Origin of the sequence: Bradyrhizobium sp. AZCC 1588 (genome assembly GCF_036924735.1) — a bacterium.
GTDB lineage: Bacteria > Pseudomonadota > Alphaproteobacteria > Rhizobiales > Xanthobacteraceae > Bradyrhizobium.
Genome location: NZ_JAZHSC010000001.1, coordinates 1,485,646 through 1,940,818, shown reverse-complemented (window position 1 = coordinate 1,940,818; position 455,173 = coordinate 1,485,646). Strand labels below are relative to the sequence as shown.

Sequence of the window (455,173 nt, the reverse complement as noted above, 5' to 3'; positions counted from 1 at the left end):
CATGGCGCTGATCAAATCATCCGGCGTAAGAATCGGGATCGATCCGCTGGGCGGCGCCGCCGTTCACTACTGGCAGCCGCTGATCGAGCATTACGGAATCAACGCAACTGTCGTGAACGACGCCGTCGACCCGACGTTTCGTTTCATGACGGCGGACTGGGATGGAAAGATCCGGATGGATTGTTCCTCTCCGTTCGCGATGGCAAGCCTGATCCAGATGCGCGACAGGTTTGACGTCGCCTTCGCCAACGACACCGACGCCGATCGGCACGGCATCGTGACCCGCACCGGCGGACTGATGAATCCGAACCATTTTCTCGCGGCGGCGATCGCGTACCTGTTCGCGCATCGGCCGCAATGGGGCAGCAAGGCCGCGATCGGCAAGACCGTCGTCTCCAGTTCGATCATCGACCGTGTCGCGAAAAAGCTGAATCGCAAGCTGGTCGAAACCCCGGTCGGTTTCAAATGGTTCGTTGAAGGCCTTGGCACCGGCGGCTTCGGATTCGCGGGCGAGGAAAGCGCCGGCGCATCGTTCCTCAAGCGCGACGGCTCGGTCTGGACGACCGACAAGGACGGCATGGTGATGGGGCTGCTCGCCGCCGAAATCCTCGGTCGCACCGGCCGCGATCCGAGCCAGCAGTTTGCGGCCCTGACCGCCGAACTCGGCGTGCCCTTCTATGAGCGGATCGACGTGCCGGCGACGCCCAAACAGAAGAGCGCGCTAAAGGCACTCGGGCCGGAGCAGCTCAACATGCACCAGCTTGCCGGTGAACCGGTCAGCGCGATTCGGACCCGGGCTCCGGGTAACGATCAATCGTTCGGTGGTATCAAGGTGGAGTCCGAGGCGGGATGGTTCGCCGCGCGGCCATCGGGCACCGAAGATGTCTACAAGATCTATGCCGAGAGTTTTCGGGACCAGAATCACCTGAAGACGATTCAGCAGGATGCCCAGCGGGCCATCGCAAAGGCTTTCTGACTGCCGCACCGTGAGGCGGTTGGGAGATGTGTAACGGGCAAATGCCGGACCGCCGCCGAACGGCCGCAGAATATTGCATATTGCGCCCGGCTGCCCAAGGCTGCACCAGTTCGGCACAGCCTGGAACCTGGCAATGGAATTCACCGTTGCGCTTGCGATCACGCTGAAATCACGAGAGCCCACGCAGTGTTAAGCTCGGGAGTTAGCTGCCAGAAAGCCGTACCGAACGGGCGGCCTGTAAGCTATCGCGAGGTACCGGGGGATGAAATGAGTGCGGAATCGGTTGTCTACTATCTGAATCGCGTGCCGGAGAGCGATCCGAACGACCAAACCGAATGGCTTGTAACGGCGTTGGGCCAGTATACCGGCGCGGAATTGCGCGAACTGCTCTATGTAGCGGAAGAACCTGGCTTCTTTGAATTGATGCGCGGGCTATTTGCGCTCTCGGATGAGAGCCGTGCCGCCCTGCAGCATTTCCTCGAAACCGGTCACCCGTCGGCCATGAAGGCGGCGATCGACCCGAAGGGCCGGTTGACCATCGAGCACGTCACCGAGGAGAAGCGGATAAAATTGCTTCCCAGGATCGCAAATTAGCACCTGCGTCTCCCTGAGGTTGTGCTAGAATCTCCCAGCGTGAATAGCTGGGAGCCTGCCGATGGCGACGAGGAAGTCTGGCCCGCTCGATGCGATGGTGGGCGCCAGGATTTGCCTGTTTCGCGTCAACCGCGGCATCAGCCAAACCATGCTTGCGGAACGCATCGGCGTGACTCTTCAACAGATGCAGAAATACGAGCGGGGCGCCACCCGGGTTGGTGCCAGCCGGTTGGCGCAAATCACTTCCGTGCTCGGCGTTTCGGTCGGTGAGTTGTTCGAATCTTCCCGGCCCGGATCTCCGGCTTGAATTCACCGGTTCATTTGCTCGCAGAGCCAGGCGCCTTGCGCGTTCTCAAGGCCTATGCGCGAATGACCAGCCCGCGCGTGCGGCGTTGCGTCGCCAGGCTGGTTGAAAGCATCGGCGATCGAACGGCGGGGGCGAAGGCCACGGTTGCGCGGCTGAATACTGTCGATCGCAGTGATCGGCGGAGGTTTCCCTCGCAGGGATAGTCTTCCGTAGAAGACGTGCGGCAACCTCGTGCCGTCCCGTTTCTGCCGCTAGAGCGTTTTCCAGCGAAGTGGATACCGGTTCGCGTTAAGAAAACGCGTCAAAACAAGAATCTAGAGCCCGGTTCTGATTCAATCAGAACCGAAGAGGCTCTAGTCCGATCGCGGCTTCAGCCGGTCGCGCGAATCGCAAACCGCTCCGGCGGTCTGCTGCCGGGAATGAACTCGCCGATCCAGTCACGGCGCGTTGCTTCGATATGCCAGGACATCGCCTCAGCCGAATAGGGTGCCGGATCGGGAATGTCCTTACGGATCTCCTTGCCGTCGAGCCAGCCGCAGCTATGCGAATAGCGCGTCTTGCAGACGAGATGGACATCGCCGTGATCCTGCAGCAGCACGTATCCGTCGGCCGGAAAAAACGTGCCGGCAAGCTCGATCGCAGCAGGCAACTGGCGCACCAGCAGGAATGTGCTGGAGGATTGCGTCTCCGATTCGGAAACCAGCACGCCGACCAGACTGTGGATTGGCGCGATCGCCTGCGGTGCAACCAGTGCGAGAGGCTCTGTGATCGGGCCGGCTGTCGCAATCGAAAGATATTCACCCTCCGGTCCCCAACGGCAGGCGATCAACCACTCGCGGCTGCGGCTACGAATCAAGGTCGGCTTGGCGTAATCCGATCGAGCAATATCTGCTGCCATGGCTATGACGAAGGCTTTCGCGAGCATAAGTTCCTCCAGGGTGAGGGCGGACTGGCCTCACGTCCGGAGTCTGCACGTCAAGTCGTGAGGTCACCGTGAGCGGTACCGAAAATTCGATGCAGGAATTGTTTGTGCGCGCTGCATCGTTGCTTCTTGGCAACGATGTGGACGCGGCCGGCGATCACGATGCCAGACTCATCCTTCAGGCGCTGGAATATGCCGAAGAATCCAGCAACGGGATTGATTCGCAGCTCGCGAATCGCGCTCATTTGCTGATCGCTGCTTCCCGATTTGCGCGCGTGTTCGAACTGGCCTCGCCCGATGCGCCCGGCCTGATCAGCTTTGGCGCGCAATTCGATCCAGCGCTTGCCGATCCCTTGCACGAGGAAAGCCCGATGGTCAGCGTTTCCGGCGTCGGTCTGACGTTGCGGGAAGCGTTTCAGGGCTGCATCGGCGAGGGCATCGAGTACCTCTCTCAATTGCAGACCGGAACCGACCTGTTGCTCAAACCCGGCGTCGACGATTGGGCCGGAAAACTCGGTCCGAAGGCGCTGGAGTTGGTCGCTGCCCTTTCGGAACGCCGCATGCAACCGGAGCGGGTGCTTTCCTGGCGTCGCGCAACGCGACTGACCGACGGCGGCGAGGTGTTGCTTCCGGCGGACATCTGCCTGCGGCGGCTGCCAGCGCAACGCGAGTTTGTGCCGCCGTTCCCGCTGAGCATCGGATCGGCCGCTGGTCCGTCACGAGACGCCGCAGCGCTGCATGGTCTCTTGGAACTGATCGAGCGCGATGCAGCCAGCCTGTGGTGGAGAGGCGGTCAGTTGCCGCGATCGATTCCGGTGCAGCATGCAGCGGGTATCGCAGCGGAGGGCTTGTTGCGGCAGCTTCGGCATGGCGCACCGGTGCTGCGTCGGACTTGGCTGCTCGATATTACGACGGATATCGGCGTGCCCTGCGTCGCGGCAGTCTCCTGCCGGGCGGACGGTTCCGGTTTCGCCTTCGGCCTCGCCGCGCGGCCATCCCTCGAGGCCGCGGTCCGCTCGGCGATTCTGGAAATGTGCCAGCTCGAGCTGGCCGACATCGTCGTCGCAACCAAACGCAGTGAACGCGGCGACGACGCGCTCAACGCACAGGATCGCATCCACCTGCAGCGCGCAGCGATCGACGCCGACGAGTGCAGATTGCTGCAGCCGGTCGCAGAGTGCGCAGCCCATCTGCCCTTTCCCGCAACTGAAGCGAGCGTCATATTTGGGTTGATCGTACAGCGTTTGGAAAAGCTCGGAATCGAGACGTTCTACCTCGAACTCACACGCCCGCGTTTCGCCATTCCAGTGGTCCGCGTGATCGCCCCAGGCCTGCAACTCGAGCCATCCGAAATCGTCACGGCCAGGCTGCAGGATGCGATGGCGCGGAGTGGAGGTGGCGCAACCTATACCGGGGGTGTTCCTTTGATGTAGAGTGGCAGAATTAACCAACCGGTTCCGGAAACCGTTTCATGCCGGCCAGTGCCAAGGCCATGACATCAGACAATGCCGCGGCGGCGCCCGAAAGCGCTCCGCGCCTGTCGGTATCGCTGGTCGGGCGGCTCGGCGTGCGGTTCAACGGCCGGCCGATCGAACTGCGAACCCGCAAGGCCGGCGCCGTCCTGAGTTATCTCGCGCTGTCGGAGACCAAGCAGGAGAGCCGCGAGCGGCTGGTCGGCCTGCTGTGGAGCCGTTCCGACGAGGAAAAGGCGCGAGCCTCGCTGCGGCAGGTCGTGCGCGAACTGCGGGCGATGTTCGAGGAGGCCGGCTATGACGGCTTTGTCGCGGAGCGGCTCCTGATCGGCCTCGACGTTGGACGAATCGAAGTCGATATCGAAAGCGTGATCCAACTCGCCGAAGTCGGACGCGTTCATCCGTTGCTGCTCGACATCCCGCAGCTCGACGGGCGCTTGCTCGAAGGAATGGACGATCTCGACCCGTCGTTCCGGGTCTGGGTGCTGGCCAAGCGGCAGACCATCCATGAACGGCTGATGCGAAATCTCGACGAAGGCTTGACCTCCGCAAGCGTAGCTGCCGAGTCCAAAAAGAGGATTGCGGCCGCGATCGTCAATCTCGATCCGACCCACGAATACGCCTGCCGCTATCTGATGCGGGCGCATGCGGAAGAAGGCGATATTGCCGGCGCGCTGCGCATCTACAAGGCGCTGTGGGACCTGCTCGATCGCGACTACGCCATGGAGCCGTCGTCGGCCACCGAAGAACTCGTCGCGAACATCAAGCTCGGCATTCTGGAGCCCGCGCCGGTCGATCGGGCTGCCTCGGCAGCGAATGACGAATTCGCTGTCAGGATGGTCAGAGGGACCACTCTCCAGCCGGTAGTCCCGATGCCACCGGTCAATGCACCCGTCAAGACGCGCCTGGTGCTGCGGCCCTTTGCGATGCACGGTGTCGACGAGGACCACAGCCATCTGGTGCAGGGGTTCTCCCAGCATCTCGCGGCCTGTCTCGTGCGCTTCCGGGAATGGAGCGTCGTCGATCGTCCTCCGGCGGCCCTCGTGCTTCCGGCGGGTACGTCTCCGCAATACTGCATCGAGACCACCGCCTATCAGGCGGGTGCCGAAATCAACATCGTGATGGTGCTTCGGGACGATACCACCGGGATTTACGTCTGGAGCGAAAGCTTCCGACTTGGTCTCGGCAACTGGTTCGAAACACAGCAGCGCATCATCCGCCGGATCGCCACCTCGCTGAACGTGCAGCTCTCGACCGAACGGTTGATGCGGTTGGCCGGCGAGCCTGACGTATCGCTTGACCTACATGACCGCTGGCTGCGCGGACAGAACCTCATGTCGAAGTTCGATCCTGAAAGCTGGCGGCGGGCGGTCGCCATCTTTCGCGATGCGATCCGCGACAATCCGGGTTTCTCGCCCTGCTACAGCAGCCTCGTGCAGATGAACAACATCGAGCATCTGGTGCACCCCGGGATCTTTCGCGATCTCGAAAAGGCCAAGGCCACTCTTGAACTGGCGAAGACCGCCGTTCAACTGGACCCGGTCGATTCCAGGGCGCATCTGTGCTGCGGCTGGTCCTATGTGATGGCGCTTCGGGAAGCCGAAGCTGCGCCGCACATGGCGCTTGCCTGCGAGCTCAATGACAACGACCCGTGGACGTTGCTGTCGAGCGCTCACTATGAGGTCTTTTGCGGATCAATCGAACAGGCCCGGCTCAGGGCCGACCAAGCACTGACGCTCTCGCCTGCGCCTTCCTACCTTGAATGGGCTTATCATTGCACCATTCGCTTTCTGTGCGGCGACTACGCAGGCGCCGTCGAGGCCTGCGATCGCGCCAATGGCGTCGGGCGGACATTGCCCGCATGGCGGACCGCTGCGCTGTTCTATCTTGGGGAGTTGGGGAAGGCGCGCGAAGAAGCGCAGCGCTTCGTGAATGGACTACGTTCGTTTTGGGTCGGTACATTGACCCCGACCGACGAGGCTGTCGTGCGGTGGGTCATGCAGGCCCACCCGATTAGCGTGAGCGAGCGACAGGAAACCCTTCGTCGAGGTTTGCTCGGCGCAGGGCTTCCTGTCGGGATATCGTCCAGCTCTGACTAGGCGCAGAAGCTGATCGTGTAATCGCCGATACGCTCGGCATGCACCTTGAACTTGTCGGCTTCCGGAATCACCGGATCCATCCCGTTGAACAGCCGCTTGTAGAACGGCGGAAGCGGGTAGGTTGCGCCTGGCTTGCTGAGCTTCTCTTCGGAATCCGCGATCGCCACGGCGGGCGGCAAGCGCACCACGATCGTGTCCATCTGCTGCTCAACGAACTTCACCTTCGTATAGCGATCCGGCACCGTCATGAACACCTGCGCCTTGGCGAGTTGCTCCTTGAATTCCTCGACGGTGGTCGGGATCGGATACTCGTTGTCGTCGTCAAGATAGTTCTTGCCCGTCGACCAGGTCTTTACGAGGTTGCCCCAGCGCTCATGGTTGGTCACTTGCATTCTTTCGAGGGCCATAATTTCTACTCCTCCGGGTTGCGCGAGACGGAACAATTCCGCTCACAGAAATGCAGGCACGGCCTGCTGCAGTTCGGCAATTTCGGTGGTGAATTTCACCAACCGCGCCATGTTTGAAATCTCTCGAATGTCCTGAAATACGTTCGTCAGGTAAAATTCGCGGGAAACGAGGCCCAGTTGATCGGTGAGCGAGCCGCCGCCGGCCGTTTGCGGGACGCTCGCGAGCGCCCCGAATATCACTTCCGATACGATGATCGAACCGAGCAGCCCGAGTTGCAGGCCCTCCGTCTGCTGCATCGCCTCGAACAGGATGAAAAACGGCAGCGGCGGATCGTTCGAAAGGGTTTCAATGTCCTCGTCCGTCAGCGCGCCGTAGGCTGGTGTCGAGACGAGCCATTCGCGAAGCTGATTGACACGGTAGGCGCGGTCGGCAAGCAGGCGCGACGTGGCGATGAAATGCGGCCGCCTGCAGCCGATCTCGGCAATCAGTGCATCTACCGACCACATGCCGGCGAGGCCGGCGCCGAGCAGGTCGCGATAGAGCAGGCCGACCCGTTCCGTCTCGTCGAACGCCGGAAAGATCTGGTCATTGCCGAGCCCATCGCTGAGATGTGGTCCGATGCGGCGGCTGAAATTCGGCGTCGAGCCGTTGATCTCGAAAAAGCGCGACCATTGCACCATCCAGGTCTCGTCGAGCGGCATGTTTGCCGGATCGTTTACCGAGCTCTTTTCAAGCGTATTGTTGAGGTCATGGAGCGACAGGTCGTTGATCTGGTATTCGGGTCGCACCATGGCGTGACCGAAGCGGAATGCGCCGTGCGAAAACTCGAACGGAATTTCCCAATCTCCGATCGCAGGACCGTCGGCTGATGCGGGACGGTCGATGAAGTGTGGGGCAGGCCCGCAGTAGCTCGCGTAGATCGCCGGATGAGTCACCCTTCGCATCAGGTCGTTGCGGATGATGTTGTGATAGATGGCCGTCAATGCGCCGCGGGCGCACAGGAAGCGCTTGTAGGCGGCGCCGAACTGGCCGTTTGGCCCCGCATTGCCTTCGCGGCGGCGAATGATATCGACGAGGCCGTTGTGCAGCAGCGCAAACAGCGCGGTGAGCTGGGACATCACGGCGTGATCGTCATTGCGTGGATCGGCAACCAGCGCTTCGGTGAGGGCAACGCGGACACCCGCAATGCTGCGATCGATGCCCGTCACGTTCTCGGCGGGGGTCCGTGCGATGTCGCGAAATGGGCAGCCCGTCGCCGACTGCTTTTCCTTCCAGCGCATTCGCCCGAGCCGCAGCTTGGTGCGCCGGTCGTCGCTCGGTGCGTCGAGCGCATAGATGTGCGGCGATCCGACCGGGCCGCTGCCGTACAGCGTTTCCAGTCGAAGCGGAGTACGGCGGGCGTTGGTCGTCCCTCGGCCGAGCCCTCCCGCAACCGAAAGCGGAATCGCCGAGTGAACCAGATCATGCGCAATGAACTGCAGCAGATAGGTGTAGCCCGAGGGGATGAAGGGATTTTCCCAGTATTCCGCCGATCGAGCCTGGTGTGGCGGCCATTTTATGGCGGCGTCCATTCGCCGTGACAGGCGATGCATCAATCCGCGAAGCTTTGCATGGTGCGACGTCGACTCGAGCGGATCGATACCGAAGGCGCGGAAACGCTGCGAAGGAGCCGGTGTGCCGAGGAAGTGACGAAAGCCGGGAACTGTCGCCGGCGGTATAGAGCCGCGCGTATTGAGCTCGGAAGTTCGGAAAGAGGATGCGTCAGCGACCTTCTGCACAGCCATCAAGACTATTCTCGCGATTGGTCAAGGCGGCGAGAGTGCGGAGAAAGTCGTGAAATTATCGTGAGTTAAATCGTTAGAACCTGTGAACATCTGTGGACATCTTTTAGCCTTGTGGTGCAGCGCGCATACGCGTGACGCGGCCTCCCGGGCCTGCTTTCCGGCAGGCGGTGCGACGGCATAATACGGAACCTGCAGGGGCTTATTGGCGCGTGTGAAGCACATCGAGGCGGCATCCTTGGCACGATATTTCGGCGCAATGCTCGCGATGATGATTGTTGTTTCAGGCGCTGCGCAAGCCGAGCCGGCCGTCGACGACGGTCGGTCCGATCAACTGTTCAATCGAGCTGAGATGCCGATGTCGGAGTCGGCAGCCACGCGCGCGGCTGCCGCTCAACGCAGCCAGCATAGCATTGCTCCGGTGTATGGGATCAGGTCATCACGTTTGCGAAATGTTGTCTTGCAGCGGTATTCCGGATAGCCATGGCGGTCCGGACTCTCCTGCCAAAGGCAAATTCCTTCCATGGCTGATTTTCACGGCGTCTTTCCCTACCTGGTCTCACCAGTCGATGGATCAGGCCAAATTCGTACCGAAGTGCTGAGCCGGCTCTGCGACGACCTCATCAAGGCGGGCGTGCATGGGCTGACGTCGCTGGGATCAACCGGCGAGTTCGCCTATCTCAACCAGGCGCAGCGTGCCAGCGTCGTGCAGACCACGATCGAAGCCGCTGATGGCCGCGTGCCGGTGATCGCCGGCGTCGCCTCGACATCGACGGCGGATGCGGTGGCGCAGGCGAAGGCGTATCAGAAGCTCGGCGCCGACGGCATTCTCGCGATCATGGAGGCTTACTTCCCGGTGGCCGACGCGCAGGTCGAATCCTATTTCCGCGCCATTGCCGACGCGGTCGACATTCCAGTCGTGATCTACACCAATCCGCAATTCCAGCGCTCCGATCTCACGCTCGACGTGATCGCGCGGCTCGCGACCCATCCGCGCATCGGCTACATCAAGGACGCCTCCACCAATACCGGCCGGCTGCTGTCGATCATGAATCGCTGTGGGGAGGCGATCCGCGTGTTCTCCGCATCCGCCCACATCCCAGCGGCGGTGATGCTGATCGGTGGGGTGGGCTGGATGGCCGGTCCTGCCTGCATCATCCCGCGGCAGAGCGTCGAACTCTACAATCTCTGCAAGGCGGCGCGCTGGGATGAGGCGATGGCGTTGCAGCGCAAGCTGTGGCGCATCAACGAGGCTTTTGCGCGGTTCAACCTGGCCGCCTGCATCAAGGCCGGGCTCGACATCCAGGATTACGCGGTCGGCGATCCCATCCCGCCGCAGGTGGCCCTGACGGCCGAGCAGCGCAAGGTGGTCGAGGCGGCGCTGCGCGACCTCGGATAAGGCTAGATCGCGCGCAGCGCCTCCTTCGGCGTTTCGCGCATCAGCGCTTCGAGGTCGCTCTGCTCCAGGGTTTCCTTCTCCAGCAATTTTTTCGCTGCGCGATCCAGGATCGCACGGCGCGCCTTCAGGATGCCCTGCGCGCGGTCGAACACCCGATCGACGATCGCGCGAACCTCCTCGTCGACTGCTGCAGCAGTTTCGTCGGCATAATCGCGCTCGCGCATGGGGAAGGGCCGATCGGCGCCGGCCAGGAAATTGCCGGGATCGCGCTCGTAGGCGACGCCGCCGAGTTTTTCGGACATGCCGTAGCGCGTCACCATGCTGCGGGCGATGTCGGTGACGCGGCGAAGATCGTCGGCGGCGCCGGTGGACAGGTGGCTGAACACGATCAACTCCGCCGCCCGGCCGCCGAGCAGCACCGCCATCTTGTTCTCCAGTTCCTCCTTGGTCATCAGGAAGCGATCCTCGATCGGGCGCTGGATGGTATAGCCGAGCGCGCCGACGCCGCGCGGGATGATCGACACCTTGTGCACGGGATCGACGCCGGGCAGCGACAACGCGATCAAGGCGTGACCCATCTCGTGATAGGCAACGATCTCGCGCTCCTTCGGATTGAGCAGCCGGTTTCGCTTCTCCAGCCCGGCGACCATGCGCTCGACCGCGTTGTTGAAATCGGTCATTGCGACGGCAGTGGCGCCGCGCCGTGTCGCCAGCAGCGCGGCTTCGTTGACCAGATTGGCAAGGTCGGCGCCGGTGAAACCGGGCGTCAGCGCAGCGACCGCCTCGGCATCAACGCCGGAGTCGAGCTGCACCTTCTTCATATGAACTTTGAGAATTTCGGTGCGGCCCTTCTTGTCGGGGCGATCGACCAGCACCTGGCGGTCGAAGCGACCGGCGCGCAGAAGTGCCGGATCGAGGATTTCCGGCCGGTTGGTGGCGGCAAGGATGACGAGGCCGGAGCGCGAGTCAAAACCGTCGAGTTCGACCAGAAGCTGATTGAGCGTTTGCTCCTTCTCGTCGTGACCGCCCGCAAACGGCCCGATGCCGCGGGCGCGGCCGAGCGCATCGAGTTCGTCGATGAAGATGATGGCAGGCGCTTTCTGATGTGCCTGCTGAAACAGGTCGCGCACCCGCGCCGCGCCGACGCCGACGAACATCTCGACGAATTCCGAACCTGAGATCGAGAAGAACGGCACCTTGGCCTCGCCGGCCACCGCCTTGGCCAGCAGCGTCTTGCCGGTGCCGGGCGGACCGACCAGTAGCACGCCCTTGGGCATACGCCCTCCAAGCCGTCCGTAGTCGGTCGGATTCTTCAGGAAGTCGACGACCTCGCGCAGTTCGTCCTTGGCTTCGTCGACACCGGCGACATCGGAAAAATTCACGCCGGTATTGGACTCGACATAGATCTTGGCCTTGCTCTTGCCGATCGCCATCAGCCCGCCGCCAAGGCCGCCGCCTTCAGCAGCGCGTCTGGCGATGTACCACCACAGGCCGAAGAACAGGAGCACCGGCATGACCCAAGACAGCAGGTCACGCAGGAAAGTGCTCTCGATCTGGCCGGTGAATTTTACGTTGTATTTCTCGAGCTCTTGTGCGGTCTCCTGATCGACGCGCGTGGTGACGAACTGCTTTTGTCCGCCGGACAGCGGCTCCTTCAAGGTGCCCTGCACGGTGCGGTCGGAGATGCCGACGGTCGCGACCTTTCCCTGCTTCAGCAATTGCTGATATTCGCTGTAGGGAATGATGGCGATCTGGCTCGCCGTGGAAACGAAATATTGGATGATGAAGACAGCAAAGATGGCGGCGATCGCATATCCGATATTGAAACGTGTCTTGTTGTTCATCTCGCAACTCCGGACGCAGATCCTCACGGGAAGCCGGGTCGGGGCATTCGCCTGATCCAAAGGGACCTGCGGCGAGCATGGATTGCGCCTCCATGACAATGGGAACGGGGAGGTTTGGTTTCAATGGACGCGGCTTGCGGGACAAATCACACTACCTAAATCATTGGTAGAAAGCCGATTTCAGCGCGCCAGCAAGTCTCTGAAAACCGGAAACTTTCGGCCGGTGTGGGCGTTTGATGTGCTGACACTTTAAATGGCTGAACAGCCCGTTGCTTCCCATTGCCGTTCGCACGCGAGCGGCATTGCCAGGTGAGTGATCGATGAACCGTCGCTTCGTGCTTTTCGCAGCCATTATCGCAGGCGTGTTGGTGGCGCTGACCGTCTCCAATATCCGCTACAGCCCGTGGACCAATACCACCGCCCGAACCGTCGACCAGCGTGGGCCGCTGTCTGATGCCGAGCGCGCGAACATCGAGTTGTTCGAACGTGTCTCGCCGTCGGTCGTGCAAGTCGCGGCGCGCTCTGCGGCTGCCAATCCCCTCGCCGAGGAGGAAGGCGGCGAAGCCGGCACGGCCGCAGCCTCGGGCACCGGCTTTGTCTGGGATAATGATGGCCACGTTGTCACCAACAACCATGTCGTCCAAAATGGCAGAGAGGTCGCAGTTCGCTTCGCCTCGGGCGAGGTAGCCCGGGCCGAGGTCGTCGGCGTCGCGCCGAATTATGACCTCGCGGTATTGCGGATCAGGAGTGCACGTAAATTGCCGCCGCCGGTGGCGCTGGGCAGCTCAAGCGAGCTCAAGGTCGGTCAATCGGCGTTTGCGATCGGCAATCCGTTCGGGCTCGATCAATCGTTGACGAGCGGAATCATCAGCGCGCTCAAGCGCCGGTTGCCGACCAGCAGCGGCCGCGAAATCGCCAATGTGATTCAGACCGACACTGCGATCAATCCCGGCAATTCAGGAGGCCCACTGTTGGATTCGGCGGGACGATTGATCGGCGTCAACACGGCGATTATCTCGCCTTCCGGCTCCAGCGCCGGCATTGGCTTCGCGATTCCCGTCGACGTCGTCAATCGCATTGTCCCTCAACTCATCAGGAACGGTCGCGTGCCGACGCCCGGGATCGGCATCGTTGCCGCCAGCGAGGCTGTTTCGACCAGACTTGGCGTCGAGGGGGTGATCGTCGTGCGCACCGCGCCTGGAAGTCCAGCCGAGCGTGCCGGCATCCGTGGCGTCGATTTCGGCTCGGGTGCACTCGGCGACGTCATTGTCCAGGCCGACGGCAAGCCGGTGCATCGGCTTTCCGACCTGACCGACCAGATTGAGCAGGTCGGCGCCGGCAAGGACATCCGCATCACCCTGAAACGGGGGGCGGAGACGCGCGATATCAACATTAACATCGTGGACATCGGCCGGAGCTGATACCCCTTTTTTCCACGGCAGGATCGTACCCGTCCGCGGCCGGCTACGCTGGCGCATTTATTGCAGGCATTTATTGCAATGAATTGAATGAGTTGTCTCACGCGGAAAAGCCGCTAAAACCTCGCGCAATCCGACAAGAAGCTCAAAGGACGAACTGATGAACATTCTTCCCGGCAATATGCGTTTTGGTGCGGGCCAGCCGGTCAAGCGTTTGGAAGACCAGAGACTGCTCACCGGGAAGGGGCAGTTCATCGACGACAAGCCCGACGAGGGCGCGCTGTGGCTTTACGTGCTGCGCTCGCCCCATGCCCACGCCAAAATCGTCTCGATCGATACGACTGATGCCGCCGGGATGCCGGGCGTCCACGCGATCTATACCGGCGCCGAGCTGATCAAGGACGATATCGGCACCATCCCGACGCTTGCGATCTTCAAGCGGCCGGATGGATCGCCGATGACGGTGCCGCCGCGGCGGCTGCTTGCGCATGAAATCGTGCGGTATGCCGGCGAAGCTGTGGCCGCCGTGGTGGCGACTTCGCACGTGCTAGCCCAGACCGCGGCCGAAGCGATCGCGGTCGATTACGAGGTGCTGCCCTCGGTGGTCGACCCTGTCGAGGCGGTGAAGCCCGGCGCACCCGTCGTATGGCCCGAGGCGACCGACAATATCGTCGCTGCCATGAGCTACGGCGATGCCGCCAAGGTCGAGGAAGCCTTTGCCAAGGCTGCGCATGTGGTCTCGCTCGACCTGGTCAGCCAGCGGCTGGTGCCCTCCGCCATGGAGCCTCGCTCGACGATTGCCGAGATCGAGAAGAAGACCGGCCGTTTAATCCTGCACGTGCAGTCGCAAACGCCCGGCTCGACCCGGGACCTGCTCGCGGAATCCATTCTGAAGCGGCCGAAGGACAGCGTCCGCGTGCTGGTCGGCGACATCGGCGGCGGCTTCGGCCAGAAGACCAGCCTTTATCCCGAGGACGGCATCGTTGCTTACGCCGCGACCAAGCTGAACAAGAAGATCCGCTGGCGCGGCGACCGCACCGACGAGTTCGTCGGCGGCACCCATGGCCGCGATCTTACCTCGACCGGCGAATTCGCGCTCGACGCCAAGGGCCGCGTGCTCGCTTACCGCGTGCGTTCGATCGGAGGCACCGGCGCGTACTCGTCGGGGACCGCGAATATCATTCCGCTGGTGCTCGGGCCCTTCGTGCAGACCGGCGTCTACGATCTGCCGCTGGTGCATTTCGAGGTGAAATCGGTGATGACCCACACCGCGCCGGTCGGCGCCTATCGCGGCGCCGGGCGGCCCGAAGCCGTGTTCATCGTCGAGCGGCTGATGGATGCTGCCGCGCGTCAGATCGGAATCGATCCGCGTACCATCCGCGAGCTGAACTACATCAAGCCGGCGCAACTGCCCTACACCAATGCCGTCGGACAGGTGTACGATTCCGGCGCCTTCGCGCACATGCTGTCGCGCGCCTCCGAGCTTTCTGACTGGGATGGTTTTAACGCGCGCAAGAAGGCGGCGAAGAAGAAGGGCCTGCTCTACGGTCGCGGCCTCACCAGCTATATCGAATGGACCGGCGGGCGCGCGCATACCGAAAAGGTCAGCCTGCACGCGACCGCGGAAGGCCGCATTATCCTGCATTCCGGCACCATGGCGATGGGGCAGGGCCTGCAGACCACTTACACGCAGATGGTATCCGATACGCTCGGAATTCCCATGGACAAGATCGACGTCGTGCAGGGCGATACCGATCTCGCCACCGGCTTCGGCAGCGTCGGTTCGCGCTCGCTGTTTGTCGGCGGCACGGCGGTTGCGGTTTCGAGCAACGACATGATTCAGAGGGCGCGCGAGAAGGCCTCGAACGTGCTGGAAACGTCCATCGAGGATATCGAATACCGCGACGGCTGGCTGACGGTGGTCGGCACCGACAAGCGCATCAGCCTGTTCGAGATCGCGAAGAACGAAGATGGCGCGCGGCTCTCCGTCGATTCCGAAGGCGAAGTCGACGGCCCGAGCTGGCCGAACGGCACGCACATTTGCGAGGTCGAGATCGATCCGGAAACCGGGGTCAGCAAGGTGGTGCGTTACACCACGGTCGACGACGTCGGCATTGCGGTCAACCCGATGCTGGTGACCGGCCAGGTGCACGGCGGCGTCGCCCAAGGCATCGGGCAGGCGCTCTATGAGGGCGTCGCCTACAGCGAGGAAGGGCAGCTATTGACCGCGAGTTACCAGGACTACTGCGTGCCGCGCGCCGACGACATCCCGCCGATCGCGGTGACGCTGGACGATTCCGCGCCGTGCCGCACCAATCCGCTCGGCGCCAAAGGCTGCGGCGAGTCCGGCGCCATCGGCGGCCCGCCTTGCGTCACCAACGGCGTGATGGATGCGTTGAGCGAGCTCGGCATCAAGCAGCTCAACACGCCGCTGACGCCGGCGAAGGTCTGGCAGGCGATAAGGGATGCGAGGGCGGGCGTATAACGTTCGGAGCCATTCACCCTCCCCTGGAGGGGCAGGGCTATCGCATGTGAGCAATGAGTTCGAAGAGGAAGGCATCGTTCCAGCCAGCCCGCTTGAGCTTGAGGCGCAAGGAGCTGGTTGTGTCGGGATGGGCTCTGGCAACATTGAGGGCAAGGCGCCTGAGTACGGCAAGGTTGGCCGGGCCGTTGTCCTTGCGATTGCGGGCCAGATCCTCGTCGAGGATGACATCGAGCGGCCAGTGCAGGCCGTTTTCGATGGTCCAATGGGTGCGAACGATGCGCAGAACCTGCGTGCGGCTGTAGTTTTGGCTCATCAGGAAGTAGCGCTCGACGGTTTTGTCCTTGCCGCGCTTGCTGCTGATCCGTGCGACGGCTTTGAGGCCCGGAAAGTTGTGCTTCCGCTCCATATCCTTGACGGGCACGACAAGCACACTGCGCTTTTCCTTTCGGCCATGATCTGCCTCGGTGGTGGAAACCGGCTTCTTGCCCTTGCGCACCGCTGCGGCAATCGCCGCCCTGGCGTCGGCCTACAGCGCTGGCTGGTTCTCCTTCACCGCCAGCACGTAATCGCCGCCCCGCGCCACGATCTCCTTGGCCATGCCGCGATGGCAGTGCAGCGCATCGGCCGTCACCACGCAGCCTTTGAGCTGCAGAAGTTCGATCAACTGCAACGCGCCAGCAGCTTCGTTGTTGTTCGGCGCCTGCACGTTGGCCAGCGCCATGCGGGTCTGCGCCGCCCAAGCGGTCACCATGACCGGCGGCATGTGGCTCCTGCCGCGCTCGTAGCCGCGCCGCAGCGCCTTGCCGTCGAGCGCGATCACGCCTTTTGGCCGTTCGATCTTCGCGCCTTCGGCAAAGGCTTTCATGAAGCGCTGGAAGGCTTTCTCGAACGCTTTCGGATCGAGCATGCGGAACACGCGGCTGAACGTGTCGTGGCTCGGCAGACCATGCTCGAGCACCAGCACGCCCTCCCAAAGATAGGCCTTCATTCGCGCAAACAAGGCCATGTCGGTGCAACTCGTTGCCCCGCACAGCGTCGCCATCAAGGCGATGAACAAAATCTCCGTCAGATCGTGCAGCGCATTGTCCGCGCGCGGGTCCGGCAGTTCCTCGAAGCACTCCGCAAATCGATTCATCGGCCGCTCCATCCGAATCAGGAGCTACCTTCAGAATCAATTTCTCGCCGCTTCGCAATAACTTACGGAATTGAACATGCGATTCCCCTGCCTGGAGGGGGAGGGTCGACGCGAAGCGGCGGGGTGGGGTGACGGTCTCTCCTCTCGGAAGGTGCCCGTGTTGAGAGATCACCCCGCCCCGTCACGCATCTTGCGATGCGTGCCGACCCTCCCCCTCCAGGGCCCTCCAGGGGAGGGTTGGGGACGCGCACGGATCTACAGCCCCAACACCATCTTCGCGACGATATCGCGCTGGATCTCCGACGAGCCGCCGAAAATCGTATAGGCCCGGCCGTTGAGATATTCCGGCACGACGGGAAGCAACTCCTCGGGGATTCCCGGCGCCTCGTTGAGCCGGTAGAGCGGCCGCATTGGCTCGACATAGAGCCCGTCATTGCCGATCACGTCGACGCCGAGCCGCGTCACCGCCTGGCGGATTTCGCTGACGCGCAGTTTTAGGAGCGACGACACCGCGCCGGGATTTTGCCCGGTCTGCAGCGCCGATAGCACGCGCAGCTCGGTCATCTCGAGCGCGTCAATATCGACCTCGATCTCCGACATCCGTACCACGATATCGGGATCGTCGATGGCGCGGCCGGTCGCGTCAGATTCGGCAAGCTCCGAAATCGTCTTCAGCGCATCGCGCAGCTTGGCCGAGGCGATGCCGGAGCCGCGCTCGAACTCGAGCAGATATTTGCCGTAGGTCCAGCCCTTGCCTTCCTCGCCGACCCGGTTGGCGACGGGGACGCGTACGTCGTCGAAGAACACCTGGTTTACCTCGTGGTCGCCGCCGATGGTCAGGATCGGCCGCGTCGTGATCCCGGGCGTCTTCATGTCGATCAGGATGAAGGAGATGCCGTCCTGCTGCCGCTCGGTCTCGTTGGTGCGCACCAGCGCGAACATCCGGTTGGCGTGGTGGGCGTGCGTGGTCCAGATCTTGGTGCCGTTGATGACGTAGTCGTCGCCGTCGCGCACGGCGCGGGTCTTCAGCGAGGCGAGGTCGGAGCCGGAGCCCGGCTCGGAATAGCCCTGGCACCAGTAATCCTCGCCCGAGAGAATCCGCGGCAGATAAAAATTCTTCTGCTCGGGCGAGCCGAAGCCGATGATGACCGGGCCGACCATCTTGACGCCCATCACGTTCACATTGGGCACGCCGGCGCGGGCGCATTCGGCCTCAAAAATCCAGCGTTGCGCCGGGGTCCAGTCCGGCCCGCCATATTCCACCGGCCAGCCCGGCGCGCCCCAGCCCTTCTTATGCAGCGCGCGCTGCCAGGCCATGCCGATATCAGGATCGGAGAACACCGAAGGCGTCAGCGCGGTGGCACGCTTCATCTCCGGCGTGAGGTTGGCCGCGATGAAGTCGCGCACTTCCTTTTCGAAGGCGCGCTCTTCAGCGTTGAAGGCGAGATCCATGGGTATCCTCCCTTTTCAGGTCTGAACGGCACGTCCGCCTAGGGCGGCGTGACGGCGATAATGATGGGCGCTGCCGCCGAACAGCGTCTCGAAGGCGAGCAGCCGCTTGAAGTAGGAGCCGACGTCCAGCTCTTCGGTAACGCCCATCGCGCCGTGAAGCTGCACCGATTGTTCGGCGACGAAGCGCGCGCATTTACCGATCTTGGCTTTGGCGCCCGAGGCGGCGCGGCTGCGCGCGACCGGTTCGGCATCGGCCATCAGTGCCGCGCGCAGAGCCATCGAACGAGCCTCGTCGCATTGCATGGCCATGTCGGCCAGGCGATGACGGATCACCTGGTTGGCAGAGAGCGGCCGACCGAACTGCTTTCGGATTTTGGTATATTCCAGCGTCTGGTCGAGCAGCGTTTGCATGATGCCGACGGCTTCGGCACCGAGCGCAGCTATGGCGCGGTCGACCGCGACTTCGATCGCGGGCAGCACGTCGCTGCCGTCGCCGAGCAGGGCGTCGGCGGGCAGTTGCACGCCGTTGAGTTCGAGATTGCAGGCGCGGCCGCCGCCAAGCCGCAGGTAATCGCGTAACGTGAGACTGCGCGTGCCTTGCGCCACCAGGAACAGGCCGAGCCTGCCGTCGCTATCGTTGACGCGGGCCGAGACGATGATATGTCCCGCAGCGTTGCCATCAAGCACCGTGGTCTTCTGGCCATCGAGGCGCCAGCCGTCGGACGTCTTCTTGGCGATCGTCCGAACGTTGGCGAGATCGAAGCGCGCCTGACGTTCCGAATGCGCGAAGGCCAAGTACAGCGAGCCATCGGTGATCTTTGGCAACAGCGCCTGCTTCTGCGCTTCCGTGCCGCACTTCGCGATCAGCGACGCGCCGATCACGACGGTGGAGAGATAGGGCTCAGCGACGAGGCCGCGCCCGAACGCTTCCATCAGGATGCCGATCTCGATTGCACCGCCGCCGAGTCCGCCGTGAGCCTCGGGAATCGGCAGCGCCAGCCAGCCGAGATCGGCGAACTGCTTCCAGATGTCGGCGCTGAAGCCGAGCGGATCGTTCGCAACCCGGCGGCGGTGATCGGCGGTATAGGTCTCGCTGACGAAGCGGTCGGCACTTTCGCGCAGCAATCGCTGCTCGTCGCTCAAGGTGAGGTCCATTTGATCTTCTTTGCTTGTTCTATTTTGCTTGTGCCGGCTTCCGAACCGAGGGATGCAAGCCTGCAGGATCGACGATCATCCCGAATTCCTGAAGATTGTGTGCGTGGCAGAGCTGATGCAGCGCGAATGCCTGCTCGATCGCCGCGGGCTGTCCCATCACGTCGACCGAGCGATTGACCGCTTCCTTGGTCAATTTCAGCGCAAAGGATGGTTTGGCCGCGATCCGTTCGGCGAGCTTCATCACGAAGGGTGATAGTTCGTCGCGCGGCACCACGTGATTGACCATGCCGAGTCGGTGCGCTTCCTGCGCGTTCCAGACGTCCGCAGTGAACAATAATTCCTTCGCTTTACGTGGTCCCAATTCCCAGGGATGCACGAACCATTCGACACCGCAGACACCCATCGTGACGACAGGATCGCAGAATTCTGCATCATGGCTCGCTACGATGAGGTCACAGGCCCACGCCAGCATCAGGCCGCCGGCGATGCACTTGCCGTGCACTTCGGCGATCGTCGGCTTTGCCAGATTGCGCCAGCGCCTTGTGATCTGCAGATAGATTTCCTGCTCGCGCGCAAAGCGGCCGTGGGCGTTGGGTTCGGCGAACCCGCCCCAATTTCCGACCGGCGGAAAATCCGCGCCGGCGGCATTCTTAGCCCCGGGACGCAGATCATGCCCTGACGAAAAATGCGGGCCGTTGCCGGCGAGAATGATGACCTTGACCGCGTCGTCCTGCACCGCCTGATCGAAGGCGGCGTTGAGGTCGTAGGTCATCTGCAGGTTCTGCGCGTTGCGCGCCTCGGGCCGGTTCATCACGATCCGCGCGATGCGCGGCTCCGGCCGCTCCACGACGATGGTTTCGAAAGCGGTCAATCGGCCCTCCCTTTATTATTATCGGGCCATGTTGTTATTTCGGCGATTGATAGGCAAGGGCCATCGGGCTGCAAAATGAACCTGAGCAGGCTCGCGCCTTGCATGCCAGACGCAACCAATCAAACAGGTTGGCGTTGAACTTTCCTTTAGGAGAGTTCGATGCGCAGAGTTTGGACCGTACTGGCGGCGCTGGCGACGCTGAGTCTGACCAATTGCGGCTACAACGCCATCCAGACCAATGACGAGCGGGTCAAGTCGGGGTGGTCAGAAGTGGTCAACCAGTACCAGCGTCGCGCCGATCTGGTGCCCAACCTCGTCAATTCCGTAAAAGGCTTTGCGCAGCAGGAAAAGGACGTGCTGCTCGGCGTCACCAATGCCCGCGCCAAGGTCGGCAGCGTCCAGGCGACGCCAGAGGTGCTGAACGATCCCGCCGCGTTCCAGAAATTCCAGTCCGCCCAAAGTGAACTCACGAGCGCGCTGTCGCGGCTGTTGGTCGTCACCGAAAATTATCCGCAGCTCAAATCGGATGCGCTGTTTCGCGACCTGATGGCGCAGCTCGAAGGCACCGAGAACCGCATCACGGTGGCGCGCAACCGCTACATCAAGGCGGTGCAGGACTACAACGTCGGCATCCGCACCTTCCCGAACAATCTGACGGCGATGGCGTTCGGCTACAAGGAAAAGCCGGCTTTCGCGGTCGAGAACGAGAAGGCGATCTCGACGGCGCCGAAGGTGGACTTCAACCCGACACCGGCGCCCGCCAAGTAGCGGCTGAAAAGGCCACTGCGATGAACGCTGCGAGAGCGTCCCTTCTTGCGCTACTGCTGTGCTGGGCCGCGTCAGCCCTGGCGCTCGTCGCTGTGCCGCCCTTGAGCGGGCGGGTTGTTGACCAGACCGGCACGCTCGCTGCTGGCGACATTGCCGCGCTGACGCAGCAGCTTGGGGATCTCGAGGCGCGCAAGGGCAGCCAGATCGCGGTGCTGATCGTGCCGACGACGGACGGCGAGGCCATCGAGCAATTCGCGCTCCGCGTCGCGGAAGCCTGGAAGATCGGCCGCAAGAAGATCGACGACGGCGCGCTTCTCGTGATCGCCAAGAACGATCGCCGCTTGCGGATCGAGGTCGGCTATGGTCTTGAGGGCGCGCTGACCGACGCCACCACCAAGCGCATCATCGACGAGGACATCACGCCAAAATTCAAGAGCGGTGATTTCGCCGGCGGTGTTTCGGCAGGCGTCAACCGGATGATCGCAGTCGCCAATGGCGAGAAACTGCCAGAGCCGGAGCCGCCACACTGGCAAAGTCACGGCTTGTCCGACTACGTCGATCCGTTCAATCCATTTATCCTCGTCCTCGTTTTCGTTGTCGGCGGGGTACTGAGGGCGGTGCTCGGCCGATTCATCGGCGCGGCGGCAACCGGCGGCATCGCAGGCGTCTTGGGCTGGTTCGTTGCGGGATCGCTCGCAGCGGCGATCCTCATTGGCTTTATCGCGTTCGTCGTAAGTTTCCTCATCCAGAACATGGGCTCGAGCGTGGGGCGCCGCGGCAGAGACAGTGGATGGGTCGGTGGCAGCGGCGGCTCCTGGTCCGGCGGTAGCAGCTCCAGCGACAGCGGGTTCCGCGGTGGCGGCGGCAGCTTTGGCGGCGGCGGTGCATCGGGGAGCTGGTAGACATGAGCATCGGACGTATCACGAGGCATCTTCTCCAGCATCACTGGCGCCGCCGCCGCGATTTCCCGCCAGCCGTCTTGGCGAGGATCGAACAGGCGATCAAAGCGGGCGAGGCAACTCATTCCGGGCAGGTCCGTTTCGTGGTCGAAGGCGCGCTCGACGGCGCGCCGCTGTTTCGCAACCAGCCCGCGCGTGAGCGGGCGCTGGATGTCTTCTCGCATTTGCGGATATGGGACACCGCCGACAATAACGGCGTGCTGATCTATCTCTTGCTAGCCGATCACGACGTCGAGATCGTCGCTGACCGCGGTATCAACGCCAAGGTCGGCTCTGAGGGGTGGGAGAAAATCTGCCGGCAGATGGAAACCGATTTCCGCGCCGGGCATTTCGAGCGGGGCGTGATCACTGGCGTCCAGGCTGTGTCGCGCGAATTGGCGACGCATTTTCCGAAGGCGGGCGGCGGCGCGAATGAACTCCCGGATGCGCCGGTGGTGATTTAGAACACCGAACCATCCTCGTCATTGCGAGGAGCAAAGCGACGAAGCAATCCATCTGTCCCCGTGTGGTGAAATGGATTGCTTCGCTTCGCTCGCAATGACGAGGAGAGAGTCTACGCCGTCACTGAAGGCCGCTCTCCCACGCGCGCCATCCAGGCCACGATATTGGTGTTTGCCGTATCGAGCGGCTGGCCGACCTGGCCGCCGAAATCGAGCCAGCCATAGAGCAGGATATCCGCCAGCGTGAAGCGCTTGCCGCAAATATGTTGGCGACCGTCGGCCATCTGGCCGTTGAGCCATTGCAGGCGGTTGGCGGCGATCATCTTCAGGCCGGGCGAGGCCTCGGGCGCACAGAGGATGCGCTTCTCGAAGAACTTCAGACCCTCTCCGAAACGAAAGCCGTTGGCGAGCGGCTCGCAGATGTTGAGATCGACGCGGCGCGTCCACATCCGGCATTCGGCGCGCTCTTCCGGCGTGGTGCCGATCAGCGGCGGGTTGGGATGCTTCTCTTCGAAATATTCGCAGATCGCGGTGATCTCCGACAGATAGCTGCCGTCGTCGAGTTCGAGCGTCGGCATTTGCCCATGCGGATTGCGCTTCAGATGCTCGGCCTCGCGGTTCTCGCCCTTGCGCAGATCGACCGTCTGCTTCGGTATCTCGATGCCCTTTTCTGCCATGAACATGCGGACGATGCGCGGGTTCGGCCCGACCGAGTCGTAAAATTTCATGTTGCCGTCTCTCCCGATATTTTTTGCAGGCTTGGTTGCTGAGAGCTGTTCAACAGGCCGCCGTTCCAATTGTCAAATGGGCAGACCACATTCGACGCTGCGGAATATCTTGCGGGCCGGCAGGCCTAGCTGTCGTCGAGCTTGTTGAGGTCGCGCACCGACTGCATGATAGGCTCGAAATTCGCTCGCGCATCCAGCGCGTCGAATAATTGCGCGGTGTCCGACAACAATCCATGCGAGCGCTGGATTGCAATCCGCACATCCTCCTGCGGCGTGTCGGACAGCCGTCCGTGGCCCGACAGTAGAATTTTCGAGTTCAGCCCCTTCAGCCGCTCCAGCGACTGGATGTAGTCGGCAATGCTGCCGGAGCCGAACACGCCGCCCATCACGCCGCCGGGCATCAGCGTATCGGAGGCGAACAACAGTCCCTTGTCTTGGTCGAACAGCGTGATGCAGGCCGAGGTATGGCCTGGCGTGTGCATCACGTTGAGGCGGAAATTGCCGAGGTCGATCAAATTGCCTTCTTCCAGCCAGAGATCGATGTTGATCGGCACGTTCGGCTCGTTGAACATCTTGCGCAGCATTGAGAAGTCGTCGCGCAGCATGATCTTGTTGGCGGCGAGTCTGTGCGCGGCGATGAAGGCGCGGCCGTGGAAATGATAGGCCGCGCCGATGTGGTCGAGATGCTCGTGGCTTAGCACCACCATATCGATATCGTCGGGCTTCACCCCGATGTGATTGAGAGACGTCAGCAGGTGCGGATAGTTCGAAGACAGCCCGACATCGATCAGGATGGTGCGCGAGCTCCCGCGCACCAGATAGGCGTTCGCCCCACGGTTCTTGAAGCGGACCTGATAGACGTCTTCGGCGGCCTGGATCAGCGTACAGACGTCGCTCTCGAGCAGCGTCTTGAACGGGCTTGGTCTGCGCTCGCTCATGAACCGCCCGCGGCTCTGAAGGCGACCGTGTTGGAGGCCCGCAAGCGCTTGCTGAGCGCATCCATGATCATCAGCGCAAAGGCAGGCTGCTGGCTCACCAGGTAGACGAAGCGGGCGTGATTGATGCGCATCACGCGGGTGTGTGGGGTGGCTGCAATGGCCGTTGCCGAACGCGACGAACCGTCGATGACCGCCATCTCGCCGAAGAATTCACCTTTGCCGAGCGTGACAATGACGGACTTGCTGGCGCCGTTCATCTTGGCGATCTCGACCTTGCCGTCGAGCACGACGAACAGTTCCCGCCCGGTCGAGCCTTCCTCAAAAATGACGTCATCTACATCAAACTCGTTGATGCATTTCTCGATGGTCATGGTGGCCCCCTGCCTTTCTGGCTGGTCGGTTGCGTCCATGTTAGTCGGGAAACGAGCCGGCGCAAACGGAACCACGGATGCCGCAGGGCTGCATTAGGAGACTTGGACCGGGATGGCTGACGTGTATCGGGCCAAAACCGGACCGGATGAGTTCCTAAAATTTCGGTAAGGCCCGGGCCGGTAACGATTTGGCAAGCAATAAAAGTTACCAAATGGTCAATCAATTCTGGAGAATCCAACTGTGAGCGATCAGCAATCCCAGCCCACCAGCGGTGAAACCGGAACCCTTGGTGCCGGGCCAGCCGCACCGGACAAGCCGGCGCCGAGCGAGCCGGTAACCGCTGCGGCTGAGGTCGAGCCCGTGAGACTGGCGCCCGAGCAGGAAGAGACCTCACCGAAGCCTGACGCGCCCAAGGTGGAAGCTGCCGGCGCGGAAGCGCCAAAGGTCGAGACGCCAAATATCGAGGCGCCAAAGGCTGATGCTCCTAAGGTTGATGCCCCCAAAATCGACGCCGTAAAGCCGGAAGCGCCGCGCTTCCCCGGCAATGTGACGATCATGTCGCCTGGCGACCGCGTCGGCAGTGAGACGAAGGCTGCGCCGGCGGAGGCATCGTCCGGCAAGCGCAGGATCGGGGCCATGGCCGCCGTTGTGGCGCTGGCGACCGTGGCCGGTGCGCTCGGTGGTGCGTTGGCGACCGCGGGCATTGGAAAATTGATGGCCGGAGATTCGGCCGTGGCGTCGGCGAAGGACAGCGCCCTCGAAGCCTCGGTGGCGCGGCTCGATGCCGAGATCGGTGCACTGAAAGCCAGCCTGGAGCAGACGTCCAAGACGACGACAGGCCAGCTCAACAAGGCCAGCGACCGCCTCGACAAGGTCGAGAAGGCCCAGGCCGAGCCCGCCGCCAAACTCGCCAAGCTCAGCGAGACCGTCGACAAGCTCCGCGCTGCCCAGGCCTCCGCAACGACCGCTGCCGCTGCGCCGGCCCCTGCGAAGGAAGTGACCGGCTCGGTGCCGCAACAGGTTGCCGCCGCAGCGCCTGCGCCAGCACCCGCGGCTCCGCCCAAGCCTGAAGTCGCCCGGCTGCCGACCGTCGAAGGCTGGGTATTGCGCGATGTCGCCAATGGCAGCGCGCTGATCGAGGGCCGCCGCGGCATGTATGAGGTCTATGCCGGCGATCCCGTGCCCGGTCTCGGTCGGGTCGACGCCATTCGCAAGCAGGACGGCCGTTGGGTGGTCGTGACCAGCAAGGGCCTGATCGTCGCGCGATAACGGCACAACAAACCAACAGGAAGGCGCTTCACGGCCATGTGAAGCGCCTTTTTTCTTGAATAGACCTCTTTGCGCGGTGTTAGTTGCGACATGAGCCGCGCGCCACGATTTCTCGTCATTTTGTTTGCTCTGCTGTGCGGTGCTTTGCCCGCGCGTGCGGCACAAGATGCGCCGCTTGAGCGCGGTGCCGCCATCACCGATCCTGCGACGTTGCGCGGGCTCGATGGCGGAAAACTTCGCCTCGACCGCTTGCTGGTGCCTGGGCGGTCGGCGGACATCCCGCTTGCCAACAGCGAGCTATTCGCCTTGCCATCGATGGCAACGGTCCGGCAGGCGATCGACGGTGAGTTCGATCGCTACATCGCGCGGCATCACGCGAGCCTTTCAAAGGAAACGATCGGCGTCGGCGAGGGCTTTGATTTCCAACTGTTCGACCGCACGCCGCTCTATTCGGCAGAGACGCGGTTCGTGCTGGCCGGCATCGTCAATCGCATGGACCGCACTTTCGTTTCCGAAGCAAGCTGCGGCGAGATCCGCCTGATTTACCGCCTGACGCGGATCAACAAGGCGGCGGGTGACGATGCGGCGCCGCCGCGGCTGCCGATGACGCTGAACCTCGTGCTGAAGGCGAAAGGCGAGGGGGCGGCGATCGCATGTTCCGAAATTGCCAGGCGCTGGCTCGGCGCAGAGCCGTCGGCGAGCGGCGGCCCGCTCGATCTGATCGACTATCAGAATATCGATCGCATCGAGACCAATCTCCAGATCGCACACGCGCCGAAATCCTCGGTTCGCAGCTTCCGAACCGATTATCTCCTGAAGGTGTTTCGCTACGACCGGCAAACGCGCGCATTCGTGGAATCGCCGATGGAGAACCAGATCGACCGCGCGCGCCTTCTGGCGGACGATGGCCTCAAGCGCGAGTTCAGGACATGGCTGCTCGATCCGGTCAATCTCATTGCGTTCGATCGCGGCACCGTGCTGATCCCGGAAAAATTCCTCGCGAGCGGCGCGATTGCGCCAACGCCGGTCGGATTCGATCCATCGGACCTGGAGCCGGAATTCGGGCTGGTGCATGGAGAGGGTGCCGTGTTTAACGAGGCTGACGTGGTGGCGGCGTTAAGGAGGGTCACGGAAGGCGGCGCGAAGCTGCAGAGTATCCGCTCGCTTGCCGGGTTCGAACGGCGGCTCAATGACGTGACCTGTTCCGGCTGCCACCAGACGCGCGGCATCGGCGGCTTTCATTTTCCCGGCGTCGACTGGATGGCGGCTCAGCCTTCCAATTCAACCGTCGTGCCGGCGTCGCCGCATTTCTTCGGCGACCAGATCCGCCGCCGCGATATTCTCACGGCGCTGCGCGACGGCAAGCCGCCGGATTATTCGCGCGGATTTGCCAACCGTCCGCAGTTGCGGGGCAGCACCGAACTCGCCGGCAGCAACTATTACGATGGCTGGGGCGCGCATTGCTATGTTCAGGGCAAGCCAGCCGCCAACAATGACGGAAGTTTTCGCGACTGGACCTGCGCGGAGGGCCTGACCTGTCAAGCCGCCGGCAAGATCTCGCGCATCGGCATGTGCTTCGTCAAAAGTCGGTAGGCGTGCTGAGCATCGAGGATCACTTGGCGTAATGCGTCAAGCGCTTGCCCGGCAACAGATCATAGGCCGACTTCCAGCCAGGCAGTTGCGCCATCCGCCCCAGCCACGCGTTGATCGCGGGATGGCTCACAGCCCAATCATATCCGGTCTCGTCAGCGGGATAATGCAGATAGGCCATCATGGAAATGTCGGCCACCGTCGGCCGTTCGCCGATGGCGAATGCATTCTTCCGCATGTGTTTCGAGAATTGACAGGAAATCATCGAGGCGCCTGCGGAAATGTTTCAGCACGTGCTCGTCCGGCGACGGCGTGAAGGTGCGGAAGTAGCGGTAGGTCGCCATGTAGCCGGTGAGCTTGTGGTTGTCCCAGAACAGCCAGCGCAGCAATTCGAACTGTTCCTGCTCGGTCTCGCCGTCGAACCGGCCGAATTGCTTTGCCAGCTTGAGCAGGATCGGCGCTGTCTGGGTGAGGCGCTCGCCGTCGACCTCGAGCACGGGAATTTCGCCCATCGGATTGACGTCGCGCCGCCATTCCGGCGTGCGCGTGATGCCGCCGCCGAAATCGGTCCATACCGGCTCGAACTTCTGCCCACACAGAGTGAGCATCAGCGCGAGCTTGTAGCTGTTTCCCGACTCCGGGAAGTAATGCAGTCGATATCTGGGCATGGCTTTTCGACCTACGCCACTGCGCCGGCCGAGCGCAGCGCTTTGATTGCTGCCTCATCATAGCCGGCGTTACGCAAAATTTCATCGCTGTGTTCGCCGATGCCCGGCGGCTTGCGCGGCCGGACCTTGCGGCTGCCGTCGATCCAGATCGGGCTGTTGACGGTCAGCATGGTGTCGTTCTCGAACGGCACCAGCACCTCGTTTTCGATCATCTGCTTGTCATTCGGAATGTCATCGAGAATGCCGACCACGCCGAATACGAGACCATTGCCGTCGAGAATCTTGCGCCATTCGGCAAGGTCCTTGGTCGCAAACGTCTCGTCGAAAATCTTGATCAACTCGACCGACCGCGCATGGCGGTCCTTCTTGGTCTCGAAACGGGGATCGGTGACGAGATCCTCGCGGCCAAGGCAGCGCGCCAGCGTCGGCCATTGCCGGTCCTCGTTGAGCAGGGAGAGAATTAGCCAGCGTCCGTCCTTGCACTGATAGTGGTTGGTGACCGCGTTCAGCGCGCGCTCGCGCGGGCGGCGTTCGCCGAATTTTGCGCCGACCAGTTTTGCCTGCGCCAGCACTGAAGCGGCCCAGACGCCGTTGGCCATCAGGTTGGAGCTGACATGCGATCCCTTGCCGGTGCGCTCGCGCTTGTAGAGCGCTGTGACGATCGCGCCGTAAAATGCCATCGCACAAGGGTGGTCGCCCATGCCGGCGATCGATCGTGCCGGCGTGGTGTGTTCATCCGCGCGGACCAAGTCCATCAGGCCGGAGCGCGCCCAATAGGCGTTGGAGTCGAAGCCGGGCTTGTTGGCTTCCTCGCCCTTCTCGCCATAGCCGGTGAACGAAGCGTAGATCAGGCGCTCGTTGTGGGGCGCCAGATGGTCATGGGTGATGCCGAGCCGCTGGCGCACCTGCGGCGGATAGTTGGTGATGAAGACGTCAGCCTGGGCGGCGAGGCGATGCAGCACCGCCTGTCCCTTGGGCTTGGAGAGATCGAGCGCAAGGCTCTTCTTGTTGCGGGCTTCCAGCATCCACGCGAAATTATGCTCGCTATGCGGGTAGCCCGGCAAATTCGGCAGATTGCGGTAGGGATCGCCGGAGCCGGGCGGCTCGATCTTGATCACGTCGGCGCCGAAATCCGACAGCACGGTGGCGGCCGCCGGCGCGGCGATGAAGCTCGCGCAATCCAGAACCTTGAGGCCGTCGAAGATACCCTTTTCCATAGTGCCGCCGCTCCGTGTGGCTTGTTGATTTTTTCGTGGGTCGGAATTACCGCCAGCGAAAGCTGAAATTTGGATGCCATTTGGCCCATGTGGGGTGGGCCATGCAACTACTCGCCACCAGACATCAGTGCTGCATTTCCGCCGGCAGCCGCCGTATTGATGGTCACCGTCTGCTCGGTTGCAAAACGCGCCAGATAGTGCGGCCCGCCAGCCTTGGGTCCGGTGCCGGATAGTCCGTGGCCGCCAAACGGCTGCACACCGACGACGGCTCCGATCATGTTGCGGTTGACATAGATGTTGCCGACCTGCAGGCGCTCGATCGTGTCTTCCACCGTATCGTCGATCCGGGAATGGATGCCGAGCGTCAGTCCGTAGCCGGAGCGCTCGACCGATTGCAGCACCTCGTCAAATCGGTCGGCGCGATAGCGCGCCACGTGCAGCACCGGGCCGAAGACTTCTTCCGTGAGCTGGCCAGCATCGGACAGTTCAAAAATGTGCGGCGCGACGTAATTGCCTTGTGGTGCGTGACCCGCAAAGTGCACCCGGGCTTCCTTCTTCATCCTTTCGATATGCGCGTCCAGCCGTTGCTTGGCCTCGGCATCGATCACCGGTCCGATATGCGTGGCTGGATCGCAGGGGTCGCTGATGACGAGTTCGCGCGCCGCGCCCGCTATCATCTCGATCACGCGGTCGGCGACGTCGTCCTGCAGGAACAACAGCCGCAGTGCCGAGCAGCGCTGGCCGGCGGAGCGGAAGGCCGAGGTCACGACGTCGTCGGCGACCTGTTCGGGCAGCGCGGTGGCATCGACAATCATCGCATTGATGCCGCCGGTCTCGGCGATCAGCGGCACAATCGGTCCATCTTTGGCAGCGAGCGCGCGGTTGATCTTGCGCGCCACTTCTGTCGAGCCGGTGAAGACGACACCGGCGATCTCGGGATGCGCTACCAACGCGCCGCCGATCCGGCCGTCGCCGGCGATCAGATGCAGCGCTGATGCCGGCACGCCGGCTTCGTGCAGCAGCCTGATGGCTTCAGCCGCAATCAGCGGCGTCTGCTCGGCCGGCTTCGCAACGACCGCGTTGCCCGCCATCAATGCCGCCGTGACCTGCCCGAGGAAGATCGCGAGCGGAAAATTCCACGGCGAGATCGCGACGAAGACGCCGCGGCCCCGCAGACGGAGCATATTGCTCTCGCCGGTCGGCCCCGGCAGCGGCTTGCCATCGCCAAACATCTCGCGTCCCTGCGCCGCATAGTAGCGGCAGAAGTCCACGGCTTCGCGGACTTCTGATACCGAATCGTCCAGCGTCTTGCGGCCCTCTCGTTGCAGCAGTGCGATGAAATGCGCCGCGCGGGCTTCCAGCAGGTCGGCGGCCCTTTTCAGCACGGCTGCGCGTGTCTTGGCCGGCGTTCTGCTCCAATTCGTGAAGCCGGCGCGTGCGGCCGATACTGCCGCATTCGCCTCCATCTCCGTCGCATCCGCAATGCTTCCGGATGCGGGCAGTCGTTCCGCCGCGATGGCCGAGACGAGTTTGCTCAACGCCGCGCGTTCACCGAATTCGATTCCGCGGGAGTTTTTTCGCTGCGGCCCATAGAGATCGCGCGGCAGCGGGATATTCGGATGTCTGGCATGGTCGGCGCTGCCGACGATATCAGCGGGGCGCCGCAGCAATTGCGAGACCGGCACCGCCTCGTCGGCGGCGAGCGCGACAAAGGATGAATTGGCGCCGTTCTCCAGCAATCGCCGCACCAGATAGGCGAGGAGGTCGCGGTGGCTGCCGACCGGCGCGTAGGTGCGATGAGCGATATCGGGACGGTCTTCGCCGAGCTTAGCGTAGAGGGCCTCGCCCATGCCGTGCAGTCGCTGGAATTCGAATCCGCTCTGCTCCGTTGCCAGTTCGAGGATGGTTGCGACCGTGAGCGCGTTGTGGGTGGCGAACTGCGGAAATATCCGTGGCCGCAGCGCCAGCAATTGTTTTGCGCAGGCGACGTAGTTCAGGTCCGTCATCGCCTTGCGGGTGAATACGGGATAGCCGTCGAGCCCGCGTTCCTGCGCGCGCTTGATCTCGGTGTCCCAATAGGCGCCCTTGACCAGCCGCACCATCATGTTGCGGTCGAGGCTGCGTGCGAGGCGATCGACGTAATCGATCACGTCACTGGCCCGTTTCTGATAGGCCTGGATCGCGAGGCCAAATCCGTCCCAGCCCGCAAGTGAGGGATCAGCGAAGGCTGCCGCGATCACGTCGAGTGACAATTCCAGCCGGTCCGCTTCCTCGGCATCAACAGTGAAATTGAGATCATAGGCTTTGGCTTGCCGGGCGAGGTCGATCAGCCGCGGGACCAGTTCGTCCATCACCCGCGCTTGGCTCACCGCTTCGAAGCGGGGATGTAGTGCCGAGAGCTTGACCGAGATGCCGGGCCGGTCGGGCAGGGGACGGTCATCCGCCGTGCGACCGATCGCCTCGATGGCGCTGGCATAGGAAGTGAAATAGCGCGCGGCGTCGTCGGCGGTGCGGGCGCCTTCGCCGAGCATGTCGAAGGAGTAGCGTTGCTGGCGCGCGGAATGCGGTTGCGCCCGCGACAGCGCCGCCTCGATGGTCTCGCCAAGCACGAAATGATTGCCCATCAGCCGCATCGCCTGCCGCGTTGCCGCCCGCACCGCGGGTGCGCCCAGCCGCTTGGTCAGCCGCCCGATGGTGCCCTGCGGGGTCTCGCCGGGCTGGATCACGCGGGCCGACATGCCGAGCGCCCACGCCGAGGCGTTGACCAGGAAGGCGCTCGACCTGGTTTCATGATGGACGAAATCGCCCTGGCCCAGCTTGTCCTCGATGAACTGGTCGGCGGTGCGGGCGTCCGGGACCCGCAACAGTGCTTCCGCAAGCACCATCAGCGCCAGCCCCTCCTTGGTCGACAGCGCGAACTCGCGCAACATGTCCTCGACCCCGCCGAGTGGATCGTCATTGGCCCTGATGGCCTTGATCAGCGCAGTCGCTGCGCGATCGATGCGCCGCTCCTGCGCCGCGTCCAGCCGCGCGGCCTGGAGCAGGCGGGCGGCCATCGCGCGGTCATCGGGCGCGTAGGGCGCGCTGAAGGGTGGAAGCGGCGACGGAGGAATCAGCATGGGATTTCTCTTGGCTTCGGCCAGTCTAACGGGGCCGGGATGGGCGGAACAGGCCCGCAAGTCCCCTCAATTGCGCCAGCGATGGCGGCGCCGGCGGAACCGACTGGCGCATGGAAAACACAGCGGCCGGAATTTCCGCGGCCTGATCCACAGATCGCGGGCTTGCTGGTTGGCAGCGTGCAGGAGCCGCGCTAATCGTCAGGCACGCCGTCGCTTGGGAACAGCAGGGATCATGAGAGGCGCCGCTCCGCCGATACAGGGAAGCCGAACGCGGACCAGCTTCGCGGCCGTGCTTGGCGTGCTTCTGGCTGCGCTGTTCGGGGCGCTGCCGGCGAGAGCGATCGAGATGAGTGCCGAGGTCGCCAATCTCTACAGCTCGGTTTCGATCTATCCGCCTTCAGCCAAATCCATGACGGTGTGCTACGGCTTCGTCTGCCGGCGTCGCGAGATCCTCGATTTCACAGCCGCCGACCGCAGCGCGTTGACACAGATCATGCAAGCGGGCCGCGCCTCGGCCGCGGCCGAACGTGCCGCGGTGCAGAAGGCGGTGGTGTGGTTCGACCGCCGCATGGGGCCGATCATCGGCACTAGCAAGCGCGTTGCGAAAGCTGACTTCCGCTACTTCGACGACAAGCACAATTACGATTGCTGGGACACGACGCGCAACACCACCAGCCTTTTGCTGGTGCTGCAGGAGTGGGGCCTGTTGAAGCATCACGGGATCGGCGATCCGCGCTATCGCGGCAATACGCTGGTATTGCAGACGCCGCACAACACCGCGGTGCTGGTCGATCGCGCCACCAAGGTCGAATGGGTCGTCGATCTCTGGCCGCGCGGCTACCTGCAGCCACCCGACGTGATGACGGTTCAGAAGTGGGTCACGGAAGATTGAGCGGCCGGTTTTTCGCGCAACGATCTAGCCATCGTGCGTGCAGAGGCGGTGCCCGCTCCGCCGAACGCTCACAGTTTTCGAGAAGTTTCTTAAGCCCTACTCCCGGATTTAACTCCGAGAGTGCACCGTTGCCGATTGCGTGGTCGCGCTAAACCTTGAGGTTCTCGGCCGAAGTCTTGCCGCGGTTGGCGATCTCTTCGTACTCGACGGTCTGCCCTTCATTGAGCGTCGAAAGCCCAGCTTTCTCAACTGCCGAAATATGAACGAACACGTCCTTGCCGCCGCTTGAGGGCTGGATGAATCCGTAACCCTTGGTCGGATTGAACCACTTCACCGTACCTTTAGCCATTCACGTCGTCTCCGCGGAATCAAAAAAATAAACGAGCCGCCGGTCCCCGCACTAACCGGCATGCCCGTACCATCAGGATACGCGGGTTGGGGCAGGCTGGGTAGCGTAAACGGACCGGCCGTTTTGGCCAAAATGCCCCCATTCCCAGCCGATTCCCGCCGTTTTTCCGGTTTTGCGCCCATTTGATCCGGCCGGGCGGCCGGCAACTCCGATTTTTGGCGAGTGGATCGATCCGCTGGGTTGACGCCATTCTTCCGCCTGGAGGGAGGCGGCGGCGAGCCTTCGGCATGGCTGCGCCGCGTTCGCCGACAATTTTCTGAACGATTATTCATGCGCCTCGAACCACCATTGCCGGCGCGATTTCACGCCGCGGCGCTTTGCTCTTCGTTAACCAGCGCCGGCAGCATCCGCGCATCTGTCACGCTGCGTACGATCATCGGCTCGTTACGTCCGCGGATCTCGACTTCATGCTGCGGCAATGCATCGGCGGCGAGGCCTGCGGTCGCGCGAACTTCATCCGAGATGACGACTTCGCATGCAAGGCTCTTGGTCATGTCCTGCAGGCGCGCCGCGACGTTGACGGCGTCGCCGAGCGCGGTGAACACCATGTGATCGCGGTAGCCGATATCGCCGACGATCACTTCGCCGCCGTTGATGCCGATGCCGAAGCGGATCGGTTCGCGCAAATCATGTTCGAGAAATTTATTCAATTCGTCGATGTTGGCGGCGATCATCGCCGCCGCGTGCAACGCCTGGCGGCAGGCTTCCTGCCGGCTGGTCGATAGCCCGAACAGCGCCAGCATGCCGTCGCCGACGAACTGGTTCGGCATGCCGCCGCTCGCGAGCACCGCCTGCGATACCGCACCCAGAAACCGGTTGACGATGAAGACGGTGTCGAACGGCAGGCGCTTTTCCGCAAGCTTGGTCGAGCCGCGCATGTCCACGAACAGGCTGACGAGATAGCGCTCCTGACCGATCCGCGTCGGATTCGACTCGTGACCGTCGGCGGAGGTGTGCGGCAGGAAGAGTTGAAAGAATGAAAGATCGATCGGCGGCCGTAACTGACAGGCGAGGCGGATGGATGGATCCGACGTGCCGACCCGGCTAAGCACGAACGCCTCGCGCTGCGAAGGCTCTGGCAGCGCAGAGCAGTCGCCGATGATGCGGATGCGGCAGGTCGAGCAGCGGGCGCGGCCGCCGCAGACGCTGGCGTGCGGCACGTTGTTGCGCAGGCTCGCCTCGAGTACGCTCAGGCCCTTGGGAACGCGCACCGTGCGCCCGTTGCCGTAGGACAGGCTGATCATGCCGCGGCGGCGCTCGTTGATGGCGCGCACGCCTCTCGCCGCCAGCGCGATGCCGATCAGGCCGAAATAGCCGAACAGGAAATAGTCGGTGATGCGTTCGAGCGCTTGCGCCTCGGCCCGCGTGCCGAGCTGGCGCTGCGATTGGGTTTCCGCCCGCCATTCCACGCTGTCATTGTCGATCACAATGCGCCCGCTCTGATAGAAGCCGAGCATGGAAAGCGTTGGAATAAGTACCACTGCGGCGAGCAGGAACGGCGCGGCGCGCTTGTAGAACGCCCGCATCCGCAGCCACAGATACAGTCCGATGCAGCCATGCACCCAGGCGATGGTCATGACCGCGAGCATCATCCAGATCCGCCACGGCGCCCAGATCCAATACAGGAACAGCACCTGCGGATAGAGTTTTTCATGCCCATAAAGCGTCTGGCCGAGCCGGACGCCGATGATATGGGCGATGATCAGCATCGGCACGCTGAGGCCGAGCGCAAGCTGCAGCGGCTCGATCGCCTTCCAGCGGAATTGCCGGCGTTCATACAATGCCCAGATGCCGAGCCCGGTGTGCACCAGGCATGCCGCGTAGAACAGGATCGTGACCGGCAGGAACTGCCAGAACGACGTGTGGAGATAGACGCCGGTCGCCAGCGCCTCGAGCGAGATGTTGCCGAGCGCGTGGTTGAGGAAATGGCTGACCAGATAAGCGAACAGGGTCACGCCGGTGATAAGGCGGACCTGCCGCAGGCTGATGCCGCGTAGGAAGGTCGTGATCTGGTCTCGGGAGAGGGCGGCCATGCGATCCATAGGGTCAATATTGGGCGATACTAATGCGTAATTCGGGCGGTGAATACTCTGGCCGTCCCGGCCTTACCACTCTGTCATTCCGGGATGCGCCCCCTTGGGCGCAGGCCCGGAATCCATTGGGCAGCATTACCCGGCGTCACGATGGATTCCGGGTTCTCGCTTCGCGAGCCCCGGAATGACGAGGCGGGTGTGCGGGACAGTTTTTGCTTAGGGCTCGTTGACACTCCGGGCGCAGTCGAAGAGAAAGCGCCGTGACCATAGCCCCACCCAATAACAGCCAAGCCAAATCGGACAGTTCCGCCACGCCGCCGTGGCTTGCCGTGGCGCTGCTGATCGCCGCAATGACGGCGATGCGGCTGGTCTATGCCAGCGTGCTCGATCTGCGTACCGACGAGGCCTATTACTGGACCTGGTCGAAGGAGAGCGCGCTCGCTTTTCTCGATCACCCGCCCGGCATCGCCTGGCTGATCCGGTTCGGCACCGCGATCTTCGGCGACACCCATCTCGGCGTGCGTTTCGGCGGCATCGTCGCGATGCTGATCACGCAGCTCCTGCTCGCCGACATCGTCCGGAGCGTGACGCATGATGTTCGCGCCGTGATCTTCGCCATGCTGTTGCCGGAAGCGGCGCTGTATTACGGGCTGTTGATGGCGAAGGTCGCGCCCGACACCGCGATGATCCCGTTTGCGGTCGCGATGCTGTGGTCGCTGGTGCGGCTCAACCAGAGCGGCAACCCGCGCTGGTGGCTTGCCGCGGGGCTGTTCGCAGGTCTCGCGCTGCTGTCGAAATTCACCGCGATCATGCTGCTGCCAGCGGTTGCGGCATTCGCGCTGGTGCCGGACTGGCGCCGCCGCTGGCTGCTCAGCCCGTATCCTTGGGCAGCGGCATTGATCGCGGTGGTGATCTTCATGCCGGTCCTGATCTGGAATGCGCAGCACGATTGGGCCTCGTTCCGTTTCCAGTTCGTGCGCGCGGTGGCGACCCATCAATTGTCGCTCCGCACCGTCGGCGAATTCATCGGCCTGCAGTTCGGTCTTGTCGGCTTTGTGCTGCTGCCGGTGGCGCTGTCCGGCGTCGCGCTGACGGCCTGGCGCGGCTACCGCACGCGCGAGCCGGTCGCGATCCTGCTGTCGACCGCCGTGCTGGTGCCGTTCCTCTATTTCCTCTGGAAGTCGCTGACGCTCCGCGTCGGTGACACCTGGCCGATGTTCCTGTGGCCCGCCGCCTTTGCCGCGACCGCCATCAATCTCGTCATGCTGCCGCGCGAAGGTTTTTCGGAATGGATGGTCCAATCGACGTTCCGGTGGGCGAGGGTGGCCGTCATCTCCGGCATCGCTTTTGTGGTCGGCGTGTTCTTTTATTACGTTGCGGCGCCCTGGAATTTTATCGGCAGGACCGATCCGGTCGGCGGCGAGGCCGGCTATGAGCAGGTCGCGGCCCGCGCGCGGGAGCAGTTGCGAGAGACCGGCGCGACCTGGATCGCGACGTCGGATTACCGCACCTACGCAATGCTGCGCTGGCATTTCAAAGGGCAGGTGCCGGTCATCCAGATCAACGAGCGCGGACGGTTTCAAGGTTTTCGCGATCCCGGCATGAACCTGATCAAGGATCATCCCGGCCTCTACGTCGCCCGCGAGCCGGACCATCGCCTGCCGCTGTGGGATCTCACCACCGCAGAACGCGAGCCGCTGGAGCGGGTCGAGCGCGTCTGGCGCGGGACGGTGATGGATACCTACGCGCTGGAAAAACTCACCGGCTGGACACCCGAACTCTCGCCGCCGCCAGATTCGCCGCTGTTTCGCTGGCGCGTGCTGGCGGGGCGTGAGGCGCATGACAATCGCCTTTCGTGAGGTCGTCATCACCCGCGATGCGGGGGATCCAGTACGCCGCTGTCTTTCCACGTCATTGCGAGCGAAGCGAAGCAATCCTTTCCTCGTATGAGGTGACAATGGATTGCTTCGCTTCGCTCGCAATGACGTGTGGTTACAGTTTCGCATTCTCGCGACACGTTTTGCCCGAGGTTTGCATCTTCTTTTCCCGCCCTCTCATTCAGAGGGCGCAGGGAAGACCGGGTGCTTGCTGCACCCGCGGTCTCGTGTGCGATTTGCGCTAAAGAAAATGCACACGAGCATACAGGTACAGCGGGAGCATCCCGGCCTTCCCTGCGCAATGGCTTTACGGCTTACTTCGTGCTCTTCCCGGAGAACGGCTCTTTTGCCTCCGTCGCCCCCAAGAAACATCGCTTCTCGCGGACTTAACGCCAGCACCGCGGCGCCCGAACCACACGACTTCGCCGTACGCTTCCGGCGCGCAACGTCTATCGCGCCTTCCGCGTCCACCGCATCTCACCGCACGTTCGTGACGTTCGCGAGCGCCCCTCAATGGGTGAGACGGGCGGAGTTATGCGGCTGATTTGCCCCTCGTGTTAAGCGGAATATTTTTGATTCCCGGGCTTGACACGATTTCTGAAAATCAGAAGTGATTTGCCCGTCGGGTTGTCTTGTAGCAGGCCGCTGCATGAAATTGCACTTGCGCGCGGCCGCAAATCAGCCTGCTGTCCGTAGCGTGGGCAAAGCCAACGGGTCGCGCGAATGCGCGCCCGATGACAGGCTTCGCGTGCCACCATCCGCAAGCGTGTTTGATGATCGATGGTAGGCACGGCGCGAACATCCAATCAGCGCGGCCGGGATGTCCACCAAGGGGCCAACAACGGAAGTCGCGCTTATTCGATCACCTCGTCGCGAACGGTCGAGCCTGGCTGCTTTGGTCATTCGGGCAGCCCGGCTCGCCGCAATCCTTCTTCGTATCGCGAGAAGTCTTCATGTCGATAGGGGCCCAGCACGCTTTTGACACTGGAAATACGTAGCGCGGGATTCAGCTGCCGCAGCCGGGCCATTGCCTTGTGTGCTTGCTCCGCCCGTCCGGCCATAGCGTTGCTTGCAGCGTCGATACGCAACCCAGGTTGAAAGTCCGGATTGTCCTGCAATGCCCTATCCGCCCACGATGCCGCTTCGTCATAGCGGCCCAGGAAGAAATGTGCATGCGCGGTCCCGACCCGCATTCCTGCTACCCGCGGACCAATCGGGCTCAGGCGCATGGCACGCGCGAAGCGCTCGATTGCAGATTCCGGCTCGCCGAGCCAGGTCTTGGCCCAGCCGCCGTAAAGAAATGCCTCGGCTAAATTGGAATTGAGCACAAGCGCGCGATCGATTAAGCCGGCGCCCACCCCGAGGTCGCGAACAACAAGAGCTAGTGCCCACCCGCTGTCGGCGAGCGCGATCGCGTCATCCTTGCCCAACTCAACCGCCCGGTAAGCCAGCCTCGTCACTTCGGCAATCTCGTTCGCTGTGTCTGAGATCCAGCCACTGGCCTTGGCTTGGGCGTAGCAACAGGCGGCACGACCGTAGGCGGACGCAAAATCTGGGTCGAGCTTGATTGCTCTGTTGAACAGGCGCAATGCCTCCTTGTTCGCCTGCCGGTTAGCAAACTGATAAAGCCTGGCCAAACCGCGTAAATAGAGGGCGTAGGCATCAAGGCTCTCGGTCGGCTTGCGCTTGGCACGCTCGATCTCGGCTTTCTCCAACGCTGGCGCAATCGCCCCGACAACGCTTTCGGTCACCTGATCCTGCAGATCGAAGATGTCGCCCAGCCCACCATCAAACCGGTCTGCCCAAAGATGTCCCCCAGTGGCGGTATCGACAAGTTGTCCCGTGATGCGCACTCGGTTTGTCGCCTTGCGAACGCTCCCTTCCAACAGGTAACGCACGCCAAGCTCGCGCCCCACCTGCGTTACGTCGACTGCACGCCCCTTATATGTGAAGCTTGAGTTGCGGGCGATGACGAACAGCGCCTTGAAATGCGACAGCGCCGTGATGATGTCATCTACCATCCCGTCCGCGAAATATTCCTGTTCCGGATCGGAGCTCAGGTTGGTGAAGGGGAGAACGGCGATCGAGGGTTTATTGGGCAGAGCAAGGGTCTCATCAACAGGCCAGCGGTTCGGCACGGCTGGCACGGCGCGACCGTATGGGACGCGCCAGACCCGCATCGGTTCGGCGATATTCTTCAAGGATTGCGAACCCAAATCCTCAAACGTTACATCTACCTTGCCACGAATTTGCCGACGAGCGTCGTCCGAGATGCTGATACCGCCCGGCTCTGCAATCCCTTCGAGACGCACTGCAATATTGACCCCGTCACCAAAGATATCGTTCTCTTCGATAATGATATCACCGACGTGAATGCCAATGCGGAGCTCGATCCGCTTGTCCTGCGGCACGTCGATATTTTGTTCGGCCATGCCGCGTTGAATTTCGTCGGCACATCGTACCGCGTCGACCACGCTGGCGAACTCAGCGATAGCGCCGTCCCCGGTATTCTTGACGACACGACCGTGATGCTGCGCGATTTTGGGATCGAAAAGCGTCCTTCTAAGCGCTTTCAGTCGCGCCAGCGTGCCTTCTTCGTCTATCCCTATTAAGCGGCAAGAGCCTGCGACATCCGCCGCCAGAATAGCTGCAAGTCGTCGCTCTACGTGCTCGCTGCTCAAGATGGTCCCCCGTGCTGGGGAAATCGAATGGTTATATAGCACGATTGTGGGTCGATGTCCGGCTATGCTCATGTCCGAAACGGGGTCACTTGCGGATATCGACGCGCGCAGCAACAGGTCTGTTTGCCTAAGTACGAACTCGCCAGGCTAGCCGGTCATGTCCGATAGGTACCAAAACCGGAACGGTTATTCCGGCATGGGCGGAAGCCCAGGGCCTGGAAAGCCGACGGGGAACCTTCACCTGACCGTCTTGTGGCGTTGGGCGAACGATAGTGATTTAGAGATGACTCAACGCAACTGACTCGCTAGGATTTCGCGACGACAATCTCGCCCATACCAAAGCACCGGAGTAGCAATTTTGGCGTCGTGAGGAGCAGTGCAAATGAGTTTCATCCGTTCGGACGAACATTCCGCGTCCCATAGTCCAGACGATCCTCTGTACTACGCGCCACGCGCGGTGCGCAGTGAAGCGGCCCATCGATCAAACGCGACGCAGACGAGATCGGACCATTTGCCTCCCACTTCCTCTCGGTCTCGTTTTGATGAGATGCGTGAGGAAGCCTTCGCCAAATCCAACCGGCATCCGCTGGAGTTGCAACTCGCTCAGGAACGCCGTCCACGACGCGCGCTGTTTGCCATTGCGGGTGGAGTTGCCGCAGCAATCGGTGTCGCTGTGGTCGTGGCGCTCATCTTTGTTAACGTAGTTCCAAAGTTAGAACGCGATCCCTCGGAGCTCGCTGTTTCCATTTCCACTCCCGCATTGGCCACACCGGCTCAAACGACACCCAAGGACTCCCAAGAGCTGCTGCACGGATTCATGCAGTTTCAACAATCACAAGAAAGCAATAGCCCGGAACGTGCTGTTTCCGAGCCCGCCTCCGCTGGAACGGCTAAGGCGCCCGAAAAATCCGAAGCTCTGCTTGAGAAGTTCATCCAGTGGGAGCAACGAAAATAGTGTCAAGGAACAAGACGCACGACCAAGCCACTTCCGAAAATTGCGACTCTCGATAGTTCGTAGGGTGGGCAAAGCGTAAGCGTGCCCACCATCACGAAGCGTGCTCGACGATCGATGGTGGGCACGGCGCTATCGCGCCTTTGCCCACCCTACGAGCTCACGCCTCATCGTCCCGCTTGCTCAGCAAATCCTTCGCGAGATCGGAGAGCGCGGGCCGCGGCAATGCCGTGAACGGCAAGGGGCGCGTTACGTCGATGGCGGCAAGGCCGAGCCTTGCGGTGAGCAGGCCGTTGAGCACGCCTTCGCCGAGCCGTTGCGAGAGTTTTGCCGCGATGCCGTGGCCGAGCATCTGTTGCACCAGGCTGTCGCCGACGGCCATGCCGCCGGTGATGGCGAGATGGCCGATGATTTGGCGCAACAGGCTGATCATGCCGAGCGTGCCCGGACGGCCGCCATAGAGCCGCGCCAGTTGACGGATCAAGCGCATCGCGGCGACGAACACGAACAGCACGTCGATCAGCGCGCGTGGGCTTACCGCGGTCACGACCGAGACGCGCTGCGCGGCCGTTGAAACCAGCCGGCGCGCCTCTTCATCGAGCGGCGCCATCAGTTCGCGCTCGGCCAGCTTGATCATGTCGGCGCCATCGATGATGTCGTGGGCATGACCTTTCAGCGTGGCGCGGGCGCGCGCGAGTTGGGGGTTTTGATGCGCGAGCTTGAGGAGCTCGTTGACGACGGCGCGGCTCTCGGCGCGGTCGTCGCTGCGCAGCACCTCAGTGGCGCGCTGATGCAGCTTTTCGATCGCCGCCAGCCGCGCCAGCCCGAACGCTTCGCGGCCGATGACGACGGTCAGCGCCAACCCGGCCGCCACCGCAAATGCCAGCGCGACGTAGCCCAATGTCTGGCTGCGCGCGAACAGATCCTCGATCAGATTGACGACGCCGAGTCCTGTGCCGAGCAGCACCAGCCCGCCGATAGCCGACCAGAACAGCGCGCCCCAGCGAAAGCCGCGGCGCAGCGGGACCCTCGGCGCATCGAGCGGAACGGGCAGCAGCGCGGGATCCGCCTCCGGCGTGATCTGCACCGTGCCGCGGGCAGGGCGGCCGGTCTCCTCTGGGTCTATCACGATGACGCCGGGGTCGCCGAGCTTGAACGTCGCCGGCCGCCGATGCGGCGTTTTCTCGCTCATTGCAGTCGGTCTCCAATCAGGAACTGAAGGGCGCGGTCGAGGCGGATGTGAGGCAGCGCGGGCTCGTCCTTGCCGGTGCGCTCCAGCAGCGGCGGCCGGAAGCGCAGGAAGCGGAAATCGGCGCTGTCGGACGGCATGCTGGAAAGGCCGCGAAAGCCGCCCTTGAACAGCTCGTCGGGATCGGCGGGGAGATCACCCGGAAAAGTCGCCACTTCGGTCTCGCCATCGAAGGCTTCACCATTGGCGGTCTCGCCCGGCGCGGGCGTGCCGAGGATCGACGGCAGCTTCTCCCGGCCGCGCGCGACCATCGCCTCGCGCGTGGCGCGTACGGCGGCGAGTGCGACCACGTCGATGGCGGCGCCGGCATATTCGGCACGGTCAGCCGCCTTGGCGGCGGTTCGCCGTAGCACGGCTTCGAGCCGGTCGTGGCTGGAATGGTGCAGGTGATCGGCCTTGGTGGCGGCAAACAGAATCCGGTCGATCCGCGGACGAAAAAGGCTGCTCAGGATCGTGCTGCGGCCGATCCGGAAGCAATCGAGAATGCCGGCAAGCGCGGCTTCAAGATCGTGCAGCGCTTCGGGCCCGGCATTGAAGGCCGCGAGCGCATCGACCAGCACGATCTGGCGGTCGAGCCGCGCAAAATGATCGCGGAAGAACGGACGCACCACGACGTCCTTATAGGCCTCATAGCGCCGCCGCATCATCGCCCACAGCGAACCGTCGGGCGCGGCGCCATCAATGGGCACGTCGAGCGGGGCGAAGGTCAGCGCCGGCGAGCCTGCGAGGTTGCCCGGCATCAGGAAACGCCCGGGCGGCAGCAGGCTCATGGCGAAACGTTCGTCGCGGCAGGCGCGCAGATAATCGGTGAACAGTCTTGCGGCGGCGAGCGTCGCCTGCTCGTTCTCGCGCTTTTCGGGATGAAGCGTCTTCAGATGCTCGTGCCAGGGCACGGCGAGTGTTGCGCGCGGGCCTTCGCGCGACAGCGCAAGACTCTCGGCCGACCATTGCTCGAAACTCCTGTTGAGCAGCGGCAGGTCGAGCAGCCATTCGCCGGGGTAATCGACGATGTCGATGGTGAGCGTGCGGTCCGCGCCATTCTGCCGCTGGTAATCGATGACGAGGCGCAATTCAGAGATGTCAGTGGTCGAGTTCGGCCAGCGCCGTTCCTCGATCAGGGTGCGGACATGGTTTTCATAATCGAAGCGCGGCACCGCGTCGTCCGGCTGCGGCTCGAGCCGGGCGGCCGCGATCCGGCCCGAGGCGTAGGGTTCGAACACCGGAAACCGGCCGCCGCGGGTCAGGCCGTGGATCAGCGCCGTGATGAACACGGTCTTGCCGGCGCGCGACAGGCCGGTGACGCCGAGCCGCACGGTGGGATTGAAAAAGCTGTCGCCGTAGTCCAGCAGCGCTCGCGCCGACAGGCGCGCTTCCTCGACGATATCTGAAAAGCTGGGGGCCATGCGGGGCGGAAAGCTCGAGAGAGGCGTTGGTGTGCAATTACCGGAGAAGTGGCGATTGGCGGGCCGAAATCAAGCGCTTGTGATCATCTGACGAGGGAATCCCCTCGGGATATCCGGCGGTTACCGGCTGCACGAAAATGCCACGGCGACGGGATACTGGCATCGTTCGCGAACCGCATACGACGGCCTTGGGGCCAGCGGCATGAACGGTTCGTTGACCTCGGAAGACCCATATCCTAATCGCTCCCTCGCCACTTACTGCGGACCTGCATGACCATCTTCAGACTGAAACAAATCGCCTCGACATCCATCCATGCAGCGGCTGGCGCCATGCACTGGAATTACGACCGCGCCGAGCTGATCGCCGATGGCGTCGTGCATATCGTCGGCGTCTGTTTCGGGCTCATCGCCGCCACCGCCCTGATCGTGCTGACGGCGGTATATGCCGGTGCGTTCGAGATTACCGTGGTGTCCGTCTACGTCACAGGCCTGCTCGCGATGCTGACATTGTCGGCGGTCTACAATCTCTGGCCGGTGTCGCACGCCAAATGGGTGCTGCGCCGCTTCGATCATTCGGCGATCTATCTCTTGATCGCCGCGACCTATACCCCGTTCATCGTGGAGCTGAGGGACAGCTATCTCGCGATCGCGCTGCTGACCGGCGTGTGGTGCATCGCGATCGCCGGTGTGGTGTTGAAGCTGGCGCTGCCGGGGCGATACGATCGTTTGGCGGTCGGCCTTTATCTCGCCTTGGGCTGGAGCGGCGTCACGCTTTACGACGCCGTGGTGAAGGCGGTGCCGCCGCTGGCGCTGGGCTTTTTGGTGGCGGGCGGCGTGCTCTATAGCCTTGGGGTGATCTTCCATTCCTGGCAGCGGTTGCGCTTCCAGAACGCGATCTGGCACGGCTTCGTCTTGCTCGGCGCCGCCTGCCATTATACGGCTATTCTCGATATGATGATCCTGACGTAGGATCATCATGAACGGAGAGCGGCCATGCAGGTGACGGGCAAAGTCGTGGTTGTCACCGGCGGCGGCAACGGCATCGGGAAGGCGATGTGCGAGGCCTTTCATCGTGCAGGCGCCGCCAAGGTCGTTGTCGCCGATATCGATCCCGATGGCGCGCGAGCGGTCGCCACTCCGATCGGTGGGGCGGCCTTCAAATGCGATGTCGGAAAAGAGAAGGACGTCCATCACGTCATCGAGGAGACCGAGCATCAATTCGGCCCGATTGCGTTGTTCTGCTCCAATGCCGGCATCGGCGGCGGTTTTGATCCACTATCGGTGAATGCCGGCGGAAACTCCGACGAACCGTGGCAGCGAAGCTGGGCCGTTCATGTGATGGCCCATGTCTATGCGGCGCGCCATTTGATTCCGCGCATGAAAGCGCGCGGCGGCGGCTATTTCCTCAACACGATCTCGGCGGCAGGCCTCTTGTCGCAGGTCGGCAGCCCGGCCTATTCGACCACCAAGCATGCCGCCGTCGGCTTTGCCGAGAATCTCGCGATCTCGCACAAGGCCGACAACATCAAGGTTTCGATCCTGTGCCCGCAGGGCGTCGACACCAACATGCTGCGCTCGATTCCGAAGGGCCCGCAATCCGGCGACGGCGATCTCTCGCCGGAGCAGGTAGCGCAGGACGTGTTGAAAGGACTGGAAGAGGAAACCTTCGTGATCCTGCCGCACCCGCAGGTGCTCGGCTACATGCGCAAGAAGACCGAGAACTACGACCGCTGGATCGCGGGCATGGCGAAGATCCAGGCCAGGATGCGGGAAGCTTACGGGAAATAGCGTCGCGAGAAGGGCGGCCGTTCGGCCGCCTTCCCGATTGCGCCGCTTACTGGCACCTGTGCATCCGGCCGTCCTCCAGGCGGACCATTGTTCCGGGCTGGCAGATTATGCCGTTGCGCGCCGCGTAGTCCTGGCTCCATACGCCCGGCCCGCCGTAATAGCCGTAGGGACTGCCGCCGCCTTGGTAGGCATAGGAACCGTTACCGCCGTAGTAGGCATAGGGGCCGCCGCTGCCGTAATAGGCGGCAGTCGCTCCGGCTGCAGCAGCACCGGCGCCCACGGCAGCCGCGCCGGCCGCGGCCCGCCGCGCCTGCCGCCGGGTAACGCCCGGCGCCGGGGTCAACGGATCAACTGTCTGTGCTTGCGCGCGCTCGATCGATAGCGAAGCGCCCCTTTGCTCGCTCCAATCAAACGAGAGCATGGTCGCGCATGTGAAGACGGAGACCGCGAGGGCAGCTTTTCTGAGGCTTGGTTGTTTCATGGCGTTCACTCCATGGTTGCCCCATGCCGAACCCTCGTGCGAACGTAGAACAACGTCAAGTAAACGTCGCGTGTGGAACTCGCGGGCGAATTGTCGAGCCTTATGAGGGGATGAGCTGGTATGCCAGGAGTAGCCCCGTCATTGCGAGCGAAGCGAAGCAATCCATCTCACCGCAGGCGGAGAGATGGATTGCTTCGTCGCTTCGCTCCTCGCAATGACGGGGAGAGAGCTTCGCTCACCCCTTCTGCGCGTAGAGCAGGGGCACGGCGGAATCGACCATCACTTCGATCAGGCTGGTGCCGGCATGCGAGAGGCCGTAGCTGAGCGCGCCCGCGAGTTCGGATGATTTCGTCACCCGCACGGCGTGGCAGCCCATGCCTTCCGCGAGCTTCACGAAATCGATGCCGGGCAGCTCGAGCCCCGGCACATTGCGCACCTGCATGACCTGGCTGAACGAGCGCATCGCGCCGTAGCCGGCGTTGTTGATGACCACGACGGTGAGCGGCAACCTGCGCTGCGCCGCGGTCCACAGCGCCTGGATCGAATACATCGCCGAGCCGTCGCCGATCAGGCAGACGGTACGGACACCGGGGCGTCCGAGCGCGATGCCGACCGCGGCAGGCAGGCTGTAGCCGAGGCCGCCGCTCGCCATGGTGTAAAAACTGTCCTGGCCGCGCATCGGCATGAACTTTTGCATCGCCGGGCGGTGCGAGGGCGCTTCCTCCACCAGTGCTGCATTGTCGGGCATGGCTTGCGAGAGCTGATACAGCAGGAATTCGACCGGAAGCGGATCGGCCGCCGCTGGCGCCGGCGGCAACACGCGGCCCGCCGGCATCGCGCGCGCAGTTTCGGGCAGCAGGTCGAGCAACATCGAAAGCGCCGGCTTCATGGTCGCGACGATGCTGGCGCCCGCCGGCGTGACCGCGGCGGCATCCGGATCGTCGGTGATCTGGAAGATCGTGGTGGCGCCGTCGAAGATCGGGGCATGGCCTTCGACATGGAAGGTGAACACCGGCGCACCGATGACGACCACGAGATCATGCTCGCGCAGCGCGTCCGATAGCTGTCCCGGTGAGGCGTGCAGGAAGCCCGCAAATTGCGGATGACGTTCCGGAAAGGAACAGCGCGCCGAGAACGGGCTGACCCAGACGGCGGCCTTCGCCTTCTCCGCGACCTTCACCATGAGATCGACGGCTTCGGCGCGGTCGACGGCGGGGCCGACCACGAGGGCAGGGCGCTTGCTGGCTGCGAGCGCTGTGGCCAGGGCTCTCATCGCTTGCGGATCGGGCCCGAGCTCGCGGCTGACGTGGCGGGCCTCGACCGGTTGGGTCGGGCGTGTCCAGTCGTCGATCGGGATCGAAACGAAGGTCGGTCCGCAGGGCGGTTGCATCGCGACGTAATAGGCGCGCGCGATCGCGGCCGGCACATCTTCGGCGCGCGCCGGCTCGACGCTGTATTTGACGTAGGGGCGCGGAAATTCTGAGGCGCGCTCGGCATAGAGGAAAGCCTGCAGCGGCAGGATCGAGCGCGCCTGCTGGCCGGCGGTGATGACGAGCGGCGTCTGGTTGCGATGGGCGGTGTAGATATTGCCGAGCGCATTGCCGACGCCGGCGCCGGAATGCAGATTGACGAAGCCGGCATTGCGAGTCGCCTGCGCGTAACCATCGGCCATGCCGACGACGGAAGCCTCCTGCAGGCCGAGCACGTAGTCGATGTCGTCGGGCCAGTCGCTGAGGAAGGGCAGTTCGGTGGAGCCGGGATTGCCGAACACGCGCTTGATGCCGAACGCGCGCAGCAGGCCGAAGGTGGCATCCTTGACGGTGACGGCAGCGGTGGCGGGTTTGGCTGGTTTGCGGGACGACATTTTTGATTCCCTGAGGTGATCCCGTCATTCCGGGATGGTGCGTTAGCACCAGACCCGGAATCTCGAGATTCCGGGTTCGATGCTTTCGCATCGCCCCGGAATGACGTTCAAGCTACGACCACGTCGCCGTGCCCTTCATTGTCGGCTGTCCCTCCGCATTTGCTATCCACAGCTCCATGCCGGCGCTGGTTTCATTGGCGTTGATCGAGAACTCGCCGCCTTCGAACAGCGGCTGCACGCCGCGATAGCTGAACTTCTTCGGCGCGCTGTCGCCGTGAAGTTTTGCCGCGAACTCGACGATCAGCGCGGCCTGCAAGGGGCCGTGGAAGATCAGGCCCGGATAGCCCTCGACCTTGGTGACGTAGTCGCGATCGTAATGGATGCGGTGGCCGTTGAAGGTCAGCGCCGAATAGCGAAACAGCAGCACGGGATCGCTGACATGGGTTTCACGATGCCGTGCGACCGGTGGCGGAGGGGCTTTCGGCGGCGAAGCGGGGGCAGCGCTCCCCATGTCGCGATAGACGATGTCCTGCCGTTCGCGGATGGCAACCCCGCGCGGCGTCGTGATGGTGTGTTCGACGGAAACGAAGCACAGCACGCCCGTCGAGCCCGTCTTCATCGTCACGTCTGAAATGCGCGACGTGCGCGTCGATTCATCGCCGACGCGCAAGGGCTCGAGAAATTCGATTTCGCCGCCGGCCCACATCCGGCGCGGCAGCGGCACCGGCGGCAGGAAGCCGCCGCGGGTCGGATGGCCGTCGGGGCCGAGCTGCGACATCGGAAATACCGGCTGCGCCAGGCACCAATGCGTGGTCCACGGCGCGGCATCGCCGGGCTTCGGGTCGCCGATGTCCTGGAACAGGGTTGCGCGCAGGCCCTTCACGAGTTGCGCGGTGACGATGTCTGACGCTTCCGCACTGCGGCCGATCCATTGGCGCAAATGATCGAGGTTGAGAGCTTCGGTCATGACTGGCGGCTCCTGATACGGGGAGCTTTGGGAAGCTCGACGTGGTCGCCGATGGCCGGCACCGCGCCATAGTGCCTGGGCTCGTCGACGAAGATCGCTGCGGGGGCGGCGTAACTCACCTTGCCGTTCGGCGTGTCGACCTCGATGCGGCGCAGATGCGGATGCACCGAGAGGTCGGCCATGGTGTTGACCTCTGCGAAGGCGATGTCGGCGGCGTCGAGGCGCTTCAGCAGATCGAGGCGCATCATCGTCGCAAAACTGTCGGCGACCACCTTGTCGGTGAGCTGGCGGTTACGCACGCGCTCGACCATGTTGGCAAAGCGCGGATCATTGGGCAGGTCGGGCTGATCCAGGACTTCCGCGCAGAGCTTCTTCCATTCGCGCTCGCTCTGGATCGAAATCAGAATGCCCTTGCCATCCCTGGAATTGAACACGCCATAGGGCGCGATCGAGGGATGGGCCAGCGCCATCCGCTTAGGCGGATTGCCGGCTTCCGAATTGATCAGCGGCACCGCCATCCAGTCCGCCATCACGTCGAACATCGAGATCCGGATATCGGCGCCCCGGCCCGTGCGTCCCCGCGCGATCAGCGCCTCGAGGATCGCGGCATGCGCGGTCGCGCCGGTCGCGATATCGACGACGGAAATGCCGACGCGCGACGGGCCCTCGGGGCCGCCGGTGATCGAAGCAAGTCCGCTTTCGGCCTGGATCAGCAGATCGTAGGCCTTGCGGTCCGCGTAGGGGCCCTCGTCGCCATAGCCGGAGATGGTGCAGCAGATCAGCGCCGGATAATCCTTCTTCAGGCGATCCAGCGAGAAGCCGAGCTTGTCCATCGATCCAGGCTTGAGGTTCTGCAGCAGCACGTCGGCGCTCGCGATCAGCTCCTCGAGTTGAGCGCGGCCTTCCTTGGTGGCGAGGTCGATCACTTGCGAATTCTTGCCGCGGTTGAGCCAGACGAAATAGCTGCTCTGGCCCTTGGCGGCGGCGTCATAGCCGCGGGCGAAATCGCCCTCGGGCCGTTCGACCTTGACGACATGCGCGCCGGCGTCCGCAAGCCGCGAGCTGCAGAACGGGGCTGCAACCGCCTGTTCGACGGAGACGACGATCAATCCTTCCAATGGCAGCATCTGACGTTCTCAGTAGGAGCGGGGCATGCCGAGCACGTGCTCGGCGACGTAGGACAGGATCAGATTGGTCGAGATCGGCGCGACTTGATAGAGCCGCGTTTCGCGGAACTTGCGCTCGACGTCGTATTCTTCCGCAAAGCCGAACCCGCCATGGGTCTGCACGCAGGCGTTCGCTGCTTCCCACGACGCATCCGCCGCCAGCATCTTGGCCATGTTGGCCTCGGCGCCGCAGTCGAGCCCGGCTTCATATTTGCGGGTGGCTTCCTTCACCATCAATTCAGCCGCGCGCATCGCGGCGTAGGCTTTTGCAATCGGAAACTGAATGCCCTGGTTCTGCCCGATCGGACGGCCGAACACGGCGCGCTCCTTGGCATAGGCAGTGGCTTTTGCAATGAACCATTTGGCGTCGCCGATGCATTCGGCGGCGATCAAAATGCGCTCGGCGTTCATGCCGGAGAGGATGTAGCGAAAACCCTTGCCCTCGTCGCCGATCAGGTTTTCGGCCGGCACCCGCATATCCGTGAAGAACACCTCCGTCGTGGCGTGGTTCATCATGGTGCGGATCGGGCGGATCTCCAGCCCCTTGCCCTTGACCTCGCGCATGTCGACGATGAACACCGAAAGCCCGTCGGTGCGCTTCTTCGCCTGCTCCTTCGGCGTGGTGCGCGCAAGCAGGATCATCAGGTCGGAATGTTCGGCGCGGCTGGTCCAGATCTTCTGGCCGTTGACCACGTAGTGGTCGCCGTCGCGCTTAGCTACGGTCTTCAGCGAGGAGGTGTCGGTGCCGCTGGTCGGCTCGGTGACGCCGAACGCCTGCAGCCGCAATTTGCCGCTGGCGATCCCGGGCAGGTATTTCGCCTTCTGCGCGTCGTTGCCGTGCCGCAGCACGGTTCCCATCGTGTACATCTGGGCGTGGCAGCCGCCGCCGTTGCAGCCGGCGCGCTGGATCTCTTCCAGGATCGCGGCCGCGGCCGAGAGTTTCAGCCCCGAGCCGCCATACTCCTCGGGGATCAGCACCGAGAGATAGCCGGCCTCGGTCAGCGCATCGACGAACTCCTTCGGATACGCCATCTGGCGATCCAGCTTGCGCCAATATTCGCCGGGGAACTGGGCGCAGAGCTTTGCGACGGCGTCGCGGATATCGTGGAATTCGTCTTGTTGTTCTTGTGCGGTCATTGGGTTTTCTGGCGATGGATGCGGGTTGATGTCAATTGCCTTGGGATGCGGAACGTTGTGAAACGACGGCTAGGCACCTATGCTGAATCGTTATAGCCTATGAACCTGCCTTCGAAGATTGGCAAGCAATGGATATCCGGCAGCTCAGAACGTTCAGTTGCGTGGCGGAGCTCGGCAGCCTCAGCAAGGCCTCCGATACGCTGCGGGTCGCCCAGCCGGCGCTGAGCCGCCAGATCAAGCTGCTCGAGCATGAATTGCGGGCCGAGCTGTTCACGCGGAACGGCCGCGGCATGGTGCTGACGGACGCCGGCCGGCTGCTGCTGGCGCGCACCGCCGGGATCGTCCGGCAGATCGACCAGGTGCGCGACGAGATCCAGTCCGCCGGCGGCCCGCCGTCGGGCCGCGTGGTGCTCGGGCTGGTGCCGACCGTGAGCTGCGTGATTTCGGCGCGGCTCGCGCGGCGCACCGTCGACAAATATCCCGGCATCTCGCTCTGCATCGTCGAAAGCTACAGCGGCCATCTGACGGAATGGCTGCACCGCGGCGAGATGGACCTGGCGCTGATCTACGGGCCGTCGAGCGACCTGCATCTTTCCGCGCAAAGCCTCGGCCGCGATCCCATCGTCGCCGTCGGGCCGCGCGGCAGCGGATTGTCCGAGAAGAAGCAGGTCGATATCGGCTGGCTGCTGAAGCAGCGCCTCGTGCTGCCCAGTCATTCGCATGGGCTCCGCGCGCTGATCGAGCAGGCGGCGGCGAAGAAGAAGCTGAAGCTCGAGGTCAAACTGGAAGCCGATTCCTTCCGCGTGCTGACCAGCCTTGTCGAGGAAGGGCTGGGGTACACGCTGCTGCCGCCGTCCTCGGTGCGCCAGGAAGTAGCCGGCGGCCGGCTGGAAACCGCGGCGATATCAAAACCGTCGCCGATGCGCGAACTGACGCTTGCCTCTCCCATCGATCATCCCGGCTCGACTGCGATTGCGCTAGTCACCGAATTGCTCCGCGACGAACTGATCGCCTGCCGCGAAGAGGGCCGCTGGGACATCAAGCTCGCCTGAGCCGATGTAAGGGCCTTAAGCGCTGGCTTAGAACAAAACGGCCGGGTGCGGCATTCTCATCTGGCTACTTCTGTCATGCCGCAATTGTATAGGGCGGGCCAGCCTGCTGGCACTAACCGGACATTCCCCGAACGGGATGCGCGAGCGGCCGACAGTCGGTCCGGACTGAAATGTGCAAAAGTGTACCAATCAGCAGTAAAACTACGGGACCGACAATCAGCGAAGTTTTAAACGATAATTAGCTGGTCGCTGCTACCTTGAGCCCATGAAGACAATCGTCGCCGCATCAGTTTGTTGCATTGTTTTCTCGTTGGCAGACCGCGTTCTCTTCGGTGGTCGGCTCGTCGAAGCTTTGCCTCTGTTTGTGAAAGCTGTCGCGAAGGGCTTTTTCGGCTGATACATCGCAACCACACACGTCAGTCCGTTGCCTCCACGATGTTGGACGACTGCGAGGCATAGTAGGCCGCCGCCTGCTCGGTCGCGAAGGCAGTCAATGGCAAGGGCTGGATCGGCGCACACTCGCACCCTTTGGCAGAAAATCGCTATTGTGGCCGGTACCCCACCTTCGCTATCTTAGCGTGTTTTTCGCAGACTAAAGTCGGATCGGTTTTCGCATTGGAGACCGCCGTGACAAGTAGTTCTGATTTTCTGCAAAGTCTTCGAGCTGGAACTGGTGTGGCGCCACTGCGCGCAATCATCGCCGGAATCGCCGAGCTCATCGACGCCTTACAAATCAACGCGCGGGATCCGTTCTTCTTCCGGGCGTTGTCTGGCGTGCTCTACACCTGGAGAGCCGCGTGACACCAGAGACGACAAATGAGACGGCGCGGGAGCCGGTCCAGATCGACCTCGCGTTGCAGGGCGGCGGTTCGCACGGCGCGTTCACCTGGGGCGTCCTCGACCGCCTGCTGGAGGAGCCGTGGCTGAAAATCGAGGGGATCTCCGGCACCTCGGCCGGTGCCATGAATGCCGCCGTGCTGGCTTGTGGATGGACAAATGGCGGCGCCACCAGCGCAAGGGAAGCGCTTGACGCCTATTGGGAGCGCGTGTCGCGCGCGGCGGCGTTCAGTCCATTGCAACGCTCGCCACTGGATCGTCTCATGGGCCGCTGGACCCTTGACACCTCACCCGCCTACATCGCGTTCGATCTGATGTCGCGGATGCTCTCTCCCTATGATCTGAACCCGCTCGGCCTCAATCCGCTACGCGCCATCCTTGCAGAAAGCATCGACTTCGATCGTCTGAAGCAAGCTCCCATGAAGCTGTTCGTTACCGCAACGAGTGTGCGCACCGGCCGCGGCCGGATCTTCCGCAATGGCGAAATCACCCCCGACGTGTTGCTCGCCTCGGCCTGCCTGCCAACGATGTTTCAGGCGATCGAGATCGATGGCGAGCTTTACTGGGATGGGGGCTATGTCGGCAATCCCACCATCACGCCGCTGGTTCGAGAGACCGACGGACAAGACACGATCCTGGTGCAAATTAATCCGCGCGAGCGGACCGACCAGTTGCGCTCCGCAGCCGAGATACTTAATCGCCTCAACGAAATTTCCTTCAATTCACCGCTCATGAAGGAGCTGCGCATGATTGCGCTGCTGCGCCAGGTTGCCGATGCCGGCAGTGGCGAAGGCGCGCGTTGGGCCCGGATGCGGACGCACCGCATCAAGAGCGATCGGCTCGCGGAGTATGGCGCCTCATCGAAGCTGAACGCAGAGAAGAGGTTCATCGCGCTGCTCAAGGAGGAGGGACGCCGCTGCGCCGACGAGTTCCTTTCACGGCATGGCGATGATCTTGGCCAGCGTTCCACCGCCGACCTGGATGTGCTGTTGGCGGAGTGCTGAGCCGATGACGCTGATCGGACTTGTCGGCATTCTTTGCGGGCTCGCTGTTTTGATCGCATTCGCGTTCCGCGGCTGGAGCGTGCTGCTGCTGGCGCCAATCGCCGCACTTGTTGCCGCCCTGTTTTCCCGCGAGCCCCTTCTTGCGCACTGGACCCTGACCTTCATGGGCAGCGCTGCTGAATTTCTCGCGCGCTTCTTCCCATTGTTTCTGCTTGGCGCGGTGTTTGGCAAGCTGATGGAAGACAGCGGTTCCGTTACATCAATTGCGACCTTCGTCACGCAGCGCCTGGGACCGCAGCGGGCGATGCTGGCCGTCGTGCTCGCCGGCGCGCTCGTCACCTATGGGGGCGTCAGCCTGTTCGTCGCTTTTTTCGTCCTGGCGCCCATGGCGCAAGAGCTGTTTCGCACCGCAAATATTCCGCGGCGACTGATGCCTGCGGCCATCGTGCTGGGCACCTCGACCTTCACCATGTCGGCGCTGCCCGGCACGCCGTCGATCCAGAATGCGATCCCGATGCCGTTCTTCGGCACGACGCCGTTTGCCGCACCAGGGCTCGGCATCCTGGCGTCGCTGATCATGCTTGGCTTCGGCCTGTGGTGGCTCGGTCGGGAGGAGAGGGCGGCAAAGAGGACCGGCGAAGGCTTTGGCGGCGGCGCACCGCCGTCGGCTGAGCGTCTTGCAAGCGACGAGAAACTGCGGGAGCGGGCCGCCACGGCGCGCGAGTTCGATCCGGCGGAAATCTTGCATGGCAAGCAAACCGACATACCACCGCCAATCACACTTGCCGCCTTGCCGCTTGTCGTGGTTGTCGCGGTCAACTTTGCGATGTCGCTGTTCATCCTCCCCGCACTCGACACGCGCTATTTGGCGGAGCCTCGGTTCGGCGGCGCCTCGCTAGCCGACCTGGGCGGCGTATGGGCTGTTATCACCGCCCTCACTTGCGCCATCGTCACAGTGATCGCAGTTACGCACCGACGCGTGCCGGATCTGCGCGCAACCATCGACGCGGGTGCCAATGCCGCCGTGCTGCCGGTGATGAGCGTTGCGAGCCTGGTCGGATTCGGAGCGGTGGTGGCGGCAATGCCTGCGTTCTCAGTGGTACGCGATGCGGTTCTCGGTATCGGCGGCGGCCCCTTGGTGTCGCTGGCGGTGGCCACCAACCTGCTTGCCGCTCTGACCGGGTCGGCATCCGGCGGGCTGACGATCGCACTGGACGCGCTTGGCGCGACCTACCTGGAACGCGCGACTTCGATCGGGCTCGATCCAGGTCTCTTGCATCGCGTGGCCGTGATCGGATCGGGCACCCTCGATAGTTTGCCGCATAATGGCGCAGTGGTTACGCTGCTCGCGGTCTGCGGCTCGACACACCGCGAGAGCTATCGTGACATCGTCATTGTCGGAATCGTTGGCGCCGTGATTGCGCTTGTTGCGGTGATCGCAGTCGGTTCAATGGTGGGATCGTTCTGAGCGAGCTTGAATGTGCCGGCGGCCAAAAATTGGAAGCGCCCGATGCGCAAATTTAGCAAATGAGACGTGCTGATCTTCGTCGTATGCCTCCTGAGAGGGAACCGCGCTCACTGGACCAGGAATGGCCTATATGATTCAACTCAAACAACGGATTTTGCCGAGCAGTCCGCCCAGCGCCGCTGTTCCTGTCATCGCTTTGTTCGCAGGCAAGTGATTGAAATGACCGCTTATGGCAATTGCGACCCTCGCGGAGCCTCATAAGATGTCCGAGCAGCCGGTCCCTCACCGGGAGCTGGCTGGTAGATCAAGCTATTAATTCAGCAGACTCGAAATCTGACGCCCTGTCTCAGGTGGAGTTCCTGCCATGAACACGTTCCTCCGGACTCTGCTGGCGATTGTTGTAGCCGTTGCCTCGCTGGGCGCAATTTCCGAACGCCTGCGCCCGGAGGGGGTGACCGATGACGAAATCCGCATCGGCAATCTCATGCCCTATAGCGGGAGCCTCGAGATCTTCGGGGCGATAGGCAGGGCGGAAGCGGCCTATTTCGAGATGCTCAACCAGCGCGGTGGCATCAACGGACGCAAGGTGCGCTTCATCTCCTACGACGATAAATCCGATCCTGCTTCCGCCCTTAGCCTCACGCGCAATCTCGTCGAAGAGGACAAGGTGCTTTTGATGTTCGGCTCGTTCGGAACGCCGGGCAATTTTGCGGTCCGCAAATATCTCAACGAACGGCAAATTCCCCAACTGTTCGTTGCTTCCGGTGACGATCATCTCAGCGATCCTTCGCTGTTTCCATGGACCATGGGCTGGCAGCCCTCGTTCCGGGAGGAGGGACGCATCTATGCCAACTACATTCAGGCGTTCTATCCGGGCAAGCGGATCGTCGTTCTCTGGCAGAACGATCATTTCGGCCGGGAGGTTATCAAGGGTATGGAGGACGGCCTCGGTCCCGTCGCGCGGATGATCAGGGTCGGTATCGCCTATGATCTCAGGGATGAACTTCTGGATACGCATGTATCGATCCTGAAGCGATCGGGCGCCGAAATTCTCGTGTTCGCAGGGGTGCCCGAAAACGCCGCGAAAGTCATCCGCCTGGCGGCGAGCCTCGATTGGCGTCCGGTGTTCATCATGAATCAGATGGCCTCCTCAATCGGGACCGGGCTGAAACCCGCAGGTCTCGAGAACGCGGTGGGCGTGACGACCGCTGCCTATCTGAAGGACGCCAACGACCCGGCCTGGAAGGACGAACAGTCTGGCGCCGACTGGCAGTCGTTCCTGGAAAACTATCGTCGCGCCGGCGGCCAGGACGAAAGCGCCGCCATGTTCGGCTACGCAGCCGCCGAGACTCTGGCGCAGGTGCTCAGGCAGTGCGGCGATGATCTGTCGCGCGAGAACGTCATGAAACAGGCCGCGGCGCTGAAGAATTATCAGGGCTCCGTTCTGCTGCCCGGCATCAAGATCAGCACCGGCCCCTGGAATTTCCGGCCGATCAAGCACATGCGGCTCGTTCAGTTCGACGGCCGCACGTGGCAGCCGATCGGTGACGTCCTCGAAACTGCGTTTGCCAGCACGGACAATTAGCAAGCGCTCACAATCCTCGGCGCCTCTCTCGAGTCAGAAATGGTTCAACTGGGTGCGCGCTCTACGGCGTGACGCAGCCAGACCATTCCGCCTTCAAGCTTTTCGCAGTGTGTCAGCCGGAGCGACTGCCCGGCACCAGGCCGGTCACCCTCTGGGCCGTGATAGTCGATAATGCCCTGTGTTCCGGCGACGCCGTCGACGGCGGGAAAAATCAATGTGCTGAATTCGTCGATCAGCTTGTGCTTGAGGAACGCGCCATTGATGCTGCCGCCGCCTTCAAGAAGCAGCTTCTTCACGCCGAAGATCGAGCCGATGCGCTCCATTGCGCCGGCCAGATCATTGCCCTTCGGGCCGGAAAATACATAAGACACGCCGTCCATGCGCAGTTCTGCAAGATGGCTGTCAGAGACCTGCTCGCCGAGAACGGCCACGGCGTGATCGCCGCCCACATTATCTTTGCCGTAATGTACGCACCCCAATGGATCGATACCGATAGCGAGCTTTCGGCCATTGCGATTGCCGAGATAGGCCTCCCGCGCAACCCTCGGCGCGTTGGCGATGGCCCGTTCGGATCCTTTAGCCATTTCGCTCATGGTTTTGCGGCCAACGATCCATCCATCGGCCTCAAAGCTCTCGTGAACCTTTTCATAGTGTCCGCGCAGGACAGTGGACGAGATGCCCGCTGCGGCCGATGTAAAGCGGCTGGGATGAAGGCGGCCGTCGATGGACGTGCCCATGTGGCAGATAATGAAGGGTCGCATGAACAGGTACTCGCAAGGTTGTCTAATCGCGCGTTAGATGTGAGATACTCCTTCGAATATGTGTCGCCAAGCCGGCTCTCTTAACTTGGTGAAAGACGCTCGATGCGCAGGCGGAACTTGCCTCGCTTGAGCAGCGGCTGCGGACCGTCATCGAGACGGCCGAGCCGGACGCCAGCGGCCCTGAGCGAGTTGCGCGAAGCCAGCCGGCACGATCCGGATCACCGCGACGGAATACGTAGCGCAGCTTCGTAGTTGGAACGCGAGGTGCCGCCAGCCGTTAACGCGCAAGCTCCCGGACGGTCCGTGTCGGCGGCGGCCGACAGAAGGTCTGCCGGTCACCAGCGGCTGTTTGCCAAGGAGGCCGTCATGCAAACCATCATGCCAAGGAAGCGTGACTTGCTTCTGTATGGAAGCGCCGTGGCCGCGGCACTGGCGGCTCCTGCCGTGCTCACGGGACGGGCTTTGGCGGAAGAGAAGGGCGTCGGCGAGAAGCTGAAGAAGATCGTAACAGGCAAGAAAGAAGCGGAGGTCACGCCTCCCGAGGATTTGATGCGGGAGCATGGGGTGCTGGATCGGGTGCTTCTGCTGTACGAAGCCGGGATCCGGAAGTTCTCTTCAAACGAGGATTTCGATCCGGCCCTGATCACCCAATCGGCCGAGATCATCCGGGACTTCATCAATAACTATCATGAGAAGTCCGAAGAGGAGTATGTTTTCCCGCGCTTCAGGGAAGCCGGGAAGCTGGTCAACCTGGTCGATTCCTTGCTGCGCCAGCACGAGGCCGGCCGGCGCGTCACCCAGACGATCATCAGACTGGCGCCGTCCAGCCGCGCCAATGCCGACGACCGCAAGCAGCTCATTGCATCGATACAGTCCTTCATCACAATGTATCGCCCGCATGCCGCACGCGAGGATACTGATCTCTTCCCGAAGCTGAAATACGTGGTCTCCTCGAACGAGTACGACGCGATGGCCGAGGCGTTCGAGAAGAAGGAGCACGAACTGTTCGGAGCGGACGGTTTCGAGAAGACGGCGGCCCGGGTTGCTCAACTGGAACAACAGATGGGCATCCACGATCTCAACCAGTTCACGCCGCGATGAGTTGGAAGGAAGCACGCGCCGATCTCACGATGCTGCTGGGCTCGACCTACCTCCTCATCGTGGGTGCAGGGCGACGGCTGTCGAGCGCCGGAATGACCGTCAGTCGCTACGTCTGTGGTGGAAATTGACGGTCAAGCCAGCGCCGCCAATCGGCCTCGACGTGATTGGCCACGGCGCGGCCTGCGTCGCCATAGAAGTAGAGACGGACCGTCAGCAAGGTGGCCGCTCCCATCGGCATGGCGAAGAGATGCGCGAGGGCGGGTGCCGGGTGATCTAGCAGCAATTGCACCAGCGGCCATTGCGGAGGACCGACGGCTTCCACGATACCGCGCAGCTCCGGCGTCCCGGCCGGTGTCGCAAAGCGTGCACCGGCGCTTGCGTCGGCCAGGCCGAGCGGACCGACCAGTCGGCCCCAGGCGTCGTTGTCGTTCGACATCGCGGAAAGCGCCACGATTGTCGACGCCTGGCCGCGAAACTTCTCCAAATAGCGCCGCAGGTTCCGGAAGAAGGCGATCCAGCCATAGGTGTGTCCTTCGAACTGGCCATCCCAATCGTCACTATCTGCGAACCAGCTATGCACGACCCGGACCACACAGGTGCCGCCGTCCTTGGCTTCGACGGTCCACTCGGTGGCCACCATGAGCGGTCCTCCCTCCGATTCGGCGACGAAACGTCGTGCCGGCTCCCAAGCGGTGATCTTGGCCTCGGAATCCATTCCCGGGCCAAAGCTCGATTTGGTATTGCCGCCGACTTTCTCGTCCAACGTCGTCGGCACAAACCACGAGGAGATGCCGGGACCTGTCGCGATCGCCTGCCACACCTCTTCGGGTGTGCCGGGGACCTCAACCTTGGCTTCGACGCTGCGACGGCCAGACGGTTCCTTCTTTACGGGCATGGTCTGTCCTTTCAGTGAGACGTTTGAGGCAAGGGATGAGACACGATCACCAATCGATGGTTACGGCCGCCCAAAGCGCTGGCATCGTGGTAGCGGCCGACGAGTTCGGTGATGGCTTGTGTCAGCTCGCGCGTGAACGCGGCGCGGGCGGCGGGGGAGGCGAAGCGTATTTCTGTATCGATCGACAGGGTCGCAAGCTGCTTGTCGGCTTTCCGTGCACGTTTCCAGAGATCGCCGACCTCGCGAACGATCCGGGCGCCGAGTGCGATCAGATAGCTGGCAGCGAGCTGATCCTTGCTGCGCTTCGGATCGGCCGCGACCGCGCCTAACGCCTCCGGCGAAACAACGAACGACTTGGCCGACAACACCAGCAGCCGCTCGGTCAATCCGCCCCACTGCCGTTCATCCGCGACCTCGACCAACCTGCAGGCTTCGAGTGCGCGCAAATGATAGTTCACCTTCTGACGAGGCAGTCCCAGGCGCGTTGCCAGGATCGCCGCCGACGCGGGCTCTGCGAGTTCGGCCAGCAACGCGCTTCGGATAGGGTCAAGCGCGGCAACCGCAACCGCCGGATCGCTGATCACTTCGATATCGATCATGGCGGGTAGCGTACATTGACAAATTTTTTTGTCAAGGAGCCGCGGCAGTTGCGTTCGGCCGCAGTTCTATCCGACACGACGGTGAACTCTCACCCGAATGGAGTTGTCGAACCCGCGCAGGCGAGATGGCGATGCTCTTCCTCATCACGCACTATCAGTGGTGAAAATGGCGCGATCCATCGTGTTCGTTTCGCCACACTCTTCCGAAAATCGATCGTGAATCGGCTGTGACTCCTGGATTGGGTCAGGGTCGAGATGGCTATCGATTTTGGATTGGGCAATTGTCGATCGCGAATGGCGTGAAGCGCCGTCACAACGACAGGTTGAGGTCGGCGGTGCCTTTTGGTCAAAGTCGGTTGAGAGGCTTGCAGATGATCAGGTTGGCGGCAGTCATCCTGGTGGCGCTGATCGTGATGGTGTCCGCGGCCAATGCGAACTGTACGCCAGCCGCGGCCAATAACGTGACGGCAACCTGCACCGGCACGACGACCAATCAGGGCGGCGGTGCGCCCGGCACCAGCGCCGGCACCAGCGGCTACGGCGCTGGACTCGAGACCGGCGTCACCGTCAACGTCGAGAGCGGCGCCACCACCACGCTCACCGGCAGCATCTATGGCATCAGTCTTGGCGACGCGACGGTGACCAACAACACCGAGGCCAGCATCACCGCCGTCCAGATCGGGATTCTCGCCAGCAGCGGCTTTAGCAATGTCACCAATTCCGGCCATATTATCGGCGCCTCCACCAGCGGAATTTACGTGCAGACCAATGCGACGGTGACCAACAATATCGGCGCCACCATCAGCGGCGGTCTGTACGGAATTTATGCCAGCAATGGCCTCGCCAATGTCACCAATTCCGGCGTCATCACCGGCACCGCCAACTATGGCATTTTCGCCAACACCAATGCGACCGTGACAAACAGCGCTGGCGCCAGCATCACGAGCGGCCAGGACGGCATTTTCGCCTCCACAGGCTCTGCCAATGTCATCAATTCAGGCACGATCAGCGGCGCCTCTCGCTATGGCATCGCTGGAGCCAGTGCGATGGTGACCAACAATGCTGCTGGCAGCATTACGGGTGGCCAGTACGGGATTTTTGCCAGCAGCGGCTTCGCCAATGTCACCAATTCCGGCAGGATCAGCGGCGCCTCCACCATCGGCATTTTTGCGATCACCGATGCGAGCGTGATCAACAACGCGGGTGCCACCATCATCGGCGATTTCTATGGAGTTTACGCCAGCACTGGCTTTGCCAATGTCAGCAATTCCGGCAACATCATCGGCACCACCTTCTATGGCATCGCCGGCACCAACGCGACGGTGATCAACAACGCCGGCGCCACCATCGGAGGCAGCAACGGGATTTACACCAGCGGCGGCTCCGCCAATGTCGTCAATTCCGGCAGCATCACTGCCAGCGGCGACTTCGGCATTTACGCTGGAACCAATGCGACGGTGACCAACAACGCCGGCGCCAGCATCACGAGCGGCACCTACGGAATTTACGCCAACGCCGGCAGCTCTTCGGTCTTCAATGCCGGCACCATCAGCGGCGGCACCGCGGCGATCCGCTTCGCTGGAATCGGCAACACGCTGACGATCGGTGCAGGCTCGATCATTTCAGGCAACGTGCTGGGCACCGGCAGCGATACGTTCCAGCTCGGCGGCACCGACGCGGCAACGTTCGATGCCAGCACGCTCGGCGCCGCCGCCCAGTACCGGGGCTTTGGCACCTTCAACAAGAGCGGCAGTTCGGTGTGGACACTGACCGGCACCAGCACCTTCGCAGGTGATGTCAACGTCAACGCCGGCACGCTGCTCGTCAACGGCTCGCTCGCTTCGGCCAGCGTCGTGCTCGTCGATCCCGGCGCAACGCTGGGCGGCAGCGGCATCCTGGCGGCGACGTTTCTCGACAATGGCGCGACACTGGCGCCGGGCACAGCGACCAGCATCGGCACGCTGACGGTGAACAGCCAATTGCTTTTCTGTGCCTGCAGCCTCTACGCGGTCAAGATATCCGGCCTGAGCGCCGACAAGACCCAGGTGAACGGCGATGCGTTTCTCACCGACGCACCGGTCACCGTAACCGTCACGGGTTCGTCGATTGCGAAGCGCTACACCATTCTGACCGCGACCAACGGCCTCACCGATACGTTCGGCGCGGTGACGGGTGCGCCGGTCGGCTTCACGCCCAGTCTTAGCTACGATGCGAACAATGTTTATCTGAACTATCAGTTCATGCCGGTCCTGCCTTCCAACCTCAACCGCAACCAGCAGAACGTTGCCGTCGCCCTCACGGCGGCGGCAAGCAATGTCTTCAATGCTGGCGGTGCCATTCCGGTGGCATTCGGTGCGCCAACCCGTGCAGGGCTGACGCAGATGTCAGGCGAGACCGCGACCGGATCGCAGCAGACCACTTTCGATGCGATGAACCTGTTCATGGGGGTGCTGACCGATCCGTTTATCGCGGGACGCAGCAGCGACGTACCGGGTGCGGTGGCGTTTGCGGGGCAGGGCGATGCGACCAACGCTTTCGCCTCGACCGGCCGCAAGCGCACGGGCTCCGAGCGTGACGCTTTCGGCATGATGACTAAAGCGGTGCCGCGCGCGCCGGCGTTCGAGGCGCGCTGGAATGTGTGGGCGGCCGGCTTCGGCGGTTCGCAGACGACGGACGGCAACGTAGCAACGGGATCGAACACGGCGACCAGCCGAGTCTATGGTGTCGCGGCCGGCGCGGATTACTGGCTGTCGCCACAGACCGTCGCCGGCTTCGCACTCGCTGGTGGCGGCACGAATTTCAGCGTTGCCAACGGCGGCTCGGGGCGTTCCGACCTGTTCCAAGCCGGTGCCTTCGTCCGCCACACCATCGGCTCGGCCTACATCACTGCTGCGCTCGCCTATGGCGGACAGGACATCACCACCGATCGCACCGTCACGATTGCCGGCATCGATCAACTGCACGCAAACTTCAACGCCAACGCGTATTCCGGTCGTGTCGAAGGTGGCAGCAATCGCTACGTGATCCCTTGGACAGGCGGCGTAGCCCTCACGCCCTATGCCGCAGTACAAGTCACTGCGTTCGATCTGCCGGCCTATGCCGAAAGCGTTGTCTCCGGCGCCAACACCTTTGCGTTGAGCTACGGCGCAAAGACCTCCACTGCGACCCGCAGCGAGCTTGGTTTGCGCACCCATAAATCGTTTGTCGTGCCCGATGCGATCCTAACGCTGCGCGGCCGCGCCGCCTGGGCGCATGATTACAACACCGACCGTGCTGCATCGGCGATCTTCCAGTCGCTTCCCGGCGCGAGCTTCGTCGTCAACGGCGCGGCGCAAGCGTACGATGCTGCACTCGCCACCGCATCGGCCGAAATGAAGTTCATCAACGGCGTTTCACTCGCTGCCACCTTCGAGGGCGAGTTCTCCAACGTCACCCGCAGCTACGCCGGCAAGGGCGTCGTACGCTACGCTTGGTAACTTACGAATTTGGCCCTAAGCCGACGTTGCGGGCGAGCCAGACGATGTCAGCTTTCGATTCAGGGCCGGACATGGGCGGGCCAGCCCGGCGATCAGCGAGAGGCCGCGGCAAAACCTATGCAGCTACGCTGCGGCAGGCGGTCCGAACCAGGTCGTTAGCGCCTCAGCGAGCCCGAGCTCGGTTTGCTCCCCAACCCAGGCGACATATCCGTCCGGCCTGATCAACACGGCGGTGGGCGCAGCGACCACGCCGATTGCCGGCAGCTCCCACGCGCCAGCATATTCAGCGCTGATCAGCCGTACCCGATCCGCCCACGGCGTGATGTCGATACCGCGCTCACCGAAGTCGAGCAGCACCGGCCGCGCATCGTGCAGCAGCGTGAACACCCGCAGCGGACCGTTGGCGGTGATCAGGTCGAGGTCGGGCATGCGGCGTCCGAGCAGCGGATGTCCCTCGCCGAGATCGTAGTGGACGTCCAGACCGGACATCATCGCGGCGAACCGTTTGCGCGGCTCGTCCATGCCGAGGAGTTCGGACATGGTGTCCTGCAACGCCTTCACGCGGTCGTCCGGGCGACGCATCAGCGCGACTTGCGCCATCGTGTTGCGCAGCACGCGGGCACCGACCGGGTGGCGCTCGGCGTGATAAGTATCCAGCAGGCTTTCCGGCGACGTCTGCTTGACCACCTGCGCCAGCTTCCATCCCAAATTCACGGCATCCTGCACGCCGATGTTGAGGCCCTGTCCTCCCGCGGGATAGTGCACATGCGCGGCATCGCCGGCCAGCAGCACGCGCCCCTTGCGGTAGGACGCCGCTTGCCGGGTCATATCGGTGAATCGGGAGATTGAGGTCGGACTGTGGATGTCATAGTCGGTCCCGAAGACGGCGATGAGCGCTTCGCTGAGATCGCGCAGTGTGGGTTCGCTGGTGGATCCCACGTGCTGCTCGGTCACCATGACCCGCACTGGCCCGCCATCCTCCAACCTGCTCAGGCCATGGATGCCGAGGGCGTCGTGGCGGATGCCCCATTCCGGCTCCTTGGCAATCTCGACCTCGGCGATCAGGTGGCTGGTCGTCGGATCCCAGCCGGGGAAGTCGATGCCGGCTAATTTACGGATCAGACTGCGTCCGCCGTCGCACCCGACGAGATACTTCGCTCGCAGCGACTGGCCGTCGGACAGCGCGATCTCGACGCCGGTGTCGTCCTGCGCAAAACCTATCACCTCACGTCCGCGATAGATCGGCACCGCCAGCTCGTCGACCCAGCCGGCGAGGATGCGCTCGATATGGTTCTGCCACAGCGCGAGCCCGTAATTGTGCCGGGTGGGGAAGTCGCTGATGTCCAAACGGATCAAGGCGAAGCCTGCGACCTGGGCCACCTGTCCTTGCGAGAGAAACCGGTCGGCGATCCCGCGCTGATCGAGTACCTCGATGGTGCGTGAGTGCAGACCGCCCGCGCGCGAGCCGACGAGCTCCTGGTTAGGGCGCCGCTCGACGATCGCGACGTCGATATCAGCCAACGCCAACTCGCCGGCCAGCATCAGCCCTGTCGGGCCTCCGCCGACGATGACCACTGCATGCTCGGTCATCGCGACGCTCGGTCGTTTCCGCGACTGCGGTCAACCCGGCCCTGCCCGATCGGCACGTCGACAGCAAATGCACTCATTTGGTGACCCCCGTAGGTTGTGGCTTCGGTCGGCGGTTCTACGGGATGACCGGGGTCTTGAAGCAAGCCCCTTGCGCGCTACATATTGAAGTGGGGAAGGTTGGTGTTCTGCTTTCCGGATATTTCCGGAAGACACAGCCGGCAGTGCCTGATCCACGATCATCAGGTTCGAACGTGAAGCCGCCTTTGGGCGGCTTTTTTGCGGCCTGTAGTGATCAGGCGGGGTTGCGCTCGCCGCTCACCCTGGAATACGAACCGGCAACTGCTCGATGCCGCGCACGAAGCTCGAATAGACGCGCTTCGGCCCGCCGACGACCTCGATGCGGTCGAAACGCCTCAGCATTTCTTCCCATACGATCTTGAGCTGCAGCTCGGCAAGCCGCATGCCGACGCAGCGGTGGATGCCGAAACCGAACGACAGATGGGTGCGGGGGCGGGCGCGGTCGATGATGAATTCGTCGGGCCGCTCGATGCCTTCCTCGTCGCGGTTGCCGGAGACGTACCACATCACCACGCGGTCGCCCTTCTTGATCTTCTTGCCGCTGATTTCGGTGTCGACCAAGGCTGTGCGGCGCATATGGGCGAGCGGCGTCTGCCAGCGGATCACTTCCGGCACCATGGAATCGATCAGCGCCGGATTGTCGCGCAGCTTCTGATACTGCTCCGGGTGCTCGTTCAGCGCCAGCACCGAGCCGCTCATGGTGTTGCGGGTGGTGTCGTTGCCGCCGACAATCAAGAGGATGATGTTGCCCATCAGATTATCGGGATCCATGTGCCGCGTCGCGTCGCTGTGCGCCATCATCGACAGCAAGTCGTTCTTCGGCGGCGCGTTGACGCGCTCGTTCCACAGCTTCGAGAAATAGGCGTAGCATTCGTCCATCTCGCGGCGCCGCTGCTCGGGCGATTCCACGACGCCGCTCTTGGGCAGCGCGGTCGAGACGTCGGACCAGCGCGTCAGCTTGCGCCGCTCCTCCCAGGGGAAATCGAACAGCGTCGCCAGCATCTGCGTCGTCAGTTCGATCGAGACGCGCTCGACGAAATTGAAGGTCTCGTTGCGCGGCAAATTGTCCAGCACCTTTTGCGAGCGCTCGCGGATCAATTTCGCCAGCTCGTCCAGATGCGTCGGCGTGAACATCGGCGACACCGTCTTGCGCTGCGCCGAGTGCCTGGGCTGGTCCATCGCGATGAAGCTCGGGTAGTCGTAGCCTGGCGGCACGTCACGGATCGAGATGCCGCCGAGCGTGGAGTCGGAGGAGAAGATGCCGTGATTGGTGTCGACATGCATGATGTCGTTGTACTTGGTCACCGACCAATAGGGCTCGATCGGCGAATTCTCGCAGTAGTGCACCGGCTCTTCCTTGCGCAGCCGCTCGAACCACGGCCACAACGTGTCGTTCTGGAAAAGCTTTGGCGCACCGGGATGAAAATCCTTCAGCGGCGTCGAATAGGCCTCCTCGCGCGCGGCGCGCAGCAGCTCCTGTCTGTCGGCTCTGATGGCAGTTTGAACGTTCATGATTCGATCATCCCGGATGAGCGTGAGCGCGGCTAGGCGGCGATGCGGACCGGCAGGGTCTCGTAGCCGTTGACGAAACTCGAATATACCCGCTTCGGTTCACCGATCACTTCAATATTATCGTACCGCTTGAGGATTTCTTCCCAGATAATCTTCAGTTGCAATTCCGCCAGCCTGATCCCGACGCAACGGTGGATACCGAAACCAAAGGAAAGGTGGGTACGGGGGCGGGCGCGGTCGATGATGAACTCGTAGGGACGCTCGATCACCTCCTCGTCGCGGTTGCCCGAGACGTACCACATCACGACCTTGTCGCCCTTCCTGATCTGACGCCCGCGGAACTCGATGTCTTCGAGCGCGGTGCGGCGCATATGCGCCAGCGGCGTCTGCCAGCGGATCACTTCGGGGACGAAACTGTCGATCATATCAGGGTTGTCGCGGAGCTTCCGATACTGATCCGGATTCTTGTTCAGCGCATAGACGCTGCCGGACAGCGTGTTGCGGGTGGTGTCGTTGCCGCCGACGATCAGCAGGATCAGATTGCCGAGGAAATTCTTCGGGTCCATGTCGCGCGTGGCATCGCTATGCGCCATCATCGACAACAGGTCGCTCTTCGGCGGCTGGTTGATGCGCTCCTTCCACAGTCTTGCGAAATAGGTCGCGCATTCCAACAGCTCGGCCTGCCGCTGGTCCTCGGTCTCGACCAGGCCGCCCGGATGGGGAATGGTGGTCGCGATGTCGGACCATCGCGTCAGCTTGCGGCGGTCTTCCCAGGGGAAGTCGAACAGCACGGCGAGCATCTGCGTGGTGAGCTCGATCGAGACCTGATCGACCCAGTCGAACGTTTCGTTCTTCGGAAGGTTGTCGAGGCATTCGGCCGAGCGCTTGCGGATGTTGATCGCGAGCTGGTCGAGATGCGTCGGCGTGAACATCGGCGCCACCGTCTTGCGCTGCGCGCTGTGGCGCGGCTGGTCCATCGCGATGAAACTTTCGCGGCGCAGGTCCGGCGCGACGTCGCGAATGGTGATGCCGCCAAGCGACGACGCCGACGAGAACACCGCGTGATTTGTTTCGACGTCCATGATGTCGTTGTACCTGGTTATCGACCAGTACGGCCCGAACATGCTGTCCCTGCAGTAATGCACCGGGTCTTCCCGGCGCAGCCGGTCGAAATACGGCCAGAATGAATCGTTCTGGAACAGCTCGGGATTGCCGACATCGAAATCGGCCAGCGGCATCGACTGTGCCGTGTCGCGCGCGGCGCGCAGATGAGAATCTCCGGCGAGATCGATGGTTCCGTGCATGAGCCGCTCTCCCTGATTCCCCGTGCGAAGCGTGCCGAACGGGCGATGTTTTACCCTATTACATCCCGAGCCGTGCCCCGGCGCAAGGGCGAGTTGGGCGCATTTGGCCGCAGCGCAATGCCGGTTCGATCTTGGGCGGCGCGCGCGTATTTCGCCGCGTGACAAGTGTAGGCCCGGGTACTAAGTCTGTTTGAAACAACGTTTAATTCGCCGGGAGGCGGCCATGATTCCCAACGCCCATCGGATGTTCAACTTCGATCTTGGCGAGACTGCGGACGCAATTCGCGAGACCGTGCATGCATTTTCGCAGAACGAGATCGCCCCGCGCGCCGCCGAGATCGACCGCAGCAATCAGTTCCCGCGCGACCTCTGGCCCAGGATCGGCACGCTCGGGCTGCACGGTATCACGGTGGAAGAGGAATATGGCGGCGCGGGTCTCGGTTATCTCGAGCATTGCATCGCGCTGGAAGAGATGTCGCGAGCGTCAGCTTCCGTCGGCCTGTCCTATGGCGCCCATTCCAACCTCTGCGTCAACCAGATCCGCCGCAACGGCAGTGATGCACAGAAGCGGAAATACCTGCCGAAACTGATCTCGGGCGAGCATGTCGGCTCGCTCGCGATGTCCGAACCGGGTGCCGGCAGCGACGTGGTCTCGATGAAGACCCGGGCTGAAAGGAAGGGCGACCGCTTTGTGCTGAACGGCAACAAGATGTGGATCACCAACGGCCCCGAGGCGGACACGCTGGTGGTCTACGCCAAGACCGACGCCAACGCCGGTCCGCGCGGCATCACCGCCTTCCTCATCGAAAAGGGCATGAAGGGATTTTCCACCGCGCAAAAACTCGACAAGCTCGGCATGCGCGGCTCCGACACCTGCGAACTGCTGTTTGAGGATTGCGAAGTCCCGGAGGAGAACGTGCTGAGCGAGGTCGGCCGTGGCGTCAACGTGTTGATGTCTGGCCTCGACTATGAGCGCGCGGTGCTGGCGGCGGGGCCGATCGGCATCATGCAGGCCTGCATGGACGTGGTGCTGCCCTACGTGCACGAGCGCAAGCAGTTCGGCGAGCCGATCGGCAGCTTCCAACTGGTGCAGGGCAAGATCGCCGACATGTACACCACGATGAACGCCTCGCGCGCCTATGTGTATGCGGTGGCCAAGGCCTGCGACCGCGGCGAGACTACGCGGGAGGACGCCGCCGGCGCGATCCTCTACGCCGCGGAGAAGGCGACGCAATGCGCGCTCGACGCCATCCAGCTCCTCGGCGGCAACGGCTACATCAACGACTATCCCACGGGACGGCTGCTGCGCGACGCCAAACTCTACGAGATCGGCGCCGGCACCAGCGAAATCCGCCGCATGCTGATCGGGCGGGAGCTGTTCGAAAAGACGGCTTGAACTTCACACCGAGGCAAAGATGATACAGGCTGTCATATCGTCCTCGAACGTTACATTCCGGCCGTCCTGAAGCCATTCCAACGGCTCCCTCGCATCCAAAGAAACGCCGATTCCGAAAATGGACCCTAACCGGACATGACGCGGACGGTTGGCCCTGCGGGACGGGTGTTGCTGAACTATCACCTGAGTCAACTATGAAGTCGGCTCGCGTGCCATGCCTTAAGAACGGCCTTCTCTTCATCAGCTGTGAGACCGGTAACCGGTCCGCCGGCGGCGCGCGCCCAAAACAACGTGTCGCGGGCGGTCTCCGCAAGGGCTCGCACGGTCAAGCCGGACTCACGCGCCGGCGACGTGTCGCGCGTGTTGAAGCCCGCAAACTCCGGTAGCGGCAGCCACAGCGGCAGCGAACGCGGGCCAGACCATCGCTTGATGTCGTGGCTCTCCAGAAACGCGCGATCAACCCAGGTGAACGTGCAGGACGAGCCAAGGGCGTCCGCGCATCCTGCTAAGAACTGGCCGCGCGTGACCGATGGCCCAATGCCATCAAAAATCCCGGTCAGACGGGTTTGCGCGGCATGCACGATCCATTGGGCAAGATCGCGTACGTCGATGAGTTGGACCGCATCATCCGGCGTTCCAGGCACGAGCACCTCGCCGCCTCGATCAAGCCGTGTGGGCCAATAGGTGAACCGACCCGTTGGGTCCTCTGGACCTACAATCAGTCCGGCCCTGCAAATAAATGCGTTCTCGCCGATCGCCTGCTCGCACGCGACCTTGGCGGCACCATAGATCTCCTCGCTGCTGTGCTCGATCTCCGGTGCTGTGGGCGCCCGGAGGGGAGCGGCATCAGCACGCTGCCCGATCGTGCAGTTGTCGGCATATACGCTGACTGTCGAGACAAAGGTCCAATGCGCGACGCGATGCTTGAGCGCCGCGACTCCGCGACGCACCTGGCCGGGATGACGCGACACATCAACGACGGCATCGAACTCCTCGTGGGCAAGCGGCGCGAGGCCGTCCGGTTCGTCGCGGTCCACACGGATAAAGCGAGCCCGGCTCGGAACTGCACCAGCGACGCCTCGAGCGGCGCATGTCACGTTATGCCCCATCGCACAGGCGTGGACGGCGATTGCGCGCCCGAGAAACTGCGTGCCGCCAAGAATCAAGAGGCGCATTGGTACACCCAGAGAAAGCAGCTGATCGGACGAAGTCTCAGAAGTGACAAGGAATAGTCGCGCAACCGTAAGTAATCCAGAGGTAACGCGCCCAAACGCGAGATTGGGATGACCGCTATTCGCTCTTGTCGGACTTCAGGTGATGTTCGGCTTCCGTGCCCAAACCACTGCAAAGCGGACTTGGATCAAGCGATCTCCGCCAATCTCGATTGATGAGCTCACCACTATAGCAAGCGATTGTGGGACCTGGGTCACACAACAACCGGCAAATCTGTGGTTTGATCCGCTACCGTTCGCGCTGGAGTTGAACCATGAACCAGATGAGCTGGCCGCCGCAGGTGCCGCCACCGCAGCCTTTGCCCGTGCCGCCGCCAATGCCGGTGGCATTTTCGGGCAGTCGCGGCGAATTCTTCGATCTGGTCAAGCGCGGCGCGGGGCTGGAATTCGTCACCCTCGGGTTCTACCGGTTTTGGCTGCTCACCGACATCCGCCGCCATCTCTGGGCCAACACCCATGTCGACGGCGACGCCGCGGAATATACCGGCCGCGGCAAGGAATTGCTGATCGGATTTTTGGTCGCGCTCGCGATCCTGGTGCCGGTCTATCTCGGCTACTTTCTGGTCGGCCTCGAGGCCGAGCATATCCAGGCGTTTGCCAGTATTCCGCTGGTCGCGTTCTTCTATGTGTTCGGGCAGTTCGCGATCTACCGCGCGCGCCGTTACCGGCTGACGCGCACGGTGTGGCGCGGCCTGCGGTTCTGGATGACCGGATCGGGCTGGGCCTACGCGGCGCGGGCGACACTGTGGGGCCTGTTGTCGGCGGTGACGCTCGGGCTGGCGCTGCCGTGGCGCTCGGCCGCGCTCGAACGCTACAAGATGCGCCACACCTTCTACGGCGACCTGCAGGGTAGTTTTGAGGGGCGCGGCTGGGAGTTTTTCAAGCGTGGCTGGTGGCTGTGGCTGCTGGCGCCCGTCGCCATGATGGTGTATCCGCTCGCGCCGTTCATCTACGGGGCCTTCAAGGCGATCGAATGGCGCTGGTGGCTCTCGGGCATCCGGTTTGGCGGCGTGCGTGTGGAATCGTCCTTGCCCAAGAGCGCGCTGATCGGCCTGTACTGGAAAGTCATCGGCTGGATCGTGGTGCTCGGATTGGTGTTCTCGGCCTATCTGGCGCTGTCGGCGGCATTGGTCGCCAGCATGAGCGGCGATTCATTCAGCGAATTTTTCAAGTCGCAGGAATTTGCGAAGAGCATCCCGCTTCTGGTGCTCGCCGGTATCGGCTATCTTGCCTTCGCGCTGGCGATGAATATCGTGATCCGGGTCTATCTGTTGCGTGACCTCTGGGTCAGGGTGCTCGGATCGGTCAATGTCAGCGGTATCGAGGCAGCCGCCAACGTTTCGGCGCGCGGCGGAATGGCCAGCGCGCTTGGCGAAGGATTTGCCGACGGCCTCGATGTCGGCGGCTTCTAAGGCATCAGAGTCCTGATAGTCATGGATAGCGATACACCAACGCCTGCAAAATCGACCACGCTCGGTTCGGTGGCCTATTTCGACGGAACGTCGAGCCGGCGACGCATGGTGACGCTCCGCCTTGCCGACCGGCTCGAAATCGACGAGGGCGAACAAGCACTGGCGGCGTGGGCCTACGCCGACATCCGCCGCGCCGACAGTCCGGCCGATGTGCTGCGCCTGAGCTGCCTGACCGCTCCTGCGCTGGCACGACTGGAGGTTCGCGACAAGGAGCTTGCCAACGAGCTGGTCTCGCGCTGCACTGACATCGATGACCACATGATCGGCCGCCGCGGCGTTGCCGCTATCGTCGGCTGGTCGCTCGCGGCCGCGGTGTCGATCGTCGCCGTGGTGCTGTTCGGACTTCCGCTCGCGGCTGATCGCCTCACGCCGCTGGTGCCCGAAGCGTTCGAACGGCGGCTCGGCGATGTCGCAGACAGTCAGGTCAAGACGATGTTCGATGCCAAGGTGTGCGACAATGCCGCCGGACAAAAGGCCTTCACCAAACTCATGACAGCACTTCGGGAATCCGCGGGCCTCGACACGTCGGTGCAGTCGGGCGTGTTGTCGAGTTCGGTGCCGAATGCCTTCGCGCTGCCGGGCGGCAAGGTCTATCTGTTCAACGGATTATTGGCGAAGGCCGAGAACGCCGACGAGATTGCGGGCGTGCTGGCCCATGAGCTCGGCCATCTCAAGCATCGCGACAGCATGCGCGCAATGATTCACAACGGCGGCACCTCGTTCCTGATCGGATTGCTGTTCGGCGATATCACGGGCTCGAGCGCGCTGATCTTCGGCTCGCGCACGCTGGTGACGTCGTCGCATTCGCGCGAAGCCGAGAACGACGCCGACAGTTTTGCGATCGACGTCATGCACCGGCTCGGCCGGCCGGCGAAGCCGACCGGGGAATTGCTGCTTCGGGTCACTGGAAAGGAGGGCAAGGGCCTCTCCATCATCTCCACCCATCCCTTGAGCGAGGACCGGCTGGCACGGATGAGCCGGCAAGACCCGCCGGCCAGCGGGCCGCCGCTGCTTTCGGCTGAGGAATGGAAGGCGCTGAAATCGATCTGCAGCGCCAAGATTTGAAGTCTACTACCTACGGGCGCTCTTCCGTGATCTCGCCGCTTCGATTGGCGCAGGCGCCGCGCCGGCCGGCTTCAAGTCCCATACCGCCTGCATGGCCGAGAAGGCTTGTGCAATCATCGGCTCGTGGCGCCGCGACGTCAGGCAGGCGAAACCGAGATCACAGGTCAGCGCCACCTTGTCGGCAATCACGAAATTCCGTTTGCTCGTGACGCGGTCGAGCACGCTGTCGCGGGCGAGGCCGAGGCCATTGCCGCCTTCGACAAGATCGATCATGGCTTCTTCCTGATCGGCGAAAGCGACGCGCTTCGGCGATGAGCCCATCGACCGGAACACGTCGTCGAGCAGCCTCCGCTGCGCCGAGTCATGCGGCGTTCCGATCCAGGGCAGGTCGGCAAGGTCGGCCCAGTCCTTGCCCACCACCTTGCCGCTCCATTCGCGTGGAGCGATCACGCGGTAGTCGAAGCGCGTCAGCGCCATGAGCTGGAACTTGCCATCGTCGACGGTGCGTTCGGACAGCATCCCTGACGTAAGCAATCCGGCGGGCGTGGCATCGATGTAGTATCCCACGTCGAGCTCGCCTCTGCCGATCTGCGCCAGTACGTCCTCGGTCATGCCGTAGCGGAGGAAGACTTCGGTCTTTTTCGAGGAGGTGGCGAGGCTTCGCACGAACGGACCGAGCCGGATCGACTCGGGATCAAGGATCGTGCCGACGCGCAACGTGCCGCGCAGCGATTCGCGCAAGGAATCCGCCGCTGTCCTGAAATCGGCCGACGCCGAGACCGTCCGATGCGCAAGCGGCAGCAGGGCGGCACCCGCTTCTGTCAGGGTAAAGCCGCCCGGCGTCCGGTTGAAAAGCTGCAAGCCGGTGCTCTCCTCCAGGCCCTTCAATTGCAGGCTGACGGCAGGCTGGGTCAGGTGCAGCAAGGTGGCCGCGCGCGAAACTGTGCCTTCGCGGGCCACGGTGATGAAGCAGCGCAAGGCCTGGATCCGCGGCAGGTCGTTCATTTGAAGGACTTATAGGAGGCACCCATGACCCCCATTAGACAGGATTTGCTCTTGGAAGTCACAACCTTTCATCGATAAAACTTGGCGTTGTCATTGGAAAAAGGTGGATAGCCCCGATTTGGGGGCCGAGACGGAATCGCCCCGCGGCCAGTCACTGCGGCAGGTTGTTGACCTTTCGCACCCAGGTGCGCACGTCGGCCAGCACATCCGGCAGCAGCGCCTTGACCTCCTGAACGGTCATGCCGGGCTTGATCCGGGGATCGTAGAGCAGGTTGAGGAGATATTGGTCGTAGATATCGAAATAGCCCCTCGACACATTGTCGTTGAACATGGTCCAGGGCACGGTCGAGGTATCGTTGATCGGCCCGAGCGACTGCAGCAGTTCCTCATAGGCGCAATCGAAGAAGACGAAGTCGCCATTGTCGACGGTGAGAATCACGTCGGAATGCTCGATTTCGAATTTCTCGTTCTTGCGAAAGCCGGACAGGCATTGCGGGTCGAGCGAAGAGCGGATCTGGCGCGCCCGCTCGCTGCCGTAGAAGGCCGCAATCGTACGCTGGAGATCGCGGTCGCGCACCAGCTTGACCTGCACATTGGCGTCTTCGCTGGTTTCGACCATCGCGATGTCGAGGTGCTGAACGCGCGCGGCGATGTCGGCGACGATTTTCGCAAGCTGCGCCTTGCGGTCGGCGCGCGTGCCGTCGGCAAATACCCGCACCGGTCCGTCATATTTGCGGATACGGTCGACGCGGCCGGCGAGATGATACTCGGCGCCGAAGGCGATCTTCAGAAAGCCTTCGACGATCTCGCTGTCGGTGAAGATCTTTTTCTCAGTGCGCTGACGCTGTGCGATGGCGGGAATATCGGCGAAGGCCATGTACGGCGTGGAGATTTCGCCGAGTGCCGCGGCGCATAGAGCAGCCGCTAGCGTCCGTACATACAGCAATCGGCGGGGCGTGCGCATTCAAACAACGCTGCAGCAATTGGCGCGTGCGTGCAAGGCTCGAAAGGCTCGATCACGCGCTTGCGCGCATGACACCCAATTCCGGGATGGCTATAGCCTAATTCCTAACGATAACCGGCGTGCCGATGCGGACGCGGCTATAGAGATCGGTTACGTCCTCATTGGTCATGCGGAAACAGCCGGACGAGACCGCCTGTCCGATCGTCTCGGGCTCGTTGGAGCCGTGGATGCGGTACAGCGTCGATCCCAGATACATCGCCCGCGCGCCGAGCGGGTTGTCGATGCCGCCTGCCATGTGGCGCGGCAGGTCGGGCCGGCGCCGGAGCATCTGAGCCGGCGGCGTCCAGCTCGGCCATTCCTTCTTCGCGGTGACGCGGTGGGTTCCGCTCCAGCGGAAGCCGTCCCGGCCGACACCAATGCCGTAGCGGATCGCCTGGCCGTTGCCGAGCACGAGATAGAGCCGGCGTTCGGCGGTGTTGATGAGAATTGTGCCGGGGGCAAGATTGCCGGCAAAGTTCACCGTCGTACGCGGGATCGGACTCGCTCCGCTGGGCATGCCGGGCCGAAAGAAGCCGGGGCCGCCGCCCATGATGTCGCGCGAGTCTTCAAAGAAGAAACCTTGAAATAAACCTTGGGCCTGCGCGTTGCCGGCCCCCGCCAGCACAGTGAGTGCCGCAAACAGCAAAGCAAAAGCCCGGATCATTGTTCTCCCTCGCGAAAAAATCTGAATATGCAGGTCGAGACAGGCCATAATTGCGGCGATCGTGCAAGCAACGAGCCCGTGACCACAGCCATTTTCAAACACCGCGGTTAAAAAAGACAACATGCCGGAAACGATGGCTGCATTGTTCCGCTAAACCTTTGACGAAACGTGCGAACAATGTTTGATCGTTAGCCACTCTTAAGAACAAAGCGCGAAGGGGAATGAGACCATGAACGGTGCGGAAAGTCTGGTGCGGACATTGGTCGCGGGCGGGGTGGACGTCTGCTTCAGCAATCCCGGCACCTCGGAGATGCATTTCGTCGCCGCACTGGATCGGGTCGAGGGAATGCGCTGCGTGCTCGGCCTGTTCGAGGGCGTGGTGACGGGGGCTGCCGACGGCTATTACCGCATGAAGGGCACGCCGGCCTCGACGCTGTTGCATCTCGGGCCCGGCCTCGCCAATGGTCTTGCCAACCTGCACAACGCCAAGAAGGCCAATTCCGGCATCGTCAACATCGTCGGCCAGCACGCGACCTACCATATCGGCTACAACGCCCCGCTGACATCAGACATCGAAGGGCTGGCACGGCCGATGTCGTCCTGGGTGCGGACCTCGCCGGATGCCAAATCCGTTGCCGCCGATGGCGCTGCCGCGATCGCCGCCGCCAAGAGTTCGCCGCCGCAGATTGCCACGCTGATCCTGCCCGCCGACACTGCCTGGAACGAGGCCGACGGCATCGCGCCAGCGCCGGCGGAAAGCCAGCGCGCCAATTATTCCGCGCAGGCCGTCGACAATGCCGCCAAGGTTTTGCGCAACGGCGGCGCGTCGACGCTGTTGCTGATGACCGGCAGCGCGCTGACCGAGCAGGGGCTGGCGCTGGCTGCCCAGATCGCAGGCAAGACCGGCTGCAAGGTGATGGGCCAGACCTACAATCCACGCATGGCGCGCGGCAGGGGCCGGTTCGCGATCGACCGCATTCCTTACGTGATCGAGCAGGCGCTGCCGATCCTGAAGGATTTTAAGAATATCGTATTGGTTGAGGCCAACGACCCCGTGGCGTTCTTCGCCTATCCGAACAAGCCGAGCATGCTGAAGCCGCAGGGGTGCGAAGTGCACCGGATGACCGCGGGCGCCGAAAATTCCGTTGCTGCGCTGGAAGCGCTGGCTGGCGCACTGCACGCGCAGCCGCAGGACCGGCAGCCGCAAAAGATGGTCGAAATCGCCAAACCGACCGGCGCGCTGACGCACGTCTCGATCGCGCAGGCGATTGCGATGGCGATCCCGGAAAACGCCATCGTGGTCGATGAATCCATCACCACCGGGCGCGGCTTCTTTCCGCCGACGGCCGCTGCCGCCCCGCACGACTGGCTACAGAACATGGGCGGCTCGATCGGCTTCTCCACCCCGGTCGCAACGGGTGCCGCGGTCGCGTGCCCGGACCGCAAGGTGATCTGCATGGTCGGCGACGGCAGCGCGATGTACACGCTGCAATCGCTGTGGACGCAGGCGCGCGAAGGCCTAAACGTCGTCACGATCGTATTCGCCAATAAGATCTACCAGATTCTGCGCGGCGAATTCGACGGCGTCGGCGCCGGCGAGCCGGGGCAGCGCGCGCAGGATATGCTCAAGATCGACCGTCCCGACCTCGACTTCGTGGCGCTTGCCAAGGGCATGGGCGTGCCGGGCCGCGCGGTCGCCAATGCCGACGACTTCAACAAGGCCCTGGCGGAAGCCGTCGCCGAACCGGGGCCGCGGCTAATCGAAGTGCAGATGTAAGGCGGCGGATACCGCTCGCCTTCTGGGGAGGCGCCATGCAGACCGAACTGGACAAGGTCGTCACCGCACTTCACGAGTTTTATGCACGCGAAACTTTCCTGCTCGAACGGGATGTCGGCGAGCGCGCGCTGACGCACCGGCTGGCGGTGCAGTTCGAAACGCAATTCCCGGGCTGGGAGGTCGACTGCGAATACGACCGGCTCGGCGACCGCACGCTGCGGCTGCCGCACGGATCCACCGTCTCGACCGACGATCACCTCGCAAAATCGATCTATCCCGACATCGTGGTGCACCAGCGCGCCATTCCCAACAACCTGCTCGCGGTCGAGGTGCGCAAATCGGTCAATCATCAGCCGCTCGAACATGACAGGCACAAGCTGCGGGCCCTGACCGATCCGCATTTGTGGTTCGCCTACTGGATCGGCGTGCTGCTGACGCTGGGCAAGACCCACGTCGCGATGTCGGAGGTCTATACTAGCGGCGTTCTCGACCAGGCCATGTCCGGCTGGTTCGCGCAGCGACTGAAGGATGCAGGGCTAAGCGCCGGATAAAGCCTGCAAACGGAGAACTTTGATGACGCTCGGTCGATCGATCCTGGCCATCGCATTTGTCGCCGTCGTACAGCACGCTCTGGTGCAGCAGGCCGCCGCGCAAGCTTCCGCGCCCGATCTGGAAGCCATTCTGGCCCATCCCAAGATAGCCAAGACGCTCGACGACATCACGGCCGACGACGAGCGGACATTTGCCGAGCAGAAGCGCATCACCGAAATCCCGGCGCCGCCGTTCAAGGAAAAAGTCCGTGCCGAATATTTTCAGAAGCGGATGCAGGAGCTCGGCTTCAAGGATGCGTCGATCGATGCCGAAGGCAATGTGCTCGCGCTACGCAAGGGCAGTGGCAGCGGCCGGCCCAAGCTCGTGGTTTCCGCGCATCTCGACACGGTGTTTCCCGAAGGCACCGACGTCACGGTGAAGGAAAAAGACGGCGCGATCGTAGCGCCAGGTATCGGCGACGATTCACGCGGCCTTGCGGCGCTGCTGTCGCTGATCAAAGTGATGAACGAAAATGGGATCGCGACCGTCGGCGATATCCTGTTCGTCGGCACCGTCGGCGAGGAAGAGCTCGGCAATCTCCGCGGTGTGAAGGCGCTGTTCCGCGATCACACCGATATCGACGGCTTCATCTCGATCGACGGGCTCGGCATCACCCGCGTCGTCAACCAGGCGACCGGCAGCCATCGCTACGAGTTCACCTTCAAGGGCCCGGGCGGGCACTCGTTCCAGGAATTCGGACTGCCGAGCGCGACGCACGCGATGGGCCGGGCGATCGCGAAAATTTCCGAGCTGCAGCCGCCGTCCGATCCGAAGACCACGTTTACCGTCGGCACCGTGACCGGCGGCACCTCGGTCAACGCCATCGCCGCGGAAGCGCGAATGGCCGTCGACATGCGCTCGAATTCGACCGAGGAACTGCTCAAGCTCGAGGCGCGGCTGCTCGAACTCGTGAAGGAAGCGGTGGCGGATGAGAACGTGCGCTGGAAGTCCGACAAGATGACGGTCGAGGCAAAACTGATCGGCGACCGGCCGGCCGGCATTGTCGCGATGGATTCGCCGATCGTGCAGGCGACCCAGCGCGCGGTCTCTGCCGTTACCAAGGGGCCGCGGCCGACCTTTGCCGGCTCCTCCACCGATTCCAACATCGCGATGTCGCTCGGCATCCCGGCCGTCACCATTGGCGGCGGCGGCGAGGGCGGCAACTGGCACTCGCGCAACGAATGGTACAAGCCAACCAACGCCTGGTACGGCCCGCAGAACGCTCTGTTAACTGTCCTGATCCTGACCGGGCTGGATGGCGTGACCAAACCGGCGCTTGTGGTGAGAAACGCCGCGAAATAGGGGCTGAACTGTCCCCAGCGCCGTTAACCATGCCCCCGATTGGACAAATTGTCGGCCAATTGCGGCCAAAACGCTAACCGAACATCGTTCCCCAGTAGTTCTACGTGCGTAGGGGATGTGGCATGGCGTACAGGATCGTGGCGGAGCGCAAGGACGAGACCGTCAGGATGGACCGAAGCAGCATGCTGGTGGCGGTCGCCAAAGCGAGGGTCTGGGCCAGCGAAGGATGGAAGGTCACCATCATCGTCGGCGACGAAAACGAGATCGCACCGGCCGACGCGCGCCGGCTTTCCTTAGTCTGAATCGAAGAGTAGTGCGCCGTCTCTCCGACGGCCTCCAAATAGAGTGGAACCGGGAACCCGGAGCGACGTTACACTTGCGGGCAGGCTTTTTGGAGCAATGCCATGCAGTGGCGGTCTGCAACCACAGGCGCCGACGAAATGCGCGGCACCGGCGACGACGACATCTCCTATGCAACCGGATGGACCATCAGCGGGCTAGCGACGCTCGGCACCATCGTGGCGATCTGGGTGTTCGGGATCTGATGTAGCTCCATCTCTGCGCGACCCACGCCGCCGGTCACGAGCAGGCCTGCCTTGTCCGGTCAACAGGACGCACTATCGTCGGCGCTGCAGCATCATGTAGTTTGATCTCCTGAACCAGAACAAAAAGGCCGCCCCTTGGGCGGTCTTTTTTTCGTTGTTTTGGTCCTCCCGCGGATTACTAACGGCAAAGCGAATGAACACGTTGTGAACCAAGCGTTCAGGCGCGGTTACGTGGGGTTCCAAATATGGAACTACCGGCTGCCCCAAACGCATTTTCGCCAAACTGATATTGGCTTCTGATTGCGGGGCAGGACCGTTTAAATCGGAGTCCTGCATGCTCAAACAAATCCTTGTTGCGTTTGTCCTTGTTGTAACCGGATCTATCGCTTCGGAAGCCCGTCCTTCCCGCACCGCTCAAATACCCGAATGCAATGTGACCATGCCCTGCGACTTCTCGTTTTCGCAGCCCCGTCGTGAGCGGATTAGTTCTTACGCACATCAAGCGACCGCACAGAGTTACCGTCGCGAATTGGCGGACGTGAGTGTCGATCGCGGTCAAACTGTCGGCGGTCGTCCGGCCGGTTGTCCCCGTTCGTTCTGCGGCTGCGGCGCGTCTATACGTGTTTTCGGCCGGATCGTGCCTGGTCTAAATCTCGCATCCAACTGGCTGCGCTTTCCACGGACATCGCCAGCACCCGGAATGGTCGCTGCGCGGCGTGGGCACGTTTTCGTTCTGGAGCGACATGTCGAAGGCGATACGTGGATAGCATACGATGCGAACTCGGGCGGCCGCGCAACGAGAATTCATGCACGCTCGTTACGCGGATACACGGTTGTTAACCCGCATGCTGCTTGACCATTAGTTCAGCCGCCAATGTAAATTCGACGGCGCGGTTGTGCCAGAATTGGCGCAGCCGCGTTGGCTAAAAAGAAAAGGCCGCCGTTGCGCGACCTGTTTCCTGAAACAGGGTATAAGTGAATTTAATTCAGATGATAATCTCGATCGAGGAAGATATTTAATTCATCAGGGTTGGCATTTGGCCGAATTTGATATCGACGCGATCGTCACCGCGCTATGCGGCTGCACTTGATCCCGCGGCGCCATCGCGCGATAGGAACGAAAATCTGCGAGCTGCATTGGACCGTGTGTCGCACATCCCCGATGCGACATTGACTGAAAGGGACCTCAGCGCCGCCGCTGGGGCCCTTTCTGCTGATGGCCTGCAACGAAGGCTCTGCTGCGAACGCGGGACGCGCGTTTAGAACGCCCGGCGCCGCGGCGGCGGACCGGCTTGCGGGTGGCGCACACGGGTGAGTTCGGAAATAGCGATCAGCGCGGCGCCCGCGATGATGGTGATGGCCGCCATCACAAGAAGGGTTGTAAGCATGGTTTGCTCCCGGAAAGTGCCGCTACCACGACACGCCGGGAATCGTGTTCCGGCAAGACGGGCAAACTACGGGCCGGGACTTATTGGCCAAAGGAAGCAGCCTGCCCGATGAGTCTGGTGCCGGACAGACGGCGATCCGGCACGGGATTTCAATGGCCCTCGTGAACGAGGATCACGGGCATGCCAACACGACGGCACATCAAGCATGAGAAGACCTTCGAAGAGCGGCTGGCCGAAGAGGCCAAGCGCTTTAGAGAGGCGGCAAGGGAGGCGCAGCCCGGCATGGCCCGGGAACTGCTCTTGCGGCGGGCGCGACAGATGGAAGCCGCATCTCGGCTAAACGAATGGCTCCGCTCGCCCGGCATGAGGGCGCCGGAGTAAGGCCGCTCGGCTTCGCCTCTCTCTTTGGCGATCACAACGGACTCCTCAAGGGGAACAGGACGTTCTTGACACGGTTGCCCCGTCAGAGGAGGTGCCCATGACCGAAAAGCCTACGCATCAACAGCTTGAGGAATTGAAGAGGCTCAGCCGGGAGGCCCGCGTCCCCGATCAGTCCGAAATCGTGACCTCGAAGGAAGAGGCCGAAATTCGCATCCGCGACCTGAAGGAAAAAGCCCGCATCGAATAGGTGGCCGATTTCGATGCGCGTACACGCGTCACGCTGGCGACGCGGCTATCTGCCGAATAGGCGGGTACCAAAAGACAAAAGCCCCGGCACTGCGGGGCTTTGGAATGGTGGACGCACAAGGGATCGAACCTTGGACCTCTCCCGTGTGAAGGGAACGCTCTCCCGCTGAGCTATGCGTCCGGGAAGTGTGGGCGAACAATGAGCCCCGTCAGAGCCCGCGATTTACGAAGGACGAGCCCATAGTGTCAAGCGATCAGTCAGGCCGTAACGTCGCGTTTTCGCGTGGGGGCGGGGGAGTTATGCGCCCTGCTGACGGGCTCGCGAAGCGTGCGACTGTAACGCGCGGATGCGTTCGGCCAGCGTCCCGCCGCCTTCCGACATGGCGGGGGCGGCACCGGCGACGTCGTTGGCGGGCTTGGCTGGCACTTTCGCCGGTTCCGCCGCCAGCATAGCCTCGATCGCCGAATTCGGTCCCTCGAGCTGCATCGCGAGTTTTGCAACTTCGGCCGCGATGTCGTTGATGCGCTCGCGAAGCAGTGCGTTTTCCATGCGCTCGGTCGCCCAGGAGCTTTCGGCCTGCTGCTGGATCGCGTTGATGTCGCGCTGCAGTTTGGCGCGCTCGTCGCGGGCGATGCGGAGCTGTTCTTCCACCGCCGCCTTCTCGGTGCGCAATTTTTCCACGATCGACGACTTGCCGCCGCTCATGCCTGCGATCTCCTCGCGCAGTTCGCGCGCGGCGCGTTCGGCGTTTTCGTTCGCCTGCCGGAGCTGATTGTTCTCGTATTCGCGCTCAGCCAGGATCTTGCCTTGCGTCGCCAGCCGCGCTTCGAGGTCGTTGACGCGGTTGCCGAGCATCTCGGCTTCCTTGACCTGGACGATCAATTGCCGGTCGAGATCGGTGACGCGCTGGCTCAAATTTTCGACACGGCTGCGCGCTTCCGTCAATTCGCGCGTCGCATGCTCGGACTCGGCGCGCTCCTGCGCGAGGCGGGTCTGGGTTGCTGAAAATTCCTTCTCGGCGTCGCCGACGCGGCCCTTCAATTCCTCGATCTGCGTGCGCACCGCGACCAGCTCGACCTGGCGGCTGTCCGCCATCATCGAACGATCGTTCAATTCGTGATTGATCCTGGCGAGGTCGGCCTGCTTGTCGGTCAGCGCCTGCTCGGCGTTGCGCAACAGTTCGGTCTTGGCCGCGAATTCCTCTTCGGTGGCGCGTAGCTGCTCTCTTTCATCGCCTTCTCGCGCGCTTCGAGCGCAAAGATCGTGGCGTTCTTCTCGCCGAGCTCGATCTTCATGCGATTGATCGCATCGCTCTTCTTGCCGAGTTCGGCGAGTTGGCTGGTGGTCTTGTTCTTGAGCTGCTCGACGCTCATTTCGAGCCGCCGCGCCGACATGGCGAATTCCGCGCGCAACTGATCCTTGTCGGCCTGGATTTCGGCCATCGACAGCGGCGTCGCCGCCTCCAGCCGCCGGGTCGTCAGCCGCACCGCGCGGTTATGCACCAGCGGCACGATCATCAGGCCGAACAACATCGAGACCAGAAAACCGATCGCCAGATACATGATCGGCTCGATCATGGATGGTTACTCCACACAGACAAGGAATCGTTAATCACATTGCCACGCCAGCCCGACCCTGCGCCAGCCCGATGCCGCGTTAACCTGAATCCGTCCGGGGAGACTTGGCGCCTATGCTTGAAGCTGCGCTTAGAACGGGTTCCAGGTCGCCCGCGGGGTATATTTGAGATACCCGACATTGGCGCCGAGCCTTAAGCCGATGCCGGAACGGATCGGCACCAGCACGATGTTGTTGGCGGTCAGCGCGGTCATGCCGAAGCCACCGACGATATAGGCGGAGCCGTCGATGCCGACGAAGCGCTGATAGATCGCGTTGGTGGCGGGCAGGTTGTAGACCAGCGTCATGGTGCGCGCGCCGTCGCCGCCCCAGTCGAAGCCGACCGACGGCCCCTGCCAGTAGACACGCAAGTCGCCTGCATTCTTGGTGTAGAGCGTGCCTTCGCCGTACCGCAGGCCCGCCACAAAAGCGCCGGAGCCTTCCTCGCCGAGCACATAGCCATTGGGCAAGCCCCATTGGCTCACCGCCCGTTCGATGACCGAAGCGAGGCCGCGCGAGACGTTGCCGAAGAACTTGTGCCCGGCCGACACCAACTCCTCGGGTCCGAATGTCTCGGGACCCGGCTGCCGCTGTGGTGGCGGGTAAGGCCCGCCCGGTGGGGGCGGATAAGGCCCTCCCGGCTGCTGCGCAGAAGCTGGCACGGTCCAGCACATCAGCGCGGCGAACGTCACCGCGGCAAGGCGTGAAGCAAACGTCATGAAAGAACCCCTGGCATCGAAATCTGGCCGCCGCCTTAACCTGACGCCAACAAGCATGGCTCTAGGTTGCGCCCAGTGTCCCCTCGACTCGCATGTTATCGGCACCAACTATGACGGCACAACGGCAGGAAAGATACGGTTCGCGCCCCCAAAGGGCCCTTTTTGCCTTATTGGCAGGGTTTTTTTGCGTTGCTAGCCTTGATTTCGCCGCGCGCGCCGCGACCACCGAGCGGGTGGTGGTGAACCGCTATTCCGGACTCGCCATCGGAGGCTTTGATCCCGTCGCCTATTTTACGGAATCCATGGCCGTCGAGGGTTTACCCGATTTCGAGGCTCGCGAAGCCGGCGCCGTCTGGCGCTTCCGCAACGAGGGCAATCGCGCCTCTTTCGTCGCGCATCCGGAAATCTACGGGCCTCAGTTCGGCGGCTATGATCCGGTCGATCTGGGGCGAGGGGTAACCTATGCAGGCAACCCGCGCTTTTGGGTGGTTGCGGGCCAGCGGCTCTATTTGTTCGGCCGCGAGGACAACCGCGATGCGTTCGCCGCCGAGCCGGCGCGTTTCCTCGAGGAAGCCACCGCACGTTGGCCGGCGCTCGAGCGAGGGCTGGCGCAGTAGCTCGCCCGGGCTACGATTGCACGGCCTTCGGATCACCCCAGGCGATGAATTCCGGAACGATGAAGCCCGTCCGTCCCGTGCCAAATTGCAGGGCGGCGCCGCTTGAATCCGTGATCTTGCCGCCGGCGGCCGCGACGACCGCATGGCCCGCGGCCACGTCCCATTCCGAGGTCGGCGACAGCCGGGGATAGATATCGACGGAACCTTCGGCCACCCGGCCCAATTTGACCGCCGAGCCAAGCTCGCACCGTACGGCCCCCGGTCTTGCGGCAATAAAGGCTTCGGTCCTGGCGTCGCCATGCGAGCGGCTGACCGCCACGGTCCATGGCTGGCCGCGCGGCGGGCAAGGGCGGGTACGTATAGGCTCGACGAGCAGCTTGCCCTTGCCGAGCGTCAGCCGTTCCGCGGCGCGTCCGACAATGCCGCGCCAGATCAGTCCGAGCGCAGGTGCGCTGATAATGCCAAGCAGTGGCGTCCCCTGGGTCACCAGCGCCAGGTTGACGGTGAATTCGTTGCGGCCGGCGACGAATTCCTTGGTGCCGTCAAGCGGGTCGATCAGGAAGAAGCTTTCCATGTAGGGCAGCGCGGACGTTTGGACGCGCTCCTCCGAGAGCGCAGGTATTTCGGGCACTACCTGGGCAAGGCCCTCGGCGATGATTCGGTCGGCCGCCAGATCGGCCTCCGTTACCGGCGAGCCGTCGGTCTTGCCGTCGACCTTCATGGCGGAACGGTTGACGGCAAGGATGGCGGCGCCGGCCCGGATCACGATCTCGGTCAGCGGTTCGATCAGCACTGCTGCGGCCTCACGATCGAGCGTGGGCGGACGTGCCTCATTCATGAGCTCGGCCCATTTGCTGTTCGTCCTGCCTTACCATTGCCGCCCCCTGCTGGCAGCACGGGGCTGCGCAGTGTATCAAACCGATAAGCACGCGTGATTCGTAACGGTCCGCCAGCAATTTGCGACCCCGGCGGCTTTCCAGGAACCCATGATGTCTGGCACTTCATCTCCCGGTCCGGCTCCCGATACCCTCGAACTTGCGGCGCTGTTGTGTTCGCGAGTCTGTCACGATCTCATCAGCCCGGTCGGCGCGATCGTCAATGGGCTTGAGGTGCTTGACGACAACCCGAAGCCCGAAGACCGCGATTTCGCGCTCGATCTGATCCGCAAGAGCGCCAAGACCGCCTCCGCACGGTTGCAGTTCTGCCGCCTGGCGTTTGGCGCCGCGGGATCGGCGGGCGCGCAGATCGATCTCGGCGATGCCCAGACCATGGCACGCGGCCACATCGAGGACGGCAAGATCACCATCACCTGGAATCTGCCGCGCCTGTTGCTGCCGAAGAACCGCGTCAAGCTGCTGTTGAACATGCTGATCATCGCGCAGCAAACGATCCCGCGCGGCGGCACGCTGACGATCGATCCGATCGGCGATGGCGAGACGATGGGTTTTCGCGTCACGTCTTCGGGCCTCAACGCCCGCGTGCCGCAGAACATCGCCAATCTCGTGAGCGCGAGTTCGACCGCGACCGTCGACGCGCATGCGGTGCAGCCTTACTATACGCGGCTGTTGGCGCAGGCCTGCGGGCTGAGCGTGACGCTTGAGCCCGACGGGGAAAAGGTGCTCGTTACTGCTTCCTGAGCGCGCCACCGCGCCGACATGGTTAACCAACAGTTGAAAACAGGCGGCAGAATTCATTTCTGCCGTCTTATCTCTTTGTTGATCCCGTTCTTTTCCATTTGCTCAACCAATATTAAACGCTTTGCATAGAAGCTGGCCCTGTTCCGTAAGGCGCGTCGATGTCGCGTGCCGGTGCGTACGAAGGCCAGTTTCATGGATGATTTGTTGCGGGAGTTCCTGACCGAAACCAGCGAGAGCCTGGATACGGTCGACAATCAGTTGGTGCGGTTCGAGCAGGATCCGAGCGACGCGAAGATCCTGGATAACATCTTCCGCCTGGTCCACACCATCAAGGGCACCTGCGGCTTCCTAGGGCTGCCGCGGCTGGAAGCGCTCGCCCATGCCGGCGAAACCTTGATGGGCAAGTTCCGCGACGGCATGCCGGTCAAGGCCGAAGCCGTGACGCTGATCCTGTCGAGCATCGACCGCATCAAGGAAATCCTCGCAGGTCTGGAAGCCACCGAGACCGAGCCCGAGGGCACCGACGAAGACCTGATCGAGAAGCTGCATGCGATGGCCGAAGGCGGTCACCATGCGGCGGAAGCGCAGCCTGAACCCGCGCCCGCGCCCGTCGTGGCGGCGCCGCCGGTCGCGCCCGCGATGACCAAGGGCACGCTGGTCGAGCAGGTGCTGGAGCGTCCGTTGCGTCCGGGCGAGGTCTCGCTCGACGACCTCGAGCGCGCCTTCCGCGAGACCGCGACCGAAGCCGCGCCGGCACCCGTCGCCAAGGCTGCGCCGGCGCCGGAAGCCAAGGAAACTGCCAAGGAAACGGCGAAGGCAAAGCCGGCCAAGCGCGCCGCCGCCGTCGAGGTCGACGGCGAGGTCGCCGACAAGATCGCCAACCAGTCGATCCGCGTCAACGTCGACACCCTCGAACATCTGATGACGATGGTCTCCGAGCTGGTCTTGACCCGCAACCAGCTTTTGGAAATCTCCCGCCGCAACGAGGACACCGAGTTCAAGGTGCCGCTGCAGCGGCTCTCCAACGTCACCGCCGAGCTGCAGGAAGGCGTCATGAAGACGCGGATGCAGCCGATCGGCAACGCCTGGCAGAAGCTGCCGCGCATCGTGCGCGACCTCTCGGGCGAACTCGGCAAGCAAATTGAATTGGAAATGCACGGCGCCGACACCGAGCTCGACCGCCAGGTGCTCGATCTGATCAAGGATCCGTTGACGCACATGGTGCGCAACTCCGCCGACCACGGCCTGGAGACCCCGGCCGAGCGGCTCGCGGCCGGCAAGGGCGAGCAGGGCACCATCCGGCTCTCCGCCTATCACGAGGGCGGCCATATCATCATCTGCATTGCCGATAACGGCAGAGGTCTCAACACCGAGCGGATCAAGGCCAAGGCGCTGCAGAACGGCCTCGTCACCGAGGCCGAACTGGAGAAGATGACCGAGGCCCAGATCCACAAGTTCATCTTCGCGCCGGGCTTCTCCACCGCCGCCACCGTCACCTCGGTGTCCGGCCGCGGCGTCGGCATGGACGTGGTGCGCACCAATATCGACCAGATCGGCGGCACCATCGACATCAAGAGCGTGGCCGGCGAAGGTTCTTCCGTCACCATCAAGATCCCGCTGACGCTCGCGATCGTTTCGGCCCTGATCGTGGAAGCCGCCGGCGACCGCTTTGCGATCCCGCAATTGTCTGTGGTCGAGCTGGTGCGCGCCCGCGCCAACTCCGAGCACCGCATCGAGCGCATCAAGGACACCGCGGTCTTGCGGTTGCGCAACAAGCTGTTGCCGCTGATGCACCTGAAGAAGCTGTTGAAGATCGACGACGGCTCGTCCTCAGACCCCGAGAACGGCTTCATCGTGGTCACCCAGGTCGGCAGCCAGACCTTTGGCATCGTGGTCGACGGCGTGTTCCACACCGAAGAAATCGTGGTCAAGCCGATGTCGACCAAGCTGCGGCACATCGACATGTTCTCCGGCAACACCATTTTGGGCGATGGCGCCGTGATCATGATCATCGACCCCAACGGCATTGCCAAAGCGCTCGGCGCCTCCGGCGCCTCGGCCCATGAGATGGCCGATGAGGCCGCCGCGGCGCATGCGATGTCCGGCGAACAGCTCACCTCGCTGCTCGTGTTCCGCGCCGGCTCAAGCCAGCCCAAGGCGGTGCCGCTCGGCCTCGTCACCCGGCTGGAAGAGATCGCCACCGACAAGATCGAGCTCTCTAACGGCCGCTACATGGTGCAGTACCGCGACCAGCTCATGCCGCTGGTGCAGATGGCCGGGGTCACTGTCCAGACTACCGGCTCGCAGCCGATCCTGGTGTTTGCCGACGACGGCCGCTCGATGGGGCTCGTGGTCGACGAGATCATCGACATCGTCGAGGAGCGGCTGCACATCGAGGTCGCCGGCCAGCAGGACGGCATTCTGGGTTCCGCCGTGATCAAGGGCCAGGCCACCGAGGTGATCGACGTCGGCCACTTCCTGCCGATGGCGTTTGCCGACTGGTTCTCGCGCAAGGAGATGCGGGCCTCCTCGACCGCGCAATCGGTGCTCTTGGTCGACGACTCCGCCTTCTTCCGCAACATGCTGGCGCCGGTCTTGAAAGCCGCCGGCTACAAGGTGCGGGTCGCCGTCAACGCGCAGGAGGGGCTCTCGGCGCTGCGCTCGGGCCAGACCTTCGACGTGGTGCTGACCGACATCGAGATGCCCGACATGAACGGCTTCGAATTCGCCGAGACGATCCGCGCCGACAACAATCTGGGCCAGTTGCCGATCATCGCGCTGTCCTCGCTGGTGTCGCCGGCGGCGATCGAGCGCGGGCGGCAGGCCGGCTTCCACGACTACGTCGCCAAGTTCGACCGCCCCGGCCTGATCGCGGCGCTGAAGGAACAGACCGCCGACACCCGGCGCGCGGCTTAAGGAAGCAAGACCATGACAACCAAGACCGAGACCATCGAGGGCACCGTGGCCGAATACGTCACCGCCGTGATCGGCGGGCAATTGTTCGGCCTGCCGATCTCGCGGGTGCAGGACGTGTTCATGCCGGAACGGCTGACCCGGGTGCCGCTGTCCTCCGCCGAGATCGCCGGCGTGCTCAATCTGCGCGGCCGCATCGTCACCGTGGTCGACATGCGCGCCCGGCTCGGACTGCCGAAGAACGACGACGGCAAGCCGCCGATGGCGGTCGGCGTCGACCTCAGAGGCGAGTCCTACGGCCTTTTGATCGACCAGATCGGCGAGGTGCTGCGGTTGCCCGACAATGGCCGCGAGGAAAACCCCGTCAACCTCGACCCCCGCTTCGCCAAGCTCGCCGGCGGCGTGCACCGCCTCGACGGCCAGCTCATGGTCGTCCTCGACGTCGATCGCGTTCTCGAAATCATACCTGACCTGATGGCGGCATGAAAATCCAACCCGGTACGGAAACATCCCTTTTGGGAATTGATGTAAGTGGAGGCCTAAAATGAAAACATGTCTGGTCGTTGATGACTCGAGCGTCATCCGAAAGGTCGCGCGGCGCATCCTCGAAGGTCTCGACTTTCAGATCGTCGAAGCCGAGGACGGCGAGAAGGCGCTTGAAGTCTGCAAGCGCGCGATGCCCGAGGCGGTTCTGCTCGACTGGAACATGCCTGTCATGGACGGCTACGAATTCCTCGGCAATCTGCGCCGCATGCCCGGTGGCGACGCGCCCAAGGTGGTGTTCTGCACCACCGAAAACGACGTCGCGCACATCGCGCGTGCGCTGCATGCCGGTGCCAACGAATACATCATGAAGCCGTTCGACAAGGACATCGTCACCGCGAAGTTCCAGGAAGTCGGCCTGATCTGATCTCTATGTGATCCCGGCGGCTCAACGGCCATCGGCGTTGGTTTTGCAAGTGTGCCGCTTGAGTTGGGTCGGGTGAAGTAATGAGTGTTGCGTTAACGAAGTCTCCGCCGCCAGTCTCGACAAGGCAAGACAAGCTGCGCGTGATGGTGGTCGACGACTCCGTGGTGATCCGCGGGATGATCTCGCGCTGGATCGGCGCCGAGCCGGACATGGAGGTCTCCGCCTCCCTGCGCACCGGCCTCGACGCCGTCAACCAGATCGAACGCATCAAACCCGATGTCGCCGTGCTCGATATCGAAATGCCGGAGCTCGACGGCATTTCGGCGCTGCCCCAGTTGCTTGCGAAAAAGCGCGACCTCGTCATCATCATGGCGTCGACGCTGACCCGCCGCAACGCGGAGATCAGCTTCAAGGCGCTCTCGCTCGGCGCCGCCGACTACATTCCAAAGCCGGAGAGCACGCGCGAGGCCACCGCTGCCGAGACGTTCCACCACGATCTGATCCAGAAGATTCGCCATCTGGGCGCCAGGGCCCGCCGCCGTGCGTCGCCTGGCGCGAGCCCGGCTCCGGCACCAGCCGAGCGGGTGCGCGAGGTATCCGTTCATCCGGTCGCTGCACCGGTTGCGCAACTGCCACTGGCGCGCCGGCCCTTCAGCATGCTGGCGCCGCGTGTGCTTCTGATCGGCTCGTCGACCGGCGGCCCGCAGGCCCTGATGGCGCTGGTCGCCGATATCGGTCCGGTGATCGATCGTTTTCCGGTGCTGATCACCCAGCACATGCCGCCAACCTTCACCACGATTCTTGCCGAGCATCTGGCACGCGCGAGCCGCCGGACGGCGCATGAGGCCGTTGACGGCGAGATCGTCAAGCCCGGTCGGATCTATCTTGCGCCGGGCGGCCGCCACATGCGCGTCGTGCGCCATGGCGCGGACGCCACGATCGCGCTCGACGACGGGCCGCCGGTGAATTTCTGCAAGCCTGCGGTGGACCCGCTGTTCAACTCCGCCATCGACGTCTGGCAGGGCGGCATCATGTCGGTGATTCTGACCGGCATGGGCTCCGACGGGATGCGCGGCGGCAAGGAGATCGTCGCCGCCGGCGGCAGCGTGATTGCCCAGGACGAAGCGACCAGCGTGGTGTGGGGCATGCCGGGCGCGGCCGCCAATGCAGGTATTTGCGCGGCGGTTCTGCCGCTCAATCAGATCGCGCCAAAACTGGTTCGGTTGTTTTCGGGAGATCGTTCGTGACGCCTTCAGACTATGAGTATCTGCGTAAGCTTCTGAAAGAGCGCTCCGGGCTCGATCTTTCGGCCGACAAGCAATATCTGGTCGAAAGCCGGCTGCTGCCGTTGGCCCGCAAGTCCAGCCTGCCGGGCATTTCCCAACTCGTCGAGAAGATGAAGGGCGGGGCCAGCGCGCTGACGGCGGAGGTGGTCGAGGCGATGACCACCAACGAGACGTTTTTCTTCCGCGACAAGATTCCGTTCGATCATTTGCGGGAAGCGGTCATTCCGGCACTGGTACAGGCGCGCGCGGCCCGCCGGTCGTTGCGCATCTGGTGCGCGGCTTCCTCCACCGGGCAGGAACCGTATTCGATCGCGATGTGCCTGAAGGAGGCGGGACCCCTGCTGTCCGGCTGGCGCACCGAAATCGTCGCGACCGACCTGTCGCAGGCGGTGCTGGAAAAATCGAAGGCCGGCATCTTCAGCCAGTTCGAGGTGCAGCGCGGATTGCCGATTGGGTTGCTGGTGAAATATTTCAGCCAGAACGGCGAGCTCTGGCAGATCAATGCCGAGATCCGCAGCATGGTGCAGCATCGTCAGCTCAACCTGCTGCAGGATTTCTCCCATCTCGGCGTGTTCGACGTCATCTTCTGCCGCAACGTGCTGATCTATTTCGATCAGAATACCAAGGCCAACATCTTCGAGCGACTCTCCCGGATGCTGGAGCCCGATGGCGTGCTGGCGCTGGGCGCTGCCGAATCAGTGGTCGGCATCACCAACAGCTTCAAGCCCTATCCGGAGCGACGCGGACTTTATCGTCCGAACATCGCACCGGTGATACGGGTGGGGGCGTCGACCCTGGTGCCGCAAACCCTGCGGGCGGTTGCCGCGGCGCGCTGATCTTCTTTACCTCGCCCCGCTCTTCGCGGGGAGAGGTCGGCGCGTAGCGCCGGGTGAGGGGTCGCTCGGCGCGCTCCGGTTGTCATTGGATTTCGCGGGTAGAGCCTCCGTAGGGGCCTCTCAGCCTCAGCCGGTCGAGGCGGAGGATGCACTTCAGGTATGCAAACAGTACTTCGATCTTCTCAACGCGAGTGACGGCGTACTCGCCAGTTCGACAGGGGGGGCCGCGGCATCAAGCTGCGACGCCCTTTACGGGTTTGATCCGCCGCAGCTCATCGAGTTCCAGTTCCGCTTCCGCCTTTGCAATGGCCAGTATTCGCACAGCGGTGGCGATGTTTTCCGCGGAGTGATTGGCCATCACCTGCATGCGAATTCGGGCCGCGCCCTTGGGAACGGCGGGAAATTCCACTAGGTTGGCGACCAATCCGAGTTCGATAAGGCGTCTTGAAACAAGACGTGCAAGGCCTTCCGAACCCATTTTGACGCAAACGATCGCGGATGGGTCGCCATAATAGTCGAGGCCGGCCTGCTTCAACTCGCGACGAAGCGACAGGACGTTGGCGAGCATCTTGCGCCGTAGCGCGTGCCCTTCGGCGGAAGCGACGATCTCGAATGCCTTCAGGATCGTCGCGGCCTGCGCCGGCGAAAGGGCATTGGAGAAAGTGGCAGGGGCGCTGTAAAAGCGTAGATATTCCTGCACCGCTCGGCTCTTGCAGGCGACGAACCCGCCGTTTGACGCAAACGTCTTGGAAAAGCTCCCCATCACAAGGTCCACCTTGCCGAGCATGTTCTGCAAGCCGATGTGGCCGCGGCCGCCCTCGCCCAAGCAGCCAAGATCATGTGCGACGTCGACGACAAGAGTCGCGTTGAATTCGTGGCAGAGCGCTTGCAGGGCAGCGAGATCGGGGGTGTCCGAGTCCATCGAGAACAATCCCTCGGTGATCACGAGGATTCCGTTCTCTTTGTCCTTGGCTCGGATTTTGGCGAGGATGTTCCGGCAATAGTCGTTATCCAGATGCCGGAACAGATGAAGGTTTGGGGTTGCGGCGTGAGCGCCCTCCTGCAGGCAGGAGTGTGCCAGCATGTCCATCACGATATGGTCGGCCGACCTGACGAGGCCCTTCACGACGCCGAAGCCCGCGGCCCAACCGGTCGGGTACAACACGACGTGGTCCATCGCCAGGAATTCGGCGATCTTGCGCTCGAGCGCTACCGAGTACGAAGTGTTGCCGACAAGCGCAGGAGAGCCAGCGCTATGTACCCCACAGCGCTCGATAGTCTCGATCGCCGTTGCCTTGATGGCCGGATGCGATGCCAGGCTGAGATAGTCCTGCGAAGCAAAGTTTACGCCGAGCATCCTGTTGCCCCGGTCGTCCTGAGCAGAGCAAACGGTCTTGGGACCGTCCTCCGTGGCACGAGAGAAGGGCCAGAGGCCGTGATGCCGGCGCAGATCCTGCCAGCGGAAGAAACCTTCGGTGCGTCCCAAAAGGTCTGCCCCACCGGGGACGCGGAAGTCCCTCATGCTGCCCGTCAAGGCGGCCGGCGCAATACCGGTGTATGAATCGTTTGAAGCCATCCCGAACTCGTATTTTTGGTTATTCTGTTGAGCGTGCAGGATGCCCGGGACGAGATTAATTCCTGGTTGGATATTGGGAAGTTTTCCGGCCTTTTCCGGCGAAATTTGTGTTTGGTTTTCTGTACCTTAAGAGCTGCACAGAAAGTCATGGCGGACGCTAGGAAGGGCCGCGGGGGCCTTGGGCGCCCGCGCGCGTAAAGGCGGCGTTAACCATAGATGGCGCAATGTGTCTTTCACGTTTCAAGGCCATCCGGAGCAAGCGAGGAATTCATGATCGGCGTCCTGAAAGGCCAGCCATTCCGCAAAATTTCAAGCCGGGTCGCGGCGGCAGTGATGGTTGTGAATGCGCTCTCCGCGCCCGCATTCGCTGCGGATTTACGACTGCCTTTGAAGGCGGCCCCGCCCATCCCGCCTGTTCCGGTATTCTCATGGACCGGCTTTTATATCGGCGCGAACGGCGGCTGGGGCTCAAGTCGCAACTGCTGGGATCTTGTTCCGCCCACGCCGGTACCCCCTGCGCTGCTCGGCCCCGAAGGCTGCCACGATGCGACAGGCGCCGTAGCCGGTGGCCAGATCGGCTATCGCTGGCAGGCAGGCGCCGCAGTCTTTGGTCTGGAAGCGCAGGGTAACTGGGCTGACCTCAACGGCAGCAAGATCAGCCCGCCGTTCCCTGCCACGACCAACCGGTCACGGATCGAAGCGTTCGGCCTGTTCACCGGCCAGATCGGCTGGGCCGTCGAAAATACACTGTTTTACGTCAAGGGCGGCGGCGCCGTCACCGATAGCCGCTTCCGCTACACCGACAATGCGACCGGCATCGTTCTCGGCGCTGCGAACGACACGCGATGGGGAGCCGCGGTAGGCGTCGGCCTCGAATTCGGCTTCGCTTCGAACTGGTCGGTCGGTGTGGAGTACGATCATCTGTTCATGCAGGATCGTACGTTTGACTTTACCAGCCCGGCTGGTGCTTACGCCGGCACGGTTGCCACCCGTCAGGATGTTGATCTCGTCACGGCCCGCGTGAACTACAGGTTTGGTGGCCCCGTGGTCGCGAAATACTGACCGCGCTGAAGTTCGACGGCGTGGGCCTAGGCGGCCGGACTCTCGCGAGCGACCGAAGGCAGATGCGACCGCATCTTGCCGAGCAGCCGCTGCATGTCGACAGGCTTCGTATCAAAATCGGAGCAGCCGACTTCGACGCTCTTGTCGCGATCGCTGGCGAGCGCATGGGCGGTCAGCGCAATGATCGGAATGGCGGATGTCGCGGGATTGGCCTTGATCCGCTGTGTTGCTTCCCAACCGTCCATTTCGCCGAGCGCCACATCCATCAGGATCAGATCGGGCAATTCGCTCGCTGCCATGTTCACGCCCGTTGGACCGTCACAGGCACAGCAGACAGAGAAGCCGTTGCGCTCGAGACGGCGCGTAAGCATGTCCCGGTTCATCTCGTTGTCTTCGACCAGCAGAATCCTATGCATTGGCAATCCCGGCTGACGCAGGCAGAGCCGTGTCGGTGAGGTCGGGGACGAGCGTCGCCGTGGCGTAACGATCGGTCTTTCGCCGGCCTTCGACGAGCGGTATGCTGACCGTGAAGCGGCTGCCTTTCCCGGGCTCACTTTCCACGGTGACTTCGCCGCTCATCAACTTGCAGAGCCTTTGGCTGAGCGCCAGCCCAAGCCCCGTACCGCCATACTTGCTGGTGCTGGAGTCGTCGGCGACGGTGAATTTCTCGAACAGTTTCGCCATTTGATCCGGCGCGATGCCGATTCCCGTGTCCACAACGTCAACGACGAGTTGATCTCCCGCCGCGCTCTTCAGGCGTCGTGCGGCAATCTCCACCTTCCCGTTGTGGGTGAATTTCGTGGCGTTATCGGTCAATTGTCCGACGATGTTGCGAAACTTGCCGGCATCGCAGAGCGCGGTCCCGAGATCGGGGGAGATCGAGCAGGCGAACTCGTTCCCGCTTGCCTCGACCGAGGTCATCGCCTTCTCAGCGATCTCGCGGAACAAGGCGCAGAAATCCGTCTCTTCCAAGTGCAGCTCCATCTTGCCGGCTTCGATCTTCGAAAGATCGAGCACCTCGTTGACGAGCTTCAAGAGGTGTTGCCCAGCCATGTGGATCTTGGTCAGGTCAGCAATGCCCTCGCGATCGCCGTCGAGTTCGGCGTCTTCGAGCAGCATCTGGCTGTAACCGATCACCGCGTTGAGCGGTGTGCGCAACTCGTGACTCATCTTGGCCAGAAATTCCGATTTCGCGGCTCCCGCGCGCTCGGCTTCCTCGGTAGCCGCGCGCAGCGCCGACGCCGTTGCCATGTGCTGGCGCATCTCGCTTTCAAGCTCGCTCTGCGATGCCTGGATCTTCGCGTAGTAGAGCGCCATCATCGCCACATAGATCGACGCTGCCGTCGTCGAGACGAGCCCGAGCCCCTGCATCGCAGCAACCGGCAGTTTGCTGTTGACTTCGAATGCATGGAAATAGAAGAAGCTAAAGATCGCGACGTTGACTGCGAACATGATCATGACGATCAGTCGTAGCTTGCTCGAGGAGCCCAGATAGAAGAAAGCGAGCAACGGTATGACGAGCACCCAGGCGAGCGTGGGAGACGTCACGCCGCCATAGAAGAAGCAGCTCCAGAGGATACAGAAGATCAGGTTTTCGATCGAGACCAGCGCGAGCGTGTCGTAGGTCGCGCCGGCGCGCAGGATGAACGGAAATACCCAGAACAACGTGATCGACGCCGCGAGCACTGCCACGTCATATCCGGGCGCGGGGTCAAGCAGATAGATCGAAATCGGAACGACGTTTCCGATGAAGGGACCCAGGATGTGACTGACGAGAAACACGTGAGCACGGTTTCGCGTATCGCGATCGGCGGCGATGCTGGGCGGAATGAAGTAGTTGACCAGCTTGTCGAGGGCAGCAATCGCCCTTGCAAATTTTTCTTTCATGAAACTGAGCCAGCTTCTGCGAGTTGGTTTTCCGATATTCCGGTCCGTCGTGCTTGCGCTCGTGCAAGCAGAAAATATGCAATTTCCGGCAGCTAACCTTTTCAGAGCTCAATTAAAACCCCGTTAATCGGCCAGACTTCCTGACTAAACCGAATTTTAAAGGGCCGAGGGCTAGCCTGCGCCCAATTTGAATTGACGGGTGGCGACATGCCCTTTTTGCAAGAAGTCGTTAGGCTTATCGATTGGTTTATTCCGACACGGTCAAAGCTCGAGCGCTCCGAGCGGGGACTCGCGCAGAACTTCATATTCACACACCTGTTCGGGCCGCTGCTTTCACAGTCCATCAGTCTGTTTCTCTATCTCAGCGACCCGCACCGGGGCGCTGCCTGCTGGACCGTAATCGTCTGCATCTGGCTGTTCTGGACGCTTCCGTTCGTCTACAGGGCGAGCGGCAATCTGCAGCTCTCGGCGCTGATTTCCGTCGAGCTGCTTGCTTTCACCTCGCTGTTCGGCGCCTATTTTTACGGCGGAGTCAGTTCGCCATTTCTCCCGTGGTTGCTCGTCAGCCTGCTGCTCGGCTTCTTCTATATTTCGCAACGCCCGATCCTCATCGTTGGCCTGTTCACCTTCAACATTCTTGGCTTCGTTCTCGCCTACCTGCTGTGGGACTTTCCGACGCTTCTGTCGCACGAGCAGCTTTCGATGGTCGGGTGGATCTCGATCCTGTCGGCCACGATCTACATGTCGTGGATGGCGATCTATTACGCCAACATGATCACGGTCGGGTCCGAGCTCGAGCGCGAGGCCGTAAGGCATCGGGAGACGGCGGTGCGCCTGCGCGAAGCCAAGGACATGGCCGATGAGGCGAACCGCGCGAAGTCGATCTTCCTGGCGAAGATGAGCCACGAGCTTCGTACGCCGCTGAATGCGGTGATCGGCTTCAGCGAGATCTTGCTCGAGGGCGTGGAATTCGAGGGCAAGAACAACCGAAGGAAGCCAGACCTCGAACGGATCAATTCCGCAGGAAAACATCTGCTGTCGCTGGTGACCGATGTCCTTGATCTGTCCAAGATCGAGTCAAACCATATCGAACTTAAGATCGAACAGTTCAATCTGAATGACATGGTTCGCGAGGTTGTCGCCACGGTTCAACCCGCGGTAGCCGAAAAGAAGAACAAGCTCGTCGTCAGGTGTCCGTCCAACCTGGGCATCGTGTCCACGGACCAGACGAAGCTGCGGCAAGCCGCGCTCAATCTGTTGAGCAATGCGGCGAAGTTCACGGAAGGGGGCACGATCATCCTGTCCGCGCAGCGCCGCAAGCATCAGGCGGGCGACTGGATCGAGATCCAGGTGCAGGATACCGGAATAGGCATCAGCGAGTCCGAAATCGGACGACTCTTCCAGAATTTTGGTCAGGCCAACCAGGCGACATCTAGCAAGTATGGCGGAACGGGCCTCGGTCTTGCGCTGAGCCAGAAGCTCTGCGCCTTGATGGGCGGAGGCATCTCGGCAACCAGCGAGCCGGGGCGGGGATCCTGCTTCACGATACGCGTGCTGGCCTGGATGACCGAGCAGCGGCCGGCCGACGAACCATCCATCATGCCCGCGTTTGCGGCTGTCAGTCCATCGGCGGTGTAACGATGTCCATCCAGAACACGAATGTGACGCGTCTCGAGGATTTTGCGTCACAGGAGTCGAGCACCGCCGACAGTAATGCTGAGGTGCGTCCACACTTGCTGATCGTCGACGACATCAGCGACAATCGCGCGATCCTTTCGCGGCGCTTCGAACGGCGCGGCTTTGCCGTCACGGAGGCGGAATCCGGGCTGGCCGCCATTGAACTCATCGAGAAGGAAGCGTTCGACCTCGTCCTTCTCGATGTCATGATGCCTGGAATTGACGGAATAGAAACCCTGAAACGGATTCGTGGTCGAAAATCGTCGTCTACACTTCCCGTCATCATGGTTACCGCCAAGTCGGAAAGCGCCAACATCGTCGATGCCCTCGAGTGCGGCGCCAATGACTACGTCACGAAGCCGGTGGATTTTGCGGTCGCATTGGCGCGGGTGAATACGCAGATCAGCCGCAGACGCGCGGAGCAGCAGGTGGAGGTTGCGAATGACCAGCTTCGCCGGACGAACGAGGCATTGGAGGCGCGCGTGGAAGAGCGCACAAAGCGCCTCGCCGACGCCAATCAAAGGCTCAAGGAAGAGATCGCGGATCGTGAGGAACTGCAGGCGAGATCCCAATATCTAGCTTATCATGATTCGCTGACGGGGCTCGGCAATCGGATGCTGTTCAAGGAACAACTCGAGCAGGCGCTTACAGACGAAACGGTGACACCGCATCCGCTTGCGGTCCTGTTCGTAGATCTCGATGGATTCAAGGCGGTCAACGACACCGGGGGCCACTCGGTCGGCGATCTGCTTCTGAAGTCCCTTGCCGCCAAGCTTCGCGATCTGCTGCCGCCAACGGACCGCATTGCGCGGCTTGGCGGCGACGAGTTCGCGATCCTGCAGATATCGGGTATCCAACCATCAGCGTCGCTCGCTCTTGCAGAGCGAATCATCGAGGTCGCGGCTCATCCGCAGACTATCGAGGGAAACGACGTGACTGTGGGCGCGAGCGTCGGAATCGCGATTGTGCATCCTGGTGAAATGAATGCGGAAACCGTCCTTAAATGCGCGGATCTCGCGATGTACAGCGCGAAGTCCGGCGGTCGCGGCACATTTCGCATGTTCGATCCGCAGATGGATGCCATCGTCCAGACCAGGCGGTCGCTGGAGCGGGATATGCGCAACGCGTTGGCCCAGGGCGACTTCAGCCTGTTCTATCAACCGCTGGTTAACCTGCAGACCAAGAAGGTAACCGCCTTTGAAGCGTTGATGCGCTGGCATCATCCCGAGCGCGGCTCGGTGGCGCCGTCGGAATTCATTCCGGTCGCCGAGGAGATGGGCCTGATCCTGCCGCTGGGCGAATGGGCGTTGAGACAAGCATGCATGGAGGCGGTTCACTGGCCGGACGAAATCAACCTCTCGGTCAATCTGTCTCCTTTGCAGTTCGCCAAGGGGAACCTTGTTTCAACCGTCATGAGCGCGCTCGCTTCATCGGGACTGCCAGCGAACCGCCTCGAGCTGGAGATCACGGAGTCGGTCTTGCTCGAGAAATCCGACAGAAACATCGGGATCTTGAACCATCTGCGCTCGCTGGGCGTGCGGATCTCGATGGATGATTTTGGCACGGGCTATTCCAGCATCGGGTATCTGCGCAGTTTCCCTTTCGACAAGATCAAGATCGATCAATCCTTCGTCCGGGACGTGCTCGTCGACGAGGGAAGCCTAGCCATCGTTCGGGCGATCGCCGGGCTCGGTGTGAGCTTCGGCATGACGACAACCGCAGAGGGAGTCGAGACGGAAGAGCAAATGCATTGCCTGAGCCGGGAGGGCTGTATCGAAGTTCAGGGATACCTGCTCAGTAAACCGGTGCCACCGGCTGAAGTGCCAGGATTGCTGGAGCAGCTTAAAGCCGGTGGTGCGCCAGGTTCCGGTTCCTGAAGTGTGTGCTACCCAAATGCCGGTGGGAGTGTTTTTCCGCGTCGGGCACGCTCTTAGGTTCAACCCGATTGATTGGTCCGAGAGCCGGTGATGGAAACCGGACTCGATGTACCGACAGAACTTCGCCTCCTGGTCGCCACTGGCCTCGATAACGCTGAAAAGGCTTTTGCGTTCTTTTTCGACGCCGGGACAAAGTCGGCTGCACCAGCTTCCAAGGAAACAATCGCTCTTCTAAAGCGGGTTGTGGCCGTGAAGTTAGATTACGCTCGAAAGCTTGCGCTCGCGAGTGAGCTATCAGAAATGACCGCGTTGCAATTCGTATATTGCCAAGCACAAGTTGAAATCACGGCTGATCTAATTCGCATTGTTTCGGATTCGATCCCCCAGCGAGCGCTGACTCAATAACGGCATCATTTAGTGATGTCTGTTAGTCTAAAGGGTAAAAATCGAACCCCATTAGGCGTGCCCCCTTCAACGAGGGACGCGACCTCACCCTCACCCCACCAACCCTCTAAGAGCTTCGGTCGTCTCAACCCCGCGAAGAGCGGGGCGAGGGAGCGCGACACACCGCCTCTGCTGCCGCGCTACAAGATCGCGTGCGGCAGAAAACGCGACGCGTTGCCGGTGATCGGGTTCTCGTCCTCGCGGATCGACAGGCCGCATGGCGTGTGATCGACCAGCCAGCTTCCGAGCACCGGGTATAGGTCGGTGAAGCTCGGCAGCGGCGCGAAAGCCTGCCGGATGAATCCTTCCGCGCCATAGGGGCCCTGCTGCTCCGCCAGCGTAGTGCCGGAACTGACGAGCGCGACGTTGGCGCCTTCGCGCGAGTAGAGCGGCTTGCGCACGAACGAGGAGCCGAGCATGGCCGCCTTCGGATCGTCCTCGAAATAGGCCGGCAGCAAATTGGGATGCTTCGGAAACATCTCCCACAGCAGGGGAAGGATGCCCTTGTTGGAGAGGATCGCCTTCCACGGCGGTTCGATCCAGCGGGTCGGCGCTGTTGCGAGTTTTTCGCCGAACGTGTCGCGGAACATCCATTCCCAGGGATAGAGCTTGAAGGCGAGCTCGATTGCGCGGTCGTCGAGATCGACGAAGCGGCCATCGCCATCCAACCCGACTTCCTTGATGTCCATCAATGTCGTCTTCAATCCGGCCTGGCTCGCAGTGTCCTGCAGATAGGCCAGCGTACCGGCATCCTCGGCATTGTCGGTCATTCCTGTGAGATGAAGATGCTTGGCGCCGCCATGTTTCTTCCAGGCGTCGATCAGGCGCTCGTGGATTGAATTGAACTGGTCGGCGCGTTTCGGGATGATGTTGCGCTCCATCGCCTGTTCCAGCCAGGTCCACTGAAAAACCGCCGCTTCGAAAATCGAGGTCGGCGTATCGGCATTGTATTCCAGCAGTTTCGCCGGGCTCCAGCCGTCGTAGCTCAGGTCGAGCCGGCCGTAGAGGCTGGCGTCACGGCGGCGCCAGCTTTCGGAAATCAGCGGCCAGAAGGGTTCGGGGATTTTCAAACGGCGCAGATATTTTTCGTCGTTGATCACGCGGCCGACCAGTTCGAGGCACATCGCATCGATCTCGGCGGTGGGCGCCTCGATCCGCCGTTCGATTTCCTGCAGCGTGAACGCGTAATAGGCCCGTTCGTCCCAATAGCGTTCGCCGTCGATGGTGTGAAAAGTAAACCCGACGCCTTCGGCCGTGGCAGGCCAGTCGTCACGTTCGGGGCAGACGATCCGCTGCATGAAATTCAACCGCCTGAAAAGCCGATGGCACGCCCGAACGAGCCGAAGCCGCCGCGCTGCGCCAAATGCAAGCCGGAATCAGAGGAGGAATGGCTCGAGGAGGAGGAGTTGCTGCTATAGTAACCGCTGCGCGACGAGCCGCCACCGGAGCCGCCGCCATGGCCCGAGGAAGAGCTGTGGGAGGAGCACTCGGCAGTGTTTTGCGTCGGCGATGCCAAGTGCGGGTTCGGTTGCTCGCAAGTGCGGCTCGGCATCAGCGTGTAGGCGGTGGCGCCGACGGCAAACGTGCCCATGAGCAGGAGTGCGACATGGCCCGAACGCTTGGCCGGCGGCGGAACGGGACGCGGCGCCGCCGGCACCGAGACCGGTTTGCGCTTGCCGAATTCAGGCTCTGAATTGTTCGCCATGGTCAGTAGGTCATGCAAGCGGCGTTGATCGCGCCGGCGGCCAGCGAGGACAGCCCGAGCCAGATCGCGGCGGCGAGTTCGCCCGATGCGATCCGCTTCGACAGGTTCGGCACCGGAACCCTGACGAGGTAATAGACGATGATCTGCACGATCAGCGCGATCGCCGCCCAGATCAGGCAATCCCAGACATTGGCGGAATGGGTGATAGCGCTGACCAGCGGCAGCACGAAGCCGAGCAGGCTCAGGCCCAGCGCAATCGCGGCGGCCGGCTCATTGGCGCGGATCAGATCGAACTCGTTGTGCGCCGTGACGCGGGTGTAGACGAAGAGGTAGGCCACCACGGCAACGATTGCCGTGCAGAAATAGACCAGGAACGCCGGCAGCCCGGCGAGGGATTGCAGGATCATTGAATTCGCCCCGACTCGTACGTTCCGGAAGGTTCGCACGATCTGTCAGTCGGCGCATCCGAGCGGCGGGTTCAATCCAACAATTTCTGCCCAAACAAAAACCCCGCCATTTCGGGCGGGGTTCGCAAAATTTCCATGGTGGCCTTGATGCGGCCGACTATTCCTTGACCTCGATCTTGCCTTTCATCGCCGGGTGCAGGCCGCAGATATAATCGTAGATTCCGGCATCGGCGAGGGTGAGCTGGGTGGTCTGGCCTTTCAGCGCGATCGGCGAGCGCTGCGGCTTCGGGCCGGTGATCGTCACCTGGTGCGGCGAGGAATCAGCATTGTGCCAGGTGATGGTCTGGCCCTTGCTGACGATCACGGTCTCCGGCCCGAACTTGAAGTCGGAGATCGAGACCACGCCGGGCCCCGGCGCCGGCTTTGCCATGGCGCCTTCGGGCGTGCCCTTCAGGCCCGCCAGCGAGATAACGAAATCCTGCCCGGCATGCGGCTTGTGGCAGGTGAAGCAGGCCGTCAAATTGGCCTTGTCGTTGACTTTCTTGTCCGGGCCAAACGCCTGATACTCCCATTCGCCGTTGCGAATGTCGTCCTTGTACTCGGTGCCCCAGCCATCGCGCTTTTCCATCACCGTGTAGGCGACGAGGTCGCCCTTCTGGAAACGACCGTTGGCATCCTTGAGCGGCTCGCCGGCCGCATCGAGCTGCGCCTTGTACTGCACCAGCGTCAGCACCGTGCCGCTCGGGATCGGCTGCCCCTTGCGTACCGCATCGACCGCCGCCGGCGTCGCATAGAGCTCGCGATACTGCTTGTTGTCGTAACGATCGACCGTGGCGTAGAGCGTGCCCTTGTCGAAATTCTCCGGGAAGGCGACCTTGTCGCCGCCGGCGAGCGCCGAATAGCCGATGAGCGCGCCCGATGCCGATCCGAGCGCGACAGCGGCAGCCAGCCTGACGTTTTTCATGACCTCCCCCTCGTTTGCGGACAACTCCGTCAAGTACGAGACACCGCGAAGCGGGTTTCAATCCGGGGAAGCGAATTTGTCGCGTGGTAGCGGTCCAAACAAAAACCCCGCCATTTCGGGCGGGGTCCAGCCGGGGAGGAGTGAGCCTTGCGGCTCGCCGTAAGCCCTGATCAGGCGGGGATGCGCTCGTCCGCCTCGTGCGGCTCGCGCAGCACGTAGCCGCGGCCCCACACGGTTTCGATGAAGTTGCGGCCTTCGGAGGCGTTCGCCAGCTTCTTGCGCAGCTTGCAGATGAAGACGTCGATGATCTTCAGCTCGGGCTCGTCCATGCCGCCATAGAGGTGGTTGAGGAACATTTCCTTGGTGAGGGTGGTGCCCTTGCGGAGCGAGAGCAGCTCCAGCATCTGGTATTCCTTGCCGGTCAGGTGCACGCGCTGGCCACCGACCTCGACCGTCTTGGTATCGAGATTAACCACGAGATCGCCGGTCTGGATGACCGACTGGGCGTGACCCTTGGAACGGCGCACGATCGCGTGGATGCGGGCAACCAGCTCGTCCTTGTGGAACGGTTTGGTCATGTAGTCGTCGGCGCCGACGCCGAGACCTTTGACCTTGTCCTCGATGCCGGCGAGGCCGGAGAGGATCAGAATGGGAGTCTTGATTTTCGACACCCGGAGCTGCTTGAGCACGTCGTAGCCGGACATGTCGGGCAGGTTCAGGTCGAGAAGGATAATATCGTAGTCGTAAAGCTTACCTAGATCGACGCCTTCTTCTCCGAGATCCGTCGTGTAGACGTTGAAACTCTCGGATTTCAGCATCAATTCGATCGACTGCGCGACGGCGCTGTCATCTTCTATCAGCAAAACGCGCATGCCAGTCCCCTTTAGTCCGCCGCTCCGGGCGTCAGGTCGGCCGCACTTGCGGCACTCAAAACGCCTTTAACAACTGATTCGGATCCTGACAGACACATGGTTAACAAAATCTGATTCCGGTTCGCAAGCTCTTTAAGTGCAATTTCTAACGAATCGCCCTAAGATATTGCGTAGAAGCAGCTTTTCTCCATAGTGCCCACTCAGGTTCCAGATTAAGAGGCGGGCCTAACCGACTCCCGCGTTTAGCCCTTCTTCTGATGGGCAAGCGCTCTCAGTCACCAAAGACAGTGACGCAATGATTAATGATGCGGGTAAACACGAGGTTAAGCGCGGTTTCTTAAAGTGCGGAAACTTAAGGTTTTCGCAATGAAGGCGCTCGCGGAGCAGATCGGCGATATCGACGGCGTCAATATATATGGCCGCGTCGTGGGCGTGCGCGGGCTGATGGTCGAGATCGCGGGGCCTATCCATGCGATGTCGGTCGGTGCCCGCATCGTCATCGAGACCGGCGGAAGCCGCTTCATCCCAGCCGAAGTGATCGGCTTTTCCGGCAGTAATGCTGTCGTGATGCCGTTCGGCGGACTCGACGGCGTCCGGCGTGGCTGCCGCGCCGCGATCGCGACCGCTGCGAGCCAGGTGCGGCCGTCGCCGGCCTGGCTCGGCCGCGTCATCAACGCCATGGGGGAGCCGATCGACGGCAAGGGGCCGCTGGTGCAGGGCCCGTCGCCGATGCCCTATCGCAACGCGCCGCCGCCGGCGCATTCGCGCAAGCGCGTCGGGGCCCCGCTCGATCTCGGCGTGCGGGCGCTTAATACCTTCCTGACCTGCTGCCGCGGCCAGCGGCTCGGCATCTTCGCCGGTTCCGGTGTCGGTAAATCGGTGCTGTTGTCGATGCTGGCGCGCAATGTCGATGCCGATATCACCATCATCGGCCTGATCGGCGAACGCGGCCGCGAGGTGCAGGAATTTCTGCAGGAGGATCTTGGCGACGAAGGTCTGGCGCGCTCGGTCGTGGTGGTGGCGACATCCGATGAGCCCGCCTTGATGCGGCGGCAGGCCGCCTACCTGACGCTGGCGATATCAGAATATTTCCGCGACGAGGACAAGGACGTGCTGTGCCTGATGGATTCGGTCACGCGCTTTGCGATGGCGCAGCGCGAGATCGGGCTGTCGGCCGGCGAGCCGCCGACCGCGAAAGGCTATACGCCGACCGTGTTCACGGAATTGCCGAAGCTTCTGGAGCGGGCAGGGCCGGGCACCGGAGTTGGAACCATCACCGGCATTTTCACAGTGCTTGTCGACGGCGACGACCACAACGAGCCGATCGCGGATGCGGTGCGCGGCATTCTGGACGGTCACGTCGTGATGCAACGCTCGATTGCAGAACGCGGCCGATTTCCCGCGATCAATATTCTTAAATCGGTCTCGCGCACCATGCCGAGGTCGGCCAATCCCGACTATCTCCCCATAATCATGCGGGGCCGCCAGGTGATGGCAACCTACGCCGACATGGAGGAACTTATCCGGCTCGGCGCCTATCGGGCAGGCTCGAGCCCGGAGGTCGACGAGGCGATCCGGTTGCACGAGCCGCTAGAAGCCTTCCTGCGCCAGGCCAAGGACGAAAAATCAAGCCTCGATGACGGCTACCGCCAATTGGCGCAGATCCTCGCCAATTTGGAAACGGAACGCTAACTTTGTCAGGCCATCATCCCCGGCACATGATTAATGAAGCCGGTGGGGTCCCCCGAGGGAGCCGGCTCCGTCCCGCGTTCAGATTGGGACTTCTGGGGAGTATGAGTCGATGAAGTCACGAGAAACGCTGATCCGCCTGAAGAAATTTCAGGTCGACGAGAAGCGCCGAAGGGTTACCCAGATCGAAGGCATGATCGCCGACTTCCAGCGCATGTCGGTCGATCTCGAGCGCGAAATCCAGACCGAGCAGGAGCGGGCCGGAATCAACGACCCCTCCCACTTCGCCTATCCGACCTACGCCAAGGCCGCGATCCAGCGCCGGGAAAACCTGACCCGCTCCGCCGACGAACTGCGCATCCAGCTCGAGGATGCCAAGAGCCTGTTGAGCGAAGCCTTCGAGGAATTGAAAAAGGTCGAACTGCTCGACGAGCGCGACCAGGCGCGCGAGCGCGCCGAGGAAAGCGCCCGCGAGCAGGCCGACATGGATAGTATCGGCCTGATGCGCGCCCGGCTTGGCGTCGCCTGACGCTTCTCACACCATCGGTTGAACGATCGAAAACCCGGGCCTCACGGCCCGGGTTTTTTCTTGATCTTTCTTTGGCCAATCTTCCGGAATCGGCGACTTGGTGGCCCCTCTGACGCAAGGTATGCTACGAAACTTCTCGTCGGCTCCGGCGTAGCACGCATTGGAGGAGCGGGATTGTGGGGGACGCTGAATGCTGACGCCAGCGGAGCTGGTCTGGCTGATTGCCGCGGTGGCGAAGGGGGATGAGGCCGCTTTTGAGCGCCTTTACGCCGCCACGCGCGCGAAACTCTTCGGCGTCGTGCTCCGTATCTTGCGGCGTCAGGACCTCGCGGAGGAGGTCATTCAGGAGGCTTACGTCAAGATCTGGAACAGCGCCGGACAGTTCAACCCTGCGCTCGCTTCGCCGATCACGTGGATGGCGTCGATCGCGCGCAACCGGGCGATCGACGTGGTGCGCAAGAAGAGCGAAAGCTCGATCGAGGAGGAGCCGGCCGCGATGGAAGTGGCGGCCGAGTCGCCCGATCCGCTGGCGCGGCGCGAGATGACGGAAGAGTTGAAGCGGTTGCTGGAATGCGTCGGCCGCCTGGAGCCGGATCGGCAGAAGCTCGTGCTGCTCGCTTATTACAACGGCTGGAGCCGCGAACAGCTCGCCTCCAAGTTCGAGACGCCGGTGAATACGGTGAAGACGTGGCTGCGCCGCAGCATGATGGAAATAAGGGAGTGTCTCGGACTGGGGTCCGGATCTTGAACGATGGCCTATAGCGAAGACCATATCGCGCTCGCCGCGGAATATGCGCTCGGCACCCTCGATGCCGACGAGCGCGCGCAGGTCGAGACCATGATGGCCGTCGATGCCGAATACAGTGCGCTCGTTCAGGCCTGGGAATACCGGCTCGGCGTGCTGAACCAGATGGTCGGTTCGGTCGAGCCGCGTCCGGTCGTGTGGGAAAACATCAAGGCCGCGATCGGACGTTCCACGGAAGCGCAGGCGCCGCTGACGCTGCCTGAGGCGCCGCAGACTGCGCCTCCGCCTGAACCCACGGCTGAGCCGGTGGCTCCCGCGGTAGCTGAGGCACCGCCAGCCGTCACGGACGGTCCGGTTGCGGCCAATGTCATCCAGTTGTCCAGTCGCGCGAAGCGCTGGCGCAACGTGGCTTCCTTTGCCACCGCAATTGCCGCAGCGCTTATCGCGATGCTGGCGGTGCAGGTCTATCGGCCGGAGCTCTTACCGGAGGCGCTGCGGCCGCAGCCGCGCATCCAGACGGTCGAGGTCAAGACGCCAGCGCCACAGCCGACACCCTCGGCGCAATATGTCGCGCTGCTGCAGCGTGACGGCGGCGCGCCCGCGTTCATTTTGACGGTCGACGCCGCGACCAAAAACTTCACCGTCCGCAAGGTCGGCGCCGATGCCGAGCCCGGCAAGAGCTTTGAGCTCTGGCTGATTTCCGACCGCCTGCCGCAACCGCGCTCGCTCGGCGTGATCGGCGGCAGCGATTTCACCGCGCGCCCGGTGCTCGCCGCCTACGACGCCAGTACGATCAACGCTGCTCTCTTTGCGGTGACGGTCGAGCAGGCCGGCGGCTCGCCGAGCGGCCAGCCGACCTCGGCGCCGATCTTTACCGGCAAGCTGATCGAGACGGTGCCGGCTGCTCGCTAGCGCCTGCCGCGGGGCGGACGGGGTTGGCAACAGCAGCACGCCAACAAAAAGAAAACGCCCGTGGGGAGCGGGCGTTTTCGCAGTCAACTTGGGGGTAGTTGGGGTCTTATATATCCACGTGGCGACTTTGGGGGGCTGTAAAGAGCCGCGTGAATTCCGTGAATTCCTGTGTTTCCGGATTCCTCCGTTAGCGTACGATTGAGTTACCGGAGCTGGTGATTGCCACCGGCTTGCCGGCCTTCATCACGCGCGTGCTCGCGGTCTGGGTGAGACCTTCATCCGAGGTGTTGCGCGCGGAGATGCTGAACCCGGCGACCACGACACCTGCCACGAGGGCCACGGCCACGATCTTGAGATGGGTCGTGCGATCTGCGCTGTAGATCGAATGGTTCATGGAAGTCTCCTGCCGCCTTCCGGCCTAACGGATTGGTTGGATGCGTCCGCAGGCTGGTTCAACGTCTCGCGTCAGGAAACGTAGGACTCCGGCATCTGTTTCCAAAGGAGCGATCACAAGGCGGTGAAAAGACTTGAACGGCCGCGATTGGAACGTCCGCGGCGATCACCAGAAATGAACAAATATTCAGTCTCTGTAACAGCTTATGCGGAGATCACCGCTTCTCAAGGCCGAATGGCGCGGTATGGGCCATTTTCGACAAACCATTTGCCTGTGGCGAAAAGGCTTCGCCATTTTCGCCGGTGATTTGCGCCGCGCCCGCCGCCAAACTAGACGCTGCCGACCGTCTTCAGCCGCGCGCGCGGGTGAATTTCCGCCTGTGACAACACAGTGGTTTGCGAGCGGAACCGCTCGATCAGCGAGCGCACGAACGGGCGGATTGCAGCGGAGGTGACCAGCACCGGCGCCTCGCCCTCGCGCGCCGCCTGTTCGAAGGCGTTGCGAACGCTGGTCATGAACTCCGACAGTTTTGAGGGCTGCATGGCGAGGCTGCGCTCTTCGCCCTGGCCCACGATCGATTCCGCAAACGCCTGTTCCCACCGCGCCGACAGCGCGATCAGCGGCAGATAACCGTTGTATGTGGTATTCTGTGCGCAAATCTGACGCGCGAGGCGAGCGCGGACGTGCTCGACCATGGTGGCGGGGTTGCGCGAGAAGGCGAGCGCGTCGGCGATGCCTTCGAGGATGGTGGAGAGGTCGCGGATCGAGATCCGCTCGGCCAGCAGGAGCTGCAGCACGCGCTGGATGCCCGAGACCGTGACCTGGCTCGGCACGATGTCCTTGACCAGCTCGCCCTGTTCCTTCGGCAGATCCTTCAAGAGCTTCTGCACCTCGCCATAGGACAGCAAGTCGCTCATGTTGTTCTTGAGTAGCTCGGTGAGGTGCGTCGACAGCACGGTGGCGGCATCGACCACGGTGTAGCCCTTCAGCGAGGCCTCTTCCTTCAGTGCGGCATCGACCCAGGTGGCCGGCAGGCCGAACGTCGGCTCGACGGTGTGGATACCGGGCACGCCGACTTGGTTGCCGGCGGGATCCATCACCATGAACTGGTTCGGCCAGATCTTGCCGGTTCCGGCGTCCACTTCCTTGATCTTGATGACGTAGGTGTTGGCCTCGAGCTGGACGTTGTCGAGGATGCGTACCGCCGGCATCACAAAGCCCATTTCGATGGCAAGCGAGCGGCGCAACGCCTTGATCTGCTCGGTCAGGCGGTCGGTGCCGTCAGGGCCGTTGACCAGCGGCAGCAGCGCATAGCCGAGCTCGATCTTGAGATCGTCGATCTTGAGCGCGGTGGCGATCGGCTCTTCGGCCGCGGCGTTGGCGGCAGCCGCCGCAAGCTCGGGCGCAGCGGCCGCGGCGGCTTCGGCAGCCTTGGTGACGTTGTTGTGGTTTCGCGCTTTCCAGGCCAGCGCCGCGGCGCCGCCGCCGAGCGCCAGGAACGGCAGCATCGGGATACCCGGCAACAGCGCCAGCACCAGCATCACGCCGGCGGACATTCCGAGCGCCTGCGGATAACCCGAGAGCTGCTTCATCAGCGCCTTGTCGGCCGCACCCGTGATGCCGGCCTTCGACACCAAAAGGCCCGCCGCGGTCGAGACGATCAGCGCCGGCACCTGCGTCACCAGGCCGTCGCCGACCGTCAGAATGGTGTAGGTGCGGGCGGCGTCGCCAAAGCTCATGCCCTGCTGGGCGACGCCGATGATGATGCCGCCAATGACGTTGATGAAGACGATCAGGAGGCCCGCGATCGCGTCGCCGCGGACGAATTTCGAGGCGCCGTCCATGGCGCCGAAGAAGCCGCTTTCGTCTTCTAGCGCCTTGCGGCGAGCCTTGGCGGTCTGCTCGTCGATCAGGCCGGCGGAGAGATCGGCGTCGATCGCCATCTGCTTGCCCGGCATCGAATCCAGTTGGAAGCGGGCGGCGACTTCGGCGATGCGGCCCGAACCCTTGGTGATGACGACGAAGTTCACGATCACGAGAATCGCGAACACGATAATTCCGATCACGAAATTACCGCTCATCACGAAATTGCCGAAGGCTTCGATGACGTGGCCGGCGGCGGCCGTGCCCTCATGGCCGTGCGACAGGATCAGCCGGGTCGAGGCCATGTTCAGCGACAGCCGCAGCATGGTCGAGATCAGAAGCACGGTCGGAAATGACGAGAATTCCAGCGGCGCCTGGATGAACAGCGACGTCATCAGGATCAGGATCGATACCGTGATCGAGATCGCCAGGAACAGGTCGAGCACGATCGCCGGCAGCGGCAGGATCAGCACCACGAGGATGACGAGGACGCCGAGCGCCAGCGCCAGATCGCCGCGCTTCAGGATATCGCCGATTTCGCTCAAGGACGGCAACTTGCCGCCCGTACCTGCGCCGCCCTGACCCGCCGTGACATCGACCATGGTAGCCGCTTCCCCCCGCGTCTGCCGCCATCGGGCGCCAGACGTCTTGGCGGCGGCCGAAGGGCCGCCGTTCCGAAAGTGAGGCACCGCACTGGCGTCCACGGGGTTCCTCCCGTTCTACGCGGCCGACGACACTCGACTTCACCCGGCAATTTTTGCCCGGTGTATGGTTAGCAAAGGGTTAACGAGGGAGGGCTTAGCCCGTCATTCCGGGGCGATGCGCCAGCATCGAACCCGGAATCTCGTGCCGCATCGGCTGCCAGAGCCGTCATTGCTGCTGCCGTTCACGCGGCGAGATAGGTGCGATAGCGGACTGCATACCAATCAGTGGTTCGCGTGTGTTGCCGAACGGCCCTGCGCTCGCCCACGGCGTGGCGCCACTCGGAGAGCCCGCAGCAGTCGGGGGGCAGGCGAAATTCGCTGAGCTGTTCGAGGACGCCCGACTGCTCGAACCATGGGTACAACGCAATGTCTGCGAGGGTGAACCGATCGCCGAACAGATAGGGGCCGCTGCGAGGGCGTCGTGCCGTGATCTCGTTCTAGAGGAACTGAACATGCTCACGCAATTGCGTGATCAGCTCGCGTCTGGCCTCCGCTTCGCGCGTAAAGATGAATCTATGCGTAGTCGAATAGAGCTGTTCATCCGCGAGCTTGATCCAATTGCGCGCGAGCGCGCGATCCGCCGGCGCGGCGGGCATCAATGGCGGATCGGGCATGACCTCATCGATATACTCGTTGATGATCACCGAGCCCCAGATTTTCGTACCCCCGTGCAGCAACAGGGGCACCCTGCCGTCCGGCGAGATGTGCACGAAATCAGAAGGCTTCTTCTTGAGATCGATCTCGATCAGCTCGGGGTCAATCTCCTTCTCGGCGAGCGTCAGGCGGACGCGGTGCGCGTAGGGGCAGAGCTGGTTCGTATAGAGCTTCAGGTGGCTCATGGTTCGGTGCTCCCAGATCGCGCCCGCCGATTGAAGTCATTCCTTCACGCCGGTGCCGCGCGCGAGTGCCGCCGATTGCTGCAGGCTGATGCCATGGGCGAGCGGGTCGGCGTGGCGATGCACCAGGCACCACTGGGCCCCGTCCCGCCGATAGACCAGCGTAACGCGCAGCGCCCATTCCTGTGCGGGCAGTCCTCCGACCTCGGCATGGTGCCGTTCGATCAGCGCGAGAACCACCATGTCGGCCGAGCCATAGGATTGGACGACCTCCTGCTTGTGGGTGCCGTTCTTGAAGAACCGTCCGATCCTGTCCCACGTCTCTGACGTGTACTGCGAACCGTGCGAGGGGGGCCCGCCGAACGGAGACATCAATGTGAAATCGTCGGTGATGGCGATCATCGCCCGGTAAGTCTCTGCGTCTCCCCGCATCAGTGCCGCGTTCGACACCTCGGAATGCTTGATCAGCTTGGCGATCGCATCTTCTGCCGCGGCCGGCTGCGCTGCTACGAGCGGCAGGCCCGCCATCGCCGGGATGGCGCGACGCCGGGATAACGCTGGAGGCGAGCCGGCGCCGGGCGTCATCGGTGATTTCTTCGACATGTAAGCACCCCAGTGTTGAACGAACCTGTGTGATGAAAGAGGCGATAGATGACCCTTTGGTATCGTGAATCCAGTGATAAAGTTTCAGCACCATGCTGAAGCCGGCTCAGCTCCTGCGCATCGATCTCAGTCTCCTGGTGTTGTTCAGCACCGTGCTCGAGGAGGGGCATGTCGCGCGCGCGGCGGAAAGACTCAATCTCACACCCTCGGCCGTCAGCCATGGGCTGCGCCGGCTGCGGCATCTGCTGCATGATCCGCTGTTCCTCAAGACGCCCGGTGGCGTGAAGCCTACGGACCGTGCCCTCGCACTTGCCGGTCCAGTTGCTGAGGCTCTCGCGCGTGTCGATGGAATCATATCGATGGCCGGGCCGTTCGACCCCGGAAGCACGCGGCGATGCTTTACGATCGGTGCGCCTGATGCATTGGCGGCCGTCTTCCTCGGCCCTCTCGTTTCCCGCTTGGCCCGCGAGGCGCCGGGTGTCGACATCCGCTTGCTGCAGCTCATGCCGCAACATCACGGCAAGCCGACGAGCCAAGTGTGGCAAACCACACTCACGGAGCTCGACTCCCACCGGCTCGATCTTGCAATACTCCCGATCGGCCCGCTGCCGCCCCGTTTCGCCGAGCGGTTGCTGTTTGAGGAAGACTTCGTCGTCGCCATGCGAAAAGGTCATCCGCTGGCGCGCGCACCAAACCTGGCAGCATACCTGAAGGCACGGCACATGCTGGTTTCGGCCATCGGCGATGCGCAGGGAGTCGTCGATGCCATGCTCGCCGAGCGGGGGCATTCGCGGCGCGTGGCGCTGACGGTACCGAATTTCATGATGGCGCTGGTTCAGCTCGCCGAAAGCGATCTGGTTGCGACATTGCCGCGAAGGCTGGTCGCGTACCACGCCGCGCGGTTCAACCTGGTGGTGCGCCCGGTGCCGCTGCCCTGGAGGCCCGATCCGATACGCCTCGTCGCATCGCAGGCCGCGATGGCCGACGCCGGCATCGCTTGGCTGTTCGAGACGTTGGCGAACTCCATAGGTACGAGCACCGGTTCGCGCTCAAGGCAAGAACGGAAGCGTCGCAAGCCGTGTTGACCTGGAAGCTGCGAATTTGCGGTGACACTGATTGAACCGTTGAGGCCAAGCTACCTTTCAAACTACCCATTAAGTGCACATCACCGTAACCCCGAACTGGTTGAAGCACGCGGACATCGCCAACGATCCGATTGTCATTGACGCTCAGAGACCCAGCCTCAATGAAAGGCGCAAGCGATCCTGTTCCGCCATTCCACGTTCGTGCATCGGGAACATCCACGCCAGCGTTAACCCTGTCGGCAAATAGACTGTACGTGGGGCGGGTTGTTACCTGAGCCGCCGCCAAGTTGCCGCATTAGACCGGAGAATTTTTACTGCCACTAAACAAGTGGAGGAACATCATGCTGAGAATGGTGTTGTTGGGCCTCCTCATCCCATTGGGGGTAGGAGTGCTGGCGGCAATGGAGCTCAGAACTCCAGCGCGCAATGCAGTAGCGGACTTCCAGCCCCTTGCCGAGTCAACCGTGAGCATATCCGATTCACATGTTGCGCTGGCGAAGGGTGATCGACTTGAAATTGCCGCCGCGAGCAGCGAGACACCAGCGCAGCCCGCGCCAGTCGACGAACGCGTTTCTCCGTCGGAAGACATCAGTGTCGGTCCTTCGGAGCCCCCGAGGGTGATCAACCGCCATCGACACGATCCCAAATCAAAGAAGGTTACCACCGCCGTCCGTCAGAAGGTCGTCACCGCCGCCCGTCCCAAGCCGAAGCCAAAGACAACCGCTATCGCGCGAACGATCATTTCCGAGCGGCGAAAGGTCGCCAGCGACACCGAGTCCTGTCGGCTGAGCGCGTTTGGTGGCTTGCGCAAGGCCTTGAATTCAGTCGACTGCGAAATCTGATTCATTGGAACGGCCCTCAGTGACTCTGACCTGATGCTGTCTCCAGAACTTGGGAATGAGAGCTCAGGCCCAACTCCACCCGGTGCGGCCGCTATCCGCTTCGGGTCCGACAGCGCCCCAAAAGATGCGCGTGCAAGGCCGGCAAGGCTCAACGTTCGCGCGCAGATTCGCCTTAAAAAATAAGCCTTTGAAGGTGAACGAGCTCACAGCCGGAGCCCCAGCGGCAGGTCCATTTTGCCGGCTTGGGACGATCCAGATGCACGACCGAATGACCATACCCAAGTTCATGCCGGAAGTGAGAGGCCAAGGCCGCGACCTGCGAATAGATGCCTGCCGAGGCATCGCGCTGTGGTTCATCTTTCTTGACCATGTTCCCAACAACATCGGAACTTGGCTGACACTGCGGAACTACGGCTTCAGCGATGCCGCTGAAGTGTTCATGTTCGTGTCGGGCGTAACCTGCGCGCTGGCTTACGGCAAGGCATGGCGCTGCGAGGGCTGGACCGGAGTGATCAGCCGAACGCTGCGGCGAAGCTGGGACATTTATGTCGCATTTCTGCTGCTCACACTCGCCTGCGCCATCTTGGTTCACCTCGCAGGCACGGGCCGTGTTGCTGATGAGAGCAATACGCGCATCTTGTTGGACCATCCAGGCGCAACGCTCGCGCGCGCGGCGATCCTGCAATACCGTCCCGTCAATACCGACGTGTTGTCGGTCTTCGTGCTTCTTCACCTCCTGTTCGCGCCGCTGCTGTGGCTGCTGCTGCGAGCGCCGAATGCGACGCTTGGCGCCTCGCTGGCGCTTTATGTGCTGGTGCATGCCTTTGGCTGGACCGTTCCGGCCTGGCCGAACGGCCACTGGGCCTTCAATCCGCTGGCCTGGCAGTTGCTGTTCGTGCTCGGCGCGTGGTGGATGATCGAGGACAAGAGGCTCCCACCGTGGGTGACGTCACGCACGACGCTTGTACTTGCCATCCTGTATCTGCTCTTCAGCCTGGTCGTCGTGTTGAGCTGGCGCATCAAACCGCTGGAAGTACTGATCCCGCAGGCGCTGGCGAAACCGCTTTATCCATTGGACAAATCGAATCTCGATCCATTGCGGCTGCTGCATTTTTTGGCCATAGCGGTTTTGGTGGCATGGCTCGTGCCTCGCAATTGGCGAGGGCTGACGACGCCGGTAATGCGCGGCGCGATCCGCTGTGGTCAGAACTCGCTGCCAATCTATTGCCTCGGCGTTCTCTTGACGTTTGCCAGCCACGTGGCGCTGCTCAAGATTTCAGACGGACTTGCGATGCAGATAGCGTTGAGTTTCGCTGGCATCGCAGCGATGATCGCGACCGCAACGCTGCTGAACTCGATCAGCATCAAACCCGGGCTGCGATCATAATATTTGGACACTGCGATCAGCGAGAGTGTCTAAGATGAAGAATGCCGTCATTGCGGAGATCGCTGCCGGCGAGGGCCATGCCTCCGACGGAACTAGGCTTGTTCGCTCGCAACCACAACCGCCCGATGACAAAGCGGAAGGACGCTGCAGTAACGCCCATCGTTGCGCATGCGATCCATGTGGCGCTATACATTACCCATGCCCCGCGATTTTCGCCTTGATCGCACTCCCGTCGACGTTCTCAACTATGAGATCGCCCAGGACCAGGCCGTTGCGCTCGGACGAATGGGGCGAGCGCTGGAAGCGGCCCTCGCCAGGCTGCGGGAGTATGATGCCACCCATCCACGCTCGGGCGCGCCGGCGTCAGCGCAGCAGGCACGGCGCATCCTGGTGACGGAGGCAGGCCACGCGCTCTGGATGTTCGTGGTGCAGCGAGAGGCGTGTGGCCTGCGCGACAGCCGCCCTGTCATGCGCGACTATAACGTGCCGAACGAGGTGCAGCAGTGCATGGGGGCGGTCCCCGCCACATCGAAGCTGTCAGCAACATGACTTCCTGAGTTTCAACGATCCATCGAGGTTCGAGACGAGCAGGAAGTCACCTTGGACGCCGTTCGTGCGGCTGCCCGGTACTCGCGCCACGGTCTCGTTTCCCAGGCCAGAATGAATCCACCGCCTTGCCGAATTTGAGTCTCATTATGACCCAGGTCGCGGCCAAAGGTCGGTGCGGGGAGGGCGCAACACTGGGGTTCTCATGTCCGGTCATTTGCGATCTTACATCGCCGCTTTCGTCCTTCTCGCAAGTCTCCCGACTTCGCCTGCATCTTCGAATCCGCTTGCAGACTTGTTCAATGTTCCTCCTCCCCAGACGGCCACTGCGCCCGCTCCCGCGGAAAAGGAAAGCGAGTGCTTGCCACGACCCGGTACGTCGACGGCGGAAGGTCAGCGCTGGGTCTATCGTACTGAGGGGCGCCGCAAATGCTGGTTCCAGGCTGCCGAGGGGACCGCGACGGTGAAGCAGGTTCGTAATCGCGCCGCGAAGCCTCGTGTCGCCGCTCCCGAGGAGAATGAGGACGCGCGGGCCAAGCAGAAGGCGGTCATGGATGCACGTGCGGAGCTGCTGCGCTCCGCGCCGGCGGAAACATCTCAGCCGACGCAACCCGCGCCCGAGCTCGAGGTGGTCGATGCCGCTTCCGCTCCGGCTACGGAGAGTGCAGCCTTCGTGCCGCCGGCACCTGTCGCCAGCCGCGCGACCGATCAGTTCACACCTGACCACCCGACGCCTGACCACCCCGCGCCGCGCCGGCTCGACGCAGCGACACTTCTGGCAGCCGCACCGGCGCCAAGCGACGCGGTTGCGGTCTCCGTGCCTCCGGCCGCGCCGGTTGCCTCTCCGATCGCCGAGGCGGCTGATGACGGCTGGGGCTGGATGGCAACCTGGTTTGGTGCGCTGCTGATGGCGCTGGGGCTCGCCTCCGTCTTGGCCTCGAGCCGGACCCTTCGGGAGGCCGTGCTGTTGCGCGACTAATGCGGGAGTTGCTGCTCTTCAGCCCAATCCGTTTTCTCGCAGCTAAGGCAGCGGAGGAGGCGAAAGCTCTTGCCCTGGCGACTGTCGAGGATCACCACGGGCCGCGCGATGCCGCCGCAATGATTGCAAGTTGGATGATGAGGCGGATGACACCGCCCGGCGTCGCTTGCATCTCGTACGTTACTCACCGCAGCCTCCTCTAAGGGCGACTCACGTAAGATAAAGCGCACACTGGTTCCAAGAACGCGTCCAGTGAGCACAAAGGCCGAGGCCAAGAACCAAGCGAACCGTCAATTTTCTAATCTAAAAGCCAGATCCTTCCGCTCCATAACGCATCAAAAGTTTCAGGGACGTCATTCGGAGCCCGCGCTTGCACGGCTTCCTCCGGTGCCCACGCTTGCACGGCTTCTTTCGGCGCCCACGCTTGCGTGTCTAGTAGATTGCCGCGCTTCTGCGAGACTGCATTCACAATATCCTTGCGCAACGGTTGCGCGGCCACGCCCTTGGGCCACTCCAGCAATGCTTTCGAAAGCCCGGGCTTGCCTTCGTACCAGCATTTTCGTCCGTCGATGAGACGATACGACCACCATTTTCCGTTCGGATTTGACGGCATCGCGGCGCTGCATTGCTGTTTCGCTTCCGCGCCTGGCATTCCCAACAATAACAGCGCAGCAACAAAAGCCGTCAGAGTTATTGATGAAAGCTGCTTGGTCATTTGCGTGGCTCGAGGCCACTACGTTGCTGCAAGCGGCTCACAGCAACCATCACATCGGGACGTTCGAGAACTTCTACGAGCTTGTCGAGAATACGCTCATTGTTCTGCGGCCGAGGTTGCAGGTATTCTTCCAGTATGAGTTGCGCCTCGCCAATCGCCTGAATAGCCAATTGTTGATCTGTCATACGCGTTACTCACAGAGCGCCCCGGCTAAAGAAAGAAGGCAAATCAAGACCCCATTTGGGTTTTTCCCCGTTTTTTTTCAGAGTTCCATCAATTTTTATTTCAATGTTTGGGCAGAGCCTGCCTAACCTTGTGTATGGAACTTGGTCTGCTGGGCGCAGACGGATTGTGGCCGTGATTGTTGTGGTTGCGATCTTTCAAATCGCCATCTTGCGGCGAGGTGGAAAGATCGGTCTGTCTCCGGCCGCGAGTGATTGTCGTCTTCAGAACTCAGATGCCCGGACTATGTCTGCAAGTTTTGAAGTCGATGGCCGCACCATGTTAGCGCATACCTGCAAGGTCGGGCCCGAAGGCCTCGTGTCGAAGCGATAGCGGATATTCATATGGACGAGGCAACAACTGGGTAAAGGTGACGTGCGCGCAGCGCGAGATCCCGCAAAAAAATCCCGCCTGGGGAAAACTCGACTTAGGTCAGCCTAACTGCGTTGTCCGACTCGGCAGTCCGTGCTGGCTTTCTCAAAATTTGAGTCTGGTTTGCGGGCAAGGAAGTTGAGCCAGTTTTCCTTTATGCTTCTGCTCGTGATGTCCCTGATGCTCACCGTATGCGTCGGAGTGGCAGCTTGGCGCATGTCTGATGACTGGCCGGAAGTTACCGGAAGCACTTCGCCGGCGTTTATCCATATGCGTTGAAAAGCAAGGACCTCAACTCCTGACGGAGCTGAGGCCATCACCGCACTACGAACCCGCGCGAGCGGTCGGCTCAATCGCAATAGCTCCACCCGCCATAACCGTCGTCGCATCGCGCCCGCGCACGATAGGGCACGGGCAGCGGCGGCCGCGGCGCGTATTCGGCCGCATAGTCGTATTCCTGCGCGTAGTAGCGTTCGCGATAGGCTGGCGCACGTTCGACGTAGACGGGCTGCGCGGGGTAGGGCGTTCCGTACTCGCCATAGACCGCTGCCGGTGCGCGGTAGGCGGGGTCACCGTAAGAGCGATATCGGTAATCGGGTTCCGCGTACGGCCGATAAGCCGGTCGCGGGCGCACATTGATGTTTGCGGAAGGCGCGTAGATTCCGCCTGGCGCGACGTAGACGGATGACGACAGATCGCTGGCCGCGGCAGCCCCGGAACACAGGACGACGAAAGCCAGCGTGAGCGATGATCGGTACATGTGTGAAGCCTCCAACTACTCAAGCCGCGCCAGCCAGCGTGGTTAATTTTCGCTAAACAAATCGCGGGGCGCAATGATATTTTGCGCGAAGAAGTGTGCCATTTCTGGACTGCGCACACATTCGCGTGTCGGCGATTGTCGTAATTGTGAATGCCTCAGCCTTGCGCCGTCATTGCGAGCGAAGCGAAGCAATCCATCGCGCCGCACGACGAAGCATGGATTGCTTCGTCGCTTCGCTCCTCGCCATGACGGCTGAACACACATCTGTAGGATCGCCAGCCATGACTAACTTCACCATCCGCACGATGCACCCCAAAGAAATCTCACTCGCCGTCGATTGGGCCGCTGCCGAGGGATGGAATCCGGGCCTTGCCGACGACGTCTGCTTTGCGTCTGTCGATCCGGAAGGGTTTTTCATCGGCGAGATCGATGGTGCGCCTGTCGCGACCGTCTCTTGCGTCAATTACAGCGCGGGCTTTTCCTTTCTCGGCTTCTACATCGTGCGACCGGATCTGCGCGGCAAAGGTTACGGCTTGCAGATATGGAATGCGGCCATCGCGCATGCCGGCGCGCGCGTGATCGGACTCGATGGCGTGACGGCGCAGCAGGACAATTACAGGAAGTCCGGATTCGAACTCGCTTACGCCAACGTCCGCTATGGCGGCATGGTCGCGGCGCCGAGTGCGGCGCAGGTCGGGGCGATTGACTTGAGCGAAGTCCCGCTGGTTGACGTGGAAGCAGACGACACAACGGTGTTTCCGGCGCGGCGGCCGGCGTTCCTGCGGGCCTGGATCGGAACGCCCGGACATGTCGGGCGCGCGGTCGTGCGCGATGGTCGGCTTGCGGGCTGGGGTGTGATCCGGCCGTGCCGGAAGGGTTTTAAGATCGGGCCGCTGGTGGCCGACGACCGCGCCACCGCCGAAGCGGTATTGACCGCCTTGCTCGCCGAGGTGGGCGGCGGCGAGATTTTTCTGGACGTGCCCAGCGTCAACCGCGACGCGATCGCGCTGGCGGAAGGTTTGGGGCTCGCGCCGGTGTTCGAGACGGCGCGCATGTATACCGGCGCAATCCCGCCGCTGCGGCTGAAGCGGGTGTTCGGGGTGACGACGTTTGAGTTGGGGTAGGGGACGGAATGTAGGATGGGTGGAGCGAAGCGATACCCATCGCTCCTGTGATGGCATGCGATTGATGGGTATCGCTGCGCTCCACCCATCCTACGCGTTCGTGCTGGCCTCGGCACTACCGGCTCAACGGCATCCGGGCGATCACGGTGGAGCCGGCGGCGGAGAATATCCTATCCGTTTGCACAAGTTCGAGCGCCTCCACCGTAAAGCGGCCGAAGCTGGTCGCGCGATGGCGTGCGATCGCGCGAATGAAGGAAGGAGATAACGGACCCGAAAAGCGGATCAGGTTCGCGAAGACAAGTCTGCGAAACAGAAGATCGCGAAACGCGCCCGGGCCGGCCGTTCGCTTTCGCGTGTAACAAAGATCCTGGGTCGAGCGCGTAAGCTGTTGTCTGAGCTCCCACAGCGATTCATCTTCGGGAAACAACTGCAGAAAAACGGAATTGGGCGAAACGCCCAGGCCGCGTCCCGTTAAGCCGAATGGGCGAAGCGATCCGACGCAATGCCGGAGTCGCGTGATCAACTCCGACCGATCGACGTGCTTCATGTCGTCGAAGTTTCGGATCGTCACATGGACGGTGTCGGAGGGGTAGTAGTGGTGCGAAGGATGGAGCCGCTCGAGTTCAGCCAGGACTTTGCCGATTCCGGAATTGGGTTGTTGAGGAAGCCGGGTGACCAGGGACAAGTGCACAGCCGCATCCGGGCCTGATGCGGGCAGGATGTGGTGGCGGCGCCGAATCGTGGAGAGGCTCAGGGCTGCCGTGCCCATCAGCCACAGCGATTTGAACCGTAGCCCGTCAAGCGAGTTGCTGGGATTCAAGAGCGCTCTCCGTCCCGCTGGGATTTAGGGCCTCGTCCTACACATTTGCCGTCGCCGAGAGCTACCCGTCGCTCACCCCTTCATCCCGCGACGTCCGCCTGGACGCTGAAAAGATGTCCCAGCTCACCATGAAGATCGCGGCGATCAGCGGGCCGATGACGAAGCCATTGAGGCCGAAGACTTCGATGCCGCCGAGCGTCGAGATCAGCACGACGTAGTCCGGCAGCTTGGTGTCCTTGCCGACCAGGAATGGACGCAGCACATTGTCCACGAGGCCAATGATCAGCACGCCATAGGCGATCAGCCCGATGCCCTGCCAAACGGCGCCGGTTGCGAGAAAGTAGATCGCGACGGGGAGCCAGACCAACGTGGCTCCGATGGCCGGCAGCAGCGACAGAAACGCCATCAGCACGGCCCACAAAATCGGCGCGTGAACCCCGAGGAACCAGAACGCCAAACCGCCGAGCGCGCCCTGGACAATGGCCACCAGAACCCCACCCTTGACGGTGGCGCGAACTACATCGGCGAACCTGGTGAAGAGCGCTGACTTCTGATCGCCGTGGAGTGGAACAGCCTGCTTGATCAGGTCCGCTACTGCCCTGCCATCGCGCGTCAGGAAAAACAGCAGGTACAACATGATGCCGAGGCTGATCACGAACTCGAAAGTGTTCATTCCGATGGTAAGCGCCTGGGGAGCCAGGACCTGACCGCCCTTCATTAGGTTGGACGACAATGTTTCGCGAAGCCCCGAAAGATTGGTCAGGTTGAACCGCTCCAGCCAACCGGTCGCCCAAGCCGGCAGCGCATCGAAGACACGCTGGATGTAGCCGGCGAAATCATATTCTCCGGACCTGATCTTCTCAAAAAGACTCGTTGCTTCCTGCACCAGGGAGGCCGCAACCATCGCCAGCGGTATGAGTACGATCGCGACGATGAGCAGGACGGTTACCAGGGCCGCCAGGTTCGGCCTGCCGGGCATCGATCGCAGCAGCGCCCGATTCACCGGCGCAAAGATGACGGCTACAATGATCGCCCACAGAACGGCGCCGTAGAACGGCTGCAAAATCCAGGCGAATCCCAGCGTAACGGCAAGCAGCAGGAGCAGAAAGGTCTGATCATCAATCCTTCGCACGGGCGTCTCGTTAGCTCATATCGGCCGCGCCATTGTGCAGACAATGACCCGACACGCTGTCCATCGCCTTGTATAGAGTGTTCTTTCTCCTCGAGATAAAATCGTCCTCTTCGAGACAAAATCTGCTTGACGGTTGCTCATTTCACCAGGACCTGGCCGACCATGCCGGCGTCGTGATGGCCCGGGATCAGGCATGAATAGTCGAACGTCCCCGCCTTGGTGAATTTCCAGATGATCTCGGCCGATTTCTTCGGCGCCACGCGCGCGCCGTTCGGCTCCTCGTGCTCCATATGCGGGTTGTTCTTCATCTCCTCGGCGTGCCTGAGGTTCTCTTTCGCGGTGGCGAGCAGGAATTCGTGGTCTACCGTGCCGACGTTGCGGATCACGAAGCGGATCTGTTCGCCGCGCTTCACCTCGATCCGCGCCGGCGCATAGGCCATCTCGCTCATCTCGACCTCGATGGTGCGCGATGGCTTCTGGGGATTGCCGGGCTCGCCCGCCGAATAGCTGTGGTGGACGTGCTTCTCATGGCTGTTCGCAGGCCATGGCAGCGCCGCAAGCGCAATAAGCGTGACGCCGATCGTCATGATGTTCTTCGTCGGATGTTTCCGCATCTTTTGGTCTCAAACTTTGCCGGTTTACCCATTGCAATGCGCGAGAATGGCCCGGCGGCCGGTCCCCGCTCTCCCGCAACTGCATGCCCAGTATCGCGCCATTGTGGCTTGACCTTAGGCGAATTGCCGCCGAAGTTGCACCCCGCCGTGGTAACTTATTCTGAATTCACCAAGGATTCCGACCTGTTCGTTCCCGATTCGCGCCGGGCGTGGATTCGGCTTGCCGTGGCCGTGCTGATTGGCTCGCTCGGCAGCGTCGGCATGTGGTCGGTGGTGGTCGCACTTCCCGTGGTGCAGACGGAATTCGCCGCGAGCCGCGGCACCGCCTCGCTGGCATTTACGCTGGTGATGCTCGGCTTCGGTTCCGGCGGCGTGCTGACCGGCAAGATCACCGACCGCTACGGCATCGTCACCGCGATCGGGCTCGGCATCGGCATTCTCGGCCTCGGCTATGTCGTCGCGGGGATGTCGTCCTCGATCTGGCAATTCATCCTGGTGCATTTCGCGATCGGGCTGTCCTCGTCGGCCACCTTCGGCCCGCTGATGGCGGAGGCCTCGCACTGGTTCGACCGCTATCGGGGGCTCGCGGTCGCGATTGCCGCTAGTGGCAATTACATCGGCGGCACGATCTGGCCGCCGCTGGTGAATTTCGGCATCGAGCAGCTCGGGTGGCGCACCAGTCATATCGCGATCGGCATCTTCACGGCGGTAGCGATGACGCTGGCGCTGATCGGCTTGCGGATGCTGATGGGGGCGGGAGGCCAGCGCGACCATGAGAATGCGCCGCCGCCGCGCGTCGATCTGCGCCTTTCCACCAATGCGCTGACCGCGATCCTGTCGCTCGCCGGGATCGCCTGCTGCGTGGCGATGTCGATGCCGCAGGTTCATATCGTCGCCTATTGTGGCGATCTCGGCTATGGCGTGGCGCGCGGCGCCGAAATGCTGTCGCTGATGCTGGGCTTTGGCATCATCAGCCGGATCGGAAGTGGCTTTCTCGCCGACAAGATCGGCGGCATCCGCACGCTTTTGATCGGGTCGTTCGCGCAGGGCACGGCGCTGTTGTTCTACCTGTTCTTCGACAGCCTGACCTCACTCTATGTTATCTCGGCGATGTTCGGCCTGTTCCAGGGCGGCATCGTGCCGAGTTACGCGATCATCGTGCGCGAGGCGATGCCGGCCTCCGAAGCCGCCACCCGCGTCGGCATCGTGATCTTTGCTTCCGTGTTCGGCATGTCGTTCGGCGGCTGGATCTCGGGCGCGATCTTCGACGCCACCGGCTCCTACGGCGCCGCGTTCGCCAATGGACTGGCCTGGAACGCGCTCAACATCGGGATCATTGTGCTGCTGCTGATGCGGGCACGCCAGCGGCTGGCGATGGCGTGAGGCAGTCTCAACCCTGCTTATTCGTCCAACGTCTTGGCAATTTCGTCAGCCGGTCGATCGTCAATACTGCGAAGTTTCTCGTCTGACATGGCACGCATCCGTCCGCTGCTATTTATCGGTCAGTCTGCATTCTTCCCTCACGCCTCGATCTCGACGTCGACAAAGCCCCTGGACTCCTGCAGCATCCGTTCGAGATCGGTGCGCAAGGGCTGCGGTTGTGAAAACGACTTCTTCTCAAACTCGCTGAATTTCGGCACCGCCGACGTCTTCTTGCCGGCCTTCTTGAAGGCGTTGGCGTAATTCCTGGTATTGGAAACCCGCTTGCCGATTTCGGCGAGCAGGTCCGTGCGCGGAATGGTCTCGTAGTTGCCGCGGCGGGTCGAGACGGTCGCCTTTGCACCGGCCTTCGACTTCACCGGCAGGATTGCATCGAGGATGGCGAGCGGCTCGCCCTCGCTGGCGGCCGCCGTCATGCCCCACGGGGTGGCGTTGACGCTACCGTGGTGGCCGATTTTATAGAAGGCGAGCGGGCCCTTCAGCTTCCCGTTGCGCAAATTCCACATTACGTTCCAGGCGCAATTCGCCTTCGTGCCCTCCTTGTAGGCGCCGTCCCATTCGGCGTCGCCGACGAACAACAGCCGCTTGCCTTTCCATTCGATCAGGAGCACGACGCTGGTATTGTTGCAGACCTTGCCGTCGAGGTCGGCGAAGGCGAGCGCAGTGGACAGCATCCGCGAGCGCAGCCGACGGAAATCGGCTGGATCGATATTCGCCGGCGTCGGAACGGCGTCTGGCTGCGGCACTGCGGTCGACGGGTCTGGCAGGCCGGTGTCGATGAAACCCAGCCGCCGCAGCGCGTGATCACCTTCCTTACCGAGATAGTAGAAATCGATGTCCTTTTCCGGCCCGAGCACGCTGACCGTGGCGTCGGTCTTGAGCGGCAAGGCGAGATCGGCGTTCTTCGACTTCGCATGAACGTAGACCGGCTTGATCTTGCTTGCCTGGGGCAGGGTCTCGCGCAGCGTCTTCATTGCGGTCTTGTTGAGCGCTAGCGCCGCGGCAAGCTCCATCAAGGGCGGGCTGAGCGCGAGATTGAGCCTTACCGCCTGCTCCATGGCGTTGGCCGCGAAACTGTGGAGCTTCTTCGCCCGCTTCGCCTCGGGATGATCGAGATCCATCGCCGCGCTCATCCAGATCGCGCCGAACGACAGATCGTCCCAGAGATCCAGGCCGAAGCCGGTCATATGATCCTTGTGCTCGTGGGTCACGACCAGGAGATCGACGTGACGCTTGCCGTCGATTTCAGGCAGCATCGTCTTCAGATTGTCGATGGCGGCAGCAAGATAATCGGTGCTGCTCAGCGTTCCGCAGTCAATCAGGACGTGGAAATCCCTGCCGCTCTTGTGCGCCTTCGGCATCCGGCAATAGATGCAGTCGCCGAGGCCTACGTCGTACAACCGGATCAGAAGCTTATCTGCCATTGCCGATCCCCCGTGCCGTCGTGATCGTGGTCGTCGAGCGAGAAGTGCGGCGCCAGGCCGAATCGCAGCTTGCCGTCGACATGCTCGACGGTAAACGGCGGCGTGGCTCGCTCCAGAAGGCCGAGCTCGCTGCCAATCGATTCGCCGATCATGCCTGCCGCGACGCGGGCGGCGATCGTGTCCAGAAGCTCTTTCTTCCGGCGCATGCCTTCGGTCTGCTCGGCGAGCGCCGCCCCCGACGTGCCGACGCTGGCGGTGCCGGGCTTGCGCACCCAGTGGATCAGGTTGCCGTTCTGGTCGAGGACCATGGTGGCGCCGCAGAGCATCGTGGTGCGCTGCCCGGCAAAGCGGCCGAACCTGCTACCTTCAAGCACCAACTCCTCGCGCCAGAGATATTGCACGATGGTCTGCTGCGGCAGCGGCAGCCCGTCGCGGGTGCGCTTGTTGGCGCGCACGATCTCGGGGACGTCGATGTCGGTGCTGAACGGAATAAACAGCTTGGCGCGATTGTCGTCGAGGAAGCGGTAGGCGCCGCCGCGCGAGGCGGCGATCGATTCCACGGAGTGGAACACGTCGAGGGCCGGCCGTCTGAACACCGGCGCGGGCTTCATCAGCCGCTTGCGGTCCGCCTCTTCGAGAAGGCCGCGCTTGATGAAGCAGTCGATCATCAACTGGCGGTAGCCCGACGGATCGGTCGGATTGGCGACCTGCTCGGCGCGCAGCACGGCCAGCGCGTAGTCCTTGAACGTCACTGCGCAGGGCGGCAGCAGATCGAGCGGCTGGATCGCGAGCATCTGCATGCGGGGGACGGTGTCGGCCAGCGCACGGATGTCGCTCGGCTTCTTGCTGCCGCCCGCCTTCGCGCGCTTGACCTCGTTCTTCTGGTGCTTGGCGAATACTCCCATGAGAATATCGAACATCGCCCCGGTCAGCACCTCCGACAGCGCGTGCGGCTCGAGGTTGCCGGCGAGATCCTGCATCGTATGCTTGTTCAGGCCGGTTCGCAGATACGGGGCATTCGCGGTCGCCTCGCCGAACTCGTGGGCGAGTCCCGCGAGCAACTGCGCGTTGGTAAGCTCGCCATTGCTTTCCTTCAGCACGACCCTGCGGAAGGCATTATTGCGGAACGCCATCAGAAGTGCAGTGAGGTCGCCCATGAATTCGTGAAACGCCGCTGTCTGGGCGCCGACAGATTCGAAATAATAGGGCCGCAGGCCGTCGAGCACGGCGTGGCCGAACTCGTGGTTCACGATGTCGGAGGACAGGCAGGTGTAGACCGTGCCCTTTTCGCTCTCGAACCAGTAGAGCTGCAGCGACTTGCTGCCCCGGTCGTAATAGGCGTTCTCGCCGTAGCCGGCATGCGGCACGACGATTAGCCGGTTGCCTTCGAACGCCCAACTGATGCGGCGGCCGAGGCCGGCACCGCTCTCGAAGAAGTCGAGCGTGTTCTGGACGATCGCCCAGACGCTCAGTTGATGGTACTGATAGAGCTCCTTAGCATTCTCATCGAGAACCGTCTTGCGGTCGGGCGCCAGATAGCAGTTGTTCCGCGCGTCCCAGATCGCGGGCGGCGTCAGCACGTTTCTGGTCGCGTCGTAGTCGACAACGGCGAAACGCGCGCTGGTCGGGCCGTCGCCGAGCCCCGGCTCCCAGGGAGTCGTGAATTCATCATCGATGCCGGCGCCCTCGGTATCTGCCGCCACCGCCGGATCCTTGAAGTAGACGCGGACCGGCATGCGCAGGCCGGTTTCCTTGAGTGTGTCGAGCCCCAGATACTGCCGCGCCTGGTACAGATCAATCATCGTGGCGCGCGTCAGTTTGCGCTCCGGCTTCTTGCTCGATGGCGGAATCTTCTTCTTCGTAGTGCCCATGTTATCGGCTCTCTCGCAATAGCCCGGCTGCGACTTGAGTCCTGCCGTCGCAGGGAGCGGTGGCCTGTGCCATTCCAGGCCGAATATGAGCTGCAGGACGAGGTGTCCCTAAAATCGCGGGCGATCTAGCGGCGTCAACCAAAACGCGTAAAATCTATCAAAGTATATTTGAGCGCGGCACGAATGCAAGGGCCTGTGTGCGGTCACGCGAGGCGCCTCGTGGCGCGATGCTATACTGCCTGTCCCGCCTTCAGCAGCGAACATCCGGTGATCTTCAAACTGCCGTCCGGCTGCTGCTCCAGCGTGTACATCGCTTCCCAGGCTTCACCATTGTCGTCGACGATATGGACGCGTTGCGCAATCCGGCCATTGGCTGAACGCGCCTCGCCGAATTCAAAACTCTTGTGGCGATAGACCGGGGCGTAGCCCTGCCGGATCATCTGCATGAAGATGTCGGCTTGCGGAAAGATCTGCCTGATCTCGGGCGCGGCATGGGAATAGGCAGCCGCGGCGTCGTCGCGGATGAACGCCTGCTCCTGCGCGCGGATCACGCTCTGGGCAGTAGCGACGTCGTCGGCGAGGGCAGCGGCGCCCAAGCCGATGAGGAATGCGAGAACCAGAACAAGAGCGCGCATGCAAAATGCCCCGGACTGGCGGTGCTTGCCACGGTGCAGACAAGCGGAAATTTATACCCGCCGGCACGCGGGCGGAAGTACTATTCGCGTAAGCGTCAGGCGAGATGAGGAACAAGCCAAGGCACTTATCGTTTTCTCAATTATCGTTTCTCAAGTATCGTTTCTCTCGGAGGAACACCCGATGACACTCGCACGCGGAAACATTGGCGGTTATGAGTTCGACCGCATGGTGCTGCTGTTTTCCATGATGGACGGCCCAAGGGAAATACCCTGCGCGGTCAGCGCCTCCGCGATGGATGCCCTGGAACATGCGTCGCGCACGGCGACCAGCCAGCGCGAAGAACAATTCCTTCGGTTGCGCGACCGGATCGAACAATGCGCGTCGCGCAAATTCGATGCCGGGGAGTTAGAGGGGACCCCGCCCGGCATCATCCTGCGCAGCATCGATTTTCGCGGCTAGCTCTGCTCCAGGCGATGCCATCGCCGCGATGGCAGGCCGCCTGGCGCGAATGCAAGTCTAGGAACGGCGTGTCATTCGCGCTGTCCGCGCCTACCTGCCCTGAAACACCGCGGCGCGGCGCTCGATGAAGGACTGAATGCCCTCGCGCGCATCGGCGCTGTTGAGCACGCGCTCGCGGACTTTTGGAATGTAGGCGACGGCTGCCGCCTCGCCGTGCTCGACGTATTGAAGCGCCGCTTCCTTGGTGACCTGAATGCCGAGCGGCGCATTGCCGGCAATGATCTTGGCGAGCGCCATCGCCCGCTCGATTTGCTGGCCGGCCGGCACGACTTCCTGGACCAGCCCGATCTCGCGGGCACGCGCTGCGGTGAATTCGTCGCACAGGAACAGATGATACATCGCGTTGCCCCAGCCAGTGCGCGACAGGAAGCGGAAATGCGCGCCGCCGAATGGCGCAATGCCGCGCCTGGATTCCATCTGGCAAAAGCGGGCGTCGTCGGCGGCGACGACGATGTCGCCCGCCAGCATCAGCTCGATGCCGATGGTGAACACGATGCCCTGCACCGCTGACACGATCGGCTTCTTGCAGCGCTTCTGCAGGCCGAAGACGTCGACATTGCCCTCCCTAAAATTCCGCTTCTCGGCATTGGGGCCAAAGAATTTCGGCATGTCGAGGCCGGCGGTGAAATCCTTGCCTTCGGCGCAGATCACGCCGACCCAATAGTTCTCGTTGTTGTGAAGCTCCGTCAGCGCGTCCGACAACTGCTCCATCATCGCGGGCGAGAACGCGTTTCTCTTGGCGGGGTTGTCGATGATGATCTTGTAGATGCGATCGTGGGTCTCGGTGCGGATTGTTCCTTCGGCGCTCATGACCTTCTCCGTCCTGATTGTCTGGAATGCAGTGCAAGACGCGCGTGTCTATCGCTCGTATTTGACGGCGAGTGCGGTGCGGATTGCCGCGGCGCGTTCCGGCGAAAAGTGCGATGCGCCATGTTCGAGCAGGTCGAGGAACGACAGCACGCCGCCGCGCGAACCCCAGCTTCCTTCCTCGATGATACGGAAATTGATCCACCAGCCTGGCGAGGGCGTCTTCATCCCGCAGGCGTCCGCAAGCGCGGCGTGGATGTTGCGGATGACGGTGGCGCGATCCTCGCGCGTCCAGCAGCAGTCCATCACCACGACGTCGAGTACCATCACGTCGCTGGGCTTGTCCGAGAGCAATTCTCCGCCGTGCGCGATCATATCGAGCGGGCGCTCGACGAAATGGACCTGATAGCCGCGGCGCGCTTCGGGCGTCAGCTTGCCGACCTCCGGCACCAGCACGGCATCCGTCAGCGTTTGGGCCAATACCCGCCGCTGATCGGCGTTCAACCGTCCCTGCGGCGTCATCACATGGATAAACGTCATTCCGCGTCTCCTCTCGCCGGCATTTTTCTGACTATGACGGACGTCATAACTTCACATTAAGGCTGGCTATGTCAAGCGTCATATTCTAGCATGCGACCATGCAGACGAAGGAAGATTCGCGATGACGTCGGATACCCGCGCAAAAATGGTGGCAGGCGCCGCCGACCTGATGAGTCGCCGCGGCGTCAACGCCACCAGCATGCGTGAGGTGGTCCGCCACACCGGCACGCCGCGGGGGTCGATCGGCCATCATTTTCCGCGAGGCAAGCAGCAACTGATCGAGGATGCGGTGGTGCTTGCGGGCAAGCAGGTCAGCGGGCCGCTGGAGCATCTGGTCCAATCGCGCGGCGCCATCGCCGGGCTTCGTGCTTTCATCGCGCTGTGGCGCCAGACGCTGGAGAACTCGAAATTCCAGGCCGGTTGTCCGGTGCTCGCGGTCGCGGTCGAGCAATATGTCAACGATGCGACGGAGAAGGACGGCGAGCCGGACGAAGCCGCGCAACGGCATCTGCTCGATCTCGCCGATGGCGTGTTTGCCGATTGGCAGCGCATCATGTTCGTGGCACTGCGACGCGAGGGCTTAGCACCGGCACACGCGCGGCGGCTGGCAGCGCTCGTCATCGCGGCGACCGAGGGTACGGTCGCGATGTGCCGCGCCGCGCGCAGCGCCCAGCCGCTCGACGATGTCAGGCAGGAACTCGAATTGGTGCTTTCCAGCGCACTGGCGAAGTAGAACGGGGCGGCGCGGCGCAGCTCAGGTGGTTGCGGCCAGCGCCTGCCGCATTTCAGCAGGCGTTGCCGGTTCGGCACCGTGCTCGCGCACCAAGCGCACGGCTTCTTCGACCAGTTCGAGATTGGTCGCCGTCGTACCGAGCGGCGCATCTTCGAGGCCGACGCGAATATGGCCGCCGCGCGCGATCGTATCGGTGAACAGCGGGCGGAGATCGGCGCTGACGCCCGCAATCATCCAGGGCGCGCCGAGCGCTTCCTCCTCCAATAGCGCATGGTAGGCAGCAAGCGCATATGGCTTTGGTGGAAGGCCGACGGCGATCAGATTGCAGAACATCAGGCGATAGATCGGCGCCTTGACGCCGGCCGCGCGCGCCAGCGCTGCGCCGGCACGCAAAAAGCCGGGCTCGTAGATCGCAAAATCGGTATGCAGGCCGTGGCGCGCCGCGAAATCGAGCGCATACCGGATCTGGCATTCCGGATTCATGTAGGTGCCGCCAGGCTGCGTGTCCGCCGTGATTTTTGTCAGGCTCAGATTGACGCTGCCGGGGTCGATAACGGCAAAATCCAGCAGGCCGCGCGCGGCGAGCTCTTCGATGTCGACAAATCGGTCCTCGACGTCGGCGAGCGGGCTGTCGTCGCTGCCTGTGGTTATGAATGCCGGATAGGAGGGATAGACCGGCACATCGACCTGGTTGCGAATGCCTTCAATGATGCGGGCATAGACCTGCCAGTCGTAGGTCTGCGGGCCGCCGCCATCATAGGCATGGACGTGAACGATGGTAGCGCCGGCACGCGCGCAGGCGACGCCCTCGGCGACGATGGTTTCAACCGTATCGGGAATACCGGGTTGGAGCGCGCGACCCCACGAGCCGTTCAACGCTGCCTCGATCCAGACCTTGCGCATGATATTGCCCTTCTGAAAGTTCCGCCTTTCTATCTATGTGGCGTGTCCCATAGACCAGCGAACTTTGCGTGAAGGCCGCTATGACCCAAATCGGAAACGACGCTATTACGGCTTCAACTGACTGATGACGGCTGGCCCTTCTGCTGCATCGATTTGATAGAGGGCCGCACCAGAAAAGCCCGCCATAAGCGGGGACGTAGCTCGCATTTGTTGTCCGCTGCTGCCAGCAAGAGCCTGGTTGAGAAGGTTTTGGCCGGGCGCAGCCACCTGCGGTGTACCGATGCCGAAATAGTAGGTTCGTCCACCCTCAATTTCTATTTCGGTTTCATAATCCATGGAGATCGGATTCACGCATGCTATCCGGTACCGTCCTGGTGGTCTGTCCAAAAAGAAATACAATCCTTTGGCTACCGAACCAACCGACTTGCCATCGATCTTGATTCCCACTTCAGTGCCGACAAGTCCCTTCTCGCGCAGAAAGTACAATCTCGCGAGCCGCGTATCACGCGGCTTGGATTGAGGCTGATTGGATTGAGGCTGAGATTCAAGCGCCGCTTCGGAAACCGTCGAGGATTTGCATCCACCGAACTGAGCAACAAGGCAGAGTAGCAACACCCACGATACAAAACGCCGCATAACAAATCCAATCTACAACGAGCACCGCCAAAAACCACAAGTTGTAAACTGGCGCAATGGTAATTTCGCGCGACCATTGCAGCGTTGCAGCGGCTTATACGCCCCTTATCGCTCAAAACGTCGGCGGCGTGCAGGCGCTTATCACTTCGCACGGCTTTCCACCGACACAGCGGAAGCGGTGCGGACGGCGGCTTTCGAAGTAATAGGCATCGCCGGGGTCGAGGATGCGGCGCTCGTCGTCGACCGTTACCTCCAGCCGGCCGCTCACTACGATGCCGCCTTCCTCGCCGTCATGGGTCAGCGGCACCCTCCCGGTGTCGCTGCCCGGCTCGTAGCGTTCTTTGAGGATCTGCAACGCGCGGCCGAACAGATTGTCACCGACCTGGCGGTATGAGATCGGCTGCTTGCCGATCTCGGTCAGTTCGTCGGAGCGATAGAACGCCTTGCGCGGCCGCTCCGGCTCGATCGCGAAGAATTCGGCGAGCCCCATCGGCAACCCGTCGAGGATGCGCTTCAGCGCGCCGACGGACGGGTTCATCTGGTTCGATTCGATCAGCGAGATCGTCGAATTGGTCACGCCGGAACGCTTGGCGAGCTCGCGCTGCGACAGCTTGTGGCGGGCCCGGACGAAGCGGAGTCGCCCGCCGATATCGACGCTCATCGAAAATCCCTGTTGCAGGTGTTTCGGATCGAACAAATATGCCCTGACCGGGCTAGCGAAATCAATGGGTTGCAGGAGTGCAGAAAAGGACTTGTTGTGGCTTCCCGAGCGTGGCCCGGTGGTCCCTTGAGCTGCCAGCAAAGGAGCTAGACCGTGACCCTTCATCAGAAGCCGAACACCCTGCAGACCGACTCGTTCTGGATGCCTTTCACGGCCAACCGGCAGTTCAAGAAAACGCCCCGCCTGTTCGCCTCCGCCGAGGGCATGCACTACACCACCGTTGACGGCCGCAAGGTGATCGACGGCTCGGCCGGCCTCTGGTGCGTCAATGCCGGCCATGGCCGCCGCCAGATCGCCGCCGCCGTCGAACGACAATTGATGAACCTCGACTTCGCGCCCTCGTTCAACATGGGCCATCCGTTGGCGTTCGACTTCGCCGAGCGGCTCACCGAGATCGCGCCGAAGGGACTGGATCGCGTCTTCTTCACCAATTCGGGCTCTGAATCGGTCGATACCGCGCTGAAGATCGCGCTGGCCTATCAGCGCGCGATCGGGCAGGGCACGCGGACGCGCCTGATCGGCCGCGAGCGCGGCTATCACGGCGTCGGCTTCGGCGGCATGTCGGTCGGCGGCATGGTGGCCAACCGCCGCGCGTTCGCCACCCATCTGCCTGGAGTCGATCACATCCGTCATACCCATGATCTCGCCCGCAACGCCTTTGCGAAGGATCAGCCCGAGCATGGCGCCGAGCTCGCCGACGATCTCGAGCGGATGGTGGCGCTGCATGGCGCAGACACCATCGCCGCCGTCATCGTCGAGCCGGTGCCGGGCTCGACCGCGGTGCTGCCGCCGCCGAAGGGCTATTTGAAGCGGCTGCGCGAAATCGCCGACAAGCACGGCATCCTGCTCATCTTCGATGAGGTCATCACCGGGTTCGGTCGCCTCGGCACGCCGTTTGCGGCTGATTATTTCGGCGTCACGCCCGACATGATGACGGCCGCCAAGGGCATCACCAACGGCACCGTCCCCTGCGGCGCGGTGTTCGCCAGCCGCAAGATCCACGACGGGCTGATGACCGGGCCTGAGGGCACGATCGAGCTGTTCCACGGCTACACTTATTCCGCGCATCCGACCGCCTGCGCCGCGGGCTTGGCGACGCTCGACATCTACAAGGACGAGGGGCTTTTGACGCGTGGCGCGTCGCTGGCCGAATACTGGCGCGATGCGCTGCATTCGCTGAAAGGCCTGCCCAACGTCGTCGATATCCGCAATGTCGGCCTGATGGGCGCGGTCGAGCTCGCGCCGCGCAGCGACGGCGTCGGCGCACGCGGCTATGACGTGATGGTGGATTGCTTCAATCGCGGGCTTTATTTGCGCATGAGCGGCGACTCTTTTGCGATGTCGCCGCCCCTGATCGTCGAGAAGAGCCATATCGACGATATGGTTTCGATCCTGGGCGACGCGATCAAGCGCGTGGCCTGATCCTTGCTCTGAAGAAGATAGAGCGGCCGCGGCGTGCGACGCCGCGGCGGATGCGTGAGGAATCGTGAAAGTCATCGTTCTCGGCAGTGGCGTGATCGGCGTCACCACAGCCTATTATCTGGCGCGCGCCGGCCACGAAGTCGTCGTCGTCGACCGCCAGGCTGCGCCTGCCCAGGAAACCAGTTTTGCCAATGCCGGCGAGGTCTCGCCCGGCTATTCCTCGCCCTGGGCCGGTCCCGGCGTGCCGGCGAAAGCGATCAAATGGCTGTTGATGCGGCATGGCCCGCTGGTGATCTGGCCCAAGCTCGATCCCGTGATGTGGATCTGGGGGCTGAAGATGCTGCGCAACTGCACGGCAGAGCGCTATGCCATCAACAAGAGCCGGATGATTCCGATCGCCGAATACAGCCGCGACTGCCTGCGTGCGCTGCGCGCCGAGATAGGCATCAAATATGACGAGCGCAGCCAAGGCACGCTGCAGCTCTTCCGCAAGCAGAAGCAGCTCGATTCTACCGGCGACGATATCGCGGTGCTCAAGCAGTATGGCGTGCCTTATGAGGTGCTCGATCGTAGCGGCTGCATCGGCGCGGAGCCCGCGCTGGCGGCCGTGAAGGACAAGTTCGTCGGCGGGCTACGGCTGCCGCAGGACGAGACCGGCGATTGTCACATGTTCACGCAGGCGCTCGCCAGGGAAGCTGAAAAGCTCGGGGTGCAGTTCAAGTTCAATACCACGATCGAGCGGCTGGTCGCGGAAGGCGGCAAGATTGCCGGCGTCGTCACCAGCACCGGGCTGTTGCAGGCCGATGCCTATGTCGCCGCGCTCGGAAGCTGGTCGCCGCGCTTGCTCAAGCCGCTGGGTGTTTTTGTTCCGGTCTATCCGGTGAAGGGCTATTCGATCACGGTGCCGGTCACCGATCCCGACGGCGCGCCGGTATCGACCGTGATGGATGAGAGCTACAAGGTCGCGATCACGCGGCTGGGGGATCGCATCCGCGTCGGCGGCACTGCGGAAATTTCCGGCTATTCGAATACGCTCGATGCGGCGCGGCGGGCGACGCTGGATCATTCGCTGACCGACATGTTTCCGCGCGGCGGCGATTTGAGCAAAGCGAGCTTCTGGTGCGGCCTGCGTCCGATGACACCGGACGGGCCGCCGGTGATCGGCGCCACGCGCTACGGCAATCTGCATCTCAACACAGGCCACGGCACGCTCGGCTGGACCATGGCGTGCGGCTCGGGGAGGGTGCTGGCGGATCTGATCTCGGGGCGGAAGCCGGATATCGATGTGAGCGAGCTTGCCGTGAGCCGGTACGATCATCGGTTTGGCTAGCACTGTCATTCCGGGATGGTGCGTAAGCACCAGACCCGGAATCTCGAGATTCTCAGGTGCGCAATTGCGCACCATAGTTCGCCTCTTCGAGGCGCCCCGGAATGACGCTGGCGCGTCACCCTGCTACCGTCCGCATCACTCCTGATCAGGAGGATCGAAGGCTCGAATCGGAGGCAGCGTGCCCGAATACTTCTCGCACTCGACCACCGTCACCTGGCCGCAGCAACCTTGCGCGAGCCGCGAGGTGCCGATGTCGCGCGTGAGCACGTTCGAGTTACCGTGCACGCAGAGCGGATGTTCTGCCGTGCCGGCTTGCGGATCGTACCAGGCGCCGGTGGACAATTGCACCACGCCGGGCATGACGTCGTCTGAAACGGCGGCGGCGGCCAGGCACGCGCCCCGATCATTGAACAGGCGGACGACGTTGCCATTGGCGATGCCGCGCCGCGTCGCATCAACGGAGTTGAGACGGACGGCTTCCCGGCCGGCAATTTTCTTGGACTGGCTGTAGGCACCGAAGTCGAGTTGGCTGTGCAGCCGGGTCGCCGGCTGATTGGCAATCAGCGTCAACGGGTGGCGCGAATCTGGCAGTTCGGTCGACGGCAGCCATGCCGGGTGGGGCGGGCAATCGTCGTAATCGAAGCCTGCGATGGTTTTCGAATAGATCTCGATCTTGCCGCTTGGCGTGGGCAGCTTGTTCTTGACGGGATCGTTGCGGAAGGCGCGCAGAAAGCCGCCGTCATCGGGGGCCGATGGCAGCGCGAGTTCGCCGCGCCGCCAGAACTCGTCGAAGTCAGGCGCATCCCAACCGGCGTCGGCAAGCGCCCGCCGCGTCGGCTCGTAAAGATGGGCCAGCCATTGCCTGGTATCGCGTCCTTCCGTGAAAGCCTGTTCGACGCCCAATCGCCGCGACAGCGCGGCAAAAATATCGTAATCGTCGCGCGCTTCGCCGATCGGGTCCACGGCCTTGCGCATCGCGACCAGCCTTGGATCGGTGCCGGCGGCGCCGATATCGTCGCGCTCCAGCGTCATGGTCGCCGGCAGCACGATGTCGGCAAACTTGGCCATCGGCGTCCAGGCGCTCTCGTGCACGACAATGGTTTGCGGGACATTGAAGGCCCGCCGTAGCCGATTGATGTCCTGGTGATGATGGAAAGGGTTGCCGCCCGCCCAGTAGACCAGCTTGATGTCGGGATAGCGCATCGTGCGGCCGTTGTATTCGAACGTTTGTCCCGGATTGAGGAGCATGTCGGCGACACGCGCGACCGGGATGAAGTCGGCCGTGCCGTTCTTGCCTTGCGACAGCGTCGGGATCGGAACCGCGTTGAGGCGACGGCCGGTGTGGCCGAGCGCACCGAGCGCGTAATTATATCCGCCGCCGGGCAGGCCGATCTGGCCAAGCATGGCCGCGAGCACCGCGCCCATCCACACCGGTTGCTCACCATACTGCGCCCGCTGCAGGGAATGCGAGACCGTGATCAAGGTGCGTCCGCGCGGCAGCCGGCGGGCGATGTCGACGATTGTGCCGGCCGGAATGCCGGTAATGTCGGCCGCCCATGCCGCGTCCTTCGGCCTATGGTCGTCGCGGCCGAGCAGATAGCGTTCGAAGATGTCGAAGCCGGTGCAATAGCGCGCGACAAAGCCGCTGTCCCACAGGTTCTCGACGAGGAGCGTGTGCGCGAGTGCCAGCATCAGCGCGACGTCGGTGCCGACCTTGATCAGCATCCACCGGGCGCCGGCCGCTTCCGGCATGTCGTCGCGCAAGGGAGCGATGCCGTAGAAGACGGCGCCGCGGCGCGCGGCCCTTTGCATCGCGTCGCGCTCGATGTGCCGGCTGATGCCGCCGCTTGCGACGTCCGAGTTTTTCAGCGCCATGCCGCCGAAGGCCAGCACCGTGTCGGTGTGCTCGGCGATCTGATCCCACGTCACGTTGTGGCGCGAGATGCCTTCGAAGCCGCCGAGGACATGCGGCAGGATCACGGCCGAGGCACCGGCGCTATAGCTGTTCACCGAACGCACATAGCCGCCGAACGCGGTGTTCAGGAAGCGATGAACCTGGCTCTGCGCGTGGTGGAAACGTCCGGCGCTGGCCCAGCCATAGGAGCCGCCATAGACCGCGGCGGCGCCATATTCGGTTCGGATCCGCGCCAATTCGCCTGCGAGCAGGTCGAGCACTTCGTCCCAGGGGCATGCGACGAATTTCTGGTCGAAGGTGCGCGGAGCGGGTGCGTTGTTTCGGTCCAGCCACGCCTTGCGCACCATCGGCCGCAGGATACGGGCCTTGTGGCGCATCGCCGTGGTGAAATTCTGCAACATCGGGGAGGGCGCCGGATCGTGCTCGTACGGCTTGATATCCAGCGTCGCGCCGTTCCACCGTGCCGCGAAGGCGCCCCAATGCGCGCTGTGCGGGCTCCAATCCTCTCGGGCTTGATCCATCTGTTGTTCCAGACTGTTCATGACGCCTGCGTCACGCAATTCACCCACAGCACGACCGCTTTCGCATCTTTCGCGGGATTTGAGAAGCGGTGCGGCCTGCGGCTGGCAAAGCGAAAACTGTCCCCCCGCTTTAGCGACCAGGTCTCGGCGTCCACAGTCAGCGTCATCTCGCCTTCAAGCACCAGCCCCGCCTCCTCGCCGTCATGGGTGTAGAGCTCGTCGCCGGTGTTGCCGCCGGGCTCCATGTGCACCAGAAACAGATTGAGGCGGTTCTCAGTACCCGCCGGACTCAGCAATTGCTTGGAAATGCCGGTGCGCCACAGTTTCAGTTCGGCGCGCTGCATTTCGCGCGTCACCACGCCGCCGGAAGCGGCATCATCACTCGGCTGCGAGCCGAACAGCGCGGCGATGCCGACACCAAGCACGTCGGCAAGCGTCGCCAGCACGCGGAGCGAAGGCGACGACAGCCCGCGCTCGATCTGGCTGAGAAAGCCGATCGACAGATCGGTCTTCGCCGCAATCGTCTCCAACGAGAGCTTGTGCTCGCGGCGCAGATCGCGGATGCGGCGGCCGACCGCAAGGTCCATCGCCGGCTCGGCCGGCCTGGCGCTGGCCTTCGCCCTCGATCTGGCCGTTGCCTTTCCGGCTGCCCTTGCTTTGGCCTTGAACGCCGGTTTCTTTATTCGCTTGCCGCCGCTCACGTCAGACCGCTTCCTTCATGTGCATGAAAATTGCTTGCAAACCGCGGAGAAGTGTGACCACAATTTCATATTGGTGAAAATAGGCCTGAACGGCGTTGCCTGCAACTCTTTGGTCTAAGGCGGGCAGGCCGGGCGGTGTGCAGTTTCAGGAGGTGGTGCGATGGCTCTGAAGCGTCTCGTTCAGGCCGCGGTGGCGGCCTTGGTTCTCACAGCCGCAATGCCGGCATCCGCGCAAAAGGTGCTGAAAGTGGGCTCGACGCCGACCGGCGTGCCCTTCACCTTCCTCGACACCAAGACCAACAGCATTCAGGGCATCATGGTCGATCTCATCACCGAGATCGGCAAGGACGCCGGCTTCCAGGTCCAGATCGAGCCGATGCAGTTCTCGACCCTGATTGCCTCGCTCACCTCGAACAAGATCGACATCATCTCGGCGGCGATGTTCGTTACGCCCGCGCGCAAGGAAGTGATCGATTTCTCCGAGCCGTTCTACAGCTATGGCGAGGGCCTCTTGGTTCCGAAGAGCGATACGAAGACCTACACCAAGCAGGACGATCTGAAAGGCGAAGTGGTCGGCGCGCAGGTCGGAACGGCGTTCGTCGACGCGCTGAAGAAGTCGGGACTGTTCAGCGAGGTCAAGGCCTACGACACCATTCCCGATATTCTGCGTGACGTGAACGCCGGCCGCCTCAAGGCCGGCTTCGCCGATTATCCGATCCTCGCCTACAATCTCAAGCAAGGCGGCTTCCCCGAAGCGCGCATCGTCGAGAGCTACAAGCCGGCGACCGTCGGCGCCGTCGGCATCGGCGTGCGCAAGGGCGATACCGAGCTGCTCGCCAAGATCAACGCCTCGCTGGCGAAGCTGAAGGCGAACGGCACGGTCGAAAAGATCCTCGATAAATGGGGCCTCAAGGCGCAGGGTGCCTGATGCAGGCGTTCTGGCGCGACGCGACCGAGTTCCTGCCGATCCTGATGAGCGGCGTGGCGCTGACGGTCATCGTCACCATCGGCTCGCTATTGCTGTCGACCGCGCTCGGCCTGGTCTGGGCCTTGATGCGGGTATCCGGCATCGGCGTTTTCTCAGGGTTCAGCGCCGGGCTGATCAACGTGATCCGCGGCATCCCGATCATCGTGCTCTTGTTCTATCTTTATTTCGTGATGCCCGAACTCGGCCTCACGCTGACGGCGCTGCAGGCGGCGATCCTAGGCCTCGGCATCGCCTATTCGGCCTACCAGGCGGAGAATTTCCGCGCCGGCATCGAGGCCATCGACAAGGGGCAGATCGAGGCGGCGCAGGCGATCGGCATGGGCTGGTGGCAGACCATGCGCCGCGTGGTGTTGCCGCAGGCGGTGAAGATCGTGTTGCCGCCCTACGGCAACATCATGATCATGATGCTGAAGGATTCGTCCCAAGCCTCGACCATCACGGTCGCCGAGCTCGCGCTGCAGGGCAAGCTGATCGCGTCCTCCACCTTCAAGAACACCAGCGTGTTCACGCTGGTGGCGCTGATGTATCTCACCATGAGCATCCCGCTCATTCTTCTGGTTCGTCACTTCGAGAAGCGTGCGGGCCAGAAATGATCGAGCTCAGCAACGTTCACAAGAGTTTTGGCAAGGTCGAGGTGCTCAAGGGCATCACGGCTTCCGTCGAGAAGGGCGAGGTGGTCTGCGTCATCGGCCCCTCAGGCTCCGGTAAATCCACCATTCTGCGCTGCATCAACGGGCTAGAAAGCTATGACAGCGGCGACATCCTCGTCGAAGGGGCGCGCGTCGACCGCAGCGCGCCCTCGATCGTTGCAATCCGGACGCAGGTCTCGATGGTGTTCCAGCGCTTCAATTTGTTCCCGCACCGAACCGCGCTCGAGAACGTCATCGAGGGGCCGGTTTATGTGAAGAAAGAGCCGCGCGCCGAAGCGCTGGAGCGCGGCCGCGCGCTGCTGGCGCAGGTGGGGCTTGCCGAAAAGGCCGACAGCTATCCGCCGCAACTCTCCGGCGGCCAGCAGCAGCGCGTCGCGATTGCGCGCGCGCTTGCGATGCAGCCGAAGGCGATTCTGTTCGACGAGCCGACCTCCGCGCTCGATCCCGAACTGGTCGGCGACGTGCTGTCAGTGATGCGCAGGCTCGCCGACGACGGCATGACCATGGTCGTCGTCACCCATGAGATGGGATTTGCTGGCGATGTCGCCGACCGCGTGCTGTTCATCGACGGCGGCGTGATCGTCGAGCAGGGGCCGGCGAAATCCGTGCTCAATCAACCGCAGCATGCGCGCACGCAGGATTTTTTGCGACGCGTGCTGCATCCGCTCTGAGTTCGCCAGCATGAATGCGCCCGTCCGACTACCGCTGCCGCCAAGTCTCTACGCCGATACGGCGGTCGCGCCCGCGCCTACGCCGCCGCTCGATGGAGACAAGGACGTTGCGGTCGCGATCATCGGCGGCGGTTTCACCGGGCTGTCCACCGCATTGCATCTGGCCGAGCAGCGCGTGAGTGCGATCGTGCTGGAAGCGCAACAGCCGGGCTGGGGCGCTTCGGGCAACAATGGTGGCCAGGTCAATCCTGGCCTCAAGCACGATCCCGATCAGATCGAGGCCGATTTCGGCGCCGAGCTCGGTGGCCGCATGATCGCGTTTTCTTACGGCACCACCAACTACACGTTCGACCTGATCCGCCGCTACCAGATTCCCTGCGAAGCAAGGCAGAACGGCACGCTGCGCGCGGCCTATAACGAGGCGAGCGCCGGGGGAATCGAAGACACGGCAAAGCAGTGCATCCGGCGCGGCATGCCGGTGACGCTGCTGAATCGCGAGCAGATGCGGGAGATCACCGGCACCGACCGCTATCTCTGCGCCATGCTGGACAATCGCGGTGGCGACCTGCATCCGCTGAACTATGCGCGCGGGTTGGCGCACGCCGCGATCGCGGCCGGCGCAGCCGTCCATGGCGAGACGCCGGCGCTCTCCTTGTCGCGTGAAGGCGCGCATTGGCGCGTCGAGACTCCACGCGGGATCGTGCGCGCCGAGAAAGTGCTGCTGGCAACCAACGGATTCACGGACGATCTGTGGCCGGGCCTCCGCCGCACCATCGTGCCGGTGTTTTCGTCGATTGCGGCCACCGCGCCTTTATCCGACGAGGTCGCGCGCGAAATCATGCCGACGCGCTCGGTGTTGTACGAGAGCGGCCACATCACGGTGTATTACCGGATCGATGCGCATAATCGTTTGCTGATGGGCGGACGCGGGCCGATGCGCTGGATCAGCAAGCCTGGCGATGTCGCCTATCTCATCCGCTATGCCGAACGGCTGTGGCCGCGGCTGAAAGGCGTGACCTGGACGCACGGCTGGAATAGCCGGCTCGCGATCACGCCCGATCACTATCCCCATGTGCATGAGCCGGCGGAGAATCTTCTGATCTCGCTCGGTTGCAACGGCCGCGGCGTCGCGCTCTCGACCGCGATGGGCGCACAGCTCGCGCGCCGTCTCGCCGGCGGAAGAGCTGCCGTGATCGATATGCCGATCTCAGGCATCAAGCCGATGGCGCTGCACGCATTCTGGCCGCTCGGCGTCACGGCTGCGGTGCTGGCCGGGCGGGTCAGGGACCGGCTGGGAATGTGACGCCGGGGTCGCGCAGCCCTTAAACAGCCAAACCGAGACATCGCCCGCCCTGGACGGAACCTTCCATCCCCCGCGAACGTTCGCTTGCGCAGGGCCGATTTCGAGGAGGTTCAAGATGCGCAAGCAGTTACTGTTATCGACTGGGATTATCTGCCTGATGCTGGCACCGGGGCTGTCGTATGGCCAGGCCCCGGGCGGGAGAAGCGAGGAACCGAAGCAGACGCAGCCGAGCGATCGTGGCAAGGGTGCTGCATCCCAGGAACGCGGCGCCGAGCGAGCGCAGGAACGCGCCAAGGGCGCCGAGAAGGGTGCGGAACAGAAGGCTCAAGGCGCGGCGGATCGTGAGGAAAGAGGAGCCGGTTCCCGGCAGGCGGGCGAGAAGGGCAAGGCTGCACCTGGGGCCGAGCGTCCAACGGCTGCGAGCGAAGACAGCAAGCGTGGCCGTGGCGATGACGCGAAGAGGGCCACGGAGCAAACCAAGGGCGCCCGCCCGGGCGATCGGGAGGCCGATCGCGGCCGCGATGCCAAGGAGAGCGCTAAGGACAGTGCCAAAGACAGAACCAAGGGCACCGCCGAGTCCGAGAAGACCAAGAGCGGAACAACGACGTCCCAGAAGGAGCGCGAGGGCACAACCACCACGCAGAAGGAGCCGAGCCGCGATCAGCGGGACAGAACCTCGAAGGATGCGGCTGAGCAGGGCAAGGACCGGCCGGCGACCGCGACTGAAACCACGCGCACGCAGACCCAGACCAGCCAGACGCAGGACCGCCAGCAGATCTCGACCGAGAAGCAGGTGCGCATCTCCGAGAGGCTGACCCGCGAGCGTCTCGCGCCGCCGCAGCGCAATCTCAACATCTCGATCCGGGTAGGCGAGCGCATTCCTCGGCACGTGCGGGTCCAGCGACTACCTGCGGCGATTGTCTCGATCGAGCCGGCGTATCGCGGCTATGATTACTTCACCACCGAAGAGGAAATTGTAATCGTTGAACCCGGCACGCAACGGATCGTAAGCCAGATCCCGCGCGACGCGTCGCGCATTCGCGCAGCTGGCGGCGAGGCCGCCGGTAGTGGACGTGGGGCCGACGCGATGGCCCAGGCCGGCGGCGCGCCTTGCCGCATCATGCGCCGGGATACCGCGGGCAATCTTACTGAGGTCTCGCCCACGACGGTTGGTTCGACCGCACCGCAGGATTCGATCAGCGTCAGCGTTCGTGCGCCGGGCGGCGGTGGATCGACGAACCCGATTGCACTTGGCGCCTCGGAAGGACAGATCGTGGTCGCCATGCAAGGCGGCGATTGCACGGTCACGATCGAGCCGCAGACGCGGTAAGCGGGTGTGTCTGGCCTCGCAAGAGGCCGCCACATCAGGATGTCGATACGGGTAACGGAAAGTGCGGCATCTGATTGCCGCACTTTTCTCGTAAGCGGCATCTCACCTTTTGCAGCGTCGCTCCCTGATGACGTGCCGCCTCACCCCTCCGCCACTGCCTCGCTCCAGGCGTGGAACGGCTCGGTCGCGCCGCTGTTGGTTTCGCCGTCGCGCAGCACCGCGCTGGGGCAGGCGAACTTCATCGGCAGGTTCTGGATGCGCGCCTCCTCGTAATCGAAACGCGAGCCCAGCGCTTCGCGCGCAGCCTGTGGCAGGCGGACGTCGCCGATCACGATCGCGCCTTCGCTGGCGTCGATGCGCGGCTGATGAATTGCGGCATCGAGATCCATGCCGTAATCCATCACGAAGGACAGAAGCTGGCTTACCGCCGGCAGAATGCGCCGGCCGCCCGAAGCGCCGACCGCGATACGCCTTCCGTCCGCCGCCTGCGCCAGCACGGGCGTGTAGTTGGTGAGGCACCGCTTGCCCGGCGCCAGCGAATTCGGCGTGCCCGGGGTCGGGTCGAACCACATGATGCCGTTGTTCATGGTGATGCCGGTCTGGTTCGTCACGAATTTGGAGCCGAAGGTGGACAGCAAGGTTTGCGTTACCGCGGCCATGTTGCCGTCGCGGTCGACGGCGGAAAAATGCGTGGTGCAGGCCGGCGCCAGCGCTTCGGCGCCGAGCGCGCGCCTGCCGTCTTCATCCCCCATGTCCTTTAACCGTTCGCGATACGCTTTTTGCAGCGCCGATGCATAGGCGATGTAGGCTGCCGCGTCCGGTCCGCCGCGCGCAGGCTCGAGATTTTCCTGCAGCAGACGAAGCGTGCGCGCCAGCGTCGGCCCGGCGGTGAGTTCGGGCGTCGCGAACACCGTGCCGCCGCGATAGGGAATCGCCAGCGGCTCGCGCACAATGCCGCGAAATGGCTTGAGATCCTCGACCGACAGCGCGCCGCCGGAGGCCTGAATGTCGGCGGCGAGGCTCTGCGCCAGATCGCCTTCATAAAAATCCCGCGGACCGGCGCCGGCGAGTTGCGCCATCGTGGCCTTGAGCCGGTCCTGCGGCATGCGGACTTTGGACCTGATGCCCCATTGCGGGTTCGGTGGCAGGCCGTCCTGGAGATAGGCGGCGGCGCTCGCGGGGTAACGCCGCAAGTCTGCTGCCGCGCTCGAAATCATCACGGTGGTCCACCAGTCGACCGCAAGCCCTTCGCCGGCGAGCGAGATGCTCGGCGCCAGCAACTCCTTCCACGGCAGTTTGGCGTAGCGGCGGTGCGCCTCTTCCATGCCGGCGACCACGCCGGGCACGGCGATCGAGCCGGGCCCGTGAATGTTGCGGTCGTCCTTTACCCGCGGCCAGGGGAAGATGTCGGAAGCCGCGCCACCGCCGGTCAGCGGATAATCTTCCACCCGCAGGCTGAGCGGCGCCCGCATGCCGTAGTCGATCACCTCATAGCGGTGTTCGCGCGCCCGATAGAGCACCATCGCGCCGCCGCCGCCGACTCCGCTCATCCAGGGCTCCAGAACGCCAAGCGCAAACGTCGTCGCGATCACGGCATCGATGCAGTCGCCGCCCGCGGCCAGCACCTCGGCTCCCACTTGCGCCGCCCTGCTTGATTGCGCGGCGACGATGCCGCCTCTGGAAGTGACGGCCGGTTTGCGTATCGCTTGGGTACTGGAGAACTGGTCGCGCATCGGATTGCCTTTGATCCCTGTAACGTGTGTGGTTGCCGGTCGGACGGAAGATTTCGTTGACGTCATTACACCCTAAAAATCTCAGGCCAGCCATGACAGAATAACATGCTGGAATTCGCATCGCCCGTCTTCGTGTTGGCGTCTTGCGTCCGACAATGGCACATTGCCAACGATGGCCGTATCCACAAAGGAGCATACTGGCTTGACCACCGACGCATTCATTCATCTGCCGGAGCTGCGATCCCGGGTAACGCACCCGGAAAAGTCGCTGCTGCGCCTGACGCCGGAGATATTTTCGATGTGGGAGCAGCGGGCGCGGGCCGCGGGATGGCCGGCAGGCTGGCGGCTGTCGGACGAAGCGATCGAGGCGTCGCGGCTTGCGGTGCTCGGCGATCACCCTGATGGCGATGACCTCTGGATCTACTCCTACGGTTCGCTGATGTGGGACCCCGGTTTTCACTTTGCCGAAGTCCGGCTTGCCGACGTCGAAAATTATCAGCGCCGCTTCACGCTGAAGATCAATCTCGGCCGAGGATCGCACGACTATCCGGCGCTGATGCTCTCGCTGGAGCCGCAATTGGGATGTTGCCGCGGGCTGGCGTTCCGCATTGCGGCCGATTCCGTCCATGCCGAGACCGCGATCCTGTGGCGCCGCGAAATGCTGCGCGGCGGCTATGCGCCGGCGGTGGTGCCGATGACGACGCCGCAGGGACCAATCACCGCACTCGCCTTCACCTCCAACCGCTCGCATCCGAGTTATGTCGGCGAACTGCCGCTCGCCGAGACCGCCGCGATGATCGCGAGCGGGAAGGGCGTTCTCGGCACTAACCGCGAATACCTCGTGCAACTGGCGACGCAGTTGCAGGCGTTGGAGATCGAGGATCCGTATGTCGCGCAGTTGCATGCGCAGATCGGCGGCGCTCCCGGTGCTTGAGGCGGTCACCTCACGGCGGCCTGCCGCGTCCATTTTCAAACAATGTTTTAGGCTGATTTTGCCGCACAATCCGGCATCCTGACGCAAGTGCAGGACGCGGATAGTTGGCATCATAAGAGCCGCCGCGCGGAGACGATCGACGCCGAATAACTAATGGAGAGGGCGCGCATGACTGGGGAGATCAAGTCGCACTACGAGGTCGTCGTCGTCGGCGCGGGCGTGTCGGGCATTTACCAGATCAAGCGGCTGGCCGATCTCGACGTGGACGCCCTGGTGCTCGATGCCGCCCCCGATCTCGGGGGAACCTGGTACTGGAACCGCTATCCCGGCGCGCGCTTCGATTCCGAGAGCTACACCTACGGTTATTCCTTCTCGAAAGAGCTGCTCAACGAGTGGCACTGGCAGGAGCGGTTTTCGAGCCAGCCGGAGAATCTTCGCTACCTCAACTATGTCGTCGACAAGTTCGATCTGCGCAAATACATGCGGTTCAACCGTAAGGTGGAAGCTGCGGCGTTCGACGAGGGCTGTCATCTGTGGCGGCTCCGGCTCGACGATGGACGTGAACTGAGCTGCCGATTCCTCATTCTTGCGGTCGGGTTGCTCTCGGTACCGACGCTACCGCGGCTTGAGGGCATGGAGACGTTCAAGGGGCGGTCGTTCCATACCTTCTATTGGCCGCACGAGCCGGTTGAACTCTCCGGCAAGAAGGTCGGCATCATCGGCACCGGCGCCACCGCGATCCAGGTGATCGGCGAGATTGCCGACAAGGTCGGTGAACTCACGGTGTTTCAGCGGCGTCCGAACTGGAGCGCGCCGCTCAACAACAGCCCGATCTCGGACGAGGAAATGGCTGACATCCGTTCGCGCTACGATGAAATCTTTGCCGCCTGCCGGCGCACGCCCGGCGGCTTCGAGCACGAGCCTGATAGGCGCGGCTTCTATGAAGCCACCCGCGAGGAGCGGATCGCGCTGTGGGACAAGCTCTATGACGAACCCGGCTTCGGCATCTGGCTCAGCAATTTTCGCGAGATTTTTACCGACGAGGCCGCCAATGCCGAGTTCTCCGCTTACATCGCCGATCGCATCCGAAGGCGCGTGAAGGACCCGGCGACCGCGGAAAAGCTGATCCCGAAAGATCACGGCTTTGGCGTGCAGCGGGTGCCGCTGGAGACCAATTATTTCGAGGCCTACAACCGTGACAATGTGCATCTCGTCGACATCGGCGAGATGCCGATTCTGCGGGTCACCGAAACAGGCCTGCGCACTAGCGCGCGCGATTACGATCTCGACATCATCGTCTACTCAACCGGCTTCGATGCCATCACCGGCGCATTCGATGCGATCGACATCACGGGCGCCGCCGGAGTGAAGCTCGCCGACGAATGGCGCGAGGGACCCTCGACCTTTCTCGGCATGATGGCGCATGGCTTTCCGAACCTGCTGATGCCGACCGGGCCGCAAAGCGGTTCAGCCTCGACGAATTTTCCGCGCGGCATCGAGAACGGCGTCGGCTGGTGCATGGGCCTGCTCGGCTACATCTGGGACCGCGGCTACACGCGGGCCGAGCCAACGGCCGAAGCGCAGGCGCGCTGGACGGCGCACGTGACCAAGATGTACGCCATCATGCTGATGCGCAAAGCCAAGTCGTGGTTCACCGGCTACAATTCCAATATCCCCGGCCACGAGCACGGCAAGACCCGCTATCTCGTTTATAATGGCGGCACGCCGAAATATGTCGCGGCGATCACCGAGGCTGCCAATAAGGGGTATGAGGGGATCGTATTCGATGCGAAGGGGCAGGCTGCGACGAGGGCATCGGCCCGCCGCGGAGTAAGATGCGCGTAAAGGCTATGCGTAGGATGGGTTGAGCGCAGCGAAACCCATCATCTTGGAAACGCAAACGATGGGTTTCGCAAGAACTCAACCCATCCTACGAGTTCGATCGTCGCGCTCGCGCTTTCGCAAGCATCAGATCACTGCGTCCGCAGCAGGCGCCTGGGGTGAACGCCGTCGACATAGCCCATGAACGGCGGATGGATCGAATAGCCGATCAATTCACGTGCGCGTTCGGGTAACTTGCTCGCCACCTCGGCAGGGACGGCGAGTGCCATGTTCTCGAGTTGCCGCACCCAGCCCACGCAATATTGCGGCGTGATGATCAGGCGCGGCCGGTCCGACCGGTTGGCGCCGCCACGGTGCCATAGCGTTCCCTTGGTGATGGCCAGCGATCCGGACGGCATGATCAGCTTCACGGCGTCAGGCCTGTCGCCTTCCTCGTGACCGGCTTCGTTGGTGAAGTGAGCGGGTTTCACCGCGCCCTCGATATATTGCCCGTCCCACAGATGGCTTCCGGGAATGATTTCGGTGGCGCCATTTTGCTCGGTCGTATCGTCGATCGCCCAAAACGTGCTGATGCCAAGGGCAGGGCGCGGGCGCGGAATCTTTACGCCGCTGTCGTCGAAGTGCCAGGGCTGGACGGTCTCGCCGGGATGGAGATTGATCGCGAGCAGAGCGGACAGCAGGCAGCTCTCGCCGAGCTCGGCTTCCACAAAAGCCATCGCGAGCGGGTGGATCGCGAGGTCGGCGAAGACAGGCGATTTCGCCAGCAGTGCATACACCCGGTTGGTCCTGGTGCCTTCAAAATCGTTGCGGCCGAACAGATCGCGCGCCAGATGCGGCGCCAGCGCCGCGCGGATTTCGGCGACGCGGTCGGGCGCCAGAACGCGTTCGAAAATCAGGTAACCGCTGCGGTCGAACTCTTCCTTTAAGGAGGCGAATGAGCGTTCCCCGAGCCAGGGCAAAACCTGCTCCGCTGTCGCTGCCATCTGCGCTCTCCCTCGTGAGCCCGGTCAGCCCGGCTTCTTGCGATACATCATACGCAACTAGGGGCTTTTTTCACGAGATTTCTGCGGCGTTAACGCTGGCGCGAATCATGATCGCGGTGCGAATGCGTAGCGGAACGTGCAACTCGGCGCGCCCTGCATCAGGGTCTGGTCGCGCCTGAGGCTGACCTCGTTGCCGCCGGCGGCAACGATATCGAAGTCGGTGGCGCAGACCAGCAACGCACCGAGCTCCGGCTCGCCCAGCACGCGGAAGAATTCCGCGAACCGGCAATGCGTGACGTCGAATTCCAGCGCCTCGTTGTCGTGGCGGCGCATCTCGACCGTTACCTCCCGCTCGGTGACTTCGGCAAGCGCGGTATGCATGGTCGCCCATTTACGCCGCGCGCTGCCCTCGACACTCTCGCCGATGGCGGCGAACAGCGCCTTCGACCAGTCGCGCAAGGCTTGTCGCGCAATCGCATCGGCCTTTTCCTGGCCCAGTTCGGCGCGCAGCGCCCGCAGCATCGGCACCAGCACCTGCGCCTGGATCCGCGTTTTGTCCAACAGCGACAGGCGGGGATCGACCATATAATCGTCGAGCACATTCATCGCAGGCTCCTTTCGATTCCGATCTCCAGCGAGATATTGCGGCCGGCGAGGCGAGCGCAAGCGAGATAAGCTGGGCGATTGGCTTAGAAAATCTGATGCATGACCATCGATGAGATGCGGCACGCTCAGGCATGGGGCGGGAGACCGGACAATTCGAACCAGGATGGGTTATCGATTGCCACCCCAGGCCGGCGCCAAAGCAGCATACGCCGATCGTGAGCGGTTCAAATCTTTGGGCCGCTCGAATGAAGTCGAGCGGCCGCTGCCTTGCGCGCCTATCCTGCAGCTGCGTTGACCGCGATCGGCGAAGTGCCTTCGCCGCTCTCTTCCAGCTTTCGCGGCAACCCCGCAAAACCGCGCAACGCTTCCGCCATCTTGGTACGTCCGCTGACGCCGGTGATCACCACATCCACCATCATAAGAGACGAGTGGATGTGGCCACGCGCCTGCAGTTGCTCGACCGGCACACCTGCGGCCGCCATCGCCTCGGCATATTCGATCCCCTCGTCACGCAGCGGATCGAACTCGCAGGTCGCCACGAACGCCGGCGGCAGGTTCGCCAGATTGCCGCGCAGCGGCGAGGCGCGCGGGTCGGTGCGGTCCGCGGGCGAACAATAGATATCCCAGAACCAGAACATCAGCGCACGCGTCAGGAAATAGCCGACCGCATTCTCGGCATAGGATGGACGGTCGAACCTGCAATCGGTGGCCGGGCACACCAGGAGCTGGCCTGCGATCTCTGGCCCGCCGCGGTCGCGTGCGAGTTGGCAGGTGACGGTGGCGATATTGGCGCCGGCGCTCCAGCCCGCGACCAGCACCGGTCCCGCTCTGCCGCCGAGTTCGGTGGCATGCTCGGCGATCCAGCGCGTTGCCGCATAGCCATCTTCGGCGGCGGCGGGGAAGCGATGCTCGGGCGCATGGCGATAGCCGACGCTGACGACGATCATCCCGCTGCGGCGGCAGATGTCGCGGCAGAACGGATCATCGGATTGCTCGTCGCCGAGCACCCAGCCGCCGCCGTGGAAATAGACCACGATCGGATGCGGCCCGGGCGTTGCCGGCCGATACAGGCGATACTGCAGCAGACCATCGGCGCCGTGCAGCACGCCGTCGCCGACTTCTCCGACGGGCCGACCGGCGGGACGGCTCTTGTTGAATTCGGTGAGGAAGTCGCGAGCGCCCTGGGCGCCGAGCGACTCGATCGCCGGCAGGTTCATCTCCGCCAGCATGCCGAGCACCAGCCGCACGTCCGGCTGCAGGCGTACGACCTGGCCGTCGTTGCATTGCTCCGAAACGTTCGGGCCGGTCAGTTTGAAGCCGAGCATGCCGCGGGCGACGACCTCGTTGCAGATACTGCGATAGGGGCCGACGCCGCCGGTATAGGGCATTACGCCTTGCGCCTTGCCGGGCACGTTGGCGCCCGTGTACCAGGTGTTGGCGAGCCGATGCAGCGTCAGCGTCGAACAGTCGGCCATGTGCTGCGCCCAGCCGGCCTGCGCCGTCTCGGTCGCGTCGATGGTCGTGAAGCCGGCCTCGCGCATCGCCGCCAGCCGGTCGACCACCCAGTCGGCATGCTGCTCGATCGAGACCGCCATGTTCGACAGCACCGATGGGCTGCCCGGGCCCGTGATCAGGAACAGATTGGGAAAGCCCGAGACCGTGAGCCCGAGATAGGTCTGCGGACCGTTGGCCCAGACGTCGGACAGCGACTTGCCATCGCGGCCTGTGATCGGATGAACCGCCTTGATGGCGCCGGTCATGGCGTCAAAACCGGTGGCGAACACGATCACATCGACGTCGAACGTGCGCTTGTCGGTCGTGACGCCCGAGGCTGTAATCGACGTGATCGGCTCCTGCCGCAGATTCACCAGCGTGACGTTGGGGCGGTTGAACGTAGCGTAGTAGTTGGTATCGAGGCAGGGACGCTTGGCACCGAACGGATGGTCGCGCGGGGTCAACGTATCAGCCGTCTCCGGGTCCTTGACGATGGTTTGGATCTTCTCGCGGATCAGGTCGGCGAGCAGCGCATTGCCGTCGACGTCGACGCCCTGGTCGGCCCAGAGCTGGGTCAGGATGTGGACGAGATCGCCGGCGGCCCAGGCCTGCTCGAAGCGCTCGCGGCGCTCGGCATCGCTCAACTGCCAGCTCACCGCCATCTGTTGCGGATAGGGGACGCCCGCGAGCGACCACCGCGCCTGCTCGCGATAGCCGGCGCGGTCGCCCTGCAGCAGTGCGAGGCGGTCCGCCGGCGCAGGACCGTTGTGGGCAGGAAGGGCGAAATTCGGCGTGCGCTGGAAAACGATGAGATGCGCGGCCTGCTCGGCGAGCAGCGGGATCGACTGGATGCCCGATGATCCGGTGCCGATGACGGCGATGCGCTTGCCGGCAAGCTTGACCTCTTCGTGCGGCCAGCGGCCGGTGAAATAGACCTCGCCCTTAAAATCCTTGACGCCGTCGATCTCCGGCGGCTTCGGCGCAGAGAGGCAGCCGGTCGCCATGATGTAATAGCGGCAGGAAACGCTGGCGCCATTGCTGGTCGTGAGCCGCCAGCGTTCGGCCGCCTCATCCCAATTTGCCGCCGTGACCTTGGCGCCAAAGCGGATGTCGCGCCGCAACTCATATCGATCGGCAACGAAGCCGAGATAGCGCAGGATCTCGGGTTGCGTTGCGTATTTCTCCGACCATTGCCACGTGCTCTCCAACTCGGGATCGAAGGTGTAGCTGTAGTCGATGGTCTGGATGTCGCAGCGCGCGCCGGGATAGCGGTTCCAGTACCAGGTGCCGCCGACGTCGCCGGCCTCCTCGATCACGACCGCCGAGAAGCCGGCCTTGCGCAAGCGATGCAGGAGATAGAGGCCGGCAAACCCGGCACCAACGACCGCGACATCGACCTGTTGTGTCGTGCCGCTGTTTGTCGTTTCAGAAGAACGTGCTGCGACCGCTGCGTCTGGCATGCCACTCCTCCCGTATGTTTTATAGTTTGGAGGAGGCTACTGCCGCGCGTTCAGTTTGTCATCAGGCCAAATACAATCATTGGATGTTTGCTGCAGACGCGCGCTGCCGCAGAGTCCGACCAGCGGTTTCACGAATTACTCCGTATGAAGCAGCGACTTATCCGCGATGCGCGTCGCTACACGCGCTCGCCGTTCGCTCAGCACGTTTGCGCGCCAGGGACGATCAATAAACGCGCTGCGCGGCGCCCTTCCCATCCAGTCGGGTGGGAGCCGATGTTATCTCCGATCAGGCCGACGAGACGGGGCGATCTTCCAAAGGCTTCGCAGGCATTATGTTCGGGGCGCCACCGAGCAGGGCCCCGAGGCTATCTTTCTCTCACTTTCATTGAAACGCTATGTGAAAATCTGATAAGTTGCCTCATTGGTATTTGGCTCGTCGAGGCTGACGAATGGAGAGTTGCGTGAGCGCGTCATTTTCATTCGAGCACGCCCCAACATCTGCCAAGTTTCAGCATCGCTCCGCATGTGATGCTCTTGCGCACACAAGCCTTGCTGCTGCACGTGAAAACGCCGGTATTAAGCCGACACTCAGGGCTAAACTACCTTGGAGGGTTGGAGCTACGGTTCTGGGTGAAAGCGACTGCCGCTGACAGCATAGCCACTCGCTTGGTTCCGATCTCTACAATGTTGGCATCGGATCCAACTGTTCGTTAGGAGCGTTGCGATGAAGCATGCATGGTTGCCGCCCATAGCCATTCTTGTTTGCTTCTCCGTGACGCCGGCCCCCGCCCAAAGCGTGGTGAAAGCCGGACTGCTTACCTGCAAGATGCAGGCGCCCGTTGGATCACAGCAACATATGCGATGTCGTTTCGAGCACGACGATCGTGGACCGCCCCACGTATATTCAGGCACGGTCAACGGCTTTGGTCTTGAGTCCGGAGCGAGGGGGGACTCAATGGGATGGGTGGTGTTTGCGCCGACCACCTCGCTGCCACGTGGCTCGCTGAGAGGAAGTTACGTCCGAGCCGGCGGAGATCCTCCAGTTGAATTGGGTAGTGGAGCGAAGCTGATCGGTGTTTCGCAGCGGAGGATATCGCTGCAACCGATTGCTTCCGAGCGACAGGTCGCTCTGGAGATTGGCAGGCTCGAATTGCGGTAGGCCATTGTGTCGAAGCGTTTGCTCGTGGGAGATAACATATGCGCCAGAAGTACGAACATCCTCGGGACTGCAACTGTTTAGGTCGCCGGAATTTTCTCAAGCTGGCAGGTAGCGCAACCGCTCTGGGTCTAGCCGGTGCCGGCGGCTTAGTGACTCCGACATATGCCGACGCGCTGACCAAGGCGCAGCGGGATAAAATGAGGCCCGATCAAATCATCCAGGCCATGAAGAATGGAAACCAGCGCTTTCGCAGAGGCGAACGGAAGGAGCGCAACTATCTTCGTGAACAGAAGGCAAGCGCCTCTGGACAGTATCCTGCCGCGGCGTTGCTGACTTGTATAGACTCCCGTGCACCGGCCGAGGTGATCATGGATCTCGGTATCGGCGACATCTTCAACTGCCGCGTCGCCGGCAATGTCGAAAACGCCGATATTCTCGGCAGCCTCGAGTTTGCCTGCAAACTTTCCGGCGCGAAGGTCGTGCTCGTAATGGGTCACACCGCGTGCGGTGCGATCAAGGGCGCGATCGACAATGCGGAATTGGGCAACCTAACGGGATTGCTTGGCAAGATCAAACCGGCAGTCGAAGCGACGAAATACACGGGTGAGCGATCCGCGAAGAACTACGATTTCGTCAACGCTGTCGCGCGAACGAACGTCGAGATGACTGTCGCAAACATTCGGAAAGGCAGTCCGGTGCTTGCCGAGCTGGAAGCCAAAGACAGTATCGACATTGCAGGGGCTATGTACAATCTCGAAACGGGCGCGGTGGAGTTCTTGGCCTGAAGCTCGTCGTGTTTTGGTAAACTGACGTGCCGTTCCAACGTGCCGACCTGTCGGACGACGCCCTTCGCTAGACAGTCTTCTGCCGCCCGTCAGCGCGGCGGCGCTCGATTCCTGTGGCCGCCCAGTTCGGGCTGAAATCCAGCGTGAAGTCGCGAAAACTCTCCACGGCCGGCGAGAGCGATGCGCTGTGTCGTACGAACATCGCGATCTTCCATTTGACGGCCGGCTGCAGCAGCGGCAGGAACGTCAGTCCGAAGCCACGCACCAGCGGCTCCGCCATCGAGGGGCAGATCACGGCGCCTTGTCTCACGCGCAGCATCGATAGCGCGGTGTTCACCCGATGCACCGGCACCAGCTCCTTTGGGTGATGCCTAGGCGGCACGTTGCTCAACACGTTGACCGCGATGTTGGGCATGTAGTTGAGCAGGGGCCGCTGGCGCAGATCCTTCCAACTGACCGACTTGCCTTTTGCCAGCGGGTCATCGCTGCGCAACGCTGCCCAGAGCGGGTCGGCGCAAATCATGTGCACCTCCATTGATTGATCGGGAACGACGCCGGCCGGCCCGAAGCCGATGTCGGTAGAGCCGTTCTGCAAGCCCGCCAGCACCTCCTGGATCGGCACGTCGTCAAAGCGGACGTCCACGCCGGGATGGCTATTAGTGTATTCAGCGATCAGCTCCGGCAGCAGCGTGCACGATAAGGTCTCGGGCGCGGCTACGCGCACCAACCCGCGGCGCAGCTCCTTCAGGTTGGTCAGGCTCTCCAGCGCCTCGTCGAGGTTCGACAGCACGCGCCGCGCCATCGGTGCAAAGGTCTCGCCGACGCTAGACGCAGAAACCTTGCGGGTGGTGCGGTCCAAGAGGCGGACGCCGACGCGGCTCTCGAGCTCTTTGATCAGGCCCGACAGCGCCGCCTGCGACAAGTGCATGGCCTTGGCGGCTTCCGAGAAGCTCGCGGTCTCCAGCACGGCCACATAGGCGCGCAACTGCCGCACTGTCACATCCATCGCCATGTCGCGTCCCCCAGCATCGTCGTTTCTGTATTCATAGGTCAAGCTTATCAATCGGTCAAAAAATACACATTGTTCGATAGAAAGCGCGTATCTATCGTTGCAGCCTCGATAGGAAGAAGGGCCCGGCGATCCAGCAGTGCGATCGCGCCAATGTGGCTCGAATAAAAATGGGATGGACGCGACGGGCTGCCCCGCATGTTCAGGCGGCTCAAGAAGAGGCATTCATGAAAGTCACACGCCGAACCTTGCTCGGGACCATCGCCGCCTGCCTCTCGGCAAGCTCCGGCTTCGAGGCATTCGCCGAAGGCAATTGGCCGTCACGGCTGGTGCGGCTGGTGTCGCCCTACGGCGCCGGCGGGGCAAACGACATCTCGCTGCGTATCCTGGCCGAGCAGTTCGGGCGCAGCCTGGGGCAACAGTTCATCGTCGAGAACAAGCCGGGGGCGGGCACGCGCATTGCCAACGAGTTGGTCGCGCGCGCCGCACCGGACGGATACACCTTCCTCTATGCCGCCGCGCCCTATGCCACCGCCGAAGCGCTGTTCGGAAAACTGAAGTACGAGCGCAAGGATCTGCAGCCGGTGGCAATGACCGTCATGGCGCCGCTGTTCCTGATCGTCAACGCCAAGGCGAGCTTCAAGAATTTGCAGGAGATGATCGCCTACGGCAAGTCGCAGCCGGACGGCCTGACCTTCGCCTCGCCGGGCGCGGGCTCTCAACCGCATTTGGCGGCCGAGTTGCTGCTGAGAGACGCCGGGGTCAAGGGGCTCAACGTGCAGTACCGCGGCGATGCGATGGCCTACACGGAGCTGCTCGCCGGCCGCGTCGATGCCACACTGACTGCGATCAGCACGGCGTTGCCGCACATCCAGAACGGCGATTTCCGTGTGCTGGGTGTCGCCTCGGCCGAGCGCAGCGCGATCTACCCGCAGGCTCCGACCTTGCGCGAGCAGGGCTTTCCCAACGTGGTGGCCTCGGGATGGTTCGGCTTCATGGCGCCGGCAGGAACGCCACAGCCGATCGTCGAGCGGATGCAGCAAGAGATCAATCGCGCGCTCGCCGACCCCGAGGTGAAACAGAAACTGTTCGCCCAGGGGCTGGAAACACGCGCCGGCTCGGCCGCCGAATTCGGCAAGTTCATCGACGACGAGACACGGAAATGGAGCGAGGTGATCCGCGTGGCAGGCCTTAAAGGCGAATAGGGCGTTTCAGTTCGCGTACAGGCCTTCGACGATCGGCAATCGCGCGGCGCGTAGCGCCGGAAACAGCCCGCCGATCAGGCCCACGATCAGTGCGAGCATCACGCCCTCGGCGATCAGCCACGGGCTCAGCTTGAAGTCGAACACCACCTGGGTGAAGTTGCCGCCAAGCGTCGACGCCGTGACGCCATCGAAGATCAGAAAGGTAGCGGCCGCCCCTAACAGGCCGCCGATGACGGCGAGCAACAGCGATTCGGCCAATGTTCCGACAAAAGCTGGGAAGCCGCCGAAGCCGATGGCGCGCAGCGTTGCGATTTCCGTCGCGCGCGCGGCGACCGACGAATACATGGTGTTGAGCGCTCCGGCGACAGCTCCGAGCGCCATCGCGATCGCCAGCGGCCAGCCGAGTTTCTGAATCAGGTCGGAGGTTTGCGACGCCTGTTCGGCGAAGTAACTCGCTTCGGATTTGACGTCGAGCTTCAGCCGTGGATCGTTGTCGCTGAAGCTTTTGAGCTCATTCAGTGCGGCCGGTCCGGTGAGTCGCGCGCGCACGGTCTGCACGATGTTGTTGCGATTGAACAGGCTCTGGACCACGGAAAGATCGGCCCAGATCTCGGATTCGAACACGCTGCCGCCGGCCTCGAACACGCCGACGACGGTCCAGCGCGTGGCGCCGAACGATACGGTAGAGCCGAGGTCTAGCCCTTCAAATTCCCGCAGCAATGCCTTGCCGACCACTACTTCGTTACTGCCGCGACTGAACATGCGGCCTGCGGTGATGCGAACGTCCTTGCGCAACTCGGAGCCCTGTTCGCCGATCCCGCGCAGCGGTAGATTGGCCTTGGTCTTGGTGGTGCGTTTGATGCCGTCGACCACAAGATAGAGTTCCGGCGAGATCAGCGGCTTGCCGTCGCTGCCGCGCGCGATGCCGGGTCCATCCTCGATCAGCCGCACCTGATCGCGGCTCACGGTGCTGTTGATCTCGGCCTGCGAGCCGGCCCGCAGCACGATGGCAATGTCATCGGCGCCGGATCCCGCAATCGTACGCTGGAAGCCGTTGGCCATCGCCAGGAATGCGAGCAACACGATCACCACCAGTGCGATCGCGATCACCGTCGAGAGCGAGAGCCAGCGGCGCTGCGAGATGCTCTTGAGATTGATGGCGGTGACCGCCGCCACTTGAAGCCAAAGCGAACGCATGCCTATCCCCGTCCGAGCGCGGTTGCAATTTTGAGCCGCATGGCGTTGAGCGCCGGGATGATCCCGGTGATAAGCCCCAGCGCGATCATCAGCGCCAGCCCCTGCAGCGCTATCGTTGGTGATACAGCAAACGCGGGCGCGATGTTGGCGAGGCTGGTGCGGAGCGCCATCGCAATCAGCGCCGCAATCGCAAGGCCCGGAATGCCGCCGAGCAGCGCCAGCAGCACGGATTCGCCGAGCACCATCGTCAGGATCCGCGGACCTGAGAAGCCGAGCGTCTTCAGCACGCCGATCTCGCGGGTGCGCTCGCGGATCGAGAGCGCCATGGTGTTGCCGACGATCATCAGGATGGTGACGAAGGCCGCACCGACCACCAATAGCACGATCAGGGCGATATTGCCGAACTGCGCCGCGAACGCCTTGCCGAATGCTTTTTCGGTGTCGGTCGAGGTCTCGGCGGTGGAGTTCGCGAACATCGCGTCGATGGTCTTGGCCACGCGGTCGTTGTTTTCGGGCGAGGTGGTCTGCAGGATCATCCAGCCGATGGTGTCCTTTCCGAAGCTGCGGGTCTCGTCGAAATAGGGATACTGGAACAGGAGGAAGTTGGTATCGACGTGCTGGGCCTTGCCCTTGGCGATGCCGACAATGGTGAGATCCCAGGTGTGACCACCGCTCTTCTGGCTGAAGATGTTGCTATTGAGAGGAATCCGATCGCCGATCTTCCAGCCCCACTTCTGCGCCAGCGTTTCACCGACCACCGCGCTGCCGCGGTCGCGTATGAAGGCCTGAAGCTGCTCGGGAGGAACGTCGATTTCGCTGCGATAGACGTCGAAATAGGTGTTTGGCTCGATCGCGAGCGCCATGATGAAGTTCTTGGGATCCTGATAGTAACCGCCGAACCAGTTGGCGAAGGTCACCTGCCGCACCCCTTCTACCGCTTTTACGCGGTTGAAATAGGCGATCGGCATCGGCTGGGTGAAGTTGATCTTGTTGACCGTGATCATCCGATCAGCGGCGGCGGCATCCTCGCCGGCTGTGAAGGCACGGTAGAATCCGGCGAGCACGCCGAAGATCATGAAGGCGATCAGGATCGACACGATCATCAGGCTCGCGCGCAACTTGCGGCGGAACAGGTTTTTCCGTACCAGATCGAAGTCGTTCACGCGGCAAGCTCCCGTTCGACGAAGCGGCCCTTGTCGAGATGCAAGACGCGCTTGGCATAGTTTGCCGCCGCGGGATCGTGGGTAACCATCACGATGGTCTTGCCGAGCTCGCCGTTGAGCAGTTGCAGGATCGATAAGATTTCGTCGGCGGATTGACGGTCGAGATCGCCGGTCGGTTCGTCGCACAGCAACAGGTTCGGGTCCGAGACGATGGCGCGCGCAATCGCCACGCGCTGCTGCTGGCCGCCCGACATTTCGCGCGGACGGTGCTTGACGCGATCGGCAAGCCCGACCACGGAAAGCGCGGTGTGAACACGCTCGGCGCGCTCTTTGCTGCGCAATTTGGTGAGCAACAGCGGCAATTCCACGTTCTGCGCCGCCGTCAGCATCGGCATCAGATTATAGAACTGGAAAATGAAGCCGATATTGGCGGCCCGCCAGGCTGCCAATTCTCCCTCGGAGAGGCCGTCGATGCGATGGTCCGCCACCGCAATCTCTCCCGCGTCGACGCGATCGATGCCGCCCAGCAGGTTGAGTAGCGTCGTCTTGCCCGAACCCGATGGCCCCATCATGGCGACGAAATCGCCGCGGGGAATCGCAAGATCGAGGTGGTCGAAAATTGAGATGGTTTCCTTGCCCTTGGTGAAACGCTTGCTTACGCCGGTAAGGCGGACCATCGGGTGTTCGGCTGTCACGTTTGTCTCCTCTTTGAAGCGGTCGGGAGCTAGTTCGCGGCGCCGGCGTCGGCGGAGCCGTTCGCCTTGGCCTCGCGCATAAAATTCACCTTCACCGCCATGTCGGGCAGGATGCGCGGATCCTTCTTTTCGAAGCGAATGCGGACCTTCACCGTGGCCTTCTCGCGGTTTGCAGTCGGCACGATCGCGATGACGGAGGCGGGAATGGTCCAGTCCGGATAGGCATCCAGCACCGCGTTTACGGGGCCGCCGGGGGTGACGCGGCCGATGAAGGCCTCGTTGACGTCGACCTCGATTTCGATCGAATCCATGTCGACGATGGTGCAGATGCCGGTGCGGGTGTAGCCGCCGACCGACATCGGCGAAATCATCTCACCGGGTTGCGCGCTGCGGTCGATGACGACGCCGGCAAACGGTGCGCGGATTTGATGCTTGTCGAGCATCGAGCCGCTGCGTTTGGCGTCGATCTTGGCGGTCTCGAGTTGCGACTGCGCCTGGCGCAATTGCGCGCTGAGCACGCCGACCCGAGCCTGCGCCTTGGTCAGATCGGCCTCGGTGGCAAAGTTCTTCTGCGACAATGTCTGTACCCGCGACATGATCCGGGTCGCATCCTCAAGATCGGCGGTGATCGCGGCGACGGCGGCGTCGGCGGTCTCGACACGCGAGCGCGCCAGTTCATAGTCCCTTTCAGCCAGCACGCTGTCGAGCCGCGCGACGACTTGCCCTTCGGTCACCGTCCTGCCTTCGTCGGTGAAGACCTCGACCACCTTGCCGGTGATCTCGGCCGCAACGGTTGCCTTGCGGCGCGCCACCACATAGCCGGACGCCGCCAGGCTGCCGGCCGCCTTGCCATTCGTTGCGCCCTGCTGCGGCTGCTGCTGCGCTTGCGACTGTGAGGCGGGCTGCGGTGCGGTTTGTGACGTCGTCTCTTTGTGCTGGTCCTGCCTGCGCAATTCGAAGGCGGCAAAGGCGGCAAATGCGACGATGACGCAGGCGGCAACGGCCGCCGAGATCGGCAGCCAGCGGCTCTTCGGTCGCTCCACCTTGCTGGCGCTGCGATCGATGGTCAGCGATCTCAGCAATTTGCTCTTGTCTTCGCGCATCGTTCATTTCCATCCGGCTGCTCGCTGCAGCTTCCGCGCGGGCAACATCGTTCTCGCGCGGGCGGTCTCTCTTACAGCCGATCTACACATCTCGCCATAGCAGCGGTCGAGCCCTCAGCTTTTTCGTGAGGCGGCGACCCCGGCTCGGTTGTAGATCACGTTCAGCTCTCGCGCGCGCCAGGCGGCGCCCATTTTTCGACGAGCGAATTGCGGAAATCTAAAGCCTAATGGCGATAGAAGCAATTCTTGGAACCAGCAAGAGTTGTATCCGCCGCACCGCCAATTGCCAGGCCGTCAGCATCGCTAATCCCTTGCGTAGACGCCTATGATCCTGAAATGACCTCAAAACCCGGCAAAATCTTGCAATGGGAACCCTGTCATTGGACCCGCGCGTATGTTTTTTCGGCGCAAAGATACATAATGCTAGGGTTGAAGGCCCACCAGCGGGGAGGGCTTTCTTAAAACGGCGCTCGCATTTGCCAATGTTCCAAGACAATAGCTTGAGGAATCGCGGAAGCCTCATCGTGGTTGATCTGCCTATGACGAGACGCCAGCCTGTTTTGATATGGCTTGGCGCAGCCAGCATCGTCAGGATACTCCTTGCTGTAGCCATGGTTTGGTGCAGCGGAGCGATGGCGGTGGCGGGAGCTGATCTGTACCGGGCGCAGACCGTCGTCACGGGGCAGGGCGAGGTCAATCGCATCACCGGCTTTGCCGCCGGTCTGGAGGACGTCCTGATCAAGGTATCCGGCGCACAGAAACTCGCGGCCGACCGTCGATTGGCGGCGTACAAATCGAACGCGAAAAGTTTCGTCAGGGCATTCAGTTATCGCGACCAGTTTTTGGGTAAGCCTATTCGTGACGAGCAGGGCACCCGTGATCGGCCCTACGATCTGACGGTCGATTTTGACGAAAAGAAAATCGACGACCTTCTCAAGGCGCTTGGTCTCAAGCCGTGGCTTTCACATCGTCCGCGCCTGGCCGTCTTTGTCGAGATGGAGAACGGCCCGAGGGACTTTATCGTCACGGCGGATGGAGCTCAGTCCGATTTGCAGCGCGACGCGTTGCTCGCAGCCGCCGACCGGCGCGGGATGAACATCGTGCTGCCCAGCATGGCTGCGTTGGCGAAATCGGGCCTCGAAGGCGCGAAGCTCGAGACTGTGCCATCGTCGAGCCTGGCGCCGCTCGCGACCGAGCAGGGTGGGGAACTAGCGTTGGTCGGACATCTGGTCTGGAATGATCGCGAGCTTGGGTGGGTCACGCGTTGGCGGATGGACTGGCAAGGCCGGACGCACCGCTGGCAAATCCGCGGCGTTACGTTCGACGAAGCCTTCCGGCGCGGCATCGGCGGCGCGGCTCAGATTTTATCCGACAACGGCGATCCGGCCGGCCATGCGCGCCGCTGACGGAATGGGCCCGCGGGTTAGCGGGAAGGCGCTTCACCCGATCTCGATCGCCACCTTTCCGAAATGCGCGCCGCTCTCCATGTGCGCTAACGCGTCCTTGGCCTGATCGAAACGGAACGTCCTGTCGATCACCGGCTTCATGCCATTGGTGGTGATCGCATCCACCATCGCCTGGAGATCCTCGACCGATCCGACGGTGACGCCCTGCAGCCGCTGCTGCTGCATGACCATCAAGGGGAGCCGCAGTTCGGACGGCGGCGGGCCGGCGAGCACGCCGATAAACGCGATCGTGCCGCCGATCCTGGTCGCCCGGATCGATTCGTTCAGCGTGCCGACCCCGCCGACCTCCACGACCAGGTCGACGCCGTGACCGCTCCATTCGCGGGCCTTCTTTCCCCAGTCGGGCGTCGCCTTGTAGTTCAAGGTATAGTCGGCGCCGAGCTGCTTGAGGCGTTCGATCTTCGCGTCGCTGGATGAGGTCGCGATGACGCGCGCGCCGCACATTTTGGCGAACTGAACTGCGAACAGGGATACGCCGCCGGTCCCCTGAGTCAGAACGGTTTGACCGGGCTTCACGCGGCCGAGCTTGACGATCGCGCTCCAGGCCGTGAGCCCGGCGCAGGGAAGTGCGGCGGCTTCGATGTCGCTGAGGTGCTCCGGCGTTCGGACCAGCGCGTGCTTCGGAAAGATCCGATACTCGCTAAGGACGCCGTCCACCGCGCCGCCGAGGGCTGAGCGCATTTTTGCTTCGCTCGGTTCGCCGCCGATCCAGCTTTCGAAGAAGCTGCCGATGACGCGGTCGCCGGCTGCGAATTCCCGCACGCCCGGACCGATCCGCTCGACCACGCCCGCGCCATCCGAAACCGGCACGAGTGGAAATTTCTGACGCGAGCCGTAACCGCCCTTGATGGCGATGAGATCGCGATAATTCAGCGTTGCCGCCCTGAGCCGAACCAGCACCTGGCCGTCGCCGGGCTCCGGCACAGGCTTGTCCACGAGGGCAAGTCCATCGATTCCGCTCGGTCCCTGCAGCTCGTAACATTTCAACGGAAGTCTCCTCGACGCGGTCCGGTAAGCGCTATACTGCCGCAAATATTCCGGTTCCGCCAACCTCGCGAGCTAGAATCGCGCAGCCATCTCGGCCAGCCGCCGATGCGCGCCTTCGCGAGCCGCCCGGATCGGTTCGAGCGGCCCGGTCGTCGGTCCGATCGGCACGAAACGCACATCGCTGACGCCGATGAACCGCAGCGCCTCGCGCAGGTAGGGCGTCGCCATGTCGATGCGGCCGCGGTTCATGCCGGTGACGAAATCGCTGCCGCTCGCCAGGATCACCACCGTCGGTCTGTCTGCGACCAAGGGCAGATATCCCTGCGCGGGATCGAACCGAAACGTAAGCCCGGGCTGCGTGATCACGTCGATCCATTGTTTCAGCTTATAGGGAATGCCAAAATTCCACATTGGCGTCGAAATCAGCACGCGATCGGCGAGCGCGAACCGCAGCGCGATGCGCTCAGTGACCGCAAAGGCGTCGCGCTGTGAATCGGTGAAGGCCCGCCCATTGATGCGGGCATACTTGGCCTCCAGTACGTAGCCTTCGAATTCCGGCAGGTGATCCCGCCACAAGTTCATCACGTCGATGTCCCAGTCGGGGCGTGCCTGGCGGAAGCGGTCGATGAAGACGCGCGCGCCGGCTGAGGATTCCGCATCCACGCGCGGTGAGCAGCTCAGGTGAAAGAGCTTCGGCATGGCCGTGCCCCGCTCATCCCAATCCCCTGATCACCGCGTCCGCGTTGGTGACGACGGCAACGTTCTGCATGGCAAAATTGATGGAGGCGTTGTGCCAGTCGGCGTTCATGGTCGAGCAGCAGTCTTCCGGCACGATCATGAAGTAACCCTTGTCGGCGCCGGTGCGGGCGGTATGTTCGACCGACATGTTGGTCCAGGCGCCGGTATTGATGATCATGTCGCGGCTTGTCGCCTTGAGGATAGTTTCCAGCCGCGTGCCTTCCCAGGCGCTCATGCGCATCTTCTCGACCACAAAATCGCCGGCGCGCGGCTCAAGCCCCGGAACCGGCGCGGCGCCCCAGCTTCCGCGCACCATCGCGCCGCTATCGACCAGCCCTTCGAACAAGGGAGCGTTGAGCGTGACGCCGGGCGCGCCAGGTTCGACGATGAACCAGACATGGATGATCACGACGCCGCGGGCCCGCGCAGCGTCCGCGAGGCGGCGGACATTGTCGACCACCCGCTGCTGGCGCGCATGGGCGGGGGAGCCGGAATCGGCGAATGCGCCGCTTTCCATGATTACGTCGTTCTGCAGATCCTGAATGATCATCGCGCAGCGGCGCGGATCGAGCTGCATGTCGCCGCCGGTAAGTTGTGGTGACGCAGGCGCGGCAGAAGCGGTGTCGGCACCAGTTGAAGCCCGGCTGCTCATATAGGGCTCGTGGCGCGGTCCGGCCTTGACCGGAATCGCATAGACCGAATGCGTGGCGGTCAGATAGAGCGTGCGAAACTCGGGTCCGCCCCAGGTGAGATTGGCGACGAGTTCGGGAACGCGCACCTTGCCGAGCAACTCGCCTGATGGCGAATAGACCCAGATGCCGCCGGGCGCCGTGACCCAGACATTGCCGCGCTGATCGCATTTCATGCCGTCGGGCAGGCCGGGCTCGAGCTCGGAACGGATACCGCTGGCGAAGACGCGCGCGTTGGAAAGCGAGCCATCGGCTTCGACGTCGAAGGCGCGGATCAGCGCCTGCGTGGTGTCGTTGACGTAAAGCAGGCGCTCGTCGGGCGAGAAGCAAAGGCCGTTCGGCTGATCGAACATGTGCCGATCGACCACGAGTTTCGGCGGACCCCCACCAGGTGGCACACGAAAAACGCCCTGGAAGCCGAGTTGCCGCGGCCGCTCGACGCCGTAGACCGGCATGCGGCCGTACCAGGGATCGCTGAAATAGATCGCGCCGCTCGAATGCACGCAGACGTCGTTCGGGCTGTTGAGCTCCTGATTTTCGAAATGCGAGGCAATCACCTCGCGCCTTCCGTCGGGGCGTTCGCGGATCAATGACGAGGTGGCGTGCTCGCAAACAATCAGGTTGAGCTCGGCGTCATACGTCATGCCGTTGCATTTGTTCGAGGGGCGCTTGACCTCGACGACGCCGCGCTTCGCATCCCATCGCCGGCGCACGTCGGCCGGCATGTCCGAGAACAAGAGATAGTGATGAATCGGATGCCAGATCGGCCCTTCCGTGAATTCAAAACCGGTGCCGACCTGGCCGACCGGCGCATAGGGGTCGATCAGAGTCTCGAATTCCGGGCGCAGCGTGACGTGCGTCATCGGTCGGTCCTTTCAGCGCTCAGGCCGGGAACCAATTGCGCTGCGGCAGGCTCTGCACCACCGGCCCAGGCACCTGATCGTGCAGCCTGCCGACCACCATGCCGCCTTCGATCTTGGCCGGCCGGTCGTGGACCGGGAGCAGGTAGCGCGAATTGCTCAGGAGCTTTTTGATAGCCGCCTTCTCGGCCCGCTTGCTGGTCCCGTGATTGCCTGTCGTGCGCGGTTCCCAATCGTGAATTTCGTTGAAGGGGTTCACGATCTGGTCGTTGAAGTCGTAGATCACGTCGCCGCAGATGGTGGCGATGCCGTCGGCGGTGTGAACGTGGATGTTCATCGAGCCTTCGGTATGGGCGTTGGCGGCATCGCAATAGACACCCGGCATCAGTTCGATCGGCCCGGTCACTTCGAGATCGAGGAAGCGCAGCGCGCTCTTGGTGTGCAGGCGGTCGATCAGATGCTTGATATCGGGCGCCGGATATTGCGGATGCATCAGCCCCGAGACGGAATACTCCAGCTCCTTGCGGTTGAGCACGACCGTCGTGTTCATTGGAAACAGATCGTCCTTGCCGGCATGATCGATGTGCAGATGGGTGTGGCAGACAAAGCGGACGTCGCCCATGCGCACGCCGTGGCGCGCGAGCTGGTTCTCGATCATGTTCTCGTGGAACTGCAGGCCGCGCATGCCCAGCGTTTCCATGATCTGGTTGGAGCGGTAGCCGGTGTCGACCACCACCGGATAGGGACCGCCGACGATCAGGAAGCCGAGCGTCAGGACACGGCGGGTCCGGCCGCAATCGCGGCCGAGCACCAGAAAGCTCGATTCCAGTTCGATATCCCCATAGTCGAGGATTTTGATTTCAAGCGGCATGTGTTCCCTCCCACGTTCCTTTAATCGCCTGATCCGCGTGCGCCGTCATCGGGCAAGCCGGTAGACACGCGTGGCAGTCGTTCGCAGAATTGCATCGCGCTGGTCCGCGGCAAGCGCGGCTGTTGCGGCGAGATAGGCGTCGATCAGTACGCGATAGCTGGTCCAAAGCTTCTCGATCGGAAAATTGGAGCCGAACAGACAGCGCTCGGCGCCGAAGATCGCGACCGTCTCCGTGAGGACGTCGGATATGTGCGACGGGTCGTTGCGGTGGATGAAGGTGCCGAGCCCGGAAAGTTTTGAAAAGACGTTTGGGCAGGCCGCGAGGCGGGTCATCCCAGTGCGCCAGGCGGATCGGCCTTGCGGCGAGAGGTCTTCCAGCATGCCGGCGTGCTGCAGGATGAAGGTCACATCGGGGCACGCTTCGGCGAGCTCCGCGGCACCGGCCATCTGCGGCGCGAACACCTGCAGATCGAAGCTGAAGCCATAATCGGCGAGCCGCGCGATGTTGCGCCGGATCTTTGGATCGACGCAGAGGTCGGGCCGCGCCGCAAAACGATAGAGCGGGTTGTTGTGCCAGTGCAGTTGCATGCGCACGCCGCGCACAAGGGGATAGCGTGCGAGACGATCGAGCTGTGGACGGACATCGTCGACGTTGAAATCGCCATAGGAGACGATGGCGTGCGGCCAGCCATGGTCCTTTGCCGTCTGCTGCACCCAGGCGGTTTCGTCCTCGAAGCGATCGTTGGCCCAATTGGTCTGCACATAGACCGAACGCGTTACGCCGGAACCTGCGAGGTCAGCGAGATACTCCTGGATTGGATAGTCGCGACGGATTGGCTCATAAGGGCCGAAGATGCGCGGCTGCATCGGGCCAACCAACCAGGGCAGGTCAGCCTGGCGCCAGATATGATGGTGGGCATCGACGATTTCGGTCACGCGGCCTTCCTTTGTCCAAGCGAGAGTACATGCGAAACGATCGCGGCCGTGGATCCGCCATCGACCAGATCATCCACGAAACGGCGGATCGCGATCAACGCTTCGGTCTGCGGCTGAAAGCCGGGGCCCGACGCCAGCGGCGTCAGCCAGCTCAGGCGCCAGGCGCTTCGCGACAGTTTTGCGACGGCATCGCGCAGGGCGGAGGGATCGCCACGTTCGAGGCCGTCGGAGAGGATGACGACGGCGGCGCCGCGCGCATAGCTGCCGAACCGCGGTACCGCCAGGAACGCCTGCAACGCATCTCCGATGCGGGTGCCGCCGTCCCAATCGCTGACCAGGTGCGCGGCGGCGAACAGCGCCTGCTCGCGGCGCTTGAGACGGAGGGCGCGCGTCACGCGGGTGAGCCTCGTGCCGAACGTGAATACCTCGACATTGGGAGCCGCGTGCGACAGCGCGTGCGCAAGCTTCATGTTGTCGTCGGTACGCCCCTTCATAGAGCCGGAGACGTCGATCAGCAGCAGGATCTTGCGCGGCCGGGCGCGCCGCTTGAGACGGCCGAGCCGCAGCACTTCGCCATCGTTGCGCACGGTCTCGCGCAAGGTTCGCCGCAGATCGGCCCAGGGACCGCGCCGGGCGCGCCTGCGCCGGTGGCCGCGTCGCCGCGGCAGGCGCGCAGGCGCCTCGCGCGACAGCTTTCGCAAGACATCGCCGGTCGCGCCCGGCGCGAAGCGGCGTTCGACCAGCGCCTCCGCGCGGGCCGCAGCGAGCCCTGACTCGTTAGCTTCATCAGCGAGCAATGTTTCGTCCTCGCCGCGTCCTTCCTCCTGCAGGCGAACCACTTCCTCATCTTCCGCGCCGGCACGATCGACCGCTTCGCTGCCGAAGAAATGGATATCGAACAGCCGGTGGTAGGTCGCGCGCCGCTCCGGCGGCGGGGCTAGCGTTGCCAATCCGGCCTGCCGAATGGCTTCGAGGCTGCGCGGACCCAGCAACTCGATGGCGGCCAGGAACGCAGTCGTCTGTTCCGGCGCCACGGCAAAACCGTTGGCGCGCAATAGAGCGACAAAGGACACGAAGACGCCGGCAGCGCGTGGCAATTGAGGTTCGTCGCTCACGCGGCAGCCTCCGCAATGAGGGCGTCGAGCCGGCCGGAGATGAAGGTGAGATCCTCCTCGTCCTTGAGCGCGACACCAATCGAGCGCTTGAAAGCATCAGGCCAGCGCGCGCCGCGCGCGTGCAAGAGCGTTGCTGCTTCCGCCCAGTCCACGGCTTCGGCGATGCCCGGCGCCTTGCTGAGCGGCTCGCGCCGGAGTTTGCCGACGGCGGCAACCACGGCACGCGCGGTCGCTTCGGCGACGCTCGACGCCCGGATCATGACGATACGCGCCTCGCGCTCGGCGGTGGGATAATCGATCCAGTGATAGACGCAGCGGCGGCGCAACGCTTCGTGCAGATCGCGGGTCCGGTTTGAGGTCAGCACGACGACAGGGCGCTCGGCGGCGCGGACGGTGCCGCGTTCGGGAATGGAAATCTGGAAGTCGGACAGGAATTCCAGCAGAAACGCCTCGAACTCCTGATCGGCGCGGTCGATTTCATCGATCAGCAGGACGGTGGAGTCGGGCGCGCGCAAGGCGGCCAGCATCGGCCGTTCGATCAGAAAAGTCTCCCCGTAGATGTCGATGCTTTCCTCGCCGGCCTGGCGGATCGCGAGCATCTGGCGCGGGTAGTTCCACTCGTAAAGCGCGGCTGATGCGTCGATGCCCTCGTAGCATTGCAGCCGGATCAGGCGGCGGCCGAGCACGGCGGCGATGGCTTTTGCAGCTTCGGTCTTGCCGACACCCGGCGCGCCTTCGAGCAGCAACGGCTTGCCGAGCGCAAGCGCAAGATAGGCCGCCGTCGCCAGGCCCTCGTCGGCGAGGTAATACGCCGTTCGCAGCGCCCTTTCGAGCGCCTCCGGGCTGTCGATGCCGACGATGTTGCCGCGGACCGTCATGCCTGACCTCAGCGCCTCGCTTGCGGCCGCGCGCCGCCCTGCGCCTTGATGGCCCGCAAGACTTTTTCGGGCGTGATCGGCAATTCATCCATCCGCACGCCGACCGCGTTGAAGATGGCGTTGGCGACCGCGGGCAGCACCGGGTTTGCGCACATCTCGCCGGGGCCCTTGGCGCCGAACGGGCCGTCGGCCGCAGGGCGTTCCAGCACCGCGATATCGTGCGGGCAGATGTCGCCGGGGCCGGGCATCAGATACTCGACAAAATCGCGCGGGCCATGCGCCGGGTCGGGATAATAGGGCTCGGGTGTTTCAAAGAGCGCGTGGCTGATTCCCATCCATGCGCCGCCAACGAGCTGCTGCTCCACCAGCCGCGGATTGAGCGCGCGGCCGAGCTCATACGCGCTGTCCATGCGCACCATCGCGATCTCGCCGGTCTCGTCATCGACCTCTACCTCGGCGACCAGGCAGGCGTGCGCATAGCAAGTCGCAGGTGACATCTCGCCGGTCTCGGGATTCACTTCGGACAGCGGCACCAGAAAGATGCCGCGGCCCGATATCGTCTTGCCTTGCTTGAACTGCGCGGCGATCGCGACGTCCTTGGTGGAGATCGAGCGGTGCGGCGCGCCCTTGACGTGGATGTTGCCACGCCCGTCGGTCTCGAGATCGGCGGCATTGACCTCCAGTTCCTCCGCAGCGGCTTCCATCATGACGCCGCGTGCCTCTTTCGCCGCCGCCATCACCGCGTTGCCGACACGATGCGTGCCACGCGAGGCGAACGAGCCCATGCAGTGCGGTCCGGTGTCGGAATCGGCGGTATCGACATAGACGTCCTCGACCGGCACGCCTAGCGTCTCCGCGCAGATCTGCCGCGTCACCGACTTCATGCCCTGGCCGAGGTCGATCGACGACAGCGATACCGTGAACTTGCCGCTGGGATTGGAGTGCACCAGCGCCTGGCTGGGGTCGCCGCCAAGGTTCATGCCGATCGGATAGTTGATCGAGGCGATGCCGCGTCCGCGATGCTTTGCCATGGTCAGCGTCTCCTGGTGCCGAAGACGGAAGAGAAGCGGGTGGCGCCGTGCGACGGCGACGGAGCAGGCGGCCTCGGAGGCGGGGCAGGCGGCGTCGGCGCGGGCGGCGGTGGCTGGATTGATGCAGGGGGCGCGCGATCGTAGGTGGTTCGCTGCTGCGAGACGGCCGCGCGTTGCGGAGCAGGTTCAAGCGGCGTCGGCGATATCGCCGCCCGGCTGCCGCCGCCGTCCTTGCGCGAGGACATGCGCTTCACTTCCTCGCGCAGCGGCCACTTGGCCTTTTCGGCGGCGACCTGCACGCATTCGATCAGCGCGGTGTTCTTGGCCTCGCGCCGGTGCGCCTTCATGTCGCCGTCGCGATAGGCATTGAGGATGCGGAACTCCATCGGGTCGATGCCGACGAGATGCGCGAGCTTGTCCATCTGGCATTCGAGCGCAAAATCCATTGCCGTGACGCCGAACCCGCGCATCGCCGTCGCCGGCGTCCGGTTGGTGAATACGCAATACACGTCGCCATGCACGTTCGGGATCGTGTAGGGGCCGGGCAGGTGAGCCACGCATTTGACGACGGCGTAGCTTGAAAGCCTTGTATAGGCGCCGCTATCGAAATAGGCGCGGATCTTGCGCGCGACGATGTGGCCGTCGCGCATGATGCCATCCTTGATGTAGATCCGCTCGGCGCCGCGCGGCGAGCCGAACTGCATCTCTTCCTCGCGGCCGAGCTGATAGCGCACGGGACGTCCGGTCAGCATCGCGCCGAGAATGGCGAGCGGCTCGGTGAGCGTATCTACCTTGCCGCCAAAGCCGCCGCCGACGGTGCCGCCGATGAAATGAAAAGTGTTGGAGGGCACGTCGAGGATTTTGGCGCAGGTATCGAGCGAGAAGAACAGCGCCTGCGTCGAGGTGTAGACCACATAGCGGCCGTTGGTATCGGGGGCTGCGATCGAGCCGTTGGTCTCGGTCGGCGCGTGCTCGATCGGCGACATCTGATAGCGCTGCTCGAGTACATGGTCGGCCTCGGCGAAGCCGCGCTCGACATCGCCGAAGCGCAGCTTCTGGTGATCGTAGACGTCGTGATAGATGAAGGTGTTTTTTGGATAGACCTCGTTGACGACGGGCGCGCCTGGTTTCAGGGCTTCCTCGACGTCGAACACCGCAGGCAGCGGCTCGTAGTCGACGCGCACTTTCGCCATCGCCTCGCAGGCTTCACGCGGGCTGTCGGCGACAATGGCGACGATCGGCTCGCCCTTGTAGCGCACCTTGTCGACCGCGAGCGACGGCTCGTCGTCCTTGCCGAAATTGATCAGACTGAGCAGGGTATTGAGATTACGCGGCACGTCCGCCCCGCGAATGATGCGCCGCACGCCGGGCGAGCGTTCCGCTTCCATCGTGTCGATGCGGCGCAGACGGGCGTGAGCATGCGGGCTGCGCAACACCTTGAGGTGCAGCATGCCCTGCAGCTTGTGGTCGTCGAAATAGGTCGAGGTGCCCGTGACATGGCCGAGCATGTCCTGGCGCTGCGTGCCCTTTCCGATCTCTTTCAGGTTGTCGTCGCGCTCGTCGGCGAAGATGTCCTTGCGCAGTTCCAGCATGGCGGTGTCCTTTAGGCGCGGGCCCGTCCGCCAGAGGCGGCGGCGAGGACGGCATTGATGATCGGCTCGTAGCCGGTGCAGCGGCAGATGTTGCCGGAGATCGCCTCGATGACCTCGGCGCGGCTTGGCGACGGATTGCGATCGAGCAGCGCCTTGGCGGCCATCAGCATGCCCGGCGTGCAGTAGCCGCACTGTGCCGCGAATTGCTCCATGAAGGCGCGCTGCAGCGGATGCAGATTGGGACCGTCCTTGAGCCCGTCGAGCGTTTCGACGGCACGGCCGTTCACGGTTTCCGCCAGCGTCAAGCAGGAGAGATGCAGTTCGCCGTCGATCAGCACGCTGCAGGCGCCGCAGCCGCCCTGGCCGCAGCCGAACTTTGGCGTCATGTCGCCGATCAGCTCGCGGAGCGCGACCAGCAGATTGACGCCGCCGTCGACGAATAGTGCGACGTCGCGGCCATTGTGACGAAATTGCAGGGCGGTCTTGGTCATGAAGGCTTACTCCAGGCCGGACAACAGGCGGCGAAGATGAACGCCGACGATCTCGCGGCGATACCAGGCGCTGCCAAGGGCATTATCTGTGGGTGACACACCTTCGGCGGCTACCGCCGCAGCAGCGTTGATCGCCGTATCGTCAAGCGCGCGGCCCTCCAGCGCCCGCTCGGCGGCCCTGGCGCGAATTTGCGTTGCGGCCATCGAGCCGAGCGCGATGCGCGCACCTGAAATGCGGCCGCCGCTCGAAGGCAGATGCGCCGCCAGCGTAATCACCGAGCCGCCTTTCGGCTTGATGCGGGCGATCTTGCGATAGCGGAAGGCGTCGGCACTTGCAGGCCGCTGACACGCGACCGCCAGCACCAGCGCGCCGCTCTGCCGTTCGCGGGATTGCAGGAACTCCTCGATTCCCATGTCGCGGGCGCCAAGGCCGCCCTGGACGGAAACGGTGGCGTCGAGTGCCAGCAGCGCGACGGTGAAGTCGCCGTACGGGCTGGGCGCGAACAGATTGCCGCCCACCGTACCCATGTTGCGTACGGCCGGCCCGCCGATCGAGCGCGCCGGCGCATGCAGAAAGGCGAGTTCGCGCTCGGCCAGAATTCTCGCAAAGGTGACGCCGGCGCCGATCGTCACGCGCGAGCTTGCGACATCGATGCGGGTCAGCGCCAGGTCGGTCGCGCGCACGACCGTGGAGATCGAGACATCGCCCTCGTTGAGGGCGCGCATGACGAGCGTGCCGCCGCCGAGATAGCGCGCGCTGCGGTCGGACGACAGTGCTGACGCCGCCTCGCCAAAGTTCGCGAATGTCTTCACCGTGACGGGCATGGCTTCGCCTCTGCTTTCATGCGGCCTCCCTTCAGGTGCCGGCGAATGGCGTCGAAGCCGGCTTGATAGATCTGTTCCGCGACCATCTGCGTCAGCCGCTCGGCATCGGCAGGCCGCGTGGTGAACCTGGATTCCCAATGCCAAAACGTGCGGTCGCCGTCGGTGACCGGAAGCAGGCGGACATGGGCGACATAGTTGAACATCGGGATCGGCGTATCGAGCAGGCAATAGCTGAAGGTCTGTTCGAGGTCGGACAGGGCGAGCAACTGTTCGCGCAGCTCCGAGCCGTCCTGCAGCTTGAAGCGGCGCACGCAGCCGATCTTGTCGGCGACCTGTGCGCGCTCGATCGTGCTAGTGGCGATCTCAGGATGCCAGCGGTCGTGGCCGTTGAAATCGCGCAGCACATTCCAGACCGCTGACGTCGGCGCGTCGAGGATCGTGCTTTTGACGATATGCGGCACGCTAGCCTCCGAAAGCGCGCTTGAGCGCGTCGAATCCGCCCTGGAACACGCCGGCTCCGATGTTGCTGACGAGCTCGTTCTCACGCTCGGGCGCGCAGTCGAATTCGGCGGTCCATTCCAGAAAAGTCTGGTCGCCGTCGGTCACCGGCGTCAGCCGCAGCGTTGCGACGTAGTTCTCCACTCCCATCGGCGACTCCAGGATCGAGTAGGTGCAGAACATGTCGTAGTCGGACAGCCCGAGCAGTTTCTCGCGGATGCGATCGCCGTTGCGCAGGCGAAAGTCGCGTACGCATCCGATCTTGTCGGCGGGCTCGCCGCCCTCGATGCGGCTCTCCGCAATCGCAGGATGCCAGTTGGGAAGGCCGTTGAAGTCGCGCACGCGCGCCCAGACGCGGTCGTTGCGGGCGTTGACGACGGTAGAGACGTAGACCCGGGCCATGACGTGCTATCAACCTTTCTTGCGCGGCCCGCGCTCGGCAGGCGGCTCGCCTGGAGCCGGGGCAGCAGGAGGCGCGTCGGGCTTGCCCGGACTGCTCCTGCGTGACGTTGCCTCCTTGATGCCCTGCATGTCGCGCGCTTCGCGAATGAGGCCGGGCATCCTGGCGAGACTTCCGCCCTCGACCCCGATGTCGGAAAGGATCGAGTCGATCAGCGGCGCCTGTACCCGGTAGCGTAGCGCCGAGTCGATCACCTCGTCGGTGGCGCTGCGGCCGCCATTGCCGCCGCCACCGCCGTTGAGCCCGTCCACCTGAAGGATGCGGATGCCCTCGATCTTCTCCATCGGCTTGACGCTCTCGCGCACGATGCCCTCAATACGGTCGAGCAGCTTGCGGCGGAACAGCGAGTAGCGCGCCTGGTCGGTAAGCACGTTCTCGGCTTCGTTCAGGAGCCGCTGCGCCTCGGCCTCTACCGCGGCGCGTACGCGCTCGGCTTCGGCGGCGATCCTTGTCTCCTCGGCTCGCTTCTCCGCCAGCAGCACCTCGATGGTCTTCTGGCGCCTGGCGACCTCGCTGTCGCGGGCGGTGACGACGCGCTCGGCCGCCTCGGTCGCCCCCGCGCGCGCATCCTCGGCTGCCACCTTGGCGGCGGATTCTTCCAGTGATTTCTGATAGAGGGCGATCGCCTTTTCCATCAGCGCCGTTTCGACTTCCTTCTCGCGATTGACTTCCAGCTTGCGCAGGTCGCGCTCGCGGCCGATACGGGCCTCGTCGAGGCCGCGGTCGGAGGCGATGCGCGCCCGCTCGACTTCCTCGCGGGAAGCGATCTCGGCTTCCTGCAGCGCCTGGACACGGCCGACTTCAAGCTGCTCGATCGCGCGCCGGCGTGCCAGCCGGGCGGCCTCCAGCGCCTGTTCACGCGAGACGTCTGTCGTCTCGACTTCCTTGCGCGCGTTGATCTCGGCCTGCTTGACCTGGCGATCGGCGTCGATGCGCTCGGAGCGCTTGGCGGCGAGCGCAATCACGCGCTCCTCGTCGGCGATCTCGACCGCCTTCTTCTGATCGATATTGAGCACCTCTCGGGTCTTCGACGAGGCGATACGTTCGGCTTCGAGCGCCAGCTCGACCTCGACGCGGCGCCGCTCAATGGCGTCACGCCGCTTGAGTTCGGCGGCTTCGATGGCTTCGGTACGCTCGATCTCGAGTCCCCTTGTTTCTCGTTCGGCCCGAATACGCTGCGCGGCAACGACCTTCTCCTGGGAGATGCGGGCGGCCTCGATCGCTTCGCGCGAGGCGATATCGGCCTCCTCGACGGCGCGGTTGCGCGCTATTTCGAGCGAGCGAACGCGCTCCTCCTGCGCGATGCGGGAGGCTTCCGTTGCCTCGCGCGCGGAAATGCCGGCGACTTCCAGCGCCTGGTTGCGCTCGATTTCGAGCTTGCGCGTGGCGTGCTCGGAGCTGATCCGCTCGGCGGCCAGGGTACGCTCGCGGGCGATCCGCGCCGCTTCCACGGCTTTCTGCGCCTCGATCTCCGCTTCCTGGATTGTTCGAACCTGCGCAATCTCCAGCGCGCGGGTGCGTTCGTCGGACGCAATGCGTTCGACGTTGACGATCGTGGTCTGGGCGATGCGAGCCTTCTCGGTCGCCTCGCGCGCCGCGATCTCGGCTTCTTCGACCGCGCGGGTGCGCTCGATCTCGCGCCTTCGGGTTTCTTCCTCATTGGCGATCCGCGCGTCGGTGACGGCGCGGTCCTGCTGGATGCGCGCCTTCTCGATCGCTTCGCGTGCCGTGATCTCGGCTTCCTCGACGGTCCGCGTACGCTCGATGTCGCGCTGCCGTACCTCGCGCTCCGAGGCAATACGGGCGGTATCGACCGCGCGCTGATTGGCGATCTTGGCCTTTTCGATCTCCTCGCGCGCCAGCAGCTCCTTTTCCTCGACGGCGCGCGTGCGCTCGATCTCGCGGTGCCTTGTTTCGCGCTCGGAGGCGATCCGCGCTTCGGCGATGGCGAGCTCATTGGCGATGCGCGCCTTCTCGATCGCTTCGCGGGCGGCGATCTGCGCCTGCTCGGCTTCGGTCTCGCGCAACGCGCGTTCGCGCGCCACTTCGGTGCGCTGCAGCGCCCGGCGCATCTCGATGTCGCGTTCCTGTTCGAGGCGGGCGGTCTCGCTCTCGCGCTCGATCTCCAATGCCTGCCGCTCGGCATCGAGGTTGCGGGCGCGGATCTTGATCATCGAATCCTGCTCGATGTCGTTGCGCAGCTTGCGCTTGGCTTCGATGTCCTCCATCAGCCGGGTGAGGCCCTCGGCATCGAACCGGTTCGACGGATTGAAATATTCGAGGTCCGTCTGGTCGAGGTCGGTGATGGCAACGGACTCCAATTCAAGTCCGTTCTGGGCCAGCGCTTCGGCAGCGGCGGCCTTGACGCGGGCGACATACTCGCCGCGCTGCTCGTGCATTTGCTCCATAGTCATTTCGGCGGCCACCGACCGGATCGCGGAGACGAACTTGCCGGAAAGCAGGGCGTGCAACTGCTCCGGCTCGAGCGTGCGCCGTCCGAGCGTGGCGGCGGCGATCGCGACCGCTTCGCGGGTCGGCTGCACGCGCACGTAAAAATCGGCCTCGATGTCGATACGCATGCGGTCGCGGGTAATGACAGCGTCATGCTTGGCCCGCACGATGCCCATCGGCAGCACGTTCATGTTGACGGGCGTGTAGTCGTGAATGAACGGCAGCACGAAGGCGCCGCCATTGATTACCACGCGCTCGCCCAAGAGACCGGTGCGAACGAAGGACACTTCCTTCGACGATCGGTGGTAAAGCCAGTTCACGACATAGACGACCACGGCGATCACGACGATCGCGACAATCAGCCAGAGGATCAATTCGCCAACCAGAGTCCCCGACATCTCTTCCTCCCTTTGGTCTCGGCGTTACCGCGCGCCGATCGCCTTGAATTTGCGAACCTGTTCCGTGAGCGCCCGCTCCACCGGCAGGCGCTCCATCGAGGAGGCGCCATAGAAGCCGTGGCACTTGCGCGTGTGCTTCATGATGAAATCGGCGTCGGCGGGCTCGGCGATCGGGCCGCCATGGGCCAGGACCAAAATGTCCGGATTGACGCTGAGCGCGGCTGCCGCCCAGGTGTCGATCTGTTCCGGACAGTCTTCGAGCTTCGGCGCAGTGTGCGCGCCGATCGCGCCGCCGGTGGTGAGGCCGAGGTGGCAAACGATGATGTCGGCGCCCGCGATCGCCATTGCCGCGGCTTCGCTCTCGCTGAACACATAGGGCGTCGTCAGCATATCCTTGTCGCGCGCCTTGGCGATCATGTCGATCTCCAGCGCATAGGACATTCCGGTTTCCTCGAGATTGGCGCGGAATACGCCGTCGATCAGGCCGACGGTCGGAAAATTCTGCACGCCGGCAAAGCCCAGCGCCTTCAGCTGATCGAGAAAACTGTCCATGTCGCGGAACGGGTCGGTGCCGTTGACGCCCGCCAATACCGGCGTCCGGGTGACGACGGGGAGCACTTCGCCGGCCATCTCCAGCACGATCGCGTTGGCGTCGCCATAGGGCATCAGCCCGGCGAGGGAGCCGCGGCCGGCCATGCGGTAGCGGCCGGAATTGTAGATCACGATCAGGTCGACGCCGCCAGCTTCCTCGCATTTGGCCGATAGGCCAGTGCCCGCGCCGCCGCCGACGATCGGCTCGCCCTTGGCAGCCATGTTGCGAAACTTCTTCAGGATGGCTGAACGTTCGAACTTCGCCATGGTCACCTCGCGACTTTCCGACGTGTCCCCGGGCGTCCGACCAGAGGACGGAGCGCGTTGACGATGGCGGATGCAAATTCGGGTTCGTTGATGTGGCGCCTGATGCGGATGAGTTGGCGGTTGCCGGTCTGGCGCACGCTGCGTTCCAGCGCTGTAAACAGCGCCGCGTCGGCTTCCGGATCCCAGAACGGCTCGCTAGGGGCGTCGAGCGCCGAGACGCCGCCTTCCGGCAGGAAGAAGCGCACCGGCCCGTCCATCCGGTTGAGTTTTTCGCCGATCCAGCGGCCGATGCGGTCGTTCTCTTCCGGCGTGGTACGCATCAAGGTCACCTGCGGATTGTGAACGTGGAATTTGCGCTGGCGGTAGCGTTCGGGAACGCTGTCGGGCGCACCGAAATTGACCATGTCGAGCGCACCGACAGAGCCGATGAAGGGCACGCGGCTGCGGATGATCGCGCCGAAGCGCTCCTCGGTGGCGGGGAATACGCCACCCATCAGGAGATCGCAGACTTCCGTCGTCGTGAGATCGACGACGGCCGCGAGCATTCCGGAATCGACCAGCTTCTCCATCGAACGGCCGCCGACGCCGGTGGCGTGGAAGACGAGGCATTCGAAATCGCTGCGCAGATCGGCCGCGATCTTCTGCACGGCCGGTGTCGTCACGCCGAACATGGTGATGCCGACAGCGGGCAACGCAACCCGTGCGTTATGCTCGGCCGCGCTTTGATTTTCGAGACGCGCCTTCACCATGCCGGCGATGGCGTTGGCGCCGTTCGCGAGCACGGCACGCGAGATCGAATTAAGCCCCTGCACGTCGGTGACCGAATACATCATCGTGATATCGGCAGGTCCGACATAAGGGCCGACGTTCCCCGATGCGACGGATGAGATGATGAGTTTCGGCACGCCGACGGGAAGGCCGCGCATGCCCGGCGCGACCAGCGAGGCGCCGCCGGAGCCGCCCGCTGAAATAATGCCTGCGACATTGCCCTGACGGCGCAGCCAATTGGCGAACGCATCGGCCATCGCGGTCACCGACGCGCCGCGATCGGACCCGAACACGCTCGACCCGCCGCGCCCATGGTTGAGCGCAATTTCCTGGGCGGAGACGTCGCAGGTGGAAAGCTTGCCGCTGGTGGAGACGTCGACCAGGCGCGTCCGCAAACCGTGACCGGCGATCACGTCGCGGATGAAGCGCAGCTCCTCGCCCTTGGTATCGAGGGTGCCGACGATCAGCACGACCGGTGGTCCGGACGCGGTTTGAACGACGGCACCGGCTTGGCGTTTCTGCCGTGCGGCGTCTTCAATCCGGGTGAGGCCCGTCGAAAGCGTGCGCGCGGCTGCCTCGATGCGCGCAATCGGTGCCGGCTGCGACCAGCGCGTCGGCAGCGTGGGATTGGAGATATAGATCCGGATTGGCGCCGTGCTCGGGGCGCGCGGCGGCGAGGGACGCGCCTTCTCCGCGCTCGCATCGGTAGCTTCGATGTCCGCTTCCGGCTCGGCATGGACTCCAACGACTCCAACGCCGAGCAGCCGTTGTTGCAATTCGCGGTCGGCGGCAAGGCGCGCGGAGTCGATGATGCGATTGATGCGGCCATTGACCATGATCGCGACGTTCTTCGAAATCGCCGTGGCGACGCCGATATTTTGCTCGATCACCAGCACCGACATCTCGCCGTCTTCGGCAAGCCGCACCAGCATTTCCTCGACCTGGGCGACGATGACAGGCGCAAGGCCTTCGGTCGGCTCGTCCATGATGAGCAGATGTGGATTGGTCAGAAGCGCGCGCGAGATCGCCAGCATCTGCTGTTCGCCGCCCGAGAGCTGGCCGCCACCATGATCCCTACGTTCGGCAAGGCGGGGAAACGTCTGGTAGATGCGATCGATGGTCCAGACGCCGCGCCGCATCCCGGCCGCCAGCCGCAGATGTTCGTCCACGCTGAGCGAGCGCCACAGCCGTCGCCCTTGCGGAACGTAGCCGACACCTGCTTGCGCGATCCGCGCCGGGCTGAGGCGGGTGATGTCCTCGCCGCGGACGCGAACCGAACCACCGCTCGCCCGCAGCAAGCCCATGATGGTCTTGCACAGCGTGGTCTTGCCCATGCCGTTGCGGCCGACCACCGAGAACACGCCGGAATCCAGCGTCAGCTCGACGCCCTGCAGCGCATGGGAATGGCCGTAGTAAACGTCGAGGCCCCGGACTTCGAGGGCAGGCGCTGAACGGCGGACCTCACTCATGGCCTGCTGCCCCCAGATAGAGTTCCTGCACCTCCGGGTCGGCTTCGATCTCGTGCGGCAGGCCTTCCTTGAAGACACGGCCGTTGTGCATCATCGTGACGCTTTCGACGACGCGAAGCGCGACATCCATGTCGTGCTCGATGATGATGTAGCCGATGTGGGCGGGCAGCGACGTCAGGATATCGATCAGTTCGCGCCGCTCGGTGGGGGAGAGGCCCGCGGCCGGTTCGTCGAACAGGATGAAGCGCGGCGCACCAGCGAGCGCGAGCGCGATCTCGAGCTGGCGCTGCTGGCCATGCGCGAGCTCCGCGACCCGCTGCTCCCTGACCGATGCCAGGTGCACCGCCTGGATCAGCGCCTCTGTCGCATGCATGAGGGCATCGTTCGCGCCCGGGCGCAGCGGCGAGAAACGCCCGCGAGAAACGCCACGGCAGGCGAGGTAGACGTTGTCCCTCACCGTAAGGCCGGGGAACAGTGCCGAAATCTGGTAGGTGCGGCGCAAGCCGCGCCTGATACGCTCATAGGGCGGGAAGTGGGTAATGTCCTCGCCGAAGAAGCGAATGGTGCCCGAGGACGGCGGAAAGTCGCCGGTCACGCAATTGAACAGCGTGGTTTTGCCGGCGCCGTTGGAGCCGAGCACAGCGCGGCGTTCGCCCGGGCGAACGGTGATGGTGACGTCGGTCAGCGCCGCGAGCGCGCCGAACAGCCGCGTCACGCCGCGCAGCTCCAGCGCGGCCCCGGCGCCGACAGCCGAAAAGCGTGGCGCGGCGCTATCCATGGCCGTGGCCTCCGCCCGCGCGTTTGTCCGGAGCGGCCGTGCGGCTTCGCCAGCGCTCCCAGAGCCCGATCACGCCATCCGACGACCAGAACACGATGGCGAGGAAGCCGAGGCCGATCAGCAGCCGGAAGCGGTTGCCGTCGAGGCCGAACTTGACCAATAGATCGAGCGCGAAGGTACGCAGGATGACGAAGATGAAGGCACCGATGAAGGGCCCGATGGGGCGGGTGATGCCGCCGACCACGGCGATGATCAGGATGTCGATGCAGGCGCCGACGCTGACCGAGCCGGGCGAAATCTGCCGGTAGTTCCAGACCTGCAGGACGCCGCCGAGTGCGGCGATGAAGGCTGCGAAGGCGTAGGCTGCCACGCGGTGCGCGTTGACATTAAAGCCGAGGGCGGCCATGCGGCGCGGATTGTCGCGCACGCCCTGCAGAGCGAGGCCGAAAGGCGCGCGCGAGACATATTGAACGGCGAAGTAGCAAAACCCCGCGACGCCCAGCGTGATGTAATAGAAGGGAATATCGGAGCGCCAGTCGATGCCCCAGAAGCGCGGCGTGGCAATGGTATTGATGCCGGTGTGGCCGCCGAAGATCGCCCAGTTCTGGTTGGTGAAATAGTAGAAGGCCGCGCCGATCGCGAGCGTGATCATGATGGTGTAGATGCCCTCGGTGCGCACCGCGAGCGCGCCACCGAGCGTGCCGAACGCAGTGGCCAGAATAAGCGCCATCGGTGTTGCGAGCCACCACGGCCAGCCGAGGCTGATATTGGTGTTGGCACTCATGCCGAACACCGCGACCATGTAGGCGGCAAAGCCGGCGACGGTGAGCTGCATCAGGCTGACCATGCCGCCATAGCCCGCCAGGAACATCAGGCTGAGCGCGACGGTTCCGAGGATCAGCGTCGTGGCAAAGATCTCGATCAGGAAGAAGCCGTTGGCGATGAACGGCATGATCAAGAGGATCACGGCCACCAGCCAGACAGCCGGCTTGTTGAATTCCGGCCATGCCAACAACGCCGCGCGCACTCTTGCCGGCTGACTGGTCTGAGGATGAGCGCCCTGGAGTAGCGACATGTCAGCGCCTCGCAAGGAGGCCCTGCGGCCGCAGCGCCAGCACCAGCACCATGATGAGGAAGGTCACGACGATTGCATAAGTCGGGATGTAGACGGAGCCGAGCTGCTCGGCGAGGCCGATGATGACGGCGCCCAGCGCCGCGCCCGGGATCGATCCCATGCCGCCGACAATGACGACGACGAGGGAAGCGAGCAGAAAACGGGTATCCTCGCCAGGCGAAAGCGACTGAAAGGTTCCGCCGACGACGCCCGCGATGCCGGCAAGGCCGGCGCCAAGCGCGAACACGGCAACGAAGACGAGCTGGATCGGCACGCCGGTCGCCGCAAGCATGTCGCGGTCATCGACGCCGGCGCGCACCATCATGCCGACGCGGGTTCGGTTGAGCGCCAGCCACATCGCGATGCCGATCACGATCGCCGCGACCAGGATCACGAGCCGCACCAGCGGATAACGCAAATAGACCGCCTCACCCGACGATCTGACCGCGGTGACCAGCGGCAATTCGATCGGGCCGACCAGCCAGCTCGGCGTCTGGATCTGATAGAAGTCACCACCGAAGGCCCACAGCATCAGATCGGCAAACACGATTGAGAGTCCGATCGTGACCATGGTCTGGCGCAGATCCTGCCCTTCCATGCGGCGAAAGACGACGATCTGCAGGACGATGCCGACCAGCGCCACACCGAGAAATGCGATGATGAAGCCGAGGATCCAGGAACCGGTCCAGGCGCTTATGGCGTAACCGATGTAGCCGCCGAACAGATAAAGCGAGCCATGCGCCAGATTGACGTTGCGCATCAGGCCGAAGATGAGCGTGAAGCCGCTGGCCACCAGGAAGTAAAGGCTGCCGAGCGTGATGCCGTTGAACAGGGCGTTGAGAAAGACCCGCTTCCTGCCGATCGCCTCTTCGAGGCCGGGCGGCCAGACGGCAAGGATCAGCCACAACAGCACCGCGACCGCGATCAGCAGGATCAGCGCCCATGCCGGATGGCGTTCGATGAATCGTGTCACGGTAGCAGCCCGGCCGTCGCCATACCGTCCTCCCAGACGCCGCGGCCGTTTCGGCTCGCGTTTTGGGCATCCTAACGGCGCCGCGGACCTTGCACTTGATTGTCAGTATCTTTTCGCACCAGGTGCACTCAAGGGCGCAAGACTTTGGCGGCGCGACGGTATTCAGTCGGCGCCATCCCGACATTGGCCGCGAAGAAGCGGGTGAAACCGCTCTGGGAGGAGAAGCCGAGATCGAAGCCGATATCGGCGATCGGCACTTCGGTCGCGACCAGGGCGTCCAGCGCCTGTTCCATGATCAACGTATTGAGATAGAGGTTCGGCGTGACGCCGGTCTGGGTGCGGAACAGCCGGTAGAAGTGCGGGCGCGATAGCCCGGAGGCCCGCGCGATCGAATCCAGTTCGATCTCGGCGCCCGGGCTTTCGGACATCAACTTGATGGATTTGCGGACGCGAAAGTCGGTGACGGCGGTGGCGGTGCGCGTCTCCTGCACCGGGTCGGACGTCTGCCAGCTTTCGTCATAACAACTGTCGATCAACTGCCTGAGCTCGCAGTCGAGGCTGCTCAGCGAAGGTGCGCCGCACACCAGCGCGGCAGAGCGGCGAATATGCCTGTCGAGCGTGGCCGTGCGCTTGAAGCAGGTGCGGCCGAACCGCAGGCTGTGGGCGCGGGCCGCGTCGGGGGCGAACCATTCGGCGTTGACGTAAAGGACGAAGAAGATCGCCCCGTTCTCCATGTCTGTCGGGACAAAGTTGTGCGGTTCCCAGGGGTTGACGGCAACAATGGAGTCTTCCGCAAGCAGCCATCGCTCATCGCACACATCAATGCGTGCTGGCGTTCCACCGACATGAAAAATCAGGTGCCCTTCGCGATGCGCGTGCATGTTGAAGGGGCGGTTCAACTGATAGACCGTCGCGCGACCGAACCGGCCGTGGAAGACGGCGAGAGCCTTGCTCATGCCTTCCCTCCCGCGGGATGTTCTTGTCTTTTCAACCAGCGTTCAACATCCGCCGCGAGAATGCAAGGGAAGATCAAGGGAAGATCACGTCCAGCCCGGGCCCCGGCGTAACCGGGGCCCGTTCGCAAATGCGAAGAGGTCAGTACTTCTTGCACTCCGGAACCGTCCGGCTCGGCAGCCCGATCTTGGAGAACACTGCCGGGTCGTAGCCGAGCGTCTGGTTCACGTTCGGAATGACCTTCACGACCTTGCTGAAGAGGGCTCCTTTGCCGTCATCCACCACTTCGGTGACGAAGTTGGTTCCGATCGCCTGGCGGTTGGAGTCGAGCTTGATCTTGCCGTTGGGTGCGTCGAGTTCGATCTTGGCGAGGGCTTCCTTGAGCTTGGCCTGGTTGTTGCTGAGGTCGCCATTGACCTGACGCAGCGCCAGGATCAGCGCCATCGTCGAGTTGTAGTAGTTGGTGGCGAGCAGTGACGGGCTCGGGAACCGCTTGTTCGGCGGGAAGGCGTCCTGATAAGCCTTCACGAATTTCTGCCAGCCCGCATCCTCCCAGGTATCGGCCTGGCCGCTCGCGGCGATGGTGCCGAGCAGCGCATTCTTGGCGTTACCCTTGGCGGAGAGGATGGTCTGGTCGACCATGATCGAGCCGCCCATCAGATGCGCCTTGCCGCCAGCCTGCTGATATTGGTTCAGGAAATTGACGGCATCCGCGCCGCCCAGGCCGAGATAGATCGCGTCGACATCGTCGGGCAGGGCGGCGATGACGGAGGCAAAGTCCTTGGTGCCGAGCGGCACCCATTGCCGGTTGGTGACCTGTCCGCCGGCGCCGCAGAACTCGAGCACCAGCCCGAACACCTGCGTGTAGATGAACGAATAGTCTTCGCCCACCGTTGCGATCTTTCGGTAACCCTTGGTGTCGTAAGCGTATTTGCCGAGGCCTACCTGCCACTGGGCGCCATCCATGTTGTAGCGGAAGAAGTTCGGCGCCGGATCGACATAAGTGGTTTCCTGCGCGCCGGAAGCAGCATTCACAAAGGTCAATTCCGGTCGCGTCTTGGCAAAGTTCTTGACCGCAATGCCTTCGTCACCGGACAAGGGCGAAAGCAGGACATGGACCTTGTCCTGTTCGATCAGCTTGCGCACGGCACGGACGGCGGAGTCGGGCGTGGCATCCGTGGAGGCAATGATGAATTCGATTTCCTTGTCGCCGACCTTCTTGCCGAGCGTATTGATCGCCGTCTGGTGCCCGCGGATTCCGTCCTCGCCGAGCACCGTATAGGTGCCTTCGAGGGTCGCGGTGACGCCGACCTTGATCTTCTCTTGAGCTAAGGCGGCGCCGGAAAGCAACAGGCTGCTCAGCGCGACCAGTCCCGCACAGCTTCTAAACATCGAACCCCTCCCTTGTATCGCCAGTTTTTGTATAGGTCGTTCCGAAATCGTCATGCCCTTCACAGTGCATTGCGACCGGGACCGCCGGGCGAAAAACTAGCCGATGACTGGGGCGGCGCGCGCAGCTTCGCCTGCTGCAACTTGACCGGTAGTCTCATTTTGCATGCTGCGCCGCGACGAGATGCCGAGGCTGGCGAAGCCTAGCCTGTCCGCCCCCAGCCACGGAGCCAAAGCGCAGATGCGACGATGCCCCCGGAAACGATCGAGCCGGCGGCAACGGTAATGAAGAGCTCCCGCAATCCGCCGCCAAGATAGGCAACGACGAGCCAGCCAATTCCCGCCGCGACGAGCAGCCGGACGGTTCCCCCGAGAACCGGCCACATCACGCGGCCTGCGGCCTGGCCTGCGAAGTAGAGCAGCATTCCGAGACCCGCCACGCCGTAGAAGGGCGCTACGTTGCGGAAATAGATCGAACCGGCGGCCAGAACCTCGGGCTCCGTGCTAAACAGCGTCAGCCAGGCGTGTGGAAATATCGTCACGACGAGTCCGAGGAGTTCGGTGACACCGGCCGAAAAAAACGCGGCAACCCAGGCGATGCGCTCCGCCCTCTTGATCTGGCCCGCTCCAATGTTGACCCCGACCATCGTGAGCGCTGCGCTGCCAAGCGCGAAGAGCAGCGGAATCTGGATGTAATCGAGGCGCGACGCAATTCCGTAGCCTGCGATGGCGTCAGTGCCGAACAGCCCGACGGTGCCAGTGACCAGGACGACAGTCAAATTGGACTGAATGGTGCCGATGGCCGACAACCCGCCGACGCCAAGAATATCGCCAAGTTGCCGCCACTTGATGAGGCGCACGTCGAACGGCAGACGCAACGAGGCCCCAGCGGAGCGCATGTAAACGATCAACACGAGCGCACCAACGAGATGTTAGACGACGACGGCAACGCCGGCTCCCGCTACGCCGAGCCGCGGAAAGGGGCCCCAGCCGAAGATCAAGGCCGGCGAAAGCGGAAGCAGCACGAACACGCCCTGCAGAATGACGGCCGCCGGCGCGACGGTGTTGCCTGCGCCACGAAGAGCCGCCGCCAGAAGGCTCACGATCCAGACAAAGATCGCTCCGAAGAAGATAACGTGGCCATATTCGAGAGCTGCGCCGAGGGCTCCTGCCTGACCGCCGAGCAAGCGGTAGACAGCCTCGCCGAACAGCCATTCGGCGGCGGCAAAGATCACTCCGAAAGCAATTGCGAGAACGAGTGCGTTGAGCGCCAGCGCCTCGGCTTCCGCCACTTTGCCAGCGCCAATCGCGCGCGCGATTGCCGATGCGACACCACCACCGATGCCGCCGTTCGACATCATCTGCATCAGCATGAAGACCGGAAACACCAGGCTGACGCCCGCCAGCGCTTCCGTCCCGAGGAAGCTGACGAAATAGGTCTCCGCGACTCCTACCAGAGTTTGCACGACCATGACCACGAGCGTCGGCAGAGCGAGCGTCAGGAGCGTCGGCAACACGGGGCCCTCGAGCATCGACCGCTGCTTGACCCTTGCCGCTTCGTTTTCTTTCAGGCTGCCGGCCACGGCCACGGCCACCGGTCGCGGCAAGGACGGTTGTTGGGGCGTCAGGGTTGTCATCATCGGCTCGGCAGGGTTCGAATAAACTCGATCAGCGCGGTGCTGACCTCGTTCGGCCGCTCCTGCTGGGTCCAGTGGCCACAGCCGGGCAGCATCTGAATCTTGCGCAGGCCGGGAACGAAGTTCTTCTGGTTGGCGAGCAACTGGTCCGTTCCGGGAAACGAGAGCAGGAAGTCACGATCGCCCGCGATATAGAGCGCCGGTACAGACACTTGCATGCCGGCCACAGCACCGGTGATTTCCCAGTTGCGATCGACGTTGCGGTAGTAGTTGAGCGCGCCCCGGAAGCCGGTTCGCCTGAACTCCTCGCCATAAAAGTCGATGTCGCTTTCGCTGATCCAGGATGGCAGGATTTTGGGCGCGCCGGGTCCTTGTAGAAATCCGCCGCCCTTCGGCACCATGCTTAGGTTCGGCGCGGGACCGCCCGCAGCGACGGCCGCGCGGGCCGCGGCTACGCCGTCCCCGGACGCTCCGAACAGCATGTTGCGAATGGTCGCGCGCGGATCGCGCCCCAATTCCGCCTCGGCCGGTCCGGGCTCCATGAAATAGAGTTGATAGAATTGCGCCGTTTCCGTGCGCGGCATGAGACTGGTCGGCGCCACTTTGCCGCGCGGGCGGAACGGGACGCTGAGGGCTGCGACCGCCCGGAAGCGGTCGGGCCGCATCAGAGCTGCCTGCCAGGCAATGCTGGCACCCCAATCATGACCGGCGATGACGGCGGTCGCCGCGCCCAACGCATCAAGGATGCCCACCATGTCGCCTACGAGATGCAGGATCGTATATTGATCGATCGCCTGCGGCGCGTCGCTCTTGCCGTAACCACGCAGGTCCGGAGCGACGACACGGAAGCCGGCGGCGGCAAGCGCATCGATCTGATGCCGCCAGGAGAACCAGGATTCGGGAAAGCCGTGCACCAGCAGCACCACCGGTCCCTCGCCCTGTTCGGCAAGGTTGATGCGGATGCCGTTGCATTCGATGATCCGTTGCGTGGTCTTGCTCATGTTTCCATCCCGCCCCGAAGTTGATGCTGATGCGTTTGACGAGATCGCGCCTGGCGCAACTCGCAATGCGAGCGGTGCCAGTGCCGCCGCTAGTAGCTGACGTCTGTTCATGGACTTTCCTCAGGTTAAGCCGGCGTACTCGCAGCGGGTGGGTGAACGCCGCCGATCCTTTACCGTCACAACCAGTTTTGGTACTGTCTGGTACCCAATGAGCGATGTATGGTACCACAGGGTACCGAGTCAAGAGGGAAATGACATCGATGAGTCCGAAGATGAAGCCGCGCGAGGAAGAGACCGAAGGCGCCGCAGTTCGGAAGCGGATTCTCGGCGCGGCCCTTTCGGCATTCATGGAGGGCGGCTATGCGCAGACCAGCACGCTGGAGATTGCGACACGCGCACGCGTGTCGAAGCGCGAGCTTTATTCGTTGTTCGGCAACAAGGAAGCGATGCTGGTCGCCTGCATCACCGAGCGCGCCCGGCGTTTGAAAGCGCAGGCTGATCTGCCTGAGTTGCGCGACAGGGAAACCCTGGCCAACGTGCTTACTGCTTTTGGAACGAGGCTTTTGACGGAAACAACCGATCCGGTCGTCGTTGCTGTGTTCCGGCTGGCGATATCCGAGACAGTGCACGCGCCAAAGGTTGCACAAGCACTGGATTCGCTCGCTCGCCGGCCTACGCGTGATTCATTGCGAGAGATCATGGCAAACGCCAAGTCGGCCGGGCTGTGCGATGGCGATCCTGCCGCGATGGTCGAACAATTCTTGGGGCTGCTCTGGGGCGACCTGATGACCGGCCTGCTGCTTCAAGTGGCCGATCGCCCGAGTGCTGGCGAAATCGCGCGGCGGGCCCACGCGGCAACGACAGGGTTTCTAAACATCCATCCGAAGCCCAGGTAAAATCTCCTGTCTTCGCCGGCAGCGTCGCCGGTACGCTCGCCATCCCGGATGATCTGCCGTTTTGGCTTGACCGCGGTGTGCGGTATTCCTACGTCCTTCCGACCCAACTGCACGCATGGAGAAGGTCCGCCGTGGCATTTGAACTGTTCAATCTGGCCGGCAAACGAGCGCTCGTCACAGGATCGTCCCAGGGGATCGGCCTCGCCATCGCGCGAGGGCTTGCCGAGCATGGCGCCTCCGTGGTCCTGAATGGACGGGAGCGCAGCAAGCTTGAGGCCGCCGCCGCAAGCTTGACCGCAGCCGGGCACAAGGTTGCGGTCGCCGGTTTCGACGTCACCGTCGCCGACGATGTCCGCGAAGGAGTTGCGACAATCGAACGGACGGATGGGGCGATCGATATTCTCGTCAACAACGCCGGCATGCAGTTTCGCACGCCGCTTGAGGATTTTCCGGAAGAGAAGTGGGAGCAACTCCTCAGGACCAATGTCTCGAGCGCCTTCTACGTCGGCCAGGCTGTCGCGCGCCACATGATCCCGCGCGGAAAGGGCAAGATCATCAACATCGCCTCGGTTCAGAGCGAACTGGCCCGCCCGGGCATTGCCCCGTACACCGCTACCAAGGGAGCGATCAAGAATCTCACGCGCGGCATGTGCGCCGATTGGGCCAGGCATGGACTGCAGATCAATGCCATCGCGCCGGGTTACTTCAAGACCCCGCTGAATCAAGCGCTGGTCGACGATCCCCAATTTTCGGCGTGGCTTGAGAAGCGGACGCCGGCCTCGCGCTGGGGCAACGTGGACGAACTGATCGGCGCCGCCGTCTTTCTGTCGGGAGATGCCTCGTCCTTCGTCAACGGGCATACGCTCTACGTCGACGGCGGGATCACGACCTGTCTTTGATTGTTGGCGCGTCGTCGCAGTTCCTAGGAACGCGTTTCGCTGCTGCTGATCGCGCTCGCTGAGACATCCACCGCGAGCCGCGAATGGCAGCGTCCGGCAATCAACACCGGACGCTGCGAGCGCGCGATAATGCTGGTCTTACTTCTTGTACGCGGCGATCACGGCTTCACCATCGGCGCCCGCCTTCTTGAGCCAATCGGCCGTCAACTGCTCGCCGATCTTCTCGAGGCCGGACTTCAGCGCCGGAGGTGGCGGCAGCACTTTCATTTTGTTGGCCTGAAGCTGTTCGAGATACCACTTCGCTTTTTCTTCCGCGAGCTTCCAGCCGCGCTCTTCGGCGACTGTCGCCGCTTTCAGAATCGCTTCCTGGGTCGGCTTGTCGAGCGCGTCGAAAGCCGAGCCGCCTTGTTCACGAAGGTGACGTTCTTCGGGATCCAGGCTTGCGTATCATAGAAATGCGTCATGGTTTCCCAGGACTTGCTGTCGTAGCCGGTCGAGCCCGAGGTCATGAACGCGTTCACGACGCCGGTGGCCAGCGCCTGCGGCAGTTCCGCCGCCTGGATGGTGACGGGCTGCGCGCCGACAAGTTCGGCGATGCGCGAGGTGCCGACGTTATAGGCGCGCCACTTCAAGCCTTTCATATCCTCGACCGTGTTGAGGTCCTTCTTGGCATAAATGCCCTGCGGACCCCATGGCACCGCGAACAGAAGCATAAGCCCCTGCGAGGCGAGCTTCTTTTCGATGGCAGGCTTTGAGGCGAGCCACAGCTTCTTGGCTGCCGGATAGCTCGTCGCCAGGAAGGGGATCACATCGATGCCGAACATCGGATCTTCGTTCTCATGCAGCGAAATCAGAACCTCGCCGACCTGCGCCTGGCCGGTGGCCACCGCGCGCTTGATTTCCGGCGCCTTGAACAGCGACGCGGCGGGATGCACGGTGATCTGCAGCTTGTTGCCGGTGGCATCGGCAACGTCCTTGGCGAACGCGATCAGATTCACCGAATGCGGATTGTCCGCCGGATAGGCCGCCGGAAGATTCCATTTTGTCTGCGCCATTGCGGGGGCGGCCAGCGCCGCGATGCAGGCGGCCAATGCGTACGTCTTTATAAGTCTGAACATGACAATACCTTTCTCTAGCCAGGGAACGCGATCCGCGGCAGCACCATCACGATATCAGGAAAGACCGTGATGAGGGCAACCGCCAGAACGAGCAAGAAGAAGAACGGCAGGGCCGCCTTGGCGACCGTGTTGGAATCCTTGCCGCTCATGGTCTGCAGAACGAACAGGTTGAAGCCGACGGGCGGAGAGACTTCCGCCATTTCCACCACCAGCACCAGGAAGATTCCGAACCAGACCAGATCGAAGCCGGCCTGCTTTACCATCGGGATGACGATGGCGGTCGTCAGCACGATCATGGAGATGCCGTCGAGCGCCGTGCCGAGCACGACGTACATCACGGTCAGTGCCGCGATCAGCGCATAGGGGCTGAGCTGGAGGCCGTTCACCCAGTTCGCGAGCGCCATCGGGATGCCGGTATAGGCCATCGACGTGCCCATGTAGGAGGCGCCGGCCAGGATCAGCAGGATCATGCAATTGACCCGCGTCGCGCCCATGACGCTCGCCCAGAACGATTGCCAGGTCAGCGCGCCCTGCCACCATGCAATCGCGAGCGATCCCAACACGCCCCAGGCCGCGCATTCCGTCGCCGTCGCCCAGCCCATCAGCAGCGATAGAAAGACGAAAATGATCAGCAACAGGCAAGGAATAAGGTTGAGCGACTCGGCAATACGCCTGCGAAGGCTCATCGGCGGCTCGGCCGGCGGCGTGTTTCTCGGATTGGCGAGCGACCAGATCGCGATGTAGCCGGAATAGAGCGCCATCACCATCATGCCCGGCAGGAACCCGGCGAGAAAGACCTGAATGATGGAGACGTTCGCCTGCACGGCGTAGACCACCATCGTGATCGACGGCGGAATGAGAATGCCGAGAGTGCCCGCGCCGGCCAGCGAGCCGAGGCTCAAGCCTTCGTCGTAGCCGCGCTTCTTCAATTCGGGCAGGGCGATCTTGGCAACCGTGGCGCAGGTCGCGGCTGATGATCCCGACACCGAACCGAACACGCCGCAGGCGAGGACATTGACGTGCATGAGCCGGCCCGGCAGCCAGTTCAGCCACGGCGCAAACCCGCGGAACATCTCCTCCGACAGGCGCGTGCGGAACAGAATTTCGCCCATCCAGATGAAGAGCGGCAACGCGGCGAGCGACCACGATGCGCTGTTGCCCCACACCGTCGTCGCCAGCACGCTGCCCGCCGGAATGCCACCGGCGGCGAATTGCATCCCGGCCCATCCCGTCGCCATCAGGGCGACGGCGATCCAGACGCCGGCGCCGAGCAGCAGCGCCAGGAATCCGAGCAGGATGGCGGCGATGGAAAGCAGCTCCATCTCAGACCCCGCTCTGCATGGCACGCTCGACGATTTCCTCGGCGCTCTGCGGCTTCGGCAATTCGTAGCGCGGCGCAAAGCCGCGCAGGACATGGATCAGCTCATCCACGAAAGCGATGAAAAGAACCGCGAGGCCGCCGCTGTAGCCGAGCTGCGGAATCCACAGCGGCACCGCGATGACGCCTTGCGAAATGTCGGAAAATTTCCACGACTGCCAGGTCATGATCACGGCATGCCAGGCGAAAAAGCCGATGAAGCCGACGCCGACGAGAAGGGCTGCGATCTCGACATAATGGCGCACATTATCGTTGAGGCGGTCGATCAACAGGCCGACGCGGATCATCTCGCCGTGCTTGAAGGTATGCGCGAGCCCGAGGAAGGCGGTCGCCGCCATGCACCAGGAGATGAAATCGTCGCCCGCTGGAATATTGATGCCAAACGGCCGGCCGCCCGACAGCAGCAGCATCAGGACGAAAATCGCAATGAGGAAAAGTCCGGCGAGATAGCCGGAGAAAAGGTAGAGCCGATCGAGAAACACGCGGATCATAATGTACCTTCTCCCTCGCACGTATATTGCCTGGAAGCAATTGACGTACCACTTCCCGTGATTGTTACCTGCCGGAAAAGGCCCGGTCGCCCCTGGCCGAGCCGAAATCTGACGACTGAAATCAGTCCCCAGACGACAAGGACAGGTTTTCGGAGTTGCGCCGGAACGTCAAGGCGGGGGAATCGGATCCTGCTGATCCGAGTCCGGTATGGTGAGTTGCGATCGCTGGCTGGCTTCCGCTGGACGGTGGCAACTTGAGGATGTATAGAGACCCAGTATGCATTTGCCGTAGGTCATTTGACGGTTGCGGTCGAGAAGTCTTCGTTCGGCTGCATCTCATATTTGTTTCAGGGCGGTCGCTCATTGAGATTGTAAGCTCAGCGATGGCGGCCGTTGCAGCGCTGATGGGGTCATTATGAAGTTGCAAGACAGTGAGCGTGAGGCATTGCATAACTCGGCCGTTCTTCTCAAGTTTGCTGCCGAGAGCCCCAAGACGACCCCCGACGATATTGTCTCGTCGTTGGTCGCGGCGTGGGACGCAGCCGATCAGAATCAGTGGTCGCCTGCGATATCAATCCAGTTTTGGACGGCATACAGCAAGCTTTGTGATCTCATAAAGCCAGTCTCTATGGACACGGTGTCCATGATCCAGCCAGCCGCAACTCCCCAGAATCGCTGGTGGGACTGGTGGACGGACGGCCGATCCCGAGCGCAAATTCACGCCCGGAGGTATTTGATCCTCTTGTTGTTCCTGGTGACGTGTGCGGTGGCATTTGGATTCATAGCGGGCACTTCGGGCAAACTCAGCGAGGATATCGAGAAGCTCATGGCCGAGGGCGACGTACTTGCTCCCCAGATCAGCTCGCAAATTTCGGACGTCAAGATTGATCTCGATGGTCTAAACGCGGAAGCCGGATCCTTGATGCTCGATCTCGACGATAAGCACATCACCAAGGAAACGAGACAGAAGATCGACGATCTGCGAGCGAAGCTCCAAACGCTGTACTGGATATCGGATCAGCTTAATTCCAAGGTCAGTGCGATTTCGACGGTCACCAGCTTCAAGCCTATTCACTACGAGGTGGGTGACCTTTCGCGACTTCCCGTCTTGGATAATGGCTACGACAATGTCAGAAACTACTATCGGACGCGCCGGCAAATTCGCGAAGCGCAGCAAAAAGTGGCGCTCTTGAACGGGATCTACAATGCACTCGTTCCGCTTTTGCTGGGTGCGGTCGGTGCAGGGACTTATGTGCTCCGGCTGACGTCGGAGCAAATCAAGGACACGACGTTCGCGTCCTCGTCTCCGATCAGGCATGTCGTCCGCATTGCGCTTGGAAGTCTCGCCGGTCTGGCGATCGGGCTCGGTGGGTTCAACAATGAGCTTAACCTGTCGTCTGCCGCCTTGTCGTTCTTAGCAGGATATGCGGTCGAGCCGGTTTTCTCGACGTTGGACGGGATCGCCGAGAAGTTCAGGCGGACTTAGGGAGAAACGGAGGCGGTTCAACCTCCGCGGTGATGAAGGGCAGTCTTTGCCTTTGCCGGACGGAATCTTGGCTCGCGTCCTCCTCTAGCGCCAGGCGTCATTGAAGAGCGCGTCAGCCGCGACTGGCGCGGCCCGACGGCCGGGTGAGACGTATCCGACGGTGGGTGCGGGGCAGAAACTGCTTGCCCCTGGCGCTGAGGAAATCGAGCATCGCCTGCGCCGGCGGCAGCAGCACCTTGTCCTTGCGCGCAAGCGCGAACCACTGCCGCACGATCGGCAGGCCATCGACGTCCAGGGTGACCAGACGCCGTTCGTCGAGCTCGGTCGCGACCGTGTGCGCAGAGAGAAAGGCAATGCCCAGCCCTGCGATCACCGCCTGCTTGATGGTCTCGTTGCTGCTCATGGCGAGGCCGATCTTGGGGCGGATACCCGACGTCTCGAACAATTGCTCCATCAGCCCGCGCGTTCCAGACCCCGGCTCGCGCGTCAGGAAGGTTTCGCCGGCAAGCTCGCGCGGCGCGATGCGGGATTTCCGCGCCAACCGATGCGCGGTCGGCGCGATGATGACATGGGGATGATCGCCGATCAGGTGGACGTTCATGTCGATGTCGGCGGGCGGGCGGCCCATGATCGCGAAGTCGAGATCGTAGCCGCGTAGTGCCTCGCCGACCTCCTGGCGGTTGCCGATCGAGAGCGTGATTTCGACGTTCGGATAGAGCTTCGAGAATCCGGAGATCATGAACGGCACGAAATATTTCGCCGTCGAGACCGCGCCAATCGAGATGCGGCCCGCGGTCTTTCCCGCCATCATCTCCAACGTGGTCTCGCAGTCGGTGATCGCCGCCTCGATCCGCTCGGCGAGCGCCAATACCTCGCGCCCGGCATCCGTCAGCAGCATGCCGTCGCCGGTGCGCTGGATCAGCGGCAATCCTGCGACCGCCTGCAGGTTGCGTAGCTGCAGCGTTACCGCGGGCTGTGTCAGGTATAGCTGCTTCGATGCCGCGGTTACCGACCGGTGCTTCTGCACGGCGGCCAGCGCGCGCAATTGGCGGATGGTCAATTCGCGCAACAAACGGCCGGCCATGGCACGCCTCCATTATAACGAAAACTTTGCTCAGGCCAAAGATAACAAAATTTCCCTAATTCGGCAAACTGCGCTTGCTTAAGAGCGCGGGTCGCCAATCGGCGGACGCTTCGACAGCGCCGAGAGAGCGCACCGGGAGACGGCCATGGACGAACGCGTGACGCTGCGTTCACATCTCGAGAAGTCTATTGCGCAGATCCCGCATGGCGCGGCGGTCGGTGCGGTGATCGAGGCCATTGCCGCCGCTGCAATCGAGCTCGCCGCGCTGATTGCGAATGGGCCGCTCGCTGATATCACCGGGCAGGATGGCGGCATCAATTCCGACGGCGACCGGCAGAAAGACATCGACATCGTCGCTGACGAAATGATGCGCCGTGCGTTGTGCAGCGCGCCGGTGGCGGCGGTCCTTTCCGAGGAGGCGGCGCTGCCGGAAACCTTGCGGCCCGAGGCGCACCTGTGCGTTGCGATCGATCCGCTCGACGGATCGGCCAATCTCGAAAACAACATCTCGATCGGCACCATCTTTTCGATCCGCCCGAGAGGCAATGACATCCTTTCGACCTTCTTTGAGCCCGGCACGGCGCAATGCGCGGCAGGTTTTTTCGTCTACGGTCCACAAACCACGCTCGTTCTCGCGCTCAACGCGCGCGTCGATATCTTTATTCTCGACAGGCGCGCGGGGGAATTTCTGCTGATCCGGCAGGCCGTGCAGGTCGCACGCGATACGCCGGAGTTCGCCATCAACGCGTCCAATCGCCGGCACTGGCATGGTCCCGTTCGCGCCTACATCGATGAATGTCTGGCTGGCACCAGCGGTGGCGGTGATGCGGATTTCAACATGCGCTGGATCGGTTCGCTGGTCGCGGAATCGCTTCGCATTCTGGCGCGCGGCGGCGTGTTTCTTTATCCGGCCGATGCCCGCCCCAGCTATCGCGAAGGGAGGATTCGCCTGCTGTACGAGGCCCATCCGATGGCGCTGGTAATGGAATGGGCGGGCGGCGCGGCCTCGACCGGACGGCGGCGAATTCTGGAAGTGGCCGCGAGGACGCCGCACCAGCGAGTGCCGCTGATCATGGGTTCTTTGCGTGGCGTGCGCGACATCGCTGCCATTCACGAAAGGATCGAGCCGATGTTCGACAATAGCGATGCGCCGCTGTTCGCGCGGCGCGGCCTGTTCCGCTGACGGGGCATCACGATGTCGCGGGCTCATCCCATCATATCGATTACGGGTTCGTCGGGCGCCGGCACCACGTCGGTGAAGAAGACGTTCGAGCAGATCTTCCGCCGCGAAAAGGTGGTCGCGGCCTACATCGAGGGCGATGCCTTCCATCGTTACAATCGTTTCGAGATGCGCACCAAAATGCTGGAGGAGGCCGAGCGCGGCAACAAGCATTTCAGCCATTTCAGTCCGGAAACCAACTTGTTCGAGGAACTCGAAAAAGTGTTTCGCGATTACGGTGAATCCGGCACCGGAATGACGCGTCATTACGTGCACGACGACGAAGAGGCGAAGCTGTACGGCGCCAAGCCAGGTACATTCACCGAATGGGACCAATTGCCGGCGGGCTCCGACTTGTTGTTCTACGAAGGGTTGCACGGCGCGGTCGTGACCGACAAGGTCAACGTGGCGCAGCATGCCGATCTCAAGATCGGCGTCGTGCCGGTGATCAACCTGGAATGGATTCAGAAGCTGCATCGCGATCGTCGCGACCGCGGCTATACCGCTGAGGCGGTGACCGACACCATCCTGCGGCGAATGCCTGATTACGTGAACTACATCTGTCCGCAGTTCGCCGAGACCGACATCAATTTCCAGCGCGTGCCGACCGTCGATACGTCGAACCCGTTCATCGCGCGGTGGATTCCGACGCCGGATGAATCGATGGTGGTGATCCGTCTCAAGAATCCGCGCGGCATCGATTTTCCCTATCTGCTGTCGATGATTCCGCACAGCTTCATGTCGCGCGCCAATTCGATCGTGATCCACGGGGCAAAGCTCGACCTGGCGATGCAGCTCATCCTCACACCACTGATCCTGCAACTGATGGAACGCAAGAGGCGCACGATATGAACGCTCCCGCTCTGTCCCGCATAGCCAGCCGCCCGGATCTGTCACATGCAGAGATGGCCAACGCGATTCGCTTCCTGGCGATCGACGCCGTTGAAAAGGCGAAGTCCGGTCATCCGGGCATGCCGATGGGCATGGCTGACGTCGCGACCGTTCTGTTTTCGCGCTTCCTCAAATTCGATCCTTCGGACCCGGCGTGGCCGGATCGCGACCGCTTCGTGCTGTCGGCCGGCCACGGTTCGATGCTGCTGTATGCGCTTCTGCACCTGACGGGCTACGAAGGCATGACGCTGGACGAACTCAGGGCCTTCCGGCAGTGGGCGTCGAAGACGCCCGGACACCCCGAATATGGCCATACGGCGGGCGTCGAGACGACCACCGGACCTCTCGGGCAGGGCATCGCCACGGCCGTCGGTATGGCGCTGGCCGAGCGGCTGATGAACGCCCGTTTTGGCGACGACTGCGTTGACCATTACACCTATGTAATCGCCGGCGACGGCTGCCTGATGGAGGGGATCAGCCACGAGGCGATCTCGCTGGCCGGGCATCTCAGGCTCAATCGTCTGATCGTGCTGTTCGATGACAACGAAATCTCGATCGACGGCGCCACGTCGCTGTCATGTTCGGATGATCAGCTCGCACGGTTCAAGGCCGCGGGTTGGTCGGCCAGCCGAATCGACGGCCACGATCCCGAAGCGATCGCGGCCGCGATCGAGTGGGCGCGCAACAGCGACCGGCCGTCGCTGATTGCCTGCCGCACTATCATTGGCTTCGGCGCGCCGAACCGTCAGGGAACTGAGAAAGTCCATGGCGCGCCGCTGGGTGGCGAAGAAGCCGCCAAAACGCGCGATGCGTTGAACTGGCCGCACGCGCCGTTCGAGATTCCGGAAGCCGTGCTCGCGCAGTGGCGTCGGGCAGGCCGCCGCGGGCATGCCGCGCGCCGCTGCTGGATCGAGCGGACCAAGCGTCTGAGTTCGGATTCCCGTTCGCCATTTCACGATGCGCTGAATCGCAACCTGCCGTGCAGCTATGCGCAAGCAATGACAAAGCTGCGCGATGACTTCGCAGCCGAGCGGCCGAATATTGCCACCCGGCAGGCGTCGCAGCGCGTGATCAATGCAATCGCCGAGGCGCTGCCCAATCTGCTCGGTGGCTCGGCGGATCTCACGCATTCCAACTTGACGCTGGCCCGGACCCAGCGACCGGTACAGCCCGGCTCCTTTGCAGGCAGCTATATTCACTATGGCGTCCGCGAGCACGCCATGGCGGCGGCAATGAACGGCGTCGCGCTGCATGGCGGCTTCATCCCCTATGGCGGTACGTTCCTCAGCTTTGCCGACTACAGCCGTCCGGCGATCCGGCTGGCAGCGCTGATGAATGTTCGCGTTATCCATGTGATGACGCACGACTCCATCGGGCTGGGCGAGGATGGCCCCACCCATCAGCCGGTCGAACATCTGGCATCGCTTCGAGCGATCCCCAATCTGCTGGTCTTCCGACCGGGTGATGCCATCGAGACCGCCGAGGCCTGGGACTGCGCGCTACGGGCGCAGTCCAGTCCGTCGGTGCTGTGTCTGTCGCGGCAAGCGCTGCCTGCCTTCCGCCAAGGCGGTGGTGACAATCTGGTCGCGCGCGGCGCCTATGTCGTCGTTGAGCCGGAGGGCGGACGCGATGTCACGCTGATCGCGACCGGATCGGAGGTCTCGATCGCCATCGAGGCTGCGAAAACGCTCGCAAAGGACAATGTCCGCGCGGCCGTCGTCTCGGCTCCGTGCTTCGAGCTGTTCCATCAGCAGTCGCACCAGTACCGGGCGGAGGTTCTTGGAGACGCCCCGCGGATCGGGGTCGAAGCCGCGATCGAGGGCGACTGGGCGCGCTGGCTCTGCGATGGCGGCGAATTCGTCGGTATGACGGGCTTCGGCGCATCAGCGCCGGCGGAAACGCTCTACCGCGAATTCGGCATTACGGCGAGTGCCGTCGCCATAGCGGCCATGCGCTGCATTGCGCGATCAAGAATGGCGGCAACCTGGGCATGACGAAAACACGAGAACAATGACACGGAGACTCCGATGGCGCTGATAACGCTGAGGCAATTGCTGGATCATGCCGCCGAGCGTGGCTATGGCGTGCCGGCATTCAACATCAACAACATGGAGCAGGGCCTTGCAATCATGGAGGCGGCGGCTGCCGTCGATGCGCCCGTCATCATCCAGGCCTCGCGGGGCGCGCGCTCCTATGCCAACGATATCATGCTGGCGAAGATGATCGATGCGCTGGAGGAGATGTATCCGCAGATCCCGCTGTGTCTGCACCAGGATCACGGCAACGAGGAATCGACCTGCGCCACCGCGCTGCAGCACGGCTTCACATCCGTGATGATGGACGGCTCGCTGATGGCCGATGCCAAGACCCCGGCGAGCTATGAATACAACGTCGACATCACCCGCCGCGTGGTTGACATGGCGCACTGGATCGGCGCCTCGGTCGAAGGCGAACTGGGCGTGCTCGGCTCATTGGAGCATGGCGGCGGCGAGCAGGAAGACGGCCATGGCGTCGAAGGCGAGGTCAGCCACGACCAGTTGCTGACCGATCCGGATGAGGCGGTCGCCTTCGTTCGCGCCACCAAGGTCGATGCGCTGGCGATTGCAATGGGGACTTCGCACGGTGCTTACAAGTTCTCGCGCAAGCCGGACGGCGACATTCTTGCCATGAGGGTGGTCGAGGAAATCCATCGCCGGCTGCCCAATACGCATCTGGTGATGCACGGCTCGTCCTCGGTGCCGCAGCCGCTGCAGGACGCATTCAACCAGTTCGGCGGCGAGATGCCGCAGACCTGGGGCGTGCCGGTCGAGGAAATCGTTCGCGGCATCAAGCACGGTGTCCGAAAGGTCAATATCGATACCGACTGCCGGTTGGCGATGACCGCGGCGTTCCGCAAGGTCGCAACGCAGAGCAGGAGCGAATTCGACCCGCGCAAATTTCTGAAACCGGCGATGGATGGCCTGCGCGATCTTTGCCGCGAGCGCTTCGAGCAATTCGGCACGGCGGGGCATGCGTCGGAGATCAAGGTCATCCCATTGGCCGAGATGGCGCGACGCTACCGCTCGGGCGCACTCGATCCACGAATCGGAGGAATAGCCGATGCCGCCGAATGAGCTGACGACACGTTCGACCCCGACCAGTCGCCGCACACCACCCCAGGAGAGCGATATGAACATGCACTCGATGACTATCCGCGGCAAGGATCGCTACAAATCCGGCGTCCTCGAATACAAGAAGATGGGCTATTGGGAGCCCGACTACGAGCCCAAGGACACCGACATCATCGCGCTGTTCCGCGTCACGCCGCAGGACGGGGTCGATCCGATCGAGGCGTCGGCGGCAGTCGCCGGTGAATCCTCGACCGCGACCTGGACCGTGGTGTGGACCGACCGGCTGACGGCGGCGGAGAAATACCGCGCCAAATGTTTCCGCGTCGATCCCGTGCCGAATTCGCCGGGCCAGTATTTTGCCTACATCGCCTACGACCTCGACCTGTTCGAGCCCGGATCGATCGCCAATCTGTCGGCCTCGATCATCGGCAACGTGTTCGGCTTCAAGCCGTTGAAGGCACTGCGGCTCGAGGACATGCGGCTGCCGGTGGCTTACGTGAAGACGTTCCAGGGGCCTGCAACAGGCATCGTGGTCGAGCGCGAGCGCATGGACAAGTTTGGCCGGCCGCTGCTCGGCGCCACGGTGAAGCCGAAGCTCGGCCTATCCGGGCGTAACTACGGGCGCGTGGTGTATGAGGCCCTGAAGGGCGGGCTCGACTTCACCAAGGACGACGAGAACATCAACTCACAGCCGTTCATGCATTGGCGCGAGCGGTTTCTGTATTGCATGGAGGCCGTCAACAAGGCGCAGGCGGCGACCGGCGAGATCAAGGGCACCTATCTCAACGTCACCGCCGGAACCATGGAAGACATGTACGAGCGCGCCGAGTTCGCCAAGGAACTCGGCTCGATCGTCATCATGATCGATCTCGTGATCGGCTACACCGCGATCCAGTCGATGGCCAAATGGGCGCGCCGCAACGACATGATCCTGCATCTGCATCGTGCCGGGCATTCCACCTATACGCGGCAGCGCAATCACGGCGTCTCGTTCCGGGTGATCGCGAAGTGGATGCGGCTTGCGGGCGTCGATCACATCCATGCCGGCACCGTGGTCGGCAAGCTCGAAGGCGATCCGGCGACCACGCGCGGCTATTACGATATCTGCCGCGAGGACTACAACCCGGCGCGCCTTGAGCACGGCGTGTTCTTCGACCAGCACTGGGCGAGCCTCAACAAGCTGATGCCGGTCGCGTCCGGCGGCATTCACGCCGGGCAGATGCATCAACTGCTCGATCATCTCGGCGAAGACGTGATCCTGCAGTTTGGCGGCGGCACGATCGGCCATCCGATGGGCATTCAGGCCGGCGCGACCGCCAACCGTGTAGCGCTGGAAGCGATGATCCTCGCGCGCAATGAAGGCCGCGACTATCTGCACGAGGGTCCTGAGATTCTCGCCAAGGCCGCGGAGACCTGCACGCCGCTGAAATCGGCGCTGGAGGTCTGGAAGGACGTCACCTTCAACTACGAGTCGACCGACATGCCCGACTACGTGCCCACGCCCTCGGTCGCGATGTAAGGAGCGGAAATCATGCGCATTACCCAAGGCTGCTTCTCGTTTCTGCCCGATCTCACCGACGAGCAGATCTCGCGCCAGGTGCAATACTGCCTGGAGAATGAGTGGGCGGTGAACATCGAATTCACCGACGATCCGCATCCCCGCAATAATTTCTGGGAAATGTGGGGATTGCCGATGTTCGACCTCCGCGACGCTGCCGGCGTGATGATGGAGCTGAACCAATGCCGCAAGGTGTATGGTAACAGCTACATCCGCCTGTCGGCGTTCGATTCCAGTCACGGCTGGGAATCGGTCCGGCTGTCCTTCATCGTCAACCGACCGAAGGAGGAACCCGGCTTCCGCCTCGAGCGGCATGAAGTTGCCGGCCGCAACATCCGCTACACGACCAAATCATACGCCGCCGACCGTCCGGAGGGCCGGCGCTACGGTTAGGTAACTGGTTCGGTCCGACAGACGCGTTCTCCCTGATCGTGCCTCTCGTCTGCCGGATGCACTGCTCCGTCGCTGTCGAAGCGGCGACGGAGTTTTTTTGGCTGCGCATGCATTGCGTCGAGGTTCGCCAGATGGACATGGATACCGCCGACATGACAGACACGGTCAACCTCCGCGAGGAGCTCGAAGCCGTCGGCATTGAGGAAATCCTCACGCAGCTCGACCGCGAGCTGATCGGGCTGGTGCCCGTCAAAACCCGTATCCGCGAAATCGCATCGCTCTTGCTGATCGAACGTATCCGCAAGCGGCTTAATCTGACGTCGGAGGTGCCGACACTGCACATGTCGTTCACCGGCAATCCCGGCACCGGCAAGACCACGGTGGCGCTGCGGATCGCGAGCATTCTCCACAGGCTCGGTTTCGTGCGTCGCGGCCAGGTGGTGTCGGTTACCCGCGATGAGCTGGTTGGGCAATATATCGGCCACACCGCGCCCAAGACCAAGGAGGTGCTGAAGAAGGCGATGGGCGGCGTGCTTTTCATCGACGAAGCCTATTATCTCCACAGGCCCGACAATGAACGCGATTACGGTCAGGAAGCGATCGAGATTCTGCTGCAGGTGATGGAAACCCAGCGCGAGGATCTGGTGGTGATTCTTGCCGGCTACGGCAATCGAATGGATAAATTCTTCGCCAGCAATCCCGGCTTCCGCTCCCGCATCGCCCATCACATCGATTTTCCGGACTATTCGGAGCCCGAATTGCTTGCCATCGCCGAGCTGATGCTGCGCGACATGAACTACAAATTCAGCACCGAGGCGCGTGAAGCGTTTATCCGCTACATCGCGCTGCGCAAGACCCAGCCGCTGTTCTCGAACGCGCGCTCGATCCGAAACGCGCTCGACCGCATGCGCCTGCGGCAGGCCAATCGTCTCGTCGCCGATCTCGATCGCGTGCTGACCGCTGACGACATCATGTCCCTGGAAGCGTCGGACGTGCTCGCCAGCCGGGTCTTTCTGAAGGACCAGCCGACGGTTCGCTCCGAGTGAAGCGAGCTTGAGCGTTCAATTCGGGCCCGGAAGGGCTCGCACCTGCAACCAGACTGCTATGAGCGGGAGGAACAAACGCCCGATCGTTGATTTTGCTGCATTTTCGTTGGAAGTTGATCGTGTTCGTTTGCGTTCTGGCGAGATTGTTTCCGGTGCGATAGATTGGAGGACCGAGGATTGACGCATGAGGACGAACGCGAACGTTGAACTCGACGCCGGCAGCAAGACATTTGCCTCCGGTCTGCTGCCGGATTTGATAGCCGCATTACGCCGTAGCCGTCAGGGCGATCTGCTGGCCGTGATCAGCGGCGATCCAAGTATCGGCCCCGAACTCGAGGCATGGTGTCGCTTCACCCGCAACAGCCTGGTCGACACAGCAGTCGAAGACGGCCGCACCCGTTGGGTGCTTCGGTACGGAGAGGCTCCGGAGAATGTAGGTGAGGATCGGCCTGTCGGCTCTCGATTGTGGCTTTACACCAACTTCGATTGCAACCTGAGTTGCGACTATTGCTGCGTGCGCTCGTCACCCAAGGCTCCGCGGCGGGCGCTCGGCGTCGAGCGGGTGCGGCGGATTGCGATCGAGGCGGCAGAGCTCGGCGTAAAGGAAATATTTGTGACCGGTGGTGAGCCATTCATGCTGCCGGATATCGGCGAAATCATTGCCGCATGTGCTACGGCGGCGCCGACCACGGTTCTCACCAACGGTATGCTGTTTGCCGGGCGCCGGCTCGAAGCACTGCGCTCATTGCCTCGCGAGCGCGTCACCCTGCAGATCAGCCTCGACAGTCCGACGCCGGAGCGCCACGACAACCATCGTGGAAAGGGGACGTGGGCGCGCGCCTGGAAGGGAATCGAGCGGGCCCGCGCCGAAGGATTCCGCGTGCGATTGGCGGCGACAGTGTCAACTGACGCGGAGGCCGAGGAGTTCCGCAGCTTCCTTGACGCCCATCACGTCAGCGAGGAGAACCGGGTGATCAGGCGGATTGCGCTGCGAGGCACCGCGACGCAGGGCATCGCTGTGGCAAGGGCAGACTTGGTGCCCGAGGTGACGATCACGGCGGAAGGCGTGTTCTGGCATCCGGTCGGCGCCGAGGATAACGACCTATTGGTCAGCGGCGAAATCTTTCCGCTCGCCGAATCCTTCGCAGCCGTGCGCCGCGCCTTCGATCGCGAATCTGAGCATCGGCGCCGGTTGGCAACGATTTTTAATTGCGCCTGATGAGATAGCGGAGGGTGCGTTTACGGCCGCTCTAAAAAGCCCTGCTGCGCCGACGCCTCCCGCAGTGACGCATACGCTTCAAGCTGTGGCGCGACCCATTGGCGCAACCCTTCCGCCTCGAGCACGGAACGATGGATCGGGTTGTCGAAGCTCATGGCGAAGAGGGCCTTGGCAAACTGCTGCTCCAGCGCCGGGTCGAGATCGGACCGAGCTGTGAACATGCAGTGATTGAAGGGCGGCGAACTCCATATCTCCGTTAGCGCACCTTCCGGCACCAGGCGCTGGGCGCGTACGGCATCCCAGAATGGGCTGCCGATGGCGCCGGCATCGGCACGGCCATCGAGCACCGCGCGAATGACCTCGGACTCGCTCGTCCCGGTGTCACCGTGCTTGCCGACGTCGCTGTTGAAGCGCAGCGTTCGATAGTCCTTCCCCTCAGTCATCCCGTCGCGCCCGAGAAAATACACTGGAAGGATAGCCGCATGGCCACTGTCACGGCTGCCGAGCGCGAGGGTGCGGTTCTTCAGATCGGCAAGCTTGGCGACAGGTCCACCGGTTACCGCGACGATCTTGGTCATCCAGCCCACATCGGTGTCGCGCATCGCGATGGGGCGGCAACGCCGATCGCTCCACGCCTCGGACTGGATAAAAGCGAGGTTCGTATTCCATCCGATGTCGATGCGCGGTAGCGCATCGCCGGGCAGGGCAAGGAGGGCCGCGACTTGCGCCTCGTAGCTCTGAAACAACACCACCTCGACGGGGAGATGAGCTTCCTCGTGAAAGTACCGCCGCATCCCCTCCCAGATACTGACCACCTTTGGATCATATGCGACCGCACCTAACCAGATCGTCCGGCTCATGATGGCCTCACCTGTCGCGCTTGAAGTTCAGATACGATCAATTCGCTTGCCGAAGTTTCCGAACGCGTCACCGCAATCAGAACAACGGTATTCCCAAAATGGCCTTGCCGATGAAGTCGCGCAGAACATCGCCCGTCGGCGCCATGACGGCGCCGGCATGGGCATCGCGGAACAATCGCTCGATGGAAAGATGCCTTGAGAACGCCGCGCCTCCGCACACCCGCATCGCGGCCGAGGTGACGGCGATCGCGGCCTCACCTGCCGCCGCCTTGCTCTCGAGCACGCGCAGCATGGTGGTCTCCCGGGGACGCTCAAGGTGATCGACGAGATCGTCGATGCGCGCCGCAAGCCCGTCCGTTTCGATCTGCATCGTCGCAAGTTGAGCGCGAAGCGTCTGCAGGCTCTCTCCGAGGGTCTGGCCCAAATGATCGAAGCGCGCACTGTTGAGATGAGACGCCGTGCCCGCGACTGCGGCCCGACAAAGGCCCAGTGCGACCGCCGAGGTTCCAAGGTTGAACAGCGGAAGCACGACCTCCAGCATCGCCTTGAAGCCGGCGCCGTCATCCGTCAGTTGGAGACCGGGGGCAATTTCGCAATCTTCGAGGGTCATCGGCGCGGAAGCATTGGCGCGCATCCCGAGACCATCCCACGGGCCGGCGACCGACAGCCCGGGCGTATCGCTGGCAACGAGATAGAGCGTCGAATCCGTTGCAGTCGTGCCTTCAGGAGACAGCGCCGAGACCACATAGCTTTGTGCGTGACCCGCGCTCGTCACCCACGATTTCTTCGCCGTGAGATGCACGTTGGCAGCGTTGCGCCTTGCTCGCGAAACGGGCGCCCAGAAGTGACTGCGTGATCCGGCTTCGCTGAATGCCAGGGTGGTCAGATGTCTTCCCGCCGAAATGTCCTTTAGCGTCTCCGCGACCGTGGCCCCCTGACGGGCCGCCGCAATCGTCGCGGTCGCGCACACGTGCATCAAATAGACCATCGCCGCTGACGCGTCCGCTTCCGCAAACGTTGTGATGACAGCGGCGAGGGTTCGCGGTCCCAGGGCTGCGCCGCCTACCTCGGCGGGCAGCATGAGCCCAAGCAGCCCCGCTGGCCCGAGCGCCGCGATGGCCTCCGACGAAAATCGCCCTTCCTTGTCGTTTTGCCTGGCCGCCGGCGCCAGGATGCGATCGGCGATATCCTTGGCATTCGAAACTGCAGTCGCATGATCCATGACGACCCCCGACATCCAGGCGCTGACCACCGGGTTCGAGAACGTCGAACCCGCTCTCGGCTACCAATGCTATGCGAGCCGCACCAAGGGATCAACACGATCAGCTCTGGACATGGCAAACTATTGCCATGCCAGCAGCAAGTACGGGGGAAGGTAATTACGTTCTTCAAAGCCGTTTTGTTACGCCACTCGGAATTTTTTTTACATCGACGACGCGCCTCCTCGAAACCGCACCCAGCGGGCGGCGCTTGCCCACTTTCGAGTGGAACGCTACCAATGACCAGCAAGGGCGTAACGAGGTCTGTCTCGTGATGGCAATCTTTCGTGACCACGCGCTGCAATCGATCGCAATCGCCGATCCCCTGCCATCCCGGCGCCTGCCGTGAGCTGCGCAGCGATCGGAATCATTGGCAAGGCGCCGCAGCCCGGCCGCTCAAAGACGCGCCTTGCGACGGCCGTTGGTGCCACCACCGCTTCCGAGCTATCTGCCTGCTTTCTGCGCGACGTCGCCGCAGCCATTGAGGCGGTACCCGAGGCGCTCGGCAGGCGCGGCTACGGCGTCTATGCGCCGCCAGGAGCCGAAGATATCATGCGGCAGCTACTTCCGGCAGGATTCGGACTGTTGTTGCAGGTCGGCGACGATCTCGGGCACGTGCTGATCGGTGCGACGCGTGCGCTCGTGGATGCCGGACATGACTGCGTCCTGCTCGTCAATGGCGACAGCCCGACCTTGCCGCCTCGTTTCCTTGTGCGGGCAATCGAAGCCCTGCGCGAGCCCGGTGATCGTATGGTGCTTGGGCCTGCGAGCGACGGCGGCTACTATCTCATTGGGCTGAAGAAGGCGCATCAGCATCTGTTTACGCGCATCGCGTGGGGAACGGAAACCGTTGCCCGCAGCACATGTGACCGAGCCGCCGAGATTGGTCTTGCCACGACGCTGCTTCCGGAATGGTACGATGTCGACGATATCGAGAGCTTGGGTTGGCTGCAGGAGGAACTCGCCGGCGCTTCTACACGCTTTCGTGCAGGCGGATTTGCCCCCGCGAGCCGGGCCTTTCTCAAGGCCGGGCTCCAGATAAGCCCGTGAACTGATGGCTGGGAAAATTTCGAACCAATCCGGTCGACTGGCGCGCGCCGCCAAGCATGTTGCTCCCCTTCATCTCTTGGCTGTCATCGGTGTCGTCATCGTCGGCATGACGTTCGTAACCCCCTTTGCGTTCGAGACTCTCGGTGACAATGCCTTCATCGCGCTGACCATCCCTGTGGGTCTCTTGACGCTTGCCGCGACGGACCTCGCCGAGCGCGCTCCGCAGAAGCACGCGCTCTGGCTCGTGTTTGGATGTGCGATCATTCTGAGAGGCTATGTGCTGCTGTTCGATCCGCTCCTGTCCAGTGACATCTATCGCTATATCTGGGACGGCAGGGTTCAGGCCGCCGGCATCAACCCCTATCGCTATTTTCCGGCTGACGAGACGCTGGCATTTCTGCGCGACGGGACGATCTTCCCCCATATCAACCGGGCCGATACGGCCGTCACCATCTATCCCCCGGTGGCGCAATTCTTCTTCCTCCTTGTCACGCGGCTAGGCGAAAGCGTGACAGTGATGCGTCTCGCACTGCTGGGGTGCGAGGCCGTGACCGTGACACTGATCATGCTCCTGCTGCGTCGAACCAACCGCCCGGTAACGCGCGTGGTCGCCTATCTCTGGCATCCGCTTCCCCTGTGGGAGATTGCCAACAACGGCCACGTCGACGCGCTGATGGTGGCGCTGATGATGCTTGGCCTATGGATCGCCTTGACCGGCCGAGCGCTTGCGGGGGCGGTTGTGATTGCGTTTTCGATACTGGTGAAACCCTATGTTGCGCCGGCGCTGGCCGGAATCTGGCGGCCATGGGACTTCAAGATGCCGCTCGTCGTGATCGCGGTCATTGCGCTCTGTTATCTTCCCTATTTGTCGGTCGGGTGGGGCGTTCTCGGATTCCTGACCCAAGGCTATCTGACGGAACAGGGCATAAGTGGCGGCAACGATCTCTGGCTGTTGTCACTTTGGCGCCTTGTGTTTGGCTATCATGAAGGTGATGTTGCCGCCTACGTTGTACTGGCAGCGCTGGCTCTTTGGTTCACGGGGCTCTCCGTGGCCCGCAGCTCTCATCACTGCATCGCATCCAGTCTTGCCGACATCAACATGCTGTTACTTCTCACGCTCCTGTTGTTGTCGCCCAACTATCCCTGGCATTTTCTAACTATAATGCCGTTTGTCGCCCTGTGTGGATCCGCGCCTAGTTGGGCGGTTTCGATCGGAGCGCTGTTGCTATCCGAACAGCTCGATTGGGATTTCTACATTCCGAGAATTGTGAGCAAATCAATTCTGTTCGGAGGTCTTTTCCTAGCTTGCGCCTTTACGGCATGGAGGGCCCGCATGCAGCGGACTGCAGATTCCGGGGCATCGCAATGAACATTTCCGGCGAAGTGCAGGGCACTGGCGCGCCCTTCGATCCGCGCCGCTATCACGAGTCGGTCGCGGCCGAGCGTACCGAGATCGCGCAGCGTCCGCCGGTCTGCCTTTATCTGGAAGTGACTAACCGCTGCAATCTGCTGTGCACCACCTGTCCTCGCACCTACGAGGAGCTTGAGCCGCCGGCCGACATGAGCTGGGACCTATTCACGTCGATTGTCGATCAGGTACCTGCTCTGGCACGCGCAGTTCTGCACGGAGTCGGCGAGCCGATGCTGGTCGCGAACTTGCCCCGAATGGTGAGATACCTGAAGGACCGCGGCGTCTACGTACTATTCAATACCAATGGAACGGTCCTCAGTGAGCGCAATGGCCATGCGCTGATCGATGCCGGGCTGGATGAACTGCGTGTGTCGCTCGACGCGTCGAACCGCGAGAGCTTCAAGGCGATCCGCGGCAGGGATTATTTCGGCCGCATCATCCGCAACGTGCGCGCGTTTCGCGAACTGCAGGAAAGGGAGGGACATGCCAGCCCGCTGGTTTCCATGTGGCTCACGGGCCTGAAGGAGACCGTCACGGAACTCCCGGCATTTGTGAAAATTGCAGCCGAGATCGGTGTCAGGGAGGTCTATCTGCAGCGGCTTGTGTTCTTCACTGAATCGGCCATCGGCAAGGCGCGTCCGGATCAGGCCCTGTTCGATCGTCTGACACAGGAGGAAGCGGTCTATCTCAAACAGGCTGAAGAACTGGCGCGTTCCCTTGGCGTAACCTTCAGTGCGTCGGGCGCAGCGAGCGAGCCGGAGTTGAGTTTGAAGGGCAGCGTCGACGGTTCGCCGTGGTCGTTGTGTCGGCGGCCATGGTCGCTGATGTATTTCACGGCCAATGGCCGGGCCTTGCCGTGCTGTATCGCGCCGTTTTCGGAGCATGGCTATGACAACTATACGCTCGGCCATGCAGGGCAGCAGTCGCTGCAGGACATCTGGAACGGACCTGCCTATCGGGACTTTCGTGCGGCGCTGCTTTCGGACAAGCCTCCCAAAGCTTGCGCCAACTGCGGCCTGCGATGGAGCCTGTGAACGAGGCGGCCCAGGAGATCGGCGTACCGAGCCGCTCGCCGGTCGTCTCGGCGGTTATTCCGTGCCTCGACGAGGAAACAGCAATTGGCCAGGTCGTCGCCGCGGTGCTGGCGCAGAATGTGAGTGAAGTCGTCGTCGTCGACGGGGGCTCGCGGGACCGTACGGTTGAGCGGGCTAAGGCCGCCGGAGCTCGGGTGATCATCGAGCCGCGGCGAGGCTACGGTCGTGCCATCCAGGCAGGCATCGCCGCCGCGCGCAACGATGCCGACATTCTCGTCTTCCTCGATGGCGACGGCAGCGATCCCGCCGAATTCATTCCCGAGTTGCTGTCGCCGATCGTCGCGGGGCGGGCTGTCTTCGTTCTCGGCTCGCGGATCCGTGGGGAACGCGAGCCAGGGAGCCTCGCGCCTCAGCAGGTCGTCGCGGGCCATGTTGGCGGGCTCCTCCTGCGGCTCTTCTATGGCGCAAGCTTCACCGACCTGTCGCCGTTTCGTGCCGTCCGCCGGGATGAACTCAGACGTCTCGGCATGAAGGAAGAGACATATGGCTGGAACCTGGAAATGCTGATGCGGGTCGCGGCCGCCCGCCTTCCGGCACTGGAAATCGCCGTTGGGCAGCGGCGCCGGATCGGGGGCGTATCGAAGGTTTCCGGCAATCTCATCGCGGGCGTCAAGGCGGCCTGGTCCATTTCGACGACGTTCGTTCGCCTTGCGCTTGAGCTGCGAACACCTCGCGAACAATAAAGGTCGGTGATCAGCGCGTACCGGCGCGATCGGCGCAGGCAACGATCTCCCCAGGCGATTTCCGTCCCGCCTGCGGTGGCGAAAACACCGCGAGATATCCGCTATCACCCGCTAGCTGATGCGTGGCGATCTCGCGATAGCCGACGGCGGACAGCTCGCAACGCAGGAGTTCAATTGGCGTGCCGTGCTCCGACGTAGGACGCTCGAGGTCGACAATTCCGACCTGCGCGCCAGGCTTCAAGGCACGCGCGAGATTGTACATGAAGGCATAGGGTTGGGCGATCTCGTGATATACATGCACGAGGATCGCGGCATCGAGCGATGCAGCGGGCAGGCGCGGGTCGTGCGGTTCGCCCAGCGCGAATTTGACATTGGTCAGCTTCAGGCGATGCGTTCGCCTGGCGAGCGCGATGAGGTAACTTCGTGTAACGTCCTGGGCGATGACGGAGCCGGTGGGACCGACGAAACGGGAGAGACGGACCGTGTGGTAGCCAGCGCCGGCACCAATGTCGCCGATCGTCATGCCTGGCTTGAGTTCAAGAAGGCGGGCGAGCCGACCGGCCTCATTCAGTGAATCGCGGCGCTCCTCGGAGGCACGGCTTGGGCTAACGATCTGCGCAACTGCGCGCTGAGGCGAGGGAAACGCCTTAGCAGGGACTCCTGGCGGACCCAGATAGCCAATGTCAGCGGCGTGTCCGCAGCTTGCGCCCAAGCCGACAAGAAGCGTCACTGCGCGGGCCAGTGCCATCATCTGTTTGTCTCCCACGCAAGCCGATACCGATTAGCCCGCCATGTTGAAGAACCACCCGATGGAACCCTTCCCGTCGCGCACGGCGGGCACGTTGCGGCGCAACCAGGCATCAAAGCCGAGACTGCGGCCGGCGGCCTCTAGCACAAAGAGGAACATCAGCAGGGCCAGGAATATGTACGACCACGGCCACTCGGCCGGATCGCCCGGCCGATAGATGCCGAGCCAGAGTTGCAACACATAGGCGAGTGCCAGCACGCCCACGAAGCGCACCGCAAGCCCCAGCATCATCGATCCAGCGAACACCAGCTCGGCGAGAAAAACAATTGGCCCAAAGATCTTCATGTTTGGTAGCACGACCTCCTTCAGGAAGGTGCTGTGAAACTCGAATGCAGCGCGGGTCGTTTCCTGTTCGGTCCAGTATTGCAGACCACCGGACACGGGCAGCGGGAGTTTCCACAACATGCCCTCAAACCACATGCAGCCGATCAGGACCCGGACCAACCAGACTCCAACATGTCGGCCCGTCCGTTGCGCCGGATCCTCCCGCCAGTTCTGGAAGGCCACGGCGATACTGGCGAGAAGCAGCGCCCAGAACAACGCCAGGATCAGAAAGCGCCAGTTTCCCAGAGTGAGGTAATCACCGGTAGTTGCGGTCAGGAACTGCCAAATATCGGTAAAGGGATTTTTGGGCATGCACGGGCTCCCAAAGGATCGAATAATGGTTCTACGTATCGGTCGACCAAATCGTTACTCTGCGTGTCGGCTGGATGACTATACCACCGCGTGGGCGATCGGGTGGCCCGGCGGTGGTCCAGCTTTCGGTCGCCAGCCCGCGATCAGTTAGCTGTCAAAACGTCTCGGTAATCTTGGTCAGGCGAGGGGGGCGATCCGGGTCAAATCCGCAGGCGCGCGCCGTCTGCTCGATCATCCGATAGGCCGGCACGAGCATGGTGATCGGGTCGGTGGCGGGGTCATCCTCGGCCAACCAGGGCAGCGAGCCATGCGGTCCGCCGCACAGATGCAGCGCGATCTCTTGCTCGCGCAATTCCGCTGCCAGCGCGTCCACCGTGGCCGCCGTTTCATCCATGAGGCGCATCATGATAACTGGCGTGCGGGATGACAACGCGGCGCGCGGCCCATGCTGCAGCTCGGCGGCGCTCAGACCAATGGAAGGCAGGCGCAGGATTTCCGAAAGTTTGAGCGCGATCTCCCGTGCCGAGCCCAGGCCGAGGCCCCGCGCCGCCACAAAAACGGCTGATGCCTTGGCGAGATCATCGGCAATCTCGGACCAGTCGAGCGCCATCGCGCGGTGCAGGCGCTCGGGCAGCCTGTCGAGAGCTGACCGCAGCGCACGATCTTCCGCCAGTTCGGCAACAAGTTCGGCGCCAGCAGCCATCGAGCCAATCACGGTCTTGGTCGCCGCTACGGAGTGCTCTTGGCCGGCTTCAATCGGAACGACGAACTCCGCTTCGTCGGCCACCGGCGAGGGCGTCGCATTGACGATGGCGATAGTGCGGGCGCCTGCGGCGCGCGCCGACCTGGTCGCTGCGACAAGATCCGGACTGCGCCCGGATTGCGAGATCACGATGAACAGCGCATGGCGCAGCATCAAGGGCGTGCGAAATGCCGTGATCACCGAAGGAGCGCTGGCTGAAACGGCAAGGCGAAGCCGCGTCTCGACGAGGTATCTCAAGAAAACCCCGGCATGCCCGGAGCTTCCCCGGCCGCACACGACGCACAGGGGGGCGGAGCCAATCCCGATCCGCTGTGCGATGTCGCGCGTGGCAGGGCGGTTACGGACAATCTTGGCGACAACATCCGCGCTTTCCCCGATTTCGCTCGCCATCGCGGATGTCGTCACGGCTCAACCGCTCCGCCTTGCTTGCGCGGCGCTGCTCCCTTGGAATGCCGGTTGCGATCCTTGGCGAGCTCGGCAAACACGCGCCGAAGGTTGCCGTCACAGTTTTTCAGAATGGTCTCGGCATCAACCCTGTCGAGACCCAACGCCAGAAGGCCTGCCGTCTTGATGTCTCCCTCGGCCTGCTCAAGCGAGCGTGCCGCGTGCGACGGATCACAGTGCGCGATTTGCGCCACCATGGCCTCGGCGCGCCGCTTCAGCTTGGCATTGGTCGGCTGCATGTTCACCATCATGCCGCGATACACCCGGCCAAGGCGCAGCATGATCCCTGAGGAGATCAGGTTGAGCACAATCTTCTGCGCAGTGCCCGCCTTCATCCGCGTGGAGCCGGCGATCAGCTCGCGGCCGGTCTCGATCAGGATCGGAAACTTTGCCGATGCCAGCAGTGCGGTGCCGGGATTGTTGGCGACACCGATCGTCACTGCACCGAAAGAGCCTGCCTGCTGCAGCGCCGCGACCGTGAATGGCGTTGTCCCGCTGGCGGCAACGGCGATCACCACGTCGTGCGCTGTGAGCCGCGCGGCATTGATCTGCGTGACCGCATCATCGACATCATCCTCCGCGCCCTCGATGCTGGTGACGAACGCGCTTTCTCCGCCGGCGACGATGAAGCGGACGCGCTCGCTGGGCCAGGCGAAGGTCGGCATCAGCTCGGCGCCGTCCTGGACCGCCACGCGGCCCGAGGTGCCGGCGCCGACATACACGATGCGTCCGCGATCGCCCAGCGCCGCCTTGGCTCCTTCGGTCGCCGCCGTGATCGCGGGAAGGGCATGGCCGATCGCCGCGACTGCCGCGAGCTGGCCCTCCCACATCGCTTCCATCGCTGACGTCAGCGGCCATGCATCAAGATCGGCAAAGCGGGGATCGACTTCTTCGGTGGCCATATAGTTGATCCATGCGCCATCAAACGCGGAACTTTGAAGCCTGTTCCTGGTCAGCTTCTCTCTCGGGCAGTTCTCTCTCGGGCAGTTCTCTCTTGGGCAGGTCAAGCCGCCCTCGCGCAACCAGTAATGCGCCGGCCGCCGCGTCGGCGTCGGGAGACCTCAGGCGGGCACGCAGGTCAGGCGTCAGCCAGGGCGTAATGGCATCCGCGAGCCCGCCCACCAGCGAGAGCCGGTCAATTCCTCTCGCCAGGAACAGATCAAGCAGATCGCCAATGGCATCGGCCGCGCGTTCCACAATGCGACGGCCGACCGGATCGCCCTGATTGGCGTGCCGCATCACGATCGGCGCGAACGCAGCGTAGTCTGTGGCCCTGGCTTCTTCAGACCAAGCCACCGCCTGATAAGGATCATGATCGAATGCGCCCAGCACCTCTGAAAGCAATGGGGTCAGCTCGCCGCGGCGATCCGCGGCCCGCAACGCCAGTCGAACAACCTGCAGGCCGATGTCGGCGCCGCTGCCTTCGTCCGATACGGGAAAGCCGTAACCGGCGAGACGGATTTCGTGGCCGTCGATCAGGCCGACACCCACCGAACCTGTGCCGGCTACCACGATGGCCCCGTCCGCGCCGCTATGGGCGCCGAGACAGGCCGCCAGGCCGTCGCTGATGAAGATAACGGACGCAAAGGGATGCGCGATCTTGTTGAGCGCCGCTTCCGCGCCCCGGCGACCAAGACCGGCAAGGCCAATTCCGGCGTGCATCTGCGCGAAATCCTCGCGCGTCAGTCCGGCCTGTGCGGCTGCCGCTTCAGTGGCCTCCATGATGGATCGCCAGGCCTTCTCGAAGCCAATCCGCGTCGTGGCAGGCCCCGAGCTCGCTGCACCGAGTACCCTGCCGTTTTCGTCCTCGATCCGGGCGCGGCAGCGGGTTCCGCCGCCATCAATGCCGAGATACGTGGTACCTTTTGTTCCCATGGAAAGTTAACGCGAAGGTTTCGCTCCGGGTCCTCCCAAAGCGCCTTGGTGTACATATGAAGTCTTGCACGGGACTCGTCTCACGAGTCCGTGACTGCCATTCGGATCAATGCTGATGAGCCATGTTGGTTCTTCCTCTCTCACGATTGCCGCGCAGCACATCTTTGATGGTACCGAGATGGGCGGGCCGGGGTCGGTCAGGATCTCGCAGGGGCGGATTGAAAGCATCACCTTCGGCGAGGCGGAGGCGCGCGCCTCAATCCACCTTCCAGCAGACGCGATCCTTGCACCCGGATTCATCGACATCCAGGTGAACGGAGGCGGGGGCGTTCTTCTCAACGACCAGCCGACGGAGGCTGGCGTTCGATGCATCGTCGAGGCGCACCGCAAGGCGGGGACCACGGGCTGCCTGCCGACCCTCATCACCGATCGCAGCGAGGTCATCGAGCGATTGGCTGCAGTCGCCCAGGCTAGTCTGAAGATTCCCGGCGTGCTCGGCTTTCATCTGGAAGGACCGGCCCTCAACAGGTCTCGCAAGGGCATTCATCCGGAAGCCGAGATACGCGTGCCCGATCGGCGTGATCTCGCCGCGATCAAAAGTTTTGGGGGCCGTGGCCGCTCCATTGTGACCTTGGCCCCGGAATGCGTGCCCGCGTCCATGATCGATGAATTGATCGGCGCCGGATTGCGTATCGCGGCCGGCCACAGCGACGCCACCGCAGCCGAAATCGGGCAGGCGGTCGATCGCGGTGTCTCGGGGGTCACCCATCTGTTCAATGCCATGTCGCAGTTGAACGCCCGGGAACCGGGCTTGGTGGGCGCCGCGCTGGGGGATGACCGGCTGTTTGCAGGGATCATCTGCGACGGCATCCACGTTGATCGCGCCGGTTTGCGTGTTGCTTTCCGCTGCAAGGGGCGCGATCGATTGATGCTGGTCACCGATGCCATGCCATTGGCGGGCACGAACGGCCGGCAGTTCATGCTGCAGGGAAGGCAGATCACGTTGCAAGAAAATCGCCTGACTGGCCCCGATGGCACACTCGCGGGCGCTCACCTCACCATGATCGAGGCGGTGCGCAACGCTGTTGCGCTGCTCGGAATCTCCCTTGTCGATGCCCTCATCATGGCCTCTCGGACGCCGGCGGCATTTCTGGGCCTTGAGTCTGAGCTTGGACGGATCGCGCCTGGATACCGCGCGGATCTTGTCGCCTTCAATCCGAACTTTGAAGTCGTCGGCACATGGATAGGCGGTGTCGGTTCGATGAGCGAGGCGAGCGAAGATTCTCACCGAGGTTAGATGCGCAACCATCCCATCATCGTGCAGAAATATGGCGGTGTCTGCCTTGAAACACCGGAGAAAATTCGCGCGGTTGCGCGCAGTCTCGCCGACCTGCATGGCCGTGGTCATCGTGTCGTGGCGATCGTCTCCGCCATGGGCAAGACCACCGACCAATTGATCCAGATGGCCTATCAGGTAAGCCCTGCTCCCAATCGCCGTGAACTCGACATGCTGCTAACGACCGGTGAGCGCATCAGCATGTCCCTGATGAGCATGGCGCTTTCCGATCTCGGCGTGCCCGCGATCAGCTTCACCGGCAGCCAGGCCGGCGTGATGACCGACGACTCCCATTCCTCCGCACGCATTCTGGATGTACGGCCCATTCGCGTGCGTGAGGAACTTGATCGTGGGCGCGTCGTGGTGCTGGCAGGATTTCAGGGCGTGAACCCGGCGACCCGGGAAATCACCACGCTCGGCCGGGGCGGCAGCGACACCACGGCCGTTGCGATGGCCGCGGCGTTGAAGGCCGAACGCTGCGAAATCATCAAAGAGGTCGACGGAATTTGTTCGGCCGATCCGCGCATCGTGCCGGATGCAAGGCCCCTGCGGCGAGTGGACTTCGCATCCCTGTCCGAGATGTGCTTCTGGGGTGCAAAGATCCTGCATTTTCGCAGCGTAGAGCTGGCGCAAAGTCAGGATGTGCCTCTGGTTCTCAAGCAGTGGGGTGGCGTTGAACACAGCACGCAAGTGACGAAGGAGGTTGCAGGCATGGAAAACGGAAGGGTTCTGGCCGTCAACTCGATGGCTCGCATCGAGCATGTGGAAATCGATTCCAAAGATCTCAATCATGGTTTCGAGAAATTCGCGCAACATCTCAAGCAAAACAGCCTGTCCTGGCCGCAGCTTCTCGCCTCGGGCTTCGCCGGGGAAAAGACCAGCATGACCGTGGCCTGTGATTCAGAGTGGCTCGACGCGCTGTTGCGCACGCTGGAGCATGCCGCGGATCTGCGCACGCAGCGCGAGGCTTCAAGTTCGGTTAGTCTCACCTGCTTCGGCGGCGTTTCGTCGGAATTGCCGTTCAAGGCGTTGCAGGTTCTCGGACAGCACGGGATTGTCCCCGACACGTACGTGTTGTCGCCGCATTCGGTCAGTCTGTTTGTCCCCGTGGAGAACCGGGAGGCCGCGGTTAAGGCGTTGCATTCGCTTGTTCAGCAAACATAGCTTCGAGAAGCGGCAGGGATCGCTTCCGCTTAGGTTGTTCCCGTGTTCCAGCCCACAAATGAGCTGCCAAAATCGAAAGGGCCGCCTCGCAGGTCGGCCTTTCGATATGCAATCGCCAGAGATGGTTACGGCGCGAATTTGTAGTTGATGCGCAGCTCGCATCTGCGAACGATAAAGCTGAAAGTTCAATCCTCTATTCGTGCTGTTGTTCGGGGTTGATCTACGCCGGAATGCCGACGGGGCGGGTCGCGTCGATCTTCACGCGCTCCTTCGATCTGCAGAAAAGTTTAGGCGTTCTTTTTCTGTTGATCCGATAAGCGAAACGATGGAGAATGTTCCCGTTCCTAGAGAAGAATCTCGAGCACGAAACTTCCAGGCGAATGCTTGAGGGACCAGAAATCCGGTAATCTCGGATGGTCGGTCTCGCAGTGGCTCCGAGACGATCATGATGACGTTATCGGCTCTCTCTGACGACAACGGAACCCGCGGGCTGTGTATGCGGGCCGTTGGTCTGATACGGGCGCGCTGCCTGATCCATATCGCTTTGACTGCATCGTCATTATTGCTTTTCGATATTGCCGCATTTGCTCAGGCGCCGACGAGCCCTCCACCGGCCGTATCCGTCGTTGCGGTCAGCATGGAAGACGTCGCGCAGAACGTCGAGTTCATCGGCCGCGTCGAAGCCATACAGCAGGTCGACGTACGAGCGCGCGTGCAGGGATTCCTGGAAAAAGTAGCATTTACGGAAGGGCAGGACGTCAAGGCGGACGATCTCCTTTTCACGATCGAGCGGGATCAATACGAGGCCGCGCTCCTGCAGGCCAACTCACAGCAAGCCAGCGCAGAAGCGAACCTGCGAAATGCGCAACTGACTCTGGAACGACGTCAGCAGCTCTACGAGCGAGAGTCGGGAACCCGCGCTGATCTCGATCTGGCTATTGCCAATCGTGACACAGCGGCCGCCTCTGTCGAGTCCGCCAAGGCGGCAGTGCGCACGGCCGAACTCAATCTGGGCTACACACGCATCGTCTCGCCAATCACCGGCAGAATCGGAAAGCCAAGCCTCACAAGAGGCAATGTCGTAGGTCCCGAGTCTGGTACGCTCGCACGGGTTGTTCAGCTTGATCCGATACGGGTCCTGTTTTCGATCAGCGAGCGAGACTTCATCAGCACGGTCCAGCAAGAGCGCGGAGCGGCGCTCGAGCAGATCAATGCGAGTTTCGTTCCTACGCTCCGGCTGCCCAACGGCATCGTTTACGCTGACCAGGGCCGGATTGATTTCGTCGGCAACGAGATCGACCAGGCGACCGGTACGTTGCCGGTTCGCGCACGTTTTGCGAATCCGGCCGGCGTGTTATTGCCTGGGGGAACGGTCTCGGTGAGGGTTCGGCCAGCGGAAGCCAAGCGCATGCCGCTGGTGCCCGCGCAGGCGGTTCAGGAAAATCGACAGGGCAAGTTTGTTCTGGTCGTGGGTGCTGATAACCGCGTCGAGCAGCGTCCGATCAAGGCTACCCAGCAAGTCGGCCAGAACTGGGCCGTCGATGACGGCTTGAAAGCTGGAGAAAGCGTGATCGTGGAAGGCCTGCAAAAGGTACGCCCAGGGGCACAGGTTCAGGCCGTGCCTGCCGCTTCCGCCAAAGCTCAATGACGCCATGTCGCACTTCTTCATCGACAGACCGAACTTCGCCATCGTCATTTCGATCGTGATGGTGCTGGCCGGGCTGCTGGCGATGACCGTGATTCCGGTCGCTCAATACCCGGATATTACCCCTCCACAGGTTCAGGTGTCCGCCACCTATTCCGGCGCCAACGCACAGGATGTCGCCAATTCAGTGGCGGCGCCGGTCGAGGCTGAAGTCAATGGCGTCGACAACATGCTCTATATGGAATCGACCAGCTCGAATAATGGCATCTATTCGTTGTCCGTGAGTTTTGCTGTCGGCACCAATCCCGATATTGCGGCAGTGAACGTTCAGAACCGCGTCTCTCTCGCGCTCCCCCGGGTACCTAGCGAGGTCACACAGCTCGGCATATCGAGCAAGAAGAGATCATCAAACATCCTGCTCGGCGTGAATATCTATTCCCCGAACGGGACACACGATGGCATCTTCCTTAGCAATTATGCCACGATCAATATCCGCGATGCTCTGGCGCGCGTGAACGGCGTCGGCGAGGCCACGGTTCTCGGCGCCCTCGACTACAGCATGCGGATGTGGATGGATCCGGTCCGGATGAACGCGCTTGGTATCACGAGCACGGACGTCACCACCGCGATCAGCCAGCAGAACCTGCAGGCGGCGGCCGGCCAGATCGGCAGCGCTCCCGTGGGTACCGACCAGCAGCAGCAGTTGACCATTGTCGCCAAAGGCCGCCTGCAAACACCGGCCGAGTTCGAGAATATCATTGTGCGCACGAACCCTCAGGGGGCGGTCGTGCGCATAAAGGACATCGCTCGCGTCGAGCTGGGAGCCGACAGCTACGATGTTCAGTCGAAACTCGGCGGGAAGCCCACGGCATTTGTGGTCATATACCAGGCGCCGGGCGCCAACGCGTTGCAAGTCGCAAATGCGGTGCGCGCAGAGCTCGATCGCCTGTCGCAGCGGTTTCCGCCTGACGTCGTTCACAGCATCATCTTTGACACGACCGAATTCGTGTCAGCTACGATCGAAGAAATCCTGCACACGCTTGCGATCACGTTCGCGCTCGTCGTCGCTGTCGTCTATCTCTTCCTTCAGGACTGGCGAGCAACACTGATCCCGACGTTGACCATTCCGGTGTCATTGGTCGGCGTGATGGCCATTTTGTACGTCTTGGGTTATTCGGCCAACACGATCTCGCTCTTTGCGATCGTGCTGGCCATTACCCTCGTCGTCGATGACTCGATCGTCGTCGTCGAAAACGTGCAGCGCGTCATGGAAGAAGACCCATCGCTTTCCGCGCGCGAGGCCACGCGCGTCGCGATGGGGCAGATCACTGGTGCAATCATCGCCACCACTCTTGTTCTGGCCGCGATCTTCGTGCCCGTCGCGTTCTTGGGAGGCATTACCGGGCAGCTTTACCGGCAGTTCTCCGTCACGATCGCTTTCTCCGTAGCCCTGTCTGGCGTGAACGCGCTGACCTTGAGTCCAGCGCTCTGTGCGCTGATCCTGCGCCGCCCCCGTCATGCCAGTCGCGGCCCGTTCGGACTGTTCAATCGGCTTCTCAACGGCGTTCGCGACAGGTACGGATCCGTGGTGGGATGGCTCGGCGCGCGCCTGATCGTCATGTCCGTCTTGTTCCTCGGTGTTGGCGCGGGCGTATACTTCGGGCTGACTCGGCTGCCGGGCGGTTTCCTTCCGGAAGAGGATCAAGGCTATTTCTTCGTCAACGTTCAATTGCCAGATGCGGCATCGCTCAATCGCACAGAGGGTGTGCTTGGTCAGGTGCGTGATCTATTGAACGGATCGGAGAGCGTGAAAGACATCATCACCGTGGCCGGCTTCAGCCTGTTGGGCCAGGCACAGGCATCAAACACCGGCATGGCCATCGTGGTGCTCAAACCCTGGAGGGAGCGCACGCGCCCGGACCAAACCGTCCAAGGCATGATTGCAAGCCTGACGCCGCGCCTCGCGGCAGTTGCCGCAGCAAACATCATTGCGTTTAACCCGCCGTCCATTCCGGGGCTTGGTACGGCCGGCGGATTCGACATGCGACTGCAGGGCTTGGAAGGCCAGTCGTCGCAGGCAATGGTGGCCGCAGCCAATGGCCTTCTCTATGCAGCCAACCAGGCACCGGAGATCGCGAGGGCCTTCACCACCTTCTCGGCCAGCGTTCCGCAGATCTACGTGGATGTTGATCGGACCAAAAGCCAGTTGCTCAATGTCCCGGTATCGCAGGTTTTTGCGACCTTGCAGGCCCATTTGGGCTCGCAATATGTAAACGACTTCAATCTATCCAGTCGAGTCTATCGCGTCAGAGTGCAGGACGAGGGCAGGTTCCGCTACCGGGGCGATCAGATCAACGATCTCCACGTTCGCAGCACGACGGGAGAGATGGTGCCTCTGCGCACGCTCGTCACATTGACAACGACGTTCGGTCCGCAGCTTGTCACTCGGTTCAATCTATTCCCGTCCGTCACTATCAATGGCTCGGCGGCACCGAGCGCGAGTTCGGGGCAGGCGCTTTCCGCGATGGAGCGCGTCGCCAATAGTGAGCTGCCGGAAGGTTTCGGCGTTGCCTGGTCTGGAATTTCATTCCAGGAAAAGCTCGTGAGCGGTCAGGCAGTCCTGGTCTACGCACTGGCTCTGTTGTTCGCCTATCTCTTCCTCGTGGCCCAGTACGAGAGCTGGTCGCTGCCGTTGTCGGTGGTTTTCTCGGTGTTGTTTGCCGTCGCCGGTGCCGTCCTCGCTCTCTGGATCGCTCGCCTTGACAACAACATCTATGCACAGATTGGGCTGGTCCTGCTGGTGGGCCTCGCCGCGAAGAATGCGATTCTGATCGTCGAGTTCGCCAAGGAACAGCATGAAGCCGGCTTGTCTCCGCACGACGCGGCGATTGCCGGCGCCAAGCAGCGTTTCCGGCCGGTGCTGATGACCGCTCTTGCATTCATCTTCGGTGTGTTGCCCCTCGTGGTCGCCACCGGCGCCGGTGCCGGCAGCAGACGAGCGCTCGGCACACCGGTCTGGGGCGGCATGCTCGCAGCGACGTTCATCGGCATTATCTTCATTCCACCTCTCTATGTGCTGTTCGAGGCTTTGCGTGAGCGTTTTGCTCGCAAACGTGCGCCGGAACTCGCGGCGTCGCCTCCCGCCGAATAGCTTTGCTCACCCCACCTCCGTGGAGCTAAGAGTTGTCACCGCGGGCCAAAACGTCTCGGGAATGGAACAGGTCGCTCGGCAAACGGTTGAGCCACATTGCACCGCCGTGAGCGTCTCTGCGCTGCCAAGAACTGACCGCGTTCATAACGCGCCAGCGCTGACGTCAAAGCCTCGGTTAAGCGACAACAAGCGATGGAAGCGGAAATGGTTCGTAGGAACTTGCCTTTCAGCTGCCGCCGGGCGTCGATCATGGTCACCACGATCGCCTCGGCGATCCCGGTGATCGCAAGCAGCGCGCCGACAGAGATCATGAATGGCCCAGGTCAGGCCCCTTCTGCGGACGGGCCTGCTACCCTGATGCGTCAGGTTGCCGATACCGGAGGCGGCGGTGGGCCTGGAAAATTCCCCGATCTTGCCGAAAAAGTTGGACCAGCCGTGATTGGGGTCAGCTCCAAAGCGGCGCCGAATTCCAAAACCTTGCCCGACAAACCGTCCGAGTTCGATACGCCTGATGAGCGTCCTTCGAAAAAGGGGATGCCAGCACCGGATGGGGCTGATCAAGGGAAGGCACCGAAAACAATCGAAATGATCACGATTGGATCAGGCTTCTTTATCTCCCCGGACGGTTTTGCCGTGACCAGCAGTCACATCGTGGAAGACGACGATACGGCCGAGATCCGCACCAATGACGGCAAGACCTACACTGCGAAGGTGGTCGGAACAGATTCGTTGAGTGGTCTTGCCTTGATCAAAGTCGAAGGGCGCAACGACTTCAGCTACGTGAAAGTCGCCGACCAACCGCCGCGCGTCGGTGATTGGGTGCTCACTGCTGGCAATGCGTTCGGTCTCGGGGGCACGGTCATCGCGGGCATTGTTTCAGCGCGGGAGCGCAATATCGAGACCGGTTCCGCGGAGGATTTCATCCAGATCGATGCGTCGATCAACAAGGGTGATTCCGGCGGTCCGAGCTTTGATGCCCGCGGCGAAGTCATCGGCGTCAACGGCATGATCTTTTCACCTTCCGGAGGCTCGGTTGGCGTCGCTTTTGCGATCCCCGCCGACACGGTCAAGGCAGTGATACCGCAACTGAAAGACAAGGGCATAGTCACGCGCGGATCGATAGGCGCTCGGGTTCAATCGGTCACTCCCGAGCTTGCCGACAGTCTTGGTGTGAACAATGTCCGCGGCGCGATAGTGGCGAGCGTTCAAGATAACGGTCCGGCCGCGAAGGCCGGATTGAGAAGCGGAGACGTGATCACTTCGCTGGAGGGAGAGCCGATCAAAAACGCCAACGAGTTTTCCAGGAAAGTCCATGCGATGGCGCCGGGCTCTTCGATCCGGCTCGCGATGCTTCGGGATAGACAAGAGAACTCGTTGAGCGTGACCTTGAGCCAGCTGCCCAATCACCCCAAGCCACCTGTGCGTATTCCAAGATGAGTCGGTCGCTTCCGATCGGTCGATGAAGGGAGGGATTCCGCCCGCGCAGATCCCAAGAAGACCAGAATGGAGTGAATAAATGTGTGACTACAGCCTGCATGCCGTCCGATCGCGTCCCGCAAGGGTGGGGGATATGCTGGTAACAGGTGAATTCCCCAATGCCGTGACGCGCGGTTTCTCTGCGGTCGGAGAGCCGGGAATCGCTGTGTGCCTCTTGCCCGGTACCGAGCTCGCCTTCGGCGAGGACGCCGTGTGCGATCATCCATTCGCGAAACTCTTCCCAACAATGCGATTTGGCAGCATTGGGGCGCGGCTTGCGCGTTTCCGGCAAATTAATCAAGGATTGACCAATACGCACCACGATGCCCTGGAGTTTGCGAACGGCGAAGTCGTGCTTCTCACAAAGCTGCGTCCCGGTCAGACAGCAACGGTGCTACAGCTACCTGCACAGTACAATGCCGACGGACAGCTCCCAGGCGCCAGATCGCTCAATGCGCCCATCGATGGGAGCGGTTGATTCACGAGTGGCTTGCCGGGCCGCAGTTGCAGCAGCAGACCCGCCTTCGCCCGTTGGGCTCCGGCGCGGCAACGTTCACTCGAGTCGCTAGTGAAGGCTGGTGGGCCCGGCAGGACTCGAACCTGCAACCACACCGTTATGAGCGACGGGATATCGGTCAGATTCGTTGATCTTTCGGTTTCGGTCGATTTTCGGCCCGGTTCATTGCGCTTTGTCGAGGCCGTTTCTGGTGCGAAACTGGTGCGGTAACGCGGAGGGGCTGCCATCGTTTTGCGTCATTTGTCATTTGACTCGCGAGACGTCAGGCGTTCATCGTTAAGTTGCTTTTGTGGTTCTCGAGCCCGTGGGGGATCCGCCCGGCACTTGTCGAAAACGGATACAGAATGGCGGTGGCTCGATCTCGGGAGTTGCCAACTTACCGAGACCGGATCGCGAAACAGCTTCCGCCGTTCGTGCGCTCCTAACGATAGTGCCGTTATCACTCGCGAGCGCACTGAGTACCGACTGTGGTTCTGGTTTTTCCCAAAAGCTGGAGCACTAGAATGACTTCTCCATCACGCTCATATCAGCCGGAATACGATTCGATCGCGAATAGATCACGCATGGGCATAGCCCGTCTGGCCGCGCTCGCTCTTGGGGCGCTCCCGTCGATCGCGTTCGGCGCCGAAAAGCCGGCGCTGAGTCCGGACGCAGCAACGCCCCTCGTAACAACTTCGCGCATCTCTGCGACGGTCGAGTTCGGCCTGCCGGCTCTCGCTGCGGCGATCGAGCGGGATATTCCAAAGCGGCTTGCCACCATCGACGAGCGTGTCAACTGCGTTCATCGTCGTGTTTTCATCTTCCGCGTTAATGCCAATTGCGACGTCTGGGGTTTCGTCGACCGGACCAGCCCGGTCTCGCTGTATGGCCGGGGCGACCGCGTCTTCGGAGCGGTCTCTATATATGGCGCCGCCGAGGGCCAGGGAGCCAATCGTTTCACGGCGCGTATTCGCGGCGACACCGAGGCGCGCGCGACGATCGAGGTTGAAGCGCGCCCCGAGCTGCGGCGGGATGGGTCGCTCCAGCTAAACATCAGCGACTCCTTCCACTGGAGCGAACATCCCTACCTTCACGTGCTCGGCCGCGAGTTTGACCTTGCGCCCTATGTCGAGCCCAACATCCGGACGCAGCTGGGCCGCATCCGGTCGCGGGCGCTGGCGGCGGCGCGCGCACTCGACCTGCACGGCAAGGCCGAGACGGCGTGGCGTCATGCATTTGAGCCCATCAAACTCGCGGAGGATCCGCCGGTCTGGCTGCAACTGACCCCGCAGAGTGCGGCTTTTGCGGGTGTCCGCGCCAATGCCAAGGTATTGTGGGGATCGCTTGAACTTACCGGCTCCGCCGAAACCGTGATCGGGCAGCAGCCGCCGGCTGTCGCGGCGACGGCCCTGCCGCCGCTCGGCACCGCGGTGGCCGAGCCGGGCGCCTTCGATGTCATTCTTCCCGTCCGCATCAACTACGACGCGCTCAAGGACAAGATAAGCCAGGCGATCGCATCCGTGCCGGCGCAGGACACGTCCGTGCGCGAGGTTCAGGTTTATCCATCGTCGGGTAAACTCGTGATCGGCTTGCGCATCGCAAAGAGCTCGGACACCGATTCCAACGCAGGCCAATGGACCTATCTCTCCACCACGCCAAAGGTCGATAGTAACAAAAAGACCGTCGGCCTCTCCGAAATCGATCTGACAACTCCATCAGACGACAGCCAGGTTGGATCTGCTGTGCAACAGCTCGCGGCGCAATTGAAGAATGTCGCTAATCTCGACTACGGCATCTCCTACCAGAACCTGCTCATGGCAGCGAACGAACGCCTGACGCGCACGCTGAAGGACGGCTTTCGCATGGAGGGCCACCTCGACTCGGCAAGGCTCGAAAAAGTGCAGTTGCTGCGCGAAGGCATCCTGATTGCTCTTCATGCCAGCGGCGGTCTGAAGATACTTTACGGACTGTAAGCACGTGAGCTGGATCATGCGATACTTCAATTCCGTTGGCCGCTGGCGGGGCAAATCGATGCCGAAGGCGCTCGTCGCCGCGGCTATCTTTGGCCTGGCGGGAACAGCGTCGGCCCAGACTGCATTTTATGATGCGCCGGAATCGTTGCTTGCCGGTGCCCCGGGCAGCTTGGTGCGGCAGGAGCCGATGGACGGCGCTCCGCTCGGCGCCTCTACCTACCGCGTGCTCTATCGGTCGACGGGGCTGAATGGTCGGCCGATCTTTGTGTCCGGCGTCGTCATTGTTCCGCAAGGCGCGCCCCCGCCCGGCGGTCGTCCGATCGTTGCCTGGGCACATCCTACATCGGGCATCGTCCCGCGCTGCGCGCCGTCGCTCGCCATTTTTCTGTTTCAGCAGATCCAGGGCCTTCGCTCGATGATCTCCCGTGGCTTCGTCGTGGCGGCGACTGATTATCCGGGGCTCGGCACGCCGGACCCGCATCCTTATCTGGTGGGTGAGAGCGAAGGTCGCGCCGTGATCGACATCGTGCGCGCCACACGCTCCCTTCCCCGCGCAGGCGAGGGCAAGGACTTCACGGTGTGGGGACATTCGCAGGGCGGGCAAGCCGCGCTCTTCGCTGGGATGATGGCAAACGCCTACGCCCCTGACTTGAGGCTTCTTGGCGTCGCTGCGGCGGCGCCGGCAACGGATCTTGCGAAGCTGATGAGTGACGATATCAACTCGATCGGCGGCAAGAACATCACGGCGATGACGCTATGGTCGTGGCACCGCGTGTACGGAGCCGTCATCGACAACGTCGTCGATCCGCGCGCCATGCCCGCGATCGACAGGCTGGCGCAAGAATGCATCGAAGGGCCTTTCGACCTGATCGTCAGGCAGAGAACAGGGAGGCCGCTCGAGCAATATTTTTTGACGGTGCAAGATCCGACCAAGGCCGAGCCTTGGCGCTCGCTTCTCGAACAGAACAGCACCGGCGTGCTCTCTCCTGAGATCCCCATCTTTCTAGCGCAGGGGACCAACGACCAGATCATCCAGCCCGCGGTTACCCAGACCTACATGGACAAGCTGTGCAAGGCGGGCAGCAAGGTCAGGATGGTCATGCTGCCCGGTATCGGCCACGCACGCGCCGCGCAAGCGAGCACGATGGCGGCGGTGAACTGGATGACTGACCGCTTTGCCGGGAAAACACCTCCAGACGATTGCGTCAGATAGGCTACCTTCGCTTCGCGAGCGAAGGCCGGTGGGCCCGGCAGGACTCGAACCTGCAACCAGACCGTTATGAGCGGTCTGGATCAGCAGAACGCTCTTGTTTTCTCGGGGTCTTTTACGTCGACAATTTGCGATCTTCTGCGTTCGTTCACGTTCATGCGGGACCCAACCAGGACCCGAAGAACAAAGGAGAACAGCTGATTCCGTCATCAAGAGACACTAATATTGATAGCCAGCGTGCCCTCGTTGTGAGGGCTGCGTACGCGAAAGTGTCTGTGACGCAGGCCGGGTACGAAGCCTGGTCCTCACGAAATCTCGGGTGAACAGCTGTGAACGACACCCATGTCGGGCTGGCTGGTGGGCGACGCAGCAACCGTGTTGCACCCGCCTTCGGATACCAAAGGAGGAAACCATGATCAGGAAACGGTTTTCAGTTGCGATCTGCTGCGCACTGTTCGCCATGATTGGTGCCAGCGTTGCAGGTGCGGCTGACATCAAATTCCTTAGCCCGGTCGCGATGCGGGGCGTGATGCCCGATGTCGTGACTCAATTCGAGCGCGCATCAGGACACAAGGTGATGGTCGAGTATGCAACGGTGGGTGTCATCACCGACCGGCTACTGAAGGGTGAAGCAGCCGATGTGACGATCGTATCGGTCCCCCAAATGGAAGAGCTCCAGAAGCAAGGCAAGATCGTTACGGGAAGCCGGGCCGATGTCGCACGGGTTGGCGTCGGCGCATTCGTTCGGGCTGGTGCCGCAAAACCCGACATCAGTTCGGTCGACGCCTTCAAGCGCACGTTGTTGGCCGCGAAGTCCATCGGCTATGGCGATCCGGCTGCCGGAGGCGTCAGTGGCGTTCACATGGCTGCGCTCGTGGAACGCCTGGGGATCGCTGCGGAGATGAAGCCGAAGACCCAATTGTTCCCGAACAGCCAGGCCGTTCTGGATGCGGTCGCGAAGGGCAACGTTGAAATTGGAATTGGATTGACGAGCGACACGATGCTCGTGTCGGGCATCGATCTCGCAGGCGCGCTGCCTGCGGAAATCCAGAATTTCACACTCTATGTGGCTGGAATCCCTGCGGTCAGTAAGCAGGCAGATGCAGCCAAAGCGCTTATCAATTACCTTTCCTCTCCCGCGGCTCAGACGGGGCTAAAGGCAAAAGGCTTTGAGTCGCGTTAGCGCGGCGAGTGCTAGGGCCTCGCCAAGAGTCCGCTAGTGGCACTTTTCGGACCTGGCGAAGCGGCCTGACGATGTCCGTTCATTGAATAGAGCAGACCTCACTACGGCAAGCGCCGAAGTCCGAAAATAGGCTCATCTCAGACATGAGGAGCACGATGGGCAACTTCCGTTCTCACGGGCAGAACGGAAGTGCCGGAGACGGGGCTGACTGGCTGACCGCTAACGCGCTCTCTTACCGCAGCAAGCGGGATAGTGGTCGGTCGGGCCGAAACGCCCTCATATAGCGTCGCCCGATTCAACTCCTGAGACGCGCCACCGCGCGAGATCGGGCATATTGATCGAGAAGATCTCCTCGACTTCGAGACGCATGGTATCGTGGCATTCGCACGCTGCCGCCGCGAGCCGCAATCGGTCGATCTCGATTCGGCCTCGTTGATCAGACCTGATCGCCCCACGCGCGCGCAGATTGCGCATCAAGAGCGTCACCGTCGTTCGTCGTACACCGAGTATTTGCGAAAGCGCCTGCTGGGTGAGTGGGAGTATGTCGTCGTCGATGCGGTCGCGAAGCTGGAGTAGCCAGCGAGCCATGCGGGCTTCGACCGGGTGCAGCGCATTGCAGGCCGAGCCGAGCTGGAACTGTATCAGCATCGCTCTGACGTGATTCTGGACCAAGTTCCGGATCGCCGGACTGCGGCTGAAAGCGGCGTGAAATCGCGACGCAGAGATCCGCGTGGCGGTGCCCGCCGCGCGGACGACTGCGGTAGCGGCCGACGGTGACGGACCGAGCACCGAGAGCATGCCTACGGCCCCCTCGCGTCCGACGGCGGCTGTGGCAACCGTCTGTCCGTCCGCCATGTCGATCATCAGCGAGATGGCCCCGCCATGAGGGAAGAAGACATACTCTATCGGCTCACCCGCGCGCGAAAGGACCGCGTCCTGATCGAGCGCGACCATCTCTAGCTCGGGCCTCAGAAAATCGAGGTCCGTCGCCGGCAGCGCTGCAAGAAGGCCGTTAGAAATTCCGCCGGGAGCCGTCACCGCGGGAAACCAGCGGTGAGGCATCCGCACCCTCCATTTGGAGCGTCGCGGAACGGCGGTTTCAACATAGGTTTATTCTCTACGCGCACGATACTGAACTCACTTACGAGACACCTTCACTCGGAAAAACGGGCGTCGAGCTGCTGGCGTGCATCAACAACTTCCAAAACGCAATCTTCCGGCGCGAGTTGGATCGGTAGCCACCGCAGAGCCCGACACGACAGCCCTGAGAGCCTAAAGGGGGCGTGTAATTAATGCCGCCATCCGCCTATGAAAGCTGCCAATCTGTCTGAACGCATCCTGCCGCTCTGATCCATCGGGAAGCCGTTGCGCGGCTTCCCATAAGCTCGCTAACAACCTCGTCATGTCTTTCAATTCATCGGCCTCGGGCATTCCAACTGTGCGTCGGATCAACGTTAAGTCCTCATTGTACGAACGGATAAATGTGAGCGCGGGGGGCCGCGCGGCGAGCAAAGGAAGAGAGTAAGTGCAAATCGCAGTATCGATGCAGTTGTCGCGCGAAAGCACTGACGCAGCAAACGATGCTCTCTTCACAAACGTCGCGTAGCACCGATATCCGTCTCCTACTTATGTTGAATATGAGGATCGGCCAGCGGTTGCGGCATACATTCACAGGGGTTCCCGGCGTCATTGGAATAGCTGTCTTTTCTGACGCGTTTCGCCAAAAATCGCGGGGACATATGAAAGAGCCGCAACTGAATCCGCAAATCGCTGATCTCGCGCCCGTTCTTCACCGACTTGATGCCAGCGCCCTGCCACTCGACGAAGTGGTTGGCGATGATCTTCTTGTCGTACCAGCACCGCATGTGGACCAGCAGACGGTCCGGCAGCGGCACGGTGGGCTGACGCTTGTTCGTAGCGCGCCGTGGGGCCATGGACGTTTAACGAATTGCGTGACGATGCAATCGTGCTGCTGATTTGCCCGACACGTGTCAAAATGTTTTCGCAGGATTCGCTCAAGGCATCCATGCCCGCGACCACCTGCTACTTTGCATGGGGTTGTTTTCGATATTTTGGTTGGGAGCGAGACCGATGCCGGTCTCGCGGCCGTCGTCCCCGGTGATGATCGTGGGATGGCTTGCCGAGCCGTAGCTCGCCGCCGCACGGCCCGCCTTCGCCCTTCGGGCTACGGCGCGGCAGCCTTCACGTGTGGGGACACTTTGAAAACGACTCGGTTAAGTGCTTGAGTTTGCTGATTCCTGCATTTTGAAAACGACTCGATCTTGACCTTAAGAACGACTCGATCAGCGGTGCTTTCGTTTTGAAAACGACTCGATCCTGCAAGTCGTTCGAGACGCTGCGGAATTCGCCCCGTTTTTTGTGTCGGCGGGCGCTCGGTCCGGCAGCTTCGGCTCAGTCGCTGATAGCCCTGGTTCAGGACGAAGTTGAAAGCCGTATTCGCACGATGTTGCCGGCGATCGCTCGATCGAATTCGCTCCGGCTCGCCAGGGTCAACCGAAGGCGCGTCAGGGCTACTCGTAGATGCTGGCCGCATGCAGCAGTCGAGCAAGGACGGCGTAAGGCATGCTTTCCCGCTCATGCCCGTCCAGGAGGCGGCTTTGGCCAAGGGGGCTCGGCCCTTGATGGTCTCGCAGCACAGCTGCGAAAGCTTCGAGATATTGGTCCAGCGTAACCTGCTCCCATTCCTCCGGATGCGCCAGCAAGTGCTCGCGGAGACTCTCCACATAAGCGGAGAGCTCGGACGCATTCGAGGGAGCGGCATCGATAAGCCGGTGACTCATGTCAGCACCCATCTCTTCTGCGTACCCTGACCGATTGGCCAACTAACTAACTCTCTACTCTCCGAGACCGAGACCGCCGGCGAATACGCCCTCATCTGGTCCCGCTGACCGGCCAAAGACGCCCCCCTCCACCGAGCGGGGCGTCTCCCCTGCTAATCCCTGTCAGCTTGCGGGATTGCGCGCCGTGACGATCCACGTCGCGCTGTCGATCATCACCGACCGCTCGCCGGGGCGGCCCGCGAAGGCGGCACGAACCGCGGCCGAGGCGCGGGCGCGGATGTCGTCGGGCTGATCAGCGAGCGCGCGCGACAGCGGGCCGACCTCGAACGTCATCTTCACCGCGTCGTCGATCGCCGCGTCCCGCGTCGCGCCCTCGCCAAACGGGACGGAAGCATCGAAGGGCGCGATAGCGATATCGGTGAAGCCGGCCGCCGTCAGGATGCGAGCCACCCGCCCCCGGTCGCCGAACGAGAATGGGCCGGGCGCTTCGGGATCGGGCGGCGCCGTCGGCGGGACGATGCCTTTGATCGCGCCCATCGGCAGGCGCACCCAATCGTTCTCGGCCGCGCCACGCCAGCAGACGAAAGCGACCCGCCCGCCCGGCTGGAGCGCGCGGCGCATATGGGCGAACGCCCCTGTCGGATCGTCGAAGAACATCACCCCGAAACGCGAGAACAGGATGTCGAACGCCCCCTCGGGCAGCTCGGCGCTGCTGGCGTCGGCCACCCGGAACAGGGCCGGCGTATCCTGTGGCGCAAGCGCGCGCGCTCGGGCGATCAGCGGTTCGGATATGTCCACGCCCAGCACTTGGCCCCGCGCGCCGACGCGGGCGGCCAGAGCCAGACTCGACGCGCCCGCGCCGCAGCCGACGTCCAGCACGCGCTCGCCCGCCGCGGGCGCGGCGGCTTCGATCGCGGCCTGGCCGAACACCGCCAGCCTGGCGTCGAGCCGGGCCTGGTGGGCGACCCAGCGCTCCCCGCTTTGGCCATTCCAGGCGGCGACCCGATCGGCATTGTGCTGTGTCATGACATATCCTTGTTCTGATGCGTTCTTAACCAAGCTATCCGATGCCAAAGCGCGCATCGTCTCCAGCGATCCCGCCTCCAGCTACCCGGTGATAGCTCGCGGCAAGGAAGCCGGTGCTGGTTTATCAGAAGGCCCCGCAGGCGGCAGCGGCGGAATAGTCAGAGCCAGCGGCGAACCTCGGCCTTGTAGCGGCGGTAGTCGTCGCCGAACTTCGCTTCGAGATAGCGCTCCTCGCGGGCGATCACCTGCGTCTGGATCGCGATCAGCACCAACGGGAGCAAGGCGAAGGCGATCGGCCCGTCGAAGCCGATCGCAAGGCCGGCATAGATAAGCGCCATGCCGAGATACATGGGGTTGCGGGTCCACCGATAAGGGCCGGTCGTTGCAATGAGGGTCGTTGGCTGCGACGGCGGAACGTTGGTGCCCAGCCGCCGGAACAGCCCCGCCGCCGCAAGCATCATCGCCGCGCCGGCAACGATCAGCAGCGCGCCTGTCGCGACCAGCAACCGCCAGTCGATGCCGAAAGAGCGCAGGGTGACGAACCGCTCCGCCGCCAGCCCCAACAGCAGCGCTCCCAGATAGACGAAGGGCGGCGGGAAGCGCACACCCGCGCTGTCCGGTTCGACGGCCATGCTCATCTCAATCGATGCTCTCAAACCAGCATCGACTGCTGGGCGAAGATACCCGCCATCGCGCCCTGCGATGATGCCAGGGTGACCGATGGCGGCGTAAGAGGGTTGGCGAGGTCGCCGGCGGCGTAGATGCCGGGCATGCTGGTTTGGCGGCGCTCGTCGACCTTGAGGATGATGCCGAGGGGCGTATCGACCGTGGCGAGGCCCAGTGATTCATGCAGGCTTGCGGACGGCTTGTTGCGCGGATGCGCGAACAGGATGTCGACCGCGAAATCGGGGCCGGTATCGAGCTTGACGGTGGCGCTATGGTCCCCGTGATGGGTGATCTCAGTGATCCGGCCATCGACGACAGGTGTGTTGCGGCGCGTCAGATCGGCCCGGATATCGGGTGGAATGTCATGACCATCGGCGAAGACCGTCAACCTGTCGGTCCAATCGTGGAACAGCCTGACCTGATTGTGCGACTGCGGGCCGGACCAGACGAGGCCCCAATGCTGGCCGGCGACTTCAAAGCCGTCGCAATAGGGGCAGGGCACGATGGACGTGCCCCAGCCTTCGGCAAAGCCCGGAATATCAGGCATCTGGTCGGCGACGCCATAGCTCAGGATCAGGCGACGCGCCCTAAGGCTTGCGCCATCGGAAGTGAGGACGGTGAAATCGTCGATGGCGCCGGAGACGCTGTCGGCCCGGGCATTGACCAGCTTGATCGTGGGATAACGCGCCAGCTGCTGCCGCGCCTCGGCCAGGATGGCCAGCGGTGGCTTGTGATCGTGGCCGAGCAGGCCGTGCGAGTGGCCGGCGAAGCGGTTGCGCGGCAGCCCGGTGTCGAGAACGGTGACCTTGCGGCGGGCACGGCCGAGCTGCAGGGCGCCGGCGAGACCGGCAAAGCTGCCGCCGATAATGATGACGTCATCCATGGTGATGGGCTCCGTTTGGAGGACAGGTTGAAACCTACCCATTGGCTTGCACATTTCAGACACTGCATGGTATCGTAATTCAAGAATTAGAATACTGTCAAGTACTGGAATTGCGGCGACCGAAAACAGACAGGGACGGGCCCGCCGACGCCGGCGGGCTCGGGAGAAGGCACAATCGTCAAACTGGCGAAGTTTGCCGTGTTTGCCCGACGGCGTAAGCCGGACTTCGCAAAGCTGACGAGCGATTGAAAAGAAACGCGCGCGGAGTCATGCGCCAAATCAAGATCCCGGCCGCGCGTACAGGCCAAGAGCCAGCAGGGAAAACGCGCTCATCACGATGCCCAGCGCCAACATCGCTTCATGTGACACTGCGGCAGCAAGCCATACGCCGATCGCGGCGATCATCATCTGCAAGAAACCCAGCAGCGCCGAGGCGGCGCCGGCCTTCTCCCCGAATGGAGAAAGCGCCCGCGCAGTGGCCAGTGGAATGACAACACCCATCCCGAGAAGAACAACGCACATCGCGGCCAGAAAAGGCAGGAAAGTCGGGCTTATTATCGCGATGAGCAGGATCGCAAGGTTGCTGGCGGCCGCCGCGCACAAACCGGCCCGGATCGGGCCATCGAGCCCGTAGCGTGGTGCCAATCTTGATGCAAGCATACCCGCGGCGGATACGATGAAGACGGTGCCGGCGAAAAAGAGGCCTAGCTGGATCGGCGTGAAGTGCAGCGCTTCGATGAATAGGCGCGGTGCCGCCGAAAACAATGAGAACATGCCCCCTATGCAGAGGCTCGAGGTGGTCGCGGGGATCGCGAAGCGACGGTCGCCAATCAAGCCGGCATAGGTCCTGCCGATGGCAACTGGGTTGAGCGGCGTGCGGGTCGAATTGTGGGTTTCGCCGAGAACGATGCCGTAGGCAACGGCGCTGACGGCAGCAAAGGCCGCGACCAGCGCGAATTGGGCGCGCCAGCCCAGGCTGTGGTCGAGTGCGCCGCCAAGCAGTGGCGAGAACCCGGCAGCAGCGGACATCACCATCATGATGAGCGCCATCGCGCGTGCCAGCGCTGGGCCGCTAAACAAGTCGCGGGCGATGGCGCGAGACAGCACTGCCGTCGCGCAAGCACCTGTTGCCTGCACGACGCGGCCGACAAGGAGATTAGGCAGGTCGGTCGCCAGACCGCACCAGGCGCTGCCCGCGAAGAACACGGCAAATCCGATCAGGACCGGCCAACGTCTTCCGTAGCGATCCGAAAGCGGTCCGACCAGGAGCTGGCCCAAGCCGAACACCGCAAGAAAAACGGTGATGGCGGACGTGACCGCCGCAGTCGTGACATTCAATGAGATCGCAATGTGCGGCAGAGACGGCAGCAGGATGTTGGTCGCCAGCGTTCCCATCGCGGTTAGGACGGAAAGGACGGCGATGGGCAGGGCGCTGGAGGCGGGAATGCGCAGGGGATTGACCAGGTCAGCCATCGGAGCTTTCCGGTATGAGGGATAGGTACGTTAAGGCGGCGAGTGACGCGGTGCGCGTCGCGGTGGCTTGTGATCGTGGCCGAGCAGGCCATGCGAATGGCCCGCGAAGCGGTTGCGCGGCAGGCCGGCATCGAGAACGATGACCTTGCGGCGGGCACGGCCAAGCTGCAGGGCCCCGGCGAGACCGGCAAAGCTGCCGCCGATGATGATGACGTCATCCATGGTGATGGCTCCGTGGGAGGACAGAAACCTGCCCACTGACTTGCCTATTTCGAAAACTTCATGGTATCGTAATTCAAGGATTATAATACTGTCAAGTACTGGAATTGTGGTGACCGAAAACAGACAGAGCCGGCGCGGCCGGCCCGCCAACGAGGCGCTTGGCCAAACGATCGTCGACGCCGCGCGCGAACTCTTTGTGGAATTGGGTTTTCAAGCGACGACATTGGACAAGGTCGCCCAGCGGGCGAAGATATCCAAGCTCAGCATCTATCGGCACTTCGAGAACAAGGAGGCGCTGTTCAGCGCGGCCATCGCGGCCGGCTGCCATCAGTTGTTTGCACCACAGGCCCTTCTTGAAGGCGTCGACGGTTCGGCCGAAGATCAGCTCATGGCGGTGGGATCATCACTGCTTCGCACGCTGTTGAGATCAGACGTCCGCAGTGTCGAAGCCATGGTAATGGCCGACAAGACGAATCAAAACTCGTTAAGCAAGCTCCATTACGAAGCCGGCCCCGCCCATGTCATCGCCCAAATTGAGGCCCTGTTGCGTCAGTTGCACGCGAAGGCGGTTCTGAACGTGCCCGATCCTCTCCGGTCCGCCCGCTTGTTTGCCGCGCTTTTCAAAGGATCCGATCTCCTGATTATCGCACGCTTCGATCAGGCGAGAGCAGAGGACGACAACGAAATCGAATCCTATTGCCGGTCGGCCGTCGCCATGTTCATCGCCGCGCACCGTGGCAACGACCACGCGGGCGGATATTTGCCTGCCCCAAGGTCAAAAAACAAAATTTGAATCGTGCGTGACCGATGTTGTCAAAATAACCGAGACCGGTTTGAAAATCATGGAGGCTGAAGAGCTTTCGATTGGCGACAAGATCGCGGAAAAAATACGCTTGTTGAACTATCGGTTGCGATACCAGTCCGCACGATGACCCTCGGCAGCGCATTTCCCCAAATCCAGTCCGCCTTCGCCCTGCGGGCTTCGGCTTGACAGCCTTCGTTCGCTTCGCTGGGAGTTCGTGGCACGGGCTTGCCCAGCCGGAGCTCGCGAAGCGACGCTAGGATCGAAAAAGACCCCCCTCGGCTCTTTCGCGCTCAGCTCAACCCAATTACCTCGAATGACGCTACTTCGTATTGGAAACCTTTGTCTTACGCACGACTTCGAGAAACGCGCGGATGATCCGGCTGGTTTCGCGTTTCCGCAAAATCACAACATGCGCATAGGTGAAGATTCCCGCATTACTGATTGGGATGAGGCGCAGAGAAGAGTCTGGAACGAACTCGGCTTCGGAGACGTAGCTTATGCCCAACCCGCGAATGACGGCTTCGCGGATCGCCTCGCGGCTTCCGATCTCCATGACGATGCGCGGCTTGATCTTTGCCTTAGCGAGCGCTTGCTCGAACGCGCGTCGCGTCGTAGAGCCGGTCTCACGGATTATTAGTGGTTCGCCTTCGAGTTCGGAGATCTTGACGCTCTTCTGCTTCGCCAGCGGATGATCGGTGCGCACAAAGACGCCGACTGGATGGCGTCTATATGGAAGAGTGAGAAGACGATCGTCCTCATCAATGTGCGCTAGCACCGCGATGTCGCTCTTGTAGTCAAGAAGATCATCGAGGACCTCGTGCGAGTTGCCGAGCTTCACGGCGAGTTCGATCCCCGGATAGGCGCGATTGAAGGCCGCAAGCATCTCGGTGACGTGATAGGGGCCGACCGCGCCAATCGAAAGCCGACCGGTCTTGAGCTCGCGCGACTGCTCCAGGAATGCGACCGCTTCTTCTTCCTCGGCAAACAGGCGCGACGTAATCGCCAGTAGTTGCCGTCCCGTGTCGGTCAACTCGCGCCGGCGGCCCTTCTTGATGAAGAGCTCGACGCCGTACTCCTCCTCCAGCGCGCCGACCTGGGCCGTCAGCGTCGGCTGCGTGATGTGAACTGCATCCGACGCGGCATTGAAGCCGCCTGCAGTCGCCACAGCATGGAAGGAGCGAATCTGGGTATATCGCATAGAACAAATCTATCTATTTCTCTGAAAAAATCAATTTGTCGATGTAACAGCGTTCAGCAATGGTCCGGACCACAACGAGCGCTCACGAGAAGCGCGGAAGCAGCAGCGCTTCAGGCGCGATCAAGGGTGGAACGTTATGCGGTGGGCCTACTGGAATCCCGTAAAAGTTCGCTTCGGCGCAGGGACATTCGATGAAGTCGGAGGTCTGATCGGCAAGCGCCGCTATGCCCTCGTGACCTATAATCAACCGATTTTCAACGACCTGGCGGCGCGCCTTACAAAGGTCGCGGGCGAGCCGGTTGCCGTCATCGACAATATCGAGACCAACCCGGACTGCGCCGATCTGGTGAATTCCTGCCGTGTCTTCGGCGCTGCAACGCAAGCGCCTGAAGTCATCGTTGCCCTCGGTGGCGGCTCGATGATGGATGCGGCCAAGGTGCTGGCTGCAAGCAAGGGCGACTTCGAGAATGTCCGCCGCCATCTTACCGAGAAGGCCCCGCTGGACACGTCGGCGATCGTGCCGATCATTGCGGTGCCGACTACTTCCGGAACAGGCAGCGAAGTCACCCATTGGGCAACCGTGTGGGATTCGGCCAACGGCAGCAAGTATTCGCTGGCGCATCCGTTGCTCTATCCCGAAGCCGCCGTGCTCGATCCGCAGCTTATCCTTGGGGCGCCGCGAGGGCTGACCCTGGCGACCGGTCTCGACTCCCTGTCACATGCGCTCGAGAGCATCTGGAACGTGAACGCCAACTCGGTCTCGGCCGGCTTCGCGGTCGAGGCCGCGCGCGAGATCATCGAAACGCTGCCGCGCCTGCTCGACAATCTCGGCGATATCGATCTGCGCACCCGTCAGGCGCGCGGCAGCCTGCTCGCCGGCTTCGCTTTCTCGCAGACCAAGACGGCTTTGGCCCACAACATCTCCTACGACATTACGCTGAAGATCGGACTGATCCACGGCATCGCCTGTTCGTTCTCGCTGCCGATCGTGATGGGGTGGGCAATAGGCAACAGCCCCGACTGCGACGCCGCACTGCGCCGCATCTTTGGCCCGGACCTCAGCGAAGGTGTCCGCAAGCTGCGGTCTTTCCTCGAGGGGATCGGCGTCAAGACTGATCCTGCCACCTACGGCGTTTCGCCGGCGGAATGGACACGCCTGGTCGAGAAAGCGCTGGAAGGCGAGCGCGGCAGGAATTTCATTGGAAGGCAGACGGTCAAGGCAGCGTAGTGAAACAGACCTAGAGGCGAACACGCCCATCACAAACCACCGGCAATGGTCAAAAAGACCAACGGAATCACAGGAGGAAAACATGAACATCACGCGTCGGAAAATGCTCGTCGGGTCCGTTGCTGTGGCCGGCGCCTTGGTCGCCATGCCGAATGTGTTGCGTGCAGAGGGTGTGATCCGCGTCGGTCTCATTCCATCAGAAGATTCTCGCGCGATGCTGGCGTCGAGCCAGCAGCTGCTCGATGCGCTCGAAAAGAATCTCGGCATGAAGGTGCAGGGGTTCGTTGCCGCCGACTATAACGGCGTCATCGAGGCGATGCGCGCCGGTCACATCGAGGTGGCCTATCTCGGCCCGTTCTCCTATGTGCTCGGCGCCTCCGTGGCCAACATCGAGGCGTTTGCTACCGCCGAGACACAAAAGTCCGGACGTACTTTCTATCACAGCCAGATCATCACACGGAAAGACAGTGGCATCAAGGACATCAACGATCTGAAGGGCAGGACCTTCGCGTTCGTCGATCCGTCTTCGACTTCCGGCCATCTCTTCCCCAAGGCCGGCCTGCTCAAGCTCGGAATCGACCCGGAGAAGTTCTTCGGCCGCGTTCTTTTCACCGGCTCGCACGATGCCAACGCACTGGCGGTCGCCAACAAGCGTGTCGACGCGGCCACCATCGCTGACCGCATCCTCGACGCCGCTGTGCAGAAGAATCTCGTCAAGCGCGAGGACATCCACGTCGTGTGGAGTTCTGACCCGATCCCGGAATCGCCGACGGTGTGGCGCAAGAATCTGACACCGGAACTGAAGGCAAAGATCAAGACCGCGTTCTTGAACATCAAGGACATCACCTGGGCCGACCAGGGCAAGCTCAACCGCTTCGTCGAAACCAACGATGCGGCCTACGATGTGATTCGGGATACCGCAAAGGCGCTCAATCTCGATCTGAAAAAGATGAAATGAACCCGCTGCGCTGACCCGCCGTAACCAACCCTCCGGCATAGGACTGCTCAGATGATCAAGATCGCAGGTTTGAAGAAATCTTACGGCGGGAAGCCGGTGCTCCAGGGCATCGACCTCGAAGTCAAGTCAGGCGAATTCCTCGTCGTGCTGGGGCCGAGCGGCGCCGGAAAATCCACCATGCTCCGTTGCATCAACGGCCTCACGCCGCCGGACGCCGGCCAGATCGTCATCGACGGCACGATCTTCGACTCCAAACGCGCGGCCGGCGGACGCTTGCGCCCGGTCGCGATGATCTTCCAGCACCACAACCTGGTAAAGCGACTCACCGTACTCAAGAACATCCTGGTCGGTCGCATGGCCGGGATGTCGTCGATCCTCTCGGCGCTTCAAATCTTCCCGACGAAGGACGTCGAGATCGCAATGGAATGTCTTCAGCGCGTCGAGCTGACACACAAGGCAATGGCGCGCGCCGACCAGCTCTCCGGCGGCGAGCAGCAGCGCATCGGCATTGCCCGTGCGCTGGCCCAACGCCCGGCGGTCATCCTGTGCGACGAGCCGGTGGCCAGCCTCGACCCGAAAACCTCGCGTGTCGTGCTCGGCTATCTCAAGGCGATCTGCAAGGAAGAAGGCATCGCCGTCATCTGCAATCTGCATCAGGTCGACTACGCAGTCGAATTTGGCGAGCGCATCGTTGGTCTCTCGGGCGGCAAAGTGGTGTTCGACGATACGCCGGACCACCTCACTGTCGACGTCGTGCACCAGATCTATCCGGGATTGGAAGATCCGGGCGTCGCCCGCGTGTTGCGGCCGAATGCCGGCCCACGCCTGGTGTCGAATTCGCTCGATCCCATCGCCCTTGCGGCATCCGCCTGAGCAGGAGACGACCATGTCCAGCTACCAACTCGTTCTTCGTCCGCCTCAGGGCCGCTTCGGCTGGTGGGGCACCGGCGTCCTCGGTCTGGTGATCGTGGGCTTCCTCTATTGGGCTGCAGTCGGATCGCAGATCAACGCGGCCAATCTCTGGAACGGCATCCCTTATATGTGGGACTTTCTGGTCCGCATGATGCCGCCGAATCCGGAGTTCATTGAGAAGCTCTGGCGGCCCGCGCTGGAAAGCCTGCAGGTCGCGATCTGGGGAACGTTGCTCGGCGTGGCGATCTCGCTGCCGATCAGCTTTTTTGCGGCTCGCAACCTTTCACCGCATCCGGCGATTTATCACTTCACCCGCCAAGTGCTGAACTGCATGCGCGGCATCAACGAGATTATCCTGGCGCTGATCTTCGTCGCCGCCATCGGCCTCGGCCCGTTCGCCGGCGTGCTCGCTCTCGCCATCCACGGCGCGGGTATGCTCGGCAAGTTCTTTGCCGAAGCCATGGAAGACATCGACGAAGGTCCGCTCGAAGCGTTCCGCTCGGCCGCCGCCGGCCCGTTCAAGACCTTCTTCTTCGGCGTGCTGCCGCAAGTGCTGCCGGCCTGGCTCGGTACCATCTTCTACCGTCTCGAGACCAACGTGCGCCAATCCACCGTGCTCGGCATGGTCGGCGCGGGCGGCATCGGTTTCGAACTCGTGTCCTCGATGAAGCTGTTCCAATATCAGGACACGGCGACCTGCATCCTGGTCATCCTTGCGATGGTGTTGGTCACCGACCTCCTTTCCTCCCGCGTCCGCTCGATGATCCGCTGACGCAACTCGGCCGGCACCGAACATTGCCGGCCACTTTATCCGCCTCTCGGTATTGCCGGGAAAAGGTACCCCTTAGAGCGTCACCGCGTGGCGCAACACTGGAAAGGATGAGCCATGCTCACACGTACTCCCGCTTCCGTGACGACGAATGGCCGCAGCTATCGCGTCCCCAATACCCCGACCGTCGTCATTTGTATCGACGGTTCCGAGCCCGGCTATATCGAGCGCGCTATCGAGAAGGGACTCTGCCCCAACCTCGAACGGATACTGAAGACCGGCACGAACACGCTCGCGCTGTCGGTGATCCCGAGTTTCACAAACCCGAACAACCTGTCGATCATCACCGGCCGACCGCCGGCCGTGCACGGCATCGCCGGCAACTTCTTCTATGACCGCGAGGCAAAGCAGGAAGTAATGATGAACGACGCCCGCTTCCTGCGCGTACCCACGATCCTCGCCGAGTTCCAGAAGGCCGGCAGCAAGGTCGCCATGGTGACCGCGAAGGACAAGTTGCGCACGCTGCTGGGGAAGGGCCTCGACTTCCAAAAGGGGACCGCCATCGCGTTCTCGTCGGAGAAGGCCGACAAGGCCAACATGGCCGAAAACGGCATCGAAAACGTGCTTGAATTCGTCGGCATGAAATTGCCGGAAGTCTATTCGGCCGATCTGTCGGAGTTCGTCTTCGCGGCCGGCGTCGAGCTGCTCAAGACCTTCCGGCCGGACGTGATGTATCTTTCGACCACGGACTACGTGCAGCACAAGGCGGCGCCGGGTTCTGCGATCGCCGACAGCTTCTACAAGATGTTCGACCGGTACGTCGGAGAGCTCGATGCGCTGGGCTGCGTGCTGGTGATGACCGCCGATCACGGCATGAACGACAAACATCTGCCAAACGGCGAGCCGGACGTCATCTACCTGCAGGAGATCCTTGACGGGAAATTCGGTGCCGGGATGACGCGCGTGATTCTGCCGATCACAGACCCGTACGTCGCGCATCATGGTGCGCTCGGCTCATTCGCGACTGTCTACGTCGATAACGACAAGCGGCAAGCCGTGCTCGATCACATCAAGACTATCGCGGGGGTCGAGGTTGCGATCCCGGCGGAAGAAGCGTGCAAGCGGTTCGAGCTTCCGGCCGACCGTATTGGCGACGTCGTCGTGCTGTCGTCGAAACACAAGGTGCTCGGCACCTCCGCCGCCAAGCACGATCTGTCGGGACTAACTGAGCCGCTGCGTTCGCACGGCGGTCTCACGGAGCAGACCGTGCCGATGATCGCGAATCGAAAGATCGTGGTTCCTGCCGGCCGTACGCTGCGCAATTTCGACGTCTTCGACGTCGCGTTGAATCTCGTAGCCTGAGGATCGATGCCATGAACGTGCCTTTCAGTTACACGGCAAAGCGAGAAGCGTTGCGCATTGCCGGCAAACACGTCACGACCGACGATGTGATCGAGGTCCGCAATCCCTACGACGGATCGCTCGTCGGCACCGTGCCGGCAGCGCGCCCCGAACATGTGCGCGAAGCGTTTGGCAAGGCGAAAGCGTTCAAGCCAAAACTGTCGCGCTTCGAGCGTCAGCAAATTCTGCAGAAGGCTGCTGAACTGCTGCACGGTCGGCGCGCATCCTTCGCGCGTATCATATCCGCGGAGTCCGGCCTCTGCTGGAAGGACGCGATCTACGAGTCGACGCGCGCCTACGACGTCTGGTCGTTCGCCGCACAACTCGCGGTCAAGGACGACGGCGAGTCCTATGCCTGCGACATCTCGCCGAACGGCAAGGCGCGCCGTATCCACACGCTGCGGACCCCGTTGCTGGGCGTCATCTCGGCGATCACGCCATTCAATCATCCGCTCAACATGGTGAGCCACAAGCTCGCGCCTGCGATCGCAACGAACAACCGGGTCGTTCTCAAACCGACTGAGCTGACTCCGCTGACCGCACTTGCACTCGCGGACGTGCTCTACGAAGCGGGACTGCCGCCTGAGATGCTCTCCGTGGTCACGGGTAATCCGTCCACGATGGGCGATGCGATGATCACGGATCCGGACGCAGACCTGGTTACTTTCACGGGCTCCGTTCGGGTCGGCAAGCACATCGCCCGCACCGCAGGCTACAAGCGTATCGTGCTCGAACTCGGCGGCAACGATCCGCTGATCGTCATGGAGGACGCCGACCTCGACAAGGCGGCCGAGCTGGCCGTGCAGGGCGCGACGAAGAATTCGGGCCAGCGCTGCACAGCGGTGAAGCGCATTCTCGTCGTCGAGAAGATCGCCGATGAACTCTCGAAATGCGTGCTCGAAAAGGCCAGGAAGCTGAAATGCGGTGACCCGGCCGATCCGGAAACCGATGTTGGCACGGTCATCAATGAACGATCCGCTGTTCTGTTCGAGAACCGTGTCAATGACGCGGTGACGAAGGGCGCCGAGCTGCTTCACGGCAACGATCGCCAGGGCGCCCTTTATGCCCCAACCGTCGTCGACCGCGTGCCGTACGATTGCGAACTCGTGCATGAGGAGACGTTTGGACCAGTGATCCCGATGATTCGCTGTCCGAACGACATCGCAGAGGTGATCCGCATTTCAAATTCGACAGCCTACGGGCTGTCTTCCGGAGTTTGCACAAATCGCCTCGATTACATTACGCGCTTCATCAACGAACTTGAGGTTGGCACCGTGAACGTGTGGGAGGTGCCGGGCTATCGCACCGAGATGTCGCCGTTCGGCGGCATCAAGGACTCCGGGCAGGGCTACAAGGAGGGAGTTGTGGAGGCCATGAAAGGGTTCACCAACGTCCGGACGTACTCGCTGCCCTGGCAGGGTTAAGTTGTTGCGGAGCCGCTCTTGCTTTTTTGAGAGACTTGGCTCACCCCCCGATTGAAGGAGGTCGGGGCAATTCAGTTGTGGGTAAGGATTTTTGCCTGCAATCGCGCCGAAGAGCCCGTTGTCGGGCAGGCCCATGGGCGTTTTTCAAATTGCGCGATCATTGAATAGTGCCCCTGATTTGCCCGACGCGTCAAAATGTTCTCGCGGGATTGCAAGCATCCATGCCAGCGACCATTGCTACTTTGCATGGGGTTGTTTTCGATATTTTGGTTGGGACCGCGAACCACGTCGGCCTTGCGGCTGTCTTTCCCGTTGATGATCGCAGGATGGCTTGCCGGGCCGAAGCTCGCCGCCGCACGGCCCGCCTTCGCCCTTTGGGCTCCGGCGCGGCAGCCTTCGCCGCTTCGCGCGAGCGAAGGCTGGTGGGCCCGGCAGGACTCGAACCTGCAACCAGACCGTTATGAGCGGCCGGCTCTAACCATTGAGCTACAGGCCCCGCCGCGGAGCGGCCGCGGGGAGAGGGCGGCCGGCAACGGTGCCGCCATCGTTTACAGGCATGACAGCGATACGGCAATGCCGACCTTCCGGGCCGAAACGCGCTTTCACAAGCGCTCGGGCTTGCCTACAACCTTCCGTGCATCATCGTCACCGAACGCTTGAGGCCAACAATGAAACTCGCTGGGATTGCCTGCGCCGGCCTGCTGCTGCTTGCGGGCAGCGCCGGGGCACAGGAGGGAGGCAAGGCCATTACCAAAACCACGATCAGCCTGGGAACCGCGACGCCGGGCGGCGGGTTTCCGGTTTATGGCAATGCATTTGCGGAAGTGATGAATGCCGTCGATCCGGCGCTGTCGATCGAGCCGCGCAACACCAAGGGCTCCAACGAAAACATCCCGCTGCTGGAATCCGGCCAGCTCGATATCGCGCTGGTGGCGGGGGAGCCCGCCTATGAAGCCTTCATGGGCATCGGGCGGCCGGCGACGAAGTTGAAAATCCTGACCGCGATGTATTCCAGCCCCGGCATGTTCGTGGTGCGGGCGGACAGTCCCTACAAGACGATCAGGGATCTGGTCGGCCAGCCGGTTGCGTTCGGCGCGAAGGGCTCGGGCCTGCCGATCCTGTCGCGCTATATCCTCGACGGCATCGGGCTGAAGCAGGACGAGGACTTCAAGTCGATCTATCTCGACCGCGCCGGCGACGGCCCCGCCATGGTCCAGGACGGTCGCGCCGCCGCGCTGTGGGGCGCGGGCGTCGGCTGGCCCGGCTTTGCGGCGATGGTGCAAGCTCCCGGCGGCGCGCGATTTATCGCACCCGACGCCAGTGAGATCGCGCGCGTCCGTACCAAGCATACGTTCCTTAAGCCGCTGACGGTCCCCGCCAACAGCTATCCGAACCAGCCGGCCGCGATCGACTCCATAGGCTCCTGGAGCTTTGTGCTGGCGCGTGAAAGCCTGCCCGACGACGTCGCCTACCGGTTGGCGCGCACGCTTCATGGGCAGGAGTCTGCGCTGTGCAAGAAGCTGCCGCAGGCCTGCGAGACCACGGCCGCGAACACGGTTGCGGCGGCGCCGAATGCGGGACTGATTCATCCTGGGGTGATGAAGTACTTCCGCGAGGCGGGGGTGGTGAAATGACCTTTGCCTTGGCTCGCGCGTCAGCGCGAGGCAACGCAACGGTCATCCCGGGGCGCGAGCAAAGCGAGCGAACCCGGGATCTCGAGATTCTCAGGTGCGCAATTGCGCACCATAGTTCGCTTCGCGCCCTGGAATGACTGCTACGCAGTCACTTCTTCGCCATCGCGCACGCCGGATCAGGCGGGCCGAACGCTTCGTCGCCGGGAATCTTGGCGAGGATCTGATAGTAGTCCCACGGATATTTCGATTCATCCGGCTTCTTGACCTGCACCAGCCACAGGTCGTGGATCATCAGATTGTCCTCGCGCAGTTTGCCGTTGCGGGAGAAGAAATCCTCGATCGGCTTTTCGCGCATCTTCGCCGCTACCTTCAACGGCTCGTCGGTGCCGGCTTCCTTGATGGCGTTGAGATAGCTCATGACTGAGGAATAGACACCGGCCTGCCACATCGTCGGCATCCGGTTCATCTTGGCGAAGTAGCGCTTCGACCATTCGCGGGTCTTGTCGTCCATGTCCCAATAGAACGACGTCGTCAGCAACAGCCCCTGCGCTGCCGGTAACCCAAGCGAATGGATGTCGGTGATCAACGCGAGCAGCGCGGCCATCTGCTGGCCGCCCTTGAAGACGCCGAACTCCGCGCCGGTCTTGATCTCGTTCATGTTGTTCGGAGGACCGGCGGCAATGCCGATGATCTTGGCTTTTGAGGCCTGGGCCTGCAGCACGAAGGATGACAGATCAGGCGTGGCAAGCGGCGGGCGCACCGAGCCCAGCACCTTGCCGCCGCTGGCCGTGACGACGGTGGAAGCATCGCGCTCCAGCGAGTGACCGAACGCATAGTCGTCGGTGATGAAGAACCAGCTATCGCCGCCGCGCTTCACCACCGCCTGCGCGGTGCCGACCGCCAGCGCGCGGGTATCGAACACCCATTGTATCGCGTGTGGCGAACAGAACTTGCCGTGGAAGTCTGCGGTGCCGGTCGAGTGCACGATCAACAGCTTCTTCTTCTCGTTGGTGATGTTTTGCACCGCAAGCCCGACCGCGGAAACCGGAACGTCGAGGATCACGTCGACCTGATCGACGTCATACCAGCGCCGCGCGATGCCGCCGCCGATATCCGGCTTCAACTGGTGATCGCCGACGATGATGCTGATCGGCTTACCCAGCACCTTGCCGCCGAAATCGTCCACCGCCATTTGTGCGGCAGTGACCGAGCCCTGGCCGGTCGCCGTGGCCGCCGGGCCATTCATGTCAGTGAGAACGCCGAGCTTGACGACGTCGTCCGAGACTTGGGCGAGCGCGGCGGTCGATGCCAGCAGCGCGGCCATGAGCACGGCAAGCCTGGATAGTTTCCTGGCGAACATCCTGTCTTCTCCCTAGGAATCAGCACATTGGCCGTTGGTGTTTTTCAGGCGGTTGGTTCCACCAATTGGTCTCATTTGCAACTATTTCGCGCCGACGTCAACGTGGGTCGGATGGGCTAAACCACGCGCGCGGTATCCGGTTCTATTTATTTTCCGCCCGATTCAGGGCATAGGCGAGCCCCAATGACCCCGAACCAGCGCTTGCCGATTTCGCTGACGCCGCTCGATGTGGCGCTCGCCGCGTTGCTGGAGGGCGTGGACCCGGTCGCGCCGGTGGAACTGACATTGGCGGAAGCGCTGCGCTGTATTGCCGCGGATATGCCGGGGCTCGACGCCCACCCGCCGCGCGATATCGCTGCCGCGGACGGCTATGCCTTCCGCGCGCGCGACCTTGTCGGCGCATCCTCCTATTCGCCGCTGCCATTAACGGCGGCGCCGGTGTGGGTCGAGGCCGGCGAGATCATTCCTGACAATTGCGACTGCGTGCTGGATTCCGATTCCGTCGAAATGTCCGGTCCGCTCGTGCAGGTGCTGGCCGAGGCGATCCCGGGGCAGGGCGTGCGCCGGGCCGGCAGCGATATCGCAGCGGGCAGCCGTCTCGTTGAAGCCGGCCGGCGCGTGCTGCCGCGCCATCTCATGATCGCCCGCGCCGCAGGAATGGCGCGATTGAGCGTGCGCCGTCCGCGCCTGCACATCGTCAATATTCCCGGCGGTACGGTAACCGCGAATTTGGTTGCCGAGAGCGCGCGGGCCGCGGGCGGTGAGGTCGTCTTGGTCGCGGCTGCAGGTCGCGATGCCGCATCGATTACCGCGGCGATCGATGACGGTGCGTGCGATCTGCTGCTGATCGTCGGCGGCTCCGGTGTCGGACGCACCGACACGGCGGTGACGGCATTGGGCGCGCGCGGAAAGATTCTCGCACATGGCATTGCCCTGCAACCAGGCCGCACTTCGGCCGTTGGTCGTGCAGGCAAGACGCCGGTCGTGGTGTTGCCAGGCGCGCCCGACCAAGCCTTGGCGGCGTGGTGGACGCTGGCGCTTCCCGCGCTCGATCGTTTATCGGGTCGCCGGCGGCGCAGCACGCTCAATCTGCCGCTGGCGCGCAAGATTGCTTCAAGCGTCGGCATTGCCGAGATCGTGCTGCTGGAACGAAAGCAGGATGCCTGGGTCCCGCTGGCGGTGGGCGAATTGTCGCTCGATGCGATCGCGCGCGCCGAAGCCTGGCTCGCGGTGCCCGCCGGCTCGGAAGGATTTGCGGCGGGCACCCCTGTCGATGCCTATATGCTGCGGGAGTGATATGGGTTCGGGAATGACGAATACGCCCTCGCCGAAAGGCCGCGACAATATCGATCAGGATCAATTCCTGACCATCCTGTCGCGTGAGGATGCGCTGGCGCGGTTTGAAGCCGCGCTGTTTCCGCGTGCGGTCGCGAGCGAGAAACGCTCGCTTGCGGACGCGCTCGGCTGTGCGCTTGCCGAGGACGTCGTGGCGCCGATCGATGTGCCGCCATTCGATCGCTCCAATGTCGATGGCTTTGCGGTGCGTTCCGCCGACCTTGCTTCCGCCGGCGAGGCTTCACCGGTGCGCGTGATGCTGAACGACGAAGTGATCGCGTGCGGCACCGCCCCGACACGGCCGGTGTTGTCGGGAACAGCCACGCCGATCGCGACCGGCGGTCCGGTGCCACGCGGGGCGGACGCCATCGTCATGGTCGAGCATACCCAGCCGGCGGGGCATCGCGCGATCGACATCCGCCGCGCCGCTTCGCCCGGGCAATTCGTATCCTATGCCGGCTCCGATATCGCCCGTGGCGAGGCGCTGCTGCGCGCCGGGACCGCCATCGGCTCGCGCGAGATCGGGATGCTGGCGGCCTGCGGCATCGCGGAGGTGACCGTCGCGCAGCGGTCGCGCGTTGCGATCATCTCCACCGGCGACGAACTGGTGCAGCCTGGCCATTCCCTGCGGCCGGCTGCGATCTACGACACCAATGGCGCGATCGTCACGGCAGCGATCACGGAGAATGGCGGCGAGGCAAAGTTTCTCGGCGCCATCGCCGATGATGAGGCGCAACTCGAATCCGCGATGCGCGAAGCACTCGCGAGCAGCGACATGCTGGTGCTGTCAGGCGGCACTTCCAAGGGCGCGGGCGACGTGTCGCACCGCATCATCGGCCGGCTCGGCAAGCCCGGCATCATCGCCCATGGCGTCGCGCTGAAGCCAGGCAAGCCGCTGTGCCTTGCGGTATGCGACGGCAAGCCTGTCATCATCCTGCCGGGATTTCCGACCTCGGCGATGTTCACCTTCCACGACATGATCGTGCCGGTGCTGCGGCGGATGGCAGGACTGCCGCCGCGTTCGGACGCCAAGGTCAATGCCCGCGTTCCCGTGCGGATCGCGTCCGAACTCGGCCGCGCCGAATTCGTCATGGTGTCGCTGGTTGAAGGCGCGGATGGGCTGGTCGCGTACCCCACAGGCAAGGGCTCCGGCGCCATCACCTCCTTTGCCCAGGCCGACGGCTTTCTGCGCATCGATGCGCTGGCGGACCAGATGCCGGCTGGCAGCGAGGCCGAGGTGACGCTGTTCACGCCGCATGTGCGGGTACCCGATCTCGTCATCGTCGGCAGCCATTGCACCGGGCTCGATCTGGTCACAGCGCCGCTGGCGCATGCCGGGCTCACCGTGCGCTCGATCGCCGTCGGAAGCCTCGGCGGTCTCTCGGCCGCCAAGCGCGGCGAGTGCGATCTTGCGCCGATCCATTTGTTCGACGAGACGACCGAGACCTACAACACGCCGTATCTCAGCGACGGGCTCGAGCTGGTGCCGGGATGGCGTCGCATGCAGGGCATCGTATTCCGCAAGGGCGATCGGCGCTTCGAGGGGGTGAGCGCGGAGGAGGCGGTGCGCGCGGCCCTGGCCGACCCAGCCTGCATCATGGTCAATCGCAACCAGGGCGCCGGCACGCGCATCCTGATCGACCGGCTGCTCGGCGGTGCGCGACCCGATGGCTACTGGAATCAGCCGCGCTCGCACAATGCGGTTGCGGCTGCGGTCGCGCAGCACCGTGCCGATTGGGGCATGACCATTGCGCCGGTCGCGCATGCGTCAAACCTGGGTTTCATTCCCTTTGCCGAGGAGCATTATGATTTTGCGCTGGTGACGGCGCGCAAGCAGAGACCGGCCGTGCAGGCGTTTCTCGATGCGCTGGTGTCGGACGGCGCGCGCACGGCACTGCTGCAGGCAGGTTTCCGGCCGGCCTGAAGCGTTCGCGGGCTGAAGAAGCCGTCAACAGAAGCGGCTCGGGCAGGGATGGGAATGGCAAGACCGCTATCGATTGCGATCGTCGGCGCCGGCATGGGTGGGCTCGCAACCGCCGCGGCGCTCAGGCGGGTCGGCATCGATGTCAGGGTCTATGAACAGGCCACGCAATTCGCGCGGATCGGGGCCGGCATCCAGATCGGCTGCAATGGGATGAAGGTGTTGCGCGCCCTGGGGTTGGAGGCGAGGCTGCGCACGCAATCCTTCTATCCGCGTTCCTGGAATAACCGCGACTGGCGCACCGGCGACATCAAGTTCGACATGATCTTCGGCGAGAGCGCCGAACAGAAATTCGGCGCGCCCTATCTTTTGGCGCATCGCGGCGATCTGCATGCGGCGCTCGCCAGCGCCGTCCCCAATGCCTGCATCAGGCTCAACCACAAACTGGTCGGGCTGGAGGAAACCGGCGAAGGCGTTCGGCTCGCCTTTAGTAACGGCGAAACCGCAACGGCCGACGCTGTGATCGGCGCCGACGGCGTTCATTCGGTCGTGAGAGATATCCTGTTCGGCACCTCACCGGTGAACTTCACCGGGCGGATCGCCTACCGCACCACCTATCCCGCAGCGCTGCTCGGCGGCGCAGAGATCGACGACTGCACCAAATGGTGGGGCGAGGACCGCCACATCGTCATCTATTACGTCAAGCCGGACCGCAGTGAGATCTATCTCGTCACCAGCCAGCCGGAGCCGGATTTCCGGATTGAATCATGGTCGGCGAAAGGCGATGTCAGGGAATTGCGCAAGGCGTTCGCCGGCTTCCACCGCCAGGTGGTGCAGGTGCTGGCCGCGTGCCCCGACGTGCACAAATGGGCGATCGTCGATCGCAATTCGCTGGAGCATTGGGCGGATCGCAATGTGACGTTGCTTGGCGATGCCTGCCATCCGATGACACCCTACATGGCGCAGGGCGCGGCGATGGCGATCGAGGACGCCGCCGTGCTGTCGCGTTGCCTCGATGGCGTCGAGCGGGAAGGCGTTGCCAACGCATTCCGCCGCTTCGAGGCCACGCGCAAGGAGCGAACCACGCGCATTCAAGCGACCTCGCGCGCGAATACCTGGCTCAGCGGCAAAACCGATACCGACTGGGTGTACGGCTACGACGCCTGGACCGTACCGCTGGCCGCGCGTAATTTCTCTTTGATTTGAGCATGATCTTTTCGGAAAACCGATTCCCACTTTGCGCTGACGCGGCCCGTCGGGTCCGGATCATGCTCTAGCCCTGAACGCGCAACAGCTCGCTTATGATCCGTGGCTTCATCCAGCCGACATTGTCCACAATCTCCCTGCGCAGCGTGTCCTGTTCAGCCTCGTATTGCTCTCGCGTGATGCCTTGGCCACCCATCGCGGTAACTCCGAACGCTTCGAGCGCGAGATCATGGCGCTGCTTCCAGTCGATCACGCGCTTGGTCATGACCTCCGTAACCGCAGGCACCGTGCCGGGATGGCCTGCGATGTCACAGAGCTCTTTGGTGCGTACATCCGCCGCCAACATCAATACGTTCCAGTCATCGTATCCGATGAGGTTCATCTGGGCATATAGAAACGCACCATGCTCGCCGTCCCAGATGGTGTGGTCGATGACCAGAAATGGCGCGGCGCGGCAATAGCCGTAGCGCGTGGTCATTTCGCGGTTGAAAGCCTCGGTGCGCTCATCCAGTCGCTTCTTGGCCGCGGCAAAGAGAGCGATATAATCCTGTGCCGTGGGTAGGATGTTGCGCGCATCATCCGGAGCAAAGCCGACTTCCCGCAGAAATTTGCCGATCTTTGGATCGTCCCAGAGTTCCTTGGAGAAAACGCGGGTCACACCATCTGCGTCCGGTGTCGGACGCATCGTCTCCTTGAATTCGGAAAAGCTTGGTTGCTTGGTGCCGAAAGTCGTCCTGCGTCCGAACATGGCCACGGCCTCGCGTTAGATCCGCCGTGGCTACCTTATTGGCAAGTACATTAAATCGTATTTAATCTGAATCTGAAATCACGACCGATTTCGTCAATATCCAGGTAGCTTGGTGGATTGCTGCCGAGTCTATTCACGGTCGTTTTTCGCAAAGGGCGGGACAGCGCTGCTGGTGCATACATGGCGCGTGTCCCGGACGCGGTGCAGCGTGTAACGCTGCTCCGCAGAGCCGGGATCCACTCTTCGCCGGGAGGCATGGACCCCGGCTCAGCAGCGCAGCATTGCATGCTGCGTTGCGTCCGGGGGACGAAGCCTAACCGCCATCCAGCGCGGCTAGCCGTTCCGCTTCCGCGATGTCGTTCATGGTGTTGGCGTTGAAGAACGGATCGAGCGGGGTGACCGGCCATGTCACCGTGGCGAGCCTGTAGCGCGCGGTCCAGCGGTCGATCTTTCTGATGTCCTCGACGACCAGCGCGTGGCGAAGTTGTTCGCGCAAGCCGATGCTCCATAATCCGATCACCGGATGCGACTGGCCATCGGAGGCGGCAACGGCCAACTCCGCATTCTCCGCTTCGACCGCGTCATGCAGCCTGGAGACCAGATCGCGCGGCAGGAATGGGCAGTCTGCGGCGGCGCTGAGAACAAATTTTACATCGGGCCGGTTGACCGCAGCCCAGTCGAGTGCGGCCAGAATGCCGGCGAGCGGGCCAGGAAAATCGGCGACGCTGTCGGCAATGACAGGAAGGCCGAACGCTGCGAAACGTGCTGGGTCACCATTGGCGTTGAGGATCAGGCCGTCGCATTGCGGCGCAAGGCGCGCGATCACGCGATCGAGGATGGTGCGGCCGGCGATCGTGCGCATCGGCTTGTCGCCGCCACCCATCCGCCGCGCGAGGCCGCCGGCGAGCAGCACGCCTGGAATTTTACTCGTCACGCTCTTCGCCCTTGCGCTTGTGCCGCGCGGATTCTTCCTCGACATAGTCGAGGTCCTGGTCGAACACGATCCGCTCCTGTCCTGACAGCGCAATGAAGCGCTTGCCGCGCGTGCGGCCAACCAGCGTCAGCCCGACCTGCCGCGCCAGCTCGACGCCCCACGCGGTGAAGCCCGAGCGCGAAACCAGGATGGGAATGCCCATCCGTACCGTCTTGATTACCATCTCAGAGGTGAGCCGGCCCGTGGTGTAGAGGATCTTGTCGGCGGGATCGACGCCGTGGCGATAGATCCAGCCGGCAATCTTGTCGACGGCGTTATGACGGCCGACGTCCTCGGTGTAGCAGACGGGTGTGCCTTCCTTGCACAGCACGCAGCCATGGATCGCGCCGGCCTCCAGATAAAGCGATGGCATGGTATTGATCGTGCGCGTCATCTGGTAGAGCCACGACGTGCGCAACTCGGCCTTCGGCAACGCCACGCTTTCCACCGCTTCGAGCAGGTCGCCGAACGCCGTGCCCTGCGCACAGCCGGAAGTCTGCGTGCGTTTCTTCAGCTTGGCTTCGAAATTGGTGTGATGCTCGGTGCGCACCACCACGACCTGAAGGTCATCGTCATACTCGACCTCGGTGACGACGTCGTCGTATTTCAGCATGTTCTGGTTCAGGAGATAGCCGAGCGCCAGATATTCCGGATAGTCGCCGATCGTCATCATGGTGACGATCTCCTGTGCGTTCAAATACAGCGTCAGCGGCCGCTCCACCGGCACCCGGATTTCGACCGCCGCACCCGTCTGGTCGGTCCCGGCGACGCGCTCGGTCAGCCGCGGATCCTCGGGGTTCGGCACGATCAGGGGGGCCGGGGCTTTTTCCATCTTCATCATAGGACGCAGGTTAGCATGACTTTGTCTCCGGGCTGATATAAGGACCGGAGTTAACAAGTCACGGTCTAGCCGTCATGTCCGGGCTTGTCCCGGCCATCCACGCCTTTCTCTTGCTGCGATAGCGTCAAGACGTGGATGCCGGGGACTTCCAGGGTGAAGACGCGCTTCGCGCTTTTGCCCGGGCTTGGCGGGGATACTAGTACCGCTGTCGGAGTATGAGATGAAAGTGATAGGCCTCGCGGGATGGAGCGGCGCCGGCAAGACCACCTTGCTGACGCGGGCGATCCCGCAATTCCTAAAACAGGGCCTGCGCGTGTCCGTGATCAAGCACGCCCATCACGCCTTCGACGTCGACGTGCCCGGCAAGGATTCCTGGCGGCACCGCGAGGCCGGTGCGGCCGAAGTTCTGGTCTCATCAGGGCGGCGCTGGGCCTTGATGCATGAGCTGCGCGGGGCGCATGAGCCGCGATTGCCGGAACTGCTGGCGAAGATGTCGCCGGTCGATCTCGTCGTCGTCGAGGGCTTCAAGCGCGAGCCGCACCGCAAGATCGAGGTCTATCGCGCCGCGAATGAAAAACCGCTGCTGTTCCCCGAGGATCCCGGTATCGTCGGGCTAGCGACCGATACGGCGGTTGAAACCAAGTTGCCGACTGCCCATCTCGACGATATCGAGGCGGTGGCGGCGATGATGTTGCGGTCTGCAATATCGCTCGAAGACGTGCTGGCGAAATGCGAAGCTGAGGGCTGATCAGGCACATGGCGCAATTGTCCGACGATTGCTTTGCCTTCGGCGGTCCGATGATGTCGGTCGATGAGGCCGTCGGCCTTATTGCCACGCGTGTGACGCCGGTCGTGGATATCGAGACGGTTACGCTTGCCCGCGCCGATGGCCGCATTCTGGCGCACGAGATCCTGGCGCCGCTGCCGCTGCCGCCCTTCACCAATTCCGCCGTCGACGGCTATGCGGTTGCGAGCCGCGACCTGCCGCAGCAGGAAGAGCAAACGTTTCCGGTCACCGGCCGCGTTCAGGCGGGCAGTTCGGCATCTGCGCCGCTCAAGCCGGGGCAGGCAATGCGCATCTTCACCGGTGCGCCGATGCCCGAAGGCGCAGATACCGTGTTCATGCAGGAAGACGTGCGCGTCGAGGGCGACAAGGTGGTGCTTCCCGCAGGCCTCAAGCCGGGCGCCAATGTACGCCCCGCGGGCGAAGACATTGCTTCAGGTTTTGCGGCGCTGCAGGGCGGCCAGCGGCTGCGGCCGCAGGACGTTGCGCTCGCCGCAGCCTTTGGCCTGACACAACTCGATGTCACAAGGCGCATTCGCGTCGCGGTGTTTTCCACCGGCAACGAACTGGCCTCGCCGGGCGAAGCGCGCGCCGCGGTGCAATTGTTCGATTCAAACCGTTTCATGCTGATGGCAATGTTGTCGCGGCTCGGCTGCGAAGTCAGCGATCTCGGCATTATCAGGGATGATCGCGCCTCGCTGGCCCGCGCGCTGCAGGACGTCGCCGGCAGCCATGATTTGATGCTCACGACGGGCGGCGTTTCGACCGGCGAGGAGGACCACGTCAAGGCAAGCGTCGAAAGTGTCGGCAGGCTTGTGTTGTGGCGGATGGCAATCAAGCCGGGACGCCCCGTCGCGATGGGCATCATCGGCGGCACGCCCTTCATCGGATTGCCGGGCAATCCGGTGGCGAGTTTTGTCACTTTCGTTCACGTGGTGCGGCCGACCATTCTGGCGCTGTCCGGTGCCCGGCCGGAGCCGCTCCGGCCGATGCCGGTTCGCGCCGCCTTCAGCTACAAGAAGAAGATTTCGCGCCGCGAATATGTCCGCGTCAGCTTGCGCAAGGGCGCCGATGGCGCGCTCGAAGCAGTGAAATTTCCGCGCGAAGGCGCAGGGCTCTTGTCGTCGCTGGCGGACACCGATGGCCTGGTCGAACTCGGCGAAGACGTCACGCAGGTGTCGCCCGGCCAGGCAGTCGGGTTCCTGTCTTATGCAAGCCTGATCAACTGATGTCCGTTGACGATGCGGGCCCCCTTCGCCATGGTCGGCCCATGACGACGACAAAACTCGATCTCGCTGGCCTGAAATGCCCGTTGCCGGCGTTGAAGACACGCAAGGCGCTGAAGACGCTGCCGCCTGGCGACAGGCTGGAGGTGCTCTGCACCGATCCGCTGTCAGTGATTGACATTCCGAACCTCATTCGCGAGACCGGCGACAAGGTCGAAATCACCGAGCGCAGCCCGGACCGCATCGTGTTTCTGATAGAAAAAGCAAATGGGGCGATATAAAAGCCGGATGCTTGGGCGATCCCGCGGGTAGACCCTCGCATCAATTAGACGAGTTCACGACAGCGACCGATTGCCGGGTGCGACAATCGGTCCTACAAATCCCGCCATGAACCTCCCGACATCGAAGGCGAGCGCAGCGGTATCCCCTGCGACGGTCCATGAACCGGCGGCCAAATCAGGCAAGCCGGCCGGCGGTCCCGAGTTCAGCGCGCTGGCGCAGGCCTCGATCCTGATCGTCGATGACGAGCCCGGCATGCGCAATTTTCTCGTGCGCACGCTGGGGCCGCATTGCAAGCACGTGGAAGAGGCCGCCGACACCGACGAAGCCTCGCGCAAGCTCGACAAGAGCCGGTTCGACGTCGTCATTCTCGACAACATCATGCCGGGCAAGAACGGCGTCGACTGGTTGGCGGAGCAGCGGGCCGTCGGCTTCTTCGCCGACGCCATCCTGATTACAGCCTATGCCGATCTCGACACAGCGATCCAGGCGCTGCGCGCCGGCGCGGTCGACTTCGTGCTGAAACCATTCCGCTCGAACCAGATCCTCAATGCGGTTGCGCGTTGCCTCGACCGGGTCCGGCTGCAGCGCGAGAACTACGTTTTGCGTTATGCGCTGCGCGCTTCATCCGATCGCACCTTCCTGCGCGACAATCTGATCGGGGAGTCGCCAGCGGCGCGCAGCGTGCGGGAAACCATTGCCCGCGTCGCGCGCCTGCCGACCTCGATCCTGCTCACCGGGGAATCCGGAACCGGCAAGGAAGTCGCGGCGCGCTCGATTCACTCCCTCTCCGATCGCGCCGACAAGCCTTTTGTGCCGGTGAACTGCGCCGCCATTCCGCCCGAGATGATCGAGGCCGAGCTGTTCGGGCACATCAAGGGTGCCTTTACGGGTGCGGATAGCGGCCGCGAGGGCCTGTTCCTCTATGCGCATGGCGGCACGCTGTTCCTCGATGAAATCGGCGAACTGCCGTTGCCGATGCAGAGCAAATTGCTGCGCGTTCTGGAGGACCGCCGCGTTCGTCCCGTCGGCTCCGAGCGTGAAGTGCCAGTCGATCTTCGCTTCATCTTTGCGACCAATGCCGATCTGCAAAAGCAAGTCGAGAGGGGACGCTTTCGCCCCGATCTCTATTACCGCCTGAACGTCATGCAGATTCATCTGCCTTTGCTCAAGGACCGCGGCGACGACGTGCAGGAGCTCGCCACCATCTTCATGAACAAGCTCTCGATCCAGCTCGGCATGCCGCCGGTTCCGATCGATAGCGCAGTGCGGGCCGCGCTCGCGAGTTACGACTGGCCCGGCAATGTGCGCGAGCTGCGCAATTTGATCGAGCGCACCTTGATCCTCGGCGCGTTCCCGGACGATTTCGCAGGCCCGCGGATCGACGGGCAGGTCGCCACCGCCGACAGTCTTGCGGACCTGGAGCGTCGGCACATTCTTTCGGTGCTGAAGGAAACCGGCGGCAACCGCGAGGAAGCAGCGCGGCGGCTCGGCATCTCGCGCAAGACCATCGATCGCAAACTCGCGTTATGGAATGGCTGACCGGGTACGCCGCATCGAGGGGCCGGTGCGCGGGGCATCCGTTCGCTTCCGGCTGCTCGCGATTGCGCTGCTGCCGATGCTGGTCATCCTGCCGCTTCTGCTTGGGGTCGCCATCTATCGCTGGAATGCGCGGTTCGACGCTACGCTGATCTCCAAGGTGAACGGCGACCTCACGATCGCCCACCAATATCTGGCCCGCATTCTGGAAAAGACCGGCGTTCAGATCCGCGGCCTGAGCCTTTCGTTCCGCTTCCGGGAGGTCGAAGAGCGGGAAACGATCTCCGCGGTGGCGAGTTTGCTCGAACAGTCCCGCAAGGAGATGGGTCTCGACTTCCTCTACTTGACGGATGCCGGCGGAAAAATCATCGCCTCGTCGCCCGCGCTTGAGGGAGCGCCAAGGGCCGATTGGCCGATCATCACGTCGGCGTTGTCAGGCGAATCCCCGTCGACAGGCATCGATATCTTCACCAACGACGAACTTGCAGCGATTTCGCCTGTTCTTGCCCAGCGCGCGCGTCTCGACCTGGTGCCGACACCAAACGCGATGCCAACCGATCGCGGCACCGAAACCAATGGCATGGTGGTACATGCGGCCAGCCGCGCAACGGCTCCCGGAGGCGGGCCAGCCGCGCTGGTTGGCGGGATTCTGCTGAACCAGAATCTGGAATTCATCGACACGATCAACGACCTCGTCTATCGGGCGGCCAGCCTGCCCGAGGGTAGCCAGGGAACGGCGACGCTGTTTCTCGACGACGTGCGGATCTCGACCAATGTCCGCCTGTTCGAGGGACGGCGTGCGCTGGGAACGCGGGTGTCGGCGGCAGTGCGCTCTGCGGTGATGGGAGAGGGGCGCACCTGGCTGGACAGCGCCTTCGTCGTCAGCGACTGGTACATCTCGGCCTACGAGCCGCTCGTCGACACCTACGGCAAGCGCGTCGGCATGCTTTATGTCGGATTTCTGCAGAAGCCGTTCAACGACGCAAAGCTTGAGACGATTCTGATCATTGCGCTGGCGTTCATCGCAATCACGGCGGCAAGCGTGCCGATCTTCCTGCGCTGGGCGCAATCGATCTTCATGCCGCTCGAACGCGTCACGGCGACGATCGGCGAAGTCGAGAGCGGCAACCTCTCCGCGCGGACCAAATTGCCGGCATCGGGTGACGAGATCGGCCGGGTGGCGGTTCACCTCGATACCTTGCTGGACCAGATCCAGGAGCGCGATCGTCAGTTGCGCGAGTGGAACGAGGAGTTGAATGCGCGGGTACGCGAGCGAACCCGCGATCTCGAACTCGCCAATCTGAAGCTGGAGGCAACCACCAAGCAGCTCATCATGTCCGAGAAGCTCGCCGCGATCGGCGAGATCACCGCGGGCGTGGCGCATGAGATCAACAACCCGATCGCGGTGATGCAGGGCAATCTCGACGTCATCCGCAGCGTGATCGGCGCCGACACTGAAAAAGCCAAGGTCGAGTTTCGGCTGGTCGACGAACAGATCCATCGCATCAGCCAGATCGTCACCAAGCTCTTGCAGTTTGCGCGACCGGAAGAATATGCCGGCTATGTCGAGCGTCATGCGCCCGGAAGCGTTGTGGCGGACTGCCTGCCGCTGGTGCAGCATCTCCTGAACAAGACCGAAATCAGGGTTGCGCGGGAAGATCGGGCGAGCCGCCTGGTCTTGATGAACCGCACCGAGCTGCAGCAGGTCGTGATCAACCTCATCGTCAACGCGATCCACGCCATGCCGGACGGCGGCACGTTGACGCTGCGCTCGTCTGACGCCGATCGCGACGGCAACCCGGGCATTTCAATCGAGGTGGCCGACACCGGCATCGGCATGAGCGCTGACGTCCTGGACAAGGTTTTCGATCCCTTCTTCACCACGAAACGCAGGGACGGGACCGGCCTTGGCCTTTCCATCAGTCAGACGCTGGTGAAGCGCCAGCGTGGCCAGATCACGGTGGAAAGCCAGGTCGGCTCCGGGAGTACATTCCGGGTGTGGCTGCCGGAAGCGAGCTGACCGGACATTTTGTCCAGCGGCTATCCGGACATTTTGTCCGATATGTCGGCCGGCATTTGGTTAAGTGATTGATTTTCTGCATCGCGCGATTTGGCACGCGGATTGCTGACTTCTCACTCAAGAACTGAAGTGGGGAGGGGCGCGATGATCGGATATTCGGTCGCAAGCTGGGCGACTGCGCGCGCTTGCCGTCTTCATGACGTGCCCATGCCGCACCTCAAAACGATTTTGCCTCGCCATGAACTCCGATCTGTCGCGCGGACATCGCAAGTCCGCGCATACGGTCGGCGCTGCCCCCATCCAATACCCCAACCTCTCAACAATCGTGCCCGGTAAGGCCGCGAACCTGGAGAATATGCCTATGACGATAGCCGATGCCACGCTCGCACCATCGGGTGCGCTCGGGATTCTCGACAAGGAGCGAACGATTGCGACCGCCGGCTTCAATCGCTGGCTGGTGCCGCCGGCCGCGCTCTGCATTCATCTGTGCATCGGCATGGCATACGGCTTCAGCGTGTTCTGGCTGCCGCTGTCGCGCGCGATCGGCGTGACCGCGCCGAAAGCCTGCCCGGACATGACGCTGGTGCAGGAATTGTTCACCACCACCTGCGACTGGAAAGTCGCCAGCATGGGCTGGATGTACACGCTGTTCTTCGTGTTGCTCGGCGTCTCCGCCGCGATCTGGGGCGGCTGGCTGGAGCGTGTCGGACCGCGCAAGGCGGGTTTTGTGTCGGCGCTGTGCTGGTGCGGCGGTCTGGTGCTGGGCGCGATCGGTATCATCACCCATCAACTGTGGCTGTTGTGGCTAGGAAGCGGCGTGATCGGCGGCATCGGGCTCGGCCTCGGCTACATCTCGCCGGTGTCGACGTTGGTGAAATGGTTTCCGGACCGCCGCGGCATGGCGACCGGCATGGCCATCATGGGCTTTGGCGGCGGCGCCATGATCGGCGCGCCGCTGGCGAACCTGTTGATGAACTATTTCAAGTCGCCGACCTCGGTCGGCGCCTGGGAAACCTTCATCGCGATGGGCGCGATCTACTTCGTGTTCATGATGATCGGCGCCTTCCGCTATCGCATTCCGCCGGCGGGCTGGCGGCCCGAGGGTTGGACACCGCCGGCGAAGGCCAATGCGATGATCTCGCAGAACCACGTCCACCTGAAGGACGCGCACAAGACGCCGCAGTTCTGGCTGATCTGGTGGGTGCTCTGCCTCAACGTCTCTGCCGGCATCGGCGTGATCGGCATGGCTTCGCCGATGCTGCAGGAAATCTTCGCCGGCAAGCTGATCGGATTGCCCGACGTCGGCTTCAACCAGCTTGACGCTACGCAGAAGGCGACCATTGCGGGGATTGCGGCCGGCTTCGCCGGGCTGCTCTCGCTGTTCAACATCGGCGGCCGCTTCTTCTGGGCCTCGCTGTCGGACAAGATGGGCCGCAAGAACACCTATTATACGTTCTTCATCCTGGGCATCGTGCTCTATGCGCTGGCGCCGACCTTCGCCGCGATGGGCTCGAAGCTTCTGTTCGTGCTCGGCTTCGGCATCATCCTGTCGATGTATGGCGGCGGCTTCGCCACCGTGCCGGCCTATCTCGCCGATATGTTCGGCACGCAATTCGTGGGTGCCATCCATGGCCGTCTGCTGACGGCGTGGTCGACCGCCGGCATCATCGGTCCCGTGGTGGTGAACTACATCCGCGAGTTCCAGCTTGCGGCCGGCGTGCCGCGCGACCAGCTCTACAACACGACGATGTACATCCTGTGCGCGATGCTGATCGCGGGCCTGATCTGCAACTACCTGATCAAGCCGGTCGACGCGAAGTGGCACATGAGCGACGCCGAGGTCGCCAAGCTGCAGGCGGCGACAGCGAGCGCGGGCAGCTCGGGGCCGTCAGGATCCTACGGCATCGGGTTCGGTGGGCTCGACGCCAAGGCTGCGCTGTTCTGGGCCTTCGTCGGCATTCCCCTGGCCTGGGGCGTCTGGAAGACGCTGGAGAGCGCCGTCAAGATCCTCTGACTTTTCCGGCCGTCGCGGGGCGAGCGTTCCGCGACGGCATTTCAGATGCGATGTCGAATTCAAATCGACTAATCGAAAATCCAGATCAATGCGCATTCGCAATCGCAGCATGAGACGGCTTTATTGATCTCCCGACCAAATTCGCGTTCTCATTCAGTGATCGGGCCAAGCGAACGTGGTTGCTCCGGGGCGGAGAGGATCGAAAGCTCGCGGCCTGTGTTGCCCTAAGCATCGGATAAATCTCTTGGCATCTGGCATGCCACGAACTAGAGTTGGCCGGCAGACTGGCAGGAACGAGACCGTTTCGATGGATCACGACGTACACGACCTACAAAAAGTCCGCTCGTTCGATCATCCGGGCGCGGGACGGAAGCGGGCCAAGGCGACGCCGAAGGGCCGCCAGGTCGACCCCACCGCCGCGCACGAGATCGAACTCCTGCTCGGCGACCGGCCGCGGCGCCGCGACCTGCTGATCGAGCATCTGCACCTGATCCAGGACAAGTATCACCAGATCTCGGCGGCGCATCTGGCGGCGCTTGCCGACGAGATGAAGCTGTCGTTTGCGGAAGTGTTCGAGACCGCGACCTTCTACGCACATTTCGACGTGGTGAAGGAGGGCGCGCCCGATATCGCGCCACTGACCATCCGGGTCTGCGATTCACTGACCTGCGCCATGATGGGCGCGGAAAAGCTGCTGCATGAATTGCAGGACAGTGCCGGCCCCGGCATCCGCGTGGTGCGCGCGCCCTGCGTTGGCCGCTGCGACACCGCGCCCGCCGCCGAAGTCGGCCATCACTTCGTCGATCATGCCACGGTGACGAACGTGCTCGCCGCCGCCAAGGCCGGCGACACCCACGCACATCTGCCGAAATATACCGACTATGACGCCTACGTCGCCGGCGGCGGCTACAAGCTGCTCAATCGCCTGCGCTCCGGCGCGATGACCAAAGAAGATCTGCTGAAGGCGCTCGACGACGCTTCGCTGCGCGGGCTCGGCGGCGCGGGGTTTCCGACGGGACGCAAATGGCGCGCGGTGCTCGGTGAGCCCGGCCCGCGGCTGATGGCGATCAATGGCGACGAGGGCGAGCCCGGCACGTTCAAGGACCGCTTCTATCTCGAAACCGATCCGCATCGCTTCATCGAGGGTATGCTGATCGGCGCGCATGTGGTCGAGGCGACCGACGTCTATATCTACCTGCGCGACGAATATCCGGCGTCGCGCGAAATCCTCACGCGCGAAATCGCAAAATTGCCGCCGGGTGGTCCTGTGCTGCATATGCGCCGCGGCGCCGGCGCCTACATCTGCGGCGAGGAATCCTCGCTGCTCGAATCGATCGAGGGCAAGCGCGGCTTGCCCAGGCACAAGCCGCCATATCCGTTCCAGGTCGGCCTGTTCGGCCTGCCGACGCTGATCAATAATATCGAGACGCTATGGTGGGTGCGCGACATCGTCGAGAAGGGCGCCGACTGGTGGAAGAGCCACGGCCGCAACGATCGCCATGGCTTGCGCAGCTACTCGGTCTCGGGCCGCGTGAAAAATCCCGGCATGAAGCTGGCGCCGGCCGGCGTTACCGTGCGCGAACTGATCGACGAGTTCTGCGGCGGCATGGCCGACGGCCACACCTTCCACGCCTATCTGCCGGGCGGCGCGTCGGGCGGCATCCTGCCGGCATCGATGGACAACATCCCGCTCGATTTCGGTACCCTGGAAAAATACGGCTGCTTCATCGGCTCCGCCGCTGTCGTCATCCTGTCCGAGCAAGACAGCGTGAAGGGCGCGGCGTTGAACCTGATGAAATTCTTCGAGGATGAAAGCTGCGGCCAGTGCACGCCGTGCCGTGTTGGAACCCAGAAGGCGGCGCTTTTGATGCAGCGGCCGGTCTGGAACCGCGAATTGCTGGACCAATTGAGCCAGGCGATGCGCGACGCCTCGATCTGCGGGCTTGGACAGGCCGCCTCGAACCCGCTGACGTCAGTGATTAAATATTTTCCGGAAGAATTCGTGCCGAAAGAGGCCGCGGAATGACCAAGATCAAGTTCGAACTCGACGGCCAACAGGTCGAGGCCAACGCGGGCGAGACCATCTGGCAGGTGGCAAAACGCCACCAGAAGGAAATCCCGCATCTCTGTTACTCGCCGGAGCCGGACTACCGGCCTGACGGCAATTGCCGCGCCTGCATGGTCGAGATCGAGGGCGAGCGCGTGCTGGCCGCGTCCTGCAAGCGCACGCCGAGCGTCGGCATGAAGGTGAAGACCGAAAGCGCCCGCGCCGTCGCCGCGCAGAAGATGGTGATGGAATTGCTGGTCGCCGACCAGCCGGCGCGCGAGACTTCGCACGATCCCGATTCGAAATTCTGGCACTGGGCCGAAAAGGTCGAGGTGACCGAGAGCCGTTTCCCGGCGGCCGAGCGGTGGCAGGGCGATACCAGCCATCCCGCGATGAGCGTCAATCTCGATGCCTGCATCCAGTGCGGCCTGTGCGTGCGCGCCTGCCGCGAGGTCCAGGTCAACGACGTCATCGGCATGGCCTATCGCAATGCCGGCGCCAAGATCGTGTTCGACTTCGACGACCCCATGGGTGAATCGACCTGCGTCGCCTGCGGCGAGTGCGTGCAGGCCTGCCCGACCGGTGCCTTGATGCCATCGGTGATGCTGGACGAGAAGCAGACCCGCGTCACCTATGCCGACAAGAAGGTGGATTCGCTCTGCCCGTTCTGCGGCGTCGGCTGCCAGGTCACCTATCAGGTCAAGGACGAGAAGGTCATCTACGCCGAGGGCCGCGATGGCCCGGCCAACCACAACCGGCTCTGCGTGAAGGGCCGTTTTGGTTTTGACTACATCCATCACCCGCATCGGCTGACAAAGCCGCTGGTGCGGCTGCCCAATGCGAAGAAGGATGCCAACGACCAGGTCGATCCGGCCAATCCATTCACCCATTTCCGCGAAGCTTCGTGGGAGGAGGCGCTGGATATCGCCGCAAAAGGCCTCGTTAAAATTCGCGACGAGAGGGGCGTCAAGGCGCTCGCCGGTTTCGGCTCGGCCAAGGGCTCCAACGAAGAGGCGTATCTGTTCCAAAAACTGGTTCGTACCGGTTTTGGCTCCAACAACGTCGATCACTGCACGCGATTGTGCCACGCTTCCTCGGTGGCGGCGCTGATGGAGGGCCTGAACTCGGGCGCGGTGTCGGCACCGTTTGCTGCGGCGATGGATGCCGAAGTCATCGTCGTGATCGGCGCCAATCCGACCGTGAACCATCCGGTCGCCGCGACCTATCTCAAGAACGCGGCCAAGCGCGGTGCCAAGCTGATCGTGATGGACCCGCGCCGGCAGGCGCTCTCGCGCCACGCGTGGAAGCATCTCGCCTTCAAGCCCGGCAGCGACGTCGCGATGCTGAACGCGATGCTCCACACCATCATCACCGAAGGGCTGACCGACCAGCAATATATCGCGGGCTATACCGAAGGCTTTGACGAGCTCGCCGAGCGCATCAAGGAATTCCCGCCGGAGAAGATGGAAGCGATCTGCGGCATCCCGGCCGAGACGCTGAAGGAAGTCGCCCGCGTCTATGCGCGCTCGCAGGCCTCGATCATCTTCTGGGGCATGGGCATCAGCCAGCACATTCACGGCACCGATAACGCGCGCTGCCTGATCGCGCTGGCGCTGACCACCGGCCAGGTCGGCCGTCCCGGCACCGGCTTGCATCCGTTGCGCGGCCAGAACAACGTGCAGGGCGCTTCCGACGCCGGCCTGATTCCGATGTTCCTGCCGGACTACCAGCCGGTCGGACGCACCGATCTGCGCGAGCCTTTCGAGAAGCTCTGGGATCAGGATCTCGACCCTGTGCGCGGCCTCACCGTCGTCGAGATCATGAACGCGATCCATGCTGGCCAGATCAACGGCATGTATATCGAGGGCGAAAACCCCGCGATGTCGGATCCCGACCTGCAGCATGCGCGCGAGGCGCTGGCCAAGCTCGATCATCTGGTGGTGCAGGATCTCTTCGTCACGGAAACCGCGTTCCACGCTGACGTGATCCTGCCGGCGTCGGCGTTCGCCGAAAAGAGCGGCACCTTCACCAATACCGACCGTCGCGTGCAGCTTGCGCGCGAAGTGATCCGTCCGCCGGGCGATGCGCGGCAGGATCTCTGGATCATCCAGGAGATCGGCAAGCGCATGGGGCTGCCGTGGAACTACAACGGCCCGGCTGATGTCTTCACCGAGATGACGCAGGTGATGCCGTCGCTGAAGAACATCAGTTGGGAGCGGCTGGTGCGCGAGGGCGCGGTGACCTATCCGGTCGACGATCCGAGCAAGCCCGGCAACGAGATCATTTTCACCACAGGTTTCCCGACCGCGAGCGGCCGTGGCAAGATCGTTCCGGCCAAGGTGATCGCGCCGGACGAGGTGCCCGACGCCGAATATCCGATGGTGCTCTCCACGGGGCGCGTGCTCGAGCACTGGCACACCGGCTCGATGACCCGCCGCGCATCCGTGCTCGATCAGCTAGAACCCGAGGCGGTGGCGTTCATGTCGCCGAAGGATATGCGCAAGTTAGGCGTTTGGCCCGGCGATTTCATCCGCCTGATGACCCGCCGCGGCGCCGTCGACGTCAAGGTACGCTCCGACCGCGACGTGCCCGAGAACATGATCTTCATGCCGTTCTGCTACGCGGAAGCGGCGGCCAACTTGCTGACCAACCCAGCGCTTGATCCGTTCGGAAAGATTCCAGAATTCAAGTTCTGCGCCGTGCGCGCCGAAAAGTTGGCGCTACAGTCGGCGGCGGAGTAGGCGGCCTAAACCGTGGCCCGGATTTCGCTTCGTTGCATCCGGGCTACTGATCTCTACGGGCTACTGATCTCTACGCGAAATTGTCACTGCAGACCGGTTCATACGCCGGGGTTGCCTCCTGCGGCACGGCGGGGACGCTGGTCTGGCGCGATGTCGTGCTGACCCGTCGTCCCTGCGAACGCAGGGACCCATCACCACCGAAGCTCGTTTACGACGATTCTCGGCCACGCGGCTCCATCGAGAAAGCAACGCGGTATGGGTCCCTGCTTTTCGCAGGGACGACGGAAGGCGTCTTTATGAGATTCCTATAACGTCGCCATCCTTCCCGTCTCGAAAACCTATGCGCCCGGTGGCACCTCAGGCCGGAACGCATAGCCGTATCTTCGGCTGCGCGGTTCACGTCGCAGAGGAACGTCCCATGCTGGACATCGTGATGCTGGCGCTCGCTCTCGGCCTCTTCGTGGCGGGCATTGGCTATGCCTATGTCTGCGAGCGGCTTTAAATGTTGACGCGTTTTCTTCGCGCGAACTGGAATCCACCCCGGATCAAGTCCGGGGCAGGCTTTCGCTCGAAAACGCTACGGAGGAGAGCGCCATGATGTTCGATTACTCGCTCGCCGGTCTCGTCTCGCTTGGCCTGCTGTTCTACCTGACCTACGCGCTGCTGCGCCCCGAGCGATTTTGAATTCGTCGTGACCACGCTCGCCGCCATCGTGCCGGCGTTCCTTGCGATCGCGGCGCTGCTCGTCGTTCTGCTGCGCGTGTTGCTGTCTGCAAGGTAATACGAAGGACACTCACCCCATGACAATTATCGGCTGGTTTCAGATATTGCTGTACTGCGCGATCGTGGTCGCGCTCGTAAAGCCGCTCGGCTGGTATATGACGCGCGTCTTCAACGGCGAGCGCACGTTGCTGTCTCCGATCCTGCGGCCGGTCGAGGTTGGGCTATACCGGATCGGCGCGCGTCGATGAAAAGCGCGAGCAGCATTGGCTGACCTACACGGTCGCGATGTTGCTGTTCCATGTCGGCGGTTTCCTCGTCATTTACAGCCTGATGCGGCTGCAGGCGCTGCTGCCGTTCAACCCGGCGGGGCAATCTGCCATCGCCGCAGATTTGTCCTTCAATACCGCGATCTCCTTCATCACCAACACCAACTGGCAGAACTACGGCGGCGAAAGCACGCTGTCGTACCTGACGCAGATGGTGGGCCTGACGCATCAGAATTTCCTGTCGGCCGCGACCGGCATTGCGTTAGCGGTGGCGCTGATCCGCGGCTTCTCCCGTTCCTCGATGCGCACCATCGGCAATTTCTGGGTCGATGTGACGCGCTGCACGCTTTACGTGCTGCTGCCGATCTGCATCGTCTATACGCTGTTCCTGGTCTGGCAGGGCATGCCGCAGACGCTCGGCGCCTATGTCGAGGCCACCACGCTGGAAGGCGCCAAGCAGACGATTGCGGTCGGTCCCGTGGCGTCGCAGGTCGCTATCAAAATGCTCGGCACCAATGGCGGCGGTTTCTTCAATGCCAATGCCTCACATCCATTTGAAAACCCCACCGCACTGTCGAACTTCGTGCAGATGATCTCGATCTTTGCGCTCGGCGCGGCGCTGACCAACGTGTTCGGCCGCATGGTCGGCAACCAGCGGCAGGGCTGGGCGATCCTCGCCGTGATGGGCGTGCTGTTCATCGCCGGCGTCGCCGTCACCTATTGGGCCGAAGCCAACGGCACCTCGACGCTCAATGCGCTCCAACTGACCGGCGGCAACATGGAGGGCAAGGAAGTCCGCTTCGGTATCGTCGCCTCCGCCCTCTTCGCGGTCATTACCACCGCTGCCTCCTGCGGCGCCGTCAATGCCATGCATGACTCCTTCACCGCGCTCGGCGGCATGATCCCGCTGCTCAACATCCAACTCGGCGAAATCATCGTCGGCGGCGTCGGCGCGGGGCTTTACGGCATGCTGCTGTTCGTCGTGCTGGCGATCTTCGTCGCCGGCCTGATGGTCGGCCGCACGCCGGAATTTGTCGGCAAGAAGATCGAGGCGCGCGAGGTCAAGATGGCGATGCTTGCGATCCTGATCCTGCCGCTGATGATTTTGGGCTGGACGGCTGTTGCGGTCGTCTTCCCTCCGGCGGTGGCGTCGATGGCCAATGCCGGTCCGCACGGCTTTACCGAAGTGCTCTATGCCTTCACCTCGGCGACCGGCAATAACGGCTCGGCCTTCGGCGGCCTGACCGGCAATACCTTCTTCTACAATCTGACACTCGCCAGTTCGATGTTCGTCGGCCGCTTCTTCATGATCGTCCCGGCGATGGCGCTGGCGGGGTCGCTTGCGGCCAAGAAATCGATCCCGCCCTCGGCCGGCACGCTGCCGACCACCGGCGGCCTGTTCGTCGGCCTCGTCGTCGGCGTCATCCTGATCATCGGCGGCCTGACCTTCTTCCCGGCGCTGGCGCTGGGGCCGATTGTCGAGCACTTGGCGATGAACGCCAACACCTTGTTCTGATCGAAGCCGTCAGGAGTTACGTCCATGGAAACCATGAAATTGCAGAAAAAGGCGACGGCGTCGGCGATGTTCAATCCGAACATCGTGCTGCCGGCAATCCGCTCGGCCTTTGCAAAACTCGATCCGCGCCTGATGGTGAAGAACCCCGTGATGTTCGTGGTTGAAATCGTGGCCACGCTCACGACCGTGATATTCCTGCGCAATCTGGTGACCGGCGGCGAGAGCCTCGCCTTCACGTTCCAGATCATCCTGTGGCTGTGGTTTACCGTGCTGTTCGCCAACTTTGCCGAGGCCGTTGCCGAAGGCCGAGGCAAGGCGCAGGCTGAGTCGTTGAAGAAGACCCGCACCGAGAGCCAGGCAAAATTGCTGGAAGGTCCCGGCAAGAACTATCGTCTGGTACCCGGCACCAGCCTGAAGGTGGGTGACATCGTCCTGGTCGAGGTCGGCGACAACATCCCCTCTGATGGCGAGGTGATCGAGGGTGTGGCTTCCGTGAACGAGGCCGCGATCACGGGTGAATCCGCGCCTGTAATCCGTGAATCCGGCGGTGACCGTTCGGCGGTGACCGGCGGCACGCAGGTGCTGTCGGACTGGATCCGCGTTCGGATCACGGCGGCGCAAGGCTCGACCTTCATCGACCGCATGATCAAGCTGGTGGAAGGAGCGGAGCGGCAGAAGACGCCGAACGAGATCGCGCTCAATATTCTGCTCGCAGGCCTGACCATCATCTTCGTGTTCGCCACCGTGACGATCCCGAGCTATGCGGCCTATGCCGGTGGCTCGATTTCGGTAGTGGTGCTGGTGGCGCTGTTCGTCACGCTGATTCCGACCACCATCGGCGCGCTGCTGTCGGCGATCGGTATCGCCGGCATGGACCGGCTGGTGCGCTTCAACGTGCTCGCCATGTCCGGCCGTGCGGTGGAGGCCGCCGGCGACGTCGACACGCTGCTGCTGGACAAGACCGGCACCATCACGCTCGGCAACCGACAGGCCACGGCGTTTCGCCCCTTGCGCGGTGTCACCGAACAGGAACTGGCGGATGCGGCGCAGCTCGCCTCGCTCGCCGACGAGACGCCGGAGGGCCGCTCGATCGTCGTGCTGGCGAAAGAGAAATACGGCATCCGCGGCCGCGACATGAAGGAGCTCAACGCGAGCTTCATTCCCTTCACCGCGCAGACACGCATGAGCGGCATCGACGCCGGCTCATCGTCGGTGCGCAAGGGCGCCGTGGATGCGATCCTGAGTTACGTCGATGGTGGTGGCGTGATCCGCGCGGTCGCTTCCGGGAATGCGGCGCGCGCCGTGTCGGGCGTCCTCTCGGAGGCGGCTCGCGAGATCCAGGCGATTTCCGACGAGGTCTCGAAAGCCGGCGGCACGCCGCTGGCGGTCGCCAAAGACGGCAAATTGCTCGGCGTCGTGCATCTGAAGGACATCGTCAAGGGCGGCATCCGGGAGCGCTTTGCAGAATTGCGCCGCATGGGCATCCGCACCGTGATGATCACCGGCGACAATCCGATGACCGCAGCCGCCATCGCGGCCGAGGCCGGCGTCGACGATTTCCTTGCCCAGGCAACGCCGGAGGACAAGCTGAAGCTGATCCGCGACGAGCAGGCCAGGGGCAAGCTGGTAGCAATGTGCGGCGACGGCACTAACGACGCGCCGGCGCTGGCACAGGCGGACGTCGGCGTCGCCATGAACACCGGCACGCAGGCGGCGCGCGAGGCCGGCAACATGGTCGATCTCGATTCCAATCCGACCAAGCTGATCGAGGTGGTCGAGATCGGCAAGCAGCTTCTGATGACGCGCGGCGCGCTGACCACGTTCTCGATCGCCAACGACGTCGCAAAGTATTTCGCCATCATCCCGGCGATGTTCCTGACATTCTACCCGCAGCTCGAAGTGCTCAACGTCATGCACCTGGCAAGCCCGCAGAGCGCCATCCTGTCGGCGATCATCTTCAACGCGCTCATCATCATCGCGCTGATCCCGCTGGCTCTGAAAGGCGTCGCCTATCGCGCCGTCGGGGCGGGGGCGCTTCTGCGCCGTAACCTGCTGATCTACGGTTTGGGCGGCATCATCGTTCCCTTTATCGGCATCAAGGCGATCGACCTTGCGGTTGTGGCCTTGGGCCTAGCCTAACACCACAACCGTCATTGCGAGGAGCGAAGCGACGAAGCAATCCATCTATCCGCTTGTGGCGCCATGGATTGCTTCGCTTCGCTCGCAATGACGAAAAACTTACGGAGACCTAAAATGCTCAGAGAAATCCGTCCCGCGATCGTCATCCTGCTGCTACTCACCGCGATTACCGGTCTCGCGTATCCCCTCGCCATGACCGCCATCGCCGGCGCGATCTTTCCGAAGCAGGCGCAAGGCAGCCTGATCGAGAAGGACGGCAAGATTATCGGCTCCGCGGTGATCGGGCAGGAGTTCAAGGAAGACAAATATTTCCACGGCCGCCCGTCCGCGACTTCGGCGCCGGACCCGGCCGATCCGACCAAGACGGTCCCTGCGCCTTATAACGCTGCCAGTTCCGGCGGCTCCAATTTGGGTCCAACCAGCAAGGCGCTGGCCGACCGGATCAAGGAAGACGTCGAAAAGCTTAGGACGGAAAATCCTTCCGCGCCCGTGCCGGTCGATCTCGTCACCACCTCCGGCAGCGGGCTCGATCCGGATATCTCGCCTGAGGGCGCGCTATTCCAGGTCCCGCGGATCGCAAAAGCCCGCAACCTGCCGGAGGCGCGCGTCCGTCAACTGGTCATGGAGCACGTGCAGGGCCGCGTGGCAGGATTGCTAGGCGAGCCTCGTGTTAACGTATTGGCTCTGAATCTGGCGCTGGACCAGGTCACCAAATGAGACCGGCTAGGCTCCCCCCGGTGTGAAGGGCTATATTGCCGCATGGTCCAAGCCCGCCGCGATCCCGACCAACGTCCTTCGCCGGAAGCCCTGCTGGAAGCAGCGCGGCGCGAGGAGAGCCGCGCCGGCAAGCTCAAGATTTTCGTCGGCGCCGCGCCCGGCGTCGGCAAGACCTATGAGATGTTGCAGAGCGCCCACGCCAAGAAGAAGGCGGGCGCCGATGTCGTGATCGGCATCGTCGAAACCCACGGCCGGGCTGAAACCGAAATGCTTCTGAACGGCCTCGAGGTGCTGCCGCGCCGACGGCTTGTCTACAAGGAGCAGACGCTCGAGGAGATGGATCTGGATGCGCTGATCGCGCGGCGGCCGCACATCGCGCTTGTGGATGAGCTCGCTCACACCAATGTGCCCGGCAGCCGTCATCCCAAGCGCTATCTCGACGTCGAGGAATTGCTGTCCCACGGCATCGACGTCTATACGGCAGTCAATATCCAGCACATCGAGAGCCTCAACGACGTGGTCGCGCAGATCACGCATGTGCGGGTCCGCGAGACGGTGCCGGATTCCGTGTTCGATCGCGCCGACGCCATTGAGCTGATCGACCTCACGCCCGACGATCTGATCCAGCGGCTGAAGGAGGGCAAGGTCTACGTTCCCAAGCAGGCCGAGCGCGCGCTGGAGCATTATTTCTCGCCGGGCAACCTGACCGCGCTGCGCGAGCTGGCGCTGCGGCGCACCGCCGAACGCGTCGACGAGCAGTTGCTCACCCATATGCAGGCCAATGCCATAGCAGGTCCCTGGGCGGCGGGCGAGCGCATCCTGGTTTGCGTCAGCGAAGATCCGCGTGCGGCCGGGCTGGTGCGCTATACCAAGCGGCTGGCGGACCGGCTGCACGCGCAATGGACTGCGATCAGCATCGAGACGCGTCGCAGCCTGCAACTGACGGACGAGCAGCGCGACCGGCTGGCCGATACCATGCGGCTGGCGGAAGCGCTCGGCGGCGAGGCGCTGACCATTCCCGGCGTCGGCCGCCGCATCGCCGACGACGTCATCCATTTCGCGCACGCCAATAATGTCACGCAGATCATCATCGGCAAGTCGACCCGCTCCTGGTGGTTCGAGCTGACGCGCGGTTCTGTCGTGCACGATCTGGTGCGCCGCGCCGGCCATATCAGCGTCCACGTCATCCCCGGCGACGAACAGGGGGTGGCGAAAGCGGCGGTGCAGACCGCGGCGCGGCAGGAGCCGTTCAACCTGCGGCCCTACATGATGGCGCTATTGTTCGTCGCGATCGGTCTCGGCGCTGCCGAACTGATCCAACCGATGTTCGCTGGCATCGAAAACGTCGATCTCGTCTTTCTCACCGCGGTGGTCGGCGTCGCCGTTCGCTACGGGTTATGGCCATCGCTGCTGGCGAGCGTCGCGGCGTCACTATGTTACAATTTCTTCTTCATGCCGCCGTTCTATACCTTCACCATCGCCGATCCGACCAACGTCGCCGCCTTCTTCTTCTTCATGCTGATTGCGCTGTTGGTCTCCAATGTCGCGGCACGGGTGCGCTCTCAGGCCGACACGGCGATCGGCCGGGTGCGCACCACCGAATCGCTCTACGCCTTCAGCCGCAAGCTCGCGGGCACCGCGACGCTGGACGACGTGCTGTGGGCGACCGCCTATCAGACCGCGCTGATGCTGAAGGTGAGGGTGGTGCTGCTGTTGCCGGAGGACGGCGTGCTCACCGTGAAGTCGGGCTATCCGCCCGAGGATCAACTGGACGAGGCCGACCTTGCCGCCGCCAAATGGACCTGGGACAACGACCGTGCAGCCGGGCGCGGCTCGGATACGCTGCCGGGCGCCAAACGGCTGTTCCTGCCGATGCGAACCGGGCGCGGCGCGATCGGCGTTATCGGCATCGACGACGACCGCACCGGTCCCTTGCTGACGCCGGATCAGCGCCGCCTGCTGGATGCGCTGGTCGATCAGGGCGCGCTGGCGATCGAGCGCGTGCTGCTGGTGGAAGACATGGACCGGGTCAAGCGCACGGTGGAATCCGACCGGCTGCGCGGCGCGCTCTTGACCTCGATCTCGCATGATCTGAAGACGCCGTTGGCCTCGGTGCTCGGCGCCGCTTCCACCCTGCGCGATCTCGGCTCCAGCCTCAACGACGCGCAGAAGAACGAACTGCTCGCCACCATGATCGACGAATCCGAGCGCCTCAATCGCTTCATCGCCAATCTGCTCGACATGACCAAGCTGGAGTCCGGGGCGATCGTGCCGAATGCCGCGCGGCATGACGTCTCCGAGATCGTCGGCAGCACGCTGCGCCGCGCGAACAAGATACTCCTGCATCACAAGGTGTCACTGGAGCTCAGCCCCAATCTGCCGATGCTGGAGCTGGATGCGGTTCTGTTCGAACAGGTATTGTTCAATTTGCTCGACAACGCGGCCAAATATGCGCCGGCCGGCACCACGATTTCGATCCGGGGAACGCGCGATCAGGCCAGCGTGTTGCTGCAGATCCTCGACGAAGGCAGCGGTATTCCGCCTGCGGAGGTGGAAAGCGTGTTCGACAAATTCTATCGCGCTCAAAAGGGCGACCACGTCCGTGCCGGCACCGGGCTGGGGCTCGCCATCTCGCGCGGTTTCGTCGAGGCGATGCATGGCACGATATCGGCCGCCAATCGTGCCGATCGCTCTGGAGCCATCATCACTATTCGACTGCCCGTCCCGGACTCCGATAGCGCGCTGGATACCGCCGCATGAACGCCGCCCAGATCAAGGTTTTGGTGATCGATGACGAGCCGCCGATCCGCAAATTGCTGCGGATGGGGCTGAGCACGCAGGGCTACGACATCCTCGAAGCCTCCAATGGCAAGATCGCGCTGGAGAAGCTCGCGGAAGGCCCGGCGCTGATCATCCTCGATCTTGGCCTGCCCGACATCCAGGGCCACGATCTCTTGCGTATGATCCGCGGCCGCAACGAGAGCGTGCCGATCGTGGTGCTGTCGAGCCGCGGCGACGAGGCCGGCAAGGTGCAGGCGCTCGACCTCGGCGCCGACGATTATCTGACCAAGCCGTTCGGCATGGACGAATTGCTCGCGCGGATGCGCGCAGCGCTCCGGCACCAATTGCAGGTGCAGGGCGAGCGGCCGGTATTCCGCGCAGGCGATCTCTCGGTCGATCTGGTGCGCCGCATCATCAAGGTCGGCGAGCGCGAAGTAAAACTCTCGCCGAAGGAATACGAATTGCTGCGCGTGCTGGTGCAGCACGCCGGCAAGGTGCTGACCCATCGCTTCCTCTTGAAGGAGCTGTGGGACGAGCTGACGGATGCGCAGTATCTGCGCGTCTATGTCCGCCAGCTCCGCCAGAAGATCGAGGCCGATCCTGAGCGCCCGCAATTCGTGCTGACTGAGACCGGCATCGGCTACCGGTTGCGCGCACCGGATTGATAATACCTCCGATGGCGGAGATCCCCCGCCTTTGATCGGTCGCGCGGGTCGCTTGCCGCATGCGGCATCATCATGAAGTGGTATGCTTCCCTGCAGAAGCTGACCCGGGTTGGACCTTCCACCCAGGTGGTTCAAAGAAGGAGGGCGTACGGTCATGGCTGAGAGCGTCATGTATCACGAAGGTAGCAGGCAATTGCAGGATCGGTTCGACAGCCGCCGGATTTCGGACCGGCTGGAAGAGAAGCTGATGCGCAAGGAATTCACCGCCGACGACAAGCAATACATCGAAAGCTTGCCGTACTTCTTTCTAGCGACGGCCGATGCCGAGGGCCGTCCCGATTGCTCGTTCAAGGGCGGGGCGCCAGGCTTTGTTCGCGTTACCGGGCCGTCCGAGCTCGCATTTCCCGACTATGACGGCAACGGCATGTTCAAGAGTCTGGGCAACATCATTGTCAATGCCGATGTCGGCCTGCTGTTCATCGCCATGCACGACAAGCCGCGGCGTTTGCGTGTCAACGGCAGCGCCAGCGTGAGCGACAGGGACCCGCTGCTGTCAGAGACCGTCGGCGCGCAGCTCATCGTTCGCGTGACGGCGCGCGCGATCTTCCCGAACTGCCCGCGCTATATTCCGACGATGAGTTCGATCGAGCCGTCGATCTATGTGCCTCAAGCCGGACAGGACGCGCCGGAGCCGGCGTGGAAAGGCTTTGCGGATTTCAAGGATTGCATCCACCCGCGCCAACCGACATTCAAGGGCTGAGCGGGCAACCCGCAGCCCGCACCGAAAATCACCCTCGTCGTCCCTGCCTAGTGCGCAATTGCGCACGGGGCGCAGGGACCCATAACCACCGGCCTGGATTGCAGCGAAGGCAATTAGCCCCATCGCGCCGCAGATAAGCCGCGGCGCCGCGATGAGCGCAATTGCGCTTACGCTCGGGGTCCCTGCGTTCGCAGGGACGACGGTCGAAGTATACGGAAGCGGCCTAGATCGCCGTCATCTCGCCCTTGGTGCAGGCGTCCCGCAGCTTGAATTTCTGGATCTTGCCCGATCCGGTCAGCGGGAAGGCGTCGACGACATACCAATGCTTTGGCGTTTTGTGCGGGGCGAGGGAAGCCCGCATGTAGGCGATCAGCTCTTCCTTGTCGATCGCGGCACCGGGCGCCGGGCGGATGAAAGCTGCAACCTCTTCGCCCCATTTCTCGTGCGGCAGGCCGATGACGGCGACTTCGCCGACCTTGGGGTGCTTGAACAGCAACTCTTCCAGCTCGCGCGGATAGATGTTTTCGCCGCCACGGATGATCATGTCCTTCAGCCGGCCTTCCACGGTGCAGTAGCCGCGCGCGTCCATCGCGCAGAGATCGCCGGTGTGCAGCCAGCCGTCGGCGTCGATCGCAGCCGCAGTCGCATCAGGCATTTCGAAGTAGCCGATCATGACGTGATAGCCGCGGGTGCAGAACTCGCCGATCGTGCCGATCGGAACGGTCTCGCCGGTGTTGGGGTCGATGATCTTGGTTTCCATATTGGGCAGCGGCAGGCCGATCGTGTTGGCCTTGTCCTCGACGCTGTCATGGGTGCGGGTCTGCGCTGCGACGGGAGAGCACTCGGTCTGGCCGAAAACAATCGTAAAGGGCGCGCCGAGCTTTTCCTCCAGGAGCCGCACCAGCGAGGCCGGCACTGTCGAGCCGCCGGAGCAGATCGCCTTGACGGAGGACAGATCGGTCGCCGCGAATGTCGGGTGCTCCAGCATCGCAACCAGCATGGTGGGCACGCCGAGCATGGCGTTGCCGCGATAGGTCCCGAGCATCTCCAGCACGAGGCCGGGCTCGAAGGCCTCGACCAGCACCTGGGTTGCGGCTTTCGATACCGCTCCGATCACGCAGCAGACGCACCCGCCGGTATGAAACAAGGGCATCGTGGTGACGAAGACGTCGCCGTCGTCGACGCCCATCCGGTCTGCGGTATCGGCACCATTGTTCAGCAGCCCGCGATGACGGAGCAGGGCGCCTTTCGGAAAGCCCGTCGTGCCCGACGTGTACTGGATCATGACGGGATCGTCGGGGCTGACGGCCGGCAGCTTGATGTCCTCATCGTCGCCTGCGGTGATGAAGGCATTCCAGTCGTCGAAGCAGATGATCTCGCGGAGCTCGGGGCAATTCGGCGCCACCGCCTGCACGGTTTCCAGCATCGGATTGCCGCGGAAGCCGTTGACCACGAAGACGCCGGCCGAGCGCGACTGCTTCAGCACATATTCGACCTCCCGGGCGCGGAAGGCCGGGTTGACGGTGATGAGAATCATGCCCGCCATGCCGGCACCGAATTCGAGCATCACCCATTCCGGAATATTTTGTGCCCAGACGGCAATGCGCTCGCCGGGCTTGAAGCGCGACAGCAGCGCGCGGGCGGTGCGCTGGGCTTCGCGATAGAACTGTGCGTAGGTCCATTGCCGCCGCTGCGCCGAGTCAGGCACGCCCGCGATCAGGGCGAGGCGATCGGGCGCGGCCTCAGCCGCCTTGCGCAAGAGACCGCCGAATGTCATCTCCCGTACCGCAGGCGTGGTCGGTCCTGCGACGTGCGACTTCGTCAATGCCATTCATTCCTCCCCGGTCCGGCGCCGCTATTGTCGGTGGCGTCAGTTCCCAAGAGGAAAATGCCTTCCGGTTTGGGGTAATGCAAGCGGGAGGGTGGCCAAGGCGCGCGAGAACCGCGTGAGCAATGACGCGGATATGCCTGCGTTAGCCCGCCTTACGGTGCCTGGCTGTGGACCGGTGCGCTTTCCTTGCTGTCCGCCGCGCAGGCGCCCGCCGCGAGGCCGGGGCTTGGGCGCGCCGTTTCGTCGCTCCCTTGCCTTTCAAGCTCGCCTTCAGCGCATCCATCAGGTTGATGACGTTGTCCGGCCTCTCCTCGCGCTCGGCGACCTTGACCGGCTTGCCGGAAGCCTTGCGCCGCACCAGCGCCTTCAGCGCGTCCTCATACTCGTCCTTGAATTTCGAGGGATCGAAATGCGCGGCCTTGGTCTGCAGGATATGGCCCGCAAGTTCGACCATGTCCTTGGTGATCTTCGGTGTCTTGATATCATCGAAGAAATCGTCCTCGTCGCGCAGCTCGTACGGATATCGCAGCGTGGTGCCGAGCAATCCCTTGCCGAGCGGCTCGATCGCCATGACGTGCTCGCGGTTTGTCAGCACGATGCGCGCCAGCGCCACCCGGTCCTCATCCCTCATGGCGTCGCGGATCACCGCGAAGGCGTCCACCGCGACCTTGCCGTCAGGGGCGATGTAGTAGGGGTGGTTGTAGTAGCGCTTGTCGATTTCGTCCCGCGGCACGAAACTGTCGATCTCGATCGTGTGATTGCTCTCGATCTGGACGGCTTCCAGTTCCTCCTTTTCGATCTCGACATACTGGCCCTTTTTCAGCTCATAGCCGCGGCCTTTCTGGTCGCTTTCGACGACGTCGCCGGTCTCGGCATCGATCATCTGTTGTTTCAGCCGATTGCCGGTCTCCTTGTTGATCATGTGAAATCGGGTTTTCTCGACCGATGTCGAGGCCGGATACAGCACGACCGGACATGACACCAAGGAGAGCTTCAGCGAGCCTTTCCAGTAGGCGCGGGGGGCCATTGCAATCTCCGGGCGCGGTTTGGGTTTGGGAACTTCAACGGTTAGTATGGGTTTTCGTTCCGGGTGTTGCCGCGGGGCGGTTTTTGATTGAGGTGTAGCCGTGGCGTTGAAGAAGCTCAGCACGTACCGCAAGAAGCGCGATTTCGGCAAAACGGCAGAGCCCTCCGGCGACGTCGAGGTCGCGCCCGCTCGAGAGCGGCGGTTCGTGATTCAGAAGCATGATGCAAGCCGGCTGCATTACGATCTCAGGCTGGAATTCGACGGCGTGTTCAAATCCTGGGCCGTCACCAAGGGGCCGTCACTCGACCCTCACGACAAGCGGCTCGCGGTCGAGGTCGAGGACCACCCGCTCGATTACGGCGATTTCGAAGGCACCATTCCGGAAGACCAGTACGGCGGCGGCACGGTGATGCTGTGGGACCGGGGCTATTGGGAGTCCGATGATCCCGATCGCGGCTTCAAGAAGGGCGACCTGAAATTCACCCTGCATGGCGACAAGCTGCATGGAAGCTGGGTGCTGGTGCGGATGCGAGGCGACCGCTACGGCGGCAAGCGCACCAACTGGCTCCTGATCAAGCATCGTGACGAATTCGTTAGGGAAGGCGGGGACAACGACATTCTCGACGAGGACCGTTCGGTTGCCTCCGGGCGCACGATGGAGCAGATCGCGCAAGGCAAGGGCAAGGCGCCAAAGCCGTTCATGTTGGCCACGAAGACAACGGCCGACGCGGTTTGGCAATCGAACCGCGGCGATGCCGCCGAGGCGCGGGCCTTGCGGAAGACGGCCGCCTTGCGGGCCGCGCCGGAGATCAAGACGCGCGCGCCCGCGCCAGCCGTCAAGCCGAAGCAGGTCGCGGCGATGCCGGATTTCGTGGCGCCGCAGCTCTGCACAGTCGTCGAGCGGCCGCCCGGCGGCGCGGGCTGGTGTCACGAGATCAAGTTCGACGGCTACCGCGTGCAATTGCGGGTCGAGGACGGCGATGCGGTGCTCTACACCCGAAAAGGCCTCGACTGGACCGATAAATTCCAAGCGATCGCCAAGGAAGCGAAATCGCTTCCCGACGTGCTGATCGACGGCGAGATCGTCGCGCTCGATCATAACGGCGCGCCCAACTTCTCGACCCTGCAGGCGGCGCTGTCGGACGGCGACAGCGAGAGCCTGATCTTCTATGCGTTCGACCTGCTGTTCGCCAATGGTGAAGATTTTCGCAAGCTGCCGCTCGGCGACCGCAAGGCGCGGCTGAAGAAATTGCTGGATGCACAGAAGGGCAAGGACAAGCAGATCCGCTATGTCGAGCATTTTGAAAGCGGCGGCGATGCCGTCCTGCAATCGGCCTGCAAGCTCGAACTGGAAGGCATCGTCTCCAAGAAACTCGATGTGCCCTATCGCTCCGGCCGCACCGAGAGCTGGACCAAGGCGAAATGCCGCGCCGGGCACGAGGTGGTGCTGGGCGGCTGGAAGACCACCAACGGCAAATTCCGTTCGCTGATGGCCGGCGTCTACCGCGGCGATCATCTCGTCTTCGTCGGTATGGTCGGTACCGGCTTCGGGCAGGACAAGGTCCGCCGCATCATGCCGGCGCTGAAGGCAGCCGCCTCCGACAAGAACCCGTTCGGCGGCAAGAACGCGCCAAAGAAAACCCGCGACGTGCACTGGCTGAAACCCGAACTGGTCGCCGAGATCGAATTCGCGGGCTTCACGGCGGATGGAAACATTCGTCAGGCCGCGTTCAAGGGCCTGCGGCAGGACAAGCCGGCCGAGGAGGTGGAGGCGGAAACACCGTCCAAGGCAGGCGTCGCTCAGCCGACGCCCGGCAAGGGCAAGGGTAAGGGCAAGGGCAAGGGTGCGACGGTGCGGGCAACGCCCGCAACAACGAACAAGACCGGCGACGTCATGGGCGTTGTGATCTCGAAGCCGGACAAGGAACTGTGGCCCGACGCCGGCGACGGCGAGGGCGTTACAAAGCTCGACCTTGCGCATTATTTCGAGGCTGTTGGCGAATGGATGATCGGCCACCTCAAGGGCCGTCCATGCTCGATCGTTCGCGCGCCCGACGGCATCCATGGCGAGAAATTCTTTCAACGCCACGCCATGCAGGGCGCGTCCAACCTATTCGAGCTGGCCAAGGTTTCGGGCGACCGCAAGCCCTATCTGCAGATCGACCGGGTCGAGGGATTGGCTGCGGTGGCGCAGATCGGCGGCCTCGAATTGCATCCCTGGAATTGTGCGCCAGACGCTTACGACACGCCGGGACGTCTGGTGTTCGATCTCGATCCCGCGCCAAATGTTGAATTCTCCGATGTCATCGAAGCGGCAAAAGACATGCGCCAGCGGTTGACCGCTGTTGGTCTCGAAAGCTTCTGCAAGACCACCGGCGGCAAGGGGCTGCATGTGGTGACGCCGCTGCTCCATGGTGCAAGAGACAAGGTCACCTGGAAGGAGGCCAAGGCCTTCGCGCAAAGTATCTGCCAGTGGATGGCGAACGATGATCCCGAGCGCTATCTGCTCAACATGTCGAAGAAGCTGCGCAAGGGAAAGATCTTCCTCGACTATCTTCGCAACGACCGGATGTCGACGGCGATCGCGGCCTTGTCGCCCCGTGCGCGCGAGGGTGCTACCGTGTCGATGCCATTGACCTGGACGCAGGTGCGCGGCGATCTCGATCCGAAGAAGTATACGATCCGCACCGTGCCGTCGCTACTGGCGAAGACGAAAGCGTGGGACGGCTACGATGACGCGGCAGCGTCGATCAAGCCGGCGATGAAGAAATTGGCCTCAATGTAGGGTGGGCAAAGCGAGAGCGTGCCCACCATCTTTATCTCAACAAGAAAGGTGGGCACGGCGCAAGTGCGCCTTTGCCCACCCTACGATTCTCGACGCGTGGCTCAGATCTTCCCGAGCAGCAGCAGGATCAACAGAATCACGATCACCAGACCAAGTCCGCCGCCGCCGTAATATCCGGTGCCATAGAACGGGCCGCCGCCGATGCCACTGAAGCCGCCGAGCAGGGCGATGATGAGAATAATCAGAATGATTGTGCCGATAGACATAAAGCTCTCCTCAGCCCGAAGCGGGGCGTGTGTCTATCCTGCCTTCGCGGAGAGTAACAAGCGTGAATCACGAAAGTTCCGGTCTGGGAGGCGATTGTACGGTCGTCCCTTACTTTCGAACCGCGTACAATTACATGCAGCTAGATCAGGGAGGATTTTTCAGCGATGACCAAACCGCTCGTGGTTTCCATCCCGCATAGTCTGGGCCGCGAGGAGGCGATGCGCCGCCTCAAGACAGGACTGTCGCGCGCCGCTTCCAGCGTACCGATGCTAAGTGTCGACGAGGAGCGCTGGGAAGACAACCGCATGATCTTCCACGTGAGCGCCCTCGGGCAAGGCGCGGCAGGCCATGTCGATGTCGCCGACGATCACGTGCAGGTGGAAGTGATGCTGCCATGGCTGTTGCAGCGCTTTGCCGAAGCGGCCCAGGCCGCGATCCGCAGCCGCGGCCAGTTGCTGCTGACCAAGAAAAGCTGACGTATCAGCCGCGACGGCGCCTTGGTGCGGGTTCTGTCGCGCCATTGTACCTGGCTTTCAGCACCGCGACCGGCAGATGCGTCAGCAGGTCTGACAGGCGCAATTGCGCAGCATCGGCGTCAGCAAAACCTTCCATCGCGTAGCCGCCGACGTTCAGCGTGGCGTCGTAGTTCTCCGGACCGGGCCAATGTCTGCCGCCATCGGTAAACGGCGCAAACCACCGTGTGGCCACGACGATCGCAGCCTCGCGGCCTCGCCGGCGGACGAACGCGATGAAATGATCGCGACGCGGTCCGCTCACTTCCAAGGGCTCGTAATCGCCGCTTGTGAACGTATCGGCGAGCTCGGTTCGAAGCTTGAGCAGATGCCGTGTCCAGGCCAGCTTCAGATGACCGCTCGGCCACTTCTCGACCAGCCGATCCCAATCCGGATTCTCCACCGCGCCCAGCCGACCTGCGCGTTCGGCAAAGTCGACGGGCCGCCGGTTGTCGGGATCGACCAGCGAAAAATCCCAAAGTTCCGTGCCCTGATAGAAGTCCGGCACGCCCGGTATCGTCGTCTTCAGCGTGATCTGGCTGAGCGAGTTCAGGGCGCCCAGCAACGAGAGCCGCTGCGCCAGCGTCTGCAGGGAATTCAGGAATTCGCCCGACAATGAGGGATCGAGAATCTTCGCGATGAAGCTCTTGACACCCGTCTCGTAGGCCGCGTGGGGATTGAGCCAACTCGTTTCCTGCTTGCCCTCGCGCGCCGCCTTCAGCGCATATTCCTGCATCCGGTCCACGAACGAAGGGTCGTCCGGCTGCCATGCCCCCACCAGCGCCTGATACAGCATGTATTCGAACGCCGCCGAGGGCGCGCGCAGATCGCCATCGGCGAGCAGATGCGGCGCGTTGAGCAGTTTCCATCTGGCCACCGTGCCGGTCCATTCGCCCGGAATTTCCGAAAGCGCCAGGATGCGCGCACGCGCATCCTCGCCGCGCTTGGTATCATGCGTCGCGGTCGCCGTCATGCCATACGGCCATTCCCTGGCGCGCGTCCGCATCATCCCGTGAAGTTCGTCGACCGATAACGCCCTTGCCGCTGGATCGCCGCCGACCTCGTTGAGGGCAAGCAGGCGGTGGTAGCGGTAGAACGTTGTGTCCTCCAGCGACTTTGCCATCATCGGTCCGGTGAACTGCTGCATCTTCAAGGCGAACCGGCGCACCCGCGGCGCGCTGTGATGTGTGCGCCCGGACTTGATCAGGTCCATTGTCAGGGCGTCGCGCAGGAAATCGAAGATGCCGTCATCGGCGGCAAACCAGTCGGCGCGCGCCCGCTCGATCGTCCCTGCTATCAACTGGCGGTCATGCGCGGATGGGCCCGACGCTGTCAGGTAGGTGCGATAGACCGGAAAGTGCAGCACGTAGAGTTCGAGCGCCTGCCGCAGGCTGTCGATGGAATAGTCGCGGGTGGAATAATGTCCGCTGGCAATCCGCGACAAGAGGCGCGTCAGCACCGTGAACTCGCTGGTCAGCAGCGTTTCCAGCACGCGACGTTTTGCATCTCGCAGGATCGGTTCGAGTTTTGGCGATTGGTTGCTGATCTGCCGCCAGACCTCGTCGAGCGGCTCCAGGCCGCTTCCATCGGTCAGCACATGGGTGATCGCGTTCAGCCACTCATAGCCGGTGGTGCCGTGAACGCCGGCGAACGGCGGCAGCTTTTCGTGCTCGCCGAGAATTTTCTCGACCACCACGTAGAAGGGCCTGCTCTGCCCGCCAAAGCCATCGCGGATCAGCCGGCGCAGGCGCTGGAAATACTGGACGGGATCGCGCAGGCCGTCGATGTGATCCAGCCGCAGCCCCGCAAGCTTTTCCTCCGCAATCAGCCGTTTGACCAGGCGATGGATCGCCTCGAAGGTGCCGGTGTCCTCGACGCGCAGGCCCGCCAGCGTGTTGATGTCGAAGAAGCGCCGGTAATTGATGTCACTGGAAGCGAGCCGCCAGTGGCCGAGCTTGTAGTGCTGGCGTTCGAGCAGATGATGCAGCGCCAGCGTTGCAGCGGCGCGATCCGGCCCGGCCCGATAGGCTGCAAGCTCACGCGCGATGATCTCGGCGGCTCCCGTGATGCCCTTCAATTCGGCTTTGAAGGCAGGTGCTTCCTTGCGGTTGGGGCGTCGCGGCCCCTGATAGCGGGAGGCCAGCGCAAGCATGGCCCTGCCGGGCGCACTTTCCTCTGCGCCTGCTTCCTTGACGACCATACGCAGGATTTCGCCATAACGCTCCGGCGCGATCGGCAGCCGATGCTCGAAGTACCAAGCCGAAAAACTGCCTTCGCCGGCATCATAGCGCAGTTCGATCTCGCCGTTTTCCAGCGCCTGACCGTAGGACGAGCCGACGATCGGCAGCAACACCCCGCCGCGGGCGCGATATGGCAATTGCTCCCAGTCGATGTCGAAGGAGGCCGCGTGCGGCGAGGCGGGGCCCCACTCCAGCATGTCGAGCCACCATGGATTATCGTCAAAGTGCACGCCGACATGGTTGGGCACGAAATCCAGGATCAGCCCGAGATCGTGTCGCCGCAGCATGGCGCTCAGCCGCTCGAAGCCGGCTTCGCCGCCGAGCTCGGGATTGAACTGAGCGTGGTCGATGACGTCGTAGCCATGCGCACTGCCCTTGCGGGCGCGCGTGAAGGGCGATGCATAGAGATGGGTGATGCCGAGCGCCTTCAGGTAGGGCACCACGGAAGCGGCGGCGTCGAAATCGAAATCCGCCGACAGTTGCAGGCGGTAGGTCGCGATCGGGATCGCCGGGGGCATTTTCCTATCCGATGCGCCAGTGCACCGACCATGGCGGGACGCTATTGCCCAACTCGCTACCCCAGATCAGGGTTCCTGCAGCTTCGCTGTGGCTGACGGCCTTTTCCGACAGGTTGGCGGTGAGGCGAAGTGCGGTGCCATCGCCCATGCGCCAATCGGCGGTCAGCAACCCGTTGCTTTCGGCGTCTGCTTTCCCAAAAGCTGCGCCGGCCAGCCGCGGTACAATCTGCTGCCGCCGGACCTGCAATAGTTCTCGCACCATGGTCAGGCGTTTCCGCCCCGCCGGAGCGTCGCGGCCATCCCAGTCTAGAACGGCGGAATCGCGGGTCGAAGCGGCGAGCGCGTCGGGGACGTCATCGCCATATTCCGCATAGGCCCAGGCCAATTCGATGCGGCGGCCCTTCCGAACCGCGGCGGCGAGGTCGCCGCCGAAATCGCAGAAGAACGGGAAGGGGACCGTTGAGCCCCATTCCTCGCCCATGAACAGCATGGGGATGTGAGGCGCGATCAGCAGGACCTGAAGCGCCGCCTCGATCATCCGCGCGTCGGCGTTGCCTTCCAGCCTGTCGCCCAGCGCACGATTGCCGATCTGGTCGTGGTTCTGCAGGAAGTTGATGAAGGCGGTCGGCGCGAGATGGCCGCTCGGCTCGCCACGCCTAACGCCGCGAAAAGCCGATGGCTCGCCCTGGTAGACGAAACCTGATGACAGCGAGCGGGCGATATCCGATCTCGGCGCGCGCTGGTAATCGCCATAATAGCCCTGCTTCTCGCCGGTCATCAGCACGCGCCAGGCGTGATGGTAATCGTCGTTCCATTGCGCGCGGTATTTGCCGTGTGGTGGGTCCTGGACGGAATCCAGGATGCTGGCGCGGTTGTCGCCGTTCTCCAGCACGAGGTGAATGTGCCGGCCGGTTTCCGCGGCCAATTGGCCGGCAGCGGCGCTGATATCGCGCAGCAGCGACAGCCCGCCCGGTTCAACGATCGAGTTGACCGCATCGAGCCGCAGCCCGTCGAAGCGGTAGTCGCGCAGCCAGGAGAGCGCGTTCTCGATCGCAAAGGCGCGGACTTGCCTGACGCGATAGTCGATCGCACTGCCCCATGGCGTGTGGGCTTCGGTGAAGAAGGAGGGCGCATAGCGGCCGAGATAATTTCCTTCGGGGCCGAAATGGTTGTAGACGACGTCAAGCATCACCATCAACCCGCGCAGGTGCGCCTCGTCGATCAGCTCCTTGAGATCTTCGGGACGGCCATAGGAGCTGTCGGGTGCGTACCACAAGACGCCGTCATAGCCCCAGTTGCGGGAGCCGGCGAAATCCGCCAGCGGCATCAATTCCAATGCGGTGATGCCGGCGGCTACGAGATGGTCGAGCCTGTCGATCATGGCGCGATAGCTGCCTTCCGCAGTGAAGGTGCCGACATGCGCCTCGATGATCACCGCCTCCTGCCACGGCCGTCCGTGCCAGCTTGCGGCCCGCCAGCGATATGCGTCATGATCGATCACCTCGCTCGGCCCGATAACGTCCTCGGGCTGAAACAGCGAAGCTGGATCGGGGACATCGAGTTCGTCATCGATGCGGAATTTGTAGCGTGCGCCGGCTTTGACACCGGCAATATCGGCCGTGAACCACCCGTCCTCGCCGCGCCTCATCGCGTGAGGCTGCTCCAGCATCACCTCGACGCGTTTGGCCGCCGGTGCCCACAGCCGAAACCGCGCGCCGTAGTTCGTCAGAAGGAGGCCGAATTGCCGGTCATTCATGCCGCGCCCGCAAAGACAAGCACCGATCGCGGCGGCGCGCTGGTTTCGACGCCCGAGGCGAATTCGGCGGCGGCCAGCACGGCCTCGGTCGTATTCAGTACCTGCTGCCAGCTCTTGTATTCGGGCATCTGCGGCAACTTGAAAGCGATCTCTTCGGGGGCAGCGTTCAGCACGATAAAGATCGGCGGCTGACCTGGTTCCAAAGGCCCCAGCACATAGGCAAGGAACCGTCCTTCCGGAAAATTCCAGTCGGCTTCCTGCATCTCCTCGGCTGCCGGCGTCAGCCACAGCACACCGTAGGAGCCGTCCTTACGCCGCCCGGAGAGCCAGCGCTGGTAGCGCAGTTGTGGGAAGCGCCGGCGCAGCGCGGTCATGTGGCCGACGAAATCGGTGAGGTCGTCGCCTGGCTTGCCGAGATTTTCCCAGTTGACCCAGCCGATCTCATTGTCCTGGCAATAGGCGTTGTTGTTGCCGTTCTGCGAATTGCCGACTTCATCGCCGGCGAGCATCAAGGGCGTCCCCTGCGCGAGGAACAGGCAGGCGAACTGGTTCCTGCGAAGTTGCCGGCGCAGCGCCACGATCGCGGCGTCAGTGGTCGGGCCCTCATGGCCGCAATTGTTGCTGTGGTTGTCGTTGGAGCCGTCGCGATTGTCCTCGCCGTTCGCCTCGTTGTGCTTCTCGTTGTAGCTGAACAGGTCGGTCAGCGTGAAACCGTCATGGACGGTGATGTGATTGATGCTGGCACGCGTTGCTCGGTTGTCATGATGGAACAGGTCGGATGAGGCGGTCATGCGGCGCGAGACCTCGCCGATCAGGCTGCCTTCGCCGCTCCAGTAGCGCCGTAGCGCGCTGCGATAACGATCGTTCCATTCCGACCATTGCGAGGGAAACGCGCCGACCTGATAGCCGCCCAAGCCGAGGTCCCATGGCTCGGCGACGAGTTTTACGGTTGCCAGCACCGGGTCCTGCCGCACGGCCGTGAGGAACGCGGAATTGCGGTCAAAACCGTTCGGCTCGCGCGCCAGCGTGGTGGCGAGGTCGAAGCGAAAGCCGTCGACGTGGCAGACCTCGACCCAGTAGCGCAGCGAATCCATCACCATCTGCAGCACGCGCGGATGGGTGAGGTTGACCGAGCTGCCGCAGCCGGTGAAGTCGTCATAGTAGCGCGGATGCTCTTTGTTGAGCCAGTAATAGGACGCGTTATCGATGCCGCGGAAACACAGCGTCGGGCCGAGATGATTGCCTTCGGCGGTGTGGTTGTAGACTACGTCGAGCATCACCTCGATGCCGGCGTCGTGCAGCCGCGCCACCGTGGTACGGAACGCATCGAGCGCATTGTCCTGTGCGTAGCGCGGCTCCGGCGCAAAGAACGCCAGCGTGTTGTAGCCCCAGTAGTTAGAGAGCTTCTTTTCCACCAGCACCCGGTCGTCGATCAGGCCGTGGATCGGCAACAGTTCGATGGTGGTGACGCCGAGCCGCTTGAGATGGTCGATCATCGCCGGCGAGCACAGCCCGCCATAGGTGCCGCGCCAGCCCGGCGCCACGTCGTCGCGCCTCTGCGTCAGGCCCTTGACGTGGGCCTCATAGATGACGGTGTCTTCCCAGGCGACGTTCGGCCGCATCTCGCGGCGGCCCCAGTTGAAGGTCTCGTCGACCACGACCGCCTTCGGCATGCCGCGCGCGTTGTCGCGGCGGTCGAACGAAAGATCCTCGCGCGCGCTCCCCGTTCGATAGCCGAAATGCGCATCGCTCCACACCAGCCTGCCGGCGAGCCGCTTGGCATAGGGATCGAGCAACAGCTTGTTGGCGTTGAAGCGGTGTCCGCGCTCCGGCGCGTAGGGGCCGTGGACGCGATAGCCGTAGAGCTGTCCAGGCGAGACGTCGTTGAGATAGCCGTGCCAAACGTCCTCATTGCGCTCGGGCAGTTCGATTCGCTCGAGTTCGCGGCGGCCCTGGCCATCGAACAGGCAAAGCTCGACCTTCTCCGCATTGGCCGAGAACAGCGCAAAGTTGGTGCCCCTGCCGTCCCAGCTTGCTCCGAGGCGGGCGGGGCTTCCCGCGGACAGTCGCATGCGTCAGCTTTCCGGTACGAGAAAGATCGCAGCCAGAGGCGGAATGGTGAGGCTGAGTTCGGGGATGCTGCCTTCCAGGGTATGGACTTCGCCGACGTTGCCGACATTGCTGCCGCCATAATGCGCAGAATCGGAATTGAGCGCTTCCCTCCACGTGCCGGCGAATGGCACCCGGACACGGTAATTGTGATAGACATTCGGCGAGAAGTTCACGACCACGAGGCAGCGCGCGCGCGCATCGAAACCCTTGCGCAGCCAGGCAAAGACGTTGCCGCCGGAATCGTGGGTGATGACCCATTCAAATCCCGCCTGGTTGCAATCCATCTGGTGCAGCGCCGGCACGCTGCGATAGAGTCGGTTGAGGTCGCGGATCAGGTTCTGCATGCCGCTATGGCGGTGCTGCGCCAAAAGGTGCCAGTCGAGCGAATGATCGTGATTCCATTCGCGCTCCTGGCCGAACTCGCAGCCCATGAACAGCAGCTTCTTGCCGGGATGGCCGAACATGAAGCTGTAATAGGCACGCAGGTTCGCAAAGCGCTGCCACTCGTCGCCGGGCATGCGGCCGAGGATCGATCGCTTGCCGTGCACGACTTCGTCATGCGACAGCGGCAAAATGAAATTCTCCGAAAATGCGTAATGCAGGCCGAACAGCACGTCGCCGTGATGGTGCTTCCGGTATATCGGGTCCTTGCCGATATATTTCAGCGTGTCGTGCATCCAGCCCATGTTCCACTTGAAGCCGAAGCCGAGCCCGCCATATTCGACCGGCCGCGAGACCTGCGGCCATGCGGTGGATTCCTCCGCTGCCGTGGTGGCTTCCGGAAAATGCCCGAACAGTTCGATGTTGAAGCGGCGCAGGAACTCGATGGCTTCGAGGTTTTCCCGCCCCCCGAGCCGGTTCGGGATCCACTCGCCGGCGGGCCGGCTGTAGTCGAGGTAAAGCATCGAGGCGACGGCATCGACGCGCAGGCCGTCGACGCCGTAGCGATCGAGCCAGAACAGCGCGTTGGAGACCAGGAAATTGACCACTTCGGTGCGGCCGTAATTGTAGATCAGCGTGCCCCAGTCGAGATGGCGGCCCTGCATCGGGTGGGCGTGCTCGTAGAGCGCGGTGCCGTCGAAATAGCCGAGCCCATGCGGATCGTCGGGAAAATGTCCGGGCACCCAGTCGAGCCACACGCCGAGCCCCTCGCGATGACAGGCATCGACGAGGGCGGAAAAATCTTCCGGCGTGCCGAACCGGCTGGTCGGCGCGTACAGGCCGGTCGGCTGATAGCCCCAGGAGCCGTCGAACGGATGTTCGCTGACGGGCAGAAACTCGAGATGGGTAAAGCCCATATCCTTCGCGTAGGCCGGAAGCTGTTCGGCGAGGTCGCGATAGCTCAGCCATTCATTGCCGTTCTTGCGCCGCCAGGAGCCGAGATGAACCTCGTAGATCGAGATCGGCGCCTCCAGCGCGTTGATGCCCGACGGCGCCTGGCGCGGATACGGAATCCTGTTTTCGTCGACGACGATCGATGCCGTTGAGGGCCGGACTTCCGCCGCAAAGGCCACCGGATCGGATTTCAGCGGCAGATGCCGTCCATCGGAGCCGGTAATATCGAACTTGTACCGGTCCCCGGCGCGGGCATGGGGCACGAACAGTTCCCAATAGCCGACGCCGCGCACCCGCATCGGGTGCCGCCGCGCATTCCAGAAATTGAAGTCGCCGACCACGTTGACCGCCTTGGCGTTCGGCGCCAGCACCACGAACGCCACGCCGTCGACGCCATCGAGTGTCATCGGATGCGCGCCGAGCTTGTCGTAGATCCGCCGGTGGGTGCCTTCGCCCAGGAGATAGAGGTCGAAGTCGCTGAGCACGGGTGGAAAGCGGTAGGGGTCGTCGAGATCGACGACGTTCTCGCCGAAGCGGGCGCGGAGCTGGTAGCGCTTCGATCCGTTCGGCAGCGCGCCTGCAAACAGCCCGGCATCGTGAATGCGCTCAAGCGGCGCCGTCTCGCCTTGCTCGCCGATCGCCTCCACGTTGGACGCTTCGGGGATGAAAGCGCGCACCACGCTGTGTCCGCCTTCGCTGTGCAAGCCGAGATATCGAAACGGATCCGAATGCTTGCCTTCGATGATGGCGTAGGCCTCTGCGGACAGCTTGGTCATGAGGCCTCGAAGGACGGTTGTGACAACATTCTGATAATTCCGCTCAATGGCACGCGCAGCCATTCCGGCCGGAACGACAGTTCGTGTTCGATCTCGTTCAAGGCCTTCTCGAGCAGGAAGAAGGTCAGCAAGCCGTCCGCGTCCGTCGGATCGGCCGGCCACAGCCGTTGGTCGGTCATCGCTTCGCGGTAGGCGGCGAGAAATGCGGCTGTCGCCCGGTCCCGCCATTCGCCAAGCGCCGCGCCGAGCTTGCCGTGGTCATCGTGGGCTACTTTGAGCGCGCGCTCAAGGGCTGCGGTTGCCGAATAATCGATCGAGCGGATCAGGCTTGCGATGTCGCGTGCTGCAGGCATCTTGCGCCGGCGTTCGGCGATAGTGCGCCGCGGCGCGCCTTCGAAGTCGACGATGAAGATGTCGTCCTTGACGATCAGCAACTGGCTGAGATCGAGGTCGCCATGGCCGCGAATGCCGGCGGCGTCGGCCTCGCGCAGCAGCAGCGCTTCCAGCCAATCCGGCAGGACCGGCTGCAACGCCAGCACCTGGTCGACCAACGCTCGGTCGGCTTCCTTCAGCGTATCTCGCCGCTGCCGAAGCGCGTCGAAGACGCGCCCGGCGCTGAGCACCAGATCGTCGACCCAGCGCTGCACGTCGTCGCGGCTGGTCGGCTCCGGCGCGAATTCGGGAAGCTCGCCGTTGCTGGCGAGCGCAACATGCAGTTCGGCCACGCGCCGTCCGGCCTGCGAGATGTAGCGCAGATAAGGGATCTCTTCCTCGCGCTCGCCGGGATGGATGCTCGCTGCGAGCAGGCTCTGCTCCTCGACGAAGCGATCGAGATAGGCCGCACTCACGGTCCAGAGGTCGCCCTGATTGGCGATGAAGGCGTGAACGACGCCGACTGCGCTCTTCTCGTTACCCTCGACCAGCTCGGCGCTGCCGAGCAGCGCCGGCGCATTGGGAAAGTTGGCGACATCTGTCAGGAAGCGTCCCATCTCGATTTCGGGATTGGGACCGGCCTGAAGTGTCCGGTAGATCTTGACGACATAGTCATTGTCCACCAGCGCGGTGCTGCGCGGCAGTTCGGATTCAATGGTGCGGATGTGCTCGGGCTGCCGGATCGACTTGTCGCCGAAGCGGCCGGTCGGGCGGAATTCGAGCCGCAATCCCTGTTCGCTCTCGTCGACGGTCAGCGATTGCTGCAGATTGCGCAGAAACAGCGCGACGAAGATCTGGTCGGTGGCAACATCGAGCAGTGTTCCCTCGCGCGCGCCCTGGCGAACGGCGGCCAGCGCATGCGGATTGTAGCGCTCGCGGTCGAAGCGCACCCATTCGATCTGCATCGGCAACACGTAGCGCGTGGTGACGCCGCGCTGCGTCGTTTCGAAGAAAGCGAGCCACGGCCGGTTGTCGCCGATGTCGCAGAACGGAATCGCCGACGTCAGTTTCGGATGGATCGCCTTGGCCGAGCGTTCCGGGTACCAGCGGCTGCGCGCCAGATGTCCCGGAAGCACGTCGCGCTCGAACACGCCGCGCTCGCGCGCCAGCGATACCCAGGTCGCATTCAACGGCACCACCAGCGTTTCAAACTCGGGCACCGCGCGCTGCGGCACCGGCGCCGATTTGTCGCGCTCCTGCAGTTCGAACCAGTAGAAGCCGTAAGGCGACAGCGTGATCATGTAGGGCAGCTCGCCGATCGCCGGGAAGCGCGTGCGGCCGAGCATTTCCAGCGGGATGCGGTCCTTGAAGGCGGAGAGATCCAGTTCGGTCGCCTGAGCCGATCGCGACAGATTGGCGACGCACAGAATGACCTCGTCCCCGTACTGGCGCACGTAGCACAGCACCGAGCGGTTTTCCGGGCGGATGAATGTCATGCTGCCGCGGCCGAAAGCGAGCGTGGATTTGCGGACCGCGATCAGCCGCTTGGTGGCAGAGAGCAGCGAGGAGAGGCTGCGCGACTGCGCCTCGACATTGACGGACTCGTAGCCATAGACCGGGTCCATGATGGTTGGCGCGTAGAGCCGCGCGGGGTCGGAACGGGAGAAGCCGCCATTGCGATCCGGCGTCCACTGCATCGGGGTGCGGACGCCGTTGCGGTCGCCGAGATAGATGTTGTCGCCCATCCCGATCTCGTCGCCGTAATAGATGATCGGCGTACCCGGGAACGAGAGCAACAGCGAGTTCATCAGCTCGATCTTGCGCCGGTCATTGTCCATAAGCGGCGCCAGCCGCCGCCGGATGCCGACATTGATGCGGGCGCGGGGATCGTTGGCGTAGGTCGACCACAGGTAATCGCGCTCGACGTCGGTGACCATTTCCAGCGTCAGTTCGTCATGGTTGCGCAGGAACAGCGCCCACTGGCAATTGCCTGGAATATCCGGCGTCTGGCGCAGGATGTCGGTGATCGGAAAACGGTCTTCCTGCGCGATTGCCATGTAGATGCGCGGCATTAGCGGAAAGTGATAGGCCATGTGGCATTCGTCGCCACGGCCGAAATATTCCTGTACGTCCTCCGGCCATTGATTGGCCTCGGCCAGCAGCACCTTGCCTTTTGCGTAGGCATCGAGTTCGCTGCGCAGCCGCTTGATGATGGCATGCGTCTCCGGCAGGTTCTCGTTGTTGGTGCCGTCGCGCTCGCAGAGATAGGGAATGGCGTCGAGCCGGAAGCCGTCGACCCCGGTGTCGAGCCACCGCTTCATCACCTGCACCAGCGCGCTCACCACGCGCGGATTGTCGAAATTGAGATCCGGCTGGTGCGAGAAGAAGCGGTGCCAGTAGAACTGGCCGGCTTCCGGGTCCCAGGTCCAGTTCGACTTCTCGGTATCGGTGAAGATGATCCGCGTGCCCAAATATTTCTGGTCGGTATCGCTCCAGACATACCAGTTGCGGGCAGAGGAATTCGGGTCCGAGCGGCGGGCGCGCTTGAACCAGTCGTGCTGATCGGAGGTGTGGTTGATGACGAGCTCGGTGATGACCCGCAGACCGCGCTTCTTGGCCTCCTGGATGAAGCGCCTGAAATCCTTCATCGTCCCGAAATCGGGGTTGATGTCGCCGTAGTCCGCGATGTCGTAGCCGTCGTCGCGGCCGGGGGAGGGATAGAACGGCAACAGCCACAATGTGGTGACGCCAAGGTCCTGCAGATACCCCAGTTTCTCCGTCAGCCCGGCAAAGTCGCCGATGCCGTCATTGTTGCTGTCGGCGAAGGCCTTGACGTGCAACTGATAGATGATCGCATCCTTGTACCAGAGCTCCTCGGTGGCGACCTCGGCGGCGGGCAGCTCCTTTGCTTCGACCACAAGGCTGCTATCCGGATTCAGCGGATAGGAGCCGTCGATAGGAAGGGAGACGCCGGCGTTGGAGCTCTCGGCGGTTTGCGCTTTTTTGTTCACGGTGATGCCATTGCCATGGAAATGACGTCCCCGTTTCGTTTGCAGAAAGGGAGACGTTCCGGACATAGATAGAAAGCCGTTCGGCTCGCTTTGGTTCCGGCGGAACCGTTGGCGGGCCCGAACGTTAGACACCGTCTATCTCCTTCCCGTAATTGGACAATTTCGCGACATCGGTTTGATGTTTGCGTGCAAAGTACGTGCCGAATGGATCTTTTCGCTCAAGCTAAAGCACTGGGAATTCAAACCGAATTCCTGGATGGCCAGGGTAATCGCCGTGTGACAGACGCGGCCGCCCTCAAAATAATCCTGGATGCCCTGCCGCCGCAGGCGCCCGGGCCGCTGGTAGGCCACCCGGTCGTGGTCCGGTCGGGACGGCCGTCGCGAACCGAACTCCCCACAGCCACGCTTCCGGCGGAGTGGAAAATCGTTGCGGATTCAGGAGTTATCGCCAAGGGCGAGAGCTCGGATCATGCCATCGACTGGCCCAGGGACCTGCCGCTCGGCATCTACCGGCTGCAGTTGAGCGATGCCGCGAGAGTCGAGGATGTGCCGCTGATTTCGGCGCCGGAACGGGCGTTTGGCGGCGAGTTCGACCGCTGCTGGCTGCTCGCCGTCCAGCTTTACGGGGTCCGTTCCGCGCGCAACTGGGGCATGGGCGACTTTACCGACCTCGCAAGCCTGATCGAACTCGCCGATCATCTCGGCGCCGACGGCGTCGGCCTCAATCCGCTACACGTCCTGTTCGACGATCGCCCGGGCGATTGCAGCCCGTATTCGCCGAACAGCCGGTTGTTTCTCAACGCGCTTTACATCGACGTCGAAAAGCTTCCCGAATATCAGCTCGATTCCGAAACCCGCGAGGCGCTGGCGCCGTTGCGGGTACGCGCCGTCGTCGATTATGTCGGTGTCGCCGGTTTGAAGTGGCGCGCGCTTCGCTCCGCCTTTGCTGCCTTCAAGGCCAATGCCAACCCGACCCGCCGACAGGATTTCGACAAATTCCGTACCGAGTGCGGTACCTTGCTGTCGCATTTTGCCTGCTTCGAGGTACTCCGGCACAAATTCGGCAAGCCGTGGTGGGAATGGCCAGAAGAGTGGCGGCAGCCGGACGACGCCAGATGCGCCGCCTTGCGCCAAGGCCCGGACGCCAACGAAATCGAATTTGTCGAATTTGTACAATGGACCGCAGACCGGCAGCTCGGCGCGGCCAGCGATCTGGCGAAGAAGCTTGGCATGAAGGTCGGGCTCTATCTCGACGTCGCGGTTGGCGTGCAGGCCGACGGGTTCGATGCCTGGAACGAACAGGTCGCGATCTCCCGCCATCTCGGCGTCGGCGCGCCACCCGATCCGCTCAACACCGCCGGCCAGACCTGGGGCCTTGCCGGCTTCAATGCGGCAGGGCTCGAGCGGCAGTCCTTTGCGCCGTATCGCGACATGCTGCGCGCCTCGATGCGGCACGCCGGTGCGATCCGGCTCGACCATGTGCTCGGGCTGAAGCGGCTCTATCTGGTGCCGCAAGGCTTCACCGCACGCGACGGCGTCTATGTGCAGATGCCGTTCGAGGCGCTGCTCGCGGTGACCGCGCTGGAAAGCCTCACGCAGCGCTGCGTCGTGATCGGCGAAGATCTCGGCACTGTGCCGGAAGGCTTTCGCGACCAGATCGCCGATTGGGGCATCTGGTCGTATCTCGTGATGATGTTCGAGCGCGACGACCACGGATCGTTCCGCAGCATCGATCATTACCTGACCAACGCGCTCGTCACTTTCAACACCCATGATCTCTCGACCTATGCCGGCTGGCGCTCGTTCGGCGATCTCAAGCTGAAGCGCTCGCTCGGGATCGATCCGGGCGAGAGCGACGAGGCGCGCTGGCACGCGCTTGCAATGCTGGACGACGTGCTGCGGCATCACGCCATCTACCGCAACGATCTCTATTCGGTCGCGAATTTCCTGGCGCGGACCAAGTCGCGGCTGCTCGCGGTCTCGCTGGAGGACCTGCTCGGGGTGGTCGACCAGCCCAATATCCCCGGCACCGTCAACGAGCATCCGAACTGGCGGCGGCGGCTTCCGGTGTCGATCGAGGAGATGACGTCCACGGTCGACGTCGCCGCACTCAAGGCGGCAACCCATGAGCGGTCGCGCGCCGCGATCTGACGAGTTCGAGGAGGAAGGCAGAGCGGGATGACAGTTGGAAGAAATGCCATTCCGTTCTGGCGGTGAATCACCTTGTCGTGTCGGATCGAAGACTATGGTTTGATCGGCGATTGCGAGACCGCGGCACTGGTCGGCCGTGACGGATCGATCGATTGGCTGTGCTGGCCGGCCTTCGATTCCGACGCCTGCTTTGCAGCCCTTCTCGGCACCCACAAGCATGGCCGCTGGCTGATCGCACCGGTGGAGGAAGTCACCGGCACCTCACGCAACTATTGGGGCGACACCCTGATCCTGCAGACGCGGTTCGAGACCGCTGACGGCGCGGTCGAGCTGATCGACTTCATGCCGCCGCGCGGCAACGCCTCCGATGTGGTGCGGTTGGTGCGCGGCCTTCGCGGCCGGGTCAGGATGCACATGCAGCTTGTCATCCGCTTCGGCTTCGGCACCGATATTCCCTGGGTCAAGAAGACCGAGGACGGCTCCGCCCTGCTCGCTATTTGCGGGCAGGACATGACGGTGTTGCGCACCCCGGTGGAAACGCGCGGGGAGGACCTGACGACGGTCGCCGATTTCGAGGTCGGCGAGGGCGATACCGTCCCCTTCGTGCTCACCTACGGCCCTTCGCATCTGCCGGTGCCCAAGCCGATCGATCCTGCCTATGCCTTGCAGGATACCGAAGCGTTCTGGACCGAGTGGAGCAACCGTTGCACCTATGAGGGCGAATACCGCGCTCTCGTGATGCGCTCGCTGATCACGCTGAAGGCGCAGACCTATGCACCGACCGGCGGCATCGTCGCTGCGCCGACGACCTCGCTGCCGGAAAAGCTCGGCGGCGCCAGGAATTGGGATTATCGCTTCTGCTGGCTGCGCGACGCCACCTTCACGCTGCTGGCGCTGATGAACTCGGGCTATACCGAGGAAGCTTCCGCCTGGCACCATTGGCTGTTGCGGGCGGCGGCGGGTTCTCCCGCCAACATGCAGATCATGTACGGCATCATGGGCAACCGCCGTCTCCTGGAATGGGAGGCCACGTGGTTGCCCGGCTATGAAGGCGCACGTCCCGTGCGGGTCGGCAACGCCGCGCATGCGCAACTGCAGCTCGACGTTTACGGTGAATTGATCGACGCCTTTCACCAGTGGCGCGTGGCCAAGCTCGAAATGGATGAAACCAGCTGGGCGCTGGAATGCGCGGTGCTGCAGCACCTCGCCGGACGGTGGGACCATCCGGACCACGGCATCTGGGAGCGCCGCGGCGCGGGCAGGCATTATGTCTCGTCGAAGGTGATGACCTGGGTCGCGTTCGACCGCGGTATCAAGAGCGCCGAGATGTTCGGCTTCAAGGCGCCGCTTGTGAAGTGGCGGGTGCTGCGCGACGCCATTCACGCCGACGTCTGCGCGAAGGGCTTTGACGCCGAGCTGAACGCGTTCGTCGAGTCATACGGCTCAAAAATGCTCGACGCGAGCATCCTGTTGCTGCCGTCAGTGGGATTTCTGCCGCCGGAGGACCCCCGCGTGCGCGGTACGCTTGTCGCGGTCGAACAGCATCTGATGCAGGACGGTTTTGTGCTGCGGCACGACCCGCGGGAAGTCCCGACGGAGAAACAGCCGGCCGAAGGCGCGTTCCTCGCTTGCACGCTTTGGCTTGCGGACGCGTATGTGCTGGCGGGCGAATTCGGCAAGGCGCAGGAGTTGTTCGCCCGCGTCGTCGCAGTCGCCAACGATCTCGGCCTCTTGGCCGAGGAGTACGATACGGTGGCCGGCCGCCAGACCGGAAATTTCCCGCAGGCGCTGACGCATATCGCGCTGATCAACACCGCGCAGAACCTCAGCGTGGCGAAGAAGGCGACCGAGAAGCCCGCGATGCAGCGCTCGAAATAGCGGGCGAGGTCGGTAGGGTGGGCAAAAGGCGCGCAGCGTCTTGCCCGCGTAGGATGGGTGGAGCGAAGCGATACCCATCACGTTTCCGCATCGGATTGATGGGTATCGCTTCGCTCCACCCATCCTACGAAGACAGGTCCCAGCCGGTCGCGCGAGCCGGTACCCATCTTCGCCGCGGCAGGCTCGGGCTGGAGAGCCTGCCTTCATGGGAGGAGACGGCGGTCAGGCACCGGCTCGCCCTTGCCGATCGTGCCGGCCGACAGAAACGGATTCGCCGCGCGAAGACTTTGAGAGTTCCTCGATTTATCCTTCAGGCGGGCTTGATACGCCGGCTCTTGCCTATCCGAGCCGCAGCACCGTCTCGATCGCCGCCGCAAATCCGTCGCGCTCGTTGCTGTCGGTGACGTGCGTCGCTTGCTTTTTGATGCCTTCGGCCGCATTGCCCATCGCAAAAGAAACGCCGCTTCGGGCAAACATCGGAAGATCGTTCTCCATGTCGCCGATGGTCGCGACCGCTGCCGCCGAAATGCCCAGCCGCCTGATCATGGCGTCCACGAAGGTGCCCTTGTTGTGACCGGGCGGTGTGACGTCGAGATAATAGGTCTGCGAGCGAACCGCGACGACCTCCCGGCCGAGCGCCTGCTGCATTGCCACCTCGCAGCGCTGCAACAGCTCAGCATCCGAACTGGCGCCGACGATCTTGCAAGTCTCCGCGAGATGCGGCGTGAAGTCGGTGACGATGGTCGGATTAGCCTTGATGGCCAGCTTCTCGTGCGGGACGTACTCGCCGTCGGGATTGCGCGTGTACCAGCGCTGATTGGTGAACAGCCAGATATCCACGCCGAAGGCATTGAGCACGTCGAGGCTGCGCTGCGCCACGGTTGCTCCGATCAGATGCTGTTCGATCGGTTTGAGCCCGGCATCGACGATCGAGCTGCCGTTGAAGGAGCCGACCGGAAGCGTGATCGAAAGCGGCTCGATCAGAAAACCCATGCCGATGGTCGGCCGGCTGGAGACGATGGTGAAACCGATGCCGGCCGCGTGCAGCTTGCGAACGGCTGCCTTGGCGCCATCGGTCAGGATCTTGTCGTGCGTCAACAGGGTGCCGTCGACGTCGGAAACAACGAGCGCGATACGTGTCATTGGGGGACCAGGTTCAATTGACCGACGATGTCATCCACGATGTTCTCGACCGGGGCATCGATCGATACAATGATCGGCCGCTCGCCCGCGCCCGGCGGCTCCAGCGTCCTGAATTGGCTGGCGAGCAGGCCCGGCGGCATGAAATGTCCCTTGCGGGCGGCCAGCCGGGCCGCGATCAGATCCTGCGTTCCATCGAGAAAAACGATGCGGACATCGTCGCGGCCGTGCACGAGAATGTCGCGATAGGCGCGCTTCAATGCCGAGCAGGCGATCACGGCGTGCTCGCCGAACGCTGCGAGGCGGTCGATCTCGTCGGCGATTGCCTGCAGCCACGGCCAGCGGTCCTCGTCGGTCAGCGGGTGGCCGGCGCTCATCTTCGCAACGTTTCCCGGCGGGTGAAACCGGTCGCCGTCCTCGTAGCGCCAGCCGAGGCGTCTTGCGAGATGATCGGCGATGGTGCTCTTGCCCGAACCGGAAACGCCCATCACCACCAGCGCGCTAGGAGTCCTATCGCCCACCAAAATCCTCCGGAAGCGCATCCCGGTCCACCAGCCAGACCGTCTCGCCGGTGGATCGCGCACGGTTGGCAGGCAGGTTCTCGCGTGCAAAGAGGCGCGTCAAGATCGCATGCTTCTCGGCGCCCGCAATCTCGAACAGCATTTCGCGGCAGGAGGCAAGGGTGGGGAGCGTGAGAGTGACCCGCGGGACGAATGGCTCGACATTTGCGCGTGGCACGCCGACCACCCAGCGCGCGGCCTCATCGAGCGCGGGATCGCCGGGAAACAGCGATGCGGTGTGGCCATCGGGACCTACACCCATCAACACGAGATCGAACAAGGGGCGGGCTTGATCGAGCGAGCCTGCCCCATAGAACGATTGCAGCTCCCGTTCGTAAAGCGCGGCGCAGCGGTCCGGATCGGTCGGGTCGGCGGTCGCGGTCGGAATCGGATGGATGTTTGCCGCCGGCGCGCAACTATCCAGAAAAAGCTCTCGCGCCATGCCCATGTTGTTGAGCGGATCGTCCGCCGGCACGAAGCGCTCGTCGCCAATGAACCAGTGCACGCGCTGCCAGGGGATCCGGCTGCGATAGGCATCGGCTGCGAGCAATTGATAGAGCTGTCTGGGGCTCGATCCGCCGGTCAGGCAAATCGCCACGCGGCCAATATTGGCCTCGATCCTGGCGAGCACGCGATCGGCCGCGGCCTCGGCCAGTGCGGCCGGATCGGCGACCGCGATCACGCGGCGATTGTCGTTCGCTGTCATCGCTCACCCGAGCTTTCGCCAGCTTCGGCCTTCGCGGATCAACAATTCGTTCGCTTCCTGCGGACCTTCGCTGCCGGCCTTGTAGGTCTGCAAGCCCGCGGCACCCGCCTTCTTCCAGGCGTCGAGGAATGGTTGCACCGCCTTCCAGCCGGCCTCGACGCTGTCGGCGCGCTGGAACAGGATGTTGTCGCCGGTCATGCAGTCATAGATCAGTGTCTCGTAGCCGGTCGAAGGTTCCGCCTTGAAATAGTCCTTGTAGCGAAACTTCATCTCGACGCCGTCGATCAGGATCGAGGGGCCGGGCACCTTGGTGTTGAACTGCAGCGCGATGCCTTCGTTCGGCGCGACCCCGATCACGAGGTAATTCTGCGCCAGTCGTTCCACCGGCGTGCAGTTGAACATCGCGAACGGCGCCTGCTTGAACTTGATCGCGACTTCGGTGCGCTTGACGCCGAGCGCCTTGCCGGTGCGCAGGTAGAAGGGAACGCCGGCCCAGCGCCAATTGTCGATGACCAGTTTCAGCGCCACATAGGTTTCGGTCGTACTGCCGGCCGCGACATCTTCGATTTTGCGATAGTCCGCAATCTCGCTATCTTCGATCCGGCCGGCCAGATATTGGCCGCGCACGGAATTCCGCAGCGCCTCGGCCTCGCTCTGGAGCTGGATCGCGGCCAGCACGTCCGCCTTTTCGGTGCGGACCGAATGCGCGTCAAACCGGATCGGCGGCTCCATTGCGACCAGTGACAAGAGTTGAAACAGATGGTTCGGCACCATGTCGCGCAGCGCGCCGGTCTGGTCGTAAAAACTGCCGCGGTGGCCGACGCCAAGCTGTTCGTTGACCGTGATCTGGACATGGTCGATATGGTTGCGATTCCAGATCGGCTCGAACATGCCGTTGGCGAAGCGCAACACCAAAATGTTCTGCACCGTTTCCTTGCCGAGATAGTGATCGATCCGGTAGATCTCGTGCTCATCGACGAGCTTGAGCAGCTCGCTGTTCAGCGCCTTGGCGGAGGCGAGGTCGGTACCGAACGGCTTTTCCACCACCAGCCGCCGCCACGCGCCGTTTTCGGCCAGCATGCCGGTGCGGCCTAGCTCACGGCTGATCGGCAGGAAGGCGTTGGGCGGGGTCGCCAAGTAGAACAGCCGGTTGCCGCCAGTGTTGCGCGCGGCTTCCAGCTCGCCGAGCTGCTTGCTCATCGCGTCGAATGAAGCCGGATCCTTCGGATCGGCTTCGATGCAGGTCAGGCAGTCCAAAAGACGACGCGAAATCGCATCCTCCACCGGCCGGGTCGCGAACTGGCGCAGGCCCTTCATCAGGCTGTCGCGCAGCCTGTCGTTCGTCATGCCCTTGCGGGCGACGCCGACCAGGCAGAACCTATCCGGCAGGAGATCGCTGGCGGCGAGATTATACAGGGCAGGGACGACCAGCCGGTGCGTGAGGTCGCCGGTGACGCCGAAAATGACGAAGGAGCAGGGATCGGGCTTCTTCTGTGTTGTTTGACCGACCGCCATGACCGCTCACGCCTTCAAAGTGGGCTTCTTCGGCGGCTCCTTGTGGCCGCCGAAACCGGCCCGCATCGCGGAAAGAATCTTTTCCGCAAAGGTGTGGTCCTTGCGCGAACGGAAGCGCGCGTAGAGCGCCGCCGTCAGCACTTCCGCCGGCACGGCTTCGTCGATCGCCGCGTTGACCGTCCAGCGGCCTTCGCCGGAATCTTCGACAAAGCCGGAGTAGGTGTCGAGCGTCTGGTTTTCGGCGAGCGCAGAAGCGGTGAGATCGAGCAGCCAGGAGGGAATCACGCTGCCGCGCCGCCACACTTCAGCGATGTCGGCCATGTCGAACTCGAAACGATGCTCCGGCGGCAGCGCGTCGATGTTGGCGTTCTTCAGGATATCAAACCCCTCGGCATAGGCCTGCATCAGGCCGTATTCGATGCCGTTATGGATCATCTTGACGAAGTGTCCGGCGCCGGACGGCCCGGCATGGATATAGCCCTGCTCGACACGCGGGTCGCGGCCCTCGCGTCCTGGTGTGCGCGGAATGTCGCCCGCGCCCGGCGCCAGCGTCTTGAAGATCGGATCGAGCCGGTCGACCACCGCCTTGTCGCCGCCGATCATCATGCAATAGCCGCGCTCGATGCCCCAGACGCCGCCGCTGGTGCCGACGTCGAGGTAGTGCAGGCCTTTTGCCTTCAGCGCCGCGCCGCGGCGGACATCGTCCTGCCAGAACGTATTCCCGCCATCGATGATGACGTCGCCGGGCTGCATCAGCTTTACCAATGCCTCGATGGTCGTCTCGGTGATCTTGCCTGCCGGAAGCATTACCCAGGCGGTGCGCGGCTTCTCCAGCTTCGCCACGAAATCTTCCAGCGTGTCAGCGCCGGTTGCGCCTTCCGCCGCGAGTGCAGCGACCGCCTTGGCGTCCTTGTCGTAGACCACGGCGGTGTGGCTATTCTTCATCAGCCGGCGGACGATGTTGCCGCCCATCCGGCCGAGGCCGATCATGCCGAGTTGCATATCCTGACTTCCCTAACTGAGCGCCTCTGCGATCGCGGCATCGAGCGCAGACAGCCCCGATCCGAGATCGCCCTTGAGATGGACGCGCAGCGCACGCCTGCCGCGTTCGGTGAGCACGTCGAAATCGCCGCGCGCCTGCGCCGCCTTGATGATGCCGAAACTCGCCTTCTGTCCGGGCACCGGCAAATCCTCGGCATCGTCGGCCGTGATCTGCAGGAACACGCCGCTGTCGGGGCCGCCCTTGTAGGCCTGGCCGGTCGAGTGCAGAAAGCGCGGGCCGAATTCGGCGCAGGTCGCCAGATGATGCTTGTCGCGCACCGCAAGCCGCATCTTTTGCAGCGAGCCGATCGTGCCGGGATTGCGCGCGATATAGGCGAGCAGGGCGACATAGTCGCCGCTGTCGGAGCGCGAAAGATGCGCTTTGACCCAGGAGCCGAGCGTGCCGTCGGCGCCGGCCTTGCGCAGCTCGGCCGCATTGTGCTCGTCGGTGTAAAGATCAGCCTCGTCGGTCGAAATCACCGGCTCCTCCGCCGGCAGCGATCCGGTCTTCTCGAACGCACTCGTCAACTCGCGCGTCTTGATCTTGGCCGCTTCTACATCGGGCTGGTTGAACGGATTGATGCCGAGGATCGCGCCCGCGACAGCGGTCGCCATCTCAAACCGGAAAAACTCCTGACCGATATGGTCGATCGACTTCATGACGATGCGAACCACGGGATGCCCGGCCGCCTCGAGCGCCTTGAGCCGATCATCATGCGAGGCGTCGTCCTCGCCCTCGGTCCGGATATCGATGAAGAAGCGGTCGTCGCCGTAAAGCGAGGGGTCGCCGAGCGGCTCTCCGTCGATCGGGATCAGGCCCTTGCCTTCCTTGCCGGTGGATTCGGCGATCAGTTGCTCGGCCCAGGCGCCGAAATCCGCGACCTTCTCCGACGAGGTGATCGTCACCTTGTCGCGGCCTTCGAGGCCGGCAAGGCCCATCGCCAGTCCGAGCTGCACGCCCGGATTTTCGTGCGGCGGCACGTCGGCGCCGCAGGAACGCACCATCGCGAGCGCGTGCGTGATCAGGCTGCGAACGTCAATGCCGGCGGCAGCGGCCGGCACCAGTCCGAACGGCGACAGCACGGAATAGCGTCCGCCGATTGTGGGATCGCCATGGAAGATGCGGGCAAAGCCTTGGCTGATCGCGACCTTCTCCAGAGACGAGCCGGGATCGGTGACCGCGATGAAGCGATGGCCGGCCTTGTCCTTGCCGATGGTCTTGGCAACGCGATCGAAGAAGTAATCCTTCATCACGTTCGGCTCGGTGGTGCCGCCGGACTTGCTGGAGACGATGAACAGCGTGTGGGCGAGGTCGACGGTCTCCTCCATCGCCTGCACCTGCGCGGGATCGGTGGAATCGAGCACATGCAGCTTCGGGAATCCTGATTCCTTGGCAAACGTCTCCGCCAGCACCTCCGGTCCGAGGCTCGATCCGCCCATGCCGAGCACGACCGCGTCGCTGAAATTCTGCCCCTTCACGCGGCGGGCAAAATCTTCGTAGTCGGCAATGTTGGCGGCCACAGGGCTGTTCAGCCAGCCCAGCCATTTGTTCTCGTCGTCGCCGGTCCAGACCGACTTGTCCTTTTGCCACAGCCTTCGGATTTTGGCCGATGCGCGCCACTCCTCGGTGCTCTTCTCGACGGCCTTGCCGATGCCATCGCCGAATGCGAATTGCTGCCGGTCGATGCCGCCGCCGAGCGAGGTCGCGCGCTTGTATGCGACCGCGCCATAGAGCTTGTCGGCAGAGTCCGCGAACAGCTTGACGCCGTCCTTGACCAGCTCGGCCGTGATGGCGTCGAGCGAGATGCCGGATTTTTCGAGCTCTTCCAGCACGCGGCGCGCGTCCTCGACATTCTCCTCGAGGCTGTCTCTCAGCTTGCCATGGTCGCGGAATGCATCGAGCGTTGCCGGCGGCACGGTGTTGACCGTGTTGGGACCGATCAGCTCCTCGACATACAGCACGTCGCTATAGTCCTTGTTCTTGGTGCCGGTGGAGGCCCACAACAGCCGCTGCGGCTTGGCGCCCTCGGCGGCAAGCTTCTCCCACCGCGGCCCGGCAAACAGCCGCTTGTAGTCCTGATAGGCGAGCTTGGCGTTGGCGATGGCGACCTTGCCCTTCAGCGCGCTCAGCCGCTCCTTCTCGCTCGGGTCATTGGCCTTCGCGATCTTCTCGTCGAGCTGCTTGTCGACTGCGGTATCGATGCGACTGACGAAGAAAGACGCGACGCTGGCGACGTGAGAGGGATCGCCGCCCTTGGCGACGTATTTTTCCAGCCCCGCGATGTACGCCTCCGCCACCTCGCGATAGACGTCTTGCGAGAACAGCAGCGTGATGTTGATGCTGATACCTTCGCCGATCAGGTGTTCGATCGCGGGCAGGCCTTCCGGCGTGGCCGGCACCTTCACCATCAAGTTCTGACGCTTGACGTCCTTCCAGAGCCGTTGGGCTTCCGCAATGGTCCCCTTGGTATCGGTTGCCAGATAGGGCGAGACCTCAAGGCTGACAAAGCCGTCGTTTCCGTTCAAACGGTCGTACACCGGGCGCAGCACGTCGGCGGCGTTCTGGATGTCCTCGACGGCGAGCGCCTCGAACAGGTCGGCGACGGGGCGGTCGCCCGCTTTCAGAGCGCGGCTGATGGCACCGTCATATTCATCCGAGCTGCCGATCGCCTTTTCGAAGATCGAAGGATTCGACGTCACGCCCTTGACACCGTCGGTATCGATCAGCGCCGTGAGGTCACCCTTGGCGACGAAGCCGCGGGCGAGGAAGTCCAGCCAGATTGCCTGGCCGTGGTTTTCGAGTGCTTTGACGGGATTCATGGTGCCTGTTCTGTTCGATCGGTCGATTTTTGGGCTTCCGGCAGCTTTCGGGGGCAGGGCCGGAAAGTCAACATTTGGTTGGGCATGCAGCCGGATGGAATGGGGCTGTCCAGGACGATAACGCCAGCGGCTCCGGTTCGATCCCGGAAAAGTCCGTTCTGGCCCGCCCCGATACCGGCCGGTCGGTCGAACCAGCGTTTGGAATGGCGACGCCGACGGGCACATCGCACGAAGTCGTGAAGGAGCCCGTCATGAGCCGTCGTTTCTCGCCTCCGGGCTGTCTCGCGATTTGTGCGGCCTGGATCAGAACGCAAGAAAGTATTCAGCGCGATGGAGCGGCGAAAGTGCGGCGACCAAATTGTCCAAACGAGCGATCGACGTGAATTGTTCACGTCAATCAGCAATGCTTCACGGCCTCAGGCAAAGATAGCCTGCGATTGCAACACGGCGATCCGCACCACGCCGCGGTCGGTCACGAGCTCGGCGCATTCGCGCAAGTCCGCGCGATCGACGCGGAAAATCCTGTCGTCGGCGCCTGCAACCAGATCGTTACTGGCACCGTCGTCGGCCTTGTTGCGCTCCCAGATCCTGATCTGCCCAGCCGGATCAGCGCGGATCTATCGTCCTTCATCGCCGCTTCAATGCCGCCGCCTTCGCAATCGATGCCGCAGCCGAGACGAATTTCGGCGCCGGTGTTTTCGGCGACAATGTGATTGCAATAGCCACTGGAATCGAAATTGCCCGCGCGGTGGCGATATTTGAAACCGAGACGGAAGGAATAATTGACGGTCTTGTCTTCCGGCGCGTCTTCGGCCGTCACCAAAAGCTTCATCGCGCTGACCTTCTGCTTCGGATGCTGCGCCAGATGGTTGGCGTCATAACGACGCACGAAGCAGGCATACGTCTTTTGGGTGAGCGGGCTGCCGAACATTTGCCCGTCGAAAGCGGCGGCCTTGGCTTTATCGACGCCATCCCGGGCGTGGCAGGCGTTGGCTCCGACGTGGGAGGTAACGGTGGCAACGGTCCATATATTTCATGGCAGACTCGGATTAAACGCGCGGCATATTACTTTAGTTGCAGGCGGTGCCGGGTGCGTTCAAAGGCGCAGCTTCGCGACTGCCCTGACGGATATTTGGCCATTTTGCGTCAGCGCGGCCCGCCCAAAAGGCCTGAATGCGCGATAAATGCGGCGTTTATCCCCGGTTCAGAGCCCGGGGCATACAGCGTTTGCCGCCTTCGCCTTGCCCGGGCCGGCGCAGATTCGAGCGCCGCACCTGCTCACAATCCCCAAAAAACCCCTTACATATTGCTCAGTACTTCCCCGGTGAAAAATGTTGCTGCCCGGCTACAACGCGAGTGAAATGGCACCGTATCTTTACGAGGTAGAGGCCCTTAGCATGAGTATTGCATTGCATTGTGAAGTCGCTCGCGTGTCCAATCGTCATATGTGCTGACGGTGATTCGCGAACGGAAGCTGTGACGCTCCGATACTGGGAACCCTAGTGGTGCGTCCGGCATTTACAGGTGACCATGGAGAGACGGATCATGTACAACGATTCTCTGTTCAATGCTTTCGCCCGGTCCTTCGAAGCTCGAAGTCAGGCCGACATGTCGATGGCGGAATATCTCGAGTCGTGTCGAAACGATCCGATGCGATATGCCAATGCGACCGAACGACTACTAGCTGCGATCGGCGAGCCCCAGATGATCGACACGGCCAAGGACCCTCGCCTTGGCCGTATCTTTTTGAATCGCACGATGCGGCTATATCCGGCGTTCGCGGGCTTCTACGGCATGGAAGATACGATCGAGCGCATCGTCGGGTTCTTCCGCCACGCCGCGCAGGGCCTGGAAGAGCGCAAGCAGATCCTCTATCTGCTGGGTCCCGTCGGCGGCGGAAAGTCGTCGCTCGCCGAGCGCCTCAAATCGTTGATGGAAGTCCACCCGATCTACGTGTTGAAGGCCGGCGACGAAATCAGCCCCGTGTTCGAAAGCCCGCTTAGCCTGTTCGATCCGGATGGGCTCGGGCCGATGCTCGAGGAGAAGTACGGCATTCCGCGCCGTCGCCTCAACGGACTGATGAGCCCGTGGTGCTACAAGCGCCTCGAAGCGTTCGGGGGCGACATCTCGCAATTCCGCGTCGCCAAGATCCAGCCGTCGCGGCTGCGGCAGATCGCGATCGCAAAGACCGAGCCTGGCGACGAAAACAACCAGGATATCTCGTCACTGGTCGGCAAGGTCGACATCCGCAAGCTGGAGACCTTCGCCCAGAACGATCCCGACGCCTACAGCTATTCGGGCGGCCTCAACCGCGCCAACCAGGGTATTCTCGAATTCGTCGAGATGTTCAAGGCGCCGATCAAGATGCTGCATCCGCTGCTGACGGCGACGCAGGAGGGCAACTATATCGGGACCGAGAACATCGGTGCGATCCCCTTCAGCGGCGTCATTCTCGCTCACTCCAACGAGGCCGAATGGACAAGCTTCAAAGCCAACAAGAACAATGAGGCGTTCATCGACCGCATCTGCGTCATCAAGGTGCCGTACGTCCTGCGGGTCACCGAAGAACAGAAGATCTACGAGAAGCTGATCCAGAGCTCCGAACTGGCCACCGCCCCGTGCGCTCCGGCCACAATGGAAACGATGGCACGCTTCTCGGTGATGTCGCGGTTGCGCAAGCACGAGAATTCGACCGTGTTCGCCAAGATGCGGATCTACGATGGTGAAAGCCTGAAGGAGTCCGATCCGAAGGCGCGCAGCGTTCAGGAATACAAGGACGCTGCCGGCGTCGATGAAGGCATGGACGGCGTTTCGACCCGCTTCGCCTTCAAGGTTCTCGCCGCGACCTTCAACCACGATACCAATGAGGTCGGCGCCGACGCGGTCCATCTGATGTACACGCTGGAGCAGGCGATCCGGCGCGAGCAGCTTCCCGACGAAGTCGAGAAGCGTTACCTTGAATTCATCAAGGCGGAACTGGCGCCGCGCTACGCCGAATTCATCGGGAACGAGATCCAGAAGGCCTACCTCGAATCCTATGCGGATTACGGCCAGAACCTGTTCGATCGCTATGTCGATTATGCCGATGCCTGGATCGAGGATCAGGACTTCAAGGATCCCGACACCGGACAACTGCTCGATCGCGACCTGCTCAATCAGGAACTGACCAAGATCGAAAAGCCGGCCGGCATCGCCAACCCGAAGGATTTCCGTAACGAGGTCGTAAAATTCTCGCTGCGATCGCGGGCGCAGAACAGCGGCAAGAATCCGGCGTGGACCAGCTATGAGAAGATCCGGGAAGTGATCGAGAAGCGGATATTCTCCCAGGTCGAGGATCTGCTGCCCGTGATATCCTTCGGCTCGAAGAAGGACGGCGATACCGAAAAGAAGCATGACGACTTTGTCGCGCGCATGGTCGAGCGCGGCTATACCGAGCGGCAAGTCCGCAGGCTGGTCGAGTGGTACATGCGCGTAAAACAGGCTGGCTGAGGCGGATGAAAACGTGGCTATTCACATCGTCGACCGGCGCCTGAATCCAGGCAGCAAGAGTCTCGAGAATCGCCAGCGCTTTCTGCGCAGGGCTAAGGCGCTGGTCCAGGGAGCTGTGAAGAAATCGTCGCAGAGCCGGGACATCAAGGATGTCCTGGAAGGCGGCGAGGTCAGCGTGCCGATCGACGGCATGGACGAACCGCGCTTCCGCCGCGAAGGCGGCACGCGCGACATGGTGCTGCCTGGAAACAAGAAGTTCGTCGAAGGCGATATCCTGCCGCGACCAAACCAGAGCGGCGGCAGGGGAAGAGGAGCGGGCGAGGGCGACAGCGAAGATACGTTCCGCTTCGTTCTCAGCCGCGACGAGTTTGTCGACCTGTTCCTGGACGACCTGGAATTGCCGGATCTTGCCAAGCGAAAGCTGGCTGAGGTGGAGAGCGAAGGCATTCGCCGGGCCGGCTACACAACATCCGGATCGCCTGCCAACATCTCGGTGAGCCGAACGGTAAGTCGCGCTCTGGCGCGACGCGTTGCGCTACGGCGACCGAGGCGGGAGGTGCTGGAGGCCCTCGAAGCGGAGCTTTTGGATTGCAGTGAGGAGCGTCGCGCCGAGCTCATGGCCGAGATCGAGGCCCTGAAGACAAAGATGCGCCGCATCCCGTTCATCGATCCGATCGATATCCGGTACCGGCGTTTCGAGACGGTACCGAAGCCCGTGGCGCAGGCCGTGATGTTCTGCCTGATGGACGTCTCCGGTTCGATGACCGAGCATATGAAGGATCTCGCCAAGCGCTTCTATATGCTGCTCTACGTCTTCCTGAAGCGGCGCTATCGCCACGTCGAGATCGTTTTCATCCGGCATACCGACCGGGCCGAAGAGGTCGACGAGCAGACGTTCTTTTACGGACCGGCTTCCGGCGGCACGCTGGTGTCAAGCGCGTTGCAGGCGATGCATGATATTGTGCGGTCGCGGTTCCGGCCGGCGGACTGGAACATCTACGCTGCACAGGCTTCCGACGGGGACAATTCCTACGCGGACGGCGAAGTCGCAAGCCGGCTCCTCACCGACAACATCCTGCCGGTCACCCAGTTTTTTGCCTATCTGGAAGTCGGCCAGGAAAACGGCCTGTCCTACGAAATGCCCAATTCGGCGCTCTGGACCCTTTACGAGGGCTTGCGTGCGAATGGTGCGCCGCTGTCGATGCGCAAGGTCAACGAACGCAGCGAGATCTTCCCGGTATTTCACGATCTCTTCCAGCGTCGTGGCCCGCAGGAAAGGACAGCATCATGACCGCGACCGACCAGTTGCTGTTCGAGGGGGCCGACTGGGACTTCCGGACGCTGCAGCGGATCTGCGATGCCTGCGAGCAGATTGCGCGGGACGAATTGGGACTCGACGTCTACCCCAACCAGATCGAGGTCATTACCGCCGAGCAGATGCTGGACGCCTATTCGTCGGTCGGCATGCCCCTGTTCTACAAGCATTGGTCGTTCGGCAAGCACTTTGCCTTTCAGGAGGCATCCTACCGCAAGGGGCTGATGGGTCTGGCCTACGAGATCGTCATCAACTCCTCGCCGTGCATATCCTACCTCATGGAGGAAAACACCGCGACGATGCAGACGCTCGTCATCGCGCATGCCGCGTTCGGCCACAATCACTTCTTCAAGAACAACTATCTGTTCAAGCAATGGACCGACGCCGACGGCATTCTCGACTATCTCGAATTCGCCAAGCGCTATGTTGCGCACTGCGAGGAGCGCCATGGCCGGCTGGCGGTCGAGCATACGCTCGACGCCGCGCACGCCTTGATGTCGCACGGCATCGATCGCTATCCCGGCAAGAAGAGCCTCGATCTTCGCGCGGAGGAAAAGCGGGCGGGCCGGCGCCGTGCCCATGAGGAGAGGGAGTTCAACGATCTGTGGCGCACCGTCCCGACCGGCCCCGCCAAGAGCAGCGCGGTACTGGACGTCGAGCGCCGTCGCCAGATGCTCGGTCTGCCGCAGGAAAACCTGCTGTATTTTCTCGAGAAGACTGCGCCTCGGCTGAAGCCTTGGCAGCGCGAAATATTGCGGATCGTGCGGCACATCGCGCAATACTTCTATCCGCAGAGCCAGACAAAGGTGATGAACGAGGGCACGGCGACCTACGTTCACTATCGCATCATAAGCCGGCTGCACGAGCAGGGGCGACTGACGGACGGCAATTTCCTCGAATTCCTGCAGTCGCACACCAACGTCGTGTTCCAGCCCGAGTTCGACGATCCGCGCTATTCCGGCTTCAATCCCTATGCGCTGGGATTTGCGATGATGCAGGACATCGAACGCATCGTCACCAATCCGGAAGCCGAGGACCGCGATTGGTTCCCGGATATCGCCGGCACCGGCGACACGATGGGCGTGCTGCGCGACATCTGGGCCAATTATCGCGATGAAAGCTTCATCAGCCAGTTCCTGAGCCCGCGGCTGATGCGGCACTTCCGCATGTTCCATCTGCATGACGATCCGGGAGAGCGGGCCGGCATTCTGGTAGATGCCATCCACGACGAGCGCGGCTATCGCCGGCTCCGGCGCGAACTGGCGCGGCAATACGATGTCGGTTTCATCGATGCGAACATCGAGGTCGTCGATGTCGACCTTGCAGGCGATCGTCGCCTGATGCTGCGCCACACCGTGGTAAAGGGCGCCCAGCTCAGCGAAGCCGACACCAAGCGCGTGCTGCAGCACCTTGCCGATCTCTGGACCTACGACGTTTCCCTCGTCGAGGCCGATGCATCTGGTACGGTCTTGAAGGAGTACGTTGCAAACCCGCGGAAGATCGCTGCGGTAGCGTAGCTACCGCAGGCTGGCGTTGATCTTTTCCAGCGCCGCCGAGCCGGGGCAAAGATCCTTGGCTTCGAGCGTATTGAGCGGCGTCTCGACGGTGTCGAGATGGGTGTGGAGGTCTTCCGCGTCCGGATCGACATAGAGCAGCCCGGTGACGACCTGGCCCTTGGCAGCGTGTTTCTGCAGGAAGGTCATGGCGGCCAGACGGTCGTTGGCGTCGTAGTCGGCGTCGATCTTGCGCAGCGCCAGCCGCGTGCCGTCGTGCTGCTCGACCACCTGCACCGTGCCCGGCGCATATTCGACGGTGATCGGGTCGCGGCCGGTGAGCACGTCGAGGCGGTTGACCGCATCGTTATGCTCGCGGACATAGTCAAAGCTCTTGGTCGAGCCCGCGTGATTGTTGAAGGCGATGCAGGGGCTGATGACGTCGATGAACGCCGCGCCCTTGTGCAGGATGGCGGCTGCGATCAGCGGCACGAGCTGGCTCTTGTCGCCGGAGAAGCTGCGCGCCACGAAGCTCGCGCCCAATTGTAGCGCGATCGCCACCAGGTCGATGGCGTTGTCGGTGTTCATCACGCCCTTTTTCGACTTCGAACCGCGGTCGGCCGTCGCCGAAAATTGCCCCTTGGTCAGGCCATAGACGCCGTTGTTCTCGACGATATAGGTCATGTTGACGGCGCGCCGGATCGAATGCGCGAACTGGCCGAAGCCGATCGAGGCGCTATCGCCGTCGCCGGAGACGCCGAGATAGATCAGGTCGCGGTTGGCGAGGTTGGCGCCGGTCAGGACCGACGGCATCCGGCCGTGCACCGAGTTGAAGCCGTGCGAATTGCCGAGGAAGTAATCGGGCGTCTTCGACGAGCAGCCTATGCCGGAAATCTTGGCCACCCGGTGCGGCTCGATCGAGAGTTCATAGCAGGCCTCGATGATCGAGGCGGTGATCGAGTCGTGACCGCAGCCAGCGCACAGGGTCGAAACTTTCCCCTCGTAATCCCGGTGGGTGTAGCCGAGTTCGTTCTTCGGCAGGCCCGGATGCTGGAATTTCGGTTTTGCAATATAGGTCATGACACGGCCTTGCGGAGAGGGGTCACTTTCAGATGATCCTGATGATCGCCGATCGCGTTGGCGATGAAGCGTGCGGTGATCGGCGTGCCGTCATAATGCAGGATCGGCACCAGCCGGACCGGATCGATGCCGTTCTCGTTGACGATCAACTGCCGCAACTGGCCGTCGCGGTTCTGCTCGACCACGTACACGAAATCATGATCGGCGATGAAGCTCGCCACGCTGGAGTGGAACGGGAACGCGCGGATGCGCAGCCGGTCGAGCTGATGCCCGCGCGATTCCAGAATCCCGATCGCCTCGTCCATCGCCGGCGACGTCGAGCCGAAATAGATCACGCCGTATTTGGTCGGCTTGGCGGCGTTGGCCTGCAGCGGTCGCGGCACCATGTCCTGCGCGGTCTCGAACTTGCGCACCAGCCGCTGCATGTTGTCGGCGTAAATGGCGCCTTCCTCCGAATAGCGCGCGTAGCGGTCGCGCGAGGTGCCGCGGGTGAAGAACGAGCCTTTGGTCGGATGCGTGCCGGGGTAGGTGCGGTAGGGGATGCCGTCGCCGTCGACGTCGAGATAGCGGCCGAAATCGCGCCCGGGCTCGTCGAGCATTTCCGCAGTCATCACCTTGCCGCGGTCATACTGCCTGGCGTCATCCCACTTCAGCGGGCGGCACAGCCGGTGGTTCATGCCGATGTCCAGGTCGAGCATCAGGAAGATCATGGTTTGCAGCCGGTCGGCCAGATCGAACGACTGCGCCGCGAACTCGAACGCTTCGGCCGGGTCTTCCGGAAACAGCAGGACGTGCTTGGTATCGCCGTGCGAGGCATAGGCGCAGGCGATGATGTCGCATTGCTGGGTACGCGTCGGCATGCCCGTCGAGGGGCCGGCGCGCTGGATGTTCATGATCACGGCCGGAATTTCCGCGAAGTAGGACAGGCCGATGAATTCGGTCATCAAGGAAATGCCGGGGCCGGAGGTTGCGGTGAAGGCCCGCGCGCCGTTCCAGGAGGCACCGATCACGATGCCGATGGAGGCGAGCTCATCCTCGCCTTGCACGATCGCGTATTTCGCCTTGCCCGTCTCAGGGTCGTGCCGCAGCTTCTTGCAGTGGCTGGTGAAGGCTTCCGCCACCGACGACGATGGCGTGATCGGATACCAGGCGCAGACGGTGGCGCCGCCATAGACCGCCCCTAGCGCCGCCGCGCTGTTGCCTTCCATGAAAATGCGGTCGCCGACCTTGTCGGACTTCTTCACCTGCAAACCGATCGGGCACTTCAGGTTCTGCAGCGCCCAGTCGCGGCCGAGATGCAGCGCGTGGACATTCGACGAAAGCAGTTTTTCCTTGCCCTTGTACTGTTCGCCGATCAGTTGCTCGACCAGCTTGGGATCGAGATCAAGCAGGGCGCAGAGCGCGCCGAGATAGATGATGTTCTTGAAGAGCTGGCGCTGGCGCGGATCGGTATAGGTCGAATTGGCGATTGCGGTCAGCGGCACGCCGATCACGGTGATGTCGGCGCGGAATTTCGACGACGGCATCGGCTTGGTCGAATCGTAGAACAGATAGCCGCCGGGCTCGATCGAGGCGACATCCTTGTCCCAGGTCTGCGGGTTCATCGCCACCATCATGTCGACGCCGCCGCGGGCGCCGAGATGGCCGGCCTCCGTCACGCGCACCTCATACCAGGTCGGAAGCCCCTGAATGTTCGAGGGGAAGATATTGCGCGGTGAGACCGGCACGCCATGGCGCAGGATCGAGCGCGCGAACAGTTCGTTGGCGCTGGCTGAACCCGAGCCGTTGACGTTGGCGAAGCGGACGACGAAGTCGTTTACGCTGCTGATCGGGCTTTGGACTGACATGTTGATCCCGCGTGAGTCATATCGATGAGGTACTTTTGCATGTCCCAGGCGCCGGTCGGACAACGCTCGGCGCACAGCCCGCAATGCAGGCAGACGTCTTCATCCTTCACCATGACGCGGCCGGTCTTGAGCCCTTCGGCGACATAGAGCGCCTGGTCGTGATGCGGCGACGGCGCTTTCAGCCGTTGCCGCAGGTCGTCTTCCTCGCCGTTCTCTGTAAACGTGATGCAATCCATCGGGCAGATGTCGACGCAGGCGTCGCATTCGATGCAGGCGGGCGCCGAGAATATGGTCTGCACGTCGCAGTTCAGGCAGCGCTGCGCCTCGCCGAGCGCGAGCTTGACGTCATAGCCGAGTTCGACCTCCGCCTTGATGTCCTTTAGCGCGATCACCTTGTCGCGATGCGGCACCTTGAAGCGCTTGTCGCCGGAGATGTCGTTATCGTAGCTCCACTCGTGGATGCCCATCTTCTGCGAGAAGATGTTTACCTCGGGCAGCGGACGCTCGTTGATGTCTTCGCCTGAGAGCATCTTGTGGATCGACAGCGCCGCGTCGTGGCCGTGCGCCACCGCCCAGATGATGTTCTTCGGACCGAAGGCGGCATCGCCGCCAAAGAACACTTTCGGATTGGTCGATACGAAGGTGTTGGGATCGACCTGCGGCATGTTCCATTTGTCGAACTCGATGCCGCAGTCGCGCTCGATCCAGGGGAACGCATTCTCCTGGCCGACAGCGACCAGCACGTCGTCGCAAGGGATGGTCTGGTCCGGCTCGCCCGAGGGCACCAGGTTACGACGGCCCTTGGCGTCGTATTCGGCCTTCACCTTCTGGAAGGTAACGCCGATCAGCTTGCCGCTTACATGCTTGAATGCCACCGGCACCATGTAATTGAGGATCGGAATATCCTCGTGAAGGGCGTCTTCCTTCTCCCAGGGGCTCGCCTTCATCTCCTCGAAGCCGGAGCGCACGATCACTTTGACGTCCGCGCCGCCGAGCCGGCGCGCGGTGCGGCAGCAATCCATTGCGGTGTTGCCGCCGCCGAGCACAATGACGCGGCGGCCGATCTTTTCGACATGGCCGAACGAGACGGAAGCGAGCCATTCAATGCCGATGTGAATGTTGCTTGCTGCTTCCTTGCGGCCGGGGATGTCGAGCTCGCGGCCGCGCGGCGCGCCGGAGCCGACGAAGATCGCGTCATAGTTTTCGCTCAGCAGCTTCTTCAGGCTGTCGACCCGATGGCCGCCCTTGAACTCGACGCCGAGGTCGAGGATGTAATCGGTTTCCTCGTCGATGACCGAGTCTGGCAGGCGGAACTTTGGAATCTGGCTCCGCATCATGCCGCCCGCCTTGGGATCGGAATCGAACACGGTGCAGTGATAGCCGAGCGGGGCGAGGTCGCGCGCGACGGTGAGCGAGGCGGGACCGCCGCCGACCAGCGCGATGCGCTTGCCGTTTCTTGCCGATGGCCTCGGCATACGGTGCTTGACGTCGTCCTTGAAGTCGGCGGCTACGCGCTTCAGGCGGCAGATCGCAACCGGGTTTTCCTCGACGCGGCCGCGCCGGCAGGCGGGCTCGCATGGACGATCGCAGGTGCGTCCCAGAATTCCGGGAAACACATTCGATTTCCAGTTGATCATGTAGGCGTCGCTATAACGCCCCTCGGCAATCAGTCGGATGTACTCGGGAACCGGGGTGTGTGCGGGGCAGGCCCACTGGCAATCAACCACTTTGTGAAAGTAGTCTGGCGCCGAGATATCAGTCGGTTTCATTCCTACCTTGTCCGCGCAAGCTTGGGAAACGCGGCCTTATTTTTGCCTGCGAACGCTTAACGAGCGTTCTTGTGGTTTTTGAATTGGATCATAGGGTTATCTTATTAGAGCCATTCCAGACGCTGCGCACAAGGCAATTCTGTGCGATCTCCAGCTCTCCAATTGTATGGAGACGTGAATTTGGCGTCGCAGCGTTGATTTGGCACTGCAGTATGTGCAGTGCAGCTTTGATTTAATGCTGAATGAACGGGCAGACGTCAGGTCAGCGGCAGCGCAGCTCCGGCCGTCGCCAGGATGACGACGACAATCCATGGCGGCAGCTTCCAGACCGTCAGCAGCAGGAAGCCGGCGAGCGCGACGGCGAAGTCACGTGGCGTGAGCACGGCGCTGGTCCACACCGGATTGTAGAGCGCGGCGCCAAGGATGCCGACGACAGCGGCATTGGTGCCGCGCATCGCAGCCTGGGCCTTGGGGCGCAGGCGTAGCGCGTCCCAGAACGGCAGCATGCCGTAGACCAGCAGCAGTCCCGGCAGGGACAAGGCGATAAGCGCAATCGAAGCGCCGGCGAGCCCGTTGGGGGCGGGCTCTGCAACGGCGCCGAGATAGGCCGCGAACGTGAACAGCGGTCCGGGCACTGCTTGCGCCATGCCGTAACCGGCCAGGAAATCCGCGTTGCTGACCCAGCCCGGCGTTACGACTTCCGCCTGCAATAGCGGCAGCACGACATGGCCGCCGCCGAACACCAGGGCGCCGGAACGATAGAAGGCGTCGAACAGGGCAAGCCCTTGCGAGCCGGTTTGTGCCGTCACCAGCGGCGTGATCAGGAACAAGACCGCGAAAAGCACGAGCGCCGCCGCGCCGTGTCGGTGCGATACGGAGAATCCGAGGTGGCCGGTCGGAGCGGGTGCGCTTCCGCGGCACAGCCAGAGTCCGGCCAAGGCTCCAAGCGCGATGGCGCCGATCTGTCCGAACGACCCACCGACGAAAACAACGATCGCAACGGCGGCAAGTGCGATGGCGGCGCGTTCGCGGTCCGGCGTCAGGCTGCTCGCCATACCCCAGATGGCCTGTGCGACCACAGCAACCGCCACCAGCTTCAGGCCGTGAAGAATGCCTTCGGCAAACGGGCCAGTGAGGACGCTCGCACCGAGCGCGAAAGCGAAGAGAATGATGGCAGATGGCATGGTGAACGCGAGCCACGCAGCCAACCCGCCGAGCAGGCCGTTGCCGCGTAGTACGCCGAGGGCGAAGCCGACCTGGCTGGACGCCGGGCCCGGCAGGAATTGGCAGAGCGCAACGATATCAGCGTAACTGCTTTCGCTGAGCCATTTCCGCCGCTCGACGAATTCCGTCCTGAAGTACCCGAGATGTGCGATCGGCCCGCCGAACGAGGTGAGGCCAAGCTTGAGAAAGGCGGCAAAAACCTCGGCGATACTCGCGGATTTTTCCGCCATGTATTTCACCTCCATTGAGGTGATCGACGATATCGGGAACATGCCCGGCCGCCAAGCGCTTCGCCCCGAGCGACCCGACGACTACGTGTGCGCCTGATCAGCCGCCGATATCGCTCTTCGCCAGGTCCCACATCAGCCGGTAGGTGCCGCTCGAGATCGTCAGCGGCTTCAATGCAATGTTGCCGCTGAAGCGCAGCATCGCCGCCGGCAGCGCGTCAACATCAGTCGCGTCAATCAGCACAAACCAATCGCTGGCGCCGGGATCGGACGCGGAAGGATCGTCGGTAATAGGCTTCGACAGCGCCGGGTCGCTCTCGATCAGGTGCACCGATATGATCCCGTCGAGTTGCGCGGGATCGAGTTGCTCGCCGAGCGCAACGCGCAGCTTGTCCTCGCCGCCGGACGGGGGACGCAGCCTGACGATGCCGAGCGCCGCGCCGCGGCCGGTGCCCTGGCTGACCGTGATACGCGCGACCGCGCGGATCATGTTTTTGAAACGCGCGATGTTGGCCTTCGACCACGCGGTCTGGTTCGCCAGCGCGGTGCGATAGGCCGGACTATCCAGCACCTCGAACGTTTCGGTGGAATAGAGGCTGAGATATTTCGGGTCGGCGTCATGCGCGACATAGCGGCGGGCCTCGAGAAAACCTTCGATGGCGACGCGCTCTTCGAGATGTTCGCGATCGTACCAGCGATTGAACTCGGCTTCGTGCTCGGCATCGATATTCATCGACGTCAGCAGCATGCCCTTTCCGGCGATCGGCATTTTCTTGCTTCCTATTTGCTGGCTTGGGACGCCATGTCCGCGATTGCCTTCATCACGGCGTCGCGGACGCCGGGATCGTACAGCGTGTGGCCGGCGCCCTCGACAAAGCGGATTTCGGCCTCGCGCCAAACTGCTGCAAGCGCGTGCGAGGTCGCAGGCGGACAAAGCAGATCGTAACGGCCTTGCACGATGATGCCGGGAACGCCGGCAAGCCTGGCTGCCTCGGCTATCAGTTGATCCGGCTTCATGAAGCAGTCATTGGCGAAATAGTGCGCTTCCATAAACGGCGTCGTCGGCATGTTCCGCGACGAATTCAGCGTCGGCAGGTCAAGGCGCGTGCGGTTCGGCGTGTGTTCGGAAAGAATACGTTCGGTTTCGCCCCATGCCCGCGCGGCAGGAATATGCACGTCGGGATTGGAATCGAGGATGCGGCGGAAATAGGCCTGCAGCGGTTGCGCGCGCTCGCCTTCCGGCAACACGCTCATGAAGTCGTCGTAAAGCCCGGGATAGAACCGCGGCAGCACTTTTAGAAAGCCGTTTTCGATTTCCTCTGATGTGCCCAGGAACGTAGCGCGAAGCACGATGCCGCTGACGCGGTCGGGATGGGCCTGCGCATACGCCAGCGCCAGCGTCGCGCCCCAGGAGCCGCCGACGACCATCCAGCGCTGAAAGCCGAATTTCTCGCGGATCATTTCCATATCGGCGATCAGATGCGGCAGCGTGTTGGCTTCGCGACGACCCTTGGGGCGGCTGCGTCCGGCACCGCGCTGGTCGAACAGAACAGCATGAAAACGTTCGGGATCGAACAGCCGGCGGTGGTCGGGCTGGCAGCCGCTGCCGGGCCCGCCATGCAGATAGACCGCTGGAACGCCATCAGGCCGGCCGATGCTCTCGACATAGACGTCGTGGCCTTCGCCGACGGCGAGCTGCTCCGACGTCAGCGGGGCAAAGGGGTCGGCGCGTTTGATGGATTTGCCGGCGTCGGCATCAGGCGCCATGCTCGCCTTCCGTCTCCAGCGTGCCGCCGGCGAAATTGCGGTAGAGGAAGCGGTCCTGATGCGCGGCGGCCTCGCGTTCGGCATCCTTGAAGATCTGCTCGTGCATCGGCGACAGCGTGCAGGCCGGATCGGTATTGCCGGCGTCACCCGTCAGCGCAAAAGCCTGGCAGCGGCAGCCGCCGAAATCGATCTCGCGGAACTCGCAGCTCTTGCACGGCTCGGGCATCCAGCCGGTGCCGCGATAGCGGTTGAAGGCTTCCGAGTTCTGCCAGATCCAGGCGATCGAATGGTTTGAGCGGACGGATTCGAATTCGAGCCCGGTGATGCTTTCCGCGGCGTGGCAGGGCAGCACCTTGCCCGCGGGCGAGATGTTGAAAAACTGCCGGCCCCAGCCGCCCATGCATTTCTTCGGCCGCAGCGCGTAATAATCCGGCACGACATAGTCGATGGCGAGGATGCCCTTCAGGCGCGTCGCGGCTTCCTCGACGATCCGGCTGGTTTCCTCGATCTGTTCGAGCGTCGGCATCAGCGCCGCGCGGTTCTTCAAGGCCCAGCCGTAATATTGGACGTTGGCGACCTCGAGCCGGTCGGCGTCGAGATCGACTGCCATCTGAATGATATCAGGGAGTTGGTGCAGGTTCTGGCGGTGCATGACCGCGTTGACCGTCAACGGCAGGTCGAGTTCACGCGTCCATTTAGCGACTTCAAGCTTTTTCTCATGCGCATTTTTCAGCCCTGCGACACGGTCGGCCACGATGGGCTCGTTGCCCTGGAAGCTGATCTGCACATGGCAGAGCCCGGCATCGGCGAGCGCCGAAAGCTTTCCCCTGTTCAGCAGCACCGCCGAGGTAATGAGATTGCTGTACAGCCCGACATCGGTCGCGTGCTGCACCAATTCCACCAAGTCCTTGCGCGCGGTCGGTTCGCCGCCGGAGAAATGGATTTGCAGCACGCCGATTTCTGCGAGCTCGCTCAAGACCTTCTTCCATTCTTCTGTAGTCAATTCGCTGCTGCCGCGGTCGAGCTCAACCGGGTTGGAGCAATAGGGGCATTGCAGCGGGCAGCGGTGCGTCAGTTCGGCGAGCACAGCAAGCGGAATGCCAAACGTCTCCGCGGTCGAACGCTTCTGCTCGAGCACCGCGAGCCCGTCACTGGGCGCGGCGCTGGCTGTTTTGCCGTCTGCGAGAATGTCGGTCATGACGTCTTCTCACGCGCTTCGGTCAGAAAGCCCTTGTCGGCGAGGTCCTGCAACATAGCGATGACGTCGGTTAAAATCGCCTCGCGCGGCGCGGCGTATTTGGCTGCAAGCTGGTCGACCATGTCGGCGACGCTGCGTACGCCGTCGCAAAGTTGCAGCACCTCAACTGCGATCTCGTCCGGCGCCAGCACCCGCTCCGGCGCCAGGATCACCCAGACCTGCCGCGTCTCATCGAACTTCAAGCGGGCGTGGCGCGGCAATTTCGGCCGGCTCGTCTCGCTGACACTGATGTTGCGGCTCAAAGCCATCGATCGCCAGTTCCCTTTGTCAGTTTCCTCGTTAGCTTCCTTGGGGCACGAATGCCCCGGGCGGTATGTGGCCCTCGACATAGGCATGATACAGCGCGTCGAGCTGAACCCATAGCACATTGGTCTTGAAGATCAGCGCGTTGCAGACCGCCTCGCGTTCCGCTGGCGTTTTTGCGTTCGCCTTGACGTATTCCAGCGCGAAGCCCGCATCGCGCGGCGCCTGGGTCAGGCGGCGGCTGAAATAGCTCATGATGTCAGGATTGACGAACTCATAGTGCTGCAGCATCCCGGAGATGCGCTCCTCATGCAGGTTCGGCGCGAACAGTTCCGTAAGCGAGGAAGCGATGGCCTCCAGTGGCGTCTTGTCGCGGCAGAAATGCACATAGGCCTCCACCGCAAATCGCGTTGCCGGCAGGATGCCTTCGGTCGATTCCACATAGGCGTTGTCGAGGCCGAGCCCCTCCGTCAGCTTGAGCCAGCGCGCGATGCCGCCTTCGCTGCCCACATCGCCATCGTGATCCTCGATGCGGTGCCGCCATTCGATCCGGGTCGCACGGTCGCGGAACCGCGAGATCACCATCGCATCCTTCAGCGGGATCGTGCTCTGGTAATAATAGCGGTTCAGTGCCCAGGCCTGCACCTGCCCCTTGTTGAGCTTGCCGCCATGCAACAGCCGATGGAACGGATGCAAGCTGTGATAACGCGTCGCGCCGATATGGCGCAGCGTCGCCTCCAGTTCCTCGGCGCTATTGAGCGTAATGCCCTTGCCGATCGATAGGGCGGTCATTGCGGGTGCAGCGACGACGTTCACAGCTTGATCTCCGTTCCGTCAGCGGGGATGTGCCAGCCTGCCTGCTCCACTGCCTTGCGTTCGTCCGAGCCGCGCAGCAGAGCGGGGTTGGAGTTGTTGATATGCAGGAACACCTTCGTTCCGACGTCGAGATCGGCGAGGCCCTCGATCGCGCCACGATCGCCGGACATCGAAATATGGCCCATGCTTTGTCCTGTCTTGGTGCCGAGGCCGGCTGCGATCAATTCATCGTCGCGCCACACGGTGCCGTCAAAAAACACCAGATCAGCGCCCGAAAGGCGCGATTTGAGATCGTCGGTCACGCGTGCGCAGGCGGCCAGGAAATAGAAATACTTGCCGCTTCCTTTGTCCAGAATCCGCAAGCCCAGCGTGTCGCCCGCGCCGTCGCCGCCTGCCGGATGCGCCTTGCCTTCGAGATACCACGCGCCCTTGCCGGGAACCGCGAACGGAAGCACCTCAATGCCTGACGGCTTGCCGTCGGGCAACGCCGGCTCGAACGCCTTGTCGACCTCGATCGGCCGCCGCTTCACGTTTTTCTCGTTCAGGACATTGAAGATGCTGTTGGATCTGAGAATCGCAAGTACCCGTTCATGCGCATAGAGCGTAAACGGCGAACCCTCGCGCATCGACAACAGCCCCGCGACGGCGTCGATTTCGCCATTGGTCAGGATCACGCCGGCGATCGGGCTGTGCCTGAGCTGTCCCGCCCGGGGATGAAGCTGTGGCGTTGCGGTCACCTGCTGGCGCAGGTCCGGCGAGGCGTTGACGAGAAACCAGTGCTCGCCGTCGGCGCTGACCGCGATCGAGGCTTGGGTGCTCCGCAATTCCGGATGGTCGCTTCGTGCTTTCCGGCACACCGGGCATCCGCAATTCCACTGTGGAACGCCGCCGCCCGCCGCGGCGCCCAGGACGACGACGCGAAGCATGATCCGTCTCCTGGAGATTCGAAACTCGAAGGTACAAACCAAAAACGCCACGAGGTGGATACCAGCCTCGGACACCGCTCCGCTCTCGCAGAACGTGTCGAGCCCGGAAGTCCACCTGCGTGAGATTTGATACGCGCTACCGCTTACTTGCGGGTGGCGCACATATACATGTTGATTTCCATGCCGACCGATACTTCGGCGATTTTTGGTGCTTTCCAGGCCATTTGTCGCTCCTTTTGCTACCGGACGGACTCCGCCCTCGCGGGTTAAGGTACTGCGGATCAAAAAGTTCGCCAGTTAAATCTTTTGCCTGGAACCCCTATTTGTTTATGCTGCGCCGCAAAGAAGAATTCACGGAGTTGTGCGGAGGGCCTTGGTCAAAACAGCGTGGGATCAAGCGTTTCGCGGTTGTTCGCACCACCGCGAATGGCAATTCTGAGTGCGACGGAGCGCTGCCGGCTCCGGATAAAGAAAACTTGTGAGGATGGGCCTTCCGGTTGCGGGGGCTCAAATGGAGCCAGGTTTCCGCCGATGCCGCGATATTACTTCAACACCCGTATCGGCGATGAGCTGATTTCCGATCCCGACGGCGAAGTGCTCAGGGATCCCGATCGCGCCTGGGAAATGGCGCGTGCCATGATCCGGGAACTGCTCAAGACCGATGGCGCCGATGGTGCGCTGCTCAGCGCCACCATCGAAGTCACCGACGACGATGGCGAGATCGTGCTGGAGTTTCCGTTCGCCGAAGCGATTCTCGATGCGCCTGGCGGTCCCATCACCAGGCACTGACTGCGCGCTGTATCGGCGTGGGAGCTTCGTGCTCGCTTGGTTTTGCGATGCAACTTCCGGACGCGAAGTTTTCCGATTGCACACCGGCGGACAAATATTGGAGAGTGCCGGCCGGGAAAGCCTCCGGCGCCGGCATCATGCGAGCCCGCGCGAAAAGAGAGAAGGCTTCCGCCAGGGAGAACGCCCATGATGAGCTGTTTGTCGGTGCCGCGCAGCGTGCTGCTGTCCGGCGCATTCCTGAGTGCTTTCATACTAAGCGCCGCTGCCCAGCAGTCCGCCGAACCGCCGGCTGCCGCCCAGCAGCCCGCTACGCCGCCGGCTGCCGGCGCGCCGCCGCCCGCCGGTACTGCGGCGTCACCCTCGCTTCCGCCCGGATCGCCGCTGATCGGACGTCCCGCGGGCAACGATGCCGCTGCCAAGCTGGCGCCAATCGCGCCGCCGCCGATCCCCGCGGCGCCGGACAAGCTGCCGACGGCGAAGCTCAAGGTGCCGGCCGGTTTCAACATCGAGGTCTATGCCGCCGGAATGGCGAATGCCCGCTCGCTCGCGCTCGGCGACAAGGGCACGGTGTTCGTCGGCAGCCGCCTCGTCGACAAGGTCTATGCCATCGTCAACAAGGACGGCAAACGCGAGGTCAAGGTGCTGGCTTCCGGCCTCTACCGGCCCAACGGCGTCGCCTTCAAGGACGGCACGCTCTACATCGCTGAACTGTCCAAGATCTCCAAGATTGAAAAGGTCGAGGACGTCCTGGATAGCCCGCCGAAGCCGACCGTGATCTTCGACAAGCTGCCGAAGGATGAGGCCCATGGCTGGAAGTTCATCGCCATCGGTCCCGACAACAAGCTCTACGCTCCCGTCGGCCAGCCCGGCAATAACGTGCTCAACGATGACGAGCATGGCCTGATCCGCCGGATGAACTTCGACGGTTCGGACGCGGAAGTGATCGTTCGCGGTGTTCGCCACACCGTCGGCTTCGATTGGCATCCGGAGACCAAGCAGCTCTACTTCACCGACAACGGTCGCGACTGGATGTCGGAAGACGTGCCCGAGGACGAGCTGAACCGGATCACCAAAGTCGGCGAACATTTCGGCGCGCCGTTCTGCCTGCAGGGCAACATCGTCGATCCCGAATTCGGCTGGGGCAAATCCTGCAGCGAATACGCTGCACCCGTTGGCTTGCTCGGCCCGCATTCCGCAGCGCTCGGCATGCGCTTCTACACCGGCAACATGTTCCCGAAAGCCTACAAGAACGCGGCGATCATCGCCCGGCACGGCTCCTGGAACCGCTCCAAGAAGGTTGGCGGCGATGTCGTCATTGCCAAGCTGAACAAGGACGGCACCATGAAGTCGATGGAGCCGTTCCTCACCGGCTTCCTGGAAGACAACAAGTATATCGGCCGCCCGGTCGACGTGCTGCAGATGAAGGACGGTTCGCTGCTGGTCTCCGACGACTACAACGGCGCCGTCTATCGCGTCACCTACGGCAAGCAGAAGACGGCGGGGAAGTCGTAGTCTCATCGTCATTGCGAGTAGTAGTCATTCCGGGATGGTGCGTCAGCACCAGACCCGGAATCTCGAGGTTCTCAGGTGCGCAATTGCGCACCTTAGTTCGATGCTTTGCATCGCCCTGAATTGATGACGACAATGCCGGGAATGGCCGATGAATAAAACAATAACGGCGCTGGCATTTGTCGTGATCACAACATCCGCGTCTGCCGAGCCCATCGAACAACGCATCGCGCCGTGCCTCGCCTGCCACGGCGAGAAAGGCCAATCGGAAACCGAGAACACGCCGTCGCTCGGCGCGCAGCAGGCGCCTTATTCGCTGATCCAGCTTTTCATGTTCCGCGAGAAGCTGCGCGTCTTCGAGCCGATGAACGAGATGGCGAAGGCGCTGACCGACGACGACCTTCGCCTTTTTTCGGACTTCATCGCCAAGATGCCGAAGCCTGAGCCGCCAGGGGAAAATGGCGATCCAGCGCGGATGCGGCGCGGCCAGGCGCTGGTGCGGCAGCACCGCTGCGATAGCTGCCATAACGGCGACCTCTCCGGCAAGGAAAACGTCCCGCGCATCGCCAACCAGCGCGAGGATTATCTTGCCAAGACGCTTGGCGAGTACAAAGACAATAGCCGCCACGGCTACGACGCCAGCATGGCCGACGTGATGGCACCGATCTCGCCTGAGCAGATCGCCGATCTCGCCCATTACATCGCCCGTATGCGCTAAATCCGGGCGGCGGCCCCGCTGGCATTGCCCTGCGCGCGGCGCTACAAGGGCGGCAATTGGATGGAGTTTTGCATGCAAGATTTATGGCGCCTGTCGGCTGCGGAAATGGCCTCGCTGATCAGGTCGAAAAAAGTCTCGGCGAAAGAGGCGGCGACCGCGGCTCTGGCGCGGCTCGACGCGGTCAATCCCAAAATCAACGCTGTCGTCGACCACAGGCCCGAGGACGTTCTTTCTCAGGCTGCCGCCATCGATGCCGCGATCGCGCGCGGCGAGGATGCCGGTCTGCTGGGCGGCGTGCCTGTTACGGTAAAGGTCAATATCGACCAGCAAGGTTTTGCCACCACCAACGGGCTGAAGCTGCAGCGCGACGCGATCGCCAAGAGCAACAGCCCGGTGATCGACAATTTGCGTAAATCCGGCACGGTCATTCTCGGGCGCACCAATTGCCCGGCGTTCTCCTATCGCTGGTTCACCACCAACCTCATCCATGGTGACACCAAGAATCCCCGTGATCCCGGCATCACCCCGGGCGGCTCGTCCGGTGGCGCGGGTGCAGCGGTCGCAGCCGCGCATCGGTCATATCGCGCACGGCACCGACATTGCGGGATCGATCCGCTATCCGGCTTATGCCTGCGGTGTGCACGGGCTGCGCCCGACCATGGGACGCATTGCGGCGTTCAACGCGGCGCTCCCCGAACGGCCGATCGGGCCGCAGATCAGCGCCGTGTCAGGCCCGCTGGCCCGCACCATCGGCGATATCAGGATCGCGCTGGCGGCGATGTCGGCGCAGGATTATCGCGATCCCTGGTGGGTGCCGGCGCCGCTCGAAGGGCCGGCGATGCCGAAGCGCGTCGCGATGTGCCTCAACCCTGGCGGCCTTGATCCCGTGCCTGAAGTGAAAGCCGCGGTGACGGACGCCGGCAAGCGGCTCGAGCGCGCGGGCTGGATTGTCGAGGAAATCGCCGACACGCCGCCGCTGCGCGAGGCCGCCGATCTGCAGACGAAACTCTGGCTCGGCGACGGCTATGAGGCGCAGTTGGAAGCCGCCGAGCGCGAAGGCGATCCCGGCGCGCTGGCGTGCCTGCACGGCAACCGCGCGAAAGTGCATCCCTTCGACCTGTCGAAAGCGCTGACGCGGCGCGCGACGTTGACCCGCGAATGGCTGGCGTTCTTCGAACAATATGCCGTGCTGCTGATGCCGGTATCCGGCGAATTGCCGTTCCCCGATCAACTCGACCGCAAGGACGAGGCGTCGTTTGCGCGCGTCTGGCATGCGCAATTGCCGCAGATCGCCATTCCCTTCATGGGCCTGCCTGGGCTAACGGTTTCGACCGGGCTGGTCGGACGGGTTCCCGTCGGCGTGCAACTGGTTTCCGGGCGCTATCGCGAAGATCTCTGTCTCGCCGCGGGCGAGGCGGTGGAAGCCGGCGGAACGCCCTCGGCAGCGATCGATCCTGCCGGCTAGAGCATGATCACGAAAAGTGGGTACCGGTTTTCGGATAAGATCATGCTCCGGTGACAATCGAGAGGGCCATGCCAGGCGTTTATGATTTTACGGCGCAGTCGCTTGCCGGCGAAGACATTCCGCTGAAGCGGTTCGAGGGTCAGGTGCTCCTGATCGTTAACACCGCCAGCGCATGCGGGTTCACGCCGCAATACAAGGGCCTGGAGCAATTGCACCGTGGACTGGCGCCGCGCGGTTTTGCGGTGCTCGGGTTTCCCTGCAACCAGTTCGGCGGGCAGGAGCCGGGCGACGCCAGGCAGATAGAGCAATTCTGCGCAGGCAAATATGACGTAACGTTTCCGATGTTCGCCAAGATCGACGTCAACGGCAGCCATGCGCATCCGTTGTTCAACCATCTGAAGAACGCGAAATCGGGGCTGTTAGGTTCGTCGATCAAATGGAATTTCACCAAATTCCTGGTCGACCGCTCGGGCAAGGTGGTCGGGCGCTACGCCCCAACCGCGACGCCCGAGGGAATCAGAAGAGAAATCGAGGCACTGCTGTGAACGAGACCAACAAAGCAATGAGCGACCAATTCCCCGACCGCCTTTCGGTCGATCCGAGCAGCCCGTACTACAACGCCGAGATCCTCGCGCGCGATGTCGGCATTCGCTTCAAGGGCGTCGAGAAGACCAATGTCGAGGAATATTGCATCAGCGAGGGCTGGGTGCGCGTCACCGCGGGCAATGCCAAGGACCGCCACGGCAACCCGCTGACCATCAAGGTGCACGGCCCGGTCGAGCCGTATTTCCGCGACAAGAAGTCCACCTGATCGTCATTCCGGGGCGATGCGGAGCATCGAACCCGGAATCTCGAGATTCCCCGATGTGCAATTGCACATCTGAGGTCTGGTGCTTGCGCACCATCCCGGAATGACGTGCTTAGCAGCCCGAAAGCCACTTCCATGTCCGTCCGCATCGTCGACGTCTGCGAAATCACAAAACCGATCTCCTCGCCGATCCGCAACGCCTATATCGATTTCACCAAAATGACGACGAGCCTTGTTGCCGTCGTCACCGACGCGGTGCGCGACGGCAAGCGCGTGGTTGGCTACGGCTTCAACTCCAATGGCCGCTACGGGCAGGGCGGCCTGATCCGCGAACGCTTCGCGCCGCGGCTGAAGGAGGCCGATCCGAAAGCGCTGCTCGATGCCTCCGGTGACAATCTCGACCCCGACAAGGTCTGGGCGGCGATGATGTCGAACGAGAAGCCCGGCGGCCATGGCGAGCGCTCGGTCGCCGTTGGCACCATCGACATGGCGGTATGGGACGCGGTGGCGAAGATTGCAGGAAAGCCGCTGTTCCGGCTGCTCGCCGAGCGCCATGGCCGGCAGGCCAATCCGCGCGTGTTCGTCTATGCCGCGGGCGGTTACTACTATCCGGGCAAGGATCTGTCGGCGCTGCGCGGCGAAATGCGCGGCTATCTCGACCGCGGCTACAATGTTGTGAAGATGAAGATCGGCGGTGCGCCGATCTCGGAAGACCGCGAACGCATCGAAGCCGTGCTGAAGGAGATCGGCCGGGACGCGCAGCTCGCCGTCGACGCCAACGGTCGCTTCGACCTGGAGACCGCGATCGCCTATGCCAAAATGCTGCGGGAGTATCCGCTGTTCTGGTACGAGGAAGCGGGCGATCCCCTCGATTTCGCGCTGCAGGCGGCACTCGCCGAATTCTATCCCGCGCCGATGGCAACCGGCGAAAACCTGTTCAGCCATCAGGACACGAAAAACCTGATCCGCTATGGCGGCATGCGGCCCGACCGCGACTGGCTGCAGTTCGATTGCGCGCTGTCCTATGGCTGTGCGAATACCAGCGCACGCTGGCGGTGCTGAAGACGCACGGCTGGTCGCCGAGCCGCTGCATCCCGCATGGCGGCCACCAGATGTCGCTCAACATCGCGGCGGGCCTCGGCCTTGGCGGTAACGAGAGCTATCCTGACCTGTTCCAGCCCTATGGCGGCTTCCCGGATGGCGTCCGTGTCGAGAACGGTCACATCACCATGCCTGATATCCCCGGCATCGGCTTCGAGGGGAAATCCGATCTCTATGCGGAGATGAAGGCGCTGGCGGCGTAGGGCCGGATGCCATAGGAAGGGGTGAAATCAGTGGCCCGAACGGGCGTCCGCCATCCGCCGATCGCCGTTTTCCGGGCCGCCAGTTTACCATTCATCCGTTGAAGGACGCCGCGATCTTGGCCACCACGCTTCCCCAACTCTCGCTTGCGAAGGACAAGATCCGCGTCTTGCTCCTTGAAAGTGTCAACGACAGCGCCGTGCAGATAATCGAGGCTGCCGGCTATTCCAACATGACACGCCTGTCCAAGGCGCTCGAGGGCGATGCGCTGAAAGAGGCCATCAAGGGAGTGCATCTGCTCGGCATCCGCTCGCGCACGCAAATCACCAAGGAGGTTCTCGACGCCGCGGACCGCCTGATCGCGGTCGGATGTTTCAGCGTCGGCACCAACCAGGTGGACATTGAGGCCGCGCGCCGGAGCGGGATTCCGGTGTTCAACGCGCCGTTCTCCAACACGCGGAGCGTGGCAGAACTTGTAATCGGCGAGATCGTCGTCCTGCTGCGCCGGATCGTCGCGCGCTCCAACGCCGCCCATGAGGGACGTTGGGACAAGTCGGCCAACGACAGCTATGAGGTGAGGGGCAAGACGCTCGGCATCGTCGGTTACGGCAATATCGGCTCGCAGCTCTCCAACCTCGCGGAAGCGCTGGGCATGCGGGTGATCTTTTATGATCACACCGACAGGCTTCGTCACGGCAACACCGAGCCGACCGCGAGCCTGCATGAGCTTCTGGCGCAAAGCGATGTCGTGAGCCTGCACGTGCCGGAAACTCCCGCCACGAACGGCATGATCGGGCGCGAGGAGATTCGCGCGATCAAGCATGGCGCGTATTTCATCAACAACAGCCGCGGCACGGTCGTGGACCTCGAGGCGCTCGCCGAGGCGCTGCGGGAAAACCGGCTCCGCGGCGCCGCGGTCGACGTCTTTCCGGTCGAGCCGCGCTCGAACTCCGAGCGCTTCGTCTCGCCGCTGCAGGGCCTGGAGAACGTCATCCTGACGCCGCATATCGGCGGGTCGACCGAGGAGGCGCAGGAGCGTATCGGCGCCGAAGTCGCGCGCAAGCTGGTCGATTACAGCGATTCCGGCTCGACCATGGGCGCCGTCAACTTCCCGCAGGTTCAATTGCCGTCGCGGCCGTCAGGCACGCGTTTCATTCAGGTGCAGCGCAACCTGCCGGGCATGCTCGGGCGTTTGAATGAAGTGCTGGCGCGTCATGCCGTCAACATCGCCGCACAATATTACGAGACCGCACACGACGTCGGCTACGTGGTGCTGGACGTCGATGCCTCGGCCGCCGACGGCCAGCGCGTGCTCGCGGACATCCGGGCGCTGGAAGGCACCATCCGAGCCCGGTTGCTCTATGAGTACAAGTCCTGAAGCGGATTCCCAGATCAGTCCTCGGACAACAACCCCTTCTCGATGGCTGATTGCCTGTTCCTGAAGATCGCCATCGCCGTCTTCATCCGCAGAAAGCCGAACTTCGCATACAAGGGCTCGCGGCCGACGACCGCATAAAGGATTATCTTCGCGTGTCCTTGTGATTTGGCGAGCAGCCGTTCGATAAGCTGTTTTCCGAGACCTGTACCCTGATGGCTCGGCAAAACCGCGACGTCGCAAAGATACGCGCAGTCGCGTCCGTCAGCCAGAACGCGGCCGGCGCCGACGAGGCGGCCGCCATCGCGGGCAAAGCAGCAGAACATGCTGTTGCCGAACACCACCTCGAGATCGGCCGCATTCTTGTTGCCGAGCGGGGCGGCCCGATAGAGCGCTTCGAGTTCTTGCCAATCCACGCCCGTCCGGTCGTCGGTCCAGATGATGGTCATCGCATGGCCTCTACTTTCGAAAGCGACATGGGTTGCGGCACACCATACATCAGCGTGCGCCACAACCACTCGATTGGTCCGTACCGGTAACGGCGCAGCCACCAGGCACTGAAAACTACCTGTCCGATGTAGACGGCGGCGCCGATGGCCAGCGCGCTGACGACGCTAAGGCGGCCGAACAGGCCAAGGCCGTAGCCGTAGAAGATCCAGCCGAAGATCACGGACTGCATGAGGTAGTTGGTGAATGCCATGCGTCCGAGCGGCGCGGCCCAGCCGAGCTGCTTTTTTCCGCCCTCGAGATTGGCGATACCGACAATGGCGGCCCCGTAACCCAGCGCCAGCAGCATGGTGCCGAGAGCGTCGGCACCGGAAAGGATCAGCAGCGCGCCAAGGCCAATACAGGGAGCAGCAATCGACAGCAGGTGCTGGGGTCGGCTCTGCAGAATGCCGGTGCGCCAGGCAAACGCTCCGAGAAGAAACAACCCGATCGTGCGCGGGAAGATGAAGGCGTGCAGGGGAACGAAAAGGGGGAGCTCGCGGAGCCGGAACGCCAGCACGTCGAGGAAGCCGCCCGTTGCATAGACGCGAGTAGCATCCGCGACATGCTGCGTGATGGTGGCCGTGCTGGGAAATAATCCAGCCGGCGGAAAGGCCTGCATCGCGAGATACAGCGCAAGAAACGCCAGCGCGGCGACAACCATTAGCCAGCGCGGACCGAACAGGAATGGCAGGACGATCAGACCAGCGAGCGCATATTCGGTAAGGATATCGCCGTTCCAGATCAGGCAAAGATGAATGAGCCCGAACGCCAGCAATACGGTGAGCCGGCGCAGGAGGAGCGAGGTGCGGCGCCCGCTATTGGCGAGCCGCTCGAACTGGATGGCAAGGCCTGCGCCGAACAGCAGCGAAAACAGCGCAAGCGCCTTCATCTCGACGGCCAGCGTCAGGATCGCTTCGACAGCGTGATCGATCGGCGACCCCGTAGGCTCTCGGGGCAAGAAACTGGTCGAAGATCGAAATACGAAATTCAGTGACGACGTTGATGGCCATGACGCCGAGCAGGGCAACGCCCCGCAACACGTCAATGGCATCGATCCGCTCCGCAGGACCTATCGGTTGGGAAAATGCGCCGCCATCGGAAGCCATTGCGACACGATTTCGAGTTGGGCCGCGGCGAATTGAGATCCGGCTACGACAGGCGCATATCCAGAAGCCGCCGCCCTTCGGTCTTCAGCAGTTTCTTCACCGCACTTGATGCAGCGATCTCGCCCTGGTTGGCGTAGGCCTCGTGGTTCTTCTCGATGTCCTCGAGCCGGTAGAGGTAATTGACCATGACCCCGGCAGATTCCCGCAGGCCCTTGGGCGAGAGATCGCCGAGCCAGTCGATCTTCTCCAGCCGTGCGCCGTTGCCGATGTGGAAGCGGGCCACCGAATCGACCAGCCGGCCCTTCGGTGTGCGGGCTTTCAGGAAATAGTGCGCCGCCAGCGGCTCCAGCACGGTGCGCAATTGCGCGGTCAGTTCGTCATTCTCGAACCAGTCCGGCTTGTCGAGGCTTTCGAGCAGTATCCGCTCCTCATCGCCCAGCGGAACATCGTCGGCCTGTTTCAGCCATTGCATGAAGCCCGGCACCGGCGACAGCGTGATGAAGGTGTCGAGCTTCGGCAGTTCGCGCCGCAACTCCTCGACCACCTGCTTGATCAGGAAGCTGCCGAAGGAAATGCCACCAAGCCCTTTCTGCGTATTCGAGATCGAATAGAACACGGCGGTGCGCGCGCGTTCGACCGGCACCGGCTGCCGTTCGGCGGCGAGCAACGGTGCGATCGCGGTCGGAATCGTCTCGGTCAGCGCGACCTCGACGAAGATCAGCGGTTCGTCGTTGAGTTGCGGATGGAAGAAGGCGTAGCAACGCCGGTCGACGGGATCGATGCGGCGGCGCAAATCGTTCCAGTCGCGGATTTCGTGCACGGCCTCATAGCGAATGATCTGTTCAAGAATATTGGCCGGCGTCGACCAGTCTATCCTCCGCAGCACGAGAAATCCCCTGTTGAACCAAGAAGACAGCAAATGCACCACGTCGCGGTCGAGCGCGGCCAGATCCTTGTTGCCCTTCATCAGGGAAAGCAGGTCGGCGCGCATCGCCACCAGTTCGCTGGTGCCGCCGGGTGCACGGTTGAGCCGGCGGATCAGCTCCTGCCGACGCGGCTCGGAAGCAAAATGAAGATCGCTGGCATCGCTGTCGTTCGGCTGGCTGCGCCAGCTCTCGATCGCCTGCGACAGCTTCTCGCGGTCTGGGCCGAAGTTGCGGGCCAGCGTTTCGAAGAAGGTGACGCGGCCGGCGGCGTCGAGATCGTGGTAGCGATCGAGCACCTCGCGCGCCATCGCGGTGCCGGAGGCTTCGCCGCGGCCCGACAGCAGCGCTTCACATAACTCGATCAGCTCCGAAGCGTCCTGGCCGTCGTCGGACGGTCCGGCCCGCCGCAGCAGTGTGCGGCCGCGTTCTGATATCGTCGCGAGAAGATCAGAGAAAAAGGCATTGGCCATGTGGCGGGTCGAATCCAGCGGGGGTTTTGCGGAATCTTACATCGGATTTAGGTCGGTGCCGATCACAATCAAGAAGTCCAGGTCGTCATACCCCGCCACCGGGTCTCGCCTTCGGCGAGCCCGATGACAGGCTCCTGCGGCGTATCCAGTACGCCGCGGCCTATCGATTGATCATCGCCGCTTCTGGAATACTGGATTACCCCGCTTCGCTGATAATGACGACAATACAATGTCACCGCCTCATTCCTTCCCGGCGAATTCCGTCGGCGTTTTGCCGGTAACCTGCCGGAAAGCATGGGAAAACGCCGGCACGCTGGCATAGCCCAAATCCGAGGCAAGCTGCTTGACGGACACGCCTGCATCCGTCGACAGCTTCTCGATTGCCGCTGCAATCCGGGCGCGCTGGCACCAGCTCTTGAAGCTTAACTGCGTCTCCGACGAGAACAGCCGCGACAGCGTCCGCACCGAGGTGCCGACCTCGCGCGCCAGCGTTTCGATCTCATGGTCGCCGGTCGGGTCCGTCAGCACGATATCCGCGGCGCGCCGGCAGCGCGGCTCGCGCGGCAGCGGGATGAAGGTCGCCGAATCTTCGGCCTGGTCGAGCTCCATCATGACCAGTCGCAGCAGAAGCTCGGTTCGCTCGCGATCGCCGCGATCGTCGAACAAAGCCAGGATGGTCTGATGCAGGAGCGGCGACACCCGCACCACGAATTCCGCATCCAGGCTGTGGCTGCGCACTTCGCGCTGCAGCCAGTCGAGCTCGAAATAGAGCGTCCGCATCTCGATATCGGCGAGCACGTCGATCGCATGCTCCGATAGCGCGGGCACCCACACCGCACGGTCCGGCGGCACCAGCCAGCGACCCTTTGGCGTCGTCACCTGCATGGTGCCCTTCGCCGCGTAGACCAGTTGCGCCTCGCGGTGCATGTGGGTGTCGAGCCGGACGCCCTTCCGGTAGCTGTTCGCGATCATGTGGATGCCGTCGCCGGTCGAGATGCGGCGCCCGACAATGGCGGCAATTGGCTTTTCGGCGATATTCATTGGCGACATCCCGTCAGGACAACCCCGTATAACCTATTTCGGAAAATTGCGGGATTCGGGAATCGACCATGAACAGCCCAAGGAACAGCTCAAGCCGGGTGATCACTTTCGTCAACGCCGCTCACTTCATCGACCACTATTCGATGCTGATTTTTGCCGCCGCCGTCATCATCATGGGCCCGGCGCTCGGCATGGCCTATTCGGAGCTGTTGCCTTACGCCACCCCGGGCTTCGTTGCCTTCGGCGCGGGCTCGCTCGTCACCGGCTGGCTCGGCGACCGCTGGAGCCGGCGCCACATGATGGTGATCTTCTTCTCAGGGATCGGCGCCTCGATGATCGCCGTCGGCTTCGTGCAAACGCCGCTGCAACTCGGCGCGGCGCTGCTGGCGATCGGCCTGTTCGCCTCGATCTATCATCCGGTCGGCACCGCGATGATCGTGTCCTATGCCGACAAACTCGGGCGCGAAATGGGCCTGAACGGCGTCTGGGGCAATCTCGGCGTGGCGTCCTCGGCGCTGGTCACCGGCGTGATCGGGCAATATCTCGGCTGGCGCTGGGCCTTCATCGCGCCGGGAATCGTCACGATCCTGATCGGCGTGGCCTTTGCGCTGATGGTGGTGCACGAGGACCGAACCGGCACCAGGCAGGCCGCAGCGCAGGCGCGGGTGGCGAAAGAAGACATGTGGCGGGTGTTTTTGGCGCTTTTGATCGTGGTGATCGCGATATCCACGACGTTCAACGCCATCACGGTAGCGATGCCGAAACTGTTCGCCGAGCGGCTGGCCGGCCTGACCAACAGTCCGGCCCTGCTCGGGGTGATCGCGGCCGGCGTCTATGTGTTCGGCGCGATGACGCAATATACCATCGGCAAGCTGATTGACCATTATTCGCTGAAGGCCGTGATGCTGCCGCTGTCGTTCTTGCTGGCGCCGTTCATGTATTTTGCGGCGACGCTGTCGAACCTGCCGCTGATCATCGCCTCCATCGGCATCGTGATGGGTGCGTTCGGCCAGGTCACCGTCAACGACGCCATGGTCGGCAAATACACCACCGAGGAATGGCGCTCGCGCGCCTATTCGGTGCGCTACTTCGTCGGCTTCACCGCGGCCGGCGCCTCCGTCGGCCTGGTGGCGTGGCTCTACGAAAAGGGCGGCTTCGTCACCATGCTGCAGGCGTTCGGCGCGCTGTGCCTCTTGGTGATCGTGGCGGCGATCATCCTGCCGCGGGAGATCAAGGTACCGGCCGCGCAAACCGCGCCGTGAAATCACTAATCATTTGATCATGCACCACTTTCCGTCATGGAAGGCGGGCACGAGGCCGGCATGACGAACGGAGATACTGGTGCTTGCGACCCGCGACGATTTGTTGCGGCGCAATAGCTCCGCTGTGCGGCCGTGAACTCAAACAGAACACTTGACCATCGCCACCCTCCTTGTGTGAGGTGAGCGCATGACCCGAATCCGGTTTTTCCTGTTCATCATTGCGATATTTATGCCTTCGCTGGCGACGGCGCAGACCATGAAATTCGAGGAGGCCGCGGCCATGCTGGCCGCGAGCTGCGGCAAGGACATCGATGACAATTGCCGCGGCGTCAATCTCGACGCGACGCGCCTGAAGGAGTGTTTGGGCCGCAACCAGGACGTGGTGTCGGCGAAGTGCAAGACCGATTATCCCCAGGCCCTCGGCGCCATCCAGCAGCGCATTATCGCGCGCACCTCCCTTGTGAGACTGTGCAATTGGGAATTGAACCGCTTCTGCGGTGAGGTTCGGCACGATCCTGTCAAGGGGCTGCAATGTCTGTTGGAATCCACCAAGAAGGCGACCCCGAACTGCAACAAGGCGATCAGCGCCGCGGGGTATCACTGATGCTTGGGGGAGAAAAGCTGTGCGGCATCGGTCTCGCGCTGGGCGCCATGGCCGCCTTTGCCCTGCCGATAACGGCGGGGCGGGCGCAAACCGCCATGTCGAGCGGGGACATCATTGAGAAGCTTGCCGTCGAAGCCGAGTCGGATATCGACCTGGCTGCGTTGCGCCAGCAGGCTGCCGACCGCATCAAGGCGAGAGCGGACGCCCAGCCGCAGAAGCGCCCGCCGATCGCGCCGCAACTGACGAAGCTGCCGCAAATCCGTGTCGACGTCGTGTTCGACCAGGATTCCTCCCTGATCCGACCGGCCTCCTATCAGACCATCGGCAGCATCGCGGACGCGCTCACAGATCCGAAGACGCGGCCCTATCGCTATCTGATCGTCGATCACGTCGAATCCGCCGGACGGCGCGACCACAATCTGATCCTGAGCCAGCGGCGCGCCGAATCGATCCGCGACGTTCTGGTGAACACCTTCAAGGTATCGCCCAAACGACTTCAGGCGCTTGGTTTAGGCGAGGAACAGTTGCAGGACGTCAATCGTCCGGCATCATCAGCCAATGCGCGCGTCCAGATCATGGCGATCGGCAAGTTCGAAACGGCCGAGCCGGCAACGCCGGCTGCGGCTCCAAAAGGCGCCGCTGCGGCAAAAAAGAAGCGCTGATCATCCGTGAAAGGGGTGAGCGCGACGCCAGCGATCGGCTGGGGAAGGAGCTCCCGATGTTCAATCAACTCTCGCCGGCAACGGCCGGTCTCATGCTGGGATTGACGGTGATGATGACGATGCCTGCCGCTGCCGATGCCTTGAAGGATGAGATTGCGCCGACCGGCAAGCTGCGGGTGGCGATCGCGATCAGTCCGGCCGGCGGCGCGTTCTGGTCGACCAAGACCGAAACCGGTTATGCCGGCGTGCCGGTCGATCTCGGCAAGGCGATGGCGGAGCAACTCGGCGTCCCCGTCGAATATGTCGCGCACAACAATTCCGGGCAGATCGTCGATGCGGCGTCGAAGGGCACCTGGGACATCACCTTCCTGCCGAAGGATCCGGAACGCGAGGGCAGGATGTCGTTCGGACCGATCTATGAGGTGTCGGATGCGACCTACATCGTCAAGCCTGGCTCGACGGTCACGAATTTCGCAACACTCGATCAGCCCGGGATCAAGGTCGCGGCGGTCAACAATACAACCACGATGCGCGGCGCGATCGCGCATTTGAAGAACGCCAAAGTCACGGGCTACCAGACCTACGACGAAATCTTCGGCCTGCTCAAGAATGGCCAGATCGACGCGTTCGCGCTGTCGCGCGATCAGCTCAACGCGATAGCAAAGAGGATTCCGGGCACACGCGTGCTGGATGAAACCTTCAAGCAGACCGTGACGGCGGTGGCAGTGCCGCCCAATCATCCGCTGTCGCTGGCGTTTGCGGTCAAGTTCCTGAACGAAGCGATCTCCAACGGCACCCTGCGCAAGGCCTATGACAATAACGGCCTGAAGGACCGGCCGGTAAGGACGCAGACGAAGTAGAAGCTTACTCCGCTGTCGTCCCTGCGAACGCAGGGACCCATAACCACAGGATTGAGTTGTCAGAAGCGCTGGGGAGCCAGCGTTCGCAAAACTTTGTCCTGTGGTTATGGGTCCCGGATCGGCGCTCGCTGTGCTCGCTTGTCCGGGACGACGACGAGTTTTGCGGATTCAGATTTCATTGCGAGGAGAATGGATGGCGCCGTGCCGCGCGCGCTTCGGCACGACGAGGCGCTGCAGCAGGCGCCAACATCTGTGCAACTGCACAAATACAAGGCAGCCGTTCCTCTCCGGGCACCGCGCGATAGGGCCATAACCACGTAGAAATACGCGCCTTTTTGAGCCTGCGGCTCGATTTCGGGTTGGCACATCGATTGCTTAATCCTGTCTCAGTCAATGACGACTGCCGTCCGTTCGGATTGCCAAGGCCAGCGTTGGCCGAAGGCGTTGGGATCAAGCGGCCTCGCGTGAGGCGCTTCGAGCAGTCTTCGGGACCACCTCACGATAGCTCGCGCATCCTCAGTTCCTGATCGGGCATGACCTGCGTCGTTTCTGTGCCGTTCAAAGGCGGCGTGGGATCTGTCGTGCACGAGGGCGGTAAGATTTTTCATTTTAATCGGTGCACGGCTGCGCAGCATCCGGCGCGCTTCAACGTTGTCTCGAAAGGGGAACTGGAATGGCCTATCTCGCGCCTTCGGAATTCGTGACCAAGATGGTCGACGCCGGAGAATCCAAAATCTTCATGTCGACGCGCGATACGGTCATCCGCGCCTACATGGCCGGAGCGATCCTTGCGCTTGCCGCGGCGTTTGCGATCACCATCAACGTGCAGACCGGCGTGCCGATCGTCGGCGCCGCGCTGTTTCCGGTCGGCTTCTGCATGCTGTATCTGCTCGGTTTCGACCTTCTCACCGGCGTGTTCGTGCTGGCGCCGTTGGCGCTGATCGACAAGCGCCCTGGCGTGACGCTTGGCGGCGTGTTGCGCAACTGGGGCCTCGTCTTCATCGGCAATTTCGCCGGCGCCTTTACGGTCGCCGTGATGATGGCGATCGTGTTCACCTTCGGCTGGTCGCAGCCGCCGGACAAGGTCGGTCAGGTGATCGGCACGATCGGCGAGAGCCGCACCGTCGGCTATGCCAACCATGGCGCGGCCGGCATGCTGACGCTGTTCGTTCGCGGCATGCTCTGCAACTGGATGGTCTCGGCCGGCGTCGTGGGCGCGATGATTTCCACCCACGTCAGCGGCAAGGTGATCGCGATGTGGATGCCGATTATGCTGTTCTTCTTCATGACCTTCGAGCATTCCATCGTGAACATGTTCCTGTTCCCGTCCGGCCTGCTGCTCGGCGGCAAGTTCACCTGGTGGGACTACATCTTTTGGAACGAGATTCCGACCGTGATCGGCAACCTCGTCGGCGGTCTCGCTTTCACCGGGCTGACGCTGTACGCCACTCACGTGAAGACTGGTCCGTCGCGCAGCGCGTCGGCTGCGGCATCTTCGCGGCCGTCTTCCCGCATTGCCGCTTGATCTTTAAGATGAGGATGGGCCTCTCCTCGCCAGGGGAGAGGCCCATTGTCGTGAAAGCCGGGAATGCCGCGCGAGCTGAAAATATCGGTCGGACAATTTTCCGATAAGGGAGCCAAGGAAACCAACCAGGATTTCCATGGCGTCCTGATCCCGGACGAGCCGCTGCTCAGCCTCAAGGGCATTTCCATCGTTCTGGCCGACGGCATCAGCACGAGCAAGGTCAGCCGGGTCGCCGCGGAATCCGCGGTCAAGGGGTTCTTGACCGACTATTACTGCACCTCGGAATCCTGGTCGGTGCGCACCTCGGCGCAGCGCGTGCTGGAGGCGACCAATTCCTGGCTGCATTCGCAGACGCGCAGCCAGTATGCCTATGACAAGGACCGCGGTTACGTCTGTACGCTCTCCGCCATGGTCATCAAGTCGACCACGGCGCATCTCTTTCACGTCGGCGATTCCCGCATCTATCGCCTCTCCGGCAACACGCTGGAGCAACTGACCAACGATCACCGTATCGTCATCTCCTCGCAGCAGAGCTATCTCGGCCGGGCGCTCGGCGTAAATCCGCAAATCGAGATCGACTACCAGATGTTGCGGGTCGAGCCGGGCGATGTCTTTGTGCTCGTGACCGACGGCATCTACGAGCATCTTAGCGCCCGTCGCATTGCAAAGGCGGTGAACGAAGGCGGCGCCGATCTCGATGCGGCCGCGAAGGGGATTGTCGACCAGGCTTTTGAAGCCGGCAGCAAGGACAACCTCACCGTCCAGATCGTCCGCGTCGATGAGGTGCCCGACGGCGCCGCCAGCGAAGTGTTCGCGCAGCCGCATGAACTGCCGCTGCCGCCGCTTCTGGAGGCGCGCACCGTGTTCGACGGCTACCGGATCGTCCGCGAGCTGCACGGCTCCAGCCGCAGCCACATCTATCTTGCCGTCGATATAGAAACCGACGCGGTGGTCACCATCAAGATCCCGTCGATCGATTTGCGCGACGATCCCGCTTACCTGAAGCGGTTCATGATGGAGGAGTGGGTGGCGCGGCGGATCGACAGCCCGCACGTGCTGAAACCCTGCCTGCTGCAGCGCAAGCGCAATTTCCTGTATGTCGCGACCGAATACATCGACGGTCAGACGCTGACACAATGGATGATCGACAATCCGAAACCGAGCCTGGAAGCCGTGCGCGGCATCGTCGAGCAGATCGCCAAGGGCTTGCGCGCCTTCCATCGCAAGGAGATGCTGCACCAGGACGTCAGGCCCGACAACATCATGATCGATGCTACGGGCACCGTGAAGATCATCGATTTCGGTTCGACGAAAATCACGGGCGTCGTGGAGGCCGAGCCATCCGGCATCCGCAATGACATTCTCGGCACCCAGCAATACACCGCGCCCGAATATTTCCTCGGCGAGCCGGCGACGATGCGCTCGGACCTGTTTTCGCTCGGCGTCATCACTTACCAGATGCTGACCGGAAAACTGCCTTACGGCGCGCAGATCGCAAAGGCGCGGACCAGATCGCAATTCAACAAGCTGGCCTACCGCCCGGCGTCGCATGGCGACCGCGAGTTGCCGCAATGGATCGACGGCACGCTCGAGAAGGCCGTGCACCCCAATCCCTACAAGCGTTACGACAGTTTTTCGGAATTTCTGTTCGATTTGCGCCACCCCAATGCGAACTATCTCTCGACGTCACGGACGCCGCTGATCGAGCGCAATCCGCTGCTGTTCTGGAAAAGCACGACCGTCGTGCTGGCGCTCGCCGTGATTGTGCTGCTCGCGATGCAGCACATGCATCGGTGAAGGCATCATGTCCCGGACGCGGCGCAGCGCTCCTGGCGATGCGGAGCATCGTCCAGTGCGCTGCTCCGCAGAGCCGGGACCCAGACCGACGTGGACCCCGGATCAGCAGCGCATCACGCCGCAAGGGCGGCGCGCTGCGCAGCATCCGGGGAACGCAGAGTGCTAGTTCGTCGAGCCCGCCGCAATCGGATCGAGCCCGCTCTTGACGATCTCGGGACGCGCGGCGGGTGAGGCGAGGAACTTGATCAGCGCCCTGCCGGCCTCCGGCTCCTTCGAGACGGTGGCGATCCCTGCGGAAAACACCGTGATCTTCTGCAATTCGTCAGGCAGCGGGCCGACGATCTCGATGCCTTCCACCGGCTTCAATTCGCTGATCTGCTGGAAGCCGATCTCGGCGTCGCCGCGCGCGACGATCTCGCCGACCGGCGTTGCCGGAATCTTCCTCGCTTTGTCCTTCATGGCTTCCGTAATGCCGAGCTTTCCGAACATCTCGGTCGAGACATAGACGCCGCTGGCGCTGTCGGAATAGGCAACCGTTTTCACCGCCAGCAGCGCGCGCTTGAGCGCGTCGGCCGTGTTGATATCGGGCTTCGGCGTGCCCGACTTGACGGCAACCCCAATCGGCGACTTGACGAGATCGACGCTGGTGCCGGCAGTCACTTTGCCCTTCTTGGCGAGATCGTCGAGCGCATAACCGACCATGATGAGAACGTCCGCCGGTTCGCCGCGCTCCAGCCGTACCGGTATAGCATTCGTGGTCGTTCCCATCGACGGCCCGTAAGCGGTCAGCACCTTGTGGCCGGTGCTGCGCTCGAATTCCGGAACCAGCGCCTTGTAGGCGGCGGACAATCCGCCCGAGATCATCACCCGCACCTCTGCGGCTGTGGCTGTGACGGTCAGCAGGAGTGCGCTGAGGATGCCGAGCGCCGTAGCGCGGAGATTGATCGAAAGACGCATGATGGTTTCTCCCGAGGCGACTCTTGAACGGCCGGCCTTGGAAGAATGTTAGCGTACGAAGCGAAAGGCGGCCAGAGCCACCAGCCGTCATTGCGAGGAGCTCAGCGACGAAGCAATCCATGCATCCGCGAATGCGGCGCGATGGATTGCTTCGCTTCGCTCGCAATGACGGGGAGAGAGCCGCGCAAGCCCCGCTCACGAATTCACATGCACGAAATCCCGCAGCAGCGGATAGATCTCGTTGTTCCAGCGCTTGCCGGAGAACACGCCGTAATGGCCGACGCCGGCCTGCATGTGGTGCACCTTGCGATAGGCGCGCACGCCGGTGCAGAGGTCTTGCGCCGCCAGCGTCTGGCCGATCGAACAGATATCGTCCTTTTCGCCCTCGACCGTCATCAGGCCCATGCGCCGGATCGCGGCCGGGCTCACCGGCCGGCCGCGATGTTTCAGTTTGCCCTGCGGCAACAGATGCTCCTGAAACACGTCGCGCACGGTCTCGATGTAAAACTCCGCCGGCAAGTCCATCACCGCAAAATATTCGTCGTAGAAGGTCTTGATGATCGCGGCCTTTTCCTTCTCACCCTTGGCGAGATGATTGGCGAGGTCGATGTGCTGCTTGATGTGGCGTTCCAGATTCATCGACACGAAGGCGGTGAGCTGCACAAAGCCGGGATAGACTTTTCGGAACGCGCCTTTGCACTGCACCGGCACGTAATTGATCAGGTTTTTCTCAAACCAGTTGATCGGCTTGCTCCTGGCGAATTCATTGACCTTGGTCGGCTGGATCCGGGTGTCGATCGGCCCGGCCATCAGGGTCAGCGTCGCCGGGCGGGCGGGGTGATTATCCTCCGACATCACGGCGGCCGCAGCCAGCGCCGAGACCGACGGTTGGCAGATCGCCACTATGTGCGCACGCGGACCTATCTTGTCCAGGAAGGTGATCAGGTGATCGGTGTAATCCTCCAGCCCAAACCGGCCGGCATGAAGCGGAATGTCGCGCGGATTGTGCCAGTCGGTGATGTAGACGTCGTGGTCCTGCAGCAACGTCTTCACGGTACCGCGCAATAGCGTCGCGAAATGGCCGGACATCGGCGCCACCAGCAACAGCCGCGGCTGCTCCGGCGCGTTCTCCTTCTTGAAATGCAGGAGCGAACCGAACGGGGTGGCGAAGGTGACTTCCTCGGTTACCTCCAGCTCCCGATTGCCGACCAGTACCCTGTCGATGCCATAGGCTGGCCGGTGATAGGTGAGGGAGGAGCGCGAGATCAGTTCGAGCGAAGCGGCCAGCCGGCCGAACAATTTGTCGGAGACGCCCTGCGGCACCAGGTTGAGATATCTGAGCGCCGCTGCTGCCCCGGTCCGCCATGGCGACGTCAGGTCCATGTGGTTCTGATAGGCCTGGTACATCATTGACATCATTCACATCAGCCCCTGTCCCGTGAGGCCATGCAATATCGACGCCACAGCGGGCCCGGCCGCCTCTAAAACTGGCACGTGGTTTGCTGCGCAAATGCCCAGCGCACAGGCATTGGCGGTGGCGCGGTCGGCCGCCCTTGGCTGTGCAAGAGGCGTTTTGGGTTCGAGGGAAGGCCATATGGCGAAGACCACACTGACCATCTCCAGCAAGAATTACTCGTCCTGGTCGCTGCGCGGCTGGCTGCTGGCGAAGTTCTCAGGGCTTGAGTTCGAGGAGGTCATCACCGCTCCCGACGATGCCTCAGCGCGGGCTGAAATCCTGCTGCTGTCGTCGTCGATCCTGGTGCCGTGCCTGCGCCACGACGGCGCCACCATCTGGGATACGCTGGCGATCGCGGAATATCTCAACGAGGCGATGCCGGACGCCGGCCTGCTGCCGTCCGACCGGATCCGGCGCGCGCATTGCCGCTCGATCTGCGGTGAAATCCATTCGGGCTTCACCACGCTGCGTGCCTCGCTGCCGGTCAACCTGAAGGGCCATTTCCCGGGCTTCAAGATCTGGTCGCGCGCGCAGGCCGATATCGACCGGGTCTGCACCATCTGGCGCGAATGCCTTGCGGAAGCAGGCGGGCCGTTCCTGTTCGGCGAGCGCACCATGGCGGACGCCATGTACGCGCCCGTTGTGACCCGTTTCATGACCTATGACGTCAAGCTCGAGCCCACCCTCGCGGCCTACGCCGCGACCATCATGGCGATGCCAGAGATGCAGGAATGGATCGAGGCTGCCAAGGCCGAGCCGGCCGATATCGAGGAACTCGAAGTCGAATATTAGGCAAGCCGGGTGAGCTTTGCCCGTTTTGATGGCGGCGCAGGGCCCGGTCATTCGCCATTTTTTGCAAGCTACTGAAACCGGATTTCTGCCTCCGGCCAAGCGGTTCACTGCACCGATGCCGGCCAAATCGCTGCATTGCAACCCGACTGGCGTGGATTTCGCATAGCAGCATGCAGCCGTGAACGCGACGATGCGACGCTGCCGAAAATTTGGACGCTCTTCGCCTGTCGCGGTCCCGCCAACGCGAACCGTGGAGGCTTCGATGAACAAGCAGGCCGTCGTCAGCAAATTCTCTCACGTCAAACCCGGCGATACCGAGTTCAAGGGCGGAGGTCTGCGCGACTTCTTCCTTTATCGCGATCTCGGCATCGCCGATGCCACCGGCGGGCAGGTGATTTGCCACCTGGTCAAGGCCAACCCCGACTTGCCGCCGGAAGAGGGCACCGGCTGGCACAAGCACGAATGCGAATTCCAGATCGTGATCATGACCAAGGGCTGGGCGCGCTTCATGTATGAGGACAAGTCGACCCTGGTGCAGGCCGGCGATGTCGTGCACCAGCGGCCGGGCATCACGCATTACCTGTACGATTACTCGGAGGACATGGAGTACCTCGAGATCGTCGGCCCCGCCGACTTCAAGACCATCGACGTGCCGCCTGCCGTCGACAAGGTGCCACCGCCCACGCCGTGGAGGTGACCACATGTCATCCGCCGAGGAATTAACCTTTGTCGTCGGCCGCTGGCTGCGGCCGATTGCTGTGGTCCTTTATGTGGTGCGCCGGCTCGGACGGCGCCCGACATCTAGCCGTGAACAGGAGCGTACGGCGCTAAATCAGTGATTCGGGCCCGGTTCGTTCCATCGCTGTTCCGAACCTTAAAGTCCCGCGCGCGTCCGTCGCATTTTGACGCAATCTGCGACGGGTCAGGGCCTATCCGCGGCGTTTTCAGATCTCGGCCGCGGCAGTCGCCAACCGACCACGGTTGCCTCGACCATGCCGCCGGTCCTGTCATTACGCCATTGACCGTCGATCCATCGGCAGGCGAACGGCAGTTGATAGGTTCCGCTGTGATCTTCACAAAGAACTTCTACCGGCAGGTTCGGCGGCGGGTCCCCGTTGCCGTCGAACTGCGCCAGTCGTTTTTCACGCGTTGCCATACAATCAATCTCCACTGCCGCAGCCGACAAACACACCGGTTTGAGGTGCGGCGAAATCCATCCACTGTTAACGGGATGAAGCACAACGCCTGAATGAGGTATCAGTATGGTATCTCTGGGGACAGGGCCCTCCTTCACGCAAATTGCCGTGATAGACGTTCCCCTGCGTGAGATGCTTTTGGAACGAGGATTTGGATGATTGCTCCGACGCCCAAGATCACGATCGTCGCCATCGCGCTGCTGATGGCTTTGTTGCCGGCGAGCGTCCACGCGCAGGACGTTCCCGGCATCGAGATCTGCACCGTCGAAAAAGCCATGGAGCGGCGCACCTCTTGCCTGCAGAGCAATGTCGACTTCCTGCAGAAGACGATTACAAAACTCACCACCGATCATCAGCAGAGGATTGATGCCAGTAACCGGCAGATCGAGGCGCTGAAGAACGCGGTCATTGGCTTGCAGAAGCTGGTCGGCGAGTTGCAGGCGGCGCAGAACAAGGCGGCGGAGGATGCGAAGAAGGCCGTCGCGCCTGCCGCGAAGGATTCGGCGCCTGCTGCGAAGGATGCGGTGACGCCGAAAGACGGCACCAAGTAAGGCTGTTCCGCGGATTACGCCACGCGGTATTGCTCCATGACGGCCTTGTCCGGTTCATAACCGAGACCCGGCCCCTGCGGCACCTCCACATCGCCATTGGCATCGACATCGATGCGGCCGCGCCACAAGCAGGCGGCGCGCTTCATGGAGAACACCTCGACAAAGCTCGCGTCGTCGCGCAGCGACATCAAGTGCAGCGTCGCCAGGAAGCCCGGCCCGAAATACGGCGAATGCGGCGCAAGCCTGACGCCGAATTCGTCGGCCAAGGCAGCCACCTTCAGATATTCGGTGATGCCACCGACCTTGATGACGGAAGGTTGCGCATGGCTTACCGCGCCCGCCTTCATCATCTGCCTGAACTGATGAGCCGTGCAGGCGTTCTCTCCAGCCGCAACGTTGAGCCCGCCCTTGCTTCGCACTTCGGCTAGCGTTGCAAAATCTTCCGGCGGCCAGACCGGCTCTTCAAGGAACATCGGCGCGGCGTCGCGGCAGGAATGCGCGAAGGCGATCGCCTCCCCGCCATTCAGCGGACAATTCAGGTCGACCATCAGCGGAATGCCGGCGCCGATCGCCTGCCGTGCGGCAAATACTGCAGGCGTGGTGGTCTCATGCAATTTGATCGCCTTGTAGCCCTGCCGCAGCGCGGTCTCGCATTCGCTTGCGATCAGCTCCGGCTTTCCGATTCGCAGCAGGCTCGCATAGGCAGGAATCCGAGTGCGCCTGGCTTCGTCGATCAGGCGGTGCAACGGCACGCCCTTCGCTTTGGCCGCAAGGTCCCACAAGGCGATATCGAGCGCCGATATCGCGAACATCGTAATGCCATAGCGGCCGAACAGATGCAGGTTGCGCTGGATCTGTTCCATGAAGGCGGGAATACCGGCCGCATCGGGAACCTCGAGGCCCTGCGCCTGCGGCGCAATCATTTCCTCGATGGCGGTGGTGCTGGTTCGCGGGCAGACATAGGCGAAGGCATCGCCCCAGCCGGTAATCCCGGCGTCGGTCGAAACTTCCACCATGACGATTTCCAGCGCCGAGATGGCGGACGCGCCTTGCTTGAAGCTCGCGACACCGGCGTCATAGGGAATACGGATATGATGCGCCCGGACATTGGTGATCAGCATGGTACCCTCCGAAAGCGTTCCCTACCTTGTCAGTGGCACGATCGAAGAGCAAGGACTGTCAAATCAAGCGGGGCGCAATCGCCGATAATACGAACGCTTCGCATGAAAGCTGTGAGCCATGAATCCAGCCCAGAAAGCGCTCTGGTACATCGAAAGCCATCTCGCCGACCCGCTGACGCTCGATGAGATCGCGAGCGTTGCCGGCGTCTCGCGTTTCCATCTGGTGCGGGCGTTTGCCGCCGCGACCGGCGTTTCGGTCATGCGTTATGTGCGCGCCCGCAGGCTGACCAAGGCGGCGCAGGCACTCGCCGCCGGCGCGCCCGACATTCTCAGCCTCGCGCTGGATTCGGATTACAGCTCTCACGAAGCTTTCACCCGCGCGTTCCGCGACCATTTCGGCTTAACGCCCGAAGCGGTCCGCGCCACAACGTGCCTCGATCATCTCAAGCTTCAGGAGCCCATCATGATGGATTCAACCCTGCTCGATACTCTCAAGCCGCCGCGTTTCGAAACTTCCAAGCCGTTGCTGATCGCCGGCATCAGCGAACGCTGCACGCATGAGAACGGCGGCGCCGGCATTCCGAACCAGTGGCAGAAGTTTCACCAGACAGTCGACGCCATCCCGAATAGGGTCGGCAAGGTAGCCTATGGCGTCTGCTGCAATGGCGACGATTCCGGCTTCGATTACATTGCCGGCGTCGAAGTCGCCGACTTCTCCGACCTGCCGCGCGAGTTCGCCCGCGTGCGGATTCCGGAGCAGAAGTATGCGGTGTTCACCCACTCAGAGCACATCTCGACCATCCGCCGCACCGTCAACACGATCTGGAATCACTGGCTCCCGGCATCTGGCATGAAGGCGGCAGATGCGCCGAGCTTCGAGCGCTACGACGAGAACTTCGATCCCGCCACCGGCAATGGCGGGCTGGAGATCTGGATGCCGGTCAAGGAGTAGGAAAAGGGTAGTCGGATGGGTGGAGCGACTTGTCCACGGTAGCTCAACGAGCGTAGGCGGAAGCGATACCCATCATCCCTTGCGGGCCGCGATTTGATGGGTTTCGCTTGCGCTCTACCCATCCGCTGGCCCCAATCGAAACTTTCGGTTTAGCTTGGTCTTAACGAACGCTGTCTAAGCATCTTAGGCTCGCTCGAAATTGCACCGAAGGTTTGCGATTTGGCGCACTCCCGTTTCCTGCGCTTTCTTGTCGGCACCGGCGTGGCGGCGCTCGTCGTCCTGGCGTATCCCGTCGTGGCGACGTTCGGCTGGCTGCTGGGCGGCCTGCCGGGCCTGATTCTTGGTGCCGCGCCTTCGCTGTTTGTCTATCTCGTCGTCTGGTGGGGCTTGAATTGGCTCGTCCTGAAACTCGGGATGGTCGCTGGGTTTGACCCAGCCACGCGGCAGGTTCGCTGGATCGCGAACCTTGTTCCGGTTGCCATATTGCTTGTCGGTGCGTTCAAGATACCGGGCATGGTGAACGCGCCGCATGAGCAGGAGATCGCGCAACTCCAAGCTACGGACGTGCAGTCCCCGGGCGTCATCAAGCTGCCCGCAATCGTCGCGATCGAACTGCCAAGCTCTTCCCATAGCGGCCGGCGAGGCGAGGGGCCCTATTGCGAAGCGCTCTGCCTGCGTTTGCTCTACAATGGCGCTGTTGCTCGCGTCATCGCCGCCGCAAGATATCCCGATGGCAAGATCGAACGCGCCAGCTATCGCATCGAGCGCCGCGATCAATGCCCGAAGCCCGATTTGCCACGCAGCCTGATCGTGTGGCCCGAACAGCATCTTGCGTTGCGCGGCACAGGGCCCAGGAGAGTTGAGGACCGTGTCCAGGCACGCATTTCCGCCGGCGAATGTCTGGTCCGCGATGCCGGGCGTATCGAGGATGCGGAAGCGATCATTTCAGTTCGCAACGCTAAGGCGGGCGCCGACATTTTTCAGGGACCTTGGAATCCTTGGCTCGACACTGTAGGCGCGCGGCGCCTGGAAATTGTCGAAGCCGATGGCCGCGTGCTTTATCGGCGCACGGAAGTCACCGCCGCGCTGTTGTCGACGCCCTTGCGATCCACGGCGGGGGGCGGTCTGCTCACGACCGTCACTTACGCGGGATTGGCACACGGCAGGGCGGATATGCAGCCTCTTGGGCCGGACGCGCGGGATATCCTGCCCGGTCTTCTGGGAGAGGAAGCCTCACGCCCGCCGGACCTTCCCGACACGGCGCGCCCTAGGCGATAGCTGGTGTGCAGGCCGTCGGGTTGGCAAGCGATGACGGCTTTGCCATAACAGCCGCAACGAATTGTTGCGCGTGCGGGGCCGAGCCAAAAATCCGCCTGCAGCCAAAAGCAAGCCGGGAGGATTCATGGCCGATATCCGCGTTCTCGCCACCGATCTGGAGTTTCCGGAAGGCCCGGTTGTCATGCCGGACGGATCGGTGGTGCTGGTCGAAATCCGCGGCAAGCGGCTGACGCGGGTTTATCCCGATGGGCGCAAGGAGGTCGTCGCGCAAATTCCCGGCGGCCCCAATGGCGCAGCGTTCGGCCCCGACGGCAAGATGTACATCTGCAACAATGGCGGCTTTAGCTGGATTCCGACCGGCAAGATGATCATGCCGGGGCCGCAGCCCGATGATTATCAGGGCGGCTCGATCCAGCGCGTGGATCTGCAGAGCGGCAAGGTCGAGACCGTCGTCACCAAATGCGGCGAGCATGCGCTGCGGGGGCCCAACGACCTGGTGTTCGACAAGCACGGCGGCCTCTGGTTCTCCGACCTCGGCAAGCGCCGCGCCCGCGAGATGGATGTCGGCGGGTTCTATTATCTCAAGCCGGGGATGACGGAGGTCGTCGAGGTCGTGCACGGCGTGCTGCCCGCCAACGGCATCGGCCTGTCGCCGGACGAGAAGACAGTGTACATCGCGGAGACGCCGACCGCGCGGCTGTGGGCCTATGAGGTCTCCGAGCCCGGCACCATCAAGCCGCGCGACGTGATCTATCGCGGCGAGCGCGGCAAGCCGATCGCGGGGCTGGGCGGCTACCAGATGTTCGACTCGCTCGCCGTAGAGGCCAACGGCAATGTCTGCGTGGCGACGCTGGTGTCGGGCTGCATCTCGGTGATCGCGCCCGACGGCACGCTGGTCGAGCAGGTGCCGACGGGCGACCGCGTCACCACCAACATCGCCTTCGGCGGGCCGGAATTGAAGACGGCGTACATCACGCTGTCGGGCAAAGGCGAACTGATTGCGATAGACTGGCCGCGGCCGGGACTGGCGCTGAACTTTTTGAATAGGTGAACCATCCACGTCATTGCGAGCGAGCCGAAGCGAAGCAATCCATACCGCCACTGGGATAGATGGATTGCTTCGTCGCTTCGCTCCTCGCAATGACGAGGAGAGAACGGAGTTTTGAATGGCCTTTCTTGAACCGGTTACCCTTCGCGGCGAGCACGCGCGGCTGGAGCCGTTGTCGCACGATCACATCGATGGCCTGGTGGAAGCGGTGAGGGACGGCGAGCTGTGGAAGCTCTGGTACACCTTCATTCCGACCGCCGAAAACATGAAAACGGAAATCGACCGCCGGCTCGGCCTGTTCGCGGCAGGATCGATGCTGCCGTTCACGGTCTATGACGCCGAGGGCAAAATCGCGGGCATGACGACCTATATGAATGTCGATGCCGCCAACCGCCGCGTCGAGATCGGCTCGACCTGGTACGCCAAACGCGTGCAGCGCAGCGCGCTCAATACGCAGTGCAAATTGCTGCTGCTGACGCACGCGTTCGAGAAGTTGAATTGCATTGCATTGGAGTTCCGCACCCATTTCTTCAATCACCAGAGCCGGCGCGGCATCGAGCGGCTGGGCGCCAAGCTGGACGGCATCCTGCGCAGCCATCAGATCGCGCCGAACGGGACATTGCGCGACACGGTGGTTTACAGCATCATTGCCAGCGAATGGCCGACGGTGAAGGCGCATCTCACCTATCAACTCAACGATAAGCCGCGGTAACAAGCCGCGCCAGAAAAGAGACGATGGAAACGTTCGATTATGTGATTATCGGCGCGGGCTCCGCAGGCAGCGTGCTCGCCAACCGGCTCAGCGAAGATTCTTCCAGCCGCGTCTGCGTGCTCGAAGCGGGTGGCAAGGACTGGCATCCCTACATCCATCTGCCCGCCGGCTTCATCAAGACGTTCCACATGAAGAGCGTCAACTGGGCCTATCAGCAGGAACCGGGGCCGTGGACCGGCGGGCGCAGCATCTACGCGCCACGCGGCAAGACGCTGGGCGGATCATCCTCGATCAACGGCCATATCTACAACCGCGGCCAGCGCCAGGATTTCGACACCTGGGCGCAGCTTGGCAATCGCGGCTGGGGCTATCCGGACATACTGCCGTATTTCAAGCGGCTGGAGCGGCGGGTCGGCGAGGGCGACGAGACCTATCGCGGCCGTGACGGCAGTCTCATCGTCACCACGATGGATTGGCAGGATCCGCTGTGCGAGGCGTTCATGGAAGGCGCCGTCAGCCTCGGCATCCCCAAAAATCCCGATTACAACGGCGCGATCCAGGAGGGCGTCTCCTACTGCCAGCGCACCATCCAGAACGGCCTGCGCATGAGCGCCGCGAAGGCGTTCCTGCATCCGGCGCGGAAGCGGGGCAATGTGGATGTGCGGACGCACGCCCATGTCACCAACCTCATTTTCGAGGGCAAGCGCGCGGTCGGCGTGCGTTATCTCCGGGGCGGCAAGGGCGGCACGCCCGTCGAGGTGCGCGCCAACAAGGAAGTCATTCTTTCCGGCGGCGCCTATAACTCGCCGCAGGTGCTGCAATTGTCCGGCGTCGGCTCGCCCGAACTGCTGCAGTCGCACGGCATCGAGGTCCGTCACGCGCTGCCCGGCGTCGGCGAAGGCCTGCAGGATCATTACGCGCCGCGCTCGGTCGCACGCGTCAAGAACATCAAGACCATCAATGAACTCAGGCGCGGCCTGAGCCTGTGGGTCGAGGCGCTGAAATGGGCGACGACGCGGCGCGGGTTGCTGTCGCTGTCGCCGACCATGGTCTATTGCTTCTGGCACTCCGGCGAGACCACCGAAAGCTCCGACCTGCAGCTCACCTTTACACCGGCGAGCTACAAGGAGGGCGTGCAGGGCCAGCTCGAGGACGAGCCCGGCATGACGGTTGCCTCATGGCAGCAGCGCCCGGAGAGCCGCGGCTATGTCCGCATCCGCTCCGCCGATCCGTTCGCGCCACCGATCATCCAGACCAATTATCTGGTGGAAGAGATCGACCGCCGCGTCGTCGTCGCCGGCATGAAACTGGCGCGCCGGTTGCTCGCTTCAAAGCCGCTCGCGCCATACTACGCCTATGAGGATTTCCCGGGGCCGAAGGTGCAGAGCGACGACGAATTTTTGGCCGCAGCCACCGAGCGCGGCACCACCACGTTCCATCCCGGCTGCACCTGCCGCATGGGGCCGGCGGATACCAAATGGGCCGTGGTCGACGACCAGTTGCGCGTGCACGGCCTGCAGGGCTTGCGCGTCGTCGACGCCTCGATCATGCCGCGCATGATCTCGGCCAATCTCAACGCCTCGACCCTGATGATCGCCGACAAGGCCTCCGACATGATCCGCGGCAAGACGGCGCTGGAAGCGGTGAGATTTCCGGTGCAGGTCTAGGCCGTGATGAGATTAGGTACTGGATACGAGAGTTGAGACGCCTAAGCAGAAGTTAGTCCGGCCAGCCGGCGCAAGGATCAAAAAGGGCCTTACGTTGAGTCCGTATTGGGGCAATCGCGTTCTGTCGGAACGGACGCTTCTGGCGCAGAGCGGACAGGCCTCGCGTATGGGTCCTCGCTAAAAATCCGGTAATGTCATTCGGCGCGCTGATCGCGCTTTTATTGCGCTATGCCCGCCACTGCTTCGATCTCGACACGAAAGCCGTAGTGCAACGTCGGGACGGGAACGACCGCGCGGGCCGGTCGGACGGCGCCGATCCATTCGGAATAGATGCTGTCGAAGGCCGGCCAGTCATTGATGTCCGTGACGTAGACGCGAACATGAATGAGCTTGTCGACAGCGCTGTTTGCCGCCTCCAAGGCCGTCGCGAGATTGGCCAATGCTTGACGCACTTGGGTCTGAAAGTCCTTGTCAGCAAGCCTCGCACCATTGGCGGAGATCGGCAATTGTCCAGACACAAAAACAAAAGCACCAGCTCTCACAGCATGACTGTAGTGCCCACCGGGAGCCGCCATTCCGTGAGGTTCCAGGTAGTCAATGTCACCAGCCATTAAACCTCCGCCATGTTTCAATGCCGTTGTCCGTGGCGGCGTGATATTCGGAGAATTGCGCTCCGGTTGCACAGGCGTGATTCGGGAGTATTCGAAGTCGTGTGCCAATCGGGAAGCGATTTTCAAGAGAGATGAGACGTCCGTTCGTCGCGGCGAGGATCCCATGTTCCTGATTTGCCGCGATCATGACCAAGTCTCCCTTGAGCGGGTGCCCCGCTAAGTCGCATGCGATCCCGTATCCGTAATCATGGCGCTGACGAGCAGTGCCGCGGTCTCGGCTCATCGCCATCCATCCGGCATCGACGATGATCCAGCCTTTTTCCGACTGATGGCCGACCACGGTCGTCAGCACAGAAAGTGCAATATCGTCGATCGCGCAGACGCCGACATTCGTCATGAACAGGTCGAAGAACACATACACGCCGCATCGCACTTCCGTAACGCCGTCCAAGGCGCGGGCGGACAGTGCTGTCGGGGTCGATCCGACGCTCACTATCGGGCAGGGAAGGCCGGCAGCGCGAAGCCGTTCGGCCGCGCGTACGCTCAAGGCACGCTCCTGCTCCGCCAAGTGCTCCAAGGCCTCGGGATCGTCGAGTTCATAGGAATTTCCGGCATGAGTCAGCACGCCGCAAAGTGTGGCGCCACCGGTGTGAAGAATGCGACCGATCTCGATGAGACGCTCATCCTCGGGGCCCACACCTGAGCGGTGCCCGTCAGTGTCGACTTCGATCAGGACTTCGAAAGGATCGCGATACGACTGCGCCTCGATGATTGCTTGCGCAGCCTCGACCGAGTCGACCAGAATTTTGAGACGGCAGCCCTGATCACGCAGTCCTTGGGCTCGGCTGAGCCTGTGCGGAGCGATGCAGACCGCGTAGAGAATGTCGTCGTAGCCCGCGGCAAAAAACTCCTCGGCTTCACGCAGGGTCGAGACGGTGATGCCGTTCGCGCCTGCGGCGCGTTGCCTGTCGGCAACAGCGGCACATTTGGTCGTCTTGACGTGGGGACGGAAACTGACGCCCAAGGCGCTCATCCGGTCCTGCATGCGGCCGATGTTACGCTGCGTGCGCGCGACGTCGATGACGGCAGCGGGCGTTTCGATATCCGAGAGAGATGTGGTCATGCTTAGTCCAGATATTCGCCCTTGGCGCGCAGCACTGGTACGTCGTGCTCCAGCCCTTGAGCGATCAGCGCGCTGACGGCGCCGGGCTCGAGATCAGCTCCCCGTGGCAGTTCGACACCAACCGCCGTCATTTGCCGCGTCACATCCGGGTCGGCGAGTGCTGCGCGCAAGGCGTCATTTAATTTCTGACGCACCGGCGCGGGCGTTCCTTTCCGCACGAAGATCGCGTTCCAGGAGCGGAGGTTCACGCCCGGATAGCCGGCCGCTGCTGCAGTGGACACTTGAGGCGCCTGCTGCAGGGGCTGATCACTCAGCGCTGCGATTGCCTTGACCGTTCCGCCGAGCACTTGAGGCAGCGCGGTGGTGGTCTGGTCGCACAGGAAATCCACGTGACCACCCATGAGATCGTTCATCGCTGGGGCAACGCCGCGATATGGAACATGGGTGATGTTCAGTTTCAGGTTCGACAGCAGCAGAACGCAGGCATAATGCGAAATAGATCCGACGCCGGCGCTGCCGTAGGTGAGTTTCTCGCGGTTGGCACGGGCATAGGTGACGAAGTCCTGTAGATTGGACGCCGGCAAGCCCAACTTCGCGACAAGAAGCGTTGAGGCCATCCCAGCGAGGCCCACAGGCTCGAAGTCGGCGACTGGGTCGTAAGGGAGGCGCTTGAAGAACGCGACATTCGCGACATGTGTGCCGATGGTGCCAAAGCCGAGCGAGTATCCATCCGCGGGCGCCTTTAGCAACTTGGTCAGGCCGATGGTGCCGCTAGCGCCGCCGATATTTTCCACGACGACGGATTGCTTCAAGTGGGCAGCCATAGCCTGAGCCACTGCCCGGCCAAGCGCATCGCTCGGGCCACCGGCGGGAAACGGAACGATCAGCGTCAATTGCTTCTCGGGAAACCCCTGAGCCGTTGCCGCAGAGATGTTCAATCCGACCGCGAACAAGGCCGCCAACGTGCGAGATATCATGAAAAGTCCTCCAGCCACGGAATGAGGTCATCGAGGTTCGCGGATTCTCTCTCGGCCACCGGTGCGCCATCGGGACGCGCCAAGCCCACGCGATTGTGCCAATAGGTGCGCAGCCCGACGGCTGACGTGCCGATGAGGTCGTAGCCGGACCCTGCGACAAACGCTGCGTCCGCGGCCGACACGCCCAGCATGTCCAAGGCCAGACGATAGGGGCGGGTGTCGGGCTTATAGAAGCCGGCCTCCTCCGCGGTGATCACGACATCCCATTGCGCGCGGAGGCGGGCGGCGGCCATTCGTCCAAGGCGCGTCGAGCAATTGGTGACGACTGCCAGGCGCGTTCGTCCGGCCAACCGGTCGAGCGCAGCCTGCGCGCCGCTCCAGACGGGGAGGGACTGCCAATTTGCTTCGAGGGCGTCTACCACCGACGGAGCGAGACCGGTCGTGCTCGCAGCCTGGCGGACCAGATCCTCGTACGGGACATAACTCCCGCGACCATATGTCAGGCGGAGATACTCGGCCCTCCAGGTTCGGCCCGATGCTTCGGATCCGGCGGAGGCATTCCAGACGCTCCAGGAATCGAGGAGCGCGGTGAGAAGATCGAAAAGAACGGCGCGTGGCATGGTCATGTCAAACCTCTATCATCCCGACGATCAGTTGTGTTTAAGTAGGATTATCTCTTTCCTTCAGGAAAATTGAATGATCGCGCTTGAGGATTTGCGGTTTGTGGTGGCCCTGAGCCGAACCGGCTCGCTAAGCGCGGCGGCGAGGGCGCTCGATGTCACGCCGCCGGCTCTTTCCATGCGATTGAAAAAGCTGGAGGCTGTTCTCGGGGTCAACCTTGTCGTTCGCAACTCCCGGGGGCTGCGCTTCACGCCGGAAGGCGAACAACTTGTCCATGAAGCCCAGTCGCTGTTGGCGCGTGTCGATGTGCTGACGGACAGTCTCAGCGGTGGCGTATTTGCTGGCCCCCTACGGGTTGTCGCGCCGTTTGGCTTCGGCAGGATCCATGTCGCGCCCGTCATGGCGGCATTCATTCGCGACTACCCGCAAGTGCGCGCGACGTTGGATCTTTCCGAAGCGCCCTGGAACAGCAATGTTGAGGCTGACGTCGTCATCCATATTGGAACAGTCCGGGACTCCTCGTGGGTTGCTCATCTTCTTGCCCGCAACGCGCGCTGGGTATGCGCCAGTCCCAGCTATCTTCGACGACGCGGAACGCCGTCACACCCTCGAGAGCTGGCGCAACATGCCTGTCTCTCCGTTCGCGAAAACGAAGAGGACGTGACGCTGTGGCGCTACAAAAATAGCCACACATCATCCCGGCGATCAGAGGCGCTTCGAATAAGTCCGGCACTCACGAGCAACAATGGCGAGGTTGTTCGCGAGTGGGCCGTCGCGGGGTTGGGCGTCGCACTCAGGTCCGAATGGGACGTAGCACCATCCGTCAAACGTGGCGAACTGCGTCGGCTGTTTGTTGAATATGAGTTCGAAGGCGCCGACATTCTGGCTTTGGTGCCAACGCGTCGCGGGGTCTCAGCTCGTGTTTCGCATTTTGTTGAAAGCCTGAAAACCCGCTTTCAACCGAAGCCGCCTTGGCGAAGTGTTTGACAGCGTGACCATCCGCTACTCGGACTGCGCTCGAAGCCGCCTCGTTAACGGCAGCTCGGTCCGAGCGAGTTGACCTTTTTGCGACGGTGAGAGGCCATGGCTAGAGCACGGGAAAACGTCCGTTGTTGGCGCATAGTAGCGAAGTGAGAATACACTCCGAGCTGCTCCTTGCGTTTTGGATCTCGATAGGTTTTAAGCCCGGTGACTTCATAACCACAGGTATGAACGAGAAGCGAACTGCGTGGCTTTGCCGCGTTTTAAGCAGAGTGCCCCCGGTAGCTCATGCGCTTTAGCCTGTTCTGAGCCTCCACAAAGGAATCCATTATGGCCAAGATGACCAAGAATCAGTTGATTGATGCAATTGCAGAGGGAACGCAGGTTTCCAAAGGAGACGTAAAGGCCGTCATCGAGCAGATGGCGACTGTGGGCTATAAGGAACTGAATGAATCCGGCGAGTTCGTCATTCCTGGCTTCGTCAAAATGTCGGTCGTGAACAAGCCTGCTACTGAAGCCCGCAGCGGTGTGAATCCTTTCACGAAAGAGCCTATGGAGTTCGCGGCCAAGCCAGCCAGCAAGTCGGTCAAGGCGTCACCCCTGAAGGTTGCTAAAGACGCGGTTTGAACCGGGCGGATCGGTTGGGGCGTGTTCGTTCGCCGGAACTGTGGGCAACTTCCATCACACCCTGGACAGGCACCTCCACCCGCACACTATGCGCTCCGAGACGGAATCTCTGGAGGTCCTAGGGGCGCGCAGTCTCGCAAAGGCCATGTGGAATGACGGCCAGCCTGGGACCGAGCTCAATTTCAAATTTTATCGTCAGGCAACGAACAAGGTCGTCGGCATCTCGGACGAAGCGGCGGCGTTCCTCGACGAATTTTTCTAGGGGCGTGGACTCATAGAGGCGTAGATGTCCGCTTCTGACGGAGAGGCGGAAATCTTACGATCAGTTGGAGTGTTGCCGCTCGTGACCCTTTGCAGACGTTGGGTTGACTCAATTGTCTTCGTCCACGAGCAATCTGCAGACGCAAGCAGATGGCCCACCGCCCCCTTAATATGACAGCCTTCCTTTTCTTATCTCAGGAACTTACGCAAAATCGAAGCGATTGCGACGTCAACAAACACGAGGAAACAGGGAAGCAGCGCAAACGTGAGGTTGACGTTGCGGTATGCTGGCCACCAATTGCTCGAGTAACCCAAGACGCTAAAATAGGCGAGAAATACAATTATTGCCCCCGCTGCTCCTCCAACTACAATTGTTACTGTAGATTGGTAGAGTGTCAGCATCAAATTGCGTTGGCGGATGAGCCAAGCTATCCGAGCGACATGCACTGCCAGCAAGCCGGCTAATGTCACAGTCAGCGCAAAATTTGGCTCGCTGAAAAGAAGAAGCGCCGCGCTCCAACCTAAAATTCCGATGAGGCAATCGACTATCCACATTCGAACGATTTGCGGTCGGTTTAGGAAATAGAAATCACTGAAGCTGACTGCGCGCGTCCAATAACTTCCATTCTCGACTTCATGGTTCTCTCGCAACGATAACGAGATTGCTCCGCTGTCGGCTCCACCTTCCGCGCGTATCGCTGACATCATTTCGCCCGTGGTCGCCGACCAGCGAAGATTCTTGCTCCATAGGATGATGATCGCTGCGAAAAATCCAAGGACTAACCCCATGCCGGGCACAACAACCAACGGCCGGACTTCCGTGGTAGCAAAGGGCAACATAACCAACAGAGGTGCGGCCGCTGCACAAATTGCTACAACAAAAGCATAGGGCAAGCTGTCGATAAATCTCATGCTTGAATCCCTCCTATAGCTGTCAGGAAGAGAAGTGCTATCGCGAAGAGCGTTCGAGCCCACGACCGCTTTGGCAGCCCTCGGTTGTGCTATAAGAAGTCCTAACCTTGGGTAAACACGACGCAGCAACGCCGCATTGGTCGATCTCTTCGGCTATTGGCCCATCAGCGAAGTGGCCGTGCGCCACGTTGAGGTCCCGACACGGGGGTATAACAGACTAGATTTGCTCACACTGAGCTCTTCGCATTTTGCCCCCCGGTGGACATGCCGATCCGTCCGATTGGTGTGTGCTTCCCGGTGTAGACCGGACATGGCGAAGTAAACCGCCACTTCCGCTCAACTGACAATAGCCTGAAATTTTCGAACCCAGCCGGCTCCGCTGGCGTTCGAAAATTACTAGCACGCAACAAATCCCGCACCTCGTGAACATAAAACATTGACGCGCCGAATTTTCTCTGCGTTTAGATCGTGACATTCGTCGCGGGTGAAATTGCCTGCACTCTTGAGGTCCGTAATGCGCAACGCACGCACACACATCGCAGAGACTGCCGTCCGCGTCCGGCCACTTATTCGGCTGGCCGATTGGTCGTGCATGTCCGTGATGACGTGGGGCCCGAATTTTCAGCTCGAAGCGGGGCTGATCCGCAAAGCAAGAGTGTAACTCTCGGCGCAGGGCCGCTCCCTCCGCCGAACCGGCAGGAGGGCAAGATGAACGCCCGCAACGACGTCAAAAGACCATCCAATCAGAGCTTGGGCGCGAGGCCTTTGCTGGCAACGGCTCAACGGCGATTTGCCGCGCGGGTTGATTTTCTCGTGGCTCGCTGGCTCGAGCGCTGCGCCACAAACGCCGAGGCCGCGCAACGGTTGTTAAGGACCGATCGGAAGCCCACACGTGAGTTCGGGATGGGCGTGAGCCTTGTCGTTCCATCTCCGCGTTGGGATGAGTCCCCATGACTGGGGCAGGCGGTGGGGTGGGGATAGCTTCAAGGTATGGAGAGAGGCTGCCCGCATGGCAGCCTCTCTTACTCTATTGCCGATCACCTCCGGACTTCCGAGTTTGCCCAAAGCCGAACAACGCAGGCCCGTCGTCAATATCGCCTTGGCATCGCCATCGGATGGATTGGCGCGACAATGGCGTTCGGCTATCGCACCGTCGACCCAATAGAGGTCGAGGTTCCAACATGTCTCATATCTGCCGCACTGCAGACCTATCCCTCGAACGTGTCTGATCTGCCGCACTGTCGACGTATTCCGACACTCATGTTCACGGTGGGTCTGAGGGGAACGCGCAGCAGTTTGCTGCCTTGTTTCTTCTAACCTGGAGAAAAAGTACCGTGATGAAAATTGTGATTGTGGCCGGTGCAACGCTTGCCGTGGTGACTGCCGCTGGTGCTGCCGACATTCCGCGCCGACAGCCCGTCTATCAGACGGCCCAGATCGGCAAGATGCCGATTGGCAAGACCCCAATCGGGAAGACCCCAATCGGCAAGACGCCTGTCGCGCCGCCGCGGCCCTATGCGCGGTATTGATTTAAGGTCTCGCGGAATTCTGACCGTTATCGTCGACAGTTGAAGGGCGAAGCTTGGCAAATCGGCCGAAGAGGTTGGGAATATGCTTGCTTGCGGGATTCACGCTCGCTGTCTTGCTCCAGTGCGAAATCCAATCAGCTTCGGCACGCGAGATTGACGCTCGCGCTCGCTCGGAACGTTTCACTCCCCAGAATCGGGAGGTCCACAAGCGCGCCGCCGCTGCGAACGCGCTTGTCTCCAGTGAGGCGGCGTCCGTTGAATCCAAACCGGCGCCACAGTCGACTCGAAAGCCGGGATCGGGAGCAGCAAAGGGCCCGTACTACGTTGATTTCAGAGCCAGGACGGCGGCGAGCTGGGGACACGCTTTCGTCTGGTTTGGGAAGACAAGCGAGCGAGCAGTTGAAGTCGCGGGCCTTACCCCTGCGGGAGACACCGCAGCTTATGTCCTTGGTCATTTGATGTGGGTGCCGTCCGAGACCACGGCAAGCTATGGCGATCTTGATCCGCAGTACTTGACCGCTAGTTATCGCGTTTACTTGAATGAGCCGGACGCCAAAAGGGTTTTCGCATACATCAAGAAATTGCAGGCGAGCTCACCGGTCTGGAACGCCGAAACAACCAATTGCACGGCGTTCATCGGTGACATCGCGGATTTCATGGGATTAAAAGTTCCTCACCGCTGGCAGCGCCCTGAGGAGTACGTCAACAATCTCAAGGCGATGAACAACGGGCGCCAGATAATCCGCCTGTCCGGGCGCTAGACAGCCTCGGCCCGGTACAGCGTATCGATGGTCACGACACCGATCGCGCGCGAGACGCACGGGCAGATCTTGCGGTTGTCCTGCTTCTGCTGATCGCTGAAGAACACGTCGCGATGATCGATCTCGCCCTCGATCGCCACGACATCCACGGCGCAGACGCCGCATTCGCCGCGCTGGCAGTCCGATATCACCTCAAAACCGGCGCCGTTCAGCGCATCCAGCATCGAGCTGTTCTGCGGCACGACCAGTTCGGTGTCGGTATCCTTCAGCCGCACGCGGAATTCCGCTGTCGGCTTCAACCCGCTGGAGCCGAAGGTCTCGTAGCGAAGATCGGCGGGCGCGCGGCCCAAGTCATTCCAGACACGCCGCGCAGCTTCCAGCATCCGCATCGGTCCGCAAATGACGGCGATGGCGTCGTCCGGCAGTGCGCGGAAGGTGGCTTCGAGATCGATCCGCGCGCCTTCATCGGAGGCGTAGACGTTCAGCCGGTCGCCGAGCAGCGTCGTCAGTTCGTCCAAGAAGGCCGCATCGCCGCGCGATTTCACGGCATAATGCAGCGGGGCGTCGATATTTCTGCGGCGGAGCGCGGCTGCGATGCCTGTCATCGGCGTGATGCCGATGCCGCCGGCGATCAGGCAATAATTTCGCCGGGTCCAATCGACGTCCAGCAGCGAGCTCGGGTTGCAGATTTCGATCCGCGCGCCAGCTCGCAAATTCCACATGCCGCGCGAGCCGCCGCGGCTATCTGGCGCCAGCCGCACCGCGATGCGATAAGTGCCGGCGTCGTCATTCTCCACCAGCGAATAGGAGCGCCGCGCCGGCTGTCCATCGATCAGCACGGAGACGCCGATATGGCTGCCGGCCGGGTAGGGCGTGATATGACCGCTTTCAGGACGCAGGCGGAATTCGCGGATCGTCGGCGTCACGTCGCGGATCGATTCGACGGTGCACCAGCTCCATTGCTCGGCAAAACGCATCGGCTACCTCTATTCGACTGGCGATTTCAAGAGGGCGAGCGCGGGCAGCAAATCGAGACGCGTGCGGTTTCGGATCGCGAGCCGCAGGTTGCGCGCGGCAAGCCGTGAATGCTCGCGCATCACGGCTTCGGCCCGCGCGCCCTCGCGGTTCTCGATCGCGTCGACCACGACGCGGTGATGATCCTGCCCGATCAGCAAAATCTGGTGCGCTTCCGGAAGCGCCGACTGCGCCATCACGAACGCGCTTGGTGAAGCGAAAGGCAGCGCCGAGACGCGGTCGATCTCCCGGATCAGCGGCGCGCTGGCGGACAATTCGTTCAGCAGCGCGTGAAACCGCGCGTTCATCGTCACATAGGCGGAAAAGGCTTCGACCGAAATCGGGTCCTGCCGAACCAGTTGGTCGAGATCGGCAAGGCACTCCTTGAGCGGCTCAAGGCTGCGCGCGCTGACGCCGCGCTCGGCCGCAAAGCGCGCGGCGAGGCCCTCCAGCGTGCCGCGCAGTTCGATCGAATCCAGAATGTCGCGCTCGGTGAACGCTTTCACCATGAAGCCGCCGGAGGGGATCGCTTGCAGCAGGCCTTCATCCTCCAGCCGCACCAGCGCCAGCCGCACCGGGGTCCGTGAAACGCCGGTGATGTCGACCGCCTGCAATTCGCTGATGCGCTCGCCCGGGCGCAGCCGCCCGGACAGGATCATGTCGCGCAGCGCGAGCTGCGCTCGCACGGTCTGCGACACGGAACGTTCGGCGTCGCGCTCGCTCATTTCCTCACTCCGCAGCTTGCATGGTCTGCGGTGCGCTCTCGCGCGCCACCATCCGGTCGATCACGCGCCGCGCCCACATCGCCCCCGCATCGATGTTGAGATTGTAGAACGTGCGGTCCGGATTCTCGTCCATCGCGCGCTGCTGCGCTTCGAGGATGATTTCATCTTCGTGGAAGATGTTCGACACACCTTCGCGAATTTCGGTGGTCAGTTTCTGTTCGGTGGTCCGGTAGTTGCGGACGAAAGCCCAGAAATAGTGACAGGTGGTCTCGGTCTCCGGCGTCATGGTGTTGAGCACAAAGCCGTTGACGCCCTGCGAGCGGTCGCCTTCCGGCGCGCCGGTGCCGGCGGGCGCCACGCCGACGTCGATATTGACGGTGCCGGGCGCCTGGAAATGGATGATCTGCCAGCGGTCGACCGGGCCCGGCTTCTGCAACTGCGCGGCCCAGAACGGCGGCGCGTCGATGCCCTTCATCCAGCGCGTCACGGTGACCGTCTTGTCGCCATGGGTGACGTCGAACGGGGCTTCGGCCACGTGATCATTGCCGATGCTGGAGCCATGCACGAAGGTCTCGTGGGTCAGGTCCATCAGATTGTCGACCACGAGGCGGTAGTCGCATTTGACGTGAATGGTCTTGCCGTCGCCCGCCCAGGCGGGGTCGTCATTCCAGTGCATGTCGGGCACCAGCGCCGGATCGGCCAGCGCCGGATCGCCCATCCACAGCCAGATGAAGCGATGGCGCTCGACGACGGGGTAGGAGCGCACGCAGGCGGACGGGTTGATGGTCTCCTGCGAGGGCATGTAGGTGCAGCGGCCCTGCGCATTGAATTTCAGCCCGTGATAGCCGCAAACGACGGTGTCGCCGTCGAGCCGTCCCTTCGAGAGTGGCACCAGGCGGTGCCAGCAGGCGTCCTCCAGCGCGCAGACTCGCCCGTTGGACTGGCGGTACATCACGACATGCTTGCCGCAGATCGTGCGCGGAAACAGCGCGTGCTTGATGTCGACGTCCCAGGCGGCGGCGTACCAGGCATTGAGGGGAAATGAGGACGGCATGGCTGCTCTCCTTCGTACTGAGTTCAGGCTGTATACAGATCATGCGATCCGATGGCAAATTTGCCGAATTTGACATATTATAATACCGTCAAAGTATACATAGATTTTGTGAATTGGTTCATTTCACCCGTCCCGGTTAGGCGCCACCCTTGATGCTTGCAGGCGTCGTCGGAGCGAATAGCTGCCGCCTCGCACTGGAGGTGGTCGGGCTAAAGCCGCGGCGCCAACTCAGTTTCCGAGCAGCGCTTGGCAATCCGCAGGGAGATCAACAATCACGACAACAGGAGGCGCGATGTCATCTCAAGTATCGGCCCTCAGGCTTTTCGATTTGATCCAGTCGCACCGTGTTACGGCGGTGATCTATGTCGCGGCCAAACTCGGGCTCGCCGAGTTGTTGAGCTACGAACCGCAGACGGTCGGCAAGCTCGCCAAGGCGACCGGGGCAGATGAACGAGCGCTTGGCCGCCTGCTCACCGCGCTTTCCACCCTGGGCATCTGTTCGCGTAGCGACGAAGATCGCTATGCGTTGACGGACATGGGTGCCTGCCTCGATAGCTCCGCAAAGCATTCGGTCAAGGGCTGGGCAATCCTTGAGACCGAGCTGATCTCAAAATTCTGGAGCGGAATGCTTGAATCCATCATGACCGGCAAGACCGCAGCGCAACTGCAAGGCATCGATGACAGCTTCGAGCTGATGGGCCGGACGCCGGACATTGTGGACAAGTTCAACGTGGCGATGGTGGAGCTTACCCGTCTTGTCACACCGAATGTCCTTCAGTCCTATGACTTCAGCGGGATACGCCACTTGATGGACGTAGGCGGCGGATCCGGCGAATTGCTCGGCGCCATCGCGCAGCAAAACCGGAAACTGCGCGGAACTGTTTTCGACCTTCCGAGATGTGCCGAGGCAGCGAGCAAGCATCTCAGGCAAATCGGTGTCGATGACCGCGTGGAATTTGTGGCCGGCGATTTCTTCAAGGCCGTGCCGACGATCGCTGATGCGATCATTCTCAAGAGCATCATTCACGACTGGGATGATGCGCGCAGTGTCACGATCCTGCAAAGCTGTCGCAAGGCGCTCCCCGGCGAAGGCAAGCTGCTTCTGGTGGAACGGCTGATGCCGGAGAGGCCATCCATGGCGGACGACGACAAGGAGCAGGCGTTGAGCGATCTGAACATGCTTCGCGGGCCCGGAGGGCTCGAGCGCACCGAGCGACAGTACCGCGAATTGCTCGACCAGAGCGGCTTCGATCTGGTCACGAGCTATCCGGCCGGCCGCTTCAATCTGATTGAGGCGCGTCCTGCCTGAAGACGCCGGGTGAGGGCCCTGGACCGGGCCACGAACTCGTCATGCCAAGCTTGCCGCGGTTGTTAAAAGCCCGGCCCCATGACCGTTGGAGAGTAGAGCTTCCGCGTGAGGGGAGCACGCTGCTCAGGCTCCCTCCCCCCTTGCGGGAAGGAGGGCTGGGGAGAGGGGTAAGCCCCGGGCGTGATGCTCGACGGGCGCGCAGCCACTCTCAATTACAGTCACTCGTCGGAAGAGACGCATCGAGAGAGCACGTCGTGTGGCACCCCTCTCCCTAACCTCGAGAGCGAGCTTCGCTCGCCTCGGACCCCGCAAGGGGGGAGGGAACCCTGCCGCCGATGCATCCCTCACAGCCTTCGATGCGATGGATTTCGCTGCTGTTGCGAGTCACCGCCATCATAGAGCGGTGAGGGAATGCAACGCTCACCCAGCGTCACGTCTCAGCCGTAGACGAATGCCTTGTCCTTGAGGTCGATCGCCGGAAATTCGTCCTTTTCCGCCCAGTAGTCCTGATTGTGCTGCCATTCCGGCTTGTCGCCGCGCTTGGGCAGCAGATGCATGCCGCGCATCATGTAGCCGGGATTGAAATTTTCCGGATCGATCCACGGCAACAGCGGCATGTTGTGGTCTTCGGGGCGCAACTGCGGCGTTACCTTTTTCGCGCCGGTCTCCTGCATGTGCGTGAGCAGCCGGCAGACGAAGTCGGCAACGAGATCGACGCGCAGCGTCCAACTCGCGCGGAAATAGCCGAACACCCAGACGAGGTTCGGTACGCCGGTGAACATCATGCCGCGATAGGTCACGGTATCGGCGAAGTCGAGCGGCTTGCCATCGATGGCAAACTCGATGTCGCCGGTGGCGCAGAGATTGAAGCCGGTCGCGGTGATGATGATGTCGGCCTCCAGCTCCTTGCCGGATTTCAAGAGAATGCCCTTTTCGGTGAAGCTCTCGATCTCGTCGGTGACGACGGAAGCCTTGCCGGACTTGATTCCCTGGAACAGGTCTCCATCAGGGATGAAGGCGATGCGCTGTCGCCACGGCCTATACCTCGGCGTGAAGTGGGTCGCGATGTCGTAATCCTTGCCGAGATAGGCTTCGACCGCCGACAGCAAATCCTTCTTGGCCGCTTCCGGCTCGTTGAACGTCTTGCGGGTGAAGGCGTCCTGGTCGAACAGGATTTTGCGCCGGGTGATTTCGTGAATCCAGGTCTCGTCGACCTGTAGTTTCCGCAGCTCCTCGGCGATTTCGATCGCATTGCGCCCGGTGCGAAAATACGTTGGCGAACGCTGCAGCATGGTGACATGCGCGCAGTCAGGAGCCAGCGCCGGGATCAGCGTCGCTGCGGTGGCACCCGATCCGATCACGACGACGCGCTTGTTCTTGTAGTCGAGATCTTCAGGCCATTTCTGTGGATGGACGATTCCGCCCTTGAACTTGGCCATGTCTTTCCACTCCGGCGTATAGCCCTCGGTGTGGCGATAATAGCCCTGGCACATCCAGAAGAAATTAGTGGTGAAGCGAAGCTGCTCGCCGGTGTCGGTGCGCGTGGCCTCGATGGTCCAGAGGTTTTCCTCGCTCGACCATTTCGCTGAGGTGATGGTGTGCCGATAGCGGATGTGACGGGCGAGATCGTTCTCCTCGATCACTTCGCCCATGTATTTGAGGATTTCCTTGGCACTGGCGATCGGTGCAGTCGTCCACGGCTTGAAGCGGTAGCCGAAGGTGTGCAGGTCGCTGTCGGATCGGATGCCGGGATAGCGATGAGTGGTCCAGGTACCGCCAAACGTCTTTTGCGCTTCGAGCGCCACGAACGTCGTTCCCGGGCACTGCGTGGTGAGGTGATAGGCCGCTCCCACGCCGGAGATGCCGGCGCCGGCGATCAGGACGTCGAAATGCTCGGTCGTGCGGGGTGACGTTGCGTCGATCTGGCTTTGAACGTTCATCTTCCCTGTTCTTTTTTCGTTGGTCGTGTTTACGAAATGAAAAACGCCAGAACCTCAGGTTCTGGCGTGGTCATCGTCAGCAAATTACACTTCGCGTCGGCTGAGAAACGCCAGCCGCTCGAACAGGTGCACGTCCTGCTCGTTCTTCAAGAGAGCGCCATGCAGCGGCGGGATCAGCTTGCGCGGGTCGCGCTCCCGCAGCATCTCCGGGGTGATGTCCTCGTTCAGCAAGAGCTTGAGCCAGTCGAGCAGCTCCGAGGTCGAGGGCTTCTTCTTCAGACCCGGCACTTCGCGCACCTCGAAGAAGATGCGCAAGGCTTCCTCCACCAGGCGCTTCTTGATGCCGGGGAAGTGCACGTCGACGATCCGGCCCATGGTGTCGGCGTCGGGAAACTTGATGTAGTGGAAGAAGCAGCGGCGCAGGAACGCGTCCGGCAGTTCCTTTTCGTTGTTCGAGGTGATCATCACGATCGGGCGCAGGCTTGCCTTGATGTTCTCACCGGTCTCGTAGACGAAGAACTCCATGCGATCGAGTTCGAGCAGGAGGTCGTTCGGAAACTCGATGTCGGCCTTGTCGATCTCGTCGATCAGGAGCACCGGGCGCTTGTCGTGGGTGAACGCTTCCCACAATTTGCCGCGCTTGATGTAGTTGGAGATGTCGGAAACTCTGCTGTCGCCGAGCTGGCTGTCGCGCAACCGCGACACCGCGTCGTATTCGTAAAGGCCCTGCTGCGCCTTGGTGGTCGACTTGATGTGCCAGGTCAGAAGCGGCGCGCCGAGCGCCTTGGCGACTTCTTCCGCCAGCACGGTCTTGCCGGTGCCGGGCTCGCCCTTGATCAGCAGCGGGCGCTCGAGCACGATCGAGGCGTTGACGGCGACCTTGAGGTCGTCGGTGGCGACATAGTCCTTGGTGCCGGTAAATTTCATCTATCCGTTTGCCTTGTTGTTCGTCCGTCGGCCGCTATGGCCTGAACAGTAAACGACCGCCGGTCCGGCGGTCGCGATTGAAGTCGATGCGTCTTCCTCAACGTCTGATCAGCGACAGGATCACCAGGATGATCACCGCACCGATGGTGGCGTTGACGATATCGCGGATCCAGCCTGCGCCGAGGCTGACGCCGAGCTGCGGCAACAACCAGCTTGCGAGCAGCGCGCCGATGATGCCGATCACGATATTGCCGATCAGCCCGAAGCCTGCACCGCGCACGATCAGTCCGGCAAGCCAGCCCGCAATACCGCCAATGATCAGCGCCGCTACGATTCCCATTGAATTTCCCCTGCCGGAATAAGCCTTTTATGGCTCAATTGTAATTGAAAAACCCACCCGGTCTAGGTCTGACAGCTATGCGCCGGCCTTTGACAGGCTCTGGCTCTTGACGTGTGCCGCCCGGCGGGCAATCTGTATCCCATGTTCCTGCAATTCTTCACATCGTTGCGCGACGCGCAGGTCCCGGTGACGCTGCGCGAATATCTGACGCTGATGGAGGCGCTCGACGCCGACCTTGCCGATCAGACGGTGGAGAATTTCTACTATCTCTCCCGCGCCGCGCTGGTAAAGGACGAGCGCAACCTCGACAAGTTCGACCGCGTCTTCGGCACCGTGTTCAAGGGGCTGGAAAGCCTGCTGGATGCCATGGAGAAGGCGGACATTCCCGCCGAATGGCTGAAGAAGCTCGCGGAAAAATACCTCACCGAGGAAGAGAAGAAGCAGATCGAGGCGATGGGCTGGGACAAGCTCATGGAGACGCTTCGCCAGCGCCTGAAGGAACAGCAGGGCCGCCATCAGGGCGGCAACAAGTGGATCGGCACCGCAGGCACCTCGCCGTTCGGCGCCTATGGCTACAATCCCGAAGGCGTCAGAATCGGGCAGGAAAAGAACCGCAACAACCGCGCCGTGAAGGTGTGGGACAAGCGCGAGTTCAAAGACCTCGACGGCAATGTCGAACTCGGCATCCGCAACATCAAGATCGCGCTGCGCCGTCTGCGCAAATTCGCCCGCACCGGCGCGCCCGACGAACTCGATTTGGACACCACGATCAGGGAGACCGCCAACCACGGCTATCTCGATGTGCACATGCGCCCCGAGCGCCGCAATGCGGTGAAGGTTTTGGTGTTCTTCGACATCGGCGGCTCGATGGATTCGCACATCGAGCAGGTCGAGGAGTTGTTCTCGGCCGCGAAGTCCGAGTTCAAGCACATGGAATATTTTTACTTCCACAACTGCCTCTATGAAGGCGTGTGGAAGCAGAACAAGCGTCGCTTCACCGACCGCACGCCGACATGGGACGTGCTGCATAAATATCCGCACGACTACAAGGTGGTGTTCGTCGGCGACGCCTCGATGTCACCGTACGAGATCATGGTGCCAGGCGGCTCGGTCGAGCATGTGAACGAGGAAGCCGGCGCGGTCTGGCTGGAGCGCATCACGCGCACCTATCCGCATACGGTGTGGCTCAATCCGGTGGCGCAGAAACACTGGGACTATTCGGAATCCACCACCATCATCCGCCGGCTACTTTCGGATCGCATGTATCCGATCACGATCGAAGGTCTCGAAGCCGCGATGAAGGAATTGGTGCGGTAAGACTTCATCGTCATTCCGGACGGTCCGCAGGACCGATCCGGAATCTCGAAGTGATGAAATTCGATCGAGATTCCGGGTTCGATGCTGTCGCATCGCCCCGGAATGACGGGCGGGAAGACAACGAACGTCGAGCAACAACAAAGGCGCAACAAATGCCCCAGACCATTCACCGCGGCATCAAATCCCTGATCGACGAAGCCAATGCCGAGATCGAGACTGTCAGCGCCACTGAGGCGATCAAGGCCGCGCAGGATCCGGGCGTCGTGATCGTCGATATCCGCGATCCCCGCGAGATCGAACGCGAGGGCAAGATTCCCGGCGCGTTTTCCTGCACCCGCGGCATGCTGGAATTCTGGATCGATCCGCAAAGCCCCTATGCCAAGCCGATCTTCCAGGAGGACAAGAAGTTCATCTTCCATTGCGCCGGCGGCATGCGCTCGGCGCTCGCGGCCAAGACCGCGCAGGACATGGGCCTGAAGCCGGTTGCGCATATGGGCGGCGGCTTCGCCGCCTGGCGCGACGCCGGCGGTCCGGTCGAGAAATGGGAGCCGAAGAAGAAGGGGTAAGTTCTCCGCGTCATTCCGGGATGGTCCGAAGGACCAGACCCGGAATCTCGAGATTCTCAGGGGCGCAATCGCGCCCCCTAGTTCACGCTTCGCGTGCCCCGGAATGACACCAAGGATTTTGCACTATGCCCACCAGCACTGACCCGCTCGTCACCACCGACTGGCTCGCCGCACACCTGAACGATTCCAACGTCAAAATCGTCGACGCCACGTTCAAGATGCCGGGCGTGATGCCGCTGCCGAAAGACGATTATCTCGCCGCGCATATTCCGGGCGCTGTGTTCTTTGACGTCGATGCGGTGTCCGACCATTCCAATCCGCTGCCGCACATGTTTCCTCCCGCCGAGCAATTCGGCCGCGACGTCGGCGCGCTCGGGATCGGCAATGACGACACCGTCGTGGTCTATGATTCCGGCGGCTGGGTCGCCGCACCCCGGGTGTGGTGGATGTTTCTATCGTTCGGCAAGGAGGTGCGCGTGCTCGATGGTGGCCTGAAAAAGTGGGTCGCGGAAGGCCGCAAGGTCGAGAGCGGGCAGGTGACGCCGAAGCCTTCGAAGTTCAAGGCGACGTTCGATGCGCGACGCACGCGCAGCATGCAGCAATTGGTCGAAAACCTCGCGACCCGCGCCGAGCAGGTGATCGATGCGCGCGCCAACGAGCGCTATCAGGGCAAGGTCGCCGAGCCGCGGCCGGGACTTCGCTCCGGGCACATCCCCGGCAGCCTCAGCCTGCCCTACAACAATCTGCTCGATGCCGCGACCGGGACGATGAAGCCGCTCGATGAGTTGCGCGCGGCGTTCTCAGGCGCCCGCGTGAAGCTTGACGCACCCATCGTCACGAGCTGCGGATCCGGCGTCAGCGCCGCCGTGCTGACGCTGGCGCTCTATCGTCTCGGCGTCGAGAACCCGGCGCTGTATGACGGCTCGTGGACGGAGTGGGGCGCAGGCGACGGTCCCCCGGTTGCGACCGGTCCGGCCTGATCCTCAAATTTTGGACGTTACCTCGTCGCGCTCGTCATCGGGGGCGGAAAGAACGGATTGGGTTGCTGCTGCTGCAGAGTCAGCGCTGCCTCACGTGCCAGACGCGCGCGGCGCGCCGCCGCAATTCGCCGCTTTTCCCGGGCCCGCTGTGCAGCCTGCTTCTTGATTGCGCTGCGATCCGGCTTCGCTTCCGTGGTCGTGGCTGATGTCTTTTCATCGATGAGGACGGCGGGACCGCCGAGCGTCGCGATCCGGGTCGCAGCGAGGCTGCCTTCAGGTGAAGCTGCCTCCGTCACCGGCTCGGCCGGGGACGGGGTCGCCACGGCTGAAGGTCCTGATGACTCCGGGATGGCGGCGAGCTTCAGTTCCGTATTGGTAGCGGGAGCTTCGGCTGCGAGGGCCGGAGCGGGCGGGGTCTCCGCGCTTGCCTCACGCGCGAGAGGTTCCGGCGTGGCGGCTCCCTTTGCAACTTCCCTGGCGACTTCGGCTTGCATCGGTTCTGCCAGCTTCAGCGCTGCCAGTTTCTCGGGCTCAGCCGGACTGGCGTCCGCAGTCGGCGCAGCCTGTGCTGGGGTGTCCGCGGCTGCTTCCGGAGCGGCGGCGACCGGAACATTCTCCGTGGCCTTCTCCACGACTGGCGTGTCGATGCGCAGCAGCGCCAGCGTCGGCGGCTGCTCGTCATTCCGGCGCGCGAACATCGGCTCGGGCGCCGCCCGTCGCGAGGGAAGATTGGCAAATTCCTCATGCGCGGCCCGCAACAGGGCGGCGGCGCCAAGGCCAAAAACCAGTATCGACGTCGACAGTACGATCGCGGTGAACAAGAAACGAAAGCCGGGAAGCATGGACTCGGGTTCCACCCTCCTTGATCTCTGAAGGGTTATTGCTTGCCAAGGGAACGCGGTGACCACTATGCGGGCCGGATGCGGCGGAGGGTTGGGGGGCGCGCGAATCAGGCCGATTTGAGAGTATCTCAATGCCCGGCGGCTTTTTGTTACAAAATCTGCGGTTCGACGTCGCGCACCGCCCGCCGACGGCGATTTCCGCCGTTCTGAGGCATCTTTGCCGCAGCTTGGCTGCGATCACAAATGACTGGCTTGGGCCGAATCTCGCGGATTTGTCTTGAATGCGCCGCGATCTTCCGTCATCTGCCGTTAACCGTCCGGTGGGGCTTGGGGTCTATACAAAGGCGATGATGAACAACCGCATTTTGACGATTTGTGCCGCCATTGCCGCTGGCGTGGCGGGAACTTCGCTCGCCCATGCGCAGAGCTATCCGCAGACCCCCGGCCAGGTCTATTCGACAGCTCCGGGACCGTACGTGCCCGGTGGCTATGCGGTTGACGAACGCCGTCCCGGCGAACCTGATTTCGACGCACTGGAAGACGACGAGGCGCCGAACGCGCCGAGCTCGGCCGCGTTGCCGCCGCCCGGCCCGGTGCTGTCGCCCAGCGATCCTCGCTATGGCCGCCCGGCCGCTGCCCCGGCCTATTCGGACCGTGGCGCCGCGACGCCGACGGGCCCGATCCTTTCGCCCGACGATCCGCGTTACGGCCGCCCCGCCGGTCCGCCGCCGGTGATCTATGCGGACCGTCCGCCCGGTTCGCAGCCGCAGGTCTATTCGGATCGCGGCGATAGCCGCATTCCCGGCGCCGGCATCGTCTATCCGAACGACGACCGCGCCGGCCTGCGCCCGCCGGGGGCCATCAACGCCGCACCGGCGGCCGCGCCCGCCGCCACTGGCGCGCTCCCGCAGTCGCAGCAACCCGCCGTTGGAGCTGACGGCAAGCCGGTGCAACTCGCCGCGCTGCCGCCGGAAGAGCAGCCGGAAGTGGGCCCTGCGCAGCTTCCGCCGCATCTGCGCCGCCAGGAAGTATCCTTCACGACCAAGGAGCCCGCGGGCACCATCGTCGTCGATACCGCCAACACCCACCTCTATTACGTGCTCGGTGGGGGACGTGCGATCCGCTACGGTGTCCGCGTCGGCCGCGACGGCTTCACCTGGAACGGCGTGCAGAAGATCAGCCGCAAGGCCGAGTGGCCGGACTGGCATCCGCCGACAGAGATGATCGAGCGCCAGCCCTATCTGCCGCGCTTCATGGCCGGCGGCCCCGGCAATCCGCTCGGCGCACGTGCAATGTATCTGGGTTCGACCATCTACCGCATTCACGGCACCAACCAGCCTTCGACGATCGGCAAGTTCGTCTCCTCGGGCTGCATCGGCATGCTGAACGAGGACGTCTCCGACCTGTTCGAGCGCGCCAAGGTCGGTACCCGCGTGGTGGTGATGCCCGGCGGCGCCCCGCCCGCCAATACCGCAAGCGCGTCAGCCGCTCCGCCGCCCGCCGCTGGCCCGGCTGCCGCAGCAGCCTCCCGACCGGCACAGGCCCAACTGGCGCCCGCTCCCAGTGCGCAGCCGGCGGTGGTGCCGCCGCTGCCTGCACCGGTCACGATTCGGTAAGAGCCTCAGTCACAACGACGTTTCGAAGGCGCGCCCACGGCGCGCCTTTTTTGTGGTCGATCCGCGCGCGGATGCGGCTTGGCCTTTGCGGAACAAGTCCGGATGGACAGCGGCCTTCAGCCACGTTCGCGCGCTTGAATTCACATTTCCTTCGACTACCTGCCGCCCAGAATTGTGGGGCAGCAGCAGGAGGATTCGGCATGCGGATTTTTGTTGCAGGCGCCACTGGCGCTGTGGGCCGTCCACTCGTTGCCGCGCTGATCGCGGCCGGTCATTCCGTCGTTGGCACGACGCGAACGGCGGCGAAGGCCGAGATCATCAGACGGATGGGCGCGGAACCTGTGATCGCCGATGGGCTCGACGCGCCGGCCATTCGCGCCGCAGTGCTTGCAGCGAAGCCGGATGTCATCATCAACCAGATGACCGATCTCGCCGGGGTCACGGATCTCAGGCATTTCGATCGTGCGTTCGCCAGCACCAATCGATTGCGCACGCAGGGCACCGATTTCCTGTTGGCAGCCGCACGCGAGGCCGGCGTCAAGCGCTTCATCGCCCAGAGCTTCTGCGGCTGGACCTACGAACCGATCAAGGCCGAGGCCGATCCGCTCGATCTCGATCCGCCGGAGGAACTGCGCCGCACGCTGGACGCGATTCAATATCTGGAGGACGCCGTCACCAGCTCGGCGAATCTCGAAGGGATCGTCTTGAGATATGGATCGTTCTACGGTCCCGACACCGGCATGCTCTCACGCGCGATGATCGAACAGGTGCGCCGCCGCTACGTGCCGCTGATCGGCGGCGGTGGCGGACGGTGGTCGTTCATCCACGTCGAGGATGCGGCGTCCGCTACCGTCGCTGCTATCGAGCGCGGCATATCAGGCGAAATCTACAACATCGTCGACGATGAACCGGCGCCGGTCAGCGAATGGCTGCCTGCGCTTGCCACGCTGGTCGGAGCCAGGCCACCCATTCGCGTGCCGGCTTGGCTTGGCCGGTTGTTTGCCGGCGAGCACCTCGTTTCGATGATGACCGAGGTGCGGGCAGGCTCGAACGCCAAGGCCAGGCGGGAGCTGGGCTGGCAGCCGGCACGTCCGTCGTGGCGTCAGGGATTTGCAGAGGTCGCCAGCGGCGCAACCACGCAGCACGCAGCTTGAAGGCTCTACACCTGCTACTTTGCATGGGGTTGTTTTCGATGTTTTGGTTGGGAGCGAGCCATTCTCAGGCCAGCCGCTGCTTCGGCTCGCCCTTGAACCAGGCGTCGATGCCCTCGACCATCTGCTGATAGTGGTTTCGAAAACTGTCCTCGGTGACGTAGCCGAGATGCGGCGTCAGCACCATGTTATCGAGCTTGCGGAAGGGATGGTCGACCGGTAGCGGCTCGACCGAGAACACGTCGATGCCGGCGCCTGCGATCTTGCTTTGCGTCAGCGCTTCCAGGAGCGCGCCTTCGTCGACGATCGGCCCGCGCGCGGTGTTGACGAGATAGGCGGTCGGTTTCATCCGCGCGAGGTCATCGCGCCCCACCAGCCCGCGCGTGCGCTGGCTCAGCACCACATGGATGGTGACAATGTCGGCGGTCGAGAACAGCTCTTCCTTGCTCACATAAGTGACGCCGACTTCCTTGCACTTTTCCGGCGTCAGGTTCTGGCTCCACGCGATCACGTTCATGCCGAAGGCTTGCGCCAGCTTCGATACTTTGGTGCCGAGCTTGCCGAGGCCGATCACCCCGAGCGTGCGGCCCTCGATTTCCATGCCGACATGTGCCTGCAATGGCTCGCCGGCATGCATGCGGGCGTTTTCGCGGCCGATATTGCGGGTCAGCTCCAGGATCAGACCCATGGTCAGCGGCGCCGTCGGGTCGCGGCCCCATTGGGTGCCGCACAGCACCACCTTGTGGTCCTTGGCGGCCTCCATATCGATGGCGGCATTGCGCAGGCCCGAGGTGATCAGGAGTTTTAGATTGGGCAGGCCTGCAAACATGGTGCGCGGGAACGGGGTGCGCTCGCGCATTGCACAGATGATCTCGAAATCCTTGAGCGCGGCGGCAGCGGCTTCCGCGTTCGCAAACGGCTGGTTGAACACCGTGACGTCGACGCGGTCGGTGACCTTGGACCAGTCGGCGACCTTAAGCGCCACATTGAGATAGTCGTCGAGGATTGCACAGCGCAGCCGCGTCATTTGAGAGGTCCGTTGATGGCGAGGATGACGGCGGGAAACGCCGTCGGAAAGGTCGCCATGGTTGCGCGCAATCGGTAGCGGCGCAAGCGGACTAAACGCAGGGCAGGCTCAAATGCAGGGCAGGCTCAAAAACCAGGAAATCTCAGTTCGATTGGCCGGGATGCTTGGCGCGCCAGGCCGGTCCCGGGCCGCGCATATAGTATAGCTCCGGGCGGTAGGGGTTGAACGCCTTGGCCACGAACTGGCGCCAGAAAGCGCGGAGCTCTGCCAATGGTTTTGCCAGTCCGGCGCTTGCATGAGCCGGGGCGGAAAGGGATGCCGAACCGATCGTAGCCATGACGCGGGCCCTTGTTTTCAAGACGCCTTTTTCGGCGCTGAAAACGAGTTTTCGCCTGATTTATTAAAAGATAGTTTCAATTGTCGGGATCTCGGCGGAGATGGTGACCATCCCGTATTGATCCGTGGTGAACGGATGGAAAACGCCCCGCCGCGGTTGCCCTTTGGGGGCCGCGCCGCTACATCAGCGGCAGCAAATTTCCGTAAAATCCAACGATTCCAAGGATCGCGATGGCTCGCCAATTCATCTATTTCATGCAGGGTCTGACCAAGAGCTACCCGACCCGAAAGGTGCTCGATAACATCCATCTGAGCTTCTACCCGGATGCCAAGATCGGCGTGCTCGGCGTCAACGGTTCCGGTAAGTCGACCCTGCTCAAGATTATGGCCGGTCTCGACAAGGAATACACCGGCGAGGCCTGGGTCGCCGAGGGCGCCCGCGTCGGCTACCTCGAGCAGGAGCCGCACCTCGACCCTGCGCTTACCGTCCGCGAAAACGTCATGCAGGGCGTCGCCAAGCAGAAGGCGATCCTCGATCGCTACAACGAACTGGCGATGAACTATTCGGACGAGACCGCCGATGAGATGACCAAATTGCAGGACCAGATCGAGGCCGCGAGTCTCTGGGATCTCGACAGCAAGGTCGACCAGGCGATGGACGCGCTGCGCTGCCCGCCCGACGATTCCGACGTGACAAAACTCTCCGGCGGCGAGCGCCGCCGCGTCGCGCTGTGCCGTCTGTTGCTGGACCAGCCGGAGCTGCTGCTGCTGGACGAACCGACCAACCACCTCGATGCCGAGTCGGTGTCGTGGCTGGAAGGCCACCTGCGCAACTATCCCGGCGCGATCCTGATCGTGACCCACGACCGCTACTTCCTCGACAACGTCACGGGCTGGATTCTCGAGCTCGACCGCGGCCGCGGCATTCCCTACGAGGGCAATTACTCGTCCTGGCTGGTGCAGAAGCAGAAGCGCCTCGAGCAGGAAGGCCGCGAGGACGCCGCGCACCAGAAGACGCTGGCCCGCGAGCAGGAATGGATCGCGTCCTCACCGAAGGCGCGTCAGGCCAAGTCCAAGGCGCGCTATCAGCGCTATGAGGAGTTGCTCAAGCAGGCGAGCGAGAAGCAGACGCAGACCGCGCAGATCACCATTCCCGTGGCCGAGCGCCTCGGCCAGAACGTGGTCGATTTCGAAGGGCTCGCCAAGGCGTTCGGCGACCGCGTGCTGATCGAGGATCTCACTTTCAAGCTGCCGCCGGGCGGCATTGTCGGCGTGATCGGCCCCAACGGCGCCGGCAAGACCACGCTGTTCCGCATGATCACCGGGCAGGAAGAGCCGGACAAGGGCACCATCACCGTCGGCGAGAGCGTGCATCTTGGCTATGTCGACCAGTCGCGCGACGATCTCGACGGCAAGAAGACGGTGTGGGAGGAGATTTCCGGCGGCAACGAACTGATCCTGCTCGGCAAGCGCGAGGTCAATTCGCGCGGCTATTGCTCGTCGTTCAATTTCAAGGGCGCCGACCAGCAAAAGAAGGTCGGCGCGCTGTCGGGCGGCGAGCGCAACCGCGTGCATCTGGCCAAGATGCTCAAATCAGGCGCCAACGTGCTGCTGCTCGACGAGCCGACCAACGACCTCGACGTCGATACGCTGCGCGCGCTGGAAGAGGCGCTGGAGGATTTCGCCGGCTGCGCCGTCATCATCAGCCACGATCGCTGGTTCCTCGACCGTATCGCCACCCACATCCTGTCTTTCGAAGGCGACAGCCATGTCGAATGGTTCGAGGGCAACTTCCAGGATTACGAAAAGGACAAGATGCGCCGGCTCGGCCAGGACAGCATCATTCCGCACCGCGTGAAGTACAAGAAGCTGACGCGGTGAGGGGAATCCTCAGCCGGGGATCATGACGGGCACGACGGCACGCCGTGCCGCCTCGGCCAGACGGTCGTCGAATGTTGCGAGCGTCGCGCCGCTATGGCGCGTTATCGCGAGGTGAATGGCGTCCGGCGCGCTGAGTTTTGAGGCGAAGTCACGGACAATCTGTCCGGCCAAGGCCATTTGTTCGGGTGCACACCGCACGATCTGGCCGGCGCGAGACAGCCAATCGTCAAATTTTCGAAGCGCGAGATTCGCGGTCTCGGCCGTCAGTTGGTTCATTCTGACGCGCCGGGAGACAACGGCCGCGAACTCGATAGTGCAGAAGTCGCTGACCAGAAGGATCGGCTTTGCTCGGATCAGCCAGGCGTCTGCCTTCGATGAATATGCGTCCTGCAGCAACAGTGCGACCACAACGCTGGTGTCGAGGTAATGGCTCACTAGAAATCGTCGCGCATCATTCGAATTTCGGCGACGGTATCGCCATCAAAGGATGGCAAGCTTTCACGGCATTGACGAAGCCATTCGATGTCCTCCGCGGTCACACGTCGTCCTGCTGGCGTTGCCGGGCGTAACTCAACGACCGGTTTTCCGTGCCGCGTGATGGTAACCTGCTGGCCGCCCAAGGCTTCGTCGACCAGCTTTGAGAGCTGATCTTTCGCCTGGGCGATGGAATAGCTGGACATGGTTGCCTCTCGAATATGGCCATATATGGCTATATCTCGTGCGATTGCAAGTCTCGCGAGGTTCCAAGTTGTTGTGGCAGCGCACGCCGGGCGGGACTTCGAAGGCGACAGCCTCGTCGAGTGGATCGAAGGCACTTCCAGGACCATGAGAAGAAACAAGATGCGGCGGTCCGGGCAAGACAGCATCATTCCGCATCGCGTGAAGGACAAGAAGTTGACGCGGTGAGCAGGCGGTTTCGCAAGTTACCAAACTTGTCGAGGAATGCTTGCGCGCGGGGCATTGCATCGTGAAGGAATTGCTCCGGCTCGCGTAGCCACAGCCCTTCGATCTGTCGCGAGCGTTGTTCTGAGATCAGGGCATCTGTCGGCAGATCGACGAGCGTCGCGTCCCAGCCCGGAAAGAACCGGCGGGCACGCCGAAAAGCAAACGACAGCAAGTGTGTTTCCGTGGTCAGGCCGTGGTAGTCGAACGCGTTTCTGCCATCGGTGACAAAGATGTGGTTGCCGGTGTAGCCAGTAGCCGGCTTGATCCATCGGGCATGGAAGCCGAGGTCGGAATATCTTTCGAGAAATGCGAAGGCGAGCACCTGGCAGGCACCATTCGCGAAGAAATGGCGATCGGGCCGGTGCCATCGCCGCACCGGATCGGCCTTGACGTTGATCTTCGGAAAGAACATTGCACCACGTTGCTGAGTCGGTAATTCGGCGAGACGATCTCATTTCGGAAGCTGGAGAGAGCGGGCGTCCCTTGTATTCGTCGTACCATAGCTGCCCGGCGCGCGGCCGCACGATCAGGCTTGGGAAATTTGCACGCGCGGTCGTGCACACCGCTATTTTGCCCTGAAGCTCCGGCTAACGTGACGATCCCGTAATCTACGCTGCGGCCAGTTGTCGCTTCACAGTGCAGTCAGATTGCGTAGATATAGGCCTCTTTCCGCAATTCCAATCCTGAGCGAGCCATCCCTGATGTCCCTTACCCCCGAAACACCGTTGCCGCCGAAAGGTAAGGGGAAGGCATTGCGCCCCGTTCCGATGTTGATCTTCGGCTCGCGGTGGCTGCAATTGCCGCTATACGTCGGCCTGATCGTGGCGCAAGGCGTCTATGTCGTGCTGTTTCTGAAGGAGCTGTGGCATCTGTTCGCCCATGCCTTCGATTTCAGCGAACAGCAGATCATGCTGGCGGTGTTGGGCCTGATCGACGTCGTCATGATCTCCAACCTGCTGGTGATGGTGATCGTCGGCGGTTACGAAACCTTCGTCTCCCGTCTCAACCTGCAGGGCCATCCCGACGAGCCGGAATGGCTCAGCCACGTCAACGCCAGCGTGCTGAAGATCAAACTGGCGATGGCGATCATCGGCATTTCCTCGATCCATCTGCTGCGCACCTTCATCGAGGCCGGTGCACTGGCGTCGGGAAAAAGCGTCTACACCGAAACCGGCGTCATGTGGCAGACCATCATTCACACGGTGTTCATTCTGTCGGCCATCGGCATTGCCTATGTCGACCGTGTCTCGAACATGGCTATCGACGAAGCAAAGCGCGCCACTTCGCATTGATGGGCGGTCTGTCGATCATCGGATTTTCAGCTTTGCGAACGAGGGCGGCTGCCGCAGTTCTGATAGTGATTGCGGTGACGCTCGGCGCGTCGCGACCGGCGTTCTCCGCCGACGCCGCCTTCACCCAGTTCATCGCCTCGCTATGGCCGGAGGCGCAGGCAGCCGGCGTATCGCGCGCGACGTTCGATCGCGAGACGCAGGGACTGGAGCCCGACTACAAACTGCCCGATCTCTTGCTGCCGGGCCGGCCCCCCACCGGCGCCCCGGCACAAGCCGAGTTCGTGCAGGTGCCGGCCGATTATCTGAAGGAAGCTTCGATCGCGCGGCTGGCGGCCGAAGGGCAAAAGCTGATGCAGAAGCATCGCGCTGCGCTCACCGAAATCGAAAGGCGCTTCGGCGTTCCCGCAAACATCGTGCTCGCGATCTGGGGCCGCGAGACCGACTACGGCCGCTACCGGCTGCCTTACGACACGCTGCGCGTGGTCGCGACGCAGGCCTATGTCGGCCGCCGCAAGGACCAGTACCGCACCGAATTCATCCAGGCGCTGAAGCTGCTCGGCGAGGGCGCCGTGGCGCGCAAGGATTTTCGTTCGTCCTGGGCCGGCGCCACCGGCTACACGCAATTTCTACCCTCCGAATATTACAATCACGGCGTCGATCTCGACGGCGACGGCCGGATCGACATCTGGCACTCGGTGCCGGACGCGCTGGCCTCCGCCGCGCGGCAGCTCGTTAACAAGGGCTGGCAGCCGGGCGTGCGCTGGGCCTATGAGGTCAAGGCGCCCGCCAATGTCGATTGCACCATGGGCGTGCCCGAGGTGACGAAGCCGATCGCCGAGTGGCTGCGTGCCGGCTTTGTGCCGGTGCGCGGACAAAAGCTGAGTGCGGCCGAACAGGCGCAGCCGGCCTCGCTATTGCAGGTGGAGGGCATCTACGGCCCGTCGTTCCTCACGACGAAGAACTATTTCGTCATCAAGGAATACAATTTCTCCGATCTGTATGTGCTGTTCGTCGGCCATGTCGCCGACCGCATGACGAGCCAGCTGCCGTTCGCAACACCGTGGTCGGCCTCGACGCAGTTGCGCTCCGCCGATGTCGAGGCCATGCAGCGCCATCTGACGCGGATCGGTCTCTACAAGGACAAGCTCGACGGCAAGGCGGGCATGCAGACCCGCGCGGCACTCGGCGCGTATCAGAAGTCGGCTGGCCTCAAGGTCGATTGCTGGCCGAGCGAAGCGGTGCTGCGTTCGATGGGCGGGGGGCGTTGAGCTGCGTATCACTCGCGAACAGAAACGAGCGAATTCGAGGCTTCCATGACCGATCACCCTCCCCTGGAGGGGGAGGGTCGACGCTCATGAAATGAGCGGCGGGGTGGGGTGACGGTCTCTCCACATCCAACAGTGCCCGAATGGAGAGATCACCCCACCCCGTCGCGCATTTCGCTTCGCTCATGCGCGCCGACCCTCCCCCTCCAGGGGAGGGTAGCCCAAACAAAAAGCCCGGCCGAGATATCGGCCGGGCTTTTGGATCAACACGCGTATCTCGCGCGCCAATCGGTCAGATCAGTTGCAGACCTCGACGCGGCGATAGCGCCAGTCGTAGCCGTCCCAGAACCGCTCGCGAACCATGCGGCACGCCGGGTAGGGCGCTTCTTCCACGTACACCGGGCCGCCGTAGGCCGGGCGGCTGGAGGCGATCGCACCACCGATGATCGCGCCGCCGAGCAAGCCGGCCGCCACGCCTGCGGCAACGCCACGCTGTGCGCTCGCGGGCGTCGAGGCAAGCGAACCGGCAATCGTTGCGACCGCGACGAAGGCAGCAAATGTCTTCTTCATGTCTTGGGCTCTCCTGGAGTGACGCCTTCGGGCGCCGGGTTTAGGGGATGACTCACACGCTGTTTCGAACTGCCGCTCCGCTAAAAAAGCGCACATGGGTCAATCGAAAGTAAACGTCTTCAAACGGTCGCCGAAAAAAACGGTCTTTTTCGGGCCGGAAATCGCATGCACCCCGGAAAAGCACTGCTTTTCCGGGGTTTTGAGCGCAACTTTAATGAAGATGAACGGCTGCTAGAGCGTTTTCGAGCGAAGCATGCCCTCGGACTTGATCCGTGGGTGGAAACCGGTTCGCGTTAAGAAAACGCGTCAAAATAAGGATCTAGAGCCCCGTTTCGATTTCATCGAAACGGACAAGGCTCTAGTCGCAGACCCTGACGTTGCGGACCCGCCAGCCATAGCCATCCCAGAACCGCTGCCGCTGCCAGATGCAGGACTCGCCGTAGCCGGGATCGACGACATAGGCCGGACCGCCATAGCCGGGCTCATAATAGCCTGGGCCGTAATAGTAGCCGTTCTGCGAAGCAATCGCGCCGCCGACAATGGCGCCGCCGATCAATCCGGCTGCGACGCCCGCGGCAACGCCACGCTGCGCCTGGGCAGGAGCGGGAACAGCCACAGCCGAAATGGTCAACGCGGCGGCGGCACCGAGCGCCATCAATGTCTTCTTCATGGCTCACCTTTCTCGAGGAGCAAACGACGTTAAGTTCCGTCCCGGCAAAGTTCCACATTTCGCTTGAATGATCAATGAACGGCCGCGCAAGGGCGGGGGCGACGAAACGGGAAGTGAGGCAGGTCACGGTGCGACGATACCGAGATGCTCTTCTTTTTCTCGAAAACGCAGACACAACGATGATGAGCGGAATGGCGGTATTCATGTTGGCCGGCTTGAGCGGAGGAGGCAGTGCAACGGCGGCGGCAGTGGCGGCGCCTGAATGCCGGAAACACCGGGAAATCAGCGCCCATTTGATTTACCGCAACACCGCTTTTTAGATTCATTCCAGTAATTCCCCGGCATCAGTTTGGAATTGCTTGAAAATGCGGCTTTTCCTTTTGCATCTCGCAGCTCTCTTCCATATCGATGAGCAGGCATCACCAAGGGTTCTACCGGTTTCATGATCGTCTGTTCCTGCAACGTGTTGAGCGACCACGATGTCCGTAATGCTGTGACTGCAGCTTCGGACCTGCCGCGAAATCCCAAGCAGATTTACGGCTGTCTTGGCTGCAGCGCCGAATGCGGCCGCTGCGCGCGCACCATCAAGACCATCATCGACGAAGCGCTCGGCGCCTGCGCCAAGGAGTGCTGCGACGGTTGTCCGCACACGCGTCAGGCCGCCAACGACGAGCCGGCGCAGGAAACCGCTGCGGCCTTCGCCCTCGCAGCCTGCTGAAATCCGTCTGAAATCCCTTCGAACTTCCCCGATTTCCCCGGTTCCCACCGCATTTTTGCGCGGAACAGTTGCTCTTGGCTCCAAACTGATTTAGAAGCGTTCTAAATACAGTGTCAGGCCGCGTCGGCCTGAGGAAATTGGAGTGGACCCATGCAGGGCGATCCCAAGGTCATCGACTATCTCAACAAGGGCCTGCGCAGCGAGCTCACCGCGATCAATCAGTACTGGCTGCACTATCGGCTGCTGAACAATTGGGGCCTTCTGGAATTTGCCAAGGTCTGGCGCAAGGAATCCATCGAGGAGATGGAGCACGCCGACAAGTTCACCGACCGGATTTTGTTCCTCGACGGCTTTCCCAACATGCAGGTGCTCGATCCGCTCCGCATCGGCCAGAACGTCAGGGAAATCATCGAATGCGATCTCGCAACCGAGATGACCGCGCGCGCGCTCTATCAGGAAGCCGCAACCTTCTGCCATGGCGTCAAGGATTACGTCTCTCGCGACCTGTTCGAGAGCGTGATGAAGGATGAGGAACATCACATCGATTTCCTCGAAACCCAGCTTGACCTGATCCAGCGCATCGGCCTCGAGCTCTATACGCAAAAGCACGTCGGCGGCCTCGAGAACGGGGACTGACTTCTTACCCTCACCTGGAGGGGGAGGGTCGGCTCGTATGAGCGAAGCGAATGCGAGACGGGGTGGGGTGATCTCTCCACTTGGGCACTGATCGGGAGGATAGACCGTCACCCCACCCCGCCGCTTCGCGTCGACCCTCCCCCTCCAGGGGAGGGTGATCTTCCCTACAACTGCGTCTTGTAGCGCTCGTAGATCTCCGCCTGGCTTTCGCGCTCGCCAAGGCCGGTCTGATCGTGGATCACCTCGCCGATGCTCGGCATCACCGAGCGCTCGACCTGCGTAGCCGCCCACAGTTTCGAGCGCATCAGCGCCTTGCCACAGTGGAAATAGGCTTCCCTGACGTCGATATGCAGCACCGCGCGTGGCGGCTTGCCGAATTCGATCATCGACGCCATCAGCTCCGGATCGACAGACAGCTTGCCCTTGCCGCCGACGCGCAGCGTCTCGTCGATCCCGGGCACGAAGAAGATCAACTGCACGAAGCCTGATCCCTCGACGATATTGCGAAAACTGTCGATCCGGTTGTTGCCCGAGCGGTCCGGCATCAACAAGAGGTTCGGTCCCGCAACATGGACGAAGCCGGGATTGCCGCCGCGCGGCGACGCATCGACGCTGCCGTCCGAGCCTGAAGTCGCCAGCACGCAGAACGGCGACATGCCGATGAATTTTTTCGCGTGGGCGTCGATCTCCGGCCGCGCCTTGGCGACCACGCGCGGCGTGGGAGCGGGATAGATCGTGGCGAGGTCAGAACGGGCAAGATCGGACAAGGGCGGCTCCTTTCGATTTTGCGGAGAGATTATCATCCGCCGGTGCCACCGTCATCTTGAACTAGACCGCGTCCGCCGGCACGAAGCAGCTAATGATGATGCTGCCGCGATGATGCACGTACCACACCACGGCCTCGCCGATCGGGTTGCCCTGGTCGCGAATGACCGCGCGCTCGGGCACCTGCATCCATTGGCCCTCGATCGGCACCCAATAGGCGCCGCCGCGAACGTCGTAGCTGGTGCGATGGCCGTCGGAAATATCGCAACAGGGTACGCCGTTCGGCGCGATCACGCTCTTGAACCAGGCGCGGATATTAGGCGGCACGTGGTCGTACTGGCCCCTGTCGACGGCGAGCGCTGCGCCGGCCAGCACCGAAAGGCAGACGAGCAAGGCGAATGACACGAGCCTTCGCATCCGATCCTCCGCTTTCGTTTGTGTTGTCGTCGCAGGACGCACGCCGCCACGATTCGTTATGCAAGGACAATTCAAGCGGAGCCCGCTTGCGGATGCACGCTCAAATAATATGCGAACGGCGCGGCTGCGGATTGATGCGATGCGAAATCAAACCGGCCTGATCGGGCGGACACAAGCGGGCAATTCGCTTGACGCATCTTAGGTAGAGGGTGAGAATGTTTCGCGCATCACGCGCGTTATTTTTAAATGATATTTGAACAAGGATCCGAACATGGCGACAAAACACATGCAGCGGGTTGCATCCGCGGGAGGCGCGCCCCGGCGCGCCGAGTTACGTGAATCCAGCCAGAGCAAACATGTCCCGGGCCAACTGATCATTCGCTTCAAGACTTCGGCGGTAAGGCAGGTCGCGGCAAGTCCGCTTGCGGCGACGGCAACCGCACGCATGGCGGCACGCGCCATGCCGGACGAGGTCACGGGCCCGTTGGAGTTCTTGCGGAACGAGGCCGGGCTGTCCGCCGTCAAGCCGCTGTTTGTGCCCGACGCACCGACAGTGGGGCCGCGGTCCGGCGTGATGGCGCTTGCCGCGGTGCATGGGTCACTCGCGGCATCGTCCAGCCGGCCACCGCGGCGATCCCTCACAGGCTTCCAACTCGTCGACGTCAAGGACCGCAAAGTGACGCCCGCCATGATGAAGCGGCTGCGTGCGTCGAAGGCCATCGACCTGGTCGAGCCGGTGCCGAACCGGTGGCTCAGCGCCGCAGATCCCATGATCAATCGACAATGGGGACTGCGCGCGATCCGCTGGTTCGATGGTACACATCCCGATGCCGCGAAAATTCACGTTGCCGTGCTGGACAGCGGGATCGATGAAGGGCATCCCGACCTGAAGAAATCCATCGAGGCCTATCATCACGACGGAAATAACGCGCGAGACTTCCTTGGCCACGGCACGCATGTTGCGGGCACCATTGCTGCGCTCGTCAACAATTCCGTCGGTATAGCCGGCGTCGCGAATTGCCGGCTGCACTGCTGGAAGATCTTTGACGACCCCGAGCAAGGCACCGACCAGAACTTCAACTTCGAGTTCTACAGCAAGGCGCTCGCCGCAGCGCTCGACTCGGAGATCAAGGTCGTGAACCTCAGCATCGGCGGCACCGAGCATTCCCGGGCCGAGGCGGCGATCTTTCGGGAGTTGGCGGACGCCGGCGTGGTGGTCGCCGCCGCGATGGGCAACGAATTCGAAGAGGGCAATCCGAAGGAGTTCCCGGCCGCTTATAAGGGGGCGCTGGGCGTCGGCGCGGTCGACGAGACCGACAAACGGGCCTCGTTCTCCTGCACCGGGCCGCATATCGGGCTGGTCGCTCCCGGCGTCAACATCCTCTCGACCGTGCCGCGCATCAAGGCAAGCTTTGCGAGCGCCACCGATTACGATTCCTGGCCGGGTACCTCCATGGCGACGCCGCATGTCGCGGGTTGCGCCGCGCTGGTGTATGGCGACGCCGTGAAGTCGAGGGCCGCTTCCGACGCCGTCGTCAAGCGCCTGACGTCGACCGCCAGGAAACTTCCCGCCATGAAGAAGAAAAAGTTCACGCAGGAATACGGCGCGGGGCTCCTGGATCTCGCGGCTGCGCTCGGAAGGAAGAAGACCGCGGGAAAATCGCGGAAGGGGAAGGCCAAAAAGGCGAGGAAGCGCTGACCGGCATTGCCTTGAATAGACGTCGGCAACGACTAACATCCGGGAATGTCGGTCCAGTTCAAAATTCGCGAGAAAGCGAGTGACGCCCGGCGTCTCGAGATCATCGAGGCGCTGCGCCGGGCGAACTTTGACGCCCATCACCTTTTTCCCGGGCAGAAGCGGCCGAAGCTCGCGTCGATTTACACCGTTGCCAACGCGGGCGCCGGGGACATCAGGACCCTGGAAGCGGTCCTGAAGCATTTCGGGGCGGACATCGAGTATGTCGAGGCGGCGCCGCAGCGTGGTCCGAAGTCGTAGACGCGCCATTTTCAGCGCCGAATTGATGCGGTGCGAGATCACGGCTTCACCATGCCCCGGCGGTCGTCGGGATGGCCGAGCGTTGCGAAGACGCGCCTGCCGACGCGGAAATCAGCCTTGCCGTGATGCTCTCCGCCGCATCGAAAGGCGCGAGTGCGGGGCCGGCGAAAGCGGCTGGTTGACACCGCACGTTCTTCTCTGGGCTCTACATCGCCCGTTGCGGCGCGCTCAGCAGCAACTCCTGCAGCTCCTTTTTATAGAACTTCGCATTGCCGGTGGTGAGATGGCCGCGTGTCTCGCTGGAGGCCGGGATCAGGAACATGCGTCCGTTCTTGACGCGCTTCATCGCCGCCTCGGTGACGCCGGTTTCCGGCGGATTGCGCTCGTCGTCGGCGGCATTGATCAAGAGCAGCGTGGCTTCGATCTTCTCGAGCGAAGGCGCCGGATTGTAATCGTGCGAGGCTTCCCACTGGTAGATGAAGTCGTTGGCATCAGTGGTAACAGCGGTTGCCAGCCGGTCGTCGACCATCTTGTCGGCTTTCGCCGCCGTCGGCGCCAGCGCCTGATAGGCCAGCGTGCCGCCGCCGGTCGCAATGCCGAAGGCGTTGATGGCGTACTTCATCATGCGTGGCTGGGTGATGTAATTGCCGCGATTGTAATCGGGATCGTTCTTGATGGTCTCCAGCATCATCCGCCGCAGCATCCAGTTGCGCGCCGCCATCTCGGTCGGTTGCGAGGCCATCGGCACCAGCGCGTCCATGAACTTTGGATATTTGCCGCCCCAGATCCAGGTGTGCATGCCGCCCATCGAATTGCCTATGACGAGCCGCAGATGCTTTACGCCGAGGCCTTCCGTGACCAGGCGATGCTGCGCGTCGACCATGTCCTCGTAATTGTATTTCGGAAACGCCGTCTTCATGCCGTCGGAAGGCTTTGACGATTTGCCGTGGCCGACGCTATCGGGAATGATGATGTAGTACTTCGTTGCATCCAGCGGCTGGCCGGGGCCGAACAACTCGCCGCCGAATGCTGCCGTCAGCATGCTGGCCGCTGAGCCGCCCGAGCCGTGCAGCACCAGCACCGGCTGACCGGTCGGCTCGCCGATCGTGGTGTAGTGCAACCGCAGCTCCGGCAGCGTCTCGCCGGTATGGAATTTGAAATTCTTGGCGATCCAGTCGCCCTGCTTCGGTGTGGGATAGTCGGCTGCGAAAGCAGTGACGGTGGTCAGGGCCAATGCGGCGGCCGAAAAGGCGGCGTGCGAAAAATTCATCATGGTCTCCCCAAAGCTGCGGCCGTCTTTGCGGACCGCTTGGCAGGGAACCTAGCACACCAGACCGCCGAACAACGCACTAACCTTCCACTTCGGTTTCCGGCCGGTCATTGCCGGCGGCGGTCTCCGAGCGCCATTTTCCATCATCGGTTTCGTATTCGATCACCTCGGTGCGGCCGGGCACCCGCTGCTCGGCGGCTGCGCGCCGGGCGGCTGCCAGCGCCGTGGCGCGGTTCGGAAACGGCTCGGAAAACACGCCGTTGACGGTGTAGGCCCAGCCGCCGTCATGTTCGACGATCTTGTAGGTCACGTGGGGCATCGGGAACTCGCTGCTTGCAGGTGCCGACAGGGGTGAACGCGCCGCTAGATTCATGACAGAATAAGCCACGCTGTCGGATTTTGCACCGGCCGTTCGTCCTTGATCGAAGACCTCTGCAGAAGAGAGAACCATGTGCCGCAACATCAAGACCCTGTTCAATTTTGAGCCCCCGGCCACGCATGCGGAGATCCATGCCTCCGCGCTGCAATTCGTGCGCAAGCTCTCCGGCTTCAATTCGCCCTCGCAGGCGAACGCCGAGGCGTTCAACCGCGCGGTTTCCGAAGTCTCCGACAGCGCGCGGCGTCTGCTCGCCTCGCTGCAGACCAATGCGCCGCCGCGCGACCGCGAGGTCGAGGCCGAGAAGGCGAGGGAGCGCTCGCGGGCGCGGTTTGGGTAGGGGCATGACCGGACGCCGATCAAGCACGTTACTGTGACCCTGCCGTAGCCGACACGCACGGGTTGCGCGATGAGCCGGCCTAACGATTGATGTTTGACCGACCTTCAAACAAGTCGAGTCTCTTGTCGTGCGACGATCTCACAAACGCCCTAGGGCCGCTGCGCTCCTGCCTCCCTTCCGTCAAACCAGGATCGCCTCTTCCCTCAAGAATTTGGAAGAGCCGTCGGTGGAGGTACCAATGTTATACTCGCAAAGCCCACCACTGACAGCCGAAGAACCTTCGTCCGGCGGGCTTGCGCGCGATCCGGACGTTCGATCCGATCAGCGCATTGGTAGACGGCGCATGAAGCCGTCGATCGATCCTCCCCATCACTACCGCTTCGGGGAGGGGCCGCTGGCGAGCGGCCGGCCGTCGATTGGCAGGCGAATATTCCGCAGCCTTACCCGCTTCTCTATTGCGGTTCTCATCGGTGTCGGCGCCACGCTTGGCTGGCAGTCCTACGGTGATGCAGCAAAGGAGATGCTGGTAGCCCGGGCTCCAGCGCTGGCCTGGGTGTTATCGGTTTCGACGACGAAGTCGCCAGTCGTGGCCGCAACTTCCACTGACCCGATGCAGCACCTTGCGCCCTTGGCGTCCAATCTCGATGTCGTGCGGCGCAGCGTAGAACAACTCGCTGCCAAGCAAGAACAGATGGCCCAGAACATTGCGGCACTAAAGGCCGTTGAGGAGGACATCAGACAGAAGATGTCATCCACGCCTCCGGCCCCGGCCCAACAGGCGGCCTCCATCCCGCAGCCCAAACCTCCGCAACCCAAGGCGCAATCATCGGCCGTTCCGTCATCGTCGGTGCCTCGCCCGCCGCCTCCCGCCGCACCACAGCTCTCGCGCTGACGGCCCAGTTGCCGGCGGCGAAATTGATCAACGCCTTTCCTTTTGTGACCCGGTCAATTTATGGCGAGAGGGGTTATCGCCGCGCTCACGCACGTCGGTGGCGCTCTCCTCAGCGACCGCCGCTTCCAATCGGGATGCGTGCCATGACTGCTGCTGGGGCACGTTGAGACATCAAGCCGGCTTGCTTTCCTCGGGAGTTTCGTCAATATCGGCCGCATGACTGCCGTCGTGATCACGTTCGCGAACTTGTGGTGGCGCTCCACTTAGGAGCGGCACGGCTTTGTCATTCACCCAACCGTCGCCGCCGTTCATCGGCTTGCGAGGTTGCTGCATCAACAGTCCGATTGAACGGCGGTTCTTATCTGGAGAACCGCGATGCAACACTCGTCAGCCACCCGCCCTGTTATCTTGACCGGCGACAGAACCACCGGCCCATTGCACCTGGGGCACTACGTCGGTTCGTTGAAGAACCGCGTCACCCTACAGACGACGCACCAGCAGTACCTGCTGCTGGCGGATGCCCAGGCACTCACGGACAACGCGCACAATCCTGGTCGGCTGCGTGACAATGTCCTTGGGATCGCGACAGACTACCTGGCTGCCGGGATCGACCCGAACCTGACCACGATCTGCCTTCAATCGCATCTCCCGGCACTTGCCGATTTGACCCTGCTGTACATGAACTATGTCACGGTGGCCCGGCTTGAGCGCAACCCGACCATAAAGGACGAAATCCAGGCGCGAGGTTTTGGCAGAGATATTCCAGCAGGCTTTCTCTGCTATCCCGTCGCCCAGGCCGCCGACATCACCGGTTTCAAAGCGACGATTGTTCCGGTTGGGGAAGACCAAGCTCCATTGATCGAGCAAACCAATGAGATCGTTCGGCGCATCAATCGCCAAGCTGGTGTTGACGTGTTGCCCGAAGCCCGCGCGCTTATTCCTCGCGTCGGACGCCTTCCCGGCATCGACGGCAAAGCCAAAATGAGCAAGTCGCAGGGCAACGCTATCCAGCTATCAGCCACGGCCGATGAAATATGTGAGGCTGTCCGGCGTATGTTCACTGATCCAAACCATATAAAGGCATCCGACCCAGGTCGCGTCGAAGGCAACGTGGTTTTCAAGTACCTGGATGCGTTCGACGAAGATCACGTTGCGGTTGAGGATTTGAAGGCACGCTATGTCCGTGGCGGTTTGGGAGACAGCATTGTGAAAAAACGTCTGGATGACGTGCTGCAGGCACTTCTCGCGCCAATCCGAGACCGTTGCCGCGCATTCACTCGTGATCCCGGCTATGTGCTGCAAGTCGTCAAGCGTGGCACTGCGCGAGCGCGGGAAATAACCGATGCCACTTTGCGCGATGTTCGCGCCGCGCTTGGTCTATTCACACTGAATTAGTCGGATGGGTGCCAAGCCGAGCATGGGTTCATGGCCGTCCGAGTCCGGTGCGGCGTGATGCACCTCACGGTGCGGCGATGCAGTGGCGTCCATGATGGCATCGGATGTCGGCCGTCGGAGGGATGTCATGGATCAGGCGAAGCGTTTGAAGCTCGGCGCCATCTTCTTCACCATCTTCTGGGTCGGCGGAATGTTGTGGTGGAGCGGCGAGTATCATCCCGCCAATATCATCATTCTCTCGGTTTGCGGCGCGCTGGCCGGCTATTTCTGGTACCGCGCGATGCATTGGTCGTTCCGCCGCATGCGGCTCTTGCCGCCCGATTGATGCCTGCGCGGCAGAGACACGCTAGTTCGCATCCCACCTCACCGGAAGATTGAGCAACCCCCGAAACGCCCAGCCGCCGATCCGCACCGGTTCGCGCTCGTCCAGCCGCAGGCCTTTCAGCCGCGCGAACAGGCTCGGCAACGCGACGTCGGCCACCATCGCGCGAGAGGCAAACGCGCCGGCGCAATAATGCGGGCCGGCGCCGAAGGCGATGCTCTTTTGCGTATCGCGCGTGATGTCGAAACGATCGGGGTCGTTGAAACAGGCCTCGTCGCGGTTGGCCGATCCGAACATGAAGAACACGCGGTCCTCCGGTTCGAAGTCGACGCCGTGATACGTCCACGGTTTAGCGACGCGGCGCGGCGACATCTGGATCGGCGCGATCCAGCGCGCATATTCCTCGAACACGTCGATCCATTTTGCCTTGCCCTCGCGCACCAGCGCGAGCTGCTCAGGGTGCGTCAGCAAGGCCCAGGTCGCGCCCGATATCGCATCGCGCGGCTCGTTCTGGCCGCCGGAGATCGCAAGCTTGATGTTGGCGCGGATGCTTTCCATGTTTTGGCCTGAAGCCAGCAGCACGCTCAGGATCGAGGTGTTGGGGTATTTCCTCACCACCGAGATCATGTCGTCGATCGCAGCATCAATGCCGGCGGTCGCGGCATGGCAGCGCGCCTCGACCTCCCTGTTGCCGGTGTAATTGGCGATGCCGTCGATCATCGCCTGCGACCATGCGTCCATGTCCTGGTAGCGCATGTTGGTCAGCCCGGTGACGTCTTTTAAGCATTCGGCCGATAGCGGCAGCGCGAACGCCTTGCAGAGATCGGTGGAGCCTTGCGGCACGAGCTCATCAAGGATGCGGTCGGCGTGGGCCTGAAACTGCCGGATCCAGGTGTCGCGCACCGTGCGCGGCGACACCGCGGGAAACATCGCCTGCCGCTCCGTCATGTGCGCTTCGCCGTCCTTGCGCATCATGTTGTGGCCCATCAGCACGTTCATCAGCCCGTTCGGCTGATGCGAGGAGAACACGTCGATGCGCTTCTCCTGGGTGAAGATGTCGTCACGCCGGGTAAACACGGTCGAGCCGAGCTGCGGCACGAACGCGATCGGCGTCTCCTTCCGCATCTTCGCCAGCGCGGGGTAGGGATCGGTCCAGAAGGCGGGGACGTCGATGTCGAAATGCGGGGCGTTGGACATGATAACCTCACACCGCCCGATAGCCACCGTCGACCATCACGATCGACCCGGAGACGTAAGCCGACAGATCGGACGCGAGGAAAATGGCGGGACCGACGATGTCCTCCGCGGTGCCGGGCCGACCGAGCGGTGTGTGATCCATGAAGGTCTTCACCAGTTCCGGATTGTTGGCGCGGGCACTGGCGTTCAATGGCGTTGCGATGAAGCCGGGGCCGATTGCATTGACGCGGACGCCTTCCTTGCCGAGTTCGGCGGCGAGCGCCTTGGTGAAACCGAGCACGCCGTGCTTGGAGGCGGTATAGGCCGGCGAGCTCGGCGTGCGCACATGCACGAAGGACTGGATCGAGCCGATGTTGACGATGCGCCCCTTGCTCGCGCGCAAGGGTTCGAGAAAGGCGTGCGTCACGTTGAAGACGCCGGTGAGGTTGATCGCGATAATGTCTTCCCAGTCGCTGATCACGGCCTCTGCCGCGCCCAGCATGCCGTTGCGGCGGACGATGCCGGCATTGTTGACGAGGATCGAGACCTGGCCGACCTTATCGGCGATCTGCTTCGCCATCGCGACGCAATCCTCGCGCTTGCTGACGTCGAGCGCAAAGCTGTCCGCATTGCCGCCGGCGTCGCGGACTTCCTTTGCCGCTTCTGCTACCGCGTTCTCGTCCCTGTCGAGCAGCACGACCCGCGCGCCCTCCCGTGCATAGCCGCTCGCAATCGCGCGTCCGATACCGGAACCTGCGCCGGTGATGACGGCGATGTGATTTTGGAGAAGTGGCATGGCGCGTTTCCTCTTGTTTGGTTTTGCCAGAGGATAGCAAGCGCGCCCGCTTGTACAAGGTGGGAGAGGGACGATTTCGTAGCGTGGGCAAAGCGACAGCGTGCCCACCATCGCCGAAGACATAAGATAAGGTGGGCACGGCGCTGCGCGCCTTTGCCCACCCTACACATGTCGGTTACAATTTGCTCCCGTCGGCAGCAGAGCAATGCCGACGTCGGAGTTGAAGGAGGCCAGGCATGATGCAAACGGCAACCGGATGGCGCGTCTCACGCCGACGCAATGGCGCGGGCCCCGTGCTGACGATGCTCTGCGCGCTAGGCGCATTGTCGCTTGCATCGAGCGGATCGCCGGCCGCCGCGCCGATCGCGGTCGCGGTAGCGGATTTCGATTATTTCGATACCTCCGGCGAAGTCGTGGACCAGAGCGCGGAGCATCGCGCCCGCGTGGCGTCGTTTGCCGCGTTGCTGCGCGATAATCTCGCGGCGCAGGGCGGTTATCGCGTGGTGCCGATCGAATGCCCCGATCACCCCTGCACCGCCACCAGCATGTCGCAGGACGTCTTCATCGCCGCCGCGCGCAAGGCCGGCGCGCGGCTCGTGGTCTATGGCGGCATCCGCAAGATGAGCACGCTGGTGCAATGGGGCGAAATCCAGTTGCTCGATCTCGAAGCCGAGAAACTGTTGATGCGGCGAACTGTGACGTTCCGCGGTGACAACGATGCGGCCTATCGCCATGCCGCCGATTTCGTCGGCAATGCGCTGACGGAAACCATGCCGAAGCAGTGAGGTCCCACCGACGATCGGGAGATTGGCGGATTACGCTGTCGCTAATCCGCACCTCACGCCTTCGTCAGTGAGGCAACAGCTTCGATCTCGATCAGCATCTTCGGGTCGGGCAGCGCCTGCACCACGCAGGTGGTGCGGGCGGGGTAGGGCGCTGGCCCGAACGCCGACGCATACAGCACGTTCATCGTGGCGACGTCGGATGCGCGCGTCAGCAGCACGTTGACCTTGACCAGATCGCGAAACGTCGCGCCGGCCTCGTCGAGCACGCGCTTGATATTGGCGACGACGAAACCGAATTGCGCCTCGAAACCATCGGCCAGCGCGCCCTTGTCGTCAAAGCCCGGAATGCCCGAGATGAACAGCAAATCGCCGACACGTGTTGCGAACGATAGCGGCGGGGCCTTGACGCCGGCAGGCGGCGCAAAATGCTGGATCGGGGGCATGGGACACCTCGTGGATGGTTCGGTGCCTTGAAGCCTAACGCGCCGCTGCCTCGCTGGAAAGGCAGCGGCGCACGCGCTTCACGACCCGCCGATAGGTTTGAAGGTCCCGCCCGTCAGGGAAATTCGCCCGATACGAAATAGCGGGTTACGGTTGCTGTGACAGTAATGCGGTTCACAGGGCCGCAATTTTTTGTTCGTGCAATCGTGATGAAATTGTGTCGGGTGCGCGGCGCGGGTCGGCACAGAGTGCGTCGCGCAGGGCCTGAATATGCTTTGCCCCTTGCGCCGATTGGATACAATCCGATAGTTGCGACTCAACCTGCGCCGCGCCTGACACTTTTCCGATTTGCAAGCCTTCTGGAGATACGATCCATGAACATGCCATCCGCCGTTCGCGCCACCGTGCTCGCGTTTGCGGCCTTCGCCAGCGTCACGCTGTCCTCCGCCGCGCGTGCCGACGAAGGCTTCGTGCAGCTCACGATCTACAAGGCGGGATGGATCATCGGCGGCTCCGGCGGCAGCGGTGTTCTGAATTTTCACGGGCGACGCTATCCGCTGTCAACCGGCGGGCTCGACTACGGCCTGGTGTTCGGCGGATCGAAGACGGTGCTGCGGGGTCGCGTCAGCAACATCTGGCGCCCCTCCGATGTCGCGGGCGTCTACGGCGCAGCCGGCGCGGGCCTGGCGGTCGGCCGCGGCGCGCGTGCGATCGTGCTCACCAACCAGAAGGGCGCGGTGCTGGAATTGACCGGGCACCAGGTCGGCTTGATGGCGAACGCCGATCTCAGCGGGCTGGCGATCACGATGCGGTAGGACTTGTAGGGTGGGCAAAGCGCAGCGTGCCCACCATTTCGATCAGCGTGTTAGATGGTGGGCACGTCGCTTCGCGCCTTTGCCCACCCTACGGCAGGGACGCGGAGCCTTGCGATGAACCGCGAAGAACTGATCACCGCCTACACGGTACCTAGCCGCCACTACCACAACCTCACGCACATCGAAGACTGTCTCGCTGCGCTCGCGCGCGTCGACAATCTATCGGAGCGCGAGCGCGAAATCCTGACCGAGGCGATCTGGTGGCACGATGTCATCTACGACCCGACCCGTTCGGACAATGAAGAGCTCAGCGCGCGGCTGGCCGAGCAGCGCGTCCACGGGGATATCGGAGCGGAAGTGGCCCGCCTGATCCGCCTGACAAAGACACACGATGTCCGGCCCGAGGATCGCCTGGGCGCCATTTTGATCTCGATCGACCTCAGTATTCTCGGCGCGGAGCCCGCGCGCTACGATGCTTACGCCGCCGCGATCCGGCAGGAGTTCATCCACGTGCCGGACGCTGGCTATCGCGCCGGCCGCGCCAGAGTGCTCGGCCAGTTCGCCGCGCGGCCGGTGATCCTTCCCGATCCGGCCTTTGCCGCAAGATATGACGGCCAGGCTCGCGATAACCTTGCGCGCGAGCTGGGCCGCTTTGCGCTGACGATTACCTAACTCCGAGAAAATCCCGCTTGCCGATTTCCACGCCGTTGTGGCGCAAAATGCCGTGCGCGGTGGCGGCGTGGAAGTAAAAATTCGGGAAGGCGAAATTGACGAGATATTGCTGGCCCTTCATCGTCATGGTGTTGCTGGGACCGATCGGGAAGGTCACCTCCCGCGTCTCGCCGCCCTCGAACTGCGCCGGCTTGAACGCCTTCACATAATCGGTAGTTTTCGCGATCCGCTGCTGCAATTCCTCAAAGCTCTTTTCGGTGTCCGGCGTGGACGGCACTTCGCTGCCGGTGAGGCGCGCGCAGGTTTTCGCGGCAAAATCGCAGGCAGTCTGCACCTGGCGTGTCAGCGGATACATGTCCGGGTAAAGCCTGGCATTGAGCAGTACTTCGGGCTGAATGTTCTTTGCCTTGCAGTGCGCTTCCGCCTTGCTGAGCAGGCCGGAAAGGCTACCGAGAATCTGCAGGAAGGCCGGCACGGTTAGGTCGTGGAAAGACATGCGATGCTCTTTTCGTGATGTGGAATAGTGCCTCGGGAGGATGAGGTGTTGTTCGAGATGGGAGGCGCGCGGGAAAATGCAACGTTATAGCGACTCGATTGCGAGCAAATATTTGAGCTTGTCGTCGCCCGCGAAGGCGGGCGATCCAGTATTCCAGAGCAGTTGAGATTGAGCAGATAAGCCGCGGCGTACTGGATTCCCCCCTTCGCGGGGAATGACGAAGAGCTACCGCGCCGCCGGCATCACCAGGCCGGCGGGCTGCGCCTGGACGCTGGGGCCGCGCATCCGCGCCAGCAATTCCGCCGTCGGCCAGGAATCCGCCGGCAGGCCGTATTTGATCTGCATCGCCTTCACCGCCGTACGGCTCAACTGGCCCATGATGCCGTCGACCTTGCCGACATTGTAGCCCGCGCGCACCAACAACTGCTGCAGCTCCTTCAGCTCGTTGAGCGGAAGTTGTGCGACCGGCGCCGATGGCTGCCGCATCGGCGGCGCGCCGGCGATGCGGCTGGCGAGATAGGCGGCGGTGGTCGAATAGATCAGCGAGTTGTTCCACTCGGTATAGGCGGCGAAATTCGCATAGGCCAGAAACGCCGGTCCGGTGCGGCCCATCGGCAAGAGCAGCGAGGCCGGCAGGTCGTCGTTCGGCAGCGGTCGGCCATCGGGATAGGTGACGCCGAGCTGCGCGAACTTTGCGCGCGGCAGTTTTGTCGTGAGGTCAGCCTGCTCCCACGGAAAATTTTGCGGCGCGCGCACTTCCTGCAGCCACGGCTCGCCGCGCCGCCATTTCAATCCGTTGGCGATATAGTTCGCGGTCGAGCCGATCACGTCGGACGCGCTCCGCAACAGGTTGCGGCGGCCGTCGCCGTCATAGTCCACCGCGTAGTTGAAGTAGTGCGTCGCCAGGAACTGCGTCTGCCCGAGCTCGCCGGCCCATGCGCCGATCATCTCGCTTGCCGTGAGATCGCCGCGGTCGATGATCTTCAGCGCGGCGATGGTTTCCTTGCTGAACATCTCGGAGCGGCGGCAGTCATAGGCCAGCGACACCAGCGAGCGCAGCGTATGCAGATTGCCTAACTCGGCGCCAAAACTGCTCTCCAGCCCCCAGAACGCGGCGATCACGGCCGGCGGCACGCCATATTCCTTCTCGGCGCGGTTGAACGCGGCCGCATGCATCCGGATTCGCGCCTGCGCATTTTTTGCCGCGCTATCGGACGCCCTGTTCCGTGCGAACTCGGTGAACACCTGGCCGAACACGCGCTGGCCGCGGTCGCGGTTGACGATGCCCTGGTCATAGACGAGGTAGGGCGCCGCTTCGGCCAACGTGCGCTGCGACACGCCCTCCGCGGCGGCCTGTTGTTTGAGGTCGGCCAGGAAGCGCTCGAAAGATAGGCCGTTGTGGCAGGCCGCGCCGCGGGGTGCGCGCGGAGCGGCGGCAGTGGGCTGTTGACCGGGTGCCGGTGCGACCACAGGTCTCGGTGCGGGACGAGCTGGGGCGGGGACTGGTTGGGCGATGGCGAGAGATGAAAGAAACAGGGACGCCGTGGCAGCAACGAGGGATCTGTGAAGCAGCATCAATGTCACCGGCGAGCAGGAATTGTAGGGTGGGCAAAGCCACCGGGTCGCGCGAATGCGCGCCCGATGACAGGCTCCGCGTGCCCACCATTTCAAATCCGGCCAGTTCAATCAATATGGTGGGCACGGCGCAAGTGCGCCTTTGCCCACCCTACAGCCTCCCGCCTCGGAGCAATCCGCCGCGCAAGCCCGTCACGCGCATAGGAGCCTGCCGTATCAACCTGATCTCGCAGGCTGTTCCAACCGCTTTTCCCCGTGTAGGCTTAGGGTCTGCCCGACTTTTGAAGGTGAGCCGACAATCACTGGGGCGGGCGGAACGAGGGAGATGGCGGAAGACCATGACGGAACTCCGATATTTGGCGCCTGATACGCTTGACGAAGCGGTCGGTGCATTTGCGAAAGCCGGCAGCGCGGCGCGCATCCTGGCCGGCGGCACCGATCTTCTGGTGCAGATGCGATCCGGCGCGCTCAAACCCGGCGTGATCGTCGACATCAAGAAAATCCCCGAGCTGACGGCAATCGAACAGACCGCCGACGGCGGCTTTCGCATTGGCGCCGCCGTCTCCGGCATGGCGCTCGCCGAACACCAGAATTTCGGCAAGGTCTGGCCCGGCGTGCTCGAAGCCGTCAACCTGATCGGTTCCAAGCAGGTGCAGGGCCGGGCGTCTGCCGGCGGCAATCTCTGCAACGGCTCGCCCGCCGGCGACAGCGTGCCCGCGATGGTCGCGGCCGGCGCCATCGTCACCGTGCAAGGCCCGGATGGCCGCCGCGAGATGAAGGTGGAGGACGTCCCCGCCGGCCCCGGCCGCACCAACTTAAAACCCGGCGAAATCCTCGTCAGCTTCACGCTGCCGCCGCGCCCACCCGGATCGAGCGATGCTTATCTGCGCATGATACCGCGCACCGAAATGGACATCGCCGTGGTCGGCTGCGGCGTCAGCCTCACCATGAAGGACGGCACCGTCACATCAGCCCGCGTCGGCTTGGGCGCGGTGGCGCCGACCGTGCTGCTGGTGGAAGACGCCGCCAGTGCGCTGATCGGCTCAAAGCTCGACGACGCCGCGCTGGCGAGGGCCGCAGCAGCCTGCTCCGCCGCCTGCCGCCCGATCGACGACAAGCGCGGCACCATCGCCTATCGCATCAAGGTGGCCGGCGTGCTGCTCAAGCGCACCGCCGCGATCGCCGCCCAACGCGCGCAAGGAAAGTAATTCATGGCCAAAGTTCACGTCACCACATCAATCAACGGCGAGCCGATGGAATTTCTGTGCGAGCCATCAGACACCATGCTCGACGCGTTGCGCGGGCCGCTGGGCTTGACCGGCTCCAAGGAAGGCTGCGCCTCAGGCGATTGCGGCGCCTGCTCGATCACGCTCGACGACCGCCTGGTCTGCTCCTGCCTGATGCTCGCCGTGGAATCCGAGGGTCACGACATCAGGACCATCGAGGGCCTGGCGCAGGGCGAGCATCTGCATCCGCTGCAGCAAAAATTTCTCGAAATGGCCGCGCTTCAGTGCGGCATCTGCACGTCGGGCATGCTGGTCGCGTCCGACGCGCTGCTGAAGAAAAATCCGGACCCGAGCGAGGAGGAAGTCCGCTTCTGGCTCGCCGGCAATCTCTGCCGGTGCACCGGCTATGACAAGATCGTCCGCGCGGTGATGGAAACCGCTGCCGAAATGCGCGCGCAATAGTTTTCGGGAGACAGCCCAATGAACCTCGTCACCAACAACAAGTGGATCGGCCAGCGCACCATTCGCCCGGATGGCATGGACAAGGTCACCGGCCGCGCCCAGTTCGCCGCCGACACCACCATGCCCGGCATGATCTGGGGCAAGGTGCTGCGCAGCCCGCATCCGCATGCGCGCATCCGGTCGATCGACGCCTCGAAGGCCGAGAAGCTGCCCGGCGTCAAGGCCGTCGTTACTTCGAAAGACATCGTCGATTTCCCGATCGAGAAGGGCGCGGTCATGCTGGGCATCCAGGATATGCGCTGGATGTGCCGCAACGTGATGGCGCGCGACAAGGCGCTGTTTCCCGGGCACCCCATCGCGGCCGTCGCCGCGACCACGGAAGCGATCGCCGAGGAAGCCTGCAAGCTGATCGAGGTCGACTACGAGGTGTTGCCGTGGTCGATCGAGATTGACGACGCGCTCAAGCTAGATGCGCCGATCCTGCACGAATTCAACAAGTTCGACGGCAAGCCGTCCAACATCGTCGGCCGCCTCGAGCACAAGAAGGGCGACATCGAACGAGGTTTTGAGCAGGCCGACATCGTCATCGAGCGCACCTTCACCACGCGCCCGGTGCACCAGGGCTATATCGAGCCGCATGCCTGCCTGATCTCGGTCGCGCCAGACGGCAAGACCACGATCTGGAGCTCCAGCCAGGGCCAGTTCATGGTGCGCGCGATGACGGCCTATCTCACCGGCATCCCGCAGAGCGACATCCGCGCGATTCCCGCGGAGATCGGCGGCGGCTTTGGCGGCAAGACCATCGTCTATCTCGAACCGCTTGCGACGCTGCTTGCGAAAAAATCCGGCCGCCCGGTGAAGATGGTGATGACGCGCGAGGAAGTGATGCGCGCGACCGGCCCCACCTCAGGCTCGAAGAGCACGGTAAAGATCGGCGCGACCAAGGACGGCAGGATCGTCGCCGCGCACGGCACCTTCTATCTGCAGGCCGGCGCCTTCCCGGGTTCGCCGATCCGCGGCGCGGCGGGGTGCAGCTTCACGCCCTACGACATTCCGAACCTGCTCTCGGAAGGCTACGACGTCTGCTCCAACCGCTCCAAGGTTGCGGCCTATCGCGCGCCGGGCGCGCCGATCGGCGCCTATGCGGTGGAGTGCGTGCTCGACGAAGTCGCGGAAGCCTTGAAGATGGACCCGCTCGACTTCCGCCTGAAGAACGCCGCCAAGGAAGGAACGAAGGCCGCGCACGGCCCGGTCTTCCCGCGCATCGGCTATATCGAGACGGTGGAAGCAGCCAAGAACTCGCCGCACTATGTCGCGCCGCTCGGCGACGGACACGGCAAGCCAAGGGGCAGGGGCGTCGCCAGCGGCTTCTGGTTCAACGCCGGCGGCGAATCTTCCGCGCAGGTCAACATCACGGAAGACGGCAACGTCGTCGTCACGACAGGGCACCCTGACATTGGCGGCTCGCGCGCCGGCATCGCCAATATCTGCGCCGAGCTGCTCGGCATCGACTACCGCCGCGTCTCCGTTATCATCGGCGACACCCAGACGGTCGGTTTCTCCAACTTGACCGGCGGCAGCCGCGTGCTGTTCGCCTCGGCGATGGTGGTGACGCAGTCGACCGAAAAGATCATCCAGACCTTGCGCGAGCGCGCGGCCAAGATCTGGGAAATCGATCCCGAAGCGGTGAAGTGGGAGAATGGTGCTGCGCATCCGGCGAGCCCGAACGCCGGCCAGTTCGAACCGCTGACGCTGGAAGAGCTCGCCGAGAAGGCGCCTGCGATGGGCGGGCCCATTGGGGCCGGCGTGCAGCTCAACACCCAAGGCGCCGACGGCGGCTTCGGCACGCATGTCTGCGACGTCGAGGTCGACGTCGATCTCGGCATCGCGCGCGTGATCCGCTACACCGCCGTGCAGGATGTCGGCCGCGCCATCCACCCCGGCTATGTCGAAGGCCAGCTCCAGGGCGGCGTCGCGCAAGGCATCGGCTGGGCGCTGAACGAGGAATACATTTACACGAAGGAAGGCAAGGTCGATAACCCCGGCTTCCTCGACTATCGCATGCCGGTCTGCTCGGACCTGCCGATGATCGACTGCATCATGGTCGAGATCCCGAACCCGAAACACCCGCAAGGCGTCAAGGGCGTCGGCGAAGTGCCGCTGGTCCCCGTGATGGCCGCGGTGGCGAATGCCATCTACAACGCGCTGGGCAAGCGTTTCTACGCGCTGCCGATGTCGCCGCCGAAGGTGCTGGAAGTGCTGGAAGCGCCGACGCAGCTGGCGGCGGAGTAGGAGCGACGATATCGCCAGCCGTCATTGCGAGGAGCGAAGCGACGAAGCATCCATCGGTCCGCAAGCGGCACTATGGATTGCTTCGCTTCGCTCGCAATGACGCTACAATGAGTCCCTCAACATGAGCGACATGCTTCCCTACCGCGCCATGGCGTACAACAACGCCTGGGCAAACCATCGGCTGCTCACCGCCTGTCTCGGGCTGTCGCAGGATGAATTCACCGCGAAGCGAACCGGCTTCTTTCCAAGCGTGCGCGCCACGCTCAACCACATCCTGATCATCGACCACTTCTACGTCGATGCGATGGAAGGCGGCACGCTCGGCCCGGCCGCCTGGGCGGATCAGGAGCCTTGCGCAACGGTCGCCGCGCTGAAAGAAGCGCAGGCCGCGGTCGATCGGCGTTTGCTCAAGGTCGTCGAAGCGCTCGACGGCGCCGGCTTGCAGCGCATCGTCTCCGTGCATCGCGGCACCTCCATCCAGCGCGAGCGAATGGACCGCCTGCTGCTGCATTTGTTTCAGCACCAGGTGCACCATCGCGGTCAGGCCCACTGCATGCTGAGCGGCACGTCGGTGAGCCCGCCCCAACTCGACGAGTTCTTCTCGGCAGGTGAAGCGCCGTTGCGGGCGGCGGAATTCGCGGAGCTGGGTTGGACGGAGGAGAAGGTCTGGGGTTCGGACCGTAGAACATGAACAGCCCGGATGAGCGCAGCGGCATACGGGACTTTCATGGCCCGCTTTCCCGCATGTCGCTGCGCTCATGCGAGCTATGCGTGCGCATCTTTTGTTTGGAGTCCTTGCCGTGAACGACCAGCCAGCTTCGGATCCTGCAGACAAATTCTACGCCCAATATGGGCGCTGCATCAACGAGTGGGCGCTCATAGAAGAAAGGTACTTCAACTTCTTCGCTTTCGCTCTACGCGCTCCTACCAAGAATGCGGCGATAGTTTTCTACGAATGGAAAGACTTTGCTACTCCTGCGAGACTAACGAATAAGCTCATGGAAAAGAGACTTCGTAAATTTCCGTATACGGAACATCTGAAGGTCTGGCAGGACATTGCAAAGCGCGTGGACCGGCTTCGCCCCTTCAGGAATGAGTTGGCTCACCAGCCTATTCGTCATTGGCGACGAATACGGCTTTCGATCGGAAAATCAAAGCCGCTCACCGAAGAAGAAAAGAAAAAAGCGGGGCTGGGCCCGTTTCAAGAAGTCTACCGCTCTCCTTCGGCAATAATGGGAGGACGTAAGCCGAAGCTGTTTAACTCGACGCTTTCGACAATCCGGATCGACCACTTGGATGATCATCTGAAGCAGACAAAGGAACTTCGTGTGACCATTGATGAGTTTGGTCAGGCTCTTGATCAAACCATTCAAGAGCAATCTCGTCGCGTATCGGCCTACATCGAACATCGCCTGCTTCGCCCGATACGTCATTCCGAACCGGCTGAAGAGGTAGAGACATAATCGTGAATGATCCGAATTCCTCCACCACCTCCCCCTTCCAGTCCATCCGCGCCGTCGATTACACCGTCATCTTCGTGCGCGACATGGCGGCGATGCGCCGATTTTATGAGGGCGTGCTCCGCTTATCCCTGACGCGTGAATTGTCGGCGGGCTGGATCGAGTATCAGATCGGCGGCAACACGCTCGCGCTGGCGCGGCCGAGCCGGACGGCGAGGGATGCGCCGGTGCCCACCGGCAGCGCCTCGCTGCAGCTCGCTTTCAAGGTTGCCGCCGATGACGTCGATCGCTGTGCCGACGAATTGGTGCGGCACGGCGTCGATCTGCTCGAGCCGCCGACCAACCAGCCGTTCGGCCATCGCACGCTGTTCTTCCGGGATCCCGACGGAAACCTGCTGGAAGTGTATGCGGAGGTCTAGCGACTCATTGGAAGCGTAGCCCGGATGAGCGAAGCGATATCCGGGATTCTACTGGTCCCGCATATCGCTGCGCTCATGCGGGCTACAAAGTTTTACCGCAGCCGCCTAGTTCAGCGTCAGCCAGACCAGGTTGCAGTCCTTGTGGCAGGTGTTGCAGTGCGCCGGCTGATTAAAAGTGTTGGCGAGCTGCCATTCCTGCGCTTCGTTGCTCCATTGCGCCGTGGCGTGGCAGATGATGTCGTCGGAACCGCAGGCGTCGCAGACCGGCGTGGAACGGGCGGCGCGATTCACCACCTTGCGCTCGATCGGCTGCGGCCGCTCCGGCGCAAGCCGGTCCTGGACGATTTCGAACGGGTTCATCAGCTTGACGCGTCGCAACATTGGCCCTGCATCCATCCGCGAGTTCTGAGAATCGCTTGCTTTCAAACTAGCGAATCGGCTTGGCCGTTCCATCGCAAAATTGCGGAATACCCACGTTTTAAATGTGATCGTCACCAGCGGGACACAGAAGCGGCTTGCCGGCGGGAGAGAGCGGTCCATTGATGTATCGCACTGCGCCAAAGACGCGAGAGGACCTATAGAAAGATCGAACCTGTGGATATGCGCACGCGAAACGGCCCGGCATCGATGCCGGGCCGCGCTGTTGGAGAATTAGTACTTCTTCGCACCCGCTCCGGTGGTCGTGCCGGGTGAGCTCTCCGGTGCCCCCTTCGCGGTCGAAGCCTTGCTCTTCTTCATCTTCTGTTCCGACGTCTTCTGCATCTTCTTCTGTGCCGACGAGTACTCAGAGGAATCCGAGGATTTCATCTTGTCGCTCTGCGCAAACGCCGAGGTTGCGACCAGCAGGGCGGCGGTCGCGGCAATCAATGGTTTCAGCATTGGTCTCTCCTTCGTGTCGTTGGACGAAATGCAACGTCCTGGATGCAGCGATGTTCCGGTTTTTCCCGATGGACCGACCCGCGATGTAATGCTGATGAACAGTCCTTCATCTTCGCGCCGAAATTTCGTGCTCAGGTGGCCCAGATCGCAGGCCGGATTGGCGACAGCATCATCCGCCGCATGCCTTCTAGTTTGGTGGCTTACGCTGCCGCTAACCCACCCCACGGGCATTGCGCGCAAACAAAAAGTTTCTCAATCATTTCAAGCTGATTTGCCCGGTCCAGTCGTGCGCGAAAAAAGAATCCTGTTCTCGCGCGACGCAAATCAGTCCTACAACTCGCGCCATCCCGGCCCGCAAGAGGGGCGTTGGCCATCGTCACGAACGTTGGGCCGGGCTGCGGTGGACGCGAAAGCGCCCGGCGCGCGATGCGGATCGCAGGGCGGGTTTCCCGTGAGCGATCTCTTGCGCGCCAGACGAACGGCGAATTTGCGTACGGCAAAACCGTGTGGTCCTGGCACCCGTGGCTGGTGTCAAGCCGGTGGAGGTTTGCAAAGCTCAACCGGGCGATGCGAGCCGCTAATTCGCCGGCGACGGAGGCAAGAGGAATTCGTCTCCGGGGAGAGCGCGCCATAAGCCGTCAAACCATTGCGCAGGGAAGGCCGGTTGTTTCGGCTGTTACCTGTATGCTCGTGTGCGTTTCTTTAGCGCTTGTTGCACACGAGACCGCGGGTGCCAGCCAGCACCCGGCCTTCCCTGCGCCCTCCGATTTTCGGGGGCGAAGAATGCAAGCACAACTCGGGCGCGATGCGCCGCGGGAATGCGAGCGTATATCCGCTTGTCGTTACCCGCCAACGGGTCGCGCGAATGCGCGCCCGATGACAGCTCCGGCGGGTGACCCGGTATTCCAGAGACGCCAGTGATTGAATCGCGAGGCCGCAGCGTACTGGATACCCCGCCTTCGCGGGGTATGACGAGTGTTGATGAGGCTTCTCTCTTACCCTCCCCTGGAGGGGGAGGGTCGACGCGACCGCAGGGCGCGGCGGGGTGGGGTGACGGTCTCTCGTCTCGGGCGGTGTGCCCACCTCACGGGATCACCCCGCCCCGTCTCGCATCTCGCTTCGCGCGATGCGAGCCGACCCTCCCCCTCCAGGGGAGGGTGAAGCGACCCTCACAACTCCCGTGCATTCGAGAACGCAAACGAGGACACCCGCCGCGTGTTCTCGTCCAGGATCAGCGTCCGCGTGATCGGCGGCTCGGCGCGCTGGCTGCAGTTTTCGCGCTCGCAGAGCCGGCAGTTGACGCCGATCGGCGTGCCCTCGGCTTTTTCCAGATCCATCCCGGCGGCGTAGACGAGCTTCGAGGCATGGCGGATTTCGCAACCCAAACCAATCGCAAAGCGCGGCTGCGGCTGCGGGTGCGGCGCGATCGGGCGGCGCACCATCTGCGCGATGGAAAAATAACGCGTGCCGTCGGGCAGTTCGATCACCTGCTTGAGCAGGCGGTCCGGCGTGTCGAAGGTCGAATGCACGTTCCAAAGCGGACAGGTGCCGCCGAATTTCGAGAACGGAAACGTGCCGGACGAAAACCGCTTGGAGACATTGCCGGCATTGTCGACGCGCAACAGAAAGAACGGCACGCCGCGCGCATTCGGCCGCTGCAGCGTGGTGAGGCGATGGCAGACCTGCTCGAAGCCGGCATTGAAGCGCTGCGCCAGCACATGCACGTCGTAGTTCAGATTTTCCGCCGCAGTGTGGAACGGCTGATAGGGCATCATGACGGCGGCGGCGAAATAGTTCGCCAGCGTAATCCGGTAGAGCCGCCGCGGCGTGTCGTCGAGCGGGCCGGCGCGGTTGACGATGCCGTCGATGGATGCGCCGCATTCGGCGAGGCCAATCTGCAGCGCGAGCTGGAAGGCCCGGCCCGAGCCGTCGACCAGTTCGGAAATCAGAAGCTGCCGCCGGTGGCGGTCGAACCGCCGCAGCGTCTCGCGCATCACGTCGACCGGCATGATGCGGGTGACGATCGAATGCTTTTCGCGCAGCCGCGCGGCGAGCGCGGCAAACAGTTCCTCGGCGGAGGCGTGGAGTTCGTCGCGCAAATTTTCCGCGGCCTGCTCGAGCTCCGGAAAATAGTTGCGGTTGGCTTCGATCAGGTCGCGCACGCGCTCGATCGGGTTGGCCTCGAAGCGGGCGCCTTCGTCGCGGTCGGCCATTTGGGCTGCCACCAGCGTCTCGCCGCGGCGGGCCTCGGTGTAGGCGGCGTAGAGGCGCTGCAGCGAATGGGTCACGCCCGGGCAGAGCTCGGCGAGGTCGCGCAGTTCCTGCTTCGGCAGGTCGATCTGCCGGAACAGCGGATCGGAAAAAATCTCGTTCAGCTCGGCGAAGAAGCGGTCCTCGTCGGCGGTGGCGAGGTCGCGCAGGTCCAGGTCATAGGTTTCGGCCAGCCGCAGCAGGATCTGCGCGGTCACCGGCCGCTGGTTCCGCTCGATCAGGTTGATGTAGCTCGGCGAAATCCCGAGCCCCTCGGCGATCTGGGTCTGCGACAGCCCGAGCTGCTGGCGGATCCGCCGGAACCTCGGCCCGACAAAAAGCTTCTTTCCGGAGTCGGTGGCCATGGCAGGTTCCTGACCTAGGATTATGACAAAATTTACAAAATGACATCTGTTACAAGTTCATATGTTACATGACATCACCAATAAAAGACAAGGCATCTATACGAATTTCTCTTTTTCGCGTTACCTCTCAGGACGTTTCGCAATGCACTGTCAAGAATGTCGATTGATGACAGTGGAAGACAAGGATTACGCACATGAACTACCAGCCACGTGGAATCAGTGACCGGACTATCCAGGGACCGGCTTCCTATCTGAGCGAGATTGGAGCTGCTGAAGCACTCCTTAAGACCCAGCCGACCTGGAATGGCGTCACCGCCGAAGCCGTGGCGCGCATGCGTCTGCAGAACCGCTTCAAGACCGGCCTGGACGTCGCCCGGTACACCGCGGCGCTGATGCGCAGCGATATGGCTGCCTATGACGCCGATCCCACCAAGTACACCCAGTCGCTCGGTTGCTGGCATGGCTTCATCGCGCAGCAGAAGCTGATTTCGGTCAAGAAGCATTTCGGTACGACCGATCGCCGCTATCTGTATCTCTCCGGCTGGATGATCGCAGCGCTTCGCTCCGAGTTCGGACCGCTTCCTGATCAGTCGATGCACGAGAAGACCTCGGTGCCAGCCCTGATCGAAGAGCTCTACACCTTCCTGCGTCAGGCGGACTCCCGTGAGCTCAATGATATTTTCCGCGCGCTCGACGCGGCCCGCAAGGAAGGCGACAAGGCGAAGGAAAAGGCGCTGATCGAAAAGATCGACAACTTCCAGACCCATGTCGTGCCCGTCATCGCCGACATCGACGCCGGCTTCGGCAATGCCGAGGCAACCTACCTGCTCGCCAAGAAGATGATCGAGGCGGGTGCGTGCGCCCTGCAGATCGAGAATCAGGTCTCCGACGAAAAGCAGTGCGGCCACCAGGATGGCAAGGTGACCGTGCCGCACGAGGTGTTCCTGGCGAAGATCCGGGCCTGCCGCCATGCCTTCCTCGAACTGGGCGTCGAAGACGGCATCATCGTGACCCGCACCGACTCGCTGGGTGCCGGTCTCACGCAGCAGATCGCTGTGAGCCACAAGCCCGGCGACCTCGGCGATCAGTACAACAGCTTCCTGGATTGCGAGGAAGTGACAGCCGCCAACGCAAAGAATGGCGATGTCATCATCAACCGCAACGGCAAGATGATGCGTCCGAAGCGGCTTGCCAGCAACCTCTATCAGTTCCGTGCCGGAACTGGCGAAGATCGCTGCGTGCTCGACTGCATCACCTCGCTGCAGAACGGTGCCGACCTGCTGTGGATCGAGACCGAGAAGCCGCATATCGAGCAGATCGCCAAGATGGTTGACCGCATTCGCGAGGTGATTCCGAACGCGAAGCTGGCCTACAACAACTCGCCGTCGTTCAACTGGACGCTCAACTTCCGTTGGCAGGTGTACGACGCGATGAAGGAAGCCGGCAAGGATGTCAGCAAGTACAATCGAGCTGACCTGATGAAGCCGGAATACGACGATACGCCGCTGGCCATTGAAGCCGACGAGCGCATCCGCACCTTCCAGGCCGATTCAGCAAAGCGTGCTGGTATCTTCCACCATCTGATCACGTTGCCGACCTATCACACGGCAGCTCTGTCGACTGATAATCTCGCGAAGGATTATTTCGGCGAGCAGGGCATGCTGGGCTATGTGAAGAATGTTCAGCGCCAGGAGATCCGTCAGGGTATCGCCTGCGCCAAGCATCAGAACATGGCCGGCTCCGATATCGGTGACGATCACAAGGAATATTTCGCCGGTGAAGCCGCTCTGAAGGCGGGCGGCGTCCACAATACGATGAACCAGTTCGGCTAACGCTGGAATTGATCAGTCTGGGGTCTGGCCGGATTCCAGGCTGATCACGGACAACAGGAGACTGAAAATGACCAAAGGCAGCAATTTCTGGGTGATCGGCGGCGAGTTCGGTTCGATGAACTTTCACAAGCTCGTCGAAGGCTCGGCCCAGGTCAAAGGCCCGTTCAAGACCCGCAAGGAAGCCGAAGAGTGCTGGAAGGAGGTCTCGGAAGAGAGCCGCCATAAAGCCGGCGTACGCTTCTCGATCGTCGAAGAGCCCTCGCGCGTCTCGGCCTGACCGGCTGCTGCCGACCTATCAGAAGAAACGTCCAAGGACAGGCGGCCCCATCCGGAATTCCGGCTGGGGCCGTTTGCTGTTTCAGGGCAGCCTTTCTTGATCCTCTCCCGCCTGCGTGGGAGGCGTAGGCGGCCTAAGGCTGCCGTCCTTGGTTTAAGAACGCCGATGCATAGCATCGGCTATGGGTGGGGGTGCCCGCGGGGGATAACGGTGGAGGGATAACTCATTGAAAACAAACAACCATTGCGCAAGGCATGGTTACTGCTAGGTTAAGCCCAGGCTAACCCCCTGCAGGATGAAGGCGGCTTCCGATGTCAAACGCGCAAAACACCGGCAACGAGGCTCGAGACATGCGACCGACCCGGCTGCGCGACGCGCTTCGCCAGGCGCGGATCGAGGCCGCCGATCGGACCGGCGTAGTGGTCGAACTGCGCGATGCCGAGGTCGCCCGGCTTGAGATCCTGAACGAGGCGCTCGATCCGCTGTTCGCGGAGGTGCCGGAGCAGATCGACCTGTTCGATCGCGGTGTCAGCCAGGGCGAGACGCCGCGGCTGTGGATCGACGTGGTCGCGCATATCGTGATGGGACGCGACAAGCGCATCTACCGATTCGTGCAGGATACGCGCTTCGGCCGCATCGTGCTTGCCGAGTCGCATGACGTGCCCGTCATCGTCGATGCCGTCACCGGCTATGTCGCCCGCCGCATGATCGAGCGCGAGCACGCGATGGTGGCAATGCCCGTGGCCGAGCCTGTTGTGGAAAAGAAGCCGCGCCGCCGCGGCTTCGGCATGTTCGTGCTTGGCTTCGTACTGGGGGCGGTGGCGCTGTTCGGATTGGCGCTGTATGCGAGTTTGAAGAGTTTTTAACCGGAGCCGCCGGGTCGGGCATTCGGGGGCATCGTGGCAGCTTCGTCCGTACCGTTCGTCATCCTGCTAGCCGGCACGGTGTTCGGAATCACCTATCTGTACGGCAAATGGCGCACGCTGCGCCGCGCCGAATTCATCCGTACTTTTCGCTGGCCGCGCGGGCTGCTCGAACGGCTGGAGAAGCATCACCCCGGTTTTCAGCGCAAGGACAGCGCGCTGGTCTCGCGGGGCTTGCGGCAGTTTTTCCTCGCCTATCTCATGAGCGGCAAGCGCTACGTCTCGATGCCCTCGCAAGTCGCCGACGATCCCTGGCACGAGTTCATCCTGTACACGCGCGAGTATGACGCGTTTTGCCGGCGCGCCTTCGGCGGTTTTCTCCACCACACGCCCGCCGTCGTTCTCAGCGAGCACCGCAAGAGCAACGAAGGCCTCCGCCGCGTCTGGTGGTATTGCTGCAAATACGAGAATATCGATCCGGTTCGTCCGACGCGCCTGCCGCTTCTGTTTGCGCTCGACAGCAAGCTCAACATCGCAAACGGCTTCGTCTACCACCCCGACTGCGAAGAACTGCGCAAGAACGGCAGCGGCGCGGCTCATTGCGGCGGCGATTTCGCCGATGGCTCGATCGATGGTGGTACGGATGGGTTTGGCGACGCCGGCAGCGCAAGTGGTGATGGCGGCGGTGGTGGTGACGGGGGCGGTGGCTGCGGCGGCGGCGGGGATTGAGAAATTCGCCCGGCTGCAGGCGTGAGGAAACGCTAGAGCAGCGTCGCCTGCTTGATCTGCTTGACACGGAAGTCGGCATCGACGGCGCGCACGGTCTGCACGCAGCGCCATTTGCCGCCGTCGCGCGTGATCGAAAACAGGTTGTAGGCAGCCGCCGGATAATGCCGGTGGGCCAGCGCCGAAGCAGAGGGCACGCCGACCGCAGGGATCTGGTGGCCGGCGCCTTCAAGCCACATCGTCGAATGGATGTGGTCATGGCCGTGCAGGACCAGTTCTGCGCCGCGCCGCTTCAGCACGGCGCGCAGCGCCTTCGAATCGGTCAGCCGCTTCATCCGCGAACTCGATTCCAGGGGGTGATGGACCAGCAACACCCGGAACGCCTCGTCCGGCGGCAACTGGGCAAGCTGGCGGTCGAGCGCATCGAGCTGCGCGCGGCCGAGCCGACCGGTTGCCATCAATGGCAGCGTCGGCACCGCCGAGGAGACCCCGATCAGCACCAGCGGACCGCGCCGGCGCACGAACGGAAACGACACTCCGTCCGCCGCGGCATCGCCGCGCAGATATTGCTCGAACGTGCCGGTGAAATGATGCCGCGTCGCCCGCACATAGGCGTCGTGATTGCCGGGAACGACGGTCACCTGCTGCGGCGTGCCGACGCTTTCGAGCCAGGCCTGGGCCGGGATGAATTCCGCCTCCAGCGCCAGGTTGACGAGATCGCCGGTCACCGCGATGTGGTCCGGCCGCTGCGCCTGCATATCGGCAATCAGTGCGTCCAGCACCTCGCGGCGGTGATATTTATGGCGGTTGCGGGTCCAATTGAAATAGCCGAGCGCACGTTTGCCCGCGAGGTCGCGCAGCCGCGCCGCGGGCAGCGGCGGCAGATGCGGGTCCGACAGATGCGCCAGCGTGAAGATATCGGTCATTCGCGCTCCGCCGCATTCTCTGTGATATAGAGCCGTCGCACCATCATGTCGGCGATATAAGGATCAAACGTGATAGCTGTCTATCCGAGGTTTGCGTGACGGCGCTGCAGCACTTGCGAAAGCGGCTGGAGCCGCAATTGCGGCAGGCCTTTCATCTCTATTGGCGGATGGCCCGCGGCATGACGCTCGGGGTTCGCGGCGTCGTGCTCGATGGCGACGACAAGGTATTCCTGGTCAGGCACAGCTATGTCGCCGGCTGGCACCTGCCGGGCGGCGGGGTCGAGGTCGGCGAAACCTTTCTCGAAGCCTTGCGAAGGGAGTTGGTGGAAGAGGGGCGGATCGAATTGACCGGAGAGCCGGTCCTGCACGGCCTGTTCTTCAACGGCCACGTTTCCCGCCGCGACCATGTCGCGGTCTATGTCGTCAGGCAGTTCCGGCAGGACCGCCTGCCGGAGCCCAACCACGAGATCGTCGAGTGCGGGTTCTATGCGGCAGGGGCGCTGCCGGCGGAGACAACCAGGGGCACGCGGCTCCGGATCGCCGAAGTGCTCGACGGTGCCGCGCGGACGGCGACCTGGCGCTGACGCAGGGCTCGGTTGCTTCGCGGCCCCGCAATGCATAGAAGCGGAGAAACGAGGCGGGGATCGACATGGGCAGAATGGGAGTCCTAAAGCTGCTTTGCGCCATTGGCTTCCTGGCGGTGCTGGCTAGCAACGTCTGGACCATTTCGCGCTGGAGCGAAAGCCGCGGTGTCTATGATGACATCTGCTATCTGCGGCAGGCGCATCTGTTCCAGAAATACGGTCTGGACGGGTTCAATACCGACATCACACGCGACGACGATCGTTTCCTCTCCGGCAAGCTGAAGGAAATCAGCTTCCCAGACTGGAATGATCCGACGAAAATGCCTTGTCACATATGGAATGCGAAGACGAACAAACGCGCGCTGCAATACCCTCCGGGGACCGGATTTGCGTTGGCGTTGTTTCCGAGTGGATTTCAGGTGATACCGCTCTACGCGGTGGCAAACATCACCATCCTTGCCTTTGCCTTGCTTGGATTGTTTCGGGCGCGCGAACCGGCTTCGCTTGCACTTGCCGCCGTTGTTCGGTGTTGCCGCGCTTTATCTCATGATCAATCCAACGAAAGCGAGCTATTCGGTGGCGCCGACCATGATGGTTTGCGCGGTCGCCGGTCTTCTGACCGCTCAACTATTCACAGGCCGCTCGTCGCATCGGCTAGCCCTGCTGGCCCTGGTTGGCTTTCTGATCGGCCTGTCCGTCAATTTCCGCTTGCCCAACCTGTTTCTGGCGGCAGGCTATTGCCTGTACCTTGCCGGCGCGTTCCTGCTCGCGCGCAGCAAGGAGACTTTCCTGCAGGGAGTGTCGTTCGGCGTCGCTTTTCTGATCGGGATTGCGCCGACATTGATCGCGAATGCGATCAATGCAGGTAGCCCGTTCTCGACCACCTATGGCGGCGTCGATGTCGCACCGCCCGAGCTGAATTCGGGCGTCCTGTTAAGCTATCTCGTTGACGTTCAATTCACCTTGCTGGCGATCTCGGCCGCCTGGACCGCCTGGCTCTGGCGTTTCGATCAGGGCCGCGCCAGACAAGTCGCCGTTCTGGTCGCCATAAACCTCGCGGTAAATCTGATTTTCTTCATGACCCATCCGATATTTACGCCATATTATATCATTCCGATCGACATGCTCTCGCTCTGGACTCTGCTGTTCGCAACGCTCGATCTGCGCGGCGAACGGGCCGCCGACAGTGCGGCCTTTCCCCAACCGGCCAACGCCTGATTGCGATATACGCGCTATGGACAGACTTAATTCGGTGAGTGGGCGATGACAGGACCGGCGCTGCGGATCGCGGTTCTGGTGCCATGCTTCAATGAGGAAGCCGCGGTCCCCACCGTGGTCTCGGATTTCCGCAAGGCGTTGCCGACGGCTCAGATTTTCGTCTACGACAACAATTCGAGGGACCGCACCATCGAGGTCGCGCGCGCGGCCGGGGCCATCGTGCGGAGCGAGCGCCGCCAGGGCAAGGGGCATGTGGTGCGCCGCATGTTCGCCGACATCGATGCCGACATTTATGTACTGGTCGATGGCGACGCCACCTATGACGCGCCGAGCGCGCCGCGCATGATCGATGCGCTGGTCAACGGCCACCTCGACATGGTGGTGGGCTTTCGCGTCGACCAATCAGTCGCGGCCTACCGGCCCGGCCACCGCACCGGCAATTGGATGCTGACGAGCTTCCTCTCCGCGGTGTTCGGCCAGGCGTTCAAGGACATTCTTTCCGGCTATCGCGTGTTCTCGCGTCGCTTCGTCAAATCCTTTCCGGTGCTGTCCGACGGTTTTGAGATCGAAACCGAGCTCAGCGTTCACGCGCTCGAACTGGCGCTGCCAGTGACGGAAGTCGAGACGCCGTATTACGCCCGCCCCGAGGGGTCGTTCAGCAAGCTCAACACCTGGCGCGACGGCTTCCGGATCCTCGGCACCATCCTGAAGTTGTACCGGTCGGAAAAGCCGCTGCGGTTCTTCACGGTGATCGGCGTCTTCCTGACGCTGGTCTCGATCGGCCTCGCGATCCCCGTGATTGTCACCTATCTCGAGGAAGGCCTCGTTCCAAGGTTACCGACGGCGGTGCTGTCGATGGGCCTGATGATCGTGGCGGTGCTGTCGATCAGCTCGGGGCTGGTGCTGGATACGGTGACGCGCGGCCGCCGCGAGATGAAGCTGCTGGCCTATTTGTCCCAGCCCGCCCGTGTCAGGGATTGAGGCAATACAGGGATTGCCATCTTCCAGCGATGGACCGCGCCGTCGCCAGATGCTATCCCGCGCCCCATCATGAGCGAACTTGACGTCACCATCCTGGCCGAAACACCGAAGGACGCCCAGGCGATCGAACGGCTGCACGAGCGCACGTTCGGTCCCGGCCGTTTCGTGCTGAGCGCGTACCGCCTGCGCGAGCATGTCGATCACCTGCTGGACCTCTCGTTCACGGCGCGGATCGGCACATTGCTGGTCGGCTCGGTGCGCCAGTTGCCGATCTGCATCGGCGACACGCCGGCCCTGATGCTCGGACCGTTGACGGTCGAGCCGCCGTTTCGCAGCCGCGGCGTCGGCCGCATGTTGCTCGATCGTTCGCTGCGGGATGCCAAGGCCAAGGGCCATCGTTTGGTCATTCTGGTCGGCGACGAACCCTATTACAGCCGCGTCGGCTTCAAGGTCATACCGAAGGGACGGGTGATCATGCCGGGGCCCGTCGACTACAGCCGCCTGTTGGTGGCGGAACTGGTCGAGGGCGCGTTCGACGGCGTGTCCGGCAATATCCGGCCGGACTGGAGCAAGGCGCAGTAGGGCCGTCGGCGCGCGCCACCATCGCGATCCGTCAGAAGAATCGACGCCTTTTGGTACCGGTCGTCCGAACCGGCGCGGATCCTGCGCTTCCCGCCGCCTTCTGCAATTCGTGCCGGAACTCCTCGCGCTTCTCGTGGATGGAGGCGACGACATTTCCCATCGCCACCCCGAGCCCGATCAGGGCGGCTTCCGACACCAGTAAGCTTGCCTCGATGGTCTCCGGCACCGCGTCGGTAACGCCGATCTGGTAGAGATGCCGCGCGTGGTCGGCATCGCGGGCGCGCGAAACCACCAGCATGTCTTTCCTCAGCGCGCGGACCTGCGCGACAATTTCGTCGATGCTTTCAGGTTGGTTGATCGTGACGATCACGGCGGCGGCTTCCATGAGGCCGCAGCTCTTCAGAAACTCCGGGTTGGTCGCGTCACCGTAAAAGACGGTGCGCCCTTGTCTTCGCTGCTCGGGGACGGCCGCGGCATCATTGTCGACCGCAATATACTTGAACTGGTGCCGGTCCAGCATCGTGCAGACGACCTGTCCCACCCGGCCATGTCCGACGACAATGGCATGGCCGCTCCCGCCGCTTGGCGCAACGGCGAGTTCAGGGTCAATCGGCTTGTCTTCGCGCATCATCGGCGCCAGCCGCCGCGCGACATGAGATAGCGCCGGGGTGAGCATCATGGTCATCGAGGTCAATGCGACCGTGAAGCTCGATACGCTGGCATCGATCAGACCAAGCGTCGTCGCCATTCCGATCCCGACGAAAGCGAACTCGCCGCCGGGACCCAGCAGCAGCCCGACTTCGACAGAGGCCGGCCATGAGAGGCGAAACATCCGCGCCAGGAAGATGAGGATGACGGCCTTGACGGCGATCAGCCCGGCCGCAGCCGCGATCAGCCAGACCGGGTCGCGGGCGAGCTCGCGGAAATCGACGTTCATGCCGACCGTGAAGAAGAACAGGCCAAGCAGCAGGCCCTTGAACGGATCGATGGCGGTCTCGATCGCCTTGCGAAATTCTGTCTCGGCAAGCAGCAGTCCGGCGACAAAGGCGCCGAGCGCCATGGAAAACCCAGCTACTGCGGCAGCCACTCCCGTTGCGACGATCACGAACAGCGTCGTAGCGACGAATAGGTCGCTCATGCCCACTGATGCCACCAGACGGAACAGCGGTCGCATTACGACGCGGCCGACGATGACGATCACCGCGAGCGCGACGGCGGCGTTGGTGAGCGCGAGAACGAGCGTCGCAACGATCGAACCCGACTCGCTCGCGCCAAAAATGGAGATAAAAAGCAGGAGAGGGGCGACTGCCAGGTCTTGTGCGAGCAGCGTTGCAAAGCTTGCCCGGCCTGCGCTTGTGCTGAGTCGTCGTTGCCTGGAAAGGATCTCGACGACAATGGCTGTCGAGGATAGGGCAAGGCAGGCGCCGAGGATCAGCGCTACCGGAGCCTTGTTGCCCACGAGGGCCGCGGCCGCGCCGATTGCCGCCGAGGAGAGTACGATCTGCAAGCTGCCCAACCCAAATATCAGGCGGCGCATTGCCTTCAATCGATCGTAAGACAGCTCCATCCCGATGAGGAAGAGCAGGAACACAACTCCGAGGTTCGCAATGCCCGAGACGTTTTTGGGGTCGACAACGGTGAACCAGTAGAGAAGCGGAAAACTCTCGATGAACGATCCCAATCCGAAAGGGCCCAGGATCGCGCCGGCGCCAAGATAGCCGAGAACGGGATTGAGGCCGAACCGCCGCACCAAGGGAATGACGACGCCCGCGGTGCCGAGCAGAACGAGCGCGTCGCTGTAGACGGGAACATTGATGGACGAGGTCATCTATTCGTCGAGCATCCGCTTTCGGTGGGCAGGGGACATCTGACGCGGGATTGCGTCCGGTGTCCCGTTATCCCACCAGGACGTTAGCTGGTAGCACCAGCTAACGCCACCCGTCTGCGCATGCGGCCTAAAACTTCAGGTTGGCAAATGCGCGCACGCCAATGCCCGGCAGCAAGACTTCGTCCTTGTTGAAGGACGCCGAATTGCGGATGTTCTCGTTCAAGAGGTTGTTGCCGACGAGCCCAACCATCATTTCCCGCGCGCCGAACCAGGTGGGATCGAGCTTCGTCCTGTAGCTGACCTCCGCCTTCAACAGATTATAACTCGCGGTCGGCGTCTCGCCGACCGTGGCGATATCGTTCTGGGCGAAGGCGTGCAGCAGGTTGATCCGTGTGAGCCAATTGGCATCGCGCCAGAACAGGCCGCCGCCCACGCGCACGGGTGGGATGCGCGGGACATTGGTGCCATCGTCAAAGGTCGCGCGCACGACATCGAACTGGTTTTCGATGCCCCAGATGCCGCCGTAGAGCGGCCCGACATCCAACTGGCTCTGGAACTCGCCGCCGCGGAAGGTGGCGTCGCGTTGCGAATAGATCGCCTGGTTCAGCTCAAGCGGAAAAGCCGGATCGGCGGGGGCGACGCAAGCGACATCCTCGCAGGTGTTGCCGGTCAGTCGGCGGTAAATGAAGCCATTGAACTTGGTGTAGTAAGCCGTCGCCTCGAACCTGAAGGGTCCGGTCGCCCGTCGTAGTCCGATCTCGATCGACTTGGCGGTCTCCATGCTCAGATTGGGATTGCCGATGTCGAAGGTGACAGTTGCTTCGTGCGGTCCGCGCGAAAACAGTTCCGCTGGCTTGGGCGCGCGCTCGACGTATTGAGCGGTGATGCTTGCGACCAGTTGACCTGGAAGATCCTGGATCAAGCCGATGCTCGCGCTCTTCGGCGTGAAGCTGAGATTGCGGGCTGTCGGCGGACCGATATCGCCGGGATTGGCATTGAGGTCGAACAACTCCGGAATGAATGCCGGCATCGTTCCGCTGAGGTTAACATGCTCGACCCGGCCGGCGATCTGCGCCTTGCTGGTCTCGGTGAATTTGAGTTCGTTGAAGACGTAGCCGGCGACCCTGTTATTCTTGTTAGGATCAAACAACCCGTTGAGCGGGCTTCCTGGATCGTCCGGGCTCGACGCCGTCAGTTCCTGATGCCCGGCCTGCAGGCCGAAGGCGGTCGTGACGGCGGCAAAGCGCGCGTTGAACGGCGCCATCTGCACCTCCACGCGTCCTTCCTGCTCCTTGTTGGTAAAGGTCTGCCGCACGCCAAGGGACGAGAAGTCGGCGGGATCGGCGAGCGCGATCTCGTTGTGCTTGTAATCGGTGGCGCCTGCCCAGAACCTGATGGCGTCGATCGCCGCCGCATCCGGCCGGTATTCGCCCTTGGCCGTGAATTTGGTTTGGCGCGCGTCGATCCGGGACTGGTGATCGGAGGGCTCAATTCCGGGAATGCGGTACAGCGTGTCGTTCTGCGTGATCGCCGCGCCGATAAATCCGCCATCGAAGATGTAGGAGCCGCCAATCGATGCACCAGCCGCCTGCATCGCCGAATTGGGCTGCCGGCCGTTGGCCGGGCGGGTCTGGTCGAACAAATACGGATAGCTCGGAATGCTGTAATCGCTGGCCTTGCGGCCGTAGGCGTCGGCATGAACAGCGAAATTGCCACCGCCGGCATCGATCAGGATGCCGCCATCGACACCGCGGTCGACGGAACTAACAGCCGTTCGGGTTTCGACCGTGACGCAGGCAGGTGATCCCACATTTGCGAGCGGCGCTTTCGCCGGCAGTCCGTAGGTCTGGAACGGTGTGGCCGCGCATGAAGGCAGGGCGTCCGGGATGCGATTGTTGGTCGCGCTGACGACGCCTCCGATCGATGTCGATCCGTAGCGCAACGCCGCCGGACCGCGGATGACTTCGACCTGGTTTGTCGCCAATGGATCGACCGGCACGAAATGGTCTTCGCCGAGATCGGAGGCGCCGCCAGCGTTGGTACCGTTCTCGAGGATGCCGACGCGATTGACGTCGAGGCCCCGTATGATCGGCCGGCTCGCGGCACCGGGTGCGAAGGTGGAGCCGGTAATGCCCGGCTTCGAGAACAGGAGATCGCCAAGCTGGGCGGTGCCTTGGCGGCGGATTTCCTCGTTGGGCACCACGGTAACGGTTGCGAACTGGTCGGTTACGACCGGCAGCACGCCCTGCTGGGGCGCGGCGACGACGGGCGCGGCCGGTGGTTCTGGGGCGCGCTCGCGGGTCTGGCCGGGCGCTGCGCGGACGACGCGCGCCGGCGTTCGTACGACCACGGGTTTGCGCCGCACGATCGGGCTCGGCGCCGTCACGGTAATTTCGGGCAGATGTGTCGATGCGGTTGGCGACGCTGCGCCCTGCGCCATTGCGCCGTTGCCTGCCGCGCATAGCAATAGCCAACTAGCCCCACCGATGTAGAACGCACGCTTCTTCTTGAATGTCATTGTCCCGATCCTGACTCCGTCGATGTGCGACGGACGATTCCGATTTCTCCTCAGGAACCACGCCTGACGCGGCAATCCCTTGGGGAGTGCATTGATTCAATCGGCGTCAGGAGGCGGGCGGTGCGCGAGACTGGAACGCGAGATGGGACGAGCCGAGATGCGCGAACTCAGCGCCGGTGGCCAGGTACAAAAGTTCGACAGACCCCGGCAACTCCAGTACGGGCGGCGTGATGAACAGGAAATTGTTGGCCAGGGAGAGGACGGCGCAGACTGCACAGACATTGGCCGTGTGCTGGTCGTCATCGTGGCTCACAGGCTGCTGCGGCTGCGCGGCTTCAGCGTGCGCATCTTGTGCGGCAACGGGCGTGGCGATCGCAAGATTGGCGTCGGTCAGTCCGCTTTGACCGGCCGGTGCGGCCTGCGCGGCCGCCGTGTGAAAATGCCCGCACGACAGCGCAAGCTGGATCGCGAGCGCAAACAGCGCCACCCGCGAGCCGTGCTTGAGGTGCTTTCGGAACCAGTTCACGACGATTGACGCCTTGTCCCCCGGGGCGGCTCAGGCATCTCGCCGTCCCAATGTTACATTATAACGTCGCGAACACCGCGGAGTGTCAATCGACACCGGGCTGCCGTCTTTCCGGAGCCCTGACAATTCCGCCAAGTGTGAGATTCGCGCAACATCGGTGCTTTTGCCCCGCGCACCCCGCCTGTTTTGCCAATTGACAACCTCTCGGTCTTGCGTTGTTATGTTATAACATAACATGATCCGTCGCCAACGGGGTCCCTTGCATGCGTCTTCCTCCCCGGTTGGGGCCCCGTGAGCTCAAGAGGCTTTTCGATCTCCATGCGAAAACTCCCCGTCACCGTCTTGTCCGGCTTCCTCGGGGCTGGAAAGACAACTTTGATGAATCACGTGCTCAACAATCGCCAGGGCCTGAAGGTGGCGGTGATTGTGAACGACATGAGCGAGGTCAACATCGACGCAGACCTCGTCCGCGATGGCGGTGCGAACCTCTCGCGGACTGACGAAAAGCTGGTCGAGATGACCAACGGCTGCATCTGCTGCACGCTGCGCGACGATTTGTTGAAGGAAGTGCGGGCGCTCGCCGAGAGCGAACGGTTCGACTACCTGCTGATCGAATCCACCGGCATCTCGGAGCCGCTGCCGGTCGCGGCGACCTTCGATTTCCGGTCCGAAGACGGAGAAAGCCTGTCCGACGTGGCAAGCCTCGACACGATGGTCACGGTCGTCGATGCCGTCAATCTGCTGAAGAACTATTCCTCTACCGTTTTTCTGGCGGATCGCGGCGAGTCGCTCGGTGAAGCCGACCGGCGTACTCTGGTGGATCTGTTGGTCGAGCAGATCGAATTTGCCGATGTGATCGTACTCAACAAGATCGATGCGGCGTCGCAGGGAGAACGCGATTCCGCCCGAATGATTATCCGGTCTCTCAATCCCGAGGCCGATATCATCGAGACCAATTTCTCCAATGCGCCGCTGGAGCGCATTCTCAATACCGGCCGCTTCGATTTCGAGCGCGCGCAGCAACACCCGCTGTGGTTCAAGGAGCTTTATGGCTTTGCAGACCATACGCCCGAGACCGAGGAATACGGCGTCAAGAACTTCGTCTATCGCGCGCGACGGCCGTTCGAGCCTGCGAAATTTCACCAATTCCTGAAAGAAAGCTGGCCTGGCGTCATCCGCGCCAAGGGACATTTCTGGATCGCAACTCGCCCGCAATGGCTCGGCGAATTGAGCCAGGCCGGTGCGATCGTCCGCACCGAAGGGCTGGGCTTCTGGTGGGCGAATGTGCCGGCAGATCGCTGGCCGGACGATCCGTTCTGGCGACAATCGCTCAAGAAGAACTGGAGCGAGGTGTATGGCGATCGCCGCCAGGAGATCGTCTTCATCGGCACGAATATGGATCAGGACGCGATCACGGCGCGTCTCGATGCGTGCCTTGTTTCGGGGAAACCCGGAATGCGCGTTGCGGAATGGTCCGGGCTTGCCGATCCATTCCCGAGGTGGCGACGCGCGGACGAGGCTGCCTAGAGCATGATCCGGAAAAGTGCGAAGCGGTTTTCCGAAAAGATCATGCTCAAACAAAGAGATGAGATCATGATGCGATTCTACGAAATCGCCTCATGATCGAGGGCGTATCGACGAGGCGGGGGGTGCCGTCAGCGCCCTTCGCGCACCCAGGTCGCGGCGAACGCGCCGAGCAGCAGCAATAGCCCGACCAGTCCCGCAAACATCGGCAGCACGCCGACGCCTTTGACGACGCTGGCGTCGCGCATCTTGACGCCCATCCAGCCGTCGCCGTGGAAGATGCCGGAGGCGCGCACCGGCACGACGCGGGGCAGGTCGACGCTTCCGCCATCGGCGACGCGGCGGGCGTCGCTGCCAGTGGCCTGCGCCAAGGGTTTCAGCATCTCGGTTGTCGAGGTGACTTCCGAAAACTCCTTCGGGTTGGTCGGCCCGACATTGATCAGCGCCTTCAGCGCGCCGTCGGTTGCCTGCCACAGCCCGAGCTCGTTGGCCGGAATGGTCGAGCGCCAGCTGCCGGGCTCGCTGGCCGTCAGCGTCAGCTCCTTGGTGGCGCCGCTCGGCGAGGTCACCGTTACCGGCGGCACGTTGTCGGCCATGGTCTGGCGCAGCACCACGAGATCCTTGCCCTGGATTTGAAGGCGCAGCGCTTCTTCGTCGAGATCAGGCTGCTTCATCAGCCAGTGCGACATCCGCCGCAGCAGATCCAGATGCGGGCCACCGCCCTCATAGCCGCGCGCCCACAGCCAGATGTGGTCCGACAACAGAAGCGCGACGCGGCCTTCGCCGAAGCGCGACAGCAGCAGCAGCGGCTTGCCGTCGGCGCCGGTCATCACGGGGGAGCCGATCGCGTTGCGCGTATCGACGGTGCGGAAGAAGCGGCTCCAGCGCGGCGGCTCGCTGGCGGAGCCTTCGAGGCCGCGCGTCACCGGATGACGCTTGCCGGCATCGCTCAGATGCGCGTAGAACGGCTTCTCGGTAACGCCGACGGGCTCGGCCGGCAGCACCGTATCCAGCGGCGTGCGCCAGATACTGGTGGTGGAGGCATAATCGGGGCCGGCCGATACCAGGATCGCACCGCCGGCGCGGACATAGCGCGCCATGTTGTCGAAATAGGCAATCGGCAGCACGCCCTGGCGGGCGTAACGGTCGAAGATGATCAGTTGGAAATCGTTGATCCTCTGCTGGAACAATTCGCGCGTCGGAAACGCGATCAGCGACAATTCGTTGATCGGCGTGCCGTCCTGTTTCTCCGGCGGGCGAAGAATCGTGAAATGCACGAGGTCGATGCTGGCGTCCGACTTCAACAAATTGCGCCAGGTGCGTTCGCCGGAATGCGGCTCGCCTGATACCAGCAGCACGCGCAGCTTGTCGCGCACGCCTTCGATCGCGACCACGGCGCGGTTGTTGACCGGAGTCAGTTCATTCTCGAGGGGCGAAGCCTCGATCTCGATGATGTTCGGGCCGGCATGCTTGATGTCGACTTCGACACTGGCGGTCTGGCCGCTCGAGAGGTTGCGCTCATTGATCACCTCACCGTCGCGCCGCACCACGATCTTGGCGCGCTGGCCGGTGACGCCCTGATCGTCAAGCCGGTATGTGATGGTCTGCGGTTGTCCGACAATACCGAAACGCGGCGCGGCCGAAATCGCGATGCGACGGTCGCGCTCGTCCTTGCGGCCGGTGATGAGTGCATGCACCGGCGCCTGGAAGCCGACGGCCGCGGCATTGGCAGGAATGTCATGCACCCGGCCATCGGTGATCAGGAACGCGCCGGCGACGCGGTCGACGGGAACGTCTGATAACGCCGAGGACAACGCGCCGAACAATTTTGTGCCGTCGGTTTCGCCGTCGGCCTGTCCGGCCTCGACGACGCGGACTTCCAGTCCCTTGATCTTCTTCAGCGTATCGACCAGCGCCTCCTGCGCCTTGGCCGTTTCCTGGTTGCGGGTGCCGAAATTCTGGCTCGGGCTCTTGTCGATCACGACGGCTGCGACCGAGGACAGCGGCTCGCGGTCTTCGCGGGTGAAGGAGGGGTTGGCGAGTGCCAGCAGGATCAGCGCCAGCGCCGCGACGCGCACGGCGGCGCCGCGCGCGCGGCCGAGCAGCAATAGCGCCGAGATCACGACGATCGCGGCCAGCGCGATCCAGAGCACGATTGCCGGAACGAGGGGAGTGAACGCGATACCGTAGCTCATGGCCTATTGCCCCAACCGCTCGAGCAGGGCCGGCATGTGGACAAGGTCGGCCTTGTAGTTGCCGGTCAGGATGTACATCACAATGTTGACGCCGGAGCGGAAGGCGAATTCGCGCTGGCGCGGCTCGTTCGGCGTCAGCGGCAGCATCGGCTGGCCGTCCGGGCGATGCGCCCAGGCGCCGGCGAGATCGTTCGAGGTGATGATGATGGGCGAGACACCGTCACCGCCGCGCGCCGGGCGCGAGGCCGCGTCGTCGTCATCCTCGCGCGGCAGGGTCTCGACCCAGGTCTGCCCCGAGGTGAATCGGCCGGGGAAATCACGCAGCAGATAAAACGTCTTGGTCAACACGTGCTCGCGCGGCACCGGTTCCAGTTCAGGCACGTCGAGGGAGGAGAGAATCTCGCGCAAGGTGCGCATGCCCGGCGTCTGCGACGCGCCGTTCTCGCCCGGCGGCGCCTCGACGGCGTCGCGGGTATCGAACAGCACCGTGCCGCCCTGTTTCATATAGGCGTCGATGCGGTTGATGGCGTCCTGCGGCGGCTTCGGTGCGCCCGGTACCACCGGCCAGTAGATCAGCGGGAAAAACGCCAGTTCGTCCTTTGCGGGATCGATGCCGACGGGATCGCCGGTCTCCAGCGCCGTGCGCTGCGCCAGGAACAGCGTCAGTCCGGCCATGCCCGCCTTGACGATGGAATCGACGTCGGCATTTCCGGTGACGACATAGGCAAGGCGCGTCTGCGACACCGACTTGATGGCGAATTCATCGTTGCCCTGGGCGCGCGTCGGCGAAGGTGCGGTCGAGGCCGCGACCAGGATCGAGGCCAACAGAACGGTGGCCGCCGCCGTGCGCCGCCGCCACAAAGCGGCAAGGCCCGCGCCCAGCATCGCGACCACGACCGCGTCGATCAGGAACAGCACCAGCGACGACGACAGCAGGATGCCGCGCAGATCGCGCGGTTCGGCATTGGTGTAGCTGGCGCGCTGCGCCCGCAACGAGGATGTATCGAGCGGCGCGATGCGATCGGCCGAGGCCAGGGTGTTGACCGCGATCGGGCCATCGGCCGGGCCGTAGAAGCCCGGCGGATGTTCTGCTGTGGCGCGATCGCGATAATCCGCGGGCATCGGCTTGGCGTTCGAGGGCGGTGGCCCGAATGCGCCGAAACCATCGAGTGTGCGCAATGGCGCAACCGTCTCGACGTTAGTCGCCTCGCTCGCAACGCCAGCACCGGGCTTGGTGGTGTAGCCGGACATGTCAACGAGCCGCCGCAGCATCTCGACGAAGCTGCCGGACATCGGCAAGTCCGACCAGCGCGAGTCGGCGCCGACATGGAACAGGCTGACAATGCCCCTGCCGCGATGCTCGCCGGTCACCAGCGGCGTGCCGTCTTCCAGCGACGCCCAGGTCTTGGTGGCAAGCACCGCATCCGGCTCGGCCAGCACCTGCCGGTTCACGGTGACATCCTTGGGCACTGCGAGGCCCGCGAACGGAGCGTCGGCGGCGAAGGAGGCCAGATGCTGCGGCTTTTCCCAGGTCAGGCTGCCGCCGAGGCTGCGGCCGCCGCGACGCAGTTTCACCGGCACCAGATCGTCATCGGCCTGCGCCAGGCGGGGACCTGCGAAACGTACCAGCACGCCGCCCTGATCGATCCATGCGTTCAGCCGCTCGCGGATTTCCGGCGACAGCGTGCCGACATCGGCGAGCACGATCATCGGCAGCCGCTGATCGAGGAATTGCGCGATCACCTGTTGCGGCGCACCGCGGTCGCCGAGCCGCACGTCGGCGAAAGGCGACAGGGCGCGGGTCAGATAGAAGGTCGATGCCAATAGCGGTTGGGCGGTATCGCTGGTCGCGCCGGTGACGACGCCGACGGCGCGCCGCCGCCATCGCTTGTCGAGCAATTGCACGGCGCCGGCCGATCGTTCGCCGGAAATTTCCAGCCGCGAAATGTCGTTGCGCAGTTCGACCGGCAGATCGAACGCCGCTTCGCTTTCGCGGTCCTGTATGCCGAAAGCGTAGCGCGCCTCGCCGATCGGCGAGCCCTTGGCGTCGATCGCGCGGACCACGCCGGCTGCGACGCCGCCGGTGGTGCGCAGTACCTTGACCGTCATCTTCGCCGCGGCGTTTTCGGCGGCGACCAAGGCCTGCGCCGGCGCCGCGCCGCCCTCGAACACCGTCAGCTTGCGGTCGCCGATGGTCTTGGCGAGATTCTCGACGAATTCTGTGCCGCGCCCGGTATCGACGCCGTCGGACAGCCACGCGATCTCGGCATCGCCGGTGGCCTTCAGAAAGCGGTCGAGCGCGCCAAGCGTGTCGACGCGGTCGATCGAATGGGGCTTTGGTGCAATCTGGCGCAGCGCGACGCGTGCGGTACCGGCCGGCATCAGCGTGATGTCGCGTGCGGGGTCGGAGAGCGGAACCAGCGCGACGCCGCGGCGATCGTTGTCGGCATTGGCGATCAGTTCGTCAGCGGCCTTGATCCGGGTGTCCCAGCTTGCAGCCGCGCTCCAGCCGTCGTCGAGCAGGATCACCAGCGGCGCGTTGCTGCCGCCGACCCCGGTCTGCGGATTCCAGATCGGGCCTGCGGCGGCAAGGATGACCAGCGCCGCGGCGGCAAGACGCAGCGCCGTCAGCCACCACGGCGTCCGCGACGGGGTTTCTTCCCTGGGCCTGATGTCGAACAACAGCCGCGTCGGCGGAAACTCGATCCGCCTCGGCCGCGGCGGCATCACGCGCAACAGCCACCACAGCACCGGCAGGCTCAACAGGCCCAGCAGAAGCAGCGGCTGCGCAAAGCTTAAGGGGATGCCCGCCATCATGCGCTGAGCCCCGCCTTGACCGTTGAGCCGCGCGCGCTTCCCTTGGCGGCCATCATGCCGGAATGCAGGAACAGCAGCAGTTCGGCGGCGGACCGGCTGGTGGTGTGGGTCGAGAACAGCCAGTCGAGCCTGTTGGTCTCGCTGCGGATCTCGTCGCGATGCAATGCTACGCGCGCGACATAGTCGCTGGCCCAGCTCTCGGCGCGGCCGGCGGTGATGACGCCAAAACCTTCCGGCTCGACGAACTCGATCCGGCCGGCATAGGGAAAGGTTTCCTCGGCAGGATCGACGACCTGGATCAGCGTGCCATGGGCGCCGGAGGCCGAAAGCCCGGCAAGCATCGTCCTGATTGCGCTCATCGGCGACCAGAAGTCGGACAGCACGACAATTTCGGCCAGTGCCGACGGCACGAAGGAGGGCGGCAGGCTGGCGCGCACCGCATCGTCATGCAGCATCACCTGCGCCATCTTGTCGATCACGTTGCGGCTTGCGGTCGGGGTCATCAGGCCGGGAATGCCGACGCGCTCTCCGCCCGAAACCAGGAGTTCGGCGAGCGCAAATGTCACGATCAGGCCACGCTCCAGCTTGGAGTCGCGGGCACCCTTGGAAGCAAATGCCATCGACGGCGAACGGTCGGGCCACAGCCAGATCGTATGTGCAGCCTCCCATTCCTGCTCGCGGACATAGAGATGATCGTCGCGCGCCGAGCGCCGCCAGTCGACGTTCTGCGACGGTTCGCCCGAAACGAAGCGGCGATATTGCCAAAAGCTCTCGCCGGCGCCCGCGCGCCGCCTGCCGTGCAGGCCATGGATGACGTTGGCAGCGATGCGGCGGGCGTCGAGCACGAGACGGGGGAGCGATGCGGCGAGCGTTCGGCTTTCGCCATCGGCACGTCGGATCGCAACAATCTCCCTGCTCTCGTGGCTGGTCTCTGCGGCCATCAACCAATCCGCGTCTTCAATTGTCTGATTACGTCGGGAATGGTGCGGCCTTCCGCGCGCGCCGAGAAGGTCAGCGCCATGCGGTGCTTGAGAACGGGTTCGGCGAGATCGAGCACGTCGTCGATCGAGGGCGCAAGGCGGCCGTCGAGCAAGGCGCGGGCACGGACCGCCAGCATCAGCGACTGGCTGGCGCGTGGGCCCGGCCCCCAGGCGATCAGCTTGTCGCCGCCGTCTTCGGTGTTGGGGCGTGCGGCGCGCACCAGCGACAGGATCGCCTCAACGACGCTGTCGCCGACCGGCAGGCGCCGCACCAGCCGCTGCGCCGCGATCAGGGTTTCCGCGTCCATCGAGGCCTTGGCAAGCGTCTCTTCCGCGCCCGTGGTCTCGAACAGGATGCGGCGTTCGGCGTCGCGATCGGGATAATCGACGTCGATTTCCATCAGGAAGCGGTCGAGCTGCGCCTCGGGCAGCGGGTAGGTGCCTTCCTGCTCCAGCGGGTTTTGGGTGGCAAGCACGTGGAACGGCTTGGGGAGATCATGCCGCGCGCCTGCAACTGTGATGTGCTGTTCCTGCATGGCTTGCAGCAGCGCCGATTGCGTCCGCGGGCTGGCGCGGTTGATTTCGTCGGCCATCAGGAGCTGCGCAAACACCGGTCCGGAGATGAAACGGAACGACCGCTTGCCGGAATTGCTCTCGTCCAGCACCTCGGCGCCCAGAATGTCCGACGGCATCAGGTCAGGCGTAAACTGGATGCGCTTGGCATCCAGTCCGAGCGTGATGCCCAGGGTTTCGACAAGCTTGGTCTTGGCGAGGCCGGGAACGCCGATCAAGAGCGCGTGGCCGCCGGACAGGATCGTCACCAGGGTGTTTTCGATCACCCGTACCTGGCCGAAGATGACGGTGGAGATCGCTTCCTTCGCGGCGCGGATCTGGCCGGCGACCTGCTCGGCCGACCGGACGATCGCGTCCTCGAGTTTCTCGACACCGTCTGCGCTCGCCATGTCTTTCTCCTTCAACCACCTAATCGCTTCATGACACCGTTGGTTGCGTCGTCATGCCACGAACCTCATGCTAAGCCTGTGTAAAGGCCATGCATTCGTTTGAATTAAACTATCCCCACATTATCGGTATTTCGGGGTATGAACGGCATCACGATATGGCGACTTGATCCGCAATAGTACGGACACAAATCGTCGGGAACACATATCTCGGTATATGTGCACCAATCGTGCCAATCGACGCGCCGAGACTCAGGGCAAACAATGGCGAAGCAAGGGCAGACCAGCGGCCAACGGCAGCAAGGCAAGGGCCACGACAGCAAACGTCTTGAAGGGCTGACGGTTGCTGCCACCGAAGCCGTCAATCGCGCCCCGGCCGGGAAGGGACTGCCTCCGGTCCATCTGTGGAATCCGCCGTTCTGCGGCGATCTCGACATGCGAATCGCCAGCGATGGGACGTGGTTCTACATGGGGACGCCAATCGGACGGCCGGCGCTGGTGCGGCTGTTTTCGACCATTCTCAAGCGCGAGGACGGCAAGCACTTTCTCGTTACCCCGGTCGAGAAGGTCGGCATCCGCGTCGACGATGCGCCGTTCCTGGCAGTGGAGATGCAAAACGAGGCCGGCGATCGCGGCCGGCTGTTGCGCTTCCGCACCAACGTTGACGACTGGGTGCCATGCGATTCCACCCATCGCCTGCGCTTCGAGACGGCCGCCGACGGCGGGCTGACGCCCTATCTGCACGTCCGCGCCGATCTGTGGGCGAAGGTGACGCGCGCGCTCTATTACGATCTGGTTGACATGGGGGAGGAGCGGATGGTCGATGGTCAGCCGATGTTCGGCATTGAGTCCGGCGGCGAGTTCTTCGCCATGGCGGACGCGAAGCAGGTGAGGGATGCGGTTTGAACGAGCCGATGCTGACGAAGATGGAAGCGGCTCCGATCAGCTCGACGGAATTCTTCGCGCGAAGCAAGACCCGGCTGAACTTCGACGTGCCGTCCGGCCTGGTCGATCCCAATGTCATTCCGAAGACGGGCGATGCGGGCAATGATCGCATGCTCGAGATCGTGGCGCGCGAGCAGCCGGTGCGCCCGGCGGCGGTGCTGATCCCGGTGGTCGATCACCGCGAGCCGACGGTGTTGCTGACGCAGCGCTCGCCGCATCTTTCCAGCCACGCCGGCCAGATTTCCTTTCCGGGCGGCAAGATCGACGCAACCGACGCTTCCCCACTCGACGCCGCCTTGCGCGAGGCCGAGGAGGAAGTCGGCCTCAAGCGCGAGTTCATCGAGCCGATCGGCTATCTCGATCTTTATGGAACCGCCTTCGGGTTTCGCATCCTGCCGACGGTGGCGCGTGTGAAGCCCGGCTTTGAGCTGACGATCAACGAAGGCGAGGTGGTCGACGCCTTCGAGGTGCCGCTGGCGTTCCTGATGAATCCCGAGAACCATCAGATCCATGCCAAGGAATTCCGCGGCATGGAGCGCTCCTATTACGCCATGCCGTTCGCCGAGCGTTACATATGGGGTGCGACCGCGGGGATCCTGCGCGTGCTATACGAGCGGATTTATCTCGCATGATCCGTCCGATTTTGACCGAAATCGCAATATTCCTGATCCCGTTCGTGGCCTACGCGCTGTTTCTGATTGCCACCCGTTCCGGCGTCTTCGCGTCCTCTTCCTGGCCGGTACATCTTGTCGCCAAACTGGCGCTGGGATCGCTGCTGCTGGTCGCGATCAGCTTCGTCCTGCTGGCGCAGTTCTCCGGCGCGCCGCCGAATTCGACCTACGTTCCGGCGCATCTGGAAGACGGCAAGCTGGTTCACGGGGGGGAGAAATGAGCGAGGCACGCGTGCTGTCGGACGCGCCCTGGCTCAGATCCGGTCCGGCCGCGCGCGTGCTCGCGTTGCTCAATGGCGATGGCGAGGAAGCCCGCGTGATCGGCGGCGCCGTGCGCAATGCGCTTCTGAAAATTCCTCTCGGCGACATCGATATCGCGACGACGGCGTTGCCCGACGAGGTCGTCCGCCGCGCCAAGGCGGCCGGCATCAAATGCGTCCCGACCGGGATTGACCATGGCACGGTCACGCTGGTCGTCGAATCCCACCCATTCGAGGTCACGACCTTGCGTGAGGACACCGAGACCTTTGGTCGCAAGGCCAGGGTTGCGTTCGGGCGCGACTGGGTTCGCGATGCGGAACGGCGCGATTTCACCATCAACGGGCTTTCGGTCGATGCCGAGGGAATCGTGCATGACCATGTCGGCGGGCTTGCCGATATCCAGGCCAAACGCGTGCGTTTCATCGGCGACGCCGGCCAGCGCATCGCCGAGGATTATTTGCGCATCCTGCGCTTCTTTCGCATGCATGCCGCCTACGGGGCGGGCGAGCCTGACCGTGCCGGATATCTCGCCTGCATCGATGGGCGTGCGGGGCTTTCGAGCCTTTCTGCCGAACGCGTGCGCATGGAGATGTTGAAGCTGTTGATCGCGGAAGGCGCCGCGGTTGCGGTGCAGGCGATGGCGGATGCCGGCCTGCTGCTGCTGATCTTCGGCGGCGTCGCCTACACGGGGACGTTCGCGGCGATGATCGCGGCCGAACGGGCGCTGGGCCTGCCGCCGAGCGCCGTGCGCCGGCTCGCCGCGCTCACGGTCGCCGTCACCGAGGACGCCAGGCGCGTCTCGGCACGGCTTCGGCTTTCCAATGCGGAAATCAAAGCGCTGGATTCGATGGGCCATCGCTGGTGGCGGTTCGCCAGCAAGGATGAGGCGCGGGCGCGGCAGCTTCTCTACCGGCTCGGCGAGGATCCCTATCGCGACCGGCTGATGCTGGCGTGGGCGCGGGCAGGCGGCGTCAGTAATGGCGCTGCGCGCTGGCATGAGCTTGCAACCTTGCCGCAGCGCTGGAGCGCGCCGAAATTTCCACTGAAGGCGGCCGACTTCATCTCCCGCGGCATTGCCGAAGGTCCCGGCCTCGGTCACGTGCTGACGCTTGCGGAAGACGCCTGGCTGGCCGCGGATTTTCCGCTTGAACCATCCGCGCTTGCCGCGATCGCCGACAAGGCCGCCGCCCGTTTCACCCGCGATCACCGGCTGTGAATATTCTGGCCGGGTTTGCCGACATTTCGCTCGGTCAACTCGTGCTGGTTGGAGGCATGGCGCTATTGGCGTCCGTGATCGGCGGGCTTGCCGGCTATGGTACCGGCGCCTTGATGCCGCTGGTGCTGGTGCCGCTGGTCGGCGCCGAGCCCGTGGTGCCGATCATCGCGATCTCGGCGATCTTCACCAATATCAGCCGCTTCGTGGCGTATTTTCGCTACGCCGACCGGCGTCGCGCGCTGATCGTCATCGGCGCCGCCATGCTGACGACGGCGCTCGGCGCCTATGGGTACACGCGGCTGACCAGCGCCGGCGCGGCGTTCGTGATCGGCGGCATGCTGATCCTGAGCGTGCCGCTACGCCGGCTGGCCAAGCACCGCGATATCAAGATCGGCGATACCGGCCTTGGCGTGAGCGCGGTGGGTTATGGCGTGGTGGTCGGCGGCACATCAGGTTCCGGGGTGATCCTGCTGTCGTTGTTGATGGCGTCGGGCCTCGAGGGAGCTGCCGTGATCGCTACCGACGCGGTGATCTCGGTCGTGACCGGTCTCATCAAGATTTCGGTGTTCGGCCTTGCCGGCGTCGTCACCGCGCAGGTGCTTGCCTTCGCGCTCCTGATCGGCGCCATCGCAATTCCCGGCGCGTTCCTTGCCAAGGCCTTCGTTGAACGCATGCCGGTGCATATCCATACTGCGATCCTCGACGCTGCCGTGATTGTCGGTGGCATCGTCATGATCACCGCGGCGCTGCGGCACTGATCGGTGTTAATGCGTCAGCGACGCAGTGCGGATCGGGAAGCAGTTGATTTTCGGTATGTTGCGGACCAGCGGCACGCTGCAGAGGAAGCCGACCGGACGATATTTCACTCGGATTCGCTCCATCTGATACAGCGCCAGGCTGCTGAATGCGCTGACCCGTCCGGCAAGATCATCCAGTTGGGCGTTGATCTCCTTCTCTCGTTCGACGATTTCTCGTTCCTTCGCGGCGTCCCGCTCGCTGTGGGAGGCCCATTGCCGCGCGGCCGCCAGTCTGGTGTGTGCTGCCTCGAAACAATAATGCATCGTCAGAACATGGTGCTTGGCGCTGTACCAGTAGATTCGCTTACTTGCCTTGTCGTTGGGGCCGGCACAGATCCGGACGAATGCATCTTTCGGCATGGTCTTGTTGTCGACGCCCCGCTTCTCGGCAATTGCGCAATATTCATCGTCTGCAACCTGCTTGGCGGGTGTATCGTCATTCTCGGCATGCACGTTTCCGAACGCCGGAAAATTGTACTTGTCGGAACAGTCGAAGGCGTAGTCGCGCAGCACCTGCCGTGACAACGGGTCGTCACCGACGTTATGTTTCTCGGCCGGATCGCGATAGGTGTCGCTAGCCCAGTCGATATAAACCTCCGCCTTTCGCGTCAGCATGTCGATATTCTCGCGCAGTGCGATCCGCGCGTTTTCGTAACGCTCGGAAATCGCGCGCGCATTTTTGGTGACGAGCGCCTTGTCGCTTTCGTCTGCTCTGTCCCGGACGGCGCGGGTGAAATCGGAATAGAGCGTTTGCTGCAATGCCTGCAGTTCGAAGAATGCGCGTGAGATCTCCGTGAACGTCGTGGTCGCAGCCGCCATGTCTTCCTTGGCATGGCTGCTCACCTTTTCCTGATAGGCGTTGAGATATTGAAGATAGCCGACCGCAAGGCTGCTCAGCACGGTGACCATCGACAGACCTTTGACGATGTCGAGCCCGTGATTGAATCTCCAGAGCCATCTCAGCGGGGCGAATTTCGGTGCAGTATCGTCCGCCGCAGGCGGCGGCTTATGCGTGTCGTCGTTCGGCATCGGTGAACTCCCCATCCTCGGACTTCAACCTTGGAACCACGGCGGCACGGTCTGGGATGGCCTGCTTTCGCGCTGTGAGGCAGCTCACATTACACGCGATCGCGCGATGCAGCGGCCAGCCGGACAATGGAGCTACAGGGTTAGGCGGGCTCGCCAGGCAGCAGTTCCGTCAGCGAGCGGATGATGCGGTCGGGCTTCACGGTGGAATCCGGCGGCAGGCCATCGCCATGCACGTCGATCCAGATGGCATAGATGCCGAGCCGCTGCGGCGCCACCACCTCCCATTCCAGATTGTCGCCGATCATCCAGGTCTCGGGCGCGGTGACGCCGAGCGCCTGCATCGCGTGCAGATAAGCGCGCTCGTCCGGTTTGCCGAAACCGTGCTCGCCCTCGATCTGGATGTGATCGAAACGGTGCGACAGCGCGAAGCGTTCGACCTTGGCGCGCTGGGTACCCGCGGCGCCGTTCGTCACCAGCGCCAGCTTCACGCCGCGTGCCTTCAATTCGTCGATGGCATCATGCGCACCGGGGAAGACGAACATCTCCTCTTCGCGGTAGGCGGTGAAGCGGTCTGCCAACCGTGTCGCGAGGTCCTCAGGCAGGACGTGACCGTCTTCGGCAAGCGCGGCAAATCCGTTCCTGACGGTGATGCGCCGTGCTTCATCGAGCTTCAGCCGCCATTCAGCTTCGGCAACAGTCCAGAATTTGCGCGCGGAATCCAGAACGGCGGCGGCAACCTGCTGCGAGGTCAGGGACCCGAACTCAGCGGCGAACTCGGACGTGACATTGTGCCAGGCGATCTCCGGACGTCCATAGGCCGACAGGATCGTGTCGTCCATATCGATCAGCATCGCGCGGGGCAGGTGGGTCATTGTTTCGCGGCCATCTCACTTCAAGCGTCATCGGCCGCGGGAAGCAGCGGCGGACTTGCCGCGAATATCAGATCACCCGCACCGGGTCCAATCCCGGGAAACTACGCCGCCGGACCATGGAAGCCCGGCGGCGTCAAAAAGTGCCTCACGCGACCTTGTTGGCGCGGTCGTCCTCTTCCTCGTCCTCGGCTTCCTCTTCGTCCTCGTCTTCGTCGTCTTCTTCGTCTTCGTCGTCCTCCGACGTATCGGCTTCGGCGAGCTCTAGGACGGCAAGCGGCAGCGTCTCGCGGAACAGATCGCCTTCATTGCCCATCCATACGCATGCAACGTTGCCGTCTTTGACCTCCACCACACTGAGCGGATGGCCGCCGGACTTCAGAATGACGACGTCGCCTGGTTTCAAATCCATGATCTACTCCTCGGATTACATGACACGAATCGCACCATAGCGATCAGTCATGACAACCCGATCATGCGATCATGGCCACTTTACCTCCGGCGGCATCGACGAGAGGATGGAATCCACATTGCCGCCAGTCTTTAGCCCAAAGATCGTGCCGCGGTCGTAGAGCAGGTTGAACTCGACGTAGCGCCCGCGCCGGATCAACTGTTCCTCGCGGTCGGCGGCATTCCAGGGAAGGGCGAAATTGCGGCGGACCAGTTCAGGATAGATTTTCAGGAAGGCGCGGCCGACCTCCTGGGTAAAGGCGAGGTCGGCGTCCCAGTCACCTGAATCGTGCCAGTCGTAGAAGATGCCGCCGATGCCGCGTGCTTCCTTGCGGTGCGGCAGATAGAAATATTCGTCACACCATTTTTTGTATTTGTCGTAGTCGGCAACGCTGTTCGATCCGCTGCAGGCCTCTTTCATCGCCCGATGGAAGGCGAGCGTGTCGGGGTCATCCTGGGTGCGCCGGCGGTCGAGCACCGGCGTCAGATCCGCCCCTCCGCCGAACCAGGCCTTGGTGGTGACCACGAAGCGGGTGTTCATGTGCACCGCCGGCACATTCGGGTTGCGCATGTGCGCGATCAGCGAAATGCCCGACGCCCAGAACCTGGGATCGTCGGCCGCGCCGGGTATCTGCGCGCGGAATTCCGGCGCGAACTCGCCATGCACGGTCGAGCAGTGCACGCCGACCTTCTCGAACAGCCGCCCGCACATCATCGACATCACCCCGCCGCCGCCGGGCTTGCCGGTGTGGTCGGTGCGGTCCCAGGGCGTGCGCACGAAGCGACCGGCTTCGCCGGGATAGAGGGCAGGCGGCGCATCGTCCTCCAGCTTTTCGAAGGCCGTGCAGATGTCGTTGCGCAGCGCTTCGAACCAGGCTCTCGCGCGCGTCTTGCGATCTTCGATGACGGATACGTCCATTAGGAATTCCCAACGTTACCTTTCCGTCATTGCGAGCGAAGCGAAGCAATCCATGATGCCGCGAGAAAGAATGGATTGCCTCGTCGCTTGCGCTCCTCGCAATGACGGTGAAGTTAGCCTTGCGGCCCGAAATACGTGCAGCTCTCGTTGCAACTGTCGCGATGAACGCTGACGCGCGTGACCTTGCCTGCGTGCTGGACCCGCTCGAAGATATAGCGCGAAATGTTTTCCAGCGTCGGCGTTCCCAGCGCCTCGACCTTGTTGAGGAGCTTGTGGTCGAGTGCTTTCCGAACCTCTTCCATGCTGCGCTCCAGCAGGCCGAGATCCAGCACCATGCCGGTTTCCGGATCGGGCGTGCCGCGCACGCTCACTTCGGCGCGAAACGAGTGGCCGTGAATTTCCTCGCTGGCCGCGCCGAAGGTCGTTCCCTTCAGGGAATGCGCAGCTTCGAAGCGAAACGATTTCGTCAATTCCCACATCTTGAAAATCTAAATCCTATCTGATGCCAAGCGTCTTGTGCGTCTGCAGGCTGAGCCGCCATTGCGGATGGCGCAGGCAGTAGTCGACCGCACGCGCGGTGTTCTCGAGCACGTCGGGTCCGTCCATCGGTTGCAGCGAAAAGCGCTCGAAGTCGAGGCCTGCAAAATCTTCCGGCGCCGCGCCCGCCTGCGGATAGACCAGTTTCAATTCGTGGCCGCGGCGCACTACGAGATCGGCGCCGGCTTTCGGACTGACGCAGACCCAGTCCATCCCTTCGGGTGGTTCGATCGTGCCGTTGGTTTCGATGCCAATGGCGAAGCCGCGCGCATGCAGCGCATCGATAAAGGGGGGATCGACCTGCAGCAGAGGCTCGCCGCCGGTCAGGACCACGTAGCAGTTGGTATTCTCGCCGGTCCATTGCCTGGCGATGGTATCGGCGAGTTCGTCCGCCGTGGCATAGCGGCCGCCGAGCGTGCCGTCGGTGCCGACAAAGTCGGTATCGCAGAATTGGCAGGTGGCGCTCACGCGGTCCTGTTCGCGGCCGCTCCAGAGGTTGCAGCCGGAAAAGCGGCAAAACACTGCCGCGCGGCCGGCATGTGCGCCTTCGCCCTGCAACGTCAGAAATATTTCCTTGACCGCGTAGCTCACACCTTCTCCTTGGGCCCGATCTCGTCTGCAATCGGATGACCCGTCTGACGCATCGCCTCGCCTAGTGCCATGGCGGTCGCCATCGCCACATTGAGCGAACGCAAGCCCGGCCTTATCGGGATCGTCACCCGAGCGTCGGCCGCGGAGACGACCTCGTCGGTAACTCCTGCGGATTCCCGCCCGAATAATAGGACGTCGTCACTTCGATAGCGGAAATCCAGATAGGAACCGGCCGCTTTGGTCGTAAACAGCACCAGCCGGGAACCAGCCTCGTTACGCCATTGCTCGAATTTTGACCATGAGTCATGGCGGGTCAGGACGACGTGATCGAGGTAGTCCATTCCCGCGCGGCGGAAATGCCGGTCGGAGGTCGGGAATCCCGCGGGCTCAATGATATGGGCGGCCACGCCCAGGCAGGCACACAGGCGCAGAATCGTCCCGGTGTTCTGGGGGATATCGGGCTGGAAAAGCGCAATCTGCATGGGGTCAGGCTTTGGTGGCGCGAATGAAATGTTTCGAATAAATCACGGCCGGGCGCGGATTTAGTGCATTGCACGCTATCGAGCCGATAGCGGGCTTGCGCTCTCTCGGCAAGGGTGCCAATAGAACGATTCTGGACTGCTTGTTCCGCCGGAATGGGGGAGGAAAAGCGGTTTTTCTGCCGCCGCGGGGGCCGCGGGCGCCGGCAGCCTCTTCCGGGGCGCGCGTTTGCGCGGGTCCGGGGCGGTTCCGCTGGCTGCAGACAAGAAAGGGCTTGAGATCGTGACGACAGCGTCTTCGGCGGACCATCCGACACGCCGTGATTTCCTTTTTGTTGCAACGGGAGCCGTCGCCGCCGTAGGCGCGGCTGCCACGGTGTGGCCGCTGGTTTCGCAAATGAATCCGGATGCCTCCACGGTCGCGGCCGGTGCGCCGATCGAGGTCGACCTGACCCCAATCGCCGAAGGGCAGGACATCAAGGTGTTCTGGCGCGGTAAGCCGATCTACATCAGCCACCGGACCAAGAAGCAGATCGACGAGGCCCGCGCGGTGTCGGTGTCGAGCCTGCCCGATCCGCAGAGCGACGAGGCGCGGGTCAAGTCGGGCCATGACCAGTGGCTGGTCGTGGTCGGTATCTGCACCCACCTCGGCTGCATCCCGATCGCCCATGAGGGCCAGTACGACGGCTTCTTCTGTCCGTGCCACGGTTCGGTGTACGACACTTCGGGCCGGATTCGGCAGGGGCCCGCGCCGACCAATCTGGCCGTGCCGCCCTATACCTTCGTTTCCGATACCAAAATCCAGATCGGCTAAGGGCTCGGACGCCAGTCCGAGACCGCCCTTAAGCCGTTGCGTCGTTTTACTTCCTCAGGATCGCATCAATGAGCGGACCATCCGATTTCCAGCCGACCAATCCCGCCTTGAAGTGGATCGAACGGCGCCTCCCGATCATGGGACTCATGCACTCGTCGTTCGTGGCGTATCCGACGCCGCGTAACCTGAACTACTGGTGGACGTTCGGCGCCATCCTTTCGTTCATGCTGGGCGTGCAGATCCTGACCGGCGTGATCCTGGCGATGCACTACACGCCGCATGCCGACATGGCGTTCAAGTCGGTCGAACTCATCGTCCGCGATGTCAACTACGGATGGCTGCTGCGCAACATCCACGCCAGCGGCGCGTCGATGTTCTTTTTCGCGGTCTACATCCACATGTTCCGCGGCCTCTATTACGGGTCGTACAAGGAGCCGCGCGAAGTGCTCTGGATCCTCGGCGTCATCATCTATCTCCTGATGATGGCAACCGGCTTCATGGGCTACGTGCTGCCGTGGGGCCAGATGAGCTTCTGGGGCGCCACCGTGATCACCAACCTGTTCTCGGCCGTGCCCTATTTCGGCGAGAGCATCGTGACGCTGTTGTGGGGCGGCTATGCCGTCGGCAATCCGACGCTGAACCGCTTCTTCTCGCTGCACTACCTGCTGCCGTTCGTGATCGCCGGCGTCGTCGTGCTGCATATCTGGGCGCTGCACGTGGCGGGCCAGAACAATCCGGCCGGCGTCGAGGCGAAGACCGAAAAGGACACGGTGCCGTTCACGCCTTACGCGACCATGAAGGACATGTTCGGCGTCTCCTGCTTCCTGCTGTTCTTCGCCTGGTTCATCTTCTACATGCCGAACTATCTCGGCGACCCTGAGAACTACATCCCGGCCAATCCCGCGGTAACGCCCGCGCACATCGTGCCGGAATGGTACTATCTGCCGTTCTACGCGATCCTGCGCTCGATCCCGAACAAGCTTGCCGGCGTTATTGCGATGTTCGGTGCGATCCTCATCCTGGCCTTCCTGCCCTGGCTCGACAGCGCCAAAACGCGCTCGTCGAAATATCGCCCGCTGGCCAAGCAGTTCTTCTGGGTTTTTGTCGCCGTCTGCATCGGGCTCGGCTATCTCGGCGCGCAGCCGCCGGAGGGCATCTATGTCATCGTCGGCCGCATCCTGACCTTCCTCTACTTCGCCTATTTCCTGATCCTGCTGCCGTTGCTGTCGCGGATCGAGAAGCCCCGTCCGGTGCCGAATTCGATCGCGGACGACGTGCTGGCTAAGTCGGGCGGCAAGGCCGCGCCGATGGTCTCGGCCGTGATCGCGCTGATGGTGGCCGGCGGTCTGCTCCTGGGCGGCGCCGAGAGCGCTCGCGCCGCCGAAGGCAGCAGCAAGCCGCCGGCGCAGAAATGGTCGTTTTCGGGCCCGTTCGGCAAGTTCGACCGCGGCGCCATGCAGCGCGGTCTGAAGGTCTACAAGGAGGTCTGCGCCTCCTGCCATGGCCTGTCGTTCGTCGCCTTCCGCAATCTCGCCGAAACCGGCGGTCCCGGCTATTCGGTGGCGCAGGCCCAGGCGTTCGCCTCCGAATACAAGGTCAAGGACGGCCCGAACGACCAGGGCGAGATGTTCGAGCGGCCGGGCCGGCCCGCCGATTATTTCCCGTCGCCGTTCCCCAACGAGCAGGCGGCGCGTGCGGCCAATGGCGGCGCTTTTCCACCGGACCTGTCGCTGATTACCAAGGCGCGCAGCTACGGCCGTGGCTTCCCGATGTTCCTGATCGACTTCTTCACCCAGTATCAGGAGCAGGGACCGGACTACGTAACGGCGCTGTTGCAGGGCTATGAGGACAAGCCGCCGGCTGGCTTCAATCTGCCGGAAGGTTCGTACTACAACACCTACTTCCCCGGCCACGCCATCAAGATGCCGAAGCCGCTGAACGACGGTCAGGTCACCTACGACGACGGCTCACCGGCCACGGTTGCGCAATACGCCAAGGACGTCACCCACTTCCTGATGTGGGCCGCAGAGCCGCACATGGAAGCGCGCAAGCAGCTCGGCCTGCAGGTGTTCGTGTTCCTGATCCTGCTCACCGTGCTCCTGTACTTCACCAAGAAGAAGGTCTGGGCCAACGCGCACTGAGCTTCGTTGAAGCGTCATGAATTCGGAAAGGCCCCTTCGGGGGCTTTTTTGTTGAGCCCAGCAATGCGCCGGCGGGCGATTGCGTCCCGATCCCGCAGCGGCCAAAATGACTGCAACCGATCCAGAAGTCAGCGGAGGAACCCATGGGCACCCACATCACCTTCAAGCGTCCGGACGGCAAGGAAACCGCCGGCTATCTCGCCAATGCCGCGCGCGGCAACGCGCCGGGCGTGGTGGTGGTGCAGGAATGGTGGGGCCTGTCGGAGAACATCAAGGGCCTGTGCGATCGCTTTGCGGCGGCCGGCTTCGATGCGCTGGCGCCCGATCTCTACAAGGGCGTCGTGGTGCCATATCACGATACGGACGCGGCCAACGCGCAGATGAACTCGCTGGATTTCATGGACGCCACCACGCAGACGGTGCGGGGCGCCGCGCAATATCTGTCGCGCAACGGCGCCAAGGTGGGGCTCACCGGCTTCTGCCTCGGCGGCGCCGTAACCATCATCGGTGCGACCAAGGTTCCGGAGCTCACGGCGGGCGTCGTGTTCTACGGCATCCCGCCGGAGCAGGCCGCCAAACCGGCCGACGTGAAAATCCCGCTGCAGGCGCATTTCGCCAACAAGGACGACTGGTGCACGCCGGCCGCGGTCGACGCCTTTGAAAAGGCGATGAAGGATGCCGGCAAGTCGCTCGAACTGTTCCGCTACGATGCCGAACATGCCTTCGTGAACGAGCAGCGCATGGCCGTGCATGACCGCCAGGCCGCCGAGCTTGCCTGGGGCCGGGCGACGGAGTTTTTCAGGAAGCATCTCGGCTAAGTTGAGCGCATCTCGGAAGGAGCTAGCCGCGCATGAAAATCTTCTGCACGGGCGCATCGGGCTATATCGGCGGGTCGGTTGCGGCTCATCTCATTGCCGCCGGACATCAGGTGACCGGATTGGTTCGCTCGCCTGAAAAAGCCGAAGCGGTTCGCGCGCGAGGCGTCCAGCCCTTGCTGGGAACGCTCGACGACAGGGACATCCTGGCGCAAGCCGCGCAGGCCGCCGACGTCGTCGTCAATGCGGCGAGCGCCGATCACAGAGGCGCGGTCGAGAGCCTGCTCGGCGCGCTCGCCGGAAGCGGCAAGCCGTTCATCCACACATCGGGATCGAGCATCGTCGGCACGCGCGCCAAGGGCCAGCGATCGGATGCGATCTTCGACGAAGACACGCCAATTACGCCATCGCCCGCGCGCGCGGCGCGGGTTGCGCTGAACGAGTACATTCTGTCCCATCGCGACAAGGGATGTCGGCCGGTCATCATCTGTCCGAGCCTGATCTATGGCCTCGGTCATGGCGCTGGGCGCGACAGCGTGCAGGTGCCGTTGCTGATCAATCTCGCAAAAAAGCGCGGCAACGCCGCACATGCCGGGCCCGGCGAGAACATCTGGTCGAACGTGCATATCGACGATCTCGTGACGCTCTACGCGCTTGCCGTCGAGAAAGCGCCGGCAGGTAGCTTCTATTTCGCCGAGAATGGCGAGAGCTCGATGCGCGAAGCGTGCGAAGCCATTAACCGCATGCTGGGTTTTGCAGGGGCGCCGACGGCGATGTCGGTGGCCGAAGCCGCCGCCGAATGGGGCGAGGGGACGGCCGAGGACACGATGGCGTCGAACAGCAGGGTGCGGGCGAAACGCGCGCGAGACGAACTCGGGTGGCAGCCGCGGGCACGCAGCCTGATCGACGAGATCGAGCACGGGTGTTATCGGGAGTAGGCGAGCGGATCGTAACGGACGAAAGTGCGTTGGACCCATATCTCGCAATTCATCTCGCGTTGCTGTATAATGATTCAATGACCAAGGTTCTTGAAGACGCCATCGAAAAGGTGCGCAAGCTCCCTGAAGATCGGCAGGCTTATGTCGCGGAATTGTTGGAACAGATTGCTGCTGCCGGCGGCGATCCGTTCATTGTCCCCGAGGCCCACCGCGCCGCCGTGGTTGAAGGTCTCGGACAGGCCGAGCGCGGAGAGTTCGCGAGCGATGAGGAAATGGCCGACCTCTGGACGAAGTCCGGCCTGTGAGACTGCGGTACACGCCGCGTGCCCGCGCTGACATCGCGGAAATCTACCAGCATATTGCGCAATATAGCCCGCGCGCGGCAACCGCCGTCATCGCTCAAATACGCGCCACGAGCCGCCTGCTGTCGGAATATCCTGGTTTGGGGCGAGAGACGGACATCTCCGGTGTCCAGGTGTTCCCGACGGCCCATTATCCATACCTCGTCTATCACAGCGTTCGAGGGGGTAATCTGGTCATCGTTCACGTTCGACATGCGCGTCGAGATGCGCCGGCAGAAATTTAGATAGGGCCGCTAGCGAGACGCGTTGCCGCGCACCCCATCCCACCACGCGCACGTCCCCGACATCAGCTTGTAATTGCCCTCGATCACCTGCACCGGCGCGCGCAGGCCGGAGGCCGCGGCGCGCAGGCGCATCTCGCGCGCGACCGCGCGGTCTTCCGGCGGCAGCCAGACGCGTTCGTGGCCCCATAGGCTCGGGCCGTCATGCATCTCGACCGGCTGCCATGTCGCGGGATCGATCTCGCGGCCGCCCCAGCCGCATTCGATCATGAAGGCGGACGGCGTCTTGGCGTAGAACGAGGTCATGAAATCGTTGGTGTGGCGGCCGAGCGTGACCCTGACGCGGCCTTCCTCCGTCTGCGCGATGTCGTAGCACTGGCCGACGTCGTCGAGCGAGAACAATTCCACCATCAGATGGTGCATGCCGTTCGTGCCGGTCTCGATCAACGCCAGGCTGTGATGCCGCGCGTTGACGTGGAAGAAGTAGGCGCGGAACGGTTTTGAGATGTAGTCGGAGAGGCCGAAGCCGAGCACGTCGACGTAGAACGCCATGACGGGTTCGATATTCTCCACCGTCAGCACGGCGTGCCCGAGCCCAAGCGGGCCGGTGCGGAAGCCGGAGATCGAGCGTCCCGACACGAACGGCGTGTCGTCGATCTCGGCGCCGTAGAACGCCTCCAGCCGGTTGCCGGCGGGATCGTGGAACGAGATCAGGCTGCGCACGCGGCGCGCATCGGCCAGCGTCTGCGGTTCAGCCACGACATGCACGCCGGCTGCTTCCAGCCGCCCCGCCAGCGCATCAAGCGCCGCGCTCTCGGCGACCTCCCAGCCGAAGAAGCGGGTGCCTTCGCCCATCGCGCGGTCGATGACGATGCGCTGCTTGCGGTCGTCCATCCGGAAGGCCAGCAGCGAGTTGCCGCGCTCGACCGCCTGCAGCCCGACGAGGCCGGTCCCGAACTGCCGCCAGTCATCGAGGTTATCAGATCCGAAGCCGGCATATCCCAGACCCAGCAGTGCCATCCTTGCCTCCATGGTTTGCAATCTTTGCGCGTTGAAAGCGCCGCTGCTTGCTCAAATCCTACGCAGGTTTGGCGCCGCCCGACACCCAAAGTTGGGCTTGGGGCGGGCGTCCCGGCCGTCCCCTCCCTTGACATCGCCTCCGCCGGATGGTGATTAGGTTCCATGAGCACCGTTGTTACCCCCTGCCGTCTCTGGTGGCGCACCTCCTAAGAGGTGGCCGGTGCGATTTCATTTTTTCAATCGTCGAAGGTCGCCATCGCAGTGCGACGGTCCTTCGTTTGTCCTGTGTGGCGCGGCCTCCCGAAGTTTCGTAAGAGGATCACATGAACAGGACAGCCTTCTCCCTGCCGGAGCACAGCGAATACCGGACCAGCGGCGGTCTGGCGATTTCGCGCGTCGTCGAGCAGTTCACCGGCAACGCCAAGCGCCTTGACGACCTGATCGAACTGCTCGATCGCCGCCGTGGCGTGGTGCTGTCCTCCGGCACCACGGTGCCGGGGCGTTATGAAAGTTTTGACCTCGGCTTTGCCGATCCGCCGCTGGTGCTGGAAACGGCCGGCTCGAATTTCTCTCTGAGCGCGTTGAACGCACGCGGCGAGGTGCTGATCGCCTTCCTCGGCGATGTGCTGCGCGAGCCCTGCGTCGTCATTTCGGAGCGGAGCTCCAAGCGGATGGCCGGCCACATCATCCGCGGCGCCGCGCCGGTCGAGGAAGACCAGCGCACCCGCCGTGCCAGCGTGATGTCGCTGGTGCGCGATCTCGTCGCCGCCTTCACCGCGAACGACGATCCGCTGCTCGGCCTGTTCGGCGCCTTCGCCTACGACCTCGTGTTCCAAATCGAGGACCTTGTGCAGAAGCGGGCGCGGGAGGCTGACCAGCGCGATATCGTGCTCTACGTGCCGGATCGCCTTTTGGCCTACGACCGTGCCACCGGCCGTGGCGTGGTGCTGAGCTACGATTTCTCCTGGAAGGGAAGGTCCACCCAGGGCCTGCCGCGCGACACCGCCGAGAGCGTTTACGCCAAAACGCCGCGGCAGGGATTCGCCGATCACGCGCCCGGCGAATATCAGGCAACGGTGGAGGTCGCGCGTGCGGCGTTCGCGCGCGGCGATCTGTTCGAGGCGGTGCCCGGGCAATTGTTCGCCGAGCCGTGCGAGCGTTCGCCGGCCGAAGTGTTCCAGCGGCTGTGCCGCATCAACCCGTCGCCCTACGGCGCGCTGATGAATCTCGGGGACGGCGAATTTTTGGTGTCGGCCTCGCCGGAAATGTTCGTGCGCTCCGATGGCCGCCGGGTCGAGACCTGCCCGATTTCGGGCACGATTGCGCGCGGCGTCGATGCGATCGGCGATGCCGAGCAAATCAGGCAATTGCTGAACTCGGAGAAGGACGAGTTCGAGCTCAACATGTGCACCGACGTCGACCGCAACGACAAGGCGCGCGTCTGCATCCCCGGCACCATCAAGGTGCTGGCGCGGCGGCAGATCGAAACCTATTCGAAGCTGTTCCACACGGTCGATCACGTCGAAGGCATGCTGCGCCCGGGCTTCGATGCGCTCGATGCCTTCCTGACCCACGCCTGGGCAGTCACCGTGACCGGTGCGCCGAAATTGTGGGCCATGCAGTTCGTCGAGGACAATGAGCGTTCGTCGCGGCGCTGGTATGCCGGCGCCATCGGTGCCGTGAATTTCGACGGCAGCATCAACACCGGGCTGACCATCCGTACCATCCGCATGAAGGACGGGCTGGCCGAAGTGCGCGTCGGCGCCACCTGCCTGTTCGACTCCGATCCGGCCGCCGAAGACCGCGAGTGCCAGGTGAAGGCCGCCGCGCTGTTCCAGGCGCTGCGGGGCGATGCGCCGAAGCCGCTGTCGACCTTTGCACCCGACGCGACCGGTTCGGGACGCAAGGTGCTCTTGATCGACCACGACGACAGTTTTGTTCATATGCTGGCGGATTATTTCCGGCAGGTCGGCGCAAGCGTAACCGTGGTCCGGCACGTGCATGCACAGGAAATGCTGAAGCGGAAGGGCTGGGATCTCCTGGTATTGTCGCCGGGCCCAGGTCGCCCGGAAGATTTTGGAATCTCGAAGACCATTGGAACGGCGCTCGACCGAAAACTGCCGATCTTCGGTGTCTGCCTCGGCGTGCAGGCGATCGGCGAATATTTTGGCGGCCAGCTCGGTCAGCTCACCCAGCCGGCGCATGGACGGCCGTCGCGGATCCAGGTGCGCGGCGGACGCTTGATGCAGAACCTGCCGAATGAGATCGTGATCGGCCGCTATCATTCGCTTTATGTCGAGCGCGACAGCGTGCCCGATGTTCTCGAAGTCACCGCGACCACCGAGGACGGCGTCGCGATGGCGATCGAACACAAGACCTTGCCAGTCGGCGGCGTGCAGTTTCACCCGGAATCGCTGATGTCGCTCGGTGGTGAGGTGGGACTGCGCATTGTCGAGAATGCGTTTCGGCTAAATGTACCCGTTAATTGAGATTGCGAGAGTCCAATGACATTCGATCACGACATCAAGGCCACCGTCCGCACCATTCCGGACTACCCGAAAAAGGGAATCCTGTTTCGCGACATCACGACGCTGCTGGCGGATGCGCGCGCCTTCCGGCGTGCCGTCGATGAGCTGGTGCAGCCCTGGGCGGGATTGAAGATCGACAAGGTCGCCGGCATCGAGGCGAGGGGGTTTATCCTCGGCGGCGCGGTGGCGCATCAGGTATCCGCGGGCTTCGTGCCGATCCGGAAAAAAGGCAAGCTGCCGCACACCACCGTGCGGATCGCCTATTCGCTGGAATACGGCCTCGATGAGATGGAAATGCATGCCGACGCGGTCCATCCCGGCGAGCGCGTCATCCTGGTCGATGATCTCATCGCCACCGGCGGCACCGCGGAAGGCGCGGTGAAATTGCTGCGCCAGATCGGCGCCAATGTGGTCGCTGCCTGCTTCATCATCGATCTGCCCGATCTCGGCGGCGCCGCCAAGCTGCGCGCGATGGAAGTACCGGTGCGTACGCTGATGGCGTTCGAAGGGCATTAGAGTTTTCTTCGCAAGTACTCTCCCCACGTCGTCCCTGCGAACGCAGGGACCCATAACCACAAACGTGAATTGGAGGGTGAAGGCGTCGTCCATTTCGCCTCAACTGCGAGAGCAACGCGGTATGGGTCCCTGCGTTCGCAGGGACGACGATCACCAATTATTCGCTAGATCAAACCGCCTCTGCATTGAGCCGCGACCGCCAATGCAGCGCGCGCTCCTTCAAAAGCGCGTCGCGGATGTAAGGCACTTCTTCCTCTTCCAGCCGCTCGCATGTCTCGAACGTCAGGCTGTCGGGGCCGTGCGCACTCCACGCTGCCTGCAGGCTGTGGCAGGGGTGGCTGCCTTGGCGCAGTGTGAACCAGATGCGGTTCTGGATTTTTTCGAGGTTGGGCGTCTGGCCGACCCATGTCTCGGAGGTCGCCTTGCAGCGGATGACGAAGACTCCCGCGATGGTCTTTCGTTCCTTGTAGGCGGCGATGGCTGCCTTTCTGGCTGATGTCACGGGATGCCTCGCGGGAAATGGTTGGGGTCGGAGGAGGCACTAACAGACTGGCCGCTCAGCGTCAATATTACCCGGGTAATATTTGGCGTCGCAGAGGCTTCACGTTCGCTGCGGCAGCAGGCTGAACTCGAGCTCGCGAAAACTGGTGTAGTTCCTGCGGATCCACTGATGCAGCTCGGTCGAGGTGTCCCGCTCGTTGCGCAGGTAGTTGGTGAAGGAAAAGGTCAGCCGGTCGATATAGGTTTTCAGGAACGAGGGCAGCGCCGATATGCGCAGCACCCGCCCCAGGCCCATCGCCTCAGGCAGTTCGCCACGCACCACATACTCGTTGTCGACCGTAATCAGCGCTTTCAGCGGGATCTGCTCCCGTAACGTCGAATAAGCGCGGGCGGAAACGCGGTCGGTATCGGCCACGAACAGGATGATCGGCGCCACGCCACGCCGCGCGGCCTCCTTCAGGAAACCGATCTCGTTGATCATCTTGAAGAACTCGTCGAACGCATGAAAGCCGAGGTCGATCACCTTGGCGACGCCGTCGTCGACGATCAGGCGATCCATGAGCTGCATCTTGCCGTAGGTGTCCATCACGTCGGCCGTCTCGGTGATGCGCGGCAGATATTCGAGCAGCGATGGTTCCTTCAGGTTGATGTCGAAGGCAGATACCGTCCCATCCTTCAGCAGCAGGAACTCGCTCAACAGGCGCGCGAGCAGCGTCTTGCCGACCAGCGGCCGGGGCGAGCAGATGATGTAGACAGGCGTGGAGCTCATCACCCGCTATATCAAAGGAATTTTCCGCCTAATCCAGCCCCGTCGCGGCGGCTATCCGACTATTTTTCGCCGCCGCGCACGCCAGGCTTGGCACCGACGAGATCGGTCAACTTGATGCGGTCGAACTCGCTCCAGACGTTGGCGAGCCAGTGCCGGACATAGCCGCGCAGCACGAACGAATAGTTCGCGGCCTCGTCGTCCTTGCCCTTGTTGGCGACGAATTTGAGGAACGGCACCGAGGAAACCTCGACCTGCTCATAGGCCATCTCATTGAGCTTGGGGATGACGAGGTCGGTGGCGTCCTTGATGCGGTGGAAGTAGGAGTTGTAGGTGGACTGGTCCCACTGGAAGAACTGGGTGTCGTTGATGAAGTTCTTCACCAGGAAATATTTGGCGCCCTGCATGAAACCCGCGGTCTCGGCGATTTCGTCCAGCGAAGCGATCGACGGGCCCAGTATATGGAACACGGCAAAGGTGATCTGCCCGGCCTTTGCGGCATCGAGAAAGCCGATGTCGCGGAGCGAAGCCAGCGCCGGCGACAGCAGTCCGGCGCGGACGTCGATCACGGTCACCGACGGCCCGGCGCTCAGCGTATCGAAGATCTTCATCTGATCCGATGTCGTCGTCATGTCGACGATCTCGGTGATGTCGGGGTGGAAGCGCTTCAGGGTGCCGCGCGGCGATTCGGTGTCGAATGCCCGGGTCGGCACGTTGTTGGCGCTGAAATAATCCAGGAGCGTCCGCGACACGGTCGTCTTGCCGACCCCGCCCTTGTCCGCGCCCACCACAATCACGACTGGCTTTGCCATGGAATTCCCTTGAACAGCAGTTCCGACCGCGGGAGCGGCCGGCATGCCCCATTCCCCTGCTTTGGGCGCGAACATGGCAGAAACAAGGGATAATTCAATTCATTAGACGGCCGTTCGCACGGAATTCGTTAATCCCGCGCGTCGGCGGGCGCTGTTTAGCGATGCGGGCCCCAAGGACCGTCCGCGGGGCCGGGGGCGGGTGCCCGGAACGCCGGCGGGCTCGCTGGCGTCGCTCCACGGGCCGCGGGGAACTGGCGGTTGGAGTTGCTCCGTGGCCGATTCCTCCGACTCGGGTTCATCCGCCGTATCCGACGGGAGGGCGAGCGGGCCAGGATCGCGGCCGCCGGCAAACTGCACCAGCGCCTTGACGCGCCTGTCGACTGACGGATGGGTAGCGAACAGGTCGGCAAACCCTTCGCGCGGATTGTCGACGCAGAGCTCCATCACCGCAGACGTCGCGCCGGGCAGCTCGCCGCGATTTTCGATCTTGCGCAGCGCCGTGATCATGGCGTCGGGGTTTTTGGTCAGTTCGACC

Annotated in this window: 407 protein-coding genes, 3 tRNA genes and 10 pseudogenes (2 of these 420 running past the window's edge); 205 read left to right on the top strand and 215 right to left on the bottom strand. The window is 62.7% G+C overall.

Going from position 1 to position 455,173, the window contains the following annotated elements:
* From pgm to V1277_RS08970, 3 genes are all read left to right on the top strand, one after another.
* On the top strand, window positions 1–976 hold the 3' portion of the coding sequence (gene pgm, locus V1277_RS08980; protein ID WP_334415868.1) for a phosphoglucomutase (alpha-D-glucose-1,6-bisphosphate-dependent). 665 nt of this gene lie to the left of the window's left edge; the window shows 976 of its 1,641 coding nt (coding positions 666–1,641); the start codon falls outside the window, past its left edge; its stop codon occupies window positions 974–976.
* A 267-nt stretch (window positions 977–1,243) separates the two neighbouring features.
* Window positions 1,244–1,570: a hypothetical protein gene (locus tag V1277_RS08975; protein WP_334373102.1), complete on the top strand. Its 327-nt coding sequence runs from the start codon at window positions 1,244–1,246 to the stop codon at window positions 1,568–1,570.
* 61 nt (window positions 1,571–1,631) lie between these two features.
* The gene (locus V1277_RS08970; RefSeq protein WP_334415867.1) at window positions 1,632–1,877 is read left to right on the top strand and encodes a helix-turn-helix domain-containing protein; all 246 of its coding nucleotides are present in this window, start codon (window positions 1,632–1,634) and stop codon (window positions 1,875–1,877) included.
* A 370-nt stretch (window positions 1,878–2,247) separates the two neighbouring features.
* Here V1277_RS08970 and V1277_RS08965 read toward each other — a convergent pair whose 3' ends face one another.
* Both V1277_RS08965 and V1277_RS08960 read right to left on the bottom strand, forming a co-directional pair.
* Window positions 2,248–2,802 (bottom strand): hypothetical protein, encoded by a 555-nt coding sequence (locus V1277_RS08965; protein WP_334415866.1) that lies wholly within the window; start codon window positions 2,800–2,802, stop codon window positions 2,248–2,250.
* 50 nt (window positions 2,803–2,852) lie between these two features.
* Window positions 2,853–3,158, bottom strand: a complete 306-nt coding sequence (locus V1277_RS08960; protein ID WP_334415865.1) for a hypothetical protein — start codon at window positions 3,156–3,158, stop codon at window positions 2,853–2,855.
* Window positions 3,159–3,170: 12 nt separating this feature from the next.
* On the opposite strand from V1277_RS08960, the gene V1277_RS08955 reads away from it, so the two are divergent.
* Window positions 3,171–4,232, top strand: a complete 1,062-nt coding sequence (locus V1277_RS08955) for a YcaO-like family protein (RefSeq protein WP_334415864.1) — start codon at window positions 3,171–3,173, stop codon at window positions 4,230–4,232.
* Window positions 4,233–4,270: 38 nt separating this feature from the next.
* Window positions 4,271–6,370 (top strand): BTAD domain-containing putative transcriptional regulator, encoded by a 2,100-nt coding sequence (locus tag V1277_RS08950; RefSeq protein ID WP_334415863.1) that lies wholly within the window; start codon window positions 4,271–4,273, stop codon window positions 6,368–6,370.
* Here V1277_RS08950 and V1277_RS08945 read toward each other — a convergent pair.
* Together V1277_RS08945 and V1277_RS08940 are read right to left on the bottom strand one after the other, a co-directional pair.
* Window positions 6,367–6,777 (bottom strand): hypothetical protein, encoded by a 411-nt coding sequence (locus V1277_RS08945; protein WP_171583683.1) that lies wholly within the window; start codon window positions 6,775–6,777, stop codon window positions 6,367–6,369. The two genes, V1277_RS08950 and V1277_RS08945, sit on opposite strands and share 4 nt — an antisense overlap.
* 42 nt (window positions 6,778–6,819) lie before the next feature.
* Entirely contained in the window at window positions 6,820–8,562 is a 1,743-nt protein-coding gene (locus V1277_RS08940) for a hypothetical protein (RefSeq protein ID WP_334415862.1), read from the bottom strand.
* Window positions 8,563–9,082: 520 nt separating this feature from the next.
* Here V1277_RS08940 and V1277_RS08935 point away from each other — a divergent pair.
* The gene (locus V1277_RS08935; protein WP_334415861.1) at window positions 9,083–9,958 is read left to right on the top strand and encodes a dihydrodipicolinate synthase family protein; all 876 of its coding nucleotides are present in this window, start codon (window positions 9,083–9,085) and stop codon (window positions 9,956–9,958) included.
* Window positions 9,959–9,960: 2 nt separating this feature from the next.
* Here V1277_RS08935 and ftsH read toward each other — a convergent pair whose 3' ends face one another.
* Window positions 9,961–11,802 carry an ATP-dependent zinc metalloprotease FtsH gene (gene ftsH, locus V1277_RS08930; RefSeq protein ID WP_334373115.1) on the bottom strand — a complete coding sequence of 614 codons (1,842 nt, stop codon included), beginning with the start codon at window positions 11,800–11,802 and terminating at the stop codon, window positions 9,961–9,963.
* A 320-nt stretch (window positions 11,803–12,122) separates the two neighbouring features.
* Between ftsH and V1277_RS08925 the strand changes: the two genes are divergently transcribed.
* Window positions 12,123–13,223, top strand: coding sequence for a S1C family serine protease (locus V1277_RS08925; RefSeq protein WP_334415860.1), 1,101 nt, complete (start codon window positions 12,123–12,125; stop codon window positions 13,221–13,223).
* Between the two features lie 157 nt (window positions 13,224–13,380).
* Window positions 13,381–15,705, top strand: coding sequence for a xanthine dehydrogenase family protein molybdopterin-binding subunit (locus tag V1277_RS08920; protein ID WP_334415859.1), 2,325 nt, complete (start codon window positions 13,381–13,383; stop codon window positions 15,703–15,705).
* 37 nt (window positions 15,706–15,742) lie between these two features.
* On the opposite strand, the pseudogene V1277_RS08915 reads toward V1277_RS08920, so the two are convergent.
* The 4 genes and pseudogenes from V1277_RS08915 to V1277_RS08900 all read right to left on the bottom strand — a co-directional run bounded on the left by V1277_RS08915 (window position 15,743) and on the right by V1277_RS08900 (window position 20,318).
* Window positions 15,743–16,840, bottom strand: a pseudogene (locus V1277_RS08915) (ISAs1 family transposase).
* 255 nt (window positions 16,841–17,095) lie between these two features.
* On the bottom strand, window positions 17,096–18,292 hold the full coding sequence (locus tag V1277_RS08910) for an acyl-CoA dehydrogenase family protein (protein ID WP_334415858.1): 1,197 nt from the start codon (window positions 18,290–18,292) through the stop codon (window positions 17,096–17,098).
* 15 nt (window positions 18,293–18,307) lie between these two features.
* Window positions 18,308–19,447 carry an acyl-CoA dehydrogenase family protein gene (locus tag V1277_RS08905; RefSeq protein ID WP_334415857.1) on the bottom strand — a complete coding sequence of 380 codons (1,140 nt, stop codon included), beginning with the start codon at window positions 19,445–19,447 and terminating at the stop codon, window positions 18,308–18,310.
* Window positions 19,448–19,466: 19 nt separating this feature from the next.
* A complete protein-coding gene (locus tag V1277_RS08900; RefSeq protein ID WP_334415856.1) occupies window positions 19,467–20,318 on the bottom strand; it encodes an enoyl-CoA hydratase in 852 nt (283 codons plus the stop codon).
* A gap of 159 nt (window positions 20,319–20,477) precedes the next feature.
* Here V1277_RS08900 and V1277_RS08895 point away from each other — a divergent pair, with 159 nt between their 5' ends.
* Genes V1277_RS08895 through V1277_RS08885 form a run of 3 tightly spaced genes read left to right on the top strand, consistent with a single transcriptional unit; the run spans window position 20,478 to window position 22,488 of the window.
* Complete coding sequence (locus V1277_RS08895) at window positions 20,478–21,086, top strand: LemA family protein (protein ID WP_334415855.1); 609 nt, start codon at window positions 20,478–20,480, stop codon at window positions 21,084–21,086.
* A 20-nt stretch (window positions 21,087–21,106) separates the two neighbouring features.
* Window positions 21,107–21,988: a TPM domain-containing protein gene (locus tag V1277_RS08890; protein WP_334415854.1), complete on the top strand. Its 882-nt coding sequence runs from the start codon at window positions 21,107–21,109 to the stop codon at window positions 21,986–21,988.
* A 2-nt stretch (window positions 21,989–21,990) separates the two neighbouring features.
* Window positions 21,991–22,488, top strand: a complete 498-nt coding sequence (locus V1277_RS08885) for a TPM domain-containing protein (RefSeq protein ID WP_334415853.1) — start codon at window positions 21,991–21,993, stop codon at window positions 22,486–22,488.
* Window positions 22,489–22,598: 110 nt separating this feature from the next.
* On the opposite strand, the gene V1277_RS08880 is transcribed toward V1277_RS08885, so the two are convergent.
* The 3 genes from V1277_RS08880 to V1277_RS08870 all read right to left on the bottom strand — a co-directional run bounded on the left by V1277_RS08880 (window position 22,599) and on the right by V1277_RS08870 (window position 24,522).
* Entirely contained in the window at window positions 22,599–23,213 is a 615-nt protein-coding gene (locus V1277_RS08880; protein ID WP_334415852.1) for a glutathione S-transferase family protein, read from the bottom strand.
* A 125-nt stretch (window positions 23,214–23,338) separates the two neighbouring features.
* A complete protein-coding gene (locus V1277_RS08875; RefSeq protein ID WP_334415851.1) occupies window positions 23,339–24,151 on the bottom strand; it encodes an MBL fold metallo-hydrolase in 813 nt (270 codons plus the stop codon).
* Entirely contained in the window at window positions 24,148–24,522 is a 375-nt protein-coding gene (locus tag V1277_RS08870; RefSeq protein ID WP_334415850.1) for a Crp/Fnr family transcriptional regulator, read from the bottom strand. The genes V1277_RS08875 and V1277_RS08870 overlap by 4 nt, the downstream gene beginning before the upstream one ends.
* A gap of 241 nt (window positions 24,523–24,763) precedes the next feature.
* Between V1277_RS08870 and V1277_RS08865 the strand changes: the two genes are divergently transcribed.
* Complete coding sequence (locus V1277_RS08865; RefSeq protein ID WP_334415849.1) at window positions 24,764–25,792, top strand: hypothetical protein; 1,029 nt, start codon at window positions 24,764–24,766, stop codon at window positions 25,790–25,792.
* Between the two features lie 90 nt (window positions 25,793–25,882).
* Window positions 25,883–27,385, top strand: coding sequence for a hypothetical protein (locus V1277_RS08860; protein WP_334415848.1), 1,503 nt, complete (start codon window positions 25,883–25,885; stop codon window positions 27,383–27,385).
* A 19-nt stretch (window positions 27,386–27,404) separates the two neighbouring features.
* Here V1277_RS08860 and V1277_RS08855 read toward each other — a convergent pair.
* The 3 genes and pseudogenes from V1277_RS08855 to putA form a co-directional block, all read right to left on the bottom strand.
* Window positions 27,405–28,050 (bottom strand): annotated as a pseudogene (locus V1277_RS08855) (glutathione S-transferase family protein).
* Between the two features lie 11 nt (window positions 28,051–28,061).
* Window positions 28,062–29,267: a CaiB/BaiF CoA transferase family protein gene (locus V1277_RS08850; protein ID WP_334415847.1), complete on the bottom strand. Its 1,206-nt coding sequence runs from the start codon at window positions 29,265–29,267 to the stop codon at window positions 28,062–28,064.
* Between the two features lie 107 nt (window positions 29,268–29,374).
* Entirely contained in the window at window positions 29,375–32,386 is a 3,012-nt protein-coding gene (gene putA, locus V1277_RS08845) for a bifunctional proline dehydrogenase/L-glutamate gamma-semialdehyde dehydrogenase PutA (RefSeq protein ID WP_334415846.1), read from the bottom strand.
* Between the two features lie 232 nt (window positions 32,387–32,618).
* On the opposite strand from putA, the gene V1277_RS08840 reads away from it, so the two are divergent.
* A complete protein-coding gene (locus V1277_RS08840; RefSeq protein WP_334415845.1) occupies window positions 32,619–33,278 on the top strand; it encodes a hypothetical protein in 660 nt (219 codons plus the stop codon).
* 148 nt (window positions 33,279–33,426) lie between these two features.
* On the opposite strand, the gene V1277_RS08835 is transcribed toward V1277_RS08840, so the two are convergent.
* Together V1277_RS08835 and V1277_RS08830 are read right to left on the bottom strand one after the other, a co-directional pair.
* Window positions 33,427–33,627, bottom strand: coding sequence for a cold-shock protein (locus V1277_RS08835; protein ID WP_028351035.1), 201 nt, complete (start codon window positions 33,625–33,627; stop codon window positions 33,427–33,429).
* Between the two features lie 362 nt (window positions 33,628–33,989).
* Entirely contained in the window at window positions 33,990–35,720 is a 1,731-nt protein-coding gene (locus V1277_RS08830; protein WP_334415844.1) for an adenylate/guanylate cyclase domain-containing protein, read from the bottom strand.
* Window positions 35,721–36,070: 350 nt separating this feature from the next.
* Here V1277_RS08830 and V1277_RS08825 point away from each other — a divergent pair, with 350 nt between their 5' ends.
* Window positions 36,071–37,579, top strand: coding sequence for a glycosyltransferase family 39 protein (locus V1277_RS08825; RefSeq protein WP_334420317.1), 1,509 nt, complete (start codon window positions 36,071–36,073; stop codon window positions 37,577–37,579).
* 917 nt (window positions 37,580–38,496) lie between these two features.
* Here the strand turns inward: V1277_RS08825 and V1277_RS08820 are convergent.
* A complete protein-coding gene (locus tag V1277_RS08820) occupies window positions 38,497–40,278 on the bottom strand; it encodes an adenylate/guanylate cyclase domain-containing protein (protein ID WP_334415843.1) in 1,782 nt (593 codons plus the stop codon).
* Window positions 40,279–40,660: 382 nt separating this feature from the next.
* On the opposite strand from V1277_RS08820, the gene V1277_RS08815 reads away from it, so the two are divergent.
* Entirely contained in the window at window positions 40,661–41,233 is a 573-nt protein-coding gene (locus tag V1277_RS08815; protein WP_334415842.1) for a hypothetical protein, read from the top strand.
* Window positions 41,234–41,390: 157 nt separating this feature from the next.
* Here the strand turns inward: V1277_RS08815 and V1277_RS08810 are convergent, their stop codons facing one another.
* Entirely contained in the window at window positions 41,391–42,422 is a 1,032-nt protein-coding gene (locus V1277_RS08810) for a YcjF family protein (protein WP_334415841.1), read from the bottom strand.
* The gene (locus V1277_RS08805; protein WP_334415840.1) at window positions 42,419–43,882 is read right to left on the bottom strand and encodes a YcjX family protein; all 1,464 of its coding nucleotides are present in this window, start codon (window positions 43,880–43,882) and stop codon (window positions 42,419–42,421) included. The genes V1277_RS08810 and V1277_RS08805 overlap by 4 nt, the downstream gene beginning before the upstream one ends.
* Window positions 43,883–44,152: 270 nt before the next feature.
* Between V1277_RS08805 and trhA the strand changes: the two genes are divergently transcribed.
* Window positions 44,153–44,851 (top strand): PAQR family membrane homeostasis protein TrhA, encoded by a 699-nt coding sequence (gene trhA, locus V1277_RS08800; protein ID WP_334373152.1) that lies wholly within the window; start codon window positions 44,153–44,155, stop codon window positions 44,849–44,851.
* A 24-nt stretch (window positions 44,852–44,875) separates the two neighbouring features.
* Window positions 44,876–45,670 carry an SDR family oxidoreductase gene (locus V1277_RS08795; RefSeq protein ID WP_334415839.1) on the top strand — a complete coding sequence of 265 codons (795 nt, stop codon included), beginning with the start codon at window positions 44,876–44,878 and terminating at the stop codon, window positions 45,668–45,670.
* 46 nt (window positions 45,671–45,716) lie between these two features.
* Here the strand turns inward: V1277_RS08795 and V1277_RS08790 are convergent, their stop codons facing one another.
* The 5 genes from V1277_RS08790 to V1277_RS08770 form a co-directional block, all read right to left on the bottom strand.
* On the bottom strand, window positions 45,717–46,151 hold the full coding sequence (locus V1277_RS08790; protein ID WP_334415838.1) for a hypothetical protein: 435 nt from the start codon (window positions 46,149–46,151) through the stop codon (window positions 45,717–45,719).
* Between the two features lie 235 nt (window positions 46,152–46,386).
* Window positions 46,387–48,015 carry a benzoylformate decarboxylase gene (gene mdlC / locus V1277_RS08785; RefSeq protein WP_334415837.1) on the bottom strand — a complete coding sequence of 543 codons (1,629 nt, stop codon included), beginning with the start codon at window positions 48,013–48,015 and terminating at the stop codon, window positions 46,387–46,389.
* A 112-nt stretch (window positions 48,016–48,127) separates the two neighbouring features.
* Window positions 48,128–48,982 (bottom strand): FAS1-like dehydratase domain-containing protein, encoded by an 855-nt coding sequence (locus V1277_RS08780; protein WP_334415836.1) that lies wholly within the window; start codon window positions 48,980–48,982, stop codon window positions 48,128–48,130.
* Window positions 48,979–50,109, bottom strand: a complete 1,131-nt coding sequence (locus tag V1277_RS08775; RefSeq protein WP_334415835.1) for a CaiB/BaiF CoA transferase family protein — start codon at window positions 50,107–50,109, stop codon at window positions 48,979–48,981. The genes V1277_RS08780 and V1277_RS08775 overlap by 4 nt, the downstream gene beginning before the upstream one ends.
* 9 nt (window positions 50,110–50,118) lie before the next feature.
* Window positions 50,119–51,285, bottom strand: a complete 1,167-nt coding sequence (locus tag V1277_RS08770; RefSeq protein WP_213289073.1) for an acyl-CoA dehydrogenase family protein — start codon at window positions 51,283–51,285, stop codon at window positions 50,119–50,121.
* A gap of 128 nt (window positions 51,286–51,413) precedes the next feature.
* Between V1277_RS08770 and V1277_RS08765 the strand changes: the two genes are divergently transcribed.
* The 5 genes from V1277_RS08765 to V1277_RS08745 all read left to right on the top strand — a co-directional run bounded on the left by V1277_RS08765 (window position 51,414) and on the right by V1277_RS08745 (window position 57,231).
* Entirely contained in the window at window positions 51,414–52,337 is a 924-nt protein-coding gene (locus tag V1277_RS08765) for a LysR family transcriptional regulator (protein WP_334415834.1), read from the top strand.
* 627 nt (window positions 52,338–52,964) lie between these two features.
* Window positions 52,965–53,138: a hypothetical protein gene (locus tag V1277_RS08760; RefSeq protein WP_334415833.1), complete on the top strand. Its 174-nt coding sequence runs from the start codon at window positions 52,965–52,967 to the stop codon at window positions 53,136–53,138.
* Window positions 53,135–54,178, top strand: coding sequence for a patatin-like phospholipase family protein (locus tag V1277_RS08755; RefSeq protein ID WP_334415832.1), 1,044 nt, complete (start codon window positions 53,135–53,137; stop codon window positions 54,176–54,178). Before V1277_RS08760 ends, V1277_RS08755 begins: the two co-directional genes overlap by 4 nt.
* A 13-nt stretch (window positions 54,179–54,191) precedes the next feature.
* Window positions 54,192–55,646 (top strand): GntP family permease, encoded by a 1,455-nt coding sequence (locus V1277_RS08750; RefSeq protein WP_334420316.1) that lies wholly within the window; start codon window positions 54,192–54,194, stop codon window positions 55,644–55,646.
* Between the two features lie 364 nt (window positions 55,647–56,010).
* Complete coding sequence (locus V1277_RS08745) at window positions 56,011–57,231, top strand: ABC transporter substrate-binding protein (protein ID WP_334415831.1); 1,221 nt, start codon at window positions 56,011–56,013, stop codon at window positions 57,229–57,231.
* A 44-nt stretch (window positions 57,232–57,275) separates the two neighbouring features.
* Here the strand turns inward: V1277_RS08745 and V1277_RS08740 are convergent, their stop codons facing one another.
* Window positions 57,276–57,992 (bottom strand): dihydrofolate reductase family protein, encoded by a 717-nt coding sequence (locus tag V1277_RS08740; RefSeq protein WP_334415830.1) that lies wholly within the window; start codon window positions 57,990–57,992, stop codon window positions 57,276–57,278.
* Window positions 57,993–58,358: 366 nt separating this feature from the next.
* On the opposite strand from V1277_RS08740, the gene V1277_RS08735 reads away from it, so the two are divergent.
* A complete protein-coding gene (locus V1277_RS08735) occupies window positions 58,359–59,093 on the top strand; it encodes a hemerythrin domain-containing protein (protein WP_334415829.1) in 735 nt (244 codons plus the stop codon).
* Window positions 59,094–59,199: 106 nt separating this feature from the next.
* Here the strand turns inward: V1277_RS08735 and V1277_RS08730 are convergent, their stop codons facing one another.
* Window positions 59,200–59,988, bottom strand: a complete 789-nt coding sequence (locus V1277_RS08730; protein WP_334415828.1) for an SRPBCC family protein — start codon at window positions 59,986–59,988, stop codon at window positions 59,200–59,202.
* An 11-nt stretch (window positions 59,989–59,999) separates the two neighbouring features.
* Complete coding sequence (locus V1277_RS08725; protein WP_334415827.1) at window positions 60,000–60,587, bottom strand: helix-turn-helix domain-containing protein; 588 nt, start codon at window positions 60,585–60,587, stop codon at window positions 60,000–60,002.
* 371 nt (window positions 60,588–60,958) lie between these two features.
* On the opposite strand from V1277_RS08725, the gene V1277_RS08720 reads away from it, so the two are divergent.
* Complete coding sequence (locus tag V1277_RS08720; protein WP_334415826.1) at window positions 60,959–64,063, top strand: autotransporter outer membrane beta-barrel domain-containing protein; 3,105 nt, start codon at window positions 60,959–60,961, stop codon at window positions 64,061–64,063.
* 123 nt (window positions 64,064–64,186) lie between these two features.
* On the opposite strand, the gene V1277_RS08715 is transcribed toward V1277_RS08720, so the two are convergent.
* The 3 genes from V1277_RS08715 to V1277_RS08705 all read right to left on the bottom strand — a co-directional run bounded on the left by V1277_RS08715 (window position 64,187) and on the right by V1277_RS08705 (window position 68,547).
* Window positions 64,187–65,653: an FAD-dependent monooxygenase gene (locus V1277_RS08715; RefSeq protein ID WP_334415825.1), complete on the bottom strand. Its 1,467-nt coding sequence runs from the start codon at window positions 65,651–65,653 to the stop codon at window positions 64,187–64,189.
* A gap of 315 nt (window positions 65,654–65,968) precedes the next feature.
* Window positions 65,969–67,243, bottom strand: a complete 1,275-nt coding sequence (locus V1277_RS08710) for a cytochrome P450 (RefSeq protein ID WP_334415824.1) — start codon at window positions 67,241–67,243, stop codon at window positions 65,969–65,971.
* 32 nt (window positions 67,244–67,275) lie between these two features.
* Window positions 67,276–68,547 carry a cytochrome P450 gene (locus tag V1277_RS08705; RefSeq protein ID WP_334415823.1) on the bottom strand — a complete coding sequence of 424 codons (1,272 nt, stop codon included), beginning with the start codon at window positions 68,545–68,547 and terminating at the stop codon, window positions 67,276–67,278.
* Between the two features lie 223 nt (window positions 68,548–68,770).
* On the opposite strand from V1277_RS08705, the gene V1277_RS08700 reads away from it, so the two are divergent.
* Window positions 68,771–69,943, top strand: a complete 1,173-nt coding sequence (locus V1277_RS08700) for an isovaleryl-CoA dehydrogenase (protein WP_334415822.1) — start codon at window positions 68,771–68,773, stop codon at window positions 69,941–69,943.
* Window positions 69,944–70,131: 188 nt separating this feature from the next.
* Here the strand turns inward: V1277_RS08700 and V1277_RS08695 are convergent, their stop codons facing one another.
* A complete protein-coding gene (locus V1277_RS08695) occupies window positions 70,132–71,118 on the bottom strand; it encodes an NAD-dependent epimerase/dehydratase family protein (protein WP_334373184.1) in 987 nt (328 codons plus the stop codon).
* Between the two features lie 311 nt (window positions 71,119–71,429).
* Between V1277_RS08695 and V1277_RS08690 the strand changes: the two genes are divergently transcribed.
* Complete coding sequence (locus V1277_RS08690) at window positions 71,430–72,587, top strand: DUF898 family protein (RefSeq protein WP_334415821.1); 1,158 nt, start codon at window positions 71,430–71,432, stop codon at window positions 72,585–72,587.
* 21 nt (window positions 72,588–72,608) lie between these two features.
* The gene (locus V1277_RS08685; RefSeq protein WP_334415820.1) at window positions 72,609–73,712 is read left to right on the top strand and encodes a M48 family metallopeptidase; all 1,104 of its coding nucleotides are present in this window, start codon (window positions 72,609–72,611) and stop codon (window positions 73,710–73,712) included.
* Window positions 73,713–73,718: 6 nt separating this feature from the next.
* Here V1277_RS08685 and V1277_RS08680 read toward each other — a convergent pair whose 3' ends face one another.
* From V1277_RS08680 to V1277_RS08670, 3 genes are all read right to left on the bottom strand, one after another.
* Window positions 73,719–74,717, bottom strand: a complete 999-nt coding sequence (locus V1277_RS08680) for a LysR family transcriptional regulator (protein ID WP_334415819.1) — start codon at window positions 74,715–74,717, stop codon at window positions 73,719–73,721.
* Between the two features lie 151 nt (window positions 74,718–74,868).
* The gene (locus tag V1277_RS08675) at window positions 74,869–75,594 is read right to left on the bottom strand and encodes a DUF2927 domain-containing protein (RefSeq protein ID WP_334420315.1); all 726 of its coding nucleotides are present in this window, start codon (window positions 75,592–75,594) and stop codon (window positions 74,869–74,871) included.
* Between the two features lie 184 nt (window positions 75,595–75,778).
* Entirely contained in the window at window positions 75,779–76,384 is a 606-nt protein-coding gene (locus V1277_RS08670; protein ID WP_334415818.1) for a L,D-transpeptidase, read from the bottom strand.
* A gap of 229 nt (window positions 76,385–76,613) precedes the next feature.
* Between V1277_RS08670 and V1277_RS08665 the strand changes: the two genes are divergently transcribed.
* From V1277_RS08665 to V1277_RS08645, 5 genes are all read left to right on the top strand, one after another.
* Window positions 76,614–78,161 (top strand): acetolactate synthase large subunit, encoded by a 1,548-nt coding sequence (locus V1277_RS08665; RefSeq protein WP_334415817.1) that lies wholly within the window; start codon window positions 76,614–76,616, stop codon window positions 78,159–78,161.
* 35 nt (window positions 78,162–78,196) lie between these two features.
* Window positions 78,197–78,712 (top strand): hypothetical protein, encoded by a 516-nt coding sequence (locus V1277_RS08660; RefSeq protein ID WP_334415816.1) that lies wholly within the window; start codon window positions 78,197–78,199, stop codon window positions 78,710–78,712.
* A gap of 22 nt (window positions 78,713–78,734) precedes the next feature.
* Entirely contained in the window at window positions 78,735–80,054 is a 1,320-nt protein-coding gene (locus V1277_RS08655; RefSeq protein ID WP_334415815.1) for a M20/M25/M40 family metallo-hydrolase, read from the top strand.
* Between the two features lie 122 nt (window positions 80,055–80,176).
* Window positions 80,177–80,356, top strand: coding sequence for a hypothetical protein (locus tag V1277_RS08650; RefSeq protein ID WP_334415814.1), 180 nt, complete (start codon window positions 80,177–80,179; stop codon window positions 80,354–80,356).
* 102 nt (window positions 80,357–80,458) lie between these two features.
* The gene (locus V1277_RS08645) at window positions 80,459–80,599 is read left to right on the top strand and encodes a hypothetical protein (protein ID WP_334377238.1); all 141 of its coding nucleotides are present in this window, start codon (window positions 80,459–80,461) and stop codon (window positions 80,597–80,599) included.
* 72 nt (window positions 80,600–80,671) lie between these two features.
* On the opposite strand, the gene V1277_RS08640 is transcribed toward V1277_RS08645, so the two are convergent.
* Together V1277_RS08640 and V1277_RS08635 are read right to left on the bottom strand one after the other, a co-directional pair.
* Window positions 80,672–80,935 carry a hypothetical protein gene (locus V1277_RS08640; protein ID WP_334415813.1) on the bottom strand — a complete coding sequence of 88 codons (264 nt, stop codon included), beginning with the start codon at window positions 80,933–80,935 and terminating at the stop codon, window positions 80,672–80,674.
* A gap of 923 nt (window positions 80,936–81,858) precedes the next feature.
* Window positions 81,859–81,987: a hypothetical protein gene (locus V1277_RS08635; RefSeq protein ID WP_334373203.1), complete on the bottom strand. Its 129-nt coding sequence runs from the start codon at window positions 81,985–81,987 to the stop codon at window positions 81,859–81,861.
* Between the two features lie 180 nt (window positions 81,988–82,167).
* On the opposite strand from V1277_RS08635, the gene V1277_RS08630 reads away from it, so the two are divergent.
* Window positions 82,168–82,368 carry a hypothetical protein gene (locus V1277_RS08630; protein ID WP_334415812.1) on the top strand — a complete coding sequence of 67 codons (201 nt, stop codon included), beginning with the start codon at window positions 82,168–82,170 and terminating at the stop codon, window positions 82,366–82,368.
* A 97-nt stretch (window positions 82,369–82,465) separates the two neighbouring features.
* Window positions 82,466–82,615, top strand: a complete 150-nt coding sequence (locus V1277_RS08625; protein ID WP_334415811.1) for a hypothetical protein — start codon at window positions 82,466–82,468, stop codon at window positions 82,613–82,615.
* A gap of 105 nt (window positions 82,616–82,720) precedes the next feature.
* On the opposite strand, the gene V1277_RS08620 is transcribed toward V1277_RS08625, so the two are convergent.
* The 3 genes and pseudogenes from V1277_RS08620 to V1277_RS08610 all read right to left on the bottom strand — a co-directional run bounded on the left by V1277_RS08620 (window position 82,721) and on the right by V1277_RS08610 (window position 84,948).
* Window positions 82,721–82,795, bottom strand: a tRNA-Val gene (locus tag V1277_RS08620).
* Between the two features lie 117 nt (window positions 82,796–82,912).
* Window positions 82,913–84,192: pseudogene (locus V1277_RS08615) on the bottom strand (hypothetical protein).
* A 129-nt stretch (window positions 84,193–84,321) separates the two neighbouring features.
* A complete protein-coding gene (locus tag V1277_RS08610) occupies window positions 84,322–84,948 on the bottom strand; it encodes a DUF1134 domain-containing protein (RefSeq protein ID WP_334373213.1) in 627 nt (208 codons plus the stop codon).
* Window positions 84,949–85,058: 110 nt separating this feature from the next.
* On the opposite strand from V1277_RS08610, the gene V1277_RS08605 reads away from it, so the two are divergent.
* Window positions 85,059–85,565 (top strand): YHS domain-containing (seleno)protein, encoded by a 507-nt coding sequence (locus tag V1277_RS08605; protein ID WP_334415810.1) that lies wholly within the window; start codon window positions 85,059–85,061, stop codon window positions 85,563–85,565.
* Between the two features lie 10 nt (window positions 85,566–85,575).
* On the opposite strand, the gene cysQ is transcribed toward V1277_RS08605, so the two are convergent.
* Window positions 85,576–86,403 (bottom strand): 3'(2'),5'-bisphosphate nucleotidase CysQ, encoded by an 828-nt coding sequence (gene cysQ, locus V1277_RS08600; protein WP_334415809.1) that lies wholly within the window; start codon window positions 86,401–86,403, stop codon window positions 85,576–85,578.
* Between the two features lie 151 nt (window positions 86,404–86,554).
* Here cysQ and chpT point away from each other — a divergent pair, with 151 nt between their 5' ends.
* From chpT to V1277_RS08570, 6 genes are all read left to right on the top strand, one after another.
* Window positions 86,555–87,202: a histidine phosphotransferase ChpT gene (chpT, locus tag V1277_RS08595; RefSeq protein ID WP_334373217.1), complete on the top strand. Its 648-nt coding sequence runs from the start codon at window positions 86,555–86,557 to the stop codon at window positions 87,200–87,202.
* A 192-nt stretch (window positions 87,203–87,394) separates the two neighbouring features.
* A complete protein-coding gene (locus V1277_RS08590) occupies window positions 87,395–90,118 on the top strand; it encodes a hybrid sensor histidine kinase/response regulator (protein WP_334415808.1) in 2,724 nt (907 codons plus the stop codon).
* Between the two features lie 12 nt (window positions 90,119–90,130).
* A complete protein-coding gene (locus V1277_RS08585; RefSeq protein ID WP_334373220.1) occupies window positions 90,131–90,601 on the top strand; it encodes a chemotaxis protein CheW in 471 nt (156 codons plus the stop codon).
* A 58-nt stretch (window positions 90,602–90,659) separates the two neighbouring features.
* Entirely contained in the window at window positions 90,660–91,025 is a 366-nt protein-coding gene (locus V1277_RS08580) for a response regulator (RefSeq protein WP_028347253.1), read from the top strand.
* An 80-nt stretch (window positions 91,026–91,105) separates the two neighbouring features.
* Window positions 91,106–92,272 (top strand): protein-glutamate methylesterase/protein-glutamine glutaminase, encoded by a 1,167-nt coding sequence (locus V1277_RS08575; RefSeq protein WP_334373222.1) that lies wholly within the window; start codon window positions 91,106–91,108, stop codon window positions 92,270–92,272.
* Window positions 92,269–93,147, top strand: a complete 879-nt coding sequence (locus tag V1277_RS08570) for a CheR family methyltransferase (protein WP_334373224.1) — start codon at window positions 92,269–92,271, stop codon at window positions 93,145–93,147. The genes V1277_RS08575 and V1277_RS08570 overlap by 4 nt, the downstream gene beginning before the upstream one ends.
* A 232-nt stretch (window positions 93,148–93,379) precedes the next feature.
* On the opposite strand, the gene V1277_RS08560 is transcribed toward V1277_RS08570, so the two are convergent.
* On the bottom strand, window positions 93,380–94,723 hold the full coding sequence (locus tag V1277_RS08560) for an aminotransferase class I/II-fold pyridoxal phosphate-dependent enzyme (protein ID WP_334415807.1): 1,344 nt from the start codon (window positions 94,721–94,723) through the stop codon (window positions 93,380–93,382).
* A 270-nt stretch (window positions 94,724–94,993) separates the two neighbouring features.
* Here V1277_RS08560 and V1277_RS08555 point away from each other — a divergent pair, with 270 nt between their 5' ends.
* Window positions 94,994–95,785 carry an outer membrane protein gene (locus V1277_RS08555; RefSeq protein ID WP_442894460.1) on the top strand — a complete coding sequence of 264 codons (792 nt, stop codon included), beginning with the start codon at window positions 94,994–94,996 and terminating at the stop codon, window positions 95,783–95,785.
* Between the two features lie 26 nt (window positions 95,786–95,811).
* Here V1277_RS08555 and V1277_RS08550 read toward each other — a convergent pair whose 3' ends face one another.
* Both V1277_RS08550 and V1277_RS08545 read right to left on the bottom strand, forming a co-directional pair.
* Complete coding sequence (locus tag V1277_RS08550) at window positions 95,812–96,201, bottom strand: response regulator (protein WP_334415806.1); 390 nt, start codon at window positions 96,199–96,201, stop codon at window positions 95,812–95,814.
* Window positions 96,194–97,672: a sensor histidine kinase gene (locus V1277_RS08545; protein WP_334415805.1), complete on the bottom strand. Its 1,479-nt coding sequence runs from the start codon at window positions 97,670–97,672 to the stop codon at window positions 96,194–96,196. Before V1277_RS08545 ends, V1277_RS08550 begins: the two co-directional genes overlap by 8 nt.
* A 207-nt stretch (window positions 97,673–97,879) precedes the next feature.
* Here V1277_RS08545 and V1277_RS08540 point away from each other — a divergent pair, with 207 nt between their 5' ends.
* From V1277_RS08540 to V1277_RS08530, 3 genes are all read left to right on the top strand, one after another.
* Window positions 97,880–99,310, top strand: a complete 1,431-nt coding sequence (locus V1277_RS08540; RefSeq protein WP_334415804.1) for a sensor histidine kinase — start codon at window positions 97,880–97,882, stop codon at window positions 99,308–99,310.
* Between the two features lie 2 nt (window positions 99,311–99,312).
* The gene (locus V1277_RS08535) at window positions 99,313–101,226 is read left to right on the top strand and encodes a putative bifunctional diguanylate cyclase/phosphodiesterase (protein WP_334415803.1); all 1,914 of its coding nucleotides are present in this window, start codon (window positions 99,313–99,315) and stop codon (window positions 101,224–101,226) included.
* 90 nt (window positions 101,227–101,316) lie between these two features.
* Window positions 101,317–101,631: a hypothetical protein gene (locus V1277_RS08530; protein ID WP_334364769.1), complete on the top strand. Its 315-nt coding sequence runs from the start codon at window positions 101,317–101,319 to the stop codon at window positions 101,629–101,631.
* A 179-nt stretch (window positions 101,632–101,810) separates the two neighbouring features.
* Here the strand turns inward: V1277_RS08530 and V1277_RS08525 are convergent, their stop codons facing one another.
* The 5 genes from V1277_RS08525 to ctrA form a co-directional block, all read right to left on the bottom strand.
* A complete protein-coding gene (locus V1277_RS08525) occupies window positions 101,811–102,968 on the bottom strand; it encodes a glutathionylspermidine synthase family protein (RefSeq protein WP_334415802.1) in 1,158 nt (385 codons plus the stop codon).
* A gap of 5 nt (window positions 102,969–102,973) precedes the next feature.
* Window positions 102,974–103,375 (bottom strand): hypothetical protein, encoded by a 402-nt coding sequence (locus V1277_RS08520; protein WP_334415801.1) that lies wholly within the window; start codon window positions 103,373–103,375, stop codon window positions 102,974–102,976.
* A gap of 2 nt (window positions 103,376–103,377) precedes the next feature.
* Complete coding sequence (locus V1277_RS08515) at window positions 103,378–103,782, bottom strand: DUF350 domain-containing protein (RefSeq protein ID WP_028347248.1); 405 nt, start codon at window positions 103,780–103,782, stop codon at window positions 103,378–103,380.
* A gap of 157 nt (window positions 103,783–103,939) precedes the next feature.
* Window positions 103,940–104,746, bottom strand: coding sequence for a cytochrome P460 family protein (locus V1277_RS08510; protein WP_334415800.1), 807 nt, complete (start codon window positions 104,744–104,746; stop codon window positions 103,940–103,942).
* Window positions 104,747–104,916: 170 nt separating this feature from the next.
* The gene (gene ctrA, locus V1277_RS08505; RefSeq protein WP_016848562.1) at window positions 104,917–105,618 is read right to left on the bottom strand and encodes a response regulator transcription factor CtrA; all 702 of its coding nucleotides are present in this window, start codon (window positions 105,616–105,618) and stop codon (window positions 104,917–104,919) included.
* A gap of 366 nt (window positions 105,619–105,984) precedes the next feature.
* Here ctrA and fliI point away from each other — a divergent pair, with 366 nt between their 5' ends.
* From fliI to V1277_RS08485, 4 genes are all read left to right on the top strand, one after another.
* Entirely contained in the window at window positions 105,985–107,310 is a 1,326-nt protein-coding gene (gene fliI, locus V1277_RS08500; RefSeq protein WP_334415799.1) for a flagellar protein export ATPase FliI, read from the top strand.
* Window positions 107,311–107,419: 109 nt separating this feature from the next.
* Entirely contained in the window at window positions 107,420–107,836 is a 417-nt protein-coding gene (gene fliJ, locus V1277_RS08495; protein ID WP_057842912.1) for a flagellar export protein FliJ, read from the top strand.
* A gap of 190 nt (window positions 107,837–108,026) precedes the next feature.
* On the top strand, window positions 108,027–108,584 hold the full coding sequence (locus V1277_RS08490; RefSeq protein WP_334415798.1) for a sigma-70 family RNA polymerase sigma factor: 558 nt from the start codon (window positions 108,027–108,029) through the stop codon (window positions 108,582–108,584).
* A gap of 3 nt (window positions 108,585–108,587) precedes the next feature.
* Window positions 108,588–109,493, top strand: a complete 906-nt coding sequence (locus V1277_RS08485; protein ID WP_334415797.1) for an anti-sigma factor — start codon at window positions 108,588–108,590, stop codon at window positions 109,491–109,493.
* A 187-nt stretch (window positions 109,494–109,680) separates the two neighbouring features.
* On the opposite strand, the gene V1277_RS08480 is transcribed toward V1277_RS08485, so the two are convergent.
* From V1277_RS08480 to V1277_RS08465, 5 genes are all read right to left on the bottom strand, one after another.
* Window positions 109,681–109,887: a hypothetical protein gene (locus V1277_RS08480; protein WP_334373235.1), complete on the bottom strand. Its 207-nt coding sequence runs from the start codon at window positions 109,885–109,887 to the stop codon at window positions 109,681–109,683.
* A 329-nt stretch (window positions 109,888–110,216) separates the two neighbouring features.
* Window positions 110,217–112,352, bottom strand: a complete 2,136-nt coding sequence (gene flhA, locus V1277_RS08475; RefSeq protein ID WP_334415796.1) for a flagellar biosynthesis protein FlhA — start codon at window positions 112,350–112,352, stop codon at window positions 110,217–110,219.
* A gap of 284 nt (window positions 112,353–112,636) precedes the next feature.
* Window positions 112,637–112,885, bottom strand: coding sequence for a glutathione S-transferase C-terminal domain-containing protein (locus tag V1277_RS34955; protein ID WP_442894568.1), 249 nt, complete (start codon window positions 112,883–112,885; stop codon window positions 112,637–112,639).
* 6 nt (window positions 112,886–112,891) lie between these two features.
* The gene (locus V1277_RS08470) at window positions 112,892–113,293 is read right to left on the bottom strand and encodes a glutathione S-transferase family protein (protein WP_334415795.1); all 402 of its coding nucleotides are present in this window, start codon (window positions 113,291–113,293) and stop codon (window positions 112,892–112,894) included.
* A gap of 36 nt (window positions 113,294–113,329) precedes the next feature.
* Window positions 113,330–113,893: a YybH family protein gene (locus V1277_RS08465; protein WP_334415794.1), complete on the bottom strand. Its 564-nt coding sequence runs from the start codon at window positions 113,891–113,893 to the stop codon at window positions 113,330–113,332.
* Between the two features lie 92 nt (window positions 113,894–113,985).
* Between V1277_RS08465 and V1277_RS08460 the strand changes: the two genes are divergently transcribed.
* From V1277_RS08460 to V1277_RS08440, 5 genes are all read left to right on the top strand, one after another.
* A complete protein-coding gene (locus tag V1277_RS08460) occupies window positions 113,986–114,978 on the top strand; it encodes a LysR family transcriptional regulator (RefSeq protein ID WP_334415793.1) in 993 nt (330 codons plus the stop codon).
* Between the two features lie 341 nt (window positions 114,979–115,319).
* The gene (locus V1277_RS08455) at window positions 115,320–115,820 is read left to right on the top strand and encodes a hypothetical protein (protein ID WP_334415792.1); all 501 of its coding nucleotides are present in this window, start codon (window positions 115,320–115,322) and stop codon (window positions 115,818–115,820) included.
* 256 nt (window positions 115,821–116,076) lie between these two features.
* Window positions 116,077–117,207, top strand: coding sequence for an OpgC domain-containing protein (locus tag V1277_RS08450; RefSeq protein WP_334415791.1), 1,131 nt, complete (start codon window positions 116,077–116,079; stop codon window positions 117,205–117,207).
* 198 nt (window positions 117,208–117,405) lie between these two features.
* Window positions 117,406–117,756 (top strand): DUF6665 family protein, encoded by a 351-nt coding sequence (locus tag V1277_RS08445; protein ID WP_334415790.1) that lies wholly within the window; start codon window positions 117,406–117,408, stop codon window positions 117,754–117,756.
* Between the two features lie 358 nt (window positions 117,757–118,114).
* A complete protein-coding gene (locus tag V1277_RS08440) occupies window positions 118,115–118,732 on the top strand; it encodes a hypothetical protein (protein WP_334415789.1) in 618 nt (205 codons plus the stop codon).
* A gap of 298 nt (window positions 118,733–119,030) precedes the next feature.
* Here V1277_RS08440 and V1277_RS08435 read toward each other — a convergent pair whose 3' ends face one another.
* The 3 genes from V1277_RS08435 to V1277_RS08425 form a co-directional block, all read right to left on the bottom strand.
* Window positions 119,031–119,447, bottom strand: coding sequence for a hypothetical protein (locus V1277_RS08435; RefSeq protein WP_334373244.1), 417 nt, complete (start codon window positions 119,445–119,447; stop codon window positions 119,031–119,033).
* Window positions 119,444–119,632, bottom strand: coding sequence for a hypothetical protein (locus V1277_RS08430; RefSeq protein WP_028347233.1), 189 nt, complete (start codon window positions 119,630–119,632; stop codon window positions 119,444–119,446). The genes V1277_RS08435 and V1277_RS08430 overlap by 4 nt, the downstream gene beginning before the upstream one ends.
* Window positions 119,633–120,390: 758 nt before the next feature.
* Window positions 120,391–120,801, bottom strand: a complete 411-nt coding sequence (locus tag V1277_RS08425) for a hypothetical protein (RefSeq protein WP_334415788.1) — start codon at window positions 120,799–120,801, stop codon at window positions 120,391–120,393.
* 281 nt (window positions 120,802–121,082) lie between these two features.
* Between V1277_RS08425 and V1277_RS08420 the strand changes: the two genes are divergently transcribed.
* Window positions 121,083–121,925 carry a GNAT family N-acetyltransferase gene (locus V1277_RS08420; protein ID WP_334415787.1) on the top strand — a complete coding sequence of 281 codons (843 nt, stop codon included), beginning with the start codon at window positions 121,083–121,085 and terminating at the stop codon, window positions 121,923–121,925.
* Window positions 121,926–122,040: 115 nt separating this feature from the next.
* Here V1277_RS08420 and V1277_RS08415 read toward each other — a convergent pair whose 3' ends face one another.
* The 3 genes from V1277_RS08415 to V1277_RS08405 all read right to left on the bottom strand — a co-directional run bounded on the left by V1277_RS08415 (window position 122,041) and on the right by V1277_RS08405 (window position 124,491).
* Window positions 122,041–122,694 carry a 2'-5' RNA ligase family protein gene (locus V1277_RS08415; protein ID WP_334415786.1) on the bottom strand — a complete coding sequence of 218 codons (654 nt, stop codon included), beginning with the start codon at window positions 122,692–122,694 and terminating at the stop codon, window positions 122,041–122,043.
* A 112-nt stretch (window positions 122,695–122,806) separates the two neighbouring features.
* Window positions 122,807–123,877: an AI-2E family transporter gene (locus V1277_RS08410; RefSeq protein ID WP_334415785.1), complete on the bottom strand. Its 1,071-nt coding sequence runs from the start codon at window positions 123,875–123,877 to the stop codon at window positions 122,807–122,809.
* Between the two features lie 137 nt (window positions 123,878–124,014).
* Window positions 124,015–124,491 (bottom strand): cupredoxin domain-containing protein, encoded by a 477-nt coding sequence (locus V1277_RS08405; RefSeq protein ID WP_334415784.1) that lies wholly within the window; start codon window positions 124,489–124,491, stop codon window positions 124,015–124,017.
* A 147-nt stretch (window positions 124,492–124,638) separates the two neighbouring features.
* Here V1277_RS08405 and V1277_RS08400 point away from each other — a divergent pair, with 147 nt between their 5' ends.
* Window positions 124,639–125,874: an MFS transporter gene (locus V1277_RS08400; RefSeq protein ID WP_334415783.1), complete on the top strand. Its 1,236-nt coding sequence runs from the start codon at window positions 124,639–124,641 to the stop codon at window positions 125,872–125,874.
* A 137-nt stretch (window positions 125,875–126,011) separates the two neighbouring features.
* On the opposite strand, the gene V1277_RS08395 is transcribed toward V1277_RS08400, so the two are convergent.
* From V1277_RS08395 to V1277_RS08385, 3 genes are all read right to left on the bottom strand, one after another.
* Window positions 126,012–127,355 carry a metallohydrolase gene (locus V1277_RS08395; protein ID WP_334415782.1) on the bottom strand — a complete coding sequence of 448 codons (1,344 nt, stop codon included), beginning with the start codon at window positions 127,353–127,355 and terminating at the stop codon, window positions 126,012–126,014.
* Window positions 127,337–129,226, bottom strand: coding sequence for a serine protease (locus V1277_RS08390; RefSeq protein WP_334415780.1), 1,890 nt, complete (start codon window positions 129,224–129,226; stop codon window positions 127,337–127,339). Before V1277_RS08390 ends, V1277_RS08395 begins: the two co-directional genes overlap by 19 nt.
* Before the next feature lie 230 nt (window positions 129,227–129,456).
* Window positions 129,457–129,861, bottom strand: coding sequence for a DUF4864 domain-containing protein (locus tag V1277_RS08385; protein WP_334415779.1), 405 nt, complete (start codon window positions 129,859–129,861; stop codon window positions 129,457–129,459).
* Between the two features lie 181 nt (window positions 129,862–130,042).
* Between V1277_RS08385 and V1277_RS08380 the strand changes: the two genes are divergently transcribed.
* Window positions 130,043–130,321, top strand: a complete 279-nt coding sequence (locus V1277_RS08380; protein ID WP_334420313.1) for a DUF1488 family protein — start codon at window positions 130,043–130,045, stop codon at window positions 130,319–130,321.
* A gap of 90 nt (window positions 130,322–130,411) precedes the next feature.
* Here V1277_RS08380 and V1277_RS08375 read toward each other — a convergent pair whose 3' ends face one another.
* The gene (locus V1277_RS08375; RefSeq protein ID WP_334415778.1) at window positions 130,412–131,191 is read right to left on the bottom strand and encodes a crotonase/enoyl-CoA hydratase family protein; all 780 of its coding nucleotides are present in this window, start codon (window positions 131,189–131,191) and stop codon (window positions 130,412–130,414) included.
* A gap of 48 nt (window positions 131,192–131,239) precedes the next feature.
* Entirely contained in the window at window positions 131,240–131,728 is a 489-nt protein-coding gene (locus tag V1277_RS08370) for a tautomerase family protein (RefSeq protein ID WP_334415777.1), read from the bottom strand.
* A gap of 121 nt (window positions 131,729–131,849) precedes the next feature.
* Between V1277_RS08370 and V1277_RS08365 the strand changes: the two genes are divergently transcribed.
* Complete coding sequence (locus tag V1277_RS08365; protein ID WP_334415776.1) at window positions 131,850–132,461, top strand: TetR/AcrR family transcriptional regulator; 612 nt, start codon at window positions 131,850–131,852, stop codon at window positions 132,459–132,461.
* A gap of 21 nt (window positions 132,462–132,482) precedes the next feature.
* Here the strand turns inward: V1277_RS08365 and V1277_RS08360 are convergent, their stop codons facing one another.
* The 3 genes from V1277_RS08360 to V1277_RS08350 form a co-directional block, all read right to left on the bottom strand.
* Window positions 132,483–133,364: a 3-keto-5-aminohexanoate cleavage protein gene (locus V1277_RS08360; protein ID WP_334415775.1), complete on the bottom strand. Its 882-nt coding sequence runs from the start codon at window positions 133,362–133,364 to the stop codon at window positions 132,483–132,485.
* A 105-nt stretch (window positions 133,365–133,469) separates the two neighbouring features.
* Window positions 133,470–134,000, bottom strand: a complete 531-nt coding sequence (locus V1277_RS08355) for a DUF2846 domain-containing protein (protein ID WP_334415774.1) — start codon at window positions 133,998–134,000, stop codon at window positions 133,470–133,472.
* A gap of 112 nt (window positions 134,001–134,112) precedes the next feature.
* Window positions 134,113–134,661, bottom strand: coding sequence for a cupin domain-containing protein (locus V1277_RS08350; RefSeq protein WP_028347208.1), 549 nt, complete (start codon window positions 134,659–134,661; stop codon window positions 134,113–134,115).
* 153 nt (window positions 134,662–134,814) lie between these two features.
* Between V1277_RS08350 and V1277_RS08345 the strand changes: the two genes are divergently transcribed.
* Window positions 134,815–136,143 (top strand): aspartate aminotransferase family protein, encoded by a 1,329-nt coding sequence (locus V1277_RS08345; RefSeq protein WP_334415773.1) that lies wholly within the window; start codon window positions 134,815–134,817, stop codon window positions 136,141–136,143.
* Between the two features lie 64 nt (window positions 136,144–136,207).
* A complete protein-coding gene (locus V1277_RS08340) occupies window positions 136,208–137,473 on the top strand; it encodes a D-amino acid dehydrogenase (RefSeq protein ID WP_334415772.1) in 1,266 nt (421 codons plus the stop codon).
* A 135-nt stretch (window positions 137,474–137,608) separates the two neighbouring features.
* Here V1277_RS08340 and V1277_RS08335 read toward each other — a convergent pair whose 3' ends face one another.
* Together V1277_RS08335 and V1277_RS08330 are read right to left on the bottom strand one after the other, a co-directional pair.
* On the bottom strand, window positions 137,609–139,909 hold the full coding sequence (locus tag V1277_RS08335; protein ID WP_334415771.1) for a molybdopterin guanine dinucleotide-containing S/N-oxide reductase: 2,301 nt from the start codon (window positions 139,907–139,909) through the stop codon (window positions 137,609–137,611).
* A 17-nt stretch (window positions 139,910–139,926) separates the two neighbouring features.
* On the bottom strand, window positions 139,927–140,610 hold the full coding sequence (locus V1277_RS08330) for a cupin domain-containing protein (RefSeq protein WP_442894459.1): 684 nt from the start codon (window positions 140,608–140,610) through the stop codon (window positions 139,927–139,929).
* Window positions 140,611–140,770: 160 nt separating this feature from the next.
* On the opposite strand from V1277_RS08330, the gene V1277_RS08320 reads away from it, so the two are divergent.
* From V1277_RS08320 to V1277_RS08300, 5 genes are all read left to right on the top strand, one after another.
* Window positions 140,771–141,538: an ABC transporter substrate-binding protein gene (locus tag V1277_RS08320; protein ID WP_334415768.1), complete on the top strand. Its 768-nt coding sequence runs from the start codon at window positions 140,771–140,773 to the stop codon at window positions 141,536–141,538.
* Window positions 141,538–142,191 (top strand): amino acid ABC transporter permease, encoded by a 654-nt coding sequence (locus V1277_RS08315; RefSeq protein WP_334415767.1) that lies wholly within the window; start codon window positions 141,538–141,540, stop codon window positions 142,189–142,191. Before V1277_RS08320 ends, V1277_RS08315 begins: the two co-directional genes overlap by 1 nt.
* Complete coding sequence (locus tag V1277_RS08310; protein WP_334415766.1) at window positions 142,188–142,919, top strand: amino acid ABC transporter ATP-binding protein; 732 nt, start codon at window positions 142,188–142,190, stop codon at window positions 142,917–142,919. Before V1277_RS08315 ends, V1277_RS08310 begins: the two co-directional genes overlap by 4 nt.
* A gap of 10 nt (window positions 142,920–142,929) precedes the next feature.
* Window positions 142,930–144,222 carry an NAD(P)/FAD-dependent oxidoreductase gene (locus V1277_RS08305; RefSeq protein ID WP_334415765.1) on the top strand — a complete coding sequence of 431 codons (1,293 nt, stop codon included), beginning with the start codon at window positions 142,930–142,932 and terminating at the stop codon, window positions 144,220–144,222.
* A 115-nt stretch (window positions 144,223–144,337) separates the two neighbouring features.
* On the top strand, window positions 144,338–145,552 hold the full coding sequence (locus V1277_RS08300; RefSeq protein WP_334415764.1) for a DUF1236 domain-containing protein: 1,215 nt from the start codon (window positions 144,338–144,340) through the stop codon (window positions 145,550–145,552).
* 140 nt (window positions 145,553–145,692) lie between these two features.
* Here the strand turns inward: V1277_RS08300 and V1277_RS08295 are convergent, their stop codons facing one another.
* Window positions 145,693–147,285 (bottom strand): gamma-glutamyltransferase family protein, encoded by a 1,593-nt coding sequence (locus V1277_RS08295; protein WP_334415763.1) that lies wholly within the window; start codon window positions 147,283–147,285, stop codon window positions 145,693–145,695.
* 202 nt (window positions 147,286–147,487) lie between these two features.
* Between V1277_RS08295 and V1277_RS08290 the strand changes: the two genes are divergently transcribed.
* Both V1277_RS08290 and V1277_RS08285 read left to right on the top strand, forming a co-directional pair.
* Window positions 147,488–148,219, top strand: a complete 732-nt coding sequence (locus V1277_RS08290) for a gamma-glutamylcyclotransferase (RefSeq protein WP_334415762.1) — start codon at window positions 147,488–147,490, stop codon at window positions 148,217–148,219.
* A 168-nt stretch (window positions 148,220–148,387) separates the two neighbouring features.
* Entirely contained in the window at window positions 148,388–150,064 is a 1,677-nt protein-coding gene (locus tag V1277_RS08285; protein ID WP_334415761.1) for a flavin-containing monooxygenase, read from the top strand.
* Window positions 150,065–150,192: 128 nt separating this feature from the next.
* Here the strand turns inward: V1277_RS08285 and V1277_RS08280 are convergent, their stop codons facing one another.
* The 3 genes from V1277_RS08280 to V1277_RS08270 all read right to left on the bottom strand — a co-directional run bounded on the left by V1277_RS08280 (window position 150,193) and on the right by V1277_RS08270 (window position 154,604).
* The gene (locus V1277_RS08280) at window positions 150,193–151,044 is read right to left on the bottom strand and encodes a phytanoyl-CoA dioxygenase family protein (RefSeq protein WP_334415759.1); all 852 of its coding nucleotides are present in this window, start codon (window positions 151,042–151,044) and stop codon (window positions 150,193–150,195) included.
* A gap of 105 nt (window positions 151,045–151,149) precedes the next feature.
* Window positions 151,150–151,650 carry an L-2-amino-thiazoline-4-carboxylic acid hydrolase gene (locus V1277_RS08275; protein ID WP_334415758.1) on the bottom strand — a complete coding sequence of 167 codons (501 nt, stop codon included), beginning with the start codon at window positions 151,648–151,650 and terminating at the stop codon, window positions 151,150–151,152.
* A gap of 275 nt (window positions 151,651–151,925) precedes the next feature.
* Window positions 151,926–154,604, bottom strand: a complete 2,679-nt coding sequence (locus V1277_RS08270; protein ID WP_334415757.1) for a flavin-containing monooxygenase — start codon at window positions 154,602–154,604, stop codon at window positions 151,926–151,928.
* Window positions 154,605–155,328: 724 nt separating this feature from the next.
* Between V1277_RS08270 and V1277_RS34950 the strand changes: the two genes are divergently transcribed.
* Together V1277_RS34950 and V1277_RS08265 are read left to right on the top strand one after the other, a co-directional pair.
* A complete protein-coding gene (locus V1277_RS34950; RefSeq protein ID WP_442894458.1) occupies window positions 155,329–155,763 on the top strand; it encodes a DUF992 domain-containing protein in 435 nt (144 codons plus the stop codon).
* 38 nt (window positions 155,764–155,801) lie between these two features.
* On the top strand, window positions 155,802–156,548 hold the full coding sequence (locus V1277_RS08265; RefSeq protein WP_334415756.1) for a carbonic anhydrase family protein: 747 nt from the start codon (window positions 155,802–155,804) through the stop codon (window positions 156,546–156,548).
* A 67-nt stretch (window positions 156,549–156,615) separates the two neighbouring features.
* On the opposite strand, the gene V1277_RS08260 is transcribed toward V1277_RS08265, so the two are convergent.
* On the bottom strand, window positions 156,616–157,560 hold the full coding sequence (locus V1277_RS08260; protein WP_334415755.1) for a LysR family transcriptional regulator: 945 nt from the start codon (window positions 157,558–157,560) through the stop codon (window positions 156,616–156,618).
* A 224-nt stretch (window positions 157,561–157,784) separates the two neighbouring features.
* Between V1277_RS08260 and V1277_RS08255 the strand changes: the two genes are divergently transcribed.
* Window positions 157,785–158,762 (top strand): Bug family tripartite tricarboxylate transporter substrate binding protein, encoded by a 978-nt coding sequence (locus V1277_RS08255; protein WP_334415754.1) that lies wholly within the window; start codon window positions 157,785–157,787, stop codon window positions 158,760–158,762.
* Window positions 158,763–158,768: 6 nt separating this feature from the next.
* On the opposite strand, the gene V1277_RS08250 is transcribed toward V1277_RS08255, so the two are convergent.
* Genes V1277_RS08250 through V1277_RS08235 form a run of 4 tightly spaced genes read right to left on the bottom strand, consistent with a single transcriptional unit; the run spans window position 158,769 to window position 162,920 of the window.
* Window positions 158,769–159,959 (bottom strand): ABC transporter permease, encoded by a 1,191-nt coding sequence (locus V1277_RS08250; RefSeq protein WP_334415753.1) that lies wholly within the window; start codon window positions 159,957–159,959, stop codon window positions 158,769–158,771.
* A gap of 2 nt (window positions 159,960–159,961) precedes the next feature.
* Complete coding sequence (locus V1277_RS08245; protein WP_028347191.1) at window positions 159,962–161,122, bottom strand: ABC transporter permease; 1,161 nt, start codon at window positions 161,120–161,122, stop codon at window positions 159,962–159,964.
* Entirely contained in the window at window positions 161,119–161,799 is a 681-nt protein-coding gene (locus V1277_RS08240) for an ABC transporter ATP-binding protein (RefSeq protein WP_028347190.1), read from the bottom strand. Before V1277_RS08240 ends, V1277_RS08245 begins: the two co-directional genes overlap by 4 nt.
* Window positions 161,800–161,846: 47 nt before the next feature.
* On the bottom strand, window positions 161,847–162,920 hold the full coding sequence (locus V1277_RS08235) for an efflux RND transporter periplasmic adaptor subunit (protein WP_334415752.1): 1,074 nt from the start codon (window positions 162,918–162,920) through the stop codon (window positions 161,847–161,849).
* 524 nt (window positions 162,921–163,444) lie between these two features.
* Here V1277_RS08235 and V1277_RS08230 point away from each other — a divergent pair.
* On the top strand, window positions 163,445–164,326 hold the full coding sequence (locus tag V1277_RS08230; RefSeq protein ID WP_334415751.1) for a DUF2066 domain-containing protein: 882 nt from the start codon (window positions 163,445–163,447) through the stop codon (window positions 164,324–164,326).
* 33 nt (window positions 164,327–164,359) lie between these two features.
* On the opposite strand, the gene V1277_RS08225 is transcribed toward V1277_RS08230, so the two are convergent.
* From V1277_RS08225 to V1277_RS08110, 24 genes are all read right to left on the bottom strand, one after another.
* Entirely contained in the window at window positions 164,360–165,373 is a 1,014-nt protein-coding gene (locus V1277_RS08225) for a zinc-dependent alcohol dehydrogenase family protein (RefSeq protein WP_334415750.1), read from the bottom strand.
* A 72-nt stretch (window positions 165,374–165,445) separates the two neighbouring features.
* Window positions 165,446–166,072, bottom strand: coding sequence for an FMN-dependent NADH-azoreductase (locus tag V1277_RS08220; RefSeq protein WP_334373297.1), 627 nt, complete (start codon window positions 166,070–166,072; stop codon window positions 165,446–165,448).
* A 13-nt stretch (window positions 166,073–166,085) separates the two neighbouring features.
* Complete coding sequence (locus V1277_RS08215) at window positions 166,086–167,663, bottom strand: isochorismatase family protein (RefSeq protein WP_334415749.1); 1,578 nt, start codon at window positions 167,661–167,663, stop codon at window positions 166,086–166,088.
* Window positions 167,664–167,682: 19 nt separating this feature from the next.
* Window positions 167,683–168,531 carry an MBL fold metallo-hydrolase gene (locus V1277_RS08210; RefSeq protein WP_334373300.1) on the bottom strand — a complete coding sequence of 283 codons (849 nt, stop codon included), beginning with the start codon at window positions 168,529–168,531 and terminating at the stop codon, window positions 167,683–167,685.
* 45 nt (window positions 168,532–168,576) lie between these two features.
* Window positions 168,577–169,467: an amidohydrolase family protein gene (locus V1277_RS08205; RefSeq protein ID WP_334415748.1), complete on the bottom strand. Its 891-nt coding sequence runs from the start codon at window positions 169,465–169,467 to the stop codon at window positions 168,577–168,579.
* Entirely contained in the window at window positions 169,464–170,582 is a 1,119-nt protein-coding gene (locus V1277_RS08200; RefSeq protein WP_334415747.1) for a vWA domain-containing protein, read from the bottom strand. The genes V1277_RS08205 and V1277_RS08200 overlap by 4 nt, the downstream gene beginning before the upstream one ends.
* Window positions 170,579–171,460 carry an AAA family ATPase gene (locus V1277_RS08195; protein WP_334415746.1) on the bottom strand — a complete coding sequence of 294 codons (882 nt, stop codon included), beginning with the start codon at window positions 171,458–171,460 and terminating at the stop codon, window positions 170,579–170,581. Before V1277_RS08195 ends, V1277_RS08200 begins: the two co-directional genes overlap by 4 nt.
* Window positions 171,461–171,468: 8 nt before the next feature.
* Entirely contained in the window at window positions 171,469–172,491 is a 1,023-nt protein-coding gene (locus V1277_RS08190; RefSeq protein WP_213251374.1) for a xanthine dehydrogenase family protein molybdopterin-binding subunit, read from the bottom strand.
* Between the two features lie 2 nt (window positions 172,492–172,493).
* Window positions 172,494–174,083 carry a xanthine dehydrogenase family protein molybdopterin-binding subunit gene (locus V1277_RS08185; protein WP_334415745.1) on the bottom strand — a complete coding sequence of 530 codons (1,590 nt, stop codon included), beginning with the start codon at window positions 174,081–174,083 and terminating at the stop codon, window positions 172,494–172,496.
* Window positions 174,084–174,094: 11 nt separating this feature from the next.
* A complete protein-coding gene (locus V1277_RS08180; RefSeq protein WP_213289244.1) occupies window positions 174,095–174,574 on the bottom strand; it encodes a (2Fe-2S)-binding protein in 480 nt (159 codons plus the stop codon).
* 6 nt (window positions 174,575–174,580) lie between these two features.
* Window positions 174,581–175,399 carry an FAD binding domain-containing protein gene (locus V1277_RS08175; protein ID WP_334415744.1) on the bottom strand — a complete coding sequence of 273 codons (819 nt, stop codon included), beginning with the start codon at window positions 175,397–175,399 and terminating at the stop codon, window positions 174,581–174,583.
* Window positions 175,384–175,860, bottom strand: a complete 477-nt coding sequence (locus V1277_RS08170) for an SRPBCC family protein (RefSeq protein WP_334415743.1) — start codon at window positions 175,858–175,860, stop codon at window positions 175,384–175,386. Before V1277_RS08170 ends, V1277_RS08175 begins: the two co-directional genes overlap by 16 nt.
* Window position 175,861: 1 nt before the next feature.
* Window positions 175,862–176,299 (bottom strand): SRPBCC family protein, encoded by a 438-nt coding sequence (locus V1277_RS08165; protein ID WP_334373313.1) that lies wholly within the window; start codon window positions 176,297–176,299, stop codon window positions 175,862–175,864.
* A gap of 9 nt (window positions 176,300–176,308) precedes the next feature.
* The gene (locus tag V1277_RS08160) at window positions 176,309–179,206 is read right to left on the bottom strand and encodes a flotillin family protein (protein WP_334415742.1); all 2,898 of its coding nucleotides are present in this window, start codon (window positions 179,204–179,206) and stop codon (window positions 176,309–176,311) included.
* Between the two features lie 24 nt (window positions 179,207–179,230).
* The gene (locus tag V1277_RS08155) at window positions 179,231–180,064 is read right to left on the bottom strand and encodes a phosphoenolpyruvate hydrolase family protein (RefSeq protein ID WP_028347174.1); all 834 of its coding nucleotides are present in this window, start codon (window positions 180,062–180,064) and stop codon (window positions 179,231–179,233) included.
* A 2-nt stretch (window positions 180,065–180,066) separates the two neighbouring features.
* A complete protein-coding gene (locus tag V1277_RS08150) occupies window positions 180,067–182,301 on the bottom strand; it encodes an ABC transporter permease (protein WP_334415741.1) in 2,235 nt (744 codons plus the stop codon).
* Window positions 182,294–183,079 (bottom strand): ABC transporter ATP-binding protein, encoded by a 786-nt coding sequence (locus V1277_RS08145; protein ID WP_334415740.1) that lies wholly within the window; start codon window positions 183,077–183,079, stop codon window positions 182,294–182,296. The genes V1277_RS08150 and V1277_RS08145 overlap by 8 nt, the downstream gene beginning before the upstream one ends.
* Window positions 183,072–184,154, bottom strand: a complete 1,083-nt coding sequence (locus tag V1277_RS08140) for a branched-chain amino acid ABC transporter permease (protein WP_334415739.1) — start codon at window positions 184,152–184,154, stop codon at window positions 183,072–183,074. Before V1277_RS08140 ends, V1277_RS08145 begins: the two co-directional genes overlap by 8 nt.
* A 1-nt stretch (window position 184,155) precedes the next feature.
* Complete coding sequence (locus V1277_RS08135) at window positions 184,156–185,166, bottom strand: branched-chain amino acid ABC transporter permease (protein ID WP_334415738.1); 1,011 nt, start codon at window positions 185,164–185,166, stop codon at window positions 184,156–184,158.
* A 128-nt stretch (window positions 185,167–185,294) separates the two neighbouring features.
* A complete protein-coding gene (locus tag V1277_RS08130) occupies window positions 185,295–186,122 on the bottom strand; it encodes an AraC family transcriptional regulator (protein WP_334415737.1) in 828 nt (275 codons plus the stop codon).
* A gap of 139 nt (window positions 186,123–186,261) precedes the next feature.
* Complete coding sequence (locus V1277_RS08125) at window positions 186,262–187,512, bottom strand: ABC transporter substrate-binding protein (RefSeq protein ID WP_334373327.1); 1,251 nt, start codon at window positions 187,510–187,512, stop codon at window positions 186,262–186,264.
* 200 nt (window positions 187,513–187,712) lie between these two features.
* Window positions 187,713–188,408 carry an MATE family efflux transporter gene (locus V1277_RS08120; protein ID WP_334415736.1) on the bottom strand — a complete coding sequence of 232 codons (696 nt, stop codon included), beginning with the start codon at window positions 188,406–188,408 and terminating at the stop codon, window positions 187,713–187,715.
* Between the two features lie 33 nt (window positions 188,409–188,441).
* Window positions 188,442–189,146, bottom strand: coding sequence for an MATE family efflux transporter (locus V1277_RS08115; RefSeq protein WP_334415735.1), 705 nt, complete (start codon window positions 189,144–189,146; stop codon window positions 188,442–188,444).
* A complete protein-coding gene (locus tag V1277_RS08110; RefSeq protein WP_334415734.1) occupies window positions 189,146–190,147 on the bottom strand; it encodes an alpha/beta fold hydrolase in 1,002 nt (333 codons plus the stop codon). The genes V1277_RS08115 and V1277_RS08110 overlap by 1 nt, the downstream gene beginning before the upstream one ends.
* Before the next feature lie 215 nt (window positions 190,148–190,362).
* On the opposite strand from V1277_RS08110, the gene V1277_RS08105 reads away from it, so the two are divergent.
* Together V1277_RS08105 and V1277_RS08100 are read left to right on the top strand one after the other, a co-directional pair.
* Entirely contained in the window at window positions 190,363–191,043 is a 681-nt protein-coding gene (locus V1277_RS08105) for a TetR/AcrR family transcriptional regulator (RefSeq protein ID WP_334415733.1), read from the top strand.
* Window positions 191,044–191,174: 131 nt separating this feature from the next.
* On the top strand, window positions 191,175–191,942 hold the full coding sequence (locus V1277_RS08100) for an SDR family oxidoreductase (protein WP_334415732.1): 768 nt from the start codon (window positions 191,175–191,177) through the stop codon (window positions 191,940–191,942).
* 138 nt (window positions 191,943–192,080) lie between these two features.
* Here the strand turns inward: V1277_RS08100 and V1277_RS08095 are convergent.
* The 3 genes and pseudogenes from V1277_RS08095 to V1277_RS08085 form a co-directional block, all read right to left on the bottom strand.
* Window positions 192,081–193,060: pseudogene (locus V1277_RS08095) on the bottom strand (TRAP transporter substrate-binding protein).
* A gap of 14 nt (window positions 193,061–193,074) precedes the next feature.
* Window positions 193,075–194,382 carry a TRAP transporter large permease gene (locus tag V1277_RS08090; protein ID WP_334415731.1) on the bottom strand — a complete coding sequence of 436 codons (1,308 nt, stop codon included), beginning with the start codon at window positions 194,380–194,382 and terminating at the stop codon, window positions 193,075–193,077.
* Window position 194,383: 1 nt separating this feature from the next.
* On the bottom strand, window positions 194,384–194,929 hold the full coding sequence (locus V1277_RS08085; RefSeq protein ID WP_247512247.1) for a TRAP transporter small permease: 546 nt from the start codon (window positions 194,927–194,929) through the stop codon (window positions 194,384–194,386).
* Window positions 194,930–195,344: 415 nt separating this feature from the next.
* On the opposite strand from V1277_RS08085, the gene V1277_RS08080 reads away from it, so the two are divergent.
* On the top strand, window positions 195,345–196,415 hold the full coding sequence (locus tag V1277_RS08080; protein WP_334415730.1) for a hypothetical protein: 1,071 nt from the start codon (window positions 195,345–195,347) through the stop codon (window positions 196,413–196,415).
* A 112-nt stretch (window positions 196,416–196,527) separates the two neighbouring features.
* On the opposite strand, the gene V1277_RS08075 is transcribed toward V1277_RS08080, so the two are convergent.
* Window positions 196,528–197,499, bottom strand: coding sequence for a LysR family transcriptional regulator (locus tag V1277_RS08075; protein ID WP_334373339.1), 972 nt, complete (start codon window positions 197,497–197,499; stop codon window positions 196,528–196,530).
* Between the two features lie 145 nt (window positions 197,500–197,644).
* Between V1277_RS08075 and V1277_RS08070 the strand changes: the two genes are divergently transcribed.
* From V1277_RS08070 to V1277_RS08035, 8 genes are all read left to right on the top strand, one after another.
* Window positions 197,645–198,682 (top strand): class 1 fructose-bisphosphatase, encoded by a 1,038-nt coding sequence (locus V1277_RS08070; protein WP_334415729.1) that lies wholly within the window; start codon window positions 197,645–197,647, stop codon window positions 198,680–198,682.
* A 12-nt stretch (window positions 198,683–198,694) separates the two neighbouring features.
* Window positions 198,695–199,570: a phosphoribulokinase gene (locus tag V1277_RS08065; RefSeq protein WP_334373342.1), complete on the top strand. Its 876-nt coding sequence runs from the start codon at window positions 198,695–198,697 to the stop codon at window positions 199,568–199,570.
* Complete coding sequence (gene tkt, locus V1277_RS08060; protein ID WP_334415728.1) at window positions 199,567–201,603, top strand: transketolase; 2,037 nt, start codon at window positions 199,567–199,569, stop codon at window positions 201,601–201,603. The genes V1277_RS08065 and tkt overlap by 4 nt, the downstream gene beginning before the upstream one ends.
* Window positions 201,604–201,636: 33 nt before the next feature.
* Window positions 201,637–202,722 (top strand): class II fructose-bisphosphate aldolase, encoded by a 1,086-nt coding sequence (gene fba / locus V1277_RS08055; protein WP_334415727.1) that lies wholly within the window; start codon window positions 201,637–201,639, stop codon window positions 202,720–202,722.
* Window positions 202,723–202,777: 55 nt separating this feature from the next.
* Window positions 202,778–204,238 carry a form I ribulose bisphosphate carboxylase large subunit gene (locus V1277_RS08050; RefSeq protein WP_334415726.1) on the top strand — a complete coding sequence of 487 codons (1,461 nt, stop codon included), beginning with the start codon at window positions 202,778–202,780 and terminating at the stop codon, window positions 204,236–204,238.
* Window positions 204,239–204,250: 12 nt separating this feature from the next.
* Complete coding sequence (locus V1277_RS08045; RefSeq protein WP_334415725.1) at window positions 204,251–204,670, top strand: ribulose bisphosphate carboxylase small subunit; 420 nt, start codon at window positions 204,251–204,253, stop codon at window positions 204,668–204,670.
* Between the two features lie 152 nt (window positions 204,671–204,822).
* On the top strand, window positions 204,823–205,716 hold the full coding sequence (cbbX, locus tag V1277_RS08040) for a CbbX protein (protein WP_334415724.1): 894 nt from the start codon (window positions 204,823–204,825) through the stop codon (window positions 205,714–205,716).
* Between the two features lie 184 nt (window positions 205,717–205,900).
* Complete coding sequence (locus V1277_RS08035; protein WP_334415723.1) at window positions 205,901–206,935, top strand: Rv1681 family radical SAM protein; 1,035 nt, start codon at window positions 205,901–205,903, stop codon at window positions 206,933–206,935.
* A 20-nt stretch (window positions 206,936–206,955) separates the two neighbouring features.
* Here V1277_RS08035 and V1277_RS08030 read toward each other — a convergent pair whose 3' ends face one another.
* Window positions 206,956–207,795, bottom strand: a complete 840-nt coding sequence (locus tag V1277_RS08030; protein ID WP_334415722.1) for a phosphate/phosphite/phosphonate ABC transporter substrate-binding protein — start codon at window positions 207,793–207,795, stop codon at window positions 206,956–206,958.
* Between the two features lie 76 nt (window positions 207,796–207,871).
* Window positions 207,872–209,017: an acyl-CoA dehydrogenase family protein gene (locus V1277_RS08025; RefSeq protein WP_334415721.1), complete on the bottom strand. Its 1,146-nt coding sequence runs from the start codon at window positions 209,015–209,017 to the stop codon at window positions 207,872–207,874.
* Window positions 209,018–209,399: 382 nt separating this feature from the next.
* Here V1277_RS08025 and V1277_RS08020 point away from each other — a divergent pair, with 382 nt between their 5' ends.
* From V1277_RS08020 to V1277_RS08005, 4 genes are read left to right on the top strand one after another with little or no spacing between them, the layout of a single operon-like run.
* Entirely contained in the window at window positions 209,400–210,104 is a 705-nt protein-coding gene (locus V1277_RS08020) for a TIGR04282 family arsenosugar biosynthesis glycosyltransferase (RefSeq protein WP_334415720.1), read from the top strand.
* 4 nt (window positions 210,105–210,108) lie between these two features.
* Window positions 210,109–211,473 (top strand): hypothetical protein, encoded by a 1,365-nt coding sequence (locus tag V1277_RS08015; RefSeq protein ID WP_334415719.1) that lies wholly within the window; start codon window positions 210,109–210,111, stop codon window positions 211,471–211,473.
* Window positions 211,470–212,549: a radical SAM/SPASM domain-containing protein gene (locus tag V1277_RS08010; RefSeq protein ID WP_334415718.1), complete on the top strand. Its 1,080-nt coding sequence runs from the start codon at window positions 211,470–211,472 to the stop codon at window positions 212,547–212,549. Before V1277_RS08015 ends, V1277_RS08010 begins: the two co-directional genes overlap by 4 nt.
* Complete coding sequence (locus V1277_RS08005; RefSeq protein WP_334415717.1) at window positions 212,546–213,292, top strand: glycosyltransferase family 2 protein; 747 nt, start codon at window positions 212,546–212,548, stop codon at window positions 213,290–213,292. The genes V1277_RS08010 and V1277_RS08005 overlap by 4 nt, the downstream gene beginning before the upstream one ends.
* A gap of 10 nt (window positions 213,293–213,302) precedes the next feature.
* Here V1277_RS08005 and V1277_RS08000 read toward each other — a convergent pair whose 3' ends face one another.
* The 5 genes from V1277_RS08000 to V1277_RS07980 form a co-directional block, all read right to left on the bottom strand.
* Window positions 213,303–214,043 carry a class I SAM-dependent methyltransferase gene (locus V1277_RS08000; protein ID WP_334415716.1) on the bottom strand — a complete coding sequence of 247 codons (741 nt, stop codon included), beginning with the start codon at window positions 214,041–214,043 and terminating at the stop codon, window positions 213,303–213,305.
* 30 nt (window positions 214,044–214,073) lie between these two features.
* On the bottom strand, window positions 214,074–214,736 hold the full coding sequence (locus V1277_RS07995) for a DoxX family protein (protein WP_334415715.1): 663 nt from the start codon (window positions 214,734–214,736) through the stop codon (window positions 214,074–214,076).
* 154 nt (window positions 214,737–214,890) lie between these two features.
* The gene (locus tag V1277_RS07990) at window positions 214,891–215,889 is read right to left on the bottom strand and encodes an SIS domain-containing protein (RefSeq protein ID WP_334415714.1); all 999 of its coding nucleotides are present in this window, start codon (window positions 215,887–215,889) and stop codon (window positions 214,891–214,893) included.
* An 11-nt stretch (window positions 215,890–215,900) separates the two neighbouring features.
* Window positions 215,901–216,845, bottom strand: coding sequence for an N-acetylmuramic acid 6-phosphate etherase (locus V1277_RS07985; protein WP_334415712.1), 945 nt, complete (start codon window positions 216,843–216,845; stop codon window positions 215,901–215,903).
* 19 nt (window positions 216,846–216,864) lie between these two features.
* Window positions 216,865–217,818, bottom strand: coding sequence for a BadF/BadG/BcrA/BcrD ATPase family protein (locus V1277_RS07980; RefSeq protein WP_334415711.1), 954 nt, complete (start codon window positions 217,816–217,818; stop codon window positions 216,865–216,867).
* Window positions 217,819–217,933: 115 nt separating this feature from the next.
* Here V1277_RS07980 and nagA point away from each other — a divergent pair, with 115 nt between their 5' ends.
* From nagA to V1277_RS07940, 8 genes are all read left to right on the top strand, one after another.
* Entirely contained in the window at window positions 217,934–219,115 is a 1,182-nt protein-coding gene (gene nagA, locus V1277_RS07975) for an N-acetylglucosamine-6-phosphate deacetylase (RefSeq protein WP_334415710.1), read from the top strand.
* Window positions 219,116–220,318: an aspartate kinase gene (locus V1277_RS07970; RefSeq protein ID WP_334415709.1), complete on the top strand. Its 1,203-nt coding sequence runs from the start codon at window positions 219,116–219,118 to the stop codon at window positions 220,316–220,318. It begins immediately after the preceding gene.
* A 445-nt stretch (window positions 220,319–220,763) separates the two neighbouring features.
* Window positions 220,764–221,966: an efflux RND transporter periplasmic adaptor subunit gene (locus V1277_RS07965; protein ID WP_334415708.1), complete on the top strand. Its 1,203-nt coding sequence runs from the start codon at window positions 220,764–220,766 to the stop codon at window positions 221,964–221,966.
* Between the two features lie 4 nt (window positions 221,967–221,970).
* Complete coding sequence (locus tag V1277_RS07960; protein WP_334415707.1) at window positions 221,971–225,114, top strand: efflux RND transporter permease subunit; 3,144 nt, start codon at window positions 221,971–221,973, stop codon at window positions 225,112–225,114.
* 249 nt (window positions 225,115–225,363) lie between these two features.
* Window positions 225,364–226,551 carry a S1C family serine protease gene (locus V1277_RS07955; protein WP_334415706.1) on the top strand — a complete coding sequence of 396 codons (1,188 nt, stop codon included), beginning with the start codon at window positions 225,364–225,366 and terminating at the stop codon, window positions 226,549–226,551.
* A gap of 79 nt (window positions 226,552–226,630) precedes the next feature.
* On the top strand, window positions 226,631–227,068 hold the full coding sequence (locus V1277_RS07950; RefSeq protein WP_334415705.1) for a hypothetical protein: 438 nt from the start codon (window positions 226,631–226,633) through the stop codon (window positions 227,066–227,068).
* A 602-nt stretch (window positions 227,069–227,670) separates the two neighbouring features.
* On the top strand, window positions 227,671–229,059 hold the full coding sequence (locus tag V1277_RS07945; protein WP_334415704.1) for a DUF4403 family protein: 1,389 nt from the start codon (window positions 227,671–227,673) through the stop codon (window positions 229,057–229,059).
* A 16-nt stretch (window positions 229,060–229,075) separates the two neighbouring features.
* A complete protein-coding gene (locus tag V1277_RS07940) occupies window positions 229,076–230,272 on the top strand; it encodes an alpha/beta fold hydrolase (RefSeq protein ID WP_334415703.1) in 1,197 nt (398 codons plus the stop codon).
* Window positions 230,273–230,301: 29 nt separating this feature from the next.
* Here the strand turns inward: V1277_RS07940 and V1277_RS07935 are convergent.
* Window positions 230,302–230,368 (bottom strand) — tRNA-Met (locus V1277_RS07935).
* A 313-nt stretch (window positions 230,369–230,681) separates the two neighbouring features.
* On the opposite strand from V1277_RS07935, the gene modA reads away from it, so the two are divergent.
* The gene (gene modA, locus V1277_RS07930) at window positions 230,682–231,452 is read left to right on the top strand and encodes a molybdate ABC transporter substrate-binding protein (protein WP_334415702.1); all 771 of its coding nucleotides are present in this window, start codon (window positions 230,682–230,684) and stop codon (window positions 231,450–231,452) included.
* A gap of 276 nt (window positions 231,453–231,728) precedes the next feature.
* Here the strand turns inward: modA and V1277_RS07925 are convergent, their stop codons facing one another.
* The 8 genes and pseudogenes from V1277_RS07925 to V1277_RS07895 all read right to left on the bottom strand — a co-directional run.
* Complete coding sequence (locus V1277_RS07925) at window positions 231,729–232,490, bottom strand: Crp/Fnr family transcriptional regulator (RefSeq protein ID WP_334420312.1); 762 nt, start codon at window positions 232,488–232,490, stop codon at window positions 231,729–231,731.
* Window positions 232,491–233,074: 584 nt separating this feature from the next.
* Window positions 233,075–233,386, bottom strand: coding sequence for a hypothetical protein (locus V1277_RS07920; protein ID WP_334415701.1), 312 nt, complete (start codon window positions 233,384–233,386; stop codon window positions 233,075–233,077).
* A 597-nt stretch (window positions 233,387–233,983) separates the two neighbouring features.
* Window positions 233,984–234,253: a DUF7660 family protein gene (locus V1277_RS34945; RefSeq protein ID WP_247383583.1), complete on the bottom strand. Its 270-nt coding sequence runs from the start codon at window positions 234,251–234,253 to the stop codon at window positions 233,984–233,986.
* 162 nt (window positions 234,254–234,415) lie between these two features.
* A complete protein-coding gene (locus tag V1277_RS07915) occupies window positions 234,416–235,279 on the bottom strand; it encodes a class I SAM-dependent methyltransferase (RefSeq protein WP_334415700.1) in 864 nt (287 codons plus the stop codon).
* 158 nt (window positions 235,280–235,437) lie between these two features.
* Window positions 235,438–235,911: a methyltransferase family protein gene (locus V1277_RS07910; protein ID WP_334373378.1), complete on the bottom strand. Its 474-nt coding sequence runs from the start codon at window positions 235,909–235,911 to the stop codon at window positions 235,438–235,440.
* A gap of 20 nt (window positions 235,912–235,931) precedes the next feature.
* Window positions 235,932–236,828, bottom strand: a complete 897-nt coding sequence (locus tag V1277_RS07905; RefSeq protein WP_334415698.1) for an NAD(P)/FAD-dependent oxidoreductase — start codon at window positions 236,826–236,828, stop codon at window positions 235,932–235,934.
* Between the two features lie 279 nt (window positions 236,829–237,107).
* Window positions 237,108–238,301 carry a multidrug effflux MFS transporter gene (locus V1277_RS07900; RefSeq protein WP_334373381.1) on the bottom strand — a complete coding sequence of 398 codons (1,194 nt, stop codon included), beginning with the start codon at window positions 238,299–238,301 and terminating at the stop codon, window positions 237,108–237,110.
* Window positions 238,302–238,361: 60 nt separating this feature from the next.
* A pseudogene (locus V1277_RS07895) lies at window positions 238,362–238,523 on the bottom strand (FAD-binding protein); the annotation flags it as partial.
* Between the two features lie 109 nt (window positions 238,524–238,632).
* Here V1277_RS07895 and V1277_RS07890 point away from each other — a divergent pair.
* Window positions 238,633–239,316, top strand: coding sequence for a TetR/AcrR family transcriptional regulator (locus V1277_RS07890; protein ID WP_334415697.1), 684 nt, complete (start codon window positions 238,633–238,635; stop codon window positions 239,314–239,316).
* Between the two features lie 331 nt (window positions 239,317–239,647).
* Here V1277_RS07890 and V1277_RS07885 read toward each other — a convergent pair whose 3' ends face one another.
* A complete protein-coding gene (locus tag V1277_RS07885; RefSeq protein WP_334367532.1) occupies window positions 239,648–240,526 on the bottom strand; it encodes a LysR substrate-binding domain-containing protein in 879 nt (292 codons plus the stop codon).
* 136 nt (window positions 240,527–240,662) lie between these two features.
* Between V1277_RS07885 and psrA the strand changes: the two genes are divergently transcribed.
* From psrA to phnY, 6 genes are all read left to right on the top strand, one after another.
* Window positions 240,663–241,754 (top strand): iron-containing alcohol dehydrogenase PsrA, encoded by a 1,092-nt coding sequence (gene psrA / locus V1277_RS07880; protein ID WP_334415696.1) that lies wholly within the window; start codon window positions 240,663–240,665, stop codon window positions 241,752–241,754.
* Between the two features lie 82 nt (window positions 241,755–241,836).
* Window positions 241,837–242,712, top strand: a complete 876-nt coding sequence (gene phnD / locus V1277_RS07875; protein ID WP_334415695.1) for a phosphonate ABC transporter substrate-binding protein — start codon at window positions 241,837–241,839, stop codon at window positions 242,710–242,712.
* 51 nt (window positions 242,713–242,763) lie between these two features.
* Complete coding sequence (gene phnC / locus V1277_RS07870) at window positions 242,764–243,585, top strand: phosphonate ABC transporter ATP-binding protein (protein ID WP_334367535.1); 822 nt, start codon at window positions 242,764–242,766, stop codon at window positions 243,583–243,585.
* A 13-nt stretch (window positions 243,586–243,598) separates the two neighbouring features.
* Window positions 243,599–244,396, top strand: a complete 798-nt coding sequence (gene phnE / locus V1277_RS07865) for a phosphonate ABC transporter, permease protein PhnE (protein WP_334373389.1) — start codon at window positions 243,599–243,601, stop codon at window positions 244,394–244,396.
* A 114-nt stretch (window positions 244,397–244,510) separates the two neighbouring features.
* Window positions 244,511–245,755, top strand: a complete 1,245-nt coding sequence (gene phnA / locus V1277_RS07860; protein ID WP_334415694.1) for a phosphonoacetate hydrolase — start codon at window positions 244,511–244,513, stop codon at window positions 245,753–245,755.
* A gap of 11 nt (window positions 245,756–245,766) precedes the next feature.
* Window positions 245,767–247,218 (top strand): phosphonoacetaldehyde dehydrogenase, encoded by a 1,452-nt coding sequence (gene phnY / locus V1277_RS07855; protein WP_334415693.1) that lies wholly within the window; start codon window positions 245,767–245,769, stop codon window positions 247,216–247,218.
* Between the two features lie 420 nt (window positions 247,219–247,638).
* Here the strand turns inward: phnY and V1277_RS07850 are convergent.
* Window positions 247,639–247,714: transfer RNA gene (locus V1277_RS07850), tRNA-Ile, on the bottom strand.
* 172 nt (window positions 247,715–247,886) lie between these two features.
* Between V1277_RS07850 and V1277_RS07845 the strand changes: the two genes are divergently transcribed.
* Window positions 247,887–248,852, top strand: coding sequence for a TAXI family TRAP transporter solute-binding subunit (locus tag V1277_RS07845; protein WP_334415692.1), 966 nt, complete (start codon window positions 247,887–247,889; stop codon window positions 248,850–248,852).
* 148 nt (window positions 248,853–249,000) lie between these two features.
* Here the strand turns inward: V1277_RS07845 and V1277_RS07840 are convergent, their stop codons facing one another.
* On the bottom strand, window positions 249,001–250,212 hold the full coding sequence (locus V1277_RS07840) for an ABC transporter substrate-binding protein (protein WP_334415691.1): 1,212 nt from the start codon (window positions 250,210–250,212) through the stop codon (window positions 249,001–249,003).
* Window positions 250,213–250,395: 183 nt separating this feature from the next.
* On the opposite strand from V1277_RS07840, the gene V1277_RS07835 reads away from it, so the two are divergent.
* Genes V1277_RS07835 through V1277_RS07825 form a run of 3 tightly spaced genes read left to right on the top strand, consistent with a single transcriptional unit; the run spans window position 250,396 to window position 254,674 of the window.
* Window positions 250,396–251,508 carry a molybdopterin-binding protein gene (locus V1277_RS07835; RefSeq protein ID WP_334415690.1) on the top strand — a complete coding sequence of 371 codons (1,113 nt, stop codon included), beginning with the start codon at window positions 250,396–250,398 and terminating at the stop codon, window positions 251,506–251,508.
* Window position 251,509: 1 nt separating this feature from the next.
* Window positions 251,510–253,471 (top strand): molybdopterin biosynthesis protein, encoded by a 1,962-nt coding sequence (locus tag V1277_RS07830; protein WP_442894457.1) that lies wholly within the window; start codon window positions 251,510–251,512, stop codon window positions 253,469–253,471.
* Between the two features lie 54 nt (window positions 253,472–253,525).
* The gene (locus V1277_RS07825) at window positions 253,526–254,674 is read left to right on the top strand and encodes an FAD-dependent monooxygenase (RefSeq protein WP_334415688.1); all 1,149 of its coding nucleotides are present in this window, start codon (window positions 253,526–253,528) and stop codon (window positions 254,672–254,674) included.
* A 67-nt stretch (window positions 254,675–254,741) separates the two neighbouring features.
* On the opposite strand, the gene V1277_RS07820 is transcribed toward V1277_RS07825, so the two are convergent.
* The 3 genes from V1277_RS07820 to fdhD all read right to left on the bottom strand — a co-directional run bounded on the left by V1277_RS07820 (window position 254,742) and on the right by fdhD (window position 257,236).
* The gene (locus tag V1277_RS07820) at window positions 254,742–255,422 is read right to left on the bottom strand and encodes a hypothetical protein (RefSeq protein ID WP_334415687.1); all 681 of its coding nucleotides are present in this window, start codon (window positions 255,420–255,422) and stop codon (window positions 254,742–254,744) included.
* Window positions 255,423–255,735: 313 nt separating this feature from the next.
* Window positions 255,736–256,401 carry a molybdenum cofactor guanylyltransferase MobA gene (gene mobA / locus V1277_RS07815; protein ID WP_334415686.1) on the bottom strand — a complete coding sequence of 222 codons (666 nt, stop codon included), beginning with the start codon at window positions 256,399–256,401 and terminating at the stop codon, window positions 255,736–255,738.
* Window positions 256,346–257,236, bottom strand: a complete 891-nt coding sequence (fdhD, locus tag V1277_RS07810; RefSeq protein ID WP_334364602.1) for a formate dehydrogenase accessory sulfurtransferase FdhD — start codon at window positions 257,234–257,236, stop codon at window positions 256,346–256,348. Before fdhD ends, mobA begins: the two co-directional genes overlap by 56 nt.
* 220 nt (window positions 257,237–257,456) lie before the next feature.
* On the opposite strand from fdhD, the gene mobB reads away from it, so the two are divergent.
* The 16 genes and pseudogenes from mobB (at window position 257,457) to V1277_RS07730 (ending at window position 279,453) form a co-directional block, all read left to right on the top strand.
* Window positions 257,457–257,984: a molybdopterin-guanine dinucleotide biosynthesis protein B gene (gene mobB / locus V1277_RS07805; protein WP_334415685.1), complete on the top strand. Its 528-nt coding sequence runs from the start codon at window positions 257,457–257,459 to the stop codon at window positions 257,982–257,984.
* Window positions 257,985–257,992: 8 nt separating this feature from the next.
* Window positions 257,993–259,249 (top strand): molybdopterin molybdotransferase MoeA, encoded by a 1,257-nt coding sequence (locus tag V1277_RS07800; protein ID WP_334415684.1) that lies wholly within the window; start codon window positions 257,993–257,995, stop codon window positions 259,247–259,249.
* 41 nt (window positions 259,250–259,290) lie between these two features.
* Complete coding sequence (locus tag V1277_RS07795) at window positions 259,291–259,527, top strand: sulfurtransferase TusA family protein (RefSeq protein WP_334415683.1); 237 nt, start codon at window positions 259,291–259,293, stop codon at window positions 259,525–259,527.
* Between the two features lie 106 nt (window positions 259,528–259,633).
* On the top strand, window positions 259,634–261,067 hold the full coding sequence (locus V1277_RS07790; protein ID WP_334415682.1) for a sigma-54-dependent transcriptional regulator: 1,434 nt from the start codon (window positions 259,634–259,636) through the stop codon (window positions 261,065–261,067).
* On the top strand, window positions 261,060–263,084 hold the full coding sequence (locus V1277_RS07785; protein ID WP_334415681.1) for a sensor histidine kinase: 2,025 nt from the start codon (window positions 261,060–261,062) through the stop codon (window positions 263,082–263,084). Before V1277_RS07790 ends, V1277_RS07785 begins: the two co-directional genes overlap by 8 nt.
* A gap of 361 nt (window positions 263,085–263,445) precedes the next feature.
* The gene (locus V1277_RS07780) at window positions 263,446–265,098 is read left to right on the top strand and encodes an OFA family MFS transporter (RefSeq protein ID WP_334415680.1); all 1,653 of its coding nucleotides are present in this window, start codon (window positions 263,446–263,448) and stop codon (window positions 265,096–265,098) included.
* A gap of 307 nt (window positions 265,099–265,405) precedes the next feature.
* Window positions 265,406–267,124, top strand: a complete 1,719-nt coding sequence (locus V1277_RS07775; RefSeq protein ID WP_334415679.1) for an NADH-ubiquinone oxidoreductase-F iron-sulfur binding region domain-containing protein — start codon at window positions 265,406–265,408, stop codon at window positions 267,122–267,124.
* On the top strand, window positions 267,121–269,886 hold the full coding sequence (gene fdhF / locus V1277_RS07770; protein WP_334415678.1) for a formate dehydrogenase subunit alpha: 2,766 nt from the start codon (window positions 267,121–267,123) through the stop codon (window positions 269,884–269,886). The genes V1277_RS07775 and fdhF overlap by 4 nt, the downstream gene beginning before the upstream one ends.
* Window positions 269,887–270,226: 340 nt before the next feature.
* On the top strand, window positions 270,227–270,388 hold the full coding sequence (locus V1277_RS07765; RefSeq protein WP_334415677.1) for a hypothetical protein: 162 nt from the start codon (window positions 270,227–270,229) through the stop codon (window positions 270,386–270,388).
* Window positions 270,389–270,480: 92 nt separating this feature from the next.
* Window positions 270,481–270,570: a K(+)-transporting ATPase subunit F gene (locus tag V1277_RS07760; RefSeq protein ID WP_212210241.1), complete on the top strand. Its 90-nt coding sequence runs from the start codon at window positions 270,481–270,483 to the stop codon at window positions 270,568–270,570.
* Window positions 270,571–270,686: 116 nt separating this feature from the next.
* Window positions 270,687–272,391, top strand: a pseudogene (gene kdpA / locus V1277_RS07755) (potassium-transporting ATPase subunit KdpA).
* Window positions 272,392–272,415: 24 nt separating this feature from the next.
* Complete coding sequence (gene kdpB, locus V1277_RS07750) at window positions 272,416–274,530, top strand: potassium-transporting ATPase subunit KdpB (RefSeq protein ID WP_334415676.1); 2,115 nt, start codon at window positions 272,416–272,418, stop codon at window positions 274,528–274,530.
* Between the two features lie 114 nt (window positions 274,531–274,644).
* Window positions 274,645–275,247, top strand: a complete 603-nt coding sequence (locus V1277_RS07745) for a K(+)-transporting ATPase subunit C (RefSeq protein WP_334415675.1) — start codon at window positions 274,645–274,647, stop codon at window positions 275,245–275,247.
* A 42-nt stretch (window positions 275,248–275,289) separates the two neighbouring features.
* Window positions 275,290–278,007, top strand: a complete 2,718-nt coding sequence (locus V1277_RS07740; RefSeq protein WP_334415674.1) for a sensor histidine kinase KdpD — start codon at window positions 275,290–275,292, stop codon at window positions 278,005–278,007.
* Window positions 278,004–278,693 (top strand): response regulator transcription factor, encoded by a 690-nt coding sequence (locus tag V1277_RS07735; protein ID WP_334373423.1) that lies wholly within the window; start codon window positions 278,004–278,006, stop codon window positions 278,691–278,693. The genes V1277_RS07740 and V1277_RS07735 overlap by 4 nt, the downstream gene beginning before the upstream one ends.
* 154 nt (window positions 278,694–278,847) lie before the next feature.
* A complete protein-coding gene (locus tag V1277_RS07730; RefSeq protein WP_334415673.1) occupies window positions 278,848–279,453 on the top strand; it encodes a pyridoxamine 5'-phosphate oxidase family protein in 606 nt (201 codons plus the stop codon).
* A gap of 223 nt (window positions 279,454–279,676) precedes the next feature.
* Here the strand turns inward: V1277_RS07730 and V1277_RS07725 are convergent, their stop codons facing one another.
* Together V1277_RS07725 and ku are read right to left on the bottom strand one after the other, a co-directional pair.
* The gene (locus tag V1277_RS07725) at window positions 279,677–281,284 is read right to left on the bottom strand and encodes an AMP-binding protein (protein WP_334415672.1); all 1,608 of its coding nucleotides are present in this window, start codon (window positions 281,282–281,284) and stop codon (window positions 279,677–279,679) included.
* A 142-nt stretch (window positions 281,285–281,426) separates the two neighbouring features.
* A complete protein-coding gene (ku, locus tag V1277_RS07720) occupies window positions 281,427–282,311 on the bottom strand; it encodes a non-homologous end joining protein Ku (RefSeq protein WP_334415671.1) in 885 nt (294 codons plus the stop codon).
* A gap of 100 nt (window positions 282,312–282,411) precedes the next feature.
* Here ku and ligD point away from each other — a divergent pair, with 100 nt between their 5' ends.
* Complete coding sequence (gene ligD, locus V1277_RS07715) at window positions 282,412–285,096, top strand: DNA ligase D (protein ID WP_334415670.1); 2,685 nt, start codon at window positions 282,412–282,414, stop codon at window positions 285,094–285,096.
* A gap of 101 nt (window positions 285,097–285,197) precedes the next feature.
* On the opposite strand, the gene V1277_RS07710 is transcribed toward ligD, so the two are convergent.
* A complete protein-coding gene (locus V1277_RS07710) occupies window positions 285,198–285,362 on the bottom strand; it encodes a DUF3309 family protein (protein ID WP_065727178.1) in 165 nt (54 codons plus the stop codon).
* A 165-nt stretch (window positions 285,363–285,527) separates the two neighbouring features.
* On the opposite strand from V1277_RS07710, the gene V1277_RS07705 reads away from it, so the two are divergent.
* Window positions 285,528–285,839 (top strand): polyhydroxyalkanoic acid system family protein, encoded by a 312-nt coding sequence (locus V1277_RS07705; protein ID WP_334415669.1) that lies wholly within the window; start codon window positions 285,528–285,530, stop codon window positions 285,837–285,839.
* A 4-nt stretch (window positions 285,840–285,843) separates the two neighbouring features.
* Here V1277_RS07705 and treY read toward each other — a convergent pair whose 3' ends face one another.
* From treY to treS, 5 genes are read right to left on the bottom strand one after another with little or no spacing between them, the layout of a single operon-like run.
* Complete coding sequence (gene treY, locus V1277_RS07700) at window positions 285,844–288,633, bottom strand: malto-oligosyltrehalose synthase (RefSeq protein ID WP_334415668.1); 2,790 nt, start codon at window positions 288,631–288,633, stop codon at window positions 285,844–285,846.
* A 4-nt stretch (window positions 288,634–288,637) separates the two neighbouring features.
* Window positions 288,638–290,389, bottom strand: coding sequence for a malto-oligosyltrehalose trehalohydrolase (gene treZ, locus V1277_RS07695; RefSeq protein ID WP_334415667.1), 1,752 nt, complete (start codon window positions 290,387–290,389; stop codon window positions 288,638–288,640).
* Window positions 290,386–292,461: a glycogen debranching protein GlgX gene (gene glgX, locus V1277_RS07690; protein WP_334415666.1), complete on the bottom strand. Its 2,076-nt coding sequence runs from the start codon at window positions 292,459–292,461 to the stop codon at window positions 290,386–290,388. Before glgX ends, treZ begins: the two co-directional genes overlap by 4 nt.
* 3 nt (window positions 292,462–292,464) lie before the next feature.
* Window positions 292,465–294,612: a 1,4-alpha-glucan branching protein GlgB gene (gene glgB / locus V1277_RS07685; protein ID WP_334415665.1), complete on the bottom strand. Its 2,148-nt coding sequence runs from the start codon at window positions 294,610–294,612 to the stop codon at window positions 292,465–292,467.
* Complete coding sequence (gene treS / locus V1277_RS07680) at window positions 294,609–297,902, bottom strand: maltose alpha-D-glucosyltransferase (protein WP_442894567.1); 3,294 nt, start codon at window positions 297,900–297,902, stop codon at window positions 294,609–294,611. The genes glgB and treS overlap by 4 nt, the downstream gene beginning before the upstream one ends.
* A gap of 297 nt (window positions 297,903–298,199) precedes the next feature.
* On the opposite strand from treS, the gene malQ reads away from it, so the two are divergent.
* Both malQ and V1277_RS07670 read left to right on the top strand, forming a co-directional pair.
* A complete protein-coding gene (gene malQ, locus V1277_RS07675; protein ID WP_334415664.1) occupies window positions 298,200–300,146 on the top strand; it encodes a 4-alpha-glucanotransferase in 1,947 nt (648 codons plus the stop codon).
* A 72-nt stretch (window positions 300,147–300,218) separates the two neighbouring features.
* A complete protein-coding gene (locus V1277_RS07670) occupies window positions 300,219–302,024 on the top strand; it encodes a glycoside hydrolase family 15 protein (RefSeq protein WP_334415663.1) in 1,806 nt (601 codons plus the stop codon).
* Window positions 302,025–302,363: 339 nt separating this feature from the next.
* Here V1277_RS07670 and V1277_RS07665 read toward each other — a convergent pair whose 3' ends face one another.
* From V1277_RS07665 to V1277_RS07635, 7 genes and pseudogenes are all read right to left on the bottom strand, one after another.
* Complete coding sequence (locus tag V1277_RS07665) at window positions 302,364–303,167, bottom strand: Cof-type HAD-IIB family hydrolase (RefSeq protein WP_334415662.1); 804 nt, start codon at window positions 303,165–303,167, stop codon at window positions 302,364–302,366.
* Window positions 303,164–303,706: a gluconokinase gene (locus V1277_RS07660; protein ID WP_442894456.1), complete on the bottom strand. Its 543-nt coding sequence runs from the start codon at window positions 303,704–303,706 to the stop codon at window positions 303,164–303,166. Before V1277_RS07660 ends, V1277_RS07665 begins: the two co-directional genes overlap by 4 nt.
* Window positions 303,675–304,430, bottom strand: coding sequence for a 6-phosphogluconolactonase (pgl, locus tag V1277_RS07655; RefSeq protein WP_334415661.1), 756 nt, complete (start codon window positions 304,428–304,430; stop codon window positions 303,675–303,677). Before pgl ends, V1277_RS07660 begins: the two co-directional genes overlap by 32 nt.
* A 3-nt stretch (window positions 304,431–304,433) precedes the next feature.
* The gene (gene zwf, locus V1277_RS07650) at window positions 304,434–305,945 is read right to left on the bottom strand and encodes a glucose-6-phosphate dehydrogenase (RefSeq protein ID WP_334415660.1); all 1,512 of its coding nucleotides are present in this window, start codon (window positions 305,943–305,945) and stop codon (window positions 304,434–304,436) included.
* 6 nt (window positions 305,946–305,951) lie between these two features.
* Window positions 305,952–306,947, bottom strand: coding sequence for a phosphogluconate dehydrogenase (NAD(+)-dependent, decarboxylating) (gnd, locus tag V1277_RS07645; RefSeq protein WP_334415659.1), 996 nt, complete (start codon window positions 306,945–306,947; stop codon window positions 305,952–305,954).
* A 12-nt stretch (window positions 306,948–306,959) separates the two neighbouring features.
* Entirely contained in the window at window positions 306,960–309,806 is a 2,847-nt protein-coding gene (locus tag V1277_RS07640) for a bifunctional transaldolase/phosoglucose isomerase (RefSeq protein WP_334415658.1), read from the bottom strand.
* A 416-nt stretch (window positions 309,807–310,222) separates the two neighbouring features.
* A pseudogene (locus V1277_RS07635) lies at window positions 310,223–310,836 on the bottom strand (hypothetical protein).
* 515 nt (window positions 310,837–311,351) lie between these two features.
* Here V1277_RS07635 and V1277_RS07630 point away from each other — a divergent pair.
* From V1277_RS07630 to V1277_RS07620, 3 genes are read left to right on the top strand one after another with little or no spacing between them, the layout of a single operon-like run.
* On the top strand, window positions 311,352–313,295 hold the full coding sequence (locus V1277_RS07630) for a PrkA family serine protein kinase (protein ID WP_334415657.1): 1,944 nt from the start codon (window positions 311,352–311,354) through the stop codon (window positions 313,293–313,295).
* 19 nt (window positions 313,296–313,314) lie between these two features.
* Window positions 313,315–314,586: a YeaH/YhbH family protein gene (locus V1277_RS07625; RefSeq protein ID WP_334377047.1), complete on the top strand. Its 1,272-nt coding sequence runs from the start codon at window positions 313,315–313,317 to the stop codon at window positions 314,584–314,586.
* Complete coding sequence (locus V1277_RS07620) at window positions 314,583–316,127, top strand: SpoVR family protein (RefSeq protein WP_334415656.1); 1,545 nt, start codon at window positions 314,583–314,585, stop codon at window positions 316,125–316,127. Before V1277_RS07625 ends, V1277_RS07620 begins: the two co-directional genes overlap by 4 nt.
* Here the strand turns inward: V1277_RS07620 and V1277_RS07615 are convergent, their stop codons facing one another.
* From V1277_RS07615 to pqqA, 11 genes are all read right to left on the bottom strand, one after another.
* Window positions 316,128–317,183, bottom strand: coding sequence for a 2-oxoacid:ferredoxin oxidoreductase subunit beta (locus V1277_RS07615; protein WP_334415655.1), 1,056 nt, complete (start codon window positions 317,181–317,183; stop codon window positions 316,128–316,130).
* Window positions 317,180–319,030 (bottom strand): 2-oxoacid:acceptor oxidoreductase subunit alpha, encoded by a 1,851-nt coding sequence (locus tag V1277_RS07610; protein WP_334415654.1) that lies wholly within the window; start codon window positions 319,028–319,030, stop codon window positions 317,180–317,182. Before V1277_RS07610 ends, V1277_RS07615 begins: the two co-directional genes overlap by 4 nt.
* On the bottom strand, window positions 319,000–320,799 hold the full coding sequence (locus tag V1277_RS07605; protein ID WP_334415652.1) for an FAD-dependent oxidoreductase: 1,800 nt from the start codon (window positions 320,797–320,799) through the stop codon (window positions 319,000–319,002). The genes V1277_RS07610 and V1277_RS07605 overlap by 31 nt, the downstream gene beginning before the upstream one ends.
* Window positions 320,800–321,056: 257 nt before the next feature.
* The gene (chrA, locus tag V1277_RS07600; protein ID WP_334420309.1) at window positions 321,057–322,268 is read right to left on the bottom strand and encodes a chromate efflux transporter; all 1,212 of its coding nucleotides are present in this window, start codon (window positions 322,266–322,268) and stop codon (window positions 321,057–321,059) included.
* An 82-nt stretch (window positions 322,269–322,350) separates the two neighbouring features.
* Window positions 322,351–323,019, bottom strand: a complete 669-nt coding sequence (locus V1277_RS07595) for a hypothetical protein (RefSeq protein ID WP_334415651.1) — start codon at window positions 323,017–323,019, stop codon at window positions 322,351–322,353.
* A gap of 11 nt (window positions 323,020–323,030) precedes the next feature.
* Entirely contained in the window at window positions 323,031–324,017 is a 987-nt protein-coding gene (gene pip / locus V1277_RS07590; protein WP_334415650.1) for a prolyl aminopeptidase, read from the bottom strand.
* Entirely contained in the window at window positions 324,007–325,215 is a 1,209-nt protein-coding gene (gene pqqE / locus V1277_RS07585; protein ID WP_334415649.1) for a pyrroloquinoline quinone biosynthesis protein PqqE, read from the bottom strand. The genes pip and pqqE overlap by 11 nt, the downstream gene beginning before the upstream one ends.
* Entirely contained in the window at window positions 325,212–325,523 is a 312-nt protein-coding gene (pqqD, locus tag V1277_RS07580) for a pyrroloquinoline quinone biosynthesis peptide chaperone PqqD (RefSeq protein WP_213288482.1), read from the bottom strand. Before pqqD ends, pqqE begins: the two co-directional genes overlap by 4 nt.
* A gap of 31 nt (window positions 325,524–325,554) precedes the next feature.
* Window positions 325,555–326,310, bottom strand: coding sequence for a pyrroloquinoline-quinone synthase PqqC (gene pqqC / locus V1277_RS07575; RefSeq protein WP_334420307.1), 756 nt, complete (start codon window positions 326,308–326,310; stop codon window positions 325,555–325,557).
* Window positions 326,311–326,330: 20 nt separating this feature from the next.
* The gene (pqqB, locus tag V1277_RS07570; protein ID WP_334415648.1) at window positions 326,331–327,260 is read right to left on the bottom strand and encodes a pyrroloquinoline quinone biosynthesis protein PqqB; all 930 of its coding nucleotides are present in this window, start codon (window positions 327,258–327,260) and stop codon (window positions 326,331–326,333) included.
* A 143-nt stretch (window positions 327,261–327,403) separates the two neighbouring features.
* A complete protein-coding gene (gene pqqA, locus V1277_RS07565) occupies window positions 327,404–327,484 on the bottom strand; it encodes a pyrroloquinoline quinone precursor peptide PqqA (protein WP_082637312.1) in 81 nt (26 codons plus the stop codon).
* 307 nt (window positions 327,485–327,791) lie between these two features.
* On the opposite strand from pqqA, the gene V1277_RS07560 reads away from it, so the two are divergent.
* From V1277_RS07560 to serA, 8 genes and pseudogenes are all read left to right on the top strand, one after another.
* Window positions 327,792–328,049, top strand: coding sequence for a DUF6894 family protein (locus tag V1277_RS07560; protein ID WP_028347078.1), 258 nt, complete (start codon window positions 327,792–327,794; stop codon window positions 328,047–328,049).
* A gap of 186 nt (window positions 328,050–328,235) precedes the next feature.
* Window positions 328,236–329,561: a PQQ-dependent sugar dehydrogenase gene (locus V1277_RS07555; protein ID WP_334415647.1), complete on the top strand. Its 1,326-nt coding sequence runs from the start codon at window positions 328,236–328,238 to the stop codon at window positions 329,559–329,561.
* Window positions 329,562–329,709: 148 nt separating this feature from the next.
* Window positions 329,710–330,276 (top strand): c-type cytochrome, encoded by a 567-nt coding sequence (locus tag V1277_RS07550; protein WP_334415646.1) that lies wholly within the window; start codon window positions 329,710–329,712, stop codon window positions 330,274–330,276.
* Window positions 330,277–330,348: 72 nt separating this feature from the next.
* A pseudogene (locus tag V1277_RS07545) lies at window positions 330,349–331,741 on the top strand (amidase family protein).
* A gap of 68 nt (window positions 331,742–331,809) precedes the next feature.
* Entirely contained in the window at window positions 331,810–332,286 is a 477-nt protein-coding gene (locus V1277_RS07540; RefSeq protein WP_334415645.1) for a glutathione peroxidase, read from the top strand.
* Between the two features lie 17 nt (window positions 332,287–332,303).
* Complete coding sequence (locus tag V1277_RS07535; protein WP_334415644.1) at window positions 332,304–332,552, top strand: DUF3297 family protein; 249 nt, start codon at window positions 332,304–332,306, stop codon at window positions 332,550–332,552.
* Window positions 332,553–332,684: 132 nt separating this feature from the next.
* Window positions 332,685–333,853 (top strand): annotated as a pseudogene (locus V1277_RS07530) (mandelate racemase/muconate lactonizing enzyme family protein).
* Between the two features lie 116 nt (window positions 333,854–333,969).
* Window positions 333,970–335,229 (top strand): phosphoglycerate dehydrogenase, encoded by a 1,260-nt coding sequence (gene serA, locus V1277_RS07525; RefSeq protein ID WP_334415643.1) that lies wholly within the window; start codon window positions 333,970–333,972, stop codon window positions 335,227–335,229.
* A 14-nt stretch (window positions 335,230–335,243) separates the two neighbouring features.
* Here the strand turns inward: serA and V1277_RS07520 are convergent, their stop codons facing one another.
* The 4 genes from V1277_RS07520 to V1277_RS07505 form a co-directional block, all read right to left on the bottom strand.
* The gene (locus V1277_RS07520) at window positions 335,244–335,675 is read right to left on the bottom strand and encodes a GNAT family N-acetyltransferase (RefSeq protein WP_334415642.1); all 432 of its coding nucleotides are present in this window, start codon (window positions 335,673–335,675) and stop codon (window positions 335,244–335,246) included.
* The gene (locus V1277_RS07515) at window positions 335,672–336,673 is read right to left on the bottom strand and encodes a DUF418 domain-containing protein (RefSeq protein WP_334415641.1); all 1,002 of its coding nucleotides are present in this window, start codon (window positions 336,671–336,673) and stop codon (window positions 335,672–335,674) included. Before V1277_RS07515 ends, V1277_RS07520 begins: the two co-directional genes overlap by 4 nt.
* 191 nt (window positions 336,674–336,864) lie before the next feature.
* The gene (locus tag V1277_RS07510) at window positions 336,865–338,217 is read right to left on the bottom strand and encodes a malonyl-CoA decarboxylase (RefSeq protein WP_334415640.1); all 1,353 of its coding nucleotides are present in this window, start codon (window positions 338,215–338,217) and stop codon (window positions 336,865–336,867) included.
* A gap of 240 nt (window positions 338,218–338,457) precedes the next feature.
* Window positions 338,458–339,258: an AraC family transcriptional regulator gene (locus V1277_RS07505; RefSeq protein ID WP_334415639.1), complete on the bottom strand. Its 801-nt coding sequence runs from the start codon at window positions 339,256–339,258 to the stop codon at window positions 338,458–338,460.
* Window positions 339,259–339,326: 68 nt separating this feature from the next.
* Between V1277_RS07505 and V1277_RS07500 the strand changes: the two genes are divergently transcribed.
* The 6 genes from V1277_RS07500 (at window position 339,327) to V1277_RS07475 (ending at window position 345,968) form a co-directional block, all read left to right on the top strand.
* Window positions 339,327–340,520, top strand: a complete 1,194-nt coding sequence (locus tag V1277_RS07500) for an MFS transporter (RefSeq protein WP_334415638.1) — start codon at window positions 339,327–339,329, stop codon at window positions 340,518–340,520.
* Window positions 340,521–340,707: 187 nt separating this feature from the next.
* Window positions 340,708–341,124: a hypothetical protein gene (locus tag V1277_RS07495; RefSeq protein ID WP_334415637.1), complete on the top strand. Its 417-nt coding sequence runs from the start codon at window positions 340,708–340,710 to the stop codon at window positions 341,122–341,124.
* A complete protein-coding gene (locus V1277_RS07490) occupies window positions 341,124–341,786 on the top strand; it encodes an OmpA family protein (protein ID WP_334415636.1) in 663 nt (220 codons plus the stop codon). The genes V1277_RS07495 and V1277_RS07490 overlap by 1 nt, the downstream gene beginning before the upstream one ends.
* Window positions 341,787–341,899: 113 nt before the next feature.
* Entirely contained in the window at window positions 341,900–342,646 is a 747-nt protein-coding gene (locus V1277_RS07485) for a transporter substrate-binding domain-containing protein (protein WP_442894566.1), read from the top strand.
* Window positions 342,647–343,319: 673 nt separating this feature from the next.
* Window positions 343,320–344,171 carry a formate/nitrite transporter family protein gene (locus V1277_RS07480; RefSeq protein ID WP_334415635.1) on the top strand — a complete coding sequence of 284 codons (852 nt, stop codon included), beginning with the start codon at window positions 343,320–343,322 and terminating at the stop codon, window positions 344,169–344,171.
* A 63-nt stretch (window positions 344,172–344,234) separates the two neighbouring features.
* Entirely contained in the window at window positions 344,235–345,968 is a 1,734-nt protein-coding gene (locus V1277_RS07475) for a bifunctional protein-serine/threonine kinase/phosphatase (protein WP_334415634.1), read from the top strand.
* A gap of 162 nt (window positions 345,969–346,130) precedes the next feature.
* Here V1277_RS07475 and V1277_RS07470 read toward each other — a convergent pair whose 3' ends face one another.
* Both V1277_RS07470 and V1277_RS07465 read right to left on the bottom strand, forming a co-directional pair.
* Complete coding sequence (locus V1277_RS07470; protein WP_334415633.1) at window positions 346,131–346,925, bottom strand: substrate-binding domain-containing protein; 795 nt, start codon at window positions 346,923–346,925, stop codon at window positions 346,131–346,133.
* Window positions 346,926–347,120: 195 nt separating this feature from the next.
* Entirely contained in the window at window positions 347,121–348,344 is a 1,224-nt protein-coding gene (locus tag V1277_RS07465) for a polyhydroxyalkanoate depolymerase (RefSeq protein WP_334415632.1), read from the bottom strand.
* Between the two features lie 175 nt (window positions 348,345–348,519).
* Between V1277_RS07465 and V1277_RS07460 the strand changes: the two genes are divergently transcribed.
* The 3 genes from V1277_RS07460 (at window position 348,520) to V1277_RS07450 (ending at window position 350,012) form a co-directional block, all read left to right on the top strand.
* Window positions 348,520–349,173, top strand: coding sequence for a glutathione S-transferase family protein (locus V1277_RS07460; protein ID WP_334415631.1), 654 nt, complete (start codon window positions 348,520–348,522; stop codon window positions 349,171–349,173).
* Window positions 349,174–349,435: 262 nt separating this feature from the next.
* The gene (locus tag V1277_RS07455; protein ID WP_334415630.1) at window positions 349,436–349,870 is read left to right on the top strand and encodes a cupin domain-containing protein; all 435 of its coding nucleotides are present in this window, start codon (window positions 349,436–349,438) and stop codon (window positions 349,868–349,870) included.
* 4 nt (window positions 349,871–349,874) lie between these two features.
* Window positions 349,875–350,012 (top strand): hypothetical protein, encoded by a 138-nt coding sequence (locus V1277_RS07450; protein WP_334415629.1) that lies wholly within the window; start codon window positions 349,875–349,877, stop codon window positions 350,010–350,012.
* An 83-nt stretch (window positions 350,013–350,095) separates the two neighbouring features.
* On the opposite strand, the gene V1277_RS07445 is transcribed toward V1277_RS07450, so the two are convergent.
* A complete protein-coding gene (locus V1277_RS07445; RefSeq protein ID WP_171577477.1) occupies window positions 350,096–350,329 on the bottom strand; it encodes a hypothetical protein in 234 nt (77 codons plus the stop codon).
* A gap of 195 nt (window positions 350,330–350,524) precedes the next feature.
* On the opposite strand from V1277_RS07445, the gene V1277_RS07440 reads away from it, so the two are divergent.
* A complete protein-coding gene (locus V1277_RS07440) occupies window positions 350,525–350,920 on the top strand; it encodes a hypothetical protein (RefSeq protein ID WP_442894455.1) in 396 nt (131 codons plus the stop codon).
* A gap of 14 nt (window positions 350,921–350,934) precedes the next feature.
* Here V1277_RS07440 and V1277_RS07435 read toward each other — a convergent pair whose 3' ends face one another.
* On the bottom strand, window positions 350,935–352,041 hold the full coding sequence (locus V1277_RS07435) for a mandelate racemase/muconate lactonizing enzyme family protein (RefSeq protein ID WP_334415628.1): 1,107 nt from the start codon (window positions 352,039–352,041) through the stop codon (window positions 350,935–350,937).
* A 118-nt stretch (window positions 352,042–352,159) separates the two neighbouring features.
* On the opposite strand from V1277_RS07435, the gene V1277_RS07430 reads away from it, so the two are divergent.
* From V1277_RS07430 to V1277_RS07410, 5 genes are all read left to right on the top strand, one after another.
* Window positions 352,160–352,993 carry an AraC family transcriptional regulator gene (locus V1277_RS07430; RefSeq protein ID WP_334415627.1) on the top strand — a complete coding sequence of 278 codons (834 nt, stop codon included), beginning with the start codon at window positions 352,160–352,162 and terminating at the stop codon, window positions 352,991–352,993.
* Window positions 352,994–353,212: 219 nt separating this feature from the next.
* Complete coding sequence (locus V1277_RS07425) at window positions 353,213–354,271, top strand: hypothetical protein (protein ID WP_334415626.1); 1,059 nt, start codon at window positions 353,213–353,215, stop codon at window positions 354,269–354,271.
* 124 nt (window positions 354,272–354,395) lie between these two features.
* A complete protein-coding gene (locus V1277_RS07420) occupies window positions 354,396–355,322 on the top strand; it encodes an SMP-30/gluconolactonase/LRE family protein (RefSeq protein WP_334415625.1) in 927 nt (308 codons plus the stop codon).
* Window positions 355,323–355,437: 115 nt separating this feature from the next.
* On the top strand, window positions 355,438–356,031 hold the full coding sequence (locus V1277_RS07415; protein ID WP_334415624.1) for a GNAT family N-acetyltransferase: 594 nt from the start codon (window positions 355,438–355,440) through the stop codon (window positions 356,029–356,031).
* 23 nt (window positions 356,032–356,054) lie between these two features.
* Entirely contained in the window at window positions 356,055–357,698 is a 1,644-nt protein-coding gene (locus V1277_RS07410) for a GMC family oxidoreductase (RefSeq protein ID WP_334415623.1), read from the top strand.
* 218 nt (window positions 357,699–357,916) lie between these two features.
* On the opposite strand, the gene V1277_RS07405 is transcribed toward V1277_RS07410, so the two are convergent.
* The 4 genes from V1277_RS07405 to V1277_RS07390 are packed head-to-tail and all read right to left on the bottom strand — an operon-like array spanning window position 357,917 to window position 361,035.
* Window positions 357,917–358,309, bottom strand: a complete 393-nt coding sequence (locus V1277_RS07405; protein WP_334415622.1) for a RidA family protein — start codon at window positions 358,307–358,309, stop codon at window positions 357,917–357,919.
* Window positions 358,299–359,432, bottom strand: a complete 1,134-nt coding sequence (locus tag V1277_RS07400) for a DSD1 family PLP-dependent enzyme (RefSeq protein WP_334415621.1) — start codon at window positions 359,430–359,432, stop codon at window positions 358,299–358,301. Before V1277_RS07400 ends, V1277_RS07405 begins: the two co-directional genes overlap by 11 nt.
* A gap of 2 nt (window positions 359,433–359,434) precedes the next feature.
* Window positions 359,435–360,394 carry a tripartite tricarboxylate transporter substrate-binding protein gene (locus V1277_RS07395; protein WP_334415620.1) on the bottom strand — a complete coding sequence of 320 codons (960 nt, stop codon included), beginning with the start codon at window positions 360,392–360,394 and terminating at the stop codon, window positions 359,435–359,437.
* A gap of 11 nt (window positions 360,395–360,405) precedes the next feature.
* Window positions 360,406–361,035, bottom strand: a complete 630-nt coding sequence (locus tag V1277_RS07390; RefSeq protein ID WP_334415619.1) for an HAD-IA family hydrolase — start codon at window positions 361,033–361,035, stop codon at window positions 360,406–360,408.
* Between the two features lie 70 nt (window positions 361,036–361,105).
* On the opposite strand from V1277_RS07390, the gene V1277_RS07385 reads away from it, so the two are divergent.
* Window positions 361,106–362,017: a LysR family transcriptional regulator gene (locus V1277_RS07385; RefSeq protein WP_334415618.1), complete on the top strand. Its 912-nt coding sequence runs from the start codon at window positions 361,106–361,108 to the stop codon at window positions 362,015–362,017.
* Between the two features lie 324 nt (window positions 362,018–362,341).
* The gene (locus V1277_RS07380) at window positions 362,342–362,638 is read left to right on the top strand and encodes an HU family DNA-binding protein (RefSeq protein ID WP_057850035.1); all 297 of its coding nucleotides are present in this window, start codon (window positions 362,342–362,344) and stop codon (window positions 362,636–362,638) included.
* Window positions 362,639–363,088: 450 nt separating this feature from the next.
* Here the strand turns inward: V1277_RS07380 and V1277_RS07375 are convergent, their stop codons facing one another.
* On the bottom strand, window positions 363,089–363,811 hold the full coding sequence (locus V1277_RS07375) for a hypothetical protein (RefSeq protein WP_334415617.1): 723 nt from the start codon (window positions 363,809–363,811) through the stop codon (window positions 363,089–363,091).
* Window positions 363,812–365,148: 1,337 nt separating this feature from the next.
* On the opposite strand from V1277_RS07375, the gene V1277_RS07370 reads away from it, so the two are divergent.
* Window positions 365,149–365,340, top strand: a complete 192-nt coding sequence (locus tag V1277_RS07370; protein WP_249734296.1) for a hypothetical protein — start codon at window positions 365,149–365,151, stop codon at window positions 365,338–365,340.
* A gap of 53 nt (window positions 365,341–365,393) precedes the next feature.
* Window positions 365,394–366,101: a hypothetical protein gene (locus V1277_RS07365; RefSeq protein ID WP_334415616.1), complete on the top strand. Its 708-nt coding sequence runs from the start codon at window positions 365,394–365,396 to the stop codon at window positions 366,099–366,101.
* On the opposite strand, the gene V1277_RS07360 is transcribed toward V1277_RS07365, so the two are convergent.
* The 3 genes from V1277_RS07360 to V1277_RS07350 are packed head-to-tail and all read right to left on the bottom strand — an operon-like array spanning window position 366,098 to window position 368,894.
* A complete protein-coding gene (locus V1277_RS07360) occupies window positions 366,098–367,078 on the bottom strand; it encodes a PDR/VanB family oxidoreductase (RefSeq protein WP_334415615.1) in 981 nt (326 codons plus the stop codon). The two genes, V1277_RS07365 and V1277_RS07360, sit on opposite strands and share 4 nt — an antisense overlap.
* Window positions 367,079–367,087: 9 nt before the next feature.
* On the bottom strand, window positions 367,088–367,840 hold the full coding sequence (locus tag V1277_RS07355) for a GntR family transcriptional regulator (protein WP_334415614.1): 753 nt from the start codon (window positions 367,838–367,840) through the stop codon (window positions 367,088–367,090).
* Window positions 367,841–367,844: 4 nt separating this feature from the next.
* Window positions 367,845–368,894 carry an aromatic ring-hydroxylating dioxygenase subunit alpha gene (locus V1277_RS07350; protein ID WP_334415613.1) on the bottom strand — a complete coding sequence of 350 codons (1,050 nt, stop codon included), beginning with the start codon at window positions 368,892–368,894 and terminating at the stop codon, window positions 367,845–367,847.
* A 292-nt stretch (window positions 368,895–369,186) separates the two neighbouring features.
* Here V1277_RS07350 and V1277_RS07345 point away from each other — a divergent pair, with 292 nt between their 5' ends.
* Window positions 369,187–370,203 (top strand): methyltransferase, encoded by a 1,017-nt coding sequence (locus V1277_RS07345; RefSeq protein ID WP_334415612.1) that lies wholly within the window; start codon window positions 369,187–369,189, stop codon window positions 370,201–370,203.
* Between the two features lie 437 nt (window positions 370,204–370,640).
* Here the strand turns inward: V1277_RS07345 and V1277_RS07340 are convergent, their stop codons facing one another.
* The 3 genes from V1277_RS07340 to V1277_RS07330 form a co-directional block, all read right to left on the bottom strand.
* A complete protein-coding gene (locus V1277_RS07340; RefSeq protein WP_334415611.1) occupies window positions 370,641–372,143 on the bottom strand; it encodes a flavin-containing monooxygenase in 1,503 nt (500 codons plus the stop codon).
* Between the two features lie 84 nt (window positions 372,144–372,227).
* Window positions 372,228–373,070 (bottom strand): AAA family ATPase, encoded by an 843-nt coding sequence (locus tag V1277_RS07335; protein ID WP_057850028.1) that lies wholly within the window; start codon window positions 373,068–373,070, stop codon window positions 372,228–372,230.
* Between the two features lie 97 nt (window positions 373,071–373,167).
* The gene (locus V1277_RS07330; RefSeq protein ID WP_300946191.1) at window positions 373,168–373,410 is read right to left on the bottom strand and encodes a GlsB/YeaQ/YmgE family stress response membrane protein; all 243 of its coding nucleotides are present in this window, start codon (window positions 373,408–373,410) and stop codon (window positions 373,168–373,170) included.
* Between the two features lie 141 nt (window positions 373,411–373,551).
* Here V1277_RS07330 and V1277_RS07325 point away from each other — a divergent pair, with 141 nt between their 5' ends.
* The 3 genes from V1277_RS07325 (at window position 373,552) to sseA (ending at window position 376,273) form a co-directional block, all read left to right on the top strand.
* Window positions 373,552–374,727, top strand: a complete 1,176-nt coding sequence (locus tag V1277_RS07325; RefSeq protein ID WP_028347038.1) for a vWA domain-containing protein — start codon at window positions 373,552–373,554, stop codon at window positions 374,725–374,727.
* A 152-nt stretch (window positions 374,728–374,879) separates the two neighbouring features.
* The gene (locus V1277_RS07320; protein ID WP_334373516.1) at window positions 374,880–375,293 is read left to right on the top strand and encodes a rhodanese-like domain-containing protein; all 414 of its coding nucleotides are present in this window, start codon (window positions 374,880–374,882) and stop codon (window positions 375,291–375,293) included.
* Between the two features lie 125 nt (window positions 375,294–375,418).
* Window positions 375,419–376,273 (top strand): 3-mercaptopyruvate sulfurtransferase, encoded by an 855-nt coding sequence (sseA, locus tag V1277_RS07315; protein ID WP_334415610.1) that lies wholly within the window; start codon window positions 375,419–375,421, stop codon window positions 376,271–376,273.
* A gap of 17 nt (window positions 376,274–376,290) precedes the next feature.
* On the opposite strand, the gene V1277_RS07310 is transcribed toward sseA, so the two are convergent.
* Window positions 376,291–377,115 carry a hypothetical protein gene (locus tag V1277_RS07310; RefSeq protein ID WP_334415609.1) on the bottom strand — a complete coding sequence of 275 codons (825 nt, stop codon included), beginning with the start codon at window positions 377,113–377,115 and terminating at the stop codon, window positions 376,291–376,293.
* Window positions 377,116–377,462: 347 nt separating this feature from the next.
* Here V1277_RS07310 and V1277_RS07305 point away from each other — a divergent pair, with 347 nt between their 5' ends.
* Complete coding sequence (locus V1277_RS07305) at window positions 377,463–378,731, top strand: L,D-transpeptidase (protein ID WP_334420304.1); 1,269 nt, start codon at window positions 377,463–377,465, stop codon at window positions 378,729–378,731.
* Between the two features lie 200 nt (window positions 378,732–378,931).
* On the top strand, window positions 378,932–379,885 hold the full coding sequence (locus V1277_RS07300) for an NAD-dependent epimerase/dehydratase family protein (protein ID WP_334415608.1): 954 nt from the start codon (window positions 378,932–378,934) through the stop codon (window positions 379,883–379,885).
* Window positions 379,886–379,949: 64 nt separating this feature from the next.
* Here the strand turns inward: V1277_RS07300 and V1277_RS07295 are convergent, their stop codons facing one another.
* A complete protein-coding gene (locus tag V1277_RS07295; RefSeq protein ID WP_334415607.1) occupies window positions 379,950–380,909 on the bottom strand; it encodes a D-2-hydroxyacid dehydrogenase family protein in 960 nt (319 codons plus the stop codon).
* 142 nt (window positions 380,910–381,051) lie between these two features.
* Window positions 381,052–381,246, bottom strand: coding sequence for a hypothetical protein (locus V1277_RS07290; protein ID WP_334373525.1), 195 nt, complete (start codon window positions 381,244–381,246; stop codon window positions 381,052–381,054).
* 230 nt (window positions 381,247–381,476) lie between these two features.
* Here V1277_RS07290 and ettA point away from each other — a divergent pair, with 230 nt between their 5' ends.
* The gene (ettA, locus tag V1277_RS07285) at window positions 381,477–383,126 is read left to right on the top strand and encodes an energy-dependent translational throttle protein EttA (RefSeq protein ID WP_334373527.1); all 1,650 of its coding nucleotides are present in this window, start codon (window positions 381,477–381,479) and stop codon (window positions 383,124–383,126) included.
* Window positions 383,127–383,135: 9 nt separating this feature from the next.
* Here ettA and V1277_RS07280 read toward each other — a convergent pair whose 3' ends face one another.
* From V1277_RS07280 to V1277_RS07270, 3 genes are all read right to left on the bottom strand, one after another.
* Window positions 383,136–383,561, bottom strand: coding sequence for a type II toxin-antitoxin system VapC family toxin (locus tag V1277_RS07280; protein ID WP_334415606.1), 426 nt, complete (start codon window positions 383,559–383,561; stop codon window positions 383,136–383,138).
* Entirely contained in the window at window positions 383,561–383,806 is a 246-nt protein-coding gene (locus tag V1277_RS07275) for a type II toxin-antitoxin system Phd/YefM family antitoxin (RefSeq protein ID WP_334415605.1), read from the bottom strand. Before V1277_RS07275 ends, V1277_RS07280 begins: the two co-directional genes overlap by 1 nt.
* A 185-nt stretch (window positions 383,807–383,991) precedes the next feature.
* Window positions 383,992–384,483, bottom strand: coding sequence for a hypothetical protein (locus V1277_RS07270; RefSeq protein ID WP_334415604.1), 492 nt, complete (start codon window positions 384,481–384,483; stop codon window positions 383,992–383,994).
* A gap of 289 nt (window positions 384,484–384,772) precedes the next feature.
* Here V1277_RS07270 and V1277_RS07265 point away from each other — a divergent pair, with 289 nt between their 5' ends.
* Together V1277_RS07265 and V1277_RS07260 are read left to right on the top strand one after the other, a co-directional pair.
* Window positions 384,773–385,363 (top strand): TIGR00645 family protein, encoded by a 591-nt coding sequence (locus V1277_RS07265; RefSeq protein WP_028347030.1) that lies wholly within the window; start codon window positions 384,773–384,775, stop codon window positions 385,361–385,363.
* Window positions 385,363–386,631, top strand: a complete 1,269-nt coding sequence (locus V1277_RS07260) for a lytic murein transglycosylase (protein WP_334415603.1) — start codon at window positions 385,363–385,365, stop codon at window positions 386,629–386,631. The genes V1277_RS07265 and V1277_RS07260 overlap by 1 nt, the downstream gene beginning before the upstream one ends.
* Window positions 386,632–386,925: 294 nt before the next feature.
* Here the strand turns inward: V1277_RS07260 and V1277_RS07255 are convergent, their stop codons facing one another.
* Both V1277_RS07255 and V1277_RS07250 read right to left on the bottom strand, forming a co-directional pair.
* A complete protein-coding gene (locus tag V1277_RS07255) occupies window positions 386,926–387,198 on the bottom strand; it encodes a hypothetical protein (RefSeq protein WP_065744450.1) in 273 nt (90 codons plus the stop codon).
* Window positions 387,199–387,556: 358 nt separating this feature from the next.
* Window positions 387,557–387,868, bottom strand: coding sequence for a hypothetical protein (locus V1277_RS07250; RefSeq protein ID WP_334415602.1), 312 nt, complete (start codon window positions 387,866–387,868; stop codon window positions 387,557–387,559).
* Between the two features lie 442 nt (window positions 387,869–388,310).
* On the opposite strand from V1277_RS07250, the gene V1277_RS07245 reads away from it, so the two are divergent.
* Window positions 388,311–388,586, top strand: a complete 276-nt coding sequence (locus V1277_RS07245; protein WP_334415601.1) for a (2Fe-2S)-binding protein — start codon at window positions 388,311–388,313, stop codon at window positions 388,584–388,586.
* A gap of 150 nt (window positions 388,587–388,736) precedes the next feature.
* Window positions 388,737–389,222 (top strand): bacterioferritin, encoded by a 486-nt coding sequence (gene bfr, locus V1277_RS07240; protein WP_334373536.1) that lies wholly within the window; start codon window positions 388,737–388,739, stop codon window positions 389,220–389,222.
* A 164-nt stretch (window positions 389,223–389,386) separates the two neighbouring features.
* Here bfr and V1277_RS07235 read toward each other — a convergent pair whose 3' ends face one another.
* Both V1277_RS07235 and V1277_RS07230 read right to left on the bottom strand, forming a co-directional pair.
* On the bottom strand, window positions 389,387–390,025 hold the full coding sequence (locus V1277_RS07235) for an MSMEG_1061 family FMN-dependent PPOX-type flavoprotein (protein WP_442894454.1): 639 nt from the start codon (window positions 390,023–390,025) through the stop codon (window positions 389,387–389,389).
* A gap of 25 nt (window positions 390,026–390,050) precedes the next feature.
* Entirely contained in the window at window positions 390,051–390,404 is a 354-nt protein-coding gene (locus V1277_RS07230; protein WP_334415599.1) for a hypothetical protein, read from the bottom strand.
* Window positions 390,405–390,675: 271 nt separating this feature from the next.
* Between V1277_RS07230 and V1277_RS07225 the strand changes: the two genes are divergently transcribed.
* Both V1277_RS07225 and V1277_RS07220 read left to right on the top strand, forming a co-directional pair.
* Complete coding sequence (locus V1277_RS07225) at window positions 390,676–392,103, top strand: S8 family peptidase (protein WP_334415598.1); 1,428 nt, start codon at window positions 390,676–390,678, stop codon at window positions 392,101–392,103.
* Between the two features lie 45 nt (window positions 392,104–392,148).
* Window positions 392,149–392,400, top strand: coding sequence for a hypothetical protein (locus tag V1277_RS07220; RefSeq protein WP_334373543.1), 252 nt, complete (start codon window positions 392,149–392,151; stop codon window positions 392,398–392,400).
* 205 nt (window positions 392,401–392,605) lie between these two features.
* Here the strand turns inward: V1277_RS07220 and V1277_RS07215 are convergent, their stop codons facing one another.
* Window positions 392,606–393,670, bottom strand: a complete 1,065-nt coding sequence (locus V1277_RS07215) for an alpha/beta fold hydrolase (protein ID WP_334415597.1) — start codon at window positions 393,668–393,670, stop codon at window positions 392,606–392,608.
* Between the two features lie 79 nt (window positions 393,671–393,749).
* Entirely contained in the window at window positions 393,750–393,989 is a 240-nt protein-coding gene (locus tag V1277_RS07210; protein ID WP_065744474.1) for a DUF2188 domain-containing protein, read from the bottom strand.
* 130 nt (window positions 393,990–394,119) lie between these two features.
* On the opposite strand from V1277_RS07210, the gene V1277_RS07205 reads away from it, so the two are divergent.
* The 4 genes from V1277_RS07205 to V1277_RS07190 all read left to right on the top strand — a co-directional run bounded on the left by V1277_RS07205 (window position 394,120) and on the right by V1277_RS07190 (window position 396,998).
* The gene (locus V1277_RS07205; RefSeq protein WP_334373547.1) at window positions 394,120–394,386 is read left to right on the top strand and encodes a DUF2277 domain-containing protein; all 267 of its coding nucleotides are present in this window, start codon (window positions 394,120–394,122) and stop codon (window positions 394,384–394,386) included.
* Between the two features lie 343 nt (window positions 394,387–394,729).
* On the top strand, window positions 394,730–395,278 hold the full coding sequence (locus V1277_RS07200) for a hypothetical protein (protein ID WP_334415596.1): 549 nt from the start codon (window positions 394,730–394,732) through the stop codon (window positions 395,276–395,278).
* Between the two features lie 375 nt (window positions 395,279–395,653).
* Window positions 395,654–396,673 (top strand): tryptophan--tRNA ligase, encoded by a 1,020-nt coding sequence (gene trpS / locus V1277_RS07195; RefSeq protein WP_334415595.1) that lies wholly within the window; start codon window positions 395,654–395,656, stop codon window positions 396,671–396,673.
* 127 nt (window positions 396,674–396,800) lie between these two features.
* Window positions 396,801–396,998 (top strand): hypothetical protein, encoded by a 198-nt coding sequence (locus tag V1277_RS07190; protein ID WP_334415594.1) that lies wholly within the window; start codon window positions 396,801–396,803, stop codon window positions 396,996–396,998.
* A gap of 21 nt (window positions 396,999–397,019) precedes the next feature.
* Here the strand turns inward: V1277_RS07190 and V1277_RS07185 are convergent, their stop codons facing one another.
* Together V1277_RS07185 and V1277_RS07180 are read right to left on the bottom strand one after the other, a co-directional pair.
* Window positions 397,020–398,192 carry a cytochrome P450 gene (locus tag V1277_RS07185; protein ID WP_334415593.1) on the bottom strand — a complete coding sequence of 391 codons (1,173 nt, stop codon included), beginning with the start codon at window positions 398,190–398,192 and terminating at the stop codon, window positions 397,020–397,022.
* A gap of 7 nt (window positions 398,193–398,199) precedes the next feature.
* Entirely contained in the window at window positions 398,200–398,967 is a 768-nt protein-coding gene (locus V1277_RS07180) for an SDR family NAD(P)-dependent oxidoreductase (RefSeq protein WP_334415592.1), read from the bottom strand.
* A 236-nt stretch (window positions 398,968–399,203) separates the two neighbouring features.
* Here V1277_RS07180 and V1277_RS07175 point away from each other — a divergent pair, with 236 nt between their 5' ends.
* On the top strand, window positions 399,204–399,752 hold the full coding sequence (locus tag V1277_RS07175) for a DUF2380 domain-containing protein (protein ID WP_334415590.1): 549 nt from the start codon (window positions 399,204–399,206) through the stop codon (window positions 399,750–399,752).
* Between the two features lie 53 nt (window positions 399,753–399,805).
* Here V1277_RS07175 and V1277_RS07170 read toward each other — a convergent pair whose 3' ends face one another.
* Window positions 399,806–400,195: a RidA family protein gene (locus V1277_RS07170; protein WP_334373556.1), complete on the bottom strand. Its 390-nt coding sequence runs from the start codon at window positions 400,193–400,195 to the stop codon at window positions 399,806–399,808.
* Window positions 400,196–400,567: 372 nt separating this feature from the next.
* Between V1277_RS07170 and V1277_RS07165 the strand changes: the two genes are divergently transcribed.
* Together V1277_RS07165 and V1277_RS07160 are read left to right on the top strand one after the other, a co-directional pair.
* Window positions 400,568–401,008 carry a hypothetical protein gene (locus V1277_RS07165; RefSeq protein ID WP_334415589.1) on the top strand — a complete coding sequence of 147 codons (441 nt, stop codon included), beginning with the start codon at window positions 400,568–400,570 and terminating at the stop codon, window positions 401,006–401,008.
* Window positions 401,009–401,122: 114 nt separating this feature from the next.
* Window positions 401,123–401,680 carry an HD domain-containing protein gene (locus tag V1277_RS07160; protein ID WP_334415588.1) on the top strand — a complete coding sequence of 186 codons (558 nt, stop codon included), beginning with the start codon at window positions 401,123–401,125 and terminating at the stop codon, window positions 401,678–401,680.
* On the opposite strand, the gene V1277_RS07155 is transcribed toward V1277_RS07160, so the two are convergent.
* Complete coding sequence (locus tag V1277_RS07155) at window positions 401,673–402,176, bottom strand: DUF1993 domain-containing protein (RefSeq protein ID WP_334415587.1); 504 nt, start codon at window positions 402,174–402,176, stop codon at window positions 401,673–401,675. The two genes, V1277_RS07160 and V1277_RS07155, sit on opposite strands and share 8 nt — an antisense overlap.
* A 225-nt stretch (window positions 402,177–402,401) precedes the next feature.
* Complete coding sequence (locus V1277_RS07150; RefSeq protein ID WP_334415586.1) at window positions 402,402–403,751, bottom strand: lytic murein transglycosylase; 1,350 nt, start codon at window positions 403,749–403,751, stop codon at window positions 402,402–402,404.
* Between the two features lie 338 nt (window positions 403,752–404,089).
* On the opposite strand from V1277_RS07150, the gene V1277_RS07145 reads away from it, so the two are divergent.
* From V1277_RS07145 to V1277_RS07120, 6 genes are all read left to right on the top strand, one after another.
* Window positions 404,090–404,959: an FAD binding domain-containing protein gene (locus V1277_RS07145; RefSeq protein WP_334415585.1), complete on the top strand. Its 870-nt coding sequence runs from the start codon at window positions 404,090–404,092 to the stop codon at window positions 404,957–404,959.
* A 3-nt stretch (window positions 404,960–404,962) separates the two neighbouring features.
* The gene (locus V1277_RS07140) at window positions 404,963–405,439 is read left to right on the top strand and encodes a (2Fe-2S)-binding protein (protein ID WP_334415584.1); all 477 of its coding nucleotides are present in this window, start codon (window positions 404,963–404,965) and stop codon (window positions 405,437–405,439) included.
* Between the two features lie 18 nt (window positions 405,440–405,457).
* The gene (locus tag V1277_RS07135) at window positions 405,458–407,731 is read left to right on the top strand and encodes a xanthine dehydrogenase family protein molybdopterin-binding subunit (RefSeq protein WP_334415583.1); all 2,274 of its coding nucleotides are present in this window, start codon (window positions 405,458–405,460) and stop codon (window positions 407,729–407,731) included.
* A gap of 130 nt (window positions 407,732–407,861) precedes the next feature.
* Entirely contained in the window at window positions 407,862–408,422 is a 561-nt protein-coding gene (locus V1277_RS07130) for a DinB family protein (protein WP_442894565.1), read from the top strand.
* A 109-nt stretch (window positions 408,423–408,531) separates the two neighbouring features.
* Window positions 408,532–409,194 carry a hypothetical protein gene (locus tag V1277_RS07125; RefSeq protein WP_334415581.1) on the top strand — a complete coding sequence of 221 codons (663 nt, stop codon included), beginning with the start codon at window positions 408,532–408,534 and terminating at the stop codon, window positions 409,192–409,194.
* 2 nt (window positions 409,195–409,196) lie between these two features.
* A complete protein-coding gene (locus tag V1277_RS07120; protein WP_442894453.1) occupies window positions 409,197–409,610 on the top strand; it encodes a VOC family protein in 414 nt (137 codons plus the stop codon).
* A 105-nt stretch (window positions 409,611–409,715) separates the two neighbouring features.
* On the opposite strand, the gene V1277_RS07115 is transcribed toward V1277_RS07120, so the two are convergent.
* The 3 genes from V1277_RS07115 to V1277_RS07105 all read right to left on the bottom strand — a co-directional run bounded on the left by V1277_RS07115 (window position 409,716) and on the right by V1277_RS07105 (window position 413,104).
* The gene (locus tag V1277_RS07115; protein ID WP_065745863.1) at window positions 409,716–409,991 is read right to left on the bottom strand and encodes a hypothetical protein; all 276 of its coding nucleotides are present in this window, start codon (window positions 409,989–409,991) and stop codon (window positions 409,716–409,718) included.
* A gap of 270 nt (window positions 409,992–410,261) precedes the next feature.
* The gene (locus V1277_RS07110) at window positions 410,262–410,489 is read right to left on the bottom strand and encodes a hypothetical protein (protein ID WP_334415580.1); all 228 of its coding nucleotides are present in this window, start codon (window positions 410,487–410,489) and stop codon (window positions 410,262–410,264) included.
* Window positions 410,490–411,658: 1,169 nt separating this feature from the next.
* On the bottom strand, window positions 411,659–413,104 hold the full coding sequence (locus V1277_RS07105; RefSeq protein ID WP_334415579.1) for a helix-turn-helix domain-containing protein: 1,446 nt from the start codon (window positions 413,102–413,104) through the stop codon (window positions 411,659–411,661).
* A 194-nt stretch (window positions 413,105–413,298) separates the two neighbouring features.
* On the opposite strand from V1277_RS07105, the gene V1277_RS07100 reads away from it, so the two are divergent.
* The 4 genes from V1277_RS07100 to V1277_RS07085 all read left to right on the top strand — a co-directional run bounded on the left by V1277_RS07100 (window position 413,299) and on the right by V1277_RS07085 (window position 416,805).
* Window positions 413,299–414,936 carry an isocitrate lyase gene (locus V1277_RS07100; protein ID WP_334415578.1) on the top strand — a complete coding sequence of 546 codons (1,638 nt, stop codon included), beginning with the start codon at window positions 413,299–413,301 and terminating at the stop codon, window positions 414,934–414,936.
* A 67-nt stretch (window positions 414,937–415,003) separates the two neighbouring features.
* Complete coding sequence (locus tag V1277_RS07095) at window positions 415,004–415,213, top strand: DUF4170 domain-containing protein (protein ID WP_036013800.1); 210 nt, start codon at window positions 415,004–415,006, stop codon at window positions 415,211–415,213.
* A 311-nt stretch (window positions 415,214–415,524) separates the two neighbouring features.
* Window positions 415,525–416,079: a hypothetical protein gene (locus V1277_RS07090; RefSeq protein ID WP_334415577.1), complete on the top strand. Its 555-nt coding sequence runs from the start codon at window positions 415,525–415,527 to the stop codon at window positions 416,077–416,079.
* 33 nt (window positions 416,080–416,112) lie between these two features.
* Window positions 416,113–416,805, top strand: a complete 693-nt coding sequence (locus V1277_RS07085; RefSeq protein WP_334415576.1) for a glycine-rich domain-containing protein — start codon at window positions 416,113–416,115, stop codon at window positions 416,803–416,805.
* 32 nt (window positions 416,806–416,837) lie between these two features.
* On the opposite strand, the gene V1277_RS07080 is transcribed toward V1277_RS07085, so the two are convergent.
* A complete protein-coding gene (locus V1277_RS07080; protein ID WP_334373575.1) occupies window positions 416,838–417,728 on the bottom strand; it encodes a metallophosphoesterase family protein in 891 nt (296 codons plus the stop codon).
* Between the two features lie 95 nt (window positions 417,729–417,823).
* Between V1277_RS07080 and V1277_RS07075 the strand changes: the two genes are divergently transcribed.
* Window positions 417,824–418,312, top strand: a complete 489-nt coding sequence (locus V1277_RS07075) for an NUDIX domain-containing protein (protein ID WP_334373576.1) — start codon at window positions 417,824–417,826, stop codon at window positions 418,310–418,312.
* Window positions 418,313–418,395: 83 nt separating this feature from the next.
* Here V1277_RS07075 and V1277_RS07070 read toward each other — a convergent pair whose 3' ends face one another.
* Window positions 418,396–418,680, bottom strand: a complete 285-nt coding sequence (locus V1277_RS07070; RefSeq protein WP_334415575.1) for a hypothetical protein — start codon at window positions 418,678–418,680, stop codon at window positions 418,396–418,398.
* Between the two features lie 178 nt (window positions 418,681–418,858).
* Between V1277_RS07070 and V1277_RS07065 the strand changes: the two genes are divergently transcribed.
* The 3 genes from V1277_RS07065 (at window position 418,859) to V1277_RS07055 (ending at window position 421,093) form a co-directional block, all read left to right on the top strand.
* A complete protein-coding gene (locus V1277_RS07065; RefSeq protein ID WP_334415574.1) occupies window positions 418,859–419,530 on the top strand; it encodes a hypothetical protein in 672 nt (223 codons plus the stop codon).
* Between the two features lie 45 nt (window positions 419,531–419,575).
* Window positions 419,576–420,511, top strand: coding sequence for a glycosyltransferase family 2 protein (locus tag V1277_RS07060; RefSeq protein WP_334415573.1), 936 nt, complete (start codon window positions 419,576–419,578; stop codon window positions 420,509–420,511).
* A 69-nt stretch (window positions 420,512–420,580) separates the two neighbouring features.
* Entirely contained in the window at window positions 420,581–421,093 is a 513-nt protein-coding gene (locus tag V1277_RS07055; protein WP_334415572.1) for a GNAT family N-acetyltransferase, read from the top strand.
* Between the two features lie 31 nt (window positions 421,094–421,124).
* Here V1277_RS07055 and V1277_RS07050 read toward each other — a convergent pair whose 3' ends face one another.
* The 3 genes from V1277_RS07050 to V1277_RS07040 form a co-directional block, all read right to left on the bottom strand.
* On the bottom strand, window positions 421,125–422,921 hold the full coding sequence (locus tag V1277_RS07050; protein WP_334415571.1) for a cation:proton antiporter domain-containing protein: 1,797 nt from the start codon (window positions 422,919–422,921) through the stop codon (window positions 421,125–421,127).
* Window positions 422,922–423,048: 127 nt separating this feature from the next.
* Window positions 423,049–425,439, bottom strand: coding sequence for a TonB-dependent receptor (locus V1277_RS07045; protein ID WP_334415570.1), 2,391 nt, complete (start codon window positions 425,437–425,439; stop codon window positions 423,049–423,051).
* Between the two features lie 106 nt (window positions 425,440–425,545).
* On the bottom strand, window positions 425,546–425,965 hold the full coding sequence (locus V1277_RS07040; RefSeq protein ID WP_334415569.1) for a hypothetical protein: 420 nt from the start codon (window positions 425,963–425,965) through the stop codon (window positions 425,546–425,548).
* A gap of 318 nt (window positions 425,966–426,283) precedes the next feature.
* On the opposite strand from V1277_RS07040, the gene zigA reads away from it, so the two are divergent.
* Complete coding sequence (gene zigA / locus V1277_RS07035; protein WP_334373582.1) at window positions 426,284–427,492, top strand: zinc metallochaperone GTPase ZigA; 1,209 nt, start codon at window positions 426,284–426,286, stop codon at window positions 427,490–427,492.
* A gap of 128 nt (window positions 427,493–427,620) precedes the next feature.
* Here the strand turns inward: zigA and V1277_RS07030 are convergent, their stop codons facing one another.
* Genes V1277_RS07030 through V1277_RS07015 form a run of 4 tightly spaced genes read right to left on the bottom strand, consistent with a single transcriptional unit; the run spans window position 427,621 to window position 434,443 of the window.
* A complete protein-coding gene (locus V1277_RS07030) occupies window positions 427,621–429,684 on the bottom strand; it encodes a hypothetical protein (RefSeq protein ID WP_334415568.1) in 2,064 nt (687 codons plus the stop codon).
* A gap of 3 nt (window positions 429,685–429,687) precedes the next feature.
* Window positions 429,688–432,498 (bottom strand): DUF4159 domain-containing protein, encoded by a 2,811-nt coding sequence (locus V1277_RS07025; RefSeq protein ID WP_334420300.1) that lies wholly within the window; start codon window positions 432,496–432,498, stop codon window positions 429,688–429,690.
* Entirely contained in the window at window positions 432,498–433,442 is a 945-nt protein-coding gene (locus tag V1277_RS07020) for a DUF58 domain-containing protein (protein ID WP_334415567.1), read from the bottom strand. The genes V1277_RS07025 and V1277_RS07020 overlap by 1 nt, the downstream gene beginning before the upstream one ends.
* Window positions 433,442–434,443: an AAA family ATPase gene (locus V1277_RS07015; RefSeq protein WP_028346988.1), complete on the bottom strand. Its 1,002-nt coding sequence runs from the start codon at window positions 434,441–434,443 to the stop codon at window positions 433,442–433,444. Before V1277_RS07015 ends, V1277_RS07020 begins: the two co-directional genes overlap by 1 nt.
* Before the next feature lie 261 nt (window positions 434,444–434,704).
* Between V1277_RS07015 and V1277_RS07010 the strand changes: the two genes are divergently transcribed.
* Genes V1277_RS07010 through V1277_RS06990 form a run of 5 tightly spaced genes read left to right on the top strand, consistent with a single transcriptional unit; the run spans window position 434,705 to window position 438,291 of the window.
* Complete coding sequence (locus tag V1277_RS07010) at window positions 434,705–435,346, top strand: DUF1285 domain-containing protein (protein WP_334415566.1); 642 nt, start codon at window positions 434,705–434,707, stop codon at window positions 435,344–435,346.
* An 8-nt stretch (window positions 435,347–435,354) separates the two neighbouring features.
* On the top strand, window positions 435,355–436,017 hold the full coding sequence (locus V1277_RS07005; RefSeq protein ID WP_442894564.1) for a CoA pyrophosphatase: 663 nt from the start codon (window positions 435,355–435,357) through the stop codon (window positions 436,015–436,017).
* Window positions 436,014–436,277, top strand: a complete 264-nt coding sequence (locus tag V1277_RS07000; protein ID WP_334415565.1) for a DUF6111 family protein — start codon at window positions 436,014–436,016, stop codon at window positions 436,275–436,277. The genes V1277_RS07005 and V1277_RS07000 overlap by 4 nt, the downstream gene beginning before the upstream one ends.
* The gene (locus V1277_RS06995; RefSeq protein WP_334415564.1) at window positions 436,274–437,533 is read left to right on the top strand and encodes a CCA tRNA nucleotidyltransferase; all 1,260 of its coding nucleotides are present in this window, start codon (window positions 436,274–436,276) and stop codon (window positions 437,531–437,533) included. The genes V1277_RS07000 and V1277_RS06995 overlap by 4 nt, the downstream gene beginning before the upstream one ends.
* Entirely contained in the window at window positions 437,530–438,291 is a 762-nt protein-coding gene (locus V1277_RS06990; protein ID WP_334415563.1) for a sulfite exporter TauE/SafE family protein, read from the top strand. The genes V1277_RS06995 and V1277_RS06990 overlap by 4 nt, the downstream gene beginning before the upstream one ends.
* A gap of 6 nt (window positions 438,292–438,297) precedes the next feature.
* Here V1277_RS06990 and V1277_RS06985 read toward each other — a convergent pair whose 3' ends face one another.
* From V1277_RS06985 to V1277_RS06955, 7 genes are all read right to left on the bottom strand, one after another.
* Entirely contained in the window at window positions 438,298–439,359 is a 1,062-nt protein-coding gene (locus tag V1277_RS06985; RefSeq protein WP_334415562.1) for a hypothetical protein, read from the bottom strand.
* A 140-nt stretch (window positions 439,360–439,499) separates the two neighbouring features.
* On the bottom strand, window positions 439,500–440,231 hold the full coding sequence (locus V1277_RS06980; protein WP_334415561.1) for an HAD family hydrolase: 732 nt from the start codon (window positions 440,229–440,231) through the stop codon (window positions 439,500–439,502).
* Between the two features lie 145 nt (window positions 440,232–440,376).
* Window positions 440,377–440,640 (bottom strand): YodC family protein, encoded by a 264-nt coding sequence (locus V1277_RS06975; RefSeq protein ID WP_065745887.1) that lies wholly within the window; start codon window positions 440,638–440,640, stop codon window positions 440,377–440,379.
* 69 nt (window positions 440,641–440,709) lie between these two features.
* Window positions 440,710–441,597 (bottom strand): oxygen-dependent coproporphyrinogen oxidase, encoded by an 888-nt coding sequence (gene hemF / locus V1277_RS06970; RefSeq protein ID WP_334415560.1) that lies wholly within the window; start codon window positions 441,595–441,597, stop codon window positions 440,710–440,712.
* Between the two features lie 113 nt (window positions 441,598–441,710).
* Window positions 441,711–442,076 (bottom strand): 6-carboxytetrahydropterin synthase, encoded by a 366-nt coding sequence (locus tag V1277_RS06965; protein WP_334373592.1) that lies wholly within the window; start codon window positions 442,074–442,076, stop codon window positions 441,711–441,713.
* Window positions 442,077–442,092: 16 nt separating this feature from the next.
* Window positions 442,093–442,725 (bottom strand): 7-carboxy-7-deazaguanine synthase, encoded by a 633-nt coding sequence (gene queE, locus V1277_RS06960; protein WP_334415559.1) that lies wholly within the window; start codon window positions 442,723–442,725, stop codon window positions 442,093–442,095.
* A complete protein-coding gene (locus V1277_RS06955) occupies window positions 442,722–443,207 on the bottom strand; it encodes a tRNA (cytidine(34)-2'-O)-methyltransferase (protein WP_334415558.1) in 486 nt (161 codons plus the stop codon). The genes queE and V1277_RS06955 overlap by 4 nt, the downstream gene beginning before the upstream one ends.
* A gap of 280 nt (window positions 443,208–443,487) precedes the next feature.
* Here V1277_RS06955 and petA point away from each other — a divergent pair, with 280 nt between their 5' ends.
* From petA to V1277_RS34940, 6 genes are all read left to right on the top strand, one after another.
* Window positions 443,488–444,018 (top strand): ubiquinol-cytochrome c reductase iron-sulfur subunit, encoded by a 531-nt coding sequence (gene petA / locus V1277_RS06950; RefSeq protein ID WP_334373595.1) that lies wholly within the window; start codon window positions 443,488–443,490, stop codon window positions 444,016–444,018.
* A gap of 68 nt (window positions 444,019–444,086) precedes the next feature.
* Window positions 444,087–446,159 carry a cytochrome c1 gene (locus V1277_RS06945; RefSeq protein ID WP_334373596.1) on the top strand — a complete coding sequence of 691 codons (2,073 nt, stop codon included), beginning with the start codon at window positions 444,087–444,089 and terminating at the stop codon, window positions 446,157–446,159.
* A 143-nt stretch (window positions 446,160–446,302) separates the two neighbouring features.
* Window positions 446,303–446,977 (top strand): dienelactone hydrolase family protein, encoded by a 675-nt coding sequence (locus tag V1277_RS06940; RefSeq protein ID WP_334373597.1) that lies wholly within the window; start codon window positions 446,303–446,305, stop codon window positions 446,975–446,977.
* 32 nt (window positions 446,978–447,009) lie between these two features.
* Complete coding sequence (locus tag V1277_RS06935) at window positions 447,010–447,912, top strand: NAD-dependent epimerase/dehydratase family protein (RefSeq protein ID WP_334415557.1); 903 nt, start codon at window positions 447,010–447,012, stop codon at window positions 447,910–447,912.
* Window positions 447,913–447,989: 77 nt separating this feature from the next.
* Window positions 447,990–448,217 (top strand): hypothetical protein, encoded by a 228-nt coding sequence (locus V1277_RS06930; RefSeq protein ID WP_334415556.1) that lies wholly within the window; start codon window positions 447,990–447,992, stop codon window positions 448,215–448,217.
* Window positions 448,214–448,498 (top strand): type II toxin-antitoxin system RelE/ParE family toxin, encoded by a 285-nt coding sequence (locus V1277_RS34940; protein WP_442894452.1) that lies wholly within the window; start codon window positions 448,214–448,216, stop codon window positions 448,496–448,498. The genes V1277_RS06930 and V1277_RS34940 overlap by 4 nt, the downstream gene beginning before the upstream one ends.
* 9 nt (window positions 448,499–448,507) lie before the next feature.
* On the opposite strand, the gene V1277_RS06925 is transcribed toward V1277_RS34940, so the two are convergent.
* On the bottom strand, window positions 448,508–449,515 hold the full coding sequence (locus V1277_RS06925; RefSeq protein WP_334415555.1) for a VOC family protein: 1,008 nt from the start codon (window positions 449,513–449,515) through the stop codon (window positions 448,508–448,510).
* A 323-nt stretch (window positions 449,516–449,838) separates the two neighbouring features.
* Between V1277_RS06925 and V1277_RS06920 the strand changes: the two genes are divergently transcribed.
* Both V1277_RS06920 and V1277_RS06915 read left to right on the top strand, forming a co-directional pair.
* A complete protein-coding gene (locus V1277_RS06920) occupies window positions 449,839–452,004 on the top strand; it encodes an anthranilate synthase component I (RefSeq protein ID WP_334415554.1) in 2,166 nt (721 codons plus the stop codon).
* 15 nt (window positions 452,005–452,019) lie between these two features.
* Complete coding sequence (locus V1277_RS06915) at window positions 452,020–452,559, top strand: adenine phosphoribosyltransferase (RefSeq protein WP_057841738.1); 540 nt, start codon at window positions 452,020–452,022, stop codon at window positions 452,557–452,559.
* Window positions 452,560–452,728: 169 nt separating this feature from the next.
* On the opposite strand, the gene V1277_RS06910 is transcribed toward V1277_RS06915, so the two are convergent.
* The 4 genes and pseudogenes from V1277_RS06910 to V1277_RS06895 form a co-directional block, all read right to left on the bottom strand.
* Window positions 452,729–453,061: a GIY-YIG nuclease family protein gene (locus V1277_RS06910; protein ID WP_334415553.1), complete on the bottom strand. Its 333-nt coding sequence runs from the start codon at window positions 453,059–453,061 to the stop codon at window positions 452,729–452,731.
* A gap of 99 nt (window positions 453,062–453,160) precedes the next feature.
* Window positions 453,161–453,829 (bottom strand): hypothetical protein, encoded by a 669-nt coding sequence (locus tag V1277_RS06905; protein WP_334415552.1) that lies wholly within the window; start codon window positions 453,827–453,829, stop codon window positions 453,161–453,163.
* Window positions 453,830–453,888: 59 nt separating this feature from the next.
* On the bottom strand, window positions 453,889–454,638 hold the full coding sequence (locus V1277_RS06900) for a hypothetical protein (RefSeq protein ID WP_334415551.1): 750 nt from the start codon (window positions 454,636–454,638) through the stop codon (window positions 453,889–453,891).
* 155 nt (window positions 454,639–454,793) lie between these two features.
* A pseudogene (locus tag V1277_RS06895) lies at window positions 454,794–455,173 on the bottom strand (M48 family metallopeptidase) (it continues 788 nt past the right edge of the window).

Excerpts from the sequence above, each read along its gene's own strand:
- V1277_RS08680 (WP_334415819.1), bottom strand. The coding sequence starts at position 74,717 with ATGAACGACCTGCCGCGGATCCAGGCCTTGCGCTGCTTCATCACCGTG.
- V1277_RS08335 (WP_334415771.1), bottom strand. The coding sequence starts at position 139,909 with ATGGATCAAGCCCGAGAGGATTGGAGCCCGCACAGCGCGCATTGGGGC.
- glgB (WP_334415665.1), bottom strand. The coding sequence starts at position 294,612 with ATGACCAAGCTGTCCGCAGAGGCCTACGCCATCATCGAAGGCAAGCAT.
- V1277_RS07405 (WP_334415622.1), bottom strand. The coding sequence starts at position 358,309 with ATGGCTGGTGACATTGACTACCTGGAACCTCACGGAATGGCGGCTCCC.
- V1277_RS08660 (WP_334415816.1), top strand. The coding sequence starts at position 78,197 with ATGCAGACCGAACTGGACAAGGTCGTCACCGCACTTCACGAGTTTTAT.
- V1277_RS07165 (WP_334415589.1), top strand. The coding sequence starts at position 400,568 with ATGAACATGCCATCCGCCGTTCGCGCCACCGTGCTCGCGTTTGCGGCC.
- V1277_RS08090 (WP_334415731.1), bottom strand. The coding sequence starts at position 194,382 with ATGGAGCTGCTTTCCATCGCCGCCATCCTGCTCGGATTCCTGGCGCTG.
- V1277_RS08210 (WP_334373300.1), bottom strand. The coding sequence starts at position 168,531 with ATGCCGCTTGAAATCAAAATCCTCGACTATGGGGATATCGAACTGGAA.
- V1277_RS07785 (WP_334415681.1), top strand. The coding sequence starts at position 261,060 with ATGGCTGACCGGGTACGCCGCATCGAGGGGCCGGTGCGCGGGGCATCC.
- V1277_RS08530 (WP_334364769.1), top strand. The coding sequence starts at position 101,317 with ATGGAAACCGGACTCGATGTACCGACAGAACTTCGCCTCCTGGTCGCC.
- V1277_RS08420 (WP_334415787.1), top strand. The coding sequence starts at position 121,083 with ATGACTAACTTCACCATCCGCACGATGCACCCCAAAGAAATCTCACTC.
- V1277_RS08175 (WP_334415744.1), bottom strand. The coding sequence starts at position 175,399 with ATGCCCGTCACGGTGAAGACATTCGCGAACTTTGGCGAGGCGGCGTCA.
- V1277_RS07615 (WP_334415655.1), bottom strand. The coding sequence starts at position 317,183 with ATGACCTATATTGCAAAACCGAAATTCCAGCATCCGGGCCTGCCGAAG.
- V1277_RS07465 (WP_334415632.1), bottom strand. The coding sequence starts at position 348,344 with ATGATGTCAATGATGTACCAGGCCTATCAGAACCACATGGACCTGACG.
- trpS (WP_334415595.1), top strand. The coding sequence starts at position 395,654 with ATGCAACACTCGTCAGCCACCCGCCCTGTTATCTTGACCGGCGACAGA.
- V1277_RS07245 (WP_334415601.1), top strand. The coding sequence starts at position 388,311 with ATGATCGTCTGTTCCTGCAACGTGTTGAGCGACCACGATGTCCGTAAT.
- V1277_RS06965 (WP_334373592.1), bottom strand. The coding sequence starts at position 442,076 with ATGTGGGAATTGACGAAATCGTTTCGCTTCGAAGCTGCGCATTCCCTG.
- V1277_RS08155 (WP_028347174.1), bottom strand. The coding sequence starts at position 180,064 with ATGGCGAAGTTCGAACGTTCAGCCATCCTGAAGAAGTTTCGCAACATG.
- ku (WP_334415671.1), bottom strand. The coding sequence starts at position 282,311 with ATGGCCCCCCGCGCCTACTGGAAAGGCTCGCTGAAGCTCTCCTTGGTG.
- fliJ (WP_057842912.1), top strand. The coding sequence starts at position 107,420 with ATGAAGTCACGAGAAACGCTGATCCGCCTGAAGAAATTTCAGGTCGAC.
- fdhF (WP_334415678.1), top strand. The coding sequence starts at position 267,121 with ATGACCAAGATCAAGTTCGAACTCGACGGCCAACAGGTCGAGGCCAAC.
- V1277_RS08695 (WP_334373184.1), bottom strand. The coding sequence starts at position 71,118 with ATGCGCCTCTTGATTCTTGGCGGCACGCAGTTTCTCGGGCGCGCAATC.
- V1277_RS07325 (WP_028347038.1), top strand. The coding sequence starts at position 373,552 with ATGTTCCTGCAATTCTTCACATCGTTGCGCGACGCGCAGGTCCCGGTG.
- V1277_RS07260 (WP_334415603.1), top strand. The coding sequence starts at position 385,363 with ATGGGCGGTCTGTCGATCATCGGATTTTCAGCTTTGCGAACGAGGGCG.
- phnD (WP_334415695.1), top strand. The coding sequence starts at position 241,837 with ATGAACATCACGCGTCGGAAAATGCTCGTCGGGTCCGTTGCTGTGGCC.
- V1277_RS07965 (WP_334415708.1), top strand. The coding sequence starts at position 220,764 with ATGATGACGTTATCGGCTCTCTCTGACGACAACGGAACCCGCGGGCTG.
- V1277_RS07145 (WP_334415585.1), top strand. The coding sequence starts at position 404,090 with ATGACGGAACTCCGATATTTGGCGCCTGATACGCTTGACGAAGCGGTC.
- V1277_RS08065 (WP_334373342.1), top strand. The coding sequence starts at position 198,695 with ATGTCGCGGGCTCATCCCATCATATCGATTACGGGTTCGTCGGGCGCC.
- V1277_RS07885 (WP_334367532.1), bottom strand. The coding sequence starts at position 240,526 with ATGCGATATACCCAGATTCGCTCCTTCCATGCTGTGGCGACTGCAGGC.
- V1277_RS06935 (WP_334415557.1), top strand. The coding sequence starts at position 447,010 with ATGAAAATCTTCTGCACGGGCGCATCGGGCTATATCGGCGGGTCGGTT.
- V1277_RS06985 (WP_334415562.1), bottom strand. The coding sequence starts at position 439,359 with ATGCCGAACGACGACACGCATAAGCCGCCGCCTGCGGCGGACGATACT.
- V1277_RS07295 (WP_334415607.1), bottom strand. The coding sequence starts at position 380,909 with ATGACGCGGCTGCGCTGTGCAATCCTCGACGACTATCTCAATGTGGCG.
- V1277_RS08045 (WP_334415725.1), top strand. The coding sequence starts at position 204,251 with ATGCGCATTACCCAAGGCTGCTTCTCGTTTCTGCCCGATCTCACCGAC.
- V1277_RS07840 (WP_334415691.1), bottom strand. The coding sequence starts at position 250,212 with ATGTTCGCCAGGAAACTATCCAGGCTTGCCGTGCTCATGGCCGCGCTG.
- V1277_RS07130 (WP_442894565.1), top strand. The coding sequence starts at position 407,862 with ATGCTTCCCTACCGCGCCATGGCGTACAACAACGCCTGGGCAAACCAT.
- V1277_RS08795 (WP_334415839.1), top strand. The coding sequence starts at position 44,876 with ATGCAGGTGACGGGCAAAGTCGTGGTTGTCACCGGCGGCGGCAACGGC.
- V1277_RS08380 (WP_334420313.1), top strand. The coding sequence starts at position 130,043 with ATGACACTCGCACGCGGAAACATTGGCGGTTATGAGTTCGACCGCATG.
- V1277_RS08415 (WP_334415786.1), bottom strand. The coding sequence starts at position 122,694 with ATGGGCACGGCAGCCCTGAGCCTCTCCACGATTCGGCGCCGCCACCAC.
- V1277_RS08115 (WP_334415735.1), bottom strand. The coding sequence starts at position 189,146 with ATGACAACCCTGACGCCCCAACAACCGTCCTTGCCGCGACCGGTGGCC.
- V1277_RS08275 (WP_334415758.1), bottom strand. The coding sequence starts at position 151,650 with ATGAATGTGCTCGACGATTATATGGTCGATCCCCGCCTGTCGCTGTTG.
- V1277_RS08670 (WP_334415818.1), bottom strand. The coding sequence starts at position 76,384 with ATGATCCGGGCTTTTGCTTTGCTGTTTGCGGCACTCACTGTGCTGGCG.
- V1277_RS08120 (WP_334415736.1), bottom strand. The coding sequence starts at position 188,408 with ATGCGCTCCGCTGGGGCCTCGTTGCGTCTGCCGTTCGACGTGCGCCTC.
- V1277_RS07990 (WP_334415714.1), bottom strand. The coding sequence starts at position 215,889 with ATGGCGAGCGAAATCGGGGAAAGCGCGGATGTTGTCGCCAAGATTGTC.
- V1277_RS08350 (WP_028347208.1), bottom strand. The coding sequence starts at position 134,661 with ATGAGCGTCGATATCGGCGGGCGACTCCGCTTCGTCCGGGCCCGCCAC.
- V1277_RS07920 (WP_334415701.1), bottom strand. The coding sequence starts at position 233,386 with ATGGCCCCACGGCGCGCTACGAACAAGCGTCAGCCCACCGTGCCGCTG.
- V1277_RS06945 (WP_334373596.1), top strand. The coding sequence starts at position 444,087 with ATGAGCGGACCATCCGATTTCCAGCCGACCAATCCCGCCTTGAAGTGG.
- V1277_RS08250 (WP_334415753.1), bottom strand. The coding sequence starts at position 159,959 with ATGCGTTCGCTTTGGCTTCAAGTGGCGGCGGTCACCGCCATCAATCTC.
- V1277_RS06905 (WP_334415552.1), bottom strand. The coding sequence starts at position 453,829 with ATGAGCTCCACGCCTGTCTACATCATCTGCTCGCCCCGGCCGCTGGTC.
- V1277_RS08830 (WP_334415844.1), bottom strand. The coding sequence starts at position 35,720 with ATGGCCGCCCTCTCCCGAGACCAGATCACGACCTTCCTACGCGGCATC.
- pqqA (WP_082637312.1), bottom strand. The coding sequence starts at position 327,484 with ATGGCCTGGAAAGCACCAAAAATCGCCGAAGTATCGGTCGGCATGGAA.
- V1277_RS08710 (WP_334415824.1), bottom strand. The coding sequence starts at position 67,243 with ATGAACGTTCAAACTGCCATCAGAGCCGACAGACAGGAGCTGCTGCGC.
- V1277_RS08130 (WP_334415737.1), bottom strand. The coding sequence starts at position 186,122 with ATGAGCAAGGCTCTCGCCGTCTTCCACGGCCGGTTCGGTCGCGCGACG.
- V1277_RS08965 (WP_334415866.1), bottom strand. The coding sequence starts at position 2,802 with ATGCTCGCGAAAGCCTTCGTCATAGCCATGGCAGCAGATATTGCTCGA.
- V1277_RS08925 (WP_334415860.1), top strand. The coding sequence starts at position 12,123 with ATGAACCGTCGCTTCGTGCTTTTCGCAGCCATTATCGCAGGCGTGTTG.
- V1277_RS08305 (WP_334415765.1), top strand. The coding sequence starts at position 142,930 with ATGAATGCGCCCGTCCGACTACCGCTGCCGCCAAGTCTCTACGCCGAT.
- V1277_RS08525 (WP_334415802.1), bottom strand. The coding sequence starts at position 102,968 with ATGCAGCGGATCGTCTGCCCCGAACGTGACGACTGGCCTGCCACGGCC.
- V1277_RS08690 (WP_334415821.1), top strand. The coding sequence starts at position 71,430 with ATGAACCAGATGAGCTGGCCGCCGCAGGTGCCGCCACCGCAGCCTTTG.
- V1277_RS08185 (WP_334415745.1), bottom strand. The coding sequence starts at position 174,083 with ATGCTGGAACTGCGCAAGGACATCTTCGCCGACGAGCGCGACGACAAC.
- treY (WP_334415668.1), bottom strand. The coding sequence starts at position 288,633 with ATGCCCCCGGCGATCCCGATCGCGACCTACCGCCTGCAACTGTCGGCG.
- V1277_RS07265 (WP_028347030.1), top strand. The coding sequence starts at position 384,773 with ATGTCCCTTACCCCCGAAACACCGTTGCCGCCGAAAGGTAAGGGGAAG.
- V1277_RS07150 (WP_334415586.1), bottom strand. The coding sequence starts at position 403,751 with ATGCTGCTTCACAGATCCCTCGTTGCTGCCACGGCGTCCCTGTTTCTT.
- V1277_RS08070 (WP_334415729.1), top strand. The coding sequence starts at position 197,645 with ATGGACGAACGCGTGACGCTGCGTTCACATCTCGAGAAGTCTATTGCG.
- V1277_RS07480 (WP_334415635.1), top strand. The coding sequence starts at position 343,320 with ATGGCCTATCTCGCGCCTTCGGAATTCGTGACCAAGATGGTCGACGCC.
- V1277_RS08160 (WP_334415742.1), bottom strand. The coding sequence starts at position 179,206 with ATGTCGGGGACTCTGGTTGGCGAATTGATCCTCTGGCTGATTGTCGCG.
- pqqD (WP_213288482.1), bottom strand. The coding sequence starts at position 325,523 with ATGGCTTTGAGCCGCAACATCAGTGTCAGCGAGACGAGCCGGCCGAAA.
- V1277_RS08405 (WP_334415784.1), bottom strand. The coding sequence starts at position 124,491 with ATGCGGAAACATCCGACGAAGAACATCATGACGATCGGCGTCACGCTT.
- V1277_RS07495 (WP_334415637.1), top strand. The coding sequence starts at position 340,708 with ATGACCCGAATCCGGTTTTTCCTGTTCATCATTGCGATATTTATGCCT.
- pqqE (WP_334415649.1), bottom strand. The coding sequence starts at position 325,215 with ATGACCGACATTCTCGCAGACGGCAAAACAGCCAGCGCCGCGCCCAGT.
- V1277_RS07300 (WP_334415608.1), top strand. The coding sequence starts at position 378,932 with ATGCGGATTTTTGTTGCAGGCGCCACTGGCGCTGTGGGCCGTCCACTC.
- fliI (WP_334415799.1), top strand. The coding sequence starts at position 105,985 with ATGAAGGCGCTCGCGGAGCAGATCGGCGATATCGACGGCGTCAATATA.
- V1277_RS08105 (WP_334415733.1), top strand. The coding sequence starts at position 190,363 with ATGTATGGTACCACAGGGTACCGAGTCAAGAGGGAAATGACATCGATG.
- fba (WP_334415727.1), top strand. The coding sequence starts at position 201,637 with ATGGCGCTGATAACGCTGAGGCAATTGCTGGATCATGCCGCCGAGCGT.
- V1277_RS07485 (WP_442894566.1), top strand. The coding sequence starts at position 341,900 with ATGACGATGCCTGCCGCTGCCGATGCCTTGAAGGATGAGATTGCGCCG.
- V1277_RS06900 (WP_334415551.1), bottom strand. The coding sequence starts at position 454,638 with ATGGCAAAGCCAGTCGTGATTGTGGTGGGCGCGGACAAGGGCGGGGTC.
- V1277_RS07400 (WP_334415621.1), bottom strand. The coding sequence starts at position 359,432 with ATGACCACATCTCTCTCGGATATCGAAACGCCCGCTGCCGTCATCGAC.
- V1277_RS07275 (WP_334415605.1), bottom strand. The coding sequence starts at position 383,806 with ATGTCCAGCTATTCCATCGCCCAGGCGAAAGATCAGCTCTCAAAGCTG.
- V1277_RS06975 (WP_065745887.1), bottom strand. The coding sequence starts at position 440,640 with ATGGATTTGAAACCAGGCGACGTCGTCATTCTGAAGTCCGGCGGCCAT.
- V1277_RS08030 (WP_334415722.1), bottom strand. The coding sequence starts at position 207,795 with ATGAGCCGGACGATCTGGTTAGGTGCGGTCGCATATGATCCAAAGGTG.
- V1277_RS07980 (WP_334415711.1), bottom strand. The coding sequence starts at position 217,818 with ATGGGAACAAAAGGTACCACGTATCTCGGCATTGATGGCGGCGGAACC.
- V1277_RS07115 (WP_065745863.1), bottom strand. The coding sequence starts at position 409,991 with ATGTTGCGACGCGTCAAGCTGATGAACCCGTTCGAAATCGTCCAGGAC.
- V1277_RS07080 (WP_334373575.1), bottom strand. The coding sequence starts at position 417,728 with ATGACCGATATCTTCACGCTGGCGCATCTGTCGGACCCGCATCTGCCG.
- V1277_RS08285 (WP_334415761.1), top strand. The coding sequence starts at position 148,388 with ATGACTGGGGAGATCAAGTCGCACTACGAGGTCGTCGTCGTCGGCGCG.
- V1277_RS07825 (WP_334415688.1), top strand. The coding sequence starts at position 253,526 with ATGGCAAGACCGCTATCGATTGCGATCGTCGGCGCCGGCATGGGTGGG.
- V1277_RS08075 (WP_334373339.1), bottom strand. The coding sequence starts at position 197,499 with ATGGCCGGCCGTTTGTTGCGCGAATTGACCATCCGCCAATTGCGCGCG.
- V1277_RS06925 (WP_334415555.1), bottom strand. The coding sequence starts at position 449,515 with ATGGCACTGCTGGGTCTGGGATATGCCGGCTTCGGATCTGATAACCTC.
- V1277_RS08180 (WP_213289244.1), bottom strand. The coding sequence starts at position 174,574 with ATGACCAAGACCGCCCTGCAATTTCGTCACAATGGCCGCGACGTCGCA.
- V1277_RS06940 (WP_334373597.1), top strand. The coding sequence starts at position 446,303 with ATGGGCACCCACATCACCTTCAAGCGTCCGGACGGCAAGGAAACCGCC.
- V1277_RS07320 (WP_334373516.1), top strand. The coding sequence starts at position 374,880 with ATGCCCCAGACCATTCACCGCGGCATCAAATCCCTGATCGACGAAGCC.
- sseA (WP_334415610.1), top strand. The coding sequence starts at position 375,419 with ATGCCCACCAGCACTGACCCGCTCGTCACCACCGACTGGCTCGCCGCA.
- V1277_RS08080 (WP_334415730.1), top strand. The coding sequence starts at position 195,345 with ATGAAGTTGCAAGACAGTGAGCGTGAGGCATTGCATAACTCGGCCGTT.
- flhA (WP_334415796.1), bottom strand. The coding sequence starts at position 112,352 with ATGGTCGATGTCACGGCGGGTCAGGGCGGCGCAGGTACGGGCGGCAAG.
- V1277_RS07355 (WP_334415614.1), bottom strand. The coding sequence starts at position 367,840 with ATGAGCGAGCGCGACGCCGAACGTTCCGTGTCGCAGACCGTGCGAGCG.
- V1277_RS08850 (WP_334415847.1), bottom strand. The coding sequence starts at position 29,267 with ATGGAAAAGGGTATCTTCGACGGCCTCAAGGTTCTGGATTGCGCGAGC.
- V1277_RS08240 (WP_028347190.1), bottom strand. The coding sequence starts at position 161,799 with ATGGTCCGCCTTACCGGCGTAAGCAAGCGTTTCACCAAGGGCAAGGAA.
- V1277_RS08520 (WP_334415801.1), bottom strand. The coding sequence starts at position 103,375 with ATGGCGAACAATTCAGAGCCTGAATTCGGCAAGCGCAAACCGGTCTCG.
- V1277_RS07950 (WP_334415705.1), top strand. The coding sequence starts at position 226,631 with ATGTGTGACTACAGCCTGCATGCCGTCCGATCGCGTCCCGCAAGGGTG.
- V1277_RS07330 (WP_300946191.1), bottom strand. The coding sequence starts at position 373,410 with ATGGGAATCGTAGCGGCGCTGATCATTGGCGGTATTGCGGGCTGGCTT.
- V1277_RS08320 (WP_334415768.1), top strand. The coding sequence starts at position 140,771 with ATGGCTCTGAAGCGTCTCGTTCAGGCCGCGGTGGCGGCCTTGGTTCTC.
- V1277_RS07155 (WP_334415587.1), bottom strand. The coding sequence starts at position 402,176 with ATGTCTTTCCACGACCTAACCGTGCCGGCCTTCCTGCAGATTCTCGGT.
- V1277_RS08145 (WP_334415740.1), bottom strand. The coding sequence starts at position 183,079 with ATGGATAGCGCCGCGCCACGCTTTTCGGCTGTCGGCGCCGGGGCCGCG.
- V1277_RS07765 (WP_334415677.1), top strand. The coding sequence starts at position 270,227 with ATGCGCCCGGTGGCACCTCAGGCCGGAACGCATAGCCGTATCTTCGGC.
- V1277_RS08460 (WP_334415793.1), top strand. The coding sequence starts at position 113,986 with ATGCTGAAGCCGGCTCAGCTCCTGCGCATCGATCTCAGTCTCCTGGTG.
- pgl (WP_334415661.1), bottom strand. The coding sequence starts at position 304,430 with ATGACAGCGAACGACAATCGCCGCGTGATCGCGGTCGCCGATCCGGCC.
- V1277_RS08315 (WP_334415767.1), top strand. The coding sequence starts at position 141,538 with ATGCAGGCGTTCTGGCGCGACGCGACCGAGTTCCTGCCGATCCTGATG.
- V1277_RS07710 (WP_065727178.1), bottom strand. The coding sequence starts at position 285,362 with ATGTCTATCGGCACAATCATTCTGATTATTCTCATCATCGCCCTGCTC.
- glgX (WP_334415666.1), bottom strand. The coding sequence starts at position 292,461 with ATGCGACTGTCCGCGGGAAGCCCCGCCCGCCTCGGAGCAAGCTGGGAC.
- ctrA (WP_016848562.1), bottom strand. The coding sequence starts at position 105,618 with ATGCGCGTTTTGCTGATAGAAGATGACAGCGCCGTCGCGCAGTCGATC.
- V1277_RS07090 (WP_334415577.1), top strand. The coding sequence starts at position 415,525 with ATGTCAAACGCGCAAAACACCGGCAACGAGGCTCGAGACATGCGACCG.
- V1277_RS08780 (WP_334415836.1), bottom strand. The coding sequence starts at position 48,982 with ATGACCGAAGCTCTCAACCTCGATCATTTGCGCCAATGGATCGGCCGC.
- V1277_RS07305 (WP_334420304.1), top strand. The coding sequence starts at position 377,463 with ATGATGAACAACCGCATTTTGACGATTTGTGCCGCCATTGCCGCTGGC.
- V1277_RS07940 (WP_334415703.1), top strand. The coding sequence starts at position 229,076 with ATGCGATACTTCAATTCCGTTGGCCGCTGGCGGGGCAAATCGATGCCG.
- V1277_RS07475 (WP_334415634.1), top strand. The coding sequence starts at position 344,235 with ATGCCGCGCGAGCTGAAAATATCGGTCGGACAATTTTCCGATAAGGGA.
- V1277_RS07000 (WP_334415565.1), top strand. The coding sequence starts at position 436,014 with ATGATCCGTCCGATTTTGACCGAAATCGCAATATTCCTGATCCCGTTC.
- V1277_RS08835 (WP_028351035.1), bottom strand. The coding sequence starts at position 33,627 with ATGGCTAAAGGTACGGTGAAGTGGTTCAATCCGACCAAGGGTTACGGA.
- V1277_RS07955 (WP_334415706.1), top strand. The coding sequence starts at position 225,364 with ATGGTCACCACGATCGCCTCGGCGATCCCGGTGATCGCAAGCAGCGCG.
- V1277_RS08590 (WP_334415808.1), top strand. The coding sequence starts at position 87,395 with ATGGATGATTTGTTGCGGGAGTTCCTGACCGAAACCAGCGAGAGCCTG.
- V1277_RS07795 (WP_334415683.1), top strand. The coding sequence starts at position 259,291 with ATGACGACGACAAAACTCGATCTCGCTGGCCTGAAATGCCCGTTGCCG.
- V1277_RS08190 (WP_213251374.1), bottom strand. The coding sequence starts at position 172,491 with ATGGCAAAGCATCGCGGACGCGGCATCGCCTCGATCAACTATCCGATC.
- V1277_RS07210 (WP_065744474.1), bottom strand. The coding sequence starts at position 393,989 with ATGCCCCACGTGACCTACAAGATCGTCGAACATGACGGCGGCTGGGCC.
- zigA (WP_334373582.1), top strand. The coding sequence starts at position 426,284 with ATGCGAAAACTCCCCGTCACCGTCTTGTCCGGCTTCCTCGGGGCTGGA.
- V1277_RS08465 (WP_334415794.1), bottom strand. The coding sequence starts at position 113,893 with ATGTCGAAGAAATCACCGATGACGCCCGGCGCCGGCTCGCCTCCAGCG.
- V1277_RS07135 (WP_334415583.1), top strand. The coding sequence starts at position 405,458 with ATGAACCTCGTCACCAACAACAAGTGGATCGGCCAGCGCACCATTCGC.
- V1277_RS07065 (WP_334415574.1), top strand. The coding sequence starts at position 418,859 with ATGATCAATCCAACGAAAGCGAGCTATTCGGTGGCGCCGACCATGATG.
- V1277_RS08550 (WP_334415806.1), bottom strand. The coding sequence starts at position 96,201 with ATGCATAGGATTCTGCTGGTCGAAGACAACGAGATGAACCGGGACATG.
- V1277_RS07005 (WP_442894564.1), top strand. The coding sequence starts at position 435,355 with ATGCTGACGAAGATGGAAGCGGCTCCGATCAGCTCGACGGAATTCTTC.
- V1277_RS07250 (WP_334415602.1), bottom strand. The coding sequence starts at position 387,868 with ATGAAGAAGACATTGATGGCGCTCGGTGCCGCCGCCGCGTTGACCATT.
- V1277_RS08300 (WP_334415764.1), top strand. The coding sequence starts at position 144,338 with ATGCGCAAGCAGTTACTGTTATCGACTGGGATTATCTGCCTGATGCTG.
- V1277_RS08825 (WP_334420317.1), top strand. The coding sequence starts at position 36,071 with ATGACGGCGATGCGGCTGGTCTATGCCAGCGTGCTCGATCTGCGTACC.
- V1277_RS07830 (WP_442894457.1), top strand. The coding sequence starts at position 251,510 with ATGGGTTCGGGAATGACGAATACGCCCTCGCCGAAAGGCCGCGACAAT.
- V1277_RS07225 (WP_334415598.1), top strand. The coding sequence starts at position 390,676 with ATGGCGACAAAACACATGCAGCGGGTTGCATCCGCGGGAGGCGCGCCC.
- V1277_RS08805 (WP_334415840.1), bottom strand. The coding sequence starts at position 43,882 with ATGGCCCCCAGCTTTTCAGATATCGTCGAGGAAGCGCGCCTGTCGGCG.
- V1277_RS08585 (WP_334373220.1), top strand. The coding sequence starts at position 90,131 with ATGACAACCAAGACCGAGACCATCGAGGGCACCGTGGCCGAATACGTC.
- V1277_RS07380 (WP_057850035.1), top strand. The coding sequence starts at position 362,342 with ATGGCCAAGATGACCAAGAATCAGTTGATTGATGCAATTGCAGAGGGA.
- putA (WP_334415846.1), bottom strand. The coding sequence starts at position 32,386 with ATGCTGATTCCTCCGTCGCCGCTTCCACCCTTCAGCGCGCCCTACGCG.
- V1277_RS07420 (WP_334415625.1), top strand. The coding sequence starts at position 354,396 with ATGGCCGATATCCGCGTTCTCGCCACCGATCTGGAGTTTCCGGAAGGC.
- V1277_RS08725 (WP_334415827.1), bottom strand. The coding sequence starts at position 60,587 with ATGATCGATATCGAAGTGATCAGCGATCCGGCGGTTGCGGTTGCCGCG.
- V1277_RS07595 (WP_334415651.1), bottom strand. The coding sequence starts at position 323,019 with ATGCCGATCGCCGGAAAGGGCATGCTGCTGACGTCGATGAATATCGAT.
- V1277_RS07845 (WP_334415692.1), top strand. The coding sequence starts at position 247,887 with ATGAAACTCGCTGGGATTGCCTGCGCCGGCCTGCTGCTGCTTGCGGGC.
- V1277_RS08515 (WP_028347248.1), bottom strand. The coding sequence starts at position 103,782 with ATGATCCTGCAATCCCTCGCCGGGCTGCCGGCGTTCCTGGTCTATTTC.
- V1277_RS08920 (WP_334415859.1), top strand. The coding sequence starts at position 13,381 with ATGAACATTCTTCCCGGCAATATGCGTTTTGGTGCGGGCCAGCCGGTC.
- V1277_RS08860 (WP_334415848.1), top strand. The coding sequence starts at position 25,883 with ATGAGCCGCGCGCCACGATTTCTCGTCATTTTGTTTGCTCTGCTGTGC.
- V1277_RS08215 (WP_334415749.1), bottom strand. The coding sequence starts at position 167,663 with ATGACGCACGTCACGCTGCGCCCGGAATTCGAGACTCTGATCGACCCC.
- V1277_RS07030 (WP_334415568.1), bottom strand. The coding sequence starts at position 429,684 with ATGAGCTACGGTATCGCGTTCACTCCCCTCGTTCCGGCAATCGTGCTC.
- V1277_RS08510 (WP_334415800.1), bottom strand. The coding sequence starts at position 104,746 with ATGAAAAACGTCAGGCTGGCTGCCGCTGTCGCGCTCGGATCGGCATCG.
- V1277_RS08010 (WP_334415718.1), top strand. The coding sequence starts at position 211,470 with ATGAACATTTCCGGCGAAGTGCAGGGCACTGGCGCGCCCTTCGATCCG.
- V1277_RS08810 (WP_334415841.1), bottom strand. The coding sequence starts at position 42,422 with ATGAGCGAGAAAACGCCGCATCGGCGGCCGGCGACGTTCAAGCTCGGC.
- V1277_RS08480 (WP_334373235.1), bottom strand. The coding sequence starts at position 109,887 with ATGAACCATTCGATCTACAGCGCAGATCGCACGACCCATCTCAAGATC.
- chrA (WP_334420309.1), bottom strand. The coding sequence starts at position 322,268 with ATGGAGGTGAAATACATGGCGGAAAAATCCGCGAGTATCGCCGAGGTT.
- ftsH (WP_334373115.1), bottom strand. The coding sequence starts at position 11,802 with ATGAACAACAAGACACGTTTCAATATCGGATATGCGATCGCCGCCATC.
- V1277_RS07835 (WP_334415690.1), top strand. The coding sequence starts at position 250,396 with ATGACCCCGAACCAGCGCTTGCCGATTTCGCTGACGCCGCTCGATGTG.
- V1277_RS07665 (WP_334415662.1), bottom strand. The coding sequence starts at position 303,167 with ATGACACGTATCGCGCTCGTTGTTTCCGACGTCGACGGCACCCTGTTG.
- V1277_RS07060 (WP_334415573.1), top strand. The coding sequence starts at position 419,576 with ATGACAGGACCGGCGCTGCGGATCGCGGTTCTGGTGCCATGCTTCAAT.
- V1277_RS07015 (WP_028346988.1), bottom strand. The coding sequence starts at position 434,443 with ATGGCGAGCGCAGACGGTGTCGAGAAACTCGAGGACGCGATCGTCCGG.
- V1277_RS08705 (WP_334415823.1), bottom strand. The coding sequence starts at position 68,547 with ATGCACGGAACCATCGATCTCGCCGGAGATTCTCATCTGCGCGCCGCG.
- V1277_RS08955 (WP_334415864.1), top strand. The coding sequence starts at position 3,171 with ATGGTCAGCGTTTCCGGCGTCGGTCTGACGTTGCGGGAAGCGTTTCAG.
- V1277_RS06930 (WP_334415556.1), top strand. The coding sequence starts at position 447,990 with ATGACCAAGGTTCTTGAAGACGCCATCGAAAAGGTGCGCAAGCTCCCT.
- V1277_RS07095 (WP_036013800.1), top strand. The coding sequence starts at position 415,004 with ATGACCAAAGGCAGCAATTTCTGGGTGATCGGCGGCGAGTTCGGTTCG.
- V1277_RS08745 (WP_334415831.1), top strand. The coding sequence starts at position 56,011 with ATGAACACGTTCCTCCGGACTCTGCTGGCGATTGTTGTAGCCGTTGCC.
- V1277_RS08790 (WP_334415838.1), bottom strand. The coding sequence starts at position 46,151 with ATGAAACAACCAAGCCTCAGAAAAGCTGCCCTCGCGGTCTCCGTCTTC.
- treZ (WP_334415667.1), bottom strand. The coding sequence starts at position 290,389 with ATGAATGACCGGCAATTCGGCCTCCTTCTGACGAACTACGGCGCGCGG.
- V1277_RS08910 (WP_334415858.1), bottom strand. The coding sequence starts at position 18,292 with ATGGATCTCGCCTTCAACGCTGAAGAGCGCGCCTTCGAAAAGGAAGTG.
- V1277_RS07055 (WP_334415572.1), top strand. The coding sequence starts at position 420,581 with ATGAGCGAACTTGACGTCACCATCCTGGCCGAAACACCGAAGGACGCC.
- V1277_RS34945 (WP_247383583.1), bottom strand. The coding sequence starts at position 234,253 with ATGAGTCACCGGCTTATCGATGCCGCTCCCTCGAATGCGTCCGAGCTC.
- V1277_RS08640 (WP_334415813.1), bottom strand. The coding sequence starts at position 80,935 with ATGCAGGACTCCGATTTAAACGGTCCTGCCCCGCAATCAGAAGCCAAT.
- V1277_RS07560 (WP_028347078.1), top strand. The coding sequence starts at position 327,792 with ATGCCGCGATATTACTTCAACACCCGTATCGGCGATGAGCTGATTTCC.
- V1277_RS07360 (WP_334415615.1), bottom strand. The coding sequence starts at position 367,078 with ATGCGTTTTGCCGAGCAATGGAGCTGGTGCACCGTCGAATCGATCCGC.
- V1277_RS07045 (WP_334415570.1), bottom strand. The coding sequence starts at position 425,439 with ATGACATTCAAGAAGAAGCGTGCGTTCTACATCGGTGGGGCTAGTTGG.
- V1277_RS08815 (WP_334415842.1), top strand. The coding sequence starts at position 40,661 with ATGAGTTTCATCCGTTCGGACGAACATTCCGCGTCCCATAGTCCAGAC.
- V1277_RS07910 (WP_334373378.1), bottom strand. The coding sequence starts at position 235,911 with ATGGCCGTCGAACCGGACAGCGCGGGTGTGCGCTTCCCGCCGCCCTTC.
- V1277_RS07160 (WP_334415588.1), top strand. The coding sequence starts at position 401,123 with ATGAACCGCGAAGAACTGATCACCGCCTACACGGTACCTAGCCGCCAC.
- V1277_RS07205 (WP_334373547.1), top strand. The coding sequence starts at position 394,120 with ATGTGCCGCAACATCAAGACCCTGTTCAATTTTGAGCCCCCGGCCACG.
- V1277_RS07995 (WP_334415715.1), bottom strand. The coding sequence starts at position 214,736 with ATGCCCAAAAATCCCTTTACCGATATTTGGCAGTTCCTGACCGCAACT.
- V1277_RS07230 (WP_334415599.1), bottom strand. The coding sequence starts at position 390,404 with ATGCGAAGGCTCGTGTCATTCGCCTTGCTCGTCTGCCTTTCGGTGCTG.
- V1277_RS07905 (WP_334415698.1), bottom strand. The coding sequence starts at position 236,828 with ATGGATGACGTCATCATTATCGGCGGCAGCTTTGCCGGTCTCGCCGGC.
- V1277_RS08490 (WP_334415798.1), top strand. The coding sequence starts at position 108,027 with ATGCTGACGCCAGCGGAGCTGGTCTGGCTGATTGCCGCGGTGGCGAAG.
- bfr (WP_334373536.1), top strand. The coding sequence starts at position 388,737 with ATGCAGGGCGATCCCAAGGTCATCGACTATCTCAACAAGGGCCTGCGC.
- V1277_RS07435 (WP_334415628.1), bottom strand. The coding sequence starts at position 352,041 with ATGCTGATCACCAATGTCCGGGCGCATCATATCCGTATTCCCTATGAC.
- V1277_RS08220 (WP_334373297.1), bottom strand. The coding sequence starts at position 166,072 with ATGCCGAAGCTCTTTCACCTGAGCTGCTCACCGCGCGTGGATGCGGAA.
- V1277_RS07500 (WP_334415638.1), top strand. The coding sequence starts at position 339,327 with ATGAACAGCCCAAGGAACAGCTCAAGCCGGGTGATCACTTTCGTCAAC.
- V1277_RS07385 (WP_334415618.1), top strand. The coding sequence starts at position 361,106 with ATGATCGCGCTTGAGGATTTGCGGTTTGTGGTGGCCCTGAGCCGAACC.
- V1277_RS08895 (WP_334415855.1), top strand. The coding sequence starts at position 20,478 with ATGCGCAGAGTTTGGACCGTACTGGCGGCGCTGGCGACGCTGAGTCTG.
- V1277_RS07505 (WP_334415639.1), bottom strand. The coding sequence starts at position 339,258 with ATGAATATCGCCGAAAAGCCAATTGCCGCCATTGTCGGGCGCCGCATC.
- V1277_RS08870 (WP_334415850.1), bottom strand. The coding sequence starts at position 24,522 with ATGACCATCGAGAAATGCATCAACGAGTTTGATGTAGATGACGTCATT.
- cysQ (WP_334415809.1), bottom strand. The coding sequence starts at position 86,403 with ATGAATGAGGCACGTCCGCCCACGCTCGATCGTGAGGCCGCAGCAGTG.
- V1277_RS08890 (WP_334415854.1), top strand. The coding sequence starts at position 21,107 with ATGAACGCTGCGAGAGCGTCCCTTCTTGCGCTACTGCTGTGCTGGGCC.
- V1277_RS07345 (WP_334415612.1), top strand. The coding sequence starts at position 369,187 with ATGTCATCTCAAGTATCGGCCCTCAGGCTTTTCGATTTGATCCAGTCG.
- V1277_RS07535 (WP_334415644.1), top strand. The coding sequence starts at position 332,304 with ATGAGCGACCAATTCCCCGACCGCCTTTCGGTCGATCCGAGCAGCCCG.
- V1277_RS08470 (WP_334415795.1), bottom strand. The coding sequence starts at position 113,293 with ATGAGCCACCTGAAGCTCTATACGAACCAGCTCTGCCCCTACGCGCAC.
- V1277_RS08605 (WP_334415810.1), top strand. The coding sequence starts at position 85,059 with ATGACGGCACAACGGCAGGAAAGATACGGTTCGCGCCCCCAAAGGGCC.
- pqqC (WP_334420307.1), bottom strand. The coding sequence starts at position 326,310 with ATGACCGCCCTATCGATCGGCAAGGGCATTACGCTCAATAGCGCCGAG.
- zwf (WP_334415660.1), bottom strand. The coding sequence starts at position 305,945 with ATGGCGGTCGGTCAAACAACACAGAAGAAGCCCGATCCCTGCTCCTTC.
- V1277_RS07370 (WP_249734296.1), top strand. The coding sequence starts at position 365,149 with ATGAAAATTGTGATTGTGGCCGGTGCAACGCTTGCCGTGGTGACTGCC.
- V1277_RS08650 (WP_334415814.1), top strand. The coding sequence starts at position 80,177 with ATGGCGTACAGGATCGTGGCGGAGCGCAAGGACGAGACCGTCAGGATG.
- V1277_RS07175 (WP_334415590.1), top strand. The coding sequence starts at position 399,204 with ATGATGCAAACGGCAACCGGATGGCGCGTCTCACGCCGACGCAATGGC.
- V1277_RS07190 (WP_334415594.1), top strand. The coding sequence starts at position 396,801 with ATGGATCAGGCGAAGCGTTTGAAGCTCGGCGCCATCTTCTTCACCATC.
- V1277_RS08125 (WP_334373327.1), bottom strand. The coding sequence starts at position 187,512 with ATGTTTAGAAGCTGTGCGGGACTGGTCGCGCTGAGCAGCCTGTTGCTT.
- V1277_RS07440 (WP_442894455.1), top strand. The coding sequence starts at position 350,525 with ATGATTGCTCCGACGCCCAAGATCACGATCGTCGCCATCGCGCTGCTG.
- V1277_RS08635 (WP_334373203.1), bottom strand. The coding sequence starts at position 81,987 with ATGCTTACAACCCTTCTTGTGATGGCGGCCATCACCATCATCGCGGGC.
- V1277_RS07050 (WP_334415571.1), bottom strand. The coding sequence starts at position 422,921 with ATGACCTCGTCCATCAATGTTCCCGTCTACAGCGACGCGCTCGTTCTG.
- V1277_RS08395 (WP_334415782.1), bottom strand. The coding sequence starts at position 127,355 with ATGGCAGATAAGCTTCTGATCCGGTTGTACGACGTAGGCCTCGGCGAC.
- V1277_RS08685 (WP_334415820.1), top strand. The coding sequence starts at position 72,609 with ATGGATAGCGATACACCAACGCCTGCAAAATCGACCACGCTCGGTTCG.
- V1277_RS06915 (WP_057841738.1), top strand. The coding sequence starts at position 452,020 with ATGACATTCGATCACGACATCAAGGCCACCGTCCGCACCATTCCGGAC.
- V1277_RS07620 (WP_334415656.1), top strand. The coding sequence starts at position 314,583 with ATGACCGCGACCGACCAGTTGCTGTTCGAGGGGGCCGACTGGGACTTC.
- V1277_RS07775 (WP_334415679.1), top strand. The coding sequence starts at position 265,406 with ATGGATCACGACGTACACGACCTACAAAAAGTCCGCTCGTTCGATCAT.
- V1277_RS08370 (WP_334415777.1), bottom strand. The coding sequence starts at position 131,728 with ATGACGTTTATCCATGTGATGACGCCGCAGGGACGGTTGAACGCCGAT.
- V1277_RS08730 (WP_334415828.1), bottom strand. The coding sequence starts at position 59,988 with ATGCCCGTAAAGAAGGAACCGTCTGGCCGTCGCAGCGTCGAAGCCAAG.
- ettA (WP_334373527.1), top strand. The coding sequence starts at position 381,477 with ATGGCTCGCCAATTCATCTATTTCATGCAGGGTCTGACCAAGAGCTAC.
- V1277_RS07945 (WP_334415704.1), top strand. The coding sequence starts at position 227,671 with ATGGGCATAGCCCGTCTGGCCGCGCTCGCTCTTGGGGCGCTCCCGTCG.
- V1277_RS08485 (WP_334415797.1), top strand. The coding sequence starts at position 108,588 with ATGGCCTATAGCGAAGACCATATCGCGCTCGCCGCGGAATATGCGCTC.
- V1277_RS07200 (WP_334415596.1), top strand. The coding sequence starts at position 394,730 with ATGAAGCCGTCGATCGATCCTCCCCATCACTACCGCTTCGGGGAGGGG.
- V1277_RS08610 (WP_334373213.1), bottom strand. The coding sequence starts at position 84,948 with ATGACGTTTGCTTCACGCCTTGCCGCGGTGACGTTCGCCGCGCTGATG.
- V1277_RS07985 (WP_334415712.1), bottom strand. The coding sequence starts at position 216,845 with ATGGCCACCGAAGAAGTCGATCCCCGCTTTGCCGATCTTGATGCATGG.
- V1277_RS08935 (WP_334415861.1), top strand. The coding sequence starts at position 9,083 with ATGGCTGATTTTCACGGCGTCTTTCCCTACCTGGTCTCACCAGTCGAT.
- V1277_RS07255 (WP_065744450.1), bottom strand. The coding sequence starts at position 387,198 with ATGAAGAAGACATTTGCTGCCTTCGTCGCGGTCGCAACGATTGCCGGT.
- V1277_RS08655 (WP_334415815.1), top strand. The coding sequence starts at position 78,735 with ATGACGCTCGGTCGATCGATCCTGGCCATCGCATTTGTCGCCGTCGTA.
- V1277_RS07745 (WP_334415675.1), top strand. The coding sequence starts at position 274,645 with ATGCTCAGAGAAATCCGTCCCGCGATCGTCATCCTGCTGCTACTCACC.
- V1277_RS08260 (WP_334415755.1), bottom strand. The coding sequence starts at position 157,560 with ATGGCGATGGATGTGACAGTGCGGCAGTTGCGCGCCTATGTGGCCGTG.
- V1277_RS07820 (WP_334415687.1), bottom strand. The coding sequence starts at position 255,422 with ATGTTCGGACGCAGGACGACTTTCGGCACCAAGCAACCAAGCTTTTCC.
- V1277_RS07310 (WP_334415609.1), bottom strand. The coding sequence starts at position 377,115 with ATGCTTCCCGGCTTTCGTTTCTTGTTCACCGCGATCGTACTGTCGACG.
- V1277_RS08455 (WP_334415792.1), top strand. The coding sequence starts at position 115,320 with ATGCTGAGAATGGTGTTGTTGGGCCTCCTCATCCCATTGGGGGTAGGA.
- chpT (WP_334373217.1), top strand. The coding sequence starts at position 86,555 with ATGTCTGGCACTTCATCTCCCGGTCCGGCTCCCGATACCCTCGAACTT.
- V1277_RS07555 (WP_334415647.1), top strand. The coding sequence starts at position 328,236 with ATGATGAGCTGTTTGTCGGTGCCGCGCAGCGTGCTGCTGTCCGGCGCA.
- malQ (WP_334415664.1), top strand. The coding sequence starts at position 298,200 with ATGGATCTTTTCGCTCAAGCTAAAGCACTGGGAATTCAAACCGAATTC.
- V1277_RS07185 (WP_334415593.1), bottom strand. The coding sequence starts at position 398,192 with ATGTCCAACGCCCCGCATTTCGACATCGACGTCCCCGCCTTCTGGACC.
- V1277_RS07100 (WP_334415578.1), top strand. The coding sequence starts at position 413,299 with ATGAACTACCAGCCACGTGGAATCAGTGACCGGACTATCCAGGGACCG.
- kdpB (WP_334415676.1), top strand. The coding sequence starts at position 272,416 with ATGGAAACCATGAAATTGCAGAAAAAGGCGACGGCGTCGGCGATGTTC.
- V1277_RS08365 (WP_334415776.1), top strand. The coding sequence starts at position 131,850 with ATGACGTCGGATACCCGCGCAAAAATGGTGGCAGGCGCCGCCGACCTG.
- V1277_RS08000 (WP_334415716.1), bottom strand. The coding sequence starts at position 214,043 with ATGATGGCACTGGCCCGCGCAGTGACGCTTCTTGTCGGCTTGGGCGCA.
- V1277_RS08540 (WP_334415804.1), top strand. The coding sequence starts at position 97,880 with ATGCCCTTTTTGCAAGAAGTCGTTAGGCTTATCGATTGGTTTATTCCG.
- V1277_RS07540 (WP_334415645.1), top strand. The coding sequence starts at position 331,810 with ATGCCAGGCGTTTATGATTTTACGGCGCAGTCGCTTGCCGGCGAAGAC.
- V1277_RS08295 (WP_334415763.1), bottom strand. The coding sequence starts at position 147,285 with ATGCGCGACCAGTTCTCCAGTACCCAAGCGATACGCAAACCGGCCGTC.
- V1277_RS08255 (WP_334415754.1), top strand. The coding sequence starts at position 157,785 with ATGAAAGTCACACGCCGAACCTTGCTCGGGACCATCGCCGCCTGCCTC.
- pip (WP_334415650.1), bottom strand. The coding sequence starts at position 324,017 with ATGGCGCCTGATGCCGACGCCGGCAAATCCATCAAACGCGCCGACCCC.
- V1277_RS07800 (WP_334415684.1), top strand. The coding sequence starts at position 257,993 with ATGGCGCAATTGTCCGACGATTGCTTTGCCTTCGGCGGTCCGATGATG.
- V1277_RS07760 (WP_212210241.1), top strand. The coding sequence starts at position 270,481 with ATGATGTTCGATTACTCGCTCGCCGGTCTCGTCTCGCTTGGCCTGCTG.
- V1277_RS07170 (WP_334373556.1), bottom strand. The coding sequence starts at position 400,195 with ATGCCCCCGATCCAGCATTTTGCGCCGCCTGCCGGCGTCAAGGCCCCG.
- V1277_RS08945 (WP_171583683.1), bottom strand. The coding sequence starts at position 6,777 with ATGGCCCTCGAAAGAATGCAAGTGACCAACCATGAGCGCTGGGGCAAC.
- V1277_RS08905 (WP_334415857.1), bottom strand. The coding sequence starts at position 19,447 with ATGGACCTCACCTTGAGCGACGAGCAGCGATTGCTGCGCGAAAGTGCC.
- psrA (WP_334415696.1), top strand. The coding sequence starts at position 240,663 with ATGCGGTGGGCCTACTGGAATCCCGTAAAAGTTCGCTTCGGCGCAGGG.
- V1277_RS08235 (WP_334415752.1), bottom strand. The coding sequence starts at position 162,920 with ATGCGCGAAGACAAGAGCAAATTGCTGAGATCGCTGACCATCGATCGC.
- V1277_RS07415 (WP_334415624.1), top strand. The coding sequence starts at position 355,438 with ATGGCCTTTCTTGAACCGGTTACCCTTCGCGGCGAGCACGCGCGGCTG.
- V1277_RS08735 (WP_334415829.1), top strand. The coding sequence starts at position 58,359 with ATGCAAACCATCATGCCAAGGAAGCGTGACTTGCTTCTGTATGGAAGC.
- V1277_RS08535 (WP_334415803.1), top strand. The coding sequence starts at position 99,313 with ATGTCCATCCAGAACACGAATGTGACGCGTCTCGAGGATTTTGCGTCA.
- V1277_RS08875 (WP_334415851.1), bottom strand. The coding sequence starts at position 24,151 with ATGAGCGAGCGCAGACCAAGCCCGTTCAAGACGCTGCTCGAGAGCGAC.
- nagA (WP_334415710.1), top strand. The coding sequence starts at position 217,934 with ATGAGCCATGTTGGTTCTTCCTCTCTCACGATTGCCGCGCAGCACATC.
- V1277_RS07020 (WP_334415567.1), bottom strand. The coding sequence starts at position 433,442 with ATGGCCGCAGAGACCAGCCACGAGAGCAGGGAGATTGTTGCGATCCGA.
- V1277_RS08385 (WP_334415779.1), bottom strand. The coding sequence starts at position 129,861 with ATGCGCGCTCTTGTTCTGGTTCTCGCATTCCTCATCGGCTTGGGCGCC.
- V1277_RS08025 (WP_334415721.1), bottom strand. The coding sequence starts at position 209,017 with ATGGATCATGCGACTGCAGTTTCGAATGCCAAGGATATCGCCGATCGC.
- V1277_RS08700 (WP_334415822.1), top strand. The coding sequence starts at position 68,771 with ATGATTCCCAACGCCCATCGGATGTTCAACTTCGATCTTGGCGAGACT.
- V1277_RS08720 (WP_334415826.1), top strand. The coding sequence starts at position 60,959 with ATGATCAGGTTGGCGGCAGTCATCCTGGTGGCGCTGATCGTGATGGTG.
- V1277_RS08560 (WP_334415807.1), bottom strand. The coding sequence starts at position 94,723 with ATGGCTTCAAACGATTCATACACCGGTATTGCGCCGGCCGCCTTGACG.
- V1277_RS07455 (WP_334415630.1), top strand. The coding sequence starts at position 349,436 with ATGAACAAGCAGGCCGTCGTCAGCAAATTCTCTCACGTCAAACCCGGC.
- V1277_RS07725 (WP_334415672.1), bottom strand. The coding sequence starts at position 281,284 with ATGGCATTGACGAAGTCGCACGTCGCAGGACCGACCACGCCTGCGGTA.
- V1277_RS08140 (WP_334415739.1), bottom strand. The coding sequence starts at position 184,154 with ATGTCGCTACTCCAGGGCGCTCATCCTCAGACCAGTCAGCCGGCAAGA.
- V1277_RS06920 (WP_334415554.1), top strand. The coding sequence starts at position 449,839 with ATGAACAGGACAGCCTTCTCCCTGCCGGAGCACAGCGAATACCGGACC.
- V1277_RS07290 (WP_334373525.1), bottom strand. The coding sequence starts at position 381,246 with ATGGCTACGATCGGTTCGGCATCCCTTTCCGCCCCGGCTCATGCAAGC.
- V1277_RS08765 (WP_334415834.1), top strand. The coding sequence starts at position 51,414 with ATGGATATCCGGCAGCTCAGAACGTTCAGTTGCGTGGCGGAGCTCGGC.
- V1277_RS06995 (WP_334415564.1), top strand. The coding sequence starts at position 436,274 with ATGAGCGAGGCACGCGTGCTGTCGGACGCGCCCTGGCTCAGATCCGGT.
- V1277_RS08390 (WP_334415780.1), bottom strand. The coding sequence starts at position 129,226 with ATGGGCACTACGAAGAAGAAGATTCCGCCATCGAGCAAGAAGCCGGAG.
- V1277_RS08975 (WP_334373102.1), top strand. The coding sequence starts at position 1,244 with ATGAGTGCGGAATCGGTTGTCTACTATCTGAATCGCGTGCCGGAGAGC.
- V1277_RS07550 (WP_334415646.1), top strand. The coding sequence starts at position 329,710 with ATGAATAAAACAATAACGGCGCTGGCATTTGTCGTGATCACAACATCC.
- V1277_RS07270 (WP_334415604.1), bottom strand. The coding sequence starts at position 384,483 with ATGTTCTTTCCGAAGATCAACGTCAAGGCCGATCCGGTGCGGCGATGG.
- V1277_RS07735 (WP_334373423.1), top strand. The coding sequence starts at position 278,004 with ATGAACGCCGCCCAGATCAAGGTTTTGGTGATCGATGACGAGCCGCCG.
- V1277_RS08715 (WP_334415825.1), bottom strand. The coding sequence starts at position 65,653 with ATGACCGAGCATGCAGTGGTCATCGTCGGCGGAGGCCCGACAGGGCTG.
- V1277_RS07520 (WP_334415642.1), bottom strand. The coding sequence starts at position 335,675 with ATGACCATCATCTGGACCGACGACCGGACGGGCGTGGATTGGCAAGAA.
- V1277_RS08450 (WP_334415791.1), top strand. The coding sequence starts at position 116,077 with ATGCACGACCGAATGACCATACCCAAGTTCATGCCGGAAGTGAGAGGC.
- trhA (WP_334373152.1), top strand. The coding sequence starts at position 44,153 with ATGACCATCTTCAGACTGAAACAAATCGCCTCGACATCCATCCATGCA.
- V1277_RS34950 (WP_442894458.1), top strand. The coding sequence starts at position 155,329 with ATGAAGCATGCATGGTTGCCGCCCATAGCCATTCTTGTTTGCTTCTCC.
- V1277_RS07960 (WP_334415707.1), top strand. The coding sequence starts at position 221,971 with ATGTCGCACTTCTTCATCGACAGACCGAACTTCGCCATCGTCATTTCG.
- V1277_RS07470 (WP_334415633.1), bottom strand. The coding sequence starts at position 346,925 with ATGCGTCTTTCGATCAATCTCCGCGCTACGGCGCTCGGCATCCTCAGC.
- V1277_RS07105 (WP_334415579.1), bottom strand. The coding sequence starts at position 413,104 with ATGGCCACCGACTCCGGAAAGAAGCTTTTTGTCGGGCCGAGGTTCCGG.
- V1277_RS08625 (WP_334415811.1), top strand. The coding sequence starts at position 82,466 with ATGACCGAAAAGCCTACGCATCAACAGCTTGAGGAATTGAAGAGGCTC.
- V1277_RS07390 (WP_334415619.1), bottom strand. The coding sequence starts at position 361,035 with ATGACCATGCCACGCGCCGTTCTTTTCGATCTTCTCACCGCGCTCCTC.
- V1277_RS07350 (WP_334415613.1), bottom strand. The coding sequence starts at position 368,894 with ATGCCGTCCTCATTTCCCCTCAATGCCTGGTACGCCGCCGCCTGGGAC.
- V1277_RS07640 (WP_334415658.1), bottom strand. The coding sequence starts at position 309,806 with ATGAATCCCGTCAAAGCACTCGAAAACCACGGCCAGGCAATCTGGCTG.
- V1277_RS08445 (WP_334415790.1), top strand. The coding sequence starts at position 117,406 with ATGCCCCGCGATTTTCGCCTTGATCGCACTCCCGTCGACGTTCTCAAC.
- V1277_RS08940 (WP_334415862.1), bottom strand. The coding sequence starts at position 8,562 with ATGGCTGTGCAGAAGGTCGCTGACGCATCCTCTTTCCGAACTTCCGAG.
- V1277_RS06955 (WP_334415558.1), bottom strand. The coding sequence starts at position 443,207 with ATGCAGATTGCGCTTTTCCAGCCCGATATCCCCCAGAACACCGGGACG.
- cbbX (WP_334415724.1), top strand. The coding sequence starts at position 204,823 with ATGACAGACACGGTCAACCTCCGCGAGGAGCTCGAAGCCGTCGGCATT.
- V1277_RS07140 (WP_334415584.1), top strand. The coding sequence starts at position 404,963 with ATGGCCAAAGTTCACGTCACCACATCAATCAACGGCGAGCCGATGGAA.
- V1277_RS07235 (WP_442894454.1), bottom strand. The coding sequence starts at position 390,025 with ATGATAATCTCTCCGCAAAATCGAAAGGAGCCGCCCTTGTCCGATCTT.
- V1277_RS07430 (WP_334415627.1), top strand. The coding sequence starts at position 352,160 with ATGAATCCAGCCCAGAAAGCGCTCTGGTACATCGAAAGCCATCTCGCC.
- V1277_RS08580 (WP_028347253.1), top strand. The coding sequence starts at position 90,660 with ATGAAAACATGTCTGGTCGTTGATGACTCGAGCGTCATCCGAAAGGTC.
- V1277_RS07220 (WP_334373543.1), top strand. The coding sequence starts at position 392,149 with ATGTCGGTCCAGTTCAAAATTCGCGAGAAAGCGAGTGACGCCCGGCGT.
- V1277_RS08150 (WP_334415741.1), bottom strand. The coding sequence starts at position 182,301 with ATGAGTGAGGTCCGCCGTTCAGCGCCTGCCCTCGAAGTCCGGGGCCTC.
- V1277_RS07410 (WP_334415623.1), top strand. The coding sequence starts at position 356,055 with ATGGAAACGTTCGATTATGTGATTATCGGCGCGGGCTCCGCAGGCAGC.
- V1277_RS07740 (WP_334415674.1), top strand. The coding sequence starts at position 275,290 with ATGGTCCAAGCCCGCCGCGATCCCGACCAACGTCCTTCGCCGGAAGCC.
- V1277_RS08425 (WP_334415788.1), bottom strand. The coding sequence starts at position 120,801 with ATGTACCGATCATCGCTCACGCTGGCTTTCGTCGTCCTGTGTTCCGGG.
- V1277_RS08375 (WP_334415778.1), bottom strand. The coding sequence starts at position 131,191 with ATGAGCGCCGAAGGAACAATCCGCACCGAGACCCACGATCGCATCTAC.
- V1277_RS08575 (WP_334373222.1), top strand. The coding sequence starts at position 91,106 with ATGAGTGTTGCGTTAACGAAGTCTCCGCCGCCAGTCTCGACAAGGCAA.
- V1277_RS07375 (WP_334415617.1), bottom strand. The coding sequence starts at position 363,811 with ATGAGATTTATCGACAGCTTGCCCTATGCTTTTGTTGTAGCAATTTGT.
- V1277_RS08880 (WP_334415852.1), bottom strand. The coding sequence starts at position 23,213 with ATGAAATTTTACGACTCGGTCGGGCCGAACCCGCGCATCGTCCGCATG.
- V1277_RS08360 (WP_334415775.1), bottom strand. The coding sequence starts at position 133,364 with ATGCGCAAGGTCTGGATCGAGGCAGCGTTGAACGGCTCGTGGGGTCGC.
- V1277_RS08970 (WP_334415867.1), top strand. The coding sequence starts at position 1,632 with ATGGCGACGAGGAAGTCTGGCCCGCTCGATGCGATGGTGGGCGCCAGG.
- modA (WP_334415702.1), top strand. The coding sequence starts at position 230,682 with ATGATCAGGAAACGGTTTTCAGTTGCGATCTGCTGCGCACTGTTCGCC.
- V1277_RS07110 (WP_334415580.1), bottom strand. The coding sequence starts at position 410,489 with ATGCTGAAACCATTGATTGCCGCGACCGCCGCCCTGCTGGTCGCAACC.
- V1277_RS07660 (WP_442894456.1), bottom strand. The coding sequence starts at position 303,706 with ATGCGCTTCCGGAGGATTTTGGTGGGCGATAGGACTCCTAGCGCGCTG.
- V1277_RS08050 (WP_334415726.1), top strand. The coding sequence starts at position 202,778 with ATGAACATGCACTCGATGACTATCCGCGGCAAGGATCGCTACAAATCC.
- V1277_RS07900 (WP_334373381.1), bottom strand. The coding sequence starts at position 238,301 with ATGGCTGACCTGGTCAATCCCCTGCGCATTCCCGCCTCCAGCGCCCTG.
- V1277_RS08035 (WP_334415723.1), top strand. The coding sequence starts at position 205,901 with ATGAGGACGAACGCGAACGTTGAACTCGACGCCGGCAGCAAGACATTT.
- V1277_RS07180 (WP_334415592.1), bottom strand. The coding sequence starts at position 398,967 with ATGCCACTTCTCCAAAATCACATCGCCGTCATCACCGGCGCAGGTTCC.
- V1277_RS07445 (WP_171577477.1), bottom strand. The coding sequence starts at position 350,329 with ATGGCAACGCGTGAAAAACGACTGGCGCAGTTCGACGGCAACGGGGAC.
- V1277_RS08435 (WP_334373244.1), bottom strand. The coding sequence starts at position 119,447 with ATGACCAAGCAGCTTTCATCAATAACTCTGACGGCTTTTGTTGCTGCG.
- V1277_RS08015 (WP_334415719.1), top strand. The coding sequence starts at position 210,109 with ATGGCTGGGAAAATTTCGAACCAATCCGGTCGACTGGCGCGCGCCGCC.
- hemF (WP_334415560.1), bottom strand. The coding sequence starts at position 441,597 with ATGGACGTATCCGTCATCGAAGATCGCAAGACGCGCGCGAGAGCCTGG.
- V1277_RS07010 (WP_334415566.1), top strand. The coding sequence starts at position 434,705 with ATGGCGAAGCAAGGGCAGACCAGCGGCCAACGGCAGCAAGGCAAGGGC.
- tkt (WP_334415728.1), top strand. The coding sequence starts at position 199,567 with ATGAACGCTCCCGCTCTGTCCCGCATAGCCAGCCGCCCGGATCTGTCA.
- pqqB (WP_334415648.1), bottom strand. The coding sequence starts at position 327,260 with ATGCTTCGCGTCGTCGTCCTGGGCGCCGCGGCGGGCGGCGGCGTTCCA.
- V1277_RS07780 (WP_334415680.1), top strand. The coding sequence starts at position 263,446 with ATGACGATAGCCGATGCCACGCTCGCACCATCGGGTGCGCTCGGGATT.
- V1277_RS08775 (WP_334415835.1), bottom strand. The coding sequence starts at position 50,109 with ATGCTGCCATTGGAAGGATTGATCGTCGTCTCCGTCGAACAGGCGGTT.
- V1277_RS08675 (WP_334420315.1), bottom strand. The coding sequence starts at position 75,594 with ATGGCCTTCGCCGATATTCCCGCCATCGCACAGCGTCAGCGCACTGAG.
- mobB (WP_334415685.1), top strand. The coding sequence starts at position 257,457 with ATGAAAGTGATAGGCCTCGCGGGATGGAGCGGCGCCGGCAAGACCACC.
- V1277_RS07215 (WP_334415597.1), bottom strand. The coding sequence starts at position 393,670 with ATGAATTTTTCGCACGCCGCCTTTTCGGCCGCCGCATTGGCCCTGACC.
- V1277_RS07450 (WP_334415629.1), top strand. The coding sequence starts at position 349,875 with ATGTCATCCGCCGAGGAATTAACCTTTGTCGTCGGCCGCTGGCTGCGG.
- V1277_RS08630 (WP_334415812.1), top strand. The coding sequence starts at position 82,168 with ATGCCAACACGACGGCACATCAAGCATGAGAAGACCTTCGAAGAGCGG.
- V1277_RS08770 (WP_213289073.1), bottom strand. The coding sequence starts at position 51,285 with ATGACCGCACAAGAACAACAAGACGAATTCCACGATATCCGCGACGCC.
- V1277_RS08310 (WP_334415766.1), top strand. The coding sequence starts at position 142,188 with ATGATCGAGCTCAGCAACGTTCACAAGAGTTTTGGCAAGGTCGAGGTG.
- phnY (WP_334415693.1), top strand. The coding sequence starts at position 245,767 with ATGAACGTGCCTTTCAGTTACACGGCAAAGCGAGAAGCGTTGCGCATT.
- mobA (WP_334415686.1), bottom strand. The coding sequence starts at position 256,401 with ATGTCGAGGAAGAATCCGCGCGGCACAAGCGCAAGGGCGAAGAGCGTG.
- V1277_RS08355 (WP_334415774.1), bottom strand. The coding sequence starts at position 134,000 with ATGCGGCGTTTTGTATCGTGGGTGTTGCTACTCTGCCTTGTTGCTCAG.
- V1277_RS08430 (WP_028347233.1), bottom strand. The coding sequence starts at position 119,632 with ATGACAGATCAACAATTGGCTATTCAGGCGATTGGCGAGGCGCAACTC.
- phnE (WP_334373389.1), top strand. The coding sequence starts at position 243,599 with ATGTCCAGCTACCAACTCGTTCTTCGTCCGCCTCAGGGCCGCTTCGGC.
- V1277_RS07915 (WP_334415700.1), bottom strand. The coding sequence starts at position 235,279 with ATGACACAGCACAATGCCGATCGGGTCGCCGCCTGGAATGGCCAAAGC.
- gnd (WP_334415659.1), bottom strand. The coding sequence starts at position 306,947 with ATGCAACTCGGCATGATCGGCCTCGGCCGGATGGGCGGCAACATCGTC.
- V1277_RS08165 (WP_334373313.1), bottom strand. The coding sequence starts at position 176,299 with ATGGCCCGGGTCTACGTCTCTACCGTCGTCAACGCCCGCAACGACCGC.
- phnC (WP_334367535.1), top strand. The coding sequence starts at position 242,764 with ATGATCAAGATCGCAGGTTTGAAGAAATCTTACGGCGGGAAGCCGGTG.
- V1277_RS08665 (WP_334415817.1), top strand. The coding sequence starts at position 76,614 with ATGAACGGTGCGGAAAGTCTGGTGCGGACATTGGTCGCGGGCGGGGTG.
- V1277_RS07340 (WP_334415611.1), bottom strand. The coding sequence starts at position 372,143 with ATGAACGTTCAAAGCCAGATCGACGCAACGTCACCCCGCACGACCGAG.
- V1277_RS08555 (WP_442894460.1), top strand. The coding sequence starts at position 94,994 with ATGATCGGCGTCCTGAAAGGCCAGCCATTCCGCAAAATTTCAAGCCGG.
- V1277_RS07610 (WP_334415654.1), bottom strand. The coding sequence starts at position 319,030 with ATGTCAGTCCAAAGCCCGATCAGCAGCGTAAACGACTTCGTCGTCCGC.
- V1277_RS07605 (WP_334415652.1), bottom strand. The coding sequence starts at position 320,799 with ATGAAACCGACTGATATCTCGGCGCCAGACTACTTTCACAAAGTGGTT.
- V1277_RS08645 (WP_334377238.1), top strand. The coding sequence starts at position 80,459 with ATGCAGTGGCGGTCTGCAACCACAGGCGCCGACGAAATGCGCGGCACC.
- V1277_RS07025 (WP_334420300.1), bottom strand. The coding sequence starts at position 432,498 with ATGGCGGGCATCCCCTTAAGCTTTGCGCAGCCGCTGCTTCTGCTGGGC.
- V1277_RS08085 (WP_247512247.1), bottom strand. The coding sequence starts at position 194,929 with ATGATCCGCGTGTTTCTCGATCGGCTCTACCTTTTCTCCGGCTATCTC.
- V1277_RS07970 (WP_334415709.1), top strand. The coding sequence starts at position 219,116 with ATGCGCAACCATCCCATCATCGTGCAGAAATATGGCGGTGTCTGCCTT.
- V1277_RS08280 (WP_334415759.1), bottom strand. The coding sequence starts at position 151,044 with ATGGCAGCGACAGCGGAGCAGGTTTTGCCCTGGCTCGGGGAACGCTCA.
- V1277_RS08840 (WP_334415845.1), top strand. The coding sequence starts at position 32,619 with ATGAGAGGCGCCGCTCCGCCGATACAGGGAAGCCGAACGCGGACCAGC.
- V1277_RS07510 (WP_334415640.1), bottom strand. The coding sequence starts at position 338,217 with ATGGCCAATGCCTTTTTCTCTGATCTTCTCGCGACGATATCAGAACGC.
- V1277_RS08265 (WP_334415756.1), top strand. The coding sequence starts at position 155,802 with ATGCGCCAGAAGTACGAACATCCTCGGGACTGCAACTGTTTAGGTCGC.
- mdlC (WP_334415837.1), bottom strand. The coding sequence starts at position 48,015 with ATGTCGTCCCGCAAACCAGCCAAACCCGCCACCGCTGCCGTCACCGTC.
- V1277_RS07630 (WP_334415657.1), top strand. The coding sequence starts at position 311,352 with ATGTACAACGATTCTCTGTTCAATGCTTTCGCCCGGTCCTTCGAAGCT.
- V1277_RS07335 (WP_057850028.1), bottom strand. The coding sequence starts at position 373,070 with ATGAAATTTACCGGCACCAAGGACTATGTCGCCACCGACGACCTCAAG.
- V1277_RS07705 (WP_334415669.1), top strand. The coding sequence starts at position 285,528 with ATGACCAAACCGCTCGTGGTTTCCATCCCGCATAGTCTGGGCCGCGAG.
- phnA (WP_334415694.1), top strand. The coding sequence starts at position 244,511 with ATGCTCACACGTACTCCCGCTTCCGTGACGACGAATGGCCGCAGCTAT.
- V1277_RS06980 (WP_334415561.1), bottom strand. The coding sequence starts at position 440,231 with ATGACCCACCTGCCCCGCGCGATGCTGATCGATATGGACGACACGATC.
- fdhD (WP_334364602.1), bottom strand. The coding sequence starts at position 257,236 with ATGATGAAGATGGAAAAAGCCCCGGCCCCCCTGATCGTGCCGAACCCC.
- V1277_RS07490 (WP_334415636.1), top strand. The coding sequence starts at position 341,124 with ATGCTTGGGGGAGAAAAGCTGTGCGGCATCGGTCTCGCGCTGGGCGCC.
- V1277_RS08270 (WP_334415757.1), bottom strand. The coding sequence starts at position 154,604 with ATGCCAGACGCAGCGGTCGCAGCACGTTCTTCTGAAACGACAAACAGC.
- V1277_RS08110 (WP_334415734.1), bottom strand. The coding sequence starts at position 190,147 with ATGAGCAAGACCACGCAACGGATCATCGAATGCAACGGCATCCGCATC.
- V1277_RS08885 (WP_334415853.1), top strand. The coding sequence starts at position 21,991 with ATGAGCATCGGACGTATCACGAGGCATCTTCTCCAGCATCACTGGCGC.
- V1277_RS08740 (WP_334415830.1), bottom strand. The coding sequence starts at position 57,992 with ATGCGACCCTTCATTATCTGCCACATGGGCACGTCCATCGACGGCCGC.
- V1277_RS07460 (WP_334415631.1), top strand. The coding sequence starts at position 348,520 with ATGGCGAAGACCACACTGACCATCTCCAGCAAGAATTACTCGTCCTGG.
- V1277_RS07730 (WP_334415673.1), top strand. The coding sequence starts at position 278,848 with ATGGCTGAGAGCGTCATGTATCACGAAGGTAGCAGGCAATTGCAGGAT.
- V1277_RS07790 (WP_334415682.1), top strand. The coding sequence starts at position 259,634 with ATGAACCTCCCGACATCGAAGGCGAGCGCAGCGGTATCCCCTGCGACG.
- V1277_RS08195 (WP_334415746.1), bottom strand. The coding sequence starts at position 171,460 with ATGACGGTCCGCGGCAACATCGTCGGCATCGACAGCCCGGAGGCGCTC.
- V1277_RS08545 (WP_334415805.1), bottom strand. The coding sequence starts at position 97,672 with ATGAAAGAAAAATTTGCAAGGGCGATTGCTGCCCTCGACAAGCTGGTC.
- V1277_RS08950 (WP_334415863.1), top strand. The coding sequence starts at position 4,271 with ATGCCGGCCAGTGCCAAGGCCATGACATCAGACAATGCCGCGGCGGCG.